Source organism: Streptomyces sp. NPDC008001, from assembly GCF_042958085.1.
Lineage (GTDB): Bacteria > Actinomycetota > Actinomycetes > Streptomycetales > Streptomycetaceae > Streptomyces.
In genome coordinates this window covers 225,088-551,115 of record NZ_JBIBIZ010000005.1, presented here as the reverse complement: position 1 = coordinate 551,115, position 326,028 = coordinate 225,088, and the positions used below count along the sequence as shown (strand labels likewise).

Here is a 326,028-nt window from a genome sequence, read left to right as displayed (position 1 = left end):
CTGGCGTTGACTTTTGGCACGCTGTTGAGTTCTCAAGGAACGGACGCTTCCTTTGTACTCACCCTCTCGGGCTTTCCTCCGGGCGCTTCCCTTCGGTATTTCGTGTTCCGACTCTATCAGATCGTTTTCCTTGCCGTTTCCGGCTCGAATTCGTTTTCCGATCCCCGTCGGCGGGGTGTTCACTACTTTAGCGGCTTTCCCGTCCGGCTCCTAATCGAGCCGGTCGAGTCCGTTCGTCGTCATATTTCGGCACAGCAAAATATGACCCCGATCCGGGGTGACCTCGTAGTAGTGAGTTGCCGCCCACCGGTCCGTGCACACGGCACGTCCGTCTCAAGCGGCTCGGGCTACGTTAGGTCTTCCTCGCCCCGGAGTCAAGCACCGGCCTGTCGGCCCGTCATGCCGCGTCCTGCGCGGTTCCGCGGGACGTGCGCGCGGTACGGGCTGACCGTCGGGTCGCCGTCCGCCCAGAAGCGCCACGGGTGGGTCGCGCCCGCTCCGCCCACGCCCGTGCGCGGGCCGTTGCGGATGCGGTCCGGGTGGACGGGGTGGCCGGTGAGCACCGAGAGCGGGGCGTCCGGGCCGGCGCAGACGTCCGTGCCGTTCAGGGCGCGGTCGACACTCAGTGCCGTGGCCAGGCGAGCGGGGCCCTGGGCCAGCTCGCGGTCCTTGCGGGCCTTGGGGCGGCGTTCCCGGGCCAGCTCCTGCCCCTTGATCACTTCGCCCGCCCTGAGGAGGACGCCGCTCGCGGTGCCCTCCTCCCCGCAGACGAGGTTGAGGCTGAACCACATGCCGTAGATGAAGTAGACGTACGCGTGGCCGGGCGGTCCGAACATCGAGGCATTGCGCTCGGTGCGGCCGCGGTAGGCGTGCGAGCCGGGGTCCGCCTCGCCCGCGTACGCCTCGACCTCCGTGATGCGGACCTCGATCGGTCCGTCGGGGGTGGTGCGGACGAGGGTGCGGCCCAGCAGCTCGGGGGCGACCTCGAGCACGGGACGGGCGAAGAAGTCCCGGGTGAGTGGCATACGGTCAGGCGCGGCGATCATGCCTATCGAGCGTAACGGACCGGAACGGAAGGACGAGGTCGCAGTCATGGGGTTCAAGAAGCTGCTGGCGAGCCTGGGCGCGGGGGGCGCTTCGGTGGAGACGGTGCTGTTCGAGGAGAACGTCGTCCCGGGCGGTGTCGTCCAGGGCGAGGTGCGCATCCAGGGTGGCTCCGTCGCCCAGGCGATCCAGGGCCTGTCCGTCGGGCTGCAGGCCCGCGTCGAGGTGGAGGGCGACGACAGCGAGTACAAGCAGGACGTCGAGTTCACGCGCGTCCAGCTGGGTGGCGCCTTCGAGGTGCAGGCGGGGGCGGTGCACACGGTGCCGTTCGGGCTGGAGATCCCGTGGGAGACGCCGGTCACCACCTTCCTCGGCCGGCACCTGACGGGCATGAACGTCGGTGTGACGACGCACCTGGCGATCGCCCGTGCCGTCGACTCCGGCGACCTCGATCCGGTGAACGTGCACCCGCTGCCGGCGCAGCAGGCGATCCTGGACGCCTTCGGGCAGCTGGGCTTCGCGTTCAAGAGCGCGGACCTGGAGCGCGGCCACATCCGCGGGACGCGTCAGCGGCTGCCCTTCTACCAGGAGATCGAGTTCCGGGCGCCGGCGCAGTACCGGGGGCTGAACGAGGTCGAGCTGTCGTTCGTCGCGGACGACCGGGAGATGGACGTCGTGCTGGAGATGGACAAGAAGCCCGGGCTGTTCACCGAGGGCAGTGACACGTACCGGTCGTTCACGGTCGACCTGCAGGCGTACGGGCAGACGGACTGGGCGGCGTACCTCAACCAGTGGCTGGCGGAGGTCGGCGGCAAGCGCAACTGGTTCTGACCTGCTCGCCTCATCCGCTCCCCGCCGCTGGCCCCGTCGCTCACCCCAGGAGCACCGCCAGCGGTGACTCCGCCTCGGCCCAGTAGTCGACGGCGTCGGCGAAGACGGCTTCCGCCGTGCGGGCCTCGCGCGGTGTGGCCTTCCTGAAGGCCGTCCACTCCTCGGCGAGGACGAGGAAGCCGCGTGCCTTGCCCTCCTCCCGCCACCACGAGAGGTCGGTGAGGCAGTCGGCGAGGGCGTCCCAGTTGCGGCCGAACCAGTCGGGGAGCTCGAGGTCGGTGGCGCACCGGTCCATGAAGGCGGTCTTGGTGGTCACTCCGCCGAGGTGCAGGGTGGCCCCCCGCCAGTCGGCCTCGGCGGCGAGGCCCATGACGCGGGGGGCGGTGTCGGCAGGAGGCAGCCGGTAGACGCCCGGCGGGGTCGTGCCGAGGAGGAGTCCGGTGAGTCCGGGGGCGGGCAGCAGGTCGGTCATGGCTGTACCACCGCTTCGAAGGTTTCGTAGTGGTCGCTGGTGTAGAAGCGCTCGGAGTGGCTGCCGGCGATGATGCGGCGGGCGCCTCGGGTGCGGGAGCCGGGCGTGGGGACGGTGTACTCGTGGTAGTAGCCGCGGGACTGCTTCGGCAACCGGTTCTCGTAGTTGCCGAAGACGGTGCCGTCCTTGTCGTACGGGAAGGGTCCGCCCTTGTCGATGAGGTCGAGGGTCTGACGGGCCTCGGGCGGCAGCTTGGCCCGGGAGACGGTCTTCATGCCGCGGGCCCACGAGGGCGCGGGCGGCGCGGCGGTCGAGGCGCCGCCCGTGCCGCTCGCGCCCTTCTTGCCATGCCCGTCGGAGGAGGAGCAGGCGGGGAGGAGGAGCAGGGGGAGGGTGGCGAGGAGGACGGTCAGGGCGCGCAGGGCGCGGCCGGCCGGTCGTCCGGTGGGGCCAAACAGTCGAAGCACGCTTCGTATGGTCTCAGCCGCAGCCGTTGAGGGCTCGTTAGGCTGACGACTTCAGGTTCAGATGTTCCGCAGCATTCCGTGCGTGACAGGAGGCACAGAGGTGTCCGAGCAGAAGCGACGGCCGCTCCCCCACGATTTCCACCCGCCCGTGCCCTCGTTCACGGTGGTGAGCGACGATCTGACGGACGGTGGACCGCTCGGCCGGGGTCAGGTGCAGAGTGGCGGGAACACGTCTCCGCACCTGCGCTGGGAGGGCTTCCCGGCCGGTACGAAGAGCTTCGCAGTGACGTGTTACGACCCCGACGCGCCGACGGGCAGCGGGTTCTGGCACTGGGTGCTGTTCGACATCCCGGCCTCGGTGACGGAGCTGCCGGCGGGTGCGGGCGGCGGGGACATGAAGGGGCTGCCGCCGGGCGCGGTGCACGCGCGCAACGACTACGGCACGCGGGACTTCGGCGGGGCCGCTCCGCCGGCGGGCGACGGGCCGCACCGCTACGTGTTCACGGTGTACGCGGTGGACCAGGAGAAGCTCGGGCCGGACGCGGACGCGTCGCCGGCCGTCGTGGGCTTCCACCTGCGCTTCCACGCGCTGGGCCGGGCCCAGCTGATCGGCGAGTACGAGGTGCCGGCCGGGGGCTGAGGCCCCGGACGCGGGCCCGGGCGGGTGTGCTGCGCGGGCCCGTACCGGCGTGGCTCCCGGAAATTCCGTTGCGCCCCGCCGCCCTGAATCGCACAGTGGTGCATGGCTGACGGCTCCGCACATGGCCGTCGGGCAGTGGACACCGCAGTGGCGGGGGCGGCGGGGCGCACGTGCGTCCGCGGTCTGCCGGAGCCCGGCTGCGTGCCGGGCGGCCGCGTCCGCTGCCGTACGCTCCGGGCCCGTGTTCGTTACGGGGGAAGGGCCCGGAGCGTCGCCCCCGTTCCTCCTCTCCTCCTGCGCGCCCACGCTTCCTCCAACTCCCTTTTCTGCAGCGGAAATTGCGTTGTCCGCCGCAGGACGGCACCGGCACAGTTGAGCCATCCTGCCGCTGGGGCGGGGGTGAGCCGGGAGGTGGCCGGGATGCGGGAGACGCTGGTCCTCAATGCGAGCTTCGAGCCGTTGGCGACGGTGTCGCTGCGGCGGGCCGTGGTGCTCGTGCTGCAGGGCAAGGCCGTGGTCGAGCAGGCCCGGCCCGGGCGCCGGGTGCGGGGTCCGGCGGTCGAAGTGCCCGCGCCCCAGGTGATCAGGCTCTGCCGGTACGTGCGGGTGCCGTTCCGAAGACGGGCGCCCTGGTCGCGCCGGGGCGTGCTGGTGCGGGACCGGCACCGCTGCGCGTACTGCGGGAGGCGGGCCACGACGGTGGACCACGTGGTGCCGCGCTCCCGCGGGGGCGAGGACAGCTGGCTCAATACGGTCGCCGCGTGTGCGGAGGACAACCACCGCAAGGCTGACCGGACTCCGGAGCAGGCGGGGATGCGGCTGCTGAGGCTGCCGTTCGAGCCCACTCCGGCGGAGTCGCTGCTGCTCGCGACGGGGATGTACGCCGACCCCGGCCGCCGCAGCTTCGTGGCCTAGCGCAGCAGCATCTGCACGATCGCCACGACGCCCACCACGACGATGACGCCGCGCAGCGCCGTGGGAGACAGGCGGCGGCCGACCTTGGCTCCTATCTGGCCGCCGAGGGTGGATCCGGCGGCGATGAGCAGGGCGGCGGTCCAGTCGACGTGGGCGGCGAAGACGAAGAACAGGGCGGCGACGCCGTTGACGACGACGGCCAGGATGTTCTTGAGGGCGTTGATGCGCTGGAGCTCCTCGCGGAGCAGCAGGCCCATCAGGGAGAGGTAGAGGACTCCTTGGGCGGCGCCGAAGTAGCCGCCGTAGGCGCTGGAGAGCAGCAGGCCCACGAGGAGGACGGGGCCGCCGTCGGGGTGGGCGGTCTCCTCGGTGCCGTTGCGTTCGCGGCGGCGGGCGAGCGCCTTGGCGAGCCGGGGCTGGAGGACGACGAGGACGAGGGCGATGCCGATGAGGGCGGGCACGATCGCGTTGAACGCCTTGGACGGCAGGGCGAGCAGCAGGACGGCTCCGGCGAGTCCGCCGATGAAGGCGGTGATGCCGAGGCGGACGGCGCGGGCGCCCTGGCCGCGGAGTTCGCGCCGGTAGCCGATGGCTCCGCTGATGTTGCCGGTGACCAGGCCGATGGTGTTGGAGACGTTGGCGGTCACCGGCGGCAGGCCGATGGCGAGGAGCACCGGAAAGGTGAACAGGGTGCCGGAGCCGACGATGGTGTTGATGGTGCCCGCGCCGATGCCGGCGGCGAAGACCGCGAGTGCTTCCCAGATGGACAAGGCCATCTCCTTCATGATCCGTTTGTCGCCTCCCCGCCGTGGAAGGTCGGGGGGCCTCGTTGATCATGCAGGAGAGGGCGGTCGCCGGTCGAGGGCCGTCCGCCGCCGGAGCCCGCGGTCGCCCCCCGCGGGATGGTCCGCGCCGGGGGCCGCGCGGGTGTCCGTCAGTCGATGCCGGGCTGCTCGCGGCGCGGCGAGTCCTTGGTGGTCCTGGGCGCGCCGCCCGTGGGGTTGAGGCTGCCGACGGCACCGCTGAGGCCCTTGAGGGCGTCGCCGATCTCGCTGGGCACGATCCAGAGCTTGTTGGCGTCGCCTTCGGCGATCTTCGGGAGCATCTGGAGGTACTGGTAGGCGAGCAGCTTCTCGTCGGCGTCGCCGGCGTGGATGGACTCGAAGACCGTACGGATGGCCTGGGCCTCGCCCTCGGCGCGCAGCGCGGCGGCCCGGGCCTCGCCCTCGGCGCGCAGGATCGCGGACTGCTTCTCGCCCTCGGCGGTGAGGATCTGCGACTGGCGGATGCCCTCGGCGGTGAGGATCGCGGCGCGCTTGTCACGGTCGGCGCGCATCTGCTTCTCCATCGAGTCCTGGATGGAGGTCGGGGGCTCGATGGCCTTGAGCTCGACGCGGTTGACACGGATGCCCCACTTGCCGGTGGCCTCGTCGAGGACGCCGCGCAGCGCGGCGTTGATCTCCTCGCGGGAGGTGAGGGTCCGTTCGAGGTCCATGCCGCCGATGATGTTGCGCAGGGTGGTGACGGTGAGCTGCTCGATGGCCTGGATGAAGCTGGAGACCTCGTAAGTGGCGGCCCGGGCGTCGGTCACCTGGTAGTAGATGACGGTGTCGATGTTGACGACCAGGTTGTCCTGGGTGATCACCGGCTGCGGCGGGAAGGGCACGACCTGCTCGCGGAGGTCGATGCGGTTGCGGATGGAGTCGATGAAGGGGACGACGATGTTCAGGCCGGCGTTGAGGGTGCGGGTGTAGCGGCCGAAGCGCTCCACGATGGCGGCGCTGGCCTGCGGGATGACCTGCACCGTCTTCATGAGGGCGATGAAGACGAGCACCACCAAGATGATCAGGACGATGATGATCGGTTCCATCGTGGCTCCCCGTGCCTCTGGTCGTTGATCGGGCGGATCGGATCCGGCGGATCGGGTTGATCCAGTTCGAGTCTTTCAGAACGCGGTGCCGCCGTGCAGGTGTTGACGGCACTTCACGGCATCCCCTTCACATCGGGACGTCCGCATCACGGCGTCACATCACCACGGCGGTCGCGCCCTCGATCTCGACGACGTCGACGTGCTCGCCGGCTTCGAAGACGCGGTCCGCGTCCAGGGCGCGCGCCGACCAGATCTCACCCGCGAGCTTGATCCGGCCACCGCTCTCGTCCACCCGTTCGAGGACGACGGCCTGGCGGCCCCGGAGGGCGTCCACGCCGCTCGCCAGCTCGGGCCGCTGGGCGCGGTGCCGCATGGCGACCGGGCGGACGACGGCGATGAGGGCGACCGAGACGGCCGCGAAGACGATGAACTGCGCCACGGCGCCCGCGCCGAGCGCGTTGGTCACGGCGGCGGCGACGGCCCCGGCCGCGAGCATGCCGAACTCGGGCATCGCGGTCACGACCAGCGGGATGCCCAGTCCGACGGCGGCCACCAGCCACCACACCCATGTGTCCACAAGGTCATGGTAGGCGCGGTGACCGCCCCGGGACAGGGCGCCCGCGGCGGGGCGCCCCGGTCCGCGCCGGCGGGCGCGGCGTCAGGAGAGCGGCAGGCCCTGGGCCGTCCAGCGGTCGCCCCTGCGCTCGACGACCAGGGGGAGGCCGAAGCAGTGCGAGAGGTTGCGGGAGGTGAGCTCCAGCTCGACGGGGCCGGCCGCCAGCACCTTGCCCTGGCGGATCATCAGGACGTGGGTGAAGCCCGCGGGGATCTCCTCGACGTGGTGCGTGACCATGATCATGGAGGGGGCGAGCGGGTCGCGGGCGAGCCGGCCGAGGCGGCGGACGAGGTCCTCGCGGCCGCCGAGGTCGAGGCCGGCGGCGGGCTCGTCGAGCAGCAGCAGCTCGGGGTCGGTCATCATCGCGCGGGCGATGAGGGTGCGCTTGCGCTCGCCCTCGGAGAGGGTGCCGAACTTGCGGTCCAGCAGCTCCGTCATGCCGAGGACGTCGAGGAAGGCGCGGGCGCGCTGCTCGTCGACCTCCTCGTAGCTCTCCTGCCACGTGGCCGTCATGCCGTAGGCGGCGGTGAGGACGGTCTCCAGGACGGTCTGGCTGCGCGGCAGCTTGTCGGCCAGGGCGATGCCCGCCACGCCGATGCGCGGACGCAGTTCGAAGACGTCCACCGCGCCGAGCTTCTCGCCCAGGACCTTGACCGTGCCCGTCGTCGGGAAGAGGTAGCTGGAGGCGACATTCAGGAGGGTGGTCTTGCCGGCGCCGTTGGGGCCGAGGATGACCCAGCGCTCCCCCTCCTTGACCGACCAGGAGACCTGGTCCACCAGAGCCCGGCCCTCGCGGACCACGGATACGTCCACCAGTTCCAGCACTTCGCTCATGAGCGCGTTGTCTCCCATTGCAGTCTCGTCGTCGCGGCGCCGGTAAGCGCAGCCCCCAGGGAAAACCTACGCCACCCGCCGGGGACGCCAGTCCTTAGGCTGGTGGCCATGCTCGATGAACATCGCTCAGGACGCCTCACCGCGTGGGGAAATGCCCTTATTGCGGGTTTTGCCGCACCTGATGACGCCGCGCACCACATCACCGGAGATGACGCCGTCCACCGAGTCGTCGGCCTTCCCGGTGAATCCGGGCCCGTCGGCCTGACGCTCGCGCTCGGCCGGCTGCGGGCCCTCGGGGCGACGGGGCTGCGCCTCGCGCTGCCGGCGCCGGGGCACCCGCTGGGCCTGAGCGGCCCGCCGGAGTTCAACGCCCGCGCCCTGGAGGCCGAGGAGGCCGTCCTCGCCTCGGGGGCCGCGCTGGGGCTCGTCCCGGAGGTGCACGAGGCCGGTCCGCAGGGAGATGTGCACGTCGAAGTCGTCTGGCACTGCCTGCCCGCGCGGGACGCGCACCCGGCGGACGTGCCCTCGCTCGGGGAGGCCGAGCGGGAGCTCGCGGAGGCGCTGCGGGACGCCACGGAGGTGCTCACCCGGCTGGACGTGGCGGGGTCCGGGCCGGTGGCCCAGGCGGCGCTGGAGGCGTACCGGGCCCGGGCCGAGCGCGGGAGGGAAGTGCTGGCACCCGGCTATCCGCCGCGGGCGGTGCGGGTGCTGGAGCTGGCGCAGCGGGTGGGGGCGCTGATCGCGATCGCCCACGAGCCGGGGGACGGCGGCGGCCGGGAGCACGGGGCCGCGGTGAGCGCGTCGGAGATAGCGGCACGGGCACAGGCACTGCGGCCGGTGGAGCGGACGGCACGGCGGGCCCAGGTGGCCGCGTACAACGCGATCGTCGAGGAGCGGGCCCGCGGGCAGCACTGAGGCGGCGCGGCCCGGTGCCCGGACGGCGGGAAGGCCCCGCGGACCGGGTCCGCGGGGCCTTCCTGTGCGTCGCGAGAACGGCGCGGGAGCCGACGGGTCAGTCGTCGTCGTTGTCGTCCCAGTGGCCGCCGTCGTGGCCTTCATGGCCTCCGTGGCCTTCGTGGCCTTCGTGGCCTTCGTGACCACCGTGGCCCTTGTGGCCTTCGTGGCCGCCCCAGTGACCGTGGTGGACCTCGCGGTGGCTGTGGAACTCGTCCCAGCCCCGGTCCGCGTTGACGCAGGTGTTCCCGAAGGTCGGGTTGAGGAGCCCGATGATGTCGATGGTGTTGCCGCAGATGTTCAGCGGCACCTGGATCGGCACCTGGATGACGTTGCCGGAGACAACGCCGGGCGAGCCCTTGGCGACGCCCTCGGCGATGGCGCCTCCGGGGTGGTGGCGGTGCAGGTTCACCTCGCGCCCACCGTGGTGGTCGTGAGCGGCCGCCACGCCGACCGAGGAGCCGACGGCGAGCCCGGTCACCGCCAGGGCGAGGGCGGCTTTCTTGGCACTGTTCATGAGGGTCTTCCTTCTGCTGACGATCTCGGCGGCCCCAGCCGCGGGGTCGCGTAGTGATGAACGCCAGCGCACCGCCGACGGCACGGCCATCGGCGGTGTTGCCCTCGTTCGGACGATTGATCGCCCGCACCTGCCCGGCTATGCGGCGCACACCGGGCAGGCAGGAGGCACCGGTCTTACTTGTTGACGCAGAGGTTGCCGGCGGCCGGGTTGAGCGCGCCGACCACGGTGAGGGTGTTGCCGCAGAGGTTGACGGGGACACCCACCGCCACCTGGGTGACGTTGCCGGAGACAACGCCCGGGGAGTTGACCGCCTTGCCGTCAGCCTGGTGCGCGGAAGCGGCGCCCGCACCGGCGATGGCGAGACCGCCGGCAGCGATGGTGAGGACTGCGGCCTTCTTCATGTTCTTCACTCTTCTTATGACCTTCCTAGGGCGTTGCCACGGCCAGCCGCCGCGGTACGTCCTGGAGAACGGGCTGCGGCCATTCGGGTTGCGGGGCCGGAGCTACAGCCACACGGTCGTATGAATCTCTGATCAGAATGCGACGTTCCGTTTTGCCGTGCTCACGCGCCGATCCCATGTCGGACGGCCCACAGCGCCGCCTGCGTGCGGTCGGCGAGGTCCAGCTTCATGAGGATGTTCGACACGTGGGTCTTGACGGTCTTCTCCGAGAGCACCAGCGCCCGGGCGATCTCCCGGTTGGAGCGGCCGTCCGCGATCAGCGCCAGCACCTCCCGCTCCCGCTCGGTGAGCGCGTTGCCCCGCCCCTGGCTGCCGCCGGGCCCGCCCTCGTCCTGCGACAGCAGCGCCCCGGCCACCTCGGGCTGCAGCAGGACGTGCCCGGCGTGCACCGAGCGGATCGCGCCGGCCAGGGCCTCCGGGTCCACGTCCTTGTAGACGTAGCCCGCCGCGCCCGCGCGCAGGGCCGGGATGACCGTGCGCTGCTCGGTGAAGCTGGTGACGATCAGCACGCGCGCGGGGTTCTGCAGCTCCCGCAGCCGGCGCAGCGCCTCGATGCCGTCCGTGCCGGGCATCTTCACGTCCATGAGGACGACGTCCGGGCGCAGCTCCTCCGTGCGCTCGACGCCCTCGGCGCCGTCCGCCGCCTCCCCCACCACCTCGATGTCGTCCTGGACCTCCAGGAAGGTGCGCAGGCCCCTGCGGACCACTTGGTGGTCGTCCACCAGCACCACTCGGATCACGGCCTCAGCCACCGGGCACCTCCATCTCGATCGCGGTGCCCATCCCGGGCTCCGAGGTAACGGTCAGACTGCCGCCGACGCCGCTCGCGCGGTCCCGCATCGACACCAGGCCCAGGTGGCGGCCGGCCCGGCGGACGGCGTCGGGCTCGAAGCCGCAGCCGTCGTCGGCGACGCACAGCGTCGCGCCCTGGCCCGCCCGGGTGAGGGTGACCTGGACGCGGCCCGCCCCGGAGTGGCGCAGGGCGTTGTGCAGGGCCTCCTGGGCGACGCGCAGCAGCGCCTCCTCCTGGGCGGCCGGCAGGGCCCGTATGCCGTGCGAGGCGAAGGTGACCTTGGCGGTGTGGGCGCGGTCGAGGACCTGGACCTGGGTGCGCAGGGTGGCCACGAGACCGTCCTCGTCCAGCCCTGCGGGCCGCAGCTCGACCACGGCGGCGCGGAGCTCGTCGGTGGCCTCGGCGGCGAGCCTGGCGGCCTCGTGGAGCTCCTCCTTGGCGCGGGCCGGGTCGCGGTCGATGAGCGCGGCGGCGGCCTGGGCGGTCAGGCGCAGCGAGAAGAGCTTCTGGGCGACGGCGTCGTGCAGCTCGTGGGAGAGGCGGGCGCGCTCCTCGGCGATGGTCAGCTCGCGGCTGCGCTCGTAGAGGCGGGCGTTGGTGAGGGCAATGGCCGCGTGCTGGGCGAGCACGCGCAGCAGTTCCTCGTCCTCCGCGGTGAAGCCGCAGGTGGGTGCGGCTTCCGCAAGGCCGCAGGGCGGTTCGCCGGGGTGGTCGGAGCGCTTCTTGTTGGCGAGGAAGAGGGCGCCGAGGATCTCGTCGCCGTCGGCGATCGGCATGCCGATGAAGTCGCGCATGTCGGGGTGGGCGGCGGGCCAGCCGCCGAAGCGGGGGTCCGCGCGGACGTCGGCGAGGCGCTCGGGGGTGGCCCGCTGGATCATCGAGGCGAGGACGCCGTGCTGGCGGGGCAGGGGTCCGATGGCCTTCCACTGCTCGTCGCTGACGCCGTCGACGACGAACTGGGCGAATCCGCCGTGGTCGTCGGGGACGCCGAGGGCCGCGTACCGGGCGTCCAGCAGTTCGCGTGCGGAGACGACGATCGTTTTGAGGACGTCGTGCACCTGCAGGTGTCTGCTCATGGCGAGGAGTGCGGTGCTCACGGCCGTCAGGCCGGAGCGGGGGCCGGTGGTCATGGCTTCACCGTATCCAGGGGTGCCGTTCCCACGGGTCGGGCCCGGGACGGCTGAGGCCTGCGACCTCGGGCTTAGGCCGGTGGTCCCGCCGGCCCCGCGCGGGACGACTGCCCGGAACCAGGTGTGGGCAGGCTGCTGTCATGTCTATACCAATACAGTGGGTGCCGACCCACGGCGATCCCTACCGGCCCGTCCCGTACCGGCCCGAGCGCATGCCGGCCGCCGAGTCCCTCGCCCGGGCCGCCGAGCTGCGCGAGCGCATGGGGCGGCGCCGGACGGTGCGGCAGTTCTCCCCGGACCCGGTGCCGGAGCAGGTGGTGCGGGACGCGATCGCGTGCGCGGCCACCGCGCCCTCCGGGGCGCACCAGCAGCCGTGGACGTTCGTCCTGGTGAAGGACCCGGAGGTGCGGCGGCGCATCCGTGCGGCCGCGGAGGAAGAGGAGCAGCTCTCGTACGCGGGCCGGCTGGGCGAGGAGTGGCTGGCGGCGCTGCGGCCGCTGGGCACGGACGAGGTCAAGCCGCACCTGACGGACGCGCCGGCGCTGATCGTGGTCTTCCAGCAGCGGTACTGGCTCGGGGAGGCCGGGGAGCGCCGCAAGCACTACTACGTGGACGAGTCGGTCGGCATCGCGGTCGGGATGCTGCTGTCGGCGCTGCACCTGTCGGGACTCGCCGCGCTGGTGCACACGCCGAGCCCGATGCGCTTCCTGTCGGAGGTCCTGGGGCGGCCGGTGAACGAGAAGGCGTTCGCGGTGGTCCCCGTCGGCTATCCGGCCGACGACTGCCAGGTGCCGGACCTGGTGCGCAAGAGCCTCGATCAGGTGCTGGTCGAGGTCTGAGGCAGGGGCCGGAGCGACACCGCCGGGGCACCGGCACGACGCTGCGTACAGGAACGCAACGCTGCGTGCGGGGCCGGGCACACCGGGCGACCCGGGGGTCCGCCCGGTGTGACGCCGCGCATAGGACGCACGTCACCTACGACCCTGCTTAGTGGAGAGATAAATCCGGCGTAAGCGGGTGGCAGGGGCCCTTTTGACCTTGGATCCGCCCCTCCCCGCCGTCCCCTTCGCAACGAAGCGGGATAGTACGTCACACCTTTGCCACACCTTTTTGCGGCCGCTAAGAATTGCCCCCGTCGCACGGCGCCGTCGATCGAGACGCGGCGCTTCTTCGCGCCGATCCGGGCCACTGCGACTTGAAGCGACTCAGAAGAGGTTCAGCACACACATGCGCTCCCCCATCTCTGGCTATAGCCGCCTGACCAAGGTCCAGAAGTTCGCCGCCGCAGGCGTCTCCGCCGCCGCCGTCGCCGCCCTCGCGGTGGCCGCGATACCGGGCTCGGACGACTCGGGCAAGCAGTCCATCGCCGTGAAGCCCGTCGCCTGGAGCACCGAGGCCTTCGGCACCCAGGACCAGCAGGAGCAGATCGGCAAGCAGGCCGAGACCGCCGCCAAGCAGGCGAAGGCCCAGGCCGAGGCCAAGAAGAAGGCGGACGCCGACGCCGCTGCCGCTGCCGCCAAGGCGAAGGCCGACAAGGAGCGCGCCGAGAAGGAGGCCGCGAGCCGGTCCGCCGAGCGCAAGCCGGTCCAGGCCGCCCCGGCCCCGAAGACCTACGCCAACAACCTTGACGGCTGGATCAAGGAAGCCCTGGACATCATGAAGGCCAAGGGCATCCCGGGTTCCTACAACGGCATCTACCGCAACATCATGCGGGAGTCGACGGGCAACCCGAACGCCATCAACAACTGGGACTCGAACGCCGCCGCGGGCATCCCCTCCAAGGGCCTGCTCCAGGTGATCGACCCGACCTTCAAGGCGTACCACGTCGCGGGCACCTCCTGGAACATCTACGACCCGGTCGCCAACATCACCGCCGCCTGCAACTACGCGGCCAAGGTGTACGGCTCGATGGACAACGTGAACTCCGCCTACTGAGCGGACGCCGCAGCACACGCCGAAGGGCGGCACCCGGTGCGGGTGCCGCCCTTCGGCGTGTGCGGGACGAGGCGCGGGACTACTTGCGCATGACCTCCGGCTCGTGGCGGCGCAGCAAACGCGCGACCGCGAATCCGCAGGCGACGCCGATGACGATGAGCGCCACGATGTCGATGCCCCACTGGGTGGCGGTGTGCTCCCAGAGCGGGTCGAGCTTCGGCGGCCGGCTCTTGTCGAACGGGGCCATCACGTGCGAGAGGTCCAGCGTGGTGCCCGCGCCGGCGATGGCCCAGCGGGCCGGCATCAGCCAGGCGACCTGCTCGACGCCGGGCGAGTCGTAGATCTTGAACAGGATGCCGGTGAAGACGACCTGGACGATCGCGAACATGACCAGCAGCGGCATGGTCTTCTCGGCGGTCTTCACCAGCGCGGAGATGACGAGGCCGATCATCATGCAGGTGAAGCCCAGGGCGATGATCACCAGGCAGAGCTCCAGGGCGGGCGCCGCCTTGAAGATCAGGCCGTGCTCCGGCAGCTTGCGGACCGAGAAGCCGATGGCGCAGATGAGGGCGCCCTGCACCGCCGTGATCAGACCGAGGACGACCACCTTGGACATCAGGTAGGCGGAGCGGGAGAGGCCGACGGACCGCTCCCGTTCGTAGATGACCCGTTCCTTGATCAGCTCACGAACGGAGTTGGCGGCTCCGGAGAAGCACATGCCGACCGCGAGGATCAGCATGATCGTGCCGGCGTCCTGGTTGAAGTGGCCCTTGGACGCGGGCCCGAGACCGAAGTCGGACGGGATCACGGTGCTCACGCCGCCGAGGACGGCCGGGAGGATCAGCATCAGCGCCATGAAGCCGCGGTCCGAGGCGATGACGGAGGCGTAGCGGCGCATCAGCGTCCACAGCTGGGAGCCCCAGCTCTGGGCCTTGGGCGGGCGCACCATCTGCGGCTGGACGTGTACGGACTGCGGGGCGACGGCGTCGATGTCGGCCGCGTACATCTGGTAGTGCCGCGAGCCTCGCCAGCGGCCCGACCAGTCGTAGTCGCGGTAGTTCTCGAAGGCCGAGAAGACATCCGCCCAGGTCTCGTAGCCGAAGAAGTTGAGGGCTTCCTCGGGCGGGCCGAAGTAGGCGACGGAGCCGCCGGGGGCCATGACGAGCAGCTTGTCGCAGAGCGCCAGCTCGGCGATGGAGTGCGTGACCACCAGGACCGTGCGGCCGTCGTCGGCGAGGCTGCGGAGCAGCTGCATGACGTCGCGGTCCATGCCCGGGTCGAGGCCGGAGGTGGGCTCGTCCAGGAAGATCAGCGAGGGCTTGGTCAGCAGCTCCAGGGCGACGGAGACGCGCTTGCGCTGGCCGCCGGAGAGGGCGGTGACCTTCTTGTCCTTGTGGACGTCGAGCTTGAGCTCGCGCAGCACCTCGTCGATGCGGGCCTCGCGCTCGGAGGCCGCGGTGTCGCCGGGGAAGCGGAGCTTGGCGGCGTAGCGCAGCGCCTTCTGGACGGTGAGCTCCTTGTGCAGGATGTCATCCTGCGGGACCAGACCGATGCGCTGGCGCAGCTCGGCGAACTGCTTGTACAGGTTCCGGTTGTCGTAGAGGACGTCGCCCTGGTTGGCGGGCCGGTAGCCGGTGAGCGCCTTGAGCAGGGTGGACTTGCCGGAGCCCGAGGGGCCGATGACGGCGATGAGGGACTTCTCCGGGACGCCGAAGGAGACGTCCTTGAGGATCTGCTTGCCGCCTTCGACGGTGACCGTGAGGTGGCGCGCGGAGAAGGAGACGTCGCCGGTGTCGACGAACTCCTCCAGCCGGTCGCCGACCAGGCGGAAGGTGGAGTGACCGACACCGACGATGTCCTGGGGGCCGATGACCTGCTGGCGGACCGGCTGACCGTTGACGTAGGTGCCGTTGTGGCTGCCGAGGTCGACGATCTCGAACCGGCCGTCGCCGGTGGCGCGGAACTCGGCGTGGTGGCGGGAGACCTGGAGGTCGGAGACGACGAGGTCGTTCTCCAGGGCACGACCGATGCGCATCGTGCCGCGGCCGACGGCCATCTGGTGGAAGCTGGTGGGGCTGCGGTCGCCGTAGACCGGCGGAGCGCCGCCCTGCGAGGGCGTGCCGCCGTGCGCCGGGGGCTGCTGGCCGCCGGGGCCGGGCTGCTGGGGGACGTAGGCCTGCTGCGGGGGCTGCTGCCAGCCGGCCTGCGGCGGCTGCTGGTACTGCCCCGGGACCTGGCCCGGGGCCTGCTGCTGCCAGGCGCCGGGCTGCTGGTGCTGCGGCGGCTGCTGGTGCGGGGCGTGCTGCGGCGGGGCCTGCTGCTGCAGCGGTGCGGCCATGGCCGTCTGCGCGCTGTAGAGGTCCGCGGCAGGGACTCCCACTCCGGCGCCGGCGGCGCCCGCGGTGAGGTTCAGCCGCGGGCCGTCGGTCGCGTTGCCCAGGTGCACCGTCGAGCCGGGGCCGATCTCCATGTGATGGATCCGCTGGCCCTGCACGTACGTGCCGTTGGTGCTGCCGTGGTCCTCGATGACCCAACTGCGGCCCTCCCACCGTACGGTGGCGTGCCGCCACGAGACGCGTGCGTCCTGCAGCACCATGTCACCCTGCGGATCCCGCCCGAGGGTGTAGGACCTGGACGGATCGAGCGTCCAGGTCTGTCCATTCAATTCCAGTACGAGTTCCGGCACTCCATGCCCCACTACTTGTCCCCCGATGAGCCCCCTGCAAGGGGAGTCTAGGGATGGCGAACATCGGGAGGAACTATTTCAGGCACAGTCCCCGAACCGAAAGTCGGGGATTGCCGCGACCGTGTAACAGGCGCCGTTGACCGATCCGAAACATACCCGGAGAGTGGTTACCGCCATGGATACGTACGGATCATGCACTTCCGGGCAATAGCCCGGTTGCGGACCGGCGCGGGGGGCCGTGATGAGCATGGACGGGGCCGGGCGCGGGGTGCGTCCGGCGGAGCTGCTGCTGACCTCAATCGCGGCTGTGAGCTGGGCCTTTCTGGCGATGGCCGGAGTTGCCGCGCTCGGGCTGCATCTGCTGGGCGCGGATGCGGCGGGGGCGCTGGGGCCGATGACGGCGGCCGCCGTCGTCCTGGCCGTAGGCGGATCCCTCATGCCTTCGGGCGATATTGAAGCATTCGGGCTGAAGGGCGCCGGGGCGCACACCGCCATCGATATCGCGCCACTGGGAGTGAGCCTGGCGGGAGCCCTCCTGCTGGGAATGATCTTTGCACGATCGTTGCGCAGGGCCGGTGCCGTGATCGGTGCCGGAGAGCTCGCCGTACGGGCCGTCTCGGTGATGGTCGTGTTTCTCTTCCTGCTCGCCGGCCTCGCGTGGGCCGGGGAGGATTCGATCACCTTCGACGGGAGCGGGCTGGGTCTCGGGGGCGGCGGGGGCGGCCCCAAGCTGGTGATCCCGGGAATCGGTGACATCGGGGACATTGCGGGCGGGCTGCCGGACCGGTTCTCCGGTCTGGCCCGGGCCAAGGCGTCCGTCGGCTTCAGCGTCCGGACGGGGCCCTCGTTGCTCGGCGGCGCCGTCTGGGTCCTGGGCGTGCTGCTGATCGCGGTGCTGGCCGCGCGCCGGGCTCCGCTCCCGCGCGGCTGGCAGGTGCTGCACCGGGGCGTGCGGCCTGCGGTGTCGGCGCTGTGCGCGGTGCTGGTCCTCGCGGTGGCGGCGGGCCTGGCCGCCGCGGCGTACGCGGCGGCGGGGGACGACCAGCCCAAGCGGGTGCTCGGGGCGGCGCTGCTCGGGGCGCCGAACGGGGTGTTTCTCGCGGTGCCGCTGGGGCTGTTCGTCTCCTGGCGCGGCACGGCCACGGGCGCGCTCACCAAGGTGCTGCCCTCGCCGCTGGACGAGCTGCTGAGCGCGCGGGCCGACGAGCCGGTCACCCTGGGGCGGCTGGCGGAGCTCGACGGGCTGGTGTGGCTGCTGGCCGTGGGCTGCGTGCTGATGATGCTGGGCGTCGGGGTGCTCACCGCCGCCCGTACACCCCGGGACGGGCTGGGGGTGACGGCGTTCGCCGCGCGCTGTGCGGTGGCCCTGGGCGTGGCGACCGCCCTCGCCCTGCCGCTGCTGGTGCTGGCGACCCGCGTGAAGGCGGACGCGAGCCTTTCGGTGCTGGGCTTCGACGCGTTCGGGGCGGGCCTGGAGCTGCGGGGCAACGCCCCGATGGCGCTGGCCCTGGGCGCCGCGTGGGGCGCCGCCGCCGGGGCCGTGGGCGGCGCGCTCGCGTGCGCGGCGGGGGCGGCGGGGCGGCGGGCGGTGGTCCCGGGGGCGGGGTTGGGGGCCGGGGCGGCGTCCCGGCCGGGTGCGGGAGGCGCGGCCGGTTCGGCGGGGGCGACGGGCATGAGTCATCCGGACGCGATGGGGCCACCGGGCCCGTACCGCCCCTCGCCGGTGCGACCCGCGCGGGACGACACCAACCCGTACAAGCGTCCGCCGACCGACGACCGCTCCACCGCGCCGACGCAGACGGGACGGCCGCTGCCGCCGCCCCGCAGCCCGCGGAGCAGCGGTTACCGCTACGGGGCACCTCCGCCCGAGGAACCGCCGCCTCCGCCGCCCGGGCCGCCGCCACGGGCGCGTTGACCGCAGTTCACGCGGTGTAGGCGGTGTCTTCGCCGTCCGCTCCCCGGGACACCTGTACGTATCCGGTGTGAGGCCCGATACGGTAAGAGGACCATGAGTGCATCGCAGACCCCGCCTGCCACCCCCGTCCCCGGCGACGACGAGCCGACGCTCCTCGTCAAGATCTTCGGGAAGGACCGGCCGGGCATCACCGCCGGGCTCTTCGACACGCTCGCCGCGTACGCCGTCGACGTCGTCGACATCGAGCAGGTCGTCACCCGGGGCCGGATAACGCTGTGCGCGCTGGTCACGGCGCCGGAGGGCGGCGCGCACGCCGAGGGCGAGCTGCGGGCCACGGTGCACAGCTGGGCCGAGGCGATGCGGATGCAGGCGGAGATCATCTCGGGCCGGGGCGACAACCGCCCGCGAGGCACCGGCCGTTCCCACGTGACGGTGCTGGGGCATCCGCTGACCGCGGAGTCGACGGCGGCCATCGCGGCCCGGATCACCGGCACGGGCGGCAACATCGACCGTATCTTCCGGCTCGCCAAGTACCCCGTGACCGCCGTGGAATTCGCGGTGTCCGGCGTGGAGACCGAGGCGCTGCGCACCGCGCTCGCGCTGGAGGCCCACGAGCGCGGGGTGGACGTGGCGGTCGTCGCGGCCGGGCTGCAGCGCCGGGCGCAGCGCCTGATCGTGATGGACGTGGACTCCACGCTGATCCAGGACGAGGTCATCGAGCTGTTCGCGGCGCACGCGGGCTGCGAGGCCGAGGTCGCGGAGGTGACCGCGCGGGCGATGCGCGGCGAGCTGGACTTCGAGGAGTCACTGCACGCCCGGGTGGCGCTGCTGGCGGGCCTGGACGAGTCCGTGGTGGACAAGGTGCGGGCGGAGGTACGGCTGACGCCGGGCGCCCGGACGCTGATCCGCACCCTCAAGCGGCTCGGCTACCAGGTGGGCGTGGTCTCGGGCGGTTTCACGCAGGTGACCGACGATCTGCAGGAGCGGCTCGGGCTGGACTTCGCCTCGGCGAACACCCTGGAGATCGCCGACGGCCGGCTGACCGGGCGGGTCACCGGGGAGATCGTGGACCGGGCGGGCAAGGCCCGGCTGCTGCGGCGGTTCGCCGCGGAGGCGGGGGTGCCGCTCGCGCAGACCGTGGCGATCGGCGACGGCGCGAACGATCTGGACATGCTCAACGCGGCGGGGCTCGGTGTGGCCTTCAACGCCAAGCCGGTGGTCCGGCAGGCGGCGCACACGGCGGTGAACGTGCCGTTCCTGGACACGGTGCTGTATTTGCTGGGCGTCACTCGGGAAGAGGTCGAGGCGGCGAAGACGCACGAGTGAGGTGGCGGGGCCGGGCCCCGGGGCCTCCTACCGCCCGGCTGCAGCGGGCCTGCCGGGCGGGCCGCCGGGCCTGCCGGGCGGGCCTTCGCCGGGTGCGGCGGCCCGCTTCGGCACCCGCCTGGCGGCCACGTCGTGGCACCGCGCTGTTGGGGCGGCACGGGTTTCAGCCTGCCCGACGAGCTTGACGGGCCCGGGCCGGCACCGACTCCGCCGCCGCGGCGGCGGAGTAAGAGGCGTACGCCGGATCACCTCACGCGTGGGGCGCCCAGAAGGCGACCAGGCGGCCCACCCCGTGTTCGACGGCCTTCCACGAGCCGGTGAAGGACAGCACGGCCACGGCGGCGGTGGGGAAGCCGGTGCGGTTCATCCGGGCGAGCAGATCGCCGTCGGCCTCGCCCGCGAGCGCGTCGGCCAGGGCGTGCATGCCGGGGTTGTGCCCGATGAGGACGACGTCCTGGACCTCGTCGGAGACCTCGTTGAGCAGGGCGATCAGCTCGCCGAGCGAGGCCTCGTACATCCGGTCCTCGTAGACCGTCCGGGGGCGCTCGGGCAGCTCCGGGACGGCGAGCTTCCACGTTTCGCGGGTACGGGCGGAGGTGGAGCAGAGGGCCAGGTCGGGTGTGATGCCGGAACCGGCGAGCCAGCGGCCGGCGACCGGGGCGTCCTTGCGGCCGCGGTCGGCCAGGGGGCGCTCGTGGTCGTCGCCGTCGGACCACTCTGCCTTGGCGTGCCGGAAGATGACGATCCTGCGGGTCGGTTCGGAGCTCATGCCGTCCAGCTTCGCATGAAACCCTGCCCGAGGCGCGGGGTGTTGGGAGGCTTCCCCCCGAAGCGGCGCACCCGCCGCGCCGGCCGTCACGCGGCGAGCTCACCCAGCACGAGCTGGACGTATGCGACCACGCGGGCGACGGTGCCGGGGCCGGCGGCCTCCGGCCCGGGGTCCGCCGAGGCGGGCGAGGCCAGCAGGGCGAAGAAGGTGAGGAAGGCTGCGGCGGCGAGTGCCAGGCCCCACCACGGCAGGCCCGTCTGCACGGCGTGGGGGGTCCGGTCTTTCGTACCGGCGGGCATGGGATCGCCTCCGAGCGGTCGGTGCACCGCCACGTCGCGGTGTACTACGAAGCTACGGAGAACGGCGCCCCGCTCCCATCCGGTGGACCACCCACTTGCCCCTGACCCAGGCCCCCTAGGGGACGGGGGGCTAGCCCCACCCCCGCATGGCGGCGGACCTCCAGGGTCAGCGGGTCAGTGGGTCAGGGGGAGAACACCGTCGCGATGACCGAGATGACCACGGTGATGCCGAGCATCGCGCCGAGGATCGTCAGCAGGGCCTTCTGGCCGTTCTTGGGGTTCGGGTCGAGCACAGGCTGCATGCGGACCAGTGTCCCACCCGCCGGGCCCGTCGCCACGTCCGGGGCGGCCGCTCCGTGCCGGAACCGGCCGCCGGCCCCTCCCTCGCATCCCTCAGAGCTCGTCCTCCACGGTGCGGTCGCGCCCCGCCAGCACGCCCGCCACGACCTGAGGCACCATCAGGGCCGCCATGAGCGCGAGCGGCACGTCCCAGCCGCCGGTGGTCTCGTTGAGCCAGCCCACGAGCAGCGGGCCGGGGATGGAGATCAGGTAGCCGGTGCTCTGGGCGAAGGCCGACAGCCGCACCACGCCCCCGCCGGTGCGGGCGCGCATGCCGATGAGCGTCAGGGCGAGAGTGAAGGCGCTGTTGGACACGCCGAGCAGCACGGCCCACACCCACGCGCCGGCGGCCGGGGCCAGCCACAGCCCCGCGTAGCCGGCCAGCCCGAAGCAGGCGAGGGCGACGACCAGGACGCCCTGGTGGGGCAGCCGGGGGGCGAGGCGCGGCAGTACGAAGGCCAGGGGGATGCCCGTCAGCATCGTGACGGCGCTCAGGAGGCCCGCGGTGGAGGCGGGCACTCCGGCGTCCCGGAAGATCGCCGGGATCCACCCCATGACGATGTAGGCCCCGGTCGCCTGGATGCCGAAGAAGATGCCGAGCGCCCAAGCGGTGGGGCTGCGGGTGATGCTCGTGCGGGGCACGTCCTGCGCGGCGGTCGCGGGGGCCGCGGCACCGCCCGTGCGGCCGGGGCGGGCGGCCGCCAGCCAGAGCAGCGCGGCCGCGGCGGCGAGCAGGGCCCACGCGCCGAGGCCGAGGCGCCAGTGGTGGCCCATCGCGTCGGTGAGCGGCACGGTGATCGCGGCGGCGCCGGCGGCCCCCGCGGCGATGGCCATGGAGTAGACGCCGGTCATCGGCCCGACCCGGTCGGGGAACCAGCGCTTGACGACCAGGGGCATGAGGACGTTGCTGACGGCGATGCCCGCGAGTGCGAGCACGCTGAGGGCGAGGAAGCCGGGGACGCCGCCCGCGTAGGGGCGCAGGGCGAGGCCCGCGGCTATCGCCGCCATGCCGCCGCAGACGACGGCCGCGGCGCCGAAGCGGCGGGCCAGCCGGGGTGCGGCGAGGCCGACGACGGCGAAGCAGAAGGCGGGCACGGAGGTCAGCAGGCCGGCCACGGCGCCGCTCATGCCGAGGTCGGCGCGGACCTCCTTGAGCAGCGCGCCGAGGCTCGTGACGGCCGGGCGGAGGTTGAGCGCGGCAAGGACGAGGCCCACGACGAGGAGCCGGGCGCCCCAGGCGGGCACGGCGCCTGCGGCCTCCCGCGCACCGGCTGCCCCGGCGGGTACGGGCGATACGGCCGGGCCCGCGGGATCGGCTGCTCTCTGGTCTTCGTCTGCCGTGGATGCCATGAGAGCATCATAGATAGAATCATGGGATGAATGGAGGCTGTCGATGCCACTGAATTCCCCCAGGCGCTCCCGCCTCGTCGACCAGGTCATCGCCGGGCTGCGCAGCCAGATCACGTCCGGTGAGTGGCCCGTCGGCTCGCGCATCCCCACCGAGCCGGAGCTCGTCGAACAGCTCGGCGTGGCCCGCAACACGGTGCGCGAGGCGGTGCGCGCCCTCGCCCACAACGGCCTGCTGGACATCCGGCAGGGCTCGGGCACGTACGTCGTCGCGACCAGCGAACTGGCCGGGGTGATGAACCGCCGCTTCGCCGACGCCGATCCGCAGCACGTGGCGGAGCTGCGCAGCGCCCTGGAGGCGTCGGCCGCCCGGCTCGCCGCGCGCCGCCGCACCGAGGAGGACCTGGTGCTGCTGGCCGCGCTGCTGGAGCGGCGCGAGGAGGCGTGGCGCTCGGGCGACGCGGAGCGGTTCGTGGAGGCGGACGCCACGCTGCACACCGCCGTCGTCTCCGCCGCGCACAACGAGGTGATGTCCGAGGTGTACGCGGACCTCGGCGGGGTGATGCGCGAGTTCCTGCGGGCGGGCGTGGAGGCGCCGCTGCGGCCCGAGGGGCTCGTGGACCACGGGCGGCTGGTCGCGGCCATCGAGGAGGGCGACGAGGAGACGGCCGGGGCGGAGGCGAGCGCGTATCCGTTCGGCTGCCGGGGCGCCGTGGGCGCCTGCTGACCTCCCGGCGCGCCGGCCGGAAAAGCCCGGTGCCCCGTTCCGGCAGGGCGGAACGGGGCACCGGGCGCGCGCTTCGATCAGGTGCGCCCGTCAGCGGAGCGTTCAGGCACCCATCATGTGGACGCCGCCGTCCACGTGGACGATCTCGCCCGTCGTGCGCGGGAAGAAGTCCGACAGCATGCCGACGACACCGCGGCCGGCCGGCTCCGGGTCGGCCAGGTCCCAGCCGATGGGGGCACGGTGGTTCCACACGTCCGCGAGCTCCTCGAAGCCCGGGATGGACTTGGCGGCCATCGACTTGATGGGGCCGGCGGAGACCAGGTTGCACCGGATGCCCTTGGGGCCGAGGTCCCGGGCCAGGTAGCGGTTGGTGCCCTCCAGGGCGGCCTTGGCCACGCCCATCCAGTCGTACTTCGGCCAGGCGATCTGCGCGTCGAAGGTCAGGCCGACGATCGAGGCGCCCTCGCCCATCAGCGGCAGCAGGGCCATGGCGAGCGACTTGTAGGAGTACGCCGAGACCTGGACGGCCGTCGAGACGTCCTCCCAGGAGGCCTCCAGGAAGTTGAAGGCGCCCTGGGGGCCGAAGGCGATGGAGTGCACGATGCCGTCGAGCCGGGCGTCCTCGCCCTGGAGCTCGCGCACCTTGTCGGCCAGCCCGTCCAGGTGCTCCTGGTTGGTGACGTCCAGCTCGATGACCGGGGCTTCCTTGGGCAGACGCTTGGCGATGCGCTCGACCAGGGAGAGCCGGCCGAACCCGGTCAGGATGACCTCGGCGCCCTCGTTCTGGGCGACCTTGGCGGCCTGGAAGGCGATCGACGACTCGGTGAGGACGCCGGTGACCAGGATGCGCTTGCCTGCGAGGATTCCACTCATGACGTTCAGTGACCCATGCCCAATCCGCCGTCGACAGGAATGACGGCTCCAGTGATGTATGCGGCCTCGTCGGAGGCGAGGAAGCGGACCGAGGCGGCGATCTCCTCGGGCTGCGCGTAGCGCGCGAGCGGAACCTGCTTGGTGATGCCCTCGCGCTGCTCGTCGCTGAGCACGCGGGTCATGTCGGTGTCGACGAAGCCGGGGGCGACGACGTTGCAGGTGATGCTGCGGGAGCCCAGCTCACGGGCGATCGAGCGGGCGAAGCCCACCAGGCCGGCCTTGGAGGCGGCGTAGTTGGCCTGGCCCGCGGAGCCCAGCAGGCCGACCACGGAGGAGATCAGCACGATGCGGCCCTTGCGGGCGCGCAGCATGCCCTTCGAGGCCCGCTTGACGACCCGGAAGGTGCCGGTGAGGTTGGTGTCCACGACGGAGGTGAAGTCGTCCTCGGACATCCGCAGCAGCAGCTGGTCGCGGGTGACGCCGGCGTTGGCCACCAGCACCTCGACCGCGCCCTGCTTCTCCTCGATCTCCTTGTAGGCCTGCTCGACCTGCTCGGGGTCCGTGATGTCGCACTTCACGGGGAGGCACCCCAGGTCCAGGAGGGCGGCCGGCGGCTCACCCGAGCGGTAGGTGAAGGCGACCTTGTCGCCCGCCTCCGCGAAGGCGCGGGCGATGGCGAGGCCGATGCCCCGGTTTCCTCCGGTGACCAGAACCGAGCGGCTCAAAGGACCACCCTTCCTTCACGTGTAGCTGCCATTGGTCGTCTGTACCGTACGAAAACTATCGGGCCGGGGCGCCTGACGTGCAGCCCGCCCCTAACAGGAGCACATCGCGGACCCTGTCGGGTCCCTACAGAAAACGGAGCCGCAGGGGGCGGAACGGCCCGTAGGGGGCGCTTTCCGGGGTGATCCCGGATCCGCCCCTGAACTGCGCAAAAGGCCGGGACCGGGGGCGGTGCGGCGTGATTCACTGCGTCTTCGGGAGACATCGCACGCCAAGGGGAGGCCATCCGTGCCACATGAAATCGACGAGTCGTTCCTCGCGCTGCCGCTGCGGCAACTCGCCGACGCGGCCCTCGCGCGTGCCCGCGCCCTGGGGGCCGATCACGCGGACTTCCGCCTGGAGCGGGTGCGCAGCGCCTCCTGGCGGCTGAGGGACGCCCGTCCGGCGGGCAGCTCGGACACCACCGACCTGGGGTATGCGGTGCGGGTGGTGCACGGCGGGAGCTGGGGCTTCGCCGCCGGCGTCGAGCTGACGATGGACGCGGCGGCGCGGGTGGCCGGGCAGGCCGTCGCGATGGCGAGGCTGTCGGCGAAGGTGATCGCGGCGGCCGGCTCCGACGAGAGGGTGGAGCTGGCCGGCGAGCCGGTGCACGCCGACCGCACCTGGGTGTCGTCCTACGAGGTCAACCCCTTCGACGTGCCGGACGCGGAGAAGGGCGCGCTGCTCGCGGACTGGAGCTCGCGGCTGCTGGCCGCGGACGGCGTGGCGCACGCGGACGCCTCGCTGCTGACCGTCCAGGAGAACAAGTTCTACGCCGACTCGGCCGGCACGACCACCACGCAGCAGCGCGTCCGGCTGCACCCGCAGCTGACGGCCGTCGCGGTCGACCCGGCCACCGGCGGCTTCGACGCGATGCGCACCATCGCGCCCCCGGCCGGCCGCGGCTGGGAGTATCTGACGGGCACCGGCTGGGACTGGGACGCCGAGCTGGCGGAGATCCCGGAGCTGCTGGCCGAGAAGATGGCCGCCCCGAGCGTGCGGGCGGGCTCGTACGACCTGGTGGTCGACCCGTCCAACCTGTGGCTGACCATCCACGAGTCGATCGGCCACGCCACCGAGCTGGACCGCGCACTGGGCTACGAGGCCGCCTACGCGGGCACGTCCTTCGCGACCTTCGACCAGCTGGGCAAGCTGAAGTACGGCTCCGAGCTCATGAACGTGACGGGCGACCGGACCGCGGAGCACGGCCTGGCGACGATCGGCTACGACGACGAGGGCGTCGAGGCCCAGTCCTGGGACCTCGTCAAGGACGGCATCCTCGTCGGCTACCAGCTGGACCGGCGGATCGCGAAGCTCACCGGCTTCGACCGCTCCAACGGCTGCGCCTTCGCCGACTCCCCCTCCCACGTACCGGTCCAGCGCATGGCCAACGTCTCCCTGCAGCCGGCGCCGGACGGGCCCTCCACGGAGGAGCTGATCTCCGGCGTGGAGCGCGGCATCTACGTGGTCGGCGACCGCTCGTGGTCGATCGACATGCAGAGGTACAACTTCCAGTTCACCGGGCAGCGGTTCTACCGCATCGAGAACGGCCGGCTGGCCGGGCAGCTGCGGGATGTCGCGTACCAGGCGACGACCACCGACTTCTGGGGTTCGATGTCGGCCGTCGGCGGCCCGCAGACGTACGTGCTGGGTGGCGCGTTCAACTGCGGGAAGGCCCAGCCCGGGCAGGTCGCGGCCGTCTCGCACGGCTGCCCCTCGGCCCTCTTCGAGGGCGTCAACATCCTCAACACCTCCGAGGAGGCGGGTCAGTGAGCTCTCGCAATCAGCCGCACGAGATCGTCGAGCGGGCCCTGGAGCTGTCCCGCGCCGACGGCTGCATGGTCATCGCCGGCGAGCGGTCCACGGCCAACCTCCGCTGGGCGCGCAACGCGCTGACCACCAATGGCGTCACCCGCGGCCGTACGGTCACGGTGATCGCCACCGTGGACGGCGCCGAGGGCACCGCCTCGGGCGTCGTCTCCCGGTCGGCCGTCACGGCCGCGGAGCTGGAGCCGCTGGTGCGGGCCGCCGAGGCCGCCGCGCGGGAGGCCGGTCCGGCCGAGGACGCCCAGCCGCTGGTGACGGACGTGCCGCACTCCCCCGATTTCACCGCACCGCCCGCCGAGACCTCCTCCGCCGTCTTCGACGGCTTCGCGCCGGCGCTCGGCGAGTCCTTCGCCGGGGCCCGGGCCGCGGGCCGCGAGCTGTACGGCTTCGCGCTCCACGAGGTCTCCTCGTACTACCTCGGCACGTCCGCCGGCCTGCGGCTGCGCCACGACCAGCCGACCGGTTCGCTGGAGCTCAACGCCAAGTCGCCGGACGGCACGCGCTCCGCGTGGGCGGGCCGGGCCACGCGTGACTTCACGGACGTCGACCCGCAGGCGCTGGACGCCGAGCTGGCCCGGCGCCTGGCGTGGGCCGAGCGGAAGATCGAGCTGCCCGCCGGCCGGTACGAGACGCTGCTGCCGCCGACCGCCGTGGCGGACCTGCTCGTCTACCAGATGTGGTCGGCCGCCGCGCGCGACGCCGCCGAGGGCCGGACGGTCTTCTCGAAGACCGGTGGCGGCACCCGGGTCGGGGAGAAGCTGTCCCCGCTGCCGCTGACGCTGCGCAGCGACCCGCACGCGGCGGGCCTGGAGTGCGCGCCGTTCGTCCTCACGTCCTCCTCGGGCGACGACGCGTCGGTCTTCGACAACGGCCTGCCGCTGGGCCCGGTGGACTGGATCCGCGACGGCGTGCTGGAGCACCTGGTCACCACGCGGCACTCGGCCGGGCTCACGGGCCTGCCGGTCACCCCGCTCGTGGACAACCTCGTCCTGGACGCGGGCGGCACGGCCTCGCTGGAGGAGATGGTCGCGGCCACCGAGCACGGTCTGCTGCTGACGTCCCTGTGGTACATCCGCGAGGTGGACCCGGCGTCGCTGCTGCTGACGGGGCTGACCCGGGACGGCGTCTATCTCGTGGAGAACGGAGAGGTCGTCGGCGAGGTCAACAACTTCCGCTTCAACGAGTCGCCGGTGTCGCTGCTCTCGCGCGCGACCGAGGCGGGCCGCACCGAGCCGACGCTGCCGCGCGAGTGGGGCGACTACTTCACCCGGGCGGCGATGCCCGCCCTGCGCGTGCCGGACTTCAACATGAGCTCGGTGAGCCGGGGGGTGTGACGGCCGGGGGTGTGACAGCGGGGGCGCGGTACCGGGCCGAATAGACTGGTCCGCGTCCACCTGTCCCCGCCACTTCCCCTTCTCAGTCTTTCCCCTGCTTTATCCAGCTTCTTCCGTCTTCCTCCGTTTCTTCTCCGTCCCATCGACCCCAGGAATGTCATGACACGCCTCGGCGAATCCGTCGCCCGCGCCGGCGAGCTCCTCGCGCAGGACCTCTCCTCCGACCAGACCGTCCAGCGGCTGCTCCAGGAGACGGGCTCGCGGCGCTATCTCGATCTGACGGATCTGTCGGCGAAGGAGCAGGCCGAGCTGATCGCCGCCCGCACCGTCGAGGTGCTGCCGGGCGTGGACAAGCTGGCCGAGCGCATCGAGGAGCGGCGCGCGGCGGGCAAGGGCCTGAAGATCAAGCTGGGCATCGACCCCACCGCGGCCGACGTCCACCTGGGCCACGCCGTGCCGGTGATCATCCTCAGCCGCTTCCAGCGCATGGGGCACGACGTCACCCTGCTCATCGGTGACTTCACGGCCAAGATCGGTGACCCGACGGGCCGGACGGCCGAGCGCCCGCCGCTGACCGACGAGGACATCGCGAGGAACCTGGCGGGCTACCGCGAGCAGGTCCGCCCGTTCTTCGACTTCGAGAAGGTCGCGTTCGTCCAGAACAGCGAGTGGCTGGCGCCGTACACCTTCCCGGAGCTGCTCGGGCTGCTCTCGCAGGTGCCGGTCTCGCAGCTGCTGCAGCGCGAGGACTTCCGCAACCGGCTGGCGGCCGGCTCGGGCCTGACGATGTCGGAGCTGCTGTACCCGATCGCCCAGGGCCTGGACTCGGTCGCGCTCGACTGCGACGTGGAGCTGGGCGGCGCCGACCAGCTGCTGAACCTGCAGATGGGCCGCAAGCTCATGGAGCTGAAGGGCCAGAAGCCGCAGCTCGTCGTCACCATGCCGCTGATCGAGGGCACGGACGGCACGGGCGCGAAGATGTCCAAGTCCAAGGGCAACTACGTGGGCCTGACGGCGCCCGCCGACGACGTCTTCGGCAAGATCATGTCGGTCCCGGACCGGCTGATGGAGCCGTACCTGAAGGCGTGGACCGAGTGGACGGACGAGGAGATCGCCCGTGCGCTGTCCCGCGTCGAAGAGCGCTCGCTGCACCCGATGGACCTCAAGAAGATTCTCGCGGGCGAGGTCGTGACCGCGCTCTACGGGATCGAGGCGGCGATGGCGGCCCGGGCCGGGTTCGTCGCGCAGTTCTCGAAGAAGAGCTTCTCCGACGTGGAGACGCCCGTGGTGGAGCTCGCGGAGCACGGCGCCGCGCCGGCGACGGCGGTGCTCAGCCAGGTCCTGGGCTTCCAGCCGTCCGCGTCGGCGGCCCGCCGGGTCGCCAAGCAGAACGGCCTGCGTCTCGTGGTCGAGACGGACGGCGGCCAGGAGGCCGTCGTGCTCGCCGAGGCCGACGCGATCCGCCCGCTGGGCGAGGTCGTGACCGAGACGGTCGCCGGGATCGCCGGGGCCGGCCGGGTCTACCTCAAGGCGGGCCGGAAGATCGCCGAGCTGCGGTAGGCACGCCCGCCCACCGGATTGCCGGGGCGGCCCGTACGCAAGACGCGTACGGGCCGCCCCGCCCCTTTTCGGCCCGCGTTCTCCGGTCCCGTCACGCCGGGGTGTTCCCCCGGCGCCGTGGCGCCGTTACGCCACGTGCCTCCCCCGGGTCCGGCGGTTGCCGCGGGCCGCGACCCAGAGCCGGTCGCCGATGCCGACGACGAGGACCGCGCCCGCCAGCTGCAGCAGGTGCCGACCCCAGTCGATGCCCTTGGTGTCGTTGATGCCGAGCCCCGTGGCGGCCCAGTTGCCGAGCAGACTGCCGATCATGCCCAGGATGATCGTCAGCCAGAGGGGAACCTGCTGCTTGCCCGGCAGGATGGCCTTGGCGATCAGGCCCAGGACAAGTCCGACGATGATGGCCCACAACCAGCTCATGTCGCCTCCTCAACGGCGCGATGTGCCGTGCCCCGCCATTCTGGGTCCGTCGTCCGTACGGCGCACGCCGGAGCGTCCCGTCCGCCGTAGGGAGTACGCAGCCGCAGGTGGGGGCGGGGACGACGGGGTACCCGCTCTCGTACCCGGCGGCCACGCGGCGTAACGTGGAGGGTGTCCCGGCGAGGGCGTCCGGGCGCGGCGGATCAGGTGGTGGAACGTGATGCGGAAGCAGGGCGGGGCGGCGGTCTTCAGGATCACCGGTGCCCGTCAGGGCCTGGCCGAGGACGTGCGCGGCCGCCAGCGCCGCTACGTCATCTCGATGGGGATCCGCACGCTGTCGGTGGTGCTCACCGTGGTGCTGTGGAACGTCGAGCGCTATGTGGCGATCGGCACGCTGATCCTGGGTGCCCTGCTGCCCTACGTGGCGGTCGTGATCGCCAACGCGGGCCGGGAGAACGCCCCTTCGCTGCCCGGCACCTTCATACCGGCCCCCACGCGGCCGGTGCTGATGCCGGGCGCCGGTGAGGAGAGGGTGGAATCCGTCCCGGAAGCCACCCTGGGCTCCGAGGGCGATCAAGGGCGTGACCACGGCTGATGTGCTGCGGGGGCGCGGCGGGCGATGCCGCGCGCCGGAAAGCTCAAGAAAACCTCAGATCAATCATGTGGTTTCAGTGCCGCTCGCCGGGCACCCCGTGACATACTTCCTAAGCGCTCCGCATCCCCCGTCGGAGCGACAGACCGACGCCGGGCGGCTCCCCCCGTGGCTGCCCGGCGTCGCCGTGTCTGCGCACAGTTCGTAGAGTCAGGGGTGTGACTTCCCCCGATGACGCCGTGATCTGTTCCGCCAAGGGCTGCCGTGCCCCCGCCGTCTGGGTCCTGGCGTGGAACAACCCCAAGCTGCACACGCCGGACCGCCGCAAGACGTGGCTCGCCTGCGACGAGCACCGCGAGCACCTGTCCAACTTCCTGGGGCTGCGGGGCTTCCTGAAGGACGTGGTGAGGCTGGAGGAGTGGGAGGCCTCGCCCCAGTCGTAGGGCCCCGGCCACAGGCCTCCGCTCAGCCGCCGATGGCGGACATGGGCCGCTGCGGCTGCAGGAAGGCCGGGTCGTCCAGCCCCGAGCCCGCCTTCTTCCCCAGCATCGCCTGCTTCCAGCGCCCGGCCAGCTCCTCGTCCGTGGCGCCGGAGCGGAGCGCCGCGCGGAGGTCGGACTCCTCGCGGGCGAAGAGGCAGTTGCGGATCTGCCCGTCGGCCGTGAGCCGGGTGCGGTCGCAGGCGCCGCAGAAGGGGCGCGTGACGGAGGCGATGACGCCGACCCGGCCGGGCCCGCCGTCGACGAGCCAGCGCTCGGCGGGGGCGGCGCCGCGCTCACCGGCGTCCTCGGGGGTGAGGGCGAAGCGGGTGCGCAGGCTCGTGAGGATGTCCGCCGCGGTGATCATGCCGTCGCGGCGCCATCCGTGCTGGGCGTCGAGCGGCATCTGCTCGATGAAGCGCAGTTCGTAGCCGTGGTCGAGGGCCCAGGCCAGCAGGCCGGGGGCCTCGTCGTCGTTGACGCCGGGCATCAGGACGGCGTTGATCTTCACGGGGTCGAGGCCGGCGGCGCGGGCCGCGGCGAGGCCGTCGAGGACGTCCTGGTGGCGCTTGCGGCGGGTCAGCCGCTGGAAGACGTCGGGCCGCAGGGTGTCGAGGGAGACGTTGACGCGGTCGAGGCCGGCGGCCGCCAGGGCCGTGGCGGTGCGCGCGAGGCCGATGCCGTTGGTGGTGAGGGAGATCCGGGGGCGCGGCCGGAGGGCGGCGCAGCGCTCGACGATGGAGACGAGGCCGGGGCGCAGCAGGGGCTCGCCGCCGGTGAAGCGGATCTCGGTGATGCCGAGCGCGGTCACGGCGATGCGGACGAGGCGGACGATCTCGTCATCGGTGAGGAGGTCGGGCTTGGCGAGCCACTGGAGGCCCTCTTCGGGCATGCAGTAGGTGCAGCGCAGGTTGCAGCGGTCGGTCAGGGAGACACGGAGGTCGGTGGCGATGCGACCGTAGGTGTCGATGAGCACGCTGCGCCTCCGGCGGACTGGGCTTGAACGTTCGTTCGCTGCCCGCAGCGTACGTGATGGGCGGCGGGTCGTGCCGGGCCCGGACGGGCGGACGCCGGGCGGGCCGCAGTGGCTCGCCCGGCGTCGTGACGGGATGACGTCGTGGGGGGAGTGTGGCGGGGCGTCAGTGCGCGCCGTAGCCCGTGAGGGAGCGGACTTCGAGCTCGGCGTACTTGGCGGCCGCCTCCGGCTGCTCCTTGGAGAGCAGGGAGCCGATCCAGCCCAGCAGGAAGCCGAGGGGGATGGAGACCAGGCCGGGGTTGCCCAGCGGGAAGTAGTCGAAGCTCATGCCGGGGAAGAGGGCCTTCTCGCTGCCGGAGACGACCGGCGAGAAGATCACCAGGCCGACGGACGAGACGAGGCCGCCGTAGATCGACCAGAGGGCGCCCTGGGTGGTGAAGCGCTTCCAGAAGAGGCTGTAGAGGATGGTGGGGAGGTTGGCGGAGGCCGCGACGGCGAAGGCGAGGGCCACGACGGCGGCCGCGTTCAGCCGGTGGGCGAAGATGCTCAGGGCGATGGCGACCACGCCGATGACGACGGCGGCGCACTTGGCGGTGAGCACCTCCTCCTTCTCGCTGGTCTTCCCCTTGCGGATGACGTTGGCCCACAGGTCGTGGGCGAAGGAGGCCGAGGAGGCGAGGGTGAGGCCCGCAACCACGGCGAGGATCGTCGCGAAGGCGACCGCGGAGATCACGGCGAGGAGGACCGCGCCGCCGGTAGAGCCGGCGCCGCCGCCGACCTCCTGGGCGAGGAGCGGGGCCGCGGTGTTGCCGGAGGGGTCCGAGGCGGTGATGGACTTGGAGCCCACGAGGGCGGCGGCGCCGAAGCCCAGCGCGATGGTCATCAGGTAGAAGGCGCCGATGATGCCGATGGCCCAGTTCACGGATTTCCGGGCGGCCTTGGCGGTGGGCACCGTGTAGAAGCGGATGAGGATGTGCGGCAGGCCGGCGGTGCCCAGGACGAGGGCGAGGCCGAGCGAGATGAAGTTGAGCTTGGTGGTGCCGTCCTTGCCGTACTGCAGGCCCGGTTCGAGGAAGGCCTTGCCCTTGCCGCTCTCCTCGGCGGCGCGGCCGAGCAGGGTGGAGACGTTCCAGCCGACCTTGTTGAGGACGAGGACGGTGATCAGCATGGTGCCCAGGATGAGCAGGACGGCCTTGACGATCTGCACCCACGTGGTGCCCTTCATGCCGCCGATGGTCACGTAGAGGACCATCACCAGGCCGACCAGGCCGATGATCCAGCGCCGCGAGCCCTCGCCCGAGGCCCCGAGCAGCAGGGCGACGAGGGCGCCCGCGCCGATCATCTGGGCGAGCAGGTAGAAGATCGAGACGACGATGGTGGAGGTGCCGGCGGCGGTCCGGACGGGACGCTGCTTGAGCCGGTACGCGAGGGCGTCGGCCATGGTGAAGCGGCCGGAGTTGCGCAGCGGCTCGGCGACGAGCAGCAGGGCCACCAGCCAGGCGACGAGGAAGCCGATGGAGTAGAGGAAGCCGTCGTAGCCGTAGAGGGCGATGGCGCCCGCGATGCCGAGGAAGGACGCGGCGGACATGTAGTCGCCGGAGATGGCGAGGCCGTTCTGGAAGCCGGTGAAGGAGCGGCCGCCGGCGTAGAAGTCAGTGGCGTCCTTGGTCTGCCGGCCGGCCCAGATGGTGATGGCGAGGGTGGCGGCGACGAAGACGGAGAAGAGGCTGATGATCAGGGTGCGGTGCTCGCTCGCGGCGCCGGCCGCGAGCGGGACGCCGGTGTGCAGGGCGCCGGTGTGCACAGCGCTGGAGATGCCGGTCATGGCGGTCATGGCGGTCACTCCCCCGCTTCCAGGCGGGCCCGGAGGGCCTCGGCCTTCGGGTCGAGCTTCGCCGCCGCGTGCCGCGAGTACCACCAGGCGATCAGGAAGGTGGTGAGGAACTGGGCGAGACCGAAGACGAACGCCACGTTGATGTTGCCCAGGACCGTGCTGCCCATGAAGTCGCCCGCGTAGTTGGAGAGCAGGACGTACAGCAGGTACCAGGAGACGAAGGCGATGGTGAGCGGGAAGGCGAACGAGCGCTGTGCGCGGCGGAGTTCACCGAACTCCGCGCTCGACTGCACCGTGCTGAAACGATCGGCCGCAGCGGCGGGCGCTGCGGCCGTGGTGGTGTCCGGGCCGTCGGGCTCGTCCGGACCCTGAGTGGTGGTTGGTGCGGTGTCCACGGTCTCTCCTGACAAGGGGGTGCGAGGCGCGAGCCGATGGCTTGTGATCCGGATCACGCATCGTAGAGGCAGGTCGCAGTATGCGACAGGGGGGAAGGCCGGGAATTCGGCAGCAGCCGCCGGAGGGTGCGACACCGCCCGCCCGCGGCCTCGTTGACCCTGGTGTGAGCGATGCGTCTCCTCCTCCCCCGCCGTCCTCCGGTCGACGACCGTTCGGGATCGTCAGGTTGACGGCGCCCATAGCGGCGGTGACGACCGGCCGGTCCGTCCCCCTGCCGAGAGCCGGGCGCTGGTTCGGGCCCCGGGTGCCGCTGCCTCCGCTGAGCATCGACGCGCTGCGCGACGGCGGTCTCGCGCCCTGACGAGCCGTCTGCGGACGACCGTCTGCGGACGATCCCCTTCCGGAACTCCCCTCGCTCCGGGGTCATTTGTTGCCGGACCGTGGCCATCGGGGCGTTTGTTCCGGAATGCATTGCCCGGTGCCATGATCGGCGCTAGCTTCACTCGTCATGTACCCGCCCGCGCGCGGCCCGCGCTCCGGCGGTTTTCGGATGATGTGGAGACCCCATGGCTCATCTGCGTTCCAGACGCCACGCGCTGCTCGCCGTTCCCGTCGGCCTCGCCCTCACCGCCTCGCTCGGTCTCCTGCCGGGGGTCGCCGCCGCCGCGCCGCAGGCCGCGCCGGTGGCGCAGCAGGCCGCCACGGACGGCCCCCTGCTGTCGTACGTGGTGAACACCGCCACCGACCGCGCCACCGTCGCCAGGGTGAAGAAGGCCGTCACCGAGTCCGGCGGCAGCATCGTGACCGCCTACGCACAGATAGGCGTGATCGTCGCCCACTCCAAGAACCCGGACTTCGCCAAGGCGCTGCGCGCGGTCCCGGGCGTGCAGTCCGCGGGCGCGACCCGCACCCGGCCGATCGTCCCGGCCGCCACCACCGACGTCGGCAAGCCGGAGAAGGTCAAGCTGCCCAAGGGCGCCGCGGCGGCCCGTCAGCTCTCGGCCGGCGCCGAGCCGCTCGAAGGCCTGCAGTGGGACCTGCCGGCCATCAAGGCGGACCAGGCGGCGAAGGTCAACCCGGGCAGCCGCAAGGTCACCGTCGGCGTCATCGACACGGGCGTGGACGACACCCACCCGGACCTCGCCCCGAACTTCTCCCGCGCCCAGTCGGCGAGCTGCGTCAGCGGCAAGGCCGACACCGGCGCCGGCTCCTGGCGCCCGTACGACCCGGACAAGGACTACCACGGCACGCACGTGGCCGGCACGATAGCCGCGGCCCGCAACGGCGTCGGTGTCGCGGGCGTCGCGCCGAACGTCAAGGTCTCGGCCATCAAGGTCTCCAACAAGGAGAGCCTGTTCTACGCGGAGAGCGTGGTCTGCGCCTTCGTCTTCGCCGCCGAGCACGACATAGCGGTGACGAACAACAGCTACTTCGTCGACCCGTGGATGTTCAACTGCGCGGACGACCCCGACCAGCAGGCCATAGGCGAGTCGGTCCGGCGCGCGTCGAAGTACGCCCAGGACAAGGGCACGGTCAACGTCGCCTCGGCCGGCAACTCCAACTTCGACCTGGCCGGCAAGGAGATCACCGACACCTCCAGCCCGAACGACAAGGGCAGGCCGGCGCAGACCCGCAAGATCGACCCGTCCGTCTGCCTCGACGTCCCGGCCCAGCTGCCCGGCGTGGTCACCGTCTCCGCGACCGGCGTGAAGGGGCAGAAGTCGTACTACTCGAACTACGGCCTCGGCCAGATCGACGTGGCGGCCCCCGGCGGCGACAAGTACCAGGTCCCGGACCTGCCCGCGAAGGACGGCCGCATCCTCTCCACGCTGCCCGGCGGTGACTGGGGCTTCCTCCAGGGCACCTCGATGGCCGGTCCGCACGTGGCGGGCGTGGCGGCGCTGCTGAAGAGCGCGCACCCCAAGTCGTCCCCGCAGGAGATCCAGTGGCTCCTCAAGGCGCAGGCCGACAACCCCGGCTGCCCGTCGGCCCCGTACGACGGTGACGGCGACGGCAAGGTGGACGCCGTCTGCACCGGCACCAAGAACGTCAACGGCTTCTACGGCTTCGGCATCGTCGACGCCCTGGACGCGGTGCGGGGCTGACGTCCCCGCTCGGACACGGAGGGGCCGGGCCGCTGCCCGGCCCCTTCCGCCGTGCGCAGGAGCCCCTCGGCGAGGAGGGCCTGGGCGGCGATGTAGGTCAGCATGACCCAGAACTGGGCGGCGGGCGCCTGGGGCCAGCCGGCCACGCCGGTGGCGATCAGGGTGTCCGACACGACGAACAGCGCACCGCCCGCCGCGGCGAGGGGCCGGGTGCGGGTCGCGCTCAGCGCCATCGTGACGAGCAGCAGGCTGTAGAGCGCGACGGGCACCCGCAGGCCGGCCGGCAGGCCGGGCCACAGCAGCACGACGGTGACGAGCCAGGCAGCCCCGTAGCCGGCGGCCGCCCGGCGGGTGCGCGCGCCGCCGGGGGTGCCGTGCCGGAAGCACAGCGCGAGGTAGCAGACGTGCCCGGCGGCGAAGGACGCCATGCCGAGCAGGAACGGGAGGTCACCGCCGGCCTGCAGGAGCGTGTCCCCGCCCCATCCGAACAGCAGCGCCGCGACGAGCAGCCGCGGCCCGCCGCGGGCGAGGACGTACGCCGCCAGCAGGGGCATCAGCGCGGGCTTGGTGACGAGCGCGACGGCGGACCCCGCCAGGAGGGCGCCCAGGTGGGTGAGGGCGACGGCGCCGAAGAGGGCGGGGAAGGCCCGGGAGGAGGTGCCGAAGAGGGCCGGGAAGGGCCGGGAGGCGGTCACGCGGCGCGCTCGTGCGCGGGAACGGCTTCGGGAACCGGGGCGGGAGCCTCGTTCCGGGGCGCCGGCTGCCAGCCCGGTCCGCCGAACACCCGCCCCAGCCGCTCCCGCCAGTCGCGCGCCGCGCGCAGGTCGCGGGCGATCGCGGCGTACTCGTGGGTGGCGACGCGCAGCGGGTTGTACGTGTTGATGTTCTTCGTCAGCCCGTAGACGGGCCGTTCGCCCTCGGCGACGAACGACCCGAAGAGCCGGTCCCAGACGATCAGGATCCCGCCGTAGTTGCGGTCCAGGTAGCCGCCCTGGGAGGCGTGGTGGACGCGGTGGTGGGAGGCCGTGTTGAAGACGTACTCGATCGGCCGGGGCAGCTTTCCGACCCGCTCCGTGTGCACCCAGAACTGGTAGACCAGGTTGACCGACGAGCAGAAGGCCAGCGCGGCCGGATGCACGCCGGCGGCGATCATCGGCAGGTAGAACGGCCACACGGTGAGCGTGGTCCAGGGCTGGCGCAGGGCAGTGGTGAGGTTGAACTTCCGGCTGGAGTGGTGCACCACGTGGCAGGCCCACAGGATCCTGATGACGTGGTGCCCGCGGTGCGACCAGTAGTAGAAGAAGTCCTGCACGAGCAGCATCAGGGGGAGCGTCCACCACAGCACGGGGACGCGCAGCGGCGTGAGCTCGTAGAGGGCGGTGTAGACGGCGACGATCGGTATCTTCCACAGCGCGTCGAAGACGAGGCTGCCGGCGCCCATGCCGATACTCGTCGCCGCATCCTTGGCCTCGTAGCCCGCATCGCCCGTCTCCTCGGCGGGGCGCAGCCGGTAGCTCACCAACTCCAGTGCGGTGAGCAGGAGGAAGGCGGGTATGGACCACAGCACGACATCGGGAAGGTGCGGCATGGGCGCACGATAGGCACGTCATCAGGCGTGCCGCTAGGGGTAGTTACCCTTCGGTACCGAATTGTGTTACCTGGGGTTCGCGGAGAGGGAACGGGGTCGGTGGCAGGGGAAGCGGTTCTTGCCCGGGCGGCGGGGCGGTGGCGGGGTGCTGCGGCAACTGAGGCGACGAGCGGACCGGGTGAAGCGGGACCGGCACCGGTTGACGCTGCTGCCGGCGGCTTGTCCGGAACCTGCCCCCGGCCTCCCCCGACCGGCTCGCCGTCACCCCCCGGGCAGGCGCTCTCACCCGCGGCGCCGGGCTCTTCCCGCCCGGGCGCCTCGTCGCCTGCCGACCGCCCGGACCCCGCGCTGTCAGTCCACCCCCGTATTCTCTGTGACCATGCTCGAAGACCAGACCGCAGCCGATGACCCGACTCCGTGGCCGGCCGCGTACCCCGAGGGGTATGCGGTCGTCGACGTGGAGACCACCGGGCTCGCCCGGGACGACCGGATAGTGTCGGCGGCGGTCTACCAGCTGGATGCCCGCGGGCAGGTCGAAGACCACTGGTACACACTGGTCAACCCCGAGCGCGACCCCGGTCCCGTGTGGATCCACGGGCTCACCACTTCCGTGCTCTCCTCGGCCCCGCTCTTCCCCGAGGTCGCGGACGAGTTCGCGAAGCGCCTCGAAGGCCGGGTGCTGGTGGCGCACAATGCCGCCTTCGACTGGTCGATGATCGCCCGCGAGTACGCCCGTGCGCGGGCGGCCGCCCCCGTCCGGCAGCGGCTGTGCACCATCGCGCTCTCCAAGGAGCTGCAGCTGCCGCTGCCCAACCACAAGCTGGAGTCGCTCGCCGCGCACTACGGCGTGGTGCAGCAGCGCGCCCACCACGCGCTCGACGACGCCCGCGTGCTCGCCGAGGCCTTCCGGCCGAGCCTGCACCTCGCCGCCGAGGCCAATCTGCGGCTGCCGCTGCTCGCCTGCCAGCCCCTCACCGAGTGGTCCGACGGACCGGCAAACCCCCGCCCTGCCGGACATATCGGGCAGCAGCGCTCGTACGGCGCGTCCGGCTCCTGGCGGCCGAGCCGCAAGCGGCCGGCCTGCCCGTACCCCAACCCGGGGCGTTACAAAGAGGGCGAACAGCTCATTCAGGGCATGCGGGTCGCGTTCTCGGGCGACACCTCCATCGACCGCGAGCTGCTGGAGGACCGCGCCGTCGAAGCCGGGCTGCACGTCGCCACGAGCGTGTCGCGCCTCACCAGCGTGCTGGTCACCAACGACCCCGGCTCCCCCACGACCAAGACCACCAAGGCCCGCACCTTCGGCACCCCGGTGATCGACGAGGCGGCCTTCGTCCAGTTGCTCTCGCACGTCGTCCCCGCCCCCAAGGGCTGACGCCCGCCGGCGCGCCACCCGCTGCTCCCGGGGCGAACCGGGCCAGGTACCGTCAAATGCGTGTACCGCTTCCTGTTGTCCCGGCAGTGGGTGATCCTCACCCTCGTGGGGCTCGTCCTCATCCCGGTGATGATCAAACTGGGCTTCTGGCAGTTCCACCGCCACGAGCACCGGGTCGCGCGCAACGACTTCGTCGCCCGCAGCCTCGGCGCCGACCCCGTGCCGGTGACCGAGCTGTCCCGGCCCGGCAAGGACGTCTCCGACGACGTCTGGCGCCGGGTCACCGCGAGCGGCACCTTCGACACCAAGGACGAGGTCGTCGTCCGGCTGCGGACCGACGCCGACGGCAAGTCCGGCTACATGGTCCTCACCCCCCTCCTCCTGGCCGACGGGCGGGCCGTCCTCGTCAACCGCGGATGGATCCCCTCCACCGGCGACCTGACGAAGTTCCCCGAGGTCCCCGCCCCGCCCTCCGGCAAGATCACCGTCACCGGCCGGCTGCGCGCCGACGAGACCGACTCCAGCGGCATCAAGGACACCCGCGGCCTGCCGCCCCGTCAGGTCATGCGCATCAACAGCGAGCGCCAGGCGCAGTCCCTGCACCGCCCCGTCCTCGGCGGCTACATCGAGCTCACCGACCCGGATCCCGGCAGCAAGGGCCCCGAGCCCGTGGCCGCCCCCGACCACGACAGCATCGGCCCCCACATGGCCTACGCCGTCCAGTGGTGGCTCTTCGCCGCCTTCGTGCCCGTCGGCTGGATCATCCTCGTCCGCCGCGAGCGCCGCGACCGCGCCGCCGGAACCGCCCCCGGCACCCCCGGTGCCTCCGCCGCGCAGCCGGACGCGGTCCGTACGGCCGCTTCCCCCGAGTAGCCTCCCCGCCCGGCGGGAAGACGCTCCGCGTGGTAGCACGCATCGAGGACTACGCGCTCATCGGCGATCTCCAGACCGCCGCCCTGATCGGCCGTGACGGCTCGATCGACTGGCTCTGCCTGCCCCGCTTCGACTCCGCGGCCTGCTTCGCCGCCCTCCTGGGCGACGAGGACAACGGCCACTGGCGCCTCGCCCCGGCCGGCGCCGGCGACTGCACCCGCCGCGCCTACCTCCGGGACTCCCTCGTCCTGGAAAGCGTCTGGGAAACGGCCACCGGCACCGTCAAGGTCACCGACTTCATGCCCCAGCGCGACCGCGCCCCGGACGTCGTCCGCATCGTCGAGGGCGTCTCCGGGACCGTCGAGATGCTCGGCGTCCTCCGCCTGCGCTTCGACTACGGCAGCGTCGTCCCCTGGATACGGCGCTCCGACGGCCACCGCGTGGCCGTCGCCGGGCCCGACTCCGCCTGGCTGCGCAGCGAGCCCCCCGTCCGGACCTACGGCCGCGACCGCAGCACCCGCTCCGAGTTCACCGTCTCCGCCGGCGAGACCGTGGCCTTCGTCCTGACCTGGCACCCCTCCCACCACCCCCGTCCCGCCCTCGTCGACCCCCACGAGTCCCTGCGGCAGAGCCTGGAGGACTGGCGCGAGTGGGCCGGCCGCTGCACGTACGACGGCCCCCACCGCGAAGCCGTCGTCCGCTCCCTCATCACCCTCAAGGCCCTCACCTACGCCCCCACCGGCGGCATCGCCGCCGCCTGCACCACCTCCCTGCCCGAGGAGATCGGCGGCGTCCGCAACTGGGACTACCGCTACTGCTGGCTGCGCGACTCCACCCTGACCCTCGGCGCCCTCCTCTCCGCCGGCTACGGCGACGAGGCCGCCGCCTGGCGCGCCTGGCTCCTCCGCGCCGCCGCCGGCGACCCCGCCGACCTGCAGGTGATGTACGGCCTCGGCGGTGAGCGCCGGCTGCCCGAGTTCGAGCTCCCCTGGCTCCCCGGCTACGAGCGCTCCGCCCCCGTCCGTGTCGGCAACAGCGCCGTCCGGCAGCTCCAGCTCGACGTCTACGGCGAGGTCATGGACTCCCTCCACGTCGCCCGCCGGTGGGGGCTGCCCGCCAAGCCCCACGAGTGGGAGCTCCAGCGCTCCCTGATGGACTACCTCAGGGACCACTGGCACGAACCCGACGAAGGCATCTGGGAGATCCGCAGCCCCCGCCGTCACTTCGTCCACTCCAAGGTCATGGCCTGGGTCGCCGCCGACCGCGCCGTGCGCGCCCTGGAGGCCGACTCCCGCCTCGACGGCGACCTCGACGGCTGGCGCGCCATGCGCGACGAGGTCCACCACGAGGTCTGCGAGAAGGGCTTCGACTCCGAACGCGGCACCTTCACCCAGTCCTACGGCTCCCGGGAGCTCGACGCCGCCACGCTCCTCATCCCCCGCGTCGGCTTCCTCCCGCCCGGTGACCCGCGGGTCACCGGCACCGTGGACGCGGTCCGCCGCGAACTCGCCCACGACGGCCTCCTCCGCCGCTACACCGCCGACAGCAAGCCCCTCGACGGCCTCCCCGGCACCGAGGGCGCCTTCCTGGCCTGCTCCTTCTGGCTCGCCGACGCCCTCCACAGGACCGGCCGCCGCGACGAGGCGCGCGACCTCTTCGAGCGTCTCCTCTCCCTCCGCAACGACGTCGGTCTGCTCGCCGAGGAGTACGACCCCGGTGCCCTGCGCCACCTGGGCAACTACCCCCAGGCGTTCAGCCACGTCGGCCTGGTCAACACCGCCTTCACCCTCTTCTCTCCGCGAGACTGAACCCATGGATCTCGGACTGAAGGACCGCGCGTACGTCCTGACCGGAGCCACCAGAGGGCTGGGTCACGCCACGGCGCAACAGCTCATCGCCGACGGTGCGAAGGTGGTGATCACCGGCCGCACGGAGCAGTCCGCCACGGCAGCGGCAGCGAAACTCGGCCCCCTGGCCTTCGGCGTGGCAGCCGACAACGCCGACCCCACCACCCCGCGCCGGGTGATCGAAGCGGCCAGGAACCACGCCGGCCGCTTCGACGGCATCCTCATCAGCGTGGGCGGCCCGCCCGCGGGCACGGCCGCGGACGTCAGCGACGACCAGTGGCAGCGGGCCTTCGAGACCGTCTTCCTCGGGGCGATCCACCTGGCCCGTACGGCAGCGGCGGAGCTCACCGAGGGCGGCGTGATCGGCTTCGTGCTCTCGGCGTCGGTCCACGAGCCGATCCCCGGGCTCACCGTCTCCAACGCCCTGCGGCCGGGCCTGGCGGGCTTCGCGAAATCCCTCTCGGCCGAACTGGGCCCGCGGGGCATCCGTGTCGTCGGCCTCCTCCCGCACCGCATCGACACGGACCGGGTCAGAGAGCTGGACGCCCTCTCGGACGACCCGCAGAAGACCCGGCTGCACCACGCGGCACGCATCCCCCTGCGCCGCTACGGCACCCCGGCGGAGTTCGGCAAGGCGGCGGCCTTCCTCCTCTCCCCCGCGGCCTCCTACCTCACCGGCCTGATGCTGCCGGTGGACGGCGGCGCGCGCCACGGCTTCTGACGCCCGGCCGTCGGCCCACCCGCTCGGCGGCCCGTCAGCCCACCCGCTCGGCCGGGTGCCGCACCGCCCGCACCCGTACCTCCACCGGCAACCGCGCCACCCCCGCCGAGGTCCGCGCATGCTCCAGCGCCTCCCGGTCCAGCCGCGACAGCGCCACCGCCGGCGACGCGTGCGGCGCCAGCGTCAGCCCCACCCACGCCTCCGGTGCCGTCCGCCGCCCCAGCAGCGCGACCAGCGCCCGCTCGACCCCGTCCAGCATCTCCGCCTCGGCGCTCACCGCGTCTTCCAGCGCTCTCCCCCGCAGTACCGCCTCCTCGCCGTCCCCGCAGTCCACGACGAGCTCCCGCAGCCGGCGCCGCCGCACCTGCGCCAGCAGCCACCACAGCGCCAGCAGCACCACGACGCCGAGCCCGGCGATCACCGCGGGCCACCACCAGCCCTGGTCGCGCCACTTCGTCTGACCGGCCCGGCTCAGCAGCACGTCGTGCGGCCCGTCGAACGGCCAGGCGGACGGCAGGCCGAACCCCCACCGCCGCTGGAGATCGAGCGCCCCGACGAGCACGGCCGCGCCCGCCCCGGCGAGCACCACCCCGGCCAGCCCCACCAGCACCCGGTTGACACCCCTCAGCACCACACACCCCTCACCGCGGCACCCTCACCGCTTCACCGGCCGGCTGACCCGCACCGACACCCCCGGCTCGTGCGCGAGCCCCAGCTTCCGCACCGCGTCGGCCGTCACGGACTCCACATCGGCCCGCACGTCGTCGAGGTCCCGGAAGTGGGACCGCGCCCGCACGGTCACGCGCCGCCGCCTCACCCCGACCCGTACGGACTGCACGCCGGCCACCTCCATGGCCCGGTCCCGCAGCACGAGCGCCGCGGCCCGCCGGTCGATCCCGGCCCGCAGGTCGGCCCGGTCGCGCCGCATGGGCAGCACGCCGCGCATGCCGGGCGTCAGAGCGAGCAGGAGCAGCCACAGCCCGGCCACGACGGCGACGGCGGCGCCCCCGATCACCCACCCGTCCCCCAGGGGCCGGGTGGCGAGCTCGTGGGCGAGGCGCCGCCGCCACTCCATGGCGGGCCGGTGCACCCGGACGGCGACGACGTCGTACAGGAGCAGACCGGCCGCCCCCAGCACCACGGCCGCCACCAGGAAGGCGGGCACCCGCCGCACGGCCCAGAAGCGCCGCGCACCTCCAGGAACCCCGCCCCCGCTCACCGCACCCGCCCCGACGCCCCCATGTGCACGGAGTGCAGCCGCTCCACGACGACGGCCACTTCGGGCACCTCCATTCCCGCAAGGGTGTTCACCCGTTCGGTGATCCGGCGCCGCACCGCACCGCACAGCGCCCCGATGTCCGAGGGGTAGCCGAGCTCGACGGCGACCCGGACCCGGGCCACGTCGCCGCGCACGGTGACGTCGGCGTACGGCGGACCGGCTTCCGTGGCGCCGGAGGCGCCCCGCCCCGCGGCCCCGTCCAGCGCCTCCCGCGCCGCCCGCGAGGCGATCTTCGCGACGACGCGGTCGGCGATGCGGGTCGCACCGCGTTCAGCAGCCGGAAGCGTCACCGCCGCCGCCCCTCACGGTCCCGCGTCCGGAAGAACTCCCCCGGATCCAGGTCCCCGTCGAGGAAACGGCCCACCACGAACCCGAGCGCGCCCAGGGCGGCCACGAGCAGAAACGCCCCGAAGCCGCCGAAGTACCCGGCGAACCCGAGCGCCATACCGGCGATTATTCCGACCACGGCCATGCTCATCGCGAGCTCCTCACCTGAAGCCTCGGCTCTACTGGAGCCTCGGCTCCGGCTCGTCCTCTTCCTCGTCGGGCAGCTTCACGTCGGTCACGGCGATGTTGACCTCGACGACCTCCAGACCGGTCATCCGCTCCACCGACGCGATGACGTTCTCCCGCACGGCCCGGGCCACGTCGGTGATCGCCACCCCGTAGTCGACGACGATCTCCAGGTCGAGGGCCGTCTGGACCTCGCCGACCTCGGCCTTCACGCCGCGGGAGACGGATTTGCTGCCTCCCGGGACCCGGTCCCGGACGGCTCCGAAGGTGCGGGAGAAGCCGCTGCCCATCGCGTGGACACCGACGACGTCGCGGGCCGCGAGGCCGGCGATCTTCTCCACGACCCCGTCGGCGATCGTGGTGCGGCCACGGTCGCCCGGGGCGGTCGGAGCGCTCTCACTGCTGTACACGGTTTCGCTCATCGTCCATTCCCCTCTTCCAGGGCTGCGGGCTATGGGCTCCCTTTGCCACCTTAGGTGCGCATTCCCCGGAGCGCTCGGGGGATCCCGGGGAAACGGCCACGGCGAGCAGCCGCCGGAGTGAGCCGCCGGTGCGCAACGCGCCGGACGGCGCGCGAGCCGCGTGCGCGGCATCGACGCAGGTCAGGGCCCGGCCACAGCTCACGGAATGTCATGACCACAGCGATAGAATCCCCGCCTGGACGATCAAGCGGGCGGGGCGGCGGCACGCCCCGGGAAGGGGCACGGCATGGCGGAGGACGCGACGACCTCGGCGGACGGGGGCTGCGTAGCGGCCCTCTTCACGAGCGCCGGGACCGCGGCCCACTGGCTCGGCTTCGGCCGGGAAGTCCTCGCGGAGTACGACACCCCGTCCCTCCGCTTCCTCCAGGGGTTCCGGGCCTTCCTCGGCACGGTGGCGACGTTCGCCCTCATCTGGACGTACGGCGTGGACGGCGGCTGGAGCTCCGTCCTCGAGGACGGGCTGACCAAGCTGTTCCTGGCACCGCTGGTGCTCATCGTCGCCGGGCCCCTCGTCATCACCGGCTTCGTCTTCTACGCGCCGAAGGAGACCCGCCCGTGGCTGCGCGGGCAGCTGAGGTTCCCGCTGATGACCGTGGGTGCGTACCTGGGCGTACCGCTCGTCGTCCTGAGCGTGACCGCCGGGACGTGGTGGCTGATCTACAACTACATATCCGAGTGGAAGTTCGGGCTGATCGTCGGACCGCTGATCTCCCTGTTCCTGTGCTTCTGGCTGATCGCCGGCCTCGTCTGGCTGGCCGTCTTCCTCTTCCTGGCCTCCGGCGTCGTCGCCCGTACCGCCTTCAACACGGGCGTCGTGCACCCCATGCTGCCCGCCGTCTTCACCACGCTCGTCGTCTGGACGCTCAACCTCGTCTCCCTGGGCGACGGCCTGCCCAACGGCCCCCTGTACGTGAAGATCGCCGCGTTCCTCGGCGGGCCCCTCTCCGTCACCGCCCTCTCCGCCTGGGAGCTGTACGTCCTGCGCAGCCGTTACGGCGTCCGCATCCGCGGGGCGGTCCACGCATAAGCCCCGCGTAAGCCCCGGATAAGCTTCCGCGGCAATTTTCACCGACAGCACTGCAACACAGGGGGAGACGCCTTCATGGCGCTGAGACATCTGCTGACCACCGGCGGGCTGGGCATCGCCCGTCACGCCCGCCGCCACGCCAACGGCATCTTCGCCGAACCCAGCCCCGGCCGCGTCGTCGATCCGCTCATAGGCCGGGTCCAGAAGGCGCGGGCCGTCGCCGGCGGCCTCACCACCTTCGTACTGATATCCGTCTACGGCGTCGACGGCGGCTGGAGCGCGGTGTTCGAGGACGGCTTCACCAAGGTGTTCCTGGCGCCGCTGGTGCTGCTCCTCGTCGGCCCGCTCGTGATCGCCGGATTCATCTGGTACGCGCCCCCGCAGCACCGCGCCGTGCTCCGCTCCCGGCTGCGCTACCCGCTCAAGGCCATCGGCTGGTACCTGGGCGTACCGGCCGGCGCGCTCGCCGCGGCCCTCGTCGTGCTCCTCCTGAACAAGCTGCTGGCGGGGGTCTTCGCCGTCCAGGCGGTGATCAGCCTGGCCTTCCTGATCGCCGGCCTCCCGTCGCTGATCTGGGCGGCGTCCTTCCTCTTCTTCGCCTCGGGCGCAGCCGCCCGCTACGCGTTCAACACGGCCCACGTCCACGCAGCGCTGCCCGCCGTGCTCACGGCCGTCCTCGTCTGGGTGCTCAACCTCGCCCAGATGGGGGACGGCCTGCCGAAGGGGCCGCTGTACGTGCAGATCGCCGCGTTCCTCGGCGGCCCGCTGTCCGTCACGGCCGTCTCCGTCTGGGAGCTGCACGTGCTGCGCACCCGCTACGGGGTGCGCGTCCGGGGCTGATACGGGGTGCACGTCCGGGGCCGGCCCCGGACGCGACGGCCACCGTGGCGCGGAGGCGCGCCCGCCCGGTGCTGCTGCCGGGTGCTACTCCCCCACCCCGGCAAGATCCCGCAGGCGCCGTCCCTGCGCGGCCCGCTCCGCGGCCCGCTGCTCGTCGTACGTCCGTCCGGCCGCGCCCCGCAGCAGCGCCTTGGTCTCGACGACGGCGTCCCGCGGGGCGGCGAGGACGGCCGCGGCGAGGTCCTGGACGGCGGCGTCCAGCTCGCCCTCCGGGACGACGAGGTTGGCCAGGCCGGTCCGCTCGGCCTCCTGGGCGCGCACGAAGCGGCCCGTGGCGCAGATCTCCAGCGCGCGGGCGTACCCGACGAGCGACACCAGCGGCTGCGTGCCGCCGAGGTCCGGGACGAGGCCCAGGCTGGGCTCGCGCATGGCGAACTGCACGTCCTCGGCGCAGACCCGCAGGTCGCACGCGAGGGCGAGCTGGAAGCCGGCGCCTATCGCATGGCCCTGGACCGCGGCGATGGAGACGATGTCGTTGCGCCGCCACCAGGTGAACGCGGACTGGTACGCGGAGATCTCGGCGTCCAGCGCCTCCTCGCCGCCCCGGGCCAGGTCGAGGAAGGAGGGCTCGCCCTCGAAGCCCTCGGGGGTGAAGGCCTGCCGGTCGAGCCCGGCGGAGAAGGACTTGCCCTCGCCGCGCAGCACGACGATCCGCACGCTGCCCGGGAGCAGCCGTCCGGCCTCGGTCAGGGCCCGCCACAGCGCGGGCGACTGGGCGTTGCGCTTGGCGGGGTTGGTGAGGGTGACGGCGGCCACCGCGTCATCCACGGTGAGCCGTACGCCGTCCTGGTCGAGCAGAGTCTTGGGGGCGGTCATCGAAGGGCCTCCGATCGGGCTACTGCACAGTAGGTGACTGCACAGTAACCACCCGGCCGACTGCTCGACCGACCGGGTGGTCCTGCCCACACTGTCGGTGCCCTGGGTGCGCGGGGCGTCAGGCCGAGGCGGCCTTCTTGCCGCGCGTCGCTCCGCCGCGACCCCGGAGGATCACGCCGGATTCACTGAGCATCCGGTGAACGAAGCCGTAGGAGCGACCGGTCTCTTCGGCCAGCGCCCTGATGCTCGCACCGGAGTCGTACTTCTTCTTCAGGTCTGCCGCGAGCTTTTCGCGCGCGGCGCCGGTCACCCGGCTGCCCTTCTTCAGAGTCTCGGCCACCCGTGCCTCCTCATGGGAGATGCGCCTCTTGACTCTCATGATCACCCCTACACGGCCTCCTGGCCACCCATTCGACAAGGTCCATGAGAAGTCCACGGCCTCCGGCGGCCCCTTTTCCGGCCTCCGGAAGGCCTCGGAGCAGGGAATTCCGAAGCGCCGCGCTCGTACGGCCGTACGGGTGGCGCAGCGAAGGGGCAGGTCAGACGGGGCACTCCCGACCGGTGGTGCGAAAGCCCCGGCGCATGGCACTGGTCGTGCGCCGGGGCAGGGGGTGGCAGCGGGGTACGAGCCGCTCTCACTCAGATGAAGGATCACCCGTCGGCCGAATGATCGGGACGGCACCGATCACGCGAGGGCGACCAGATCCGCGTAGTCGGGCCCCCAGAGGTCCTCGACGCCGTCGGGCAGCAGGATGATCCGCTCCGGCTCGAGCGCGTCCACGGCGCCCTCGTCGTGCGTCACCAGCACGACCGCGCCCTTGTAGGTGCGCAGGGCGCCGAGGATCTCCTCGCGGCTGGCGGGGTCGAGGTTGTTGGTGGGCTCGTCCAGCAGGAGGACGTTGGCGGAGGAGACCACCAGCGTGGCCAGGGCCAGCCGGGTCTTCTCGCCGCCGGAGAGCACGCCCGCGGGCTTGTCGACGTCGTCGCCGGAGAACAGGAACGAGCCCAGCGTCTTGCGGACCTCGACGAGGTCCAGGTCGGGAGCGGAGGAGCGCATGTTCTCCAGGACCGTGCGGTCCGGGTCGAGCGTCTCGTGCTCCTGGGCGTAGTAGCCGAGCTTGAGGCCGTGACCGGGGGTGACCTGACCGGTGTCGGGCTTCTCCGCGCCCGCGAGCAGGCGCAGCAGCGTGGTCTTGCCGGCGCCGTTGAGGCCGAGGATGACCACGCGGGAGCCCTTGTCGATGGCCAGGTCGACGTCGGTGAAGATCTCCAGCGAGCCGTAGGACTTCGACAGGCCCTCCGCCGTCAGCGGGGTCTTGCCGCAGGGCGCGGGCTCGGGGAAGCGCAGCTTGGCGACCTTGTCGGAGGCGCGGACCTCGTCCAGGCCCTTGAGCAGCCGCTCGGCGCGCTTGGCCATGTTCTGCGCGGCGACGGTCTTGGTGGCCTTGGCGCGCATCTTGTCGGCCTGCGAATTGAGGGCCGCGGCCTTCTTCTCGGCGTTCTGGCGCTCGCGCTTGCGGCGCTTCTCGTCGGCCTCGCGCTGCTGCTGGTAGAGCTTCCAGCCCATGTTGTAGACGTCGATGACGGAGCGGTTGGCGTCGAGGTAGAAGACCTTGTTGACGACGGTCTCGACGAGGTCGACGTCGTGGGAGATGACGATGAAGCCGCCGCGGTACGTCTTGAGGTAGTCGCGCAGCCAGGCGATGGAGTCGGCGTCGAGGTGGTTGGTGGGCTCGTCCAGGAGCAGGATGTCGGCGTCGGAGAAGAGGATCCGGGCCAGCTCGACGCGGCGGCGCTGACCGCCGGAGAGGGTGTGCAGGGGCTGCGCGAGGATGCGGTCGGGCAGGCCGAGGCTGGCGGCGATGGTCGCGGCCTCCGCCTCGGCGGCGTACCCGCCCTTGGTGAGGAACTCCGTCTCCAGGCGCTCGTACTTCTTCATGGCCTTCTCGCGCGTGGCGCCCTGGCCGTTGGCCATGCGGTCCTCGTTCTCGCGCATCTTGCGCAGGACGGTGTCGAGGCCGCGCGCGGAGAGGATGCGGTCGCGGGCGAGGACGTCGAGGTCGCCGGTGCGCGGGTCCTGCGGGAGGTAGCCGACCTCGCCGGAGCGGGCGATCGTGCCGCCCGCGGGCATGCCCTCGCCGGCGAGGCACTTGGTGAGGGTGGTCTTGCCGGCGCCGTTGCGGCCGACGAGGCCGATGCGGTCGCCCCTGGCGATGCGGAAGGAAGCGTTCTCGATGAGGATGCGGGCGCCGGCGCGCAGCTCGATGCCGGAGGCGGTGATCACGGGAATTACTCCAGGGCGTGGTGGACGGCGGTGGGGACGGGAGCGAACTCGGCCGCACACGGGCGCACCCCTGCGGGCGCGGGCGACGGGCGGCCGACGCCGTCTAATGCACGAGGAGGAATGCCATGCCCATCAGTCTAACGGGGACGTGCAACCGGCTTTCCGGGCCGCCGGGCTCCGGGAACGCCCGGCCGCCGCGCCGCTAGGCGAACGGGCCCGCCGCGGAGACCGCGGCGATCCCGGTCGTCCAGGGCGTCCCGGGGGCGCAGTGCCGGGCGATCAGCAGGAATCCGGCGCGGCGGGCCGTGCGGGCGGAGTCGAAGGCGCAGCCCGGCCCCGCCTCGCGGTGCCAGCGGAGGTCGCCGCTGTCCGACCCGTAGGCGGTGACCAGCCGCGGGGTGACGACGGCCACGGTGTCCGGCCGGGGGCCGAGCAGCTGGAGGGCGCCGTGCGCGTGCCGGGCGGCGGGGGCGGCGAGCCAGCCGGGGACCCCGCGGTGCCAGACGGAGAGGGCGCCGCGGTGCAGGGAGGTGCCGGTGACGAGGCCGTCGTCCCAGAGGGCGACGGCCTCCCCGTGGGCGGGGAGGGCCTGGAGCGGGCGGTGGCCCTCGCGGGCGTACGTCCAGCGCAGGGCGCCGGTGTCCGGGGCGTACGCCTCCAGGCCGCCCGGCGCGAGACGCAGCCGGGGTGCGCCGGTGTCGCCGGCGAGGCGCACGGCCGGGTGCAGGGTGAGCCGGTCGCCGAAGGGGGCGTGCTGGGCGCGGCGGGCCGCGGCGGCCAGGGGCAGGGCCAGGAGCAGGGTGGCGAGGAGGAGCGCGAGGGAGGGCGGGAGGGGGGCGCGGCGACCGCCGTGCACCGTGTCCGCCGTCGCCATGGGGTCGCTCCTTCCGTACCGTTTGTCCTGGATATCCGGCCGCCGCCGGCCGGCCCCGCCGACACGCCGGACCGGGCATCCGATCAGCAGCGACATGGCGGGCGATTCACCGATACTCGGGGATGGGAAGGCGGTGGGCGCATGCAGTTCGACGACGACGCGGGGCTGGACACCTCCCAGGTGCAGGACGAGCGCGGCAGCCGGATCCCGGGCGGCGGGGTGACGATCGGCGGCGGCATCGTGGGGCTGGTCGCCCTGGTGCTGGGCCTGTTCTTCGGCATCGGCCCGCAGGAGCTCGGGCTCTCCTCCGGACCGGCGCCGGGCGGCACCGCGAGCAGCGACGAACAGGTCGGCCGGCACTGCCGGACGGGCCACGACGCCAACACCCGGGAGGACTGCCGGATCGTCGCCGTGGTCAACAGCGCCCAGTCGTTCTGGAGCCAGGAGTTCGCCCGCCGCTCGCGCACCTACACCCCGGCGTCGACCGTCTTCTTCACCGGCCAGGTCCGTACGGCCTGCGGGGCGGCGTCCTCGGCCGTGGGGCCCTTCTACTGCCCCGGCGACCGGAAGGTCTACCTCGACCTCGGGTTCTTCAACGAGCTGCGGACGAAGTTCGGGGCGAGCGGCGGGCCGTTCGCCGAGGCCTACGTCGTCGCGCACGAGTACGGCCACCACGTCCAGAACCTGACGGGCACGCTGGACCGCGCTCATAAGGACCGGGGGACGGGCGCCGGCAGCAGCTCCGTCCGGACCGAGCTGCAGGCCGACTGCTACGCCGGGGTCTGGGCCCGGCACGCCACGACCACGCCCGAGAAGGGGACCGGGCGGCCGCTGATCAGCAAGCTGACGCAGGAGGACATCGACGACGGCCTGTCCGCGGCCGCGGCCGTCGGCGACGACCGCATCCAGGAGAAGTTCCAGGGCCGGGTGACCCCCGAGAGCTGGACGCACGGCTCGTCCGCGCAGCGGCAGCAGTGGTTCAACACGGGGTACGGCACCGGGGACACCGCCCGTTGCGACACCTTCCGCTGACCGAGGAGTGACACCGGATGACAGGCACGCGCACCCCCGGCATCTACCCCACCCTGCTCTACCGCGACGCGAAGGCGGCGATCAAACAGCTCACCAAGGCCTTCGGCTTCACGCAGGCCGCCCTGTACGAGAGCGAGGACGGGACCGTCCTGCACGCCGAACTCGCCTACGGCGACGGCAGGGTGATGATCGGTTCGAAGGGGCGGGTGGGGGTGTTCGCCGAGGCCATGCGGGAGAGCGGGCCGGTGGGCGTCTACGTCGTCGTCGAGGACACCGACGCCCACTTCCGGCGGGCCGAGAAGGCCGGGGTGGAGATCCTGTCGCAGCCGACGGACGAGGCGTACGGCTCGCGGGACTACATGGCGCGGGACCTGGAGGGCAACGTGTGGAGCTTCGGGACGTACGTCCCGGGGGGCTGAGCCCGGCCGGCCGGGCCGGGCTCGCCCCACGCGTGCCGGCGCCTTTCAGACGCCGCCCGTGTGGACCTGGAACGCCGCCTTGCGGACGGCCTTGGCCAGGGCCGGGTCCGGGTGCGCCGCCGCCAGCGCGACGAGCACCTGCACCGTGCGCGGATGACCCACCGCCCGCACCTCCTCCAGCAGCCCCGGCACCGTGCCCTGGACCGCCGAGTCGAGGTGCCGCACGAGCAGCCGGCTCTCGCCGTGGTCGGCGACGGCGGCGGCCGTGTCCACCCACAGCCAGGTGGCCTCCTCGCGGGTGAGCACCTCGGCCGCCTGCTCCGGGTCGCGTCCCTCGTGCTCCGCGAGCCACAGCAGGGCGTACGGCCGCAGGCACGGCTCGTCCACCACGGCCCGCACGGCGGGCTCCGCGGCCGCGCCGACCGCCCGCAGCGCCTCGAAGGCCAGGCCCCGGACGAGGGCGTCGTCGCCGCGGGCCGCGTCCAGGAGCTCGCTGAGGGCGCTGCCGGCGGGACGGGCCGCGAGCCAGGCGCGGTACTCGGCGCGGGCGGGGCCCGGGGTGAGGTCGGCGCAGCCGCGCAGCATGGCTTCGGCGGACAGCTCGATGTTGCCCGCGGGGCTCTGGGCGGCGACGCAGATCTGCTCCAGCTTGACCCACACCGCCCAGTTGCCGAGTGGCGTCAGCACGGCCTCGGCCTGCGGGCCGGGGGCGCCCCGCACGACCAGGGCGCCGACGGAGGCGAGCCCTTCGAGCGCCCAGCCGAGGAGCTCCTCCAGCGGGTCGTCGTCCGTGGGGGCGGAGCGGGCCGGGGGGACGGGCCGGCCGCCGTAGGGCACCTCGCAGCGCTCGGCGCGGATCTCGGCGACGCGCTGCTGGAGCAGGTCGAGGAGCATCGCGACGGGAACGGAGCCGGCCGACAGGTGCATGACGGACAGCAGCTGGGGCGCGGCCTCGACGACCTCGGCGGCGACCGTCGCGTCCGCGCCGGCGGGTGCGGGGTGGGCCAGGGACCAGGCGTCGAAGAGGGCGACCCAGCCGCGCAGGACGGCGCCGTCGTCGCGGTCCCAGGCCTGCATGCGCCAGCCGGGGCGGGCGGTGCCGCCGTGCAGCTCGACGAGCCCGGCGAGGCGGGCGTGGTCCCAGTCGGTGCGTGCCTGGCGGGGCGTCAGGCCCAGGGCCGCGGCGGCCCGTCCGGCCGTCTCCGCGGGAAGCCCTCCGGTCGTGCCGGGGCGCAGGGTGGCGCCGCGGCCGCGCTCGTCGGCCGCCCAGCGGGCGACGCGGACCGCGCCGGTGAGACAGTCTCTGGCCTGCCGGGCCAGTTCGGCCGGGGCGGGGGTGCCGGCCGGCGGGCGGGGCGCCGGGCGGGTGCCTCGGTTCGCCACGGCCCGGCGGGCAGCGGCGATCGGCTGTCGGGGGACAAGTCTGAGCCGGGAGTCGCGCGGAGTACGGGACGTCACAGGAGCAGTCTTGCCGCTGCTGCTCCGAAAACCCAATCGGAATCAATTGTCCGGCGTTCCACCCTTCACTTCCTGCCGCTGGAACAGGGCTGCTTGGCGGCCGTGAGGACGTCACATGAAGGGGATGAGGAACCTCCGCAGCGCCTCTTCGTAACGCTCCGGGGAGGCATTCCACATCGCGGCGTGCGGGGCCCGGCGGACGGTGTGCAGGACGATCAGATCGGGGCGCCCGGCCGCCAGTTCGCGTGACGTGCGCCACGGGGCGACGGTGTCGTCGGGTCCGTGGGCGAGCAGGACGGGGACGCTCAGCCGGGCCGGGTCGCGGACCCGGTCGAGCCCGTCGGGGGCCATTCCGGTCCGGCCGCGGGCGGCGTGCAGGGCGAGCGGGAGCAGCGGGGCGGGCACGCCGCGGGCGGCGGCCAGGGCGTGCAGGGCGGCCGGCCAGTCGAGCACCGGCGAGTCCATGACGAGGCCGCTGATGTGCGGGCGCAGCTCCGGGTCGGTGACGGTCAGCAGGGCCATGGTGGCTCCGGTGGACCAGCCGTGCAGAACGACGCGGCGGGCACCGTGGGCCAGGGCGTAGCGGACGGCAGCGGCGAGATCGTGCCACTCGGCGAGCCCGAAACGGCTGATTCCGTCCGGTGGGCGGGGCGCCCCGGGGTCGCCCCGGTAGGCGAGGCCGAGGACCGGCATCCGCAGGCCGTGCAGGAACGGCATGACGACCATGGGGTGCTCGCGGGTGACGCCGAGGCCGTGCACGGTGATCACCCAGGTGTCGCGGGCGGCGGGCACGAACCAGGCGGGGAGCGGTCCGAGCTCGCCGGGGATGACGAGGTCGGCGTGGTCGAGGCCGAGGGCGTCGCGGGGGTTCCCGGCGTGCAGCTGCGGGGTGAGCCACACGCGGTCGCCCGGTTCCGGTGCGCCGCGTGTGACCCGCTCCAGGCGGCGGACGACGGCGTCGGCCGGGTGCGGGGCGTCCCCGACGACGGGGCCGACGACGGCGTGCAGGCCGCGGCCGGTCAGCCCGTAGGTGCCGGGGCGCAGCGAGGCCTGGTGGCGGGTGAGGGTGATGCGGTCGCCGTCGACGGAGTGGACGGTGAGCCGCGGCTGGTCGGGCGGGGGTCCGCCGGGGCCGGCGCGGAGGGCGGCGTCCGAGGCGTACCGGCCGGCCGCGAGGGCGGCCGTTCCGGCACCGATCGCCGTGACGGCGGCCACGGCTGCGGTGGTCCGTATGCCCATGCCCTCCAGTGTGGGCGGCGCGGGCGGTCACGGCCAGTGGGCGAAGCGCGCGCCGGGCGGCCCCGGGACCTGCCGCTGCGACGCGTGCTGTCAGCCCTGCGGGCCGTAGCCGCGGAGTTTCTCCGCCGCGCGGTCCGCCTGGCCGGGAGTGAGGAGGGCGGGGGCGCGGCCGGGCACGGAGGAGGCGGTGAGCCAGACCCGGCACATCCACTCCAGCTGCGCGGTGCGGTCGTACGCCTGGCCGAGGCTCGCGCCGTAGGTGAGGGTGCCGTGGTTGCGCAGGAGGCAGCCGGTGCGGCCGGTGAGGGCCTCCAGGGCGTGCGCGGCCAGCTCGTCGCTGCCGTAGAGGGCGTAGGGGGCGACGCGGACCGGGCCGCCCAGGGCACCGGCCATGTAGTGGATCAGGGGCAGCTCGTCGACGAGGGTGGACACGGCCGTGGCGTGCACGGCGTGGGTGTGCACGATCGCGGCGGCGCCGGTGGCGCCGTAGACCGCGAGGTGCAGGGGGAGCTCGCTGGTGGGGGCCAGGTCGCCGAGGAGCGGGCGGCCCTCCGGGTCGACCGCCACCAGGTCGCCCGGGGTGAGCCGGTCGTACGGGATGCCGCTGGGTGTGACGACGACGACATCGCCCACCCGGGCGGAGACGTTGCCCGAGGTGCCGACGACGAGGCCGTCGGCCGTGGTGCGGCGGGCCGTGGCCACGACATCGGCCCATGCCCGGCGGATCTGCTCGGTCACTCGCATCCGTTTTTCGCCTCCGGTTCGCGTCACTGCTCCGCCCGGCCCAGTTCACCTTCCGTTCACCCAAGGTCTTTACGGTCGCTGCTGTACTGACCATCGAGCTGATTGCCTGGGTGAATGGAACACATCACGCTTCTCATCGGGATCGTGATCGTCACGGCCTTGGTGTTCGACTTTACGAACGGCTTCCACGACACGGCCAACGCCATGGCCACCACCATCTCCACCGGCGCCCTCAAGCCCAAGACCGCAGTGGCGATGTCGGCGGCCCTGAACCTCGTCGGTGCGTTCCTGTCCGTCGAGGTGGCCAAGACCATCTCCGGGGGAATCATCGATGAGAGCGCCGGCATCCGGCCCGAAGTGATCTTCGCGGGGCTGGTCGGCGCGATCGTCTGGAACCTGCTGACCTGGCTCGCCGGGCTGCCCTCCAGCTCCTCGCACGCCCTCTTCGGCGGCCTCATCGGCGCGACGGTGGTCTCCGCCGGCTTCCACGCGGTCAACGCCGACAAGGTCGTCATGAAGGTCCTGATCCCGGCCGTCGCCGCGCCGATCGTGGCCGGCCTCGCCGCCTGGTGCGCGACCCGGCTCACCTACCGGCTCGCCCGCGGGCGTGACGAGCGCGACACCGCCAAGGGCTACCGCGCCGGGCAGATCGCCTCGGCCGCCCTGGTCTCCCTCGCCCACGGCACCAACGACGCCCAGAAGACGATGGGCGTGATCACCCTCGCGCTCGTCGCCGGCGGCGTCGTCGCGCCGCACGCGGACCCGCCGCTGTGGGTCATCGTCTCGGCCGGCCTGGCCATCGCGCTCGGTACGTACCTGGGCGGCTGGCGCATCATCCAGACCCTCGGCAAGGGCCTCACGGACATCAAGCCCGCGCAGGGCTTCGCCGCCCAGACCGGCGCCGCGACCGTGATCCTCGCCTCCTCGCACATCGGCTTCGCGCTCTCCACCACCCAGGTCTGCTCCGGCTCGATCATGGGCGCCGGGCTCGGCCGCAAGGGCGGCGTCGTGCGCTGGTCCACCGCCGGGCGCATGGTCCTGGCCTGGGGCCTGACCCTGCCCGCGGCCGGCCTGGTCGCCGGTGGCGCCGCCTTCCTCGCCGACCAGGGCGACTGGGGCGTGGCCGCGGTCGCCGTCCTCGGCCTGGCCGTCTCCGGCGCGATCTGGATGGCCTCGCGCCGCAAGCCCGTCACCCACGGCGACCTGGACGAGCGCGGCACCGAGCCCGCCGCCGAGCCGGCCGGTGTCGTCACCGCGGCCCTGCAGGCCGTCGCCCCGCCGCCGGCCGGCCCCCTGGCCGCCGCGGTCTCTCCCTCCCCCGAGGCCGGGCGGGCTCCTGCCGCCGCCGCGGCGAGCTAAGGCAAGGAAGAAACAGCATGCACATCGACTGGGCGGCTTTCGGCCAGGTCTTCGGCGTCAGCCTCGTGGTGACGGTCGGCCTGGTGGGCATCTTCACCCTGGGCATCATGGGCACGGCGCCCCGCACGGGGGGCTCGCCGGAGACGGGTGCGGGCGCCGGTGTGCTCGCGCGCTCCGGGGCCTACGCGTGCTTCGCGCTGTGCGCGGCGGCCGTGGGCTACGGCATCTACCTGATCGTGGCGTAAGCGCCGCGCTCGTCTCCGGACGGCCGGGTCTCCTACGGGGCCCGGCCGTTCGCGTACCCGCGGACGGAGGCGTGAGCGAGGGTTCGGACCAGGTCAGACGTGAGTTGACGGCGCCCGCGGCGCATGGTGGACTTCCGGAGCCAAACGGCGACAGCAGAGGAAGCCGGTGCGAATCCGGCGCGGTCCCGCCACTGTCACCGGGGAGCGCCTCCCCTCAGGACGGCCACGGCAGCGAGCCGGAAGGCCGGGGCGGCGCGGATCCGGGAGCCAGGAGACTCTGGTCGCCGGTCACGTCGAGCCAGGGCGCGGACCCTGAGTGAGGACACATCGTCATGCCCGGCGCCCGCCACCGAACGCCCCTCCCAGCCCCCTTCCCCCGCCGAGGCGTGACGGCGGTCTGAGCCGATGCGTGCCGATCCGATCGGTTTCGCGTGCGGCGCCGCCCTCGGCTTCCTCGGTGACCGCGTGCTGGGCGACCCCCGCCGCGGCCACCCCGTCGCCGCGTTCGGCCGCGCCGCCCTGTCCGTGGAGCAGCGCTTGTGGCGCGACCACCGCGGCCGCGGAGCCCTGCACACCCTCGTGTGCGCCGGGGGCGCGGTCGCCGGTGCCGCGCTGCTGGCCCGTACCGTACGCGCCTCCCGCTCCCGCACCGCCGAGGTCGCGCTGACGGCCGCCGCCACGTGGGCCGTGCTCGGCGGGACGTCCCTGGGCCGGGAGGCCCGCGCCATCGGGGGCGCGCTCGCCGCCGGTGACGTGGAGGTCGCCCGCGAGCGCCTGCCGCACCTGTGCGGCCGCGACCCGCAGGCGCTGGACGGGCAGCAGATCGCCCGCGCCGTCGTGGAGTCCGTGGCCGAGAACACGTCCGACGCCGTCGTCGGCGCCCTCGTGTGGGGCGCGCTCGGCGGCGTGCCCGGCCTGGTGGGCTTCCGGGCCGTGAACACGCTCGACGCCATGGTCGGCCACAAGTCGCCCCGCTACCGCCGCTTCGGCTGGGCCTCGGCCCGCCTGGACGACGTGGCGGGCTGGCCCGGCGCCCGGCTGACCGCCGCCCTCGCCGTCCTCGCGGGCCCCGACCCGCGCGGCGCGTGGCGGGTGGCCCGGCGCGACGCGTCCCGCCACCCCAGCCCCAACGCGGGCCCGGTGGAGGCCGCGTTCGCGGGCGCGCTCGGCGTGCGGCTCGGCGGGACCCTCGCCTACGCGGGCCGGACCGAGCACCGCCCCGTGCTGGGCGCGGAGAACCGCCCCGTGGTGTCGGCCGACATCGAACGCGCGGTGCGCCTCTCGCGCCGGGTGTCACTGCTGGCCCTGGGAACGGCAGTTGCGGCCCGCACAGTGGGCAGTCTGCTTATGACGGCAAGGAGGAGCCGGTGACGGCTGACAGGAGCGGGCCCGCGGGTCCGCGGGGCGGGGGCCTGCTGGTGGCCGGCACCACCTCGGACGCGGGCAAGAGCGTGGTGACGGCCGGCATCTGCCGCTGGCTGGTCCGCAAGGGCGTCAAGGTCGCGCCGTTCAAGGCGCAGAACATGTCGCTCAACTCGTTCGTGACGCGCGAGGGCGCGGAGATAGGCCGCGCGCAGGCGATGCAGGCCGCGGCCGCCCGCGTCGAGCCGAGCGCGCTCATGAACCCCGTCCTGCTCAAGCCCGGCGGCGACCGGAGCAGCCAGGTCGTCCTGATGGGCAAGCCGGTCGGCGAACTGAGCGCCCGCGGCTACCACGCGGGCCGCCAGGAGCAGTTGTTCGGCACGGTGACCGACTGCCTGGAGGAGCTGCGCCGCACGCACGACGCGGTCATCTGCGAGGGCGCGGGCAGCCCGGCCGAGATCAATCTGCGGCGCAGCGACATCGTCAACATGGGCATCGCCCGGGCGGCCCGGCTGCCCGTGGTCGTGGTCGGTGACATCGACCGCGGCGGCGTCTTCGCGTCCTTCTTCGGCACGACGGCGCTGCTGTCGCCGGAGGACCAGGAGCTGATAGCGGGTTACGTCGTCAACAAGTTCCGGGGCGACGTGTCGCTGCTGGAGCCGGGCCTGGACATGCTGTACGGGCTGACGGGCCGGCGGACGTTCGGCGTCCTGCCGTTCGCGCACGGCCTCGGCATCGACGAGGAGGACGGCCTGCGGGTCTCGCTGCGGGGCGCGGTGCGCGAGTCGGTGGTGGCCCCGCCGCACGGCGCGGACGTGCTGCGGGTCGCGGTGTGCGCGGTGCCGCTGATGTCGAACTTCACGGACGTGGACGCGCTGGCCGCCGAGCCCGGCGTGGTCGTGCGCTTCGTGGACCGCCCGGAGGAGCTCGCCGACGCCGACCTGGTGGTCGTGCCGGGCACGCGCGGCACGGTGCGCGCCCTGGCGTGGCTGCGCGAGCGCGGGCTCGCGGACGCCCTGGCCCGGCGCGCGGCGGAGGGCCTGCCCGTCCTGGGGATCTGCGGCGGCTACCAGCTGCTGGGCGAGCGGATCGACGACGAGGTCGAGTCGAAGGCGGGCACGGTCGAGGGGCTGGGCCTGCTGCCGGTGCGGGTGCGGTTCGCGGCGGAGAAGACGCTGGCGAGACCGGTCGGCACGGCGCTGGGCGAGCCCGTGGAGGGCTACGAGATCCACCACGGCGTTGCGGACGTGCGGGGCGGCGACGAGCCGTTCTTGGACGGCTGCCGGGTGGGCGCGGTGTGGGGGACGCACTGGCACGGCTCGCTGGAGAGCGACGGGTTCCGCCGGGCGTTCCTGCGGCGCGTCGCGGAGGCGGCGGGGCGGGCGTTCGTCCCGGCACCGGACACGTCGTTCGCGGCCCTGCGCGAGGAACAGCTGGACCGGCTGGGCGATCTGATCGAGGAACACGCGGACACGGACGCGCTGCTGCGGCTGATCGAGGACGGGGTGCCCGGCGGGCTGCGGTTCATTCCGCCGGGGGCACCGCCCCTGCCCGCGCAGAGAGAGCGGAGAGAACCGGCCCGGGACCGGCATGGTCCCGTCATCGCTTCCGCAGGATCCGTCGAATCCCTCGAAGGGGGTAACGCCTGATGGCCTCGGCCACTTATCCGTTCACCGCGATCGTCGGCATGGACGACATGCGGCTGGGCCTGTTGCTCAACAGCATCTCGCCGGCCATCGGCGGAGTGCTCGTACGGGGCGAGAAGGGGACCGCGAAGACCACTGCGGTCAGGGCCCTGGCGGCGCTGCTGCCCGAGGTCGTGACCGTCGCGGACTGCCGGTTCTCCTGCGACCCGGCGGCCCCGGACCCGCAGTGCCCGGACGGGCCGCACACGGGCGGCGACCGCGCGGCGCGCCCCGCCCGCATGGTCGAGCTGCCGGTCGGCGCGTCCGAGGACCGGCTCGTCGGAGCGCTCGACATCGAGCGGGCGCTGGGCGAGGGCGTGAAGGCGTTCGAGCCGGGCCTGCTGGCCGCCGCGCACCGGGGCGTCCTCTACGTCGACGAGGTCAACCTCCTCGGGGACCACCTGGTCGACTCGCTGCTCGACGCGGCCGCCACCGGCGTCTCCTCCGTCGAGCGCGAGGGGGTCTCCGTCCGGCACGCGTCCCGCTTCCTCCTCGTCGGCACGATGAACCCCGAGGAGGGCGAGCTCCGCCCCCAGCTGCTGGACCGCTTCGGGCTGACCGTCGAGGTCGCGGCCTCGCGCGAGCCGGACGAGCGCGTCGAGGTCGTGCGCCGCCGCCTCGCCTTCGACGACGACCCGGCGGCGTTCGCCGCCAAGTGGGCGGCGGAGGAGCGGACGCTGCGCGAGCGCATCGCCGCCGCCCGTGCGCTGCTGCCGTCCGTACGGCTGGGCGACGGCGCGCTGCGCCGGATCGCCGCCGTGTGCGCGGGCTTCGAGGTGGACGGCATGCGCGCGGACATCGTCACCGCACGGGCCGCGAGCGCGCTCGCCGCGTGGGCGGGCCGCACGGACGTGACCACCGCGGACGTACGGCAGGCGGCGCTGCTGTCGCTGCCGCACCGGCGCCGGCGCAACCCCTTCGACGCCCCGGGCCTGGACGAGGACAAGCTCGACGAGATCCTCGGCGGCTTCGAGGACGAGGACCCGGAGCCGGAGCCCGAGCCCGAGGGGCCGGACGACGACGGCGGGGACGGCGGGGACGGCGGCCCCGACGGCGGCGGGCAGCAGCCCCCGCAGGACGGTCAGGGCCCCGGCGGCGCGCCGGACGTGCCGCAGCAGCGGCAGGAGCCCGGATCCGCCTCCGACGAGCCCGGGCCCCCTCAGGAGAGCCCTGCCGCCCCGGAGGGCTCCCCCGCCGCAGGGGAATCCCACGAGGCGGCCGAGGCGCCCGCCGTCGCCGCCTCCGCGCCCTTCCGGACCCGCAGGCTCGACGTGCCCGGTCTCGGCGAAGGCGCGGACGGCCGCCGCTCCCGGGCCCGTACGGCGCACGGCCGGACGACCGGCTCGCGCCGTCCCCGCGGCGCCCTGTCCCGGCTGCACCTGGCCGCGACCGTGCAGGCCGCGGCCCCGCACCAGCGGGCGCGCGGGCGCAGCGGGCCCGGCCTGCTCGTGCGCCGCGACGACCTGCGGGAGGCGGTGCGCGAGGGCCGCGAGGGCAATCTGGTGCTGTTCGTCGTGGACGCCTCCGGCTCGATGGCGGCCCGCAAGCGGATGAGCGCCGTGAAGGGTGCGGTGCTGTCGCTGCTGCTGGATGCGTACCAGCGCCGCGACAAGATCGGCATGATCACGTTCCGCGGCGCGGACGCCGAGGTGGCGCTGCCGCCGACGTCGTCGGTGGACGCGGGCGCGGCCCGGCTGGAGAAGCTGCCGACGGGCGGCCGCACGCCGCTGGCGGCGGGCCTGCTGCGGGCCCACGAGGTGCTGCGGGTGGAGCGGCTGCGCGACCCGTCGCGGCGGCCGCTGCTGGTCGTGGTGACGGACGGCCGGGCCACCGGCGGCCCGGAGCCGCTGGCGCGGGCGGCGCGGGCCGCGCGGCTGCTGGCCGGCGAGGGCACGGCGTCGGTGGTCGTGGACTGCGAGGCGGGGCCCGTACGGCTCGGGCTCGCCGCCGAGCTGGGCCGGGAGCTGCGCGGCCCGGTCGTGACGCTGGACGAGCTGCGCGCGGACAGCATCTCCGCGCTCGTACACACCGTACGGACCACTCACACCAGGAGGGCCGCGTAATGCCTCAGGGGCAGCCGACCACCGTTCCCGACGACGGGCTCACCACGCGCCAGCGCCGCAACCGGCCGCTGGTCTTCGTCCACACCGGCATCGGCAAGGGCAAGTCGACGGCGGCGTTCGGCCTGGCGCTGCGGGCGTGGAACCAGGGCTGGCCGATCGGGGTGTTCCAGTTCGTGAAGTCGGCCAAGTGGAAGGTCGGCGAGGAGAACGCCCTGCGGGTGCTCGGTGCGTCGGGCGAGGGCGGCACCGTCGACTGGCACAAGATGGGCGAGGGCTGGTCCTGGATCCAGCGCGACCCCAAGGAGGGGGAGCTCAGCAACGAGGAGAAGGCGCGCGAGGGCTGGGAGCAGGTCAAGCGCGACCTGGCGGCCGAGCGGTACAAGCTGTACGTGCTGGACGAGTTCGCCTACCCGCTGCACTGGGGGTGGATCGACACGGACGAGGTGGTCGAGGTGCTGCGCGACCGCCCCGGCACCCAGCACGTGGTCATCACGGGCCGCAACGCCCCGGAGAAGCTCGTCGAGTTCGCGGACCTGGTGACGGACATGTCGAAGGTGAAGCACCCGATGGACGCCGGTCAGAAGGGCCAGCGGGGCATCGAGTGGTAGGTACGGACATCCCCCGCCTGGTCATTGCCGCCCCGGCCTCCGGGAGCGGCAAGACCACGGTGGCCACCGGGCTGATGCGGGCCTTCGCCGACGCGGGGCTCGCGGTCTCCCCCCACAAGGTGGGGCCCGACTACATCGACCCGGGCTACCACGCGCTCGCGACCGGCCGCCCGGGCCGCAACCTCGACGCGTACATGTGCGGCCCGGAGCGGATCGCCCCGCTGTTCCTGCACGGGGCGGCGGGGGCGGATCTGGCGGTCGTCGAGGGCGTGATGGGCCTGTACGACGGCGCGAGCGGGCAGGGCGAGCTGGCGTCGACGGCGCACGTCGCGAAGCTGCTGAAGGCGCCGGTCGTGCTGGTCGTGGACGCGTCGTCGCAGTCGCGGTCGGTGGCCGCGCTGGTGCACGGCTTCGCGTCCTGGGACCCGGAGGTGCGGGTCGCGGGCGTCATCCTCAACAAGGTCGGCTCCGACCGGCACGAGGCGCTGCTCCGGGAGGCGCTGACGGAGTCGGGCGTGCCGGTGCTGGGAGCGGTCCGGCGCGCCGAGCACGTGCACACGCCGTCCCGGCACCTGGGCCTGGTCCCGGTGGCCGAGCGCAGCACCGAAGCGGTGGACGCGGTGGCGGCCCAGGCGGCCCGGGTGAGGGAGGGCTGCGACCTGGAGGGCCTGCTGGCCCTGGCCCGCAGCGCGCCTCCGCTGGCGAACGAGCCGTGGGACCCGGCCACTACGTTGTGGGCAGGCGTCCCGCAGGGCGGGACGGGTGGGCACAAACCACCCACTGGGCCGCACCCGGAAAACGCACCGGTAGTGGCAGTAGCCGCCGGCCCGGCGTTCACCTTCTCGTACACGGAACATACGGAACTGCTCCGAGCCGCGGGCGCCGAGATCGCAGCATTCGACCCACTGAGGGACGAGTCCCTCCCCGACCGCACCGCCGCCCTCGTCATAGGAGGCGGCTTCCCGGAGATCTACGCCCCCGAGCTCTCCGCCAACGAACTCCTCCGCAAGCAGGTGGCCGCCCTCGCGGCGTCGGGCGCCCCGGTCGTCGCCGAGTGCGCGGGCCTGCTGTACCTGTCGCGTTCCCTGGACGGCAAGCCCATGTGCGGCGTGCTGCCCGCGGACGCCCGCATGTCCGGCCGCCTCACCCTCGGCTACCGGGAGGCCGTGGCCATCTCGGACAACGTGCTGGCGCAGGCCGGTACCCGTGTCAGGGGCCACGAGTTCCACCGCACGGTGACGGAGCCCGCGGCGGGCGAGGCCCCTGCGTGGGGCTTCACCCACCCGGAGCGCCGTACGGAGGGGTTCCTCCGCGGCGGGGTGCACGCCTCGTACCTCCACGTGCACTGGGCGGGCGCCCCCGGCATGGCCGCCCGGCTCGTGGCGGGCGCCGCCCGCGGGTGACGAGGATGGTCTCCGTCTACGTGGGCGTGGGCGCCCGGCGCGGTGTGCCGGCCGGGGAAGTGCTGGAGCTGGTCGGACGGACACTGGCGGAAGCGGAAGCACAGGCGGGGGCGGCGCCGGGGGCCGGTCGGCAGCTCGTAGCACTGGCCACCGCGGAGGCGAAGGCCGGCGAGAGCGGTCTGCTGGAGGCTGCGGCCCGGCTGGGGGTCCCGCTGCGCTGCTATCCGTCCGACGCGCTGTCGCGGGTCCCGGTGGCGAGCCCGTCGGAGGCCGCGCTGGCCGCCGTGGGCGCGCCCGCCGTGGCCGAGGCGGCGGCGCTGCTGGCGGCCGGGCCGGGCGCCGTCCTGGCCGTGGCGAAACGGAAGTCCGCGCGGGCGACGTGCGCGGTCGCGTACGGGCGCGGGTGAGGCGCCCGGCGTACGGCCGTTGCACACGGACCCGCTTGACGGCCCTTCGGCGGTCGTCAGTACCGTTTCCGGGCGGGCCGCACACGCCCGCAGACGACGATCCCGGCACTCACCAGAAGGCGGCCCGCGGCCATGCACACTCCCAGCGAACCCGACCTGCGCCACCACGGTGACGCCGAAGTGCGGGGGGCCGGCGCGGAGCTGACGGACCTGGCGGTGAACGTACGGGCGGGCACGCCGCCGGTGTGGCTGCGCGAACGCATCGCCGCGTCGCTGGACGGGCTCGCCGCGTACCCCGACGGGCGGGCCGCGCGGCGGGCGGTGGCGGCGCGGCACGGGCTGCCGGAGGAGCGGGTGCTGCTGACGGCCGGCGCGGCGGAGGCGTTCGTGCTCCTCGCGCGGGCGCTGCGGGTGCGGCGGCCGGTGGTCGTGCACCCGCAGTTCACGGAGCCGGAGGCGGCGCTGCGGGACGCCGGGCACCAGGTGGAGCGGGTGCTGCTCGACGCGGCGGACGGATTCCGGCTGGACCCGCGCGCGGTGCCGGGGGACGCGGACCTGGTCGTCGTCGGCAACCCGACCAACCCGACGTCCGTGCTGCACCCGGCACGGGATCTGGCGCGGCTCGCCCGGCCCGGCCGGACGCTCGTCGTGGACGAGGCGTTCATGGACGCGGTGCCGGGCGAGAAGGAGTCGCTGGCGTCCGTCACGGACCTGCCGGGGCTGGTCGTGCTGCGCAGCCTCACCAAGACGTGGGGGCTGGCGGGCCTGCGGATCGGCTACGTGCTCGCGTCGCCCGGGACCATAGCCCGGCTGGAGCGGGCGCAGCCGCTGTGGCCGGTGTCGTCGCCGGCGCTGGCCGCGGCGGAGGCGTGCAGCGCTCCCCCGGCGCTGGCGGAGGCCGGGGACGCCGCGCGGCGGCTCGCCGACGACCGGACGTATCTGGCGGCCGCGGTGGGCCAGTTCGAAGGGGTCCGGGTGCACGGGCCCGCGGCCGGGCCGTTCCTGCTGATCCGGGTGCGGGGTGCCGCGGCCGTACGGGGCAGGCTGCGGGGGCTGGGGTTCGCGGTGCGCCGCGGCGACACGTTCCCCGGGCTGGGGCCGGACTACCTGCGCCTCGCGGTCCGGGACCGCGCGACCACGGACCGCTTCGCGGAAGCCCTCGGCAAGGCGCTCGCCGAGGGGTGAGACCGCCTCTGGCCGAGGCGCGCGGGTGATCGCTAAGGTGCCGCCGTATGGCGACCCCCCGAACGGCCCCGACCTCCCGAATAGCCCCGGCAGCCGCCGACCGGACGGCGCGGCTGGCCGTCACCGTCTTCCCCCTGCTCGTCATCGCCGCCGGTGGGCTGGGGCTCGCCGCGCCCTCGCACTTCACGGGCTGGGCGCCGGCCGTGCCCTACCTGCTGGGCGTCGTGATGTTCACGATGGGTCTCACGCTGACCGGTGACGACTTCCGCGCGGTCGCCAAGCGGCCCTGGGCGGTCGGGCTCGGCCTCGTCGCCCACTACGTGATCATGCCGGGGCTGGGCTGGCTGATCGCGACGGTGCTGGGGCTGCCGCCGCAGCTGGCGGCCGGGGTGATCCTCGTCGGCTGCGCGCCGAGCGGGACGGCGTCCAACGTGGTCACGTACCTGGCGCGCGGGGACGTCGCCCTGTCGGTGTCCGTGGCGACCGTCTCGACGCTCGTCGCGCCGCTGGTCACACCGCCGTTGACGCTGCTGCTGGCGGATCGTTTCCTCGACGTGGACGCGGGCGCCATGTTCACCGACATCCTCAAGACCGTGCTCGTGCCGGTGGTCGGCGGGGCGCTGGTGCGGATGGTGGCGGGGCGGCGCGTCGTCAGGGTGCTGCGGGCCCTGCCGGTGCTGTCGGCGCTGACGATCGCCGTCCTCGTCCTGATCGTGGTGTCGGGCAGCGCGTCCCGCATCAAGGACGCGGCGGCCCTCGTCCTCCTCGCCGTCGTCCTCCACAACGGCCTCGGCCTGGCCCTCGGCTACGCGGCGGGCCGCGTGGCCCGCCTGGGCCGTCCGGCGAGCCGTGCCATGGCCTTCGAAGTGGGCATGCAGAACTCGGGCCTGGCGGCGTCCCTGGCCACGGCCCACTTCAGCCCGGCGGCGGCGCTGCCGGCGGCGGTCTTCTCGGTGTGGCACAACGTCTCGGGGGCGGCGGTGGCGGCGTGGATGTCCCGTCGCGACGCTCCTCGCGGAAGGTGACCGTGGCCCGGCGGGCCGTCAGCGGACGACGCGGCCCCGCAGGATCACGCGGCTCGGGGAGCCCAGGACCCTGATGTCCGCGCGGGGGTCCGTCCCGTAGACCACGAGGTCGGCCGGGGCGCCCTCTTCCAGGCCCGGGCGGCCGAGCCAGGCGCGGGCCGACCACGTCGTGGCGGCGAGGGCGGCGACCGGGGGGAGGCCCGCCTTGACGAGTTCGGCGACCTCCTGGCCGACCAGGCCGTGGGCGAGCGAGCCCCCCGCGTCCGTGCCGACGAAGACGGGGACGCCCGCGTCGTACGCCGCCCGCACCGTGTCGTAGCGCCGCGCGTGCAGCCGCCGCATGTGGTCCGCCCAGCGCGGGAACTTCGCCTCGCCGCCCTCCGCGAGCCGCGGGAACGTGGCGATGTTGACCAGTGTCGGCACGATGGCGACCCCCCGCTCCGCGAACAGCGGAATGGTCTCCTCGGTGAGCCCGGTCGCGTGCTCGATGCAGTCGATCCCGGCCTCCACCAGGGGCGCCAGGGTCTCCTCCGCGAAGCAGTGCGCCGTCACCCGCGCCCCGAGCCGGTGCGCCTCGGCGATGGCCGCCGCCACCTCGCCGCGCGGCCAGCAGGCGGACAGGTCGCCCGTCTCGCGGTCGATCCAGTCGCCGACGAGCTTGACCCAGCCGTCCCCCCGGCGCGCCTCCCGCGCGACGTACGCCACGAGGTCCTCGGGCTCGATCTCGTGCGCGTAGTTGCGGATGTACCGGCGGGTCCGCGCGATGTGCCGGCCGGCCCGGATGATGCGCGGCAGGTCCTCGCGGTCGTCGATCCAGCGCGTGTCCGAGGGCGAGCCGGCGTCCCTCAGCAGCAGGGCCCCCGCGTCCCGCTCGGTCAGCGCCTGCTTCTCGCTCGTGGACTCGTCGACCGGCCCGTGGGCGTCGAGCCCCACGTGGCAGTGCGCGTCCACGAGGCCGGGCAGCGCCCAGCCCTCGATCGTGGTGACGTCCCGCGCCCCCGCCGGCCGTTCGAAGGTGATCCGGCCGCCGACGGCCCACAACTCGTCGCGCACGGCGTCCGGGTCCGCCCCGACGAGCACCCGCCCCTTGATGTGCAGCACCCCACTGTCGCTCATGGACCGCACTGTACGAGCCCGCTCCTCCCGCGCGCCAAGGGGCCGCCGGCCGCCGGGACCCCGGCCGCCGCGGACGGCCCGGGATAATCCTTCCCGACCCGCATTTCCTATTTCCGCGTACAACTCCCCGCGCATTCTCCTGCCCGCTTTCCCGCACCCTAAACGCAGCATTTTCCTTACGTTTCCGGAAGGGAATTCATCCGCCCCGCGATCACCTGTGACACACTCCACACCCCATCCCTTTCGCCCGGATATTACTGGGCAAATCACCCCATTAAGCGACCGTCTCGCCCGCCCACGCGCCTTCGCGCGATAACACAACCACCCCCTGCCGGGGAACCCGGACCCCCGATGCAATTTCCGATCCGCATAGGTAAATTCCCTCCGCATGACCGCCGCACAAGCAGACCTTGCACGTGCCCGCCCGGCCTCCTCCGGGGAATTCCCCGGAATTCCGGAGGACCTCACGATCGACGCCCCGCGCGTCGAGGACGGAGCCGCGATCTGGCGCATCGCCCGCGACTCCGGGACCCTGGACCTCAACTCGTCGTACAGCTACCTGCTGTGGTGCCGCGACTTCGCCGCGACCTCGGCCGTGGCCCGCCGCACCGCCGACGGGGAGCCCGCGGGCTTCATCACCGGCTACATCCGCCCCGAGCGCCCCCGCACCCTCGTGGTGTGGCAGGTGGCCGTGGACCGCCCCCACCGCGGCCGCGGCCTGGCCGCCGCGCTGCTCGAGAGCCTCGTCGCCCGGGTGGCCCGCGAGACGGCCGGCCCCGGCGGCCCCGCGGGCGCCGCCGGCATCACCGAGATCGAGACCACCGTCACGCCCGGAAACACCGCCTCCAACCGCCTCTTCGCCTCCTTCGCCGCCCGGCACGGCGCCGGCGTCGAGCGGAAGGTCCTCTTCGACGGCGGACTGTTCCCCGAGAGCGGCCACGACCCCGAGGTGCTGCACCGCATCGGCCCCCTCACGCACTGATCCGCGCACCGGACCCACGTACCGGCCGCGCACGCCCTCGCGCACAGCAACCGAACGGAGCACTGCCATGACCATCACCCCGCCCGCACTCAGCGTCTTCGAGGCCCTGGAGTCGGAGGTGCGCAGCTACTGCCGCAGCTGGCCCGCGGTCTTCGACCGGGCCCAGGGCAGCCGGATGTACGACGAGGACGGCCACACGTACCTCGACTTCTTCGCCGGTGCCGGCGCGCTCAACTACGGCCACAACAACCCGGTCCTCAAACGCGCGCTGATCGACTACATCGAACGCGACGGCGTCACCCACGGCCTGGACATGGGGACCACCGCCAAGCGCGCCTTCCTGGAGGCCTTCCAGGACGTCGTGCTGCGCCCGCGCGACCTGCCGTACAAGGTGATGTTCCCCGGCCCGACGGGCACCAACGCCGTCGAGGCCGCGCTCAAGCTGGCCCGCAAGGTCAAGGGCCGCGAGGCGATCGTGTCCTTCACCAACGCCTTCCACGGCATGTCGCTCGGCTCGCTCGCCGTCACCGGCAACGCCTTCAAGCGGGCCGGCGCGGGCATCCCCCTCGTCCACGGCACGCCCATGCCCTTCGACCACTACCTCGACGACCAGGTGCCCGACTTCCTGTGGTTCGAGCGGCTCCTCGCCGACCAGGGCTCGGGCCTGAACACCCCCGCCGCCGTCATCGTCGAGACGGTGCAGGGCGAGGGCGGCATCAACGTCGCCCGCCCCGAGTGGCTGCGCGCGCTCGCCGCGCTGTGCGAGCGGCACGACATGCTGCTGATCGTCGACGACATCCAGATGGGCTGCGGCCGCACCGGCGCCTTCTTCTCCTTCGAGGAGGCGGGCATCACGCCGGACATCGTGACGCTGTCGAAGTCCATCGGCGGCTACGGACTGCCGATGTCGCTCACCCTCTTCCGCCCGGAGCTCGACGTCTGGGAGCCCGGCGAGCACAACGGCACGTTCCGCGGCAACAACCCGTCCTTCGTCACCGCGGCCGCGGCGCTCGACGCGTACTGGACCGACGGGCAGATGGAGAAGCAGACCCTCGCCCGCGGCGAGCAGGCCGAGGAGGCGCTGCGCGCCATCTGCGCCGAGCACCCGGAGGCCGGGGCGCACTACCGCGGCCGCGGCCTCGTGTGGGGACTGGAGTTCGCCGACCGGACGCGCGCCTCGGCGGTCTCCCGGCGGGCCTTCGAACTCGGCCTGCTCATCGAGACGTCGGGCCCGGAGGGCGAGGTCGTCAAGCTGCTGCCCGCCCTGACGATCTCCCCCGAGGAGCTGGACGAGGGGCTGCGGATCCTCGCCCGCGCGGTCCGCGAAACGGCCTGAGCGGAAAGGCACGGCACAGCACGGAAAAACACAGCACAGCACAGCACCGAGGCACAGAGCAGAACAGAAAGGCACTCACATGATCGTCCGTTCCCTCCAGGACATCGAAGGCACCGACCGGCACGTCAAGGCCCGCAGCGGCACGTGGGAGAGCAAGCGCATCGTCCTCGCCAAGGAGCGGGTCGGCTTCTCCCTGCACGAGACCGTGCTGTACGCCGGGACGGAGACGTCGATGTGGTACGCCAACCACATCGAGGCCGTGCTGTGCGTGGAGGGCGAGGCCGAGCTCACCGACGACGAGACCGGCGAGAAGCACTGGATCTCGCCCGGCACGATGTACCTGCTCGACGGCCACGAGCGGCACACCCTGCGCCCGAAGACCGACTTCCGCTGCGTGTGCGTCTTCAACCCTCCGGTCACCGGGCGGGAGGACCACGACGAGAACGGCGTCTACCCGCTGCTGACGGAGGAGGGCTGAACCATGACCACGGTCACCGACCTCTACCCCACGCGCGGCACGCACGAGGTCGCCGTCCCCCGGCAGGATCCGGTGGTGTGGCCCTCCGGATCCGGGGCCCCGGCCCCCGGGCCGATCGACGCGGGCGGCCTCGCGGACTACGAACGCGATGGCTTCCTCACCGTGGACCAGCTGATCACCCCGGACGAGGTGACGGCCCTCCGCGCCGAGCTGGACCGGCTGATCGGTGACCCGGCGGTGCGGGCCGACGAGAGAGCGGTCGTCGAACCGCACTCGCAGGACGTGCGGTCGGTGTTCGAGGTCCACCGGATCAGCGAGGTGTTCGCCCGGCTGGTGAGCGACCCGCGCGTGGTGGGCCGGGCGCGGCAGATCCTCGGCTCGGACGTCTACGTCCACCAGTCGCGGGTCAACATCAAGCCGGGCTTCGGCGCCGCCGGCTTCTACTGGCACTCGGACTTCGAGACGTGGCACGCGGAGGACGGGCTGCCGCGGATGCGGACGGTGTCGGTGTCGATCGCGCTGACGGAGAACCTCCCGACCAACGGCGGCCTGATGATCATGCCGGGGTCGCACCGGACGTTCCTGGGCTGCGCGGGTGCGACGCCGCAGGACAACTACAAGCGGTCGCTGCGGATGCAGGAGGCGGGGACGCCGTCGGACACGGCCCTCGCCGAGCTGGCCGGCCAGCACGGCATCCGGCTCTTCACCGGCCCGGCCGGGTCGGCGACGTGGTTCGACTGCAACTGCATGCACGGTTCGGGCGACAACATCACGCCGTTCGCGCGGAGCAACGTGTTCATCGTGTTCAACAGCGTGGAGAACACGGCGACGGAACCGTTCGCCGCGCCCGGCCGGCGCCCGTCGTTCGTAGGAGCGCGCGACTTCACCCCCGTGAACTAGCGCCTCCCGGCGGGCCTGCGGTCCTCGCCGTTGCGGCGGAAGGACGCCCTTCCGCCGCAACGGCGAGCGACCACCGCGGTGAGAGTCCGGCGGCATGCCCGGCGCCGCGATCGGCGCGTCCGTGCCGGGCCTCACGGCCGCGCCAGGGCCTCCAGTGCCGCGTCCACGTCGGAGGCGCCGTTGTACAGGTGGAACGCCACGCGCAGGCGGCCCGCGCGGACGCCGGCGCGGATGCCCGCCGCCGAGAGGCGCTCCGCGGGGGCGTCCAGGCCGGGGACGGACACGATGGGCGAGCCGTCCGCCGGCACGGGACGGTGGCCGAGCCGGTCCAGCCCCGCGCGGAAGCGGTCCGCGAGGGCGCGGTCGTGCGCGGCGATCCGCCCGGTCCCGAGCTCCTCGATGAGCAGGAGGCCGGCCAGGGCCCCGGTGTACGACAGGAGGGCGGGGTTCTCGTCGTAGCGGCGGGCCGAGGAGGCGAGCTCGGTCACCGGCCCGTACGTGCTGTCCCACGGCTTCTCCGCGGCCACCCATCCGGCGAAGACGGGGGTGAGGCCGCCCAGGTCCTCCGGCACGGTGAGGAACGCCGTGCCCCGGGGCCCCATCAGCCACTTGTAGCCGACGCACACGGTGAAGTCGAAGGCCCCGGCGTCCGTCGGCAGCCACCCCGCGGACTGGCTGATGTCGACGAGCGTCCGGGCGCCGTGCGCGCGGGCCGCCGCCCCGATCGCGTCGAGGTCGGCGATGCGGCCGTCCGCCGACTGCACGGCGCTGACCGCCACCAGCGCCGTACCCGGCCGGACCTCCGCGGCGAGCTTCTCCAGGGGCACGGTCCGCACCTCCAGCGCGGCCCGGACGTGGAACGGGTTGACCAGGGAGCTGAAGTCGCCCTCGGCGCAGAGCACTTCCGCACCCTCCGGGAGCGACTGGGCGATGAGTCCGCAGTAGACCGCGGCGGAGCTCCCGGTCGCCACGCGCCGCGCCGGCACGCCCACCAGCCGGGCGAAGGCGCTGCGAACGGCGTCCACCACCGCGAAGTGGTCCTCACTGCCGGGCCGTCCCAGGGCGTGCGCGGTCGCCGCCTCGCTCATGGCGGTGACGGCCGCCGCGGGGAGGAGCCCGGTGGCGGCGGTGTTCAAGTAGACGGTCCCGGGCGCGAACTGCGCGGGTGCGAGGTTCTCGATGGCCGTCTCGTCGATGGCCGTCACGTCATTGCTCGTCTCGTCCATCCGTCCACTATCGGCGCCGGTGATCGGGCCGTCCACGGGCCGGAGCCGTCCGCAAGGAGGAGCGGCGGCTCCGCCGCACGGCGGAGGAGGTCCGCCGTTCAGGCCGAGGCGCCGCGGCGCCCGCGGCGGAACCCTGGTCACATGACCAGTACGACGCTGCCCGTCCCGGACGACCACACCACCAAACGCCGCACCCTCCGCACGGTGGCCATCGCCGCCTGCCTCCCCTATCTGTCCCTCAAAGTCGCCTGGCTGGCGGGCAGTCACCTCGGCATCCCGGAGGGCAGCGTCCTGCGGGACGCCGATGCGGGGCTGGTCGCGGCCAACGCCGTGACCGTGCTGATGGACGCCGCCGTCGTCGTCCTCGCCGTGCTGCTGACCCGCCCCTGGGGCAGACGCGTCCCGGCCTGGGCCCTGCTCCTGCCGGTGTGGGGCGCGGTCGGGCTGCTGACGCCCATCATGTACGCCTTCCCGGCGCAGCTGCTGGTGCGGGCCCTGGGCGGCTCGGCGGCCGGCTCCGGGGGCGGGGACGAGCGGCCGTTCCTGGACGAGTGGGTCTTCGGCGTGGTCTACACGGGCTTCATCGTCCAGGGGCTGGCCCTGGGCGCGCTGTTCGTGCCGTACGCCCGTGAGCGCTGGGGCCACCTGTGGCAGGGCCGCGTCGCCGGCCCTGGACGCACGGCTCCGGGGCGCGGGCAGCGGGCGGCGGCGACCGTGGCGGCGGTGCTGGCCGTGGTGACCGGCGGCGTCCACCTGCTGTGGGCGTGCGGCCGGCCGGTGGGACTGTCGCCCGAACTGGCCCGCGAGTACGGCGGCGCCTTCGCGGCCGGGGAGTCGGGTTACGTGCTGTACGCGGGGGCGACGGTCGCGGGTGTCGTGCTGCTGCTCTCCGGCCGGGCCGGCGGCCTCCCGCTGCGCGTGCCGCTGATCCTCGCGGGGGTGGGATCGGCGGCGTCGGCGGCGTGGGGCGGCTGGCAGTTGCTCGCGCTGATGACGTCGCTGGCCGCCGACGGCCGGGGGCCGACGGCGCCGATGGCCGTCACCTACGCTGTGCAGGTGATCACCGGTCTGCTGCTCCTCGCCGCGGGGACGGGCTTCTTCGCCCGGCGCGCGGCGTGCCTCGCTCCGTGACGGCTCTCGTGCGGCGCGGACGGCGCGGGGCCCGTGCGCTGCTGGGCCGCCGCGCCCGGCTCCGGTGGGTGCACCTCCTGATCGGCGGCGCGCTGCTGATGCCGTACTACCTGCTGGCGAGCACGCTCACGTCCGTCTTCACCAGCAGCACGAACGTCCTGTTCCCCACCGGCCTGGGCCGGCAGCTCGGCGTCTTCGCGCTGGCGCTGGTGCCCGCGGCGGTGACGGCGTTGGTGCCGCTGGCGCGGACGCTGGAGTCCACGGCGGCGCGCGCCCTGTGCGGGCTGCCCGAGGAGGCGCTCGCGACGGGGCCGGCGGGTTCGTGGGCCGCGCGCGGGCGGACCGCCCTGTGGTACACCCTGCACCTGATGGCCGGCGGCATCGTGAGCGGCATGTCGCTGGCCACGCCTCCCTTCGCGCTGATGCTGATCGCCCTGCCGGTCACCGGCGTGCCCGGCGGCAAGGACGCCCCCTACGGGCTCGGCGGGCTGACGCTGCCGTGGAGTCTCCTGGCACCGCCCGCGGGGGTGGCGGTGCTGGTCCTGCTCCTCGCGGTGTCCAGCGGCACGGGGGCGCTGCTCGCGCGCTGCGCGCCCGTCCTGCTCGGGCCGAGCGCCGCCGACCGGCTGGCGGCCGCCGAGCAGCACGCCATGCGGCTGGCCCTGCGCAACCGGCTGGCGCGCGAGCTGCACGACTCGGTGGGGCACGCCCTGAGCGCGGTGACGCTGCAGGCGAGCGCCGCGCGCAAGGTCCTCGACGCCGACCCGGAGTTCGCCCGGCAGGCGCTGGCCGCCATCGAGGAGACCACGCGCGAGGCGGTCGGCGAGCTGGACACCGTCCTGGGGCTGCTGCGCGAGGACGGCGCCGCCTCCGCCGCGCCCGCCCCGACCCTCGCCGACCTCGGCGGGCTGCTGGAGCGCACCCGGGCGGCGGGCGGCACGGTCGCGCTCGCCGCGCCGCCGGCGCTGGAGCGCGTACCGCCGGTCGTCTCCCGCGAGGCGTACCGGATCGTGCAGGAGGGGCTCACCAATGCCCTGCGGCACGCGGGCCGGGTGCCCGTGCTGCTGAGGATCACTGTCGACGACGAGGCCGTGGAGGTCGCTTTGGAGAATCCGGTGGGGCCCGGGAAGACCCGTGCGCAGCGCCGCAGCGGTGGCGGGCGCGGGCTGACGGGCATAGCCGAGCGCGCCCGGCTGCTGCGCGGCAGCAGCAGCGCGGGCGAGCGCGACGGGGTGTGGCGGCTCGCCGTCCGCCTGCCGCTGGGCGGGGGTGCGGGCCGGTGACGGCGCCGCTGCGGATCGTGCTGGCCGACGACGAGCGCATGGTGCGGACGGCCCTGCGGGCGATCCTGGGCGCGGAGGAGGACCTGGAGGTCGTCGGCGAGGCCACGACCGGCGCGGAGGCGGTCTCCGTCGTCCGCGAGCTGCGGCCGGACGTCGTGCTGATGGACGTGCGGATGCCGGAGGTCGACGGGATCCGGGCCACGGAGCAGCTGGTGGGCGGCATGGACGCGCCGCCGCGCGTCATCGTCGTCACGACGTTCGAGAACGACAGTTACGTGTACGACGCGCTGCGCGCGGGGGCCAGCGGCTTCCTGCTCAAGCGGTCGGGCGCGGACGAACTCGTCCAGGCCGTCCGGCTGGTGGCCCGCAGCGATTCGCTGCTGTTCCCCGCCGCCGTGCGCGCGCTCGCGGCCGAGCACGCGGAGGCGCGGCGGGCCCGGGCGGCCGCGGGGAAGCTGCGGGCCCAGCTGTCGGAGAGGGAGGCGGAGGTCCTGCGCCTGATGGCCCGCGGCCTGTCGAACGCCGAGATCGCCGACCAGCTGGCCCTCGGCGCGGCGACGGTGAAGACCCATGTGGCGGGCGCACTGGCCAAGCTGGGTGTCCGCAACCGCACGCAGGCGGTCATCGCGGCGTACGAGTGCGGTTTCGTCTCTCCGCGGTGACCCCCTCCGGGCGGGTGGCGGACGCCGGGCCTCAGCCGGACGCCCCCGCAGGGGCGGCCCCTCAGACGGCCGTCGTGACCGCCTCGTGGACCGCGCGGGCCAGGAGCGGGAGGTGGACCTCCGAGTCGCCGGGGAACGCGTAGCGGCGGCGGTTGTAGCCGAAGGCCAGGCCGGTGGACGGGTCGGCGAAGGCCTGGGAGCCGGCGGCGCCGCCGTGGCCGAAGGCGCGGGCGCCGAGGAAGGGGAACTTCTCCACGGACATGTTGCCGAAGCCGAGGCCGAACGCCCCGAACCTGCCCGCGACGAGGTCCCGGCCGGCCGAGTGGACCTGCGCGAACTCGGCAGCCGTGGCCGGCGTGAGCAGCGGCTCCTTGCCGTTGAGGCCGCTGATGGCGGCCGCGTACATGCCGGCGAGGCCGCGCGCGGAGGCCGTACCGCCGACGGAGGCGGGGCCGGCGGCGCGTATGAGGCGGTGGTTCGGCAGCTCCTCCAGGACGGTCGGCACGGCGTGGTTGAGGTTGAAGGCGACACCGAACAGGCTGTGCGGGCCGGCGGTGTTCTCCTGCAGGACGCGCTGCTGACCCGGCGTCGGGTCCATGGGCAGGGTGGTGAGGAAGCGGTGCTCGTGCTCCTCGGGCAGGCCCATGTGGAAGTCGAGGCCGTACGGGGCGCGGATGCGCTCCTCGTAGAGCTCCTGCACGGTCTGCCCCGTGGCGCGGCGGACGACCTCGCCGGTCAGGGCGCCGATGACGTAGGCGTGGTAGCCGAAGGCCGTGCCGGGCCGCCAGTAGGGCCGCTGGCCGGCCAGCTTGGCGGCGATGGCGCGGTCGTCCGCGAGCTCCTCCAGGGTGAAGCCGTCCTCGGCGCCGATGACGCCGGCCCGGTGGGCGAGGAGGTCCCGCAGGGTGACGGAGCCCTTCCCTTCGGCGGCGAACTCGGGCCAGTAGTGGGCCACGGCGCGGTCGAGGTCGAGCGTGCCGTCCTGGACGAGGAGGGCGACGACGAGGTGGGCCGCGCCCTTGGTGGAGGAGAACACGCCGGTGAGCGAGTCGCCCTCGAAGCCGGGCCCGCCCCACAGGTCGACGACCTGCTCGCCGTGCACGTAGGCGGCGAGCTGGGCGGAGTGTCCGGCGCGCTCCTCGGCGAAGGTGGAGGCGAAGGCCTCGCGCACGCCCTCGTAGCCCTTGGCGACGGTGCCCTGGACGACGGTTTCCTGAGCGGCGGTCGGGATCGGCATGTGTGCTCCTTGTGGTTCAAGTGGTGCCTTCGGTGGGATGAAGCCGGACGGGCGCCCGGTTATTTCGTGATCAGCGTCATCTCCCGTACGGAATAATCGGATTGGACAATTCCGCTTCTCAGGAGGCCCGGCCATGCCCGCGTCCCGCACCGTCCTCCTCACCGGCGCCGCCGGCCGCATCGGCACCCACCTGCGCACCCTGCTGCCCGCTCACGGCCACCGCCTGCGCCTCCTGGACGTGCGGCCCGTGCCGGGCGAGCCGGACGCCGTCACCGCGGACCTCGCCGACCCGGCCGGCCACGCGGCGCTGCGCGCGGCCCTCGGCGGCGTGGACGCGGTCGTCCACCTGGCGGGGATCCCCGCCGAGGCACCGTTCGCGGACGTCCTGCGCGCCAACGTGGAGGGCACGTACCGCCTTTACGAGGCCGTACGGGAAGCGGGCGTACGACGCGTGGTGCTCGCCTCCAGCAACCACGCCGTCGGCTTCACGCCCCTGCCCGCCGAGGGCGCCCCGCCGCTGCCGGTGGAGACCCCGCACCGCCCCGACACCTTCTACGGCCTCTCCAAGTGCTTCGGCGAGGACCTCGCCTCCCTCTACCGGGACCGGCACGGCATCGAGACCGTGTCCCTGCGCATCGGCGCCTGCTTCCCCGAGCCGAAGTCGGTGCGCATGCTGTCGGTCTGGCTGAGCCCCGCCGACTGCGCGCGGCTCGTGCACGCCGCGCTCACCGCCGAGGACGTCGGCCACACCGTCGTCTACGGCAGCTCCGCCAACACCCGGGCCTGGTGGGACCTGTCCTCCGCCCGCGCGCTCGGCTACGCGCCCCAGGACGACTCGGAGCCGTACGCGGCCGCCCTGCTCGCCGCGGAGCGGGGGACCGTGCGGGAGGGCGCCGGGCTCGTCGGCGGAGAGTTCTGCGGCACCGAGCCGCCCCGCTGGCACCCGGGCTGACCTGCGGCGGCCCCGTCCGTAACGGGACGGCATCAGGCATTCGGTAATGGAACCGCAAAGAGCGGCCGCTCGTTACCCGGGACATGACCGCTATGACACCCGGCTCGAACATCCCGCTCTCCGTCGCCCGCGTGACGGTGGACGTCACCGCCCCGGTGCGGCTCGACGTATCGGGCCTGCTGCTCACCGCCGACGGCAAGGTGCGCTCCGACGACGACTTCGTCTTCTACAACCAGCCCTCCGGGCCGGGCGTGAGCCACCGCGCCGCGTCCGGCGGCGTGCCCGACGCCATCACGGTGGACACCGCCGCCGTCCCCGCCGCCATCGACAAGATCGTGGTGACGGCGAGCCCGGACGCCCGGGGCGCGACGTTCGCCGGCGCCGAGCCCACCGCCACCGTGCGCAATGCGGACGACGGCTCGGTCCTGGCCACGTTCACCCCGCCGCGGCTGGGCTCGGAGACCGCGCTCGTCGTCGTGGAGGTCTACCGGCGGGCGGGCGCCTGGAAGGTGCGCGCGGTCGGCCAGGGGTACGCCGACGGCCTGGCGGGGATCGCCACCGACTTCGGCGTGAGCGTGGAGGAGCCCGCGGCCGCCGCGCCGGTCCCTGCTCCCGCCGCCCCCGTGCAGCCGCCCGTCGCCGCCCCGCCCATGCCGGCGGCCGCCCCGCCCGTGCCCGCCGCGCCCCCGGCGGCGCCCGCCCCCGCCCCCGGCAGCGGGAAGATCAACCTGGACAAGGGCCGGGTCAGCCTGCAGAAGAACCAGACGGTGTCCCTGGTCAAGGGCGGCCGGCCGCTGACGCAGTCGGTGAAGATGGGCCTCGGCTGGGAGCCGGCCTGGGGCGGCCGGGCCATCGACCTGGACGCCTCCGTCATCGCCTACGGCCCCGACCGCAACATGATCGACGCCTGCTACTTCGGCAAGCTGCAGATCCTCAACGGCGCCATCCAGCACTCCGGCGACAACCTCACCGGCGAGGGCTCCGGCGACGACGAGACGATCACCGTGCACATGCAGGGGCTGCCGCCGGAGGTCACCGGCCTGGTCTTCACCGTCAGCTCCTTCAACGGCCAGAAGTTCAGCGAGGTCGCCAAGGCGTACTGCCGCCTCCTCGACGCCCGCACCGGCGAGGAGCTGGTGCGCTTCGACCTGACCGGCGCGGAGCCCAAGACCGGCGTGCTGATGGCCAAGTTCGTCCGGCAGTACTCGGGCGAGTGGGAGATGACCGCCCTCGGCGAGTTCGTGAAGTCCCGCACGGTCCGCGACCTGGTCAAGCCGGCGGCGCAGGCGCTGTAGGACGCGCGCCGGGGCAGGGCGGACGGGAAGCGGGCCGGACCGCCCCGGGACCGGTGCCGCCCCGGCGCCGTGCTGCGGCAGCGCCGGATCCGGCGGAACCGTCAGACGGGCACTCCCGTGCCCACGGCGATCCGGGCCAGCCGGCGGTACGAGTCCAGCAGGGCCTCCCTGTCGTACGAGGACGTGGTGACCAGCACCTCGTCGGCGCCGCTGCGGTCGAGGAGCGTGCCGAGCGCGGCGGCCACGTCGTCCTCCGTGCCGTGGAGGTGCCCGCGCAGCCCGTCCTCGTACAGCCGGCGCTCCCGGTCGGTCATCGCCCGCGCCTCGGTCTCCTCCGCGGGCTCCAGGGGCGGGAAGACGCCGTGCGTACGGGAGTGGGCCAGGGCCCACGCCTCGGGGACCAGCAGGCGGCGGGCCTCCTCGCGGGTGGCGGCGACGGCCACGTTGCCCGCCACCACGACGTACGGCTGCTGCCACCACGCCGAGGGCCGGAAGGCGGCCCGGTAGCGGCCGATGGCGGCCAGCGTGCGCTCGTCGCCGGTGAGGCCGCCGATGACCAGGGCCGCGCCGGCGGCGGCCGCCAGGTCCGCGCCCGCCTCGTTGGCCAGGACGAAGGCGGGGATCCGCAGGCCCTCGGCCGGGCGGGCGTGCACCTCGGGGTGCGGGCGCGGACCGTCCGTGAACCAGCCCTCCAGCTCGGCGAGCTGAGCGCCGAAGTCCCCCATGGCCTCCTTCTCCGTGCCCAGCGCCCGGCGGATGCCGTCCGTGAAGCCGACCGAGCGGCCCAGGCCCATGTCGATGCGGCCCGGGAAGAGGGACTCCAGCACCCCGAACTGCTCGGCGACCACCAGTGTGCGGTGGTTGGGCAGCATCACGCCGCCCGTGCCGACCCTGATCCGCGAGGTCGCGGCGGCGACCGCCGCGGCCAGCACGGTCGGCGCCGAGCCCGCCACGCCCGGCACGCCGTGGTGCTCCGCGACCCAGAAGCGGTGGTAGCCGAGCGCCTCGGTCTGCTGCGCGAACCGCACGGTGTCGCGCAGCGCCTCGCCCGGCGGGCGGCCCCGGCGGGTGCGGGAGCGGTCGAGTACGGAGAGCCGGATGGTCGCGGTCACCCCTGTTCCAACAAGGGCGACCGCTCAGGATTCCCGGCGGGGCTGCCGCCGGGGCTCCCCGGGGGCCCGGTGAGGGCCCGGCGGGGCTCCCCTCACCTGCCCTGACGCCGCCAGGGGCCGGTGATCGCCAGCATGATGCCGGGCTCCTGGATGTTGGCGAAGAGCGTCCTGCCGTCGGGCGAGAAGGTGACGCCGGTGAACTCGCTGTACTCGGGCTTCTGCGCGGTGCCATTGTTGAGTTCGTTGCGGGCGATGGGGTACGTGCGGCCGTCGTCCAGGGCGCCGAAGAGGTGCTGCACGCCCTCGCCGTCCTCGGCTATGACCAGGCCGCCGTGCGGGGAGACGGTGATGTTGTCCGGGCCGTCGAAGGCGCCGTCCCGCTCCGGGTGCCGGTTGACGCCGAAGCGGACCTTCAGGGTGAGGGTGCGGCGCCGGGGGTCGTAGAACCACACCTGGCCGTCGTGCTGGACGGGGCTCTCCTCGCGGGCGAAGGACGACACGACGTACGCGCCTCCGTCGCCCCACCACATGCCCTCCAGCTTGCGGGCGCGGGTGACCCCGCCGTCCTTGAACTGCTTGCGGACGGAGACCGATGCCGCGTCGCGGTCGGGCACGTCCACCCAGTCGACCCCGTACACCGTGCCGGGGCGGGTGGCGCGGGACAGGTCGTCGACGAACCGGCCGCCGGAGTCGAAGCACTTGAAGGCCTGCAGCCTGCCCGCGTCGTCGGCGAGCGTGCGCAGCCGGCCGCGGCCGTGCCGGAAGCCGGGCGGCGGCGTCCAGCGGTAGAACAGGCCGTTGGGGCCCGCCGCGTCCTCGGTGAGGTAGAGGTGGCCGCGGGAGGGGTCGGTGACGACGGCCTCGTGGGCGTACCGGCCGAGGGCCTTGACGGGCTTGGGAGCGCGATTGGCGCGGCGGTCGTGCGGGTCGACCTCGAAGACGTAGCCGTGCGTCTTCGTCATCCCGTTCTGGCCGGCCTTGTCCTCGGTCTCCTCGCAGGTCAGCCACGTGCCCCAAGGGGTCGCGCCGCCGGCGCAGTTGGTGGACGTGCCCGCGATGCCGACCCACTCGGCGGTGTGCTCGCCGTCGTGGGAGACCTCGACGACGGTGCAGCCGCCGGCCGCGGCGGGGTCGTAGACGAGGCCCTCGGCGAGCGGCACCGGGTGCTTCCAGTTGGCCCGGGGGCCCTTGAGCTCGTGGTTGTTGACGAGCAGGGTGGCGCCGCGGGGGCCTTCGAATGCGGCGGTGCCGTCGTGGTTGGACGGGGTGGGCTCGCCCGACTCCAGCCTGGTGACGCCCGCGCGGGTGACGACGCGGTACGAGAAGCCGGCCGGCAGGGCGAGGAGGCCCTTCGGGTCCGGCACGAGGGGCCCGTAGCCGGGCGGGACGGCGGGCCGGGGGCGGGGCCCGCGCGGCTCCGGCACGCCGGCGGCGAGCGCGCCGGGGGCACTGGCGAGGACCCCCACGCTGCCGGTCAGCGCCAGTCCGGCGCCGGCGAGGGTGGATCGCTTCGCGAAGTCTCTTCGGCTGAGGGTCATCTGCACTCCAGGGTCCGCGGGCTCACGCGCCTACGTTCCCGTTCCCCACCGAATAGCGTATGAACACCACGAGAAGCGCGCGGAACGGAGCGCGGGGCGCCCGGGAAACAACGCCCGGCGCCCCTTCGCACCGCTCCGCCGCGGGGCACGGGGCGTCTCCGCCCCGCCCCCGGCCCCGTAAGGGGATCAGCGTCGCTGGGAGCGGGCCTTGAAGGCCGCCTTGCGGGCTTCCTTGGCCACCTTCTTCTCCGGGTGGAGACGGCCCATCGCCTCCAGGACGTCCGCCGTCGCCGGGTGGTCCACCCGCCACGCCGCGTCGAAGAAGCCGCTGTGCTGCCCGACCAGGCCCTCCACCAGCCCGCGCAGCTCGTCCGTGTCGCCGGAGACGGCCAGCTGGGCGGCGATCGTGTCGACGGTCAGCCAGAAGACCATGTCCTCGCCCGGCTCGGGCACGTCCGCCGCACCGTGCTCGGCGAGCCACACGCGGGCGAGCCCGCCCAGCTCGCGGTCGTCGAGGACCTCCCGCACGGCCGGCTCGGCGCCGGTGCCGAGGAGGGAGAGCGTCTGCTGGCAGGCGAGGCGGCGCGACGGCCCGTCCGCGTCGCTGCCGCGCCCGGCGGCCAGCAGCTCGCGGGCCGCGTCCACGGGCGTCCGGCGGGCGAGCCACAGCTCGGCCTCCGCGCGGGCGGCCGTCTCCGGGTGGCCCGGCAGGGCGGCCAGGAGCGCGTCCGCGCCCTGGTCGGCGAGGTCGCCGACGGCGGGGGCGTCGACGCCCGCGTCCTGCATCCGGGCCCGGACGGCGAGGACGCCGAGCGGGGTGAGGGAGACCATGCCGTAGCGGCTGACGTCCTCCTCCTCGGGGCTCTCGGAGTCGACGGCGTCGACGGACTCGCGGATGTGGCCCTCGCCGTCGACCTCCTCGATGAGGGACTCGTCGACGGGCCGGTAGGCGATGATCCCGGTGGGCGCGAGCAGCCGGAACTGGTCGTCCAGGCGCATCATCGCGTCGGAGACCTCTTCGAGGATGTCGTCCGTGGGCTCGTCCATGTCGTCCGGCACGATCATGGAGGCGGCGAGCGCCGGCAGCGGTACGGGCCGCTCGGCGTCGCTCTGCTCCAGCGCGGTGAGCAGGTAGAGGTTGCCGAGGACGCCGTCGAGGAAGTCGGCCTCGCCCTCGGGGTCCCAGTCGAGGGAGTCGAGGTCGAGGTCGCCGCCCTCGGCGATCCGGTCGGCGATGTCGCCGAGGTCGGGCGCCGCGGCGTCGGCCAGGACGTTGTCGAGGCCGGCGAGCCACAGCTCCAGGATGTCGGCGGGGCTCCCGGAGGTGAGCGTGGCGAGCTCCTCCCCCGCGACGGCGGTGCCCCGGGGCTCGTCCTCGCCGGGCTCCCCGGCCTCATCGCCCACGGCGGCCCCACCGGTCTCACCGGTCTCGTCGAACTCCTCGAAGTCCACCAGCCCGGTGTCCAGCGCGTGCTGCCACGCGTCCATCGCGTAGGCGTCGCCGTCCTCGTCGCCCGCGAGCCCCAGGAGCTCCGTCGCCGCCCGCAGCTGCTCCGCGAGCAGCTCACCGCCGACCCCGACCGGGATGCCCTCCTTGCCGGCCCAGCGCGCGAGCTTCGCCGCGCGGGCGAGCAGCGGCGCGGCCAGCGCGTCGCGCGCGAGCTCCGCGTCGGAGGGGAGCCGCACCGGCGGCATGGTCGGACGGTCTCCGGACATCAGGGGGGTCTCTCCTCGTCGTGACGTACGTCGGGGCACATTCGGGGCACGTGCCGTGCGGCATGCCGCCTGACGTGCGGTGCGGCATGCGCGGGGCACGCGGCGCCGCGGACCGGGCGCGCTGCCCAAGCGTAGACGGGATTTCCGTCCGGCCGCCCGGTTCGGCGGACCGCCGACGGGCATTCGGCTGACGATTACCCGCGGAACCTTGACAACTTCCCTGGGCGCGCAAGACATTGACGCGCGTAGAGATCGTCAGGATCGCGTCAACGCGGGCTCCGGGACGTCAGCCGGCATCGTTCCTCGCCGGTCCCGCCGGCCCACGCCGCTCCGCTCCGTTCTCCGCCGTGCCCTTTCCCTCTCCCTACCGGAGGCCACCGTGCCCACTCCCCCGCCCTCCCGCCGCACCGCCCTGCGCAGACCCGCGGCCCTCGGCTCCCTCCTCGCCGGCGCGCTCGCGGCCGGGCTGCTCGCGGCCCCGCAGGCGGCGAGCGCCGAGGGCCTGCGCATCCACGACATCCAGGGCACCACCCGCATCTCCCCGCTCGCCGGCCAGAAGGTGTCGGACGTGCCGGGCGTCGTCACCGCCGTCCGCGCCTTCGGCGGCTCCCGCGGCTTCTGGCTCCAGGACCCGCACCCGGACCGCAACGACGCCACCAGCGAGGGCATCTTCGTCTTCACCGGCTCCACCACCCCGTCCGTGGCCGTGGGCGACGCCGTGACCGTGGCCGGCACCGTCACCGAGTACTACCCGGGCGGCGAGGCGGCCGGCCTGCAGTCGGTCACCCAGCTCACCAGGGCCACCTGGCACGTGCAGTCCTCCGGCAACGCCCTGCCGGCCCCGGTCCGGCTCCGCGCCTCGGAGATCCCGGACCGCTACGCGCCCGACGCGCACGGCGGCTCGATCGAGAAGCTGCCGCTGCGACCGGGCACGTACGCCCTGGACCGCTTCGAGTCGCTGGAGGGCATGCGCGTCTCCGTGCAGGACGCCCCCGTCGTCGGCGCGACCAGCCCGCACAAGGAGCTGTGGGTCACCGCCGAGCCCAAGCACAACCGCACGGGCCGCGGCGGCACGCTCTACGGCGCGTACCGCGACCCGAACGCCGGCCGCGTCAAGGTCGCCTCGCTGATCCCGTACGCCGAGCACGCCTTCCCCGTCGCCGACGTCGGCGACGAGCTGACCGGCACCACCGCCGGCCCGCTGGACTACGACAACTTCGGCGGCTACACCCTGCAGGCCACCCAGCTGGGCAAGCTCGCCGGCAAGGGCCTGAAGCGCGAGACCACCCGCAAGCAGCGCGGCGACGAGCTCGCGGTCGCCACGTACAACGTCGAGAACCTCTCGCCCAGGACGCCGCAGGCGAAGTTCGACCGGCTGGCGTCCGGGCTGGTCACCAACCTCGCGTCGCCCGACATCGTCGCGGTGGAGGAGGTCCAGGACAACGACGGCGTCACCGACGACGGCGTCGTGGACGCGGACCGGACCCTGAAGAAGCTCACGGACGCCGTCAAGGCGGCCGGCGGCCCGGCGTACGAGTGGCGGCAGATCAACCCGGTCAACGACCAGGACGGCGGCCAGCCCGGCGGCAACATCCGTACCGCGTTCCTCTTCAACCCCGCCCGGGTCTCGTTCACCGACACGCCCGGCGGCGGTTCCACGACCCCGGTGAAGGTCGTCCGCCAGGGCGGCAAGGCCGCGCTGTCCGCCTCCCCCGGCCGGGTCGACCCCGCGAACCCCGCGTGGAAGGACAGCCGCAAGCCGCTCGCGGGCCAGTTCACCTTCCGGGGGCAGCGGGTCTTCGTCGTCGCCAACCACTTCAACTCGAAGGGCGGCGACCAGGGCCTCGACAGCCGCTTCCAGCCCCCGGCCCGGTCCTCCGAGGTGCAGCGCAAGCAGCAGGCCCAGGCCGTGAACGGGTTCGTCAAGCAGCTGCTGGCCGCCGACCGGCAGGCGAACGTCATCGTCGCGGGCGACCTGAACGACTACCAGTTCTCGCCCGCGCTGAAGGCTCTCACCGCGGGCAAGGTCCTCACCGACCAGGTCGCGCGGCTGCCGCGCGACCAGCGCTACGGCTACGTCTACCAGGGCAACTCCCAGGTGCTGGACCACATCCTGACCAGCTCTCACGTGCGCCGCGTGGACTACGACATCGTCCACGTCAACGCGGAGTTCGCCGACCAGGCGAGCGACCACGACCCGCAGGTGCTGCGCTGGAAGCCGTAAAGCCGTAGCACTGCTTACACATCACGCCGAGAACAATTAAATAGACCTGTACGGTCGAGGGGGCGGAGAATCGCGTCCATGACGCTCACTCCTCCCGCCGGCCCTCCCGCCGGCCCCTTCGGCCGTACGGTCTGTGCCATGGTCACCCCCTTCACCCCGGAGGGGGAGCTCGACCTCGACGGGGCGCAAGCCCTCGCCGACCACCTCGTCGGGGAGGGCGGCTGCGACGGGCTCGTCCTCAGCGGCACCACCGGCGAGTCGCCGACCACCAGCGACGCGGAGAAGAGCGCGCTCGTCCGCGCCGTGGCGGAGGCCGTCGGCGACCGGGCGCGGATCACCGCGGGCGTCGGCACGGCCGACACCCGGCACACCGTCGAGCTGGCCCGGGCGGCCGAGGCGGCCGGGGCGCACGGGCTGCTGGTGGTGACCCCGTACTACAGCAAGCCGCCGCAGGAGGACATCGCCGAGCACTTCCTGACCGTGGCCGGCGCGACCGGCCTGCCGGTGATGCTCTACGACATCCCCGGCCGCACGGGCACCCGGATCGAGCCCGCCACCATGCTGCGGCTCGCCGAGCACCCGCGCATCGCCGGCGTCAAGGACTGCGCCTACGACATGCTGGGCAGCTCGAAGGTCATCGCCGCGACGGACCTCGCCTACTACTCGGGCTGCGAGGAGCTGAACCTTCCGCTGCGCTCGGTGGGAGGCGTCGGATACATCAGCACGGTCGCGAACGTCGCGGGCGGGGCGGTGGCGTCGGTGCTCGACGCGTACGACCGCGGCGACACCGCGGAGGCGGCCCGGCTGCACGCACGGCTGCTGCCCCTGATAGAGCTGATGATGGCGTCGGGCCTGCCGGGCACGGTGACGGCGAAGGCCCTGCTGAGCGCGCTCGGCCTGCCCGGCGGGCCGGTGCGGGCGCCGCTCCGCCCGGCGGCCCCGGAGCGCACGGAGGAACTGCTCCAGGCGTACAAGGGCCTCTGATCCCACGCGCGAGCGGCCGCACCCCCGGGCGGGGGCGCGGCCGCTCGCGCGAGCACGGCTCAGTTGTGGCTGTGCAGGATCTCGTTCAGGCCGCCCCAGCTGCTCTTGTACGGGCGGGCCTCGACGGCGCCCGTGGTGGAGTTGCGGCGGAAGAGGATGTTGTCGGCGCCGGAGAGCTCCAGCGCCTTGACGACCTGGCCGTCCGGCAGGGTGACGCGGGTGCCCGCGGTCACGTAGAGGCCGGCCTCGACCACGCACTCGTCACCGAGGGCGATGCCGATGCCCGACTCGGCGCCGAGCAGGCAGCGCTCGCCGATGGAGATGATCTGCTTGCCACCGCCGGAGAGGGTGCCCATGGTGGAGGCGCCGCCGCCGATGTCGGAGCCGTCGCCCACGACGACGCCCGCGCTGATGCGGCCCTCGACCATGGAGGTGCCCAGCGTGCCGGCGTTGAAGTTGACGAAGCCCTCGTGCATGACGGTGGTGCCGGCGGCCAGGTGGGCGCCCAGGCGGACGCGGTCGGCGTCGGCGATGCGCACGCCGGACGGGGCGACGTAGTCCGTCATCCGGGGGAACTTGTCGATGCTGGTCACCTGCAGGTGCAGGCCCTCGGCGCGGGCGTTCAGGCGCACCGTCTCGACCTGGTCGACGGCGACGGGGCCGATCGACGTCCAGGCGACGTTGGCGAGCAGGCCGAAGATGCCGTCCAGGCTCTGGCCGTGCGGCTTCACCAGGCGGTGCGAGAGCAGGTGCAGACGCAGGTAGGCGTCGTGGGCGTCGAGCGGCTTGTCGTCCAGCGAGGCGATGACCGTACGGACGGCCACGACCTCGACGCCGCGGCGCGGGTCCGGGCCGGCGGCCTTGAGGGCGTTCTCGCCGAGCAGCTCGTTGGCGCGCTCGGCGCTCAGCCGCTCGGTGCCGGCCGGGCCGGCGTCCTCGGTGAGCTCCGGGGCGGGGAACCAGGTGTCGAGGACGGTCCCGTCCTCGGTGATCGTGGCAAGGCCGGCGGCGACGGCGCCGGTGGTACGGGAGGCAACAGCATCGGTCATGTCCGAAAACCTAACCGGACGTGCCCTCCCGAAGCGAACCGGTCGCGCAGCATGCCGCCGATCGGCACCGGATGTCCGCCGGATCACAGCCCCGCACGGCGACAGCCCGCCTCCTGACCGGGGTCAGGGGCGGGCTGTCGCGGATGTCCTGCGCGGCAGGGCGGCTCAGACGTTGAAGCCGAGCGCGCGGAGCTGCTCGCGGCCCTCGTCCGTGATCTTGTCGGGGCCCCACGGCGGCATCCAGACCCAGTTGATCCGGAGCTCGTTGACGATGCCCTCGGTGGCCGACTTGGCCTGGTCCTCGATGACGTCGGTCAGCGGGCAGGCCGCGGACGTGAGGGTCATGTCGAGGGTGGCGATGTTGGCGTCGTCGATGTGGATGCCGTAGATCAGGCCGAGATTGACGACGTCGATGCCCAGCTCGGGGTCGACCACGTCGTAGAGGGCCTCGCGGACCTCTTCCTCGGTGGCCGGCTTGGTGGTCACCTCTGCGTTGTCACTCATGCGGTCTTCCTCGCAGTGTCTTCGGGGCCTTCGCCCAGGGCCTGGGCGGTCGCGTCCTTCCACGCCATCCAGCTCAGCAGAGCACACTTCACCCGGGCCGGATACTTGGAGACGCCGGCGAACGCGACCGCGTCCTCCAGCACCTCCTCCATGGCGTCGTCCGGCTCGATGCGGCCCTTGGACTGCATCAGCTCCAGGAAGGTCTCCTGGATCCGCTGCGCCTCCTCGAGCTCCTTGCCGACGAGCAGTTCGTTGAGCACCGAGGCGCTGGCCTGGCTGATGGAGCAGCCCTGGCCCTCGTACGAGACGTCCTCGATGGTGCCGCCCGCCAGGCGCACCCGCAGCGTGATCTCGTCACCGCAGGTCGGGTTGACGTGGTGTACCTCGGCGTCGCCGTCCCGCAAGCCCCGGCCGTGCGGGTGCTTGTAGTGGTCCAGGATGACGTCCTGGTACATCGAATCCAGCTTCACAAGATCCCCGCTCTACCCGAAGAAGTTCCGGACGTGCTCCAGACCCGCGACGAGGGCGTCGACCTCACCGGGGGTGGAGTACAGATAGAACGACGCCCGTGTGGTCGCCGGAATTCCGTACCGCAGGCAGACGGGCCGCGCGCAGTGGTGGCCGACGCGGACGGCGATGCCCTGCTCGTCGAGGACCTGGCCCACGTCGTGCGGGTGGATGTCGCCGAGCGTGAAGGAGATGGTGGCGCCGCGGTCCTCGGCCGTGGTGGGGCCGATGATCCGCAGGTCCGGGACCTCCTGGAGCCGGGTCACGGCGTACTGCGTGATCGCGTGCTCGTGCCGGGCGATGTTCTCCATGCCGATCGCGGAGAGGTAGTCCACCGCGGCGCCGAGGCCGACGGCCTGGGCGATCGGGGGCGTACCGGCCTCGAACTTGTGCGGCGCGGGGGCGTAGGTCGAGGAGTGCATCGAGACGGTCTCGATCATCTCGCCGCCGCCGAGGAACGGCGGGAGGTCCTCCAGCAGCTCCTGGCGGCCCCACAGGACGCCGATGCCGGTCGGGCCGCACATCTTGTGGCCGGTGAAGGCCACGAAGTCGGCCTGGAGGGCCTGGACGTCCAGCACCATGTGCGGGGCGGCCTGGGAGGCGTCGATCACGACGAGCGCACCGACCTCCTGGGCGCGCCGGACGATGGTCTCGACGGGGTTCTGCGTGCCCAGGATGTTGGAGACCAGCACGAACGAGACGACCTTGGTCTTCTCGGTGATGATCTCGTCGATGTCGGACAGGTCGAGCCGGCCGTCGTCGGTGAGGCCGAACCACTTCAGCTTCGCGCCGGTGCGCTGCGAGAGCAGCTGCCACGGAACGATGTTGGAGTGGTGCTCCATCTCCGTGATGACGATCTCGGTCTCGTGGTCGACCCGGTAGGGCTCGTCGGCCCAGCCGAGCATGTTGGCCACGAGGTTGAGCGACTCGGAGGCGTTCTTGGTGAAGATGACCTCGTCGCGGCTGGGCGCGTTGATGAAGGCGGCGACCTTGTCGCGGGCGCCCTCGTACAGCGCCGTGGCCTCCTCGGCGATGGTGTAGACGCCGCGGTGGACGTTGGCGTTGTGCCGCTCGTAGTACGCGTTGAGCGCGTCGAGCACCTGGCGCGGCTTCTGGGAGGTGGCCGCGGAGTCCAGGTAGACGATCTTCTTACCGTCGTGGACCGTGCGGTCCAGGATGGGGAAGTCCTTGCGAATCGCCTCGGTGTCGAGGAGGCCCGGCAGTATGGTCACGCGGTTACGCCGCCCTTCGTCTGGTAGGCCTCGTAGCCCTCGGACTCCAGCTTGTCGGCCAGCTCGGCGCCGCCGGACTCGACGATGCGGCCGCCGGAGAAGACGTGCACGAAGTCGGGCTTGATGTAGCGCAGGATGCGCGTGTAGTGCGTGATCAGCAGGGTGCCGACCTCACCGGTCTCGCGGACGCGGTTGACGCCCTCGGAGACCTGGCGCAGGGCGTCGACGTCGAGGCCGGAGTCGGTCTCGTCGAGGATCGCGATCTTCGGCTTGAGGAGCTCCAGCTGAAGGATCTCGTGGCGCTTCTTCTCACCGCCGGAGAAGCCCTCGTTGACGTTGCGCTCGGCGAAGGCGGGGTCCATGTTGAGGCGCTCCATGGCCTCCTTGACCTCCTTCACCCAGGTGCGCAGCTTGGGGGCCTCGCCGCGGATGGCGGTGGCGGAGGTGCGCAGGAAGTTGGAGACGGAGACGCCGGGCACCTCGACCGGGTACTGCATGGCGAGGAAGACGCCGGCGCGGGCGCGCTCGTCGACGGACATCTCCAGGACGTCCTCGCCGTCGAGGGTGACGGTGCCGCCGGTGATCGTGTACTTGGGGTGACCCGCGAGGGAGTACGCCAGGGTCGACTTGCCGGAGCCGTTGGGGCCCATGATGGCGTGGGTCTCGCCCTGCTTCACGGTCAGGTCGACGCCCTTGAGGATCTCGCGCGGGCCGTTCTCGGCTTCGACGGAGACGTGCAGGTCGTGGATCTCAAGCGTTGCCATGGGGAACTCAGGACTCCTGGGTGACGGAGACGAGCACGTCGTCCCCTTCGATCTTGACGGGGTATACGGGGACGGGGCGCGTGGCGGGCAGGCCGGAGGGCTTTCCGGTGCGCAGGTCGAAGCTGGAGCCGTGCAGCCAGCACTCGATGGCGCAGTCCTCCACCTCGCCCTCGGAGAGCGAGACATTCGCGTGCGAGCAGATGTCGTTGATGGCGAAGACCTCTCCCTCCGTGCGGACGAGGGAGACGGGGACGCCGTCGATCTCGACCCGCTTGGGGGTGTCCTCCTCCAGGTCGCTCAGCGCGGCCACTCGGACGTAGGGGGTCTCGCTCATGCCACCGACGCCTCCAGCTCGGCCTCGATCTTGGCGATGAGGCGCTCCTCGAGTTCCGGGATGCCGATCTGCTGGACCAGCTCGGCGAAGAAGCCGCGGACGACCAGGCGGCGGGCCTCGTCGGCCGGGATGCCGCGGGCCATCAGGTAGAACAGCTGCTCGTCGTCGAAGCGGCCGGTGGCGGAGGCGTGGCCGGCGCCGACGATCTCACCGGTCTCGATCTCCAGGTTGGGCACGGAGTCGACGCGGGCGCCGTCGGTGAGGACCAGGTTGCGGTTGAGCTCGTAGGTGTCGGTGCCCTCGGCCGCGGCGCGGATCAGGACGTCGCCGATCCAGACGGCGTGGGCGTCCTGGCCCTGCAGCGCGCCCTTGTAGGCGACGTTGCTGCGGCAGTGCGGGGTGTCGTGGTCGACGAAGAGGCGGTGCTCCTGGTGCTGCCCCTTGTCCGTGAAGTAGAGGCCGTAGAGCTCGGCCTCGCCGCCGGGGGCGCCGTAGACGACCCGGGGGTGGAGGCGGACCAGGTCGCCGCCGAAGGTGACGATGACGGACTTGAACGAGGCGTCGCGGCCGACCAGCGCGGTGTGCTGGGCGGCGTGCACCGCGGTGGCGTCCCAGTCCTGGACGGAGACGACGGTGAGCTTGGCGCCGTCGCCGACGAGGAACTCGACGTTGGCGGCGAGCGTGGTGTCGCCGGTGTGGTCGAGGACGACGACGGCCTCGGCGAAGGCGCCGACCTCGACGACCTGGTGGCCGAAGGCCACGCCGCCCTCGCCGTGCACGGAGATCGTGACGGGCTCGGTGAGCACGGCGTCCTTCGGGATCGAGACGACCGAGGCCTTCTCGAAGGAGCTGTAGGCCTGGGCGGCGACGCGGTCGACGGGCTTGCCGGCCCGGCCGAGGCGGGCGTCGTCGCGGCCGACGGTCTCCACGGTGACGCCCGCGGGGGCGCTCACCTCGACCTTGACGCCGCCGCCGTTCGCCACGGCGGTGCCGTCGTGCAGGCCGCGGAGGCGCTGCAGCGGGGTGAACCGCCACTCCTCCTCACGGCCGTGCGGCACGGGGAAGTCCGCGACGTCGTACGAGGCGGGGGCGCTCACGCGCGCGTCGATGGGCTGCTGGGGCCCGCCCACCTGGATGGCGCCGTCGGTCGTGCTGCCGGCGGGGGTGTTGTCAGCCATGGCTGTCGTCGTGCTCTCTTCCTGTCACAAAGGGTTCGCTGCGGTCGGGGGGCGTCCGTGCCCCTCCCCCGCCCGGGGGCGGGGGAAGGTCAGCCGACGGAGCCTTCCATCTGCAGCTCGATCAGCCGGTTGAGCTCCAGCGCGTACTCCATGGGGAGCTCGCGGGCGATCGGCTCGACGAAGCCGCGCACGATCATGGCCATTGCCTCGTCCTCGGAGAGACCGCGGCTCATCAGGTAGAAGAGCTGGTCGTCGCTGACCTTGGAGACGGTCGCCTCGTGGCCCATGGAGACGTCGTCCTCGCGGACGTCGACGTAGGGGTAGGTGTCCGAGCGGGAGATGGTGTCCACGAGCAGGGCGTCGCAGAGCACGTTCGACTTGGAGCCGTGGGCGCCCTCGCCGATCTCGATCAGGCCGCGGTAGGAGGTGCGGCCGCCGCCTCGCGCCACCGACTTGGAGACGATGTTGGAGGAGGTGTTCGGCGCCATGTGGACCATCTTGGCGCCGGCGTCCTGGTGCTGGCCCTGGCCGGAGAAGGCGATGGACAGCGTCTCGCCCTTGGCGTGCTCGCCCATCAGGTAGACGGCGGGGTACTTCATCGTCACCTTGGAGCCGATGTTGCCGTCGACCCACTCCATGGTCGCGCCCTCGTAGGCCACGGCGCGCTTGGTGACCAGGTTGTAGACGTTGTTCGACCAGTTCTGGATGGTCGTGTAGCGGCAGCGGCCGCCCTTCTTGACGATGATCTCCACGACGGCGCTGTGCAGCGAGTCCGAGGAGTAGATCGGGGCGGTGCAGCCCTCGACGTAGTGGACGTAGGCGTCCTCGTCGACGATGATCAGCGTCCGCTCGAACTGGCCCATGTTCTCCGTGTTGATCCGGAAGTAGGCCTGCAGCGGGATGTCGACGTGGACACCCTTCGGGACGTAGATGAAGGAGCCGCCGGACCACACGGCGGTGTTCAGCGAGGCGAACTTGTTGTCACCGACGGGGATGACCGTGCCGAAGTACTCCTGGAAGAGCTCGGGGTGCTCCTTCAGGGCGGTGTCGGTGTCCAGGAAGATGACGCCCTGGGCCTCCAGGTCCTCGCGGATCTGGTGGTAGACGACCTCCGACTCGTACTGGGCGGCGACACCGGCGACGAGGCGCTGCTTCTCGGCCTCCGGGATGCCCAGCTTGTCGTAGGTGTTCTTGATGTCCTGGGGGAGGTCCTCCCAGGTGGCCGCCTGCTTCTCGGTGGAGCGGACGAAGTACTTGATGTTGTCGAAGTCGATGCCGGTGAGGTCGGAGCCCCAGGTGGGCATGGGCTTCTTGTCGAAGAGCTTCAGACCCTTCAGACGCAGCTTGAGCATCCACTCCGGCTCGGACTTCTTGGCCGAGATGTCGCGGACGACCTCCTCGGAGAGGCCGCGCTTGGCTGCGGCACCGGCCACGTCGGAGTCGGCCCAGCCGTATTCGTACGTGCCCAGGCCTTCGAGCTCAGGGTGGGCAGTCTCCGTGGGGAGAGTCATGCGGGGTTCCTCCCGGCCGTGCTGGCGGATGCTGTGGTGGTCTCGGTCTTGCTCTTCGGGATGAACGTCGTGCACACCCCGTCGCCGTGGGCGATGGTGGCAAGACGCTGCACATGTGTCCCGAGCAGGCGGGAGAAGACTTCGGTCTCCGCCTCGCACAGCTGCGGGAACTGCTCGGCGACATGGGCGACCGGGCAGTGGTGCTGGCAAAGCTGTTCGCCGACCGGCGCGCTACGCGCCGTAGCAGCGTACCCGTCCGCGGTCAATGCCCTGGCAAGGGCCTCCGTGCGGGACTCGGGCGCCGCGGCCTCGAGCGCCTTGCGGTAGCCCTCGGCCTGGGCGGCCATGCGGGCCCGGGCGAAGGCGGCGACGGCCGCCTCGCCCATCTCGCCGCCGCCGGCGGCCTGCGCGATCCAGCGCAGGGCGTCACCGGCCAGCTTGTCGTAGGCCTGATCGAAGGCGTCACGGCCGCAGTCGGTGAGCGCGAAGGCCTTGGCGGGGCGGCCGCGGCCCCGGGCGCCGTAGACCCGCTTCTCGCGGGGCTCGACGACGCCCTCGGCGACGAGGGTGTCGAGGTGGCGGCGGACGGCGGCCTGGGTGAGCTCCAGGCGCAGGGCCAGCTCGGCCGCGGTGGACGGGCCGTGGTCGAGGATGGAGCGGGCGACGCGGTTGCGCGTGCCGCGCTGCTCGTCATGGCCGCGCTCCTGCTCGCGCACGGACCCGGGCGCAGCCTGCTGCGACCCGGCGGCCCGAGGTCCTCCCGGACCGGCCGCGGGGTCCTGCGAAGCTTCGCCCGCGTATTTCACAACACCATTGTTGCGTAATTGGCCGGAGACGGACAAGCCTCCCCCCGGCCATCCGGCGGTGGCCTCGATCACTAAGGGTTACCTAACAGGCACTTGGCGATCTTGCCCGGAGACGGCCGGAGCCCGGTCCCGGCCCGCGCCCCCGGGGTTTCCCGCGGCCGGCCCCTTCCGGATCCGGTTCCACCCCGGGGCCTCCCGGGACACGCCCGGCTTCGTAGACTTCCCGCCATGCGCAGCGTCTTCCCGGGGGACACCCCCGAGGCCTCAGGCCCGCCCGCGGTCGAGGTCCGCGGGCTGGTGAAGCGGTACGGACCGAAGACGGCGGTGGACGGCCTCGACCTGTCCGTCGCCCGCGGCGGCCTCACCGCCGTCCTCGGCCCCAACGGAGCCGGCAAGACCACCACGATCGAGACCTGCGAGGGCTACCGGCGCCCCGACGCGGGCACCGTCCGCGTGCTCGGGCTCGACCCCGTCGCCGACGCGGCGGCCCTCCGCCCCCGCGTGGGCGTCATGCTGCAGAGCGGAGGGGTGTACGCAGGGGCGCGCGCGGAGGAGATGCTGCGCCACGTCGCCGCCCTGCACGCCCACCCCCTGGACGTGCCGGCCCTCATGGACCGGCTGGGCCTGGGCGGCTGCGGCCGGACGCCCTACCGGCGGCTCTCCGGCGGGCAGCAGCAGCGCCTCGCGCTCGCCATGGCCGTCGTCGGCCGCCCCGAGCTGGTCTTCCTGGACGAGCCGACGGCCGGCCTGGACCCGCAGGCCCGCCACGCCACCTGGGACCTGGTGCGCGAGCTGCGCACCGACGGCGTCACCGTCGTCCTCACCACGCACTACATGGACGAGGCCGAGGCCCTGGCCGACGACGTCGCCATCATCGACAGCGGCAGGGTCATCGCCCAGGGCAGTCCCGAGCGGCTGTGCCGCGGCGGCGCGGAGAACACCCTGCGCTTCAGCGGCCGGCCCGGCCTGGACGTCGGCTCGCTCCTGAAGGCCCTGCCCGCCGAGTCGACGGCGGCGGAGCTCACCCCGGGCACGTACCGCGTGGGCGGCCGCATCGACCCCCAGCTGCTGGCCACGGTCACCACGTGGTGCGCGCAGAACGGCGTCATGCCGGACCGCATCGCGGTCGAGCGCCACACGCTGGAGGACGTCTTTCTGGAGCTGACCGGTAGGGAGCTGCGGGCATGAGTGCCGAGACCTTCGTCCCGCGGCCCGGCGCCGCGCCGCTTTCGCGGATGATCCGTGCGCAGGCCGCGCTGGAGACCCGCATGCTGCTGCGCAACGGCGAGCAGCTGCTGCTGACGGTGGTCATCCCCACCCTCCTGCTGGTGCTGTTCAGCGCCGTCGACATCGTCGACACGGGCGACGGCAAAGCCGTCGACTTCCTGGCGCCGGGCGTGCTCGCGCTGGCGGTGATGTCCACGGCGTTCACCGGCCAGGCCATCGCGACCGGCTTCGAGCGCCGCTACGGCGTCCTCAAGCGGCTCGGCGCGTCGCCGCTGCCGCGGTGGGCGCTGATGACGGCGAAGACCTGCTCGGTGCTGGTCACCGAGGTGCTGCAGGTGGTGCTGCTGACGGTGATCGCCTTCGCGCTGGGCTGGTCGCCGCAGGGCAACCCGCTCGCGGTGCTGCTGCTGCTCGTGCTGGGCACGGCGGCGTTCTCCGGGCTCGGGCTGCTGATGGCCGGCACGCTCAAGGCCGAGGTGACGCTGGCCGCGGCGAACCTCGTCTTCCTGCTGCTGCTGGTCGGCGGCGGCGTGATCGTGCCGATGGAGAAGTTCCCCGGCGGGGTGCGGGCGGTGCTGGAGCTGCTGCCGATCTCGGCGCTCTCGGACGGCCTGCGCGCGGTGCTCCAGCACGGTGCGGGCATGCCCTGGGGCGACCTCGGGATCCTCGCCGTGTGGGCGGTGCTGGGCCTCGGCGCGGCGGCGAAGCTCTTCCGCTGGGAGTGAGCCCTTCCGCCGGGTGAGCCCTTCGCCGGGAGCGAGGGCCCGGGAGGCGACTCCCCGGGCCCCTCGTGAACGCGTGCACAAGCTCCCCTTTACGATGAGGCCGTGCCGAAAACGCTGAACCCCCTCCAGATCGTCGCCGACCGCTGGCAGCCCTCCGCGCGCTTCGTCCGGCGGGCGGCCCTCGCCTGCGTGGCGATGGCCGTGGTCATCGTGGTGACGGGCGGCGCGGTCCGGCTCACCCAGTCGGGGCTCGGCTGCCCGACGTGGCCGACCTGCACCGAGGACAGCCTGACGCCCACCCCGCAGATGGGCATCAACGGCGTCATCGAGTTCACCAACCGCATGCTGACGTACGTGCTGTGCGCGATCGTCGGCGTGGCGATCGTGGCGGCACGCGCGCGTGCCCCGCGCCGCTACCCCCTGACGCGGCTGGGCTGGGCCCAGTTCTGGCTCATCGCGAGCAACGGCATCATCGGCGGCATCACGGTGCTGACGGGCCTCAACCCGTACATCGTGGCCCTGCACTTCCTGGCGGCGACCGCGCTGCTGACGGTGGCCGTGGTGATGTGGCACCGCGCGGGCGAGGGTGACGACGAGCCGCGCGACCTGGTGGCCCGGCCGGTGCGGCAGCTCAGCTGGGTCCTGGTCGGGGCGAGCGTCCTGCTGATCCTCGCCGGCACGGTGGTGACCGGCTCCGGCCGGCACGCGGGCGACGCCTCGAAGGACGTCCGCCGCATCCCGCTGGACTGGCGCGAGGTCACCCAGCTGCACGTCGACTTCGTCTACATCGTGGTCGGCCTGACCGTCGCCCTGTGGTTCGTGCTGCGGGCCGTGAAGGCTCCGGCGGTGCCGCGCCGGCGCGTGGCCGAGCTGTTCGCCGTGCTGATGCTCCAGGGCGTCCTCGGCTACGTGCAGTACTTCAACGACGAGCCGGAGCTGGTCGTCGGCGTCCACATGCTCGGCTCCTGCCTGGTGTGGATCGCCGTGCTGCGGGTCTTCCTGTCGCTGCGCGAGCGCGGCGGGCAGCCCGTCGTGCCCGCCCCCGCGGACGGGCACGAGGCCGTGGCGGAGGCTCAGCCGGCCGGCGCGTCCAGCCGGTAGACCCTGCGGGCGGTGCCGGCCGCGACGAGCGAGGCGATCCTGCGCGCGTCCGCCCACCGGCACCAGCCGTCGGCCACCCAGTCGCTCATCAGCCGGTCCATGGCCTGGGCGAACGACCGGGCGGCGACCACGTAGAGCTCCGCCAGGCCGCGCGCGCCGGAGGAGAACAGCAGCTTGCCGAAGGGTGCCTCGCGCAGCGTCTCGTCGGGGCGGCGCCCCACGTCCGCGTAGACGTGCGGGAAGGCCCCGGCGAGCTGTGCGGCCTCCCGGTGGTGCCAGGGGTCCGGCAGCAGCACCAGATCGCACCCCAGGCCCGTGGTGGCCCGCAGGAAGCGGGACAGCCGCAGCGGGTCGGAACAGTGCAGCTGGACGGGCAGGCCGGCGGCGAGCGCGCTCCACAGCAGGTGCCGGCCGAGGACGGGATCGTCCAGCCGGCCGCCCGGGCGGCGCGAGCGCAGCCACTGCGCGGCGGCCCTGCGCACCTCCGCCAGGCCCGGCGGGCTTCCGTCGCAGGAGGGGACGCTGCAGGCGAAGGCGGTGGCGCTGCGGGCGGCCGCGTAGAGGGCCTCGGCCGTGTACGCGGTGAAGGAGTCCGCGCTTCCCGACGTGTCGGCGACCTGCTCGGCGAGCGGTTCGAGCCGGACGACCTCGTGGGCGCTGCCGTCGGCGGCCCCGGCCAGCTCGGCGGCCGACGTGAGGGCGCTCGGCTCCCCCGTCTCCAGCAGGAACGCGCCGATGCCCGCGCCGCGCAGCAGCAGCTGCCCGGCCCGGTAGGCGCCCAGCTCGCGGCGGCGGGCCAGATAGCGGACGGGCGAGCAGTAGGGGTCCAGGCCGAGGAGCGGCGGGCACCAGCGGCGCAGCGCGAGCCCCGTACGGCTGTCGAAGAAGCTCGTGCCGGGCGGGGCCGGGCCCGCGGCGCCCGCGGCCGCGGCCAGGTGCGCCTCGAACCCGCCGAGCCCCAGTTCGCCGTGGACCGTGCCGTGGCTGTGCTGGTCGACGAGCGGCGGCATGCCGTCCATCCGCCCCCCTCGTGCCGTCCCCCACCCCGGGCGGCGCGTGCGCGACCGCCCCCCTTGCGGGTCTAACGGCCGAGGGGCGCGTCAGTTATCGGCGGGATTGCTCGGGCCGCCGATCTGCAGGCCGGCCATGCGCGACCACTCGTACGGGCCGGTGCGGACCTTGGCGGCGAGCTCGCCGTCGAAGTCGTCGTGGAGGGTCAGCCCGGCCTTCTCGGCGGCCTTCCGCGCGACGTCCATGGAGGGGGCGACGAGGTTGCCCCACTCACCGTTGGCGCCCACGAGGGCGACCCGGACGGTGCCGCGGGCGATGTGGGCCAGCTGGCCTTCGGCGGAGCCGCCGTGGCTCTTGGCGAAGGCGTCGATCTGACGGGCGAGCCGGGCGGCCTTACGGTCCGCCCGGGCGGCGGGAGCGGCCTGGGCTTCGGGAGCGGCCTGCGGGGTGGTGTCATCTGCCATGCCGCAGATGCTACCCACCAGTAATTAACGAAGGAAGGGATCCACGGCGACCGCGACGAACAGCAGCGACACGTAGGTGATGGACCAGTGGAACAGGCGCATCTCCTTGAGCTTCGCACCCGTGATGCCGGCGTTGGCGCGCACCTGCAGGGCATGCGCCTCCTTCAGCCAGAAGCCGCCCAGCGCGGCCGCGACGACCGTGTAGAACCAGCCGGTGTAGCCCAGCGGCTGCAGGGAGAGGGAGACGAGGACCATCACCCAGCTGTAGAGGACGATCTGCTTGGCGACCGCCTTGTTGCCGGCGATGACCGGGAGCATCGGCACGCCCACGCGCGCGTAGTCGTCCTTGACCTTCATCGACAGCGGCCAGTAGTGCGGCGGCGTCCAGAAGAAGATGACCAGGAAGAGGACGACGGCGGCCCAGGAGACCGAGTTCGCGACGGCCGACCAGCCGATGACGACCGGCATGCAGCCCGCGATGCCGCCCCACACGATGTTCTGCGCGGTGCGGCGCTTGAGGATCATGGTGTAGACGACGACGTAGAAGGCGTTGGCGCCCAGGGAGAGCATCGCCGACAGCGGGTTGACCAGGAACCAGAACCACAGGGTGGAGCCCACCGTCAGCACGGAGGCGAAGACCAGGCACTCCTTCGGGGAGACCATGCCGGTCACCAGCGGGCGCTGCGAGGTGCGGTCCATCAGGGCGTCGATGTCGCGGTCGAACCACATGTTGAACGCGCCGGCGCCGCCCGCGGACAGGTAGCCGCCGATGCAGGTGGCCAGGACCAGCCACAGGTCGGGCACGCCCCGGGCCGCGAGGAACATCACCGGCACGGTGGTCATCAGCAGCAGCTCGATGACACGCGGCTTGGTCAGCGCCACGAACGCCTTGGCACGGGCCCCGAACGGCCGGTGACCGGGGCTCTCAGCGAGCTCCCCCACTGCCTTGAAGGCGTGGGAGGTTCCCCCACCCGCAGGACGGGATTCGACGGCCGTCACGCACACCCCTGACAGAGATAAGGCCAGCAAGCACATCCGGGGCGGAATGCCCGGTAAAGACTTGCGCGTACCACGCCACTTTAGACGCAGGCGATGGCACGGCCTCCGCCGGGGTGGGTCGTGTTGGGGGCGCGCGCAACGGATCACAGGCGCGTCACCGCACGCCCCGGACGCCACCGCGGAGCTCCCCGGGACCTGACGGAACGGTCCGCTTCGGGAGGCGGGCGGGCGCGCCGCCCGGCAGGCTGGACCCAGGGCGCCGCACCCGCGGCGGGAATCCCGGCCGCCGCGATTCGGTTGCCCGCAAACGGGCAGCCGACTGTACGTCGAAAAGACGCACGTCCCCACAGGGGTAGGCTCGACCACGCCGCGTCGTGGCGGAACATACCGCCCCCGGCAGACAAGACCATGTGGAGAGGAGCCCTGATCCAAGGGTGAGCACCAAGCCGACCACCACAGACCTCGAATGGACCGAACTGGACCAGCGGGCCGTCGATACCGCCCGCGTCCTGGCCATGGACTCCGTGCAGAAGGTCGGCAACGGCCATCCGGGCACGGCCATGAGCCTGGCGCCCGCCGCCTACCTGCTGTTCCAGAAGATGATGCGGCACGACCCCAGTGACGCCGACTGGACCGGTCGCGACCGCTTCGTCCTCTCCCCGGGCCACACCAGCCTGACGCTGTACATCCAGCTGTTCATGGCGGGCTACGGCCTGGAGCTGTCGGACCTGAAGTCCTTCCGCACCTGGGACAGCAAGACCCCCGGCCACCCCGAGCACGGGCACACCCGGGGCGTGGAGACCACCACCGGTCCGCTGGGCCAGGGCATCGCCAACGCCGTGGGCATGGCCATGGCCGCCCGCTACGAGCGCGGCCTGTTCGACCCGGAGGCGCCGGAGGGCACCTCCCCGTTCGACCACACCATCTGGGCGATCGTCTCCGACGGCGACCTGGAGGAGGGCATCTCGGCCGAGGCCTCCTCGCTCGCCGGCCACCAGAAGCTCGGCAACATCGTCGCGCTCTACGACGACAACCACATCTCGATCGAGGGCGACACCGAGACGGCCTTCTCCGAGGACGTCCTCAAGCGCTACGAGGCCTACGGCTGGCACGTCCAGCGCATCGAGCAGGGCGCCAACGGCGACTTCGACATCCACGCGCTGCACGCCGCGCTGAAGGCCGCGCAGGAGGAGACCGAGCGCCCCTCGCTCATCGCCGCCCGCACGATCATCGCCTGGCCGGCCCCGAACGCCCAGAACACCGAGGCCTCGCACGGCTCCGCCCTGGGCGACGCCGAGGTCGCCGCGACCAAGAAGGTGCTGGGCTTCGACCCCGAGCAGCACTTCCAGGTCGAGGACGAGGTCTTCACCCACGTCCGCAAGGTCGTCGACCGCGGCCGCGAGGCCCACGCCACGTGGGACAAGCGCATCCAGGAGTGGCGCGAGGCCAACCCGGAGCGCGCCGCCGACTTCGACCGGATCAGCGCGGGCGAGCTGCCCGACGGCTGGGAGAAGGCCATTCCGGTCTTCCCGGCCGGCAAGGACGTCGCCACCCGCAAGGCCTCGGGCGAGGTCCTCAAGGCGCTGGGCGGCGTGATCCCCGAGCTGTGGGGCGGCTCCGCCGACCTCGCCGGTTCGAACAACACGACGATCGACGCGTCGTCGTCCTTCCTGCCGAAGGGCAACCCGCTGCCGGAGGCGAACCCCTACGGCCGCACCATCCACTTCGGCATCCGCGAGCACGCCATGGGCTCGACCATGAACGGCATCGCGCTGCACGGCAACACCCGCGTCTACGGCGGCACCTTCCTGGTGTTCTCCGACTACATGCGCCCGGCGGTCCGCCTGGCCGCGCTGATGAAGCTGCCGGTCACCTACGTGTGGACGCACGACTCCATCGGTCTCGGCGAGGACGGCCCGACCCACCAGCCGGTCGAGCACATGGCCGCCCTGCGCGCCATCCCGGGCCTGAACATGGTCCGCCCGGCCGACGCCAACGAGACGGCGATCGCCTGGCGCGAGATCACCAAGCGCCACACCGTCAAGCCCGCGCCGCACGGTCTGGCCCTCACCCGCCAGAACGTCCCGACGTACGAGGCGAACGAGGGCGTGGCCAAGGGCGGCTACGTCCTGTTCGAGGCCGAGGGCGGCCGCCCGCAGGTGATCCTGATCGGCACCGGCTCCGAGGTCCAGCTGGCCGTCGAGGCCCGCGAGCAGCTCCAGGCCGAGGGCATCCCGACCCGCGTGGTCTCGATGCCGTCCGTCGAGTGGTTCGAGGAGCAGGACCAGGCGTACCGCGACGGCGTGCTGCTGCCGGACGTCAAGGCCCGCGTCGCCGTCGAGGCGGGCATCGGCCTGACCTGGCACCGCTACGTCGGCGAGGCCGGCCGCATCGTGTCGCTGGAGCACTTCGGCGCCTCCGCCGACTACAAGGTGCTCTACCGCGAGTTCGGTCTGACCACCGAGGCCGTCGTCGCGGCCGCCCGCGAGTCGATCGAGCACGCCGACGCCAACCGCCGCTGACGCCCCCCACGAGCAAGTAGGAGATGCAGAACCCATGACAGACGCACTCAAGCGCCTCTCCGACGAAGGCGTCGCGATCTGGCTGGACGACCTGTCCCGCAAGCGCATCACGTCCGGCAACCTGGCCGAGCTGATCGACCAGAGCCACGTCGTGGGCGTCACCACGAACCCGTCGATCTTCCAGAAGGCGATCTCGGGCGGCGACGGCTACGAGCAGCAGCTCACCGACCTGGCCGCCCGCAAGGTCACCGTGGACGAGGCCATCCGCATGATCACGACGGCGGACGTCCGCGACGCCGCCGACATCCTGCGCCCGGTCTTCGACGCGACGAACGGCCAGGACGGCCGGGTCTCCATCGAGGTCGACCCCCGTCTGGCGCACGACACCAAGGCCACCGTGGCCGAGGCCAAGCAGCTGGCCTGGCTGGTGGACCGCCCCAACACGCTGATCAAGATCCCGGCCACCCGGGCGGGCCTGCCGGCCATCGCCGACGTGATCGGCAAGGGCATCAGCGTCAACGTCACGCTGATCTTCTCCCTCGAGCGCTACCGCGCGGTCATGGACGCCTACCTGACCGGTCTGGAGCAGGCCAAGGCCGCGGGCCTGGACCTGTCCCTGATCCACTCGGTCGCGTCCTTCTTCGTGTCCCGCGTGGACAGCGAGATCGACAAGCGCCTGGACGCCCTGGGCACCGACGAGGCCAAGGCGCTGCGCGGCAAGGCCGCCCTCGCCAACGCCCGCCTGGCCTACCAGGCCTACGAGGAGGTCTTCTCCTCGGACCGCTGGGCCGCCCTGGAGAAGGCCGGCGCCAACAAGCAGCGCCCGCTGTGGGCCTCGACCGGCGTCAAGGACCCGGCCTACAAGGACACGCTGTACGTGGACGACCTGGTCGCCCCGAACACGGTCAACACCATGCCGGAGGCCACCCTGGAGGCCACGGCCGACCACGGGCAGATCACCGGTGACACCGTCCGCGGCACGTACGAGCAGGCCAAGGCCGAGCTCGACGCGATCGCGAAGGCGGGCATCTCGTACGACGAGGTCGTGCAGCTGCTGGAGGACGAGGGCGTCGACAAGTTCGAGCAGTCCTGGAACGACCTGCTGAAGTCCACCGAGGCGGAGCTCAAGCGCCTCGCCCCGGAGGCGTGAATTGAGCACAAGCAGCAATCCGCTGCGTGACGCTCTGGACCGACGGCTCCCGCGCATCGCGGGGCCGTCGGGCCTGGTCATCTTTGGCGTCACGGGCGATTTGTCCAGGAAAAAGCTGATGCCGGCGGTGTATGACCTCGCCAACCGGGGTCTGCTGCCGCCGGGCTTCTCGCTCATCGGCTTCGCGCGCCGCGACTGGGAGAACGAGGACTTCGCCCAGATCGTCCACGACGCCGTCAAGGAGCACGCCCGCACGCCCTTCCGCGAGGAGGTCTGGCAGCAGCTGGTGCAGGGCTGCCGGTTCGTGCAGGGCGACTTCGACGACGACGAGGCCTTCGAGAAGCTCAAGGACACCGTCCACGAGCTCGACAAGGCGCAGGGCACGGGCGGCAACTTCGCCTTCTACCTGTCGGTGCCGCCGAAGTGGTTCCCCAAGGTGGTCCAGCAGCTCAAGAAGCACGGCCTGGCCGACCAGAAGGAGGGCTCCTGGCGGCGCGCCGTCATCGAGAAGCCCTTCGGTCACGACCTGGCCAGCGCCCAGGAGCTCAACCGGATCGTCCACGAGGTCTTCCCGACCGAAGAGGTCTTCCGGATCGACCACTACCTCGGCAAGGAGACCGTCCAGAACATCCTGGCGCTCCGCTTCGCCAACACCCTCTTCGAGCCGATCTGGAACCGGTCCTACGTCGACCACGTGCAGATCACCATGGCCGAGGACATCGGCATCGGCGGCCGCGCCGGCTACTACGACGGCATCGGCGCCGCGCGGGACGTCATCCAGAACCACCTGCTCCAGCTGCTCGCGCTGACCGCCATGGAGGAGCCCGCCTCCTTCGACGCGGACGCGCTGGTCGCCGAGAAGACCAAGGTGCTGGGCGCTGTCCGGCTGCCCAAGGACCTCGGCAAGGAGACCGTCCGCGGCCAGTACGCGCACGGCTGGCAGGGCGGCGAGGAGGTCGTCGGCTACCTGGAGGAAGAGGGCATCGACCCCAACTCCAAGACCGACACCTACGCCGCGATCAAGCTGGAGATCGACAACCGCCGCTGGGCGGGCGTCCCCTTCTACCTGCGCACCGGCAAGCGCCTGGGCCGCCGCGTCACCGAGATCGCGGTCGTCTTCCAGCGCGCCCCGCACTCGCCCTTCGACCACACCGCCACCGAGGAGCTCGGGCAGAACGCCCTGGTCATCCGGGTGCAGCCGGACGAGGGCGTGACCATGCGGTTCGGCTCCAAGGTGCCCGGCACCCAGATGGAGGTCCGGGACGTCTCGATGGACTTCGCCTACGGCGAGTCCTTCACCGAGTCCAGCCCCGAGGCCTACGAGCGGCTCATCCTCGACGTGCTGCTGGGCGACGCCAACCTCTTCCCGCGCCTGAAGGAGGTCGAGCTCTCCTGGCAGATCCTCGACCCCATCGAGCAGTACTGGGACAAGAACGGCAAGCCGGCGTCCTACCCCGCCGGCACCTGGGGCCCGGTCGAAGCGGACGAGATGCTCGCACGAGACGGACGGAGCTGGCGCCGGCCATGAAGATCGACCTCACGGACACCACGTCCAGCAAGATCAACAACGCGCTGGTCCAGGGCCGCCGCGCCATCGGCACCCCCGCCATCGGCATGGTCCTCACCCTGGTCATCGTCACCGACGAGGAGCACGCCTACGACGCGCTCAAGGCCGCCAACGAGGCGTCCCGCGAGCACCCCTCGCGCAAGCTCGTCGTCATCAAGCGCGTCAGCCGCTCCCCGCGCGACCGCGCCAAGGCCCGCCTCGACGCCGAGGTCCGGGTCGGCACCTCCGCCGGCACCGGCGAGACCGTCGTGCTGCGGCTGTACGGCGAGGTCATGGACCACGCCCAGTCGGTCGTCCTGCCGCTGCTGCTGCCGGACGCCCCCGTGGTCGTCTGGTGGCCGGTCGGCTCCCCGGTCGACCCCCACGAGGACCCGCTGGGCGCGCTCGGCCAGCGCCGCGTCACCGACGCGTACACCGCCGAGGACCCGGTCAAGGAGCTCTCGGCCCGCTCGGCGCACTACACGCCCGGCGACACCGACCTCGCCTGGGCCCGGATCACGCCGTGGCGCTCGATGCTCGCGGCCGCCATGGACCAGCAGCACGCCGACGTCCTCTCCGCGGAGGTCGAGGGCGAGGGGTACAACCCCAGCGCCGAGCTCCTGGCCCTCTGGCTCGCCGACCGCCTCGGCGTGCCGGTGCGGCGCACCGTCTCCGAGGGGCCCGGCCTCACGGCCGTCCGCCTGGAGACCAGGAACGGGCCCGTCGTCCTGGACCGCCCGGACGGCTCCCTGGCCACGCTCTGCATGCCCGGCCAGCCCGACCGTGCCGTCGCCCTCCAGCGGCGCGAGACGGCGGAGCTCCTCGCGGAGGAGCTGCGGCGGCTCGACCCGGACGACATCTACCAGTCGGCGCTGAAGTACGGGGTCGAGCGGCTGAAGGAGGGTCCCGCCGAGGCGGCTGCGGCTCCGGCGGCCCAGGCCCCGGCCGACGCCCCCGAGGCCCCGGCGGCCCCGGACGCGGAGGCTCCGGCTGCCGGCGCTCCGGCCGGCGGGGAGAAGCCCGCTCCGGCACCGGCCAAGAAGGCCGCCGGCAAGAAGGCGGCCGGCAAGTGAGCACCCCGCAGATCGTCGTCCACCGGGACAAGGAGCTGATGGCCCAGGCCGCGGCCGCCCGGCTGATCACGAAGATCGTGGACGCCCAGGCCGCCCGCGGCTCGGCGTCCGTGGTCCTCACCGGCGGGCGCAACGGCAACGGGCTGCTCGCGGCCCTCGCCACCGCACCCGCCCGGGACGCGGTCGACTGGTCCCGGCTCGACCTGTGGTGGGGCGACGAGCGCTTCCTGCCCGAGGGCGACCCGGAGCGCAACGCCACGCAGGCCCGCGAGGCCCTGCTGGACGCCGTGGACCTCGACCCGGCGCGGGTGCACTGCATGCCCGCGGCGGACGGCACGCACGACGACGCGGACGCGGCGGCCGAGGCCTACGCGGAGGAGCTGGCCAAGGCCGCCCGCCCGGAGGACCACGGTCCCGTCCCGTCCTTCGACGTGCTGCTGCTCGGCGTCGGCCCGGACACCCACGTCGCCTCGCTCTTCCCCGAGATGCCGGGCGTGCGGGAGACCGAGCGCACGGTCGTGGGCGTCCACGGCGCGCCCAAGCCGCCGCCGACCCGGGTCTCCCTGACCCTGCCGGCGATCCGCGCGGCCCGGGAGGTCTGGCTGCTCGCGGCGGGCGAGGACAAGGCGAACGCGGTTGCGCTCGCGCTGAGCGGTGCGGGCGAGATCCAGGCCCCCGCCGCCGGGGCGTACGGGCGCAGCCGCACGCTGTGGCTGCTGGACGCGGCCGCGGCGGGCCGCCTGCCGCGGGGGCTGTATCCCCCGGCCTCACCCTGACGGCACGCACACCAACGGCCCGGCTCCCTCCAAGGGAGCCGGGCCGTTGTCTTGGAGCCCGGGGGCTAGCCCTCAGCCACCCGCAGGGGGAAACGGTGAAAGGGCGGGTCCGGGGCATCCCCTCCGCCGCAGCGGCGCTCAGCCACTGCCGACGTGCCCGGCGGTGCCGGGACCGCCTCAGCCGAAGGCTAACGGCCCCGGAGCTCCCGGTAGCGAGACACCAGCGCCGCCGTGGACGCGTCCAGACCCGGAACGTCCGCGCCTTCCGTGAGCGCAGGCTCCACCCGCTTCGCAAGCACCTTCCCCAGCTCCACACCCCACTGGTCGAAGGAGTCGATGTTCCAGATCGCCCCCTGGACGAACACCTTGTGCTCGTACAGGGCGATCAGCTGCCCCAGCACCGACGGCGTCAGCTCGCTCGCGAGGATCGTCGTCGTCGGGTGGTTCCCGCGGAACGTCTTGTGCGGGATGAGCTCGGCCGGGACGCCCTCCGCCGCGACCTCCTCCGGCGTCTTGCCGAAGGCCAGCGCCTGCCCCTGGGCGAACAGGTTCGCCATCAGGAGGTCGTGCTGGGCCACCAGGCCGGGCTGCAGGTCGTCCACGGGCCGGGCGAAGCCCAGCAGGTCGGCCGGGATGAGCTTCGTCCCCTGGTGGATCAGCTGGTAATAGGCGTGCTGGCCGTTCGTGCCGGGGGTGCCCCAGACGACGGGCCCGGTCTGCCAGCTGACGGGCCGTCCCTCGCGGTCGACCGACTTGCCGTTCGACTCCATGTCCAGCTGCTGCAGGTACGCCGCGAACTTGGACAGGTAATGGCTGTAGGGCAGGACCGCGTGCGACTGCGCGCCGTGGAAGTTGCCGTACCAGATGCCGAGCAGGCCGAGCAGCAGCGGTGCGTTCTCCTCGAAGGGCGCCGTGCGGAAGTGCTCGTCGACGAGGTGGAAGCCGGCGAGCATCTCCCGGAAGCGGTCCGGGCCGATGGCGAGCATCAGGGAGAGCCCGATGGCCGAGTCGAAGGAGTAGCGGCCGCCGACCCAGTCCCAGAACTCGAACATGTTGGCGGTGTCGATGCCGAACTCGGAGACCTTCTCCTCGTTCGTCGACAGGGCCACGAAGTGCTTGGCGACGGCCTCCTCACCGGCCCCCAGGCCGGTCAGCAGCCAGTTGCGTGCGGAGGTGGCGTTGGTGATGGTCTCGATCGTCGTGAACGTCTTGGAGGCGACGATGAAGAGCGTTTCGGCGGCGTCGAGGCCGAGCAGGGCCTCGTGCAGGTCGGCGCCGTCCACGTTGGAGACGAAACGGAACGTCAGGTCGCGCCGCGTGTAGGCGCGCAGGGCCTCGTAGGCCATCGCCGGACCGAGGTCGGATCCGCCGATGCCGATGTTGACGACGTTCTTGATGGGCCGGCCCGTGTGGCCCTTCCAGTCGCCCGAGAGGACCCGGTCGCAGAAGACCTGCATCTTGCGCAGCACGGCGTGGACCGCCGGGACCACGTTGTCGCCGCCGGCCTTGACGACGGCGGACTCCGGGGCGCGCAGCGCGGTGTGCAGCACGGCGCGGTCCTCGGTGGAGTTGATCTTCTCGCCGCGGAACATGGCGTCGCGCAGCTCCGCGACGCCCGTGGCCACGGCCAGCTCGCGCAGCAGGCGCAGGGTCTCGTCGGTGACGAGGTGCTTGGAGTAGTCCAGATGGAGGTCGCCGACGGTGAGGGCGTATTTCTCGGCCCGCCGCGGATCGTCCGCGAAGAGCTCGCGCAGGTGCACCTCCCCCAGTTCGTCCCGGTGTTTGGCCAGAGCGTTCCACTCCGGGGTCCGGTCCAGCCTGGTGCGGTCCTCTGCGTTCATCTCGGACATCAGTCCATTCATTCTCGTAACTGCCCCGCCGCCCTCCAACCTAATTGATCTGCCGGCGGTTCGAGCGCAACGCGAAACGGCACCCACGAGGGGTGCCGTCCGGTCAGATCTCTCCGCGGAGCTTCGCGAGCGCCTCCGCGAGGATGGCCTCGCCGTCGGCGTCGCTGCGCCGCTCGCGGACATAGGCGAGATGCGTCTTGTACGGCTCGGTGCGCGGCGGGTCCGGCGGATTGTCCCGGTCCTGGCCGGCCGGGAAGCCGCAGCGCGGGCAGTCCCAGGTGTCCGGCACCTGCGCGTCGCTGGCGAAGCTCGGCTGCGTCTCGTGCCCGTTAGAGCACCAGAAGGAGATGCGGAGGCGCGGCGCGGACTCGCCCCGCTCGGCCTCACCCATCGGCCCCGCTCCGACCCGGCTTCCCCGGATCGCGTTGCCACTTGCCACGGTCGTAACTCCCTGCGTAATGGTGCTGCGGACCGCCTGAACCGACGGCTCCGCTGCGGGCGCCCCAGTCTACGTAAGGCCCAACGCGCGTCCAGTGGCAGGAGTTACAGCCCGGCCGCGAGGACGCGACCTCAATGATAGGCCGCGTTCACGACGGTACGTCAGCTATCGAGCTTCATCAGCAGGCCGAGTACGACGATGCACGCGAACCACAGCAGGCCGACGACCACGGTGATGCGGTCGAGGTTGCGCTCCGCGACGGAGGAACCGCCGACGGAGGACTGCATGCCACCGCCGAACATGTCGGACAGGCCGCCGCCCTTCCCCTTGTGCATGAGCACCAGCATCATCATCAGCACGCTGAAGATGATGAGGGCGATCGAGAACCCCATGACCACGGCTGGACCAACTCTCTCGGACGGTAGACGGTGAGGGGCCGGGTGGCACGAAACGTGCCGGTCCCGGCCCCGACAGGGTACGACGAGGGAAGCTCCTCGTCATAGCGCTGCTACTGGTCGCGGAAGCGCACGATCTTGACGAACTCGTCCACGTCCAGCGAGGCGCCGCCGATCAGGGCGCCGTCGACGTCCGGCTGCGCCATGATCGCGGCGATGTTGCCGGACTTGACGGAGCCGCCGTACTGGATGCGGATCTTGTCGGCGACCTCGCGGCCGTAGAGCTCGGCCAGCCGGCCGCGGATCGCCCCGCAGACCTCCTGGGCGTCCTCGGGCGTGGCGACCTCGCCGGTGCCGATGGCCCACACCGGCTCGTAGGCGATGACGATGCTCTCGGCCTGCTCGGCCGGGACGTCCTTGAGGGCGCCGTCGACCTGCGCGAGGGTGTGCGCGACCTGGCCGCCGGCCTTGCGGACGTCCAGGCCCTCGCCGACGCACAGGATCGGGGTCAGCCCGTGCCGGTAGGCGGCCTTGACCTTGGCGTTGCAGAGCTCGTCCGACTCGCCGTGGTACTGGCGGCGCTCGGAGTGCCCGATCGCCACGTAGGTGCACTTCAGCTTGGCCAGCATGGCGCCGGAGATCTCACCGGTGTACGCGCCGGAGTCGAACGCCGAGACGTCCTGGGCGCCGTACTTGATCTTCAGCTTGTCGCCGTCGACCAGGGTCTGGACCGAGCGGAGGTCGGTGAAGGGCGGCAGGACCGCGACCTCGGTGCCCTCGTAGTCCTTGTCGGCGAGCGCGAAGGCGAGCTTCTGGACGTGGGCGATGGCCTCGAGGTGGTTGAGGTTCATCTTCCAGTTGCCCGCCATCAGCGGGGTACGTGCACTCACAGTGGTTCAGTCCTCCAGTGCGGCGAGGCCGGGGAGCGTCTTGCCCTCGAGGTACTCGAGGCTGGCGCCGCCGCCGGTCGAGATGTGGCCGAAAGCGTTCTCGTCGAAGCCGAGGGTGCGCACGGCCGCGGCCGAGTCGCCCCCGCCGACGACGGTGAAGCCCGGCGAGTCCAGCAGGGCCTGCGCGACGGCCTTGGTGCCGTTCGCGTAGTCGGGGTGCTCGAAGACACCCATGGGGCCGTTCCAGAAGACCGTGCCCGCGTCGGCGAGCTTCGCCGCGTAGAGCTCACGGGTCTTCGGGCCGATGTCGAGGCCCTCCTTGTCCGCCGGGATGGCGTCCGAGGCGACGGTGCCGGGGTTGGCCGGGGCCTTGGTCTTCAGGTCCGGGAAGTCGGCGGAGACCAGGACGTCGACGGGAAGGACGAATTCCACGCCCCGCTTCTCGGCCTCCGCCAGGTAGGCCAGGCAGGTGTCCTTCTGGTCCTCCTGCAGCAGCGAGATGCCGACCTCGTGGCCCTTGGCGGCCAGGAAGGTGTACGACATGCCGCCGCCGATGAGGATGCGGTCGGCCTTCTTGAGCAGGTTGTCGATGACGCCCAGCTTGTCGGAGACCTTGGCGCCGCCGAGCACCACCACGTAGGGGCGCGCGACGTCCTCGGTGAGCTTCTTCAGGACGCCGACCTCGGTGGCGATCAGGTCGCCGGCGGCGTGCGGCAGGCGCGCCGGGAGGTCGAAGACCGAGGCGTGCTTGCGGTGCACGGCACCGAAGCCGTCACCCACGTAGAGGTCGGCCAGCGAGGCGAGGGCGTCGGCGAAGGCGCCGCGCTCCGCATCGTCCTTGCTGGTCTCGCCCGCGTTGAAACGGAGGTTCTCCAGCAGCGTGACCTCGCCGTTCGCCAGTGCGGCGACGGTGGCCTTCGCGCTGTCCCCGACCGTGTCGGTGGCGAACGAGACCTTCTTGCCCAGGATCTCGCCGAGCCGCGCGGCGGCGGGGGCGAGGGAGAACCGGGCCTCCGGGGCACCCTTCGGGCGGCCCAGGTGGGAGGCGACGATCACCTTGGCGCCCGCGGCGGCGAGCTTGGCGATCGTCGGGGCGACGGCGCGGATGCGGCCGTCGTCCGTGATGGTGGTGCCGTCGAGCGGCACGTTGAGGTCGGCGCGGACGAAGATCCGCTTGCCCTCGACGCCGTCCTGGACGAGTTCGTCGATCGTCTTCATGCGATGACTCCGGTGACTTCCGTAGTGGGGCCCCTCCCAGCGTGAGCTGGGGGACGGTCATGGGACGGGGCCCGGACGACGCGTCGTCGCGTCGCACGAGCCCCGTCCCCTACATCCCGTTGCCTGTGATCGTACGATCCGCGCAGGCAGGGATCAGAGCTGGCCGCCGACGAAGACGGTCAGGTCCACCAGGCGGTTCGAGTAGCCCCACTCGTTGTCGTACCAGCCGACGACCTTGACCTGCTTGCCCTGGACCATCGTCAGCTGCGAGTCGAAGGTGCAGGAGGCCGGCCAGTTGACGATGTCCGAGGAGACGATCGGGTCCTCGGTGTACTCGAGGATGCCCTTGAGCTGACCCTCGGCGGCCTTCTGGAAGGCGGCGTTGATCTCTTCCTTGGTGGTCTCGCGGTCGAGCTCCAGGACGAGGTCGGTGACCGAGCCGGTCGGGACCGGGACGCGCATGGCGATGCCGTCCAGCTTGCCCTTGAGCTGCGGGAGGACCAGGGCGGTGGCCTTGGCGGCACCCGTCGAGGTCGGGATGATGTTCTCCGCGGCGGCGCGGGCGCGGCGCAGGTCGGAGTGCGGGAAGTCCAGGATGCGCTGGTCGTTGGTGTACGCGTGGACCGTCGTCATCATGCCCTTGACGATGCCGAAGCTCTCGTCGAGGACCTTGGCCATCGGCGCCACGCAGTTGGTGGTGCAGGAGGCGTTGGAGATGACGTGGTGGTTGGCCGCGTCGTACTTGTCCTGGTTGACGCCCATCACGATGGTGATGTCCTCGTTCTTGGCCGGAGCCGAGATGAGGACCTTCTTCGCACCGGCGGCGAGGTGCTTGGCGGCGTCCTCGCGCTTGGTGAAGATGCCGGTGGACTCGATGACGATGTCCGCGCCCAGCTCGCCCCAGGGCAGGTTCGCCGGGTCGCGCTCGGCCATCGTCTTGAACGTCATGTTACCGACGGTGATCGTGTCGTCGGTGTGGCTGACTTCCTGCTTCAGACGACCGAGGATGCTGTCGTACTTCAGCAGGTGGACCAGAGTGGCGTTGTCGGTCAGGTCGTTGACACCGACGATCTCGATGTCCGCACCCTGCTCCAGGAGCGCGCGGAAGTAGTTACGACCGATACGGCCAAAGCCGTTGATGCCTACGCGGATCGTCACGAACCGATCTCCTCGTTGGTGTGCCGGACTGTCCGCCGGCGGGCTGTTTTGGGATGTCCCCGACCACCACCGACCCTACCTCTAAGAAGGTGGGGACGTGACATTGGCGTCACCTGGCCCGTAAGGCGGTCTCACCCCTTGACAGAGCGGAGTGCTGCACTAATGAGCGCGAACCTTTCGGCGGGGTCCGGGACGTGCTGGAGACCGAAGCCGAGGAGGAGGGTGCGGGCGGTGGAGACGGCCGCCGCGCGGTGCGGGGCGGCGGCCCCGGCGCACCGCTCATTACGGAGGGTGACCGCCGTGTCGGTGCACCGGCCGGCCGCTGCGCCGTTCGGGTCCGCGGCCGCCTGCCCGGCCGTCGCGTAGTCGCCGGCCGCGGCGCTGCGGAACTGCGGGAAGTCCGCCGGCGGCAGCTCGTCGGAGACGGGCGTGTACCGGCCGGCGCCGTCCAGCCTGCTGCCGGGGGCGTCGCCGAGGCGCACCCGGACGCCGGCGAGGGGCCCGGTGCCGGTGAAGCGCACGGGGGCGGGCTGCGACGCACGGCTGCCCGCGCCCAGGTAGTACTGGCTGAAGTCGTCGGTCTCGGCCTCGCCGACGACGCCGTAGCCGCCCGCCTGCTTGCCCGCGGCGACGAGCTTGCCGCCCTCGTTGACGAAGTCGCGCACGGCCAGGAGCGTGGCGCCGCCGGGCCGGTTGTCGCCGGAGTACCAGACGACGCTCTTGAAGTGGCCGAGCACGCCCAGCGGGTGCGGCGCGCCCTGCGTGGCGACGTCCCAGACGGCGGCGTCGCGGCCGGCGGCGGCCAGGGCCGCCGTGTAGACGGCGGTGTGCCGGGCGGCGCCGGAGCCGCCCTCGTCGGCGATCACCAGGGTGTCGGCCTCGGGGCGGTGCGCCACGGTGTAGGTGAAGGGCTCACTGGCGGTGGGCCTGCCGTCGTGGGTGCGGCCGGAATACCAGACCCGGACGCTGGAGCCGGGTTCGGCGCCTTCGACGTAGGCGCGGTACTCGGCGAAGCGGATGCTGTCCTTCCCGGCGTAGGTGTCGCCGCCGCGCCATTCCTTCAGCGGCACGGAGCGCGTGGGGCCGCCGTCGATGCGGTAGTTGAGGCGGGTGTCGCGCAGGCTCCTGCGGGCGGTGACGGAGACCTCCTGCTCGTCGCCGAGGGCGTAGGAGGTGGTGAAGGCGTCGGGGGTGAAGTCGGCGGCGGTGAGCCCCACGGCCGAGCGGGGCCGGTCGGCGCCCTCGCGGTTGACGGCCGTCTCGGCGACGGACAGGGCGAACGGGATGTTCTTCGCGAACTCCTGCTGGATGAGCTTCTCGTCGTCGGGGAAGGTGAAGGACGACGGGCAGTCGGCCGGGTCCCAGCGGTCGTGGGGGTCCACCTGGGACGCGGTCTGGCAGGTCGACATCTCAGGGGTGAACATCATCGTGCCGTTGACGTTGGCCGCGTGGCCGTCCGCCTCGCCGTTGGTCGTGTAGAGCTCGGACGAGACCTGGGGATGGTAGCCCGGGATCGCGGACTTCTCCGGCGTGCCCGCGAGCGCCTTGTACAGGACGTCGTCCGGGGTGGGCGTGGCGACCTGCCAGCCGACGCCGTAGAGCAGGAGTTCGGCGGCCGAGTGGTAGTTGACGGCGTAGGTGAACCGGTGCTTCTTCTCGAAGGAGTCGAGCGCCCGCGTCTCCGGTTCGGAGGCCGGGGCCGGGCCGCGGTAGGTCTCGGAGCCCGGGCGGGGGGACGAACCCTCGTTGTCGTAGCCCCACTTGTACGGGAAGTTGCGGTTGAGGTCGACGCCGTCGCCCGGGGTGATCTTGCCGTCGCCGTTGTTGTCGCGCAGGTTCTTGCGCCACAGGCGGGTGTCGGGGCTCTGGAAGGTGTAGTCGTAGCCGTCGGGGTTGGCGGAGAGGACGAACCAGAGCTCGGCGCGGTCCACGACGTCGGTGACGCGGGCGTCCTTGCCGTAGCCGTCGAGGTAGTGGTGGAGCAGCCGCCTCGTCATCTCGGGCGTGATCCACTCCCGGGCGTGCTGGTTGGACATGTACAGCACGGCGGGCTTCCTGCCGTCGGCCTCCGTGCGGGCGTCCTTGCTGAGCTTGAGGGCGAGGATGTCCTGGCCGCGGACGGTCTTGCCGATGCTCACGACCTTGGTGAGGGCGGGGTGGGCCCGGGCGGTGTCGAGGAGCTCCTGCCGGAGGCCGTTCTTGCCGCTGTACGGGCGGAAGACGCCGTCGCCCGCGGCTTTGAGGTGTTCCCTGATGTGCCGGGGGACGCGCTTCTCGGTGAGGCCGATGCCCCGGGCGCGCAGGTCGCGGGCCTGGGCGGGGGTGAGGTAGAGCTCGACGGAGGCGGCCTTGGTGCCGGCCGGGCGTTCGGCGAGCTCCTGGCCGTCGACGCCGGCCGCGAGGAGCAGCGGCATCTGGGCGGCGGTGACGTTCGCGGTCCAGACGGCCAGTGGGCCGTCGGCGTCCTGCGCCGCGGGGGCGGCGCCGGGTTGTGCGTGGGCGAAGGGTGCCGCGGCCAGTCCGCCGAAGAGCAGCGAAGCCGCCGCGAGGACCGATCTCGTCCTGCGTCTCATGAGCCCCCCTTGCTGTTGTCTGCCACGTCAGTGTCCGGACGCCAGCCTGGAGAGCTTGCATGATCATGTCAACGATGCGGAAAGAGCCACCCTGCGGCGCCCTGCACGGCGCCGGAGTGGCCCGGAACGGCCGGAAAAACCGAAGAGCCGGGGCGGCCGGAAAGCCGGGACGGCCCCGGGGAACGGTGCGGCGCCGCTCAGCCGGCCATGCCCTCGGCCATCTCCTCGGAGAGGTCCGACAGGTCGGAGAGGTTGGACTCCGTGCCGGGGATGCCGAGGTCCTGGGCGCGCTTGTCGGCCATGGCGAGCAGGCGCCGGATCCGGCCGGCGACGGCGTCCTTGGTCAGCGGCGGGTCGGCCAGCGCGCCCAGCTCCTCCAGCGAGGCCTGCTTGTGCTCCATGCGCAGCCGGCCCGCGGCGGCGAGGTGCTCGGGCACCTCCTCGCCGAGGATCTCCAGGGCGCGCTGCACCCGGGCGCCGGCCGCGACGGCGGCGCGGGCCGAGCGGCGCAGGTTGGCGTCGTCGAAGTTGGCGAGGCGGTTGGCCGTGGCGCGGACCTCGCGGCGCATTCGCCGCTCCTCCCAGGCGAGCACGGACTCGTGCGCGCCCAGCCGGGTCAGCAGGGCGCCGATTGCATCGCCGTCGCGGACGACCACGCGGTCGACGCCGCGCACCTCGCGCGCCTTGGCCGCGATCTGCAGCCGGCGGGCCGCGCCGACCAGCGCGAGCGCCGCCTCGGGCCCGGGGCAGGTGACCTCCAGGGAGGAGGAGCGGCCGGGCTCGGTGAGCGAGCCGTGGGCCAGGAAGGCGCCCCGCCAGGCGGCCTCGGCATCGCAGGTGGCGCCGGAGACGACCTGCGGGGGCAGCCCGCGGATCGGGCGGCCGCGGCCGTCGACCAGGCCGGTCTGGCGCGCCAGCTGGTCACCGCCCGCCACCACCCGGACCACGTAGCGGCTGCCTCTGCGGAGCCCGCCGGGGGCCATCACCACCAGGTCGGAGGCGTGCCCGAAGATCTCCAGGATGTCCTTGCGCAATCGCCGGGCGGCGATCCCGGTGTCCAGCTCCGCCTCGATCACAATGCGCCCGCTGACCAGGTGCAGACCGCCCGCGAACCGCAGGATCGCCGAGACCTCCGCTTTCCGGCAGCAGGTCCGGGTGACGGGGAGCCGGGAGATTTCGTCCTTCACCGCTGCCGTCATCGCCATGGGCCGATCCTTCCATGCATCCGAAAAATACGGTCGTACGCGGCGGCCAACAGCTCCGGGTCATGAGTCGGGGAGCCGTCGGGCGCGGCGACCGGCGCCAGCTCGACCGCGGCCCCGAGCCGCTTGGCGGCTTCGGTGAGGCTCTCCCGGTCGGGCACGGCGGCCTCGTCGGCCAGCACCACGTCCAGGGCGAGTTTAGGGGCGTGTCGGGCCAAAACCTCCAAATGACGCTGCGGGGAGAAGCCATCGGTTTCACCCGGTTGTGGTGCGAGATTCAACGACAGCACCCGGCGGGCCTTCGTCTCCTGCAGCGCTTCCAGCAGCTCGGGGACGAGCAGGTGCGGGATGACGGAGGAGAACCAGGACCCGGGGCCGAGCACCACCCAGTCCGCGTCGAGGACGGCGGCGACGGCCTCGGGCACGGCCGGCGGGTCCTCCGGGACGACGTGCACGGACTGCACCTCGCCGGGGGTCAGCGCCACCGTGGCCTGGCCGCGGACCGTGGTGACGGCACCGGGCTCGGCGGGGTCGTGGCCCTTGACGAGCGCCTGCAGCTCCAGCGGCACGGCGGACATGGGCAGCACCCGGCCGTGCGCGCCCAGCAGCTTGCCGACCAGGTCGAGGGCCTGGACGGGGTCACCGAGCTGCTCCCACAGGGCGACGATCAGCAGATTGCCGACGGCGTGGTCGTGGAGGTCGCCCTCGCTGGTGAACCGGTGCTTGATCACCCGGGCCCAGGTCTGGCCCCAGTCGTCGTCGCCGCACAGGGCGGCGAGGGCCTTGCGCAGGTCCCCGGGGGGCAGCACGCCCAGCTCGTCGCGGAGCCGGCCGCTGGAGCCGCCGTCGTCGGCGACGGTGACGACGGCGGTGAGGTCGCCGGTGATCCGGCGCAGGGCGGCGAGCGAGGCGGACAGGCCGTGGCCGCCGCCGAGGGCGACGACCTTGGGCTGGGCGCCCCGCTTCGCACGGCCCTCGGGGCCGCGGCCGGCGCGGCCGGGGACGAGGCGGCGCACCCGGCGGAGCCTGGACGTGCGGCCGGTCACTCGCGCCCCATGTCCCGGTGGACGACGACGGTCTCCACTCCCTCGGAGACCAGGCGGTGGGCGAGCTTCTCGGACATGGCGACGGACCGGTGCTTGCCGCCGGTGCAGCCGACGGCGATGGTCACGTAGCGCTTGCCCTCGCGGCGGTAGCCCGCGGCGATGAGCTGCAGGAGCTCGGTGTAGCGGTCGAGGAACTCCTTGGCGCCGGGCTGGTTGAAGACGTAGCCCGAGACCTCCTCGTTGAGGCCCGTGAAGGGGCGCAGCTCCGGCACCCAGTGCGGGTTGGGCAGGAAGCGGCAGTCCACCACGAGGTCGGCGTCGACGGGCAGGCCGTACTTGTAGCCGAAGGACATGACGGTGGCGCGCAGCTCCGGCTCCTCCTCGCCGGCGAACTGGGCGTCCATCTTGGCGCGCAGCTCGTGGACGTTGAGGCTGGAGGTGTCGATCACCAGGTCGGCGTCGCCGCGCAGCTCGCGCAGCAGGTCCCGCTCGGCGGCGATGCCGTCGACGATGCGCCCGGAGCCCTGCAGGGGGTGCGGCCGGCGCACGGACTCGAAGCGGCGCACCAGGGCGTCGTCGGAGGCCTCCAGGAAGATCACGCGGCGCTTGACCTTCTTGGCGGCCAGGTCGGCCAGGGACTCGCGGAGGTTGTCGAAGAAGCGCCGGCCGCGGACGTCCACGACCACGGCGATGCGGGCCACGTTGCCCTGGGAGCGGGCGCCGAGGTCCACCATGGTGGGGATCAGCGCGGGCGGCAGGTTGTCCACGACGAACCAGCCGAGGTCCTCCAGGCATTTGGCGGCGGTGCTGCGGCCCGCCCCCGACATGCCCGAGATGATCACCAGTTCGGGGATGCCCGCCGCCTCGCCGGCCGCATCCGCCGTCGTGCCCGTACTCACCTGTGCTCCGTCTCGGTCGTTCCCGGTCATGCTGCTACCCCCGTCTCACCGACGGCGCCGCGGGCGCGGCTCCGTCCTTCCATACTGCGTGTCCCGTCATTCCCCCGCCTCCTCCATGATCTCGCCCGTGGCCGTATTGACGGCAGGGGCGGGCGGGGCGGCCGCCGCGAGGGCGGCGGCGATCGTCTCGGCGGTCTTGCGGCCGATGCCCGGCGTCTCGCAGATCTGCTCGACCGTGGCGGTGCGCAGCCGCTTCACCGAGCCGAAGTGCTTCAGCAGGGCCTTCCTGCGGGTCGCCCCGAGGCCCGGGACCTCGTCGAGCGGCCCGGCCGTCAGCGTCTTCGTGCGCTTGCTGCGCTGGTAGGCGATGGCGAAGCGGTGGGCCTCGTCGCGCACGCGCTGCAGGAGGTAGAGGCCCTCGCTGGTGCGGGGCAGGACGACGGGATCGTCCTCGCCGGGGAGCCAGACCTCCTCCAGCCGCTTGGCGAGGCCGCAGACCGCCACGTCCTCGATGCCGAGCTCGTCCAGCGCCCGGCGGGCGGCGGCGACCTGCGGCTGCCCGCCGTCGACCACGACGAGCTGCGGGGGGTAGGCGAAGCGCTTGGGGCGGCCGTCCTCGGTGCGGGCGCCGGCCGGGCCGGCGTCCCCGGCGTGGCCGCCGTCCCCGTCGTGGCCGCCGTCCCCGTCGTGGCCGTTGTCCTCCGCGACCGCGTTCTCCTCGGACCACTCCCCCGCCTTCTGCTTCTCCTGCAGATAGCGGCGGAAGCGCCGGCCGATCACCTCGTGCATCGAGCGGACGTCGTCCTGGCCCTCGAAGGATTTGATCTGGAAGCGGCGGTACTCGCTCTTGCGGGCCAGGCCGTCCTCGAAGACGACCATGGACGCCACGACGTCCTGCCCCTGCAGGTGCGAGATGTCGAAGCACTCGATGCGCAGGGGCGCGGAGTCCAGCTCCAGGGCCTCGGCGATCTCCTCCAGCGCCCGGGAGCGGGTGGTCAGGTCGGAGGCGCGCTTGGTCTTGTGCAGGACGAGGGCCTGCTGGGCATTGCGCTGGACCGTCGCCATCAGGTCCTTCTTGTCGCCGCGCTGCGGGATGCGCAGGTCCACGCGGGAGCCGCGGCGCTCGCTCAGCCACTGGGCGACGGGCTCGGCCGGCTCCGGCAGGGCCGGGACCAGGACCTCCTTGGGCACCGCGTCGCCGCTCTCCTCGCCGTAGAGCTGCTGGAGGGCGTGCTCGACGAGACCGGCCGTGTCGACGGCCTCCACCTTGTCCGTCACCCAGCCGCGCTGGCCGCGCACCCGGCCGCCGCGCACGTGGAAGATCTGCACCGCGGCCTCCAGCTCGTCCTCCGCGACGGCGATCAGATCGGCGTCGGTGGCGTCGGCGAGGACGACGGCGTTCTTCTCCATGGCGCGGCGGAGGGCCTCTATGTCGTCGCGCAGGCGGGCGGCCTTCTCGTACTCCATCTCCTCGGCGGCCTCGCGCATCTGCTGCTCCAGGCGGCGCAGGTAGGCGCCGGTGCGGCCGGCCATGAAGTCGCAGAAGTCCTCGGCCAGTTCGCGGTGCTCCTCGGGGCTGACCCGGCCGACGCAGGGGGCGGAGCACTTGCCGATGTAGCCCAGCAGGCAGGGGCGGCCGATCTGGGCGGAGCGCTTGAACACCCCGGCCGAGCAGGTGCGGACGGGGAAGACGCGCAGCATCAGGTCGACGGTCTCGCGGATGGCCCAGGCGTGGGCGTAGGGGCCGAAGTAGCGCACGCCCTTCTTCTTGGGGCCGCGCATGACCTGGACGCGCGGGAACTCCTCGCCCAGGGTGACGGCGAGGGAGGGATAACTCTTGTCGTCGCGGTACTTGACGTTGAACCGCGGGTCGTACTCCTTGATCCAGGAGTACTCGAGCTGGAGCGCCTCGACCTCGGTGGAGACCACGGTCCACTCGACGGAGGCGGCCGTGGTCACCATCGTGCGGGTGCGCGGGTGCAGGCCGGCTAGGTCCTGGAAGTACGACGAGAGGCGCTGGCGCAGGCTCTTCGCCTTCCCGACGTAGATCACCCGGCCGTGCTCGTCACGGAATCTGTAGACCCCCGGCGAGTCGGGGATCTGTCCCGGCTTGGGTCGGTAGCTGCTGGGGTCGGCCATGTCACACACCCTACTTGCGGGCAGTGACAATCGGCGTCCGTCCGCGGAGGGACCGGCTCCGGCCCCGGCGGGGGGTGGCGGCCGGGGACGGAGCCGGATCCGGGCCGGCCGGAGGGCCGGCCCGGGGGGAGCGGTCAGCGGCGCCGGAGCCTGCGGCGCGCCGTCACCGCGCCGGCTGCCAGGAGCAGGGCCGCACCGCCGGCCGCCGCGGCGGAGGTGGTGGTGCTCAGCGGGCCGGAACCGTCCTGCCGCCCGGGTGCCGCGGGCTGTCCGGCACCGTAGCCGCCCGCCCGCCCGGCCTTCGCGTACGCGGAGCCGGGCAGCTTGTCGCCGTACGCCTTGCGGACGCGGGCGCGGTAGGCGTCGAGGGTGGTGCCCTGCGCGCCGACCGCCCGGACGGCATCGGGGTCCAGGGGCAGGACCCGGTCGCCGCGCTGGACGTACCAGGCGTCGATCTGGGGCTCGCGGAAGACGGTGCCGCCGCTGAGCTTCTGCTGCCCCTCGGCGGCGTAGCGCGTCTCGTCGTCGCCGGTGGCGATGTTGACGACCTTCCAGGCGTCCCCGGTGCGCGCGGTCCACACCGATGCCTTCCGGCCGTCGGACGAGACCGCCTTGCTGGCGAGGAAGTCCAGCGTGGCGACGGGGGCGCCGTCCTTGCCCGCGACGAACTCCGGGGAGAGCGTGTAGACGGGCACGGTCGCCCCCTCGATCCTCGGCTCCGCCTTCGCCGCGGTGACCGCACCGTCGCGGGCGAAGAAGCGGGACAGCGTCCCCAGGGCCGAGGTGGAGGACGCCGCTTCGCGGGCGGCGGAGACTCCGGCGGCGGTGGGGGCCGCGGGAGGCGCCGGGGTGGCGGCGTGGGCGAGCGGGGCGAGGCCGAGGAAGGCGGCGGCCGCGGCGCCCGCGGCCACCGCACGGGCCGCGTCGCGCCGGGAGTGCTGCTGCCGGGTCGTCCGGTCGTTCATGTCCTCACGCCCCGATCCGGTAGAGCGAGTGGGTCCAGGAGAACTGGTTGTTGCTGACGTACCAGTCGTGGGACGCCCAGTTGTAGCGGTTGTTGGACGGCCACGGGTCGCCCCAGTAGACGGACTGGCCGGCGTCGTCGTAGCCGTAGACGACGTGCATGTGGCCGCCGCCGGAGGACCACTGGATGCGGGTCTCGACCGGCCGGTTCGCGTTCACCTCGCTCTGGATCGTCGGGTAGCGCAGCCAGCCGCTCACGTACGAGCCGGGGTTGATGCCGGCCCACCGCAGGGCGGTCTGCACGTTGCCCAGCGTGGCCTGGTTGTTGGGGCACTCCGTTCCCTGCGAGCGGCCGAAGGCGGCGTTGCAGAACTGGTTCTGGCTGTAGGTGCGCCCGAACCAGGTGGCGATGGTGTTGCCCGACGCGGCCCAGCACCAGTTGCTCTTCTGCTGGGCCTGCATGGTGATGCCGAGCTTCTGCGCGGCGCGCAGGGACGGGTGGTCCGCGGTGGCCGCTGACGCCGTGGTGGGGACGGCGAGCAGCGTGGCGGCGACGACGGCTGCGGTGGACAGCCGTCTGCCGCGTATGCGGGCCTTTCCGGGATCGTTCAGTTGTGCCGATGCACGGGACATGGACGTTCCTCCCGAGGCGGGGGGTGGTGATGGAGGCGCGTCCGGACGCTGGTGAGGAGCATCAGGGAGTTGTCAGTGAATGGTCAACCGGCTTCAATGCTCGGTGAGCCGACGGTGTGAACGAGGCGTACCGGATGTGAACGTCCGCTGCCCGGCCGTGCGGATCACAGCGGCCCGGCGGGACCCGCCGCATTCACCGCTTGTGAATATTCACAGAGACGGGGGTGGGAGCGGATGGCACGCGCGCGGGAGGGCGGAGCGGAGGGCGGGGACGCGACGACCGAGGCCGAACTCGCCCTCGCCCTGCGCACCGGGCCTTTCCACGTGGCCCTGCGGACGGCGCTGAGCGTACGGGGACTCGCCCTGCACCGGGTACAGCACCGTCTCGCGCAGCGGGGCGTGCACGTGGGCGTGACGAGCCTCAGCTACTGGCAGCAGGGCGCCCGGCGGCCGCAGCGGCCCGAGTCGCTGCGGGCGGTGCGGGTCCTGGAGGACGTCCTGGAACTGCCCGCCCACGCCCTCACCCGGCTGCTGGAGCCGGCCGTCCCGGGCAGCGGCACCGAGCGGCCGGCGGCGCGCTCGTACCGCTCGCTGGTCGAGGAGTCCCGGGCGCTGGAACGGCTCCTCGCCGAGCTGGAGTCCCCCGCGGACGGCGGCCTGCACACCGTCTGCCACCTGGAGCGGGTCCGCATCGGCGCCGGCCGTGAGCTGCGGGGGCGCGACTCGCACCACGTCGTCCGCGCGCACCGGGACGGGGTGGACCGCTACGTGGCCATCCACCACGGCGACGAGGGCTGCGACCCCGGCCGGGTGGCCGTGCGGGCGAACGAGAACTGCCGCGTCGGCCGCGTGCGGTGGCACGCGGCGGCCGGTGTCCTGGTGGCCGAGCTGCTGTTCGACACCCGGCTGCGGGCCGGGGAGACCCACGTCTTCGGCTACGGCTTCGACGACGGCACGGCGGGGCCCGGCAGCGAGTACGTGCGCGGCTTCAGCTTCGCCGGCGGGCAGTACGTCCTGCAGGTGCGCTTCGACCGGGCCGCGCTGCCCGCCCGGTGCCTGCGCTTCACCCGCAGTTCGGCGCTGGCCCCCCGCGGCGGGCTGCAGGAGCTGACGCTCGCCGGGCGCCACCGCATGGTGCACCTGGTGGAGCCGTGCGTACGGCCGGGGATCGTGGGGATCGCCTGGGAGTGGCCGTGAGGGGACGCAGGGCGGTAAGGGGCCACGGAGTCCGTACGGGGTGATCCGCGGGGCCGGCGTCAGCTCTCGGGGCCCGCGATCAGCTTGCCGCCGGCCGCCTTGACCGGCACGGACGGCAGCGGGTCGCCGGCCGGGCCCTGCAGGACCTTGCCCGTGTTGGCGTCGAACTCGCTGCCGTGGCAGGGGCAGCGGACCTTGCCCTTCTCCACCTTGTCGGCCACGCAGCCGGCGTGCGTGCACACCGCGCTGAACGCCTTGTACTGACCCTCCACGGGCTGCGAGACGATCAGCCGCTGCTCGCGGAAGAGCCGCGCCTCGCCGACGGGGACGCCGGCCGCGGGGCCCAGGTCCACCGGCGCGGTGGGCACGGCGGCCGCCTTGGAGCCGGTCTTGCCGTCGCAGGCGGCGGCGCCCAGCCCGGCGACGCCCGCGAGCGCGGCGCCCCGCAGCACGGTGCGACGCGACGCGCAGGGCGGACCGGCGGGGCTCTGCGGGGACGAGGGGGAGGTCATGGGGGCTCCAGCGCTGGACTCACGGTGACGGCGGGCGCGGGGTGCGCGCCCGGCGCGGCCGGGCGTACGGAACCGGCCGTGCCGAATCGACCCGTCGACCTTACCCGGCCCCCGGGACCGCCCCCGCGGCGTGGCAGGCTGAGCCGCAGGAGCCACGGCCAGAGAGGACTTTTCGTGATCGTCGTCGCCGGAGAAGCCCTGATCGATCTCGTACCGGCCGGCAAGGCACCGGACGGCGGCCCGGCCACCGGACCGGGCGGTGACCTGCCGGCCCTGCTGCCGCGGCGCGGCGGCGGCCCGTACAACACCGCCGTCGCACTGGGGCGGCTGGGCGCGCGGGCCGCGTTCTGCTCGCGGGTCTCCACGGACGGCTTCGGGGAGTCGCTGCTGGCCGGGCTCCGAGACGCGGGGGTGGACGTCTCGCTGGTGCAGCGGGGGCCCGAGCCGACCACCCTGGCGGTGGCCGACATCGGCGCGGACGGCTCCGCGGGCTACTCCTTCTACGCGGAGGGCACCGCCGACCGGCTCTTCGGCCTGCCCGGCGCACTGCCGGAGGCGGTGCGGGCGCTGTGCCTGGGCACCTGCTCGCTGGTGCTGGAGCCCGGTGCGAGCGCGTACGAGGCGCTGCTGCGGCGCGAGGCGGAGCGCGGGGTCCTCACCCTGCTCGACCCGAACATCCGGCCGGGCCTGATCGCCGACGCGGACGCCTACCGGGCCCGCTTCCGCTCCTGGCTGCCGTACGTATCGGTGCTGAAGCTGTCCGCCGAGGACGCCCGCTGGCTGGGCGGCTCTCCGGAGGAGTGGCTGGCGGCGGGCCCGGCCGCGGTGGTGGTGACGCACGGCGGCGAGGGGCTGACCGCCCACACGCGCTCCGGCGGGCGGATCTCGGTGCCCGCGCCGCAGGTCGAGGTCGTCGACACGATCGGCGCGGGCGACACGGTGAACGCCGCGCTGCTCCACCGCCTCGCGGGGACGCCGGACGGGCTCGCGGCGGCGCCGGACGGGCCGGACGCCGGCGCCTGGCACGACGCGCTCGCCTTCGCGGCCCGCGCGGCGGCCGTCACCTGCACGAGGGCGGGGGCGGAGCCGCCCCGGCCGGACGAGCTCTCGTGAAGGAGAGCCCGTCCGGCGCTTGAGGCCGAGGCGCTCAGCCCCGGCGGGCGGCGGCCTTCTTTCTGGCGGCCGGCTTCTTCCGCGGCAGCGGAACGGCGTCGCTCACCCGGTCCCCCAGCAGCTCCCGCAGGAACTTGCCGGTGTGGCTGGACGGCACGGACGCGACGTCCTCGGGCGTGCCCTCGGCGATGACGAGGCCGCCGCCGCTGCCGCCCTCCGGGCCCATGTCCACGACCCAGTCGGCGGTCTTGATGACGTCGAGGTTGTGCTCGATGACGATGACGCTGTTGCCCTTGTCGACCAGGCCGGACAGCACCGAGATGAGCTTGTTGATGTCCTCGAAGTGCAGACCGGTGGTGGGCTCGTCCAGGACGTAGACCGTGCGGCCCGTGGAGCGCTTCTGCAGCTCGCTGGCGAGCTTGACGCGCTGGGCCTCACCGCCGGAGAGCGTCGGCGCGGACTGGCCGAGCCGGACGTAGCCGAGCCCGACCTCGTTGAGCGTGCGCAGGTGGCGGGCGATGGTGGGCACGGCCTCGAAGAAGGACAGGGCCTCCTCGATGGGCATGTCCAGCACCTCGGCGATGGACTTGCCCTTGTAGTGCACCTCCAGGGTCTCCCGGTTGTAGCGCGCGCCGTGGCAGACCTCGCACGGCACGTACACGTCCGGCAGGAAGTTCATCTCGATCTTGATGGTGCCGTCGCCGGAGCAGTTCTCGCAGCGGCCGCCCTTGACGTTGAAGGAGAAGCGGCCGGGCAGGTAGCCCCGGACCTTGGCCTCCATCGTCTCCGCGAAGAGCTTGCGGATGTGGTCGAAGACACCGGTGTACGTGGCCGGGTTGGAGCGCGGCGTCCGGCCGATGGGCGACTGGTCGACGTGGACGACCTTGTCGACCAGGTCGTCGCCGTCCACGCGCGTGTGGCGGCCGGGCACGGCCCGGGCGCCGTTCAGCTCGCGGGCGAGGTGGGTGTACAGGATGTCGTTGACCAGCGTGGACTTGCCGGAGCCGGAGACGCCGGTGACGGCCGTGAGCACGCCGAGCGGGAACGAGACGTCGATGTCCTGCAGGTTGTTCTCACGGGCGCCGCGGACGGTGATCCGGCGCTCGGGGTCGACGGGCCGCCGGGCGTCCGGTATGGCGATGGCCTTCTTGCCGGAGAGGTAGTGCCCGGTCATCGACTCCTTGTTGCGCAGGAGCTCCTTCAAGGGGCCGCTGTGCACGACCTTGCCGCCGTGCTCGCCGGCGCCCGGGCCGATGTCCACGACCCAGTCGGCGACCTTGATGGTGTCCTCGTCGTGCTCGACGACGATGAGGGTGTTGCCCATGTCGCGCAGGCGGACGAGGGTCTCGATCAGGCGGTGGTTGTCGCGCTGGTGGAGACCGATGGAGGGCTCGTCCAGCACGTAGAGCACGCCGACGAGGCCGGAGCCGATCTGGGTGGCGAGGCGGATGCGCTGGGCCTCGCCGCCGGAGAGGGTGCCCGCGGCGCGGTTCAGCGAGAGGTAGTCCAGGCCGACGTCGACGAGGAACTTCAGCCGCTCGTTGACCTCCTTGAGGACCCGCTCGGCGATCTTCTTCTCGCGGCCGGTGAGCTTCATTTCCCGGAGGAAGTCGGCGCATTCGCTGATCGACATCGCCGAGACCTCGGCGATGGACCGGCCCTGGACGGTGACGGCGAGCACGATCGGCTTCAGGCGCGTGCCCTCGCAGGTGGGGCAGTTCACCTCGCGCATGTAGCCCTCGAAGCGCTCGCGGCTGGCGTCGCTCTCGGCCTCGGAGTGGCGGCGCTTGACGAACGGCACCGCGCCCTCGAAGGCCGTGGTGTACGCGCGCTCGCGCCCGTAGCGGTTGCGGTAGCGCACCTCGATCTGGGTCTTGTGGCCGTTGAGGAGGGCCTTTTTGGCGCGCGCGGGCAGCCCGGCCCAGGGGATGTCCGTGCGGAAGCCGAGGGCGTCGGCGAGGGCGTCGACCAGGCGGCTGAAGTAGTCCTTGGTGTGGCCGTGCGACCAGGGGCTGATCGCGCCCTCGTCCAGCGACTTCTCCGGGTCCGGGACGATCAGCTCGGGGTCGACCTCCATGCGGGTGCCGATGCCGGTGCACTCCGGGCAGGCGCCGAAGGGCGAGTTGAAGGAGAAGGAGCGGGGCTCCAGCTCCTCGAACGACAGGTCGTCGTAGGGGCAGTAGAGGTGCTCGGAGTACATCCGCTCACGCTCGGGGTCGTCCTCGGGGAGGTCGACGAAGTCGAGGATGACCATGCCGCCGGAGAGGCCCAGGGCCGTCTCGACCGAGTCGGTCAGGCGGCGCTTGGCGCCGTCCTTGACGGTGAGGCGGTCGACGACCACCTCGATGGTGTGCTTCTCCTGCTTCTTGAGCTTGGGCGGGTCGGAGAGCTGGATCGTCTCCCCGTCGACCCGGGCCCGGCTGTAGCCCTTGGTCTGCAGGTCGGAGAAGAGGTCGGCGAACTCGCCCTTGCGCTCGCGCACCAGCGGCGAGAGCACCTGGAAGCGGCTGCCCTCGGGGAGCTCCAGCACCTTGTCCACGATCGCCTGCGGCGACTGGCGGGAGATCGGGCGGGCGCACTCGGGGCAGTGCGGCTTGCCGATGCGGGCGAAGAGCAGCCGGAGGTAGTCGTAGACCTCGGTGATCGTGCCGACCGTCGAGCGCGGGTTGCGCGAGGTCGACTTCTGGTCGATGGACACGGCCGGGGACAGGCCCTCGATGAAGTCCACGTCGGGCTTGTCCATCTGCCCGAGGAACTGCCGTGCGTAGGAGGAGAGCGACTCGACGTAGCGGCGCTGCCCCTCGGCGAAGATCGTGTCGAACGCGAGGGACGACTTGCCCGAGCCGGAGAGCCCCGTGAACACGATCAGGGAGTCGCGGGGGAGGTCGAGCGAGACGTTCTTGAGGTTGTGCTCGCGAGCGCCACGGACGATGAGACGGTCAGCCACGCCGGTCGGCACCTTTCTTGAGAACGATGGGCCCGCCCTCCCGGACGGTCCCGGGGGAGGTCCTTGAGAGCGGTTCTTGGGGGTGGTTCTTGAGAGCGATGAGACGCGCGCCCCCGATCCAGGGTATGGGGGCCGCCGCGTTGTTGTCGGATGCGATGCCCCACCGAGCCTATAGCACGCACATTCGATTTACGGCTGTCGTCGCACAGCTTCACCCGGACGAGTGGCGGCGCTATCGTCGGCCGCATGATCGACCACGTGCGCGACCTGGCATCCGTAGACGAAGCGACCGACCGCTTCCTGAGCGCGGCCGGCAAGCTCGGCGACGCCGCGGTCGCCGGGCCGTCCCGGCTTCCGGGCTGGACCCGCGGCCACGTCCTGGCCCACGTGGCGCGCAACGCCGACGCGCTCGTCAACGTCCTGGCGGGCCGCCCGATGTACGAGAGCGCGGACTCCCGCGACGGGGACATCGCCCGGGACGCCGGCCGTCCGCTCGCCGTCCACCTCGCCGACCTGCGCGACAGCGCCGCGCGCCTGCGCGCCCGGGCGGCCGTCCCCGCCGACTGGACCCGCACCGTCGTCATGCGCAACGGCGTGACCGACCGGGCCGCCCGGGTCCCCTTCCGGCGCTGGATCGAGCTGGAGCTGCACCTGGTCGACCTGGACGCCGGTTACGAGCTGGAGGACCTGCCGGAGGAGTTCACCGGCCGGGAGATCGACTTCCTTGCCGACCGCTGGTCGGACCGTCCCGGGATCCCCGCCGTCACCCTCGTCGCCGACGACGGCAGGAGCTGGCGCACCGGCGGCACGGAGGGCGCTCCGGTCACCGTCACCGGCTCCCCCGCGGCCCTCCTGGGCTGGCTCGCGGGCCGCGGCGACAAGGGCGCGACGCTGGACACGGGAGGGGCCCCGCTGCCCGCCCTGCCCCCGCTGTGACGGGGCCGAAGGCATAGGCTGGCGTCATGACGTACAGCGGAGCGGTGAAGGTCGGCGGCCCGGCGGACGTGCACGAGCTGACCGACCTGATGATCTCGAAAGTCGCGGTCGGCCCGATGGACAACAACGCCTATCTGCTGCGCTGCCGCGCGACGGACGAGCAGTTGCTGATCGACGCCGCCGCCGAGCCGCACACCCTGCTCGCCCTGATCGGTGACAGCGGGATCGCGTCCGTGGTCACCACGCACCGGCACGGCGACCACTGGGGGGCCCTGCAGGAGGTGGTGGACGCCACGGGCGCCACCACGTACGCGGGCCGCGACGACGTCGAGGGCATCCCCGTGCCGACGGACGTCTCCGTGAACGACGGGGACGTCATCCGCGTCGGCCGCGTGGAGCTCACCGCGCGCCATCTCGTGGGCCACACCCCGGGCAGCATCGCGCTCGTCTACGACGACCCGCACGGCCATCCGCACGTGTTCACCGGCGACTGCCTGTTCCCGGGCGGCGTGGGCAACACGCACCACGACCCCGAGGCGTTCCGCAGCCTCCTGCACGACGTGGAGACGAAGCTCTTCGGGCAGCTCCCGGACGAGACCTGGGTCTACCCGGGCCACGGCGCGGACACCACGCTGGGCGCGGAGCGGCCGCACCTCTCCGAATGGCGCGAGCGCGGCTGGTGACCCTCCCCGGTCCCCGGGCATGCAGTGAGGCCGTCCATCCAAATTCCTCCGGATGCGGCGGCCTCATTTCTTAAGGTACTCCTCCCCGGGCCGGATGGCCATACCTACGCAAAATTGGGCGAAAGTCCCCCATCGCCCCTGGTCGGGCCCGGTGACCGCCCTGCGCGCCCCCCGTCGCGCCACCACGCGCCCATTGCCTGCCCTGCCGGCTGGATGTTGGGCAGTACATGCACCCGCATCGCACGCCGCCGCCGCACCCCACGCCGTCCATGACGCGCCTGGCGCTCGCGGCCATGGCCGGGACCGCCATCGAGTTCTACGACTTCTACGCCTACGGCACCGCCGCCGCGCTCGTCTTCGGGCCGCTGTTCTTCCCCACCGCCTCCCCGCAGCTCGGCATCCTCGCCGCCTTCGGCACCTTCGGGGTCGGCTTCCTCGCCCGCCCGCTCGGCTCCGTGCTCTTCGGCCACATCGGCGACCGGCACGGCCGGCGGCCCGTCCTCATGGCCTCCCTGCTGCTGACGGGCCTGGCCACGGTCGCCGTGGGGCTCGTCCCCACGTACGACACCATCGGCATCGCCGCACCGCTGCTCCTGCTCGTCCTGCGGTTCGCGCAGGGGCTGGGGCTCGGCGGGGAGTGGGGCGGGGCGGTGCTGCTGACCGGGGAGCACGCCCCGGCGCACCGCCGCGCGCTGTGGACCAGCTTCCCGCAGACCGGCGCACCGGTGGGGTTCCTGCTGGCCAACGGCCTCGCCCTCGCCCTGTCGGCCACGCTCGACGAAGCGGACTACCTGGCCTGGGGCTGGCGGGTGCCGTTCTGGGGCGGGGGCCTCATGGCGGCGGCGGGCCTGCTGCTGCGCTCCCGGCTCTCCGAGACGCCGCAGTTCCGCGCTCTGGAGGCCACCGGGGCCCGCGCCTCCCTGCCCGTCGCCGAGCTCGTCCGCGGCCACTGGCGGCCCCTCCTGCTCACCGGAGGCGGGCTCTCCCTCGTCTTCGCCGTCCACTACACGATCAGCACGTGGTCCCTGGCCTACGCCACCGAGCGGCTGGGAGTCGACCGTACGGTCATGCTCGGCTGCATCATGGCGGTGGTGATCGTGTCCGGCGCGTGCACTCCGCTCTTCGCCGTCCTGGGCGACCGCTACGGGCGGCGCTCCCTGTGCCTGGCGGGCAGCGCCGGGCTCGCCCTGTGGATGGTCCCGCTGGTGGCCCTGCTGCACACCGGGCGGCCGGTGTGGATGCTGCTGGGCTTCGCGGGGACGGCGGCGCCCTTCGCGGCGGTGGCCGGGGTCGTCGCCGCCTACCTCCCGGAGCTGTTCGAGACCCGGGTGCGCTGCACGGGGGCCGCGGTCGGCTACAACCTGGCCGGGGTGGTGGGAGGCGGCATCACTCCGGTCGTGGCGACGGCGCTGTCCCGGGGGGCCGGGCCGCCCTGGGCCGTCGCCGGCTACCTCGTGGCCCTCGCCCTCTTCAGCCTGGGGTGTTTCGCCCGGCTGCCCGAGACGCGGCCAGCCACGGCGCCCGGAACCGCGGCGGAGGCCGCCCCCGCCTGAGCGGGAACGGCCTCCGGTGACTGCGGGCGGCGCGGGCTGAGCCGCCGTCAGACGCGGACCGTGTCCCCGGCGTGCTCGGCGTCCTCGCCCTGCCGGTCGCGTTCGCCCTCCAGGGCCGCCGCCTCCGCCTGCTTGCGGGAGGCGCGGAGGCTGGTGAGGGTGGTGACGACCAGGACCGCGCAGATGACGCCCAGGGAGACCGGGATGCTGATCTCGGGGACGCCCACGCCGTTCTCGTGGAGGGCGTGCAGGACGAGCTTGACGCCGATGAAGCCCAGGATGACCGACAGGCCGTAGGAGAGGTGGACGAGCTTCTTCAGCAGGCCGCCGATGAGGAAGTACAGCTGGCGCAGGCCCATGAGGGCGAAGGCGTTGGCCGTGAAGACGATGTACGGGTCCTGCGTCAGGCCGAAGATCGCGGGGATCGAGTCCAGGGCGAAGAGGACGTCGGTGGTGCCGATCGCCAGCATGACGACCAGCATCGGCGTCATCAGGCGCTTGCCGTTCTCCACGACGAACAGCTTGGTGCCGTGGTAGCGGTCGGTGGAGGGGAACCGCTTCTCGACCGTCTTGAGGAAGCGGTTCTCCTCGAACTCCTCGTCCTCCTCGCCGGCGCGGGCCTCCTGGATGAGCTTCCAGGCCGTCCAGATCAGGAAGGCGCCGAAGAGGTAGAAGACCCAGGAGAAGTTGGCGATGATCGCGGCGCCCGCGCCGATGAACACGGCCCGCAGGACGAGGGCGATGAGCACGCCGACCATCAGGACGCGCTGCTGGTACACCGCCGGGACGGCGAACTTCGCCATGATCAGGACGAAGACGAAGAGGTTGTCGACGCTCAGCGACTTCTCGGTGATGAAGCCGGCGAAGAACTCGCCGGCCGGCCGGCCGCCGCCGAAGACCAGCAGGCCGAGGCCGAAGAGGCCGGCCAGGGCGACCCAGACCACCGTCCAGATTCCGGCCTCCTTGAGGGAGACCTCGTGCGGCTTGCGGCCGCCGATGAAGAAGTCGGCGGCGACGAGGGCGCACAGGCCGAGGATGGTCAGCAGCCACAGGGTCAGGGAGACGTCCACTGTTCCTCCGGTACGTCGGATAGGCACGTCGGCAGTCGGCGCCAGTCCTCAGAACGGTACAGGAAGACCCAAGGAACAGTAAAGAAAGAACCAAAACCCCAGCTCAGTGGTGCTTTACCTACTCGGCCGACGCCGGCTCCGGCTGCTAGATGCCGTACGCCTGCCGCGCCTGCCCCACGCTCCGGAGCACCTGCGTCAGCACGTCGCTGCCGGCCGGCACCAGCGACGGCTCGTACGTCCAGGCGTGCCCGACCCACGGGTCGGCGAGGTGGTCGTCGGGGACCGGCGTGATCCTCAGCAGGGCGCGCCAGAGCGGGTCGAGCACCGGCCCGTAGCCCCGGGCGTCCTCCCGGTCGGCGACCATCATCAGATGCACGCCGACGGACGGCCCTTCGTCCGCGATGTAGCGCAGCTGGTTGACCGAGCGGTCGTCGAAGCCGTGCGGGAAGTCGTTGACGATCAGCAGCTGCTCGGCGGTGTCCAGGTCCGGCGGCAGGGAGTCCGCGGCGCCGGAGCGCACGGCCATCTGCACCAGGTCGACGCGGCGCGTCAGCCGCTCCAGCAGCGCGGAGACGCCCTGCGCCCCGGCCGCGGGCTGCTCCTTGAGCGCACCGCTGTGCAGCAGCGGCGCGAGCGCCCCGCCGGCCGCGCCCGCCGGGTCGATGACGTGCACCGTGTAGTCACCGACCGGGTGAACGGCCAGCAGCCGCGCGGCGTGGGCGACCGCCGTCTCCATCGCGAGGCGGCGCAGCTCGGTGGAGTCCGCGACCGCCGGCTGCAGCCCGGAGGTCCGGCCGCTGTCGATCCACAGGCCGCGCTCCAGGGGCAGCCGCACCAGCATCGGGATCCGCAGGTCCGTGCGCTCCGGCAGGTGCAGATCGCCCAGGCGCAGGGCCATGGGGGTCTCCAGCGGGACCTGGTAGCCCTGCCAGACCGGGCTGTCCCAGCGGGCGAAGGCCGGCGGCAGGGCGTGCTCGACGACCTCGGCCTCGGCGGTGAGCTGGGCGAGGTCCCGGTCGAGGACGGCGCGGGCCTGCTCCACGAGGCTCGCCTGCCGGGCGCGGGCCTCGGCGCGGGCGGTGTCGGCCGCGGGGCCCACCCGGGTGGCCGGGTCGGCGAGGACCTTGTCCAGCTCCTGCTCCAGGCGCGACTCCGCGAAGTCGACGGCGCTGCGGTAGGCGGCGGCCGAGCGGGCCAGGTCCTCGAACATGCCCCACACCTGGTTGTAGAGGCGCTCGTCCATGGTCCAGCCGTTGGCGTCGCCGGCCACGGGGCGGGGCGGCTGCCCGGGCTCGGCGGGCGGGGCGGCCGGGGCGGGCTCGGGAGGCGTGGCGGTGGCGCGCCGGGGGTGGCGGTAGTCGACGGAACCGCCCTGGTCCGCCGGGCCCTGCGCAGCGGGGTCCGGGCCGCTCGCGGGGGCCGTGGCGGCGTCGTCCGGGCCGCCGTCGGGCTGTGCCGCGCGGCGGTCCCCCGCGGCGGCGCCGGCCGGGCGCGGGGGCGGCGGGGAGACCGCGCGGTCCATGGCCCGGGTGACGGCCTCGTTGATGGCCGCGGCCGTCTCGAAGGCCTCCTCGAGGCCCTGGTCCTGCAGCATCGCGGCGAGCCCGCCCGCGTAGCCCTGGCCGACGGCGCGCACCTTCCAGGCGCCCTGCCTGCGGTACAGCTCCAGGGCGACGACCGCGGACTCCGCGTCCAGGCCCGTGATCGTGAACGTGGCGATCTCGGTCCCGTCGAGGCCGGTCACGGCGACGAACGGGGCGGCCAGCACCCCGAAGGAGGTGGGGCCGCCCACGCCGGCGGGCAGCGCGAGCAGCACGTGCACCCGGTGCACGTCCTCGGGGAGGGCCCCCAGGTCGACGGCGAGCCGGTGGTCGGCCGCGGCCTGCCGGGACACCTCCAGGCCGGGGAGGCGGTGGGAGGCGGGGTGCGCGATCCGGTCGGCGCCGGACACCTTGCCGTCCGCGTCGGCGAGCGTGGCTCCCGCGACGACGGGGCCTCCCGCCGCGACCCGGATCTCCAGACGGGTCCCGGTCAGCGGGTGGTTCTGCCCCCGCACCAGCTCGGCCGTCATTGCTGCGCCCCCTCGTTGTTCGTGCTCGTGCTGCGCTTGCCGTGCCCGCGGGCCCGGCGGAAGCGCTCTCCGCCGGGCCCGGGATGTGCTCAGGACGCTGGTGCCTACAGGCTCGGCAGGATCGCCGGCATCAGGTCCTGGAAGGTCTTGCCGTTGGCGGGGGTGCCGATGGCCGTCATCGCCCAGCCGCTGCCGGAGCGGTGCACCTTCGCCATGATCTGGGCGGTGTACGCGCCGCCGCCGTCGAGGGTGTAGCGGGCGAGCTCCTGGCCGTTGGTCTCGTCGACGAGGCGGCAGAAGGCGTTCTGCACCTCGGAGAACGTCTGGCCGGTGAAGGAGTTCACCGTGAAGACGATCTGGTCGATGTGCACGGGGACACGCTGCAGGTCGACGAGGATGGCCTCGTCGTCGCCGCCCGTGCCGGCACCGCCGACCAGGTTGTCACCGGTGTGGCGGACCGAGCCGTCGTCACTGACCAGGTGGCGGAAGAAGACCACGTCGACCGGCTGGCCGCCGGCGAACAGCACCGCCGAGGCGTCGAGGTCGATCTCCCTCGTGCGCGACCCGAACAGTCCGCGGCGGGGGGCGGCCTGCCAGCCCAGCCCCATCCGCACGGCGGTCAGGGTGCCCCCGTCTGCCTTCTGCAGGCTGATGCCCTGACCCTTGGACAAGTTGACCGTCACGCGCAGTCCCTTCTCGTTCTATCCCCGTGGGCCGGGCGTCCGCACGGCCTCCGCCCAGACCCTACGCACGGACCCCGACCGCGCACGAATCAGGACGGGATTTGTGGCGGTCTTGCAACATCCCGGCCCGTGTCCCCGCGCGCACCGCGCCCGCGGGGCCGGGCGGCTGCCGCGGCGTCAGGCGAGCCCGGCCTCCTTCATCTGCCGCAGCTCCTTCTTGAGCTCGCTCACCTCGTCGCGCAGCCGGGCGGCGACCTCGAACTGCAGCTCGGCGGCCGCGGCCCGCATACGGTCGGTCATGTCCTCGATCTGCTGCGCCAGTTCGGCGGCCGGCTTGTCCGTCACCGCGACGGCGCCCTTCGCCTTGGCGCCCTTGGCGGCCTTCGCCCCCTTGCCCGCCGCCTTCCCCGCGGGGACGGTGGGTGCCGGAGCCTTGCCCTTGGCGCCCTTGTCGCGGTAGCCCGAGCCCAGCAGCTCCTGGGTGTCGATCTCCTCGCGCGCGAGGGTCGCGACGATGTCGCCGATCTTCTTGCGCAGGGGCTGGGGGTCGATGCCCCGCTCCTTGTTGTAGGCGATCTGCTTCGCCCGGCGGCGGTTGGTCTCGTCGATGGCCTTGGCCATCGCCGGGGTGACCTTGTCGGCGTACATGTGGACCTGGCCGGAGACGTTGCGCGCCGCGCGGCCGATGGTCTGGATCAGGGACGTCCCCGAGCGCAGGAAGCCCTCCTTGTCGGCGTCCAGGATCGCGACGAGCGACACCTCGGGCAGGTCGAGGCCCTCGCGCAGCAGGTTGATGCCGACCAGGACGTCGTACTCGCCGGCCCGCAGCTCGCGCAGCAGCTCCACCCGGCGCAGCGTGTCGACGTCACTGTGCAGGTAGCGGACCTGGATGCCGAGCTCCAGGAAGTAGTCCGTGAGGTCCTCGGCCATCTTCTTGGTGAGGGTGGTGACCAGGACGCGCTCGTCCTTCTCGGTGCGCTTGCGGATCTCGTGCACCAGGTCGTCGATCTGGCCCTCGGTCGGCTTGACGACGACCTCGGGGTCGACCAGGCCGGTGGGGCGGATGATCTGCTCCACGAAGCCGTCCGAGCGCGAGAGCTCGTAGTTGCCGGGCGTCGCCGACAGGTAGACCGTCTGGCCGATGCGCTCGGTGAACTCCTCCCACTTCAGCGGGCGGTTGTCCATGGCCGAGGGGAGCCGGAAGCCGTGCTCGACCAGCGTGCGCTTGCGGGAGGCGTCGCCCTCGTACATGGCACCGATCTGCGGGACGGTGACGTGCGACTCGTCGATGACGAGGAGGAAGTCCTCCGGGAAGTAGTCGAGGAGGGTGTTGGGCGGGGAGCCCGGCTCGCGGTCGTCCATGTGCAGCGAGTAGTTCTCGATGCCGGAGCAGGAGCCGATCTGACGCATCATCTCGATGTCGTACGTGGTGCGCATGCGCAGCCGCTGCGCCTCCAGGAGCTTGCCCTGCTTCTCCATCCGGGCGAGGGTCTCCTCCAGCTCGGCCTCGATGCCGGCGATGGCCTTCTCCATGCGCTCGGCACCGGCGATGTAGTGGCTGGCGGGGAAGACGTACAGCTCCTGGTCGTCGGAGAGGACCTCGCCGGTGAGCGGGTGGAGCGTGGAGAGCGCCTCGATCTCGTCGCCGAACATCTCGATGCGGACGGCGAGCTCCTCGTAGACCGGGAAGATCTCGATGGTGTCGCCGCGGACGCGGAAGGTGCCGCGGGTGAACGCGAGGTCGTTGCGGGTGTACTGGATCTCGACGAAGCGGCGCAGCAGGTCGTCCCGGTCGATCTCCTGGCCGATCTTCAGCGGCACCATGCGGTCGACGTACTCCTGGGGGGTACCCAGGCCGTAGATGCAGGACACCGACGCCACCACGACGACGTCACGCCGGGTGAGCAGCGAGTTGGTGGCGGAGTGGCGCAGCCGCTCCACCTCCTCGTTGATCGAGGAATCCTTCTCGATGTACGTGTCCGACTGCGGAACGTAGGCCTCGGGCTGGTAGTAGTCGTAGTACGAGACGAAGTATTCGACGGCATTGTTGGGCAGCAGCTCGCGGAACTCATTGGCGAGCTGGGCCGCCAGGGTCTTGTTCGGCGCCATGACGAGCGTCGGCCGCTGGAGCCTCTCGATCATCCACGCGGTGGTCGCGGACTTGCCGGTGCCGGTCGCACCGAGGAGGACGACATCCTTCTCACCTGTGCGGATACGTCGCTCCAGCTCGGCGATGGCCGTGGGCTGGTCACCGCTGGGCTGGAAGGGGCTGACGACCTCGAAAGGCGCCACCTTGCGTTCGATCTTCGATACGGGCCGCATGGAACCACGGTACGACCCGCCACTGACAACGGCCGTCCACCCGGCGCCGGGCCCCTGTTCACGGGGTGAACGGCGGGCGGCGGCCCGTGGAAGGTTCTCCGCCCGCGTGCGCCTCCCGCGCCCCCGTCGCGTACTTGTGTGAGGTACGCCCATCCCGTACACCGAGGACCGGGGGCGCCGGGCGTCCGCGCCCGACCGTGTCCAGACGCCGCGAGGAGCCCGTATGCGCATCCGCCCCGTCTCCGCCGTCACCAGCGCACTGCTCGGCCTGTCCGTGCTCCTCCTCGCCGTCCCCCAGGCCCGGGCGGCCGCACCTGCCGCGAGAACCGCCTCGCAGGTGCGCACGCCGCTCGTGATCGGCCACCGCGGGGCGCCGCGCCGGGCCCCGGAGAACACGCTGGCCTCGGTCGACGAGGCGGCCGGCCTGGGGATCACCTGGGTGGAGAACGACGTGCAGCGCACCAAGGACGGCGCCCTGATCGTCATGCACGACACCACCCTGGAGCGGACCACCGACGCCGGGCGGCGCTATCCGGGCCGCGCCCCCTGGAGGATCGCGGACTTCACGCTCGCGGAGATCCGGAAGCTCGACGCGGGCAGCTGGTACGACCGCCGGTTCGCCGGTGAGCGGGTGCCCACGCTCCGGAGCTACCTGCAGCGCGTCGACCGCAACCGCCAGAAGCTGCTGCTGGAGGTCAAGGCGCCCGAGCTGTACCCGGGCATCGAGCGGCAGCTGGCGGGAGAGCTGCAGCGCGCCGGGTGGCTCGACGCACGGCACGTGCGGAACGCCCTCGTCGTGCAGTCCTTCAGCGCCCCGTCCCTGAAGGCCTTCCACCGGGTGCGGCCCGAGGTGAAGACCGGCTTCCTGGGCGCCCCGAAGGCCTCGGAGCTGCGGTCGTACGCCGCGTTCGCCGACCAGATCAACCCCCCGCACCGCGGCGTCACCGCGGCATGGGTGCGGTCGGTGCACGCCGTACGGGGCCCGCACGGGCGGCGGCTGGAGGTCTCCGCGTGGACCGTGGACAACGGCGACCGGGCCGTGGAGCTGGCCCGCATGGGGGTCGACGGCATCATCAGCAACGCCCCGCAGGAGATCGAGGAGGCCCTGGAGAACGCGACGGACGAGGAGGAGACGGAGGACGACGGTGCGCTGTCGATCCTCGGCTTCCTGGGGCTGTGACCCCCGGCCCGGGGGCCGCCCTCGGACCGCCCCGAGGCCGCCACGAGGCCGCCCCAAGGCCGCGCCGGGGCGCCGCCGGACCACGGGATCACATGATCGTGGATCACTTGTCCGGTCCTGGGCCCGGCGGCGCCCCGGACGGCCTACGCTGGCCCCATGACGGACCTGGAACCGGCCGCCGCTGCGGCCTCGCCGCCCCGGCCGCAGGAGTGGGCGTGGACCACGGTCGGCACGTCCATCGGCCCGCTGGGCCTCGCGGCGACGCCCAAGGGCCTGCTGAACGTGGTCTTCCGCGCCGGTGACGCGGAGGCGGCCGAGGCCGTGGACGGTCTCACCCGCCGCATGGGGACCGGGCCCGCCGGCGGGCCGTGCGCCGCCCGCGCCGTCCTGGACCAGGCGTCCGCCGAGCTCACGGACTACTTCGCCGGCCGCCGGGAGACCTTCTCGGTCCCGCTGGACTGGTCGCTGATCTCGGGGTTCAACCGCCGCGTGCTGCGCGAACTGGCCGCCGGCGTCCCGTACGGGACCGTGGTCAGCTACCAGGACCTGGCCGACCGCGTCGGCGAGCGCGGCGCGGCCCGGGCCGTGGGCACGGCCATGGGCAGCAATCCCCTGCCGGTCGTCGTGCCGTGCCACCGCGTCATCGAGAGCAACGGCGGCCTGGGCGGGTTCGGCAGCGGGCTGGAGATCAAACGCTCCCTCCTGTCCCTCGAAGGAGTGCTCCCCGAGCCGCTCTTCTGACCGGCGGCGCCGTTCGCACCGGTGCGCGAACGCTGATTGTCAGTGGCAGCCCCTAGCGTGCTCGGCACGGAGATCGGCCGCGCCGGCCGACGGGGAGAGGGGCATTGCCATGGCGGGAGAGACGACGTACCTGGAGCTGTCGCAGGACGGCGGCGGGGCGCACAAGTTCTACGAAGTCACGGTCGCCGGCACGTCCGTCACGGTCCGCTACGGCCGCATCGGCGCCGCGGGCCAGACCCAGACCTCCGCGTTCCCCACCGTGGAGAGGGCCCGGGCCGCGGCGGCGAAGAAGGTGGGCGAGAAGGTCCGCAAGGGCTACGCCCCGGCCGTGGCCGGACAGCGCGCCGCCCGGCCGGTGACGCGCCGTCAGGTCACCTCCGCACCGTCGACCGCGCGGGCCGTCGCCCCGGTGCTGTGGCGCTTCGACACCGGCTCGTCCGCGTTCGGCATCCACGTGGACGAGGACCGCTGCTGGGTGGGCAACCAGGCCGGGCACGTCCACACCCTCGGCCACGACGGCGAGGTCCTGGCCCGCTACCAGCTGCCGGCCGGCGTCAAGTGCCTGGTGGCGGACGACTTCTGGATCTACGCCGGGTGCGACGACGGCACGGTCTACGACCTGTCCTCCAAGCTCCCCTTCGCCGCCTACGAGATCTCCTCCGACGTCGACATCTTCTGGCTCGACATCCGCGAGGGCGTCCTCGACGTCGCCGACCGCAACGGCAGGCTGACCGTCATCGACCACGAGGACGAGCACCAGTGGTCGCGCAGGAGCAGCGGCGAGCACGCCTGGATGGTCCGCCGCGACGAGCGCGCCGTCTACCACGGCCACACGCACGGAGTCACCGCGTACGCCCCCGACGGCACCGGCGAGCTGTGGCACACGCCCACCTCCGGCTCGGTGCTGTTCGGCTGGCAGGAGGACCACGCCGTCTACGCGGGCACCAACCGCCGCGTCGTCCAGCGCCTGGGCAAGGCCACCGGTGCCGTCGAAGCCACCTACCAGTGCGACACCGTGGTCTACTCCTGCGCCACCTCCCCCGGCGGCCGCTACGTCTTCGCGGGCGACTCCTCCTCGTCGGTGTACTGCTTCGCGGCGGACGGCACCCGGCTGTGGAAGCTCGGCACGGGCGGCGGATCGGCGCTGTCCATGCAGTATCTGAACGAGAAGCTGTACATGGTCACCACCGACGGCGCGCTGGTCTGCGTCGACGCGAGCGAGAGCGCCGTCGCCGCGGCCCAGGCGGGCGACGTCCCGGTGCCCGTGGACGTCAAGTCGGCGGCGGCCGTGCCCACGTACACCCCGGCCCGCACCCTCGCCACGGTGAGCGGGGCCCCCGCGGCGGGCGTCGTGGTCGAGTGCGTCCAGGAGGCGGGCCGGCTGCGCGTCCACGTCGTCTCCGAGGGCTACGACCCGGGCTGGAACGTCCAGTTCCCCCGCCACATACGCGAGGCCGGCGCCCGCTACGTCATCGACGCCCTCTCCCCCGCGGCCGGCGGCTTCTACCGCGTGCGGGGCGAGATCCGGCGCCTGGTCTGAGCCGCGCCTTCCGGGCGACCGGTGCCCGGGTGGATGCTGGAGGGGGAGATGCACCGCCATGCGTACCGGGAACGAACCGATCACGGCCCGCAGCCCGCTGCGGCTGCGCTGCGGACTGGCCGCCTGGGGCCTGGCCTGGGCCGTCGCGGGCACCGTGCTGTTCGCGATCACCGGCCATCCCGGGTGGGCCGCCGCCTGCGGGGTCCTGGTCGCCGTGACCGCCGTCGACCTGGCCCTGGTGATCCGCCACATCCGGCAGGGCCCGCACTACCAGCCGGGCCGGGACGTCCCGCCGTACCGGCCCGTCAGCGACCGCCGGGACCCGCCGCGGGGCGGCCCCGGCCCGTAGCGGACGCCCCCGCGGAGCCCTCAGCGCGGGCGGGGGCCGGCCGGCTGGGGGCCGGCCGCGGGGAGGCCGAAGTCCGCTCCGGAGATGCCGGCGAGCTCGCCGACGATGCGCAGCAGCGGTGTGCGCAGCTCCGTGAGGGCAGCACGCATGGCCGGGGCGTCGGGCCATGCCTGCTCGTGGGCGACCGGGCTCGTGCCCTCCGGGCGGAGCGCCTCGTGGGCGGCCAGCCGGGGGTGCCATTCGCTGGTGAAGGGCCGCAGCGTGCGGTTGAGGAGGTCGTCGGCGATCGCGTGGACGGTGCGGGCGCCGCGGGGCGGCGGGCCCTCGGCGAGGTTGATGCTGTACTGCCGCAGCGTGGAGCGCGTGAACTCGAACATCGCGCGGAGCGAGCCGAGGGCTTCGCGCAGGCTGCCGGTGCCGGGGGCGAGCTCCTGGACGCCGACGCGGGTGGCGAGTTCGACCTGCAGGTCGAAGGCGGCCATCCGCTCCAGCTCGCCGGGCGCGCCGGCGGGCGGCGCGGGCGTGTGCGGTGTCATCCGCGGCTCCCTCGTGCTGCTCGTGCCGGCCGCGGGCGGCCGGGCTCCGACGCGGCCCAGCGTAGTGCCGTGGGAGGTGCGCAGGGCCCGTATGACGGCGTGCCGCAGCTGTTCGGCCCGGCCGGGCTCGGGGTCGTGGCGCAGCCAGGCGTGGACGGTGAGCGGGTGGACCGACCAGGAGCGGGTGCCCGCGGGGGCGAGGATGCCGCGGCCGCGCAGGACGGCGATGCCCGCGTCCAGGCGGCGGGCGGTGGCGAGGTCGGGCACGGCGCTGCCCGGTGACAGGGCCCGTACGGCGTCGTCCCTGGTCAGCGGGGTCGGCGAGAAGGCCGCCGCGAGGCGCAGGGCGTCCATCGCGCCCGGCCCCGCGGTCCACACGTCGCGCACGAGGGCGGCGGTCACCCCGGCGGGATAGCCGGTCGGCAGGACGCGGTCCCGCGCGAGGGTGTCCAGGAGCGAGCGGCCGGGGGTGTGGAAGCGGTCGAGGAGCGTGCCGTAGCCGTCGGCCGCGGCGGAGGACAGCAGGTCGAGTGCGAGGGGGTGCCCGCCGACGGCCGTGCAAAGCGCCTCGGCCGCCGCCCGCTCCTCGGGAGAGGCGGGCTCGGTGGCGCGGGTGAGCAGCGCGTACGCCTCGCCGGGCGGCAGCGGGTCCAGGTCGACGGGGGTGGCGAGCGTGTCGTAGCGGCGGCTGCGGGTGGTCAGCAGGGTGCGGCCCAGCGGGTGGGGCGCGCACAGCCGGGCCACCTGATGGGCGGTCAGCTGGTCGGGGAGGTCGTCCACGACCCAGAGGAACGGTTCGCCGGTCTGCGCGAAACGGGCGTGCAGCCGGGCCGTGACGTCCTCCGCACCGCCCTCGGCCGGCAGGCCGTGCGCGGCGGCCAGGGCACGCAGACCGCGCTCGTAGGGCGCGTACGGCGATGCGGGGCCGTCCTGCTCCCCGGCGGCGTCGCGGGGGCCGTACGGGTCGCGGGTCAGCCAGTGGATGCCGCCCGGGTAGGCGGCGGCGAACCGCGTCGCGTACTCCTGCGCCAGCAGCGTCTTGCCGGCCCCCGCCATGCCCCGGACCTGCACCGGCCGCGCGGCCGAGTGGCCGGTGGTGAGCGGCGCGGCGTGCTGGTGCAGGCAGCTGTGCACCTGCCACAGGTACGGCAGGCGGCCGGTGAAGGCGGGCGCGGGCGACGGCGGCGGGCCCGGGAACCAGCCGGCCGCCGCGGCCTCGGTCGCCCCGATGGTGCCGGTGAGCGCCGCGACGTGCGCCCGCACGTCCGCCACCAGGGCATCGAGCCCGGCCGCGCCGGCCGGCAGCGCCCAGTGCTTGGCGTCGCGCAGCTCCACGGGGTGGATGTGCCCGGTGCCCGGCTCGGGGTTGACGACCATGACGCGGCGGCGCGGGTCGCCCTCGGCGAGACCGGCGAGGTAGGCGGCGGTCAGCTCCCACTGGCACGCCTGACGCGTGGGGTACGCCTCGGAATAGCACGCCAGCAGGGCCTTCGAGCGGGCCAGGCCGTCGCGGATGGTGTCGCTGATGGCGGCGAAGCCCGCGACGGTGACCTCGTCGACGAAGACCGCGAGCCCGGAGGCGAGCAGCCGGTCGCGGAGCAGAGCTATGCGCTGGGCGTCGCCGCGGCTGTAGCTGAGGAACACATCCCAGGTGCGGGCGCCCTGTCCCTCCACGCTCTCTCTCCTACGGTGTTCCGGCCGATACCTGTCTGCTGCGGCCGGGCCTACCTTACTGTGGGGGCTCGGGGAGGAAGATCATGCGACGGATACGCAACGCCGCCGGCCGGGCCAGGCCGAAGCAGATCACGGTCCGGATGGCCATTCCGATGCTGGGCGACATCACGGGCGTCTGGGAGCCGGTGGAGGCCGAGCGCAAGGCCGCCTGGGAGCTGTACGCCGAGCTGGCCACGCGCATCTCCACCGTGGAACTGGGCCCGGAGGACGGTTTCCTGAGGGAGGCCCTGTCCTCCTTCTACAGCCTCTTCGGCACCACGCGCGACATCCTGCGCCGCTACGGCCCCGAGGTCGCCCCGCGCCGCGGCCCGGGCGAGATCACCTTCGGGGCCCTGGCGGTCACGGTCCTCAACCAGGGCCTCCGCCCGGTCCTGGCCGCCTGGCACCCGCGCCTCGCCGCGTACGAGTCCCTGCGCCCGCCGGACGTGGACCCGGTCACGTACGAGCGCGGCTGGGAGCACGCGGCGGAGCTGCGGGCGGAGATCGCCCGGGTGCGGGAGGTCCTGGTGGCCCTGGCGAACGCCCTGTCGGAGGTGGCGGGCTCGGCGGACCTGTTACGACCGGCCACAATGCCCTCCCCCCCCCGGAGGCCGGGGAGGACTGACAACGTCCGGGGTGGTCAGTACGGGTGGGTGTCCCGGTCGGAGGCGGGCGCCGCGAGGGCGCGCCGGGCCTCGTCCGCGTACCGGGCGCGTTCCTCTTCGGGTAGTGCCTGCCATGCCGTCCGCAGGGCGCGGGTGGCCTCGCCCAGGGCCTCGGCGTACGCCCCGACCCGCATGGCCTCCCGCAGGCCCGCACGGCCGGTGAGGACGTCGCGGGCCATCTCCTGAAGCACGTCGCCCGCGCTTCCGGCGGCGAGCCTCCGCAGCGCCTCGTGGAGGGCGCGCGCCCGGTCGGCGCCGCGTCCGCGGGTCACGAACTCTTCGAATCCCACGTGCTGTTCCGTCATGTGCTGCTGCCGGTCTCCGGTCTCAGACTGCGGGGTGGTCGTATCCCGCGCGGGGGACGGGGAAGGTGCTGAGCCCGGCCAGGGCCTCGGCGCCGATCCGGCCCAGGACGCCGTGGCCGGCGTGCACGCGCTTCTGGAGCGCGGTGGCGATCCGGATCATGTTCTCCCACTCCTTCAGGATCATCAGCAGTTCGCGGGTGCCCATCGCGGCTGCCGCGGCCGCAGCGGTTCCGCCCGTGGCCGCCCCGGCCGCGGTGATGAGGCTCGTGGTGATCAGCGCGTCGAGCATCGCTCCGAGGCAGTCGCCGATGGCTGCCCCGGCATACATGACGGCCTGGGCGACGGCGAGGTATTCGGTGCTCATCGTGTCCAGGGACGCGTGGAAGTCCTCGAGGTTCCCGGCGAGGGCGGAGAAATAGCGTGCGGCCGACTCGGCGGCGTTGCCGTCCCAGACCGCGTCGATGCGTGTGCTCCCGGAGCGGAGGTTGCGCGCGACGGCGGCGCAGGCCCGCCCTGTCTCCCGCCATGCGGAAGCACACGTGGAATAGGCGTCCCAGTCGCCGGTGAGGAATTTCTCGGCCCATTTCAGGGGGTCCTCACCCACGTACAGCTCCGCCAGTTTGAGGAGCCAGCCGGCCGGGCTGAGGGCCTCCGCCGCGTCGTTGAACGCCTTGAGCGGGTCGAGTTCCCAGTCCTCCGGTTTGCCGGGCGGCACGAGACACTCCGTCGGCTCCGTCACATCGGGAAACGCTGCAGCCGTCACCGCTTCGCGTCCTTCTCCCGGATCGCCGCGTCGAATGCGGCGGCGGTGCCACGATCGGTGCGGCGGTAATAGGCGGCCGCCGTGGCGAGCTCCTCCGAAGAGGCCTGCAGGACGTCGGCCATGCGCCGGAGGGCGCTCAGGACGTCATCGCGCAAGGGATTGTGACAGAGGGCCACGTCTTCGAACACGCCTCCCGCCGACTGCGGAAGCGCGGAATGCCGCCGCGCATACGCCAGCACTTCGCGCATGTCCTCGGCCCCCCTGCCGACCTGCCGCGCAAACGCTTCGAGCTGCCCGGGCTCGACCTTCAGGTCCACGGTTTCCCCTTTCACGGCATGACGAGCGACAGCACGGCGCACGCGGCGGTCCCGGCTCCGCCGGTCCGCAGCAGCCAGGTGACGTACGGCCCTGCGGACGTCCGGCGCAGCGCCTCCCAAGAGGCCCTCATCTCCTCGGAGGTCTTCGCACGGTGGCCGACCACCGTGACCATCACGCCGAAAGCCACCATCAGCAGCCCGGCGAAGAAGAAGGCCAGCCGCCCCCAGAAGAACCGCCCGCTGATCGCCTGATAGCCGTGGTCCCCGCGATAGACGCGCACCCTCTCGCCCGCCACGTACCAGCCGCGAATCCCGGATCCGTCCCGCACGGCCCGGCCGCCGCCGTCCGCGCGGAAAGAGCCGGAACACACGTCATACGTGCCCGAGGAACCCCTGCGCTCCTCGCACCGCTCCACGACGAGCGTGCCCTTGTGCACCGCGAACCCGGCTGACTTCTCCGCCTGCCGGACCATGAACGCCATGCAGGCCAGCGACATCACGACGATGCCGACACCGGCAATACGCGGCAGTATCCGCGGCTCGGGCAGCGCGGTGAAAGGGCTCGTCGCGGCTAACTCGGGCATGGCCATGGAAGGTCTCCTTGAGGGGGGAATGAGGAGACCCTATGCACACGGCACCGAGTGAACGCCGCCCGAAAGCAGGCGCGTTATCGCGGCCGTCGGGCCCGAGCCCTTGTGCCGCTTGCGCCACCAAGCCGTGCGGGCCCCACCGCGCCTCACCCGATAGGACGAACGGCTGTGATGACTATCGGCCCGCGCTGCGTTCGCGCAGTTGCTTCCAGACCTTTGCCACCTGGGGCTCCAGGGCCTCCAGCGGGCCGTCGTTGTCGATGACGATGTCGGCGACGGAGAGCCGCTCCTCGCGGGTGGCCTGGGCGTTCATACGGGCCCGGGCCTCCTCGGGAGCCATGCCGCGGAGGCGGACCAGGCGGTCCAGGCGGGTGGCGGTGCCGGCGTCCACGACGACCACCAGGTCGTAGAGCGGGGCCAGGCCGTTCTCGGCGAGGAGGGGGACGTCATGGACGACGACGGCGTCCGGTGCGGCGGCGGCTTCCAGTTCGGCGGAGCGGGCCCGGACGAGGGGGTGGACGATGGCGTTGAGAGCGGCGAGGCGGCCGGGGTCCGCGAAGACGATCGCGCCCAGCTTGGGGCGGTCGAGCGCGCCCTCGGCGGTGAGGACCGCGTCACCGAACTCGGCGACGACCGCGGCCAGTCCGGGCGTGCCCGGCTCGACCACTTCGCGTGCGATCCGGTCGGAGTCCACGATCACCGCGCCGTACGACGCGAGCAGCCGCGACACCTCGCTCTTGCCGGCTCCGATTCCGCCCGTGAGGCCCACTCTCAGCATGGGCCCCACGGTATCGGGCGGGCGGTCAGTGACCGCTCTCGCCCTCCCTGTCGGCGAGGAAGCGCTCGAACTCCGCGCCCAGTTCGTCGGCGGAGGGCAGCTCCACGGGCTCGGCCACGAGGTTGCCGCGGGTCTCCGCGCCGGACACCGCGTCGTACTGGTGCTCAAGGCCCCGGACGAGGGCCACGAGCTCCTCGTCGCCCTCGGCGATCTGCCGCTCGATCTCCTCCTGCGTGCGCAGCGCCTCGGAGCGCAGGGCGTGCGCGGCGCTGGGCAGCACCAGGCCGGTGGCGGCCGTGACCGCTTCGAGGGCCGTGAGGGCCGCGTCCGGGTACGGGGAGCGGGCGACGTAGTGCGGGACGTGGGCGGCGACACCCAGGACGGCGTGACCGGACTCCGCCAGGCGGTACTCGACGAGCGCCTCGGCGCTGCCCGGCACCTGCGCCTCGTCGAAGAAGCTGCGGTGACCCGGCATCAGGTCGGTGCGGTTGCCGTGCGGCGTGATGCCGACGGGGCGGGTGTGGGGGACGCCCATGGGGATGCCGTGGAAGTTGACGGACAGCCGGACACCGAGCCGCTCCACCAGCTGCCGGACGGCGGCGGCGAACCGCTCCCACTCCACGTCCGGCTCGGGGCCGGACAGCAGCAGGAAGGGGGCGCCCGTCGCGTCCTGCACGATGCGCAGCTCGATCGCCGGGGTCTCGTAGGCGCTCCAGCGGTCCCGCTGGAAGGTCAGCAGCGGCCGGCGGGCCCGGTAGTCGATGAGCCGGTCGTGGTCGAAGCGGGCCACGACCTGGTGCGGCAGCGCGTCCAGGAGGCGCGAGACGATCAGCTCGCCGGTCTCCCCCGCGTCGATGTAGCCGTCGAAGTGGTAGAGCATGACCAGGCCGGCCGTGTCCTGGGCCAAGGCCAGGTCGGCCACGGCGAGCCCCTTGGGCTCCCATTCGTACAAACCCTGCGGATCCAACACAGTGACCGCTCCTCCTCATGTTCCGTACCGAGGAACGCGCCTGGAGGGCCCGGCCATTCCCGCCTTCCGGATCACGTCGGTGCATCTCACATGACGGAACGGCCGCACGGGGCGCCCCTCACCAGGTAAGGAGAGCATGAGTAAGGCCCGCTCCCCAAGGGGAACGGGCCTTACTCAGTCAGCTGTCAGCTGCCGTGGTGCAGAGCCTCAGCTCTGGCCGCCGGCGAGCTTCTCGCGGAGGGCGGCCAGCGCCTCGTCCGACGCCAGGGCGCCGGAGGTGTCGGCCGACTCCGAGGAGTACGAGCCGCCGGAGACCTGGGCGCCACCGGCCTGCGGGGCAGCCTGAGCACCCTCGGCCGCAGCCTCGGCGTCCGCCTCGCGGGACTTGATGACCTGCGCCTGGTGCTGCTCGAAGCGCTGCTGCGCCTCGGCGTACTGGCGCTCCCACTCCTCGCGCTGCTTCTCGTAGCCCGGCAGCCAGTCGTTGGCCTCGGGGTCGAAGCCCTCGGGGTAGATGTAGTTGCCCTGGTCGTCGTAGGACGCGGCCATGCCGTACAGGGTCGGGTCGAACTCGACCACGGACGGGTCGGCACCGAAGGACTCGTTGGCCTGCTTCAGCGAGAGGCTGATGCGACGGCGCTCGAGGTCGATGTCGATGACCTTGACGAAGATCTCGTCGTTGACCTGGACGACCTGCTCCGGGATCTCCACGTGGCGCTCGGCCAGCTCGGAGATGTGGACCAGGCCCTCGATGCCCTCGTCGACGCGGACGAACGCACCGAACGGAACGAGCTTGGTGACCTTACCCGGGACGACCTGACCGATCTGGTGGGTCCGGGCGAACTGCTGCCACGGGTCTTCCTGGGTGGCCTTGAGGGACAGGGACACGCGCTCGCGGTCCATGTCGACGTCGAGAACCTCGACGGTGACCTCCTGGCCGACCTCGACAACCTCGGACGGGTGGTCGATGTGCTTCCAGGACAGCTCGGAGACGTGGACGAGACCGTCGACGCCGCCCAGGTCCACGAAGGCACCGAAGTTGACGATGGAGGAGACGACGCCGGAGCGCACCTGACCCTTCTGCAGGGTGGTGAGGAAGGTCTGGCGGACCTCGCTCTGGGTCTGCTCCAGCCAGGCACGGCGGGACAGGACCACGTTGTTGCGGTTCTTGTCCAGCTCGATGATCTTGGCCTCGAGCTCCTTGCCCACGTAGGGCTGCAGGTCGCGGACGCGGCGCATCTCGACCAGGGAGGCCGGCAGGAAGCCACGGAGGCCGATGTCGAGGATGAGACCACCCTTGACGACCTCGATGACGGTACCGGTGACGATCCCGTCCTCTTCCTTGATCTTCTCGATGGTGCCCCAGGCACGCTCGTACTGGGCGCGCTTCTTCGAGAGGATCAGGCGGCCTTCCTTGTCCTCCTTCTGGAGAACAAGGGCCTCGATCTCGTCGCCGACCTTGACGACCTCGTTCGGGTCGACGTCGTGCTTGATCGAGAGCTCGCGGGAGGGGATGACACCCTCGGTCTTGTAACCGATGTCGAGCAGGACCTCGTCCCGGTCGACCTTCACGATGACGCCGTCGACGATGTCGCCGTCGTTGAAGTACTTGATCGTCTCGTCGATCGCGGCGAGGAAGGCTTCCTCGTTACCGATGTCGTTGACCGCAACCTGCGGGGTGGTGGCGGTGGTCTCGGTGCTGCTCGTCATGTGGGAAAGGGCTCCGGTACGGACATTGAGTCGTAGGTACTGCTACGCCGAGAGCCCGTATCGCACTGCCGAAGCCGGACAGCCTTGGAAGCGCACCTTCCGAAGAGTCCGAAGACTCCGGAAGCGCCTCTCCAACCGAGGGGACATACAACAAGTGCGAGCGCGGCCTGCTCCGTCTGAGGCGCGCAGGCCCGCAGCGCAACTTGTAGCATACGGGGGCAGCCGGGCACGGTCAATGCGCGAAGGCGCACACCCGGGACGAATCCCTTCATACCGGGCACAACTTCTGTTGTGCGAGGCCACGACGGCCCGACGCGTCCCGCGGCCGCGCGCCCCGGATGCCCCAGAAACCCGGCCTGTCCCGGCCGGGCACGACCACACTACTGCCGGGGGCACGACCGCCGATGATCCACGAGTACGAACCCGAAGCCACCCGGCGCGCCACGGGCGAGACCGAGAGCAGCCGGGCCAGCCGCGGCTGGTGGGACCGCAACGCCGACGAGTACCAGACCGAGCACGGCGCCTTCCTCGGCGACGACCGCTTCGTCTGGGGTCCCGAGGGGCTCGACGAGGCCGACGCCGCCCTGCTGGGCCCGGCGAGCGGCCTCAAGGGGCTCGACGTCCTGGAGATCGGCGCGGGCGCCGCCCAGTGCTCCCGCTGGCTCGCCGCCCAGGGGGCCCGCCCGGTGGCCCTGGACCTCTCCCACCGCCAGCTCCAGCACGCGCTGCGCATCGGCGGGAACGTTCCCCTGGTCGAGGCCGACGCGGGCGCCCTGCCCTTCGCCGACGGCTCCTTCGACCTGGCCTGCTCCGCGTACGGGGCGGTGCCCTTCGTCGCGGACCCGGTGCGCGTGATGCGCGAGGTGCGGCGCGTGCTGCGGCCCGGCGGACGCTGGGTCTTCTCCGTCACCCACCCCATACGCTGGGCGTTCCCCGACGAGCCGGGCCCCGAGGGCCTGTCCGTCGCGGCCTCCTACTTCGACCGCACCCCTTATGTGGAGCAGGACGAGCAGGGGCGCGCCGTCTATGTGGAGCACCACCGCACGCTCGGCGACCGGGTGCGGGACGTGGTCGCGGCGGGGTTCCGGCTGACCGACCTGGTCGAGCCGGAGTGGCCCGCCTGGAACACGCAGGAGTGGGGCGGCTGGTCCCCGCTGCGGGGGAACCTCATCCCGGGGACGGCGATCTTCGTCTGCGAGCGGGATTAGGACCGGCTCCGTCCGCGTCCGGGGCCAGGGCCTGGCCCCGGACCCGGACCGGGGCAGGGGTCCTTCCGGCGGACCGCTGATCTGCGCGTTATCTGCGCGCCGGTTCCGTGACCGCGCATTCCGCCGGACGGTCCGCGGGCCCGCTGGGCGAGACTGGGCCTGTGATCCACCGTGACCTCCTCGACCGGCTGCCCGTCCGCTCCGCCCTGCCCGCCCTCGCCCGCGCGCTCGACGCGCACGGCGCGGCGGTGCTGTGCGCACCGCCCGGCACCGGCAAGACCACCCTCGTGCCGCTGGTCCTCGCGGGGCTGACCGGAGAGGGCCCGCGGCAGCGCGTCGTGGTCGCCGAGCCGCGCCGGATCGCCGCGCGGGCCGCGGCGCGGCGCATGGCGTGGCTGCTCGGCGAGGGCGTGGGCGAGCAGGTGGGCTTCACCGTGCGCGGGGAGCGGCGGGTGGGGCCGCGGACGTTGGTCGAGGTCGTCACCACCGGTGTGCTGGTGCAGCGGCTGCAGCGCGATCCCGAGCTCGCGGGCGTGGGTGCCGTGGTGCTGGACGAGTGCCACGAGCGGCACCTCGACGCCGACACCGCGGCCGCCTTCCTCCTGGACGTACGGGCTGCCCTGCGGCCCGAGCTGCGGCTGGTGGCGGCGTCGGCGACGACGGACGCCGAGGGCTGGGCCCGGCTGCTCGGTGACGCCCCGGTGGTGACGGCGGAGAGCGTCGCGCATCCGGTCGAGGTCGTGTGGGCGCCGCCGGAGCGGCCCGTGCGGCCTCCGCACGGCATGCGGGTGGATCCGGCGCTGCTGGAGCACGTCGCCGGTGTCGTGCGGCGGGCGCTTCGGGAGCGGGAGGGGGACGTGCTGTGCTTCCTGCCGGGTGTGGGGGAGATCGCGCGCGTGGCGGGCCGGCTGGGTGACCGGGAGGCGCTGGGGGCCGAGGTGCTGCAGGTGCACGGGCGGGCTCCGGCCGCGGTGCAGGACGCGGTGCTGGCCGGCTCGTCCGGGGGCCGGCGGGTGGTGCTGGCGACGTCCGTGGCGGAGTCCAGCCTGACGGTGCCCGGGGTGCGGGTCGTGGTGGACGCGGGTCTGGCCCGGGAGCCCCGTACGGACCACGCTCGCGGGCTGAGCGCGCTCACGACCGTACGGGCGTCGCGGGCCGCGGGCCGGCAGCGGGCCGGGCGGGCGGGGCGTGAGGCGCCGGGGACGGTGTACCGCTGCTGGACGGAGGCCGAGGACGGGCGGTTGCCGGGCTTCCCGGCGGCGGAGATCACGGTGGCCGATCTGACGGCCTTCGCGCTGCAGGCCGCGTGCTGGGGCGACCCCGGAGCGTCCGGGCTGGCGCTGCTGGACCCGCCGCCCGCCGGTGCGATGGCCGCGGCCCGCGAGGTGCTGGTGGCCACGGGCGCGGTGTCGGCCGACGGCCGGCCCACGGAGCGCGGGCGGCGCATGGCGCGCCTGGGTGTGCATCCCCGGCTCGCGCGCGCCCTCCTGGACGGGGCCCGTGAGGCCGGTGCGCGGCGTGCGGCGGAGGTGGTGGCCCTGCTGAGCGAGGAGCCGCCGCGTGAGTACGGGGACGATCTGGCGGCGGCTTGGCGTACGGCCCGGCGCGGTGGTGACGCGTACGGCGCGCGCTGGCGTGCGGAGGCGCGGCGGCTGGAGGGGGCGCTGTCGGGCTCCGGCGGGGCGCCTCCGGTTGCGGGGGATCTGCCGGACGATGCCGTGGCGGGGCTGGTCACCGCGCTCGCCTATCCCGAGCGGGTGGCCCGGCTGCGCGGTGAGGCCGCGTATCTGATGGTGTCCGGGACGGGGGCGCAGCTCGGGGAGGGGTCGCGGCTGCGGAGTGCGCCGTGGCTCGCGGTGGCCGTCGCCGACCGGCCGGTGACGTCGGCGTCGGCGCGGGTGCTGCTGGGTGCGGCGATCGGCGAGGACACGGCGCGGGCGGCCGCGGGCGCGCTGTACGCGGAGGGCGAGGAGGTCGGCTGGTCGGAGGAGCGGCGGGACGTGGTGGCGCGGCGGGTCGAGCGGCTCGGCGCGGTCGAGCTGGCGTCCCGTCCGCTGGCCGAGCCGGATCCGGAGCTGCTGCGGGCCGCGCTGGAGGAGGGGCTGCGGCGGGAGGGGCCGGGCCTGCTGCGGTGGACGGCCGAGGCGGCTGGGCTGCGGCAGCGGCTGGCGTTCCTCCACCGCGAGCTGGGCGAGCCGTGGCCGGACGTCTCGGACGCCGCGCTGCTGGAGCGGCTGGACGACTGGCTCGGCTGGGAGCTGGGCCGGGCGCGGCGGCGGTCCGATCTGGAGCGGGTGGACGGCGGCAAGGCGCTGCAGCGGCTCCTGCCGTGGGCGTCCGGGGACGCCGCGCGCCTGGAGGAGCTGGCGCCGGAGCGGATCGAGGTGCCCAGCGGTTCGCGGATCCGGGTGGACTACGGCGGCGGGCAGCCGGTGCTGGCGGTGAAGCTGCAGGAGCTGTTCGGCTGGCAGGAGACGCCGCGGCTGGCGGGCGGGCGCGTGCCGCTGCTCGTCCACCTGCTGTCCCCGGCGGGGCGGCCCGCGGCGGTCACGGCGGACCTGGCGTCGTTCTGGCGCGACGGCTACCGCGCGGTGCGGGCGGAGCTGCGGGGACGCTATCCCCGTCACCCCTGGCCGGAGGACCCGGCGTCGGCGGCTCCGACGCGCCGGGCGACGGGCGGCCACTGAGCGCCGTCGCGCGCCGGGGCCCGTGCGCCGTCGCAGGCCGTGCGGCAGGGGTCGTGCGGCGGCCCGTCGTCGCGGCGGACCAGGTGTTCCCGCGCACCCATTCTTCCGCCGCGACGGCGGGCCGCCACGTTCAGGGGCTCCGGCGAGCGCGCCTCAGGGGAGGTAGCGCTCGACCGCTGCCGGGCCCTTCTCCTCGATGAGCCGCTTCGCGCGCTCCACGCGCTCCGGTGTCACGTCCCGGCCGGAGGCCATGACCAGGTCCTCGGGGTCGATCGGCCGCTCACCCCCGGTGTACAGCCGGGTCGGCCGGGACGTGGTGGATCCGTCGTCCGTCTTCTCCTTCGCGGTCTTCTCCTTCACGGCGAGCCTCCTCTGCTCCGTGCGGCCCTCTTCCCCGGGGCCTGCCGCTCGGTTTTCCCTCCATCGTGTGCCTTTTGCCGGATAAATGCACGACGAGGACGAGCGCGGGTTTCCAGGAGCAGGGCCAGGGCCGCCGACGCACCGCCCAGAATCGCGCTCCCCCACGGAAGCCACGAGGTCAGCAGGAGCACGAGCCGGCGCTGGGAGGTCACCTGGGCGACGGTGGCGTCGACGTAGTCGGCGCGCATCTTCACGTGCCCGGCGAAGGCGGTGACCGGTTTCTTCCCGGGGTGGCCGGTCCAGCGCAGCTCCTCGCGGTGGATCTCCTCGCCGTTGACGGGGGCGCCGGTCACGGGGTCGACCCAGAACATGCGCCGCGTCGTGTACCAGCGCTCCAGGCCCAGCGCGCGGACGGCCTCCGGTGTGACGCCGAACGGCATGGTCCTGGGCAGGGGCACGCTGGTCCAGGGGACGGTCTGCTCGAAGTAGTAGACGTCCAGTCCGCGGAACGAGCGGGTGCCCCGGTAGTGGATGGGCGCGGAGGTGCGGGTCTGCATGTCGAAGTAGCGGTAGTCGCGCTTCTCGGTGAGGAAGGGCCACTTGTATTCGATGCCGTCCCGCCGTACGGCCGTGCCGTCGACGTGTTCGCCGCCGGCGTGCACGGGCTGCTGGCTGTGGGCGTCGAAGACGTACCGCTCGGGGATCCGGGAGACCATTGCGCCACCGGGCCCGCTGACGTGGGTGAGGGTGTCCCAGACGACGACGTCGCGCCCGGTCTCGCGCCTGACCTTGCGGGCTTCTTCGACGTTGCCCTTGAGGGTCTGGACGAGGGTCACCTCGGGGACGGTCCGCGGTTCCATGCGGGCGTAGTCGAGAAGGGTCGCGTCCTTCGCCTCCAGGACGACCGTCTGGTACGTGCCCGCCGGGACCTTGGCGAGGCGGGGGAAGGCGTACCAGCGCAGCAGCGGGGCGAGGGCTGTGAGGAACACGGCCACCCCGAGAAGGACGAGGCTCGCTCTGCGGCGCACGGCGCGGCCGGCCGTCAGGGGTGCGCGGGGGCGGCGGTGAGCAGGGGCTTCGGGGAGGTGGTGCCCTCGGGCGGGCCGATCGCGGTGACGGCGAGGACGAGGGCGAAGGCGGCGGCCAGTCCGGCGGCCGCGGCGGCCAGTGCGCGCATGGTGAGCCTCCCGGCGGAAACCCCGCACCTGACGCCCAGTCAGGAATGGGGGGAGGGGCACGGTAGCAACGCACGGCACGGATGAGAACCACGCGCACGGCCCCTCTCCCCCGCAGAACCTGCGCAGGAAAGGGGCCGTACGGACATCACGGACGGGCTCAGTGCGCCGCGGACTCCCAGTCCCGCCCCACACCGACCGACACGTCCAGCGGAGCGCGCAGCTCCACCGCACCGGCCATCTCCCGGCGCACCAGCGCCTCGACGGCCTCCCGCTCGCCCGGCGCGATCTCCAGCACGATTTCGTCGTGGACCTGCAGCAGCATCCGGGACGAGAACTCCCCTGCCTCCAGCGCCTTCCCCACCCGCAGCATCGCGATCTTCACGATGTCGGCGGCGGTGCCCTGGATCGGGGCGTTCAGCGCCATCCGCTCGGCCATCTCCCGGCGCTGGCGGTTGTCGCTGTTGAGGTCCGGGAGATAGCGGCGGCGGCCGAGGATCGTCTCCGTGTAGCCCGTGGCACGGGCCTCGACGACCACCCGCTGCAGATAGTCCCGCACGCCGCCGAAGCGCTCGAAGAAGGTGTCCATCAGCTTGCCCGCCTCGCCCGGCGCGATGTTCAGCTGCTGCGACAGGCCGAACGCCGACAGACCGTAGGCGAGACCGTACGACATCGCCTTGATCTTCCGGCGCATCTCCGGATCGACCTCGGTCCTGGCCACGCCGAAGACCTGGGAAGCGACCGTGGTGTGCAGGTCCTCACCGGAGGTGAACGCCTCGATCAGGCCCTCGTCCTCCGACAGGTGCGCCATGACCCGCAGCTCGATCTGGCTGTAGTCGGCGGTCATCAGGGACTCGTAGCCCTCGCCGACGACGAAACCGCGGCGGATGGCCCGCCCCTCGTCCGTCCGCACCGGGATGTTCTGCAGATTGGGGTCCGTGGAGGACAGCCGGCCCGTGGCCGCCACCGTCTGGTTGAAGGTGGTGTGGATGCGGCCGCCGGGCGCGATCGCCTTGATCAGCCCCTCCACCGTGGACCGCAGCTTGGACTGCTCACGGTGGCGCAGCATGATCACCGGAAGCTCGTTCTCGGTCTGCGCCGCCAGCCACGCCAGGGCGTCCGCATCCGTGGTGTACCCGGTCTTGGTCTTCTTCGTCTTCGGCAGGCCGAGCTCACCGAAGAGCACCTCCTGCAGCTGCTTCGGCGAACCGAGGTTGAACTCGTGCCCCGCCGCGGCGTGCGCCTCCTGCACCGCCTGCTGCACCGCCGCCGCGAACTGCTGCTCCATGCGCTCCAGCCAGCCGCGGTCGGCGGCGATGCCCGCCCGCTCCATACGGGCCAGCAGCGCGCTCGTCGGCAGCTCCACATTGCGCAGCAGAGCCGCCGCACCGACCTCCTCCAGACGCGTGGTGAACGCCGCGCCCAGATCGAGGACCGTACGGGCCCGGCCCATGAGGGCATCCGCCTCGGCCTGCTCGTCGGCACCGAACGCCAGCTGCCCGTCACCCGCGGCGGCCGTGGCCAGCTCCCGGCCCAGATACTCCACCGACAGGGCGTCCAGGGCGAAGGAACGGCGCCCCGGCTTGACCAGATAAGCAGCCAGCGCCGTGTCCATACTGACGCCCTCGACCGTCCAGCCGTGCTCCGCGAAGACCCGCATCGCCGCCTTCGCGTCATGCATGACCTTCGGCGCCTCCGCGCGGGCGCTCCACCCGGCGAACGCCTTCTCGTCGGTCTCGTCCAGCTCGGCCGGATCGAACCACACCGCCGGGCCCTCACCCGTCGCCAGAGCGATCTCCGCGACACGGCCACTGCCCTGCGACCACGAATCGACCACGGCCACACCCAGCGGCGCCGAGCCGTGCTCCGCCAGCCACGGAGCGAGCTCACCCGCACCCAGCACCGCGCCGTCCACCTCCGCACCGGCCTCCGGCACGACCTCCTCCACGGCCTCCGCACCCGGATCCGCGGCCAGCAGCCGGTCCCGCAGACCCTGGTTACGGATCTCCAGGCCCTCCAGGAACGCCACCAGCGCCGTACGGTCGTAGGCCGCGCGCCGCAGGCCCTCCGGGCCCACCGGCAGCTCCACGTCCCGCACCATCTCCGTCAGGCGGCGGTTCAGCTTCACCGCCTCCAGGTGATCACGGAGGTTCTGCCCGGCCTTGCCCTTGACCTCCTCGACGCGCTCCACCAGCTCGGCGAACGAACCGAACTGATTGATCCACTTCGCGGCCGTCTTCTCACCCACACCCGGAATGCCCGGCAGATTGTCCGACGGATCACCCCGCAGAGCCGCGAAATCCGGATACTGCGCCGGGCTCAGACCGTACTTCTCCTGCACCTTCTCCGGCGTGAAACGCGTCAGCTCCGAGACGCCCTTCGTCGGATACAGCACCGTCACGTCATCGGACACCAGCTGGAAGGAATCCCGGTCACCAGTGACGATCGAGACGTGGAAACCCTCCGCCTCGGCCTGCGTGGCAAGCGTGGCGATCACATCGTCGGCCTCGAAGCCGTCCACGGCGAAACGCTGCACCCGCATCGCATCGAGCAGCTCACCGATCAGCTCCACCTGACCCTTGAAGTCATCCGGCGTCTTCGACCGCGTCGCCTTGTACTCCGGGAACTCCTCCGAGCGCCACGTCTTGCGCGACACGTCGAACGCCACCGCGAAGTGCGTGGGCTGCTCGTCACGGAGGGTGTTCGCCAGCATCGACGCGAAGCCGTACACCGCATTCGTCGTCTGACCCGCCGACGTCGTGAAATTCTCCGCGGGCAGCGCGAAGAACGCCCGGTACGCCATCGAGTGCCCGTCCATGAGGAGCAGGCGGGGGCGACCTCCCCCCGCTGCCTCGGTGCCGGTCGCTTCCTTCGTCTTCACTGCCTTTGCTGCCACGCCCCCGATCCTGCCACGGCCCACTGACAATCCCGGCCACGCCGACCGCGCCCCCGCACCCCCCGCCGCCCCGTGACAGGATCGGACCCGTACGCGACAGCGCACCACCGACCGCTCAAGGGGGAGCGACATGGCAGGCAAGCCACCCACCGGCGATCCCGTCCAGGACGCACCGGACGTCACGGCCCCGCAGCACGCCGCCGCCGGCCTGCCCGCCGTCGCCCACTCCCTGCGCATCGCCCACCAGCAGATGGGCGCACGGCGCACGGCCCTCACCCTCCTCAAGGTCAACCAGAAGGACGGCTTCGACTGCCCCGGCTGCGCCTGGCCCGAGCCCGACAAGCGGCACGCGGCCGAGTTCTGCGAGAACGGCGCCAAAGCCGTCGCCGAAGAAGCCACCCTGCGCCGCGTCACCCCCGACTTCTTCGCCCGCCACACGGTCACCGACCTGGCCGGGCGCAGCGGCTACTGGCTCGGCCAGCAAGGCCGCCTCACCCGGCCCATGTACCTCGCCGAAGGCTCCGACACCTACGAGCCCGTCAGCTGGGAACGCGCCTTCGACATCATCGCCGAAGACCTCGCCGCCCTCGGCTCCCCCGACGAAGCCGTCTTCTACACCTCCGGCCGCACCAGCAACGAAGCAGCCTTCCTCTACCAGCTCTTCGCCCGCGAATTCGGCACCAACAACCTGCCCGACTGCTCCAACATGTGCCACGAGTCCTCCGGCTCGGCACTCTCGGAGACCATCGGCATCGGCAAGGGCAGCGTCCTCCTGGAAGACCTCTACAAGGCCGACCTGATCATCGTCGCCGGGCAGAACCCCGGCACCAACCACCCCCGCATGCTCAGCGCCCTGGAAAAGGCCAAGCGCGGCGGCACGAAGATCATCACGGTCAACCCGCTCCCCGAAGCGGGCATGGAACGCTTCAAGAACCCCCAGAACGCCCGCGGCCTCGCCGGCGGCGGCACCGCCCTCACCGACCTCTTCCTCCAGATCCGCCTCGGCGGCGACCAGGCCCTCTTCCGCCTCCTCAACCGGCTCCTCCTGGAAACCGAAGGCGCCGTCGACACCGCATTCGTCGACGAGCACACCCACGGCTTCGACGACTTCCGGCGCACCGCCCTCACCGCCGACTGGGACGAAACCCTCCGCGCCACCGGCCTCACCCGCGCCGGCATCGAACAGGCCCTGGACATGATCCTGGCCTCCAAGCGCACCATCGTCTGCTGGGCCATGGGCCTCACCCAGCACAAGCACGCCGTCCCCACCATCAAGGAAGTCGTCAACCTCCTGCTCCTCCGCGGCGCCATCGGCCGCCCCGGCGCCGGCGTCTGCCCCGTCCGCGGCCACAGCAACGTCCAGGGCGACCGCACCATGGGCATCTTCGAACGCCCCGCACCCGCCTTCCTCGACGCCCTGGAAAAGGAATTCGGCTTCACCCCGCCGCGCGAACACGGCCTTGACGTCGTCCGCGCCATCCGCGCCCTCCGCGACGGACAGGCCAAGGTCTTCTTCGCCATGGGCGGCAACTTCGTCTCCGCCACCCCCGACACCGACGTCACCGAAGCAGCCGTCCGCCGCGCCCGCCTCACCGTCCACGTGTCCACCAAACTCAACCGCTCCCACGTGGTCACCGGCGCCCGCGCCCTCATCCTCCCCACCCTCGGCCGCACCGAACGCGACCGGCAAGTCGCCGGCGACCAGTTCGTCACCGTCGAAGACTCCATGGGCATGGTCCACGCCTCCCGCGGCAGCCTGAAGCCCGCGAGCCCCCACCTCCTCTCCGAACCCGCCATCGTCTGCCGCCTCGCCCGCCGCGTCCTCGGCCCGGACTCCCCCACCCCCTGGGAAGACTTCGAGAAGGACTACGCCACCATCCGCGACCGCATCGCACGCGTCATCCCCGGCTTCGAGGACTTCAACGCCCGCGTCGCCCGCCCCGGCGGCTTCACCCTCCCCCACGCCCCCCGCGACGAACGCCGCTTCCCCACCGCCACCGGCAAAGCCAACTTCACCGCCGCACCCGTCGAACACCCCCGCGCCCCCCGAGGCCGCCTGCTCCTGCAGACCCTGCGCTCGCACGACCAGTACAACACCACCATCTACGGCCTCGACGACCGCTACCGCGGCATCAAGAACGGCCGCCGCGTCGTCCTCGTCAACCCCGACGACGCCCGCGAACTCGACCTCGCCGACGGCAGCTACGCCGACCTCGTCAGCGAATGGACCGACGGCACCGAGCGCCGCGCCGAGGGCTTCCGCATCGTCCACTACCCCACGGCCCGCGGCTGCGCCGCCGCCTACTACCCCGAGACGAACGTCCTCGTCCCGCTCGACCACACCGCCGACACCAGCAACACCCCGGCCAGCAAGTCACTCGTCATCAGGATCGAACGGAAGGACGATCAGGCCGGTTGACGGCGGCCCGTTGAACTGAAGAAACTTTCACACCACAACGGCCGAAGGTGATCGGAGCACGACGCATGGGCGAGCACGGCAAGACCACGTTCCCGCAGGAAGTCCTGGACCAGTGGGCCGGCAGCGGACTCGACCTGCCCGCCCTCTTCTCCGCCGGACACCTCGGCGAGCGCATGAGCGTACGCGTCACCGAAGCCTCCCCCGAGCGCGTCGTCGGCACCATGCCCGTCGAAGGCAACACCCAGCCCTACGGACTGCTGCACGGCGGAGCCTCCGCCGTGCTCGCCGAAACCCTCGGCTCCGTCGGCGCCATGCTCCACGGCGGCCCCTCCCGGCTCGCCGTCGGCGTCGACCTCAACTGCACCCACCACCGCGGAGTCCGCTCCGGACTCGTCACCGGCGTCGCCACCCCCGTCCACCGCGGACGCACCACCGCCACCTACGAGATCGTCATCACCGACGAGCACGACAAGCGGGTGTGCTCGGCACGCCTCACCTGCGTCATCCGCGACGCGGGATAACCGGCGCCGGACGGCTTCCCCGCATCCCCGATGCGCCCTACCGTCCGCACCATGCGCGCACACCCGCGCCGCCGCCCCGTCGCCGCAGCGCTGCTGACGACCGTCCTCCTGGCCGGCTGCGCAGACCCCGCAGCCGGCCCCGCCCCGCGCTCCCCCTCGCCCGACTCCCCCGTCCGGCTGTGCACCGAGCTCATCTCCTACTGGGCCGAACAGGACCTCACCGGCGGCAAGTGGGCCGGGCTCGACTGGGAACAGAAGGGCCTGTCGAACGAGCAGTACGCCCTCTACAGCGCCATCGTGCAGGCGGCACGCGCCGAACAGCGGCAGCACGGAACGACCGCGGCACTCGAACTGATCAAGCACCGGTCGGCACAGGACTGCACGGCCGCGCGCGGCGCGACCCACAGCTCGGAGAACTGGCGGCCACCGGCATAACGGTGTGTAATCGCCGCCCGATGCGGGAACCGTAGAACCGGCGACGCCACAGGCGTCCGCATGGCCTGAGATCCCCTCCCGGCACCTCCCGGCCCCACCCGACTGCTTAGCGGAACTGCACTTTCTGGCTCCGCACTCGGGGGACAAATCACCATCCGCGAAGATCATTCGCTCAGAGCTGCTACACAAAATTCCCCAGAAGTGATCTGCGTCATAACAAGACAGTCACATCATGGCCAGCACCTCTGCCCCCCGCCGCGCCACACCCCTAGAGTCACGGCCAGTCACCACCCGCCGGGGAAAGGACACACCGTGCGCCACCGTCCCCTGCTCCTCCTCACCACCACCCTCGCCGCCGGCGCCCTCACCCTCAACGCCTGCGGCTCACGCGACGACGGCGCCAAGAACGACGACAACGGCAGCACCACACAAACCACCGTCGTCATCGGCATCGACGCCCCCCTCACCGGCTCCCTCTCCGCCCTCGGCCAGGGCATCAAAAACTCCGTCGACCTCGCCGCCCGCACCGCCAACAAGAACAAAGAAGTCAAAGGCATCACCTTCAGGACCGAACCCCTCGACGACCAGGCAGTCCCCGCCTCCGGCCAGCAGAACGCCACCAAACTCGTCGCCGACAAAACCGTCCTCGGCGTCGTCGGCCCCCTCAACTCCGGCGTCGCCCAATCCATGCAAGGCGTCTTCGCCCGCGCCGGCCTCACCCAGGTCTCCCCCGCCAACACCAGCCCCGAACTCAGCCAGGGCGACAGCTGGCTCAAAGGAACGAAGAAACGACCCTTCAAAACCTACTTCCGCACCGCCACCACCGACATCATCCAAGGCCGCTTCGCCGCCCAGTACGCCTACAACGACGCCAAGAAGAAAAAAGCCTTCATCGTCGACGACAAACAAACCTACGGCGTCGGCCTCGCCTCCATCTTCGGCCAGGAATTCAAACGCCTCGGCGGCGACATCACCGGCACCGACCACATCACCACCAAAGAAACCGACTTCTCCAGCGTCGCCGACAAAGTCAAGAACAGCGGCGCCGACATCGTCTACTACGGCGGCCAGTACCCCGAAGGCGGCCTCCTCGCCGACCAGGTCAAAAAAGCCGGCGCCCACATCCCCCTCATGGGCGGCGACGGCATCTACGACCCCGCCTTCATCACCGCCTCCAGCGAAAGCAACGACGGCGACCTCGGCACCTCCGTCGGCTACCCCGTAGAACAACTCGACTCCGCCAAAACCTTCGTCCAGAACTACAAGGCAGCCGACTACAAAGACCCCTACGCAGCCTACGGCGGCTACTCCTACGACGCAGCCTGGGCCATCATCCAAGCCATCAAAAACGTCGTCAACGACAACGGCGGCAAACTCCCCGCCGACGCCCGCACCAAAGTCACCGAAGCCATGAACAAAGTCTCCTTCGACGGAGTCAGCGGAAAAGTCTCCTTCGACGAATTCGGCGACACCACCAACAAACAACTCACCGTCTACCAGGTCAAGGGCGACACCTGGAAATCCGTCAAGAGCGCCACCTTCAAGGACTGACCGGCAACCAAAAACCGACCCGCCACCACCCCGGCCCGCACCCCGACCACGCCACGCACCACCCGAGCCCCGGCCCACCGCGCGAGGACGCGACCCCCGCCCTCGCGCGGACCCACACCCACCACCCCAGCGGAGGCCCAGCGGTGCACCAACTGCCCCAAACGCTGGTCAACGGACTCGCCCTCGGTGCCCTCTACGGCCTCATCGCCATCGGGTACACCATGGTCTACGGCATCGTCCAGCTCATCAACTTCGCCCACGGCGAGATCGTCATGATCGGAGGCTTCGGCGCCCTCACCATCCACCTCTGGCTCCCCACCGGCACCCCCCTCGCCGCAGCCCTCCCCCTCATGCTCACCGGCGGCGCCACCACCTCCGTCGCCGTCGCCACCGCCGCCGAACGCTTCGCCTACCGACCCCTCCGCAACGCCCCCAGACTCGCCCCCCTCATCACCGCCATCGGCCTCTCCATAGCCCTCCAGCAAATCGTCTGGGCCTTCTACCCCAACGCCAAGAAATCCCGCGCCTTCCCCCAGTTCCAAGGCGACGCCTTCGAACTCGCCCGCAACCTCCACATCCAGCGCGACGACCTCTTCGTCCTCATCGCCGCACCCCTCTGCATGCTCGCCCTCGGCCTCTTCGTCGCCCGAAGCCGCACCGGCCGCGCCATGCAAGCCACCGCCCAGGACCCCGACACCGCAAAACTCATGGGCATCAACACCGACCGCATCATCGTCCTGGCCTTCGCCATCGGCGGCGCCTTCGCCGCCGTCGCCGCCGTCGCCGCAGGACTGCGCGCCGGACAGATCAACTTCGAAATGGGCTTCATCCTCGGCCTCAAAGCCTTCACCGCCGCCGTCCTCGGCGGCATCGGCAACATCTACGGAGCCATGCTCGGCGGAGTCGTCCTCGGCATCGCCGAAGCCGCCGCCTCCACCTACATCCAGCACATCCCCGGCATGCAACAACTCGGCGGAGGCGGCTGGAAGGACGTCTGGGCCTTCGCCCTCCTCATCCTCGTCCTCCTGATCAGGCCCCAAGGACTACTCGGCGAACGCGTCGCGGATCGGGCGTGAGAGCGATGAACCCACACACCACACCAGCAGCAACAAAACCAACAGAAACACCCACCACCGAAAACGCCCCCCTCATCCCCCTCCCCCTCACCACCGCACGCACCCTCACCGCCACCGGCGCCCTCCTCAGCGCCGCCTCCACCTTCCTCTCCTGGACCTGGACCACCCGCTTCCCCGGCAACCTCACCGTCAACGGCTACCCCGGCGGCCTCCAACTCCTCACCCTCACCGGCGCCCTCCTCACCCTCGCCTACACCCTCACCTCCTGGAACACCCCAGGACTCCGCTGGCTCAACCCCGCCCGCAGCAACAACGCCACCGCACTCCTCGCCACCGCCACCCTCGCCACCACCTGGTACACCCTCATCACCATCGCCGTACAACTCGGCGGACTCGCCAACCTCGAACCCGGCGGCTACGCAGCCGCCCTCACCACCCTCCTCACCCTCCTCGGCACCCTCGCCCTCCCCCTCGACCAGCACACCGAGCACACCGACGACACCGCGAACATCGAGAACACCGAGAACACCAACCCGAGCACCAGCCCCCCGAAAGCCACCACCCGCGCCCGGGCACTCACCCGCACCACCCTCCGCACCATCCGCCCCGGCCACCCCCACCAGCAGCCACCCCCACCCCGGCCCCTGCCCCCCTGGGCCGAAATCCTCATCATCGCCGCCGCCTTCGGCCTCGCCCTCGGCATCGTCACCTACGGCATCGGCACCGCCTACGGCGAGCTCTTCACCGGCTTCCTCCTCCTCGCCGGCCTCGGCACCGCCGCCCTCGCCCGCGCCGGACTCCTCAACCGGCTCACCGCACTGACCGCCAAACACCGCACACCCACCGTCACCGCCGCCTTCGTCGCCGCAGCGCTCTTCCCGCTCACCCAGGACACCGACCAGTACACCCTCATCGCCGTCAACATCCTGATCTTCTCGACCGTCGCCCTCGGCCTCAACGTCGTCGTCGGCCTCGCCGGCCTCCTCGACCTCGGCTACGTCGCCTTCCTCGGCGTCGGCGCCTACACCGCCGCCCTCGTCTCCGGCACCACCGCATCCACCCTCGGCATCCGCTTCCCCTTCTGGGCCGCCGTCCTCACCGGCGCCGCCGCCTCACTCGTCTTCGGCATCGTCATCGGCGCCCCCACCCTCCGCCTACGCGGCGACTACCTCGCCATCGTCACCCTCGGCTTCGGCGAAATCTTCCGCATCACCGTCGGCAACCTCAACGGCGAATCCGGCCCCTCCCTCACCAACGGCCCCAACGGCATCCCCAACATCCCCGACCTCGTCCTCTTCGGCTACTCCTTCGGAGACACCCACCACCTCGGCACCATCACCCTCAACCCCTTCGCCAACTACTACCTCCTCATGCTCCTCTTCACCGTCATCGTCGTCCTCGTCTTCAGCCGCGCCGGAAACTCCCGCATCGGCCGCGCCTGGATCGCCATCCGCGAAGACGAAACCGCCGCCACCGCCATGGGCATCAACGGATTCCGCCTCAAACTCCTCGCCTTCGCCCTCGGCGCCACCCTCGCCGGACTCGCCGGCACCGTCCAAGCACACGTCGCCTACACCGTCGTCCCCGAGCAATACGTCTTCGCCGGACCCGTACCCCCCAACTCCGCCTTCCTCCTCGCCGCCGTCATCCTCGGCGGCATGGGCACCATCAGCGGCCCCCTCCTCGGCGCCGCCCTCCTCTACCTCATCCCCGCCAAACTCCAATTCCTCCAGGACTACCAACTCCTCGCATTCGGAACCGCCCTCATCCTCCTCATGCGCTTCCGCCCCGAAGGCCTCATCCCCAACCGCCGCCGGCAACTCGAATTCCACGACCCGACCACCACCGGCAGCACCCTCACGCACGCGGAGGCGACCACCCCATGACCACCACCGCCGCCCCCGCAGACACCCCCACCCCCGCCCTCGCCGCCACCGGCGTCACCATGCGCTTCGGCGGCCTCACCGCCGTACGCGACGTCAACCTCACCGTCCACCACAACGAAATCGTCGGCCTCATCGGACCCAACGGCGCCGGAAAAACCACCTTCTTCAACTGCCTCACCGGCCTCTACACCCCCACCGAAGGAACCGTCACCTACCAAGGCAACGCCCTACCCCCCAAACCCCACCTCGTCACCAAAGCCGGCATCGCCCGCACCTTCCAGAACATCCGCCTCTTCGCCAACATGACCGTCCTCGAAAACGTCCTCGTCGGCCGCCACACCCGCACCAAAGAAGGCCTCCTCTCCGCCCTCCTCCGCGGCCCCGCATTCCACCGCGCCGAAAAGGCATCCGAACAACGCGCCATGGAACTCCTCACCTTCACCGGACTCGCCCCCAAACGCGACCACCTCGCCCGCAACCTCCCCTACGGAGAACAACGCAAGCTCGAAATCGCCCGCGCCCTCGCCAGCGACCCCGGACTCCTCCTCCTCGACGAACCCACCGCCGGCATGAACCCCCAGGAAACCCGCGCCACCGAAACACTCGTCCACGCCATCCGCGCCCAAGGCACAGCCGTCCTCGTCATCGAACACGACATGCGCTTCATCTTCGCCCTCTGCGACCGCGTCGCCGTCCTCGTCCAAGGCGAAAAACTCACCGAAGGCACATCGGAAACCGTCCAAGCCGACGAACGCGTCATCGCCGCCTACCTCGGCACCCCCTTCGAAGGAGCACCCGGCGCAGAAGAAGCGGCAGAAGTAGCCGCCGCCGAAGCCCGCACGGAAGAAGAGGACGACAACCGGTGACCGCCCTCCTCGAAGTCGAGAACCTCCGCGTCGCCTACGGCAAGATCGAAGCCGTCAAAGGCATCAGCTTCACCGTCCGAGCAGGCCAGATCGTCACCCTCATCGGCACCAACGGCGCCGGCAAGACCACCACCCTGCGCACCCTCTCCGGACTCCTCAAACCCCTCGGCGGCACCATCCGCTTCGACGGCCGACCACTCACCGCCGTCCCCGCCCACCGCATCGTCGCCCTCGGCCTCGCCCACTCCCCCGAAGGCCGCCACATCTTCCCCCGCCTCACCATCGCCGAGAACCTCCAGCTAGGAGCGTTCCTCCGCAAAGACACCGACGGCATCACCCAAGACATACGACGCGTCTACGACCTCTTCCCCATCCTCGGCGAACGCGCACGCCAAGCCGCCGGCACCCTCTCCGGCGGCGAACAGCAAATGCTCGCCATGGGCCGCGCCCTCATGTCCCGCCCCAAGCTCCTGATGCTGGACGAACCCTCCATGGGCCTCTCCCCGATCATGATGCAGAAGATCATGACCACCATCACCGAGCTCAAGGCCTCCGGCACGACCATCCTGCTCGTCGAACAGAACGCCCAGGCCGCGCTCTCCCTCGCCGACCACGGCCACGTCATGGAAACCGGAAAGATCGTCCTCTCCGGAACGGGCACGGACCTCCTCCACGACGAGTCCGTACGCAAGGCGTACCTCGGCGAAGACTGAAAAAGGGCCCGCATCCTCCCGGACACGGGCCCCACACGACGGCGACGGGCGGAACTACTGCCCCTTCGCCGCCTTCTTCTCCTCGGCGTCCTCGATGACAGCCTCGGCCACCTGCTGCATCGACAGGCGACGGTCCATCGACGTCTTCTGGATCCAGCGGAAGGCCGCCGGCTCGGTCAGCCCGTACTGCGTCTGCAGGATGCTCTTCGCCCGGTCGACCAGCTTCCGCGTCTCCAGCCGCTGGGAGAGGTCCGCGACCTCCTTCTCCAGCGCCTTCAGCTCCGTGAAGCGGGAGACGGCCATCTCGATGGCCGGGACCACGTCGCTCTTGCTGAACGGCTTCACCAGATACGCCATGGCACCGGCGTCCCGGGCCCGCTCGACCAGGTCCCGCTGGGAGAAGGCGGTGAGCATGAGGACGGGCGCGATCGAGTCACGGGCGATCTGCTCGGCGGCGGAGATCCCGTCGAGGACGGGCATCTTCACGTCGAGGATCACGAGATCGGGCCGGTGCTCCCGGGCCAGCGCGACCGCGGTCTCACCGTCGCCCGCCTCGCCCACGACGGAGTAGCCCTCTTCCTCGAGCATCTCTTTGAGGTCGAGGCGGATGAGGGCCTCGTCCTCGGCGATCACCACGCGGGTGATGTTGGGAGGGGTGTGCTGCGGCTCGTCGTCGACGGGCGGGGTGGGCTCGGCGGCGCTCACGGGTCTCCTCGTTCCAGGGCAAGGTGCTGCTCGCATGAGCCTACCTAGGTCATGTAGTTTTGAGCACGGAGGAGGTATACACTTCCCTTAGATTGCAAGGCCCCGGTAGCCCAATCGGCAGCAGGCAATGGTCTCAAACACCATACAGTGTCGGTTCGAATCCGACCCGGGGCACTTTACCTTCAATTCGAAGGCAAGGTTTGCGGACCCAACGGTCGAGGGTCTTCACTCTCGATAGTGAACATTGCTTCGAATCCTCCCTTCCGCAGCACGGGCGAGACAGGCTCGCAGCTGTGTACGACACCGAAACGCGTCATCGCGCGCTGGCCCTCGTCAACCAAGGCCGCAGTCTCAACTCTGTGAGCAAGGAGACCGGGATATCCCGGTACGCAATCCGCTCATGGCAGACCAGAATCGAGCCCGCCTACCCCGCGGCTGTTCCATGCTGGGGATGCGCCACGGACCAGCAGCCGCCTCGGACCTCTGCCGCCTATGCCTACCTGCTCGGCCTCTACCTCGGAGACGGCTGCATCAGCAAGCAGAAGAGCGGCACCTACGCCCTCCGTATCGCGTGCGCAGACGCGTGGCCCGGGCTCATCGTGGCGTGCCAGGAGGCGATCAGGGCAGTCCGCCCCGAGAACAGGGTGTGCATCGTGCAGAAGCAAGGCTGCGTGATGGTCACCAGCACCAGTAAGCACTGGCCGTGCCTCTTCCCGCAGCACGGGCCGGGGAAGAAGCACGAGCGGACGATCGCACTGGAGTCCTGGCAGCAACGGCTCGTGGACGCCCACCCTTGGGAGCTGCTCCGCGGCCTCATCCACTCGGACGGCTGCCGCGTCACCAACTGGACGAGCCGCCTCATCAATGGAGTGCCCAAACGCTACGAATACCCGCGGTATTTCTTCACCAACAAGTCCGCGGACATCCGGCAGATCTACACCGACACTCTCGACGCCGTGGGCGTCGAATGGAAGCAGCCGAACGCCTTCAACATCTCCGTCGCCCGCAAGGCATCCGTCGCTCTCATGGACGCCCACATCGGCCCCAAGCACTGACGTAGTCGGGCTACTCCTCACCAATATGGTGCACCCGCACCATATTCGTCGTGCCCGGCGTCGCCGGTGGGGAGCCCGCCGTGATGATCACCCGGTCCCCCTTCCGGCACCGGCCGATCCTCAGCAGGTACTCGTCGACCTGGTCGACCATCTCGTCCGTCGTCTGCACCATCGGCCCCAGGAACGTCTCCACTCCCCACGTCAGGCTCAGCTGCGCCGCCGTCGACGCCTCCGGCGTGAACGCCAGCAGGGGAATCGGAGAGCGGTAGCGCGACAGGCGGCGGACCGTGTCGCCGGATTGGGTGAAGGCGACGAGGAACTTCGCTTCCAGGAAGTCACCCATTTCGGCCGCCGCGCGGGCCACCGAGCCGCCCTGGGTGCGGGGCTTGCTGCGTTCGGTCAGGGGCGGGAGGCCCTTCGCGAGGAGGTCCTCCTCGGCCGCGGCCACGATGCGGCCCATGGTCTTGACCGTCTCGACGGGGTACTTGCCGACGCTCGTCTCACCGCTGAGCATGACCGCGTCCGTGCCGTCGATGACGGCGTTGGCGACGTCCGACGCCTCCGCACGGGTCGGCCGGGAGGCGTCGATCATCGAGTCGAGCATCTGCGTGGCGACGATGACCGGCTTCGCGTTCCGCTTGGCGAGCTTGATCGCTCGCTTCTGCACGATCGGGACCGTTTCCAGCGGCATTTCGACGCCCAGGTCGCCGCGCGCGACCATGATCCCGTCGAAGGCGGCGACGATGCCGTCGAGGTTCTCCACGGCCTGGGGCTTTTCGATCTTGGCGATGACGGGGACGCGGCGGCCTTCCTCGTCCATGACGCGGTGGACGTCGACGACGTCGTCGGCGCTGCGGACGAAGGAGAGGGCGATGACGTCGGCGCCGATGCCCAGGGCCCAGCGGAGGTCTTCGACGTCCTTGTCGGAGAGGGCGGGGACGGAGACGGCGACGCCGGGGAGGTTGAGGCCCTTGTGGTCGGAGACCATGCCGCCTTCGATGACGATGGTCCGTACGCGGGGGCCGTCGACTTCGGTGACTTCGAGGGTGACGCGGCCGTCGTCGACGAGGATGCGTTCGCCGCGGCTGACGTCGCCGGCGAGGCCGTCGTAGGTGGTGCCGCAGATGTGGCGGTCGCCTTCGACGGGTTCGACGGTGATGGTGAATTCGTCGCCGCGTTCAAGGAGTACGGGGCCTTCGTGGAAGCGGCCGAGGCGGATCTTCGGGCCTTGAAGGTCGGCGAGGATGCCGACGCTGCGGCCGGCCTCCTCGGCCGCCTTGCGTACGCGCTGGTAGCGGGCCTCGTGGTCGGCGTAGGTGCCGTGGCTGAGGTTGAAGCGGGCTACGTCCATGCCGGCGTCGACGAGTGCCTTGATCTGCTCGTACGAGTCGGTGGCGGGCCCGAGGGTGCAGACGATTTTTGCTCGGCGCATGTTTCGACCTTATGACCTACCGGTGGGTAGTGGATCCGTCGTCGGCGACAGCTCAACGGCCTTTCGGTAAAAGGTTTTTGACAGTGGTTGAACGTGCGTGTGCGCGCTCCGATGAGCGGTTTCAGAGTTGGGGCGGGGTCATGGTGAAGCGGGCGTTGACCTGGGCGTGGACGGTCTGGCGCTGGGGTTCGAGATCCAGTTCGGGTTCGGCGGCGGCTCCGGCTCCGTATCCGCCGCGGGCCGTGCCGCCGGCGAAGCCGTGCATGCCCAGGCCTTCGGTGCCGTCGTCGGCGAGTTCGAGGAGGGCGGTGAGGCGGGCGCCGAGGGCTTCGGCGTATTCGCGGGCGCGGTGGACGGCTTCCTGGACGGCGAGGCGTCGGGCTTCGCGGTGTGCGGGTGAGTCGGGGCGGAGGGACCACCAGGGGCCGGTGATGCGGGTGAGGGGGAGGTCGGCGAGGCGGGTGGTGAGTTCGCCGAGGACGGTGAAGTCGTTGAGGGTGGCGGTGAGGTAGACGCTGCCGTGGTACGAGCGGACGCGTTCGTGGCGGCCCTTGTCTGCGAACTGCGGGGCCACGGTGACCAGGCCGGTTTCGAGTTTTTCGACGGCGTCGCCGTAGGACTTGACGAGGTCGAGGGCCTGGGTGTTGCGGCGTGTGAGGTCTTCGAGGGTGGTGGTGCGGTCGGTGCCGCGGGCGGTGACGGTGATGCCGAGGTGGGCGATTTCGGGGTCGACTTCGAGGTGGGCTTCGCCGCGGACGGAGACGCGGGGGGTGTCGGGGGTGCCGTAGGGCAGGGGCGTGGTGGGTTCTGGTGTGGTCATGTTGGTCAGTGTCGGGTGTGGTGGCTGTGCGTGGCTACTGGGGAGTCACCGGATCGCAACCTTGGGAGGGTGTCGCGGGGTGTGGCGGCCGGGTCAGAATCTACGCGCGTTGTCAGCTTTGCGACTTTGGGGAGAAGAAGTGCCGCTGAACCGGAGGAATTTTCTGGGGCGTACTGCCGCGACGGGTGCGGGGGTCGCGCTCGTGGGGGCGGTGGGTGCCGGGTCGGCCGAGGCGCAGGGGGTGGATGCGGGTCTGTCGAGCGGGCGGGGGAAGCGGAAGTATTCCTTCACCGTGATGGGGACGACGGATCTGCACGGGAACGTCTTCAATTGGGATTACTTCACGGATGCGGAGTTCGACGACAAGGCGCACAACGATGTGGGCCTGGCGAAGATTTCGACGCTGGTGAATCAGGTCCGCTCGGAGAAGGGGCGCCGGAACACCCTGCTGATCGATGCGGGTGACACGATTCAGGGCACCCAGCTGTCGTATTACTACGCCAGGGTGGATCCGATCACCAAGGCGCATGGTCCGGTGCATCCGATGGCGCGGGCGATGAATGCGATCGGGTATGACGCGGCGGCGCTGGGTAACCATGAGTTCAATTACGGCATTCCGGTGCTGCGGAAGTTCGAGGAGCAGTGCGACTTTCCCATTCTGGGGGCGAATGCGCTGGATGCGAAGTCGTTGCGGCCGGCGTTCGCTCCGTATGTGATGAAGCGGGTGTGTACGCCGTTCGGTCGTGATGTGAAGGTTGCGATCCTGGGGCTGACGAACCCGGGGATTGCCATCTGGGACAAGGCGAATGTGCAGGGGAAGATGGTGTTCCCGGGCCTGGAGGAGCAGGCGGCGAAGTGGGCGCCGCGGTTGCGTTCGATGGGTGCGGACGTGGTGATCGTGGCGGCGCATTCGGGTGCGAGCGGGACGTCTTCGTACGGTGATCAGCTGCCGTACGTGGAGAACGCGGCGGCGCTGGTGGCGGAGCAGGTGCCGGGGATCGACGCGATTCTGGTGGGTCATGCGCACACGGAGATCCCGGAGTACCGGGTGGCGAACAAGAAGACGGGCAAGCAGGTGGTGCTGTCCGAGCCGCTGAAGTGGGGTCAGCGGCTCACCCTTTTCGACTTCGGTCTGGTGTGGGAGCGGGGCCGCTGGCAGGTGGAGTCGGTTTCGGCGAAGGTGCTGAACTCGAACACGGTGCCGGAGGACAAGAAGATCACCCGGCTGCTGCACGACGAGCACGAGAAGGTCGTGGCGTACGTGAACCAGGTGATCGGTACGTCGACGGCGGCGATGAGTGCGGCGGAGGCGGCGTACAAGGACACCCCGGTCATCGACTTCATCAATCATGTGCAGAAGGAGACGGTGAAGGCGGCCCTGGCGGGGACGGCGTACGCGTCGCTGCCGGTGGTGTCGCAGGCGTCGTGCTTCTCGCGGACGGCGGGGGTGCCGGCGGGGAAGGTGTCGATCCGTCAGGTGGCGGGGCTGTATCCGTTCGAGAACACGCTGGAGGCCCGGGTGCTGACGGGCGCGCAGTTGCGGGATTACCTGGAGTTCTCGGCGCACTATTACGTGCGGACGCCGGCCGGCGCTCCGGTGGATCCGGCGAAGCTGACGAATGCGGATAGTATTCCGGATTTCAATTATGACGTGGTCAGCGGCCTCTCGTATGAGATCGACGTCGCGAAGGCGCCGGGGTCGCGGATCGCGAAGTTGATGTTCGACGGGAAGCCGCTGGATGACGGGGCTGAGTTTGTGCTGGCGGTGAATAATTACCGAGCGAGTGGTGGGGGTAATTTCCCGCATGTGGCTCGGGCGAAGCAGGTGTGGGCGAACTCGGAGGAGATTCGTAACACGATCATTTCCTGGGTGAAGGCGCAGGGGACGATTGATGTGGGGCGTTTTGCGTCAGTGGACTGGAAGTTGACGCGGGATGGTGCGCCGGTCTTCTGATCCGGTGTTGCGGGGCCGTGGTTGTGGTCGCGGTTCCAGTCCGAAAGTGGTGAAGGCGGTCCGCTCCGGGAGGGGGTAGGCCGCCTTTCCTGTGATGGCGTTGAGGATGGTGGCGCTGCGCCAGGCGGCGAGGCCGAGGTCGGGGGTGCCGATGCCGTGGGTGTGGCGTTCGGCGTTTTGGACGTGGATGGCGCCGCGGACGAGGGGGTCGAGGACGAGGCGGTGGTTTTCGTCGATGCGGGGGCGGTCGCTGTGGTCGCGGCGGATGTAGGGGTCGAGCGCGGCGAGGAGGGTGTCGACGGGGCGTTCGCGGTAGCCGGTGGCGAGGATGACGGCGTCGGTGGTGATGCGGGAGCGGGTGCCTTGCTGGGCGTGTTCGAGGTGGAGTTCGACGCGGGTGGTGCCGACGCGGCCGGCGGTGCGGACGAAGACGCCGGGGGTGAGGACGGTGTCGGGCCAGCCGCCGTGGAGGCTGCGGCGGTAGAGCTCGTCGTGGATGTCGGTGAGGGTTTCGGTGGCGATTCCTTTGTGGAGTTGCCATTGCTGGGGCAGGAGTTGGTTGCGTACGGGTTCGGGTAGGGCGTGGAAGTAGCGGGTGTAGTCGGGGGTGAATTGTTCGAGGCCGAGTTTGCTGTATTCCATGGGGGCGAAGGCGGGGGTGCGGGCGAGCCAGTGGAGTTTTTCGCGGCCGGTGGGGCGGTTGCGGAGGAGGTCGAGGAAGACTTCGGCGCCGGATTGTCCTGAGCCGATGACGGTGATGTGTTCGGCGGCGAGGATGCGTTCGCGGTGGTCGAGGTAGTCGGCGGAGTGGATGACGGGGACGGTGGGGGCGTCGACGAGGGGGCGTAGGGGGTCGGGGACGTGGGGTGCGGTGCCGACGCCGAGGACGAGGTTGCGGGTGTAGGTGCGGCCGAGGGCTTCGGCTTCGCCGTCGGTGTCGAGTTGGGTGAAGTCGATTTCGAAGAGGTTGCGTTCGGGGTTCCAGCGGATGGCGTCGATTTGGTGGCCGAAGTGGAGGCCGGGGAGGGATTGGCTGACCCAGCGGCAGTAGGCGTCGTATTCGGCGCGTTGGATGTGGAATCGCTCGGCGAAGTAGAAGGGGTAGAGGCGTTCGCGGGTTTTGAGGTAGTTGAGGAAGGTCCAGGGGCTGGTGGGGTCGGCGAGAGTGACGAGGTCGGCGAGGAAGGGGACTTGGAGGGTGGTGCCGTCGATGAGGAGGCCGGGGTGCCAGCGGAAGGTGTGGTTCTGGTCGTAGCAGGCGGTGCGGAGGCCGGGGATGCGGTGGGCGAGGGCGGCGAGGGAGAGGTTGAAGGGGCCGATGCCGATGCCGGCGATGTCGAGTGGCTGGTCGGGGGTGGTTTGGGGGGATTCCTGGGGTGAGGGCTGGGGGGTGGGGGCGGGGAGTGCTGCGCGGGGGGCGGGTGTGGTGTCGGGCCGGGGCGGGGTGGCGGGGGTGTGGTCGGGGGGGTTCTGGGGGGGCGGGGGTGTGTTCATCGGCGGACTTGGCCTTCCACGTGGGTGAGGAGTGTGCGGAGGTCGTCGGGGGTGGTGTGGGGGTTGAGGAGGGTGGCTTTGAGCCAGAGGCCTTCGGGGGTGGTGGTGCGGCCGAGGACGGCGTGGCCGTGGTGGAGGAGGGTGCGGCGGAGGGTGGCGGTGGTGGTGTCGTCGGTGTGGGTGGGGCGGAAGAGGACGGTGCTGAGGGTGGGGCGGGCGTAGAGGTCGAAGTGGGGGTGGGTGTCGATGAGGTCGGCGAGGTGGTGTGCGGCGGCGCAGACGCGTTCGACGAGGTCGCCGAGGCCTTGGCGGCCGAGGGCGCGGAGGGTGACGGCGATTTTGAGGATGTCGGGGCGGCGGGTGGTGCGGAGGGAGCGGCCGAGGAGGTCGGGGAGGCCGGCGTGGGTGTCGTCGGGGGCGTTGAGGTAGTCGGCGTGGTGGGCGAGGGGGGTGAGGGCGGTGGTGTCGGGGACGGCGAGGAGGCCTGCGGCGACGGGTTGCCAGCCGAGTTTGTGGAGGTCGATGGCGATGGTGTGGGCGTGTTCGAGGCCGTTGAGGGCGGGGCGGAGGGTGTCGCTGAAGAGGAGGGGGCCGCCGTAGGAGGCGTCGATGTGGAGGCGGGCGCCGTGGGTGCGGCAGAGGTCGGCGATGGCGGGGAGGGGGTCGATGCGGCCGGTGTCGGTGGTGCCGGCGGTGGCGATGACGAGGGGGGTGGTGCCGGGGTGGCGGGTGAGGGTGGTGCGGAGGTCGGTGGGGTCGAGGGTGCCGGTGGGGGTGGGGAGGGTGAGGGGGGTGGGGAGGCCGAGGAGCCAGGCGGCGCGGTGGATGCTGTGGTGGGCGTTGGCTCCGCAGATGATCCGGAGGGGGGCGGGGGTGGTTTCTCTGGCGAGGAGGAGGGCGAGCTGGTTGGACTCGGTGCCGCCGGTGGTGACGAGGGCGTCGGGGGTGGGGCGGCCGGGGTAGGCGAGGGCGGCGAGGGCGCGGGTGGTGAGGGTTTCGAGGGCGGTGGCGGCGGGTGCCTGGTCCCAGGAGTCGAGGGAGGGGTTGAGGGCGGCGGCTGCGAGGTCGGCTGCGGCGGCGAGGGCGAGGGGTGGGCAGTGGAGGTGGGCGGCGCAGTGGGGGTGGGCGGGGTCGGCGGCGCCTTCGGCGAGGGCGGTGACGAGGGTGTGGAGCGCTTCGTGGGCTCCGGTGCCGGTTTCGGGGAGGGCGGGGGTGGCGAGGGCTCGCAGGCGGGCGGTGACGGCTTCGGGGCCGCCGGGCGGGATGGGGCCGTGGCGGGTGGCGGCGCCTTGGGCGAGGGCGTCGAGGGTGGTGTCGAGGAGGGGGTGGAGGGCGTGGGGGCCTTGGGTGCCGCCGGCGAGGGGGGCGGGGTGGTGTTCTGCGGTGCTGGGGGGTGTGGTGAGGGTGGGGCCGGCGGGCGCAGGCATGACTTTGCCCCTTTTGGGTTGACTTCGTGCGCGTACTGTGCAGGTGATTCCGGGCGTTGACGAGCGGCAACTGCAACAAGTTACGTTCGGCACACGGTCCGTGACCGGCGTAGGGGCGGGTTTCGCTCGATGGTGGTACGGCCCTGCGACGGGCGTGAGTTGTGTCTGCTAATGGGGTCCGGGGCGGACGCACCGCGTTCCTTCGACTAATCTGCACCCCATGGCCATGAACTTTCTCGCTCTCGACGTAGGGCCGCTCAAGCCCGAGCCCGCGCCGCTCGTCCTCGGCGCGGTGCTGTTCTTCATCGTCTTCGCCGTGATGGCGAAGGTGCTGCTGCCCCGGATCAACAAGGTCCTCGTCGAGCGCGAGAAGGCCACCGAGGGCCGTTTCGACGAGGCGGAGGAGACGCGCGCGGAGGCGGCGCGGGTCCACGCCGAGTACCAGGAGCTGCTGGCGGAGGCCCGGCACGAGGCCGCGCGCCTGCGCCAGGAGGCGGCCGAGCAGGGTACGGCGATCGTCGCCGAGCTGCGGGCCGAGGGCCAGCGCCAGCGTGAGGAGATCATCTCCGCGGGTCACGCGGTGATCGACGCGGAGCGTGCGGTCGCCGAGGCCGAGCTGCGCGAGCAGGTCGGTGTCCTGGCCACGCAGCTGGCGGGCCGGATCGTCGGCGAGGACGTCGCGGAGTCCGCCCGTGCCAACGGCACGGTGGACCGTTTCCTGGAGGAGCTGCGCACCGCGCAGGCCGCCGACGCCGCCCGCGAGGCGCGCGACTGACAGCGGCCGGCCGCCGCTGGGACATCTCGGACGCCGAAGGCTCCGCACCCCTCCTGGGGTGCGGAGCCTTCGGCGTTCCGTGCGTCTGCGGTCCGTGCGGTGCCTGCGACCCGGGGCGGTGCCTACGGCCGGGGCGTCCGGACGTGCAGGGCGCGGCGCAGGTCGTCGAGCTCGTCGGTGAGCCTGCGGCGCAGGGCGGGGACGGGGTCCGCGGTGCGCAGGCACGCTTCGCCGAGGTCGAGGGTGTGCTGTTCGACGAGGGGGCGGGGGAAGCCGGCGACGCCCGCGGTGGTGGCGAGGGCGGGGCCGCGGCGGGCGGCGAGGGCGACGGCGGCGGGGTAGTAGCGGTCGAGGTAGGGGCGGACGAGTTCGAGCTGTTCGGGCTGCCAGAAGCCCTTGGCGGTGGCGGTGAAGAGGTAGTTGGACAGCTCGGGGCGGTGTTCCGGGTCGTACATGGCCTGCCAGGCGGCTTCCTTGGCGGCGGGGTCGGGGAGGGCGGCGCGGCAGTGGGCGGCCCCTTCCTTGCCGGTGGCGCTGGGGTCGCGGGCGAGTTCGGCGTCGATGGCGGCGGGGGTGGTGGCGCCGAGGACGGCGAGGCGGGCGAGGGCGCGCCAGCGCAGTTCGGGGTCGAGGGCGGGGCCGCCGGGGACGGTGCCGTCGTCGAGCCAGGCCCGGAGGGTGTCCGTGTCGGTGGTGCTGTCGATGTACGTGCGGACGGCTGTCAGGCGCAGGCCCTGTGCGGTGCCGTTCGTGTCCTCGCCCATGGTGCGGTCGAGGAGCTCTGCGGCGAGGCCGGTGAGGGTGGCCAGGGCGGCGGGGCGGTCGGCGGGGGTGGTGTAGCGGTCGGCGATCTGGCCGCGGGCGAAGGCGAGGACGCCTTGGGTGAGGGCGACGTCGGTTTCGTGGGGCAGGTGGGTGCGGGCGGCGTCGAGGTAGGCGGCGGGGGCGAGCTCGCCGTCGCGGACCATGTCGCGGGCGGCGTTCCACAGGACGGCGCGGGTCAGGGGGCCGGGCAGGGCCGCGAGGGAGTGCAGGGCGGTGTCCCAGGAGGCGGCGTCGAGGCGGATCTTGGCGTAGGTGAGGTCGCCGTCGTTGAGGAGGAGCAGGTCGGGGCGGGTGCCGGGGAGGGTCTTGGTGGTGCTGTCCTGCGGTACGTCGATCTCGAAGCGGTCGCGGAGGAGGAGGCGGGCGGGGTCCGCGGGGTCCCGGTCGTAGGCGCCGGCGGCGATGCGGTGGGGGCGGGTGCCGTCCTGGTGGACGGTGAGGTGCCAGTGGTCTTCGGTCTGGGTGACGGTGGGGGTGAGCGTGTCGACGCCGCTGGTGCGCAGCCAGTGGTCCGCCCAGGCGTGGACGTCGCGGTCGGTGTGGCGGGCCAGGGAGTCGAGGAAGTCGGCGAGGGCGGCGTTGCCGAAGCGGTGGCGGGCGAAGTGGTCGTTGATGCCGGCGAGGAAGTCCTTCTCGCCGAGCCAGGCGACGAGCTGGCGGAGGGCGGAGGCGCCCTTGGCGTAGGAGATGCCGTCGAAGTTGAGGAGGGCGGCGGCGGTGTCGGGGACGGCGGTGGGGTCGGGGGCGACGGGGTGGGTGGAGGGGCGCTGGTCGGCGTCGTAGCCCCAGCCCTTGCGGGCGCAGGCGAAGTCGGTCCAGGCGCCGTCGAAGCGGGTTGCTTCGGCGAGGATCTGGTAGCCCATGTACTCGGCGAACGACTCGTTCAGCCAGATGTCGTCCCACCAGCGGAGGGTGACGAGGTCGCCGAACCACATGTGGGCCATCTCGTGGGCGATGGTGACGCCGCGGGACTGGCGTTCGGTGTCGGTGACGGCCGAGCGGAAGATGTATTCGTCGCGGAAGGTGACGAGGCCGGGGTTCTCCATGGCGCCGGCGTTGAACTCGGGGACGAACGCCTGGTCGTAGGAGTCGAAGGGGTAGGGCTCGTCGAAGATCTCGTGGAAGCGGTCGTAGCAGCGGCGTGTGATGTCGAGGAGTTCGGCGGCGTCGGCGTCGAGGTGCGGGGCGAGGGAGCGGCGGCAGTGCAGGGCGAAGGGCAGGCCGGCGTGTTCGGTGCGGACCGTGTGCCAGGGGCCTGCGGCGAAGGCCACGAGGTAGGTGCTGAGGGGCTGGGTGGTGGCGAACTCCCAGCGGCCCTCGGCCGGGTCGCCGGTGCGGGTCGCGACGGCGTTGCCGAGGACGGTCCAGTGGGGCGGGGCGGTGACGGTGGCGTCGAAGACGGCCTTGAGGTCGGGCTGGTCGAAGGAGGCGAAGACGGACGGGCCGTCGCCGAGGAAGGACTGGGTGTAGAGGTAGGTCTCGCCGTCGGCGGGGTCGGTGAAGCGGTGCATGCCCTCGCCGGTGCGGGAGTAGTGCATGTCGGCCTCTATGAGCAGTTCGTGCTCGCCGGCGGTGAGGGAGAGGGGCAACCGGTTGTCGTCGAGCGCGGCGGGGTCGAGGGGGTGCCCGTCGAGGGTGACGCGGTGCAGGGTGGCGGGCCGCACCTCGATGAAGGTGTCGCCGGCGGTGCGGGCGGTGAAGCGGATGCGGGTGGTGGTGGCGAAGAGCTCGTCGCCGCGGGTGAGGTCGAGGTCGACGGCGTAGCGGTGCACGTCGAGGAGGCGTGCGCGGGCGCGGGCTTCTTGGTGGGTGAGTACGGGCATGGCCTCATCCTGCCGGGTCGCTGGGCGCTGTGCCGAGGCGGGAGTTGGGACCGCGAGTCCGCCGCTGCGGGGTGACGGGGCGGGTTCGGCACCGCCGAGACGCGGGGTTTCGGCTGGGCGCCGTTGCGGCGGGGGGTGCGGATCCGCCGCGGCGGGCGAGGGCCGGGGCCGGCGGCTCCCTACGGCCCTGGGCAGGCTCCGGCACCGCCGGGATGCGCCGATTCGGCTGGGCGCCGTTGCGGCGGGAGGAAAGGGGCGGGGCCGCCGCCCAGATCCTTCGCCGCTGCGGCGCGCCGCAGGGCCGGAGGGGCCGGCGGCCCGCTTCCACCGCCGGGGCGCGCCGATTCGGCTGGGCGCCGCTGCGGGCGCGTTACGTTCGGGCGATTGTTTCGTGGTGGCGGATGACTTCCGCGATGATGAAGTTCAGGAACTTCTCCGCGAACGCGGGGTCGAGTTTGGCGTTCTCGGCGAGTTCGCGGAGGCGGGTGATCTGGCGGGCCTCGCGGGCCGGGTCGGCGGGGGGCAGTTTGTGGGCGGCCTTGAGGTGGCCGACCTGCTGGGTGCACTTGAAGCGCTCGGCGAGCATGTGGATCACCGCTGCGTCGATGTTGTCGATGCTGTCGCGCAGCCGGCCCAGCTCGGCCCGTACGGACTCGTCCATGGAACTGTTGCTCATGGTCACCGAGCCTAAGCGGAGGGACGGGGTGCGATCACCGGCGGGTGGTCCGGGTCGGGGATCTCGGCGCTCCAGCCGCCGGGCACGGCGTTGCCCTGGCGGGCGCGGAAGCGGACGGGTGCGGTCCCCACGCGGCGGGTGAAGAGGCGGCTGAAGTAGGCGGGGTCGGCGTAGCCGACGCGGCGGGCGACGGCGGCGACGGGCAGTTCGGTGGCGGCGAGGAGTTCTTTGGCGCGGCCGAGGCGGATGCCGAGGAGGTAGTCCTTGGGGCTGCAGCCGGCGCCGCGGCGTACGGCGGCGCGCAGCTCGGCGGGGGTCATGCCGTGCCGGGCGGCGTGCTGGGTGACGGAGAGGGGCAGGAAGGCGTCGCGGGCGAGGGCCTGGAGGACGGGTTCTTCGCCGGGAGTGGTGTCGGCGCGGGCCCGGCGGAGGGCGACGAGGAGTTCGTGGACGGCCGCCGAGGTCTCGATCTCCAGGAGGGGGTTGCCGCGGCGTGCCGCGCGGGCGATGCGGTGGACGGCGGTGCGGGCGGCGGTGGTGTCGGTGAGGGGGACGAGGGGCCGGTGGGGTTCGATGCAGCCGAGTTCGGTGTAGGCGCTCACGGCGGGGCCGGTGAAGTCGGCGAAGCTCTCGTCCCAGCCGGTGCCGGGGGCGGCGCCGTAGTGGTGGGGGACGCCGGGGGTGAGCCAGAGGAGGGCGGGGGCGGTCACGGTGCGGGTGCGGCCGTCGGGGGTGCGCAGCCAGCCGCTGCCGGCGTGGATGACGACGGCGACGTGGTGGTCGAGGGTGCGTGGTCCGACGGGCGGGAGCGCGCCGTGCTGCAGTCCGACGCCGAGGCAGACGAGGCCGAGGCGGTGGTGGACGGGGCCGGGGCTGAAGTAGCGCATCCATGTCTGGTACATGGGTTCCGGCCTCCCCGCGGTGTCGGCCCCGTGGGCCGATCTTCGCGCATGGCGGTGCGCTTCACCAGAGGCCCGGGGCCTCACTCGTCTCGTGGACCGTGGATCTCGGGAGTCTCGGGGCTCTCGGGTATCTCGTGGACCGTGAAGCCGTCGAGGACGAACTCGGCGGTCCCGCTGTCGCCGGTCTTCCGCAGCCCCACCCATGCCTCGCCCGCTCCGGGCGCGGTGAACTCGTACGTGTGGGTGGCCGGGGCGTGGGCGGCGGGCAGGGGCGTGCGCTGCAGTTCGCGGCTTTCGGGCGCGTCGGTTCCGGTGATCCAGGCGTACTGTCCCGCGGCCTCGTTCTCGTAGCGGAACGTCACCCGGTAGCGGTGCCCGGGCCGGAACCGCACGGTGTGCGGCAGGGTGCGGTAGACGATGCCGGTGTTCTCGCCGCGTGACTTCAGGGACTGCGTGCCGTCGATGACGTCGTCTATGGCCTTGCCGTTCCAGCCGCGCTGTGTGTAGGGGGCGTGCCGCTGGGCGATGTGCGTACGGGGGTCGGTGGCGCCGCCGGCGTCGCCCTTGACGAAGGGTCCCCAGCCTTGGGGGACGTTCTCGAAGTCCTCGTGGAGGAGTGCGCCGGGGCGTCGGGGCGGCGGTCCGGCGGCCACGACCCGCAGGGCGTCGAACCGTACGCGCGCGTGGCCCGCGGCGACGCTCAGGGTGAGGGTGACGGGCCCGCCGCCGGGGGGCACGGTGAAGCGGGTGAACATGCGCTGGAAGCGGGTGCCGTGTTTGCGGTCGGCGGCCACGTGGTTGACGGCGGTGGAGGTGTCGGTCCAGTTGTGTGCGGTGATGCCGTCGGCGGTGCGGACGTGCAGGGCTGCCCGGCGCCGCTCCCCCGCGGTGCCGCCGACCTCGACCTGCACGGATGCCGCGTATGTGCCGGGTTTCAGCCGGGTGAGGCGCTGCCCGGCCGTGGCGGCTCCTCCGCCGTGGACGACGAGCTCCCAGTCGCCCAGCGGGCTGCGTTCGACGGCCGCGGGTCCGGTGACCTGCCATCCGGTGAGGCTGCCGGAGTGGAAGCCGGGGTCGTGCAGGGGTGTGCCTTCGCCCCAGGCGGGGGCGGGTGAGGGTGTGTGGTCGCGGGTGAGGACGTAGGGCTGCCCGGCGGCGGCCTCGATGGTGACTTCGCCGTGCCGGACGGGGAGTTCGGTGGCGCCGGTGCGGCCCTGGTCGGTGAGGCGGTGGAGGACGACGGTGCTCCGCCGGGCCCAGCCGCGCGGCAGGTGCCAGCGGGTGGTGCCGCCGGTGGGGTTGTAGTGGTAGAGCTTGGCGGGGTTGCGGGCTTCGCGCGGTTCCCAGGGCAGCAGGTAGATCCCTCCTTTGTAGACGACGTGCCCGTCGGTGGTGATGGTGCGGGTGCCGTCGGCGTCGCTGACGGTGGTGTGCGCCGGGTCCTCGAAGGTGATCTCGTGCTCGCTCCAGGTGCGGATGGGGTGGGCCTGCAGGTATTTGGCCGGGAGGTTCTCGGTCCAGACGATGCGGTGGAAGGGGGCCCAGTCGGTCTTGCCCTGCCAGCCTTCGAAGGTGCCGAGCTTGGCGGTGCCGAGGAGGGGCCACTTGTCGGCGAAGACGTCCTTGTGGTGGTGATGGAGGAAGCGGATGAGGCGCGAGTTGATGCCGCGGGAGGTGTCGGGGCCGTAGTCGGTCTCGTTCGCCCAGTGCGACCAGATGCTGGAGCGCTCCAGACCGTGGCCCCATTCGGTGGTGATGTGCCAGCCCTGGTCGCGCAGGGCGCGCTGCAGCCGGTCGGAGTTCCAGCCGGATTCGCGGAAGACGTCGATGTAGAGGGTGGTGAGGGCGGGATCGGTCTCGTCGCGCAGCTGCCGGAAGCGGCGGACGATGCCGCCGGTGAGCAGGTCGCGGCGGGCGTCGATGCGGTAGGACTGGTCGAGCCAGTCCCACTGCTTGTCGTTGCGGTCGACGAGGGCGTCGGAGAAGGCGTGGGCGACCGGGTAGGACTCGGTGGTGTTCACGTGGACGGCGAAGTCGCTGTTCCACTTCTTCCCGGCGCGCAGCAGGGTGTTGAGGTCGGCGAGGCCGCCGGCGCGGGTGTTGTAGTTGCCGCCGTAGTCGGGGTGGGCCGAGTCGTGGCCTTCGGACTGGTAGCCCTTGAGCAGGGTGAACTGCCCCAGTCCGTCGGTGGCCAGGGCGATGCGTTTGACGTTGTCGAGCGTGGCGAGGAAGGGGTTAGTGGCCTGGCTCGCGAAGTTGAACGGGATGTGGGGGACGACGCGCAGGTGCTGCCCGGCGGCGCCGAGCGGCTCGGTCATGACCTCGCGCAGGGCGATGGCGGCGTCCTGCCAGTCGGCGCGGCCGTCGCCGTTGCGGTCCCGGGTGACGACGACGGTGGCGCGGGGCAGGGGTTCGGTGGCGGTGACCGGGGCGCCGGCGGCGCGGTGGGTCCACTGGCCGCAGGTGATCCGGGCCTCCCGCCGGCCGGGCCGGGCGACGGTCTGGCGCCACAGGCGGCCGTTCTCCCAGGCGGTGGTGGCGTCCGGGTGGTCGTAGACGGTGTTGGTGTCGACGGCGGCGGCGAGCCGGCCGGTGCTGACGACGGCGTAGGCGCAGCCGGTGGGCGTCTCGTCGGCGGGTGTGTCCGGGCCGGGGCGGACGAGGGTGTCGCCGTTCTTCGCCTTGTCGAGCTGGATGCGGGCGGCGAGGAGTTCGGCGCCGGGCTGGGTGCTGCGGACGCTCAGGAGGGCCAGGGCGGGGATGCGCAGGGTGCCGATGCGCAGGGCGGGGGTGTCGGTGATGCGGGTGATCCGCCAGTCGACGCGCATGCCGGTGACGCGGATCTCGGCGTCGATGCGTGTGCCGCCGGTGAGGGTGAGGACGTACGTGGCGCGGTCGGGGTGGAGGGTGGAGGTGACGTGGGGGGTGTGTTCCTTCTCGTCCACGAGCAGGGTGGTGACGGCCTCTTCCTGGCCGTGGACGACGTCTCCGGTGGTGCGGTCGGTGTAGGAGATGACGCGGGGGAAGGCGGTGTCGACGCGGACGTCGAGACCGGTGGAGCGCAGGACGGCTTCGGTGCGGGGGGTGGCTGCGGCGGTTGCGGCGGGGCCGGTGAGTGCGGCGAGCCCGGCGGCGGCGCCCGCGGTGACCACGGTGCGGCGGGTGGGGGCGTGGGGGGCTGCGTCGTCCACTCTGCGGTCCTCCTCGGTGCCGGTGGTCACGGGCACACAGTGGAGGGTGGGAGCCGTGGCGCCCATGGACAAAAGTGGTACGGGTGTTGGACTCCTTTACGGGACCACCGCCCGCCGGGCCCGGCGTTCCCGCGGCGGTTGCACCTGGACTTCGAAAGGCGGTGCCCTCGGCGGTCGTCAGGTGTCGCACTCCAGGACCGACCGGCACAGGCCGCACCGCACCCGGACGCTCCCCCGTACCGGCACCCGGATCCGCTGGTGGCAGGTGGGGCACGGGAAGCTCACCCGCAGCGGATCGTGCCCCTCGAAGGCGTAGCCCCAGCCGGAGGGGACGCTGCGCTTGGCGTTCTGGACGGCGCGGCGGTCGCGGGCGTAGCGGTGGCGGCCGATCCGCCCGGCGGCGGCGAGCGGGGGGCGGCGGCCGTCGCGTCGCGCCTCCGCGAGGCCCTTGGCGTACGCGTCGTACGCCTGGGGGCTGGTGAACCACGGGGAGGGGTCCTCGCCGAAGGCCAGCGCCCGTTTGGCGAGGACGTAGCCGAACTCCTCGGGGGTGAGGTAGCCGAGCTTCTGCGTGGAGACCGCGGACTCGCGGTAGGCGTCGAGCAGCAGCCAGCCCGCGCCCAGGTAGGCCGCGGCGGTGTCGGTGAGGATCTCGTTGTCGCGGGTGCCGGGGAAGGCGAGGCCGAGGCGGTGCAGGTAGACGTGCATGACCTCGTGGGAGAGGGCCGCGCCGATGTCCTTGCGGTGGGTCTTGAAGCGGGAGTTGAGCTCGATGAAGTACTCCGGGCCGGCGGCGAGCTCCACGCTGCCCGCGTGCCGCATGTCGCGGAAGCTGACGATCATCCGGGCGTCCGGCAGGCGGAGGTGGCGCACCATGGCGCCGGCGACGCGCTGCACGCCGAGGTAGGGGTTCTCGTCGTCGTCGAAGGCGACGTCGGACGGGGGGACGCTGAGCTCGAAGGTGTGCACCGTGTCGTAGGAGAGGCGCTTGTAGAGCGCGGTGATCGCGGTGCGTACGGTCTCGATGTGCGGGTAGCCGTGCACGATCTCGATGCCGGTTCCGGTGCCCACGCGTGACCACCCCCTGGGGTCCCCCTGCCGGCCGCTGCGCCCCGTCTCCACTGTACGGGCGGGGGCCGGGGGGCGGCAGGTCGCGGGGCTGGCCGAAACGGGGTGCTTGTCGGGCGTTCGCCTGCTGCTCATAATCGCACCGCGCAGCGAAGGCTCGATTCCGGTAATCGGACACCGGAATTGGTTGTCATGAGCACGACATGCACCTCTCCTGTGCTGCTCATGCGCTGCGCAACCTCCCACGAAAGGAAGACCCTTGCGCACCTTCCTCTTCCTCGGCACGCTCAGGAGAACCCTCGCCGTCGGCGCCGCCACCGTCGCCGCGCTCACCCTCACCGCCGGCGCCGCGCTGGCCGACGACCCGGCCCCGCCCCGCGGGGTGGTCGGCGGCACCCCCGCCCAGCAGGGCGAGTTCCCGTGGATGGTGCGGCTGTCCATGGGCTGCGGCGGCGCGCTCTACACGAAGCAGATCGTCCTCACCGCCGCCCACTGCGTCAGCGGCAGCGGCCCCAACACGTCCATCACCGCCACCGCCGGCGTCGCCGACCTCAACTCCTCACAGGCCGTCAAGGTCAAGTCCACCGAGGTCATCCAGGCGCCCGGCTACAACGGCTCCGGCAAGGACTGGGCGCTGATCAAGCTCGCCCGGCCGGTCGACCTGCCGACGCTCAACGTCGCCGACACCACCGCGTACAACGAGGGCACCTTCACCGTCGCGGGGTGGGGCGCGGACCGCGAAGGCGGCAGCCAGCAGCGGTACCTGCTCAAGGCCACCGTCCCCTTCGTCGACGACACCGCCTGCCAGCAGGCCTACGGCAACCTCATACCCGGCGAGGAGATCTGCGCCGGATACCTCGACCAGGGCGGGGTCGACACCTGCCAGGGCGACTCCGGCGGCCCGATGTTCCGCCGGGACGCGGCGGGGGCGTGGATCCAGGTCGGCATCGTCAGCTGGGGGCAGGGGTGCGCGCGGCCGCACTATCCCGGCGTGTACACCGAGGTGAGCACGTTCGCGTCGGCGATCAAGAGCGCTGCGGCCAGCCTGAGCGGCTGACCGCCACGGGCCCGGGCCAGGGTGCGGGGCCGCTCCGGCGTCTCCGCACTCCGCGGGCCCTCTCCGCCGCGGCGGGAGGGGCCTTCCCGGGCCGGGAGCCCGGTCCCGGCGGACCCGCCACCGCCGGGGAGCGCGGCGCCCCACGCCCGGCACCCGCGCCTCCCGGTTCCGCCGGACCCTCGCCGCCGCGGCCGGGCGCCGTGGCGGCGGAGGGGTTTCCCAGGGACCGGGAGGCCCGGACCCTGCGCGGGCCCCTCGTCACCCGGGATCACGGCGCACCGCCTTCCGGTTCCGCCTGCTCCGCCCTCCCCCGGCAGAGGCCCCCATCCCGCCAGGGCGCCCCGCGCCCCCGCCACTGCTCCGTCCGGATGGTTCTTTCCGGGCAGGCGGGGGAATCGCCGGGGCGGCCTGCCGGAGGGGGGGTGGGCGACTCCGGTATGACGTGGGCGGGCGGTCGTCATCCTTTCGGCCGAGGCGAGAATGGTCGGACAGTCGAGGTGTGGGCCCCGTAAAGGCCCGTAACGTGAAGGTCGTGGCCGGCCGGCCGCAGAACCAGAACCGACCGTTACGGAAAGGGACCCCGTGTCCGCCAAGCACCGCATCGCTGCCGCCACCGTCCTCGCCGCCGCCGTCGGCGCGGTCGCCTGGCCGACGGCCAGTGCGTTCGCCGCGGACCTGCGCTCCTCCGGCGGCAAGGACAACGGCCCGGGCCGCCCCGTGGTGGTCCACCAGGTCCAGCTGCCCGACGGCAGCCGGGCGCAGCTGAGCTCCGGCGAGCGCGGCACGACCGTCACCGTGAGCAAGCACGGCAAGCAGCGCCGCACCATCGACGCGTCCCGGCCCACCGCCGACCTCGACCGGCTCCACCTGCGCATTCTCGGCGGGGACACGGCGAAGCCGACGCTGCGCGCCTCCCTGGACGGGGCGCAGCTGACCAACTACTACGACTTCGCCTCCGGCACCCTGCGCCACACCCCCGACGGTGCCGAGCGCGCCGGCACGGTGGTCAAGGGCAGCGGCGCCGGTCATGACAAGGGCGCCAAGCACACCACCGGCGCGGGCCACGTCCTGACCGTGCGCAAGGGCGCGGACGCGGGCGGCAAGCAGGAGGCCGGCTCCGGTGGGCGCTCCTTCCACGCCGCTTCCAGTAACCCCGTGAAGCGGGTCGTCGAGGCGGGCGAGGTCATCAAGGGCCGGCACGACATCGGCACCCCGGCCCTCGCGGGCGGCGTGGCCCTGCTCGCCCTCGGCGGCGGTGCCTACGGGGTGCGCCGCCTCGCCGCCCGCCGGGCCACCCGTACGGACGTCTGACCCGCGGTTGCGGGGGCCTGCCCGCGGTTGCGGCGGGCCGCGGCCCCCGCTGACATGGAGGGGCGGAGGCGGCCCCCGGCGGTCCCGCGTGCGGCGGCGCGCCCTGCCGTACGCCCGGCACAGTGCGAGGAACAGCTATGGCGATCACCGTGGTCATCGCGGACGACCAGGAGATGGTCCGCACCGGTTTCCGCATGATCCTGGAGAGTCAGCCCGACATCGAGGTCGTCGCGGACGTCGTGGACGGCGAGGCCGCCCTCGCCGCCGTCGAGCGGTACGAGCCGGACGTGCTCCTCCTCGACATCCGCATGCCGAAGCTGGACGGCCTGGAGGTCACCCGCCGTCTCTCGGAGCGCGCGGCCGCCCGGCCGGGGCCCGCCGCGCGCCCGCGGATCGTCATCGTCACCACCTTCGACCTCGACGAGTACGTGCACACCGCGCTCCGCAACGGCGCTTCCGGCTTCCTGCTGAAGGACGCGAGCCCCGCCATGCTCGTCGAGGCCGTGCACGCGGCCGCCGTCGGCGACTCCCTCATCTCGCCCGCCATCACCGTCCGCCTGCTGCGCGACATGGCCCCCGGCAGCCCGGCGGGGAGCGCTGCCAGGGCGCCCTCCGAGCCGCTGACCGACCGCGAGGCCGACGTCGTGCGCTGCCTGGCGCGCGGCGCCACCAACGCGGAGATCGCCGCCGATCTCTTCGTCTCGCTGTCCACGGTCAAGTCGCACCTGGCGAACGTGCAGACGAAGCTCGACGCCCGCAATCGCGTCGAGATCGCCGCCTGGGCCTGGGAGAGCGGGCTGGCCGCGGGCGGCACGTGACCAGGTGGGCCGGCTGGACCGTGCGCCATCCCCGGCGCGCCACGGTCGCGAAGGCCGCCCTCGGGGCCGTCCTGCTCTGTCTCGTGGGCTTCGAGGGCATCACGCTGGCCCGCCAGCCGAGCACGCCGCACGCGCTCGTCCTGGTGTCGGGCGTCCTGGTCTGCCTGTGCGCCGTCCCCTACGGGTGGATTACGCTGACCGTACGCGCGGGCGTCGCGGCGGCCGTGTCCCTGACCACCTCCGCCGTCCTCATGATCGGGCCGCATCCGCGCATCGTGTGGGGCATGGGCGAGGACGTCGCCCTGCTGGTCCTCTTCACCCTCGTCGTCAGCAAGTCCTCCCATCTCGTCGCGGGCGTCCTGGGCCCGCTGCTCGCGGCCGCCGTCGTCGCCGCGCCCATGCGCGACCTCAACCCCGAGTGGTTCACGGCCCTGTTCTCGATGCTGCTGGTCGTGGTGGGGACGTACTCGCTGCTGCTGCGCGGCCACGCCGCTCAGCGCGTACGGGACCTGTCCGCCGTCCGGACCGCCGAGCGCCTGGAGCTGGCCCGTGAGCTGCACGACCTGGTCGCGCACCACGTCACCGGCATCGCCGTGCAGGCCCAGGCCGCCCGGTTCACCGCGCTGGAGGGGCCGGCCGCGGCCGGGGCCTTCGAGCGCATCGAGACCTCCGCGGGCGAGGCGCTGGGGGCGATGCGCCGCCTGGTGGGCGTGTTGCGGGAGGGGGAGGCGGAGACGGAGCCCGTGGCCGGGCTGCCGGAGGTGCGCACCCTCGCCGAGGCGTTCGCGCGCACCGGGCCGCCCGTCGTCCTGTTCGTCGAGCAGGGTCTGGAGGACTGGATTCCCGCCGAGGTCGCCGCGGGCGTCCACCGCGTCGTCCGCGAGGCCCTCACCAACATCCGCAAGCACGCCGCCGACGCGACGGCCGTGCGGATCGGCATCCGCGGGGTGCCCGAGGGCGTGGAGCTGCGCGTCGCGGACGACGGCAGGAGCGCGGCCGCGCTGCCGGAGGAGGCCCGGGGCGGGGGCTTCGGCCTGGTGGGGCTGAGCGAGCGGGCGAAGGCGATGGGCGGGGTGCTGCGCGCGGGCCCCGCCGCGGAGGGCGGCTGGGAGGTCACGGCCCGGTTCCCGGTGGACCGCAGGCGGCCGGGGACGCGCACGCGTCCGCCGGATCCGCCGCGGTGAGAGCGGGCGGGCGGGGCTAGCCCCAGCGCCGGCGCAGGACCTTCTCGGCCGGTTTGCCGTGCGGGGTGTAGGCGAGCCGGCGTGGTGTTTCGCCGCTGTCCGGCCAGTCGTCCCACATCCACCAGCAGACCCCTGCCCACCAGGGCTTGCCGTCGAGGGCGGTGAGCAGCGCCTCGTAGGCGGCGGCCTGTTCGTCCTCGCCGCCGCTCTTGCTGACGGTCCAGGAGTAGGGGGCGGTGGTGGTGCCGCGCTGGCTGACGTAGCCGGCCTCGGTGAAGAGGATCTTGCGGTGGTGGCGGGCGGAGAAGGCGGCGAGTTCGCCGGTGACGGGTTTCCAGGCGTCGCGGAGGCGGCCGGCGTCGGTGGTGGGGCGGTCGGCGAGGGGCCAGTAGGCGTCGATGCCGATGACGTCGAGGTCGTCCCAGAAGGGGACGGCGGCGTATTCGTCGTAGTTGGCGGCGTAGGTGAGGGGGCCGCGGTAGTGCGCGCGGACGGCGCGGACGACCTTGCTCCAGCGGGTGCCGTCGCGGGAGGTGCCGGCGAGTTCGGTGCCGACGGCCAGCTGTTCGGTTCCGGTCTCGGCGGCGAGGGTCGCGTAGTGAGTGATGAAGCGTTCGTACGCGGCGAACCAGGCGTCGGGGTCGCGGGGCTTGATTCCGGCCCGGTCGCCGCCCTTCGTCAGGTCGACGTGCGGTTTGACCATGACCTTGAGGCCCGTCGCGTGGGCGAGGCCGATGATGTGCCGCAGGGAGTCGTCGCCGGCGGTCTCGCCGGTGGTGTGCATGGCGGAGTCGGTGACGTCGTCCTGGTACCAGGTGGGGGTGAAGGTCACCCAGCGGGCGCCGGTGGCGGCGATCTGCCGCAGGTAGGGCGCGGCCTGGGGGCCGCTGTAGTCGTCGGTGTTCCAGGAGGGGAGGGTGATGCCGCGCATGCCGGCTGCCTTTCCGCCCGGCCCGCTCCCGCCGGCTTCCCTGCTCGCCCCGCCTTCCCCGCCGTCCCCGCTGCCGGTGCGGCCGCTCGGGCCGGGCTCGGGGCCGTCCCCGGAGCCGGAGGAGCATCCGGCGAGGAGGAGGACGGCCATGAGCAGCGCACCGGCTGCCCTCCTTCTCGCACTCACCGCATACCTCCGGGTTCAGTTGTTCAGGTCCGTGGGGCCGACGAAGGTGTAGCCGAGGGCCTTGATGCCGTCGATCGTCTGCTGCAGCGGGGCCAGCGGGTAGTAGGGGTGGTAGAAGAAGCTCGCCACGCCGTCGCGGACGGCCAGGTTGGCCTTGGCGGAGGCGATGAGGTCGGCGGGGAGCCGGGGCGGGTGGTTGTTGTACGCCTCGGGCTCGTAGTTGCCGATGTTCTCGGGCAGGACGGTCGTGCCGTAGACGTCCTTGACCGCGTACGGGAAGAACTGGCCGATGTAGCGGCTGTTGTCCGGTGTGCCACCGGTGAGCGTACCGGCGAAGTAGAGCGAGCGCTCCAGGCGGGCGGAGTAGTTCTGGCCGAGGACGCGGTAGTCGGTGGCGGACGCGGCGTAGTGCGGGGTGGTCCACAGGGTGGGTTTCGGGAGCCCGGCGGCGGCGAAACCGGCCAGGGCCTGGGTGACCCGGCTCTGGGCCCAGACGGTGGAGTCCTCGGCGGGCGGGCCGTCGAGGACGACGTTGTCGGCCGTGTCGACGTGTGCGCGGAAGAATTCGAAGTCGTCGCCGGTGACGCCGTTGTAGGGGTTGTTGGCCGTGCCGTACTGGTGGGTGTAGCCGTGGTTCATCAGGACGGCGCCGTGGGCGAGCATGTACTTCAGCTCGGTGACGACGGCGGGGGCCTGCGCGAGGGTCACGGTCTCGGGGACGCCGTTGTTGTAGACGCCCTTGGGGTCCGTGTAGACGGGGATGACGTTGATGCCGTACGGGATCTTCTGCGACGCGAGGTAGTCGGCCATGGTCCGCAGCTGGGCGGGGTCGGCCTTGGGGCTGATGTCCTCCAGGCGGACGAAGGCCCGGTGGCGCTGGGCGGTGGCGGGCGCCAGCGCGTCGAAGAGGAGGTCCTCGAAGGCGATGACGCGGTCGCTCTCGGAGACGTAGGCGAAGGGGACCTCGCCGATGTAGGTGAGGTTCGAGGAGCGGATCGCCCAGGGGCTGACGGCGCCGGTGGTGGCGTCCTTGGCGTCGGCGAGGCGGGTGACCGCGGGGTAGCCGGGGCCGGTGAGGAGGGCTGGGTGGAGCACTCCCCCGTCCTGGCCGGCGGGGATGTTCCGGGTCAGCTGCTGTCCCTTGTACGTGACCTGGTTGATGTTCCCGACGGAACCGCCCTGCCCGTAGTACGAGTTGGTGGGGTCCCAGCCGTACTTCTGCTCGAACTGGGTGGTGCCCACGGCGTTCGCCATGTTCCAGATGTTGTCGCCGATCCAGGTGACGGGACGGCTGGTGGCCATGGCGTCCTGGTAGAAGGCGGCGGGGACGGCGTCGGGGATGGTGCCGCCGTAGTAGGTCGAGCCGAGGTAGACCGTGGCGGTGTACTGGTTGACCAGTCCGGCGGTGTAGGCGGACACGGGCTTGCTGGTGACGGTGCCGAAGTGGCCGGCGAGGTTGGCCGTCGCCATGGCGTAGAGCTCGCCGAGCTGCCCGTAGGGGCCGGTGTTGTCGTAGAGGACGAGGGCCGAGGTCCCGGCGGGCGCGGCGAGTGCGTCGGCGGTGGTGGCCGTCTTGGTGACGGGCGCCGGGGTGACCTTCAGGGTGCCCGCGCGGCGCAGCAGGTCGTTGGTGAGCCGGGCCTTGGCCGCGGCGGTGAGGTCCTTGGTGCTCTTCGCCGAGAGCGCGAGCGGGTTCACGGAGTCGGTGGTGCGCGGCTTGGATATCGGCTCCGTCGCGTCCGCCGAGCGGGAAAGAAGGAAGCCGCCCAGCAGGGCGGCGAGGAGCATGGCGACGGCGGAGATCCGGACTTTCCTGGATCTCCCTCGCTTCTTCAGCATGGAATTCCCCCTGGTATTGCTGCGGTCGCCACCCCCGTGACACCGGAGGCCCGACTGGCGCCAGATTCTTCTGTCCGGTACGGATGCATGTCAATAGACAACTTCTGTCCTGAGCGGGCAGTTCCGTACAGAGCTATTGGTGCAGACCAAAAATCACACCCGTCACATGCGGCGACCACCAGGCATAACTACCGTTAGGTTCATTGAATTTGAGATTCCACTCCAACAATTGCCACCAAGTCCGACAGTAATACCAGTACTCTCTGATACCTTCCCTCCGCATGCCTCGTCTCGTCTTGGCGAGGCGCAATTCGGGGGGAACTCATGTACGGAAAACCCACTCTGGGATCCGTCCTGCCCATGGCCGGACTGACGGTGGCACCGGAAGTGCTACCGGGCACTCCTTTTGCGAGAGGATTGCAGGAAGCCGCCGGGGCCGGGTTCGCGCTCTACTGCGCGAGCGCGTTCGTCATCATCGCCGTCAAACTCTGGTTCGCCGTCCGCGGCGTGCCGGGACCGGGCGCGCCGGCCCCCGGCGCCCTCGGTCCGGACGCCGGCAGCCGGCCTTGACCAGCGAGGTCCTGCTGGGGGCCGCCATCGCCATCATCGTGATGGCGGGCTGCTACAACACCACGATGTTCCTGCTCTCCCGGCGCCGGATACGCCGCGTCCGAGGGCCCCGCAGACAGCGGCTGTACGTCTTTCTGCTCGCCTGTCTGAACGAAGAAAAGGTTCTCGCCGAGAGCCTCGCACGGATCACCGACCTGCCCGCCGGCAATTTCCTCGCCCTGGTCATCGACGACGCGTCCGACGACGGCACCGCGGACATCGCCCGCGCCGCCGGCTCCGACCGCGTCCACCTCCTGCAGCGCACCCTGCCGAACGCCCGCCGTGGCAAGGGCGCCGCCCTCAACGCCGGAATCCGGCACCTGCGCGAGTCGGGCCTGATGGACGGCTACGACCCGCACGACGTCATCGTCTGCGTCGTCGACGCCGACGGCCGGCTCGACGAACACGTGGTCCAGTCCGTCGATCCCTTCTTCGACGACCCGCGCGTCGGCGCCACCCAGATCGGCGTCCGCATGTACAACCGCCACCTGGGTCTGCTGGCCCGGCTCCAGGACATGGAATTCGTCATCTACGGCGATATCTTCCAGTGCGCCCGGCGCTATATCGGCAGTGTCGGAATGGGCGGCAACGGACAGTTCATGCGGCTCGCCGCGCTCGACTCGCTCGCCGTCCCCGGCCAGGAGGGCGGTCCCTGGAGCGACTCCCTGACCGAGGACCTCGACCTCGGGGTCCGGCTCATCGCCCGCGGCTGGACCAACCAGCACTGCACCGCCGCCGCGGTCTCCCAGCAGGCCGTGCTCGACGTGCGCCGCCTGGTGCGCCAGCGCTCCCGCTGGTTCCAGGGCCACCTGCAGTCGGCGGGGCTGGTGCCGCTGATCCTGCGCTCCGTCCCCACCCGCGCCGCCCTCGACCTGCTCTACCACCTCTCCAGCCCGGTCCTGATCCTGCTCACCTCGCTGCTGCCGCTGTCCTTCCTGGTCGCGGTGGCCGGCACCGTCATCGGCTCCGTCCAGGCCGGGCGCCCGCTGATCACCCCGATGTGGGTCATCGGCCCGTACGTGCTGTCCTTCACCGCCGCCTACGCGTACGGCTTCGTCTACCGCCGGCGCGAGCGCCGGCTCGGGCTCCTGCGCTCGATCCTGCTCTCGCACGTCTTCGTCTTCTACGGCTACATCTGGTTCGCCGCCGGCTGGTGGGGCCTCTGGCGGATGCTCACCGGCAAGCAGACGTGGCTGAAGACCGCGCGCACCTGACGCGCCCCGAAACCCCCGCGACCACCCGCTCGTCAGGCCTTCTCCACGGAGGGGCCTTGCCCAGGGAGAACCATGTCCGCTGACCTCATCACCGCGCCCGTGCGCGCCATGCTCGTGCTGGGCACCCGCCCGGAGGCCATCAAACTCGCGCCCGTGGCCCGTGCCATGGCGCTCTCCCCGCTCTTCGAACCGCTCGTCGTCACCACCGGCCAGCACCGCGAGATGCTCCACCAGATGCTGGACCTCCTGCGCGTCCCGGTCCACACCGGGCTCGACGTCATGCGCGACCGGCAGCAGCTGTCCACGCTCACGGCCCGCCTCGTCGACGGCCTCGGCGAGGTGGTCCGCGCCGAGCGGCCCGACCTCGTCATCGTCCAGGGCGACACCACCACCGCCCTGACCGGCGGCCTCGCCGCGTTCTACGAGCACATCCCGATCGCCCACGTGGAGGCGGGACTGCGCACCGGCGTCCTCGACAACCCCTTCCCCGAGGAGCTCAACCGCCGCCTGATAGGCCGGATGGCGCGCTGGCACTTCGCGCCCACCCGGCGGGCCGCGGACCACCTCACCGCCGAAGGCGTCCCCGAGGCCGAGGTGTTCACCACCGGCAACACCGTCATCGACAACCTGCTGTGGGTGCTGGCCGAGGGCACCGGCCGCAGCCTCTTCCGCACCGGCCTGCGCCGCGTCCTCGTCACCCTGCACCGCCGCGAGAACCAGGGCGCCGTCATGCGCTCCATGGGCAAGACCCTGCGGCGGCTCGCCGACCGGGGCGACGTGGAGATGGTGCTCCCGCTGCACAAGAGCCCCGCCGTCCGCGAGGCGCTGCTGCCCGAGCTGACCGGCCACCCCCACATCGAGATCACCGAACCGCTCGGCTACCTCGACTTCTCCGCCACCCTCGCCGCCTGCGACCTGGTCCTCACCGACTCCGGCGGCATCCAGGAGGAGGCCCCCACCCTCGGCAAGCCCGCCCTCGTGCTGCGCACGACCACCGAACGCCCCGAGGCGGTCGAGGCCGGTGCGGCCCGGCTCGTGGGCACGGAACCGGAGGCCATCCTGGACGCCGCCGTCCGCCTTCTGGACGATCCCGCCGCCTACGAGCGGATGGCGACCGCCGGCAACCCCTTCGGGGACGGGCACGCCACCGACCGCATCATCGCCCAGCTCGCCGAGGACTTCGGCGCCGATCCCGGCGACGGCGACGCCGCCGAGCTGGTCGCCACCCGTACCGAGGGGCCGGGGTCATACTCGACGGCATGACGAGAGTTCATCGGCTGCTCGGTCTCGCGCTGCTCGCCGCCGTCGTGGTGGCGGGCGCCGCCCTCGCGGTGAGCAGCCTCTGGTCCGGTGACGGCGAGCCGGACCGGCCGTGGGCCGAGGGATCGGTCCACGGCCCGTGGCGGTCGGTCTTCGACGGCCACGGCGAGAACATCGGCCGTCACGACGGCCTCTTCCTCTCCCCCCGCCCCTCGAAGGTGCCGGACGAGACCCACGCCGGGCTGATCGTCTCCACGGGCCGCTTCGAGGACGTGGACTTCGAGGCGCGCATGCGGACGGTCGCCCAGCTGCGCACCCCCCGGCCCAACCCGTGGGAGGTGCCCTGGCTGCTGTGGGCGTACTCCGACCCCGAGCACTTCTACTACATCACCCTCAAACCGAACGGCTGGGAGCTCGGCAAGCGCGACCCCGCCTACCCGGGCGGGCAGCGCTTCCTCGCCACCGGCCCGGGACGGTTCCCGGTCGGCGCGTGGTCGGTGGTGCGGGTGGCGCAGCGCGGTGCGCGCATGGAGGTCAGCGTCGACGGCCAGGGCCTGGTGGCCTACGAGGACCGGGAGCGCCCGTATCCGCAAGGCAGCGTCGGGGTGTACACGGAGGACGCGAAGGTGGAGTTCCGCGATCTGATGGTGCGGACGCCCGAGCAGTAGGCGCGGGTTCGCGGGCAGGAGGCGCGGGCCCGCGGCCGTCCGGTGGGCATGACAGCGCGGCGCCTGCCCAGCGGTCGGGGAGGGCAGGCGCCGCGAGCTTGTCGGCCGGTCAGACCGTCAGGGCGCGGTCCGTGGGGCGGACCGGGGCCGGCAGGGTGCTGGTGCCGGTGAGGTAGCGGTCCACGCCGCGGGCGGCGGAGCGGCCCTCGGCGATGGCCCAGACGATGAGGGACTGGCCGCGTCCGGCGTCACCGGCGACGAACACGCCCGGGACGTTGGTGGCGTAGTCCGCGTCGCGGGCGATGTTGCCGCGGGCGTCCAGCTCCAGGCCGAACTGCTCGACGAGGCCGTTCTTGACGTCCGTGCCGGTGAAGCCCATGGCGAGGGTGACCAGCTGGGCGGGGATGCGCCGCTCGGTGCCGGGCTTCTGGACGAGCTTGCCGCCGGTGAACTCGACCTCGATGAGGTGCAGCCACTGGACGTTGCCGTCCTCGTCGCCCTCGAAGTGGGTGGTGGAGACGGAGTAGATCCGCTCGCCGCCCTCCTCGTGGGCCGAGGTGACCTTGTAGAGCATGGGGAAGGTCGGCCAGGGCTGGTTCGCGTTCCGCTCCTCCCCCGGCCGGGGCATGATCTCCAGCTGGGTGACGGAGGCCGCGCCCTGGCGGTGGGCGGTGCCGACGCAGTCGGCGCCGGTGTCGCCGCCGCCGATGACGACGACGTGCTTGCCCTCGGCGGTGATCGGGGCGACGGTCAGGTCGCCCTCCTGCACCTTGTTGGCCATGGGCAGGTACTCCATCGCGAAGTGGATGCCCTTGAGGTCGCGGCCGGGGACGGGCAGGTCGCGGGAGGTGGTGGCGCCGGCGGCGATGACGACGGCGTCGTAGCGCTTGCGGAGCTTGGCGGCGTCGATGTCGCGGCCGATCTCCACCTCGGTGCGGAACTTGGTGCCCTCCGCGCGCATCTGCTCGATGCGGCGGTTGATGTGCCGCTTCTCCATCTTGAACTCGGGGATGCCGTAGCGCAGGAGGCCGCCGATGCGGTCGGCGCGCTCGTAGACGGCGACGGTGTGGCCGGCCCGGGTGAGCTGCTGGGCGGCGGCGAGGCCGGCGGGACCGGAGCCGATGACGGCGACGGTCTTGCCGGAGAGCCGCTCGGGCGGCTGCGGGGTGACGTCGCCCGCGGCCCACGCCTTGTCGACGATGGTGACTTCGACGTTCTTGATGGTGACGGGCTGCTGGTTGATGCCGAGGACGCAGGCGGCCTCGCACGGGGCCGGGCAGAGCCGGCCGGTGAACTCGGGGAAGTTGTTGGTCGCGTGCAGCCGCTCGCTGGCCGCCCGCCAGTCGTCGCGGTAGGCGTAGTCGTTCCACTCGGGGATGAGGTTCCCGAGCGGGCAGCCGTTGTGGCAGAAGGGGATGCCGCAGTCCATGCAGCGGCCCGCCTGCTTGCCGATGACCGGCAGCAGGGAACCGGGGACGTAGACCTCGTTCCAGTCGCGGACGCGCTCGGCGACGGGGCGGGTCCGGGCGACCTCGCGGTCCGTGGTGAGAAAGCCCTTGGGGTCAGCCATTGGTCGCCGCCTCCATCATCTTCTCGTGGGTCTCGGTCTCGGAGAGACCCGCTCGCTCGGCGGCGTCCTTGGCGGCGAGCACTGCCTTGTAGGTGGCCGGGACGACCTTGCTGAAGCGGCCGGCGGCGGTGTCCCAGTCGGCGAGGAGGGCGGCCGCGACGGTGGAGGCCGTCTCCTCGTGGTGGCGGCGCACGACGTCGTGCAGCCACTGCCGGTCGGCGTCGTCGAGGGGTTCGACGGCGGCGGCCAGCTCCTTGTTGACGTTGTCGGGGTCGAGGTCGACGACGTAGGCGACGCCGCCGGACATGCCGGCCGCGAAGTTGCGCCCGGTCTCGCCGAGGACGACGGCCCGGCCGCCGGTCATGTACTCGCAGCCGTGGTCGCCGACCCCTTCGGAGACGACGGTGGCGCCGGAGTTGCGGACGCAGAAGCGCTCGCCGACGCGGCCGCGCAGGAACATCTCGCCGCCGGTGGCGCCGTAGGCGAGGGTGTTGCCGGCGATGACCGAGTACTCGGCCAGGTGGTCCGCGCCGCGGTCGGGCCGGACGACGATCCGGCCGCCCGAGAGGCCCTTGCCGACGTAGTCGTTGGCGTCGCCCTCCAGGCGCAGGGTGATGCCGCGGGGCAGGAAGGCGCCGAAGGACTGGCCGGCGGAGCCCGTGAAGGTGATGTCGATGGTGTCGTCGGGCAGGCCGGCGCCGCCGAAGCGCTTGGTGACCTCGTGGCCGAGCATGGTGCCCACGGTGCGGTTGATGTTGCGGATGGCGACCTGGGCGCGGACGGGCCGGGCGTCCTCGGCGGTGGGGACCGCGAGGGCGTCGGCGGCGAGCTCGATGAGCTCGTTGTCGAGGGCCTTGGCCAGGCCGTGGTCCTGCTCGGTGGTGCGGTGACGGGTGGCCCCGGCCGGCAGGTCCGGCACGTGCAGCAGCGGGGCGAGGTCCAGGCCCCGGGCCTTCCAGTGCGTCACGGCCCGGCCGGTGTCGAGGAGTTCGGCGTGGCCGACGGCCTCCTGAAGGGTGCGGAAGCCCAGCTCGGCGAGGAGCTCGCGGACCTCCTCGGCGATGAACTCGAAGAAGTTGACGACGAACTCGGCCTTGCCGCTGAAGCGCTCGCGCAGGACGGGGTTCTGGGTGGCGATGCCGACCGGGCAGGTGTCCAGGTGGCAGACGCGCATCATGACGCAGCCGGAGACGACGAGCGGGGCGGTGGCGAAGCCGAACTCCTCGGCGCCCAGGAGGGCGGCGACGACCACGTCGCGGCCGGTCTTCAGCTGGCCGTCGGTCTGCACGACGATGCGGTCGCGCAGGCCGTTGAGGAGCAGCGTCTGCTGGGTCTCGGCGAGGCCGAGCTCCCAGGGGCCGCCCGCGTGCTTGAGCGACGTGAGCGGGGAGGCGCCGGTTCCGCCGTCGTGGCCGGAGATCAGGACGACGTCCGCGTGGGCCTTGGAGACGCCCGCCGCGACCGTGCCGACGCCGACTTCGGAGACCAGCTTCACATGGATGCGGGCGGCCGGGTTGGCGTTCTTGAGGTCGTGGATGAGCTGGGCGAGGTCCTCGATGGAGTAGATGTCGTGGTGCGGGGGCGGCGAGATCAGGCCGACGCCGGGGGTGGAGTGCCGGGTCCTGGCGACCCAGGGGTAGACCTTGTGGCCGGGCAGCTGGCCGCCCTCGCCGGGCTTGGCGCCCTGGGCCATCTTGATCTGGATGTCGTCGGAGTTGACCAGGTACTCGCTGGTGACGCCGAAACGGCCGGAGGCGACCTGCTTGATGCTGGAGCGCCGCTCGGGGTCGTAGAGGCGGTCGGGGTCCTCGCCGCCCTCGCCGGTGTTGGACTTGCCGCCCAGCCGGTTCATGGCGATGGCGAGGGTCTCGTGGGCCTCGCGGGAGATGGAGCCGTACGACATGGCGCCGGTGGAGAAGCGCTTGACGATCTCGCTGACGGGCTCGACCTCGTCGAGCGGGACCGGGGTGCGGTCGCTCTTCAGGCCGAACAGCCCGCGCAGGGTCATCAGCCGCTCGGACTGCTCGTTCACGCGCTCGGTGTACTGCTTGAAGATGTCGTAGCGGCGGGCGCGCGTGGCGTGCTGCAGCCGGAAGACGGTGTCCGGGTCGAACAGGTGCGGCTCGCCCTCGCGGCGCCACTGGTACTCGCCGCCGATGTCGAGGCGGCGGTGGCTGGCGGCGATGCCGGTGGCCGGGTAGGCCTTGGCGTGGCGGGCCGCGACCTCGCGGGCGACGACGTCCAGGCCGGCGCCGCCGATCTTGGTGGCGGTGCCCCGGAAGTAGGTGGCGACGAACTCCTCGTCCAGGCCGATCGCCTCGAAGACCTGGGCGCCGCGGTAGGAGGCGACGGTGGAGATGCCCATCTTGGACATGACCTTCAGGACGCCCTTGCCGAGGGCCTTGATGAGGTTGCGGATCGCGTCCTCGGCCTCGATGTCCTGCAGGAACGTCCCTGCGCGGACGAGGTCCTCGACGGACTCCATCGCCAGGTACGGGTTGACGGCGGCCGCGCCGTAGCCGATGAGCAGCGCGACGTGGTGCACCTCGCGGACGTCGCCCGCCTCCACCAGCAGGCCCACCTGGGTGCGCTGCTTGGTGCGGATGAGGTGGTGGTGGACGGCGGAGGTGAGCAGCAGCGAGGGGATCGGGGCGTGCTCGGCGTCGGAGTGGCGGTCGGAGAGGACGATGAGCCGGGCTCCGCCGGCGATGGCGGCGTCCGCCTCGGCGCAGATCTCCGTGATGCGGGCGGCCAGGGCCGTGCCGCCGCCGGTGACGCGGTAGAGGCCGGAGAGGGTGACGGCCTTCAGGCCGGGCATGTCCCCGTCGGCGTTGATGTGGATGAGCTTGGCGAGCTCGTCGTTGTCGATGACGGGGAAGGGCAGGGTGACGCTGCGGCAGGAGGCCGCGGTGGGCTCCAGCAGGTTGCCCTGGGGGCCGAGGGAGGAGATCAGCGAGGTGACGAGCTCCTCGCGGATGGCGTCCAGCGGCGGGTTGGTGACCTGGGCGAACAGCTGGGTGAAGTAGTCGAAGAGCAGCCGGGGGCGCTCGGAGAGGGCGGCGATCGGCGAGTCGGTGCCCATCGAACCGATCGGCTCCGCACCGGCCTTGGCCATGGGCGCGAGGATGACGCGCAGCTCCTCCTCGGTGTAGCCGAAGGTCTGCTGGCGGCGGGTGACCGATGCGTGGGTGTGCACGATGTGCTCGCGCTCGGGGAGGTCGGCGAGGTCGATCAGGCCGGCCTCCAGCCAGTCGCCGTAGGGCGCGGCGGCGGCGAGCTCGGCCTTGATCTCGTCGTCCTCGATGATGCGGTGGCGCTCGGTGTCGACGAGGAACATCCGGCCGGGCTGGAGGCGGCCCTTGCGGACGACCCTGGCCGGGTCGATGTCGAGGACGCCGACCTCGGAGGAGAGCACGACGAGGCCGTCGTCGGTGACCCAGTAGCGGCCGGGACGCAGGCCGTTGCGGTCGAGGACGGCGCCGACGAGGGTGCCGTCGGTGAAGGTGACGCAGGCGGGGCCGTCCCAGGGCTCCATCTGCGTGGAGTGGTACTGGTAGAACGCGCGGCGGGCCGGGTCCATGGAGGCGTGGTTCTCCCAGGCCTCGGGGATCATCATCAGCACGCTGTGCGGGAGGGACCGGCCGCCGAGGTGGAGCAGCTCCAGGACCTCGTCGAAGGAGGCCGAGTCGGAGGCGTCCGGGGTGCAGACGGGGAAGATCCGGTCGAGGTCGCCCTCCCCGAACAGGTCGCTGACCAGCTGAGATTCACGGGCCCGCATCCAGTTGCGGTTGCCCTGGACGGTGTTGATCTCACCGTTGTGGGCGACGAAGCGGTACGGGTGGGCCAGCGGCCAGCTGGGGAAGGTGTTGGTGGAGAAGCGGGAGTGGACCAGCGCGATGGCCGTGGCGCAGCGGCGGTCGGAGAGGTCGGGGAAGAACGGCTCCAGCTGACCGGTGGTCAGCATGCCCTTGTAGACGATCGTGCGGGCGGAGAGCGAGGGGAAGTAGACCCCGGCCTCGCGCTCGGCGCGCTTGCGCAGCACGAACGCCTTGCGGTCGAGGGCGAGTCCGGCGTTCTCCCCGTCCGCGACGAACAGCTGGCGGAAGTCGGGCATGGTGGCGCGGGCGCTGGCGCCGAGCAGCTCGGGGGCGACGGGGACGGTGCGCCAGCCGAGGACGGTGAGGCCCTCTTCGCGGGCGATCGTCTCGATGGCCGAGACGGCGTCGTCCGCCTCCGCGGCGTCCGCGGGGAGGAAGGCGATGCCGACGGCGTACGCGCCGGGCTCGGGGAGCGGGAAGCCGGTGCTCTCGCGCAGGAAGGCGTCGGGGACCTGCATCAGGATGCCGGCGCCGTCGCCCGAGTCGGGCTCGGAGCCGGTGGCGCCGCGGTGCTCCAGGTTGCGGAGGACGGTGAGCGCCTGTTCCACGAGCGCGTGGCTCGCCTCGCCGGTGAGGGTCGCGACGAAGCCGACACCACAGGCGTCGTGCTCGTTCCGCGGGTCGTACATACCCTGCTGGGCGGGGTGGGATGCAGAGCGCATCGGCGGCTCCCGTCGTCGTCTTGGCAGTCATGGCCGGGCGGCCAGTGCATGTGCCGAGGGACGACGTTGGCCCTCTGCGGAAGAAGTTGGTGCAGGTTACATGATGGGTCGCTTCTCAGAAAATGGAAGCACCGGTTCAGCATGTGGACACTGCGGGTGACGCGGCGAGCTGCCGGAAGCCTCGGGGATCGCCCGGCCCGGCGGCGCCGGACACAACACGGAGCGGGCGGCGTTGCCCGCTGCGCTCCCGGATTGTGCCCGGTCGTCGTGGGCCTGAAACCGCACTGTCATTCGTAGGTTATGCGGGAGCCCGCATGAAGCATCACCCCAGGGCGGTGCCGAAGGCAATACCGAGGGCGTAAGTCACACCCGCCGCCGCAGCACCGAGGACCAGCTGGCGCAGGCCGCTGTACCACCAGGAGCGGGCCGTCACCCGGGCCACGACGGCGCCGCACGCGAACAGGCCGAGCAGCGCCAGCAGCACCGCGGGCCACAGGGCCGAGGCCCCCAGCAGGTACGGCAGCAGGGGCAGGAGCGCGCCCAGGGCGAACGAGCCGAACGAGGACACCGCCGCGACCGTGGGCGACGGCAGGTCGGACGGGTCGATGCCGAGCTCCTCGCGGGCGTGGATCTCCAGCGCCTGCTCCGGGTCGCGCGACAGCTGCATGGCGACCTCCATCGCCAGCTTGGGCTCGACGCCCCGCGACTCGTAGAGCGCGGCCAGCTCCGCCAGCTCGTCGGCCGGGTGCTTGTGCAGCTCGCGGCGCTCCACGTCCAGCTCGGCGAGGACGAGCTCGCGCTGCGACGCCACGGAGGTGTACTCGCCGGCGGCCATCGAGAACGCACCGGCGGCGAGGCCGGCCAGGCCGGCGATCACGATCGTGTGCGGGGAGGCGGACCCGCCCGCCACGCCCGTCATCAGGGCGACGTTGGAGACCAGCCCGTCCATGGCGCCGAACACCGCGGGACGGAGCCAGCCGCCGTTCACGTCGCGGTGGGTGTGGTTGTCGCGGTGCGCTATGTGCGGTGCGGCAACGGCTTCCAGGACAGACATCTCGGGTGGGCTCCCTTCCCCTGGGGCGGCGTCTCGTCCGCCTGCCCCGACGCCTTCGAAGGTACGCACGAACGGCATGCGCGCGCTAGCAAGGAAGGCCTTGCTGACCTGGGAGGACGCGTGTCCGAGGCGAAGCGTCTTGGTCGGACCGCCGGGCTTGCGACGGTCCGGCACCGCCGGCGGCCCGGCCTTCCGTGCCGCAGGCGCAAAAAACCCGCCGCAGCGGCGCTCGGCCACTGCGGCGGGTTCCGGCGGTGCCGGACTTACCCGTCAGACCTTCTTCTTTTCGGGGGACGAGTCCGCCGAGGACGAGTCACCGTCGGGCACCGGCTCGACGACCGTCTCCCGGCCCGGGGCCCGCCGCGCCGAGACGATCATGTAGATGACCGCCCCCACGAACACCACGATCGAGGTCCAGCCGTTGAGCCGCAGGCCCAGCACGTGGTGGGCGTCGTCGACGCGCAGGTACTCGAACCAGAAGCGGCCCACCGTGTACGAGGCCACGTACAGCGCGAACGCCCGGCCGTGGCCCAGCGTGAAGCGGCGGTCCGCCCAGATCACCAGGCCCGCGATCAGCAGGCACCACAGCGATTCGTAGAGGAACGTCGGGTGGTAGGTCCCCGCCACCCGGCCGATCGCCGGGTCGGCGTCGATCTTCAGCGCCCACGGCAGGTCCGTCGGCTTGCCGTACAGCTCCTGGTTGAACCAGTTGCCCCAGCGGCCGATCGCCTGGGCCACCGCGAGGCCGGGCGCGAGGGCGTCCGCCCAGGCCGGCAGCGGGATGCCGCGGCGCCGGCAGCCGATCCACGCGCCGACCGCGCCGAGCGCGACCGCACCCCAGATGCCGAGGCCGCCCTCCCAGATCTTGAAGGAGTTGACCCAGTTGCGGCCCTCGCCGAAGTACAGCTCGTAGTCGGTGATGACGTGGTAGAGCCGGCCGCCGACGAGCCCGAAGGGCACCGCCCAGACGGCGATGTCGGCAACCGTCCCCGCCCGCCCGCCGCGGGCGATCCAGCGCCGGTTGCCCAGCCAGACCGCCACGAAGACGCCGATGATGATGCAGAAGGCATAGCCGCGCAGCGGGACCGGTCCGAGGTGGATCACGCCGGTCGAGGGGCTGGGAATGTATGCGAGTTCCATGACATCCCCGACGCTACCCTGCCGGGGCGACGGAACGGCAACCCACCCGGCGCAACAGCTGCGTAACGCCCCGCGCACCGGACCCGCTCCCGCGGCCTCAGCCCTTCGCCGCCTCGGCCACCATCTGCCGGAACTTGTCCGGGGTGAGCGGGTTCTTCGGGTCGGCGTAGATGCTCTTGCCGTCGAGCAGGACGGTCGGGGTGGCGCGGTAGGAGGACTTGCCGAAGGCCTCGTGGGACTTTTTCACCCAGCTGTCGTGGGTGCCGTCGTCCACGCAGGAGCGGAAGGCCGGGGTGTCCAGCCCCGGCACCTGGCCGGCCAGCTCCAGCAGGCGGGCCTTCCTGCCGAAGGCGTCGTCCGTCTCCGGCGGCTGGTTCTTGTAGATCAGGTCGTGGTACGCGGAGAACTTCCCGGCGTCCTGGGCACAGGCGGCCGCGTTGGCGGCGTTGAGGGAGCCGGTGCCGCCGAGGTTGTTGTCGATCAGTGTGACGATGTGGTACTCGGCCTTGAGCTCGCCCTTCTGCTCCAGCTGGTTGACCGAGTCGCGGAAGTTGTTCTCGAACTGGCCGCAGGCGGGGCAGCGGAAGTCCTCGTAGACCACGAGGGTCGCCTTCGCGGCGGGCTTGCCGACCGGGATGGTGACGCTGTCCTTGCCGGTGGCGCCCTGCGGGGCGACCAGCGGGCCGGCGGACTCCTTCTTCTTGCCGCCGCCCGAGCCCGCCACGACCGCCGCGATGCCGGCGCCCGCGCCGAGGACGGCGACGACGGCCACGGCGGCGATCAGCGTGCGCTTGCGCTTGGCCCGCGACTCCTCGCGCTGCCGCTGTTCCTGCAGCCGCTCACGGGCGCTGCGCTTCCCATCCGAGTTCTTCTGGCTCACATCCCCCTCCAACGAACCGGGGGCGCGCCGCAGCGCGCCCCCGGTCACCGGTTCCGTCGAAAGAGTTACCCGCGCTTGCGCACGCCCTCGGCCAGTTCGCCCGCGAGGGCCCGGACGGCGGCCAGGCCCGTGTCCCGGTCGGGGGCCTCCAGGAGCCGCTTGACGAAGGCCGAGCCGACGATCACGCCGTCGGCGAAGGCCGCCACCTCGGCGGCCTGGACGGCGTTGGAGACGCCGAGGCCCACGCAGACCGGCAGGTCGGTGACCGCGCGGGTGCGCCGCACCAGGTCCTGCGCCTCGTTGCCGACGGACTCCCGGGTGCCGGTGACGCCCATCAGGGAGGCCGCGTAGACGAAGCCGCTGCCCGCCGCCGTGATCTTGGCGAGGCGCTCGTCGCGGCTGCTGGGCGCGACCACGAAGACCGTGGCGAGCCCGTGCTGCTCGGCGGCCTTGCGCCAGACCTCGGACTCCTCGACCGGCAGGTCGGGCAGGATGCAGCCCGCTCCCCCGGCGGCGGCCAGGTCGGCGGCGAACCGCTCCGTGCCGTAGGCATCGACGGGGTTCCAGTACGTCATGCACAGCACGGGCGCGCCGGTGACCTCGTGCGTCTCCTTGACCGTGCGGATCACGTCGGTGATCTTGACGCCGCCGCGCAGGGCGATGTCGTCGGCGGTCTGGATGACCGGGCCGTCGAGGACCGGGTCGCTGTGCGGCAGGCCGATCTCGACGATGTCGCAGCCGCCGTCGAGCATGGCCGTGGCGGCCCGTACGCCGTCGTCGACGGTGGGGAAGCCGGCGGGGAGGTAGCCGACCAGGGCGGCGCGGTTCCCGGCCCTGGCCGCGGCCAGGACGGAGCTCAGCAGTTCGATGTTGCCCGCCATCACTTGGCCCCCTCGGCGTCGTCGTACAGCCCGAAGTAGCGGGCCGCGGTGTCCATGTCCTTGTCGCCGCGCCCCGAGAGGTTCACCAGGAGCAGGCCGTCCTCGCCCAGCTCCCGGCCCGCCTCCAGGGCCCCGGCCAGGGCGTGCGCGCTCTCGATGGCGGGGATGATGCCCTCGGTGCGCGAGAGCAGGCGCAGGGCCTGCATGGCCTCGTCGTCGGTGACGGCGCGGTACTCGGCGCGGCCGGAGTCCTTGAGGTAGGAGTGCTCCGGGCCGATGCCGGGGTAGTCCAGGCCCGCCGAGATCGAGTAGGGCTCGGTGATCTGGCCGTCCTCGTCCTGCAGGACGTACGAGCGGGAGCCGTGCAGGATGCCGGGGGTGCCGGCGGTGAGGGTGGCCGCGTGCTCGCCGGTGGGCACGCCGTGGCCGCCGGGCTCGCAGCCGATCAGGCGCACGCCGGTGTCCTGCAGGAAGGCGTGGAAGAGGCCGATGGCGTTGGAGCCGCCGCCCACGCAGGCCACGGCGGCGTCGGGCAGGCGGCCGGTGCGCTCCAGGATCTGGCGGCGCGCCTCGACGCCGATGACCCGGTGGAAGTCGCGGACGAGGGCCGGGAAGGGGTGCGGGCCGGCGACCGTGCCGAAGAGGTAGTGGGTGCGGTCGACGTTGGCGACCCAGTCGCGGAAGGCCTCGTTGATGGCGTCCTTGAGGGTGCGGCTGCCGGACTTCACGGCGATGACCTCGGCGCCGAGCATGCGCATGCGGGCGACGTTGAGGGCCTGCCGCTCGGTGTCGACCTCGCCCATGTAGATCGTGCAGTCGAGGCCGAAGAGGGCGCAGGCGGTGGCGGTGGCGACGCCGTGCTGGCCTGCGCCGGTCTCGGCGATGACGCGGGTCTTGCCCATGCGCTTGGTGAGCAGCGCCTGGCCCAGCACGTTGTTGATCTTGTGTGAGCCGGTGTGGTTGAGGTCCTCGCGCTTGAGGAAGATCCGGGCGCCGCCGGCGTGCTCGGCGAAGCGCGGCACCTCGGTGAGGGCGCTGGGGCGGCCGGTGTAGTTGACCATGAGGTCGTTGAGCTCGGCGGCGAAGGCGGGGTCGGCCTTGGCCTTCTCGTACTCGGCGGCGACCTCGTCGACGGCGGCGACGAGGGCTTCGGGGATGAACTTGCCGCCGAACGCGCCGAAGTACCCTTCGGCGCTGGGGACCAGACCTTCCGGGTCCGGGACGAAGAATTCAGAGGACACGTGCGTACTCCTCGGACGACTGTGAGGTTGTGGGTCAGGGGACGGGCTGGAGCGCGGCGCGCCGGCGCCATCGCATCCCGTTGATCTGACCCGGCTCACAGCCGATGTGGTACCGCACGCGACGCCCGAGGATGCGTCGCGCGGGCGCGCGGCAGCCCCGGGGGCGGCAGCCCCGGGCCAGTCGCGCGTACGCCGCCATGGCTCCGTCAGCTCCTGCCATGCCGCAGGGCGGGGTGCGCCCCGGCCGCGACCAGGTCCGCCACGGCGCCCTTGGGATCGCGCCCCGTGACCAGGGACTCGCCGACCAGGACGGCGTCGGCGCCGTCGTTGGCGTAGGCGATCAGGTCGTGCGGGCCGCGCACTCCGGACTCGGCGATCTTGACGATGCCGTCCGGGATCTCGGGGGCGACCCGGGTGAAGGTGTCGCGGTCGACCTCGAGGGTCTTGAGGTTGCGGGCGTTGACGCCGATGATCCGCGCGCCGGCGTCGACCGCGCGCTGGACCTCCTCCTCGTCGTGCACCTCGACCAGCGGGGTGAGCCCGATCGACTCGGCGCGCTCGATGAGGGAGACCAGGGCCTCCTGCTCCAGCGCGGCGACGATCAGCAGGGCCAGGTCGGCGCCGTAGGCGCGGGCCTCCCACAGCTGGTAGGCGGTGACGATGAAGTCCTTGCGGAGGATGGGGATGTCGACCCGGGCGCGGACGGCCTCCAGGTCGGCCAGCGAGCCGCCGAAGCGGCGCTGCTCGGTCAGCACGCTGATGACGGCCGCGCCGCCCGCCTCGTAGTCGGCGGCGAGGCCGGCGGGGTCGGCGATCGCGGCCAGGGCGCCCTTGGAGGGGCTGGACCGCTTGACCTCGCAGATCACGCTGACGTTCTCGCCGCGGAGGGCGGCGGCGCCGTCCTTGGCCTGCGGCGCCTTGGCAGCCCGCTCCTTGAGCTCGTCGAGGCTGACGCGCGCCTGCCGCTCCGCGAGGTCGGCACGGACGCCCTCGATGATCTCGTCGAGCACACTCACGCGAGCGGCCCCCTTCCGGACTCGGATGGTCTGGGCTGGTGCGGCGGGAATCCTCCCCCACCAGGCACTTGCGATGGTACTTGCCGCCGGGCGAAGGTTTCGCATCCGGTTGACGCGGGTCCCGCCCTGTGGACGGGCCGCCCCTCCCCGGGAGGGCCGCTACGGGGCGAGGGCGGCGCCGGCGGGCAGGTTCCGCACGACCGTGAAGAGCAGCACCACGGCGCCGGTGCCCCACCAATGGCGGGCGCGCGGCGACAGCGACACGCCCCCGCGGCCCTGCAGGGCCCTCATGAACCACACGCACCAGAACCCGGCGAACGCGGCGTAAGCGGCGACGGCCAGGGCGTTCGCCCCCAGCGCGCCCGCCAGGTCGCCGTGGACGAGGGCGTGCAGGCCCCGCAGCCCGCCGCAGCCCGGGCAGTACAGCCCCGTGCAGCGCAGCAGCGGGCAGGCCGGATAGCGGCCGGGACGGTTGGGGTCCACGGCCCCGACGTAGGCCGCGGCCGCGGCGAGGCCGGCCGCGACGGCCAGCGGGGCGGCCGCCTGGCGCACACGCTCCCTCACACCGCACAGTCTCCGCCGGACAGCACGAAGGCGCAGCTCCCGGCCGTCGTACGGGGGGCCGTACGGGCTCGGGGCCGCGCCTCGGGGCGTGCGGGAGCGCGGGGGCTCAGCTGCGGCTGCTCTCCCCGACGACCTTCAGGGGAGCCTGGGTGCCCGCGCCCATGCCCATCAGGCGCATGACACCGCCCACGACACCGCCGACCAGGATGATGCCGATGCCGGCCCAGAAGCCGACCGGCTTCGCGGCGACCATGAAGGCACCCGCGACGCAAAAGCCGATGAAGGCGATCGTGACACCGGTCCAGGCGGCCGGGGTGTGTCCGTGGTGCGCATCCGCCATGACTAAGACTCCTCGTTGCTGTGGCGCGCCCGGCGGGCGCGGAAAACGCTGATGGTCATTCTCCCCGACGGCCGGGGCCGCCTCGATCCGGGGTGGGCAGGGCGTGTCACGCCCTCGTCGGGTCCTCGCCGCGGTCGAGGGCCTTCCACAGCTCCTCCGGACGCTCGGGGTCGGGGGCGGTCCGCGCGCGGCGCGGGCGGGGGGTGCCGTCGCGCTCGTACCGGCTGGACATGGCGGGCCAGTGGCGGCCGTGGCGCAGGGCCAGGAGCCCGGCGAGCAGCAGCAGGACGCCGCCCGCGAGGGCGACCCAGGGCCAGGCGGTGTGGGTGACGTGGTCGACGGCGCCGCTGGTGAGGCCGCCGGCCTTGGCGGCCTGCTCCTCCAGCGCGGAGGTGTCGCCCGCGCCCGTGACCGCCGCGGCGACGACCCCGGCGCCCGCCAGGACGAGCCCGGCGGACACGACGGTGCGCCAGACGCCGCGGACGGCGAAGACCGCGACGAGGGCGGCGAGGCCGACGACGGCCAGGGCGCCGGGCAGGCCCGTGACGTCCTGGCCGCTGACGTGCTTGGTGACGGTGCTCTGGGCGACGGTGGTCGTGCCCTCGGCCCAGGTGCGGCCGCCCGCGAGCAGGGCGAGGGCGGCGCCGGCGGCGCCCAGGAGCAGGGCGGCGCCCACGGTTCGGCCGGCCGGGCGGGGGGTGGATACGGCTGCAGTGCTCACGCACACCACTATCCCCCATCGCCTTTCCGTCGCCCGAGAGGGAGGCGGGCTAGCCGAGGCGGTTGGCCGTGTGGACGGCGCGGAGGACCGCCGCCGCCTTGTTGCGGCACTCCATGTCCTCCGCCGCCGGGTCCGAGTCGGCGACGACGCCCGCGCCGGCCTGGACGTAGGCCGTGCCCTCCTTCAGGACGGCGGTGCGGATGGCGATGGCCGTGTCGGAGTCCCCGGCGAAGTCCAGGTAGCCGACGCAGCCGCCGTAGAGCCCGCGCCGCGACGGCTCCAGCTCCTCGATGATCTGCATGGCCCGGGGCTTGGGCGCGCCGGAGAGCGTGCCGGCGGGGAAGCAGGCGGTGAGCACGTCGAAGGCGGTGCGCCCGGCGGCCAGGCGCCCGGTGACCGTGGAGACGATGTGCATGACGTGGCTGTAGCGCTCGACCGACATGAAGTCGACGACCTCGACGCTGCCGGGCTCGCAGACCCGCCCGAGGTCGTTGCGGCCGAGGTCGACGAGCATCAGGTGCTCGGCGCGCTCCTTGGCGTCGCCCAGGAGCTCCTCGGCGAGCGCCGCGTCCGCCTGCGGGGTGGCGCCGCGCGGCCGGGTGCCGGCGATGGGGTGCACCATGGCCCGCCCGTCCTCGACCTTGACGAGCGCCTCGGGGCTGGAGCCGACGACGTCGAAGGCCGCGCCTTCCCCCGCGGGGAAGCGGAACAGGTACATGTACGGGCTGGGGTTCGTGGCCCGCAGCACGCGGTAGACGTCGAGCGCGGAGGCGGTGCAGGGCGTCTCGAAGCGCTGGGACGGCACGACCTGGAAGGCCTCGCCGGCGCGGATGCGCTCCTTGATGTCCTCCACGGCGGCCATGTAGTCGGGGCCGCCCCAGCGGGCGGTGTACTCGGGCAGCTCGGAGGGCGGCAGGGCGGTGGGCGCCGAGGGCGCGGGCCGGTGCAGGTCGGCGGCCATGGCGTCGAGGCGGGCGACGGCGTCGGCGTACGCCTCGTCCACGCCGGTGTCGAGGTCGTTGTGGTTGATCGCGTTGGCGATCAGCAGGACGGTGCCGTTCCAGTGGTCGAGGACGGCGAGGTCGGAGGTGAGGAGCATGGTCAGCTCGGGCAGGCCGAGCGGGTCGCGGTCCTCGCCGCCGTGCTCGCCGATCCGCTCCAGACGGCGGACGACGTCGTAGCCGAGGTAGCCCACCATGCCGCCGGTGAAGGGCGGCAGCCCGGCACCCTCCATGAGGTCGCGCGGGGTGTGCAGGGCGGCCACGGTGGCGCGCAGCGCCTCCAGCGGGTCGCCGTCGGCGGGCACGCCGACGGGCGGGGTGCCCAGCCAGTGCGTCCGCCCGTCGCGCACGGTGAGGGTCGCCGCGCTGCGGACGCCCACGAAGGAGTAGCGCGACCAGGTGCGGCCGTTCTCGGCGGACTCCAGCAGGAAGGTGCCGGGCCGTTCGGCCGCGAGCTTGCGGTACAGGCCTACGGGCGTGTCGCCGTCGGCGAGGAAACGCCGGGTGACCGGGATGACCCGGCGGTCCTTCGCGAGCGTGCGGAAGGTCTCGGCGTCCGGCGCGATGTCACCGGTGGTCGTGGCAGCCATGGCAGCGGAGCCTACTGGCCCAGCGGGAGGACACCGGCATCGAAACAGGTGCGGTCGCCTGTGTGGCAGGCGGCGCCCACCTGATCGACCTTGACGAGGAGGGTGTCGGCGTCGCAGTCCAGGGCCACGGACTTCACGTGCTGGACGTGTCCGGACGTGTCGCCCTTGACCCAGTACTCCCGGCGGCTGCGGCTCCAGTAGGTGCAGCGGCCGGTGGTGAGGGTGCGGTGGAGCGCCTCGTCGTCCATCCAGCCGAGCATCAGCACCTCGCCGGTGTCGTACTGCTGGGCGATGGCGGGGACGAGCCCGTCGGCGCTGCGCTTGAGGCGTGCGGCGATGGCGGGGTCGAGGGAGGAGGCGGGGGCGGTGTTGCCGGTCATGGGTCCATTCTGCCGCGCGGACCGGCCGGGACCCCCCGGACGGGGCTGTCAGTGCCGTACGGCATGCTTCGCCCATGAGTACTCCGCCCTCGAACTCCCCGCAGCCGCCCGGTGGTGGCGGTGGGTTCGGCCCGCCGCAGCAGTTCGGGCCGCCGTCAGCCCAGCCGCCCGCCCCGCCCTACGGACAGCCGCAAGCGCCGCAGGGGTACGGACAGCAGCCGGGTTTCGGTCAGCAGCAGCCCGGCTTCGGCCAGTACGGGCAGCAGCAGTACGGACAGCAGTACGCCCCGCCGATGCCGCCCCCGCCCTCCGGCGGTAACGGCGCCAAGGTCGCCGCGTTCGTCATCGGCGGCGTGCTGCTGGTCGGTCTCGTCGTGGGCGGCATCATGCTGGCCTCCGGTGGCGGCGGCAAGGACAAGCCCGTCGCCAAGCCGAAGAGCTCGGCGAGCCCGTCGCTCGCGCCGTCCGCGCCCGCCGTGGACCCCGACGGCCCGGGCAACGACCCGTCGCGCCCCGACCCGTCCGCCTCCTCCGGTGCCCCGTCGGTCGCCCGCGTGCCGTACGTGGTGCTCAAGCCCGGCCAGTGCTTCGACCACCCGCGGATGTCCGCCGGCCTCACCGAGGTGAAGACGAAGCCGTGCAGCGGTCCGCACGACGGCGAGGTCATCGCCAACGAGACCCTGACCGGCAAGTTCGACTCCGAGCTGGACATCCAGACCAAGGCCCGGGAGATGTGCAAGAAGGACGCGCAGGACCGGATGCGCTCCATAACCGACGGCAAGAACTACTACTCGTACGTGCTCTACCCGACCCCGTTGACGTACTCCCGCGGCCAGGACCAGATCACGTGCTCGATGACGCTGAGCATCTCGCAGGGCGGCCAGAAGATGGACAAGCCGCTGCCCGAGTAGCCGCGGGGGCGTGGCAGCGGCGGGGCGCCGGCCGTAGGGTGGCGCCATGTCGACCCACGCCCAGCACGAACGTCTGCTCCTCGCCGACCTGTTGGAATCGGCGGGTCCGAACGCCCCCACGCTCTGCGCCGGCTGGCGCACGCGCGATCTGGCGGCCCACGTCGTCGTGCGGGAGCGCCGCTCCGACGCCGCCGCCGGGCTCGTGTTCAAGCCGCTGGCCGCACGCCTGGAGCGGGTGCAGGCGGAGTTCGCCGCCAAGCCGTACGAGGAGCTCCTCCAGCTCATCCGCACCGGACCGCCACGGCTGTCGCCGTACGCCCTCAAGCAGATCGACGAGGCCGCGAACACCGTCGAGTTCTACGTGCACGCCGAGGACGTGCGCCGGGCCCAGGAGGACTGGGCCCCGCGCGAGGTGGATCCCGTCTTCGCGGACGCCCTGTGGACCCGTCTGGAGCGGGTGGCCCGGATGCTCGGCCGCCGCTCCCCCGTGGGCCTGGTCCTGCGCCGCCCCGACGGCCGCACGGCGGTCGCGCAGCGCGGCGTGCCGGTCGTGACCGTCACCGGGGAGCCCGGTGAGCTGACCCTCTTCGCCTTCGGCCGCCAGACGGCCGCCCGGGTGGAGCTTGAGGGCGACAAGGACGCGGTGGCCAAGCTGGAAGGCGCACAGCTGGGAATCTGAGGCCCGTGCCGGTCCCCGACCCGGAGAGGTGTCCACCGCCATGGCTCACACCAGCAGATCCTCCCGTTACACCCCGGCGGCCGCCGTGCCGCCGCGCCCGGCCGGCTTCTCCCTGGGCATCCTGCTCCTGCGCATGATGCTCGGCATCATCATGGTCGCGCACGGCACGCAGAAGCTGTTCGGCTGGTTCGACGGCCCCGGCCTCGACGGGACGGCGAAAGGATTCGCCGCCTGGGGCTATCCCGCGCCCAGGACGATGGCCGTGGTCGCCGGCCTCAGCGAGGGCCTGGGCGGGGCGGGCCTCTTCCTCGGGCTCCTCACTCCGCTCGCCGCGGCCGCCGTGCTGGGCACGATGGTCAATGCGCTCGGGGTGACGTGGGACGGGGGGTTCCTGCTGCCGAAGGGCGTGGAATTCACCCTTCTGGTGGCCGTCTCGGCGGCGGCGCTCGCGCTCACGGGCCCCGGGAGGTACGCGGCGGACGCCTACCTCCCCGGCCTGCGGTACCACCGGCTGTCCTACGGGATCGCCGCGATCGTCCTCGCGCTGGTGACGGGAGGGGTCTTCCTGCTGATCCGCGATTAGCCCGCCGGGGCGAAGCGCCCCGGCGGGGGAAGGCCTAGCGGACCGGGTGGCCCGCCTCGCGCAGGGCGCTTTTGACGTCCGCGATGCGCAGGTCGCCGAAGTGGAAGACCGACGCGGCCAGGACCGCGTCCGCCCCGGCCGCCACCGCCGGGGCGAAGTGCTCCAGGCGGCCCGCGCCGCCGCTCGCGATGACCGGCACGGTGACGTGCTTGCGCACGGCCGTGATCATCTCGGTGTCGTAGCCGTCCTTCGTGCCGTCGGCGTCCATCGAGTTCAGCAGGATCTCGCCGGCGCCCAGCTCGGCCGCGCGGTGCGCCCACTCGACGGCGTCGAGGCCGGTCCCGCGGCGCCCGCCGTGGGTGGTGACCTCGAAGCTGCCGGCGGGGATGCGCCGGGCGTCCACGGACAGGACCAGCACCTGGCGGCCGAAGCGCTCGGCGATCTCCCGGATCAGCTCCGGCCGCTCGATGGCCGCCGTGTTGACGCCCACCTTGTCGGCCCCGGCCCGCAGCAGCTTGTCGACGTCCTCCGCGGTGCGGACGCCGCCGCCGACGGTCAGCGGGATGAAGACCTGCTCGGCGGTGCGGCGCACCACGTCGTAGGTGGTCTCGCGGTTGCCGGAGGAGGCGGTGATGTCGAGGAACGTCAGCTCGTCGGCGCCCTCCTGGCCGTAGACCTTGGCCATTTCCACCGGGTCGCCCGCGTCGCGCAGGTTCTGGAAGTTGACGCCCTTGACGACCCGGCCGTTGTCGACGTCCAGGCAGGGGATGACTCGGACCGCCAGGGTCATGTGCTCGTTGCTCCTCGGTACGCTTCCAGCTCGACTTCGACCAGGACGCGCGAGTCGAGGAAGCCGGAGACGACGACCAGGGTCGCCGCCGGGCGGACCGCGTCGAAGATCTCCTTGTGGGCGCGGCCCACCTCGTCCACGTCGCGCGCGTGGGTCAGGTACATCCGGGTGCGGACGACGGCCTCGGGGCCGAGGCCGAACCGCTCCAGGGCGGCGAGGGCGTTGCCGAAGGCCGACCTGGCCTGTTGGTACGGGTCGCCCTCGCCGTGCAGCACGGTGCCGGTGAACGGCATGGTGCCGGCCACCAGCACCCGGTCTCCCGCCGCGACCGCGCGCGCACAACCGAACGCCTCTTCCCAGGGACTGTCGCTCTGCACACGCTCCACGGCTTCGGTCATACGGACACAGCCTCCAGGGCCTCTTCCAAGGTGAACGCCTTGGCGTAGAGGGCCTTGCCGACGATGGCGCCTTCGACACCCTCCGGTACCAGGTTGGCGATCGCCCGCAGATCGTCAAGGGAGGAGACCCCGCCGGAGGCGACGACCGGCTTGTCGGTGGCGGCGCAGACGTTCTTCAGGAGCTCCAGGTTGGGGCCCTGCAGGGTGCCGTCCTTGGCGATGTCGGTGACGACGTAGCGGGCGCAGCCCTCGCGGTCGAGGCGGGCCAGGGTCTCGTAGAGGTCGCCGCCGTCGCGGGTCCAGCCGCGGCCGCGCAGCGTGGTGCCGCGGACGTCCAGGCCGACCGCGATCTTGTCGCCGTGCTCGGCGATGACCTTGGCGACCCACTCGGGGGTCTCCAGGGCGGCGGTGCCGAGGTTGACGCGGGTGCAGCCGGTGGCGAGGGCGGCGGCGAGCGAGGCGTCGTCGCGGATGCCGCCGGAGAGCTCGACCTTGATGTCCATGGCGCCGGCCACCTGGGCGATCAGCTCGCGGTTGTCGCCGGTGCCGAAGGCGGCGTCCAGGTCGACCAGGTGGAGCCACTCGGCGCCCGAGCGCTGCCACGCGAGGGCCGCCTCCAGCGGGGAGCCGTAGGAGGTCTCGGAGCCGGACTCGCCGTGGACGAGCCGCACGGCCTGGCCGTCGCGGACGTCGACGGCGGGGAGGAGTTCGAGCTTGCTCACAGGGTTCCGATCCAGTTGGTGAGGAGCTGGGCGCCGGCGTCGCCGGACTTCTCGGGGTGGAACTGGGTGGCCCACAGCGGGCCGTTCTCCACGGCGGCGACGAAGGGCTCGCCGTGGGTGGCCCAGGTGACCTTGGGGGCGCGGATGTGGGGGTTGGTCACTTCGAGGCTCCACTCGCGCACCGCGTAGGAGTGCACGAAGTAGTAGCGGGTGTCCGCGTCGAGGCCGGCGAAGAGCTGCGACTCGGCGGCGGGGGTGACGGTGTTCCAGCCCATGTGGGGGACGACGTCGGCCTTGAGGGGCTCGACGACGCCGGGCCACTCGTCCAGGCCGTCGGTCTCCGTGCCGTGCTCGATGCCGCGCTCGAAGAGGATCTGCATGCCGACGCAGATGCCCATCACCGGGCGGCCTCCGGAGAGCCGGCGGCCGACGATCCAGTCGCCGCGGGCGGCGCGCAGGCCCTGCATGCAGGCCGCGAACGCGCCGACGCCGGGGACGAGGACGCCGTCGGCGTTCATGGCCTTGTCGTAGTCGCCGGTGATCTCGACGTCCGCGCCGACGTGGGCGAGGGCGCGCTCGGCGGAGCGGACGTTGCCGAAGCCGTAGTCGAGGACGACGACCTTCTTCGGGGCGCTCATGACCACAGTCCTTCGATCCGGAGGGTGCCGGCGGTCAGGCACATCGCGGCGCCTATCCCGAGGAGCACGATGATGCCCTTGGGCATGCCCTGCTTGAGGAAGGAGATGATGCCGCCGACCAGGAAGAGGCCGACGACGATGAGCGTGGTGGACAGGCCGGTCACTAGAGCGCACCCTTCGTCGACGGAATGATCCCGGCAGCGCGCGTGTCCCGCTCGCAGGCGTAGCGCAGGGCGCGGGCGAGGGCCTTGAACTGGCACTCCACGATGTGGTGGGCGTTGCGCCCGTAGGGGACGTGCACGTGCAGGGCGATCTGGGCCTGCGCGACGAAGGACTCCAGGATGTGCCGGGTCATCGTCGTGTCGTACGCGCCGATCATGGGCGCCATGTTCCCGGGCTCGGTGTGCACGAGGTAGGGGCGGCCGGAGAGGTCGACGGTGACCTGGGCGAGGGACTCGTCCAGCGGGACGGTGCAGTTGCCGAAGCGGTAGATGCCCGTCTTGTCACCGAGGGCCTGCTTGAAGGCGGCGCCCAGCGCGAGGGCGGTGTCCTCGATGGTGTGGTGGGTGTCGATGTGCAGGTCGCCGTCGGTCTTGACGGTGAGGTCGAAAAGGCCGTGGCGGCCGAGCTGGTCGAGCATGTGGTCGTAGAAGCCGACCCCGGTCGACACGTCGACCTGCCCGGTCCCGTCGAGGTCGATCTCGACGAGGACGGAGGTCTCCTTGGTGGTGCGCTCGACGCGCCCAACGCGGCTCATGTGGTGCTCTCCTTGCGAATGGCGCGTACTGCGTCCAGGAAGGCGTCGTTCTCCTCGGGGGTGCCGGCGGTGACCCGCAGCCACCCCGGCACGCCGTTGTCCCGCACGAGCACGCCGTGGCCGAGGATGGCCCGCCACGCGGCGTGGCTGTCCTGGAAGCGGCCGAACTGTACGAAGTTGGCGTCCGAGTCGGTCACTTCGCAGCCCATGGCGCGCAGCTCGGTGACGAGGCGGTCGCGTTCGGCCTTGAGCTGCTCGACGTAGCCGAGCAGGGTGTCCGTGTGCTCCAGGGCGGCGAGCGCCGTGGCCTGGGTGACGGACGAGAGGTGGTACGGCAGGCGGACGAGCTGGACGGCGTCGACCACGGCGGGGTCCGCGGCGAGGTAGCCGAGGCGCAGCCCGGCGGCGCCGAAGGCCTTGGACATGGTGCGGGAGACGACCAGGTTCGGGCGGCCCTCGATGAGGGGCAGCAGCGAGGGGCGGTGGCTGAACTCGCCGTACGCCTCGTCGACGACGACGAGCGAGGGCCCGGCCGCCTGGGCGGCCTCGTACAGCCGCAGGACCGTCTCCGCCTCGACCGCGGTGCCCGTGGGGTTGTTGGGCGAGCAGACGAAGACGACGTTGGGCCGCTGCTCGGCGATGGCGCGCTCGGCGGCCTCGACGTCGATGGTGAAGTCCGCGCGGCGGGGGCCGGAGATCCAGCCGGTGCCGGTGCCGCGGGAGATCAGGGCGTGCATCGAGTACGAGGGCTCGAAGCCGATGGCGGTGCGGCCGGGTCCGCCGAAGGTCTGCAGCAGCTGCTGGAGGACCTCGTTGGAGCCGTTGGCCGCCCACACGTGCCGCATGGTGACCTCGTGCCCGGCGGTGCGGGTGAGGTAGGCGGCGAGCTCGGTGCGCAGCTCGACCGCGTCCCGGTCGGGGTAGCGGTTGAGGTGCCGGGCGGCCTCGGCGACGCGCTCGGCGATGCGGGCGACGAGGGGCTCGGGCAGCGGGTAGGGGTTCTCGTTGGTGTTCAGGCGTACGGGCACGTCGAGCTGGGGGGCGCCGTACGGGGACTTGCCGCGCAGTTCGTCCCGGATGGGAAGGTCGTCAATTCCGGTCACGTGCGTCACTTGCCGTCCGGCACCTTCCAGTCGAACCTCGCCTTGACGGCGGCGCCGTGGGCGGGCAGGTCCTCCGCCTCGGCGAGCGTGACCACGTGGCCCGCGACCTCGGCCAGGGCCTCCCGGGTGTAGTCCACGACGTGGATGCCGCGCAGGAAGGACTGGACGGACAGGCCGGAGGAGTGGCAGGCGCAGCCGCCGGTGGGCAGCACGTGGTTGGAGCCGGCGGCGTAGTCGCCGAGGGAGACGGGGGCGTACGGGCCGACGAAGATCGCGCCGGCGTTCTGCACGCGGGCGGCGACGGCCGCGGCGTCCGCGGTCTGGATCTCCAGGTGCTCGGCGCCGTAGGCGTCCACGACGGCGAGGCCGTGGTCGACGGAGTCGACCAGGACGATGCCGGACTGGCGGCCGCTCAGCGCGGGCGCGATCCGGTCCTCGACGTGCCGGGTCAGGGCGACCTGGGTCTTGAGCTCCTTCTCGACCGCGTCGGCGAGCTCCTCGGAGTCGGTGACCAGGACGGAGGCGGCCAGCGGGTCGTGCTCGGCCTGGCTGATCAGGTCGGCGGCGACGTGCGCGGGGTCGGCGGTGGCGTCGGCGAGGACGGCGATCTCGGTGGGGCCGGCCTCGGCGTCGATGCCGATGCGGCCCTTGAGCAGCCGCTTGGCGGCGGCGACCCAGATGTTGCCGGGGCCGGTGACCATGTTGACCGGGCGGCACTCCTCGGTGCCGTAGGCGAACATGGCGACGGCCTGGGCGCCGCCCGCCGCGTACACCTCGTCGATGCCGAGGAGCGCGCAGGCGGCGAGGATCGTCGGGTGCGGCAGGCCGCCGAAGTCCGCCTGGGGCGGGGAGGAGACGGCCATGGAGCCGACGCCGGCCTCCTGGGCCGGCACCACGTTCATGATCACGGACGAGGGGTAGACGGACCGGCCGCCCGGCACGTACAGCCCGACGCGCTGGACGGGGACCCAGCGCTCGGTGACCGTGCCGCCGGGGACGACCTGGACGGTCTTGTCGGTGCGGCGCTGCTCGCGGTGGACGATGCGGGCGCGGCGGATGGACTCCTCCAGCGCGGCCCGGACGGCCGGGTCGAGCTCTTCGAGGGCGCGGGTGATCGTCTCGGCGGGGACCCGGATGCGGTCGAGCGTGACGCCGTCGAACCGGTGTGCGTAGTCGATCAGGGCCGCGGTGCCACGATGATGCACGTCCTCGCAGATGGGCCGCACCTTCTCCAGGGCGGCCTCGACGTCGAGTTCGGCTCGGGGCAGCAGGTCGCGGTCGATGCCGGCCTCGGGGGAACCCGGGGCGGAGGCGGTGCCGCGCAGATCGATTCGGGAGATCACACGGTAATTGTCTCAGACCCGTCCCGCCGCACGGCGCCCCGTACCACTCACTGGTACAGGTGTTTCACCGAGAGTGTTCAACCGGTCACCCGGCGGGAATGGGAGGGGTACACCGAGGTGGACGAGGTGGGAGGGGGTGCGGAGCGTGACCGACCCGAGAGACGACGGCCCGCCGCCGGAGCTGGAGCTGACCCGCACCGAGCAGGCCATGTGGAAGGCGTTCCGCGCGGGCCGCACCCATGACCTGCGCACGCCCCGCCCCGAGTGGAACGACCCCCGGGGCACGCACGTGTGGGGCCCCGAGCGCAGCGTGCGGGGCCGCGTCGTGGCCCTCCTCCTGCTGGCCGGGCCGCCCCCGCTGCCGGGCCGGGTCGCCGCCCTCAAGCTGAACGGCGTGCAGATCACCGGCCCGCTCGACCTCTCGGGCGGCACGGTCGTGCCCTACGTCGAGCTGCACAACTGCCGCTTCGAGCAGGAGGTGCTGCTGCCTGAGAGCCACTTCACCACGCTGCGCCTGATCGCCTGCACCCTCCCCCGGCTGGAGGCCGCCCGCCTGCGCACCGAGGGCGACCTGCACCTGCCGCGGTGCGTCGTCCAGCGCGGCATACGGCTGACCGACGCCCAGATAGGCACCGACCTCCTGCTCAACCAGCTGGTCGTGCACCCGGACCGGCGGGGGGTGTCCGTCGCGGCCGACGGCATGAGCGTCGGGCAGGACATGCAGGCGGAGATGATGCGCTCGTACGGCGAGCTGAGCATGCGGGCCGCGACGATAGGGGTCTCGCTGAGCCTGCGCGGCTCCACGCTGAGCAATCCGCACGGGCGGCGCGCCTTCAACGCCCCGCAGCTGACCGTGGAGCGCACGCTCTATCTGACGGGCGCCGGCGTCGGCGGCTATCCGTTCACCACCGGCACCACTCCCCCGTACGGCATCGCCACCACGCCGCAGCACGGCGTCCGCACGCAGGCCTTCGAGTGCCGCGGCGGGGTCCGGCTCGACGACGGCCGGTTCGGCGACGCGGTCGACTTCACCGAGGCGCGGTTCGCGCTGGAGGCCGGCCAGGAGCTGTCGCTGCGCCGCATCCAGACGCCCGAGCTGCGCTTCCTCGGCGAGTGGGCCCAGCGCGGCCGGGTGGTGCTCTCCGGCGCCCGCGTGTCCAACCTGGTCGACCGCTACGACAGCTGGCCCGGCCCCGGCGGCCTGGTGATGGCCGGCTTCTCCTACGAGACGCTGATACCGCTCGGCCACTTCCCCCTCGCGCTGCGCCTGGAGTGGGTGGCCGCCGCGACCCCGGAGTACGCCCCCGAGCCGTACGAAACGCTGGCGGGGGCCCTGCGCGACAGCGGCGAGGACTCCGACGCCCGTGCCGTCCTGCTGGCCAAGCAGCGCCGCCGCCGCGAGACGCTGCCCCCGGCCGGCAAGGCCTGGGGCTATCTGCAGGACTGGATGGTGGCGTACGGCTACCGGCCCGGGCGGGCGGCCGTGTGGATGGCCGTGCTGTGGGCCGCCGCCACGGTCTACTTCACCTGGCGGCCCGTGCCGCCGCTCAAGGAGGGCGAGGGGCCCGCCTGGAACCCCTGGCTGTACTCCCTCGACCTGCTCGTGCCCGTCATCGACCTCGGGCAGGGCAACGCCTGGCGGCCCACGGGCGTGTCGCAGTGGGTGGTCGCCGCGCTGATCCTGCTCGGCTGGATGCTGGCGACGACCGTGGCGGCGGGCGCCTCCCGGCTGCTGCGCCGGCAGTGAACGCCGGGGCGGCACCGGTGCACAGGCCATTAGGCTTACCGGCTGTGACCACCGCGCGCCTGCCCCTCTTCCCGCTGAACTCGGTGCTGTTCCCCGGACTCGTCCTGCCCCTGAACGTCTTCGAGCAGCGGTACCGCGCGCTCATGCGCGACCTGTCGGCGCTCCCGGAGGAGGAACCCCGCCGCTTCGGCGTCGTCGCCATCCGCGACGGCAGCGAGGTCGCGCCCACCGCGCCCGGGCTGCCCGAGGGCGCCCGCCCCGAGCCCGGCCCGGCCTCCGGCTTCGGCCCCGACCCGGTCAAGGCGTTCCACACCGTGGGCTGCGTGGCGGAGGCGGCGACGATCCGCGAGCGCACGGGCGGCACGTACGAGGTCCTCGCCACCGGCACCACCCGCTTCCGGCTGCTGTCCGTCGACGCCTCCGGGCCGTACCTGACCGGCGAGGTCGAGGACATCGAGGAGCAGCAGGGCGAGGGGGCGGGCGCGCTCGCCTCCGGCGTCGTCCGGGCCTTCCGCGCCTACCAGAAGCGGCTCGCCGGGGCGACCGAGCGCACGCTCGCCGGGCAGACCGACCTGCCGGGCGAGCCGTCCGTGCTCTCCTACCTCGTCGCCGCGGCGGCCATGCTCGACACCCCGGCGAAGCAGCAGCTGCTGGAGACGCCGGACACGGCGACGCGGCTGGCGCGCGAGCTGAAAATGCTGCGCACCGAGACCGCGCTGATCGGTAAGCTCCCGTCGCTGCCGGCCACCGACCTGACCCGCCGGCCGACGAACCCCAACTGACCCGGACAGGACGGACCCTTGGCGCGCAAGGCCGGCAAGCAGCAGGCGGGCTCCACCCCGGCGATCGTGGCCCTGGAGAAGGCGGGCGCCGCCTTCTCCGTGCACTCCTACGACCACGACCCGGCGGCCCCCTCCTACGGCTCGGAGGCCGCGGAGGCGCTCGGGCGGGACCCCGCCCAGGTCTTCAAGACGCTCGTCGCCGAGGTGGACGGCGCCCTGACGGTCGCCGTCGTGCCCGTCTCCGGCTCCCTCGACCTCAAGGCGCTGGCGGCGGCGGTCGGCGGCAAGCGGGCGGCGATGGCCGACCCGGCGGCCGCCGAGCGCACCACGGGGTACGTCCGGGGCGGCATCTCCCCGCTCGGGCAGCGCAAGAAGCTGCCGACCGCGCTGGACGCCTCCGCGCGCTCCCACGCGACCGTCTGCGTCTCGGCGGGGCGCCGGGGCCTGGAGGTCGAACTCTCCCCCGCTGACCTGGCCGCTCTCACGGACGCGGTGGTCGCGCCGATCGCCCGCGCCTGATCCTGCGGGTGCCGGGGGTCTGGACGGCCGCTCCTCCCTCGGCTACGACCGTCAGGAGCGGGCCGCCGTGCGTGCGGGCCGCGACCCGGGAGGGACACCCATGTCGAAGCGCACCCGCAAGCGCCGCTGGCGCCTGAAGAAGAACCGCGCCAACCACGGCCGGCGGCCGGCGTAGGACCGTGCCGGGCCGGCCCGGGATCTCAGCGGCCGGCCGGCCCGGCACCGCGGGGCGGGGCGCCCCGCGGCGCTCGGCCACCGGCAAACGCATCCGGCGATGCCGGACCCGGCTCAGGCCGGATTCTCCGGCTCCGCGGGCGGAGCCCACTCGTCCCGCGGCCCGAACAGCGCCGTCAGCACCAGGTGCACGGCCATGGCCGCGAGGGGCCACGCCAGCAGCGCCCCCTTGGCCGCGAGCTTGAGCGGGGCGTCGAAGACGACACCGCGCCCCGCCGCGCGGGCCGCCGCCACCACGTCCGACGTGGGGCCGAGCCACGCGCCGAAACGCCAGGCGACCAGCGAGCCGAGGAAGGAGCCCACGCCGAGGCCGACGACCAGGGGGACGCCCCCGCGCCGCCGGAGCCAGAAGACGACGGCCGCGGCGACCGCACCGCACCCCAGCGCCAGCAGCGCGAACGTGCCGTCGGCACCGATCGCCTGCTCGCCCTCGCTGTTCTTCAGATAGACGGCCTTGCCGTCCGAGATGAGCGGCACCCGCGGCGCCAGCCACCACCACAGCACCCCCAGCAGCAGACCGGAGACGGCCACCGCCGCGGCGACGACCGCGGCCTGCCGCAGCTCGGCGCGCAGTTCGGCACGGCGCTCGGCCCTCTCCTCTTCCGTGAGGAGGGGCGCGGGCGCGGCCGGCCCGGGCTGCCCGTCCGAGGGCTGGTCATGCGGCGTCAGCGGTGCGGTCACCCCGCCATCGTGCCAGGTCGGCGCCGCGGACCCGGCGGCAGGACGGTCCTGGCGCGTCACCGCACGGCCGCCCGGCGGTACGCCCACGTGGCCACGGCCAGCGACACGACGCCCACGGCCGCGCACACGCCCAGGTCGGCCGCGACCACGGCCCAGTCGGGGCGCGCGTCGAAGGAGCGGGCGAGCGCCTCCACCCCGTACGTGGACGGGAGCAGGTCACGGGCGTACGCGATGGGGGCGGGCATGTGCGCGGCGGGCAGGACGCCCAGCAGCAGCGCCGCCGACATGCCGAGCTGCCCGCAGAGCGTGGCCAGCTCCTGGCGCGGCGCGAGCAGCCCGAGGGCCGCGCCGAGCCCGGCGAGGGCCGCGCCGGAGAGCGGGACGACCGCCGCGAGGACCCACAGGTGCCCCATCGGCAGGCCGAAGAGCGCGCTGCCCACGACCGCCGTGACGGCGGTCCCGGGCACGGTGAAGGACGCGTACGCCCCGGCCGCGCCCAGCACGACTGACGCCGGCGGCACCGGCAGCGTCGCGTAGTGGTCGAGGCCGCCGCTGGCGCGGAGCTGGCCGAAGTACTGGGCGAGCAGGTTGAGCGCGACGAAGGCCACGACGAGCACGCTGGAGCCGGCCACGACGGCCCGCGCCTCGTCGCCCCCGTCCACCACCCCGCGCATCATGATCATGATGCCGACGGACTGGAACGTCGCCACGAACAGCAGCGGGATCCGCGCGACCCGGGCCCGCGAGAGCTGAGCGCGGTACACGGCGGCCAGGGCGGGCAGCAGCTTCGCCCGGGGCGCGAGCGGGGCGGCGCCCTCGCCGCCGGACCGCCGGGCCCCGCCCCCGGCCCGGACCGCCCCGGCGGTCACCGCCTCTGCGGATACAGCACTCACCCGGCACAGCTCCTGTTCGCTCCGGTCGGCACGCCTCGGGTCACGCCTTCACCAGCCCCTCCGCACCCTCCGCGCGGCCGCCGAGCGCGAGGTACACGTCCTCCAGGCTCGGCGTGGTGAGGGTGAAGTCGTCGAGCGCGGCGAAGGCGGGCCCGCCGGTCACGGCGGCGACGGCGGCGCGCGCCTCGGCGGGGGCGAGGCGCAGCGTCCAGCGGCGGCCGGCGGCCTGCGCGGCGTCGCGCAGCGCGGCGACCTCGGGGACGTGCAGCGGCGCCTCGTCGCGCCAGACGAGCTCGACGCGGACCTCGTCGCCGACGAGCTCCTTCAGCCCGGCGGGCGTGCCGCAGGCGATGATCCGGCCGCGCTCCAGCACGGCGACGCGGTCGAGGACGGTCTCGGCCTCGATGACGTTGTGGGTGACGAGCAGGACGGTCGCACCGCGCTCGGCGCGCCGCCGGTCGACGGCGGCCCACACGGCGCGGCGCGCGACGGGGTCCATGCCGGCGGTGGGCTCGTCGAGGACGAGCACGGGCCGGTCGCCGACGAGCGCTGCGGCGAAGCAGGCGAGGCGGCGCTGACCGCCGGAGAGCTTCTTGAGGGGGCGGCCGGCGAGCGGGGTGAGGCCCAGCTCCTCCAGGACGGCGTCGCGCTCCGCGCGGGCCTCCCGCAGGCCGAGGCCGCGGAGCCGGCCGGTGGTCTCGGCGGCGAGGGCGACGGTCAGCTCGTCCAGGGCGGTGGACTCCTGGCCGAGGTAGCCGACGAGGCGCGCGGCGCGCTCGGGGTGGCGGACGAGGTCGTGACCGAGGAGCTCGACGCTGCCCTCGTCGGGGCGGAGCAGGCCGGTCAGCTGCCGGACGAGGGTGGACTTGCCGGCGCCGTTGGGGCCGAGCAGCCCGAAGACCTCGCCGCGCCGGATCTCCAGGTCGATGCCGTCGCTGGCGCGCACGGCGGCGGTGCCGGGCGCGCCGCGGCGGCCGCGCGCGGCGGGGTAGGTCTTGACCAGGCCGCGCACGGTGCACACCGTGGCGGCTGCAGCCGCCTCTTTCACGCCCGTCCTCACGAGCAATGAGGGTACGCGGTTGGCCGCGCGCCCCGGCCGTCGGGGCGGCCCCGGGCGGGGAGCGTGGCGCGGTCAGTCGCCCGCCGGGGTCTTCTCCGCGGCCGTGCGGGCGTCGATTTCGCGCCAGAACCCGGCACGGATGGCGTAGCGGTCGTGCTCGTCGATCTGGTCGTCCTTGTGGGCGAGCAGGCCGAACCGGGCGGCGTAGCGCAGCAGCTCCCCGTCGATGCGGTGCGGGATGCGGGGGTATTCGGTGGAGAGGTGCTGGAGGTGGACGGCGTCGGTGAGCCGCTCGGCCCAGCGGCGGGCGAAGACCTGGCCGACCTCGAAGGGGTCGCCGCCGACGGTGGTGATGTCCTCCTCGCGGTCCGCCCAGCGCTGCTCGGCGCTGGTGAGCTGGGCGAGCATCGGCAGGGAGGCGGTTTCGGGGGGCTCGCCGGCCCCGGCCGCGCCGGGGCGTTCGATCCAGCCCTTGTCGGAGGACCAGCGCAGGGTGGCGTTGGCGGCGAGGGCCGAGCCGTTGCTCTGGCCGGTCGCGCCGGACTGGCCGGGGCCGCCGGGGCCGCCGGACTGGGCCGCGGAGGGCTGGGCGGCGAGGCCGCGGCCGAGGGTGGCGAGGTCCTTGGGGGTGGGCACGCCCCGGGTGGCGGGGGTCTCGGGGGCGTCCTGGCCGGCGGGCGCGCCGTCGGCGGTGGCGGGCGCGGCGGGCCGGGAGCCGTTGCGCTCGGCGGGGACCGGTTCGGCGGAGCGGGGGGCCGGGGCGGCGGCGGAGGCCGCGGTCTCGGGGAGGGGGGCGGAGAGGATCGCGGCGATCTCGGGGCCGGGCGCGGGCTGCGGGGCGCACGCGCCGGTGAGCTCCTTGGCGCGGACGGCGCGGGTGATCCACGTGCGGTCGAGGACGCGGCGCTCGTCGGCCTCGGCGACGAGGTCCTCGGACTGGTTGTAGTCGCCGTCGGCGGCCTGGACGGCCCACAGGTGGACGGCGACGCCGTGCTCCTTGGCGGACATCAGGCCGGGCAGGAGGTCGCCGTCGCCGGTGACGAGGACGATGTCGGAGCAGGCGCGGTTGCGGGCGAGCTCGGTGAGCTCGGCGTGCATGGCGGCGTCGACGCCCTTCTGGGCCCAGCGGCCGTCGCTGCGGGTCAGGGCGCCCAGCCGGACGGTGACGCGGGGCATGACGCGGAGCCTGCGGTGCTCGGGCTGGGGCACCCGGTCGGGCGCGCCGTCGAACCAGTAGATCCTCAGGAGGGGCTGCTCGGTCTCGGCCTCGGCGCGCTCGCGCAGCCCCTGGATGAGGATCGCGTGGTCGACGGAGATGCGGGACCGGGCGGGTTCGCCGGCCAGCAGGCTCGCGGCGGCGCCCAGCAGATACCCGGCGTCCACCAGGACGACGCAGCGGTCCACGTTCCACCCTCTTTCTGTGCGTGCAGAAATTGCGGTCGCCCCCCGGCACGGCAGTGCCCCGGTTTTCCTCGGCTTTCCTTGGAGTCTGCCCGACCGTGCGGGGGTTATCAGTCCGAACTGGATCTTCGGCGTGGCGGATACGCCCTCACGGCGGTAAGTGCACCTATCACGCACGGTAATTACCCGAAATGCGCGCTTCGGCGGTGCGTGCGAGGGTGACCGCAGGGGGTCGTCCCGATGTGGAGGCACTTCAGCATGGCGAAGAACAAGGACCGGAAGCAGCCGAAGTCGGCGAGCGCCGCGGAGCGCGGCCAGCAGCAGGCCAAGAGCTCCTCGTTCGAGTCCCAGAGCGAGCAGCGGGCCACTCAGGTCACCCCGGGCGACATGGCCCGCAAGGGCAAGCAGAAGCGCTTCGGCCACAACTGAGCGGCGCCCGGACGGCGCCCGGCCGAAAAGAGAGGGCGCCCACCGGCGCCTTGAAGCGCACGAGGGGCGCACCCGGCTGATCCGGGTGCGCCCCTCGTGCGCGGGGTGTGCGGGCGGGCCGCTCAGCCGGCCAGGCAGGACGGGCCGAGCAGCTGCTTCAGATCGCCGAAGAGCGCCGGGTCGGGGGTGACCCGGTGCCGGTCCAGGCGCAGGACGGTGGTCTTGCGCGGGCCCTGGAGCTTGATGCGCACCTCGGTGGAGCCCCGGTGGTGGGTGAGCACCTGACCGAGCCGCTCCACCATCGGCGGGGTGACCTTCACCGTGGGGATGGTGATGACCACGGGGGCGTTGGTGCCCGCGTTCGACAGGTCGGGGACCATCAGCTCCATCGCCACCAGGCGCGGGATGTCCTCGCGCTTGTCGAGGCGGCCCTTGACGAAGACGACGGCGTCCTCGACGAGCTGGGTGGAGACCAGCTGGTAGGTGGCGGGGAAGAACATGCAGTCGATGGAGCCGGCCAGGTCCTCGACGGTGGCGATGGCCCAGGCGTTGCCCTGCTTGGTCATCTTGCGCTGCAGGCCGGAGATGATGCCGCCGATGGTGACGATCGCGCCGTCGGCGTGCTCGCCGCCGGTGAGCTGGGCGATCGCGGCGTCGGCCTTGTCGTTGAGGACGTGCTCGATGCCGAAGAGCGGGTGGTCGGAGACGTAGAGGCCGAGCATCTCGCGCTCCTGCGCGAGGAGGTAGGACTTCTCCCACTCGACGTCGGAGAACTCCACGTCCAGCCCGAAGCCGGGCCCGTCGTCACCGCTGTCGTCGCCCATGCCGCCGAAGAGGTCGAACTGCCCCTCGGCCTCCTTGCGCTTGACCTGGACGACGTTGTCGATCATCGGTTCGTAGTGCGCGGTGAGGCCCTTGCGGGTGTGGCCCATCTCGTCGAAGGCGCCGGCCTTGATCAGCGATTCGACGGTGCGCTTGTTGCAGACGACGGCCTCGACCTTGTCGAGGAAGTCGGGGAAGGAGCTGTACTTCCCCTTGGACTTGCGGCAGCGGATGATCGAGTCGACCACGTTCTGCCCGACGTTGCGGACGGCGGTGAGGCCGAAGAGGATCACGTCGTCGCCCTGGGCGGCGAAGTTGGCCTCGGACTCGTTGACGTTCGGCGGGAGCACCTTGATGCCCATGCGCCGGCACTCGTTCAGGTAGATCGCCGACTTGTCCTTGTCGTCGCGCACGGAGGTGAGCAGCGCGGACATGTACTCGGCGGGGTAGTTCGCCTTGAGGTAGGCCGTCCAGTACGAGACGAGGCCGTAGGCGGCGGAGTGGGCCTTGTTGAAGGCGTAGCCGGCGAAGGGGACCAGCACGTCCCACAGGGCCTGGATGGCCTCGTCCGAGAAGCCCTTCTTCTGGGCGCCCTCCTTGAAGAACACGAAGTTCTTCGCCAGCTCGTCGGGCTTCTTCTTGCCCATGACGCGGCGGAGGATGTCGGCCTCGCCGAGCGAGTACCCGGCGACGATCTGCGCGGCCTTCTGCACCTGCTCCTGGTAGACGATCAGACCGTAGGTGACGCCGAGGACCTCTTCCAGGGGCTCCTTGAGCTCCGGGTGGATCGGCGTGATCTCCTGCTGGCCGTTCTTGCGCAGGGCGTAGTTCGTGTGCGAGTTCATGCCCATCGGGCCCGGCCGGTACAGGGCGGACACGGCGGAGATGTCTTCGAAGTTGTCGGGCTTCATCAGCCGCAGGAGGGACCGCATGGGCCCGCCGTCGAACTGGAAGACGCCGAGGGTGTCGCCGCGCTGGAGCAGCTCGAAGGTCGTGGGGTCGTCGAGCGGGAGGCTCAGGAGATCGATGTCGATCCCCTTGTTGGCCTTCACCATCTTGACGGCGTCGTCCATGATCGTGAGGTTGCGCAGGCCGAGGAAGTCCATCTTCAGCAGGCCGAGCGACTCACAGCTCGGGTAGTCCCACTGGGTGATGGTGACGCCGTCGGAGTGCCGGACCCAGACCGGGACGTGGTCGGTGATCGTCTCGCTGGACATGATCACGCCGGCGGCGTGGACGCCCATCTGCCGGACGAGGCCCTCGACGCCGCGCGCGGTGTCGATGACCTTCTTGACGTCGGGCTCGTTCTCGTACATGCCGCGCACCTCGCCCGCCTCGCTGTAGCGCGGGTGGGCGGGGTCGGTGATGCCGGAGAGCGGGATGCCCTTGCCGAGGACGTCGGCGGGCATGGCCTTGGTGATGCGGTCGCCCATCGCGTACGGGTAGCCGAGGACGCGGGCGGAGTCCTTGATCGCGTTCTTGGCCTTGATGGTGCCGTAGGTGCCGATCATGGCGACCTTGTCGGCGCCGTACTTCTCCGTGACGTACCGGATGACCTCGGCGCGCCGGCGCTCGTCGAAGTCGATGTCGACATCGGGCATGGAGACGCGCTCGGGGTTGAGGAAGCGCTCGAAGATCAGGCCGTGCGGGATGGGGTCGAGGTCGGTGATGCCCATGGCGTAGGCCACGATCGAGCCGGCCGCGGAGCCACGGCCGGGGCCGACCGCGATGCCGTTCTTCTTGGCCCACATGATGAAGTCGGCGACGACGAGGAAGTAGCCCGGGAACCCCATCTGGATGATGACGTCCATCTCGTACTCGGCCTGCTTCTGGCGGTCCTCGGGGACGCCGCCGGGGAAGCGGCGGGCCATGCCGCGCTTGACCTCTTCCTGGAACCACGTGACCTCGGTGTAGCCCTCGGGCACGTCGAACTTCGGCATCAGGTCGCGCTTCTCGAACCAGCCGGTGGTGTCGACCTGCTCGGCGACGAGGAGGGTGTTGCGGCACCCCTCCTGCCAGGCGTCGGAGGAGTCGATGGCGTACATCTCGTCCGTCGACTTCAGGTAGTAGCCCGTGCCGTCGAACTTGAAGCGGTCGGGGTCCGAGAGGTTCTTGCCGGTCTGGATGCAGAGCAGGGCGTCGTGCGCCTCGGCCTCGTGGGCGTAGGTGTAGTGCGAGTCGTTGGTGACCAGTGGCGGGATGCCGAGCTTCTTGCCGATCTCCAGCAGGCCGTCGCGGACCCGGCGCTCGATCTCGATGCCGTGGTCCATCAGCTCCAGGAAGTACCGGCCCTCGCCGAAGATGTCCTTGTAGTCACTGGCGGCCTGCACGGCCTCGTCGAACTGGCCGAGCCGCAGCCTGGTCTGCACCTCGCCGGACGGGCAGCCGGTCGAGGCGATCAGGCCCTCGGACCACTGGGAGATCGTCTCCTTGTCCATCCGGGGCCACTTCGTGAGCCAGCCCTCGGCGTAGGCGTCGGAGGACAGCCGGAAGAGGTTGTGCAGGCCGGTCTTGTTCGCCGCCCAGATCGTCTTGTGGGTGTAACCACCCGAACCCGAGACGTCGTCGCGCTTCTGGTGGGGCTGGCCCCACTGAATGCGGCGCTTGTTGCGCCGGGACTCCGGGGCGACGTAGGCCTCGATGCCGATGATCGGGGTGACCCCGGCCTTCTTGGCCTGGTGGAAGAAGTCGTACGCGCCGTGCAGGTTGCCGTGGTCGGACATGGCGATGTGTGTCATGCCCATCTCATTGCAGGCATTGAACATGTCCTTGAGCCGCGCGGCACCGTCCAGCAGGGAGTACTGGGTGTGGACGTGCAGGTGCGTGAAGGGCGGCTTATCGGCCACGGTGGGAGACCTCCGGCGGGAGCGGACAGCGGGCTGGACGGGACTGACGGGACTGTTTTGAAGGTTACCGGCCCCCACCGACAGCCGCGGGCACGCGCCGGTAGCCTCACGCGTTGAGCACGACAGCACACACGTTCGTTCCATGCCCCACCCCAGGAGGACCCCGCGATGGCGACCGAGCACGACCGGGCCGCGCAGCGCGGCGAGGAGATCCTCGCCGTTTTCCACACCGCCTTCGGGGAGCTGCTCGCGGCCGACCCCGCCGCCTTCCGGGTCAAGTTCCGGAAGATGGCGGCCTCCGCCTTCGCGTTCTACCGGGGCACGGCCTGCCTCTTCTACAAGGACCTGGCCGAGGAGGCGCCGCAGGGCGCCGCCGGGCCCTACCTCGACGAGCGGACGAGCCGGGTGTGGATCCACGGCGATCTGCACGCCGAGAACTTCGGCACGTACATGGACTCCAACGGCCGCCTGATCTTCAACGTCAACGACTTCGACGAGGCCTACGTCGGCCCCTTCACCTGGGACCTCAAGCGCTTCGCCGCCTCCGTCGCCCTGATCGGCTACACCAAGGCCCTCAGCGACGAGAAGATCACCGAGCTGGTGCGGATCTACGCCGCCGCCTACCGCGAGCGCATCCACGCGCTGGCCACCGGCGCCGCGGGCGCAGATTCGTCCGAGACGCAGCCCTTCACCCTCGACACCGCCGACGGCCCCCTGCTCGGCGCCCTGCGCGAGGCGCGCTCCATGACGCGCTTCGGGCTGCTCGCCTCCATGACGGAGATCCGCGACGCCGACCGCCGCTTCACCGCCGGCAGCGGCACCATCGAGCTGGACGCGGCCACCCGCTACAAGATCCTCGCGGCCTTCGACGGCTATCTGGAGACGCTGCCCGACTCCAGCCTCGCCCGCCCCGACTCGTACCGGGTCAAGGACGTCGTCGGCCGCCGCGGCATCGGGATCGGCAGCGCCGGCCTGCCCTCGTACAACATCCTCCTGGAGGGCAACAGCGACGCCCTGGAGAACGACGTCGTGATCTACATGAAGCAGGCGCAGACCCCGGCGGTCTCCCGGCACGTCACCGACCGGGCCGTGCGCGGCTACTTCCACCACGAGGGCCACCGCACGGTGATCTCGCAGCGCGCGCTGCAGGCGCACGCCGACCCGTGGCTGGGCTGGACCGAGCTCGACGGGGCCGGGCAGCTGGTGGCCGAGGTCTCGCCGTACGCGGTCGACCTCGACTGGTCCGACCTGGACGACCCGGCCGAGATCGCGGCCGTCGTCGCCGACCTGGGCCGGGCGACGGCCGCCATGCACGCCGCCGCGGACGACCAGAGCGGCCACTCGCTGGTGCCCTTCTCCACCGAGCGCGCCATCGACGCCGTGATCGCCGCCGACGAGGAGGGCTTCCCGGAGCTCCTGGTGGACTTCGCCCACTCCTACGGGGCCCGGGCCCGCGCGGACCACCAGATCTTCGTGGACCTCTTCCGCAACGGCCGCATCCCGGGCCTTTAATCGTCGTTTACGGCGGGCCGTGCCAGACTCGTTCCCCATGGACATATCGGCGGCACGGCCGCGGGCACTGCGCGCGGCGCTGTTCTCAGCGCTGTGCGTCACGCTGTCCGCGGGCTCCCACGTGCTGCTGTCCGGCACCGGCCTGCCCCTGACGACGGTCGCCCTGACCGCGGCCGCCGTCTTCGCCCTCGCCTACGCCCTGGCGGGTGGCGAGCGGGGCTTCGGCCGGATAGCCGCGCTGTTCGTCCCGCTGGAGCTGGCCTCCGACACGCTCTTCTCCACCGGCCAGACGGCCTGCTACGGCGGCGGCCACGCCGTCCCGGGCGCGCTGACCGCGCTCTGCGGCGGCAGCGCCGTCGGCGGGCCGGCCGCCCCGGCGCCGGGCCCCGGCACCGCCCCCTGGCTGCTGCTCGCCGCGCACGTCGCGGTGGGCCTGCTGGCCGCCGCCTGGCTGCGCCGCGGTGAGCAGGCGCTGGTCCGGATGCTGTGCGCGGCGGCCGCCGCCGCGTTCCGCCCGCTGCGCCTCGCCCCCGCGCCCGGCGCCGGGGTGCCGGGCGCGATGCCCGTGCGGGCCGCGCGGCCCCCGCTGCCCGGCCGGGCGCTCCCGCTGCTCGTCCACTCCGTCGTACGCCGCGGCCCGCCGCCCCGGGCGGCCCACGGGCCCGCCTTCGGCTGAGCACCACGTACGTACGAGCACGGAGATCGCACCACCATGAGCAAGCGCAACAACTGGGACAACAAGCAGTCCGCACGCGAGCGGCTGCGCGCCGAACGCGAGCGGCAGGCCAAGAAGGACAAGACGCGTCGCCAGCTGGTCGTCGGCGGGGCCGTCGTCGCGGTCCTGGCCGTCGCGGCCGGCATCGGCGTGGCCGTGACCCGGCTCGGCGGGGACGGCAAGAGCGGCGGCCTGAACGCCAGCTGGGAGGCCGCGTCCAAGAAGGACCTCGTCAAGCCCGCCCACACGGGCGGCGACCAGGGCACCGAGATCCTCATCGGCGACAAGAACGCCAAGCACACCCTGGACCTCTACCAGGACATGCGCTGCCCGATCTGCTCCGTCTTCGAGCAGAGCGTCGGCGACACGATCGACAAGGACATCAAGGACGGCAAGTACAAGGTCTCGTACCACGTCGCCACGTTCCTCGACCGCAACTTCGGCGGCAGCGGCTCCAAGAACGCCCTCAGCGCGCTCGGCGCCGCCCTGAACGTGAGCCCCGAGGCCTTCAGCGCCTACAACAAGGCCCTCTACTCCAAGGCCAACCACCCGGAGGAGACGAAGGACGACTACGCCAAGGACGACGTCCTGCTCAAGGTGGCCGGCCAGGTGCCGGCCCTCAAGGGCAACAAGGAGTTCGAGAAGAACGTCAAGGACGGCACGTTCGACAAGTGGGCGCTGACGGTGTCCGACGAGTTCGACAAGGCCAAGGACGTCACCGGCACCCCCACGCTCAAGCTCGACGGCAAGAAGCTGACGGCGGAGGACGGGAAGAACGTCCCGATCACTCCCGATCAGTACACCAAGGCGATCGACGGAGCGCTCAAGTCCTGAGCCCCCTCGGCGCGGTGTCCCGTCCCTTTCCTGATGCCGAATCTTGACACGACACTTAACGGCTGCCGTGGCAGACTTCGCCCTCATGGAGGGGACGGGAGTTCGATTGAGGGCGTTGCGCGCGGCGCTCTTCACGGCGCTCTGTGTCACGCTGTCCGCCGCCTCGCACGTCCTGCTCTCCAGCACGCCCCTGCCCGCCGCCACGGTCGCCGTGCTGTCGGCGGCGTTCTTCGGCGTCGCCTACTCCCTGGCCGGCCGTGAGCGCGGCTACGGCTCGATCGCGGCGCTGCTGATCCCGCTGGAGCTGACGGCGGACACCGTCTTCACCGCGGGGCAGCACGCGTGTTACGGGCCCGCGGGCGGGCCCGTCGCGGGGCCGCTGCACTCCCTGGGCCTCGACTTCGCGTGCCGCGGCGAGCTCGGCACCCCGCTGGCCCGGATGACCGCGGACGGTGGTTCCCCGCCGGCCGGCGGTCCGGCACTGCCCTGGCTGCTGCTCGCCTGCCACCTCGCGGTGGGTCTGCTGGCCGCCGGCTGGCTGCGCCACGGCGAGGCCGCCCTGGCGGGGCTGCTGCGCACGGCCGCCGCCTTCGCCCTGGGGCCCCTGCTGCTGTCCTCCGCGGCGCCGGCGGCGCCCGCCGGCCCGGCCGCGCGCCTCCGCCCCGCCCGCCGCGTCCTCCGCGCCCGCGGCCTCCCGCTCCTCGTCCACTCCGTCGTACGGCGCGGACCGCCCCTCGCTCCGGCACCCGCCTGAGCACAGCGGTCCACCACCCCGTATCCGAACCGGAGAAGACCTCATGAGCAACCGCAACAACCAGCAGAACAAGCAGGCCGCCCGCGAGCGGCTGCGCGCCGAGCGCGAGCGCCAGGCCAAGCGGGACAAGACGCGCCGTCAGCTCGTCGTCGCGGGCGCCATCGTCGCCGTCCTCGCGATAGCCGGCGGCGTCGGCTACGCGGTGAGCAACATGAACGACGACAAGGGCAGCGGCGGCTGGGCGGGCGACAAGCCCCTCGTCAAGCCGGCCAACACCACGGGCGAGAACGGCGACGAGATCGTCATCGGTGACGCGAAGGCCAAGGAGACCCTCACGGTCTACGAGGACCCGCGCTGCCCGGCCTGCGCCGCCTTCGAGAACCAGTCCGGCGCCCAGCTGCGCCAGGACGTCAAGGACGGCCGGTACAAGGTCCGGTTCGTCATGGTGAACTTCATCGACGACGCGTCCTCGGGCACCGGTTCGAAGAACGCCGTCAGCGCCCTCGGCGCCGCGCTCAACGTCAGCCCGGACGCCTTCCTCGCGTACAAGGAAGCGCTCTACTCGCCGAAGAACCACCCCGACGAGCGGGACGACGCCTTCGCCAAGGACGCGCGGCTGATCGAGATCGCCCAGCAGATCCCGGCCCTGAAGGGCAACAAGGACTTCGAGAAGGCCGTCAACGAGGGCACCTACGACAAGTGGGCCGTCGACATGGGCGAGCTGTTCACGAAGAACAAGATCCAGGGCACCCCGGCGCTGTTCCACGGCGACAAGAAGCTGACGGGTCCGGGCGGCAAGAACCCGCCGATGGCCAAGCCCGACTTCATCAACGCGATCGACAAGGAATTCGGCCCGAAGAAGTAGTGAAGGGCCGGTGAGGGGCGGACGAACACCCGGTGTTCGCCCGCCCCTTATGCTTACCGGGCAGTAAGGTGATGGCCCGTGACTTCTGACTCCGCTGCCTCGTCCCGCTCCCGCATATCCCGCCGCACGGCCGTCACGGCCGTCGCCGGCGCCGCCGGAGTGGCCCTCCTCCCGCTCGCCGGAGCCGCCCCCGCCTACGCGGCGGACCCGCCCGCGTTCCTGCACGGCGTCGCCTCGGGCGACCCGCTGCCCGACGGCGTCCTGCTGTGGACGCGCGTGACGCCCTCCCCCGACGCGGTGCCCGGCTCGGGGCGCGGAGCGGCCGTCGACGTCGACTGGGAGGTCGCCGAGGACGAGGCGTTCGGGAGGGTCGTCGCCAAGGGCACGGTCACCGCGACGGCCGCGAGCGACCACACCGTCAAGGCCGACGTCCGCGGCCTGCGCCCGGCGACCGCCTACTGGTACCGCTTCACCGCCGGCGGCGCGCACTCGGAGACCGCCCGCACCCGCACGGCGCCCGCGGCCGGCGCGGCCGTCCCCGGCGTCCGGTTCGGCGTCGTCTCGTGCGCCAACTGGGAGTCCGGCCACTTCGCCGCCTACCGCCACCTCGCGGACCGCCGCGACCTGGACGCCGTGCTGCACCTCGGCGACTACATCTACGAGTACGCGACCGGCATCTACCCGCCGGCGAAGCAGGTCGTGCGCCCGCACGAGCCGGTGCACGAGATCGTCACCCTGGCCGACTACCGCACCCGCCACGGCCGTTACAAGACCGACGCCCACCTGCAGGCCCTCCACCGGGCCCACCCCTTCGTGGCCATCTGGGACGACCACGAGTTCGCCAACGACGCCTGGACGGGCGGCGCCGAGAACCACACGCCGGGCGCCGAGGGCGAGTGGAGCGCGCGGATGGCCGCGGCCAAGCAGGCCTACTTCGAGTGGATGCCGGTGCGGCCCTCCACGGCGGGCACCACCTACCGCCGGCTGCGCTTCGGCAACCTCGCCGACCTGCACCTGCTCGACCTCAGATCCTTCCGGTCGCAGCAGGTCAAGCCCGGCAGCGGCAAGGTCGACGACCCCGACCGCACCATCACCGGGCGGGCCCAGCTCGACTGGCTGAAGGCCGGGCTCGCCTCCTCCGACACCACGTGGCGCCTCGTCGGCAACCCCGTGATGATCTCCCCCTTCGCCTTCGGCGCCCTCCCCGCGCACCTGCTGGAGCCGCTCGCCAAGCTCCTGGGCCTGCCGGCCGGCGGCATAGCCGCCAACACCGACCAGTGGGACGGCTACACCGACGACCGGCGCGAGCTGCTCGGCCACCTGAGCGACCGCGGGATCCGCAACACCGTCTTCCTCACCGGTGACATCCACATGGCCTGGGCCAACGACGTGCCGAAGACGGCCGCCACGTACCCGCTGTCGCCGTCCGTCGCCACCGAGTTCGTCGTCACGTCGGTGAGCTCCGACAACCTGGACGACCTCCTGGGCGTGGCCCCGCACACCGTCTCGCTCGCCGCGGTCGCCGCGATCAAGGCGGCCAACCGGCACGCGAAGTGGGTCGACATGGACTCCCACGGCTACGGCGTCCTCGACGTCACCCCGGAGCAGGCGCAGATGGACTACTACGTCCTCTCCGACAAGTCCGACCCGAAGGCGACGGCGGAGTGGGCCCGCTCGTACCGGACGCGCACGGGCACGCAGCAGATCGAGCGCGTGAAGACGCCGGTCCGCTGACCGGGGGCTACGCCTCCGCGATCTCCGCCAGGAAGTCCAGCGCGACGCGCCAGGCCGTCTCCGCGGCCTCCGCGTCGTAGTCCGGAAGGTCCGGGTCCGTGAACAGGTGCCCCGCACCGGGGTACCTGTGGACCTCCACGTCCGCCCCGGCCCGGCCCATGCGCAGGTACCACGCGTTCAGCCAGTCGTGCGGCTCGAACGGGTCCGGGTCGGCGACGTGCAGCTGGACAAGCAGTTCGTCCACGGACGCGTCCTCGGCCAGGTCCGAGGTGCCGTGCAGGAGCAGCAGGCCGCGCGCCTTCTCGTCGCCCAGTGCCAGGTTCTGCGCGATCGACCCGCCGAGCGAGAAGCCGGCGTAGACCAGGCCGCGGTCCGACAGCGGGGCGACCGCGGTGATCGCCCGGCGCAGCAGTTCGTCGTGCCCGATCTCGTCCTTGACGGCCATCCCGTCCTCGACCGTCTCCGCCGTCCGGCCCTGGTAGAGGTCCGGCACGTGCACCTCGTGCCCGGCGGCGCGGAGCCGCTCGGCGGCGGCGTGCACGGCAGGCCGCAGGCCGTAGGCCGAATGAAAAAGGACAATCGTGGTAGAGGACGCCACTGGAGTCACTTCCTAACAGGTGGATCGCGTGCTCCCCATCGTGCCAGTTACGGTCGGGAGGGAGCGCCACCGGTGAGCAGCAGCCGGCCGGAAGGAGCTGAGGTGTCCATGGAGGGCGTGCTGCGTCCCCTGTCCGTCGTCGGCGGGGCGTTGATCGTCACCCTGGTCGTGGGGTGGCTGGCCGATCACGTGGTGCGCAGAATCGACGAGCGGCACCCCGAGACCCCGCTGTGGGACCTGCTGCGCCGCTGCCGCCTCCCGCTGCAGGTCGTGCTGTGCACGGCGCTGCTGCGCGGCAGCTTCCGCTCCGCCGGCATCCCGAAGAAGCAGGAGGACACGGTCGGCCACGCGCTGACGCTGGTGCTGATCGGCGCCTGCGCGTGGCTGGTGGTGCGGGTCGCCGTCGCCATAGTGGAGGCCTCCTACGCGCGCTACGCCGCCCGCGCCGCGGATCCCGCCAGGGTGCGGCGGGTACGGACCCAGGTGACACTGATCCAGCAGGTCGTCACGGCGGCCGTGTGCGTGGTGGCCGTGGCGGCGATGCTGCTGACGTTCCCGGCCATGCGGACCGCCGGGGTGTCCGTGCTGGCCTCGGCCGGCGTCATCGGCATCGTCGCCGGTGTGGCGGCCCAGTCGACCCTCGCCAACCTCTTCGCCGGGCTGCAGATCGCCTTCGGCGACCTCGTGCGGATCGGGGACACGGTAGTCGTCGAGCGCGAGTGGGGGCGTGTGGAGGAGATCACGCTCACGTATCTGGTGGTCACGACGTGGGACGAGCGGCGGATCACGATGCCGGTCTCGTACTTCACCAGCCGGCCCTTCGAGAACTGGTCCCGCAGCAATCCCCGGATGACCGGCACGGTCTTCTTCCACCTGGACCACTCGACGCCGATAGACCTCATGCGGGAGCGGCTGTACGAGATCCTCAAGGGCCTGCCGGAGTGGGACGGGCGGTCCTGGAGCCTGGTGGTCACCGATACGACGCCGTCGACGATCCAGGTGCGGGCGCTGGTGACGGCGCGGGACTCGGACGACATCTGGACGCTGCGGTGCGTGGTGCGGGAGCGGTTGATCGAGTGGCTGCGGCGGGAGCATCCGTATGCGCTGCCGCGCATCAACACGGCCCCGGCGCCGGGCCTGGAGGAGGCGCCCGACCGGCGGCAGGCCCCGCCGACGTCGGAGGACATCGGGCCGGGCCCCGGCACGACGTAGGCTCCGCCGGGGTACTTCCCCTGCGGGCCCCGGCGTCAGCCGCGCAAGGTGCGGACGTCCAGGTGGCGGATGACGCGGTCGACCACCTCCGGGTCGACGCCCGGCTCGGAGCGGGCCGCCAGCACCTCGCGCCGGGCGGCGGACAGCATCTCGTTCTGGACGCGGTGGGTGGCCCGGATCCTCTCCACCCGCTGCGCCTGCGCCTCGCGCCGCTCCTCGTCGATCATGTCGGGGCTGATCCGGGCGGCCATGTCGTAGGCGCGCCGGCCCAGCATCTCCATCATGTCCTCGGGGAGGTCCTCCTCCTCCACGATCTCCCACAGGCGGTGCTTGGCCGCCCTCGTCGCGCGGACGGCCAGCTCCCGTTCCAGCTCCCGGCTCGCGTCGGTGTCGGCCTGCACCCCGAGCCGCTTGACCAGGAGGGGCAGGGTCATGCCCTGGAGGACGAGGGTGCAGATGATGACGGCGAAGGCGATGAAGAGGATCTCGTCGCGGGCGGGGAAGGGAGCGCCGTATTCCGTCTTCAGGGGGATGGCGAGGGCGAGCGCCACGGAGGCCACGCCGCGCATCCCGGACCACCACATGACGACGGTCTCGCGCCAGCTCACGGGGATGTCCTCGTGGAGGTCCCGGCGCTTGTGCAGCCTCTTGGCGAGCCAGGCGGCGGGCAGCAGCCACAGCAGCCGTACGCCCACGACGACCCCGACGATCATGCCGCCGATGCCCAGCATCTCGCCCCAGCGGCCGGCCGCGGTGGCGATGGCGTTGTGGAGCTCCAGGCCGACGAGGCCGAAGGCGACGCCGGTGACGAGGGTGTCGATGATCTCCCAGAAGGTGTGCCCGGCCAGCCGTCCCAGGACGTCGTCGGCGTCGGTCGCGTACTCGGCGAGGAAGAGCGCGGTGGTCAGCACCGCGAGCACCCCGGAGCCCTTGAACTCCTCGGCCAGGACGTAGGCGACGAACGGCACGAGCAGGGTGAGCCCGATCTGGAGGGTCGCGTCGCCGAGGACGTCCATCAGCTTCTTCGCGGCCCAGCCCAGGGCGAGCCCGACCGCCAGGGCCACCACGGCGGACAGGACCAGCTCGGCGACCGCGCGGGGCGCGGAGAAGTGGCCGCTGACGGCGGCACCGATGGCCACGTGGTAGAGCACGATGGCGGTGACGTCGTTGAAGAGCCCCTCGCCCTCCAGGATGGAGACCAGGCGGCGGGGCATCCCCAGGGAGCCCGCGACGGCGGTGGCGGCCACCGGGTCGGGCGGGGCGACGAGGGCGCCCAGCGCCACGGCGGCGGCCACCGAGATGCCGGGCACGATCGCTTCGGCGACGGCGGCGACGGCCGCGGTCGTGACGAACACGAGCGCGACCGCCAGCAGGAAGATCGGCCGGCGGTTGACCGCGAACTGCCGCCAGGAGGTGCGCTGGGCGGAGGCGTAGAGCAGGGGCGGCAGCACCAGCGGGAGGATGAACTCCGGCGGGATGTCCACGTTGGGCACGAACGGCAGCAGCGCGAGGACGATCCCGCCGAGCGTCATCAGCACCGGGGACGGCAGCCCCAGCCGGTCGCCCAGCGGCACCGTGACCAACGCGCCGAACAGCAGGACGAACAGCAGCGCGAGCTGGTCCACGGAGGCCCTCCGGGCGGGTCGGAACGGTCGAACAGGCCTCCAGCCTGCCTCACCCGCTCCCCGCCCGCCTCACGGGCCCCGGCCGTCCTACGCGCTCTCGGCGCGCACGGTGTCCAGCGCGCGCTGCAGGTCCTCGGGGTAGTCGCTCGCGAACTCGACCCAGCGGCCGTCCTCGGGGTGCTCGAAGCCGAGCCGCACCGCGTGCAGCCACTGGCGGGTGAGCTTGAGGCGCTTGGCGAGGGTGGGGTCGGCGCCGTAGGTGAGGTCGCCGACGCAGGGGTGGCGGTGAGCGGCCATGTGCACGCGGATCTGGTGGGTGCGGCCGGTCTCCAGCTTCACGTCCAGCAGGCTGGCGGCACGGAAGGCCTCGATGAGGTCGTAGTGCGTGACCGAGGCCTTGCCTTCGGCGGTGACGGCCCACTTGTAGTCGTGGTTGGGGTGGCGGCCGATGGGGGCGTCGATGGTGCCGCTCATCGGATCCGGGTGGCCCTGGACCAGGGTGTGGTAGCGCTTGTCGACCGTGCGCTCGCGGAACTGCTGCTTGAGCAGGGTGTAGGCGCGCTCGGACTTGGCGACGACCATCAGGCCCGAGGTGCCGACGTCCAGGCGGTGGACGATGCCCTGGCGCTCGGCGGCGCCGGAGGTGGAGATGCGGTACCCCGCGGCGGCCAGGCCGCCGATGACCGTCGGACCCGTCCAGCCGGGGCTGGGGTGCGCGGCCACGCCGACCGGCTTGACGATCACGACGATGTCGTCGTCGTCGTGGACGATCTCCATGCCCTCGACGGGCTCGGCGACGATCTGCACCGGCGCGGGCGCGGCGGGCATCTCGACCTCCAGCCAGGCACCGCCGGTCACCCGGTCGGACTTCCCGGCCTCGGCCCCGTCGAGCTGGACCTTGCCCGCGGCCGCCAGCTCGGCCGCCTTGGTGCGGGAAAAGCCGAACATACGGGCGATGGCGGCGTCGACGCGCTCGCCCTCCAGGCCGTCGGGTACGGGCAGGGCGCGGATCTCGGGAATGGTGCTCACCCGTCGAGTATGACGGACGGGTGCGACACCCCCGTCCCGGGATCAGTCCTGGTGGACCGTGCCGTCCGGGTCCAGGCCGCGGAAGGACAGGATCACGATGAGGAAACCGCCGCACACGATCGCGGAGTCGGCCAGGTTGAAGACCGCGAAGTGCGCGGGCGCGATGAAGTCGACCACCCCGCCCTCGAAGCCGCCCGGCGAGCGGAACAGGCGGTCCGTGAGGTTGCCCAGCGCGCCGCCGAGCAGCAGGCCGAGCGCGATCGCCCACGGCACGCTGTAGAGCTTGCGGGCGATCCGCGCGATCACCACGATCACGGCGGAGGCGATCACCGTGAAGACCACCGTCATCGCCTCGCCGATGCCGAAGGCGGCGCCGCGGTTGCGGAGCACCTCGAGCTGCAGCCAGCTGCCGATCACCGGGATCGGGTCGTGGTGCTCCAGCTTGGCGACCACGAGCAGCTTGCTTCCGAGGTCCAGGAGGTAGGCGAAGGCGGCCACCGCCAGGAGCACCGCGATGCGCCGCCCGCCCTTGGGCGTGGCGCCCTCCGCGGCCGCCGGTGTGCCGGTGGTGGTCTGTTCCGCCTCTGTCACGTGAGTCCCTCGACGTCGTCCCGGTGGGCCAGGGCCGGCCTGACTGAGGACGAGGGTACGGCACCCGCGGGCGGCCGGGTCAGCGGCGTTCCTGGCGCTGCTTGCACTCCACACACAGGGTGGCGCGCGGGAAGGCCTGCATGCGGGCCTTCCCGATCGGCTTCCCGCAGTTCTCGCAGAGGCCGTACGTGCCCGCGTCGAGGCGCTCCAGCGCGCGCTCCGTCTGGTCCAGCATCTCCCGCGCGTTCGCCGCCAGCGCCAGTTCGTGCTCCCGGGTGATGTTCTTGGTGCCGGTGTCGGCCTGGTCGTCGCCCGCGCCGTCGCCCGAGTCCCGCATCAGGCCGCTGATCGCCTCCTCGGAGTGGGCGATCTCCGCCCGCAGCCGCAGCACCTCGCTCTGCAGCTCCGTACGGGCCTCGGCCACCTCCGCGGGCGACCAGGGCTCCTCCCCCGGCCGTACGGCGAGCTCACCGGGCTCCGCCGGTCCCGTACGGGCCCCCGGCACCTTCCCGGCCGCCTGCGTCCCGTCCATGGTCTTCTTAGCAGCCACCGTCCTGGCTCCCGTCTTCTCAGCAGGCACCGCCGTCCGGGCAGGTGCGGCTTCTTCGGCCTTGGCGGCCTTGTCAGGTGGAACGGTCGCCGCCCCCGCGGCGTCCCCATGCGCAGAGTGCTCGCCTTGCCGCCCCCTGGAACCGGCCTTCTTGGCGGGGGCGGCCTTTTTGGCGGGGGCCTTCTTGGCAGGCGCCGCCTTCTTGGAGGAGGTTCCCTGCTCGGCGGGGGCGGCCCTCTTGGCCGGGGCGGCCTCCCCAGCGGTCCGCTTCGCAGCGGACGCGGCTTTCCGGGTGGCGGTTGCGGTCTTCTTGGCAGGGACCGCCTCCTCGGCCGAGGCCGCCTTTTTGGCGGTGGCCTTCTTGGCCGAGGTCGCCTTCTTGGCAGCGGTTGCGGTCTTCTTCGCCGGGCCCGCCTCCCCAGCCGAGGCTGCCTTCTTGGCGGTCGACTTCTTGGCCGCGGTTGCCTTCTTGGCGGCGGACGCGGCTTCCTTGGCCGGAGCCGCCTTCTCCGCGGTGGAACCGGACCCCTTCGCGGCAGCCTTCTTCCCCGGCGCCGCCTTCTCGGCGGCAGGGGCGGACTTCTTGGCCACGGCCCTCTTGGCGGAGGTCGTCTTCTTCGCCGAGGCCGCCTTTTCCGCCGCGACACGAGGCCTCTTCGCGGCAGCCTCCTCAGCCGAAGCCGTCTTCCTCCCCGGCGCCGCCTTGGCAGAGGTCGCCTTCTTCCCGGGGGCCGCCTTCTGCGCGGCGGAACCGGGCTTCTTGGCGGCAACCTTCTTCGCCGGGGCGGCCTCCCCAGAAGTCCCCTTCGCAGCGGATGCGGCTTTCCGGGTGACGGTTGCGGCCTTCCTCGCCGGAGCCGCCCCCTTGGCCGAGGCGGCGTTCCCCGGGGCGGAGGCGCCGGCCTTGGCCGCGGGCTTGCGTGCCGGCGCGGCAGCCCCGGCGGCACGCACGGCGCCTCCGCCGCCGGAGGCGGGACCGCCCCGGGCGGCGGTCCCCTTCGCGGGAGCGGCCCCAGCCGATCCCGCGCCCGCTCTCTTCGCCACCATGAACCGCGGCCCCTTCACATTTTATGATCTTGCGCGCGAATCGTGCCGGAACGATAAAACTCCACCGGGCACGCGGCAACGGGGCACGCCGGTCTCATCGGTTGTGCCCCGCCCCCGGCCCTGTAATCGGACCGGACCGGTCCCCCGCCCGGCCCCGGCCGAAACCGGTGGGCCGCGTCCGGTCCCGCCCCGTACACTGGGCCCAGCGAAAGGCGTGGATGGGACGAGTAGCGCCGCACGCAGCCATCAGCGATCCGGGGACGGTGCGAGCCCGGAGGCGTGCGCGGGGTGAAGATCAGCCCGGAGCCGCCGGAGGAACGCCCCCAGGGGTCAGTAGAACCGGCGTCGCGACCCTAATGAGGGGGCCGGAGGCGGGCTACGCCTGCGGCCAAGGAGGGTGGTACCGCGGGAGCAGCGCAACGCTCTCGTCCCTCCGACGGACAGCGCACAACCGTCCCGCCGGAGGAAGCCGATGACGCAGTACCGCCAGGTACCCGCGCAGGTCGACCTGCCCGCCCTGGAGCACGCCGTGCTCGAGTTCTGGCGCGAGCAGAAGATCTTCGCCCGTACGCTCGAACAGTCCGAGGGCCGCCCCGAGTGGGTGTTCTACGAGGGCCCGCCCACCGCCAACGGCATGCCGGGCGCCCACCACATCGAGGCCCGCGTCTTCAAGGACGTCTTCCCCCGCTTCCGCACGATGCAGGGCTACCACGTCGGCCGGAAGGCCGGCTGGGACTGCCACGGCCTGCCGGTCGAGCTCGCGGTGGAGAAGGAGCTGGGCTTCTCCGGCAAGCAGGACATCGAGGCGTACGGCATCGCCGCCTTCAACGACAAGTGCCGCGAGTCCGTCACCCGCCACACGGACGCGTTCGCCGAGCTCACCACCCGCATGGGCTACTGGGTCGACCTGGACGACGCCTACCGCACGATGGACCCGGAGTACGTCCAGTCCGTCTGGTGGTCGCTGAAGGAGATCTTCAACAAGGGCCTGCTGGTGCAGGACCACCGCGTCGCCCCCTGGTGCCCCCGCTGCGGCACCGGCCTGTCCGACCACGAGCTGGCCCAGGGCTACGAGACGGTCGTCGACCCGTCCGTCTTCGTCCGCTTCCCGCTGACGTCCGGCCCGCTCGCCGGAGAGGCCTCGCTCCTCGTGTGGACGACCACCCCCTGGACCCTGGTGTCCAACACGGCGGCGGCCGCCCACCCCGACGTCACGTACGTCGTGGCCACCGACGGCACCGAGCAGCTGGTCGTCGCCGAGCCGCTGCTGGAGAAGGCCCTCGGCGAGGGCTGGACGGCCACCGGCCGGTCGTTCACCGGCCGTGAGATGGAGCGCTGGGCCTACCGCCGCCCGTTCGACCTGGTCGAGCTGGAGGGCGCGAACTTCGTCGTCAACGCCGAGTACGTGACGACCGAGGACGGCACGGGCCTGGTCCACCAGGCGCCCGCCTTCGGTGAGGACGACCTCAGGACCTGCCGCGCCTACGGCCTGCCGGTCGTCAACCCGGTCCGCCCGGACGGCACCTTCGAGGAGGGCCTCGGCCTCGTCGGCGGCCAGTTCTTCAAGAAGGCCGACGAGAAGCTCGTCGCGGACCTCTCCGAGCGCGGCCTGCTCTTCAAGCACATCGCCTACGAGCACAGCTACCCGCACTGCTGGCGCTGCCACACCGCGCTCCTCTACTACGCCCAGCCCTCCTGGTACATCCGCACCACCGCGATCAAGGACCGGCTGCTCCAGGAGAACGAGAAGACCAACTGGTTCCCCGAGTCGGTCAAGCACGGCCGCTTCGGCGACTGGCTGAACAACAACATCGACTGGGCCCTCTCCCGCAACCGCTACTGGGGCACCCCGCTGCCCATCTGGCGCTGCGAGGAGAACCACCTCACCTGCGTCGGCTCGCTGGCCGAGCTCTCCGAGCTCACCGGCACCGACCAGAGCGGCCTGGACCCGCACCGCCCCCACATCGACGACGTCACCTTCACCTGCACCGCCGAGGGCTGCTCGCACCGGGCCGTGCGCGTGCCGGAGGTCATCGACGCCTGGTACGACTCGGGCTCGATGCCGTTCGCGCAGTGGGGCTACCCGTACAAGAACAAGGAGCTCTTCGAGCAGCGCTACCCGGCGCAGTTCATCTCGGAGGCCATCGACCAGACCCGCGGCTGGTTCTACACGCTGATGGCCGTCGGCACCCTCGTCTTCGACAAGTCGTCGTACGAGAACGTCGTCTGCCTGGGCCACATCCTCGCCGAGGACGGCCGGAAGATGTCCAAGCACCTGGGCAACATCCTCCAGCCGATCCCGCTCATGGACCAGCACGGCGCCGACGCCGTCCGGTGGTTCATGGCCGCCGGCGGCTCCCCGTGGGCCGCGCGCCGCGTGGGCCACGGCACCATCCAGGAGGTCGTCCGCAAGACGCTCCTCACCTACTGGAACACGGTCGCCTTCCAGGCCCTCTACGCCCGCACGTCCGGCTGGGCGCCCAGCGCCGCGGACCCGGCCCCGGCCGACCGCCCGCTGCTGGACCGCTGGCTGCTCGGCGAGCTCAACACGCTCACCGGCCAGGTCACCGAGGCCATGGAGGCCTACGACACCCAGCGCGCCGGCAAGCTGCTCTCCGCCTTCGTGGACGACCTGTCCAACTGGTACGTGCGCCGCTCGCGCCGCCGGTTCTGGCAGGGCGACGCGGCCGCGCTGCGCACCCTCCACGAGGTCGTGGAGACCGTGACCCGGCTGATGGCCCCGCTGGTGCCGTTCATCACCGAGCGGGTGTGGCAGGACCTGGTCGTCCCGGTCGACCCGGAGGCCCCGGAGTCGGTCCACCTGGCCACGTGGCCGAAGGCGGACGCCGCGCTCGTCGACCCGAAGCTGTCGCAGCAGATGCTGCTCGTCCGGCGCCTGGTCGAGCTGGGCCGCGCCACGCGCGCCGAGTCCGGCGTCAAGACCCGTCAGCCGCTCTCCCGCGCGCTGGTGGCCTCGGCCGGCTTCGACGAGCTGGGCGCCGAGCTGCGCGCGCAGATCACCGAGGAGCTCAACGTCTCCTCCCTCGCCTCCCTGTCCGAGGTGGGCGGCTCGCTCGTCGACACCACGGCCAAGGCCAACTTCCGGGCCCTGGGCAAGCGGTTCGGCAAGGGCGTCCAGGCGGTGGCGAAGGCCATTGCGGCGGCCGATGCGGCAGCCCTGTCGCTGGCCCTGCGCGAGGGCACGGCCGCGGTCGAGGTGGACGGCGAGCAGGTGGCCCTCTCCCCCGACGAGGTCATCATCACCGAAACCCCGCGCGAGGGCTGGTCCGTGGCCTCGGACTCGGGTGCCACGGTGGCGCTCGACCTGGAGGTCACCCCGGAGCTGCGCCGCGCGGGCCTCGCCCGCGACGCTGTCCGGCTGATCCAGGAGGCCCGGAAGAACAGCGGCCTCGACGTCGCCGACCGGATCGCGGTCCGCTGGTCCGCCACCGACCCGGAGACGGCCGAGGCCCTTTCCGAGCACGCCGCAATGGTCGCCGACGAGGTGCTCGCCCTCGACTTCGCCCGGGGCGAGGCGGATTCCTCCTACGGTGAGCCTTTCAGCGACGAAGGCCTGTCGCTGACGTTCCGCCTGCGCAAGGTCTCCGTATAAGAGCGGAAGTTCCCGAAATCGCCGGGGTGGTTCTCCGAACCGCCCCGGCGATTGTCGTACGGCCGGATATTCGTGGGCCATAAAGACCGCACGAAGAGATCGCAGAAAAGGGCCGGGCCCCTGGGAAATCCCAGGGGCCCGGCCCTTTATGACTGCCGACCGACCGACTGCCGACTAGCGGCCGTGCGGGCCCGTCAGTTGTCGTCCTCGTCGATGAGGAAGCCCCGCATCGGGGACGGCGCCTGCTGCATCGGCTGCTGGCCCTGCGGCCGCACCGGTGCCATCGGCTGGGTCATCGCCGGGGACATCTGCTGCTGGCCGCCGTAGGACGGACCACCCATGGAGGAGTTGCCGCCCATCGAGGTGTTGCCACCCATGGACGGGTTGCCGCCCATGCTGTGACCGCCCATGCCCGCACCTGCCGGAGCCATCGACCCGCTCATCGAGGGGGCCGCGGGCAGCGACGGGGTGTTGGGGTTGCGCGGCGGGGCCAGCGAGTCGTCCGCCTGGTTCTCCAGCTGGCGCAGCTGGCTCTCCAGGTAGGACTTCAGACGCGTGCGGTACTCGCGCTCGAAGCCGCGCAGGTCCTCGACCTTGCGCTCCAGCGTGGCGCGGGCGGACTCCAGGGAGCCCATCGCGACGCGGTGCTTCTCCTGGGCGTCCCGCTCCAGGGCGTCGGCCTTGGCGCGGGCGTCCCGCTCCAGGCCCTCGGCACGGCTGCGCGCCTCGCCGACGATCTTGTTGGCCTCGGAACGGGCCTCCGCGATCGCCTGGTCCGCGGTCTGCTGGGCGAGCGAGAGCACTCGGGCAGCGCTGTCGCCGCCCGGGCCCTGACCCTGCGGAAGCTGCGGGCCGCCCATGGGACCGTTCTGACCCATGGGGTTCTGACCCATAGGACCGTTCTGCCCCATTCCGTTCTGACCCATGGGACCGTTCTGGCCCATGGGGCCGCCCATCGGGCCGCCCATGGGGCCGTTCTGACCCATGGGACCGTTCTGCCCCATCGGGCCGGGACCGTGCGGACCCTGGGGACCGTGGCCGTGACCGCTCGGGCCGGCCGGCAGCTGCGGGGCACCGCCCGGAAGCTGCGGCGGGCCGCCCATCTGCTGCTGCTGCGGCACCGGCTGCGGTCCCGATATGGCGGCGGGCACCGGAGCCCCGCCGGGTCGCTGCTCCTGCTGCTCGGGCTTGCGCATGCCCTGCTGCTGGTTCTGCGCGGCGGCACGCGTGGCGGCGGCCAGCTTGGCGCGCAGGTCCTCGTTCTCGCGGAGCAGACGGGTCAGTTCGGCCTCGACCTCGTCCAGGAAGGCATCGACCTCGTCCTCGTCATAGCCTTCTCGGAGACGGACGGTCGTGAACTGCTTGTTCCGCACGTCCTCGGGGGTCAACGGCATCTCTTCTTCACCTCAACGTAGTCGTCGGCAATCGGCAAGACCGTATCGTTCACACCTGCTCCACGACGCGGATCAGGATGAAGACGATAATCATCAATACGAAGAAGGACAGGTCGAGCGCCACGCCCCCGAGACGCAGCGGCGGAATGAACCGCCGCAGAAGCTTGAGTGGCGGATCGGTGACAGTGTAGGTGGCCTCAAGGATGACCACCATCGCCTTACCGGGTTGCCATGAGCGAGCGAACTGGAAGACGTAATCCATCACCAGTCGGAAGATCAGCACAAAAAGGAAGCAATACAGCGCGATGTAGATCACCTGCAGTGCGATGCTCATCTCGCGCTTCCCTCTCCCCTTGCTCGTACCCGGCCTGTTCGGCCGTCATTCTCCCGGTGTCGCCAGGTATTGCGTCTCAGCTCTGATTGAAGAACCCACCCTCTGCGATGCGGGCCTTGTCCTCCGCCGTGACATCGACGTTAGCAGGAGACAGCAGGAACACCTTCTGCGTCACCCGCTCGATGCTGCCGTGGAGACCGAAGACGAGGCCGGCGGCGAAGTCGACAAGTCGCTTCGCGTCCGTGTCGTCCATCTCCGTCAGATTCATGATCACCGGGGTGCCCTCGCGGAAGTGTTCCCCGATGGTACGGGCTTCGTTGTAGGTCCGGGGGTGCAATGTCGTGATGCGGTACGGCTCCCGCTCGGACACAACCTTGGGCATGATCACCGGTGCGTTCTTCTCCAGAGAGTGGCGTTCGGGTGTGATGGACGCCACGGGGGCGATTCGGGCGGGTCGTCCCGTTTCCGCTGTGAGCGGAGCGGGTTCGCGCTGTGCAGGCGGCTGGGCGACTCGAACCGGTTCGTCCGATTGCGTCTGTTGTGCGAGGTGTTGCTGCTGATGCTGCTGCCTGCGTCGGTCGGGCTCCGGCTCGGGTTCGAACTCGTCGTCGGGGTCGAACCCCGGGCCGTCGTACCCATCGTCCTCCACGAGGCCGAGGTAGACCGCCATCTTGCGCATCGCGCCGGCCATTCTCTGCGTCCTCCGCTCTGTGGTGGATCGGCTCCGTCAACGGCGCCTTGGATCCACTCGGTCTGCCCGCCTTCTGGCGGGAATGACCATATTTTTTGCTGTGGTCCGACTTCTTGGCGACGTTACCCGAGCCTGGGTCGGACTCCGAGTACCGCCGATCCGACACGTACATGTGTCGCTCCGGCCGCCACTGCGTCATCCAGATCCGCGCTCATCCCTGCTGACACCATGTTCGCAGCAGGATGGGCCGCGCGCAGGCCCGTTGAGATTTCCATCAGCCGGTCGAAGGCGGCCCGCGGTCGCCCGGCATATGGTCCGACGAGCGGAGCCACCGTCATCAGGCCTGCGGGGCGCAGCGCTTCGGCTCCGGCGAGGGCGTCGGCGAGTTCGGTCACACCGTCGGGTGCGACCCCGCCCCTTTCGCCCCGTTCACCCGACTCTGCGTCAAGTGCCACCTGGATCAGGCAGTCCAGCGTCCGGCCGGCCTTGACCGCCGCCGCCGAGAGCGCGGAGACGAGCCGGGTCCGGTCGACCGAATGCACAAAGCCGGCATAACTCGCCACCGAACGAACCTTGTTCGTCTGCAATTGTCCGACGAAGTGCCAGGTGAGCGGCAGATCCGCGCATTCGGCCGCCTTCGGGGCCGCCTCCTGGTCGCGGTTCTCGGCGACGTGCCGCACCCCGAGCTCGGCGAGGAGCCGCACGTCGGAGGCGGGGTAGGTCTTGGTGACCACGATCAGGGTCACGTCCTCGCGCGGGCGGCCCGCCTTGGCGCAGGCCATGGAGATACGTTCCTCCACGCGGGCCAGATTGTCAGCGAGTTCGGTTCTGCGGTCCGTCACAGCCCTCAGTCCAACCAGACGTAGCTAGCAAGTCGTCCCGTCGTGCGCTCGCGCCGGTACGAGAAGTGATCGGCCGACTCCAGCGTGCAGATGTGAGATTGTCCGCTCATCTCCACGCCGAGCCGGGCGAGTTGGGCCCGGACCCCTGCGACCACGTCCACGGCGGGGGTGCCCTGCCGGGTGGTGGCCCAGGCCTCGGGCACGGCCGCGGCGACCTCGGCCCGCATCTCCTCGGGCACCTCGTAGCACAGGCCGCAGACCGCGGGCCCGGTGCGGGCGAGGATCCGGGCGGGGTCCGCGCCGAGAGTGATCATCGTCTCGACGGTCGCGGGAACCACTCCGGCCACCAGGCCGGGGCGGCCGGCGTGGGCCGCGCCCACGACCCCGGCAACCGGGTCGGCCAGCAGCACCGGAGTGCAGTCGGCGGTCAGGACCGCGAGGGCCAGACCCCGACGGGCCGTCACCACTCCGTCGACCGCGGGGACCTCGGAGGTCCGCCACGGACCGTCGACCACGGCCACGTCCCGGCCGTGCACCTGGTTCATCCAGACGACGTCCGCCGGGTCGAGACCGAGCGACCTCGCCGCGCGCTCCCGGTTGGCCCGGACGGCGGCGGGGTCGTCACCGACCGCGCCGCCGAGGTTGAGCTCGTCAAACGGAGCGGCGCTCACCCCGCCCCACCTGTCGGTGAAGGCGAAGTGCGCGCCGCTCGCATGCTTCCCGGACGACACAGCTTCCGATGTCACTGCGTGCTGTTGTCCTATGCCGCTCACTCGCTCGTGGTCCTACTTGAGGAAGTCCGGAACGTCCAGTTCCTCGGCGGTCGAGTCCTGGTACGGGCGGGCCGGGGGAACCTGCGGGGAGGCGACCGGCGGCGAGGGGAGCTCGTTGACCGGCGCGGGCTCGGTGACGGGCTCCTCGGTGCGCGGGGTCACGTTGCCGAGGCCCCCGAAGGAGGGGCGGACCGGCTCGGCCGGGGCGGCCGGGCGCGCGGCCGGGGCGGACGGGGTGCTCTCGTCGCGGCCGGAGCCGTAGGAGGAGCCGAGCACCTTGTCGCGGCTGCCCTTGGCGGGCGGCTGGCCGCCGTCGAAGCCGGCGGCGATGACGGTGACCCGGACCTCGTCGCCCAGGGCGTCGTCGATGACGGCACCGAAGATGATGTTGGCCTCGGGGTGGGCGGCCTCGCTGACCAGCTGGGCGGCCTCGTTGATCTCGAAGAGACCGAGGTCGGAGCCGCCGGAGATGGAGAGCAGGACGCCGCGGGCGCCGTCGATCGACGCCTCCAGCAGCGGCGAGGAGATCGCCATCTCGGCCGCGGCCACGGCGCGGTCGTCGCCGCGCGCCGAGCCGATGCCCATGAGGGCCGAGCCCGCCTCGGACATCACGGACTTGACGTCCGCGAAGTCGAGGTTGATCAGGCCCGGGGTGGTGATCAGGTCGGTGATGCCCTGGACGCCCGACAGCAGCACCTGGTCCGCGGACTTGAACGCGTCGAGCACGCTCACCTGACGGTCCGAGATGGACAGCAGCCGGTCGTTCGGGATCACGATGAGGGTGTCGACCTCTTCGCGCAGCCCCGCGATGCCGTCCTCCGCCTGGTTGGCGCGGCGGCGGCCCTCGAAGGTGAACGGGCGGGTGACCACACCGATCGTCAGGGCGCCCAGCGAGCGGGCGATGTTGGCCACGACGGGCGCGCCGCCGGTACCGGTGCCGCCGCCCTCGCCGGCGGTCACGAAGACCATGTCGGCCCCCTTGAGGACCTCCTCGATCTCCTCGCGGTGGTCCTCGGCGGCCTTGCGGCCGACGTCGGGGTTGGCGCCGGCGCCGAGGCCGCGGGTGAGCTCACGGCCGACATCGAGCTTCACATCGGCGTCGCTCATCAGCAGGGCCTGTGCATCGGTGTTGATCGCGATGAACTCGACGCCCTTGAGACCGACCTCGATCATCCGGTTGATGGCGTTCACGCCACCGCCGCCGATGCCGACGACCTTGATGACTGCGAGGTAGTTCTGCGGTGCTGCCACGTCGAAGGCCTCTCGCCTCGAGTTACGTATGCCTGGGGGACGGTTCAGTGCCGACCCGAACCCTCAACGTGAAGTTTAGGGTTACCGGTGCCGCTGTTCGGTGGGGTTCTCCGAACAGGACACTAAGTCGACAAGCCGCGCGCGTTCAACGAACACGCCGAACCTCCCGTTTTTCTTTTCACCCTATGTGATCACCCATAGCCGTAGCCAGCCAGGGTGGTGGGCGGCACCCCCGCCCGTCAACTCCCCGATGCCGCGGGAGCACTGGGAGCGCTCACATCGAAGTGATCGGCCTCCCGCGCGGCCTTCAGCAGGGCGGTCAGCGCGCGGGCCTTCGCCTCGCCCCGCTCGCCGCTGCCCCAGACCACCGTCCGACCGTCCGTCAGCTCCAGGGTGATGGAGTCGTACGAGCGTACGTGGATCACGCGGGTGTCCGCCCGGACGGCGGCGGGCAGGGCCTCCGCGACCCGCACGCCCTCGCGCTCCAGACGCCCCGGACCGAACCGGCGCAGGCTGGCCCGGGCGGTCGCCGAGGGCTCCACGGTCAGCCGGGGAACGCCCGGGGGAGCATGATCGACTGTGGCGAACCGCACGCCCGAACCGTCGATTTCGGTGAACCTGCCGCCCTTCGCGGAGCCCCCCGTGTCCTCGACGATCGCTTTCGGCTGCCGTTCGACCACTTTCAGCCCGACCGTGTGCGGCCAGGAACGCTCGGCGACGACCGATTCGATCCGCGGCAGGGCGGCGCGCAGCCGCTCCTCGATGGCGCCGGTGTCCACGGAGACCAGCGGACCGCCGAGCTTCACGTCGGCGGCCGCCCGCACCTCACCGGGCGTCAGCACCCGCGTGCCGGAGACCTCCACACGGGTGGCGCGCAGCCAGCCGGACCCGTAGAGCGCCCAGGCGGCGGCGCCGGCGGCCAGCACGGCGGCCACGGCCCAGAGGACCAGCCGGCGGCCGCGCGGCAGGCCGGAGCGGAGGCCGGAGCGGCGCGGGCCGCCCCCCGGCGGTCTCCCGGCCGGCTTCCCGGCCGGACGGGAGGGCGCCGCCCTGCCGCCGGATCCGGGCCGCACCGACTTCTTGCTCTTCGCGCCACCGCGCCGGGCGGTCGTCGGTCCGGCCACTGTCCAGCCTCCTGCTCCGGGCCTCAGCCCGCTCTCTTGGCGGCGATCGCCTCGTACACCATGCCGACGAGCAGGTCGTCGGCGTCCCGGCGGCCGAACTCGGAGGCGGCGCGGGACATCTCGTACAGCCGGTGCGGGTCGGCGAGCACCGGGAGCACGTGGTGCTGCACCCATTCGGGCGTCAGCTCGGCGTCGTCCACCAGCAGTCCGCCGCCGGCCTTGACCACCGGCTGGGCGTTCAGCCGCTGTTCGCCGTTGCCGATGGGCAGCGGGACGTAGGCGGCGGGCAGCCCGACGGCGGACAGCTCGGCGACGGTCATCGCGCCCGCGCGGCAGAGCATCATGTCGGCCGCGGCGTACGCGAGGTCCATCCGGTCCACGTACGGTACCGGGATGTAGGGCGGCATTCCGGGCATGTTGTCCACGTGCGGCAGGTCGTTCTTCGGACCGACCGCGTGCAGCACCTGAATGCCGGAGCGCTGCAGGAACGGGACGGCCGCCTGGATGACCTCGTTCAGCCGGCGGGCGCCCTGGGAGCCGCCGGAGACCAGCAGCGTGGGCAGGCTCTGGTCCAGGCCGAAGTAGGCCCGCGCCTCCGGGCGCACGGCGCCGCGGTCCAGCGTGGCGATGGTGCGGCGCAGCGGGATGCCCACGTAGCGGGCGTTGCGCAGCTTGCTGTCCGGGGTCGACACCGCGACCCCGGCGGCGTAGCGCGAGCCGATCTTGTTGGCGAGGCCGGGCCGGGCGTTGGCCTCGTGCACGATGATCGGCACCCCGAGCCGCTTGGCGGCCAGGTAGCCGGGCAGCGCCACGTAGCCGCCGAAGCCGACCACGCAGTCCGCCTTGGTGCGCTCCAGGATCTGCTCGGCCGCCTTGATCGTGCCGCGCAGCCGCCCGGGGACGGTGATCAGCTCGGGCGTGGGCTTGCGGGGCAGCGGTACGGCGGGGATGAGACCGAGCTCATAGCCCCGCTCGGGCACGAGGCGGGTCTCCAGGCCCCGCTCCGTGCCGAGCGCCGTGATCCCCACGGTCGGGTCCTGCCTGCGCAGGGCGTCCGCGAGGGCGAGCGCGGGCTCGATGTGGCCGGCGGTCCCCCCACCGGCGAGTACGACATGCACCGAAATTCACCGCTCTCCGGACGGTCGCTTCTTGACGCGCCGTCTCATCGTCTTCCATCTCACCCCAGGCTGCCGCATGGCCAGCGCCGCCCGCGCACCGGGTTCGTCGCGCGCGAAGGCGATCAGCAGTCCGATGGCGAACATGGTCGGCAGCAGGGCGGACCCTCCGTAGGAGAACAGCGGCAGGGGGACACCGGCGATCGGCAGCAGGCCGAGCACCGCACCGATGTTGACCACGGCCTGGGCCGTGATCCAGGTGGTCACACCTCCCGCGGCGTACCTCACGAAGGGGTCCTCCGTGCGTCCGGCCACGCGGATACCCGCATAGCCTAGAGCCGCGAAGAGGGCGAGCACCGACAGCGTCCCCGCCAGGCCCAGCTCCTCGCCGGTGATGGCGAAGATGAAGTCGGTGTGGGGTTCGGGGAGTTCGCCCCATTTCTCCACACTCGCTCCGAGTCCGGCCCCGAACCAGCCGCCGTTGGCCAGCGCGTAGATTCCGTGCACGGCCTGCCAGCACTGGTCGTGGTCGCCGGGCTCGGTGGCCCCGATGCAGGCCAGCCGGGACATCCGGTTGGCGCTGGTCTTGATGAACAGCACGGCCAGCACGGCGGTGACGCCGAAGACCCCGGCGAACAGCCGGGTGGGCGCCCCGGCCACCCACAGCAGCCCCAGCAGCACCGTGGTGAGCACCACGGTGGTCCCCATGTCGCCGCCCAGCATGATCAGGCCGAGCAGCACGAAGGTGACCGGCACCAGCGGCACCAGCAGGTGCTTCCACTGGGTGAGCAGCTTCTTGGACTGTTTACGGGCCAGCAGGTCGGCGCCCCACAGCACCAGCGCGAGCTTGGCGAACTCGCTCGGCTGGAGCTGGAACGGGCCGCCGAGGGAGATCCAGTTGGTGTTGCCGTTGATGGTCTGGCCGATGCCGGGCACCTGCACCAGGCAGAGCAGGAAGAGCGATCCGGCCAGCGCCGGGTAGGCGAAGACCCGCAGCAGCCGTACGGGCATGCGGGCGGCCAGCAGCAGCATCGCGCTGCCGATCGCGGCCGCCAGCAGCTGCTTGCGGAAGAAGTAGGTGGGCGGCAGGCCGTTCTGCAGGGCCTTGATCTGCGAGGCCGAGTAGACCATGACCAGGCCGAGCACGATGATCAGCAGGGAGCCGCCCATCACCAGGTAATAGGCGGTCAGCGGGCGGTCCCAGGCCCGCTTGGCGCGCCGGTGGAGCTGCCTGAGGCCCCCCAGCAGGCTGCCGCGGGGCGGACCGGGCCGCCGGGGCCCGCCGCGCCCCGCACCGCCTCCACGGGCCCCTGCGGGGCGCGGGCGGGCCGTCCCGGCGGGCCCGGAGCGCGCGACGGGGCCGCGCAGGGCCGTCCAGGGGCCGGACGGCCCCAGGGTGTCGTCCGCGTGCATCCGGATGTCCCCTTCGCTGTCTCCGGCGGCGCCCGGTCGCACGCCGCCGGGTCCGGCCGCTCCGGTCCGGTCGGTCCATTCTGGTCAACCGGAGCCCGCCGTGGGGGGACGTGCGGCTACGCGTCCGTGGCGCTGCCGGGCTCCTGGCCGGCCAGGTCCCGGACCGCCTCGGCGAAGGCCTCGCCGCGCTCGTTGTAGTCGGTGAACATGTCCATCGAGGCGCAGGCCGGGGCCATCAGCACGGTGTCCCCCGGCCCGGCGAGCCGCGCGGCTTCCCGCACCGCCGCGGCCATCGCCCCAGTGTCGGTCCGGTCGAGGTCGACGACCGGGACATCCGGGGCGTGTCGCGCCAGCGCTTCCGCGATCAGGGCGCGGTCGGCACCGATGAGGACCACGCCGCGCAGCCGCTTCGCGGCCGTGGTGACGAGGCTGTCGAACGTGGCGCCCTTGGCGAGGCCGCCGGCGATCCACACGATCGACTCGTAGGCCGCCAGGGACGCCTCGGCGGCGTGGGTGTTGGTGGCCTTGGAGTCGTCCACGTACGCGACGCCGGCGACGTCCGCGACGTGGGCGATGCGGTGGGCGTCCGGGCGGAAGGCGCGCAGGCCCTCCCGGACGGCCGCGGGCTCGACGCCGAAGGCGCGGGCCAGGGCCGCTGCCGCGAGGGCGTTGGCGACGTTGTGCGGGGCCGCGGGCTTCACGTCGGAGACCTCGGCGAGCTCCTGCGCGGTCGTCCGCCGGTCCTCGACGAAGGCGCGGTCCACGAGGATGCCCTCGACGACGCCGAGCATGGACGGGCCGGGGGCGCCGAGGGTGAAGCCGATGGCGCGGCAGCCCTCCTCGACGTCGGCCTGGCGGACCAGGTGCTCGGTGGCGGGGTCGGCGGCGTTGTAGACGCAGGCGACCCGGTTGCCCTCGTAGATCCGGCCCTTGTCGGCGGCGTAGGCCTTCATGGAGCCGTGCCAGTCGAGGTGGTCGGGGGCGAGGTTGAGGACGGCCGCGGAGTGGGCGCGGACGGACGGCGCCCAGTGCAGCTGGTAGCTGGAGAGCTCGACGGCGAGGACGTCGTACTCCTCCTCGCCCAGGACCACGTCGACGATCGGCGTGCCGATGTTGCCGACGGCCCGGGTGCGCAGGCCCGCGGCCTTCAGGATCGAGGCCAGCATCTGGACGGTGGTGGTCTTGCCGTTGGTGCCGGTGACGGCGAGCCAGGCGGCCGGCTTCCGGCCGCCCTCCTCGCGCAGGCGCCAGGCGATCTCGACGTCGCCCACGACGTCCACGCCGGCCGCGGCGGCGGCCGCGAACAGCGGGCTCGACGGCTTCCAGCCCGGGGAGGTGACGACGAGCTCCGTGCCCTCGGGCAGGGTCTCCGCGTCTCCGAGGCGGACCGCGATGCCCGCCTCCTCCAGGGCGGCCGCGCGCTCCCGCAGCCGCGGGCCGTCGCCGCCGTCGACGACCGTCACGCGGGCGCCGAGGCCGGCCAGGGCGCGGGCGGCGCTGATGCCGCTCACGCCGAGGCCGGCGACGGTGATGTTCTTGCCGCTCCAGGCGGAGGGGGCGGAGGAACCGGAGAGGGGTGTCACTTGATGGCCAGCCATCCCGCGTAGAAGATTCCGAGGCCGATGGCCACGCACAGACCCTGGATGATCCAGAACCGGACCACCACGAGGACCTCGCTCCACCCCTTGAGCTCGAAGTGGTGCTGGAGCGGGGCCATCCGGAAGACGCGCTTCCCGGTCATCCGGAACGAGCCGACCTGGATCACCACGGACATGGTGATCAGGACGAAGAGGCCGCCGAGGAGGGCCAGCAGCAGCTCGGTGCGCGAGCAGATGGCGAGGCCCGCGAGGGCACCGCCGAGGGCGAGCGAGCCGGTGTCACCCATGAAGATCTTGGCGGGCGAGGTGTTCCACCACAGGAAGCCGAAGCAGGAGCCCATCAGGGCCGAGGCGACGACGGCCAGGTCGAGCGGGTCGCGCACTTCGTAACAGGCGGCGCCGGCGGTCAGCGGGTTGCCGCAGGACTGGCCGTGCTGCCAGGTGCCGATGAAGACGTACGCGCCGAAGACCATCACGGACGCGCCGGTGGCGAGGCCGTCGAGACCGTCGGTGAGGTTCACGCCGTTCGACATCGCGAGGATCATGAACAGCGCCCACACCACGAAGATGACCGGGCCGACGGACCAGCCGAAGTCCTGGGTGAAGGAGAGCCGGGTGGAGGCCGGGGTCTGGCCGCGGGTGTCCGCGAACTGCAGCGCGAGCACGGCGAAGGCGATGCCGACGATCAGCTGGCCGGCCATCTTCGCCTTGGCCCGCAGGCCCAGGCTCCGCTGCTTGACGATCTTGATGTAGTCGTCGAGGAAGCCGACGAGGCCCATGCCGGCCGTCAGGAAGAGCACCAGCAGGCCCGAGAAGGTCGGCTCGTGGCTGGTGATGACCTTGGTCAGGGCGTAGGCGATCAGGGTGGCCAGGATGAAGGCGATGCCACCCATGGTGGGCGTGCCCTTCTTCCCGGCGTGGCCGCGCGGGCCGTCGTCGCGGATGAACTGGCCGTAGCCCTTGCGGGCGAGGAACTTGATCAGCAGCGGGGTGCCGATGAGGGTCAGGAAGAGACCGATGACGCCCGCGAAGAGGATCTGGTTCATCAGCCGGCGACCTCGCCGTCGACGGCGAGCAGCTGCTCGGCCACCCACTCCAGCCCCACCGACCGGGACGCCTTCACCAGCACGACGTCACCCGGGCGCAACTCGCTGCGCAACAGGTCGACCGCCGCCTGCGCGTCGGACACGTGCACCGACTCCTCACCCCACGAACCCTCGTTATAGGCGCCCATCTGCAACCAGGCCGCTTCCCTGCCCCCGACTGCGACGAGCTTGCCGACATTGAGCCGGACGGCGAGCCGCCCGACCGCGTCGTGTTCGGCGAGCGACTCCTCGCCGAGCTCGGCCATCCGACCGAGCACCGCCCACGTGCGCGCCCCCTTCGCCGCCGCGGCGGCGCCCATGGCGGCCAGCGCGCGCAGCGCGGCTCGCATGGATTCGGGGTTCGCGTTGTAGGCGTCGTTGACGATCGTCACGCCGTCCGCACGCTCGGTGACCTCCATGCGCCAGCGGGAGAGCTGGCCCGCCCCGGAGAGCGCGGAGGCGATCTCCTCTGCGGGCATGCCCAGCTCATGGGCGACGGCGGCCGCGGCGAGCGCGTTCGACACGTGGTGCTCACCGTACAGCTGCATGGTCACGTCGCCGCACCCGGTGGGTGTGTGAAGCGTGAAGGCGGGCTGCCCGGTGGCGGTGAGGCGGACGTTTTCGGCGCGTACGTCGGCCTCGGGAGCCTCGCCGAAGAACAGGGTGCGGGCCTTCGTGCGGCTGGTCATGGCGCGTACGAGCGGGTCGTCGGCGTTGAGCACGGCGACGCCGCCGGCCTCGGCCGCGGGCAGCGCCTCGACGAGCTCGCCCTTGGCCACGGCGATCTGCTCGCGGCCGCCGAACTCGCCGACGTGGGCGGTGCCGACGTTGAGGACGACGCCGATGCGCGGCGGGGTGAGCTCCGCCAGGTAGCGGATGTGGCCGATGCCGCGGGCGCCCATCTCCAGGACCAGGTGCCGGGTCTCCTCGGTGGCGCGCAGCGCGGTGAGCGGCAGGCCGATCTCGTTGTTGAGCGAGCCGGGCGGCCAGACGGTGGCGCCCAGGCGCTGCAGCAGCTGGGCGATCAGGTCCTTGGTGCTGGTCTTGCCGGCGGAGCCGGTGATGCCGACGACGGTGGTGCCCAGCCGTTCGACGACGGCGCGGGCCAGGGCGCCGAGCGCCCGCTCGACGTCGGCGACCACGATCGCGGGGACGCCGACGGGGCGGGCGGCCAGCACGGCCGTCGCGCCCGCCTCGACGGCGCGCTCGGCGTAGTCGTGGCCGTCGACCTGCTCTCCCGCGAAGGCGGCGAAGAGGCTGCCGGGCTCGACGGCCCGGGAGTCGATGACGACGGGACCGGTGACCCGGGCGTCCGGGTCCGGTATGTCGTGCTGCTGCCCGCCGACGATGGCGGCGATCTCGGCGAGGGACAGAGCGATCACTGAGATTTACCTCCGGCCGTTCGGGAGAGCTTCCGGGGGGAGGGTTGTGCGCGCATGGCGGTCTGTCATCCCTGGTCGTTCCGGTGCGTGGTCAACGAGCGCTGTTGCGCGGCTTCGATGGCCTCGCGCAGCACCTGGCGGTCGTCGAAGGGGCGGACGACGCCGTTGATGTCCTGGCCCTGTTCGTGGCCCTTGCCGAGGACGAGGACGATGTCGGAGGCCTCGGCCCGGGCGACGGCGGCGGCGATGGCGTCGGCCCGCTCCTCCAGCAGGAGGACGGTGCCGCGCTCGTGGACGGGCACCTCTGCGGCGCCCTGGAGCATGGTGGCGAGGATCGCGAGCGGGTCCTCGGAGCGGGGGTTGTCGGAGGTCAGCACCGCGGTGTCGGCGAGACGGGCGAGGGCCGCGCCCATCGGGGCGCGCTTGGTGGTGTCGCGGTCGCCGCCGCAGCCGAGGACGGCGTGGATGCGGCCCTCGCAGACCTTGCGCAGCGCGCGGAGAACCGATTCGACGGCGTCCGTCTTGTGGGCGTAGTCGACCACGGCGAGGTAGGGCTGGCCGGCGTCGACGCGCTCCAGGCGGCCGGGCACGCCGGGGACCGCGGCGACGCCGTCGGCGGCGGTCTGCGGGTCGATCCCGGCGGCCACCAGGGCGACGACGGCCGCGAGGGCGTTGGCGACGTTGAACGGGCCGGCGAGGGGCGCCTTGGCGCGGATCCGCTCGCCGTGCGGGCCGAGGATCGTGAAGACGGAGTCGAACGGGCCGATCTCGACGCCGTCCGCGCGCCAGTCGGCGTCGGGGTGGCCCTCGGCGGAGAACGTGGTGACGGGCACCTCGGACTCGCCGGCGGCGAGCCGGCGGCCGTACTCGTCGTCGAGGTTGACGACGCCGGCGCGGCTGCGGGCCTTGGTGAAGAGCTCCGCCTTGGCCTGGAAGTAGTCCTCCATGCCCGAGTGGAACTCCATGTGCTCCGGGCTGAGGTTGTTGAAGACCGCGACGTCGAAGACGCAGCCGTCGACGCGGCCGAGCCGCAGGGCGTGGCTGGAGACCTCCATGGCGACGGAGCCGACGCCGCGCTCGCGCATGACGGCGAAGAGCGCCTGCAGGTCGGTGGCCTCGGGGGTGGTGCGCTCGGACTTGAGCCGCTCGTCGCCGATCCGGGACTCGACGGTGCCGATCAGGCCCGTCTTCGCGCCGGCCGCCCGCAGGCCGCCCTCGATGAGGTAGGCGGTGGTTGTCTTGCCGGAGGTGCCCGTGATGCCGATCTGGAGCAGTTCCTCACCCGGCCGGCCGTAGATCGTGGCGGCCAGCTCGCCCATGACGGCGCGCGGGTCGGCCACGGTCAGCACGGGCAGGCCCGTGGCGGCGGCGCGCTCCGCGCCCGCGGCGTCGGTCAGCACGGCGACGGCGCCGAGGCCCGCGGCCTGGGCGGCGAAGTCGGCCCCGTGGAAGCGGGCGCCGGGCAGGGCGGCGTAGACGTCGCCCGGCCGCACGGCGCGCGAGTCGTGGGTGATGCCGGTGGCGGCGGCCCCGGGGCCCTGCGGCGCGGGGATGCCCAGCTGACCGGCCAGCTCCGCGAGGGGGGCGGGGCGGACGCGGGTGGGGCGGGGCGCACCCGTCGGCGCGGCGGGGGCGCCCTGGGGGCTGGCGTGGGACTGATCAGCGTGTGGCACGGCGGTGAGCGTACCGGGCGCACCCGCTCCGTCGCGAAGCGAGGGGCGCCCCGGGCCGCGGTTCCCGGGGTCGGGAGTGATGGTCGTCACGGCCGGCCCCCGGCTCACTCGTCGTCGTAGCTCACCGGCAGCCGGGGCGGCTGGGTGCCGGAGGGGGGTACCTGCAGGGTCTTCAGGGCGAACTCCATCACCTGCTTGTAGACGGGTCCGCAGATCTGGCCGCCGAAGTAACTGCCCTTGGTGGGGTTCTGGATGGCGCAGTAGACGGTCACGCGCGGCTGGTCGGCGGGGGCGAAACCGGCGAAGGAGGCGGTGTAGCCGTGGTAGCGGCCGGTGCCCGGGTCCACCCGGTTGGAGGTGCCGGTCTTCCCGGCGACGCGGTAGCCGGGGATCTTGGCCTTGGTGCCGGTGCCCTCGCGGTCGTCGACGACGGACTCCAGCATCGTGGCGAGCTCCCGGGCGGTGCGGTCGCTGATCACCCGGGTGCGCTCGGGCACGGGCGCGGGGGTGAAGCGGCCGTCGGGGCCCTTGGTGCCGCGGACGAGGGTGGGGCGGACGCGCTCGCCGCCGTTGGCGATCGTGGAGTAGACGGAGGCGGCCTGGACGGCGTTGAGGGACAGGCCCTGGCCGAAGGGGATGGTGTACTGCCGGGAGCCCTCCCACTTGGCCGGCTGGGCGAGGATGCCGGGCGTCTCGCCCGGGAAGCCCAGGCCGGTGGGCTCGCCGACGCCGAACTTCCGCAGGTACGAGTAGAGGACCTCGTTGGCCCGGCCCTGGTCCTTGCCGAGCTGTTCGGCGGCGAGGATGGTGCCGATGTTGCTGGACTTGGCGAGCACGCCGTTGAGCGTCAGGTGCCAGGTGGGGTGGTCGACGTCGTCGGCGAAGGAGCGGTCGGCGCGCGGCAGCCGGTTCGGCACCTCGACGTGCGTCATCGGCGTGGCGGCGCCCTCCTCCAGGACGGCGGCCATGGTCATCACCTTGCTGACGCTGCCGGGCTCGTAGGCGTCCTGCAGGGCGGCGTTGCCGAGGGCGTCGCCGTCGGCGTGGGCGAGGTCGTTGGGGTCGTAGCCGGGGGCGTTGGCCATGGCGAGGATCTCGCCGGTGCGGTTGTCCTGGACGACGACGTAGCCGCGGTCGGCCGCGGACTCCTGGACCTGCCGGGCGATGGCGTTCTGGGCGGCCCACTGGATGTCCCGGTCGATGGTCAGCTCGATGTCGGAGCCGGGCACGGCGGGCTGTTCCTTGACGTCGCCGGTGGGCACCTGGCGGCCGCCGGACTGGGCGTAGACGAGCTTGCCGTCCCGCCCGGCCAGGACCCGGTCGAACTGGGCCTCGATGCCGCCGCCCCCGCGGCCCTCCGCGTTCACGAAGCCCAGTATCCCGGCCGCGAGGCCGCCGTTGGGGTAGACGCGCTTGCTGTGCGGTTCCCTGTTGACCCCGGCGAGGACGTCGGGGCCCTCCTTGCGCTGGGCCCGGGCGGCGGCCGCCTTCTTGAGCTCCTTGATCTGGTTCCAGACCCTGGGGGGCTGCCGGCGGGCGAGCACGACGTACTTGGACTTGGGGTTGGCGGTGAGTTTCTGCTCCAGGACGGAGGGGCGTTCGCCGAGGACGGGCGCGAGGAGGGCCGCCGCCCGGCGGGCCGCGCCCTCGGTCTTGATGCGCTCGGGGGTGAGCAGGTCGGGCGCGGCGGTGATGTCGTAGGCGTCGACGGTGGTGGCGAGGTCCACCCCGGAGCGGTCGGTGATGGTGCCGCGCTCGGCGGCCAGGGTGACCGGGATGTACCGGTTGACGTTGGCGCGGGCCGCGTAGGCGCTCGCGTCGAAGGCCTGCACCTGCAGCAGCCGGACGGTGAAGACGAGCAGGACGAGGGTGAGGCCGAAGCCGACCATGCGCAGCCGCGGCCGGGGGTTGCCGAGCCTCAGGGGCCGGTCGCCGCCGGCCTTCGGGCGGGCGGGGCGGGCCGGGGGGCGGGCCGGTTCGGGGACGCGGCGGCGGGCCGGCCCGGGCTGCCTGGGGGGCCGGCCCCCGGGGTTCTGCGGCACAGCGTCACCTGCCGGAGGTCGGGGTGGTCGGCACTGCCGTGGGAGCGGGCACGAGGGCCGGCGCGGGGGCCGGCGGCGGTACGGGGGCGGGCGGCGGCACGGGCGGGGGCACGAGCGCCGGGTGCGGGGCGGGGGCGGGCAGCAGGGCGGGCCGGGGCGCGGGTGCGGGCGCGGCCGGGGCGGGCGCGCGGTAGGCCACGGTGCCGTCGCCCGCCGGGGACGGCTCGCCGCGGACGGTGCCGTCGGGGCCGAGGAAGGCGGGGTTGCCGCCGGGGACCATGCCGAGCTCGCGGGCGCGGCGCTCCAGGGCGTCGGGGGCGGCGAGCTGGTCGACCTCCTGCTGGAGGGCCTGCTGCTCGTCGGTGAGCTCGGTGGTCTTGCGCTGGAGGCGGGAGAGTTCGAAGGAGCCCTGGTTGAGGGCGGAGTTGAGCAGGAGGAGCGAGATCAGGCCGGAGCCGAGCAGCACGACGACCAGGAGGACGAAGGGCGTGCGCTTGGTCCTGGCGGCCCCGCCCACCAGGCGGCCCAGCCGGGTGCCCCGGCGGGCGGCCGGGGTCACGGGATGTCCTCGCGGATGCGCTCGGCGCCGCGCAGCCGCGCGGGGGCGGCCCGCCGGTTCTCGGCGACCTCTTCCTCGGTGGGGAGTTCGGCGCCGCGGGTGAGCAGCTTCAGGCGGGGCTGGTAGCGCTCGGGGACGACGGGCAGGCCGGGCGGGGCGGTGGTGGCGGCACCGGCGGCGAACACCTGCTTGACGATGCGGTCCTCCAGGGACTGGTAGGACAGCACGGCGATGCGGCCGCCGACGGCGAGCGCGGCGACGGCGGCGGGGATGGCCGCCTCGACGCTGGCCAGCTCGGCGTTGACCTCGATGCGCAGGGCCTGGAAGGTGCGCTTGGCGGGGTTGCCGCCGTGCCGCTTGGCGGCCTGGGGCAGGGCCTCGCGGATGACGTCCACGAGCCGGGCGCTGTTGGTGAAGGGCTCCTTGGCGCGCTCGCGGACGACGGCCTCGACGATCCTGCGGGCCTGCTTCTCCTCGCCGTAGGCGCGCAGGATGCGCACCAGGTCGCCGGGGGCGTACGTGTTGAGGACCTCGGCCGCGCTGATGCCGGCCGTCTGGTCCATGCGCATGTCCAGGGGGGCGTCCTGCGCGTAGGCGAAGCCGCGGTCGGCCTCGTCCAGCTGCATGGAGGAGACGCCGAGGTCGAAGAGGACGCCCTGGACCTTGGGGATGCCGAGCCGCTCCAGCACCTCGGGCAGCTCGTGGTAGACGGCCCGGACGAGCGTGGCGCGGCCGCCGTACGGCTTGAGCCGCTCGCCGGCCAGCTCCAGGGCGGTGGGGTCGCGGTCGAGGGCGACGAGCCGGGCCTCGGGGAAGGTCTTGAGCAGCGCCTCGCTGTGCCCGCCGGCGCCCAGGGTGCAGTCGACGACGACGGCGCCGGGCTCGGTGAGAGCGGGAGCGAGCATGTCCAGGCAGCGCTGGAGCATGACGGGGACGTGTCGCGCGTTGCTGCTCATGCGCCCTTCTGAGTTCGGGGTGCCCGGGGCGCGCGCGGTTGCGGCATCCGCATCCCCGGGTCCCCGCCCGCTCCAAGGGGAAGCGGCCTGCCCGGCACCGGGGAAGGGGCGCCGGGCGACCGGGGAGCGGGAGGAGGCCGAGGGATGCGTCCGCGTCGCGCACGTGCGGGTTTTCGGTGTCCAGGGGGAGCATCAGGCCTCCCACTTCGCGCCACTTTAGTCCACTCGTCCCCCCGGTCAACCAACCGGCCAGCGCGTCCCGGGGCGGGCGCGGCGCGGGCGGACCGGGACGCCCGACGGCGGGGGGAGGTTGGCCGGATCCGGCTGGATCCGGTGGGAAAAGCTCCGTTCACCCGGACGGCAGAAGGGCCGCCACTCGTGTGGCTTACCTCACAGAGAAGCTCGTGAACAGGATTTTATGGTCCCGGTAACAGGCCTCCGGCCTCGTCGCCGACTACCTTCGTTCATATGTCGATATCCGCGTCCCAGCCGGCGCCCCAGAGCTCCGAGAGTGCCCGCCAGCCGACCGTCACGGACCGTCTGGTTCAGGCCAACGCAGAGTACGCCTCCCGTTTCTCCGACCCGGGCATGGACGCACGCCCGGTCCTCAAGGTCGCCGTCGTCGCCTGCATGGACGCCAGGCTCGACCTGCACGCGGCACTGGGCCTCCAGCTCGGCGACTGCCACACCATCCGCAACGCCGGCGGCGTCGTCACCGACGACATCATCCGCTCGCTCACCATCAGCCAGCGGGCGCTCGGCACCCGCTCCGTCGTCCTCATCCACCACACCGGCTGCGGTCTGCTCACCCTGACCGAGGACTTCCGGCACGAGATCGAGGCCGAGGTCGGGCAGCGCCCGGCGTGGGCAGTGGAGGCGTTCAAGGACCTGGAGCAGGATGTCCGGCAGTCCATGCAGCGCGTCCGGACCTCGCCGTTCCTGCCCCACACCGACGACGTCCGGGGATTCATCTTCGACGTGACGACGGGCCTGCTGCGCGAGGTCGACCCGCAGCACTGATTGTCCACAGGCGGTGACGCGGCGCCGCGCGGACGGCCAGAATGCGGAGAGGACACCGCCCGTGTGACGAGCGGGGCGCGGTGTCCGTATTCCGGGGCGGGTCCCGGTCCGTGCCCCACGGACCGGCGGCCCGCAGAACGGGCCGAGGAGGGCCGGGTGACGACCTATGACGAGCGATCGGGCCCTGGGGGTCCCCCCACGCGAGCCGAGTCGGGCGTGGGGGGAGACCTGACCGTCACCGCGGAGCGGATCCGCCGGGCGGTGGAGGGCGTGATCGAGGGCAAGCCGGAGGTCGTACGGCTCTCCCTGACCGTGCTGCTGGCCGAGGGGCACCTGCTGATCGAGGACGTGCCGGGCGTGGGCAAGACGATGCTCGCCAAGGCCCTCGCCCGCTCGATCGACTGCTCGGTGCGCCGCATCCAGTTCACGCCCGACCTCCTCCCCTCGGACATCACGGGCGTGAGCGTCTTCGACCAGCAGCGGCGCGACTTCGAGTTCAAGCCGGGCGCGGTCTTCGCCCAGATCGTCATCGGCGACGAGATCAACCGCGCCTCCCCCAAGACCCAGTCGGCGCTGCTGGAGTCCATGGAGGAGCGGCAGGTCACCGTCGACGGGCACACCTACGAGCTGCCGAGCCCCTTCATGGTGGTCGCCACGCAGAACCCCGTCGAGATGGAGGGCACGTACCCGCTGCCCGAGGCCCAGCGCGACCGCTTCATGGCGCGGGTCTCCATGGGCTATCCGAGCCCCGAGGCCGAGCTGCGCATGCTGGACGCGCACGGCAGCTCCGGCCGGCTCTCCCCGCTGGACGACCTGCAGCCGGTCGCCCACGCCCACGACATCGTCAAGCTCGTCGAGGCGGTCCGTACGGTCCACGTGGCCGACGCCGTCCTGCGCTACGCGGTGGACCTCGTCAACGCCACCCGCCACCACCCGGACCTCCGGCTCGGCGCCTCCCCGCGGGCGACGCTGCACCTGGTGCGGGCCGCCAAGGCGGCGGCCGCCCTCGCGGGCCGCGAGTTCGTCCTGCCGGACGACGTCCAGGCGCTGGCGCCGGCCGTCCTCGCCCACCGGCTGCTGCCCACGGCCCAGGCCCAGCTGGGCCGGCGCAGCGCCGAGCAGGCCGTCCTCGACATCCTCCAGCGCACCCCCGTGCCGGACCCGTCGGCGCAGGCGTGGCGGCAGGCGCGGCGGCTGTGACGGCCCCGGGGGACGGCACGGACCCGGCTCCGGCCCGGCGGGCCGGGGGCGGCAGCGGCCTGTGGGCGGCGCTGGGCGGGCTGACCACCCGCGGGCGCTCCTTCCTGGCGGCCGGCGTCGCGGCCGCCGCGTGCTCCTACGTGCTCGGGCAGGCCGACCTGCTGCGCGTCGGGCTGTTACTGGCCGTGCTGCCCCTGCTGTGCGTGGTCGTGCTGCACCGCACCCGCCACCGCGTCACGGGCAGCCGCCGGCTCACGCCCCCGCGGATCCCCGCCACGGCGGAGGCCCGCGTCCAGCTGCGGATCGACAACGTCTCCCGGCTGCCCACCGGCCTGCTGATGCTCCAGGACCGGGTGCCCTACGTCCTGGGCCCGCGCCCCCGCTTCGTGCTGGACCGGATCGAGGCGGGCGGCCGGCGCGAGGTGTCCTACCGCGTCCGCTCCGACCTGCGCGGCCGCTATCCCCTGGGCCCGCTGCAGCTGCGGCTGACGGACCCCTTCGGCATGTGCGAGCTGACCCGCGGCTTCAGCGCGTACGACACGCTGACGGTCGTGCCGCACACCGAGCCGCTGCCGCCCGGGCGCCCGGGCGGCGCGAGCCCGGGCCACGGCGACGGCCTGCGCCGCTCCCCCGCCCTGGCCGGCGAGGACGACGTCATCCCCCGCGGCTACCGCCACGGCGACGACCTGCGCCGGGTCCACTGGCGCTCCACCGCCCGCCACGGCGAGCTCATGGTGCGCCGCGAGGAGCAGCCGCGCCGGGCCCGCTGCACCGTGCTGCTGGACACCCGCAGCACCGCCTACGAGGGCGCCGGGCCGGACTCGTCGTTCGAGTGGGCGGTCTCGGGGGCCGCCTCCGCCGCGCTGCACCTGCTGGAGCAGGGCTTCTCCGTGCGGCTCCTCACCGACACCGGCAGCGTGGTCCCCGGCCCCGACGCCCCGGGCGGCTGCGCCGCTTCCCTGCACGCCCCGGCGGAGGCGGCGGGCCTGATGCTGGAGGCCCTCGCGGCCGTGGAGCACTCGGAGGGCACGTGCCTCTCCTCCGCCCTGGGCGCCCTGCGCGGCGGCGAGGAGCTGCTCGTGGCGTTCCTCGGCGGCCTGGACGAGCAGCAGGCGGGCCTGGCCGCCCGGATGCGCGGGCGGGGCGGCGCCGCCGTCGCCTTCGTCCTCGACCCGGCCGCCTGGCGGGGCGATCCGGCCCCCGGGGCCCGGAGCACGGCCGAGCAGCGCCTGCAGGTGCTGCGCGCCGCGGGCTGGACGGCGCTGCCGGCCGGCCCCGGGGCCTCGCTGCCCGAGCTGTGGCGGCTGGCCGGCGGGCCGGACCCCGCCGCGCCCGCGGCCTTCTCCGGCCCGTCCGGGGCGGGCGCGGCAGGAGGCCGGCCGTGACGGGGCGGGCCCGCCTGACGGTGAGCGCCGCGGTGGCCGCGCTCGCCGCTTCCTGCGCGATGCTGCCGCTGGTCGACAAGAGCACCTGGATACTGCAGGCCGCCTTCCTGCTCACCCTCCAGAGCACGGCCGGCGCCCTCGCCCGCCGGGTGCCGCTGGCCCGGCCGGTGACGGTGGCCGTCCAGGCGCTGACCGGGCTGCTGCTGCTCACCGTGGCCTTCGCGGGCCGGCAGGCGGTCGCCGGGCTGCTGCCGGGCCCGGAGGCCTTCCACGAATTCGGGCAGCTGCTGCAGGAGGGCACCGAGGACGTCGGCCGGTACGCCATCCCCGCCCCGGCGACGGCCGGCATCCGGCTGCTGCTCGTCGGCGGCGTGCTGGCCGTAGGCCTCGCGGTGGACGCCGTGGCGGTGACGTACCGCAGCGCCGCGCCCGCCGGGCTGCCCCTCCTCGCGCTGTACTCGGTGGCCGCCGGGCTCGGCCAGGGCGGCGGCTTCGGCTGGCTGTGGTTCCTGGCGGCGGCGAGCGGTTATCTGCTGCTTCTCCTGGCCGAGGGGCGGGACAGGTTCGACCAGTGGGGCCGCGTCTTCAGCGGCGGCCGGACGGCCCCTCCGGCCCCCGGGCCCGCGACGGCGGGCGGCGGGCGCCTCGCCCGGGTCCGTACGGGCCGGCGGATCGGCGCGCTGGCCCTCGGCATCGCGCTGGCGGGGCCGGCCGTGCTGCCCACGATGCAGAGCGGCCTCTTCCAGCCCGCCGGCCGGGGCGACGCCCAGGGCGCCGGCCGCGGCGGCGTCACCTCCGTCAAGCCGCTCGTGGCCCTCCAGGACAGCCTCAACCAGCCGGAGAACCGCGAGCTGCTGCGCCTGCGCTCCTCCGCGGAGAACACCCGCGACCTGTACTTGCGCATCGTCGCCCTCGACCGCTTCGACGGCGCGGCGTGGCAGACCACCGAGCGCCCCCTCACCCCGCTCCCGGAGGCCCTGCCCGCTCCGGCGGGCCTCGCCGCCGGCGTCCGCACGACGCGGATCGACACCTCCGTCACGGCCACCGACGGCTACGCCCAGAACTACCTGCCGCTGCCCTACCCCGCCGAGGAGGTCCGCACCGAAGGCCGCTGGCGCTACGAGCCGGAGGGGCGGATCCTCGCGGGCGACCGCGGCCAGACCACCCGGGGCATCCGCTACCAGGTCTCCAGCCTTCAGGTCGAGCCCACGGCCGCACAGCTCGCCGGCGCCCCCGCGCCCCCCGGGGAGATCCTGCGCGCCTACACCCGGGTGCCGCCGTCGCTGCCGCCGGTGGTGGCGCAGACGGCCCGGAAGGTGACGGCGGGCGCGGCCAACGCCTACCAGCAGGCGGTCATGCTGCAGGACTGGTTCGCGGTCGGCGGGGGCTTCCAGTACGACACGCAGGTCGCGTCGGGCACCGGAGCCGACGCGGTCGCCCGGTTCCTGGCCGCCAAGCGGGGCTTCTGCATCCACTTCTCCTTCTCGATGGCGGCGATGGCCCGGACGCTGGGCATCCCCGCCCGCGTGGCGGTCGGCTTCATGCCGGGCACCCCCATGGCGGACGGCTCGGTGTCGGTCGGCTCCAAGGACGCCCACGCCTGGCCCGAGCTGTACTTCGAGGGCGCCGGCTGGACGCGCTTCGAGCCGACGCCCAGCCGCGGCACGACCCCCGACTACACGGTCGCCGAGCCCTCGCCGGACGCCGGGCCCGGCGCCGGTCCGGCCCCGCTGCCGGAGCGGTCGGCCGCGGTCCCGCAGGCGCCGAAGGACCCGGACGCCTGCCCGCCCGCGCAGAAGAGGCTCGGCGAGTGCCAGTCCCCCGCCCGGGCCACCGAGGGCGGCGGCACGGACTCCTGGGGCCCCTCGGCGGGCACGGTCGCGGGCGTCGCCGTGGCGGCGCTGACCGCCCTGGGGCTGCCCCTGCTGCCCATGCTGTGGCGCCGGCGGGTGCGTGCCCGCCGGCTCGGCGGCCCCGGCCGCCACGCGGAATCCGCCCGTCCGCCGGCAGCGGGCGGCGGGGCGGAGACCGTCGCCCTCCCCGACGCCGTGACCGCGGAGCGCACCCTGGCGGCCTGGCGCGAACTGACGGACTGCGCCTGGGACTACGGCATCCCGCCCGACGACTCCCGCAGCCCGCGCGGCGCCGCCGCGCGCGTCGTCACCGCCGGCGCGCTCCAGGGAGCCGCCGCCGAGTCCGCGCTCCGCGTGGCCGCCGCGGTCGAGCAGGTGCTGTACGCACCGCGGCCCCGGCCGGTGCCCGGTCTCGCGGACGACGTCGTGCGCGTACGGGAAGGGCTGCGTGCCGCCGCCGGCCGGGGTGCCCGGCTGCGCGCCGTCCTGCTGCCGCGCTCGTCCGCCCGGCTGCTGTGGGGCTTCTCGCGGCGCCGGTCGGCAGCGGCGCGGCGGATCCGGGACGGCCGGCTCGGAGCCGCGTGGCGGCGCACGGGCGGGGTGCTGCGCACCGCGGCCCGGCGCATCTGAACGGCGCCCGCAGCAGACGGATATGGCGCGGGGTCAGGAGATTTGCTCCCGGCCCCACGCCATAGGTGGAGAAGAAGAAGAGAGAAGAGAAAGGGCGAGGGCTGTCAGTGGCCCTGCTCGTCGCGGCGGCGCTGCCAGCGCTGCTCGATGCGGTCCATCATGCTGCGGCGCGGGCGCATCTGGCCGCGGCCGCCCGGCTGCCCCACCGGGCCCGTCCCCCGCTGCGCACCGGCGCGCGGCGCCTTGCGCCAGCCCGTCACGGCCAGGGCCGCACAGCCCAGCATGACCAGGAAGCCGACCACGCTGATCCAGTACTGCCCCTGAATCATGACGCCGGTCATCAAGAGCGCGATACCCACCAGAAACCCGGCGACCGCCTGGTAGACCCGTCGCCGGGTGTACGTGCGCAGGCCGCTGCCCTCGAGCGCTGTCGCGAACTTGGGATCTTCGGCGTACAGCGCTCGCTCCATCTGCTCGAGCATGCGCTGCTCGTGCTCCGAGAGCGGCACGGAGTCCTCCTACTCGTCGGTCGCGGGGGGCGACCGGGTGCGACCCTTTCAGGATAGGCAGGGAATCGCCCCCGTGAAACCCGCCCCTCTGCGCCAATCCGCCCACCGGTGACCATGTGGCGATCGGTGGTGTCGGGACGTACATTCCCGGTTCGCCGATCCGCCATGCCGGACGGTGTCCCCCGATCATACGGGGCGAACCGGCTGATCGGGTGGCCTGTGACCTACCGCGCGCAGTCAGCCACGCTCGGCCAGGACGTGCAGTTGGGTCGCCACCGAGTGGAAGGCGGGCAGCACGGCCGCGGCGGCCTCCAGCTCGGCGAGCGCCTCCCGCGCGCCGGGCTCGGCGTCGAGCAGCACGCCGGGCACCAGGTCGGCGAAGACCCGGACGCCGTGCACGGAGGCGACCTCCAGGCCCTCGGCCGTGACGAGCCCGGAGAGCTGCTCGGCGGTGAACCGGCGCGGCACCGGGTCGCCCGCGCCCCAGTGGCCCGCGGGGTCGGAGAGGACCTGGCGGGCCTCGGTGAAGTGCCCGGCGAGGGCGCGGGCGAAGACCGCCCCGCCCAGGCCCGCGGCGAGCAGGCTCAGGGTGCCTGCGGGGCGCAGCGCCCCGGTCACGTTGCGCACGCCCTGCGCCGGGTCGTCCACGTACTCCAGGACGCCGTGGCAGAGCACCATGTCGTAGGCGCCGCGCTCCACCACGTCGAACAGGCCGGTGGCGTCGCCCTGGACGCCGCGCACCCGCTCGGCGACGCCCGCCTCGGCGGCCCGGCGCTCCAGGGCGAAGAGGGCGTTGGGGCTGGGGTCGACGACGGTGACGCGGTGGCCGAGGGCGGCCAGGGGCACCGCGAACTTGCCGGAGCCGCCGCCGGTGTCGAGCACGTCCAGCACGCCGCCGGCCGGGGCGGCGGCCTTCACCCGGCGGTCCAGGGCGTCGCGCAGGACCTCCCAGACCACGGCGGTACGCAGGGACGCCCGGGGGCGCAGCGGGTCTGACACGGCGGATGGCTCCTCGGCGGTGGCAACGACTACGTCCGCCCCAGCCTAATGGGCCCCGCCGCGGGCGGGACGGCGCGCTTCCGGCATGGCGCGGCGGCCGGTTCCGGCCCGCGCGAAGGGCCCTGCGGCGGCGCCAGGTTGACGCAGGCGCGGACACCCGCCCGCGGGCAGGGAGAATCACTCCATGGACAGCAGCAGTACGCGCCGTCAGAACACCCGGCGGAAGCTCTTCGCCGCCGCGGTGACCCTCATCGCCGAACAGGGCTTCTCCTCCACCACCGTGGACGAGATAGCGGAACGGGCGGGGGTGGCCAAGGGCACCGTCTATTACAACTTCGCGAGCAAGACCGATCTGTTCGAGGAGCTGCTGCGGCACGGAATGGAGCTGCTGACCCGGGCGCTGCGGGCCGCGGCCGACGAGGCGGCCGAGCGGGGCGGCGGCCGCGTCGACGCCCTGGACGCGATGATCCGCGCCGGGCTGGACTTCGTCGCCCGCCACCCCGCGCTGGCCCAGCTCTACGTCGCCGAGCTGTGGCGCACGAACCGGACCTGGCGGCCGACGCTGACGCGGGTGCGGCAGCAGGCGGTGGAGGTGATCGAGTCCGTCTTACGGGAGGCGGTCGCCGAGGGCGAGCTGGGTGCGGACACGGACGTTCCGCTGACGGCGTCGGCGGTGTTCGGGATGGTGCTGGCGGCCGCGCTGGACTGGCAGTCGTTCCAGCCGGAGCGGTCGGTGGAGGACGTGCACGCGGCGCTGTCGCGCCTGCTGCAGGGCCGCCTGAGCGGGGTCGTCCGCTAGCCCCGCAGGGCTCCGCGGCCGATCCGGCGCCGGATGCCGGCATCTGCCGTACGCGCCCGTCCCGGCGCGGCCCGATCCCCCTCGGTCCACGCCGGGACGGCGTTCCCCCGTACTCCCCCGGGCCCCCGCAGGGACCCCCGCCCCCCGGTCACGTCAGAGGGCCGCGCCGGGACCGCCGCCCCGTGCCGGCGGTATCGGCGCGAGCGCCCCTTTCGTGGGACACCACTCTTCCGCGCGGCGGACCGCGGCCCATCCGTGCGCCTACTCATCTCGTCCTCTGAGTACGGGTACTCACGCCCGGGTGTTCAGGCCCGGCCGGATAAAGTCGCCCCATGGCACGGATTGCGGTGATCGGCGCCGGGATGGGCGCGATGGCGGCGGCTGCCCGGCTGGCCGTCGCGGGCCACCGGGTGACGGTGTACGAGCGCGCGGCGACGCACGGCGGAGGCGTCGGGCGGATGACGCGGGACGGCTTCGCCTTCGACACGGGGCCGGGGCTGCTGCACCTGCCGGCCGTCTACCGCGACCTGTTCGTGAAGACGGGCAAGGAGTCGCTGGAGCAGAGCCTGGGCCTGGTCCAGGTCGATCCGGCGAGCGCGCACGTCTTCGCCGACGGCACCTCGGTGGCGCTGCCCAACGCCTCGCGGGCCGGTGTGGTCCGGGCGCTGGACGAGGCCGTGGGCGCGGGCGCCGGCGAGCGCTGGAGCGACCTCGTGAACCGGGCGCGCGTGGTGTGGGACGCCACGCGGCGGCCCCTGCTGGAGGAGCCGCTGCTCGCCGACCCGGAGTACCTGGAGGCCCTGGGCCACGACCCCTACCCGGGGCTGCGCAAGCGCGGCCTGTTCCGGCGGAGCACCCCGCCCGTGCTCGCCGCCGTCGCCGAGCGGGAGCTGAAGGACCCCCGGCTCACGGCCCTGTTGGAGAGCCACGCCCTGGCGTACGGGCTCGATCCGCGCACCGCCCCCGCGAGCGCGGCGGTCCTGCCGTACATGGAGCAGACCTTCGGCAGCTGGTACGTGCGCGGCGGCATGCGCGGCCTGGCGGACGCCGTCCACGAGCGGTGCCGGGCGCGCAGGGTCGAGTTCGTCTTCGGCGCGGAGGTCGTGGCCGTCGCCGAGAAGGACGGCCGTGCGGTGGGCGTGGAGCTGGCGGACGGGCGGACGGACGAGGCGGACATGGTGGTCGCCGGCGTCTCGCCCGGAGTGCTGCGGCGGATCGCGCCGGCGGCCTGCGGGCCCGCCGCCCGGCCCGCTCCCCCGGTGCCGCCCGGCCGGTTCACGGTCTTCCTCGCGCTGCGCGGGGCGCGGGCCGCGGGCGCCGCCCACCGCACGGTGGTCCACGCCCCGGACCGCGGGGCGGAGTTGGCGGGCGTCTTCGGCGAGGGCGCGCACGGCCCCGCCGCGCTGCGCTACCGGCCGACGGTGACGGTGCTGCGCCCGGACGATCCGGACATCCGCCCGGACGAGGGCCACGAGGCCGTCACGCTGACCGCCACGGTCGCCCCGCACGGCCGGGGGGTGGACTGGGACGACGAGGCGACGGCCGCCGGTTTCGCGGAGCGCGTGCTGGACGCGGCGGAAGGGCTGCTGCCGGGCCTGCGGGACCGGCTGCTGTGGCACGAGGTCCGCACGCCCGCCGACACCGAGCGGGCAACGGGCGCCGAGGGCGGGGGCGTTCCGGCTCCCGTGCTGGCCGGTGGCGGGGGCGTCTTCCTGCGCACCGCCAACACGACGCCGCTGTCCGGCTTGTACCTCGCGGGCGGTTTCGCCCACCCCGGCGGCGGGCTGGCCCACGCCGGGATGTCCGGGACGATGGCCGCGGGCCTGATCGTGTCGGGAGCGGACTGGCGCGGCTCGCAATAGCCGGAACCCTCCCCGCCGCGACGGCGGGAAGCCGTCACGGCGAGAGACCGGCGGGGGGCGGCCGGCGCAACCGGCCCGTGCGCGGCCTCAGTAGCGCGGCTGCTCGTTGTACTGCTCGCCGTAGCCCTGACCGTGCCCCTGGGTCTGCCCCTGCCCCTGTCCCTGGCCGTGGCCCGGGAGTTGCTGCGGGTACGCGGGGTGGGCCGCCTCGGGCGGGTAGCCCTGCGGGGCGGGCGGCAGGTCGTTGTCGCGCTGCTGCGGCACCCAGACCCCGCCGGGCGGGGTGTCCATGTCGTACTGCGGGGCCGGGGCGTAGGCGTCGGCGGGATAGCCGCCCATGCCGTAGGGCTGGGCCGCGGGCTGCTGCTGGTACTGCCCGTAGGCGTCGTACGGCTCGTACGCCTGCTGCCGGTTGCCGATGTAGGGGTCGGAGTAGGCGGCGTACTGGCCCTGCCCGTAGTCGAACGAGCCGGGGGCCGCGGGCGCGCCGAGGGCGTCGGCCGGGGCCTGCGTGCCGTAGGGGTCGCCGTAGGGGGCGTAGCCGCCGTCCTGCGCGGGGGCGGCCGCGGCCGCGTAGCCGGTGTCGCCGTAGCCCGTGCCGTCGTAGCCGTAGCCCGCGTCGGCCGCGGGAGCGGGGGCGGCGAGGGTGGCCCCGGCCAGGGGCGGCTGCTCGGCACCGTGCCCGCCGGGTTCGCCCGCGGAGTCCCGGAGCGGGGGGAGCGGGGGCACGGCGGGCATTGCGGCGGTCTCGTCGAGCGGAGCAGCGGGCGGGGCCGCGGCGGCGAGCGGGGCGCCCGGGGCCGGCGGGGCTTCCGCACGACCGCCCTTGCGGCGCCGCCCGGCCCGCGGCTCCTTCGCGCCGTCGTCCTCAACGGCCGCTTTCCCGGCGCGCTTACCGGACTTGAGGCCCCTGCCGGACTTGCCGGACCTGCCCGCCTTGTCCGCTGCGCCCGGTTCGCTGCCGTCGCCGGCCGCGTCGCCCGCACCGGCCCTGTCCCGGCGGAGCGCCCAGCCGTGGGAGAAGCCGCGGCGGAAGGAGAGCGTCACGTAGGTCTGCCCGACGGCGAACGCCACCGCGCCCACCGCGATGACCGCGACGGACGGGATGACGACGCCCGCGACGACGCCGAGGAACCCGGCGAAGGCGAGGAGGCGCCAGCGCAGTCGCGCCTTGTACTGCAGCAGGACCTCGCCGAGCAGCCAGAGCGCGACGACGCCGAACGCGATGTAGAGGACCGTCCAGCCCATTTACGCCCCTCTCGTGGCCGCAGCCCTTCGAGGGGCCGGCCGTCAGGACCGCTGGTGCAGTCCCAGATTCTCGTAGATTTCCAGCGTCGCCGTGGAGTGGTTCAGGGTAATGAAGTGCAGCCCGGGAATCTCCTCGGCCATCAACCGAGCGCACAGCTCCGTGGCGTACTCGATCCCGATCGAGCGTACAGCGGCCCGGTCGTCCTGCACCGCGAGGATCCGCTCGGCCAGCGCGGGCGGGAACGCGGCATTGCTGAGCTGCGCGAACCGCTCGATCTGGCGGACGTTGGTGACCGGCATGATCTCGGGGATGATCGGGGTGTCGCAGCCGGCGGCGGCGACCCGGTCGCGCAGCCGGAGATAGTCCTCGGCGTGGAAGAACATCTGGGTGATGGCGAAGTCCGCGCCCGCGCGGCACTTGTCCACGAAGTGCCGGACGTCCGTGTCCCAGTCGGTCGAGCGCGGGTGCATCTCCGGGAAGGCCGCGACACCGACGCAGAAGTCGCCGGACTCCTTGATGAGCCGGACGAGGTCGGCGGCGTAGTGCAGGCCCTCGGGGTGGCGCACCCACTCGCCCATGGGGTCGCCGGGCGGATCGCCGCGCAGGGCCAGCATGTTGCGGATGCCGACGTCGGCGTACTGGCCGATGATGTTGCGGAGTTCGGCCTTGGAGTGGTTGACGGCTGTCAGGTGGGCGACGGGCGTGAGCGTCGTGTCGGTCGCCATGCGCTCCGTGACGCGGACGGTGCCCTCGCGGGAGGAGCCCCCCGCGCCGTAGGTCACGGAGACGAAGGTCGGGCCGACGGCCTCGATCCGGCGGATGGCGTCCCAGAGGGTGCGTTCACCCTTCTCGGACCTCGGAGCGGCGAACTCGAAGGAATACGACCGCTCGCCTGAGGCGAGCAGCTCACGCACCGTGCGCGCGTGGTCTGTCCTGGTGGAGGCGGTACCAAGGGCCATACCGGCAAGTTAACCAGCGGTTCCGGCGACCCCCAACCTTCTTTCGCGATTTGCCCGATAGGCCGGTATCCCGTCCGCATTACGGACAGAACTTTCATGCTCCGTTGACGTTCCGCCGGCGGTGGCGGGGGCCGCGCACCGGCCGGAACGGGGGGCGGGCGGGCTCAGAGGCGCTCGCGGACCCGCTCGGCCAGCTTCGCCGCGGCCTCGCCGGGATCGTCCGCCTCGGTGATCGCGCGGACCACGACGACGCGGCGGGCGCCCGCGTCGAGCACCTCGTCGACATTGCCGAGGTCGATGCCGCCGATGGCGAACCAGGGGCGCGTGGTGCGCAGGGCGGCCGCGTGGCGGACGAGGGGCAGGCCGGGGGCGTGACGGCCCGGCTTGGTGGGCGTCGGCCAGCAGGGGCCGGTACAGAAGTAGTCCACACCGGGCTCGGCGGCCGCGGCGTCCACCTCGGACCCGGCGTGCGTCGACCGGCCGATCAGCACGTCCTCGCCGAGGAGGGCGCGGGCGGCGGGCACCGGCAGGTCGCCCTGGCCGAGGTGCAGGACGCCGGAGCCCGCGGCGTGGGCGACGTCGGCGCGGTCGTTGACCGCGAAGAGCTTGCCGTGGCGGCGGGCGGCCTCGGCGAAGACGGCGAGGTGTTCCAGCTCCTCGCCCGCCTCCATGCCCTTGTCGCGCAGCTGGACGATGTCGACACCGCCGGCGAGGACCGCGTCGAGGAATTCCGGCAGGTCGCCCTGGCGCTTGCGGGCGTCGGTGCACAGGTACAGCCGGGCATCGGCGAGGCGGCGGCGGGCAGTGGCGGACATCGGGTGGTTCCCCCCGGGTCGGCGGTGCACGGACGGGGGCGCGCCCCGCCCGTGCACCGGACTGTTCTGCCGGGCGCGGTCACCCGCGCCCGGGAATGCGGCTGTGGCTTTCGGTGGCTCGGGGGATCAGACGGCGAGCGCCTGGGCGCGCCGCTTCACCTCCGTGCCACGGTTCTCCCGCAGCGCGTCGGCCGGGGTTCCCGGCAGGGTCGGGTCGGCGGTGAAGAGCCACTCCAGCATTTCCTCGTCGCTGAAGCCGTCGTCCCGCAGCAGCGTCAGGGTCCCGGCCAGGCCCTTGACGACCTTGCCCTCGCCGATGAAGGCGGCGGGCACCATGAGCACCCGGTTCTCGCCCCGGCGGACGGCGATCAGCTGGCCCTCCTTCACCAGCTGCCGCACGCGCGTCACCTCCACGCCGAGCATCTCGGCGATCTCGGGGAGGTTGAGCCAGGCGGGAACAAGCGCGTCGATCTTTGCGTCAATCTCGGTCACGGGACAAGCCTGCCATCTGGCGCTGACAGCCGGTAGCCGGGTTGACCCGACCGCGGGCGCGTCACGGTGCCGCGCCCCCGCTCACGGCGGCGCGGCGGCCCCCTCAGAGCAGCGCGGCCTTGAGGGGCACGGACGCGTCGGCGGCCTTCGCACGGTCGAGGAGGGCGCCCTTCTCGATGAGCTTGCGGCCCTGGGCCAGGTCCCTGGGCCGGCCGACGGCCAGGAGGGCGACCAGGACCCCGGCGCGCAGCCAGCACACGCTCCAGGCGGCGCCTTCCGGGTCGCCGCGCCACAGCAGCTCGTCGGCGCCGGCGTGATGGCCCGCGTACTGCACGAACCGCCCGAACTGCTCGGACCAGAAGTACGGCACCGGGTCGTAGACCGGCCCCTCGGCCGGGCCGAACACGATGTTCTCGGCGACCGTCCGCGGCCCCTGCATGGCGTTGTCCCAGTGGTGCACGAGCAGCCGCTCGCCGTAGCGCGCGGACGGGAACGACGCGCAGTCGCCGACCGCGTAGACGCCGGGCAGCGACGTGCGCAGCCGCTCGTCGGTGACGACGGCGCCGTCCGCGCCGAGCTCGATGCCGGAGCCCTTCAGCCAGCCGGTCGCGGGCCGCGCCCCGATGCCGACGACCACGGCGCCGGCCGGCAGCCGGGTGCCGTCGGCGAGCACGACCGCGCCGGGCTCCACGGTGCTCACCCGGGCGCCGAGCAGCAGCCGGGCGCCGCTCTCGGCGTACCAGGGGGCCATGTGCGCGGCGACCTCGGCGGGCATGGCACCGGCGAGCACCCGGTCCGCGGCCTCGACCACGGTCACCTCGCAGCCCGCCTCCCGGGCCGCCGTCGCGACCTCGGCGCCGATCCAGCCCGCGCCGACGGCCACGACGTCGTGCTGCGCGGCCAGCACCGGCCGCAGCCCCACGGCGTCGTCCAGAGTGCGCAGCAGGTGCACGTTCGGCAGGCCCTCGCTCCCGGGCAGCCGGACCGGCTCCGCGCCGGTGGCGACGACGAGGATGTCGTAGGGGACGGGACCGGTGGCGGTGTCCAGCAGGCGCTCGCCGGCGCGCAGGCCCGTGGCCTCCCGCCCGAGCTGCAGGTCTATCCCGAGCGACGCGAAGTCCACCTCGAACGCGGAACCCTCGGCCTTGCCCAGCAGGACGGCCTTGGAGAGCGGCGGCCTGTCGTACGGCGGGTGCGGCTCGGCGCCCAGGACGGTGACGGTGCCGGACCAGCCGTGCTCGCGCAGGGCGACGGCGGTCTGCACGCCGGCCATTCCGGCGCCCACGATGACGACGTGCCGCTCGTCGGCGGCATGAGGTTCTTCCCGGTGCTCGCTCACCCGATCACTGTAGGGCGGCGGCGGGTCCGGACCGGAGCGGGGTGCCCGTCCGGGCGGGTCTTCACCGGGGGCCCGGGGCAGCCCGGCACCGGCGATCAGCCCCGCGCCGCATGGTCCCGCCGTCGTCCGCCGACAGGCCCTCGCCCGGCCCTCGCGCCGCGTACTAGGGTGGCCGTACAACGCACTCGCGGGAGCCCGGACGACCGGGCTGAGAGGGAGGCTGACCGGCCTCCGACCGTACGAACCTGATCCGGGTCATGCCGGCGAAGGGAGGGGCCGGACGCCTCATGGACGCGTCTACGACCACATCACCCAGCACATCCGCCCTGCCCGCCTGCGACGTCCTCGTCGTGGGCGGCGGGCTGATCGGCCTCGTCACCGCCTGGCGCGCGGCCCAGCGCGGGCTGCGCACCGCCGTCGCCGACCCCGCGCCGGGGGGCGGCGCGGCGCGGGTGGCCGCCGGGATGCTCGCGGCGGTCACCGAACTGCACTACGGCGAAGAGGCCCTGCTCGCCCTCAACCTGGCCTCCGCGCGCCGCTATCCGCGCTTCACGGCCGAGCTGGAGGAGGCCAGCGGCGTCGCCACCGGCTACCGGGCGTGCGGCACGCTGGCCGTCGCCCTCGATGCCGACGACCGCGAGCACCTGCGCGAGCTGCACGCCCTGCAGCAGCGCTGCGGCCTGGACGCCCAGTGGCTGTCCGGCCGCGAGTGCCGCCGCCTGGAGCCGATGCTCGCGCCCGGCGTGCGCGGGGGGCTGCGCGTCGACGGGGACCACCAGACCGATCCCCGCAGGCTCGCGCGGGCGCTGCTCACGGCCTGCGAGCGGGCCGGGGTCGCCTTCCACCGCGCCGCGGCCGTACGGCTGCTGCTCGCCGGCGACCGGGCGGCGGGCGCGGAGCTGTCCGACGGCAGCCGCGTGCCCGCGGAGCAGGTGGTGCTCGCCGCGGGCAGCCGCAGCGGCACCCTCGCCGGCGTCCCCGCGGACGTCCTGCCGCCCGTGCGCCCCGTCAAGGGCCAGGTGCTGCGGCTGCGCGTCCCGGACGCGTACGCGCCCTTCCTCTCCCGCACCGTGCGGGCGGTCGTCCGCGGCGGCCCGGTGTACCTGGTGCCGCGCGAGGACGGCGAGCTGGTCCTCGGCGCGACCACCGAAGAGCTCGGCTGGGACACCACGGTCACCGCCGGCGGCGTCTACGAGCTGCTGCGCGACGCCCACGAGCTGGTGCCCGGCATCACCGAACTGCCCCTGGTGGAGACCTGCGCCGGGCTGCGCCCCGGCTCCCCCGACAACGCCCCGCTGCTGGGCCCGACCGCCCTGCCCGGCCTGCTCGCCGCCACCGGCCACTACCGCAACGGCGTGCTGCTCACCCCGCTGACCGGCGACGTCATGGCCGAGGCGCTGACCACGGGGCGCCTCCCCGAGGAGGCCCGCCCCTTCTCCCCCCGACGCTTCTCGAACGCGCTCCAGGAGCTGCCCGCATGAACCCGACCGACCCCACCGACACCCCCGAGGCCCACATGGCCATCAGCGTCAACGGCGAGCACCGCGACGTGCCCCACGGCCTGACGCTCGCCGGTCTCGTCGCGAGCCTGACCACCGCGCCCGGCGGGGTCGCCGCCGCCGTCAACGAGGCCGTCGTGCCGCGCGGCCAGTGGCCCGCCACCCGGCTCGGCGCGGGCGACCGCGTCGAGGTCCTCACCGCCGTGCAGGGAGGCTGATCAGTCCTGATGGCCGACGACCTGCTCACCATCGCCGACACCTCCTTCAGCTCCCGGCTGATCATGGGCACCGGCGGCGCGCCCAGCCTCGACGTCATGGAGCGCGCGCTGCTCGCCTCCGGCACCGAGCTGACCACCGTGGCCATGCGCCGCCTCGACGCGAGCGTCCGCGGCTCGGTGCTGTCCGTCCTGCAGAAGCACTCCATCCGCGTGCTGCCGAACACCGCCGGCTGCTACACCGCCGGGGAGGCCGTCCTCACGGCCCGGCTGGCCCGCGAGGCGCTCGGCACCGACTGGGTCAAGCTCGAAGTGATCGCCGACGAGCGGACGCTGCTGCCCGACCCGATCGAGCTGCTCGACGCCGCGGAGATCCTCGTCGACGACGGCTTCACCGTCCTGCCGTACACCAACGACGACCCGGTGCTCGCCCGCAAGCTGGAGGACGTCGGCTGCGCGGCGATCATGCCGCTGGGCTCGCCGATCGGCTCCGGCCTCGGCATCCGCAACCCGCACAACTTCCAGCTGATCACCGAGCGGGCCGGGGTCCCCGTGATCCTCGACGCCGGCGCGGGCACGGCCTCCGACGCGGCGCTCGCCATGGAGCTGGGCTGCGCGGCGGTGATGCTCGCCTCGGCGGTGACGCGCGCGCAGGAGCCGGTGCTGATGGCGGAGGCGATGCGGCACGCGGTGGAGGCGGGGCGGCTGGCGCACCGGGCGGGACGGATACCCCGGCGGCACTTCGCCGAGGCGTCTTCTCCTGCGGAGGGCTTGGCTCGTCTTGATCCGGAGCGGCCCGAGTTCGCCCAGTAGCAGGGGCCGCGCCCCTGACCCCCTTTGTCCTTACATTTGTCCTCAACCGCCGGACGGGCTGATGCTTGGCGGGGTCAGGGCTTCGTCCTCACCCTTTTAGACTCGTCGCGTGGATACGACGCTAGGGGACCCGTTGGTCGGGCACACGCTCGACGGCCGCTACCGGGTCGAGGCCCGCATCGCCGTGGGCGGCATGGCCACGGTCTACCGCGCCCTCGACACCCGGCTCGACCGGGTGCTCGCGGTCAAGGTGATGCACCCCGGACTCGCCTCGGACACCGCGTTCGTGGAGCGCTTCATCCGCGAGGCCAAGTCCGTCGCGCGCCTCGACCACCCCAACGTGGTGGGCGTCTACGACCAGGGCACCGACGGCCCGTACGTCTATCTGGCGATGGAGTACGTACCCGGGTGCACGCTGCGCGACGTGCTGCGCGAGCGCGGGGCCCTGCAGCCCCGCGCCGCCCTCGACATCCTGGAGCCGGTGCTGGCCGCGCTCGGCGCGGCCCACCTGGCGGGCCTGGTGCACCGGGACATGAAGCCGGAGAACGTCCTCATCGGGGACGACGGCCGGGTGAAGGTCGCCGACTTCGGGCTCGTACGGGCCGTGGACACCGACACCACCGCGTCCACCGGATCCGTCCTCGGCACGGTGTCGTACCTCGCCCCCGAGCAGCTGGAGCACGGCACCGCCGATCCGCGCGTGGACGTCTACGCGTGCGGCGTCGTCCTCTACGAAATGCTGACGGGCGCCAAGCCGCACACCGGGAGCACCCCGGCCCAGGTCCTCTACCAGCACCTGCACGAGGACGTCCCGCCGCCGTCGGCGGCCGTGCCGGGGCTGGCCGCCGGGCTGGACGGCCTCGTCGCCGGCGCCACGGCCCGCGACCCGCAGCTGCGCCCGGCCGACGCGGTCGCGCTGCTCGGCCTCGCCCGCACGGTGCGCGAGGGGCTGAACGACGAGCAGCTGGACGCGCTGCCGCCGCAGGCGCTCACCGGCGCCGCCGCCGGCCGCCGCGCGGCGGGCCCGGAGGACCGGACGAGCGTGCTGCCGCGGCCCGCCGCGCGCCCCCTGCCCGCCGCGGACGGCGAGCAGCTGAACCGGACGACGCGCCTGGAGCGCCCGCCCGCGCCCCCGGCGCCGCCTGCCCCTCCGGCGGGCCCGCGCGGCCGGTTCCGGCAGGTGCCGCGGCGCGGGATCCTGGCGGCGGTCGCGGCGCTGCTGGCCGTCCTGGTCGGCGCCGGCGTCTGGTACATCAACGACGGCCAGTTCACGACCGTCCCCGCCGTCCTGGACATGCCCCGGGAGAAGGCGGAGAAGACGCTGGACGACGCGGGTCTCGGGGTGCGCGCGAAGGAGGACTTCAGCGACACCGTCGAGCGCGGCCACGTCATCGCCGCCGATCCGGCGCCGGGGCAGCGCATCCGCAACACCGGCAAGGTGACGATCACGCTGTCGCGCGGGCCGGCCCGGGCCGAGGTGCCCAACGTCGTCGGCATGTCCTTCGACGAGGCGAAGAAGAAGATCGAGGGCGCGGGGCTGACCGTCGGCGAGGTCGGCAAGCAGTTCAGCACCGAGACCCCGCAGGGCTCGGTGCTGGCCACCGACCCCAGGCCGGGCGAGCAGCGGCGGCCGGACTCCCCGGTCGCACTGACCGTCAGCAAGGGCGCCCCGCTGGACGTGCCGGACGTACGGGGCATGTCCGTCGACGCCGCGACCGCCGCCCTGCGCGACAAGGGCTTCGAGACCAAGGTGTCGGACGACCAGGTCTTCTCCGACCGCGCGAAGGGCTCCGTGGCCGAGCAGTCGCCCGGCACCGGCGACAAGGCCGCCAAGGGCGACACCGTGACCCTCACCGTCTCCAAGGGCAAGGAGATGCTGCCGGTCCCGGACGTCACCGGGAAGAGCGAGGCCGAGGCCAAGCGGCTGCTGACCGGCGCGGGCTTCGCCGTGAAGGTCGACAAGCCGTTCTTCTTCCCGCAGGACTCCGTGGAGAGCCAGTCGGTCAAGGGCGGCGATCAGGCCGCCAAGGGCGACACCATCACCATCAAGCTCAAGGGCGGTCTGTAGCAGTGGACGAGCAGGTGCCCGGGCAGCTGCGCAACCCCGTCGGCGGCCACGTGCCGGTGGCCGGCGGGCTGGCGAAAACGGGCCTCGCCTACGCCCGGGAGATCGGCGCGGAGACCCTGCAGGTCTTCGTCGCCAACCCGCGCGGCTGGGCGACCCCGGACGGCAATCCGCGCCAGGACGAGGAGTTCCGCGCCGCGTGCGCGGAGGAGTCCCTGCCGGTCTGGGTGCACGCCCCCTACCTGATCAACTTCGGTTCGCACACCGCGGCGACGGTCGAGCTGTCCGCGGAGTCGCTGCGGCACTCGCTGCGCCGCGGGCGGGGCATCGGCGCACGGGGCGTCGTCGTGCACACCGGGTCCGCGACGGGCGGCCGGCCGCGCCGCACGGCCCTGGAGCAGGTCCACGAGCGGCTGCTGCCGCTGCTCGACGAGCTGACGCACGACGACGACCCCTGGCTGCTGCTGGAGCCCACGGCGGGCCAGGGCGCCTCGCTGTGCTCGCTCGTGGAGGACCTCGGCCCCTACTTCGAGGCGCTGGAGCACCACCCGAAGCTCGGGGTGTGCCTGGACACCTGCCACGTCTTCGCGGCGGGCCACGACCTCGCGGAGCCGGGCGGGATGAAGCGCACCCTGGACGACCTGGTCTCCGTGGTGGGCGAGGGGCGGCTGAAGCTGATCCACGCCAACGACTCGAAGGCGGCCGTGGGCGCCCACCTGGACCGGCACGAGAACATCGGCGCCGGCCACATCGGCGCGGACCCGTTCGGGGAGCTGTTCCGCCATCCGGCGACGGAGGGCGTGCCGCTCACGATCGAGACGCCGGGCGGCAAGGAAGGACACGCCGGGGACGTGGCCCGTCTGAAGGACCTGCGCGCGGCCGTGTACTAGGCCCGCGGGCTACAGCTCCGGGCCCTCGCCCGGCTGCTCCTGGTAGGAGTAGCGCTGCTCGCGCCAGGGGTCACCGATGTTGTGGTAGCCCCGCTCCTCCCAGAAGCCGCGCCGGTCGGCGGTCATGTACTCCACGCCGCGCACCCATTTGGGCCCCTTCCAGGCGTACAGGTGCGGCACGACGAGCCGGACCGGGAAGCCGTGCTCCGCGGTGAGCGGCTCGCCGTCCTTGTGCGTGGCGAAGATCGTCTGCTCGGCGGTGAAGTCGGCGAGCCGCAGGTTCGAGCTGAAGCCGTACTCCGCCCACACCATCACGTGGGTGACCTCGGGCGCGGGCGGGGCGAGTTCGAGCACCGTACGGGCCGAGACGCCGCCCCATTCGGCGCCGAGGACGCTGTACTTGGTGACGCAGTGCAGGTCCGCCACGACCGTCGTGTACGGCAGGGCGGAGAACTCCTCGTGCGTCCAGCAGTGCTTGTCGCCGTCGGCGGTGGACCCGAAGACCCGGAACTCCCAGCGGTCCGGCTTGAACCTCGGCACCGGACCGTAGTGCGTCACCGGCCATCCGCGCTGGAGGCGCTGCCCCGGCGGCAGCTGCAGTGGCTCCCCTTTGCGGCTTTCGGTGTTTTTCGCGGGCCCCATGGCTCCATGGTGTCAGACCTTTCACGGCGCCGTTGACCAGGGGTTCCGCTATACGGACAACTACCACTAAGTGTGCACTTACTGGACGGTTTCGAAGGGCGGTGCGAGGATGCGCGCAACCTGCCAGTAGCGCTTGGAAGGAGCCTCTGCGATGCAGGGCGACCCCGAGGTCATCGAGTTCCTGAATGAACAGCTGACTGCCGAGCTGACCGCCATCAACCAGTACTTCCTGCACGCGAAGCTGCAGGAGCACCACGGCTGGACGAAGATCGCGTCCCACACGCGCGCCGAGTCGTTCGACGAGATGCGGCACGCGGAGACCCTCACCGACAGGATCATCTTCCTGGAGGGCCTGCCCAACTACCAGCGGCTCTTCCACGTCCGGATCGGCCAGACGATCACCGAGATGTTCCAGGCCGACCGGCAGGTCGAGGTCGAGGCCATCGACCGCCTGCGGCGCGGGGTGGAGGTCATGCGGGCCAAGGGGGACATCACCTCGGCCAACATCTTCGAGTCGATCCTCGCGGACGAGGAGGACCACATCGACTACCTGGACACCCAGCTGGAGCTGATCGAGAAGCTGGGCGAGGCGCTGTACATCGCGCAGTTCATCGAGCAGGAGAACGGCGGGTCGGCGTGAGGCCGCCGGGGGCAGCGCGCGGTCAGGCGGCCTGAGGCTGCGGCAGGGCGGCCGGCCCGGCGCCGAACACGCCGGGCTCCCCCTGGTCGGCGAGCTCGCGGCGCGGGCACGCGCCACGGCCGAGCAGCGCCTGGATGCGGCGCACACAGCCGCCGCAGTCGGTGCCCGCCTTGCAGGCGGAGGCTATCTGCCGGGGGGTGCACGCCCCCCGGTCCGCGTGGTCCCGCACCTGCTGCTCCGTGATGCCGAAGCACGAGCAGACGTACACGCGGTTCACCGCCTTCAGGGCCGGGGCCCCGGGTTGATCAATAAGGTAACCCTTACCTTACCCGGGCCGGTGGCCGAATCACAACGCCGTGGGGCGCGGATCACAGATCCGCGCCCCACGGCGTGCTCACGTCCTGACCGGCGGCCCTACTGGTCGCGGTACATCTCCGCGACGAGGAAGGCCAGGTCCAGCGACTGGCTGCGGTTGAGGCGGGGGTCGCACGCCGTCTCGTAGCGCTGGTGCAGGTCGTCGACGAAGATCTCGTCGCCGCCGCCCACGCACTCGGTGACGTCGTCACCGGTGAGCTCGACGTGGATGCCGCCCGGGTGGGTGCCGAGGCTCTTGTGGACCTCGAAGAAGCCCTTGACCTCGTCCAGCACGTCGTCGAAGCGGCGGGTCTTGTGGCCCGAGGCCGCCTCGAAGGTGTTGCCGTGCATCGGGTCGCAGATCCACGCCACCTGGGCGCCGGAGGCGGTGACCTTCTCCACCAGCTCGGGGAGGTGGTCACGGATCTTGCCCGCGCCCATGCGGGTGATGAACGTGAGCCGGCCCGGCTCGCGCTCCGGGTCCAGCCGCTCGATCAGCGTGAGGGCGTCCTCGGCCGTCGTCGTCGGGCCGAGCTTCACCCCGATGGGGTTGCGGATCCGGGAGGCGAACTCGATGTGCGCGCCGTCCAGCTGGCGGGTGCGCTCACCGATCCAGACCATGTGGCCGGAGACGTCGTACAGGTTCCCCGTGCGGGAGTCGGTACGGGTCAGGGCCGACTCGTAGTCGAGGATCAGCGCCTCGTGCGACGAGTAGAACTCGACCGTCTTGAACTCCTCCGGGTCCGTCCCGCAGGCGTTCATGAAGTTCAGCGCGCGGTCGATCTCGCGGGCCAGGGCCTCGTAGCGCTGCCCGGACGGGGAGGACTTCACGAAGTCCTGGTTCCAGGCGTGCACCTGCCGCAGGTCGGCGTAGCCACCGGTGGTGAAGGCGCGCACCAGGTTCAGCGTGGCCGAGGAGGCGTGGTACATGCGCTTCAGCCGCTGCGGGTCCGGCGTGCGGGCCTCGGCGGTGAAGGCGAAGCCGTTGACGGAGTCGCCGCGGTAGGTCGGCAGGGTCACGCCGTCGCGGGTCTCGGTCGGCTTCGAGCGCGGCTTGCTGTACTGACCGGCGATCCGGCCGACCTTGACCACGGGCACCTGGCCCGCGTAGGTCAGCACGGCGCCCATCTGGAGCAGCGTCTTGAGCTTGTTGCGGATCTGGTCCGCACCGACGGCGTCGAAGGCCTCCGCGCAGTCGCCGCCCTGGAGCAGGAACGCCTCTCCACGGGCGACCGCTCCCAGGCGCTGGCGCAGCTGGTCGCACTCGCCGGCGAAGACGAGGGGCGGATAGGACTCGAGCTCGGCGATCACATCGCGCAGAGCCTCTTGGTCCGGCCATTCGGGCTGCTGCGCCGCGGGAAGGGAGCGCCAGGTGTTGCCACCGGCGTGGAGTTCAGCGTTCACGGTCACGCTCCAACCCTACGGGGTCGCACCGCCGGACCGGCGTCCGGACCGCACTTTGAGACATTTGCCGAGACGGTGGCCGAGACACGCCCACGGGGACGCCGCTGCCGCCCCATGATCCTCGTCCGCCCCGCGGCGACTCGCCGCCGCACGGACCCCGTGCACCGCCGCGCCCCCGCCGCACGCTCCGGAAGCTTCCGTTCCGACAGGCCGGCCTCGACCGATACCCGTCGGTAGGGCCGGCGCTTCGGGTAGGGTGCCCAGCATGTTCGCGCCCCTGACCCAGAACTGGTGGTGGACCGCTCATCCGGCGGCCCACTGATCGCGCGTACACCGAACGCACCGCGAAGGCCGCCCGAGGGGCGGCCTTCCGCGTTTCCCGGGCCGTTCCTCCTTCTTCACCGGACCCACCGGACCCACCGGAAGGAACCCCCATGACCAGCGCCCCCGCACCGGCCCCGGACACCGCCGCCCTGCTCGCCCGGCTGACCGGCCCCGGCTGCCCGCCCTTCGCCCTCCTCCACCGCCGCACGCCCGGCCGGCCCGGGACCGGCGACGGGACCGCCGGCACCGCCGAGCTCCTCCTCGGGCCCGTCGAGGAGGTCGAGCACCTCGCCGGCATCCCGCTGCCGGACGGCCGGCCCGGCGGGGACCGCCCCGTCCACGACGCCCTCGCCCTCGTGCCCTTCCGGCAGATCCGCGAGCGCGGCTTCGACGTCCGCGACGACGGCACGCCACTGGCCGTGCTGCGCGTGGAGGAGGCCCACGAGCTGCCCCTCGACGAGGTGGCCGCCGCCCTGCCGGCCCACGCCGTACGGGTCGAGGGCGGCGCGTTCGACGTGGGCGACGACGCCTACGCGGACATCGTCCGGCGCGTCATCGACGAGGAGATCGGCACCGGCGAGGGCGCCAACTTCGTCATCCGGCGGACCTTCGAGGGCGAGATCCACGGCTTCACGCCCGCCGACGCCCTGGCCCTCTTCCGGCGGCTGCTGACCGGCGAGCGCGGCGCGTACTGGACCTACGTCGTGCACACCGGCGACCGCACCCTCGTCGGCGCCAGCCCCGAGGTGCACGTGCGGATGTCCGGCGGGACCGTCGTCATGAACCCCATCAGCGGCACCTACCGCTACCCCGCCTCGGGCCCCGACAAGGACGGGCTGCTGGCCTTCCTCCACGACCGCAAGGAGGTCGAGGAGCTGTCCATGGTCGTGGACGAGGAGCTGAAGATGATGTGCACCGTCGGCGACATGGGCGGCGTCGTCGTCGGGCCGCGGCTCAAGGAGATGGCCCACCTCGCCCACACCGAGTACGAGCTGCGCGGGCGCTCCTCGCTGGACGTCCGCGACGTCCTCCGCGAGACCCTGTTCGCCGCCACCGTCACCGGCTCCCCCGTGCAGAACGCCTGCCGCGTCATCGAGCGCCACGAGCCCGGCGGCCGCGGGTACTACTCGGGCGCCCTCGCGCTGATCGGCCGTGACGCCGGCGGGGCCCGGACCCTGGACTCGCCCATCCTCATCCGCACCGCCGACATCGACCGCCGCGGCCGGCTCCGCGTCGGCGTCGGCGCCACGCTCGTGCGCCGCTCCGACCCGTACGCCGAGGTCGCCGAGACCCACGCCAAGGCGGCCGGCGTCCTGGCGGCCCTCGGCGTGCGCGCTCCGCGGGCGGACCGGGCCGCGGCACCGGCCCCGCGCTTCGGCGACGACCCGCAGGTGCGCGCCGCGCTCGACGCCCGCCGCGCCGACCTCGCCCCCTTCTGGCTGCGCATGCAGTCCGCCGGGGACACCGCCTCCACCACCCGGCTGACCGGGCACGCCCTGGTCGTCGACGGCGAGGACACGTTCACGGCCATGCTGGCCCACCTGCTGCGCACGGCCGGTCTGCAGGTGACCGTCCGGCGCTACGACGAGCCCGGTCTCCGCGAGGCCGCGCTGACCCACGAGGGCCCTGTCGTCCTGGGACCCGGCCCCGGCAACCCCTCCGACGCGGCCGACCCGAAGATGCGGCTGCTCCGCGGCCTGGCGGCGGAGCTCCTGCGCGGCCACCGGTACGGTCCCGCCCGTCGCCCGGCCACCACCCCTCATCGAGGTCCTTCGGGCCGCACCTTCTTGTTCGGCGTGTGCCTGGGCCACGAGCTGATCGCGGCGGAGCTGGGCCTGGAGATCGTCCGCAAGGACGTGCCGTTCCAGGGGGCGCAGGAGCGGATCGACTTCTTCGGGCGGCCCGAGACGGTGGGGTTCTACAACACGTTCACGGCGCGGTGCGAGGCGGCTGCCGCCGAGGAGCTGGCGATGCACCGGGTGGAGCTGAGCCGGGACCTCGTGAGCGGGGACGTGCACGCCCTGCGGGGGCCCGGCTTCGCGGGCGTGCAGTTCCACCCGGAGTCGGTGCTCACCTTGGACGGGGCCGCGATCGTTGCCGAACTGCTGGCGACCGTCCTGGTCTGACCCGTCCCACCTGTTACCGGAAAGTCGTGACTTTCCGGTAACAGGTGGGCGAAAGCCGCGCCGGGAGCACGGCGCTCAGCCGAAGAAGACCTTGGCCTCCTCGTACCGCTCGACCGGCACGGTCTTCAAACGGGCCGTGGCCTCGGCCAGCGGCACGCGCACGATGTCCGTGCCGCGGAGGGCCACCATCCGCCCGAACTCCCTCTCCCGCACCGCGTCCACCGCGTGCAACCCGAACCGCGTCGCCAGCCAGCGGTCGAACGCACTGGGCGTGCCGCCCCGCTGGATGTGGCCCAGCACCGTGGTCCGGGCCTCCTTGCCCGTGCGCCGTTCGATCTCCTTGGCCAGCCACTCCCCCACCCCGGAGAGCCGTACGTGCCCGAAGGCGTCGTGCGACGTGCCGTCCTTGAGGACGAGGTCGCCGTCCTCGGGCACGGCGCCCTCCGCGACGACGACGATCGGGGCGTAGCTGGCGCGGAAGCGGGAGGTGACCCAGCCGCAGACCTCGTCGAGGTCGAAGCGCTGCTCGGGGATGAGGATGACGTTGGCGCCGCCGGCGAGGCCGGAGTGCAGGGCGATCCAGCCGGCGTGCCGGCCCATGACCTCCACGACGAGGACGCGCATGTGGGACTCGGCGGTGGTGTGCAGCCGGTCGATGGCCTCGGTGGCGATGCCCACCGCCGTGTCGAAGCCGAAGGTGTAGTCGGTGGCGGAGAGGTCGTTGTCGATGGTCTTGGGAACGCCGACGCACGGGATGCCGTGCTCGCTCCAGAGCAGGGCGGCGACGCCGAGGGTGTCCTCGCCGCCGATGGCGATCAGGGCGTCGACCTCGTCGGCGGCGAGGTTCTCCCGGATCCGCCGGACGCCGCCCGGCTCCTTGAAGGGGTTGGTGCGCGAGGAGCCGAGCACGGTCCCGCCGCGCGGGAGGATGCCGCGCACGGCGGGGATGTCGAGCCGGGAGACGGCGCCGTGGAGGAGGCCGCGCCAGCCGTCCCGGTAGCCGATGAAGTCGTAGGAATGGTCCTGGACGCCCTTGCGGACGACGGCGCGGATGACCGCGTTGAGCCCGGGGCAGTCACCGCCGCCGGTCAGCACTCCGATCCGCATGACACTCTCCTTCAGCCGGAGGACGCCGCCGCGGCCGGAGTGCGCGGTCAGGCGTCGTCGAGACCTCGCTCTATCGCGTAGCGCACGAGCTCCACGCGGTTGTGCAACTGGAGCTTGCCCAAGGTGTTCTGCACATGGTTCTGCACCGTGCGGTGGGAAATAACCAGCCGCTCGGCGATCTGCTTGTACGACAGGCCCTTGGCGACGAGGCGCAGCACCTCGGTCTCGCGGTCGGTCAGCCGGGGGGCCTTGGGCTCGTCGGGCGCGGCCGGGGCGGGGTCGGCGGCGAGCCGCCGGTACTCGCCGAGGACCAGTCCGGCGAGGCCGGGGGTGAAGACGGGGTCGCCGGCCGCGGTGCGGCGCACGGCGTCGACGAGCTCCTCCGTGCTGGCCGACTTCAGCAGGTAGCCGGTGGCGCCGGACTTCACGGCCTCCAGGACGTCGGCGTGCTCGCCGCTGGCGGAGAGGACGAGGACGCGCAGGGCGGGGTTCTCCCCGACCAGTTCCTTGCAGACGGCGACGCCGGGCAGGCCGGGCAGGTTGAGGTCGAGGACGAGCACGTCGGGGCGGGCGGCCTTCGCGCGGCGGACGGCCTCGGGGCCGTCGCCGGCGGTCGCCACGACGTCGTGGCCGGCGGCGGCCAGGTCGCGGGCGACGGCGTCGCGCCACATGGGGTGGTCGTCGACGACCATGACCCTGACCGGGCCCGGGGCTGCGGCTTCCGCCGTGGTGTCCGCTGTGGTGTGGTTCATCGCCGTTCTCTTCCGTTCCCCCGTGGAACCTTCAATTCGACTTCTGTGCCCTGGCCCGGCACGGAGACCAGCTCGGCGCTGCCGCCCAGGTCCCGCAGGCGTCCGCGGATCGACAGGGCGACGCCCATGCGGCCCTCCCGCTCGGCGTCCGCGAGGCGGCCCTCGGGGATGCCGGGGCCGTCGTCCCGCACGGTGACGATCACCGCGCCGGGCTCGTCCTCCAGCAGGATCCAGGCCTTCGCCCCCTCGCCCGCGTGCTTGCGCACGTTGTCCAGGGCGGCCCCGACGGCCGCGGCGAGCTCGGCCGCGGCGGCCGCCTCCAGCAGGACGGGGGTGCCGGGCCCGGCGAAGGAGACGTCGCTGCCCGCGTACGGCGCGAGCAGGGCCCCCACGTCGCAGGGGCCCGCGGGGATGCGGGGGGCGGGCGCCGCGGTGCCGGCCGGCTCCGCGTCCCCGGCCGGCTCCCCGGCCGAGCGCTGCGGGGGCAGCAGGCCCCCGGCGACCAGGGTGCGCAGGGCGATCTCCTGCTCGCCGGCCATCCGGCCGAGCTCGGCCGCCTCGCCGCCGAGCGCGGCGCCGCGCCGCTGCACCATGGCCAGCACCTGCAGGACCCCGTCGTGGATGTCGCGGGCGAGCCGCTCGCGCTCGCGGGTGGCGGCCTCGATCCGCAGGGCGCGGGCGAGGGTGCGCTCACTGGCACGGGCGACCTCGACGATGTAGCCGATGGCGATGCTGGAGACCCACACCAGGAGCACGTTGTGGACGGTGTCCCGGGCGGGGCTGCCGCGCTCGGCGAGGTTAGCGGCCGCCACGAGGGTGGAGCCGACCGCCGCCCAGCGCCAGCCGCCCTTGATGGCCAGGCCCAGTACGGCGCCGCCGGTCCAGATGGACGGCAGGGTGGCCGCGCCACCGTCGATCCGCGCCGGGCTGTCGACGGCGGCGGTGACCAGGATTCCGGCGAGCGCCACGGCCAGGTCGGCCGTGAGGAACCGCTTCGTGCAGCGCTCCGGCGCCGAGGGGCGGTTCCACGTGAGCGCCGTCCACCCGGTGAGTACGCCCATGTAGAGGGCGCCGCCGAGCGGCCTGTCGTACTCGTCGTAGTTGACGGCGAAGAGCGCCAGGGCGTAGCAGAGCGTCAGGACGCGGTAGCCGGTGAGCGCGCGCCAGAGCGGCAGCTCCACCGACATCCGTACGACGCGCGGCTTCTTGCTGCGCGGTGTCATCGACCAACCCCCCGGCCGGGCGCGCCGCGCCCGCCGCTCGCCCTACCTGCCGTCCTTGCCAGCCCGGTCGGCCTTGTCGAGCCCGGCGGCCCTGGCCGCCTTCTCCTCCTCGGCCTTCCGCTTCGCCTCGTCCGCGATCTGCCGCTTGGCGGCGGTCGCGTAGATGTCCACGTACTCCTGGCCCGAGAGCTCCATGATCTTGTACATGACCTCGTCGGTGACCGAGCGCAGGATGAAGCGGTCGCCGTCCATGCCCTGGTAGCGGCTGAAGTCCAGCGGCTCGCCGATCCGGATGCCCGGGCGCACCATCTTGGGCAGCACCTTGCCCGGGGGCTGCACCTTCTCGGTGTCGATCATGGCGACGGGGATCACCGGTGCGCCGGAGAGCAGGGCCACCCGGGCCAGCCCGCCCGGCTTGCCCCGGTAGAGGCGGCCGTCCGGGGAACGGGTGCCCTCGGGGTAGATGCCGAAGAGCTCACCGCGCGCCAGCACGTCCAGACCGCTCTTGACCGCGGCCTCGCCCGCACCGCGGGCGCCCGAACGGTCCACCGGCAGCTGGCCGACGCCCTTGAAGAACGCCGCCGTCAGCTTCCCCTTGACTCCGGGGGAGGTGAAGTACTCCTGCTTCGCGATGAACGTGACCTTGCGGTCCAGCACCGCCGGGAGGAAGAACGAGTCCGAGAACGACAGGTGGTTGCTCGCGAGGATCGCGGGCCCTTCGGCCGGGATGTTCTCCAGGCCCTCCACCCACGGCCGGAAGGCAAGCTTCAGCGACCCGCCGATGGACACCTTCATAGCGCCGTAGAACAACCGAGAACCTCCTGTGTGTGACGAGGAGACCTTAACCTGCCTACCCGCCGTGCGGCGCTCCGCGTACGCTGAGGGCCGGACCCTCTGTGTCCCCGCAGGTCTTCCCTTACCCCCGTTCCACCGATCGGAGATCCCGGTGCCGCTCCTCCCCGGAGCCGAGCCGTTCCGCCACGAAGGCGGAGAGGTAGGCGTCCTCGTGTGTCACGGCTTCACCGGTTCCCCGCAGTCCGTGCGGCCCTGGGCGGATCATCTGGCGGAGCGGGGCCTGAGCGTCTCGCTGCCGCTGCTGCCGGGCCACGGCACCCGCTGGCAGGACATGCAGCTCACCGGCTGGCAGGACTGGTACGCGGAGGCCGACCACGCGCTGCGGGAGCTGCGGGAGCGCTGCTCGCAGGTGTTCGTGTGCGGCCTGTCGATGGGCGGGGCCCTGGCCCTGCGCCTCGCCGCCAAGCACGGGGACGCCGTCAGCGGCGTCGTCCTCGTCAACCCGGGCAACAAGGTCCACGGCGTGGCCGCGCGGGCGCTGCCCGTCGTGCGCCACTTCGTGCCCTCGACGAAGGGCATCGCCAGCGACATCGCCAAGCCGGGCGCGGCCGAGGTCGGCTACGACCGGGTGCCGCTGCACGCCGCGCACTCGCTGCGCCGCTTCTTCCGGCTGGTCGACGCCGAACTGCCCCAGGTCACCCAGCCGTTGCTGCTCATGCACAGCCCCGAGGACCACGTCGTCCCGCCCGCCGACTCGGCCCGCATCCTGGCCCGGGTCTCCTCGCGGGACGTCACCGAGCGCCTGCTGGAGCGCAGCTACCACGTGGCCACCCTCGACCACGACGCGGAGCGCATCTTCGCGGAGACTTACGCGTTCATCGGCCGGCTCTCCGGCGTCGGCTCCGAGGAGGGGACGGCCGCCCGTGGCTGAGCGTGACGCGGGCCGCGACGAGAGCCGCGACCCGCTCGACGAGGACGCGGCCTGGGCGGAGCTCGTCGCCGCGTACGGGGAGCAGCCCGATCCGGACAGCGGCCGCTGGCCCGCCACGGGCGACATGCCGGACCCGGCCCCGGAGGCCGGGGCCGGCGAGGAGCCGGGCGAGGAGGACCGTCCCGGGCCGCGGAAGGCCGGCCCGGGCCCGGCCCCGCGGGAGGAGCCCCCGGGCAGCTTCATCGTCTACGCGCCCGGTGTCGGCCCCCGCGACTGGAGCACGCCGGAGCCCCCCGAAGACGAGGGAGCCGAGGCGGCCGAGGCGGACGCGGACGACGAGGGCCACTTCGTCCCGCCGGAGCCGCCGCCCCTGCCCACGGGCGACGTCACGGCCCGCTTCGCCTGGATCGCCGTGCTGGGCGGCCCGCTGCTGCTCCTGGTGATGGTGCTGCTGCAGCAGCCGCTCACGTGGTGGCTGACCACCCTCGGGATCGGCGGGTTCCTCGGCGGCTTCGCGACGCTGGTCCTGCGAATGAAGGACGGCGACGAGGAGGACGACGACCCGGGCCGCGGCGCGGTCGTCTAGCGCGAGCACGTACGGCGACGGCGGCCGGGCGACGGGCCCGCCTGCCTATGCGGCCGGTACGCGCAGAGCCGCCAGCACCGGCAGGTGGTCCGTGGCGGCCCGGAGGTCGCGCTCCTCCACCCCCGGCAGTCCCATCGGCACCCCGCAGCCCAGCACCTCCACCCCTTCCGTGGCGAAGACCGCGTCGATCCGCTGCAGCGGGTCCCCCAGCCGCGTGGTGTGCTCCCGTCCCCACGGCTTCGTCGCCCAGCCGTCCTGCAGGGCGCCCGCGAGCAGGCCGAACGTACGGCCGTCGGGGCGGTCGTTGAGGTCGCCCGCGGCGACGGCGTACGGCACGTCCAGGGCGGCCAGCCGGTCGAGGAGCAGCCGGCCCTGCTCGTAGCGCTCCCACTCCTTGATGCTGAGGTGGCAGCTGAGGACGCCGAGCCGGGCCCGGCCGAAGTGGAGCACCGCGGTCGAGAAGCCGCGCTGGTGAAGGCCCGGGGTACGGGGCAGAAGGACGTCCTCGATGCGCTCCACGTGGGCGCGGAGCGAGGAGAGGATCATGGGGCCGGAGGCGGTGGCGCCGCCCGCGACGTGGACCAGCCCGGAGGTCCGGGCGAGACGGGCGGCGGCCTTGCGCCAGCGGAAGAAGCGCGGCGCCTCCTGAACGCAGACGACGTCGGGCCGGCAGGCCCGGATGACCCGGGCGAGGGCTGCGACGTCGTCACGCATGGAGCGGATGTTGTAACTGAGCACGCGGACGACGGCAGAGCCGTCGGGCTCCGTCCGGGACGCCGGAAGATCCGGCAGTGCCACGCCCGTTCCGGTTTCTGAACCCATTCCGCTCCGTCACCTCTCTCCGCCGCGAGGGCGGGCAGGGGAACGGCGGTGTCCGGCGGTGCCGCACCGGCCTGAGGCGGCTCGGCACCGCCGGAACGCGCCGTCGTGGTCGATGTCCGCCACGGCGGACGAGAACGGCGTGCCCCGGAACGGGAGGTCAGCCCTGCCGGGCCAGGTCCGCCGCGCCGACCAGGCCCGCCTTGCCGCCCAGCTGCGCCGCGAGCACCTGTGCGTGGGGGCGCCACTGGCCGCCCACCAGCCAGCGGCGGAAGGACTTGCGGATCGGGTCCAGGACCAGGTCGCCCTCGTCCGAGACGCCGCCGCCGACGATGAACGCCGACGGGTCGAACAGCGAAGCCAGGTCGGCGAGACCGGCACCGGCCCAGCGGGCCAGCTCGCGGAACGAGTCGATGGCCACCGGGTCGCCCTGGCGGGCGGCGTCGCTGATGTGCTTGCCCTGGATGCCCTCGGGGGTGCCGTCCCCGAGGCCGAGCAGGATCTCGGCGTTCTCCGGGGTGGCCTGGGCGCGCTGCTTCGCGTAGCGCACGAGGGCGCGGCCCGAGGCGTACTGCTCCCAGCAGCCCTGGCTGCCGCAGCCGCACAGCAGGCCGTCGGGGACGACCCGGATGTGGCCGAACTCGGCGGCCACGCCGAAGCGCCCGCGCCGCAGCTTGTTGCCGATGATGATGCCGCCGCCGAGGCCGGTGCCCAGCGTGATGCAGATGACGTCGTCGTGGCCCTGGCCGGCGCCGAAGCGGTACTCGCCCCAGGCGGCGGCGTTGGCGTCGTTCTCGACGACGACGGGGAGGCCGACGCGCTGCTCGACCTTGTCCTTGAGCGCCTCGTGACGCCAGTTGATGTTCGGGGCGAAGAGGACGGTGGCCCGCTTGTCGTCCACGTATCCGGCGGCGCCGATGCCGACGGCCTCGACCTCGAAGCCCTCGCTGACCGTGCGCACCGCGTCCGCGATGGCGTCGATGACGCCCTCGGGGGTCGCCGGGGTCGGCACCTTGCACGTCGCGAGGATGCTGCCCGCTTCGTCGACCACACCGGCCGCGATCTTCGTGCCGCCGATGTCGACGCCGATGGTGAGTCCCATGTGTCCCTCAGTTTTTCGCTCGAACCCCGCCGCGACCCACCGTACCGGAGCCGGAGATCAGTCGAGGTCGATGCGCTCGCTCCCGCCCTTGCCCCCGTCGTCGTCGCGGGGCCCGGCGGGCCGCCCGGGGCCCGGGGCGGGCTCGTCGCGGGTCCAGCGGGCCTCCTGGCCCTGGACGGCGGCGCGGTAGGCGGCCAGCAGTTCGGAGCCGGCGGAGGCGAGGTGGTCGAAGACGTCGGGGTTGCGCTCGATGACGGGCTCGACGGCGGCCTTGGCCTGCGCGATGACCTGCTGGACGACGCCCTGCGCGGTGCCGCCGCCGGGCAGCTGCAGGCCCGAGACCTTGTCCGCGACGGCGTCGACGAGCTTGCGCAGCTCCTCGGCGGCGCTGCCTGGCGGCCGGCCCTGCTTCTCGCGCCACCTGGCCCGCTCGGCCGCGAGGTCCTCGGCGCACGCCTGCTCCCAGGCGTCGGGGTCGGGCGCCGCTCCGGGTGCGGGGCGCTCGGTGTGATCGCTCATGGCAGCGCCTCCTGGCTCCTGCTCCTGCCTCTGCAACAGGGGATTTTCTCCGACGTTACCCGAACGCCACGGTGCCGTTCAGGCAGTGCCGTTCAGGAGGGCCTCGGCCACAGGTCGGGGTCCGGGGTGAAACGCACGCACAGCGCCCCGTCCCGCAGTCCGGCGCCCGAGACGGTGCAGCGGCGCAGCGCAGAGGGCAGGGGCAGGACGCGGCGGAACGGGCCGACGCCGACGATGAGTTCGTCGCCGCGGCGCAGGAGGTCGAGTTCGTCGCGGCCGGCGCCGGGCAGCGGGAGGCGCCACAGCAGCACACCGTCGGTGGCGAGGCGGTCCTCGACGGTCCGGTCGCCGTCGGCGCCGCCGGTGCCGTGCCAGCCGTCGAGCTCGTCGGTGAGGCCGCCGCCGGGGACGACGCCGACGCCGCCGGGCGAACCGTTTCCTCCGCCGATGGTGGTCGAGCGGGCGCGGAGGGCGAGCTCGGCGAGGTCGTGCGGGCCGCGGGGAGCGCGCCCGAGGTGGGGCAGTTCGCAGACGGTGACGCCGTCGACGAGGAACTCCTCGTGCAGCGTCTTGCGGGCGGCGCGCTGCTCGTCGGCGAGGCCGGCGAGCCAGTCGTCCGCCGGGACGCCGTCCCCGGTGACGCCGGGCAGCAGCCGGTTGGCGACGAGGGCGTCGACGCGGCAGCCCTGGAGCGCGAGCGCGGCGCGGGCCAGGCGCAGTTCGCCGACGGCGAGCGGCCCGGGTTCGGCGACCAGCCGTACGGTCGTGCCGTCCGCTTCGAGGACGTCCTGGACGGCGGCGAGCTCGGCCTCCCAGCGCTCCGCGGACTCGTACAGCCGCTGGGCGGGCATGGGCACGCCGGCGAGCTGGGCGAGCATCGGGCGCAGGGCGCGGGCGGCCTGCCGCTCGGCGGGCAGCAGCCGGCGCAGGTAGCGGCGCAGCTGTTCGGGCAGGCCGAGCAGCCGGACCGTGGCGTGCAGGGGCGGCATGTCGGCGACGAGCAGGTCCCAGGCGCCCTCCTCGTGGGCGGCGCGCAGGGCGGTGAGGAGCGCGAGGGGCTCGGCGCCGGGGAGCTCGGTGAGCTCCTCGGGGTCGAGGGGGCTCGCGCCGAGCAGGTCGAAGAGGGAGGCGCCGCGCTCCTGCAGGTCGCGGGCGCGGTCCTGGAAGTGCTCGCCGGTGGCGATCCGCGCGGCCCGCAGGCCGGGCGCCGCCTCCGCGGGCGGCCCCCACAGCGCGCCGCTGCCCGGCCCGGGGGCGGGCAGGGGCGTGCCGAGCACGGCCTCGGGTGCGGGGCCGCGGTCCGCGGTGAGGAGCAGGACGCGCCGCCCCTCGCGGGCGGCGGCGAGAGCCGTGGCCGCCGCGGCGGTGGTGCGGCCCGCGCCGCCGGGACCGGTGACGAGGACCGTGCGCAAGGGGAGAGCCTCCAGCGGTGACGTGCGGGGGACGGTCAGCGGTCGGGGCTCAGGAGGCCGCGCCGCTCTCGACGCGCTTCTTGAGGCCTTCGAGGGCGCGGTCGATGATGACCTTCTCCGCCTTGCGCTTGATCATCCCGAGCATGGGGATCTTGACGTCGACGGTCAGCTGGTACGTGACCTCGGTGCGCTTGCCGCCCTCGACCGGCCTGAGGCTGTAGGAGCCGTCGATCTGGCGCAGCATCTGCGACTTGACCAGCGACCACTTGACCACGCCCGGCTCGGGCCACTCGTAGGCGAGCACGTGGTCGTCCTTGATGGCGCCGGCGTCCAGGACGAGGCGCACCTGCGTGGCGCGGCCCTGCTCGTCCTTCTCCAGCACCTCGGCCTTCGTGACCTCGCCGGTCCACTCCGGGTAGCGCCCGAAGTCGGCGATCACGGCCATCACCTCGGCAGGGGTCGCCTCGATCGTGGTGCTCGAGCTCGTGTGTTCCGCCATCTCCGTGGCTCCTCCGTACCGGTCCGCCGCCTGGGGTCTGCCGCTGAAGGCTACCTCGCGCCGCGCGTCACCACTCCAGCACCCAGGGTGTTCCCGTGGAGGCGAAGTGGCCGACGTTGACGCATTCCGTCCCCCCGATCCGCATCCGGCGGGCGAGCGGCTGGTGGACGTGGCCGAAGAGCGCGTACCGGGGAGCGGTGGCGCGGATCGCGGCGAGCAGGGCGGAGCTGCCGCGCTCGAAGCGCCGGGCGACGGTGTCGTAGCAGAGTTCCGGCACGTCGGGCGGGATGTGCGAACAGAGCACGTCGACGTCGCCGAGGGCCGCGACCTTGGCCGCGTACTCCTCCTCGGGGATCTCGTAGGGCGTGTGCATGGGCGAGGGGAGGCCGCCGCCGACGAAACCGAAGACGAGGCCGCCGATCTCGGCCCGCTCGCCGTCGAGGACCGTCGTGCCGTCCTGCGCGAATTCCGGCCAGAGCCGGGGGATGTCGACATTCCCGTAGGTCGCGTAGGTGGGCGCGGGGAAGGCGGCGAAGAGCTCGGCGTACTGCTTGCGGACGGCGCCCTCGATCGCGGCGTCCCGGTCCATGCCGTCCCACAGGCTGCGGGCCAGCTCCCGGGCCTCGGCGAAGCGGCGGGCGGTGCGCAGCGCGACGATCCGGTCGGCGTTCTCCACGCCGAAGAGCTCGGGGAAGATGCCGCGCGAGTGGTCCGCGTAGTCGAGGAAGAGGACCAGGTCGCCCAGGCAGACGAGGGCGTCCGCGCCGTCGCCCGCCCGTGCGAGAGCCGAGCCGTTGCCGTGCACGTCGCTGACCACGTGAACCCTCATAGCGCCTCCATACCGATCACCCTAGGCGCTGCGCCCGGGCCTTCGAAAGGGCTGCGACCTGCGCTTACTCCGGCGGTTACTTCCGGGTCACCAAGCCGAGGGGCTAGGGTGCGGGGAGCAGTCCCGCGGCATGTGACGCAGAGAACATCTGGGCGCAGCCCCCTATTCGAAAGCCGTACTGGTGGGTAACGTCCGGGCAGTCCACTACCCCCCTTGCCTGATCATGGACCGCAGCCGACGCAGCGCCCCTCGAAGACGCGGCGGCGCCGGCGCCCGACGAGGAGCAGCAGTCTTGCGCGAGTTCAGCCTTCCGGCCCTCTACGAGGTCCCTGCGGACGGAAACCTGACGGATCTGATCCGCCGCAACGCCGCGCAGCGCCCCGACGTCGTCGTCATAGGCCGCAAGGCCGGCAACCGGTGGGAGGACGTCACCGCCGCCGAGTTCCTCGCCGAGGTCCGCGCCGCCGCCAAGGGCCTGATCGCTTCCGGCGTGCGGCCGGGCGACCGGGTCGCGCTGATGTCCCGCACCCGCTACGAGTGGACGCTGCTGGACTTCGCGATCTGGAGCGCCGGCGGCGTCACCGTGCCGGTGTACGAGACGAGCTCGGCCGAGCAGATCCAGTGGATCCTCAGCGACTCCGGCGCGGTCGGCTGCGTCGTCGAGACCGCCGAGCACGAGGCGGCCGTCGAGTCCGTGAAGGACCGGCTGCCCGCACTCGCCCACGTCTGGCAGATCGAGGCCGGCGCCGTCGGGACGCTCCGCGAGGCCGGCGCCGAGGTCACCGACGAGGAGGTCGACGAGCGCAGCGCCCTCGCGCACGCCGACTCGCCCGCCACCATCGTCTACACCTCCGGCACCACGGGCCGCCCCAAGGGCTGCGTGCTGACGCACCGCGCGTTCTTCGCGGAGTGCGGCAACGCCGTGGAGCGGCTCAAGCCGCTGTTCAACACGGGCGACTCGTCCGTCCTGCTCTTCCTCCCCACCGCCCACGTCTTCGGGCGCCTGGTGGAGATCTCCGCGATGCTCGCGCCGATCCGCCTGGGCTGCGTGCCGGACATCCGCAACCTGACGGACGAGCTCGCCGCGTTCCGCCCGACGCTGATCCTGGGCGTGCCCCGCGTCTTCGAGAAGGTCTACAACGGCGCCCGCGCCAAGGCCCAGGCCGACGGCAAGGGCAAGATCTTCGACAAGGCCGCGGACACCGCCATCGCCTACAGCCGCGCCCTCGACACCCCGTCCGGGCCGGGCCTCGGCCTCCGCATCAAGCACGCCGTCTTCGACAAGCTCGTCTACGGCAAGCTGCGGGCCGTCCTCGGCGGCCGGGCGACCCACGCCATCTCCGGCGGCGGGCCGCTGGGCGAGCGCCTGGGCCACTTCTACCGCGGCATCGGCTTCACGGTCCTGGAGGGCTACGGCCTCACCGAGTCCTGCGCCGCCACCGCGTTCAACCCCTGGGACCGGCCGAAGATCGGCACGGTCGGGCAGCCGCTGCCCGGCTCCGTCGTGCGCATCGCCGACGACGGCGAGGTGCTGCTGCACGGCGAGCACCTCTTCCAGGGCTACTGGAACAACGAGGCGGCCACCGAAGAGGCGATGTCCGACGCCTGGTTCCACACCGGCGACCTCGGCACCCTCGACGAGGACGGCTACCTCACGATCACCGGCCGCAAGAAGGAGATCATCGTCACCGCCGGCGGCAAGAACGTCGCCCCGGCCGTGATCGAGGACCGCATCCGGGCGCACGCCCTGATCGCCGAGTGCATGGTCGTCGGCGACGCCCGCCCCTTCGTCGGCGCGCTCGTCACCCTCGACGAGGACTTCCTGCCGCGGTGGCTCTCCGACCACGGCAAGCCGGCCGGAATGACCCCGGCCGAGCTGGCCGAGGACGCGGATCTGCTGGCGGACGTGCAGAAGGCCGTCGACGACGGCAACGCGGCGGTGTCGAAGGCCGAGTCGGTGCGCAAGTTCCGCATCCTTCCCGCGCAGTTCACCGAGGCGTCGGGCCATGTGACGCCGTCGCTGAAGCTGAAGCGGAACGTGGTGGCGAAGGACTTCGCCGACGAGATCGAGGCCATTTACCGGGCGTAGCGGCCCGTAGTTTCCTGTTCTTATTGCAGTGCGGGCCGGATTCGGAAGAATCCGGCCCGCACTGCAATAAGGGGAATGCCTAGAGCAATTCCTTGAGGCGCTCGGCCAGGAGGTCCCAGCGCCACTTCTCCTCGACCCACTGCCGTCCGCGCGCGCCCATGCGCGCTCGCAGCTCCGGGTCCTTGAGCAGCGTCACGATGCGGTCCGCGGACTGGGCCGGCGAACCGCCCTTCACCACGTACCCCGTCTCGCCCTCCAGGACGGCGTCCGGCGCGCCGCCCGAGTCGCCGGCGACCACCGGCAGGCCGGTCGCCGACGCCTCCAGGTAGACGATGCCGAGGCCTTCGACGTCGAGGCCGCCGCGGCGCGTGCGGCAGGGCATGGCGAAGACGTCGCCCGCCCCGAAGTGCGCGGGCAGTTCCTCCCACGGCACGGCGCCCGTGAAGCGGACGGCGTGACCGACGCCCGTCTCCGCGGCCAGCTTCCGCAGGTCGTCCTCGTAGGGGCCGCCACCGACGACGAGCAGCACCGCGTCCGGGACGGCGGCCAGGATCCGCGGCATGGCGAGGATCAGCGTGTCCTGGCCCTTGCGCGGCACGAGCCGCGAGACGCACACGACGACCGGGCGGTCCGCGAGGCCGAGCCGGGCGCGGACCTCGTCGCCGCCGGAGCCGGGGTGGAAGGTCTTCTCGTCCACGCCGGGCGGCAGTTGCACCATGCGGGCCGCCGCCTCGTCCGTCAGCGCGGAGGCGATCCGCGAGCGGGTGTACTCGCCCAGATAGGTGAGCGTGTCGGTGCCCTCGCCGATCCGCCGCAGCAGTTGCCGCGACGCGGGCAGCTGCGCCCAGCCGGCCTCGTGCCCGTGCGTGGTGCCGACCAGCCTGCGGGCGCCCGCCCGGCGCAGCGCCGGGGCCATCAGCCCGAGCGGGGCCGCGGCCCCGAACCACACCGAGGTGCAGCCGTGTTCGCGCAGCAGGTCCGTGGCCCGCCGGGTCACCCGGGGCGTCGGCAGCAGCATCGTGGTGCGGTCGCGGACGACCGTGAACGGCTGCTCGGCGTCGAAGCGTGCGGTGGCCTCCGCGCCCTCCTGGCCGCGCTTCCAGGTGGAGGCGTAGACGACGATGCCCGACGGGTCCAGGCGCAGCGCCATGTTGTGCAGGAACGCCTGGATGCCGCCGGGGCGGGGCGGGAAGTCGTTGGTGACGACGAGAGTCTTGTCCATCGCCGTCCGACAGTACCGGGTGCGATCGGGCGCAGTCGGGGTCCCGTCCCGCCACGTCACCGCGTATGGAACGGCAGGAGCGGCATCATGCCTTGCAGTAGCGGCGCGCGTACAGCGTGTAGTGACCGTGAAGGGCGAGGTGGATGATGGCGGGCAGGGGTTTGCGGCTCCCGGTCGCGGCGTGGGCCGTCACCCGGGCCGTGCTGCTGATGTGCGTGCTGCGGATGTGGGTGATGCCGGGGTCGGACGTCTCCGTCGACATCGAGGTGATCTACCAGGGCTGGTACGGGGTGCTGCGCACCGGCACCTTCCCGTACGACGACGTCACCTGGCAGTACCCGCCGGCCGCCGCCCTCGCGGTGCTCGCCCCCGGCCTGCTGCCGTTCCTCGACTACGCCCCCGCCTTCTTCGTGGTGTGCCTCCTCGCGGACGCGGCGGTCTTCGCGCTGCTGCTGTACGCGGTGCGGGGCGGGCGGCGGCCGCTCACCGGGGTGTGGGCCTGGGTGGCCGGCGTCCCCCTGCTCGGCCCGATCGTCTACGCCCGCTACGACGTGATGGTGACCGCCGTCGCGGTGGCCGCCCTGCTGGCGGCGGGCCGCCGGGCCCGGCTCTCGGGCGCCCTGGTGGCCTTCGGGGCGCTGCTGAAGGTGTGGCCGGTGCTGCTGCTGACCGGCACGCCGCGCGGGCCCCGCACGCGCACCGCGTGGGGGACGGCGGCGGTGACGGCCGTGGGGCTCGGGCTGGTGTTCGCCGCGACGATGCCGGGGGCGCTGGCCTTCCTGACCTTCCAGCGGGACCGCGGCACGGAGGTGGAGTCCCTGGGGTCGCTCGTCTTCCACCTGGGGCGGCACGCGGGCTGGCACGGGCACGCACGGCTGCACTACGGCTCGGTGGAGTTCCTCGGCCCGTACGTCCACACCATGAGCCGGCTCGCGCTCGTGCTGAGCGTGCTGGCGTTCGCCTGGCTGCTGCTGTGGCGGGTGCGGGCGCGCCGGTTCACGGCGTGCACGCCGTACGAGGCGGCGTTCGCGGCGGTGCTGCTGTTCACCACGACCAGCCGGGTGATCAGCCCGCAGTACGTGGTCTGGCTGATCGGGCTGGCGGCGGTGTGCCTGACGATGGGCACGAAGCGGCAGCGCCTGCCGATCGCCCTCGTGCTGCTGGCCGCGCCGCTGACCCAGCTGGAGTTCCCGATCTGGTTCTCGCACGTGGTCGCCAGCGACAAGCTGGGCGTCGCCACGCTGACGCTGCGGAACGGGCTGCTGGTGGTGGCGACGCTGATCGCGTGCGCGCGGCTGTGGCGCGAAACGGTGTCCCCGCCGGAGGCCCCTGACGCCCCGGACGACCCTCCCGCGGAGAAGGAACCGGTCCTGGTGGCGGGCTAGGGGCCGGGTCAGCCCGCGCGCAGCTGTTCCGCCACGTACGACCGCCACCGCTGCGTGAATTCCGCCGGCGAGATGCCGAGAACGTCGCGGAGGGCCGTCTCCACGGCCCCGTCCCGGTGGCCGTGCTCCCCCACCGCCCGGTAGAACGCGACGAGCTTCTCCTCGCTCCAGCGGTCGGCGATCATCCGGCAGGCCAGCCACCCCTCCTCGTAGGCGCGGGCCAGCTTCCCCGCCTCCCCGGCGAAGCCGAAGTCGGGATCGCCGGGGAGCTGTCCGGGCAGCCTGCCCGCGGCGGCCGCGCGGGCCAGTTCGGGCGCGGCCTGCCGGGGGGTGCGGCCCGTGCCGCGGTAGGCCGCCCAGTCGGCGAAGCCCTCCGACAGCCACAGCGGCGTGGCCTTCGTCGTCTTGGCGCGCGTGGCGACGTGCGCGGTCTCGTGGGTGAGGACGATGCGCCGCCCGAAGTCGCCGAGCACGCCGTACGCCTCGGGGTTGACGATGATGCGGTCCGCCGGCGCGGCGGCGCCCGTGCCGCCCGCCTCGCCGGTGGTGACGGCGGCGATCCCGCGGTAGTTGGAGACGGGCGAGTCCAGCAGGGCGGCCATCCGCTCCAGCGAGGCCGGCATCTCGACGACGACCCGGCCGGGCCACTCCCGCGGCTTGGCGTGCCAGGCCGACCCCACGGCGGGCACGGCCTTGTCGGCGAGGTCGGCGAGGGCGCGCAGCCGCGCCCGGTCCTGGCCGGCGCCGAGGACGAGGCTGCGTTCGCCGCGGACGACGGTGACGGGGCCCTGCTGCCACAGCTGGCGGCCGCTCTGCCGGGTGTCCTCCCCGGCGACGTACCACCGCCCGCCACGCTCGACGAGGGTCAGCCGGCTGCGCGTGGTGACCGGCACGCTGTCGTAGCCGGCCAGCCGGTACCGCAGCTCGGCCTCGGCCGCGACGCGCCGGCCGCCGCCCTCGCCGCGCTCCGGGGCGAAGCCGCCCGTGCGCACCAGCCGGTAGTCCCAGGAGGCGAGCGGCACCGCGGCGAGGTTGGCGAAGACGCGGCGCTGCTCGGCCCGGTACGCCTCGGCGTCCGGGTCGACGGCGGCCAGGAAGGCGCTCTCGTCACGGTCGCGGAGAGCCGCGGCCCACCGGTCCAGGGCGCCCTGCAGGGCCCGGTCCCGGGCGTCGGGGCCGCCGGTGAGGCCGGAGCAGCCGGTCAGGGCGGCCTGGAGGGCCATCAGGGCCGCTGCCAGGGCGCAGGCCGCCCGGCGGGCCGGCGCACGGCCGTCCGCCCGTGCGCCGCCGCGTCCGCTCCTCCGCCACCGGCCCGTCACGTCCCGCATCGTACGAGCCGCGCGCCCCCCGGCGTGCGCTCAGGGCGCGGTCACGGCCGGGTCACGGAGGAAATCGGCATCATGTTGGCCGGGTCGTAGCGCACGCGCGCGCCGGGGTAGGGCGCGTGGATGACCTGCCCGTTGCCCACGTACATGCCCACGTGGCTGGCGTCGTCGCGGTAGATGACCAGGTCACCGGGCCGGGCCTCGGACAGCGGGACGTGCCGTCCGGCGTTGCGCTGCGCCTGGGAGGTGCGCGGCAGGCCGACCCCGGCGCGCCCGTAGGCCCATTGCATGAGCCCGGAGCAGTCGAAGGCTCCGGGCCCGTTCGCGCCCCAGGCGTAGGGGGAGCCGACGGCGGAGCGGGCGGCCATGGCGGCCGCGGCTCCGCGGCCGGAGGCGGCGATGTCCTGCAGCCCGCCCAGGAGGCCTCCGCCGGGGCGCTCCAGGGTCCGGGGGCCGCCGGAGCGCGAGGCCCGCGCGTAGGCCTCGCGGTCGGCCTCGGGCAGGGCGTTCAGCAGCCGGCGGGCGGTGGCGAGCTTGCTCTCGACCTCGCGCTTGTGGTGTTCGACGGCCTTGCGGGTGTCCTCCAGCTCGCCGAGCATCCGGGCGGCCTCGCTGCGCTCCTGGCGCAGCGCGCGCTGGGCGCTCACGAGGGCCTTGAGCTGTTCGGCCTGGCGGCCGGAGACGCGGTCGAGGGTGGCGGCGCGCTCCAGGTAGCCGTCGGGGTCGGAGGACAGGAGCAGCTGGAGTGCGGGGTCGACGGCGCCGCTGCGGTACTGGGCGGCGGCGAGCATGCCGAGCGCGGTGCGCATGTGGTTGACGCGCTCCTGGCCGCGGGCCACCCGGTCGGTGGCCTCGGCCACCTTCCGGCGGAGCTCGCCGGCGCGCTCGCCCGCTTCGTTGAACTTCTCGGTGGCCCGTTCGGCCTGCTCGTAGAGCCGGTCGACCTGCGCCTTGACGGTGCCGCCGGACCGGTCGTCGCGGACGGTGTCGCTGGGCCGTGCTCCGGCCGGGGGCGCCATGGCGGCCGCGGCCGTGGCCACGGCGGCGGACAGGACGGTGACCCGGACGGTCTGGGTGAGACCGGACTGCGAAGAACGGCGATGGAACGCCACGGGCTGCCGCACTCCCTTCGTTGCTGCACGGTGGGGCGGTCCGCGACGTACGGGTACCGCAGCGCCAGACAGTAGCGGCGCGCTCACCCCGCGTTCAAAGACCGCGGCGCGCGGGAATGCGGACGCCCCGCCGGAGACGCAGGTCACCGGCGGGGCGCGGAGTCAGCGAGGATCCCCGTGGTTCGCCCGAACGGGCGGCGGGGTCAGCCGTTCAGCCTATGCGGACGCCGAACTGGAAGGGCATGTTGCCCATCGACTCGTAGCGGACGCTGGCGCCCGGCTTGGGGGCGTGGAGGGTCATGCCGTTGCCCGCATAGAGGCCGATGTGGTGCAGGTCGCCGTAGAAGAGCACCAGGTCACCGGGCTTGAGCTGGCTCTGGTCGTAGATGCGGGTGCCGGCGTTGGCCTGGTCCTCGGAGACGCGCGGGAGGGTGACGCCGGCCTGCGCGTACGCCCAGCCGGTCAGCCCGGAGCAGTCGAAGGAGTCCGGGCCGGTCGCGCCCCACACGTACGGGGAGCCGATCTTGCCCTGGGCGGCGGCGAGCGCGGCGGCGGCGCGGCCGGAGGTGGGCACGTCCTTGCCGAGGTCCGGGCGGCTGCCGCTGCCGGCGCGGCCGGCGCGGGTGTCGCCGCCGCTCTTGCCGCCGTCGGCCTTGTCCTTGTCGCCCATCACCTCGGCGCGCTCGGCGGCCGTGAGGGTGTTGAGCTGCTCCTTGGCGGCGGCGAGCTTCTCCTGGACGGCTTCCTTCTGCTCGCCCAGCACCTTGCGGGTGTCCGCGAGGTCCTTGAGCTTGCCGGTGGCCTCCTGGCGCTGCTGCTTGAGGACGCGCTGCTTCTCGGAGATCTGCTTGAGCATGCCGGCCTGCTTGGCGCTCACCTGATTGAGCGTCGAGGCCTTGTCGAGGTAGCCGTCGGGGTCGGAGGAGAGGAGCAGCTGCAGCGAGGGGTCGACGGCGCCGCTGCGGTACTGCGCGGTGGCCAGCGAACCGAGGCCGTTGCGCAGCTTGTTGATCTCCTCCTGGCCACGGGCGACCTTGTCCTGCAGGTCGGTGACCTGCTTGTCGAGCTTGTCCTGCTTCTCCTTGGCGCCGTTGTACTTCTCCGTGGCCTGCTCGGCCTCTTCGTAGTACTTGTCGACCTTCTCCTTGACCTCCGCCTTGGAGGCCTTGGGATCGGCGTGTGCGGCCTGCGAGGTGAGGGCGACGGCTGCGGCTGCGGTCGCCGTCAGGACGGTCACCCGGGCGCGGCCCGGCTGCTTGGGTCGACGGTGGGACGCCACGGAGACGAGCTCCTTCTTCCTCGGCCGCCACCGCACGCCAAGGGGGCGGCTCGGGCGGGACCTTCACCGTCACCCCTATTGGATGATCAACCGGGCGAAGGTTCGAGGCCCGACCTTAGTGACCCCGGAGTGATCCGTTCAAATCCTCATCAGAAAAATCTCCTGCCCCAAGCGAAGCTTTACCAACGTGACACAGCCGGTAATGGCGGCTTGACGGTCAGGTACGGGCAAGTCGCTTGAGGAGCAGGGCCGATGCCACCGGCCGGGCGCCCGCCTTGGCGACGCCGTCCGCGACCTCGCGGTCGGTGGAGACCACCACGACCGGCCGGCCCGGCGGCTCGGCCCGCACCAGCTGGCGGATCAGCTCGTCGGCGGTGACCCCGGGCTTGCTGAAGAGCACCCGCACCCCGCGCGGCGGCGCGAGCAGGACCGGCGCGGCCAGCTCGGCCCCGTCGAAGACGCACGTCACCTCGGCGCCCGTCTGCGCGGCGAGCATCGCGAGCCCGCCCAGCAGCCGCAGCCGCTGCTTGTCCAGCGGCATCGTCGGATAGCCGGTCTTGGTGACGTTGTAGCCGTCGACGACGAGGTGCGCCTGAGGCAGTGCCAGCAGCTGGTCCAGCAGCGCCGGGTCGGTTTCGGACAGGGCGCGCGTGGCGATGTCCTTCGGGGTCATCCGGCCGGGCTCCACGGCGTCCACGGTGTCCGCCGGGTGGACGGAGGCGGGCGGCAGCGCCAGCTCGCGCCGCAGGCCCTGGGCCGCGTCCAGCACGGTGTCGAGCAGCAGGCGCAGGCGCATGTCCTCCACGCTGCGGCCCTCGCGCACCGCCCGGCGGCTCGCCTCCAGCGCGGCCTCGGCCTCCGACAGGCGCGTCTTGAGCCGCCGGGTCTCCCCCAGCGTGGCCGCCTTGTCGGCCGCGCCGGCCGCCCGTACGGCCTCCAGCTCGGCCTCGGCCTTGCGCAGGGCGGCCTCGCCGCGCCGCACGTCGGCCACGGCGCTGCGCAGCTTGCGCTGCAGCGAGTCGGCTTCCTTGCGGGCCGTCTCCAGCTCGGCGCGGATCCGCTCGGTCTCGGCGCGGGCCGCGGCCCGCGCCTCCGCCAGCTCCTCGCGCAGCCGCCGCAGTTCGCGCTGGGCCTCCTCGCCCGCGCGCTCCGCGGTCGCCCGCAACGCCTCCTCGCCGGCCGCCGTGACGAGCTTGACCCAGCCGGCGGGCCGCAGCACGTAGGCCATGGCCGCGACGTCCTCCGGGTCGGCCGCCGCCGGCGGCGAGCCCGCGTCCAGCGCCTCGGCGAGCTCCGAGCCCGTCTCGCGCAGACGGGCGGAGACGCGCTGGCGGAACGCGGGGTCGTTCTCCACCGCCGCGGCCATCGCATTGCCCGCGAACTTGGCCCGCCGGCTCGGCGTGAACCGGGCGTACTGCCGCAGCGCCGCCGGGAGTTCGGCCACCGTCAGCCCGCCGAACGCCTCCGACACCAGGCCGATGACCCGGCGCCGCACGCCCTCCGGCAACGGACGGTCGAGCACCTCGGCAGCGCCGTCGGTCCCACCGGTGTCACCAGGCCCACCGGCCGCCTCCGCGCCACCCGTATGCTCCACCACCGCTCATCGCTCCCGTTCTTCAGGCGCTCGCGCCCGGCCGGTCCACCAGCTCCACCTGGTCGACCGCGTTGCACCAGCGGCACCGCACGGACTCGATGGTCTCACTGACGACCTCGCGCTCTTCCACGCTCGGCTCACCGGCCAGGTCGAGATGGACGAAGTCCACGGCCCTGGTCGTGCGCGTTACGTCGAACCGGGTGAGATTGCCGCACAGAGCGCAGCGCCACCGGGTCCCGGCTGTCGGCTGGGGAACGCCCATCGTGTCGTCCGTCCTCGTCAGATGCCATCGAACTGCGGGTGTGCTCCCCGTAACCCTACGGCCTGATGGTCATGCGGCGCGGAGCACGGGCCCGCTTCGCCGGCCCGGCGAGGCACTCTGTGCGCTTTGCTGCTAGTACGTCATGATCTGTTCATGTTCGGAACGGCCGGCAAGAAGCCCCTCGCCACCTACGGCCTCATCTGCGCCTGCTGCGCGGTGTTCCTGATCGGCCCCGCGTCGGGGCTGACGGCCCCCCTGTCCGGCGGGCCCGGCAGCGGCAGCGCCCTCGTGGCCGCGCAGGCCGCCTACTTCGAGCGCTGGGGCGTGGTGCCGGAGGAGCTCTGGCACGGGCCGCCGGCCGAGCTGATCACCCCGCTCACCGCGCTCTTCGTGCACGGCAACTGGCTGCATCTGCTCGGCAACATGCTCTTCCTCTATGTCTTCGGCACGATGGCCGAAAACCGTATGGGCCGGGGAGCCTTCGTCGTCTTCTACCTCGTCGCCGGAGTGCTGGCGCTGCTCGGCTACGCGGTCGTGCACGCCACCTCCGACCGGACGCTCGTCGGCGCCTCCGGGGCGATCTCCGGAGTCCTCGGGGCCTTCCTCTACCTCTTCCCCCGGGCCCGCGTCACCAGTCTCTTCCCGTTCCTCTTCTTCCTGCCGCTGCGGTTCCCCGCCTGGGCCGTGCTGCTGTTCTGGTTCGCCCTGCAGTGGCTCGCCGCCCGCACGGCCGGAGACCGGCCCGGCGTCGCCTACCTCGCCCACGTCCTGGGCTTCGCGCTCGGCTTCCTGTACGCGTGGGCGAGGTACGGGCGTACGACTAGAGTGAAGCGGGGCTGCCCCCCGACCCCCGATAGGAGCCCGCCGTGATCACCTCGATCGTCCTGATCAAGACCGATGTCGACCGGATCCCCGAGATCGCCGAGCAGATCGCGGCGATCGAGGGCGTCAGCGAGGTGTACTCGGTGACCGGGGCGCACGATCTGATCGCCATGGTGCGGGTGGCCCGGCACGACGACCTGGCCGACGTCATCCCCGGCCGGATCAGCAAGGTCCCGGGCGTCGCGTCGACGGAGACGCACATCGCGTTCCGCACGTACTCCCAGCACGACCTGGAAGCGGCGTTCGCCATCGGCCTGGAGTCGTAGCGGCACCGGCGGTCACGCGAGCCGGCCCCGCCGTCAGGCGACGGGCACGCAGCGCCCGTCCTCCGTCCGGTAGGACCACTTCGCTCCGTCGCGGACGAGTTCGCCCACCGCCGCCACGAACCGCTCCACGTGCTCGTCCGGCGTCCCCGCCCCGAAGCTCACCCTGATCGCGTTCAGCGGCGCCCCCTCCTCGGCCGCGCCGCACTCGCCCTCCGCGGAGGAGCCCGCGCCCACCAGCGTCCGCACCAGCGGGTGCGCGCAGAAGAGGCCGTCGCGGACGCCGATCCCGTACTCCGCGGAGAGCGCCGCCGCGAAGTGCGAGCTGTTCCAGCCGTCGACGGTGAACGAGAGCACGCCCACGCTCGGGGCGTCCGGCCCGAACAGCGACAGCACCCGCACCCCCGGCACAGCCGCGAGCCCCTCCCGCACCCGGGCGATCAGCTCCCGCTCCCGCTCCGCGAGCCGGTCGAAGCCGGCCTCGGTGAGCGCCTTGCACGCGGAGGCGATGGCGTAGGCGCCGATGACGTTCGGCGACCCGGCCTCGTGCCGGGCGACGCCGTCGTGCCAGTCCACCGCCACCTCGCCGGAGGCGCCCCGCGCCACGCGCCGGCTCGCTCCCCCGCCCGCCAGATAGGGCTCCGCGTCCCGGAGCCAGTCCGCCCGCCCGGCGAGCACGCCCGCCCCGAAGGGCGCGTACAGCTTGTGCCCCGAGAAGGCGACCCAGTCCGCGTCCAGCTCCGCGACGTCCACGCGCTGGTGCGGGACGAGCTGGGCGGCGTCCACCACGATCCGCGCGCCGTGGGCGTGCGCGGCCGCGGCGAGCTCCCGTACGGGCCACAGCTCACCGGTCACGTTGGACGCACCCGTCACGCACACGAGCGCGGGACCGTAGGGCTCGCGGGCCGCGAGCGCCCGCTCCAGGGTCTCGACCGCCTGCGCGGGGGTGCGCGGCGCGTCCAGGTAGGTGACCGCGACGTCCGCGCGCCGCTCCCAGGGCAGCAGCGCCGCGTGGTGCTCGGTCTCGAAGACGAACACCCGCGTCCCCGTGGGGAGTACGGCGGCGAGCAGGTTGAGCGAGTCGGTGGTCGAGCGGGTGAAGACGACCTGGTCGTCCTCCCGGCAGCCGAGGAACGCGGCGACGTCCGCCCGGCTGGTCTCGAAGAGCTCGGTCGACAGCCGGGAGAGGTATCCGGCACCGCGGTGCACGCTGCCGTAGTAGGGCGCGTACGCCGCCACGTCGTCCCACACCCGCTGCAGGGCGGGCGCGCTGGCCGCGTAGTCCAGTGCCGCGTACGTCACCTCTCCCCCGGTGACCAGCGGGACACGGACATCTCGCCCGAGAACCGGCAGAGGGGTGCAAATGGTCGGGTCGGAGGCAAGGGTGGAGACAGACATGGCGAACTCCCGTAAAAAGGCAGGCGAATTCCACCGCGCGACGGGCGCGGAAATGGAAGAAGGGTGCGCGGGAAAGGGGCTCTTCGAGCCCTAACGCATTCGCTGAACCACGGAAGGAACTCCCTCGGCAACCAGGATCCCTGGCGAGGGATCCGCGCTTGCCGCAGACTTCGCTGCCTGCGGCCTGGTCATCACCCGGGGCACCCCGCCACGGAAGGAGGGTTGCCGGACAGCAAGCCGGGGCCTGAACGCTGTCACTCGTGACCTTGCCGAGGAGTATGGCACACGTGATCGCCCCGCGGAACCGCCGTCCCGCGGGGCGAGACGTCAGGCGTTGCTCGCGACGACCCAGCGTTCGAGCGCCCGCCGGGCCGCACCGGAGTCGATCGACTCCGCGGCGCGCGCCAGCCCGCCGCGGATCTGCTCCGCCAGCGGCGCCTCCGTGGGCGCCAGCGCCACCAGCGCCGCGGCGGAGTTGAGCAGCACCGCGTCCCGTACGGGACCGGTCTCCCCCGCCAGCAACCGCCGCGCGACGTCCGCGTTGTAGGACGCGTCGGCTCCCCGCAGCGCCTCCACCGGCACCAGATCGATGCCCACGTCCCGCGGGTCGAAGGCCTCCTCGCGGACCCGGCCGCCGGAGACCACCCACACCCGCGAGGTCGCGGTCGTGGTCAGCTCGTCCAGCCCGTCGTCGCCGCGGAAGACGAGCGCCGAGGAGCCGCGCTCGGCGAGCACCCCGGCGAGGATCGGCGCCATCCGCGCGTCCGCGACGCCCGTGGCCTGGGCCCGCACGCGGGCCGGGTTGGTCAGCGGGCCCAGCACGTTGAAGGTGGTCCGGATGCCGAGCTCGCGGCGGGCCGCGGCGACGTGCCGCAGCGCCGGGTGGAACTTCACCGCGAAGCAGAAGGTGATGCCGGCCTCCTCGGCCACCTCCACCACCCGCTTCGGGGTGAGGTCCAGGTTGACGCCCAGCTTCTCCAGGACGTCCGAGGCCCCGCTCGCCGAGGACGCCGCCCGGTTGCCGTGCTTGACGACCTTCGCGCCCGTGCCGGCCACGACGATCGAGGACATGGTGGAGATGTTGACGGTCTTGGCGCCGTCGCCGCCGGTGCCCACGATGTCCACGCTGGGCCCCGGGACCTCGATCAGCCGGGCGTGCCCGTACATCGCGCGGACCAGGCCGGAGATCTCCGCGACCGTCTCGCCCTTGGCGCGCAGGGCGACCACGAAGCCCGCGATCTGGGCGTCGCTGGCCTCGCCGCGCATGATCCGGTCCATGGCCCAGGCGGTGTCGTCGGCGGTGAGGTCACGGCCGGTGAGGAGGGCGTCCAGGAGGCCCGGCCAGGAGGGAGCCACCGCGCTGTCGCCGCCTGCCGGGGTCACAACGTTCATGGTCCACGCTCCTGGTGGTCGGTCCGGAGAGCCGGGTTCGTCCCGAGGGCTCTGCCCGCCCAGCCTATCCACCCCCGGGAACGGCGAAGAGCCCCGTCCAGCCGTCGGACGGGGCTCTTCGCTGTGGCGATCAGCGATCAGGGTGGGTCAGCCGGTGACCCGGAGATCAGTGGTGGCCGTGGCCGCTCGTGATCTCCTCGTACTCCTCCACGGTGGCCTTGGGGATCTGGGTCCCCTCGCCGTAGAAGCCCTTGGAGAGCTTCACGCGGAGGCGCTGCCCGGCGCCGGCCTTGCGGGCCACGCCGTTCTCGTCGAACTCCGGCTCCAGCTCGAGCGGCTTGGGCTGCTCGTGCGCCGTGAGGGTGTGCAGCTGCTCCTGCGAGAGCGGCTCGTGGACCTCGACGAACTCACCGTGCGGCAGGCGCTTGATGATGCCGGACTCGCGTCCGTGCAGCACCTTGTCGCGGTCGCGGCGCTGCAGGCTCATGCAGATCCGGCGGGTCGCGATGAACGTCAGGACCGGCACCACGAAGAAGCCGATGCGGACGAACCAGGTGATGGCGTTGATCGACAGGTGGAAGTGGGTGGCCCAGAGGTCGTTTCCACCACCGATCAGCAGCACGAAGTACCAGCTGATCCAGGCGGCACCGAAGGCGGTGCGCGTCGGGGCGTTGCGCGGGCGGTCCAGCAGGTGGTGCTCCCGCTTGTCGCCGGTGACCCAGGACTCGATGAACGGGTACACGGCGATGGCGGCCAGCACCAGCGGGAAGATCACCAGCGGGACGAAGACGCCGAGGACCAGCGTGTGGCCCCACAGGTTGATCTCCCAGCCCGGCATCACACGGATGAGGCCCTCGGAGAAGCCCATGTACCAGTCGGGCTGGGCGCCGGTGGACACCTGGTCCGGGCGGTACGGGCCGATGGCCCAGATCGGGTTGATCGTGGCGATCGCCGCGACGGCCGCGATGATGCCGAAGACCAGGAAGAAGAAGCCACCGGCCTTGGCCATGTAGACCGGCATCAGCGGGAGGCCGACGACGTTCTTGTTGGTCCGGCCCGGGCCGGGGAACTGCGTGTGCTTGTGGTAGATCACGAGGATCAGGTGGGCCACGAGCAGACCGAGCATGATGCCCGGCAGCAGCAGGACGTGGATCGAGAAGAACCGCGGCACGAAGTCCGAGCCGGGGAACTCGCCGCCGAAGAGGAACATCGAGATGTACGTGCCGATGATCGGCACGGACAGGATCGCGCCCTCCATGAAGCGGACACCGGTGCCGGAGAGCAGGTCGTCCGGGAGCGAGTAACCGGTGAAGCCGGTGAACATGCCCAGGACGAACAGCAGGAAGCCGAACAGCCAGTTGACCTCACGCGGCTTGCGGAACGCACCCGTGAAGAAGACGCGCATCATGTGCACGAACATGCCGGCGAGGAAGATCAGCGCCGCCCAGTGGTGGATCTGCCGGATGAGCAGACCGCCACGGGTGTCGAAGCTGATGTTCAGCGTCGACTGGAACGCCTCGGACATCCGCATGCCCTGCATGGGGACGTACGAGCCGTGGTAGACGACCTCTTCCATGCTGGGGTGGAAGAACAGCGTCAGGTACACACCCGTGAGGATGATGATGACGAAGCTGTAGAGGCAGACCTCGCCCAGCATGAAGGACCAGTGGTCCGGGAAGATCTTGCGCATGTTGGCCTTGGCCAGGGAGTAGATCCCGAGCCGGCCGTCCGCCCAGTCGGCCACCCGCTCGCCGGCGGGCGCCTTGCGGCGGCCCGGCGCGCCCGCGCCGGGCTGGTTGGTGGTCGTAGTGCTCATCCGCGCTCCCAGAAGGCAGGACCGACGGGCTCGGCGAAGTCGCCCATGGCCTCGAGGTAGCCCTTGTCATTGACCTTGATCCGCAGCTGCGGAAGGGCGTGGCCGGCCGGGCCGAAGATCACGCGACCGCCGTCGGAGAGGTCGAACGTGGACTGGTGGCACGGGCACAGCACGTGGTGCGTCTGCTGCTCGTAGAGGCTGATCGGGCAGCCGACGTGGGTGCAGATCTTGGAGAACGCGACGATGCCGTCGGCCGACCAGTCGAGCTCGCGCTTGTCCTTGATGTTCTCCGGGCGGAGCCGGACGATCATCAGGGCCGCCTTGGCGATCTCCTTCTGGAAGTCGTGGTCCTCCTCCTTCATGCCCTCGGGCATGGCGAAGGTGAGGGAGCCGACCTGGATGTCCTCGGGACGCAGCGGCTGCATCGTGTTCTGGTTGATCAGCATCTTGCCCTCGGACCAGGCGGTCTTCCGGAGCTTGGTGCCCGGGAGCGGACCGAGGTCGCGGAGCAGCACCACGCCGGAGAGCGGCACCAGGGCCAGCGCACCGAACATCGTGTTGCGGATCAGCTTGCGGCGGCCGAAGGCCGACTCCTCCGCGCCCTGCTTGAAGTCGGCCAGGACCTTGGCCTTGACGTCGGGCTCGGCGGCGATGGCGTGCCGCTCGTCGGCGACCTCCACGTCCGACATCAGGGTGCGGGCCCAGTGGACCGCGCCCGCGCCGATGCAGAACAGCGCCACCGCGAGGGTCATGCCCAGCGCGAAGTTCAGGGCGCTGATGTGACCGATCGGGAACACGTAGATGTTCTTGTCGACCGGCAGGGTCACGTAGGAGGCGATGAAGCCGACCGTGGCCAGCATCGAGAGCAGGAACAGGAAGGCGACCACGCGCTCGGAGCGCTTGGCTGCCCGCTCGTCGACGTCCTGGATGCGGGGCTCGTGCGGCGGCAGGCCGGGGTCGGCGAACGGGTCGCCGGCCGTCTTCGTCACGGCACCGCCGTGCGCGTCCTGCGTGCTCGGCAGGTTCTCTTCTGGAATGTCTTGGCTACTCATGACTTCTTGGCCTTAGCGGTGTGGGCCGCGACCCAGATGGCTACTGCGATCAGCGCGCCCAGGCCGAAGATCCACGCGAACAGACCCTCGCTGACCGGGCCGAGCCCGCCCAGCTCGAGGCCGCCCGGGCTCTCCGACTTGCTGCTGTTGACCGTGTCGAGGTACGCGATGATGTCCTTCTTGTTCTTCTCCGACATCGTCGTGTCGGGGAAGGAAGGCATGTTCTGCGGGCCGGTCTGCATGGCCTCGTAGATGTGCTTGGGATTGACGTCCTCAAGCGAGGGGGCGAACTTGCCGTTGGAGAGCGCGCCGCCCTTACCGGTGAAGTTGTGGCACTGGGCGCAGTTGGTGCGGAAGAGCTCCCCGCCCTTGGCGATGTCCGCGCCGTCCGGGCTGTACTGATCCTTGGACGGGACCGAGGGACCGGCGCCCAGCGAGGCGATGTACGCGGCGAGCTGGTCGATCTCGGCCTGCGAGTAGATCGCCTTCTTGCGGGGGGCCTGGGCACCCTGCTGCTGGAGCGGCATGCGGCCGGTGGCGACCTGGAAGTCGACGGCCGCGGCGCCCACGCCGACGAGGCTCGGGCCGTCACTGGTGCCCTGACCGCCGGTGCCGTGGCAGCTTGCGCAGCCCACGGAATAGAGCTTCTTGCCCTCCTCGATGGCGAGGGACTGGGCGGAGTCGTCGGCCTTGGCCGTGTCCGCCGGCGCGAACGCGGCGTACAGCCCCCCAGTGACCGCCAGCGCGAAGAGTAGGACGACGACCGCCGCCAGCGGATGGCGTCGTCGTGCGGAGAGCTTTTTCACGGATTACCCCGGTGTCAGGATCTTCTGCGTCGATCTGGACTGTTGGTCCGGTGCGGGACGGGACCGATTACTTGATCAAGTAGATCGTGGCGAAGAGGCCGATCCACACCACGTCGACGAAGTGCCAGTAGTAGGACACGACGATCGCCGCCGTCGCCTGGTGGTGGGTGAACCTCTTCGCCGCGTACGTCCTGCCCAGGACCAGCAGGAAGGCGATCAGACCGCCCGTCACGTGCAGGCCGTGGAAGCCGGTCGTCAGGTAGAACACCGAGCCGTACGGGTCGGAGGAGAGCGAGAGGCCGTCCTCCTTCACGAGGTCGGTGTACTCGAACACCTGGCCGCCGATGAAGATGGCACCCATCACGAACGTGATCACGAACCAGGTGCGCAGCTTCTTCACGTCGCCGCGCTCGGCGGCGAAGACGCCGAGCTGGCAGGTGAGGGAGGAGAGCACCAGGATCGTGGTGTTCGTCGCCGAGAACGGAAGGTTCAGCGAGGACGCCATTTCCTTCCAGTGGTCGGCGCCGGTCACCGATCGCAGGGTGAAGTACATCGCGAAGAGGGCCGCGAAGAACATCAGCTCGGAACTCAACCAGATGATGGTTCCGACGCTGGTGAGGTTCGGTCGATTGACCGACGGGTGTGCGTGCCCGGTATCTGTTGCTGTTGCAGTCGCCACGACCGACATTATGTCGGTCGCTTATCTCGCGCTCACTCCGGGGGGTGCCGTTCGGTGTGTCAAGAGCATGTGCGCTGCTCGTACGGCCCAGTGCCGGGGTCCCCCAAAGGGGGGAAGCGGAGGTTCCGGGGCCCTTCGCGGGCCCGACGGACCCTCCTCCGGAAGGGTGTTCGCGGAGTAGAGTCCGCGCCGAGGTCAGATCCACATCAGATCCACAGCTGTGCCGAACACAAGCCTGGAGGAACGATGGAGCCGACGGCCACCGTGCTGGTCTACAGCGACGACGCGGACACCCGCGAGCAGGTCCGGCTGGCCGCCGGGCGCAGGCCGGCCCCGGACGTACCGCCGGTCGTGTACGTCGAGTGCGCGACACTCCCGGGCGTGCTGAAGGCCCTGGAGGAGCACCGGGTGGACGTGTGCGTCCTGGACGGCGAGACGGCTCCCGCGGGCGGCATGGGGGTGTGCAGGCAGCTGAAGGACGAGGTGTTCCGCTGCCCGCCCGTGCTGCTGCTGATGGGCCGCCCGCAGGACGCCTGGCTGGCCACCTGGAGCCGGGCCGACGCGGCCGTGACGCACCCGCTGGACCCGGCGGCGTTCGCGGAGGCGCTGGCGGGCCTGCTGCGCTCCCGGAAGGCCGTGGACGCCTGAGGGGCCGGCGGGCCCCCCGGGGCCGCTAGAGCTCGGGGCGCAGGCGGGCCGCATCGGCGGGGCTGCTCCCCTGCGTCCTGCCACCCGCGAGGGCACTGCCCTTGCGCCACTCGTCCCAGTCCATGTTCCAGTCGCCGAAGCCGTTGTCGAAGGGCGTCATGGTGGCGCCCGCGCTGCCCACGACCTTGACGATGTCGCCGACGTGGACGGTGTCGAAGAACCACTTGGCGTTGGCGGTGCTCATGCCGGTGCAGCCGTGGCTGACGTTCTCCCAGCCCTGGGAGCCCTCGGACCAGGGCGCGGCGTGCACGTACTCGCCGCTCCAGGTGACCCGGGTGGCCCAGTAGACGGGCAGGTCGTAGGAGTCGGCGCTGCCCTCGGCGATGCCGATGCTCGTGCCGCGCATCCGTACGAAGGATTCCCGGCCCAGGATCACCTTGACCCCGTTGCGGGTGGCGTAGCCCGGTTTGCCGGTGGTCACCGGGATGGACCGGATCTCCTTGCCGTTGCGCAGCACGGTCATGCTGTGGGCGCCGGCGTCGGTGACGGCCTCGATGCGGTCGCCGGTGGTCATCCTGATGGGCTTGGAGGGGCCTCCGTAGAGGCCGCCGCCGACCTTGATGCCGTCGAGCGTGGCGTGCACGTCGACGGTGGAGTTGGCGGGCCAGTACTCCTTGGGCCGGTAGTGCAGGGTGCGGTTGTCCACCCAGTGCCAGGCGCCTTCCACGGCGGGCTGCGACTCGACCCTGAGGGTGCGTTCGACGACGGCGCGGGCGGCCGGGTCCTGGACGGGGCTGCTCAGTTCGGCGGTGATGGGCTGTCCCACCCCGTACGTGCCGCTCTGCGGGCCGAAACTGACCCTCAGGAGGCGGTCCGCCGGGTTGGTGTCGAAGCCGATCGTGCGGCGCCCCTGGGCGCCGTTCTCGTCCTCGGTGGTGACGCGGACGGTGTAGTGGGCTCCGGCGGCGAGGGCCCCGGTGCTGTGCCACCGGGTGCCGTCGGGGGAGAGTTCGCCCTTCACGTAGCGGCCGGCGGCGTCCGTGGCGGTGACGTCCGTGATCCGGTCGTCTCCCCTGGCCGTCACCTCCAGCGGCTTGCTGGGGTCCGCCTTCTGCCCGTCGCGGGCGCTGGTGAGCTCCACTTGGCCGCTGGCGTCGTAGGGCTTGTCGGCCAGCAGGTTGGACGAGCCGCCGCAGGCCGTGACCCCCACCGCCAGGGCGGTCAGCAGCACGGCGCCGCAGAGCGCCAAGCGGTGTCGAGGTGACTGGGTCATGTCTCACACCGTAGGGACGTTCGGGGCGTACGGCCTGTCGGGTGACTGCAAACGGGTGGTTGTGCGCGAAGGAGCCCGGACACGCGCCGGGCCCCGCACACCCGGTGGGTGTGCGGGGCCCGTTGCGGTGCGCCTTGCGGCTGCCGCTACTGGTTCTGGTTCTCGCCGCGGTAGAACTCGAACACCCAGCCGAAGAGGCCGACCAGGATGACCGGAGCGGAGAAGTACATCAGCCACCAGCCGAAGCAGATGCTCAGGAAGGCGAGGGCGCCACCGACCGCCAGGGAGAGCGGCTGCCAGCTGTGCGGGGCGAAGAAGCCCAGCTCGCCGGCGTCGTCGGCGACGTCCGCCTCCTTGTTGTCACCGGCACCGGTGTCCACCCGGCGCGCGGTGAACGCCAGGTAGTAGCCGACCATGATGCACAGGCCGAAGGCCAGGAAGAGCGCCGTCGTACCGGCCGGCTCCTTCGACCACACGCCATAGACACACGCCATGGCGAGGATGAAGACGGAGAGCCAGATGAACATCTTGCCCTGGATCTTCACTTGCCGGCCTCCTTGCCGCCCGCGAGGGCCTTCTCACCGGAGGCGGCGAGGTTCTCCTCGAGTTCCAGGGCCGCGATCTCCGGGTGGTGCAGGTCGAACGCCGGGGATTCACTGCGGATCCGCGGGAGGGTGAGGAAGTTGTGCCGCGGCGGCGGGCAGGAGGTCGCCCACTCCAGCGAACGGCCGTAGCCCCACGGGTCGTCGACCTCGACCTTCTTGCCGTACTTGGCGGTCTTCCAGACGTTGTACATGAACGGCAGGATCGACAGGCCCAGCAGGAAGGAGCTGATGGTCGAGATGGTGTTCAGCGTGGTGAAGCCGTCGGCGGCCAGGTAGTCCGCGTAACGGCGCGGCATGCCCTCGGCACCGAGCCAGTGCTGCACCAGGAACGTGCCGTGGAAGCCCACGAACAGCGTCCAGAAGGTGATCTTGCCGAGCTTCTCGTCCAGCATCTTGCCCGTGAACTTCGGCCACCAGAAGTGGAAGCCGGAGAACATCGCGAACACCACGGTGCCGAAGATGACGTAGTGGAAGTGCGCGACCACGAAGTACGAGTCGGAGACGTGGAAGTCCATCGGCGGCGAGGCCAGGATGACGCCGGTCAGACCACCGAAGGTGAAGGTGATCAGGAAGCCGACGGCCCACAGCATCGGGGTCTCGAAGGACAGCGAGCCCTTCCACATGGTGCCGATCCAGTTGAAGAACTTCACACCGGTCGGGACCGCGATGAGGAAGGTCATGAAGGAGAAGAACGGCAGCAGCACACCGCCCGTGACGTACATGTGGTGCGCCCACACCGTCACCGACAGACCGGCGATCGAGATCGTGGCCGCGATCAGGCCCCAGTAGCCGAACATCGGCTTGCGGGAGAAGACCGGGATGACCTCGGAGATGATGCCGAAGAACGGCAGCGCGATGATGTACACCTCGGGATGGCCGAAGAACCAGAAGAGGTGCTGCCACAACAGGGCGCCGCCATTGGCCGCGTCGAAGACGTGGGCCCCGAA

Annotated in this window: 298 protein-coding genes, 1 tRNA gene, 1 pseudogene and 3 riboswitches (1 of these 303 only partly in view); of the genes and pseudogenes, 121 read left to right on the top strand and 179 right to left on the bottom strand. The window is 72.6% G+C overall.

Annotated elements, in window-relative coordinates:
* Positions 1 to 374: 374 nt before the first annotated feature.
* Positions 375 to 1,046, bottom strand: coding sequence for a DNA-3-methyladenine glycosylase (locus ACFZCD_RS16610; protein ID WP_391831281.1), 672 nt, complete (start codon positions 1,044 to 1,046; stop codon positions 375 to 377).
* A 46-nt stretch (positions 1,047 to 1,092) separates the two neighbouring features.
* On the opposite strand from ACFZCD_RS16610, the gene ACFZCD_RS16605 reads away from it, so the two are divergent.
* On the top strand, positions 1,093 to 1,875 hold the full coding sequence (locus ACFZCD_RS16605; RefSeq protein ID WP_391831341.1) for a sporulation protein: 783 nt from the start codon (positions 1,093 to 1,095) through the stop codon (positions 1,873 to 1,875).
* A 40-nt stretch (positions 1,876 to 1,915) separates the two neighbouring features.
* Here the strand turns inward: ACFZCD_RS16605 and ACFZCD_RS16600 are convergent, their stop codons facing one another.
* Together ACFZCD_RS16600 and ACFZCD_RS16595 are read right to left on the bottom strand one after the other, a co-directional pair.
* Positions 1,916 to 2,347 (bottom strand): barstar family protein, encoded by a 432-nt coding sequence (locus ACFZCD_RS16600; RefSeq protein WP_391831279.1) that lies wholly within the window; start codon positions 2,345 to 2,347, stop codon positions 1,916 to 1,918.
* On the bottom strand, positions 2,344 to 2,814 hold the full coding sequence (locus ACFZCD_RS16595) for a ribonuclease domain-containing protein (protein ID WP_391831277.1): 471 nt from the start codon (positions 2,812 to 2,814) through the stop codon (positions 2,344 to 2,346). Before ACFZCD_RS16595 ends, ACFZCD_RS16600 begins: the two co-directional genes overlap by 4 nt.
* Positions 2,815 to 2,914: 100 nt before the next feature.
* Here ACFZCD_RS16595 and ACFZCD_RS16590 point away from each other — a divergent pair, with 100 nt between their 5' ends.
* Both ACFZCD_RS16590 and ACFZCD_RS16585 read left to right on the top strand, forming a co-directional pair.
* Positions 2,915 to 3,454: a YbhB/YbcL family Raf kinase inhibitor-like protein gene (locus tag ACFZCD_RS16590; protein WP_391831340.1), complete on the top strand. Its 540-nt coding sequence runs from the start codon at positions 2,915 to 2,917 to the stop codon at positions 3,452 to 3,454.
* A gap of 420 nt (positions 3,455 to 3,874) precedes the next feature.
* The gene (locus ACFZCD_RS16585; RefSeq protein WP_391831275.1) at positions 3,875 to 4,369 is read left to right on the top strand and encodes an HNH endonuclease; all 495 of its coding nucleotides are present in this window, start codon (positions 3,875 to 3,877) and stop codon (positions 4,367 to 4,369) included.
* Here ACFZCD_RS16585 and ACFZCD_RS16580 read toward each other — a convergent pair.
* The 4 genes from ACFZCD_RS16580 to ACFZCD_RS16565 all read right to left on the bottom strand — a co-directional run bounded on the left by ACFZCD_RS16580 (position 4,366) and on the right by ACFZCD_RS16565 (position 7,689).
* Complete coding sequence (locus ACFZCD_RS16580) at positions 4,366 to 5,139, bottom strand: sulfite exporter TauE/SafE family protein (RefSeq protein ID WP_391831273.1); 774 nt, start codon at positions 5,137 to 5,139, stop codon at positions 4,366 to 4,368. The two genes, ACFZCD_RS16585 and ACFZCD_RS16580, sit on opposite strands and share 4 nt — an antisense overlap.
* A 164-nt stretch (positions 5,140 to 5,303) precedes the next feature.
* A complete protein-coding gene (locus ACFZCD_RS16575) occupies positions 5,304 to 6,239 on the bottom strand; it encodes an SPFH domain-containing protein (RefSeq protein WP_391831271.1) in 936 nt (311 codons plus the stop codon).
* 154 nt (positions 6,240 to 6,393) lie between these two features.
* Positions 6,394 to 6,804 carry an NfeD family protein gene (locus ACFZCD_RS16570; RefSeq protein WP_391831338.1) on the bottom strand — a complete coding sequence of 137 codons (411 nt, stop codon included), beginning with the start codon at positions 6,802 to 6,804 and terminating at the stop codon, positions 6,394 to 6,396.
* 93 nt (positions 6,805 to 6,897) lie between these two features.
* Entirely contained in the window at positions 6,898 to 7,689 is a 792-nt protein-coding gene (locus tag ACFZCD_RS16565) for an ABC transporter ATP-binding protein (protein ID WP_391831269.1), read from the bottom strand.
* Between the two features lie 108 nt (positions 7,690 to 7,797).
* Between ACFZCD_RS16565 and ACFZCD_RS16560 the strand changes: the two genes are divergently transcribed.
* Positions 7,798 to 8,604: a hypothetical protein gene (locus ACFZCD_RS16560; protein WP_391831267.1), complete on the top strand. Its 807-nt coding sequence runs from the start codon at positions 7,798 to 7,800 to the stop codon at positions 8,602 to 8,604.
* Between the two features lie 97 nt (positions 8,605 to 8,701).
* Here ACFZCD_RS16560 and ACFZCD_RS16555 read toward each other — a convergent pair whose 3' ends face one another.
* The 4 genes from ACFZCD_RS16555 to ACFZCD_RS16540 all read right to left on the bottom strand — a co-directional run bounded on the left by ACFZCD_RS16555 (position 8,702) and on the right by ACFZCD_RS16540 (position 11,547).
* Positions 8,702 to 9,160 (bottom strand): chaplin, encoded by a 459-nt coding sequence (locus ACFZCD_RS16555; RefSeq protein WP_391831265.1) that lies wholly within the window; start codon positions 9,158 to 9,160, stop codon positions 8,702 to 8,704.
* Positions 9,161 to 9,336: 176 nt separating this feature from the next.
* Complete coding sequence (locus ACFZCD_RS16550) at positions 9,337 to 9,573, bottom strand: chaplin (protein ID WP_391831263.1); 237 nt, start codon at positions 9,571 to 9,573, stop codon at positions 9,337 to 9,339.
* A 152-nt stretch (positions 9,574 to 9,725) separates the two neighbouring features.
* Positions 9,726 to 10,376, bottom strand: coding sequence for a response regulator (locus tag ACFZCD_RS16545; RefSeq protein ID WP_391831261.1), 651 nt, complete (start codon positions 10,374 to 10,376; stop codon positions 9,726 to 9,728).
* The gene (locus tag ACFZCD_RS16540) at positions 10,369 to 11,547 is read right to left on the bottom strand and encodes a GAF domain-containing sensor histidine kinase (RefSeq protein ID WP_391831259.1); all 1,179 of its coding nucleotides are present in this window, start codon (positions 11,545 to 11,547) and stop codon (positions 10,369 to 10,371) included. Before ACFZCD_RS16540 ends, ACFZCD_RS16545 begins: the two co-directional genes overlap by 8 nt.
* A 140-nt stretch (positions 11,548 to 11,687) precedes the next feature.
* Between ACFZCD_RS16540 and ACFZCD_RS16535 the strand changes: the two genes are divergently transcribed.
* Complete coding sequence (locus ACFZCD_RS16535) at positions 11,688 to 12,386, top strand: nitroreductase family protein (RefSeq protein ID WP_391831257.1); 699 nt, start codon at positions 11,688 to 11,690, stop codon at positions 12,384 to 12,386.
* 388 nt (positions 12,387 to 12,774) lie between these two features.
* Complete coding sequence (locus ACFZCD_RS16530) at positions 12,775 to 13,482, top strand: transglycosylase SLT domain-containing protein (RefSeq protein ID WP_391831255.1); 708 nt, start codon at positions 12,775 to 12,777, stop codon at positions 13,480 to 13,482.
* 79 nt (positions 13,483 to 13,561) lie between these two features.
* Here the strand turns inward: ACFZCD_RS16530 and ACFZCD_RS16525 are convergent, their stop codons facing one another.
* Positions 13,562 to 16,180 (bottom strand): FHA domain-containing protein, encoded by a 2,619-nt coding sequence (locus ACFZCD_RS16525; protein ID WP_391831253.1) that lies wholly within the window; start codon positions 16,178 to 16,180, stop codon positions 13,562 to 13,564.
* 229 nt (positions 16,181 to 16,409) lie between these two features.
* On the opposite strand from ACFZCD_RS16525, the gene ACFZCD_RS16520 reads away from it, so the two are divergent.
* Both ACFZCD_RS16520 and serB read left to right on the top strand, forming a co-directional pair.
* Positions 16,410 to 18,083: a streptophobe family protein gene (locus ACFZCD_RS16520; protein WP_391831251.1), complete on the top strand. Its 1,674-nt coding sequence runs from the start codon at positions 16,410 to 16,412 to the stop codon at positions 18,081 to 18,083.
* A gap of 93 nt (positions 18,084 to 18,176) precedes the next feature.
* A complete protein-coding gene (gene serB / locus ACFZCD_RS16515; RefSeq protein WP_391831249.1) occupies positions 18,177 to 19,409 on the top strand; it encodes a phosphoserine phosphatase SerB in 1,233 nt (410 codons plus the stop codon).
* Between the two features lie 250 nt (positions 19,410 to 19,659).
* On the opposite strand, the gene ACFZCD_RS16510 is transcribed toward serB, so the two are convergent.
* From ACFZCD_RS16510 to ACFZCD_RS16495, 4 genes are all read right to left on the bottom strand, one after another.
* Complete coding sequence (locus ACFZCD_RS16510; protein WP_391831247.1) at positions 19,660 to 20,178, bottom strand: SixA phosphatase family protein; 519 nt, start codon at positions 20,176 to 20,178, stop codon at positions 19,660 to 19,662.
* A gap of 86 nt (positions 20,179 to 20,264) precedes the next feature.
* Positions 20,265 to 20,477, bottom strand: a complete 213-nt coding sequence (locus ACFZCD_RS16505; RefSeq protein ID WP_391831245.1) for a hypothetical protein — start codon at positions 20,475 to 20,477, stop codon at positions 20,265 to 20,267.
* Positions 20,478 to 20,659: 182 nt separating this feature from the next.
* The gene (locus ACFZCD_RS16500) at positions 20,660 to 20,779 is read right to left on the bottom strand and encodes an SGM_5486 family transporter-associated protein (RefSeq protein ID WP_268829820.1); all 120 of its coding nucleotides are present in this window, start codon (positions 20,777 to 20,779) and stop codon (positions 20,660 to 20,662) included.
* 91 nt (positions 20,780 to 20,870) lie between these two features.
* Positions 20,871 to 22,166: a CynX/NimT family MFS transporter gene (locus tag ACFZCD_RS16495; protein ID WP_391831243.1), complete on the bottom strand. Its 1,296-nt coding sequence runs from the start codon at positions 22,164 to 22,166 to the stop codon at positions 20,871 to 20,873.
* Positions 22,167 to 22,209: 43 nt separating this feature from the next.
* On the opposite strand from ACFZCD_RS16495, the gene ACFZCD_RS16490 reads away from it, so the two are divergent.
* Positions 22,210 to 22,890 carry a FadR/GntR family transcriptional regulator gene (locus ACFZCD_RS16490; RefSeq protein ID WP_391831242.1) on the top strand — a complete coding sequence of 227 codons (681 nt, stop codon included), beginning with the start codon at positions 22,210 to 22,212 and terminating at the stop codon, positions 22,888 to 22,890.
* 102 nt (positions 22,891 to 22,992) lie between these two features.
* On the opposite strand, the gene fabI is transcribed toward ACFZCD_RS16490, so the two are convergent.
* On the bottom strand, positions 22,993 to 23,763 hold the full coding sequence (fabI, locus tag ACFZCD_RS16485; protein ID WP_391831240.1) for an enoyl-ACP reductase FabI: 771 nt from the start codon (positions 23,761 to 23,763) through the stop codon (positions 22,993 to 22,995).
* Between the two features lie 5 nt (positions 23,764 to 23,768).
* On the bottom strand, positions 23,769 to 24,488 hold the full coding sequence (fabG, locus tag ACFZCD_RS16480) for a 3-oxoacyl-[acyl-carrier-protein] reductase (protein WP_391831238.1): 720 nt from the start codon (positions 24,486 to 24,488) through the stop codon (positions 23,769 to 23,771).
* Between the two features lie 286 nt (positions 24,489 to 24,774).
* On the opposite strand from fabG, the gene ACFZCD_RS16475 reads away from it, so the two are divergent.
* From ACFZCD_RS16475 to tyrS, 3 genes are all read left to right on the top strand, one after another.
* Complete coding sequence (locus ACFZCD_RS16475) at positions 24,775 to 26,298, top strand: TldD/PmbA family protein (RefSeq protein ID WP_391831236.1); 1,524 nt, start codon at positions 24,775 to 24,777, stop codon at positions 26,296 to 26,298.
* 65 nt (positions 26,299 to 26,363) lie between these two features.
* Positions 26,364 to 27,686 carry a metallopeptidase TldD-related protein gene (locus tag ACFZCD_RS16470; protein ID WP_391831336.1) on the top strand — a complete coding sequence of 441 codons (1,323 nt, stop codon included), beginning with the start codon at positions 26,364 to 26,366 and terminating at the stop codon, positions 27,684 to 27,686.
* Between the two features lie 159 nt (positions 27,687 to 27,845).
* Entirely contained in the window at positions 27,846 to 29,246 is a 1,401-nt protein-coding gene (gene tyrS / locus ACFZCD_RS16465; protein ID WP_391831234.1) for a tyrosine--tRNA ligase, read from the top strand.
* A gap of 126 nt (positions 29,247 to 29,372) precedes the next feature.
* Here tyrS and ACFZCD_RS16460 read toward each other — a convergent pair whose 3' ends face one another.
* Positions 29,373 to 29,663, bottom strand: coding sequence for a GlsB/YeaQ/YmgE family stress response membrane protein (locus tag ACFZCD_RS16460; protein WP_391831232.1), 291 nt, complete (start codon positions 29,661 to 29,663; stop codon positions 29,373 to 29,375).
* Between the two features lie 220 nt (positions 29,664 to 29,883).
* Here ACFZCD_RS16460 and ACFZCD_RS16455 point away from each other — a divergent pair, with 220 nt between their 5' ends.
* The gene (locus ACFZCD_RS16455) at positions 29,884 to 30,258 is read left to right on the top strand and encodes a DUF3099 domain-containing protein (protein ID WP_391831334.1); all 375 of its coding nucleotides are present in this window, start codon (positions 29,884 to 29,886) and stop codon (positions 30,256 to 30,258) included.
* Positions 30,259 to 30,473: 215 nt separating this feature from the next.
* Entirely contained in the window at positions 30,474 to 30,698 is a 225-nt protein-coding gene (locus ACFZCD_RS16450) for a hypothetical protein (RefSeq protein WP_391831230.1), read from the top strand.
* 22 nt (positions 30,699 to 30,720) lie between these two features.
* Here the strand turns inward: ACFZCD_RS16450 and moaA are convergent, their stop codons facing one another.
* From moaA to ACFZCD_RS16435, 3 genes are all read right to left on the bottom strand, one after another.
* Positions 30,721 to 31,710, bottom strand: a complete 990-nt coding sequence (gene moaA / locus ACFZCD_RS16445; RefSeq protein ID WP_391831228.1) for a GTP 3',8-cyclase MoaA — start codon at positions 31,708 to 31,710, stop codon at positions 30,721 to 30,723.
* Positions 31,711 to 31,873: 163 nt separating this feature from the next.
* Complete coding sequence (locus ACFZCD_RS16440) at positions 31,874 to 33,535, bottom strand: cation acetate symporter (protein WP_391831332.1); 1,662 nt, start codon at positions 33,533 to 33,535, stop codon at positions 31,874 to 31,876.
* A 14-nt stretch (positions 33,536 to 33,549) separates the two neighbouring features.
* Complete coding sequence (locus ACFZCD_RS16435; RefSeq protein ID WP_391831226.1) at positions 33,550 to 33,939, bottom strand: DUF485 domain-containing protein; 390 nt, start codon at positions 33,937 to 33,939, stop codon at positions 33,550 to 33,552.
* Positions 33,940 to 34,166: 227 nt separating this feature from the next.
* Here ACFZCD_RS16435 and ACFZCD_RS16430 point away from each other — a divergent pair, with 227 nt between their 5' ends.
* Both ACFZCD_RS16430 and ACFZCD_RS16425 read left to right on the top strand, forming a co-directional pair.
* Positions 34,167 to 34,301: a hypothetical protein gene (locus ACFZCD_RS16430; protein WP_391831224.1), complete on the top strand. Its 135-nt coding sequence runs from the start codon at positions 34,167 to 34,169 to the stop codon at positions 34,299 to 34,301.
* Positions 34,302 to 34,506: 205 nt separating this feature from the next.
* Positions 34,507 to 36,045, top strand: coding sequence for a S8 family serine peptidase (locus ACFZCD_RS16425; RefSeq protein ID WP_391831222.1), 1,539 nt, complete (start codon positions 34,507 to 34,509; stop codon positions 36,043 to 36,045).
* Here ACFZCD_RS16425 and ACFZCD_RS16420 read toward each other — a convergent pair.
* Entirely contained in the window at positions 36,000 to 36,740 is a 741-nt protein-coding gene (locus ACFZCD_RS16420) for a lysoplasmalogenase (RefSeq protein WP_391831221.1), read from the bottom strand. The genes ACFZCD_RS16425 and ACFZCD_RS16420 overlap by 46 nt on opposite strands.
* The gene (locus ACFZCD_RS16415; protein ID WP_391831219.1) at positions 36,737 to 37,633 is read right to left on the bottom strand and encodes a sterol desaturase family protein; all 897 of its coding nucleotides are present in this window, start codon (positions 37,631 to 37,633) and stop codon (positions 36,737 to 36,739) included. Before ACFZCD_RS16415 ends, ACFZCD_RS16420 begins: the two co-directional genes overlap by 4 nt.
* A 379-nt stretch (positions 37,634 to 38,012) precedes the next feature.
* On the opposite strand from ACFZCD_RS16415, the gene ACFZCD_RS16410 reads away from it, so the two are divergent.
* From ACFZCD_RS16410 to ACFZCD_RS16395, 4 genes are read left to right on the top strand one after another with little or no spacing between them, the layout of a single operon-like run.
* Complete coding sequence (locus ACFZCD_RS16410) at positions 38,013 to 39,008, top strand: DEDDh family exonuclease (protein ID WP_391831217.1); 996 nt, start codon at positions 38,013 to 38,015, stop codon at positions 39,006 to 39,008.
* A 60-nt stretch (positions 39,009 to 39,068) separates the two neighbouring features.
* Complete coding sequence (locus tag ACFZCD_RS16405) at positions 39,069 to 39,881, top strand: SURF1 family protein (protein ID WP_391831215.1); 813 nt, start codon at positions 39,069 to 39,071, stop codon at positions 39,879 to 39,881.
* 29 nt (positions 39,882 to 39,910) lie between these two features.
* Positions 39,911 to 41,689, top strand: coding sequence for a glycoside hydrolase family 15 protein (locus ACFZCD_RS16400; RefSeq protein WP_391831213.1), 1,779 nt, complete (start codon positions 39,911 to 39,913; stop codon positions 41,687 to 41,689).
* Positions 41,690 to 41,693: 4 nt separating this feature from the next.
* Entirely contained in the window at positions 41,694 to 42,449 is a 756-nt protein-coding gene (locus tag ACFZCD_RS16395) for an SDR family oxidoreductase (protein ID WP_391831211.1), read from the top strand.
* A 34-nt stretch (positions 42,450 to 42,483) separates the two neighbouring features.
* On the opposite strand, the gene amaP is transcribed toward ACFZCD_RS16395, so the two are convergent.
* Genes amaP through ACFZCD_RS16370 form a run of 5 tightly spaced genes read right to left on the bottom strand, consistent with a single transcriptional unit; the run spans position 42,484 to position 44,663 of the window.
* On the bottom strand, positions 42,484 to 43,080 hold the full coding sequence (gene amaP / locus ACFZCD_RS16390; protein WP_391831209.1) for an alkaline shock response membrane anchor protein AmaP: 597 nt from the start codon (positions 43,078 to 43,080) through the stop codon (positions 42,484 to 42,486).
* Between the two features lie 24 nt (positions 43,081 to 43,104).
* Positions 43,105 to 43,668: a DUF6286 domain-containing protein gene (locus tag ACFZCD_RS16385; protein ID WP_391831207.1), complete on the bottom strand. Its 564-nt coding sequence runs from the start codon at positions 43,666 to 43,668 to the stop codon at positions 43,105 to 43,107.
* Positions 43,665 to 44,018 carry an Asp23/Gls24 family envelope stress response protein gene (locus tag ACFZCD_RS16380; protein ID WP_391831205.1) on the bottom strand — a complete coding sequence of 118 codons (354 nt, stop codon included), beginning with the start codon at positions 44,016 to 44,018 and terminating at the stop codon, positions 43,665 to 43,667. The genes ACFZCD_RS16385 and ACFZCD_RS16380 overlap by 4 nt, the downstream gene beginning before the upstream one ends.
* Positions 44,015 to 44,206, bottom strand: a complete 192-nt coding sequence (locus tag ACFZCD_RS16375; protein ID WP_391831203.1) for a hypothetical protein — start codon at positions 44,204 to 44,206, stop codon at positions 44,015 to 44,017. The genes ACFZCD_RS16380 and ACFZCD_RS16375 overlap by 4 nt, the downstream gene beginning before the upstream one ends.
* A 28-nt stretch (positions 44,207 to 44,234) precedes the next feature.
* Entirely contained in the window at positions 44,235 to 44,663 is a 429-nt protein-coding gene (locus ACFZCD_RS16370) for an Asp23/Gls24 family envelope stress response protein (protein WP_391831201.1), read from the bottom strand.
* A 286-nt stretch (positions 44,664 to 44,949) separates the two neighbouring features.
* On the opposite strand from ACFZCD_RS16370, the gene ACFZCD_RS16365 reads away from it, so the two are divergent.
* Positions 44,950 to 45,750, top strand: a complete 801-nt coding sequence (locus tag ACFZCD_RS16365; RefSeq protein ID WP_391831199.1) for a hypothetical protein — start codon at positions 44,950 to 44,952, stop codon at positions 45,748 to 45,750.
* 75 nt (positions 45,751 to 45,825) lie between these two features.
* Positions 45,826 to 46,590, top strand: coding sequence for a hypothetical protein (locus ACFZCD_RS16360; RefSeq protein WP_391831197.1), 765 nt, complete (start codon positions 45,826 to 45,828; stop codon positions 46,588 to 46,590).
* Positions 46,591 to 46,674: 84 nt separating this feature from the next.
* Here ACFZCD_RS16360 and ACFZCD_RS16355 read toward each other — a convergent pair whose 3' ends face one another.
* The 4 genes from ACFZCD_RS16355 to ACFZCD_RS16340 form a co-directional block, all read right to left on the bottom strand.
* Positions 46,675 to 47,466 (bottom strand): enoyl-CoA hydratase/isomerase family protein, encoded by a 792-nt coding sequence (locus tag ACFZCD_RS16355; RefSeq protein WP_391831195.1) that lies wholly within the window; start codon positions 47,464 to 47,466, stop codon positions 46,675 to 46,677.
* A 118-nt stretch (positions 47,467 to 47,584) separates the two neighbouring features.
* Positions 47,585 to 47,806, bottom strand: coding sequence for a helix-turn-helix domain-containing protein (locus ACFZCD_RS16350; protein WP_030366669.1), 222 nt, complete (start codon positions 47,804 to 47,806; stop codon positions 47,585 to 47,587).
* 345 nt (positions 47,807 to 48,151) lie between these two features.
* On the bottom strand, positions 48,152 to 49,750 hold the full coding sequence (abc-f, locus tag ACFZCD_RS16345) for a ribosomal protection-like ABC-F family protein (RefSeq protein ID WP_391831193.1): 1,599 nt from the start codon (positions 49,748 to 49,750) through the stop codon (positions 48,152 to 48,154).
* A 202-nt stretch (positions 49,751 to 49,952) separates the two neighbouring features.
* Positions 49,953 to 50,624, bottom strand: a complete 672-nt coding sequence (locus ACFZCD_RS16340; protein WP_391831191.1) for a hypothetical protein — start codon at positions 50,622 to 50,624, stop codon at positions 49,953 to 49,955.
* Between the two features lie 141 nt (positions 50,625 to 50,765).
* Here ACFZCD_RS16340 and ACFZCD_RS16335 point away from each other — a divergent pair, with 141 nt between their 5' ends.
* Together ACFZCD_RS16335 and ACFZCD_RS16330 are read left to right on the top strand one after the other, a co-directional pair.
* Positions 50,766 to 51,656, top strand: coding sequence for a neutral zinc metallopeptidase (locus tag ACFZCD_RS16335; RefSeq protein WP_391831189.1), 891 nt, complete (start codon positions 50,766 to 50,768; stop codon positions 51,654 to 51,656).
* A 17-nt stretch (positions 51,657 to 51,673) separates the two neighbouring features.
* Positions 51,674 to 52,075, top strand: a complete 402-nt coding sequence (locus ACFZCD_RS16330) for a VOC family protein (protein ID WP_391831187.1) — start codon at positions 51,674 to 51,676, stop codon at positions 52,073 to 52,075.
* 45 nt (positions 52,076 to 52,120) lie between these two features.
* Here ACFZCD_RS16330 and ACFZCD_RS16325 read toward each other — a convergent pair whose 3' ends face one another.
* The 3 genes from ACFZCD_RS16325 to ACFZCD_RS16315 form a co-directional block, all read right to left on the bottom strand.
* Positions 52,121 to 53,533 (bottom strand): hypothetical protein, encoded by a 1,413-nt coding sequence (locus tag ACFZCD_RS16325; protein ID WP_391831185.1) that lies wholly within the window; start codon positions 53,531 to 53,533, stop codon positions 52,121 to 52,123.
* Positions 53,534 to 53,644: 111 nt separating this feature from the next.
* Positions 53,645 to 54,772, bottom strand: a complete 1,128-nt coding sequence (locus ACFZCD_RS16320; protein ID WP_391831183.1) for an alpha/beta hydrolase — start codon at positions 54,770 to 54,772, stop codon at positions 53,645 to 53,647.
* Positions 54,773 to 54,862: 90 nt separating this feature from the next.
* Entirely contained in the window at positions 54,863 to 55,516 is a 654-nt protein-coding gene (locus tag ACFZCD_RS16315; protein WP_391831181.1) for a class II aldolase/adducin family protein, read from the bottom strand.
* A gap of 114 nt (positions 55,517 to 55,630) precedes the next feature.
* On the opposite strand from ACFZCD_RS16315, the gene ACFZCD_RS16310 reads away from it, so the two are divergent.
* From ACFZCD_RS16310 to ACFZCD_RS16265, 10 genes are all read left to right on the top strand, one after another.
* Positions 55,631 to 56,875 carry an anion permease gene (locus ACFZCD_RS16310; RefSeq protein ID WP_391831179.1) on the top strand — a complete coding sequence of 415 codons (1,245 nt, stop codon included), beginning with the start codon at positions 55,631 to 55,633 and terminating at the stop codon, positions 56,873 to 56,875.
* A 17-nt stretch (positions 56,876 to 56,892) separates the two neighbouring features.
* Positions 56,893 to 57,120 carry a hypothetical protein gene (locus ACFZCD_RS16305; protein ID WP_391831177.1) on the top strand — a complete coding sequence of 76 codons (228 nt, stop codon included), beginning with the start codon at positions 56,893 to 56,895 and terminating at the stop codon, positions 57,118 to 57,120.
* Positions 57,121 to 57,275: 155 nt separating this feature from the next.
* A riboswitch (cobalamin riboswitch) is annotated at positions 57,276 to 57,398 on the top strand.
* Positions 57,399 to 57,525: 127 nt separating this feature from the next.
* A complete protein-coding gene (locus ACFZCD_RS16300) occupies positions 57,526 to 58,491 on the top strand; it encodes a cobalamin biosynthesis protein (RefSeq protein ID WP_391831175.1) in 966 nt (321 codons plus the stop codon).
* Positions 58,488 to 60,131 carry a cobyric acid synthase gene (locus tag ACFZCD_RS16295; protein WP_391831173.1) on the top strand — a complete coding sequence of 548 codons (1,644 nt, stop codon included), beginning with the start codon at positions 58,488 to 58,490 and terminating at the stop codon, positions 60,129 to 60,131. Before ACFZCD_RS16300 ends, ACFZCD_RS16295 begins: the two co-directional genes overlap by 4 nt.
* Positions 60,131 to 62,230 carry a putative cobaltochelatase gene (locus ACFZCD_RS16290; RefSeq protein WP_391831171.1) on the top strand — a complete coding sequence of 700 codons (2,100 nt, stop codon included), beginning with the start codon at positions 60,131 to 60,133 and terminating at the stop codon, positions 62,228 to 62,230. The genes ACFZCD_RS16295 and ACFZCD_RS16290 overlap by 1 nt, the downstream gene beginning before the upstream one ends.
* Entirely contained in the window at positions 62,230 to 62,838 is a 609-nt protein-coding gene (cobO, locus tag ACFZCD_RS16285; RefSeq protein ID WP_391831169.1) for a cob(I)yrinic acid a,c-diamide adenosyltransferase, read from the top strand. Before ACFZCD_RS16290 ends, cobO begins: the two co-directional genes overlap by 1 nt.
* The gene (locus ACFZCD_RS16280; protein ID WP_391831167.1) at positions 62,832 to 64,241 is read left to right on the top strand and encodes a cobyrinate a,c-diamide synthase; all 1,410 of its coding nucleotides are present in this window, start codon (positions 62,832 to 62,834) and stop codon (positions 64,239 to 64,241) included. Before cobO ends, ACFZCD_RS16280 begins: the two co-directional genes overlap by 7 nt.
* A gap of 5 nt (positions 64,242 to 64,246) precedes the next feature.
* Positions 64,247 to 64,648, top strand: a complete 402-nt coding sequence (locus ACFZCD_RS16275) for a cobalamin biosynthesis protein (protein ID WP_391831165.1) — start codon at positions 64,247 to 64,249, stop codon at positions 64,646 to 64,648.
* Positions 64,649 to 64,780: 132 nt separating this feature from the next.
* On the top strand, positions 64,781 to 65,833 hold the full coding sequence (gene cobC / locus ACFZCD_RS16270) for an Rv2231c family pyridoxal phosphate-dependent protein CobC (protein WP_391831163.1): 1,053 nt from the start codon (positions 64,781 to 64,783) through the stop codon (positions 65,831 to 65,833).
* Between the two features lie 47 nt (positions 65,834 to 65,880).
* A complete protein-coding gene (locus tag ACFZCD_RS16265; RefSeq protein WP_391831161.1) occupies positions 65,881 to 66,858 on the top strand; it encodes a bile acid:sodium symporter family protein in 978 nt (325 codons plus the stop codon).
* An 18-nt stretch (positions 66,859 to 66,876) separates the two neighbouring features.
* Here ACFZCD_RS16265 and ACFZCD_RS16260 read toward each other — a convergent pair whose 3' ends face one another.
* A complete protein-coding gene (locus ACFZCD_RS16260) occupies positions 66,877 to 67,974 on the bottom strand; it encodes an amidohydrolase family protein (RefSeq protein WP_391831159.1) in 1,098 nt (365 codons plus the stop codon).
* A gap of 388 nt (positions 67,975 to 68,362) precedes the next feature.
* On the opposite strand from ACFZCD_RS16260, the gene ectA reads away from it, so the two are divergent.
* From ectA to thpD, 4 genes are all read left to right on the top strand, one after another.
* Entirely contained in the window at positions 68,363 to 68,956 is a 594-nt protein-coding gene (gene ectA, locus ACFZCD_RS16255; RefSeq protein WP_391831157.1) for a diaminobutyrate acetyltransferase, read from the top strand.
* Positions 68,957 to 69,023: 67 nt separating this feature from the next.
* On the top strand, positions 69,024 to 70,292 hold the full coding sequence (gene ectB, locus ACFZCD_RS16250; RefSeq protein WP_391831155.1) for a diaminobutyrate--2-oxoglutarate transaminase: 1,269 nt from the start codon (positions 69,024 to 69,026) through the stop codon (positions 70,290 to 70,292).
* A 79-nt stretch (positions 70,293 to 70,371) separates the two neighbouring features.
* Complete coding sequence (locus ACFZCD_RS16245; RefSeq protein ID WP_030366648.1) at positions 70,372 to 70,770, top strand: ectoine synthase; 399 nt, start codon at positions 70,372 to 70,374, stop codon at positions 70,768 to 70,770.
* A 3-nt stretch (positions 70,771 to 70,773) separates the two neighbouring features.
* The gene (gene thpD, locus ACFZCD_RS16240; protein ID WP_391831153.1) at positions 70,774 to 71,670 is read left to right on the top strand and encodes an ectoine hydroxylase; all 897 of its coding nucleotides are present in this window, start codon (positions 70,774 to 70,776) and stop codon (positions 71,668 to 71,670) included.
* Positions 71,671 to 71,801: 131 nt separating this feature from the next.
* Here the strand turns inward: thpD and ACFZCD_RS16235 are convergent, their stop codons facing one another.
* A complete protein-coding gene (locus ACFZCD_RS16235) occupies positions 71,802 to 72,932 on the bottom strand; it encodes an aminotransferase class V-fold PLP-dependent enzyme (protein WP_391831151.1) in 1,131 nt (376 codons plus the stop codon).
* 105 nt (positions 72,933 to 73,037) lie between these two features.
* On the opposite strand from ACFZCD_RS16235, the gene ACFZCD_RS16230 reads away from it, so the two are divergent.
* Genes ACFZCD_RS16230 through ACFZCD_RS16220 form a run of 3 tightly spaced genes read left to right on the top strand, consistent with a single transcriptional unit; the run spans position 73,038 to position 75,972 of the window.
* Complete coding sequence (locus tag ACFZCD_RS16230) at positions 73,038 to 74,027, top strand: hypothetical protein (RefSeq protein ID WP_391831149.1); 990 nt, start codon at positions 73,038 to 73,040, stop codon at positions 74,025 to 74,027.
* Positions 74,024 to 75,310: a sensor histidine kinase gene (locus ACFZCD_RS16225; protein ID WP_391831147.1), complete on the top strand. Its 1,287-nt coding sequence runs from the start codon at positions 74,024 to 74,026 to the stop codon at positions 75,308 to 75,310. Before ACFZCD_RS16230 ends, ACFZCD_RS16225 begins: the two co-directional genes overlap by 4 nt.
* On the top strand, positions 75,307 to 75,972 hold the full coding sequence (locus tag ACFZCD_RS16220) for a response regulator (RefSeq protein ID WP_391831145.1): 666 nt from the start codon (positions 75,307 to 75,309) through the stop codon (positions 75,970 to 75,972). Before ACFZCD_RS16225 ends, ACFZCD_RS16220 begins: the two co-directional genes overlap by 4 nt.
* A gap of 61 nt (positions 75,973 to 76,033) precedes the next feature.
* Here ACFZCD_RS16220 and ACFZCD_RS16215 read toward each other — a convergent pair whose 3' ends face one another.
* Positions 76,034 to 77,209, bottom strand: coding sequence for a serine hydrolase domain-containing protein (locus ACFZCD_RS16215; protein ID WP_391831143.1), 1,176 nt, complete (start codon positions 77,207 to 77,209; stop codon positions 76,034 to 76,036).
* A 133-nt stretch (positions 77,210 to 77,342) separates the two neighbouring features.
* Between ACFZCD_RS16215 and ACFZCD_RS16210 the strand changes: the two genes are divergently transcribed.
* Together ACFZCD_RS16210 and ACFZCD_RS16205 are read left to right on the top strand one after the other, a co-directional pair.
* On the top strand, positions 77,343 to 78,161 hold the full coding sequence (locus ACFZCD_RS16210) for an NAD-dependent epimerase/dehydratase family protein (protein ID WP_391831141.1): 819 nt from the start codon (positions 77,343 to 77,345) through the stop codon (positions 78,159 to 78,161).
* Between the two features lie 83 nt (positions 78,162 to 78,244).
* Positions 78,245 to 79,456 (top strand): TerD family protein, encoded by a 1,212-nt coding sequence (locus tag ACFZCD_RS16205; RefSeq protein ID WP_391831139.1) that lies wholly within the window; start codon positions 78,245 to 78,247, stop codon positions 79,454 to 79,456.
* Between the two features lie 101 nt (positions 79,457 to 79,557).
* Here ACFZCD_RS16205 and ACFZCD_RS16200 read toward each other — a convergent pair whose 3' ends face one another.
* From ACFZCD_RS16200 to ACFZCD_RS16190, 3 genes are all read right to left on the bottom strand, one after another.
* Positions 79,558 to 80,568 (bottom strand): MsnO8 family LLM class oxidoreductase, encoded by a 1,011-nt coding sequence (locus ACFZCD_RS16200; protein WP_391831137.1) that lies wholly within the window; start codon positions 80,566 to 80,568, stop codon positions 79,558 to 79,560.
* 92 nt (positions 80,569 to 80,660) lie between these two features.
* Positions 80,661 to 82,106: an alkaline phosphatase PhoX gene (locus tag ACFZCD_RS16195; protein ID WP_391831135.1), complete on the bottom strand. Its 1,446-nt coding sequence runs from the start codon at positions 82,104 to 82,106 to the stop codon at positions 80,661 to 80,663.
* A gap of 186 nt (positions 82,107 to 82,292) precedes the next feature.
* On the bottom strand, positions 82,293 to 83,822 hold the full coding sequence (locus ACFZCD_RS16190; protein ID WP_391831133.1) for a hypothetical protein: 1,530 nt from the start codon (positions 83,820 to 83,822) through the stop codon (positions 82,293 to 82,295).
* Positions 83,823 to 84,201: 379 nt separating this feature from the next.
* On the opposite strand from ACFZCD_RS16190, the gene ACFZCD_RS16185 reads away from it, so the two are divergent.
* The gene (locus ACFZCD_RS16185; protein WP_391831131.1) at positions 84,202 to 86,046 is read left to right on the top strand and encodes an endonuclease/exonuclease/phosphatase family protein; all 1,845 of its coding nucleotides are present in this window, start codon (positions 84,202 to 84,204) and stop codon (positions 86,044 to 86,046) included.
* Positions 86,047 to 86,124: 78 nt separating this feature from the next.
* Positions 86,125 to 87,030: a 4-hydroxy-tetrahydrodipicolinate synthase gene (dapA, locus tag ACFZCD_RS16180; protein ID WP_391831129.1), complete on the top strand. Its 906-nt coding sequence runs from the start codon at positions 86,125 to 86,127 to the stop codon at positions 87,028 to 87,030.
* 59 nt (positions 87,031 to 87,089) lie between these two features.
* Here the strand turns inward: dapA and dapD are convergent, their stop codons facing one another.
* The 9 genes from dapD to ACFZCD_RS16135 form a co-directional block, all read right to left on the bottom strand.
* Positions 87,090 to 88,079, bottom strand: coding sequence for a 2,3,4,5-tetrahydropyridine-2,6-dicarboxylate N-succinyltransferase (gene dapD / locus ACFZCD_RS16175; RefSeq protein WP_391831127.1), 990 nt, complete (start codon positions 88,077 to 88,079; stop codon positions 87,090 to 87,092).
* Positions 88,080 to 88,244: 165 nt separating this feature from the next.
* Complete coding sequence (locus ACFZCD_RS16170; protein ID WP_058044949.1) at positions 88,245 to 88,583, bottom strand: metal-sulfur cluster assembly factor; 339 nt, start codon at positions 88,581 to 88,583, stop codon at positions 88,245 to 88,247.
* Positions 88,580 to 89,053: a Fe-S cluster assembly sulfur transfer protein SufU gene (gene sufU, locus ACFZCD_RS16165; protein ID WP_391831125.1), complete on the bottom strand. Its 474-nt coding sequence runs from the start codon at positions 89,051 to 89,053 to the stop codon at positions 88,580 to 88,582. Before sufU ends, ACFZCD_RS16170 begins: the two co-directional genes overlap by 4 nt.
* A gap of 12 nt (positions 89,054 to 89,065) precedes the next feature.
* Positions 89,066 to 90,322, bottom strand: a complete 1,257-nt coding sequence (locus ACFZCD_RS16160; RefSeq protein WP_391831123.1) for a cysteine desulfurase — start codon at positions 90,320 to 90,322, stop codon at positions 89,066 to 89,068.
* On the bottom strand, positions 90,319 to 91,086 hold the full coding sequence (gene sufC, locus ACFZCD_RS16155; RefSeq protein ID WP_106679510.1) for a Fe-S cluster assembly ATPase SufC: 768 nt from the start codon (positions 91,084 to 91,086) through the stop codon (positions 90,319 to 90,321). Before sufC ends, ACFZCD_RS16160 begins: the two co-directional genes overlap by 4 nt.
* A 7-nt stretch (positions 91,087 to 91,093) precedes the next feature.
* Entirely contained in the window at positions 91,094 to 91,420 is a 327-nt protein-coding gene (locus ACFZCD_RS16150; RefSeq protein WP_391831121.1) for a non-heme iron oxygenase ferredoxin subunit, read from the bottom strand.
* Positions 91,417 to 92,598 carry a Fe-S cluster assembly protein SufD gene (gene sufD, locus ACFZCD_RS16145; protein ID WP_391831119.1) on the bottom strand — a complete coding sequence of 394 codons (1,182 nt, stop codon included), beginning with the start codon at positions 92,596 to 92,598 and terminating at the stop codon, positions 91,417 to 91,419. Before sufD ends, ACFZCD_RS16150 begins: the two co-directional genes overlap by 4 nt.
* 89 nt (positions 92,599 to 92,687) lie before the next feature.
* Positions 92,688 to 94,109, bottom strand: a complete 1,422-nt coding sequence (gene sufB, locus ACFZCD_RS16140; RefSeq protein ID WP_391831117.1) for a Fe-S cluster assembly protein SufB — start codon at positions 94,107 to 94,109, stop codon at positions 92,688 to 92,690.
* Positions 94,106 to 94,915 (bottom strand): helix-turn-helix transcriptional regulator, encoded by an 810-nt coding sequence (locus ACFZCD_RS16135; protein WP_391831115.1) that lies wholly within the window; start codon positions 94,913 to 94,915, stop codon positions 94,106 to 94,108. Before ACFZCD_RS16135 ends, sufB begins: the two co-directional genes overlap by 4 nt.
* Positions 94,916 to 95,143: 228 nt before the next feature.
* On the opposite strand from ACFZCD_RS16135, the gene ACFZCD_RS16130 reads away from it, so the two are divergent.
* The 3 genes from ACFZCD_RS16130 (at position 95,144) to ACFZCD_RS16120 (ending at position 97,968) form a co-directional block, all read left to right on the top strand.
* Positions 95,144 to 96,103, top strand: coding sequence for an ABC transporter ATP-binding protein (locus tag ACFZCD_RS16130; RefSeq protein WP_391831113.1), 960 nt, complete (start codon positions 95,144 to 95,146; stop codon positions 96,101 to 96,103).
* Complete coding sequence (locus tag ACFZCD_RS16125; RefSeq protein WP_391831112.1) at positions 96,100 to 96,867, top strand: ABC transporter permease; 768 nt, start codon at positions 96,100 to 96,102, stop codon at positions 96,865 to 96,867. The genes ACFZCD_RS16130 and ACFZCD_RS16125 overlap by 4 nt, the downstream gene beginning before the upstream one ends.
* Before the next feature lie 102 nt (positions 96,868 to 96,969).
* Positions 96,970 to 97,968, top strand: a complete 999-nt coding sequence (locus tag ACFZCD_RS16120; RefSeq protein WP_391831110.1) for a heme A synthase — start codon at positions 96,970 to 96,972, stop codon at positions 97,966 to 97,968.
* Here ACFZCD_RS16120 and ACFZCD_RS16115 read toward each other — a convergent pair.
* The 3 genes from ACFZCD_RS16115 to ACFZCD_RS16105 all read right to left on the bottom strand — a co-directional run bounded on the left by ACFZCD_RS16115 (position 97,941) and on the right by ACFZCD_RS16105 (position 100,442).
* Complete coding sequence (locus ACFZCD_RS16115; protein WP_391831108.1) at positions 97,941 to 98,987, bottom strand: amidohydrolase; 1,047 nt, start codon at positions 98,985 to 98,987, stop codon at positions 97,941 to 97,943. The two genes, ACFZCD_RS16120 and ACFZCD_RS16115, sit on opposite strands and share 28 nt — an antisense overlap.
* A gap of 81 nt (positions 98,988 to 99,068) precedes the next feature.
* Positions 99,069 to 99,443 (bottom strand): hypothetical protein, encoded by a 375-nt coding sequence (locus tag ACFZCD_RS16110; RefSeq protein ID WP_391831106.1) that lies wholly within the window; start codon positions 99,441 to 99,443, stop codon positions 99,069 to 99,071.
* A 24-nt stretch (positions 99,444 to 99,467) separates the two neighbouring features.
* A complete protein-coding gene (locus ACFZCD_RS16105; RefSeq protein WP_391831104.1) occupies positions 99,468 to 100,442 on the bottom strand; it encodes a heme o synthase in 975 nt (324 codons plus the stop codon).
* A 434-nt stretch (positions 100,443 to 100,876) separates the two neighbouring features.
* Here ACFZCD_RS16105 and tkt point away from each other — a divergent pair, with 434 nt between their 5' ends.
* The 5 genes from tkt to pgl are packed head-to-tail and all read left to right on the top strand — an operon-like array spanning position 100,877 to position 107,509.
* The gene (tkt, locus tag ACFZCD_RS16100; protein WP_391831102.1) at positions 100,877 to 102,964 is read left to right on the top strand and encodes a transketolase; all 2,088 of its coding nucleotides are present in this window, start codon (positions 100,877 to 100,879) and stop codon (positions 102,962 to 102,964) included.
* 34 nt (positions 102,965 to 102,998) lie between these two features.
* Positions 102,999 to 104,114 carry a transaldolase gene (gene tal, locus ACFZCD_RS16095; protein ID WP_391831101.1) on the top strand — a complete coding sequence of 372 codons (1,116 nt, stop codon included), beginning with the start codon at positions 102,999 to 103,001 and terminating at the stop codon, positions 104,112 to 104,114.
* A gap of 1 nt (position 104,115) precedes the next feature.
* Positions 104,116 to 105,642 (top strand): glucose-6-phosphate dehydrogenase, encoded by a 1,527-nt coding sequence (gene zwf / locus ACFZCD_RS16090; RefSeq protein ID WP_391831100.1) that lies wholly within the window; start codon positions 104,116 to 104,118, stop codon positions 105,640 to 105,642.
* Positions 105,639 to 106,733: a glucose-6-phosphate dehydrogenase assembly protein OpcA gene (opcA, locus tag ACFZCD_RS16085; RefSeq protein WP_391831098.1), complete on the top strand. Its 1,095-nt coding sequence runs from the start codon at positions 105,639 to 105,641 to the stop codon at positions 106,731 to 106,733. The genes zwf and opcA overlap by 4 nt, the downstream gene beginning before the upstream one ends.
* Positions 106,730 to 107,509 carry a 6-phosphogluconolactonase gene (gene pgl / locus ACFZCD_RS16080; protein ID WP_391831096.1) on the top strand — a complete coding sequence of 260 codons (780 nt, stop codon included), beginning with the start codon at positions 106,730 to 106,732 and terminating at the stop codon, positions 107,507 to 107,509. The genes opcA and pgl overlap by 4 nt, the downstream gene beginning before the upstream one ends.
* A gap of 188 nt (positions 107,510 to 107,697) precedes the next feature.
* Here pgl and pgi read toward each other — a convergent pair whose 3' ends face one another.
* The 13 genes and pseudogenes from pgi to ACFZCD_RS16015 form a co-directional block, all read right to left on the bottom strand.
* Positions 107,698 to 109,350, bottom strand: coding sequence for a glucose-6-phosphate isomerase (pgi, locus tag ACFZCD_RS16075; RefSeq protein WP_391831330.1), 1,653 nt, complete (start codon positions 109,348 to 109,350; stop codon positions 107,698 to 107,700).
* A 112-nt stretch (positions 109,351 to 109,462) separates the two neighbouring features.
* Positions 109,463 to 109,798: an RNA polymerase-binding protein RbpA gene (locus ACFZCD_RS16070; protein WP_003957010.1), complete on the bottom strand. Its 336-nt coding sequence runs from the start codon at positions 109,796 to 109,798 to the stop codon at positions 109,463 to 109,465.
* A 161-nt stretch (positions 109,799 to 109,959) separates the two neighbouring features.
* Complete coding sequence (gene secG / locus ACFZCD_RS16065; protein WP_391831094.1) at positions 109,960 to 110,190, bottom strand: preprotein translocase subunit SecG; 231 nt, start codon at positions 110,188 to 110,190, stop codon at positions 109,960 to 109,962.
* Between the two features lie 116 nt (positions 110,191 to 110,306).
* Positions 110,307 to 111,083, bottom strand: coding sequence for a triose-phosphate isomerase (tpiA, locus tag ACFZCD_RS16060; protein ID WP_391831092.1), 777 nt, complete (start codon positions 111,081 to 111,083; stop codon positions 110,307 to 110,309).
* 6 nt (positions 111,084 to 111,089) lie between these two features.
* Complete coding sequence (locus ACFZCD_RS16055) at positions 111,090 to 112,301, bottom strand: phosphoglycerate kinase (RefSeq protein WP_391831090.1); 1,212 nt, start codon at positions 112,299 to 112,301, stop codon at positions 111,090 to 111,092.
* A 153-nt stretch (positions 112,302 to 112,454) separates the two neighbouring features.
* Positions 112,455 to 113,459 (bottom strand): type I glyceraldehyde-3-phosphate dehydrogenase, encoded by a 1,005-nt coding sequence (gap, locus tag ACFZCD_RS16050; RefSeq protein ID WP_391831088.1) that lies wholly within the window; start codon positions 113,457 to 113,459, stop codon positions 112,455 to 112,457.
* Between the two features lie 293 nt (positions 113,460 to 113,752).
* Positions 113,753 to 116,032 (bottom strand): annotated as a pseudogene (locus ACFZCD_RS16045) (M14 family metallopeptidase); the annotation flags it as partial.
* Positions 116,033 to 116,229: 197 nt separating this feature from the next.
* Entirely contained in the window at positions 116,230 to 117,237 is a 1,008-nt protein-coding gene (whiA, locus tag ACFZCD_RS16040; RefSeq protein WP_030366605.1) for a DNA-binding protein WhiA, read from the bottom strand.
* A complete protein-coding gene (gene yvcK, locus ACFZCD_RS16035; protein ID WP_391831086.1) occupies positions 117,228 to 118,280 on the bottom strand; it encodes a uridine diphosphate-N-acetylglucosamine-binding protein YvcK in 1,053 nt (350 codons plus the stop codon). Before yvcK ends, whiA begins: the two co-directional genes overlap by 10 nt.
* Positions 118,277 to 119,209: an RNase adapter RapZ gene (gene rapZ / locus ACFZCD_RS16030; RefSeq protein WP_391831084.1), complete on the bottom strand. Its 933-nt coding sequence runs from the start codon at positions 119,207 to 119,209 to the stop codon at positions 118,277 to 118,279. The genes yvcK and rapZ overlap by 4 nt, the downstream gene beginning before the upstream one ends.
* Before the next feature lie 66 nt (positions 119,210 to 119,275).
* Positions 119,276 to 121,318 (bottom strand): excinuclease ABC subunit UvrC, encoded by a 2,043-nt coding sequence (uvrC, locus tag ACFZCD_RS16025; RefSeq protein ID WP_391831082.1) that lies wholly within the window; start codon positions 121,316 to 121,318, stop codon positions 119,276 to 119,278.
* 134 nt (positions 121,319 to 121,452) lie between these two features.
* Positions 121,453 to 122,283 (bottom strand): hypothetical protein, encoded by an 831-nt coding sequence (locus tag ACFZCD_RS16020; protein WP_391831080.1) that lies wholly within the window; start codon positions 122,281 to 122,283, stop codon positions 121,453 to 121,455.
* Positions 122,284 to 122,287: 4 nt separating this feature from the next.
* Entirely contained in the window at positions 122,288 to 122,914 is a 627-nt protein-coding gene (locus ACFZCD_RS16015; RefSeq protein WP_391831078.1) for a papain-like cysteine protease family protein, read from the bottom strand.
* A gap of 234 nt (positions 122,915 to 123,148) precedes the next feature.
* Here ACFZCD_RS16015 and ACFZCD_RS16010 point away from each other — a divergent pair, with 234 nt between their 5' ends.
* On the top strand, positions 123,149 to 124,111 hold the full coding sequence (locus ACFZCD_RS16010) for a hypothetical protein (RefSeq protein WP_391831076.1): 963 nt from the start codon (positions 123,149 to 123,151) through the stop codon (positions 124,109 to 124,111).
* 59 nt (positions 124,112 to 124,170) lie between these two features.
* Here ACFZCD_RS16010 and ACFZCD_RS16005 read toward each other — a convergent pair whose 3' ends face one another.
* On the bottom strand, positions 124,171 to 124,623 hold the full coding sequence (locus ACFZCD_RS16005; protein ID WP_391831074.1) for a Rieske (2Fe-2S) protein: 453 nt from the start codon (positions 124,621 to 124,623) through the stop codon (positions 124,171 to 124,173).
* Between the two features lie 174 nt (positions 124,624 to 124,797).
* On the opposite strand from ACFZCD_RS16005, the gene ACFZCD_RS16000 reads away from it, so the two are divergent.
* Positions 124,798 to 125,736 (top strand): carbohydrate kinase, encoded by a 939-nt coding sequence (locus ACFZCD_RS16000; RefSeq protein ID WP_391831072.1) that lies wholly within the window; start codon positions 124,798 to 124,800, stop codon positions 125,734 to 125,736.
* Between the two features lie 34 nt (positions 125,737 to 125,770).
* Here the strand turns inward: ACFZCD_RS16000 and uvrA are convergent, their stop codons facing one another.
* Positions 125,771 to 128,683, bottom strand: a complete 2,913-nt coding sequence (uvrA, locus tag ACFZCD_RS15995; protein ID WP_391831070.1) for an excinuclease ABC subunit UvrA — start codon at positions 128,681 to 128,683, stop codon at positions 125,771 to 125,773.
* Positions 128,684 to 128,929: 246 nt separating this feature from the next.
* Here uvrA and ACFZCD_RS15990 point away from each other — a divergent pair, with 246 nt between their 5' ends.
* The 3 genes from ACFZCD_RS15990 to ACFZCD_RS15980 all read left to right on the top strand — a co-directional run bounded on the left by ACFZCD_RS15990 (position 128,930) and on the right by ACFZCD_RS15980 (position 131,855).
* The gene (locus ACFZCD_RS15990) at positions 128,930 to 129,619 is read left to right on the top strand and encodes a maleylpyruvate isomerase family mycothiol-dependent enzyme (protein WP_391831068.1); all 690 of its coding nucleotides are present in this window, start codon (positions 128,930 to 128,932) and stop codon (positions 129,617 to 129,619) included.
* Between the two features lie 26 nt (positions 129,620 to 129,645).
* Complete coding sequence (locus ACFZCD_RS15985) at positions 129,646 to 130,302, top strand: MBL fold metallo-hydrolase (protein WP_391831066.1); 657 nt, start codon at positions 129,646 to 129,648, stop codon at positions 130,300 to 130,302.
* Between the two features lie 269 nt (positions 130,303 to 130,571).
* Entirely contained in the window at positions 130,572 to 131,855 is a 1,284-nt protein-coding gene (locus tag ACFZCD_RS15980) for an MFS transporter (RefSeq protein WP_391831328.1), read from the top strand.
* Positions 131,856 to 131,902: 47 nt separating this feature from the next.
* On the opposite strand, the gene ACFZCD_RS15975 is transcribed toward ACFZCD_RS15980, so the two are convergent.
* From ACFZCD_RS15975 to uvrB, 4 genes are all read right to left on the bottom strand, one after another.
* Positions 131,903 to 132,925: a TerC family protein gene (locus tag ACFZCD_RS15975; protein ID WP_391831064.1), complete on the bottom strand. Its 1,023-nt coding sequence runs from the start codon at positions 132,923 to 132,925 to the stop codon at positions 131,903 to 131,905.
* 145 nt (positions 132,926 to 133,070) lie between these two features.
* Positions 133,071 to 134,996 carry a TerD family protein gene (locus ACFZCD_RS15970; RefSeq protein ID WP_391831062.1) on the bottom strand — a complete coding sequence of 642 codons (1,926 nt, stop codon included), beginning with the start codon at positions 134,994 to 134,996 and terminating at the stop codon, positions 133,071 to 133,073.
* Between the two features lie 104 nt (positions 134,997 to 135,100).
* Positions 135,101 to 135,679 carry a TerD family protein gene (locus tag ACFZCD_RS15965; protein WP_106681282.1) on the bottom strand — a complete coding sequence of 193 codons (579 nt, stop codon included), beginning with the start codon at positions 135,677 to 135,679 and terminating at the stop codon, positions 135,101 to 135,103.
* 177 nt (positions 135,680 to 135,856) lie between these two features.
* The gene (gene uvrB, locus ACFZCD_RS15960; protein WP_391831060.1) at positions 135,857 to 138,001 is read right to left on the bottom strand and encodes an excinuclease ABC subunit UvrB; all 2,145 of its coding nucleotides are present in this window, start codon (positions 137,999 to 138,001) and stop codon (positions 135,857 to 135,859) included.
* 223 nt (positions 138,002 to 138,224) lie between these two features.
* Here uvrB and ACFZCD_RS15955 point away from each other — a divergent pair, with 223 nt between their 5' ends.
* The 4 genes from ACFZCD_RS15955 (at position 138,225) to ACFZCD_RS15940 (ending at position 141,811) form a co-directional block, all read left to right on the top strand.
* Complete coding sequence (locus ACFZCD_RS15955; RefSeq protein ID WP_391831058.1) at positions 138,225 to 139,181, top strand: glycerophosphodiester phosphodiesterase; 957 nt, start codon at positions 138,225 to 138,227, stop codon at positions 139,179 to 139,181.
* Between the two features lie 156 nt (positions 139,182 to 139,337).
* Positions 139,338 to 139,922, top strand: a complete 585-nt coding sequence (locus tag ACFZCD_RS15950) for a methylated-DNA--[protein]-cysteine S-methyltransferase (protein ID WP_391831056.1) — start codon at positions 139,338 to 139,340, stop codon at positions 139,920 to 139,922.
* 109 nt (positions 139,923 to 140,031) lie between these two features.
* On the top strand, positions 140,032 to 141,462 hold the full coding sequence (locus tag ACFZCD_RS15945) for a WGR domain-containing protein (RefSeq protein WP_391831054.1): 1,431 nt from the start codon (positions 140,032 to 140,034) through the stop codon (positions 141,460 to 141,462).
* A gap of 58 nt (positions 141,463 to 141,520) precedes the next feature.
* On the top strand, positions 141,521 to 141,811 hold the full coding sequence (locus ACFZCD_RS15940) for a DUF6343 family protein (RefSeq protein ID WP_391831052.1): 291 nt from the start codon (positions 141,521 to 141,523) through the stop codon (positions 141,809 to 141,811).
* Between the two features lie 20 nt (positions 141,812 to 141,831).
* Here the strand turns inward: ACFZCD_RS15940 and ACFZCD_RS15935 are convergent, their stop codons facing one another.
* Complete coding sequence (locus ACFZCD_RS15935) at positions 141,832 to 144,021, bottom strand: TIR domain-containing protein (RefSeq protein ID WP_391831050.1); 2,190 nt, start codon at positions 144,019 to 144,021, stop codon at positions 141,832 to 141,834.
* 83 nt (positions 144,022 to 144,104) lie between these two features.
* Between ACFZCD_RS15935 and ACFZCD_RS15930 the strand changes: the two genes are divergently transcribed.
* Positions 144,105 to 144,911 (top strand): hypothetical protein, encoded by an 807-nt coding sequence (locus ACFZCD_RS15930; RefSeq protein WP_391831048.1) that lies wholly within the window; start codon positions 144,105 to 144,107, stop codon positions 144,909 to 144,911.
* A 141-nt stretch (positions 144,912 to 145,052) separates the two neighbouring features.
* On the opposite strand, the gene ACFZCD_RS15925 is transcribed toward ACFZCD_RS15930, so the two are convergent.
* The 6 genes from ACFZCD_RS15925 to rpsA form a co-directional block, all read right to left on the bottom strand.
* Positions 145,053 to 145,745: a hypothetical protein gene (locus ACFZCD_RS15925; RefSeq protein WP_391831046.1), complete on the bottom strand. Its 693-nt coding sequence runs from the start codon at positions 145,743 to 145,745 to the stop codon at positions 145,053 to 145,055.
* Positions 145,746 to 145,789: 44 nt separating this feature from the next.
* Positions 145,790 to 146,110, bottom strand: a complete 321-nt coding sequence (locus ACFZCD_RS15920) for a WXG100 family type VII secretion target (protein WP_391831044.1) — start codon at positions 146,108 to 146,110, stop codon at positions 145,790 to 145,792.
* Between the two features lie 11 nt (positions 146,111 to 146,121).
* Positions 146,122 to 146,700: a hypothetical protein gene (locus tag ACFZCD_RS15915; protein WP_391831042.1), complete on the bottom strand. Its 579-nt coding sequence runs from the start codon at positions 146,698 to 146,700 to the stop codon at positions 146,122 to 146,124.
* Positions 146,701 to 146,875: 175 nt separating this feature from the next.
* On the bottom strand, positions 146,876 to 147,478 hold the full coding sequence (gene coaE, locus ACFZCD_RS15910) for a dephospho-CoA kinase (protein ID WP_391831041.1): 603 nt from the start codon (positions 147,476 to 147,478) through the stop codon (positions 146,876 to 146,878).
* A 25-nt stretch (positions 147,479 to 147,503) separates the two neighbouring features.
* On the bottom strand, positions 147,504 to 148,448 hold the full coding sequence (locus tag ACFZCD_RS15905; RefSeq protein WP_391831039.1) for a PAC2 family protein: 945 nt from the start codon (positions 148,446 to 148,448) through the stop codon (positions 147,504 to 147,506).
* Positions 148,449 to 148,655: 207 nt separating this feature from the next.
* Entirely contained in the window at positions 148,656 to 150,158 is a 1,503-nt protein-coding gene (gene rpsA, locus ACFZCD_RS15900) for a 30S ribosomal protein S1 (RefSeq protein ID WP_391831037.1), read from the bottom strand.
* 404 nt (positions 150,159 to 150,562) lie between these two features.
* On the opposite strand from rpsA, the gene ACFZCD_RS15895 reads away from it, so the two are divergent.
* Together ACFZCD_RS15895 and hrpB are read left to right on the top strand one after the other, a co-directional pair.
* Entirely contained in the window at positions 150,563 to 151,366 is an 804-nt protein-coding gene (locus ACFZCD_RS15895) for a class I SAM-dependent methyltransferase (protein WP_391831035.1), read from the top strand.
* Positions 151,367 to 151,527: 161 nt separating this feature from the next.
* Complete coding sequence (hrpB, locus tag ACFZCD_RS15890) at positions 151,528 to 154,053, top strand: ATP-dependent helicase HrpB (RefSeq protein ID WP_391831033.1); 2,526 nt, start codon at positions 151,528 to 151,530, stop codon at positions 154,051 to 154,053.
* 153 nt (positions 154,054 to 154,206) lie between these two features.
* On the opposite strand, the gene ACFZCD_RS15885 is transcribed toward hrpB, so the two are convergent.
* The 4 genes from ACFZCD_RS15885 to polA form a co-directional block, all read right to left on the bottom strand.
* Positions 154,207 to 154,413 (bottom strand): hypothetical protein, encoded by a 207-nt coding sequence (locus ACFZCD_RS15885; RefSeq protein ID WP_391831343.1) that lies wholly within the window; start codon positions 154,411 to 154,413, stop codon positions 154,207 to 154,209.
* Positions 154,410 to 155,441 carry a DUF3068 domain-containing protein gene (locus ACFZCD_RS15880; protein ID WP_391831031.1) on the bottom strand — a complete coding sequence of 344 codons (1,032 nt, stop codon included), beginning with the start codon at positions 155,439 to 155,441 and terminating at the stop codon, positions 154,410 to 154,412. Before ACFZCD_RS15880 ends, ACFZCD_RS15885 begins: the two co-directional genes overlap by 4 nt.
* A gap of 14 nt (positions 155,442 to 155,455) precedes the next feature.
* The gene (locus ACFZCD_RS15875; RefSeq protein WP_391831029.1) at positions 155,456 to 155,590 is read right to left on the bottom strand and encodes an SPW_0924 family protein; all 135 of its coding nucleotides are present in this window, start codon (positions 155,588 to 155,590) and stop codon (positions 155,456 to 155,458) included.
* A gap of 158 nt (positions 155,591 to 155,748) precedes the next feature.
* Positions 155,749 to 158,484 (bottom strand): DNA polymerase I, encoded by a 2,736-nt coding sequence (polA, locus tag ACFZCD_RS15870; protein WP_391831027.1) that lies wholly within the window; start codon positions 158,482 to 158,484, stop codon positions 155,749 to 155,751.
* Between the two features lie 130 nt (positions 158,485 to 158,614).
* Between polA and ACFZCD_RS15865 the strand changes: the two genes are divergently transcribed.
* The 8 genes from ACFZCD_RS15865 to ACFZCD_RS15830 all read left to right on the top strand — a co-directional run bounded on the left by ACFZCD_RS15865 (position 158,615) and on the right by ACFZCD_RS15830 (position 167,951).
* Positions 158,615 to 160,903, top strand: coding sequence for an FdhF/YdeP family oxidoreductase (locus ACFZCD_RS15865; RefSeq protein ID WP_391831025.1), 2,289 nt, complete (start codon positions 158,615 to 158,617; stop codon positions 160,901 to 160,903).
* 65 nt (positions 160,904 to 160,968) lie between these two features.
* A complete protein-coding gene (locus ACFZCD_RS15860) occupies positions 160,969 to 161,424 on the top strand; it encodes a PaaI family thioesterase (RefSeq protein WP_391831326.1) in 456 nt (151 codons plus the stop codon).
* Positions 161,425 to 161,475: 51 nt separating this feature from the next.
* Positions 161,476 to 161,859: a hypothetical protein gene (locus ACFZCD_RS15855; RefSeq protein ID WP_391831023.1), complete on the top strand. Its 384-nt coding sequence runs from the start codon at positions 161,476 to 161,478 to the stop codon at positions 161,857 to 161,859.
* A gap of 312 nt (positions 161,860 to 162,171) precedes the next feature.
* Positions 162,172 to 163,410 carry a branched-chain amino acid ABC transporter substrate-binding protein gene (locus tag ACFZCD_RS15850; protein WP_391831021.1) on the top strand — a complete coding sequence of 413 codons (1,239 nt, stop codon included), beginning with the start codon at positions 162,172 to 162,174 and terminating at the stop codon, positions 163,408 to 163,410.
* Between the two features lie 143 nt (positions 163,411 to 163,553).
* Entirely contained in the window at positions 163,554 to 164,486 is a 933-nt protein-coding gene (locus tag ACFZCD_RS15845) for a branched-chain amino acid ABC transporter permease (protein WP_391831019.1), read from the top strand.
* A 5-nt stretch (positions 164,487 to 164,491) separates the two neighbouring features.
* On the top strand, positions 164,492 to 166,372 hold the full coding sequence (locus tag ACFZCD_RS15840) for a branched-chain amino acid ABC transporter permease (RefSeq protein WP_391831017.1): 1,881 nt from the start codon (positions 164,492 to 164,494) through the stop codon (positions 166,370 to 166,372).
* A complete protein-coding gene (locus ACFZCD_RS15835) occupies positions 166,369 to 167,238 on the top strand; it encodes an ABC transporter ATP-binding protein (protein ID WP_391831015.1) in 870 nt (289 codons plus the stop codon). Before ACFZCD_RS15840 ends, ACFZCD_RS15835 begins: the two co-directional genes overlap by 4 nt.
* Positions 167,235 to 167,951 (top strand): ABC transporter ATP-binding protein, encoded by a 717-nt coding sequence (locus ACFZCD_RS15830; RefSeq protein ID WP_391831013.1) that lies wholly within the window; start codon positions 167,235 to 167,237, stop codon positions 167,949 to 167,951. Before ACFZCD_RS15835 ends, ACFZCD_RS15830 begins: the two co-directional genes overlap by 4 nt.
* Positions 167,952 to 168,005: 54 nt before the next feature.
* On the opposite strand, the gene ACFZCD_RS15825 is transcribed toward ACFZCD_RS15830, so the two are convergent.
* Positions 168,006 to 168,656 (bottom strand): ANTAR domain-containing response regulator, encoded by a 651-nt coding sequence (locus ACFZCD_RS15825; protein WP_391831011.1) that lies wholly within the window; start codon positions 168,654 to 168,656, stop codon positions 168,006 to 168,008.
* Between the two features lie 99 nt (positions 168,657 to 168,755).
* Between ACFZCD_RS15825 and ACFZCD_RS15820 the strand changes: the two genes are divergently transcribed.
* Together ACFZCD_RS15820 and ACFZCD_RS15815 are read left to right on the top strand one after the other, a co-directional pair.
* Positions 168,756 to 168,830, top strand: a tRNA-Leu gene (locus ACFZCD_RS15820).
* A gap of 119 nt (positions 168,831 to 168,949) precedes the next feature.
* Positions 168,950 to 169,711 (top strand): transcriptional regulator, encoded by a 762-nt coding sequence (locus ACFZCD_RS15815; RefSeq protein ID WP_391831009.1) that lies wholly within the window; start codon positions 168,950 to 168,952, stop codon positions 169,709 to 169,711.
* 10 nt (positions 169,712 to 169,721) lie between these two features.
* On the opposite strand, the gene pyk is transcribed toward ACFZCD_RS15815, so the two are convergent.
* Together pyk and ACFZCD_RS15805 are read right to left on the bottom strand one after the other, a co-directional pair.
* Positions 169,722 to 171,143, bottom strand: coding sequence for a pyruvate kinase (gene pyk, locus ACFZCD_RS15810; RefSeq protein ID WP_391831007.1), 1,422 nt, complete (start codon positions 171,141 to 171,143; stop codon positions 169,722 to 169,724).
* Between the two features lie 121 nt (positions 171,144 to 171,264).
* Positions 171,265 to 171,963, bottom strand: coding sequence for an SIMPL domain-containing protein (locus ACFZCD_RS15805; protein WP_391831005.1), 699 nt, complete (start codon positions 171,961 to 171,963; stop codon positions 171,265 to 171,267).
* A 139-nt stretch (positions 171,964 to 172,102) separates the two neighbouring features.
* Between ACFZCD_RS15805 and ACFZCD_RS15800 the strand changes: the two genes are divergently transcribed.
* Complete coding sequence (locus tag ACFZCD_RS15800) at positions 172,103 to 173,917, top strand: bifunctional metallophosphatase/5'-nucleotidase (protein ID WP_391831003.1); 1,815 nt, start codon at positions 172,103 to 172,105, stop codon at positions 173,915 to 173,917.
* On the opposite strand, the gene ACFZCD_RS15795 is transcribed toward ACFZCD_RS15800, so the two are convergent.
* On the bottom strand, positions 173,873 to 175,411 hold the full coding sequence (locus tag ACFZCD_RS15795) for a lysine N(6)-hydroxylase/L-ornithine N(5)-oxygenase family protein (RefSeq protein ID WP_391831001.1): 1,539 nt from the start codon (positions 175,409 to 175,411) through the stop codon (positions 173,873 to 173,875). The genes ACFZCD_RS15800 and ACFZCD_RS15795 overlap by 45 nt on opposite strands.
* Complete coding sequence (locus ACFZCD_RS15790) at positions 175,408 to 176,838, bottom strand: pyridoxal phosphate-dependent decarboxylase family protein (protein WP_391831000.1); 1,431 nt, start codon at positions 176,836 to 176,838, stop codon at positions 175,408 to 175,410. The genes ACFZCD_RS15795 and ACFZCD_RS15790 overlap by 4 nt, the downstream gene beginning before the upstream one ends.
* A 220-nt stretch (positions 176,839 to 177,058) precedes the next feature.
* Here ACFZCD_RS15790 and ACFZCD_RS15785 point away from each other — a divergent pair, with 220 nt between their 5' ends.
* Complete coding sequence (locus ACFZCD_RS15785) at positions 177,059 to 177,613, top strand: F0F1 ATP synthase subunit B (protein ID WP_391830998.1); 555 nt, start codon at positions 177,059 to 177,061, stop codon at positions 177,611 to 177,613.
* Between the two features lie 122 nt (positions 177,614 to 177,735).
* Here the strand turns inward: ACFZCD_RS15785 and pepN are convergent, their stop codons facing one another.
* From pepN to ACFZCD_RS15760, 5 genes are all read right to left on the bottom strand, one after another.
* Positions 177,736 to 180,261 (bottom strand): aminopeptidase N, encoded by a 2,526-nt coding sequence (pepN, locus tag ACFZCD_RS15780; protein WP_391830996.1) that lies wholly within the window; start codon positions 180,259 to 180,261, stop codon positions 177,736 to 177,738.
* 370 nt (positions 180,262 to 180,631) lie between these two features.
* Complete coding sequence (locus tag ACFZCD_RS15775) at positions 180,632 to 180,937, bottom strand: chorismate mutase (protein ID WP_391830994.1); 306 nt, start codon at positions 180,935 to 180,937, stop codon at positions 180,632 to 180,634.
* 11 nt (positions 180,938 to 180,948) lie between these two features.
* Entirely contained in the window at positions 180,949 to 181,839 is an 891-nt protein-coding gene (locus ACFZCD_RS15770) for a helix-turn-helix domain-containing protein (RefSeq protein WP_391830992.1), read from the bottom strand.
* An 80-nt stretch (positions 181,840 to 181,919) separates the two neighbouring features.
* On the bottom strand, positions 181,920 to 185,060 hold the full coding sequence (locus ACFZCD_RS15765; protein WP_391830990.1) for an endo-alpha-N-acetylgalactosaminidase family protein: 3,141 nt from the start codon (positions 185,058 to 185,060) through the stop codon (positions 181,920 to 181,922).
* A 147-nt stretch (positions 185,061 to 185,207) separates the two neighbouring features.
* Positions 185,208 to 186,101 carry a hypothetical protein gene (locus ACFZCD_RS15760; protein ID WP_391830988.1) on the bottom strand — a complete coding sequence of 298 codons (894 nt, stop codon included), beginning with the start codon at positions 186,099 to 186,101 and terminating at the stop codon, positions 185,208 to 185,210.
* 256 nt (positions 186,102 to 186,357) lie between these two features.
* Between ACFZCD_RS15760 and ACFZCD_RS15755 the strand changes: the two genes are divergently transcribed.
* From ACFZCD_RS15755 to ACFZCD_RS15740, 4 genes are all read left to right on the top strand, one after another.
* Entirely contained in the window at positions 186,358 to 187,155 is a 798-nt protein-coding gene (locus ACFZCD_RS15755; RefSeq protein ID WP_391830986.1) for a serine protease, read from the top strand.
* 582 nt (positions 187,156 to 187,737) lie between these two features.
* Positions 187,738 to 188,466, top strand: coding sequence for a hypothetical protein (locus ACFZCD_RS15750; protein ID WP_391830984.1), 729 nt, complete (start codon positions 187,738 to 187,740; stop codon positions 188,464 to 188,466).
* A 137-nt stretch (positions 188,467 to 188,603) separates the two neighbouring features.
* Positions 188,604 to 189,284, top strand: a complete 681-nt coding sequence (locus ACFZCD_RS15745) for a response regulator (protein ID WP_391830982.1) — start codon at positions 188,604 to 188,606, stop codon at positions 189,282 to 189,284.
* A complete protein-coding gene (locus ACFZCD_RS15740; RefSeq protein WP_391830980.1) occupies positions 189,281 to 190,468 on the top strand; it encodes a sensor histidine kinase in 1,188 nt (395 codons plus the stop codon). Before ACFZCD_RS15745 ends, ACFZCD_RS15740 begins: the two co-directional genes overlap by 4 nt.
* 16 nt (positions 190,469 to 190,484) lie before the next feature.
* Here ACFZCD_RS15740 and ACFZCD_RS15735 read toward each other — a convergent pair whose 3' ends face one another.
* Together ACFZCD_RS15735 and ACFZCD_RS15730 are read right to left on the bottom strand one after the other, a co-directional pair.
* Positions 190,485 to 191,585 carry a glycoside hydrolase family 113 gene (locus tag ACFZCD_RS15735; protein WP_391830978.1) on the bottom strand — a complete coding sequence of 367 codons (1,101 nt, stop codon included), beginning with the start codon at positions 191,583 to 191,585 and terminating at the stop codon, positions 190,485 to 190,487.
* Between the two features lie 15 nt (positions 191,586 to 191,600).
* Complete coding sequence (locus ACFZCD_RS15730) at positions 191,601 to 193,424, bottom strand: DUF2334 domain-containing protein (protein WP_391830976.1); 1,824 nt, start codon at positions 193,422 to 193,424, stop codon at positions 191,601 to 191,603.
* 360 nt (positions 193,425 to 193,784) lie between these two features.
* Here ACFZCD_RS15730 and ACFZCD_RS15725 point away from each other — a divergent pair, with 360 nt between their 5' ends.
* The 4 genes from ACFZCD_RS15725 to ACFZCD_RS15710 all read left to right on the top strand — a co-directional run bounded on the left by ACFZCD_RS15725 (position 193,785) and on the right by ACFZCD_RS15710 (position 197,175).
* Positions 193,785 to 193,994 (top strand): hypothetical protein, encoded by a 210-nt coding sequence (locus ACFZCD_RS15725; RefSeq protein ID WP_391830975.1) that lies wholly within the window; start codon positions 193,785 to 193,787, stop codon positions 193,992 to 193,994.
* Positions 193,991 to 195,247 (top strand): glycosyltransferase, encoded by a 1,257-nt coding sequence (locus ACFZCD_RS15720; protein WP_391830973.1) that lies wholly within the window; start codon positions 193,991 to 193,993, stop codon positions 195,245 to 195,247. Before ACFZCD_RS15725 ends, ACFZCD_RS15720 begins: the two co-directional genes overlap by 4 nt.
* A 72-nt stretch (positions 195,248 to 195,319) precedes the next feature.
* Entirely contained in the window at positions 195,320 to 196,510 is a 1,191-nt protein-coding gene (gene wecB / locus ACFZCD_RS15715; protein ID WP_391830971.1) for a non-hydrolyzing UDP-N-acetylglucosamine 2-epimerase, read from the top strand.
* Positions 196,507 to 197,175 (top strand): family 16 glycoside hydrolase, encoded by a 669-nt coding sequence (locus ACFZCD_RS15710; RefSeq protein ID WP_391830969.1) that lies wholly within the window; start codon positions 196,507 to 196,509, stop codon positions 197,173 to 197,175. The genes wecB and ACFZCD_RS15710 overlap by 4 nt, the downstream gene beginning before the upstream one ends.
* 109 nt (positions 197,176 to 197,284) lie before the next feature.
* On the opposite strand, the gene ACFZCD_RS15705 is transcribed toward ACFZCD_RS15710, so the two are convergent.
* The 14 genes from ACFZCD_RS15705 to hisI all read right to left on the bottom strand — a co-directional run bounded on the left by ACFZCD_RS15705 (position 197,285) and on the right by hisI (position 213,093).
* Positions 197,285 to 198,745, bottom strand: coding sequence for a glutamate synthase subunit beta (locus ACFZCD_RS15705; RefSeq protein ID WP_391830967.1), 1,461 nt, complete (start codon positions 198,743 to 198,745; stop codon positions 197,285 to 197,287).
* Positions 198,738 to 203,285, bottom strand: coding sequence for a glutamate synthase large subunit (gene gltB / locus ACFZCD_RS15700; RefSeq protein WP_391830965.1), 4,548 nt, complete (start codon positions 203,283 to 203,285; stop codon positions 198,738 to 198,740). The genes ACFZCD_RS15705 and gltB overlap by 8 nt, the downstream gene beginning before the upstream one ends.
* Before the next feature lie 322 nt (positions 203,286 to 203,607).
* The gene (locus ACFZCD_RS15695; protein ID WP_391830963.1) at positions 203,608 to 204,339 is read right to left on the bottom strand and encodes a VIT1/CCC1 transporter family protein; all 732 of its coding nucleotides are present in this window, start codon (positions 204,337 to 204,339) and stop codon (positions 203,608 to 203,610) included.
* 270 nt (positions 204,340 to 204,609) lie between these two features.
* Positions 204,610 to 205,479, bottom strand: coding sequence for a prolipoprotein diacylglyceryl transferase (gene lgt / locus ACFZCD_RS15690; protein WP_391830961.1), 870 nt, complete (start codon positions 205,477 to 205,479; stop codon positions 204,610 to 204,612).
* A gap of 97 nt (positions 205,480 to 205,576) precedes the next feature.
* Entirely contained in the window at positions 205,577 to 206,359 is a 783-nt protein-coding gene (locus ACFZCD_RS15685; protein WP_391830959.1) for a DsbA family protein, read from the bottom strand.
* Between the two features lie 65 nt (positions 206,360 to 206,424).
* On the bottom strand, positions 206,425 to 207,240 hold the full coding sequence (gene trpA / locus ACFZCD_RS15680) for a tryptophan synthase subunit alpha (RefSeq protein ID WP_391830957.1): 816 nt from the start codon (positions 207,238 to 207,240) through the stop codon (positions 206,425 to 206,427).
* A complete protein-coding gene (gene trpB, locus ACFZCD_RS15675; protein ID WP_391830955.1) occupies positions 207,240 to 208,481 on the bottom strand; it encodes a tryptophan synthase subunit beta in 1,242 nt (413 codons plus the stop codon). The genes trpA and trpB overlap by 1 nt, the downstream gene beginning before the upstream one ends.
* 34 nt (positions 208,482 to 208,515) lie before the next feature.
* Positions 208,516 to 208,701: a tryptophan biosynthesis modulator TrpM gene (gene trpM / locus ACFZCD_RS15670; RefSeq protein WP_391830954.1), complete on the bottom strand. Its 186-nt coding sequence runs from the start codon at positions 208,699 to 208,701 to the stop codon at positions 208,516 to 208,518.
* Positions 208,688 to 209,497 carry an indole-3-glycerol phosphate synthase TrpC gene (gene trpC / locus ACFZCD_RS15665; protein ID WP_391830952.1) on the bottom strand — a complete coding sequence of 270 codons (810 nt, stop codon included), beginning with the start codon at positions 209,495 to 209,497 and terminating at the stop codon, positions 208,688 to 208,690. The genes trpM and trpC overlap by 14 nt, the downstream gene beginning before the upstream one ends.
* A 159-nt stretch (positions 209,498 to 209,656) precedes the next feature.
* Positions 209,657 to 210,061: a DUF2752 domain-containing protein gene (locus ACFZCD_RS15660; RefSeq protein ID WP_391830950.1), complete on the bottom strand. Its 405-nt coding sequence runs from the start codon at positions 210,059 to 210,061 to the stop codon at positions 209,657 to 209,659.
* 106 nt (positions 210,062 to 210,167) lie between these two features.
* Positions 210,168 to 210,401, bottom strand: coding sequence for an HGxxPAAW family protein (locus ACFZCD_RS15655; RefSeq protein WP_391830948.1), 234 nt, complete (start codon positions 210,399 to 210,401; stop codon positions 210,168 to 210,170).
* A gap of 106 nt (positions 210,402 to 210,507) precedes the next feature.
* Positions 210,508 to 211,122 carry a TIGR02234 family membrane protein gene (locus ACFZCD_RS15650; RefSeq protein ID WP_391830946.1) on the bottom strand — a complete coding sequence of 205 codons (615 nt, stop codon included), beginning with the start codon at positions 211,120 to 211,122 and terminating at the stop codon, positions 210,508 to 210,510.
* 49 nt (positions 211,123 to 211,171) lie between these two features.
* Positions 211,172 to 212,713, bottom strand: a complete 1,542-nt coding sequence (locus ACFZCD_RS15645) for an anthranilate synthase component I (RefSeq protein ID WP_391830944.1) — start codon at positions 212,711 to 212,713, stop codon at positions 211,172 to 211,174.
* An 11-nt stretch (positions 212,714 to 212,724) separates the two neighbouring features.
* Entirely contained in the window at positions 212,725 to 213,093 is a 369-nt protein-coding gene (hisI, locus tag ACFZCD_RS15640) for a phosphoribosyl-AMP cyclohydrolase (protein WP_391830942.1), read from the bottom strand.
* Between the two features lie 74 nt (positions 213,094 to 213,167).
* On the opposite strand from hisI, the gene ACFZCD_RS15635 reads away from it, so the two are divergent.
* Genes ACFZCD_RS15635 through ACFZCD_RS15625 form a run of 3 tightly spaced genes read left to right on the top strand, consistent with a single transcriptional unit; the run spans position 213,168 to position 215,266 of the window.
* Positions 213,168 to 214,004 carry a hypothetical protein gene (locus tag ACFZCD_RS15635; protein ID WP_391830940.1) on the top strand — a complete coding sequence of 279 codons (837 nt, stop codon included), beginning with the start codon at positions 213,168 to 213,170 and terminating at the stop codon, positions 214,002 to 214,004.
* A 46-nt stretch (positions 214,005 to 214,050) separates the two neighbouring features.
* Positions 214,051 to 214,683 carry a TIGR03085 family metal-binding protein gene (locus ACFZCD_RS15630; protein ID WP_391830938.1) on the top strand — a complete coding sequence of 211 codons (633 nt, stop codon included), beginning with the start codon at positions 214,051 to 214,053 and terminating at the stop codon, positions 214,681 to 214,683.
* A 40-nt stretch (positions 214,684 to 214,723) separates the two neighbouring features.
* A complete protein-coding gene (locus ACFZCD_RS15625) occupies positions 214,724 to 215,266 on the top strand; it encodes a DoxX family protein (RefSeq protein WP_391830936.1) in 543 nt (180 codons plus the stop codon).
* Between the two features lie 34 nt (positions 215,267 to 215,300).
* Here the strand turns inward: ACFZCD_RS15625 and hisF are convergent, their stop codons facing one another.
* Genes hisF through hisD form a run of 8 tightly spaced genes read right to left on the bottom strand, consistent with a single transcriptional unit; the run spans position 215,301 to position 221,017 of the window.
* Positions 215,301 to 216,056 carry an imidazole glycerol phosphate synthase subunit HisF gene (hisF, locus tag ACFZCD_RS15620; protein WP_391830934.1) on the bottom strand — a complete coding sequence of 252 codons (756 nt, stop codon included), beginning with the start codon at positions 216,054 to 216,056 and terminating at the stop codon, positions 215,301 to 215,303.
* On the bottom strand, positions 216,053 to 216,454 hold the full coding sequence (locus ACFZCD_RS15615) for a RidA family protein (protein WP_391830932.1): 402 nt from the start codon (positions 216,452 to 216,454) through the stop codon (positions 216,053 to 216,055). Before ACFZCD_RS15615 ends, hisF begins: the two co-directional genes overlap by 4 nt.
* The gene (gene priA, locus ACFZCD_RS15610) at positions 216,451 to 217,176 is read right to left on the bottom strand and encodes a bifunctional 1-(5-phosphoribosyl)-5-((5-phosphoribosylamino)methylideneamino)imidazole-4-carboxamide isomerase/phosphoribosylanthranilate isomerase PriA (RefSeq protein ID WP_391830930.1); all 726 of its coding nucleotides are present in this window, start codon (positions 217,174 to 217,176) and stop codon (positions 216,451 to 216,453) included. Before priA ends, ACFZCD_RS15615 begins: the two co-directional genes overlap by 4 nt.
* Positions 217,173 to 217,814: an imidazole glycerol phosphate synthase subunit HisH gene (gene hisH / locus ACFZCD_RS15605; protein WP_391830928.1), complete on the bottom strand. Its 642-nt coding sequence runs from the start codon at positions 217,812 to 217,814 to the stop codon at positions 217,173 to 217,175. Before hisH ends, priA begins: the two co-directional genes overlap by 4 nt.
* The gene (locus tag ACFZCD_RS15600; RefSeq protein ID WP_391830926.1) at positions 217,811 to 217,978 is read right to left on the bottom strand and encodes a hypothetical protein; all 168 of its coding nucleotides are present in this window, start codon (positions 217,976 to 217,978) and stop codon (positions 217,811 to 217,813) included. Before ACFZCD_RS15600 ends, hisH begins: the two co-directional genes overlap by 4 nt.
* Entirely contained in the window at positions 217,978 to 218,571 is a 594-nt protein-coding gene (gene hisB / locus ACFZCD_RS15595; RefSeq protein ID WP_391830924.1) for an imidazoleglycerol-phosphate dehydratase HisB, read from the bottom strand. Before hisB ends, ACFZCD_RS15600 begins: the two co-directional genes overlap by 1 nt.
* Positions 218,568 to 219,674: a histidinol-phosphate transaminase gene (locus tag ACFZCD_RS15590; protein ID WP_391831324.1), complete on the bottom strand. Its 1,107-nt coding sequence runs from the start codon at positions 219,672 to 219,674 to the stop codon at positions 218,568 to 218,570. The genes hisB and ACFZCD_RS15590 overlap by 4 nt, the downstream gene beginning before the upstream one ends.
* Positions 219,675 to 219,679: 5 nt before the next feature.
* Entirely contained in the window at positions 219,680 to 221,017 is a 1,338-nt protein-coding gene (gene hisD / locus ACFZCD_RS15585; protein WP_391830922.1) for a histidinol dehydrogenase, read from the bottom strand.
* Positions 221,018 to 221,225: 208 nt separating this feature from the next.
* Between hisD and ACFZCD_RS15580 the strand changes: the two genes are divergently transcribed.
* The 3 genes from ACFZCD_RS15580 to ybaK are packed head-to-tail and all read left to right on the top strand — an operon-like array spanning position 221,226 to position 224,065.
* Positions 221,226 to 222,764, top strand: coding sequence for an oxidoreductase (locus ACFZCD_RS15580; protein ID WP_391831322.1), 1,539 nt, complete (start codon positions 221,226 to 221,228; stop codon positions 222,762 to 222,764).
* Between the two features lie 44 nt (positions 222,765 to 222,808).
* Complete coding sequence (locus ACFZCD_RS15575; protein WP_391830920.1) at positions 222,809 to 223,546, top strand: LON peptidase substrate-binding domain-containing protein; 738 nt, start codon at positions 222,809 to 222,811, stop codon at positions 223,544 to 223,546.
* 18 nt (positions 223,547 to 223,564) lie between these two features.
* Complete coding sequence (gene ybaK / locus ACFZCD_RS15570) at positions 223,565 to 224,065, top strand: Cys-tRNA(Pro) deacylase (RefSeq protein ID WP_391830918.1); 501 nt, start codon at positions 223,565 to 223,567, stop codon at positions 224,063 to 224,065.
* A 288-nt stretch (positions 224,066 to 224,353) separates the two neighbouring features.
* Here the strand turns inward: ybaK and ACFZCD_RS15565 are convergent, their stop codons facing one another.
* From ACFZCD_RS15565 to ACFZCD_RS15550, 4 genes are all read right to left on the bottom strand, one after another.
* Positions 224,354 to 224,980 (bottom strand): ABC transporter permease, encoded by a 627-nt coding sequence (locus tag ACFZCD_RS15565; protein WP_391830916.1) that lies wholly within the window; start codon positions 224,978 to 224,980, stop codon positions 224,354 to 224,356.
* Between the two features lie 56 nt (positions 224,981 to 225,036).
* A complete protein-coding gene (locus ACFZCD_RS15560) occupies positions 225,037 to 225,873 on the bottom strand; it encodes an ABC transporter permease (protein WP_391830914.1) in 837 nt (278 codons plus the stop codon).
* Between the two features lie 40 nt (positions 225,874 to 225,913).
* Positions 225,914 to 226,894, bottom strand: coding sequence for an ABC transporter ATP-binding protein (locus ACFZCD_RS15555; protein WP_391831320.1), 981 nt, complete (start codon positions 226,892 to 226,894; stop codon positions 225,914 to 225,916).
* A 111-nt stretch (positions 226,895 to 227,005) separates the two neighbouring features.
* A complete protein-coding gene (locus tag ACFZCD_RS15550; protein WP_391830912.1) occupies positions 227,006 to 228,337 on the bottom strand; it encodes an NYN domain-containing protein in 1,332 nt (443 codons plus the stop codon).
* 255 nt (positions 228,338 to 228,592) lie between these two features.
* On the opposite strand from ACFZCD_RS15550, the gene ACFZCD_RS15545 reads away from it, so the two are divergent.
* The gene (locus ACFZCD_RS15545; protein WP_391830910.1) at positions 228,593 to 228,763 is read left to right on the top strand and encodes a hypothetical protein; all 171 of its coding nucleotides are present in this window, start codon (positions 228,593 to 228,595) and stop codon (positions 228,761 to 228,763) included.
* 122 nt (positions 228,764 to 228,885) lie between these two features.
* Here the strand turns inward: ACFZCD_RS15545 and dnaE are convergent, their stop codons facing one another.
* Positions 228,886 to 232,431 (bottom strand): DNA polymerase III subunit alpha, encoded by a 3,546-nt coding sequence (gene dnaE, locus ACFZCD_RS15540; protein ID WP_391830908.1) that lies wholly within the window; start codon positions 232,429 to 232,431, stop codon positions 228,886 to 228,888.
* A gap of 168 nt (positions 232,432 to 232,599) precedes the next feature.
* On the opposite strand from dnaE, the gene ACFZCD_RS15535 reads away from it, so the two are divergent.
* The 6 genes from ACFZCD_RS15535 (at position 232,600) to ACFZCD_RS15510 (ending at position 238,845) form a co-directional block, all read left to right on the top strand.
* Complete coding sequence (locus ACFZCD_RS15535; protein ID WP_391830906.1) at positions 232,600 to 233,943, top strand: DUF2252 domain-containing protein; 1,344 nt, start codon at positions 232,600 to 232,602, stop codon at positions 233,941 to 233,943.
* A 37-nt stretch (positions 233,944 to 233,980) separates the two neighbouring features.
* Complete coding sequence (locus ACFZCD_RS15530; protein WP_391830904.1) at positions 233,981 to 234,619, top strand: hypothetical protein; 639 nt, start codon at positions 233,981 to 233,983, stop codon at positions 234,617 to 234,619.
* 36 nt (positions 234,620 to 234,655) lie between these two features.
* Positions 234,656 to 235,492, top strand: coding sequence for a thioredoxin domain-containing protein (locus ACFZCD_RS15525; protein WP_391830902.1), 837 nt, complete (start codon positions 234,656 to 234,658; stop codon positions 235,490 to 235,492).
* A gap of 85 nt (positions 235,493 to 235,577) precedes the next feature.
* Positions 235,578 to 236,246, top strand: coding sequence for a hypothetical protein (locus tag ACFZCD_RS15520; protein WP_391831318.1), 669 nt, complete (start codon positions 235,578 to 235,580; stop codon positions 236,244 to 236,246).
* A 43-nt stretch (positions 236,247 to 236,289) separates the two neighbouring features.
* Positions 236,290 to 237,111, top strand: coding sequence for a thioredoxin domain-containing protein (locus tag ACFZCD_RS15515; RefSeq protein ID WP_391830900.1), 822 nt, complete (start codon positions 236,290 to 236,292; stop codon positions 237,109 to 237,111).
* A gap of 78 nt (positions 237,112 to 237,189) precedes the next feature.
* Entirely contained in the window at positions 237,190 to 238,845 is a 1,656-nt protein-coding gene (locus ACFZCD_RS15510) for an alkaline phosphatase D family protein (protein WP_391830898.1), read from the top strand.
* Positions 238,846 to 238,852: 7 nt separating this feature from the next.
* Here ACFZCD_RS15510 and ACFZCD_RS15505 read toward each other — a convergent pair whose 3' ends face one another.
* The gene (locus ACFZCD_RS15505; RefSeq protein ID WP_391830896.1) at positions 238,853 to 239,443 is read right to left on the bottom strand and encodes a dienelactone hydrolase family protein; all 591 of its coding nucleotides are present in this window, start codon (positions 239,441 to 239,443) and stop codon (positions 238,853 to 238,855) included.
* Between the two features lie 108 nt (positions 239,444 to 239,551).
* Here ACFZCD_RS15505 and ACFZCD_RS15500 point away from each other — a divergent pair, with 108 nt between their 5' ends.
* Entirely contained in the window at positions 239,552 to 240,655 is a 1,104-nt protein-coding gene (locus tag ACFZCD_RS15500) for a mechanosensitive ion channel family protein (protein ID WP_391831317.1), read from the top strand.
* 35 nt (positions 240,656 to 240,690) lie between these two features.
* On the opposite strand, the gene ACFZCD_RS15495 is transcribed toward ACFZCD_RS15500, so the two are convergent.
* The 4 genes from ACFZCD_RS15495 to ACFZCD_RS15480 all read right to left on the bottom strand — a co-directional run bounded on the left by ACFZCD_RS15495 (position 240,691) and on the right by ACFZCD_RS15480 (position 245,497).
* Positions 240,691 to 242,280, bottom strand: coding sequence for a Na+/H+ antiporter (locus tag ACFZCD_RS15495; protein WP_391830894.1), 1,590 nt, complete (start codon positions 242,278 to 242,280; stop codon positions 240,691 to 240,693).
* Positions 242,281 to 242,367: 87 nt separating this feature from the next.
* On the bottom strand, positions 242,368 to 243,309 hold the full coding sequence (locus ACFZCD_RS15490) for an RluA family pseudouridine synthase (protein WP_391830892.1): 942 nt from the start codon (positions 243,307 to 243,309) through the stop codon (positions 242,368 to 242,370).
* A gap of 42 nt (positions 243,310 to 243,351) precedes the next feature.
* The gene (lspA, locus tag ACFZCD_RS15485) at positions 243,352 to 243,900 is read right to left on the bottom strand and encodes a signal peptidase II (protein WP_391830890.1); all 549 of its coding nucleotides are present in this window, start codon (positions 243,898 to 243,900) and stop codon (positions 243,352 to 243,354) included.
* Positions 243,901 to 243,979: 79 nt separating this feature from the next.
* Positions 243,980 to 245,497, bottom strand: a complete 1,518-nt coding sequence (locus ACFZCD_RS15480) for a TraR/DksA family transcriptional regulator (protein WP_391830888.1) — start codon at positions 245,495 to 245,497, stop codon at positions 243,980 to 243,982.
* Positions 245,498 to 245,969: 472 nt separating this feature from the next.
* On the opposite strand from ACFZCD_RS15480, the gene ileS reads away from it, so the two are divergent.
* A complete protein-coding gene (gene ileS, locus ACFZCD_RS15475) occupies positions 245,970 to 249,110 on the top strand; it encodes an isoleucine--tRNA ligase (RefSeq protein WP_391830886.1) in 3,141 nt (1,046 codons plus the stop codon).
* A gap of 194 nt (positions 249,111 to 249,304) precedes the next feature.
* Here ileS and ACFZCD_RS15470 read toward each other — a convergent pair whose 3' ends face one another.
* From ACFZCD_RS15470 to rsmH, 16 genes are all read right to left on the bottom strand, one after another.
* Positions 249,305 to 250,504, bottom strand: a complete 1,200-nt coding sequence (locus ACFZCD_RS15470) for a DivIVA domain-containing protein (protein WP_391830884.1) — start codon at positions 250,502 to 250,504, stop codon at positions 249,305 to 249,307.
* A gap of 49 nt (positions 250,505 to 250,553) precedes the next feature.
* Entirely contained in the window at positions 250,554 to 250,838 is a 285-nt protein-coding gene (locus tag ACFZCD_RS15465) for a YggT family protein (RefSeq protein ID WP_030364712.1), read from the bottom strand.
* Between the two features lie 76 nt (positions 250,839 to 250,914).
* The gene (locus ACFZCD_RS15460) at positions 250,915 to 251,529 is read right to left on the bottom strand and encodes a cell division protein SepF (protein ID WP_030364711.1); all 615 of its coding nucleotides are present in this window, start codon (positions 251,527 to 251,529) and stop codon (positions 250,915 to 250,917) included.
* A gap of 122 nt (positions 251,530 to 251,651) precedes the next feature.
* Positions 251,652 to 252,371, bottom strand: a complete 720-nt coding sequence (locus tag ACFZCD_RS15455; protein WP_391830881.1) for a YggS family pyridoxal phosphate-dependent enzyme — start codon at positions 252,369 to 252,371, stop codon at positions 251,652 to 251,654.
* Between the two features lie 5 nt (positions 252,372 to 252,376).
* Positions 252,377 to 253,102, bottom strand: coding sequence for a peptidoglycan editing factor PgeF (pgeF, locus tag ACFZCD_RS15450; protein WP_391831315.1), 726 nt, complete (start codon positions 253,100 to 253,102; stop codon positions 252,377 to 252,379).
* A 54-nt stretch (positions 253,103 to 253,156) separates the two neighbouring features.
* Entirely contained in the window at positions 253,157 to 254,395 is a 1,239-nt protein-coding gene (ftsZ, locus tag ACFZCD_RS15445; protein WP_391830879.1) for a cell division protein FtsZ, read from the bottom strand.
* A 239-nt stretch (positions 254,396 to 254,634) separates the two neighbouring features.
* The gene (locus tag ACFZCD_RS15440) at positions 254,635 to 255,519 is read right to left on the bottom strand and encodes a cell division protein FtsQ/DivIB (protein ID WP_391830877.1); all 885 of its coding nucleotides are present in this window, start codon (positions 255,517 to 255,519) and stop codon (positions 254,635 to 254,637) included.
* 23 nt (positions 255,520 to 255,542) lie between these two features.
* Entirely contained in the window at positions 255,543 to 256,637 is a 1,095-nt protein-coding gene (gene murG / locus ACFZCD_RS15435; protein ID WP_391830875.1) for an undecaprenyldiphospho-muramoylpentapeptide beta-N-acetylglucosaminyltransferase, read from the bottom strand.
* Positions 256,638 to 256,643: 6 nt separating this feature from the next.
* On the bottom strand, positions 256,644 to 258,047 hold the full coding sequence (gene ftsW / locus ACFZCD_RS15430; RefSeq protein ID WP_391830873.1) for a putative lipid II flippase FtsW: 1,404 nt from the start codon (positions 258,045 to 258,047) through the stop codon (positions 256,644 to 256,646).
* Between the two features lie 116 nt (positions 258,048 to 258,163).
* A complete protein-coding gene (gene murD / locus ACFZCD_RS15425) occupies positions 258,164 to 259,645 on the bottom strand; it encodes a UDP-N-acetylmuramoyl-L-alanine--D-glutamate ligase (RefSeq protein ID WP_391830871.1) in 1,482 nt (493 codons plus the stop codon).
* On the bottom strand, positions 259,627 to 260,691 hold the full coding sequence (gene mraY, locus ACFZCD_RS15420) for a phospho-N-acetylmuramoyl-pentapeptide-transferase (RefSeq protein WP_391830869.1): 1,065 nt from the start codon (positions 260,689 to 260,691) through the stop codon (positions 259,627 to 259,629). The genes murD and mraY overlap by 19 nt, the downstream gene beginning before the upstream one ends.
* Complete coding sequence (murF, locus tag ACFZCD_RS15415; RefSeq protein WP_391830867.1) at positions 260,691 to 262,112, bottom strand: UDP-N-acetylmuramoyl-tripeptide--D-alanyl-D-alanine ligase; 1,422 nt, start codon at positions 262,110 to 262,112, stop codon at positions 260,691 to 260,693. The genes mraY and murF overlap by 1 nt, the downstream gene beginning before the upstream one ends.
* Positions 262,113 to 262,177: 65 nt before the next feature.
* Positions 262,178 to 263,875, bottom strand: coding sequence for a UDP-N-acetylmuramoyl-L-alanyl-D-glutamate--2,6-diaminopimelate ligase (locus tag ACFZCD_RS15410; RefSeq protein WP_391830865.1), 1,698 nt, complete (start codon positions 263,873 to 263,875; stop codon positions 262,178 to 262,180).
* 14 nt (positions 263,876 to 263,889) lie between these two features.
* Entirely contained in the window at positions 263,890 to 265,827 is a 1,938-nt protein-coding gene (locus ACFZCD_RS15405; RefSeq protein ID WP_391830863.1) for a peptidoglycan D,D-transpeptidase FtsI family protein, read from the bottom strand.
* Positions 265,828 to 265,831: 4 nt separating this feature from the next.
* On the bottom strand, positions 265,832 to 266,386 hold the full coding sequence (locus ACFZCD_RS15400; protein WP_391830861.1) for a septum formation initiator family protein: 555 nt from the start codon (positions 266,384 to 266,386) through the stop codon (positions 265,832 to 265,834).
* On the bottom strand, positions 266,383 to 267,342 hold the full coding sequence (gene rsmH, locus ACFZCD_RS15395) for a 16S rRNA (cytosine(1402)-N(4))-methyltransferase RsmH (RefSeq protein ID WP_391830859.1): 960 nt from the start codon (positions 267,340 to 267,342) through the stop codon (positions 266,383 to 266,385). The genes ACFZCD_RS15400 and rsmH overlap by 4 nt, the downstream gene beginning before the upstream one ends.
* A gap of 468 nt (positions 267,343 to 267,810) precedes the next feature.
* On the opposite strand from rsmH, the gene ACFZCD_RS15390 reads away from it, so the two are divergent.
* From ACFZCD_RS15390 to ACFZCD_RS15375, 4 genes are all read left to right on the top strand, one after another.
* Positions 267,811 to 268,362: a beta-class carbonic anhydrase gene (locus ACFZCD_RS15390; protein WP_391830857.1), complete on the top strand. Its 552-nt coding sequence runs from the start codon at positions 267,811 to 267,813 to the stop codon at positions 268,360 to 268,362.
* 156 nt (positions 268,363 to 268,518) lie between these two features.
* Positions 268,519 to 269,562 carry an AAA family ATPase gene (locus ACFZCD_RS15385; protein ID WP_391830855.1) on the top strand — a complete coding sequence of 348 codons (1,044 nt, stop codon included), beginning with the start codon at positions 268,519 to 268,521 and terminating at the stop codon, positions 269,560 to 269,562.
* Positions 269,559 to 270,947: a DUF58 domain-containing protein gene (locus ACFZCD_RS15380; RefSeq protein WP_391830853.1), complete on the top strand. Its 1,389-nt coding sequence runs from the start codon at positions 269,559 to 269,561 to the stop codon at positions 270,945 to 270,947. Before ACFZCD_RS15385 ends, ACFZCD_RS15380 begins: the two co-directional genes overlap by 4 nt.
* The gene (locus ACFZCD_RS15375; RefSeq protein WP_391830851.1) at positions 270,944 to 273,430 is read left to right on the top strand and encodes a transglutaminaseTgpA domain-containing protein; all 2,487 of its coding nucleotides are present in this window, start codon (positions 270,944 to 270,946) and stop codon (positions 273,428 to 273,430) included. The genes ACFZCD_RS15380 and ACFZCD_RS15375 overlap by 4 nt, the downstream gene beginning before the upstream one ends.
* Positions 273,431 to 273,534: 104 nt before the next feature.
* Here the strand turns inward: ACFZCD_RS15375 and ACFZCD_RS15370 are convergent, their stop codons facing one another.
* Together ACFZCD_RS15370 and ACFZCD_RS15365 are read right to left on the bottom strand one after the other, a co-directional pair.
* On the bottom strand, positions 273,535 to 273,939 hold the full coding sequence (locus ACFZCD_RS15370) for a DUF3040 domain-containing protein (protein WP_391830849.1): 405 nt from the start codon (positions 273,937 to 273,939) through the stop codon (positions 273,535 to 273,537).
* 237 nt (positions 273,940 to 274,176) lie between these two features.
* Entirely contained in the window at positions 274,177 to 274,938 is a 762-nt protein-coding gene (locus tag ACFZCD_RS15365; RefSeq protein WP_391830847.1) for a methyltransferase, read from the bottom strand.
* A gap of 184 nt (positions 274,939 to 275,122) precedes the next feature.
* Between ACFZCD_RS15365 and ACFZCD_RS15360 the strand changes: the two genes are divergently transcribed.
* Together ACFZCD_RS15360 and ACFZCD_RS15355 are read left to right on the top strand one after the other, a co-directional pair.
* Complete coding sequence (locus ACFZCD_RS15360) at positions 275,123 to 275,737, top strand: TetR/AcrR family transcriptional regulator (protein ID WP_391830845.1); 615 nt, start codon at positions 275,123 to 275,125, stop codon at positions 275,735 to 275,737.
* 332 nt (positions 275,738 to 276,069) lie between these two features.
* Positions 276,070 to 277,599: a phytoene desaturase family protein gene (locus tag ACFZCD_RS15355; RefSeq protein ID WP_391830843.1), complete on the top strand. Its 1,530-nt coding sequence runs from the start codon at positions 276,070 to 276,072 to the stop codon at positions 277,597 to 277,599.
* An 87-nt stretch (positions 277,600 to 277,686) separates the two neighbouring features.
* Here the strand turns inward: ACFZCD_RS15355 and ACFZCD_RS15350 are convergent, their stop codons facing one another.
* The 5 genes from ACFZCD_RS15350 to ACFZCD_RS15330 form a co-directional block, all read right to left on the bottom strand.
* Entirely contained in the window at positions 277,687 to 278,847 is a 1,161-nt protein-coding gene (locus tag ACFZCD_RS15350; protein ID WP_391830841.1) for a hypothetical protein, read from the bottom strand.
* A gap of 42 nt (positions 278,848 to 278,889) precedes the next feature.
* The gene (gene metF, locus ACFZCD_RS15345) at positions 278,890 to 279,807 is read right to left on the bottom strand and encodes a methylenetetrahydrofolate reductase [NAD(P)H] (protein ID WP_391830839.1); all 918 of its coding nucleotides are present in this window, start codon (positions 279,805 to 279,807) and stop codon (positions 278,890 to 278,892) included.
* Between the two features lie 164 nt (positions 279,808 to 279,971).
* Positions 279,972 to 280,622, bottom strand: coding sequence for a thiamine phosphate synthase (gene thiE / locus ACFZCD_RS15340; RefSeq protein WP_391830837.1), 651 nt, complete (start codon positions 280,620 to 280,622; stop codon positions 279,972 to 279,974).
* Between the two features lie 126 nt (positions 280,623 to 280,748).
* Positions 280,749 to 281,114 carry an Rv2175c family DNA-binding protein gene (locus ACFZCD_RS15335; RefSeq protein WP_391830835.1) on the bottom strand — a complete coding sequence of 122 codons (366 nt, stop codon included), beginning with the start codon at positions 281,112 to 281,114 and terminating at the stop codon, positions 280,749 to 280,751.
* 103 nt (positions 281,115 to 281,217) lie between these two features.
* The gene (locus ACFZCD_RS15330; RefSeq protein WP_391830833.1) at positions 281,218 to 282,453 is read right to left on the bottom strand and encodes an NAD(P)/FAD-dependent oxidoreductase; all 1,236 of its coding nucleotides are present in this window, start codon (positions 282,451 to 282,453) and stop codon (positions 281,218 to 281,220) included.
* Between the two features lie 177 nt (positions 282,454 to 282,630).
* Positions 282,631 to 282,742, top strand: a riboswitch (TPP riboswitch).
* Here ACFZCD_RS15330 and thiO point away from each other — a divergent pair.
* From thiO to ACFZCD_RS15305, 5 genes are all read left to right on the top strand, one after another.
* On the top strand, positions 282,741 to 283,934 hold the full coding sequence (thiO, locus tag ACFZCD_RS15325) for a glycine oxidase ThiO (RefSeq protein ID WP_391830831.1): 1,194 nt from the start codon (positions 282,741 to 282,743) through the stop codon (positions 283,932 to 283,934). It overlaps the preceding riboswitch by 2 nt.
* A gap of 35 nt (positions 283,935 to 283,969) precedes the next feature.
* Positions 283,970 to 284,170 carry a sulfur carrier protein ThiS gene (gene thiS, locus ACFZCD_RS15320; protein WP_391831313.1) on the top strand — a complete coding sequence of 67 codons (201 nt, stop codon included), beginning with the start codon at positions 283,970 to 283,972 and terminating at the stop codon, positions 284,168 to 284,170.
* Positions 284,171 to 284,179: 9 nt separating this feature from the next.
* Positions 284,180 to 284,980 (top strand): thiazole synthase, encoded by an 801-nt coding sequence (locus ACFZCD_RS15315; RefSeq protein WP_391830829.1) that lies wholly within the window; start codon positions 284,180 to 284,182, stop codon positions 284,978 to 284,980.
* Positions 284,981 to 285,089: 109 nt separating this feature from the next.
* Complete coding sequence (gene pknB / locus ACFZCD_RS15310; protein ID WP_391830827.1) at positions 285,090 to 287,048, top strand: Stk1 family PASTA domain-containing Ser/Thr kinase; 1,959 nt, start codon at positions 285,090 to 285,092, stop codon at positions 287,046 to 287,048.
* A gap of 2 nt (positions 287,049 to 287,050) precedes the next feature.
* Positions 287,051 to 287,935, top strand: coding sequence for a deoxyribonuclease IV (locus tag ACFZCD_RS15305; protein WP_391830825.1), 885 nt, complete (start codon positions 287,051 to 287,053; stop codon positions 287,933 to 287,935).
* 9 nt (positions 287,936 to 287,944) lie between these two features.
* Here ACFZCD_RS15305 and ACFZCD_RS15300 read toward each other — a convergent pair whose 3' ends face one another.
* Positions 287,945 to 288,577: a sulfite oxidase-like oxidoreductase gene (locus tag ACFZCD_RS15300; RefSeq protein ID WP_391830824.1), complete on the bottom strand. Its 633-nt coding sequence runs from the start codon at positions 288,575 to 288,577 to the stop codon at positions 287,945 to 287,947.
* A 151-nt stretch (positions 288,578 to 288,728) separates the two neighbouring features.
* On the opposite strand from ACFZCD_RS15300, the gene bfr reads away from it, so the two are divergent.
* Positions 288,729 to 289,217: a bacterioferritin gene (bfr, locus tag ACFZCD_RS15295; RefSeq protein ID WP_391830822.1), complete on the top strand. Its 489-nt coding sequence runs from the start codon at positions 288,729 to 288,731 to the stop codon at positions 289,215 to 289,217.
* Between the two features lie 22 nt (positions 289,218 to 289,239).
* Here the strand turns inward: bfr and ACFZCD_RS15290 are convergent, their stop codons facing one another.
* Positions 289,240 to 289,494 (bottom strand): bacterioferritin-associated ferredoxin, encoded by a 255-nt coding sequence (locus ACFZCD_RS15290; protein WP_391830820.1) that lies wholly within the window; start codon positions 289,492 to 289,494, stop codon positions 289,240 to 289,242.
* Between the two features lie 137 nt (positions 289,495 to 289,631).
* Positions 289,632 to 290,981, bottom strand: a complete 1,350-nt coding sequence (locus ACFZCD_RS15285; RefSeq protein ID WP_391830818.1) for a class II 3-deoxy-7-phosphoheptulonate synthase — start codon at positions 290,979 to 290,981, stop codon at positions 289,632 to 289,634.
* Between the two features lie 259 nt (positions 290,982 to 291,240).
* Between ACFZCD_RS15285 and ACFZCD_RS15280 the strand changes: the two genes are divergently transcribed.
* Positions 291,241 to 291,297 (top strand): trp operon leader peptide, encoded by a 57-nt coding sequence (locus tag ACFZCD_RS15280; protein WP_391831311.1) that lies wholly within the window; start codon positions 291,241 to 291,243, stop codon positions 291,295 to 291,297.
* Positions 291,298 to 291,409: 112 nt separating this feature from the next.
* Positions 291,410 to 293,425, top strand: coding sequence for an anthranilate synthase family protein (locus ACFZCD_RS15275; protein ID WP_391830817.1), 2,016 nt, complete (start codon positions 291,410 to 291,412; stop codon positions 293,423 to 293,425).
* A gap of 75 nt (positions 293,426 to 293,500) precedes the next feature.
* Here the strand turns inward: ACFZCD_RS15275 and ACFZCD_RS15270 are convergent, their stop codons facing one another.
* From ACFZCD_RS15270 to ACFZCD_RS15255, 4 genes are read right to left on the bottom strand one after another with little or no spacing between them, the layout of a single operon-like run.
* Positions 293,501 to 294,532: a 6-phosphofructokinase gene (locus tag ACFZCD_RS15270; RefSeq protein WP_391830815.1), complete on the bottom strand. Its 1,032-nt coding sequence runs from the start codon at positions 294,530 to 294,532 to the stop codon at positions 293,501 to 293,503.
* Positions 294,533 to 294,579: 47 nt separating this feature from the next.
* Positions 294,580 to 295,284, bottom strand: coding sequence for a response regulator (locus ACFZCD_RS15265; RefSeq protein WP_391830813.1), 705 nt, complete (start codon positions 295,282 to 295,284; stop codon positions 294,580 to 294,582).
* On the bottom strand, positions 295,281 to 296,507 hold the full coding sequence (macS, locus tag ACFZCD_RS15260; protein WP_391830811.1) for a MacS family sensor histidine kinase: 1,227 nt from the start codon (positions 296,505 to 296,507) through the stop codon (positions 295,281 to 295,283). The genes ACFZCD_RS15265 and macS overlap by 4 nt, the downstream gene beginning before the upstream one ends.
* 42 nt (positions 296,508 to 296,549) lie before the next feature.
* Entirely contained in the window at positions 296,550 to 297,317 is a 768-nt protein-coding gene (locus ACFZCD_RS15255) for a lysophospholipid acyltransferase family protein (protein WP_391830810.1), read from the bottom strand.
* Positions 297,318 to 297,453: 136 nt separating this feature from the next.
* Here ACFZCD_RS15255 and ACFZCD_RS15250 point away from each other — a divergent pair, with 136 nt between their 5' ends.
* Entirely contained in the window at positions 297,454 to 298,233 is a 780-nt protein-coding gene (locus ACFZCD_RS15250) for an alpha/beta hydrolase (protein WP_391830808.1), read from the top strand.
* Positions 298,226 to 298,819 carry a hypothetical protein gene (locus ACFZCD_RS15245; RefSeq protein ID WP_391830806.1) on the top strand — a complete coding sequence of 198 codons (594 nt, stop codon included), beginning with the start codon at positions 298,226 to 298,228 and terminating at the stop codon, positions 298,817 to 298,819. The genes ACFZCD_RS15250 and ACFZCD_RS15245 overlap by 8 nt, the downstream gene beginning before the upstream one ends.
* A gap of 45 nt (positions 298,820 to 298,864) precedes the next feature.
* Here ACFZCD_RS15245 and ACFZCD_RS15240 read toward each other — a convergent pair whose 3' ends face one another.
* From ACFZCD_RS15240 to ACFZCD_RS15215, 6 genes are all read right to left on the bottom strand, one after another.
* On the bottom strand, positions 298,865 to 299,641 hold the full coding sequence (locus ACFZCD_RS15240) for an endonuclease/exonuclease/phosphatase family protein (RefSeq protein ID WP_391830804.1): 777 nt from the start codon (positions 299,639 to 299,641) through the stop codon (positions 298,865 to 298,867).
* Positions 299,642 to 299,798: 157 nt separating this feature from the next.
* On the bottom strand, positions 299,799 to 300,740 hold the full coding sequence (locus tag ACFZCD_RS15235) for an ROK family glucokinase (RefSeq protein WP_391830802.1): 942 nt from the start codon (positions 300,738 to 300,740) through the stop codon (positions 299,799 to 299,801).
* A 57-nt stretch (positions 300,741 to 300,797) separates the two neighbouring features.
* Positions 300,798 to 301,259 (bottom strand): DUF5304 domain-containing protein, encoded by a 462-nt coding sequence (locus tag ACFZCD_RS15230; RefSeq protein ID WP_391830800.1) that lies wholly within the window; start codon positions 301,257 to 301,259, stop codon positions 300,798 to 300,800.
* Positions 301,260 to 301,351: 92 nt separating this feature from the next.
* Entirely contained in the window at positions 301,352 to 302,671 is a 1,320-nt protein-coding gene (locus ACFZCD_RS15225; RefSeq protein WP_391830798.1) for an ArsA family ATPase, read from the bottom strand.
* A gap of 49 nt (positions 302,672 to 302,720) precedes the next feature.
* Positions 302,721 to 303,170 carry an SRPBCC family protein gene (locus ACFZCD_RS15220; RefSeq protein WP_391830796.1) on the bottom strand — a complete coding sequence of 150 codons (450 nt, stop codon included), beginning with the start codon at positions 303,168 to 303,170 and terminating at the stop codon, positions 302,721 to 302,723.
* A 67-nt stretch (positions 303,171 to 303,237) separates the two neighbouring features.
* Positions 303,238 to 303,999 (bottom strand): metallophosphoesterase, encoded by a 762-nt coding sequence (locus tag ACFZCD_RS15215; protein WP_391830794.1) that lies wholly within the window; start codon positions 303,997 to 303,999, stop codon positions 303,238 to 303,240.
* 292 nt (positions 304,000 to 304,291) lie between these two features.
* Here ACFZCD_RS15215 and ACFZCD_RS15210 point away from each other — a divergent pair, with 292 nt between their 5' ends.
* Positions 304,292 to 306,088, top strand: coding sequence for an AMP-dependent synthetase/ligase (locus ACFZCD_RS15210; RefSeq protein WP_391830792.1), 1,797 nt, complete (start codon positions 304,292 to 304,294; stop codon positions 306,086 to 306,088).
* 79 nt (positions 306,089 to 306,167) lie between these two features.
* On the opposite strand, the gene ACFZCD_RS15205 is transcribed toward ACFZCD_RS15210, so the two are convergent.
* The gene (locus ACFZCD_RS15205) at positions 306,168 to 307,310 is read right to left on the bottom strand and encodes a glycosyltransferase family 4 protein (RefSeq protein ID WP_391830791.1); all 1,143 of its coding nucleotides are present in this window, start codon (positions 307,308 to 307,310) and stop codon (positions 306,168 to 306,170) included.
* Positions 307,311 to 307,456: 146 nt separating this feature from the next.
* Here ACFZCD_RS15205 and ACFZCD_RS15200 point away from each other — a divergent pair, with 146 nt between their 5' ends.
* Positions 307,457 to 308,695, top strand: coding sequence for a glycosyltransferase 87 family protein (locus ACFZCD_RS15200; protein ID WP_391830789.1), 1,239 nt, complete (start codon positions 307,457 to 307,459; stop codon positions 308,693 to 308,695).
* An 8-nt stretch (positions 308,696 to 308,703) separates the two neighbouring features.
* On the opposite strand, the gene ACFZCD_RS15195 is transcribed toward ACFZCD_RS15200, so the two are convergent.
* The 5 genes from ACFZCD_RS15195 to ACFZCD_RS15175 all read right to left on the bottom strand — a co-directional run bounded on the left by ACFZCD_RS15195 (position 308,704) and on the right by ACFZCD_RS15175 (position 314,267).
* A complete protein-coding gene (locus ACFZCD_RS15195; protein WP_391830787.1) occupies positions 308,704 to 310,023 on the bottom strand; it encodes a hypothetical protein in 1,320 nt (439 codons plus the stop codon).
* Between the two features lie 41 nt (positions 310,024 to 310,064).
* Positions 310,065 to 311,132 (bottom strand): NlpC/P60 family protein, encoded by a 1,068-nt coding sequence (locus ACFZCD_RS15190; RefSeq protein WP_391830785.1) that lies wholly within the window; start codon positions 311,130 to 311,132, stop codon positions 310,065 to 310,067.
* A gap of 211 nt (positions 311,133 to 311,343) precedes the next feature.
* Positions 311,344 to 312,411 carry an NlpC/P60 family protein gene (locus tag ACFZCD_RS15185; protein ID WP_391830784.1) on the bottom strand — a complete coding sequence of 356 codons (1,068 nt, stop codon included), beginning with the start codon at positions 312,409 to 312,411 and terminating at the stop codon, positions 311,344 to 311,346.
* A 217-nt stretch (positions 312,412 to 312,628) separates the two neighbouring features.
* On the bottom strand, positions 312,629 to 314,008 hold the full coding sequence (locus ACFZCD_RS15180; RefSeq protein ID WP_391830782.1) for an NYN domain-containing protein: 1,380 nt from the start codon (positions 314,006 to 314,008) through the stop codon (positions 312,629 to 312,631).
* Between the two features lie 19 nt (positions 314,009 to 314,027).
* Positions 314,028 to 314,267, bottom strand: coding sequence for a hypothetical protein (locus ACFZCD_RS15175; RefSeq protein WP_391830780.1), 240 nt, complete (start codon positions 314,265 to 314,267; stop codon positions 314,028 to 314,030).
* A 153-nt stretch (positions 314,268 to 314,420) separates the two neighbouring features.
* Between ACFZCD_RS15175 and ACFZCD_RS15170 the strand changes: the two genes are divergently transcribed.
* Complete coding sequence (locus ACFZCD_RS15170) at positions 314,421 to 315,137, top strand: rhomboid family intramembrane serine protease (RefSeq protein WP_391830778.1); 717 nt, start codon at positions 314,421 to 314,423, stop codon at positions 315,135 to 315,137.
* Complete coding sequence (locus tag ACFZCD_RS15165) at positions 315,134 to 315,415, top strand: Lrp/AsnC family transcriptional regulator (RefSeq protein WP_106676590.1); 282 nt, start codon at positions 315,134 to 315,136, stop codon at positions 315,413 to 315,415. Before ACFZCD_RS15170 ends, ACFZCD_RS15165 begins: the two co-directional genes overlap by 4 nt.
* A gap of 33 nt (positions 315,416 to 315,448) precedes the next feature.
* Here ACFZCD_RS15165 and ACFZCD_RS15160 read toward each other — a convergent pair whose 3' ends face one another.
* From ACFZCD_RS15160 to ACFZCD_RS15135, 6 genes are all read right to left on the bottom strand, one after another.
* The gene (locus ACFZCD_RS15160) at positions 315,449 to 316,810 is read right to left on the bottom strand and encodes an aminotransferase class V-fold PLP-dependent enzyme (RefSeq protein ID WP_391830776.1); all 1,362 of its coding nucleotides are present in this window, start codon (positions 316,808 to 316,810) and stop codon (positions 315,449 to 315,451) included.
* Between the two features lie 149 nt (positions 316,811 to 316,959).
* Positions 316,960 to 317,076: riboswitch (SAM riboswitch) on the bottom strand.
* 61 nt (positions 317,077 to 317,137) lie between these two features.
* Entirely contained in the window at positions 317,138 to 318,202 is a 1,065-nt protein-coding gene (gene trpD, locus ACFZCD_RS15155; RefSeq protein ID WP_391830774.1) for an anthranilate phosphoribosyltransferase, read from the bottom strand.
* Positions 318,203 to 318,368: 166 nt separating this feature from the next.
* Positions 318,369 to 320,018, bottom strand: a complete 1,650-nt coding sequence (locus ACFZCD_RS15150; RefSeq protein WP_391830772.1) for a cytochrome bc complex cytochrome b subunit — start codon at positions 320,016 to 320,018, stop codon at positions 318,369 to 318,371.
* Positions 320,015 to 321,070: a Rieske 2Fe-2S domain-containing protein gene (locus ACFZCD_RS15145; RefSeq protein ID WP_391830770.1), complete on the bottom strand. Its 1,056-nt coding sequence runs from the start codon at positions 321,068 to 321,070 to the stop codon at positions 320,015 to 320,017. Before ACFZCD_RS15145 ends, ACFZCD_RS15150 begins: the two co-directional genes overlap by 4 nt.
* A complete protein-coding gene (locus ACFZCD_RS15140) occupies positions 321,067 to 321,876 on the bottom strand; it encodes a c-type cytochrome (RefSeq protein WP_391830768.1) in 810 nt (269 codons plus the stop codon). Before ACFZCD_RS15140 ends, ACFZCD_RS15145 begins: the two co-directional genes overlap by 4 nt.
* Before the next feature lie 67 nt (positions 321,877 to 321,943).
* Positions 321,944 to 322,564 carry a heme-copper oxidase subunit III gene (locus ACFZCD_RS15135; protein WP_302860128.1) on the bottom strand — a complete coding sequence of 207 codons (621 nt, stop codon included), beginning with the start codon at positions 322,562 to 322,564 and terminating at the stop codon, positions 321,944 to 321,946.
* A gap of 237 nt (positions 322,565 to 322,801) precedes the next feature.
* On the opposite strand from ACFZCD_RS15135, the gene ACFZCD_RS15130 reads away from it, so the two are divergent.
* Complete coding sequence (locus ACFZCD_RS15130) at positions 322,802 to 323,203, top strand: hypothetical protein (protein WP_391830766.1); 402 nt, start codon at positions 322,802 to 322,804, stop codon at positions 323,201 to 323,203.
* A gap of 25 nt (positions 323,204 to 323,228) precedes the next feature.
* On the opposite strand, the gene ACFZCD_RS15125 is transcribed toward ACFZCD_RS15130, so the two are convergent.
* From ACFZCD_RS15125 to ctaD, 3 genes are all read right to left on the bottom strand, one after another.
* The gene (locus tag ACFZCD_RS15125) at positions 323,229 to 324,476 is read right to left on the bottom strand and encodes an Ig-like domain-containing protein (RefSeq protein WP_391830764.1); all 1,248 of its coding nucleotides are present in this window, start codon (positions 324,474 to 324,476) and stop codon (positions 323,229 to 323,231) included.
* A gap of 146 nt (positions 324,477 to 324,622) precedes the next feature.
* A complete protein-coding gene (locus tag ACFZCD_RS15120) occupies positions 324,623 to 325,021 on the bottom strand; it encodes a cytochrome c oxidase subunit 4 (RefSeq protein WP_391830762.1) in 399 nt (132 codons plus the stop codon).
* A protein-coding gene (ctaD, locus tag ACFZCD_RS15115; protein ID WP_391830760.1) for a cytochrome c oxidase subunit I crosses the window boundary here: on the bottom strand, positions 325,018 to 326,028 show its 3' portion. 723 nt of this gene lie beyond the right edge of the window; 1,011 of the gene's 1,734 nt are visible here — the last part of the coding sequence; its start codon lies beyond the right edge, outside the window — the gene reads right to left on this strand; it ends in the stop codon at positions 325,018 to 325,020. Before ctaD ends, ACFZCD_RS15120 begins: the two co-directional genes overlap by 4 nt.

Bases quoted from the DNA above. Each gene is read 5' to 3' on its own strand.
- ACFZCD_RS16610 (WP_391831281.1), bottom strand. From the start codon at position 1,046: ATGATCGCCGCGCCTGACCGTATGCCACTCACCCGGGACTTCTTCGCC.
- ACFZCD_RS16605 (WP_391831341.1), top strand. From the start codon at position 1,093: ATGGGGTTCAAGAAGCTGCTGGCGAGCCTGGGCGCGGGGGGCGCTTCG.
- ACFZCD_RS16600 (WP_391831279.1), bottom strand. From the start codon at position 2,347: ATGACCGACCTGCTGCCCGCCCCCGGACTCACCGGACTCCTCCTCGGC.
- ACFZCD_RS16585 (WP_391831275.1), top strand. From the start codon at position 3,875: ATGCGGGAGACGCTGGTCCTCAATGCGAGCTTCGAGCCGTTGGCGACG.
- ACFZCD_RS16575 (WP_391831271.1), bottom strand. From the start codon at position 6,239: ATGGAACCGATCATCATCGTCCTGATCATCTTGGTGGTGCTCGTCTTC.
- ACFZCD_RS16565 (WP_391831269.1), bottom strand. From the start codon at position 7,689: ATGAGCGAAGTGCTGGAACTGGTGGACGTATCCGTGGTCCGCGAGGGC.
- ACFZCD_RS16560 (WP_391831267.1), top strand. From the start codon at position 7,798: ATGCTCGATGAACATCGCTCAGGACGCCTCACCGCGTGGGGAAATGCC.
- ACFZCD_RS16555 (WP_391831265.1), bottom strand. From the start codon at position 9,160: ATGAACAGTGCCAAGAAAGCCGCCCTCGCCCTGGCGGTGACCGGGCTC.
- ACFZCD_RS16540 (WP_391831259.1), bottom strand. From the start codon at position 11,547: ATGACCACCGGCCCCCGCTCCGGCCTGACGGCCGTGAGCACCGCACTC.
- ACFZCD_RS16535 (WP_391831257.1), top strand. From the start codon at position 11,688: ATGTCTATACCAATACAGTGGGTGCCGACCCACGGCGATCCCTACCGG.
- ACFZCD_RS16530 (WP_391831255.1), top strand. From the start codon at position 12,775: ATGCGCTCCCCCATCTCTGGCTATAGCCGCCTGACCAAGGTCCAGAAG.
- ACFZCD_RS16520 (WP_391831251.1), top strand. From the start codon at position 16,410: ATGAGCATGGACGGGGCCGGGCGCGGGGTGCGTCCGGCGGAGCTGCTG.
- serB (WP_391831249.1), top strand. From the start codon at position 18,177: ATGAGTGCATCGCAGACCCCGCCTGCCACCCCCGTCCCCGGCGACGAC.
- ACFZCD_RS16510 (WP_391831247.1), bottom strand. From the start codon at position 20,178: ATGAGCTCCGAACCGACCCGCAGGATCGTCATCTTCCGGCACGCCAAG.
- ACFZCD_RS16505 (WP_391831245.1), bottom strand. From the start codon at position 20,477: ATGCCCGCCGGTACGAAAGACCGGACCCCCCACGCCGTGCAGACGGGC.
- ACFZCD_RS16500 (WP_268829820.1), bottom strand. From the start codon at position 20,779: ATGCAGCCTGTGCTCGACCCGAACCCCAAGAACGGCCAGAAGGCCCTG.
- ACFZCD_RS16495 (WP_391831243.1), bottom strand. From the start codon at position 22,166: ATGGCATCCACGGCAGACGAAGACCAGAGAGCAGCCGATCCCGCGGGC.
- ACFZCD_RS16490 (WP_391831242.1), top strand. From the start codon at position 22,210: ATGCCACTGAATTCCCCCAGGCGCTCCCGCCTCGTCGACCAGGTCATC.
- fabI (WP_391831240.1), bottom strand. From the start codon at position 23,763: ATGAGTGGAATCCTCGCAGGCAAGCGCATCCTGGTCACCGGCGTCCTC.
- ACFZCD_RS16470 (WP_391831336.1), top strand. From the start codon at position 26,364: ATGGTCATCGCCGGCGAGCGGTCCACGGCCAACCTCCGCTGGGCGCGC.
- tyrS (WP_391831234.1), top strand. From the start codon at position 27,846: ATGACACGCCTCGGCGAATCCGTCGCCCGCGCCGGCGAGCTCCTCGCG.
- ACFZCD_RS16460 (WP_391831232.1), bottom strand. From the start codon at position 29,663: ATGAGCTGGTTGTGGGCCATCATCGTCGGACTTGTCCTGGGCCTGATC.
- ACFZCD_RS16455 (WP_391831334.1), top strand. From the start codon at position 29,884: ATGCGGAAGCAGGGCGGGGCGGCGGTCTTCAGGATCACCGGTGCCCGT.
- ACFZCD_RS16440 (WP_391831332.1), bottom strand. From the start codon at position 33,535: ATGACCGGCATCTCCAGCGCTGTGCACACCGGCGCCCTGCACACCGGC.
- ACFZCD_RS16425 (WP_391831222.1), top strand. From the start codon at position 34,507: ATGGCTCATCTGCGTTCCAGACGCCACGCGCTGCTCGCCGTTCCCGTC.
- ACFZCD_RS16415 (WP_391831219.1), bottom strand. From the start codon at position 37,633: ATGCCGCACCTTCCCGATGTCGTGCTGTGGTCCATACCCGCCTTCCTC.
- ACFZCD_RS16410 (WP_391831217.1), top strand. From the start codon at position 38,013: ATGCTCGAAGACCAGACCGCAGCCGATGACCCGACTCCGTGGCCGGCC.
- ACFZCD_RS16395 (WP_391831211.1), top strand. From the start codon at position 41,694: ATGGATCTCGGACTGAAGGACCGCGCGTACGTCCTGACCGGAGCCACC.
- ACFZCD_RS16375 (WP_391831203.1), bottom strand. From the start codon at position 44,206: ATGAGCATGGCCGTGGTCGGAATAATCGCCGGTATGGCGCTCGGGTTC.
- ACFZCD_RS16370 (WP_391831201.1), bottom strand. From the start codon at position 44,663: ATGAGCGAAACCGTGTACAGCAGTGAGAGCGCTCCGACCGCCCCGGGC.
- ACFZCD_RS16365 (WP_391831199.1), top strand. From the start codon at position 44,950: ATGGCGGAGGACGCGACGACCTCGGCGGACGGGGGCTGCGTAGCGGCC.
- ACFZCD_RS16360 (WP_391831197.1), top strand. From the start codon at position 45,826: ATGGCGCTGAGACATCTGCTGACCACCGGCGGGCTGGGCATCGCCCGT.
- ACFZCD_RS16355 (WP_391831195.1), bottom strand. From the start codon at position 47,466: ATGACCGCCCCCAAGACTCTGCTCGACCAGGACGGCGTACGGCTCACC.
- ACFZCD_RS16340 (WP_391831191.1), bottom strand. From the start codon at position 50,624: ATGGCGACGGCGGACACGGTGCACGGCGGTCGCCGCGCCCCCCTCCCG.
- ACFZCD_RS16335 (WP_391831189.1), top strand. From the start codon at position 50,766: ATGCAGTTCGACGACGACGCGGGGCTGGACACCTCCCAGGTGCAGGAC.
- ACFZCD_RS16330 (WP_391831187.1), top strand. From the start codon at position 51,674: ATGACAGGCACGCGCACCCCCGGCATCTACCCCACCCTGCTCTACCGC.
- ACFZCD_RS16320 (WP_391831183.1), bottom strand. From the start codon at position 54,772: ATGGGCATACGGACCACCGCAGCCGTGGCCGCCGTCACGGCGATCGGT.
- ACFZCD_RS16315 (WP_391831181.1), bottom strand. From the start codon at position 55,516: ATGCGAGTGACCGAGCAGATCCGCCGGGCATGGGCCGATGTCGTGGCC.
- ACFZCD_RS16310 (WP_391831179.1), top strand. From the start codon at position 55,631: ATGGAACACATCACGCTTCTCATCGGGATCGTGATCGTCACGGCCTTG.
- ACFZCD_RS16305 (WP_391831177.1), top strand. From the start codon at position 56,893: ATGCACATCGACTGGGCGGCTTTCGGCCAGGTCTTCGGCGTCAGCCTC.
- ACFZCD_RS16300 (WP_391831175.1), top strand. From the start codon at position 57,526: ATGCGTGCCGATCCGATCGGTTTCGCGTGCGGCGCCGCCCTCGGCTTC.
- ACFZCD_RS16290 (WP_391831171.1), top strand. From the start codon at position 60,131: ATGGCCTCGGCCACTTATCCGTTCACCGCGATCGTCGGCATGGACGAC.
- cobO (WP_391831169.1), top strand. From the start codon at position 62,230: ATGCCTCAGGGGCAGCCGACCACCGTTCCCGACGACGGGCTCACCACG.
- ACFZCD_RS16275 (WP_391831165.1), top strand. From the start codon at position 64,247: ATGGTCTCCGTCTACGTGGGCGTGGGCGCCCGGCGCGGTGTGCCGGCC.
- cobC (WP_391831163.1), top strand. From the start codon at position 64,781: ATGCACACTCCCAGCGAACCCGACCTGCGCCACCACGGTGACGCCGAA.
- ACFZCD_RS16265 (WP_391831161.1), top strand. From the start codon at position 65,881: ATGGCGACCCCCCGAACGGCCCCGACCTCCCGAATAGCCCCGGCAGCC.
- ACFZCD_RS16260 (WP_391831159.1), bottom strand. From the start codon at position 67,974: ATGAGCGACAGTGGGGTGCTGCACATCAAGGGGCGGGTGCTCGTCGGG.
- ectA (WP_391831157.1), top strand. From the start codon at position 68,363: ATGACCGCCGCACAAGCAGACCTTGCACGTGCCCGCCCGGCCTCCTCC.
- ectB (WP_391831155.1), top strand. From the start codon at position 69,024: ATGACCATCACCCCGCCCGCACTCAGCGTCTTCGAGGCCCTGGAGTCG.
- ACFZCD_RS16245 (WP_030366648.1), top strand. From the start codon at position 70,372: ATGATCGTCCGTTCCCTCCAGGACATCGAAGGCACCGACCGGCACGTC.
- thpD (WP_391831153.1), top strand. From the start codon at position 70,774: ATGACCACGGTCACCGACCTCTACCCCACGCGCGGCACGCACGAGGTC.
- ACFZCD_RS16230 (WP_391831149.1), top strand. From the start codon at position 73,038: ATGACCAGTACGACGCTGCCCGTCCCGGACGACCACACCACCAAACGC.
- ACFZCD_RS16215 (WP_391831143.1), bottom strand. From the start codon at position 77,209: ATGCCGATCCCGACCGCCGCTCAGGAAACCGTCGTCCAGGGCACCGTC.
- ACFZCD_RS16210 (WP_391831141.1), top strand. From the start codon at position 77,343: ATGCCCGCGTCCCGCACCGTCCTCCTCACCGGCGCCGCCGGCCGCATC.
- ACFZCD_RS16205 (WP_391831139.1), top strand. From the start codon at position 78,245: ATGACCGCTATGACACCCGGCTCGAACATCCCGCTCTCCGTCGCCCGC.
- ACFZCD_RS16195 (WP_391831135.1), bottom strand. From the start codon at position 82,106: ATGACCCTCAGCCGAAGAGACTTCGCGAAGCGATCCACCCTCGCCGGC.
- ACFZCD_RS16190 (WP_391831133.1), bottom strand. From the start codon at position 83,822: ATGTCCGGAGACCGTCCGACCATGCCGCCGGTGCGGCTCCCCTCCGAC.
- dapA (WP_391831129.1), top strand. From the start codon at position 86,125: ATGACGCTCACTCCTCCCGCCGGCCCTCCCGCCGGCCCCTTCGGCCGT.
- dapD (WP_391831127.1), bottom strand. From the start codon at position 88,079: ATGACCGATGCTGTTGCCTCCCGTACCACCGGCGCCGTCGCCGCCGGC.
- ACFZCD_RS16170 (WP_058044949.1), bottom strand. From the start codon at position 88,583: ATGAGTGACAACGCAGAGGTGACCACCAAGCCGGCCACCGAGGAAGAG.
- sufC (WP_106679510.1), bottom strand. From the start codon at position 91,086: ATGGCAACGCTTGAGATCCACGACCTGCACGTCTCCGTCGAAGCCGAG.
- ACFZCD_RS16150 (WP_391831121.1), bottom strand. From the start codon at position 91,420: ATGAGCGAGACCCCCTACGTCCGAGTGGCCGCGCTGAGCGACCTGGAG.
- sufD (WP_391831119.1), bottom strand. From the start codon at position 92,598: ATGGCTGACAACACCCCCGCCGGCAGCACGACCGACGGCGCCATCCAG.
- sufB (WP_391831117.1), bottom strand. From the start codon at position 94,109: ATGACTCTCCCCACGGAGACTGCCCACCCTGAGCTCGAAGGCCTGGGC.
- ACFZCD_RS16130 (WP_391831113.1), top strand. From the start codon at position 95,144: ATGCGCAGCGTCTTCCCGGGGGACACCCCCGAGGCCTCAGGCCCGCCC.
- ACFZCD_RS16125 (WP_391831112.1), top strand. From the start codon at position 96,100: ATGAGTGCCGAGACCTTCGTCCCGCGGCCCGGCGCCGCGCCGCTTTCG.
- ACFZCD_RS16115 (WP_391831108.1), bottom strand. From the start codon at position 98,987: ATGGACGGCATGCCGCCGCTCGTCGACCAGCACAGCCACGGCACGGTC.
- ACFZCD_RS16110 (WP_391831106.1), bottom strand. From the start codon at position 99,443: ATGGCAGATGACACCACCCCGCAGGCCGCTCCCGAAGCCCAGGCCGCT.
- tal (WP_391831101.1), top strand. From the start codon at position 102,999: ATGACAGACGCACTCAAGCGCCTCTCCGACGAAGGCGTCGCGATCTGG.
- opcA (WP_391831098.1), top strand. From the start codon at position 105,639: ATGAAGATCGACCTCACGGACACCACGTCCAGCAAGATCAACAACGCG.
- pgi (WP_391831330.1), bottom strand. From the start codon at position 109,350: ATGAACGCAGAGGACCGCACCAGGCTGGACCGGACCCCGGAGTGGAAC.
- secG (WP_391831094.1), bottom strand. From the start codon at position 110,190: ATGGGGTTCTCGATCGCCCTCATCATCTTCAGCGTGCTGATGATGATG.
- ACFZCD_RS16055 (WP_391831090.1), bottom strand. From the start codon at position 112,301: ATGAAGACGATCGACGAACTCGTCCAGGACGGCGTCGAGGGCAAGCGG.
- whiA (WP_030366605.1), bottom strand. From the start codon at position 117,237: ATGGCGATGACGGCAGCGGTGAAGGACGAAATCTCCCGGCTCCCCGTC.
- rapZ (WP_391831084.1), bottom strand. From the start codon at position 119,209: ATGACCGGGAACGACCGAGACGGAGCACAGGTGAGTACGGGCACGACG.
- uvrC (WP_391831082.1), bottom strand. From the start codon at position 121,318: ATGGCCGACCCCAGCAGCTACCGACCCAAGCCGGGACAGATCCCCGAC.
- ACFZCD_RS16020 (WP_391831080.1), bottom strand. From the start codon at position 122,283: ATGAACGACCGGACGACCCGGCAGCAGCACTCCCGGCGCGACGCGGCC.
- ACFZCD_RS16015 (WP_391831078.1), bottom strand. From the start codon at position 122,914: ATGTCCCGTGCATCGGCACAACTGAACGATCCCGGAAAGGCCCGCATA.
- ACFZCD_RS16010 (WP_391831076.1), top strand. From the start codon at position 123,149: ATGGCACGCGCGCGGGAGGGCGGAGCGGAGGGCGGGGACGCGACGACC.
- ACFZCD_RS16005 (WP_391831074.1), bottom strand. From the start codon at position 124,623: ATGACCTCCCCCTCGTCCCCGCAGAGCCCCGCCGGTCCGCCCTGCGCG.
- ACFZCD_RS15990 (WP_391831068.1), top strand. From the start codon at position 128,930: ATGATCGACCACGTGCGCGACCTGGCATCCGTAGACGAAGCGACCGAC.
- ACFZCD_RS15985 (WP_391831066.1), top strand. From the start codon at position 129,646: ATGACGTACAGCGGAGCGGTGAAGGTCGGCGGCCCGGCGGACGTGCAC.
- ACFZCD_RS15980 (WP_391831328.1), top strand. From the start codon at position 130,572: ATGACGCGCCTGGCGCTCGCGGCCATGGCCGGGACCGCCATCGAGTTC.
- ACFZCD_RS15970 (WP_391831062.1), bottom strand. From the start codon at position 134,996: ATGACGGCCGAGCTGGTGCGGGGGCAGAACCACCCGCTGACCGGGACC.
- uvrB (WP_391831060.1), bottom strand. From the start codon at position 138,001: ATGCGGCCCGTATCGAAGATCGAACGCAAGGTGGCGCCTTTCGAGGTC.
- ACFZCD_RS15955 (WP_391831058.1), top strand. From the start codon at position 138,225: ATGCGCATCCGCCCCGTCTCCGCCGTCACCAGCGCACTGCTCGGCCTG.
- ACFZCD_RS15950 (WP_391831056.1), top strand. From the start codon at position 139,338: ATGACGGACCTGGAACCGGCCGCCGCTGCGGCCTCGCCGCCCCGGCCG.
- ACFZCD_RS15945 (WP_391831054.1), top strand. From the start codon at position 140,032: ATGGCGGGAGAGACGACGTACCTGGAGCTGTCGCAGGACGGCGGCGGG.
- ACFZCD_RS15940 (WP_391831052.1), top strand. From the start codon at position 141,521: ATGCGTACCGGGAACGAACCGATCACGGCCCGCAGCCCGCTGCGGCTG.
- ACFZCD_RS15930 (WP_391831048.1), top strand. From the start codon at position 144,105: ATGCGACGGATACGCAACGCCGCCGGCCGGGCCAGGCCGAAGCAGATC.
- ACFZCD_RS15915 (WP_391831042.1), bottom strand. From the start codon at position 146,700: ATGGCCATGCCCGAGTTAGCCGCGACGAGCCCTTTCACCGCGCTGCCC.
- coaE (WP_391831041.1), bottom strand. From the start codon at position 147,478: ATGCTGAGAGTGGGCCTCACGGGCGGAATCGGAGCCGGCAAGAGCGAG.
- rpsA (WP_391831037.1), bottom strand. From the start codon at position 150,158: ATGACGAGCAGCACCGAGACCACCGCCACCACCCCGCAGGTTGCGGTC.
- ACFZCD_RS15895 (WP_391831035.1), top strand. From the start codon at position 150,563: ATGATCCACGAGTACGAACCCGAAGCCACCCGGCGCGCCACGGGCGAG.
- ACFZCD_RS15875 (WP_391831029.1), bottom strand. From the start codon at position 155,590: ATGCGCGCACTGGCCGCCGCGGCCGCCGGACTGGCCGCCGCCTTCGCC.
- ACFZCD_RS15865 (WP_391831025.1), top strand. From the start codon at position 158,615: ATGGCAGGCAAGCCACCCACCGGCGATCCCGTCCAGGACGCACCGGAC.
- ACFZCD_RS15860 (WP_391831326.1), top strand. From the start codon at position 160,969: ATGGGCGAGCACGGCAAGACCACGTTCCCGCAGGAAGTCCTGGACCAG.
- ACFZCD_RS15855 (WP_391831023.1), top strand. From the start codon at position 161,476: ATGCGCGCACACCCGCGCCGCCGCCCCGTCGCCGCAGCGCTGCTGACG.
- ACFZCD_RS15840 (WP_391831017.1), top strand. From the start codon at position 164,492: ATGAACCCACACACCACACCAGCAGCAACAAAACCAACAGAAACACCC.
- ACFZCD_RS15835 (WP_391831015.1), top strand. From the start codon at position 166,369: ATGACCACCACCGCCGCCCCCGCAGACACCCCCACCCCCGCCCTCGCC.
- pyk (WP_391831007.1), bottom strand. From the start codon at position 171,143: ATGCGCCGAGCAAAAATCGTCTGCACCCTCGGGCCCGCCACCGACTCG.
- ACFZCD_RS15805 (WP_391831005.1), bottom strand. From the start codon at position 171,963: ATGACCACACCAGAACCCACCACGCCCCTGCCCTACGGCACCCCCGAC.
- ACFZCD_RS15795 (WP_391831001.1), bottom strand. From the start codon at position 175,411: ATGAACACACCCCCGCCCCCCCAGAACCCCCCCGACCACACCCCCGCC.
- ACFZCD_RS15790 (WP_391831000.1), bottom strand. From the start codon at position 176,838: ATGCCTGCGCCCGCCGGCCCCACCCTCACCACACCCCCCAGCACCGCA.
- ACFZCD_RS15785 (WP_391830998.1), top strand. From the start codon at position 177,059: ATGGCCATGAACTTTCTCGCTCTCGACGTAGGGCCGCTCAAGCCCGAG.
- pepN (WP_391830996.1), bottom strand. From the start codon at position 180,261: ATGCCCGTACTCACCCACCAAGAAGCCCGCGCCCGCGCACGCCTCCTC.
- ACFZCD_RS15775 (WP_391830994.1), bottom strand. From the start codon at position 180,937: ATGAGCAACAGTTCCATGGACGAGTCCGTACGGGCCGAGCTGGGCCGG.
- ACFZCD_RS15770 (WP_391830992.1), bottom strand. From the start codon at position 181,839: ATGTACCAGACATGGATGCGCTACTTCAGCCCCGGCCCCGTCCACCAC.
- ACFZCD_RS15745 (WP_391830982.1), top strand. From the start codon at position 188,604: ATGGCGATCACCGTGGTCATCGCGGACGACCAGGAGATGGTCCGCACC.
- ACFZCD_RS15730 (WP_391830976.1), bottom strand. From the start codon at position 193,424: ATGCTGAAGAAGCGAGGGAGATCCAGGAAAGTCCGGATCTCCGCCGTC.
- ACFZCD_RS15725 (WP_391830975.1), top strand. From the start codon at position 193,785: ATGGCCGGACTGACGGTGGCACCGGAAGTGCTACCGGGCACTCCTTTT.
- wecB (WP_391830971.1), top strand. From the start codon at position 195,320: ATGTCCGCTGACCTCATCACCGCGCCCGTGCGCGCCATGCTCGTGCTG.
- ACFZCD_RS15710 (WP_391830969.1), top strand. From the start codon at position 196,507: ATGACGAGAGTTCATCGGCTGCTCGGTCTCGCGCTGCTCGCCGCCGTC.
- ACFZCD_RS15705 (WP_391830967.1), bottom strand. From the start codon at position 198,745: ATGGCTGACCCCAAGGGCTTTCTCACCACGGACCGCGAGGTCGCCCGG.
- gltB (WP_391830965.1), bottom strand. From the start codon at position 203,285: ATGCGCTCTGCATCCCACCCCGCCCAGCAGGGTATGTACGACCCGCGG.
- ACFZCD_RS15695 (WP_391830963.1), bottom strand. From the start codon at position 204,339: ATGTCTGTCCTGGAAGCCGTTGCCGCACCGCACATAGCGCACCGCGAC.
- lgt (WP_391830961.1), bottom strand. From the start codon at position 205,479: ATGGAACTCGCATACATTCCCAGCCCCTCGACCGGCGTGATCCACCTC.
- trpA (WP_391830957.1), bottom strand. From the start codon at position 207,240: ATGGCGGGCAACATCGAACTGCTGAGCTCCGTCCTGGCCGCGGCCAGG.
- trpM (WP_391830954.1), bottom strand. From the start codon at position 208,701: ATGGCAGGAGCTGACGGAGCCATGGCGGCGTACGCGCGACTGGCCCGG.
- ACFZCD_RS15655 (WP_391830948.1), bottom strand. From the start codon at position 210,401: ATGGCGGATGCGCACCACGGACACACCCCGGCCGCCTGGACCGGTGTC.
- ACFZCD_RS15645 (WP_391830944.1), bottom strand. From the start codon at position 212,713: ATGGCTGCCACGACCACCGGTGACATCGCGCCGGACGCCGAGACCTTC.
- hisI (WP_391830942.1), bottom strand. From the start codon at position 213,093: ATGACCGGCAACACCGCCCCCGCCTCCTCCCTCGACCCCGCCATCGCC.
- ACFZCD_RS15635 (WP_391830940.1), top strand. From the start codon at position 213,168: ATGAGTACTCCGCCCTCGAACTCCCCGCAGCCGCCCGGTGGTGGCGGT.
- ACFZCD_RS15630 (WP_391830938.1), top strand. From the start codon at position 214,051: ATGTCGACCCACGCCCAGCACGAACGTCTGCTCCTCGCCGACCTGTTG.
- ACFZCD_RS15625 (WP_391830936.1), top strand. From the start codon at position 214,724: ATGGCTCACACCAGCAGATCCTCCCGTTACACCCCGGCGGCCGCCGTG.
- hisF (WP_391830934.1), bottom strand. From the start codon at position 216,056: ATGACCCTGGCGGTCCGAGTCATCCCCTGCCTGGACGTCGACAACGGC.
- ACFZCD_RS15615 (WP_391830932.1), bottom strand. From the start codon at position 216,454: ATGACCGAAGCCGTGGAGCGTGTGCAGAGCGACAGTCCCTGGGAAGAG.
- hisH (WP_391830928.1), bottom strand. From the start codon at position 217,814: ATGAGCGCCCCGAAGAAGGTCGTCGTCCTCGACTACGGCTTCGGCAAC.
- hisB (WP_391830924.1), bottom strand. From the start codon at position 218,571: ATGAGCCGCGTTGGGCGCGTCGAGCGCACCACCAAGGAGACCTCCGTC.
- ACFZCD_RS15580 (WP_391831322.1), top strand. From the start codon at position 221,226: ATGTGGAAGGCGTTCCGCGCGGGCCGCACCCATGACCTGCGCACGCCC.
- ACFZCD_RS15545 (WP_391830910.1), top strand. From the start codon at position 228,593: ATGGCGAAGAACAAGGACCGGAAGCAGCCGAAGTCGGCGAGCGCCGCG.
- ACFZCD_RS15535 (WP_391830906.1), top strand. From the start codon at position 232,600: ATGGCGACCGAGCACGACCGGGCCGCGCAGCGCGGCGAGGAGATCCTC.
- ACFZCD_RS15530 (WP_391830904.1), top strand. From the start codon at position 233,981: ATGGACATATCGGCGGCACGGCCGCGGGCACTGCGCGCGGCGCTGTTC.
- ACFZCD_RS15525 (WP_391830902.1), top strand. From the start codon at position 234,656: ATGAGCAAGCGCAACAACTGGGACAACAAGCAGTCCGCACGCGAGCGG.
- ACFZCD_RS15520 (WP_391831318.1), top strand. From the start codon at position 235,578: ATGGAGGGGACGGGAGTTCGATTGAGGGCGTTGCGCGCGGCGCTCTTC.
- ACFZCD_RS15515 (WP_391830900.1), top strand. From the start codon at position 236,290: ATGAGCAACCGCAACAACCAGCAGAACAAGCAGGCCGCCCGCGAGCGG.
- ACFZCD_RS15500 (WP_391831317.1), top strand. From the start codon at position 239,552: ATGGAGGGCGTGCTGCGTCCCCTGTCCGTCGTCGGCGGGGCGTTGATC.
- ACFZCD_RS15480 (WP_391830888.1), bottom strand. From the start codon at position 245,497: ATGGTGGCGAAGAGAGCGGGCGCGGGATCGGCTGGGGCCGCTCCCGCG.
- ileS (WP_391830886.1), top strand. From the start codon at position 245,970: ATGACGCAGTACCGCCAGGTACCCGCGCAGGTCGACCTGCCCGCCCTG.
- ACFZCD_RS15470 (WP_391830884.1), bottom strand. From the start codon at position 250,504: ATGCCGTTGACCCCCGAGGACGTGCGGAACAAGCAGTTCACGACCGTC.
- ACFZCD_RS15465 (WP_030364712.1), bottom strand. From the start codon at position 250,838: ATGAGCATCGCACTGCAGGTGATCTACATCGCGCTGTATTGCTTCCTT.
- ACFZCD_RS15460 (WP_030364711.1), bottom strand. From the start codon at position 251,529: ATGGCCGGCGCGATGCGCAAGATGGCGGTCTACCTCGGCCTCGTGGAG.
- ftsW (WP_391830873.1), bottom strand. From the start codon at position 258,047: ATGCACGCGGACGACACCCTGGGGCCGTCCGGCCCCTGGACGGCCCTG.
- murD (WP_391830871.1), bottom strand. From the start codon at position 259,645: ATGGCTGGCCATCAAGTGACACCCCTCTCCGGTTCCTCCGCCCCCTCC.
- mraY (WP_391830869.1), bottom strand. From the start codon at position 260,691: ATGAACCAGATCCTCTTCGCGGGCGTCATCGGTCTCTTCCTGACCCTC.
- rsmH (WP_391830859.1), bottom strand. From the start codon at position 267,342: ATGAGCAGCAACGCGCGACACGTCCCCGTCATGCTCCAGCGCTGCCTG.
- ACFZCD_RS15390 (WP_391830857.1), top strand. From the start codon at position 267,811: ATGTCGATATCCGCGTCCCAGCCGGCGCCCCAGAGCTCCGAGAGTGCC.
- ACFZCD_RS15360 (WP_391830845.1), top strand. From the start codon at position 275,123: ATGGACAGCAGCAGTACGCGCCGTCAGAACACCCGGCGGAAGCTCTTC.
- ACFZCD_RS15355 (WP_391830843.1), top strand. From the start codon at position 276,070: ATGGCACGGATTGCGGTGATCGGCGCCGGGATGGGCGCGATGGCGGCG.
- ACFZCD_RS15350 (WP_391830841.1), bottom strand. From the start codon at position 278,847: ATGGGCTGGACGGTCCTCTACATCGCGTTCGGCGTCGTCGCGCTCTGG.
- metF (WP_391830839.1), bottom strand. From the start codon at position 279,807: ATGGCCCTTGGTACCGCCTCCACCAGGACAGACCACGCGCGCACGGTG.
- thiE (WP_391830837.1), bottom strand. From the start codon at position 280,622: ATGTCCGCCACTGCCCGCCGCCGCCTCGCCGATGCCCGGCTGTACCTG.
- thiO (WP_391830831.1), top strand. From the start codon at position 282,741: ATGGACGCGTCTACGACCACATCACCCAGCACATCCGCCCTGCCCGCC.
- thiS (WP_391831313.1), top strand. From the start codon at position 283,970: ATGGCCATCAGCGTCAACGGCGAGCACCGCGACGTGCCCCACGGCCTG.
- ACFZCD_RS15315 (WP_391830829.1), top strand. From the start codon at position 284,180: ATGGCCGACGACCTGCTCACCATCGCCGACACCTCCTTCAGCTCCCGG.
- ACFZCD_RS15300 (WP_391830824.1), bottom strand. From the start codon at position 288,577: ATGGGGCCCGCGAAAAACACCGAAAGCCGCAAAGGGGAGCCACTGCAG.
- bfr (WP_391830822.1), top strand. From the start codon at position 288,729: ATGCAGGGCGACCCCGAGGTCATCGAGTTCCTGAATGAACAGCTGACT.
- ACFZCD_RS15275 (WP_391830817.1), top strand. From the start codon at position 291,410: ATGACCAGCGCCCCCGCACCGGCCCCGGACACCGCCGCCCTGCTCGCC.
- ACFZCD_RS15270 (WP_391830815.1), bottom strand. From the start codon at position 294,532: ATGCGGATCGGAGTGCTGACCGGCGGCGGTGACTGCCCCGGGCTCAAC.
- ACFZCD_RS15265 (WP_391830813.1), bottom strand. From the start codon at position 295,284: ATGAACCACACCACAGCGGACACCACGGCGGAAGCCGCAGCCCCGGGC.
- macS (WP_391830811.1), bottom strand. From the start codon at position 296,507: ATGACACCGCGCAGCAAGAAGCCGCGCGTCGTACGGATGTCGGTGGAG.
- ACFZCD_RS15240 (WP_391830804.1), bottom strand. From the start codon at position 299,641: ATGGGTTCAGAAACCGGAACGGGCGTGGCACTGCCGGATCTTCCGGCG.
- ACFZCD_RS15235 (WP_391830802.1), bottom strand. From the start codon at position 300,740: ATGGGACTCACCATCGGCGTCGACATCGGCGGCACGAAGATCGCGGCC.
- ACFZCD_RS15230 (WP_391830800.1), bottom strand. From the start codon at position 301,259: ATGAGCGATCACACCGAGCGCCCCGCACCCGGAGCGGCGCCCGACCCC.
- ACFZCD_RS15220 (WP_391830796.1), bottom strand. From the start codon at position 303,170: ATGGCGGAACACACGAGCTCGAGCACCACGATCGAGGCGACCCCTGCC.
- ACFZCD_RS15215 (WP_391830794.1), bottom strand. From the start codon at position 303,999: ATGAGGGTTCACGTGGTCAGCGACGTGCACGGCAACGGCTCGGCTCTC.
- ACFZCD_RS15205 (WP_391830791.1), bottom strand. From the start codon at position 307,310: ATGGACAAGACTCTCGTCGTCACCAACGACTTCCCGCCCCGCCCCGGC.
- ACFZCD_RS15200 (WP_391830789.1), top strand. From the start codon at position 307,457: ATGGCGGGCAGGGGTTTGCGGCTCCCGGTCGCGGCGTGGGCCGTCACC.
- ACFZCD_RS15195 (WP_391830787.1), bottom strand. From the start codon at position 310,023: ATGCGGGACGTGACGGGCCGGTGGCGGAGGAGCGGACGCGGCGGCGCA.
- ACFZCD_RS15175 (WP_391830780.1), bottom strand. From the start codon at position 314,267: ATGGGCGTTCCCCAGCCGACAGCCGGGACCCGGTGGCGCTGCGCTCTG.
- ACFZCD_RS15170 (WP_391830778.1), top strand. From the start codon at position 314,421: ATGTTCGGAACGGCCGGCAAGAAGCCCCTCGCCACCTACGGCCTCATC.
- ACFZCD_RS15160 (WP_391830776.1), bottom strand. From the start codon at position 316,810: ATGTCTGTCTCCACCCTTGCCTCCGACCCGACCATTTGCACCCCTCTG.
- trpD (WP_391830774.1), bottom strand. From the start codon at position 318,202: ATGAACGTTGTGACCCCGGCAGGCGGCGACAGCGCGGTGGCTCCCTCC.
- ACFZCD_RS15150 (WP_391830772.1), bottom strand. From the start codon at position 320,018: ATGAGCACTACGACCACCAACCAGCCCGGCGCGGGCGCGCCGGGCCGC.
- ACFZCD_RS15145 (WP_391830770.1), bottom strand. From the start codon at position 321,070: ATGAGTAGCCAAGACATTCCAGAAGAGAACCTGCCGAGCACGCAGGAC.
- ACFZCD_RS15135 (WP_302860128.1), bottom strand. From the start codon at position 322,564: ATGTCGGTCGTGGCGACTGCAACAGCAACAGATACCGGGCACGCACAC.
- ACFZCD_RS15130 (WP_391830766.1), top strand. From the start codon at position 322,802: ATGGAGCCGACGGCCACCGTGCTGGTCTACAGCGACGACGCGGACACC.
- ACFZCD_RS15125 (WP_391830764.1), bottom strand. From the start codon at position 324,476: ATGACCCAGTCACCTCGACACCGCTTGGCGCTCTGCGGCGCCGTGCTG.